412 protein-coding genes, 1 tRNA gene, 1 other RNA gene and 3 pseudogenes (2 of these 417 cut by a window edge) are annotated in these 461373 nt (G+C 60.4%); 215 read left to right on the forward strand and 202 right to left on the reverse strand.

The features are described 5' to 3' along the window. On the forward strand, positions 1-1823 hold the 3' portion of the coding sequence (gene cysN, locus HU742_RS04085; protein ID WP_186643875.1) for a sulfate adenylyltransferase subunit CysN. The gene continues 76 nt to the left of window position 1, outside the view; only the last 1823 of its 1899 coding nucleotides appear in the window; its start codon lies beyond the left edge, outside the window; its stop codon occupies positions 1821-1823. A 213-nt stretch (positions 1824-2036) separates the two neighbouring features. Here cysN and yihG read toward each other — a convergent pair whose 3' ends face one another. Genes yihG through HU742_RS04100 form a run of 3 tightly spaced genes read right to left on the reverse strand, consistent with a single transcriptional unit; the run spans position 2037 to position 5433 of the window. Continuing rightward, a complete protein-coding gene (gene yihG, locus HU742_RS04090; protein ID WP_186643874.1) occupies positions 2037-2945 on the reverse strand; it encodes a 1-acylglycerol-3-phosphate O-acyltransferase, YihG family in 909 nt (302 codons plus the stop codon). After that, complete coding sequence (gene pta, locus HU742_RS04095; protein WP_186643873.1) at positions 2946-5045, reverse strand: phosphate acetyltransferase; 2100 nt, start codon at positions 5043-5045, stop codon at positions 2946-2948. A 49-nt stretch (positions 5046-5094) separates the two neighbouring features. Further along, positions 5095-5433 carry a DUF3565 domain-containing protein gene (locus tag HU742_RS04100; protein WP_186638091.1) on the reverse strand — a complete coding sequence of 113 codons (339 nt, stop codon included), beginning with the start codon at positions 5431-5433 and terminating at the stop codon, positions 5095-5097. On the opposite strand from HU742_RS04100, the gene HU742_RS04105 reads away from it, so the two are divergent. The 3 genes from HU742_RS04105 to HU742_RS04115 all read left to right on the forward strand — a co-directional run bounded on the left by HU742_RS04105 (position 5402) and on the right by HU742_RS04115 (position 7755). Then, positions 5402-5887, forward strand: a complete 486-nt coding sequence (locus HU742_RS04105; protein ID WP_186613456.1) for an FKBP-type peptidyl-prolyl cis-trans isomerase — start codon at positions 5402-5404, stop codon at positions 5885-5887. The genes HU742_RS04100 and HU742_RS04105 overlap by 32 nt on opposite strands. Positions 5888-6000: 113 nt before the next feature. Beyond that, entirely contained in the window at positions 6001-6483 is a 483-nt protein-coding gene (locus HU742_RS04110; RefSeq protein ID WP_186638095.1) for a glutathione peroxidase, read from the forward strand. 168 nt (positions 6484-6651) lie between these two features. Further along, positions 6652-7755 carry an NADH:flavin oxidoreductase gene (locus HU742_RS04115; RefSeq protein ID WP_186643872.1) on the forward strand — a complete coding sequence of 368 codons (1104 nt, stop codon included), beginning with the start codon at positions 6652-6654 and terminating at the stop codon, positions 7753-7755. Positions 7756-7783: 28 nt separating this feature from the next. On the opposite strand, the gene HU742_RS04120 is transcribed toward HU742_RS04115, so the two are convergent. Together HU742_RS04120 and cysZ are read right to left on the reverse strand one after the other, a co-directional pair. Beyond that, on the reverse strand, positions 7784-8983 hold the full coding sequence (locus tag HU742_RS04120) for a glycosyltransferase family 4 protein (protein ID WP_186643870.1): 1200 nt from the start codon (positions 8981-8983) through the stop codon (positions 7784-7786). Between the two features lie 40 nt (positions 8984-9023). Then, entirely contained in the window at positions 9024-9779 is a 756-nt protein-coding gene (gene cysZ / locus HU742_RS04125) for a sulfate transporter CysZ (protein ID WP_186615765.1), read from the reverse strand. A gap of 312 nt (positions 9780-10091) precedes the next feature. On the opposite strand from cysZ, the gene trxB reads away from it, so the two are divergent. Continuing rightward, positions 10092-11054, forward strand: coding sequence for a thioredoxin-disulfide reductase (gene trxB, locus HU742_RS04130; RefSeq protein ID WP_186643868.1), 963 nt, complete (start codon positions 10092-10094; stop codon positions 11052-11054). A 69-nt stretch (positions 11055-11123) separates the two neighbouring features. On the opposite strand, the gene HU742_RS04135 is transcribed toward trxB, so the two are convergent. The 11 genes from HU742_RS04135 to HU742_RS04185 all read right to left on the reverse strand — a co-directional run bounded on the left by HU742_RS04135 (position 11124) and on the right by HU742_RS04185 (position 19840). Then, complete coding sequence (locus HU742_RS04135; RefSeq protein ID WP_186643866.1) at positions 11124-12407, reverse strand: NAD(P)/FAD-dependent oxidoreductase; 1284 nt, start codon at positions 12405-12407, stop codon at positions 11124-11126. 56 nt (positions 12408-12463) lie between these two features. After that, positions 12464-13297 (reverse strand): transporter substrate-binding domain-containing protein, encoded by an 834-nt coding sequence (locus HU742_RS04140; RefSeq protein WP_186638101.1) that lies wholly within the window; start codon positions 13295-13297, stop codon positions 12464-12466. A 45-nt stretch (positions 13298-13342) separates the two neighbouring features. Beyond that, positions 13343-14071 carry an amino acid ABC transporter ATP-binding protein gene (locus HU742_RS04145; protein ID WP_186638415.1) on the reverse strand — a complete coding sequence of 243 codons (729 nt, stop codon included), beginning with the start codon at positions 14069-14071 and terminating at the stop codon, positions 13343-13345. Positions 14072-14140: 69 nt separating this feature from the next. Further along, entirely contained in the window at positions 14141-15115 is a 975-nt protein-coding gene (locus HU742_RS04150; RefSeq protein ID WP_186638103.1) for an amino acid ABC transporter permease, read from the reverse strand. Between the two features lie 132 nt (positions 15116-15247). Further along, a complete protein-coding gene (locus HU742_RS04155) occupies positions 15248-16498 on the reverse strand; it encodes a 2-aminoadipate transaminase (RefSeq protein ID WP_186643864.1) in 1251 nt (416 codons plus the stop codon). Positions 16499-16779: 281 nt separating this feature from the next. Further along, positions 16780-17118 carry a HopJ type III effector protein gene (locus tag HU742_RS04160; protein WP_186643862.1) on the reverse strand — a complete coding sequence of 113 codons (339 nt, stop codon included), beginning with the start codon at positions 17116-17118 and terminating at the stop codon, positions 16780-16782. After that, on the reverse strand, positions 17111-17407 hold the full coding sequence (locus HU742_RS04165; RefSeq protein ID WP_181287618.1) for a DUF1244 domain-containing protein: 297 nt from the start codon (positions 17405-17407) through the stop codon (positions 17111-17113). Before HU742_RS04165 ends, HU742_RS04160 begins: the two co-directional genes overlap by 8 nt. Before the next feature lie 94 nt (positions 17408-17501). Next, positions 17502-17882, reverse strand: coding sequence for a dihydroneopterin triphosphate 2'-epimerase (gene folX / locus HU742_RS04170; protein ID WP_186638111.1), 381 nt, complete (start codon positions 17880-17882; stop codon positions 17502-17504). Continuing rightward, the gene (folE, locus tag HU742_RS04175; RefSeq protein ID WP_186638113.1) at positions 17883-18440 is read right to left on the reverse strand and encodes a GTP cyclohydrolase I FolE; all 558 of its coding nucleotides are present in this window, start codon (positions 18438-18440) and stop codon (positions 17883-17885) included. Between the two features lie 20 nt (positions 18441-18460). Then, a complete protein-coding gene (folM, locus tag HU742_RS04180) occupies positions 18461-19174 on the reverse strand; it encodes a dihydromonapterin reductase (RefSeq protein ID WP_186643860.1) in 714 nt (237 codons plus the stop codon). 96 nt (positions 19175-19270) lie between these two features. Continuing rightward, a complete protein-coding gene (locus tag HU742_RS04185) occupies positions 19271-19840 on the reverse strand; it encodes an antibiotic biosynthesis monooxygenase (RefSeq protein WP_186638117.1) in 570 nt (189 codons plus the stop codon). 220 nt (positions 19841-20060) lie between these two features. On the opposite strand from HU742_RS04185, the gene HU742_RS04190 reads away from it, so the two are divergent. Next, positions 20061-21020: a MerR family transcriptional regulator gene (locus HU742_RS04190; RefSeq protein ID WP_186643858.1), complete on the forward strand. Its 960-nt coding sequence runs from the start codon at positions 20061-20063 to the stop codon at positions 21018-21020. Between the two features lie 7 nt (positions 21021-21027). Here the strand turns inward: HU742_RS04190 and HU742_RS04195 are convergent, their stop codons facing one another. After that, a complete protein-coding gene (locus HU742_RS04195) occupies positions 21028-21633 on the reverse strand; it encodes a hypothetical protein (protein WP_186643856.1) in 606 nt (201 codons plus the stop codon). A 48-nt stretch (positions 21634-21681) separates the two neighbouring features. Next, a complete protein-coding gene (locus HU742_RS04200; protein WP_186643854.1) occupies positions 21682-22158 on the reverse strand; it encodes a PAS domain-containing protein in 477 nt (158 codons plus the stop codon). 154 nt (positions 22159-22312) lie between these two features. Between HU742_RS04200 and HU742_RS04205 the strand changes: the two genes are divergently transcribed. The 4 genes from HU742_RS04205 (at position 22313) to HU742_RS04220 (ending at position 25654) form a co-directional block, all read left to right on the forward strand. Then, the gene (locus tag HU742_RS04205; protein WP_186638126.1) at positions 22313-22768 is read left to right on the forward strand and encodes a flavodoxin; all 456 of its coding nucleotides are present in this window, start codon (positions 22313-22315) and stop codon (positions 22766-22768) included. A gap of 164 nt (positions 22769-22932) precedes the next feature. Beyond that, positions 22933-23715, forward strand: a complete 783-nt coding sequence (locus HU742_RS04210) for a class II aldolase/adducin family protein (protein ID WP_186638129.1) — start codon at positions 22933-22935, stop codon at positions 23713-23715. Continuing rightward, the gene (locus HU742_RS04215; RefSeq protein ID WP_186638131.1) at positions 23715-24617 is read left to right on the forward strand and encodes an alpha/beta fold hydrolase; all 903 of its coding nucleotides are present in this window, start codon (positions 23715-23717) and stop codon (positions 24615-24617) included. Before HU742_RS04210 ends, HU742_RS04215 begins: the two co-directional genes overlap by 1 nt. Before the next feature lie 125 nt (positions 24618-24742). Then, positions 24743-25654, forward strand: coding sequence for an SDR family oxidoreductase (locus HU742_RS04220; protein WP_186638134.1), 912 nt, complete (start codon positions 24743-24745; stop codon positions 25652-25654). Positions 25655-25694: 40 nt separating this feature from the next. Here the strand turns inward: HU742_RS04220 and HU742_RS04225 are convergent, their stop codons facing one another. Continuing rightward, positions 25695-26459: an N-acetylmuramoyl-L-alanine amidase gene (locus tag HU742_RS04225; RefSeq protein WP_186643985.1), complete on the reverse strand. Its 765-nt coding sequence runs from the start codon at positions 26457-26459 to the stop codon at positions 25695-25697. 648 nt (positions 26460-27107) lie between these two features. On the opposite strand from HU742_RS04225, the gene HU742_RS04230 reads away from it, so the two are divergent. The 4 genes from HU742_RS04230 to HU742_RS04245 all read left to right on the forward strand — a co-directional run bounded on the left by HU742_RS04230 (position 27108) and on the right by HU742_RS04245 (position 33844). Further along, positions 27108-28901: a DUF1302 domain-containing protein gene (locus tag HU742_RS04230; RefSeq protein WP_186643852.1), complete on the forward strand. Its 1794-nt coding sequence runs from the start codon at positions 27108-27110 to the stop codon at positions 28899-28901. 22 nt (positions 28902-28923) lie between these two features. After that, the gene (locus HU742_RS04235) at positions 28924-30291 is read left to right on the forward strand and encodes a DUF1329 domain-containing protein (RefSeq protein WP_186638141.1); all 1368 of its coding nucleotides are present in this window, start codon (positions 28924-28926) and stop codon (positions 30289-30291) included. A 171-nt stretch (positions 30292-30462) separates the two neighbouring features. Further along, positions 30463-33018 carry a helix-turn-helix transcriptional regulator gene (locus HU742_RS04240; RefSeq protein ID WP_186643850.1) on the forward strand — a complete coding sequence of 852 codons (2556 nt, stop codon included), beginning with the start codon at positions 30463-30465 and terminating at the stop codon, positions 33016-33018. A 124-nt stretch (positions 33019-33142) separates the two neighbouring features. Next, the gene (locus tag HU742_RS04245) at positions 33143-33844 is read left to right on the forward strand and encodes a hypothetical protein (RefSeq protein WP_186643848.1); all 702 of its coding nucleotides are present in this window, start codon (positions 33143-33145) and stop codon (positions 33842-33844) included. On the opposite strand, the gene HU742_RS04250 is transcribed toward HU742_RS04245, so the two are convergent. After that, positions 33809-34630, reverse strand: coding sequence for an IclR family transcriptional regulator (locus HU742_RS04250; protein WP_186638164.1), 822 nt, complete (start codon positions 34628-34630; stop codon positions 33809-33811). The genes HU742_RS04245 and HU742_RS04250 overlap by 36 nt on opposite strands. A gap of 151 nt (positions 34631-34781) precedes the next feature. On the opposite strand from HU742_RS04250, the gene hmgA reads away from it, so the two are divergent. From hmgA to maiA, 3 genes are read left to right on the forward strand one after another with little or no spacing between them, the layout of a single operon-like run. Beyond that, on the forward strand, positions 34782-36086 hold the full coding sequence (hmgA, locus tag HU742_RS04255; RefSeq protein WP_186638167.1) for a homogentisate 1,2-dioxygenase: 1305 nt from the start codon (positions 34782-34784) through the stop codon (positions 36084-36086). Positions 36087-36089: 3 nt separating this feature from the next. Next, positions 36090-37394, forward strand: a complete 1305-nt coding sequence (gene fahA / locus HU742_RS04260; protein ID WP_186643846.1) for a fumarylacetoacetase — start codon at positions 36090-36092, stop codon at positions 37392-37394. A 9-nt stretch (positions 37395-37403) separates the two neighbouring features. Continuing rightward, the gene (maiA, locus tag HU742_RS04265) at positions 37404-38039 is read left to right on the forward strand and encodes a maleylacetoacetate isomerase (protein WP_186638173.1); all 636 of its coding nucleotides are present in this window, start codon (positions 37404-37406) and stop codon (positions 38037-38039) included. A 24-nt stretch (positions 38040-38063) separates the two neighbouring features. On the opposite strand, the gene HU742_RS04270 is transcribed toward maiA, so the two are convergent. Then, positions 38064-38867 (reverse strand): SirB1 family protein, encoded by an 804-nt coding sequence (locus HU742_RS04270; protein ID WP_186643844.1) that lies wholly within the window; start codon positions 38865-38867, stop codon positions 38064-38066. Between the two features lie 185 nt (positions 38868-39052). Here HU742_RS04270 and HU742_RS04275 point away from each other — a divergent pair, with 185 nt between their 5' ends. Beyond that, on the forward strand, positions 39053-40072 hold the full coding sequence (locus HU742_RS04275; protein ID WP_186638179.1) for a Glu/Leu/Phe/Val dehydrogenase family protein: 1020 nt from the start codon (positions 39053-39055) through the stop codon (positions 40070-40072). A 76-nt stretch (positions 40073-40148) separates the two neighbouring features. Here the strand turns inward: HU742_RS04275 and HU742_RS04280 are convergent, their stop codons facing one another. Beyond that, positions 40149-40409 carry a YebG family protein gene (locus HU742_RS04280; RefSeq protein ID WP_014340121.1) on the reverse strand — a complete coding sequence of 87 codons (261 nt, stop codon included), beginning with the start codon at positions 40407-40409 and terminating at the stop codon, positions 40149-40151. Positions 40410-40701: 292 nt separating this feature from the next. Between HU742_RS04280 and HU742_RS04285 the strand changes: the two genes are divergently transcribed. Next, positions 40702-41202 carry a phosphate-starvation-inducible protein PsiE gene (locus HU742_RS04285; RefSeq protein WP_186611035.1) on the forward strand — a complete coding sequence of 167 codons (501 nt, stop codon included), beginning with the start codon at positions 40702-40704 and terminating at the stop codon, positions 41200-41202. On the opposite strand, the gene HU742_RS04290 is transcribed toward HU742_RS04285, so the two are convergent. Then, a complete protein-coding gene (locus HU742_RS04290; RefSeq protein WP_186643842.1) occupies positions 41199-41516 on the reverse strand; it encodes a DUF3509 domain-containing protein in 318 nt (105 codons plus the stop codon). The two genes, HU742_RS04285 and HU742_RS04290, sit on opposite strands and share 4 nt — an antisense overlap. A 506-nt stretch (positions 41517-42022) precedes the next feature. On the opposite strand from HU742_RS04290, the gene HU742_RS04295 reads away from it, so the two are divergent. Continuing rightward, positions 42023-42433, forward strand: a complete 411-nt coding sequence (locus HU742_RS04295) for an HPF/RaiA family ribosome-associated protein (protein ID WP_186611033.1) — start codon at positions 42023-42025, stop codon at positions 42431-42433. Positions 42434-42515: 82 nt separating this feature from the next. Here HU742_RS04295 and fecA read toward each other — a convergent pair whose 3' ends face one another. From fecA to HU742_RS04315, 4 genes are all read right to left on the reverse strand, one after another. Then, a complete protein-coding gene (gene fecA / locus HU742_RS04300) occupies positions 42516-44855 on the reverse strand; it encodes a TonB-dependent Fe(3+) dicitrate receptor FecA (protein WP_186643840.1) in 2340 nt (779 codons plus the stop codon). 150 nt (positions 44856-45005) lie between these two features. After that, positions 45006-45953, reverse strand: a complete 948-nt coding sequence (locus tag HU742_RS04305; protein ID WP_186643838.1) for a FecR domain-containing protein — start codon at positions 45951-45953, stop codon at positions 45006-45008. 7 nt (positions 45954-45960) lie between these two features. Continuing rightward, positions 45961-46449: a sigma-70 family RNA polymerase sigma factor gene (locus tag HU742_RS04310; RefSeq protein WP_186638187.1), complete on the reverse strand. Its 489-nt coding sequence runs from the start codon at positions 46447-46449 to the stop codon at positions 45961-45963. Between the two features lie 127 nt (positions 46450-46576). Further along, entirely contained in the window at positions 46577-47452 is an 876-nt protein-coding gene (locus HU742_RS04315) for an AraC family transcriptional regulator (RefSeq protein ID WP_186638190.1), read from the reverse strand. A 138-nt stretch (positions 47453-47590) separates the two neighbouring features. Between HU742_RS04315 and HU742_RS04320 the strand changes: the two genes are divergently transcribed. After that, entirely contained in the window at positions 47591-48496 is a 906-nt protein-coding gene (locus HU742_RS04320) for a DMT family transporter (protein ID WP_186643836.1), read from the forward strand. Here HU742_RS04320 and HU742_RS04325 read toward each other — a convergent pair. From HU742_RS04325 to norR, 6 genes are all read right to left on the reverse strand, one after another. Further along, on the reverse strand, positions 48493-49002 hold the full coding sequence (locus tag HU742_RS04325; protein ID WP_186643834.1) for a DUF2165 domain-containing protein: 510 nt from the start codon (positions 49000-49002) through the stop codon (positions 48493-48495). The two genes, HU742_RS04320 and HU742_RS04325, sit on opposite strands and share 4 nt — an antisense overlap. 108 nt (positions 49003-49110) lie before the next feature. Then, the gene (locus HU742_RS04330) at positions 49111-50088 is read right to left on the reverse strand and encodes a 2-hydroxyacid dehydrogenase (RefSeq protein WP_186643832.1); all 978 of its coding nucleotides are present in this window, start codon (positions 50086-50088) and stop codon (positions 49111-49113) included. A 103-nt stretch (positions 50089-50191) separates the two neighbouring features. After that, a complete protein-coding gene (locus tag HU742_RS04335) occupies positions 50192-50941 on the reverse strand; it encodes a YkgJ family cysteine cluster protein (protein ID WP_186643830.1) in 750 nt (249 codons plus the stop codon). Between the two features lie 82 nt (positions 50942-51023). Then, positions 51024-51350, reverse strand: coding sequence for a hypothetical protein (locus HU742_RS04340; protein WP_186643828.1), 327 nt, complete (start codon positions 51348-51350; stop codon positions 51024-51026). 97 nt (positions 51351-51447) lie between these two features. Continuing rightward, positions 51448-52350, reverse strand: coding sequence for a chemotaxis protein CheV (locus tag HU742_RS04345; RefSeq protein WP_039591605.1), 903 nt, complete (start codon positions 52348-52350; stop codon positions 51448-51450). A gap of 158 nt (positions 52351-52508) precedes the next feature. Beyond that, the gene (gene norR, locus HU742_RS04350; RefSeq protein WP_186643826.1) at positions 52509-54062 is read right to left on the reverse strand and encodes a nitric oxide reductase transcriptional regulator NorR; all 1554 of its coding nucleotides are present in this window, start codon (positions 54060-54062) and stop codon (positions 52509-52511) included. 150 nt (positions 54063-54212) lie between these two features. On the opposite strand from norR, the gene hmpA reads away from it, so the two are divergent. The 9 genes from hmpA to HU742_RS04395 all read left to right on the forward strand — a co-directional run bounded on the left by hmpA (position 54213) and on the right by HU742_RS04395 (position 62559). Further along, the gene (hmpA, locus tag HU742_RS04355; protein ID WP_186638205.1) at positions 54213-55394 is read left to right on the forward strand and encodes an NO-inducible flavohemoprotein; all 1182 of its coding nucleotides are present in this window, start codon (positions 54213-54215) and stop codon (positions 55392-55394) included. A gap of 226 nt (positions 55395-55620) precedes the next feature. Further along, the gene (locus tag HU742_RS04360) at positions 55621-56130 is read left to right on the forward strand and encodes a disulfide bond formation protein B (protein ID WP_186638208.1); all 510 of its coding nucleotides are present in this window, start codon (positions 55621-55623) and stop codon (positions 56128-56130) included. Between the two features lie 784 nt (positions 56131-56914). Continuing rightward, the gene (gene cyoA, locus HU742_RS04365; protein WP_186611020.1) at positions 56915-57862 is read left to right on the forward strand and encodes a ubiquinol oxidase subunit II; all 948 of its coding nucleotides are present in this window, start codon (positions 56915-56917) and stop codon (positions 57860-57862) included. Positions 57863-57865: 3 nt separating this feature from the next. Then, a complete protein-coding gene (gene cyoB, locus HU742_RS04370) occupies positions 57866-59896 on the forward strand; it encodes a cytochrome o ubiquinol oxidase subunit I (RefSeq protein ID WP_186638210.1) in 2031 nt (676 codons plus the stop codon). Positions 59897-59899: 3 nt separating this feature from the next. Then, positions 59900-60526 carry a cytochrome o ubiquinol oxidase subunit III gene (locus HU742_RS04375; protein WP_186638212.1) on the forward strand — a complete coding sequence of 209 codons (627 nt, stop codon included), beginning with the start codon at positions 59900-59902 and terminating at the stop codon, positions 60524-60526. After that, on the forward strand, positions 60527-60862 hold the full coding sequence (gene cyoD, locus HU742_RS04380) for a cytochrome o ubiquinol oxidase subunit IV (RefSeq protein WP_039591596.1): 336 nt from the start codon (positions 60527-60529) through the stop codon (positions 60860-60862). A gap of 11 nt (positions 60863-60873) precedes the next feature. Next, positions 60874-61761, forward strand: a complete 888-nt coding sequence (cyoE, locus tag HU742_RS04385) for a heme o synthase (protein ID WP_039591595.1) — start codon at positions 60874-60876, stop codon at positions 61759-61761. Between the two features lie 142 nt (positions 61762-61903). Next, complete coding sequence (locus tag HU742_RS04390; RefSeq protein WP_186638216.1) at positions 61904-62248, forward strand: toxin; 345 nt, start codon at positions 61904-61906, stop codon at positions 62246-62248. Beyond that, entirely contained in the window at positions 62245-62559 is a 315-nt protein-coding gene (locus tag HU742_RS04395) for a helix-turn-helix domain-containing protein (RefSeq protein WP_030139928.1), read from the forward strand. The genes HU742_RS04390 and HU742_RS04395 overlap by 4 nt, the downstream gene beginning before the upstream one ends. A 103-nt stretch (positions 62560-62662) precedes the next feature. Here HU742_RS04395 and HU742_RS04400 read toward each other — a convergent pair whose 3' ends face one another. From HU742_RS04400 to HU742_RS04415, 4 genes are all read right to left on the reverse strand, one after another. Continuing rightward, positions 62663-63367 (reverse strand): hypothetical protein, encoded by a 705-nt coding sequence (locus tag HU742_RS04400; protein ID WP_186643824.1) that lies wholly within the window; start codon positions 63365-63367, stop codon positions 62663-62665. Positions 63368-63488: 121 nt separating this feature from the next. Beyond that, positions 63489-64232, reverse strand: coding sequence for a DUF72 domain-containing protein (locus HU742_RS04405; protein WP_186643823.1), 744 nt, complete (start codon positions 64230-64232; stop codon positions 63489-63491). A 68-nt stretch (positions 64233-64300) separates the two neighbouring features. Then, positions 64301-65314 carry a sensor domain-containing diguanylate cyclase gene (locus tag HU742_RS04410; RefSeq protein ID WP_186638418.1) on the reverse strand — a complete coding sequence of 338 codons (1014 nt, stop codon included), beginning with the start codon at positions 65312-65314 and terminating at the stop codon, positions 64301-64303. 74 nt (positions 65315-65388) lie between these two features. Further along, positions 65389-66309 (reverse strand): LysR family transcriptional regulator, encoded by a 921-nt coding sequence (locus HU742_RS04415; RefSeq protein WP_186638222.1) that lies wholly within the window; start codon positions 66307-66309, stop codon positions 65389-65391. Positions 66310-66408: 99 nt separating this feature from the next. Between HU742_RS04415 and HU742_RS04420 the strand changes: the two genes are divergently transcribed. Together HU742_RS04420 and HU742_RS04425 are read left to right on the forward strand one after the other, a co-directional pair. After that, positions 66409-67578 (forward strand): aspartate aminotransferase family protein, encoded by a 1170-nt coding sequence (locus HU742_RS04420; RefSeq protein ID WP_186643822.1) that lies wholly within the window; start codon positions 66409-66411, stop codon positions 67576-67578. Between the two features lie 157 nt (positions 67579-67735). Further along, positions 67736-68470 carry a YiaD family glycine zipper/OmpA-like lipoprotein gene (locus HU742_RS04425; RefSeq protein ID WP_186611013.1) on the forward strand — a complete coding sequence of 245 codons (735 nt, stop codon included), beginning with the start codon at positions 67736-67738 and terminating at the stop codon, positions 68468-68470. A gap of 228 nt (positions 68471-68698) precedes the next feature. Here HU742_RS04425 and ehuA read toward each other — a convergent pair whose 3' ends face one another. From ehuA to ehuB, 4 genes are all read right to left on the reverse strand, one after another. Further along, the gene (gene ehuA / locus HU742_RS04430) at positions 68699-69568 is read right to left on the reverse strand and encodes an ectoine/hydroxyectoine ABC transporter ATP-binding protein EhuA (protein WP_437179871.1); all 870 of its coding nucleotides are present in this window, start codon (positions 69566-69568) and stop codon (positions 68699-68701) included. Then, a complete protein-coding gene (gene ehuD, locus HU742_RS04435) occupies positions 69568-70224 on the reverse strand; it encodes an ectoine/hydroxyectoine ABC transporter permease subunit EhuD (protein WP_186638231.1) in 657 nt (218 codons plus the stop codon). Before ehuD ends, ehuA begins: the two co-directional genes overlap by 1 nt. After that, complete coding sequence (gene ehuC, locus HU742_RS04440) at positions 70221-70880, reverse strand: ectoine/hydroxyectoine ABC transporter permease subunit EhuC (protein ID WP_186611011.1); 660 nt, start codon at positions 70878-70880, stop codon at positions 70221-70223. The genes ehuD and ehuC overlap by 4 nt, the downstream gene beginning before the upstream one ends. A 78-nt stretch (positions 70881-70958) precedes the next feature. After that, positions 70959-71816, reverse strand: coding sequence for an ectoine/hydroxyectoine ABC transporter substrate-binding protein EhuB (ehuB, locus tag HU742_RS04445; protein ID WP_186638235.1), 858 nt, complete (start codon positions 71814-71816; stop codon positions 70959-70961). 289 nt (positions 71817-72105) lie between these two features. Here ehuB and ehuR point away from each other — a divergent pair, with 289 nt between their 5' ends. From ehuR to HU742_RS04485, 8 genes are all read left to right on the forward strand, one after another. Beyond that, positions 72106-73500, forward strand: coding sequence for a MocR-like ectoine utilization transcription factor EhuR (gene ehuR, locus HU742_RS04450; protein ID WP_186638238.1), 1395 nt, complete (start codon positions 72106-72108; stop codon positions 73498-73500). 322 nt (positions 73501-73822) lie between these two features. Next, positions 73823-74794, forward strand: a complete 972-nt coding sequence (gene eutB, locus HU742_RS04455) for a hydroxyectoine utilization dehydratase EutB (protein ID WP_186643821.1) — start codon at positions 73823-73825, stop codon at positions 74792-74794. Positions 74795-74816: 22 nt separating this feature from the next. Further along, positions 74817-75809, forward strand: coding sequence for a cyclodeaminase (locus tag HU742_RS04460; RefSeq protein WP_186643820.1), 993 nt, complete (start codon positions 74817-74819; stop codon positions 75807-75809). A 40-nt stretch (positions 75810-75849) separates the two neighbouring features. Continuing rightward, positions 75850-77040, forward strand: a complete 1191-nt coding sequence (gene doeA / locus HU742_RS04465; protein ID WP_186643819.1) for an ectoine hydrolase DoeA — start codon at positions 75850-75852, stop codon at positions 77038-77040. A gap of 3 nt (positions 77041-77043) precedes the next feature. Further along, entirely contained in the window at positions 77044-78045 is a 1002-nt protein-coding gene (gene doeB, locus HU742_RS04470) for a N(2)-acetyl-L-2,4-diaminobutanoate deacetylase DoeB (RefSeq protein ID WP_186643818.1), read from the forward strand. A 186-nt stretch (positions 78046-78231) separates the two neighbouring features. Further along, complete coding sequence (locus HU742_RS04475) at positions 78232-78711, forward strand: Lrp/AsnC family transcriptional regulator (protein WP_186638266.1); 480 nt, start codon at positions 78232-78234, stop codon at positions 78709-78711. A 130-nt stretch (positions 78712-78841) separates the two neighbouring features. After that, on the forward strand, positions 78842-80329 hold the full coding sequence (locus HU742_RS04480) for an NAD-dependent succinate-semialdehyde dehydrogenase (protein WP_186643817.1): 1488 nt from the start codon (positions 78842-78844) through the stop codon (positions 80327-80329). Then, positions 80326-81711, forward strand: coding sequence for an aspartate aminotransferase family protein (locus HU742_RS04485; protein WP_186638268.1), 1386 nt, complete (start codon positions 80326-80328; stop codon positions 81709-81711). The genes HU742_RS04480 and HU742_RS04485 overlap by 4 nt, the downstream gene beginning before the upstream one ends. A 257-nt stretch (positions 81712-81968) precedes the next feature. Here the strand turns inward: HU742_RS04485 and HU742_RS04490 are convergent, their stop codons facing one another. Next, positions 81969-82406, reverse strand: coding sequence for a ZapG family protein (locus tag HU742_RS04490; RefSeq protein ID WP_186638269.1), 438 nt, complete (start codon positions 82404-82406; stop codon positions 81969-81971). Between the two features lie 148 nt (positions 82407-82554). Here HU742_RS04490 and HU742_RS04495 point away from each other — a divergent pair, with 148 nt between their 5' ends. The 3 genes from HU742_RS04495 (at position 82555) to zapE (ending at position 85761) form a co-directional block, all read left to right on the forward strand. Further along, positions 82555-83184, forward strand: a complete 630-nt coding sequence (locus tag HU742_RS04495; protein WP_186643984.1) for an alpha/beta hydrolase — start codon at positions 82555-82557, stop codon at positions 83182-83184. A 25-nt stretch (positions 83185-83209) separates the two neighbouring features. Further along, entirely contained in the window at positions 83210-84565 is a 1356-nt protein-coding gene (locus HU742_RS04500; protein WP_186643815.1) for a tryptophan--tRNA ligase, read from the forward strand. A 101-nt stretch (positions 84566-84666) separates the two neighbouring features. After that, entirely contained in the window at positions 84667-85761 is a 1095-nt protein-coding gene (gene zapE / locus HU742_RS04505) for a cell division protein ZapE (RefSeq protein ID WP_186643813.1), read from the forward strand. 136 nt (positions 85762-85897) lie between these two features. Here the strand turns inward: zapE and HU742_RS04510 are convergent, their stop codons facing one another. The 5 genes from HU742_RS04510 to HU742_RS04530 form a co-directional block, all read right to left on the reverse strand. After that, positions 85898-86896, reverse strand: a complete 999-nt coding sequence (locus tag HU742_RS04510; protein ID WP_186638277.1) for an asparaginase — start codon at positions 86894-86896, stop codon at positions 85898-85900. Positions 86897-86974: 78 nt separating this feature from the next. After that, positions 86975-88186 carry a threonine/serine exporter family protein gene (locus tag HU742_RS04515; RefSeq protein WP_186638280.1) on the reverse strand — a complete coding sequence of 404 codons (1212 nt, stop codon included), beginning with the start codon at positions 88184-88186 and terminating at the stop codon, positions 86975-86977. Positions 88187-88201: 15 nt separating this feature from the next. Then, positions 88202-89089: a nitrilase family protein gene (locus tag HU742_RS04520; RefSeq protein ID WP_186638283.1), complete on the reverse strand. Its 888-nt coding sequence runs from the start codon at positions 89087-89089 to the stop codon at positions 88202-88204. 189 nt (positions 89090-89278) lie between these two features. Further along, the gene (locus HU742_RS04525) at positions 89279-91225 is read right to left on the reverse strand and encodes a flavin monoamine oxidase family protein (RefSeq protein WP_186643811.1); all 1947 of its coding nucleotides are present in this window, start codon (positions 91223-91225) and stop codon (positions 89279-89281) included. 208 nt (positions 91226-91433) lie between these two features. Further along, the gene (locus HU742_RS04530; RefSeq protein ID WP_186638425.1) at positions 91434-92330 is read right to left on the reverse strand and encodes a GlxA family transcriptional regulator; all 897 of its coding nucleotides are present in this window, start codon (positions 92328-92330) and stop codon (positions 91434-91436) included. A gap of 243 nt (positions 92331-92573) precedes the next feature. Between HU742_RS04530 and HU742_RS04535 the strand changes: the two genes are divergently transcribed. Then, positions 92574-93710, forward strand: coding sequence for an acyl-CoA dehydrogenase family protein (locus HU742_RS04535; RefSeq protein ID WP_186638300.1), 1137 nt, complete (start codon positions 92574-92576; stop codon positions 93708-93710). Between the two features lie 60 nt (positions 93711-93770). Here HU742_RS04535 and HU742_RS04540 read toward each other — a convergent pair whose 3' ends face one another. Next, a complete protein-coding gene (locus HU742_RS04540) occupies positions 93771-94811 on the reverse strand; it encodes an NADP(H)-dependent aldo-keto reductase (RefSeq protein ID WP_186643809.1) in 1041 nt (346 codons plus the stop codon). Positions 94812-95056: 245 nt separating this feature from the next. Between HU742_RS04540 and rplM the strand changes: the two genes are divergently transcribed. From rplM to HU742_RS04575, 7 genes are all read left to right on the forward strand, one after another. After that, entirely contained in the window at positions 95057-95485 is a 429-nt protein-coding gene (rplM, locus tag HU742_RS04545; RefSeq protein ID WP_003178186.1) for a 50S ribosomal protein L13, read from the forward strand. A 14-nt stretch (positions 95486-95499) separates the two neighbouring features. Then, positions 95500-95892: a 30S ribosomal protein S9 gene (gene rpsI / locus HU742_RS04550; RefSeq protein ID WP_003205364.1), complete on the forward strand. Its 393-nt coding sequence runs from the start codon at positions 95500-95502 to the stop codon at positions 95890-95892. Between the two features lie 256 nt (positions 95893-96148). Continuing rightward, entirely contained in the window at positions 96149-96742 is a 594-nt protein-coding gene (gene petA, locus HU742_RS04555; protein ID WP_186610996.1) for a ubiquinol-cytochrome c reductase iron-sulfur subunit, read from the forward strand. Beyond that, positions 96742-97953, forward strand: coding sequence for a cytochrome b (locus tag HU742_RS04560; protein WP_092393821.1), 1212 nt, complete (start codon positions 96742-96744; stop codon positions 97951-97953). Before petA ends, HU742_RS04560 begins: the two co-directional genes overlap by 1 nt. After that, positions 97953-98735: a cytochrome c1 gene (locus tag HU742_RS04565; protein ID WP_186610995.1), complete on the forward strand. Its 783-nt coding sequence runs from the start codon at positions 97953-97955 to the stop codon at positions 98733-98735. The genes HU742_RS04560 and HU742_RS04565 overlap by 1 nt, the downstream gene beginning before the upstream one ends. 152 nt (positions 98736-98887) lie before the next feature. Next, positions 98888-99505: a glutathione S-transferase N-terminal domain-containing protein gene (locus HU742_RS04570; RefSeq protein ID WP_186638310.1), complete on the forward strand. Its 618-nt coding sequence runs from the start codon at positions 98888-98890 to the stop codon at positions 99503-99505. A 16-nt stretch (positions 99506-99521) separates the two neighbouring features. Then, positions 99522-99935 (forward strand): ClpXP protease specificity-enhancing factor, encoded by a 414-nt coding sequence (locus HU742_RS04575; RefSeq protein ID WP_186638313.1) that lies wholly within the window; start codon positions 99522-99524, stop codon positions 99933-99935. A 512-nt stretch (positions 99936-100447) separates the two neighbouring features. Here the strand turns inward: HU742_RS04575 and HU742_RS04580 are convergent. From HU742_RS04580 to HU742_RS04595, 4 genes are all read right to left on the reverse strand, one after another. Further along, positions 100448-101026 (reverse strand): BON domain-containing protein, encoded by a 579-nt coding sequence (locus HU742_RS04580; protein WP_186638315.1) that lies wholly within the window; start codon positions 101024-101026, stop codon positions 100448-100450. Further along, positions 101023-101616, reverse strand: coding sequence for a phosphoheptose isomerase (locus tag HU742_RS04585; RefSeq protein ID WP_007928463.1), 594 nt, complete (start codon positions 101614-101616; stop codon positions 101023-101025). Before HU742_RS04585 ends, HU742_RS04580 begins: the two co-directional genes overlap by 4 nt. Positions 101617-101717: 101 nt before the next feature. Then, positions 101718-102080 carry a YraN family protein gene (locus HU742_RS04590; RefSeq protein ID WP_186638317.1) on the reverse strand — a complete coding sequence of 121 codons (363 nt, stop codon included), beginning with the start codon at positions 102078-102080 and terminating at the stop codon, positions 101718-101720. After that, positions 102080-103891: a penicillin-binding protein activator gene (locus HU742_RS04595; protein ID WP_186643807.1), complete on the reverse strand. Its 1812-nt coding sequence runs from the start codon at positions 103889-103891 to the stop codon at positions 102080-102082. Before HU742_RS04595 ends, HU742_RS04590 begins: the two co-directional genes overlap by 1 nt. A 252-nt stretch (positions 103892-104143) precedes the next feature. On the opposite strand from HU742_RS04595, the gene rsmI reads away from it, so the two are divergent. The 18 genes from rsmI to lpxC all read left to right on the forward strand — a co-directional run bounded on the left by rsmI (position 104144) and on the right by lpxC (position 123572). Further along, the gene (gene rsmI / locus HU742_RS04600; RefSeq protein WP_186638321.1) at positions 104144-104998 is read left to right on the forward strand and encodes a 16S rRNA (cytidine(1402)-2'-O)-methyltransferase; all 855 of its coding nucleotides are present in this window, start codon (positions 104144-104146) and stop codon (positions 104996-104998) included. Positions 104999-105072: 74 nt separating this feature from the next. Further along, positions 105073-105426, forward strand: an RNA gene (rnpB, locus tag HU742_RS04605) — RNase P RNA component class A. 308 nt (positions 105427-105734) lie between these two features. Further along, a complete protein-coding gene (gene mraZ / locus HU742_RS04610) occupies positions 105735-106190 on the forward strand; it encodes a division/cell wall cluster transcriptional repressor MraZ (protein WP_186638323.1) in 456 nt (151 codons plus the stop codon). Then, a complete protein-coding gene (gene rsmH / locus HU742_RS04615) occupies positions 106187-107134 on the forward strand; it encodes a 16S rRNA (cytosine(1402)-N(4))-methyltransferase RsmH (RefSeq protein WP_186638335.1) in 948 nt (315 codons plus the stop codon). The genes mraZ and rsmH overlap by 4 nt, the downstream gene beginning before the upstream one ends. Continuing rightward, the gene (gene ftsL / locus HU742_RS04620) at positions 107131-107424 is read left to right on the forward strand and encodes a cell division protein FtsL (RefSeq protein ID WP_003178214.1); all 294 of its coding nucleotides are present in this window, start codon (positions 107131-107133) and stop codon (positions 107422-107424) included. The genes rsmH and ftsL overlap by 4 nt, the downstream gene beginning before the upstream one ends. Then, positions 107424-109163 carry a peptidoglycan D,D-transpeptidase FtsI family protein gene (locus HU742_RS04625; RefSeq protein WP_186638426.1) on the forward strand — a complete coding sequence of 580 codons (1740 nt, stop codon included), beginning with the start codon at positions 107424-107426 and terminating at the stop codon, positions 109161-109163. The genes ftsL and HU742_RS04625 overlap by 1 nt, the downstream gene beginning before the upstream one ends. After that, positions 109163-110626 carry a UDP-N-acetylmuramoyl-L-alanyl-D-glutamate--2,6-diaminopimelate ligase gene (locus HU742_RS04630; RefSeq protein ID WP_186638337.1) on the forward strand — a complete coding sequence of 488 codons (1464 nt, stop codon included), beginning with the start codon at positions 109163-109165 and terminating at the stop codon, positions 110624-110626. Before HU742_RS04625 ends, HU742_RS04630 begins: the two co-directional genes overlap by 1 nt. Continuing rightward, positions 110619-111986: a UDP-N-acetylmuramoyl-tripeptide--D-alanyl-D-alanine ligase gene (locus tag HU742_RS04635; protein WP_186643804.1), complete on the forward strand. Its 1368-nt coding sequence runs from the start codon at positions 110619-110621 to the stop codon at positions 111984-111986. Before HU742_RS04630 ends, HU742_RS04635 begins: the two co-directional genes overlap by 8 nt. Further along, the gene (gene mraY / locus HU742_RS04640) at positions 111986-113068 is read left to right on the forward strand and encodes a phospho-N-acetylmuramoyl-pentapeptide-transferase (protein ID WP_186610987.1); all 1083 of its coding nucleotides are present in this window, start codon (positions 111986-111988) and stop codon (positions 113066-113068) included. The genes HU742_RS04635 and mraY overlap by 1 nt, the downstream gene beginning before the upstream one ends. Positions 113069-113073: 5 nt before the next feature. Further along, complete coding sequence (gene murD, locus HU742_RS04645; protein WP_186638343.1) at positions 113074-114420, forward strand: UDP-N-acetylmuramoyl-L-alanine--D-glutamate ligase; 1347 nt, start codon at positions 113074-113076, stop codon at positions 114418-114420. Then, positions 114417-115634, forward strand: coding sequence for a putative lipid II flippase FtsW (ftsW, locus tag HU742_RS04650; protein WP_437179872.1), 1218 nt, complete (start codon positions 114417-114419; stop codon positions 115632-115634). The genes murD and ftsW overlap by 4 nt, the downstream gene beginning before the upstream one ends. After that, a complete protein-coding gene (gene murG, locus HU742_RS04655; RefSeq protein WP_186643802.1) occupies positions 115624-116694 on the forward strand; it encodes an undecaprenyldiphospho-muramoylpentapeptide beta-N-acetylglucosaminyltransferase in 1071 nt (356 codons plus the stop codon). The genes ftsW and murG overlap by 11 nt, the downstream gene beginning before the upstream one ends. Continuing rightward, entirely contained in the window at positions 116687-118147 is a 1461-nt protein-coding gene (gene murC, locus HU742_RS04660) for a UDP-N-acetylmuramate--L-alanine ligase (protein WP_186638348.1), read from the forward strand. Before murG ends, murC begins: the two co-directional genes overlap by 8 nt. Next, positions 118144-119109: a D-alanine--D-alanine ligase gene (locus HU742_RS04665; RefSeq protein WP_186638351.1), complete on the forward strand. Its 966-nt coding sequence runs from the start codon at positions 118144-118146 to the stop codon at positions 119107-119109. Before murC ends, HU742_RS04665 begins: the two co-directional genes overlap by 4 nt. A gap of 3 nt (positions 119110-119112) precedes the next feature. Continuing rightward, positions 119113-119979, forward strand: coding sequence for a cell division protein FtsQ/DivIB (locus tag HU742_RS04670; protein WP_018606096.1), 867 nt, complete (start codon positions 119113-119115; stop codon positions 119977-119979). Between the two features lie 15 nt (positions 119980-119994). Next, the gene (gene ftsA / locus HU742_RS04675; protein ID WP_186638354.1) at positions 119995-121254 is read left to right on the forward strand and encodes a cell division protein FtsA; all 1260 of its coding nucleotides are present in this window, start codon (positions 119995-119997) and stop codon (positions 121252-121254) included. A gap of 100 nt (positions 121255-121354) precedes the next feature. Then, positions 121355-122548 (forward strand): cell division protein FtsZ, encoded by a 1194-nt coding sequence (gene ftsZ / locus HU742_RS04680; protein ID WP_135847083.1) that lies wholly within the window; start codon positions 121355-121357, stop codon positions 122546-122548. A gap of 112 nt (positions 122549-122660) precedes the next feature. After that, positions 122661-123572, forward strand: coding sequence for a UDP-3-O-acyl-N-acetylglucosamine deacetylase (gene lpxC, locus HU742_RS04685; protein WP_186638357.1), 912 nt, complete (start codon positions 122661-122663; stop codon positions 123570-123572). A gap of 88 nt (positions 123573-123660) precedes the next feature. Here the strand turns inward: lpxC and HU742_RS04690 are convergent, their stop codons facing one another. From HU742_RS04690 to HU742_RS04710, 5 genes are all read right to left on the reverse strand, one after another. Next, positions 123661-125145, reverse strand: a complete 1485-nt coding sequence (locus HU742_RS04690) for a sensor domain-containing diguanylate cyclase (protein ID WP_186643983.1) — start codon at positions 125143-125145, stop codon at positions 123661-123663. A 146-nt stretch (positions 125146-125291) separates the two neighbouring features. Beyond that, positions 125292-126653 (reverse strand): heavy metal sensor histidine kinase, encoded by a 1362-nt coding sequence (locus HU742_RS04695; RefSeq protein WP_367616078.1) that lies wholly within the window; start codon positions 126651-126653, stop codon positions 125292-125294. Continuing rightward, positions 126646-127320, reverse strand: coding sequence for a heavy metal response regulator transcription factor (locus HU742_RS04700; RefSeq protein WP_186638360.1), 675 nt, complete (start codon positions 127318-127320; stop codon positions 126646-126648). The genes HU742_RS04695 and HU742_RS04700 overlap by 8 nt, the downstream gene beginning before the upstream one ends. A 9-nt stretch (positions 127321-127329) precedes the next feature. Then, the gene (locus HU742_RS04705; RefSeq protein ID WP_186643800.1) at positions 127330-130446 is read right to left on the reverse strand and encodes a multidrug efflux RND transporter permease subunit; all 3117 of its coding nucleotides are present in this window, start codon (positions 130444-130446) and stop codon (positions 127330-127332) included. Continuing rightward, positions 130443-131600: an efflux RND transporter periplasmic adaptor subunit gene (locus HU742_RS04710; protein ID WP_186638364.1), complete on the reverse strand. Its 1158-nt coding sequence runs from the start codon at positions 131598-131600 to the stop codon at positions 130443-130445. The genes HU742_RS04705 and HU742_RS04710 overlap by 4 nt, the downstream gene beginning before the upstream one ends. Before the next feature lie 233 nt (positions 131601-131833). On the opposite strand from HU742_RS04710, the gene HU742_RS04715 reads away from it, so the two are divergent. Then, the gene (locus tag HU742_RS04715) at positions 131834-132091 is read left to right on the forward strand and encodes a hypothetical protein (RefSeq protein WP_186638367.1); all 258 of its coding nucleotides are present in this window, start codon (positions 131834-131836) and stop codon (positions 132089-132091) included. Between the two features lie 24 nt (positions 132092-132115). Here HU742_RS04715 and HU742_RS04720 read toward each other — a convergent pair whose 3' ends face one another. After that, on the reverse strand, positions 132116-133084 hold the full coding sequence (locus HU742_RS04720; protein WP_186638370.1) for a LysR family transcriptional regulator: 969 nt from the start codon (positions 133082-133084) through the stop codon (positions 132116-132118). Between the two features lie 209 nt (positions 133085-133293). On the opposite strand from HU742_RS04720, the gene HU742_RS04725 reads away from it, so the two are divergent. The 4 genes from HU742_RS04725 to HU742_RS04740 are packed head-to-tail and all read left to right on the forward strand — an operon-like array spanning position 133294 to position 138027. After that, entirely contained in the window at positions 133294-134769 is a 1476-nt protein-coding gene (locus HU742_RS04725; protein WP_186643798.1) for an efflux transporter outer membrane subunit, read from the forward strand. A 7-nt stretch (positions 134770-134776) separates the two neighbouring features. Then, positions 134777-136969, forward strand: a complete 2193-nt coding sequence (locus HU742_RS04730; RefSeq protein WP_186643796.1) for an FUSC family protein — start codon at positions 134777-134779, stop codon at positions 136967-136969. Then, a complete protein-coding gene (locus HU742_RS04735; protein WP_186638379.1) occupies positions 136959-137159 on the forward strand; it encodes a DUF1656 domain-containing protein in 201 nt (66 codons plus the stop codon). The genes HU742_RS04730 and HU742_RS04735 overlap by 11 nt, the downstream gene beginning before the upstream one ends. A 10-nt stretch (positions 137160-137169) precedes the next feature. Beyond that, positions 137170-138027 (forward strand): efflux RND transporter periplasmic adaptor subunit, encoded by an 858-nt coding sequence (locus tag HU742_RS04740; protein ID WP_186638381.1) that lies wholly within the window; start codon positions 137170-137172, stop codon positions 138025-138027. Positions 138028-138107: 80 nt separating this feature from the next. On the opposite strand, the gene HU742_RS04745 is transcribed toward HU742_RS04740, so the two are convergent. Continuing rightward, positions 138108-138932 carry an SDR family oxidoreductase gene (locus tag HU742_RS04745; RefSeq protein WP_186643794.1) on the reverse strand — a complete coding sequence of 275 codons (825 nt, stop codon included), beginning with the start codon at positions 138930-138932 and terminating at the stop codon, positions 138108-138110. A gap of 31 nt (positions 138933-138963) precedes the next feature. After that, the gene (locus HU742_RS04750; RefSeq protein WP_186638383.1) at positions 138964-139428 is read right to left on the reverse strand and encodes a multidrug transporter; all 465 of its coding nucleotides are present in this window, start codon (positions 139426-139428) and stop codon (positions 138964-138966) included. Positions 139429-139598: 170 nt separating this feature from the next. On the opposite strand from HU742_RS04750, the gene HU742_RS04755 reads away from it, so the two are divergent. Both HU742_RS04755 and HU742_RS04760 read left to right on the forward strand, forming a co-directional pair. Then, positions 139599-142418, forward strand: coding sequence for an RHS repeat-associated core domain-containing protein (locus HU742_RS04755; RefSeq protein ID WP_217828371.1), 2820 nt, complete (start codon positions 139599-139601; stop codon positions 142416-142418). 189 nt (positions 142419-142607) lie between these two features. Then, positions 142608-145412, forward strand: a complete 2805-nt coding sequence (locus tag HU742_RS04760) for an RHS repeat domain-containing protein (RefSeq protein ID WP_217828366.1) — start codon at positions 142608-142610, stop codon at positions 145410-145412. 80 nt (positions 145413-145492) lie between these two features. Here the strand turns inward: HU742_RS04760 and HU742_RS04765 are convergent, their stop codons facing one another. The 13 genes from HU742_RS04765 to yaaA form a co-directional block, all read right to left on the reverse strand. Beyond that, on the reverse strand, positions 145493-146944 hold the full coding sequence (locus HU742_RS04765) for a mannose-1-phosphate guanylyltransferase/mannose-6-phosphate isomerase (protein ID WP_186610970.1): 1452 nt from the start codon (positions 146942-146944) through the stop codon (positions 145493-145495). 111 nt (positions 146945-147055) lie between these two features. Next, the gene (locus tag HU742_RS04770) at positions 147056-147721 is read right to left on the reverse strand and encodes an alginate O-acetyltransferase AlgF (protein WP_186638385.1); all 666 of its coding nucleotides are present in this window, start codon (positions 147719-147721) and stop codon (positions 147056-147058) included. Positions 147722-147735: 14 nt separating this feature from the next. Further along, on the reverse strand, positions 147736-148911 hold the full coding sequence (locus HU742_RS04775) for an alginate O-acetyltransferase (RefSeq protein WP_186638386.1): 1176 nt from the start codon (positions 148909-148911) through the stop codon (positions 147736-147738). Positions 148912-148922: 11 nt separating this feature from the next. Further along, complete coding sequence (locus tag HU742_RS04780) at positions 148923-150488, reverse strand: MBOAT family O-acyltransferase (protein WP_186638388.1); 1566 nt, start codon at positions 150486-150488, stop codon at positions 148923-148925. 192 nt (positions 150489-150680) lie between these two features. After that, positions 150681-151805: a mannuronate-specific alginate lyase gene (locus HU742_RS04785; RefSeq protein ID WP_437179873.1), complete on the reverse strand. Its 1125-nt coding sequence runs from the start codon at positions 151803-151805 to the stop codon at positions 150681-150683. A gap of 23 nt (positions 151806-151828) precedes the next feature. Continuing rightward, the gene (locus HU742_RS04790; RefSeq protein WP_186643546.1) at positions 151829-153280 is read right to left on the reverse strand and encodes an alginate O-acetyltransferase; all 1452 of its coding nucleotides are present in this window, start codon (positions 153278-153280) and stop codon (positions 151829-151831) included. Between the two features lie 12 nt (positions 153281-153292). After that, complete coding sequence (gene algG / locus HU742_RS04795) at positions 153293-154882, reverse strand: mannuronan 5-epimerase AlgG (RefSeq protein ID WP_186643547.1); 1590 nt, start codon at positions 154880-154882, stop codon at positions 153293-153295. A 26-nt stretch (positions 154883-154908) separates the two neighbouring features. Next, a complete protein-coding gene (locus HU742_RS04800) occupies positions 154909-156393 on the reverse strand; it encodes an alginate export family protein (protein WP_186638433.1) in 1485 nt (494 codons plus the stop codon). Positions 156394-156398: 5 nt separating this feature from the next. Then, positions 156399-157883 carry an alginate biosynthesis TPR repeat lipoprotein AlgK gene (gene algK, locus HU742_RS04805; RefSeq protein WP_186643548.1) on the reverse strand — a complete coding sequence of 495 codons (1485 nt, stop codon included), beginning with the start codon at positions 157881-157883 and terminating at the stop codon, positions 156399-156401. Between the two features lie 15 nt (positions 157884-157898). Continuing rightward, the gene (locus HU742_RS04810; RefSeq protein ID WP_186638396.1) at positions 157899-159068 is read right to left on the reverse strand and encodes an alginate biosynthesis protein Alg44; all 1170 of its coding nucleotides are present in this window, start codon (positions 159066-159068) and stop codon (positions 157899-157901) included. A gap of 35 nt (positions 159069-159103) precedes the next feature. Continuing rightward, positions 159104-160585 carry a mannuronan synthase gene (gene alg8 / locus HU742_RS04815; protein ID WP_437179874.1) on the reverse strand — a complete coding sequence of 494 codons (1482 nt, stop codon included), beginning with the start codon at positions 160583-160585 and terminating at the stop codon, positions 159104-159106. A gap of 100 nt (positions 160586-160685) precedes the next feature. Further along, positions 160686-162002, reverse strand: a complete 1317-nt coding sequence (locus tag HU742_RS04820; RefSeq protein WP_186643549.1) for a nucleotide sugar dehydrogenase — start codon at positions 162000-162002, stop codon at positions 160686-160688. 809 nt (positions 162003-162811) lie between these two features. Further along, complete coding sequence (gene yaaA / locus HU742_RS04825; RefSeq protein ID WP_186638398.1) at positions 162812-163591, reverse strand: peroxide stress protein YaaA; 780 nt, start codon at positions 163589-163591, stop codon at positions 162812-162814. 235 nt (positions 163592-163826) lie between these two features. Between yaaA and HU742_RS04830 the strand changes: the two genes are divergently transcribed. The 5 genes from HU742_RS04830 to moaE all read left to right on the forward strand — a co-directional run bounded on the left by HU742_RS04830 (position 163827) and on the right by moaE (position 168003). After that, a complete protein-coding gene (locus HU742_RS04830) occupies positions 163827-164951 on the forward strand; it encodes a polysaccharide deacetylase family protein (RefSeq protein ID WP_186638399.1) in 1125 nt (374 codons plus the stop codon). A 335-nt stretch (positions 164952-165286) separates the two neighbouring features. Beyond that, positions 165287-166681 (forward strand): PhoH family protein, encoded by a 1395-nt coding sequence (locus HU742_RS04835; protein ID WP_072408927.1) that lies wholly within the window; start codon positions 165287-165289, stop codon positions 166679-166681. A 153-nt stretch (positions 166682-166834) separates the two neighbouring features. After that, positions 166835-167308, forward strand: a complete 474-nt coding sequence (gene moaC, locus HU742_RS04840) for a cyclic pyranopterin monophosphate synthase MoaC (RefSeq protein ID WP_030139643.1) — start codon at positions 166835-166837, stop codon at positions 167306-167308. Beyond that, positions 167305-167547, forward strand: a complete 243-nt coding sequence (moaD, locus tag HU742_RS04845; RefSeq protein WP_186643550.1) for a molybdopterin converting factor subunit 1 — start codon at positions 167305-167307, stop codon at positions 167545-167547. Before moaC ends, moaD begins: the two co-directional genes overlap by 4 nt. A gap of 3 nt (positions 167548-167550) precedes the next feature. Next, a complete protein-coding gene (gene moaE, locus HU742_RS04850; RefSeq protein ID WP_186638401.1) occupies positions 167551-168003 on the forward strand; it encodes a molybdopterin synthase catalytic subunit MoaE in 453 nt (150 codons plus the stop codon). A 63-nt stretch (positions 168004-168066) separates the two neighbouring features. Here moaE and rhlB read toward each other — a convergent pair whose 3' ends face one another. Continuing rightward, positions 168067-169542 carry an ATP-dependent RNA helicase RhlB gene (rhlB, locus tag HU742_RS04855; RefSeq protein WP_186638402.1) on the reverse strand — a complete coding sequence of 492 codons (1476 nt, stop codon included), beginning with the start codon at positions 169540-169542 and terminating at the stop codon, positions 168067-168069. A gap of 98 nt (positions 169543-169640) precedes the next feature. Further along, positions 169641-170297, reverse strand: coding sequence for an alpha/beta hydrolase (locus tag HU742_RS04860; protein ID WP_186643551.1), 657 nt, complete (start codon positions 170295-170297; stop codon positions 169641-169643). Between the two features lie 470 nt (positions 170298-170767). Here HU742_RS04860 and HU742_RS04865 point away from each other — a divergent pair, with 470 nt between their 5' ends. From HU742_RS04865 to HU742_RS04880, 4 genes are all read left to right on the forward strand, one after another. Next, complete coding sequence (locus HU742_RS04865) at positions 170768-171799, forward strand: amino acid ABC transporter substrate-binding protein (RefSeq protein WP_186643552.1); 1032 nt, start codon at positions 170768-170770, stop codon at positions 171797-171799. Between the two features lie 65 nt (positions 171800-171864). After that, the gene (locus tag HU742_RS04870; protein ID WP_186643553.1) at positions 171865-173046 is read left to right on the forward strand and encodes an amino acid ABC transporter permease; all 1182 of its coding nucleotides are present in this window, start codon (positions 171865-171867) and stop codon (positions 173044-173046) included. Between the two features lie 10 nt (positions 173047-173056). Next, positions 173057-174154 carry an amino acid ABC transporter permease gene (locus tag HU742_RS04875; RefSeq protein ID WP_186610952.1) on the forward strand — a complete coding sequence of 366 codons (1098 nt, stop codon included), beginning with the start codon at positions 173057-173059 and terminating at the stop codon, positions 174152-174154. A 10-nt stretch (positions 174155-174164) separates the two neighbouring features. Beyond that, positions 174165-174929: an amino acid ABC transporter ATP-binding protein gene (locus tag HU742_RS04880; RefSeq protein ID WP_003178331.1), complete on the forward strand. Its 765-nt coding sequence runs from the start codon at positions 174165-174167 to the stop codon at positions 174927-174929. Between the two features lie 58 nt (positions 174930-174987). Here the strand turns inward: HU742_RS04880 and HU742_RS04885 are convergent, their stop codons facing one another. Further along, positions 174988-175476, reverse strand: coding sequence for a type II toxin-antitoxin system MqsA family antitoxin (locus HU742_RS04885; protein WP_186643554.1), 489 nt, complete (start codon positions 175474-175476; stop codon positions 174988-174990). Then, positions 175473-175784, reverse strand: coding sequence for a type II toxin-antitoxin system MqsR family toxin (locus HU742_RS04890; RefSeq protein ID WP_186643555.1), 312 nt, complete (start codon positions 175782-175784; stop codon positions 175473-175475). The genes HU742_RS04885 and HU742_RS04890 overlap by 4 nt, the downstream gene beginning before the upstream one ends. Before the next feature lie 348 nt (positions 175785-176132). Here HU742_RS04890 and HU742_RS04895 point away from each other — a divergent pair, with 348 nt between their 5' ends. From HU742_RS04895 to HU742_RS04910, 4 genes are all read left to right on the forward strand, one after another. Next, on the forward strand, positions 176133-177437 hold the full coding sequence (locus HU742_RS04895; protein WP_186643556.1) for a CynX/NimT family MFS transporter: 1305 nt from the start codon (positions 176133-176135) through the stop codon (positions 177435-177437). 85 nt (positions 177438-177522) lie between these two features. After that, entirely contained in the window at positions 177523-177993 is a 471-nt protein-coding gene (locus HU742_RS04900) for a nuclear transport factor 2 family protein (protein WP_186643557.1), read from the forward strand. 39 nt (positions 177994-178032) lie between these two features. Then, positions 178033-178356 carry a GIY-YIG nuclease family protein gene (locus HU742_RS04905; protein WP_186640861.1) on the forward strand — a complete coding sequence of 108 codons (324 nt, stop codon included), beginning with the start codon at positions 178033-178035 and terminating at the stop codon, positions 178354-178356. A 79-nt stretch (positions 178357-178435) separates the two neighbouring features. After that, a complete protein-coding gene (locus HU742_RS04910) occupies positions 178436-179374 on the forward strand; it encodes a glutathione S-transferase family protein (RefSeq protein ID WP_186643558.1) in 939 nt (312 codons plus the stop codon). Between the two features lie 716 nt (positions 179375-180090). Here the strand turns inward: HU742_RS04910 and yejK are convergent. Next, positions 180091-181095, reverse strand: a complete 1005-nt coding sequence (gene yejK / locus HU742_RS04920; RefSeq protein ID WP_186643560.1) for a nucleoid-associated protein YejK — start codon at positions 181093-181095, stop codon at positions 180091-180093. Positions 181096-181490: 395 nt separating this feature from the next. On the opposite strand from yejK, the gene HU742_RS04925 reads away from it, so the two are divergent. Beyond that, entirely contained in the window at positions 181491-181772 is a 282-nt protein-coding gene (locus tag HU742_RS04925) for an HU family DNA-binding protein (RefSeq protein ID WP_186640872.1), read from the forward strand. 81 nt (positions 181773-181853) lie between these two features. Here the strand turns inward: HU742_RS04925 and rlmF are convergent, their stop codons facing one another. The 5 genes from rlmF to HU742_RS04950 all read right to left on the reverse strand — a co-directional run bounded on the left by rlmF (position 181854) and on the right by HU742_RS04950 (position 188389). Beyond that, positions 181854-182879, reverse strand: a complete 1026-nt coding sequence (gene rlmF, locus HU742_RS04930) for a 23S rRNA (adenine(1618)-N(6))-methyltransferase RlmF (RefSeq protein WP_186643561.1) — start codon at positions 182877-182879, stop codon at positions 181854-181856. A 163-nt stretch (positions 182880-183042) separates the two neighbouring features. Beyond that, entirely contained in the window at positions 183043-185889 is a 2847-nt protein-coding gene (locus HU742_RS04935; protein ID WP_186643562.1) for a valine--tRNA ligase, read from the reverse strand. 149 nt (positions 185890-186038) lie between these two features. Continuing rightward, on the reverse strand, positions 186039-186404 hold the full coding sequence (locus HU742_RS04940; protein ID WP_186643563.1) for a DNA polymerase III subunit chi: 366 nt from the start codon (positions 186402-186404) through the stop codon (positions 186039-186041). An 8-nt stretch (positions 186405-186412) separates the two neighbouring features. Then, on the reverse strand, positions 186413-186841 hold the full coding sequence (locus tag HU742_RS04945) for a DNA polymerase III subunit chi (RefSeq protein ID WP_135847032.1): 429 nt from the start codon (positions 186839-186841) through the stop codon (positions 186413-186415). 57 nt (positions 186842-186898) lie between these two features. After that, complete coding sequence (locus HU742_RS04950) at positions 186899-188389, reverse strand: leucyl aminopeptidase (protein WP_186640881.1); 1491 nt, start codon at positions 188387-188389, stop codon at positions 186899-186901. Between the two features lie 313 nt (positions 188390-188702). Between HU742_RS04950 and lptF the strand changes: the two genes are divergently transcribed. The 8 genes from lptF (at position 188703) to pdxJ (ending at position 197081) form a co-directional block, all read left to right on the forward strand. Beyond that, positions 188703-189824 carry an LPS export ABC transporter permease LptF gene (gene lptF, locus HU742_RS04955; RefSeq protein ID WP_186640883.1) on the forward strand — a complete coding sequence of 374 codons (1122 nt, stop codon included), beginning with the start codon at positions 188703-188705 and terminating at the stop codon, positions 189822-189824. Further along, positions 189817-190878 carry an LPS export ABC transporter permease LptG gene (gene lptG, locus HU742_RS04960; protein ID WP_186640885.1) on the forward strand — a complete coding sequence of 354 codons (1062 nt, stop codon included), beginning with the start codon at positions 189817-189819 and terminating at the stop codon, positions 190876-190878. The genes lptF and lptG overlap by 8 nt, the downstream gene beginning before the upstream one ends. Before the next feature lie 188 nt (positions 190879-191066). After that, positions 191067-192866: a translation elongation factor 4 gene (lepA, locus tag HU742_RS04965; protein WP_186640887.1), complete on the forward strand. Its 1800-nt coding sequence runs from the start codon at positions 191067-191069 to the stop codon at positions 192864-192866. A gap of 5 nt (positions 192867-192871) precedes the next feature. Continuing rightward, complete coding sequence (gene lepB, locus HU742_RS04970; protein WP_186610936.1) at positions 192872-193726, forward strand: signal peptidase I; 855 nt, start codon at positions 192872-192874, stop codon at positions 193724-193726. Between the two features lie 184 nt (positions 193727-193910). Continuing rightward, complete coding sequence (gene rnc, locus HU742_RS04975; protein WP_186610935.1) at positions 193911-194600, forward strand: ribonuclease III; 690 nt, start codon at positions 193911-193913, stop codon at positions 194598-194600. After that, positions 194593-195495 carry a GTPase Era gene (gene era, locus HU742_RS04980; protein ID WP_063324534.1) on the forward strand — a complete coding sequence of 301 codons (903 nt, stop codon included), beginning with the start codon at positions 194593-194595 and terminating at the stop codon, positions 195493-195495. The genes rnc and era overlap by 8 nt, the downstream gene beginning before the upstream one ends. A 102-nt stretch (positions 195496-195597) precedes the next feature. Further along, positions 195598-196287: a DNA repair protein RecO gene (gene recO / locus HU742_RS04985; RefSeq protein ID WP_186640889.1), complete on the forward strand. Its 690-nt coding sequence runs from the start codon at positions 195598-195600 to the stop codon at positions 196285-196287. Positions 196288-196337: 50 nt separating this feature from the next. Continuing rightward, entirely contained in the window at positions 196338-197081 is a 744-nt protein-coding gene (gene pdxJ, locus HU742_RS04990) for a pyridoxine 5'-phosphate synthase (RefSeq protein ID WP_186640891.1), read from the forward strand. Between the two features lie 216 nt (positions 197082-197297). Here the strand turns inward: pdxJ and mltF are convergent, their stop codons facing one another. Then, the gene (mltF, locus tag HU742_RS04995) at positions 197298-198758 is read right to left on the reverse strand and encodes a membrane-bound lytic murein transglycosylase MltF (RefSeq protein ID WP_186640893.1); all 1461 of its coding nucleotides are present in this window, start codon (positions 198756-198758) and stop codon (positions 197298-197300) included. A gap of 287 nt (positions 198759-199045) precedes the next feature. Here mltF and purL point away from each other — a divergent pair, with 287 nt between their 5' ends. Then, positions 199046-202942, forward strand: a complete 3897-nt coding sequence (purL, locus tag HU742_RS05000; RefSeq protein ID WP_186640895.1) for a phosphoribosylformylglycinamidine synthase — start codon at positions 199046-199048, stop codon at positions 202940-202942. 4 nt (positions 202943-202946) lie between these two features. Beyond that, the gene (gene cutA / locus HU742_RS05005) at positions 202947-203258 is read left to right on the forward strand and encodes a divalent cation tolerance protein CutA (protein WP_186643564.1); all 312 of its coding nucleotides are present in this window, start codon (positions 202947-202949) and stop codon (positions 203256-203258) included. Positions 203259-203360: 102 nt separating this feature from the next. On the opposite strand, the gene nagE is transcribed toward cutA, so the two are convergent. From nagE to HU742_RS05030, 5 genes are read right to left on the reverse strand one after another with little or no spacing between them, the layout of a single operon-like run. Beyond that, the gene (gene nagE, locus HU742_RS05010) at positions 203361-205085 is read right to left on the reverse strand and encodes an N-acetylglucosamine-specific PTS transporter subunit IIBC (RefSeq protein WP_186643565.1); all 1725 of its coding nucleotides are present in this window, start codon (positions 205083-205085) and stop codon (positions 203361-203363) included. A 33-nt stretch (positions 205086-205118) separates the two neighbouring features. Continuing rightward, on the reverse strand, positions 205119-207632 hold the full coding sequence (gene ptsP, locus HU742_RS05015) for a phosphoenolpyruvate--protein phosphotransferase (RefSeq protein WP_186643566.1): 2514 nt from the start codon (positions 207630-207632) through the stop codon (positions 205119-205121). 54 nt (positions 207633-207686) lie between these two features. Further along, positions 207687-208709 (reverse strand): SIS domain-containing protein, encoded by a 1023-nt coding sequence (locus HU742_RS05020; protein WP_186643567.1) that lies wholly within the window; start codon positions 208707-208709, stop codon positions 207687-207689. Further along, entirely contained in the window at positions 208690-209796 is a 1107-nt protein-coding gene (gene nagA, locus HU742_RS05025) for an N-acetylglucosamine-6-phosphate deacetylase (RefSeq protein ID WP_186643568.1), read from the reverse strand. Before nagA ends, HU742_RS05020 begins: the two co-directional genes overlap by 20 nt. A 17-nt stretch (positions 209797-209813) precedes the next feature. Further along, positions 209814-210545 (reverse strand): GntR family transcriptional regulator, encoded by a 732-nt coding sequence (locus tag HU742_RS05030; protein ID WP_186643569.1) that lies wholly within the window; start codon positions 210543-210545, stop codon positions 209814-209816. A 1269-nt stretch (positions 210546-211814) separates the two neighbouring features. On the opposite strand from HU742_RS05030, the gene HU742_RS05035 reads away from it, so the two are divergent. Then, on the forward strand, positions 211815-212168 hold the full coding sequence (locus HU742_RS05035) for a DUF6124 family protein (protein WP_186643570.1): 354 nt from the start codon (positions 211815-211817) through the stop codon (positions 212166-212168). Between the two features lie 175 nt (positions 212169-212343). Here the strand turns inward: HU742_RS05035 and HU742_RS05040 are convergent, their stop codons facing one another. After that, on the reverse strand, positions 212344-212850 hold the full coding sequence (locus HU742_RS05040) for a L,D-transpeptidase family protein (RefSeq protein ID WP_186643571.1): 507 nt from the start codon (positions 212848-212850) through the stop codon (positions 212344-212346). 42 nt (positions 212851-212892) lie between these two features. Continuing rightward, positions 212893-213444: an NUDIX hydrolase gene (locus tag HU742_RS05045; protein WP_186640911.1), complete on the reverse strand. Its 552-nt coding sequence runs from the start codon at positions 213442-213444 to the stop codon at positions 212893-212895. 147 nt (positions 213445-213591) lie between these two features. Here HU742_RS05045 and HU742_RS05050 point away from each other — a divergent pair, with 147 nt between their 5' ends. Genes HU742_RS05050 through HU742_RS05060 form a run of 3 tightly spaced genes read left to right on the forward strand, consistent with a single transcriptional unit; the run spans position 213592 to position 214944 of the window. Next, positions 213592-214191, forward strand: coding sequence for a CoA pyrophosphatase (locus tag HU742_RS05050; protein ID WP_186643572.1), 600 nt, complete (start codon positions 213592-213594; stop codon positions 214189-214191). Positions 214192-214207: 16 nt separating this feature from the next. After that, positions 214208-214732, forward strand: a complete 525-nt coding sequence (locus HU742_RS05055; RefSeq protein WP_186640914.1) for a gamma carbonic anhydrase family protein — start codon at positions 214208-214210, stop codon at positions 214730-214732. Further along, complete coding sequence (locus HU742_RS05060; RefSeq protein ID WP_186643573.1) at positions 214729-214944, forward strand: DUF1289 domain-containing protein; 216 nt, start codon at positions 214729-214731, stop codon at positions 214942-214944. The genes HU742_RS05055 and HU742_RS05060 overlap by 4 nt, the downstream gene beginning before the upstream one ends. Before the next feature lie 165 nt (positions 214945-215109). Here the strand turns inward: HU742_RS05060 and HU742_RS05065 are convergent, their stop codons facing one another. Then, entirely contained in the window at positions 215110-215697 is a 588-nt protein-coding gene (locus HU742_RS05065; RefSeq protein WP_186643778.1) for a Pr6Pr family membrane protein, read from the reverse strand. Between the two features lie 51 nt (positions 215698-215748). Beyond that, complete coding sequence (locus HU742_RS05070; RefSeq protein WP_003205228.1) at positions 215749-215979, reverse strand: VF530 family protein; 231 nt, start codon at positions 215977-215979, stop codon at positions 215749-215751. Positions 215980-216421: 442 nt separating this feature from the next. On the opposite strand from HU742_RS05070, the gene HU742_RS05075 reads away from it, so the two are divergent. Continuing rightward, positions 216422-218836, forward strand: coding sequence for a glucose/quinate/shikimate family membrane-bound PQQ-dependent dehydrogenase (locus HU742_RS05075; RefSeq protein WP_186643574.1), 2415 nt, complete (start codon positions 216422-216424; stop codon positions 218834-218836). A 274-nt stretch (positions 218837-219110) separates the two neighbouring features. Here the strand turns inward: HU742_RS05075 and purT are convergent, their stop codons facing one another. The 4 genes from purT to HU742_RS05095 form a co-directional block, all read right to left on the reverse strand. Beyond that, positions 219111-220292, reverse strand: coding sequence for a formate-dependent phosphoribosylglycinamide formyltransferase (purT, locus tag HU742_RS05080; protein ID WP_186640918.1), 1182 nt, complete (start codon positions 220290-220292; stop codon positions 219111-219113). 91 nt (positions 220293-220383) lie between these two features. Further along, the gene (locus HU742_RS05085) at positions 220384-220851 is read right to left on the reverse strand and encodes a preQ0 transporter (RefSeq protein ID WP_186610917.1); all 468 of its coding nucleotides are present in this window, start codon (positions 220849-220851) and stop codon (positions 220384-220386) included. Between the two features lie 130 nt (positions 220852-220981). Further along, positions 220982-221773: a siderophore-interacting protein gene (locus HU742_RS05090; protein ID WP_186643575.1), complete on the reverse strand. Its 792-nt coding sequence runs from the start codon at positions 221771-221773 to the stop codon at positions 220982-220984. After that, entirely contained in the window at positions 221770-222348 is a 579-nt protein-coding gene (locus tag HU742_RS05095; protein ID WP_186643576.1) for a PadR family transcriptional regulator, read from the reverse strand. The genes HU742_RS05090 and HU742_RS05095 overlap by 4 nt, the downstream gene beginning before the upstream one ends. 426 nt (positions 222349-222774) lie before the next feature. On the opposite strand from HU742_RS05095, the gene HU742_RS05100 reads away from it, so the two are divergent. The 7 genes from HU742_RS05100 (at position 222775) to HU742_RS05130 (ending at position 230553) form a co-directional block, all read left to right on the forward strand. Then, entirely contained in the window at positions 222775-223260 is a 486-nt protein-coding gene (locus HU742_RS05100; RefSeq protein WP_186640922.1) for a CS1 type fimbrial major subunit, read from the forward strand. Between the two features lie 127 nt (positions 223261-223387). Then, the gene (locus HU742_RS05105) at positions 223388-225919 is read left to right on the forward strand and encodes a CS1-pili formation C-terminal domain-containing protein (protein WP_186643577.1); all 2532 of its coding nucleotides are present in this window, start codon (positions 223388-223390) and stop codon (positions 225917-225919) included. A 149-nt stretch (positions 225920-226068) separates the two neighbouring features. Beyond that, on the forward strand, positions 226069-227310 hold the full coding sequence (locus HU742_RS05110) for a hypothetical protein (RefSeq protein ID WP_186643578.1): 1242 nt from the start codon (positions 226069-226071) through the stop codon (positions 227308-227310). Between the two features lie 37 nt (positions 227311-227347). After that, positions 227348-228583 (forward strand): hypothetical protein, encoded by a 1236-nt coding sequence (locus HU742_RS05115; protein ID WP_186640927.1) that lies wholly within the window; start codon positions 227348-227350, stop codon positions 228581-228583. 61 nt (positions 228584-228644) lie between these two features. Further along, the gene (locus HU742_RS05120) at positions 228645-229388 is read left to right on the forward strand and encodes a molecular chaperone (RefSeq protein ID WP_186643780.1); all 744 of its coding nucleotides are present in this window, start codon (positions 228645-228647) and stop codon (positions 229386-229388) included. Between the two features lie 44 nt (positions 229389-229432). Further along, positions 229433-229915 carry a CS1 type fimbrial major subunit gene (locus HU742_RS05125; RefSeq protein WP_186643579.1) on the forward strand — a complete coding sequence of 161 codons (483 nt, stop codon included), beginning with the start codon at positions 229433-229435 and terminating at the stop codon, positions 229913-229915. Positions 229916-230058: 143 nt separating this feature from the next. Next, on the forward strand, positions 230059-230553 hold the full coding sequence (locus HU742_RS05130) for a CS1 type fimbrial major subunit (protein WP_186640931.1): 495 nt from the start codon (positions 230059-230061) through the stop codon (positions 230551-230553). A 60-nt stretch (positions 230554-230613) separates the two neighbouring features. Here HU742_RS05130 and HU742_RS05135 read toward each other — a convergent pair whose 3' ends face one another. Beyond that, positions 230614-233721: a transglycosylase domain-containing protein gene (locus HU742_RS05135; RefSeq protein WP_186643580.1), complete on the reverse strand. Its 3108-nt coding sequence runs from the start codon at positions 233719-233721 to the stop codon at positions 230614-230616. 389 nt (positions 233722-234110) lie between these two features. Between HU742_RS05135 and HU742_RS05140 the strand changes: the two genes are divergently transcribed. The 6 genes from HU742_RS05140 to HU742_RS05165 all read left to right on the forward strand — a co-directional run bounded on the left by HU742_RS05140 (position 234111) and on the right by HU742_RS05165 (position 239823). Then, positions 234111-234542 (forward strand): REP-associated tyrosine transposase, encoded by a 432-nt coding sequence (locus HU742_RS05140; protein ID WP_186640935.1) that lies wholly within the window; start codon positions 234111-234113, stop codon positions 234540-234542. Between the two features lie 466 nt (positions 234543-235008). Continuing rightward, entirely contained in the window at positions 235009-236430 is a 1422-nt protein-coding gene (locus HU742_RS05145; protein ID WP_186643581.1) for an amino acid permease, read from the forward strand. Positions 236431-236607: 177 nt separating this feature from the next. Then, on the forward strand, positions 236608-236973 hold the full coding sequence (locus HU742_RS05150; RefSeq protein ID WP_186643582.1) for a GtrA family protein: 366 nt from the start codon (positions 236608-236610) through the stop codon (positions 236971-236973). Beyond that, positions 236970-237344 carry a GtrA family protein gene (locus HU742_RS05155; protein WP_186640939.1) on the forward strand — a complete coding sequence of 125 codons (375 nt, stop codon included), beginning with the start codon at positions 236970-236972 and terminating at the stop codon, positions 237342-237344. Before HU742_RS05150 ends, HU742_RS05155 begins: the two co-directional genes overlap by 4 nt. Next, entirely contained in the window at positions 237341-238309 is a 969-nt protein-coding gene (locus HU742_RS05160) for a glycosyltransferase family 2 protein (protein ID WP_186643583.1), read from the forward strand. The genes HU742_RS05155 and HU742_RS05160 overlap by 4 nt, the downstream gene beginning before the upstream one ends. Beyond that, complete coding sequence (locus HU742_RS05165) at positions 238288-239823, forward strand: glucosyltransferase domain-containing protein (protein ID WP_186640941.1); 1536 nt, start codon at positions 238288-238290, stop codon at positions 239821-239823. Before HU742_RS05160 ends, HU742_RS05165 begins: the two co-directional genes overlap by 22 nt. A 97-nt stretch (positions 239824-239920) precedes the next feature. On the opposite strand, the gene HU742_RS05170 is transcribed toward HU742_RS05165, so the two are convergent. From HU742_RS05170 to HU742_RS05190, 5 genes are read right to left on the reverse strand one after another with little or no spacing between them, the layout of a single operon-like run. After that, positions 239921-241327 carry an ATP-binding protein gene (locus HU742_RS05170; protein WP_186640943.1) on the reverse strand — a complete coding sequence of 469 codons (1407 nt, stop codon included), beginning with the start codon at positions 241325-241327 and terminating at the stop codon, positions 239921-239923. After that, positions 241324-243126 carry a DAHL domain-containing sensor histidine kinase gene (locus HU742_RS05175; RefSeq protein ID WP_186643584.1) on the reverse strand — a complete coding sequence of 601 codons (1803 nt, stop codon included), beginning with the start codon at positions 243124-243126 and terminating at the stop codon, positions 241324-241326. Before HU742_RS05175 ends, HU742_RS05170 begins: the two co-directional genes overlap by 4 nt. After that, on the reverse strand, positions 243123-244097 hold the full coding sequence (locus HU742_RS05180) for a cytochrome-c peroxidase (RefSeq protein WP_186640947.1): 975 nt from the start codon (positions 244095-244097) through the stop codon (positions 243123-243125). The genes HU742_RS05175 and HU742_RS05180 overlap by 4 nt, the downstream gene beginning before the upstream one ends. Positions 244098-244139: 42 nt before the next feature. Beyond that, a complete protein-coding gene (locus HU742_RS05185) occupies positions 244140-246014 on the reverse strand; it encodes a GGDEF and EAL domain-containing protein (RefSeq protein ID WP_186643585.1) in 1875 nt (624 codons plus the stop codon). Next, positions 246011-248302, reverse strand: coding sequence for a GGDEF/EAL domain-containing response regulator (locus HU742_RS05190; RefSeq protein ID WP_186640951.1), 2292 nt, complete (start codon positions 248300-248302; stop codon positions 246011-246013). Before HU742_RS05190 ends, HU742_RS05185 begins: the two co-directional genes overlap by 4 nt. A gap of 227 nt (positions 248303-248529) precedes the next feature. Here HU742_RS05190 and nosR point away from each other — a divergent pair, with 227 nt between their 5' ends. The 4 genes from nosR to HU742_RS05210 all read left to right on the forward strand — a co-directional run bounded on the left by nosR (position 248530) and on the right by HU742_RS05210 (position 251570). Then, positions 248530-249897: a response regulator c-di-GMP phosphodiesterase, NosR family gene (gene nosR, locus HU742_RS05195; protein WP_186643586.1), complete on the forward strand. Its 1368-nt coding sequence runs from the start codon at positions 248530-248532 to the stop codon at positions 249895-249897. 106 nt (positions 249898-250003) lie between these two features. Continuing rightward, on the forward strand, positions 250004-250420 hold the full coding sequence (locus HU742_RS05200) for an NUDIX hydrolase (RefSeq protein ID WP_186643587.1): 417 nt from the start codon (positions 250004-250006) through the stop codon (positions 250418-250420). A gap of 17 nt (positions 250421-250437) precedes the next feature. Further along, a complete protein-coding gene (locus HU742_RS05205) occupies positions 250438-251076 on the forward strand; it encodes a LysE family translocator (protein ID WP_186640957.1) in 639 nt (212 codons plus the stop codon). Then, the gene (locus tag HU742_RS05210; RefSeq protein WP_186640959.1) at positions 251073-251570 is read left to right on the forward strand and encodes a GNAT family N-acetyltransferase; all 498 of its coding nucleotides are present in this window, start codon (positions 251073-251075) and stop codon (positions 251568-251570) included. The genes HU742_RS05205 and HU742_RS05210 overlap by 4 nt, the downstream gene beginning before the upstream one ends. 155 nt (positions 251571-251725) lie before the next feature. Here the strand turns inward: HU742_RS05210 and metR are convergent, their stop codons facing one another. Further along, positions 251726-252643: a transcriptional regulator MetR gene (metR, locus tag HU742_RS05215; RefSeq protein WP_186640961.1), complete on the reverse strand. Its 918-nt coding sequence runs from the start codon at positions 252641-252643 to the stop codon at positions 251726-251728. A gap of 109 nt (positions 252644-252752) precedes the next feature. Here metR and metE point away from each other — a divergent pair, with 109 nt between their 5' ends. Both metE and HU742_RS05225 read left to right on the forward strand, forming a co-directional pair. After that, a complete protein-coding gene (gene metE, locus HU742_RS05220; protein ID WP_186640963.1) occupies positions 252753-255065 on the forward strand; it encodes a 5-methyltetrahydropteroyltriglutamate--homocysteine S-methyltransferase in 2313 nt (770 codons plus the stop codon). Positions 255066-255370: 305 nt separating this feature from the next. Further along, the gene (locus HU742_RS05225; protein WP_186643588.1) at positions 255371-256390 is read left to right on the forward strand and encodes an alpha/beta fold hydrolase; all 1020 of its coding nucleotides are present in this window, start codon (positions 255371-255373) and stop codon (positions 256388-256390) included. Positions 256391-256414: 24 nt separating this feature from the next. Here HU742_RS05225 and HU742_RS05230 read toward each other — a convergent pair whose 3' ends face one another. Then, the gene (locus HU742_RS05230) at positions 256415-257296 is read right to left on the reverse strand and encodes a LysR substrate-binding domain-containing protein (RefSeq protein ID WP_186643589.1); all 882 of its coding nucleotides are present in this window, start codon (positions 257294-257296) and stop codon (positions 256415-256417) included. Positions 257297-257406: 110 nt separating this feature from the next. On the opposite strand from HU742_RS05230, the gene HU742_RS05235 reads away from it, so the two are divergent. After that, positions 257407-259038, forward strand: coding sequence for a 5-guanidino-2-oxopentanoate decarboxylase (locus HU742_RS05235; protein ID WP_186643590.1), 1632 nt, complete (start codon positions 257407-257409; stop codon positions 259036-259038). A 13-nt stretch (positions 259039-259051) separates the two neighbouring features. Here HU742_RS05235 and HU742_RS05240 read toward each other — a convergent pair whose 3' ends face one another. Continuing rightward, complete coding sequence (locus HU742_RS05240) at positions 259052-259981, reverse strand: AraC family transcriptional regulator (RefSeq protein WP_186640971.1); 930 nt, start codon at positions 259979-259981, stop codon at positions 259052-259054. A 327-nt stretch (positions 259982-260308) separates the two neighbouring features. Between HU742_RS05240 and HU742_RS05245 the strand changes: the two genes are divergently transcribed. After that, the gene (locus HU742_RS05245) at positions 260309-260662 is read left to right on the forward strand and encodes a putative quinol monooxygenase (protein ID WP_186643591.1); all 354 of its coding nucleotides are present in this window, start codon (positions 260309-260311) and stop codon (positions 260660-260662) included. Between the two features lie 41 nt (positions 260663-260703). Beyond that, positions 260704-260937, forward strand: coding sequence for a hypothetical protein (locus HU742_RS05250; RefSeq protein WP_186643592.1), 234 nt, complete (start codon positions 260704-260706; stop codon positions 260935-260937). 147 nt (positions 260938-261084) lie between these two features. Here the strand turns inward: HU742_RS05250 and HU742_RS05255 are convergent, their stop codons facing one another. The 7 genes from HU742_RS05255 to HU742_RS05285 form a co-directional block, all read right to left on the reverse strand. Continuing rightward, positions 261085-261705, reverse strand: coding sequence for a flavin reductase family protein (locus tag HU742_RS05255; protein ID WP_186643593.1), 621 nt, complete (start codon positions 261703-261705; stop codon positions 261085-261087). Between the two features lie 163 nt (positions 261706-261868). Continuing rightward, entirely contained in the window at positions 261869-262123 is a 255-nt protein-coding gene (locus HU742_RS05260; protein ID WP_186643594.1) for a hypothetical protein, read from the reverse strand. A gap of 299 nt (positions 262124-262422) precedes the next feature. Further along, positions 262423-263742 carry an MFS transporter gene (locus HU742_RS05265; protein WP_186643595.1) on the reverse strand — a complete coding sequence of 440 codons (1320 nt, stop codon included), beginning with the start codon at positions 263740-263742 and terminating at the stop codon, positions 262423-262425. 303 nt (positions 263743-264045) lie between these two features. Then, a complete protein-coding gene (locus HU742_RS05270) occupies positions 264046-265371 on the reverse strand; it encodes a sigma-54-dependent transcriptional regulator (RefSeq protein ID WP_186643596.1) in 1326 nt (441 codons plus the stop codon). After that, positions 265364-267130 (reverse strand): sensor histidine kinase, encoded by a 1767-nt coding sequence (locus HU742_RS05275; protein WP_186640985.1) that lies wholly within the window; start codon positions 267128-267130, stop codon positions 265364-265366. The genes HU742_RS05270 and HU742_RS05275 overlap by 8 nt, the downstream gene beginning before the upstream one ends. Positions 267131-267335: 205 nt before the next feature. Then, complete coding sequence (locus HU742_RS05280) at positions 267336-271760, reverse strand: SpvB/TcaC N-terminal domain-containing protein (RefSeq protein WP_186643598.1); 4425 nt, start codon at positions 271758-271760, stop codon at positions 267336-267338. A gap of 247 nt (positions 271761-272007) precedes the next feature. Continuing rightward, on the reverse strand, positions 272008-273531 hold the full coding sequence (locus tag HU742_RS05285; RefSeq protein WP_186640989.1) for a fumarate hydratase: 1524 nt from the start codon (positions 273529-273531) through the stop codon (positions 272008-272010). A gap of 406 nt (positions 273532-273937) precedes the next feature. Here HU742_RS05285 and HU742_RS05290 point away from each other — a divergent pair, with 406 nt between their 5' ends. Both HU742_RS05290 and HU742_RS05295 read left to right on the forward strand, forming a co-directional pair. Next, entirely contained in the window at positions 273938-275044 is a 1107-nt protein-coding gene (locus HU742_RS05290; protein WP_186643600.1) for a GGDEF domain-containing protein, read from the forward strand. Further along, positions 275037-275984, forward strand: coding sequence for an iron-sulfur-binding ferredoxin reductase (locus tag HU742_RS05295; RefSeq protein WP_186640993.1), 948 nt, complete (start codon positions 275037-275039; stop codon positions 275982-275984). The genes HU742_RS05290 and HU742_RS05295 overlap by 8 nt, the downstream gene beginning before the upstream one ends. 98 nt (positions 275985-276082) lie before the next feature. Here HU742_RS05295 and pyk read toward each other — a convergent pair whose 3' ends face one another. Next, positions 276083-277534: a pyruvate kinase gene (gene pyk / locus HU742_RS05300; protein ID WP_186640995.1), complete on the reverse strand. Its 1452-nt coding sequence runs from the start codon at positions 277532-277534 to the stop codon at positions 276083-276085. Positions 277535-277966: 432 nt separating this feature from the next. Here pyk and HU742_RS05305 point away from each other — a divergent pair, with 432 nt between their 5' ends. From HU742_RS05305 to HU742_RS05315, 3 genes are all read left to right on the forward strand, one after another. Next, positions 277967-279136 carry an IS4 family transposase gene (locus HU742_RS05305; RefSeq protein WP_186643602.1) on the forward strand — a complete coding sequence of 390 codons (1170 nt, stop codon included), beginning with the start codon at positions 277967-277969 and terminating at the stop codon, positions 279134-279136. A 257-nt stretch (positions 279137-279393) separates the two neighbouring features. Continuing rightward, positions 279394-279768, forward strand: a complete 375-nt coding sequence (locus HU742_RS05310; RefSeq protein ID WP_186640997.1) for a tetratricopeptide repeat protein — start codon at positions 279394-279396, stop codon at positions 279766-279768. A gap of 276 nt (positions 279769-280044) precedes the next feature. Further along, positions 280045-280404: a PilZ domain-containing protein gene (locus HU742_RS05315; RefSeq protein WP_186640999.1), complete on the forward strand. Its 360-nt coding sequence runs from the start codon at positions 280045-280047 to the stop codon at positions 280402-280404. A 90-nt stretch (positions 280405-280494) separates the two neighbouring features. Here HU742_RS05315 and HU742_RS05320 read toward each other — a convergent pair whose 3' ends face one another. After that, the gene (locus HU742_RS05320; protein WP_186635518.1) at positions 280495-280860 is read right to left on the reverse strand and encodes a DUF6124 family protein; all 366 of its coding nucleotides are present in this window, start codon (positions 280858-280860) and stop codon (positions 280495-280497) included. 570 nt (positions 280861-281430) lie between these two features. Between HU742_RS05320 and HU742_RS05325 the strand changes: the two genes are divergently transcribed. Continuing rightward, positions 281431-281853: a hypothetical protein gene (locus tag HU742_RS05325; RefSeq protein ID WP_186635515.1), complete on the forward strand. Its 423-nt coding sequence runs from the start codon at positions 281431-281433 to the stop codon at positions 281851-281853. Positions 281854-282064: 211 nt separating this feature from the next. Here HU742_RS05325 and HU742_RS05330 read toward each other — a convergent pair whose 3' ends face one another. Further along, positions 282065-282430, reverse strand: coding sequence for a DUF6124 family protein (locus HU742_RS05330; protein WP_186635518.1), 366 nt, complete (start codon positions 282428-282430; stop codon positions 282065-282067). Positions 282431-283093: 663 nt separating this feature from the next. Here HU742_RS05330 and HU742_RS05335 point away from each other — a divergent pair. The 4 genes from HU742_RS05335 (at position 283094) to HU742_RS05350 (ending at position 298212) form a co-directional block, all read left to right on the forward strand. Next, entirely contained in the window at positions 283094-285922 is a 2829-nt protein-coding gene (locus tag HU742_RS05335) for a hypothetical protein (RefSeq protein WP_186643604.1), read from the forward strand. 147 nt (positions 285923-286069) lie between these two features. Further along, entirely contained in the window at positions 286070-289690 is a 3621-nt protein-coding gene (locus HU742_RS05340; RefSeq protein ID WP_186643605.1) for a Tc toxin subunit A, read from the forward strand. A 5-nt stretch (positions 289691-289695) separates the two neighbouring features. Then, positions 289696-293754: a Tc toxin subunit A-related protein gene (locus HU742_RS05345; protein ID WP_186643606.1), complete on the forward strand. Its 4059-nt coding sequence runs from the start codon at positions 289696-289698 to the stop codon at positions 293752-293754. A gap of 6 nt (positions 293755-293760) precedes the next feature. Then, the gene (locus tag HU742_RS05350; RefSeq protein ID WP_186643607.1) at positions 293761-298212 is read left to right on the forward strand and encodes an Ig-like domain-containing protein; all 4452 of its coding nucleotides are present in this window, start codon (positions 293761-293763) and stop codon (positions 298210-298212) included. A gap of 11 nt (positions 298213-298223) precedes the next feature. Here the strand turns inward: HU742_RS05350 and HU742_RS05355 are convergent, their stop codons facing one another. The 7 genes from HU742_RS05355 to HU742_RS05385 all read right to left on the reverse strand — a co-directional run bounded on the left by HU742_RS05355 (position 298224) and on the right by HU742_RS05385 (position 306624). Further along, on the reverse strand, positions 298224-299555 hold the full coding sequence (locus tag HU742_RS05355) for a DUF58 domain-containing protein (protein ID WP_186635531.1): 1332 nt from the start codon (positions 299553-299555) through the stop codon (positions 298224-298226). Positions 299556-299790: 235 nt separating this feature from the next. After that, the gene (locus HU742_RS05360) at positions 299791-300798 is read right to left on the reverse strand and encodes an AAA family ATPase (RefSeq protein WP_186635534.1); all 1008 of its coding nucleotides are present in this window, start codon (positions 300796-300798) and stop codon (positions 299791-299793) included. Positions 300799-300894: 96 nt separating this feature from the next. After that, complete coding sequence (locus HU742_RS05365; protein WP_186635537.1) at positions 300895-302082, reverse strand: Fic family protein; 1188 nt, start codon at positions 302080-302082, stop codon at positions 300895-300897. Between the two features lie 160 nt (positions 302083-302242). Beyond that, entirely contained in the window at positions 302243-303406 is a 1164-nt protein-coding gene (locus HU742_RS05370) for a DUF4350 domain-containing protein (RefSeq protein WP_186643608.1), read from the reverse strand. Then, positions 303403-304941 carry a DUF4129 domain-containing protein gene (locus tag HU742_RS05375; RefSeq protein WP_186635543.1) on the reverse strand — a complete coding sequence of 513 codons (1539 nt, stop codon included), beginning with the start codon at positions 304939-304941 and terminating at the stop codon, positions 303403-303405. Before HU742_RS05375 ends, HU742_RS05370 begins: the two co-directional genes overlap by 4 nt. Further along, a complete protein-coding gene (locus HU742_RS05380) occupies positions 304928-305902 on the reverse strand; it encodes a stage II sporulation protein M (RefSeq protein ID WP_186643609.1) in 975 nt (324 codons plus the stop codon). The genes HU742_RS05375 and HU742_RS05380 overlap by 14 nt, the downstream gene beginning before the upstream one ends. Continuing rightward, a complete protein-coding gene (locus tag HU742_RS05385; protein WP_186635549.1) occupies positions 305899-306624 on the reverse strand; it encodes an RDD family protein in 726 nt (241 codons plus the stop codon). Before HU742_RS05385 ends, HU742_RS05380 begins: the two co-directional genes overlap by 4 nt. A 185-nt stretch (positions 306625-306809) precedes the next feature. Here HU742_RS05385 and sbcB point away from each other — a divergent pair, with 185 nt between their 5' ends. Continuing rightward, positions 306810-308237, forward strand: coding sequence for an exodeoxyribonuclease I (gene sbcB / locus HU742_RS05390; RefSeq protein ID WP_186643610.1), 1428 nt, complete (start codon positions 306810-306812; stop codon positions 308235-308237). A gap of 119 nt (positions 308238-308356) precedes the next feature. Here sbcB and mvaT read toward each other — a convergent pair whose 3' ends face one another. After that, the gene (gene mvaT / locus HU742_RS05395; protein ID WP_186611687.1) at positions 308357-308734 is read right to left on the reverse strand and encodes a histone-like nucleoid-structuring protein MvaT; all 378 of its coding nucleotides are present in this window, start codon (positions 308732-308734) and stop codon (positions 308357-308359) included. Between the two features lie 300 nt (positions 308735-309034). Here mvaT and purU point away from each other — a divergent pair, with 300 nt between their 5' ends. Then, positions 309035-309883, forward strand: coding sequence for a formyltetrahydrofolate deformylase (purU, locus tag HU742_RS05400; RefSeq protein WP_039591673.1), 849 nt, complete (start codon positions 309035-309037; stop codon positions 309881-309883). Positions 309884-309952: 69 nt separating this feature from the next. Beyond that, positions 309953-310135 (forward strand): hypothetical protein, encoded by a 183-nt coding sequence (locus tag HU742_RS05405; protein ID WP_186643611.1) that lies wholly within the window; start codon positions 309953-309955, stop codon positions 310133-310135. A 4-nt stretch (positions 310136-310139) separates the two neighbouring features. Here the strand turns inward: HU742_RS05405 and gpgF are convergent, their stop codons facing one another. The 3 genes from gpgF to gpgS are packed head-to-tail and all read right to left on the reverse strand — an operon-like array spanning position 310140 to position 313028. Continuing rightward, positions 310140-311135, reverse strand: coding sequence for a glucosaminyl phosphatidylglycerol flippase (gene gpgF / locus HU742_RS05410; protein WP_186643613.1), 996 nt, complete (start codon positions 311133-311135; stop codon positions 310140-310142). Continuing rightward, positions 311132-311905, reverse strand: coding sequence for an N-acetylglucosaminyl phosphatidylglycerol deacetylase (gene gpgD, locus HU742_RS05415; protein WP_437179875.1), 774 nt, complete (start codon positions 311903-311905; stop codon positions 311132-311134). Before gpgD ends, gpgF begins: the two co-directional genes overlap by 4 nt. A 10-nt stretch (positions 311906-311915) precedes the next feature. Beyond that, entirely contained in the window at positions 311916-313028 is a 1113-nt protein-coding gene (gene gpgS / locus HU742_RS05420) for an N-acetylglucosaminyl phosphatidylglycerol synthase (protein ID WP_496197670.1), read from the reverse strand. 199 nt (positions 313029-313227) lie between these two features. Here gpgS and HU742_RS05425 point away from each other — a divergent pair, with 199 nt between their 5' ends. Further along, the gene (locus HU742_RS05425) at positions 313228-314715 is read left to right on the forward strand and encodes a helicase HerA-like domain-containing protein (RefSeq protein ID WP_186635564.1); all 1488 of its coding nucleotides are present in this window, start codon (positions 313228-313230) and stop codon (positions 314713-314715) included. 36 nt (positions 314716-314751) lie between these two features. On the opposite strand, the gene HU742_RS05430 is transcribed toward HU742_RS05425, so the two are convergent. Further along, a complete protein-coding gene (locus tag HU742_RS05430; RefSeq protein WP_186643615.1) occupies positions 314752-315207 on the reverse strand; it encodes a DUF721 domain-containing protein in 456 nt (151 codons plus the stop codon). 309 nt (positions 315208-315516) lie between these two features. On the opposite strand from HU742_RS05430, the gene secA reads away from it, so the two are divergent. The 4 genes and pseudogenes from secA (at position 315517) to HU742_RS05450 (ending at position 320702) form a co-directional block, all read left to right on the forward strand. Then, positions 315517-318258: a preprotein translocase subunit SecA gene (gene secA, locus HU742_RS05435; RefSeq protein WP_186635567.1), complete on the forward strand. Its 2742-nt coding sequence runs from the start codon at positions 315517-315519 to the stop codon at positions 318256-318258. Between the two features lie 122 nt (positions 318259-318380). After that, positions 318381-319598, forward strand: a complete 1218-nt coding sequence (gene argJ / locus HU742_RS05440) for a bifunctional glutamate N-acetyltransferase/amino-acid acetyltransferase ArgJ (RefSeq protein ID WP_186635570.1) — start codon at positions 318381-318383, stop codon at positions 319596-319598. 22 nt (positions 319599-319620) lie between these two features. Continuing rightward, positions 319621-319761 (forward strand): annotated as a pseudogene (locus HU742_RS05445) (glutathione S-transferase); the annotation flags it as partial. After that, entirely contained in the window at positions 319758-320702 is a 945-nt protein-coding gene (locus HU742_RS05450) for a Nudix family hydrolase (RefSeq protein ID WP_186643617.1), read from the forward strand. The pseudogene HU742_RS05445 and the gene HU742_RS05450, both read left to right, overlap by 4 nt. 4 nt (positions 320703-320706) lie before the next feature. Here HU742_RS05450 and HU742_RS05455 read toward each other — a convergent pair whose 3' ends face one another. The 3 genes from HU742_RS05455 to HU742_RS05465 are packed head-to-tail and all read right to left on the reverse strand — an operon-like array spanning position 320707 to position 324291. Further along, the gene (locus HU742_RS05455; protein WP_186635576.1) at positions 320707-321288 is read right to left on the reverse strand and encodes a cob(I)yrinic acid a,c-diamide adenosyltransferase; all 582 of its coding nucleotides are present in this window, start codon (positions 321286-321288) and stop codon (positions 320707-320709) included. Positions 321289-321290: 2 nt separating this feature from the next. Beyond that, positions 321291-323327: a sensor histidine kinase gene (locus HU742_RS05460; RefSeq protein WP_186611677.1), complete on the reverse strand. Its 2037-nt coding sequence runs from the start codon at positions 323325-323327 to the stop codon at positions 321291-321293. Positions 323328-323373: 46 nt separating this feature from the next. Further along, positions 323374-324291 (reverse strand): putative 2-dehydropantoate 2-reductase, encoded by a 918-nt coding sequence (locus HU742_RS05465; RefSeq protein ID WP_186643618.1) that lies wholly within the window; start codon positions 324289-324291, stop codon positions 323374-323376. Positions 324292-324434: 143 nt separating this feature from the next. Here HU742_RS05465 and HU742_RS05470 point away from each other — a divergent pair, with 143 nt between their 5' ends. Then, positions 324435-324920, forward strand: coding sequence for a YajQ family cyclic di-GMP-binding protein (locus HU742_RS05470; RefSeq protein WP_060740892.1), 486 nt, complete (start codon positions 324435-324437; stop codon positions 324918-324920). 107 nt (positions 324921-325027) lie between these two features. Further along, positions 325028-325870: a mechanosensitive ion channel family protein gene (locus HU742_RS05475; RefSeq protein ID WP_186635585.1), complete on the forward strand. Its 843-nt coding sequence runs from the start codon at positions 325028-325030 to the stop codon at positions 325868-325870. 165 nt (positions 325871-326035) lie between these two features. Here HU742_RS05475 and HU742_RS05480 read toward each other — a convergent pair whose 3' ends face one another. Next, on the reverse strand, positions 326036-327289 hold the full coding sequence (locus HU742_RS05480; protein ID WP_186643620.1) for an OprD family porin: 1254 nt from the start codon (positions 327287-327289) through the stop codon (positions 326036-326038). Between the two features lie 806 nt (positions 327290-328095). On the opposite strand from HU742_RS05480, the gene HU742_RS05485 reads away from it, so the two are divergent. Both HU742_RS05485 and HU742_RS05490 read left to right on the forward strand, forming a co-directional pair. Further along, the gene (locus HU742_RS05485) at positions 328096-328521 is read left to right on the forward strand and encodes an HIT domain-containing protein (protein ID WP_186635590.1); all 426 of its coding nucleotides are present in this window, start codon (positions 328096-328098) and stop codon (positions 328519-328521) included. A 4-nt stretch (positions 328522-328525) separates the two neighbouring features. Then, complete coding sequence (locus HU742_RS05490) at positions 328526-328732, forward strand: SlyX family protein (protein ID WP_186635593.1); 207 nt, start codon at positions 328526-328528, stop codon at positions 328730-328732. 71 nt (positions 328733-328803) lie between these two features. On the opposite strand, the gene HU742_RS26925 is transcribed toward HU742_RS05490, so the two are convergent. Further along, entirely contained in the window at positions 328804-329409 is a 606-nt protein-coding gene (locus HU742_RS26925; RefSeq protein ID WP_186611670.1) for a cold-shock protein, read from the reverse strand. Positions 329410-329806: 397 nt separating this feature from the next. Here HU742_RS26925 and HU742_RS05500 point away from each other — a divergent pair, with 397 nt between their 5' ends. From HU742_RS05500 to HU742_RS05585, 18 genes are all read left to right on the forward strand, one after another. Further along, entirely contained in the window at positions 329807-330280 is a 474-nt protein-coding gene (locus HU742_RS05500) for a Dps family protein (protein WP_186611669.1), read from the forward strand. A 203-nt stretch (positions 330281-330483) separates the two neighbouring features. Beyond that, on the forward strand, positions 330484-330861 hold the full coding sequence (locus tag HU742_RS05505) for a ribbon-helix-helix domain-containing protein (RefSeq protein WP_186635596.1): 378 nt from the start codon (positions 330484-330486) through the stop codon (positions 330859-330861). A 122-nt stretch (positions 330862-330983) separates the two neighbouring features. Then, complete coding sequence (locus tag HU742_RS05510) at positions 330984-331205, forward strand: FmdB family zinc ribbon protein (RefSeq protein WP_003178589.1); 222 nt, start codon at positions 330984-330986, stop codon at positions 331203-331205. A gap of 75 nt (positions 331206-331280) precedes the next feature. Then, positions 331281-333056 (forward strand): aspartate--tRNA ligase, encoded by a 1776-nt coding sequence (gene aspS / locus HU742_RS05515; RefSeq protein WP_186643622.1) that lies wholly within the window; start codon positions 331281-331283, stop codon positions 333054-333056. A gap of 120 nt (positions 333057-333176) precedes the next feature. Then, positions 333177-333923 carry a YebC/PmpR family DNA-binding transcriptional regulator gene (locus tag HU742_RS05520; protein ID WP_186635602.1) on the forward strand — a complete coding sequence of 249 codons (747 nt, stop codon included), beginning with the start codon at positions 333177-333179 and terminating at the stop codon, positions 333921-333923. A 51-nt stretch (positions 333924-333974) separates the two neighbouring features. Next, positions 333975-334499, forward strand: a complete 525-nt coding sequence (ruvC, locus tag HU742_RS05525; RefSeq protein ID WP_014339919.1) for a crossover junction endodeoxyribonuclease RuvC — start codon at positions 333975-333977, stop codon at positions 334497-334499. A 114-nt stretch (positions 334500-334613) separates the two neighbouring features. Next, the gene (gene ruvA, locus HU742_RS05530) at positions 334614-335231 is read left to right on the forward strand and encodes a Holliday junction branch migration protein RuvA (protein ID WP_186635605.1); all 618 of its coding nucleotides are present in this window, start codon (positions 334614-334616) and stop codon (positions 335229-335231) included. Then, positions 335232-336293: a Holliday junction branch migration DNA helicase RuvB gene (gene ruvB / locus HU742_RS05535; RefSeq protein ID WP_025215228.1), complete on the forward strand. Its 1062-nt coding sequence runs from the start codon at positions 335232-335234 to the stop codon at positions 336291-336293. A 128-nt stretch (positions 336294-336421) separates the two neighbouring features. Beyond that, entirely contained in the window at positions 336422-336889 is a 468-nt protein-coding gene (gene ybgC / locus HU742_RS05540; protein ID WP_186611665.1) for a tol-pal system-associated acyl-CoA thioesterase, read from the forward strand. Then, positions 336879-337574: a protein TolQ gene (gene tolQ, locus HU742_RS05545; protein ID WP_039591698.1), complete on the forward strand. Its 696-nt coding sequence runs from the start codon at positions 336879-336881 to the stop codon at positions 337572-337574. The genes ybgC and tolQ overlap by 11 nt, the downstream gene beginning before the upstream one ends. A 23-nt stretch (positions 337575-337597) precedes the next feature. Beyond that, positions 337598-338050 carry a protein TolR gene (gene tolR / locus HU742_RS05550; RefSeq protein WP_162277330.1) on the forward strand — a complete coding sequence of 151 codons (453 nt, stop codon included), beginning with the start codon at positions 337598-337600 and terminating at the stop codon, positions 338048-338050. Continuing rightward, positions 338050-339111 (forward strand): cell envelope integrity protein TolA, encoded by a 1062-nt coding sequence (gene tolA, locus HU742_RS05555; RefSeq protein WP_186635610.1) that lies wholly within the window; start codon positions 338050-338052, stop codon positions 339109-339111. Before tolR ends, tolA begins: the two co-directional genes overlap by 1 nt. Then, a complete protein-coding gene (tolB, locus tag HU742_RS05560) occupies positions 339108-340409 on the forward strand; it encodes a Tol-Pal system beta propeller repeat protein TolB (protein WP_437179876.1) in 1302 nt (433 codons plus the stop codon). The genes tolA and tolB overlap by 4 nt, the downstream gene beginning before the upstream one ends. A 52-nt stretch (positions 340410-340461) precedes the next feature. Further along, positions 340462-340959, forward strand: a complete 498-nt coding sequence (gene pal / locus HU742_RS05565; RefSeq protein WP_003178634.1) for a peptidoglycan-associated lipoprotein Pal — start codon at positions 340462-340464, stop codon at positions 340957-340959. 6 nt (positions 340960-340965) lie between these two features. After that, a complete protein-coding gene (ybgF, locus tag HU742_RS05570; protein ID WP_186643624.1) occupies positions 340966-341790 on the forward strand; it encodes a tol-pal system protein YbgF in 825 nt (274 codons plus the stop codon). A gap of 166 nt (positions 341791-341956) precedes the next feature. Then, positions 341957-342604, forward strand: a complete 648-nt coding sequence (gene queE, locus HU742_RS05575) for a 7-carboxy-7-deazaguanine synthase QueE (RefSeq protein ID WP_186635618.1) — start codon at positions 341957-341959, stop codon at positions 342602-342604. 19 nt (positions 342605-342623) lie between these two features. After that, complete coding sequence (gene queC, locus HU742_RS05580) at positions 342624-343298, forward strand: 7-cyano-7-deazaguanine synthase QueC (RefSeq protein WP_186636264.1); 675 nt, start codon at positions 342624-342626, stop codon at positions 343296-343298. A 63-nt stretch (positions 343299-343361) separates the two neighbouring features. After that, a tRNA-Lys gene (locus HU742_RS05585) sits at positions 343362-343437 on the forward strand. Between the two features lie 93 nt (positions 343438-343530). Here the strand turns inward: HU742_RS05585 and HU742_RS05590 are convergent. The 6 genes from HU742_RS05590 to HU742_RS05615 all read right to left on the reverse strand — a co-directional run bounded on the left by HU742_RS05590 (position 343531) and on the right by HU742_RS05615 (position 349855). Next, the gene (locus tag HU742_RS05590) at positions 343531-344466 is read right to left on the reverse strand and encodes a LysR family transcriptional regulator (RefSeq protein ID WP_186643626.1); all 936 of its coding nucleotides are present in this window, start codon (positions 344464-344466) and stop codon (positions 343531-343533) included. Between the two features lie 81 nt (positions 344467-344547). Then, positions 344548-345735, reverse strand: a complete 1188-nt coding sequence (locus HU742_RS05595) for a cyanate transporter (protein WP_186643628.1) — start codon at positions 345733-345735, stop codon at positions 344548-344550. Between the two features lie 161 nt (positions 345736-345896). Beyond that, on the reverse strand, positions 345897-346808 hold the full coding sequence (copD, locus tag HU742_RS05600) for a copper homeostasis membrane protein CopD (protein WP_186643629.1): 912 nt from the start codon (positions 346806-346808) through the stop codon (positions 345897-345899). Between the two features lie 4 nt (positions 346809-346812). Then, complete coding sequence (gene copC, locus HU742_RS05605; RefSeq protein WP_186643630.1) at positions 346813-347190, reverse strand: copper homeostasis periplasmic binding protein CopC; 378 nt, start codon at positions 347188-347190, stop codon at positions 346813-346815. Positions 347191-347241: 51 nt separating this feature from the next. Then, positions 347242-348144: a copper resistance protein B gene (locus tag HU742_RS05610; RefSeq protein ID WP_186635633.1), complete on the reverse strand. Its 903-nt coding sequence runs from the start codon at positions 348142-348144 to the stop codon at positions 347242-347244. A gap of 10 nt (positions 348145-348154) precedes the next feature. Further along, entirely contained in the window at positions 348155-349855 is a 1701-nt protein-coding gene (locus HU742_RS05615; RefSeq protein ID WP_186643631.1) for a copper resistance system multicopper oxidase, read from the reverse strand. Between the two features lie 305 nt (positions 349856-350160). Here HU742_RS05615 and nadA point away from each other — a divergent pair, with 305 nt between their 5' ends. Then, positions 350161-351219: a quinolinate synthase NadA gene (gene nadA, locus HU742_RS05620; RefSeq protein ID WP_186635639.1), complete on the forward strand. Its 1059-nt coding sequence runs from the start codon at positions 350161-350163 to the stop codon at positions 351217-351219. 165 nt (positions 351220-351384) lie between these two features. On the opposite strand, the gene HU742_RS05625 is transcribed toward nadA, so the two are convergent. From HU742_RS05625 to HU742_RS05660, 8 genes are all read right to left on the reverse strand, one after another. Then, positions 351385-351873 carry an RDD family protein gene (locus HU742_RS05625; protein ID WP_186635642.1) on the reverse strand — a complete coding sequence of 163 codons (489 nt, stop codon included), beginning with the start codon at positions 351871-351873 and terminating at the stop codon, positions 351385-351387. 94 nt (positions 351874-351967) lie between these two features. Then, on the reverse strand, positions 351968-352180 hold the full coding sequence (locus HU742_RS05630; protein ID WP_003175786.1) for a cold-shock protein: 213 nt from the start codon (positions 352178-352180) through the stop codon (positions 351968-351970). Positions 352181-352574: 394 nt separating this feature from the next. Further along, entirely contained in the window at positions 352575-353699 is a 1125-nt protein-coding gene (gene gcvT / locus HU742_RS05635; RefSeq protein ID WP_186643632.1) for a glycine cleavage system aminomethyltransferase GcvT, read from the reverse strand. A 31-nt stretch (positions 353700-353730) separates the two neighbouring features. Then, positions 353731-355107: an L-serine ammonia-lyase gene (locus HU742_RS05640; RefSeq protein ID WP_186643633.1), complete on the reverse strand. Its 1377-nt coding sequence runs from the start codon at positions 355105-355107 to the stop codon at positions 353731-353733. Between the two features lie 120 nt (positions 355108-355227). Continuing rightward, the gene (gcvP, locus tag HU742_RS05645; protein ID WP_186643634.1) at positions 355228-358077 is read right to left on the reverse strand and encodes an aminomethyl-transferring glycine dehydrogenase; all 2850 of its coding nucleotides are present in this window, start codon (positions 358075-358077) and stop codon (positions 355228-355230) included. 11 nt (positions 358078-358088) lie between these two features. Continuing rightward, on the reverse strand, positions 358089-358472 hold the full coding sequence (gcvH, locus tag HU742_RS05650; protein WP_186643636.1) for a glycine cleavage system protein GcvH: 384 nt from the start codon (positions 358470-358472) through the stop codon (positions 358089-358091). Positions 358473-358789: 317 nt separating this feature from the next. Further along, the gene (gene gcsR, locus HU742_RS05655) at positions 358790-360298 is read right to left on the reverse strand and encodes a transcriptional regulator GcsR (protein WP_186635657.1); all 1509 of its coding nucleotides are present in this window, start codon (positions 360296-360298) and stop codon (positions 358790-358792) included. Positions 360299-360413: 115 nt separating this feature from the next. Beyond that, complete coding sequence (locus tag HU742_RS05660) at positions 360414-361319, reverse strand: LysR family transcriptional regulator (RefSeq protein ID WP_186635660.1); 906 nt, start codon at positions 361317-361319, stop codon at positions 360414-360416. A 113-nt stretch (positions 361320-361432) separates the two neighbouring features. On the opposite strand from HU742_RS05660, the gene HU742_RS05665 reads away from it, so the two are divergent. Further along, a complete protein-coding gene (locus HU742_RS05665; protein WP_186643637.1) occupies positions 361433-362311 on the forward strand; it encodes an MBL fold metallo-hydrolase in 879 nt (292 codons plus the stop codon). A gap of 98 nt (positions 362312-362409) precedes the next feature. Continuing rightward, the gene (locus tag HU742_RS05670; RefSeq protein ID WP_186635666.1) at positions 362410-363024 is read left to right on the forward strand and encodes an NAD(P)-dependent oxidoreductase; all 615 of its coding nucleotides are present in this window, start codon (positions 362410-362412) and stop codon (positions 363022-363024) included. Positions 363025-363033: 9 nt separating this feature from the next. On the opposite strand, the gene HU742_RS05675 is transcribed toward HU742_RS05670, so the two are convergent. The 11 genes from HU742_RS05675 to HU742_RS05725 all read right to left on the reverse strand — a co-directional run bounded on the left by HU742_RS05675 (position 363034) and on the right by HU742_RS05725 (position 375386). Beyond that, positions 363034-363363 (reverse strand): GlpM family protein, encoded by a 330-nt coding sequence (locus HU742_RS05675; protein WP_186643782.1) that lies wholly within the window; start codon positions 363361-363363, stop codon positions 363034-363036. A 24-nt stretch (positions 363364-363387) separates the two neighbouring features. Next, positions 363388-364716: a two-component response regulator AauR gene (aauR, locus tag HU742_RS05680; protein WP_186635669.1), complete on the reverse strand. Its 1329-nt coding sequence runs from the start codon at positions 364714-364716 to the stop codon at positions 363388-363390. Continuing rightward, on the reverse strand, positions 364713-366614 hold the full coding sequence (gene aauS, locus HU742_RS05685; RefSeq protein WP_186643639.1) for a two-component sensor histidine kinase AauS: 1902 nt from the start codon (positions 366612-366614) through the stop codon (positions 364713-364715). Before aauS ends, aauR begins: the two co-directional genes overlap by 4 nt. 113 nt (positions 366615-366727) lie before the next feature. Beyond that, complete coding sequence (locus HU742_RS05690) at positions 366728-367462, reverse strand: amino acid ABC transporter ATP-binding protein (protein ID WP_186635675.1); 735 nt, start codon at positions 367460-367462, stop codon at positions 366728-366730. After that, positions 367459-368130, reverse strand: a complete 672-nt coding sequence (locus tag HU742_RS05695; RefSeq protein ID WP_186635678.1) for an amino acid ABC transporter permease — start codon at positions 368128-368130, stop codon at positions 367459-367461. The genes HU742_RS05690 and HU742_RS05695 overlap by 4 nt, the downstream gene beginning before the upstream one ends. After that, the gene (locus HU742_RS05700) at positions 368130-368876 is read right to left on the reverse strand and encodes an amino acid ABC transporter permease (protein ID WP_053124568.1); all 747 of its coding nucleotides are present in this window, start codon (positions 368874-368876) and stop codon (positions 368130-368132) included. The genes HU742_RS05695 and HU742_RS05700 overlap by 1 nt, the downstream gene beginning before the upstream one ends. A 188-nt stretch (positions 368877-369064) precedes the next feature. Continuing rightward, positions 369065-369979, reverse strand: coding sequence for a glutamate/aspartate ABC transporter substrate-binding protein (locus HU742_RS05705; protein WP_186635681.1), 915 nt, complete (start codon positions 369977-369979; stop codon positions 369065-369067). 350 nt (positions 369980-370329) lie between these two features. Then, a complete protein-coding gene (gene glpD / locus HU742_RS05710) occupies positions 370330-371868 on the reverse strand; it encodes a glycerol-3-phosphate dehydrogenase (RefSeq protein ID WP_186643640.1) in 1539 nt (512 codons plus the stop codon). A 217-nt stretch (positions 371869-372085) separates the two neighbouring features. Next, positions 372086-372841, reverse strand: coding sequence for a DeoR/GlpR family transcriptional regulator (locus HU742_RS05715; RefSeq protein ID WP_003204973.1), 756 nt, complete (start codon positions 372839-372841; stop codon positions 372086-372088). Positions 372842-372936: 95 nt separating this feature from the next. Beyond that, positions 372937-374442, reverse strand: coding sequence for a glycerol kinase GlpK (gene glpK / locus HU742_RS05720; RefSeq protein WP_186635688.1), 1506 nt, complete (start codon positions 374440-374442; stop codon positions 372937-372939). A 92-nt stretch (positions 374443-374534) separates the two neighbouring features. Continuing rightward, positions 374535-375386 (reverse strand): MIP/aquaporin family protein, encoded by an 852-nt coding sequence (locus HU742_RS05725; protein WP_186635691.1) that lies wholly within the window; start codon positions 375384-375386, stop codon positions 374535-374537. Between the two features lie 286 nt (positions 375387-375672). On the opposite strand from HU742_RS05725, the gene ybaK reads away from it, so the two are divergent. Both ybaK and HU742_RS05735 read left to right on the forward strand, forming a co-directional pair. Further along, on the forward strand, positions 375673-376143 hold the full coding sequence (gene ybaK, locus HU742_RS05730; RefSeq protein WP_186611633.1) for a Cys-tRNA(Pro) deacylase: 471 nt from the start codon (positions 375673-375675) through the stop codon (positions 376141-376143). A gap of 151 nt (positions 376144-376294) precedes the next feature. Beyond that, positions 376295-377077, forward strand: a complete 783-nt coding sequence (locus HU742_RS05735) for a PhzF family phenazine biosynthesis protein (protein ID WP_186635694.1) — start codon at positions 376295-376297, stop codon at positions 377075-377077. Positions 377078-377124: 47 nt separating this feature from the next. On the opposite strand, the gene HU742_RS05740 is transcribed toward HU742_RS05735, so the two are convergent. After that, positions 377125-378234: an ABC transporter ATP-binding protein gene (locus HU742_RS05740; protein WP_186643642.1), complete on the reverse strand. Its 1110-nt coding sequence runs from the start codon at positions 378232-378234 to the stop codon at positions 377125-377127. After that, on the reverse strand, positions 378231-379151 hold the full coding sequence (gene argF / locus HU742_RS05745) for an ornithine carbamoyltransferase (RefSeq protein ID WP_186643643.1): 921 nt from the start codon (positions 379149-379151) through the stop codon (positions 378231-378233). Before argF ends, HU742_RS05740 begins: the two co-directional genes overlap by 4 nt. A 401-nt stretch (positions 379152-379552) precedes the next feature. Here argF and plzR point away from each other — a divergent pair, with 401 nt between their 5' ends. The 3 genes from plzR (at position 379553) to grxD (ending at position 382513) form a co-directional block, all read left to right on the forward strand. Further along, the gene (plzR, locus tag HU742_RS05750; RefSeq protein WP_186635701.1) at positions 379553-379840 is read left to right on the forward strand and encodes a PlzR type 4 pili assembly inhibitor; all 288 of its coding nucleotides are present in this window, start codon (positions 379553-379555) and stop codon (positions 379838-379840) included. 123 nt (positions 379841-379963) lie between these two features. After that, positions 379964-382072 carry a molybdopterin oxidoreductase family protein gene (locus HU742_RS05755; protein ID WP_186643645.1) on the forward strand — a complete coding sequence of 703 codons (2109 nt, stop codon included), beginning with the start codon at positions 379964-379966 and terminating at the stop codon, positions 382070-382072. A gap of 99 nt (positions 382073-382171) precedes the next feature. Beyond that, positions 382172-382513, forward strand: coding sequence for a Grx4 family monothiol glutaredoxin (gene grxD / locus HU742_RS05760; RefSeq protein ID WP_186643646.1), 342 nt, complete (start codon positions 382172-382174; stop codon positions 382511-382513). A 96-nt stretch (positions 382514-382609) separates the two neighbouring features. On the opposite strand, the gene bfr is transcribed toward grxD, so the two are convergent. Next, a complete protein-coding gene (gene bfr / locus HU742_RS05765) occupies positions 382610-383083 on the reverse strand; it encodes a bacterioferritin (protein WP_186635709.1) in 474 nt (157 codons plus the stop codon). A gap of 199 nt (positions 383084-383282) precedes the next feature. Beyond that, the gene (locus HU742_RS05770; protein ID WP_003178704.1) at positions 383283-383501 is read right to left on the reverse strand and encodes a bacterioferritin-associated ferredoxin; all 219 of its coding nucleotides are present in this window, start codon (positions 383499-383501) and stop codon (positions 383283-383285) included. Between the two features lie 304 nt (positions 383502-383805). Here HU742_RS05770 and HU742_RS05775 point away from each other — a divergent pair, with 304 nt between their 5' ends. Beyond that, positions 383806-384408: a peroxiredoxin gene (locus HU742_RS05775; protein ID WP_003204949.1), complete on the forward strand. Its 603-nt coding sequence runs from the start codon at positions 383806-383808 to the stop codon at positions 384406-384408. A gap of 205 nt (positions 384409-384613) precedes the next feature. Here the strand turns inward: HU742_RS05775 and rnt are convergent, their stop codons facing one another. Together rnt and pyrC are read right to left on the reverse strand one after the other, a co-directional pair. Then, positions 384614-385291 carry a ribonuclease T gene (gene rnt / locus HU742_RS05780; protein ID WP_186611625.1) on the reverse strand — a complete coding sequence of 226 codons (678 nt, stop codon included), beginning with the start codon at positions 385289-385291 and terminating at the stop codon, positions 384614-384616. Beyond that, the gene (pyrC, locus tag HU742_RS05785) at positions 385288-386334 is read right to left on the reverse strand and encodes a dihydroorotase (RefSeq protein WP_186635712.1); all 1047 of its coding nucleotides are present in this window, start codon (positions 386332-386334) and stop codon (positions 385288-385290) included. Before pyrC ends, rnt begins: the two co-directional genes overlap by 4 nt. A 189-nt stretch (positions 386335-386523) precedes the next feature. Between pyrC and HU742_RS05790 the strand changes: the two genes are divergently transcribed. Next, positions 386524-387516: an OmpA family protein gene (locus tag HU742_RS05790; RefSeq protein ID WP_186635715.1), complete on the forward strand. Its 993-nt coding sequence runs from the start codon at positions 386524-386526 to the stop codon at positions 387514-387516. A gap of 128 nt (positions 387517-387644) precedes the next feature. Continuing rightward, complete coding sequence (locus tag HU742_RS05795) at positions 387645-388862, forward strand: argininosuccinate synthase (RefSeq protein ID WP_003204943.1); 1218 nt, start codon at positions 387645-387647, stop codon at positions 388860-388862. Between the two features lie 149 nt (positions 388863-389011). Here HU742_RS05795 and HU742_RS05800 read toward each other — a convergent pair. Continuing rightward, positions 389012-389299, reverse strand: a pseudogene (locus HU742_RS05800) (hypothetical protein); the annotation flags it as partial. A 468-nt stretch (positions 389300-389767) separates the two neighbouring features. Here HU742_RS05800 and HU742_RS05805 point away from each other — a divergent pair. Further along, on the forward strand, positions 389768-390394 hold the full coding sequence (locus HU742_RS05805; RefSeq protein ID WP_186635718.1) for a response regulator transcription factor: 627 nt from the start codon (positions 389768-389770) through the stop codon (positions 390392-390394). Between the two features lie 54 nt (positions 390395-390448). Here HU742_RS05805 and HU742_RS05810 read toward each other — a convergent pair whose 3' ends face one another. The 8 genes from HU742_RS05810 to metG form a co-directional block, all read right to left on the reverse strand. Beyond that, positions 390449-390631 (reverse strand): PA3496 family putative envelope integrity protein, encoded by a 183-nt coding sequence (locus HU742_RS05810; protein WP_186635721.1) that lies wholly within the window; start codon positions 390629-390631, stop codon positions 390449-390451. A gap of 107 nt (positions 390632-390738) precedes the next feature. Then, complete coding sequence (nth, locus tag HU742_RS05815) at positions 390739-391377, reverse strand: endonuclease III (RefSeq protein ID WP_186635724.1); 639 nt, start codon at positions 391375-391377, stop codon at positions 390739-390741. Continuing rightward, positions 391374-391904, reverse strand: a complete 531-nt coding sequence (locus tag HU742_RS05820; RefSeq protein ID WP_186635727.1) for an Rnf-Nqr domain containing protein — start codon at positions 391902-391904, stop codon at positions 391374-391376. The genes nth and HU742_RS05820 overlap by 4 nt, the downstream gene beginning before the upstream one ends. Then, positions 391897-392508, reverse strand: coding sequence for an RnfABCDGE type electron transport complex subunit G (locus tag HU742_RS05825; protein WP_186643647.1), 612 nt, complete (start codon positions 392506-392508; stop codon positions 391897-391899). The genes HU742_RS05820 and HU742_RS05825 overlap by 8 nt, the downstream gene beginning before the upstream one ends. Further along, positions 392505-393491, reverse strand: a complete 987-nt coding sequence (locus tag HU742_RS05830) for an RnfABCDGE type electron transport complex subunit D (protein WP_186643648.1) — start codon at positions 393489-393491, stop codon at positions 392505-392507. Before HU742_RS05830 ends, HU742_RS05825 begins: the two co-directional genes overlap by 4 nt. Continuing rightward, complete coding sequence (rsxB, locus tag HU742_RS05835; RefSeq protein ID WP_186643649.1) at positions 393478-394494, reverse strand: electron transport complex subunit RsxB; 1017 nt, start codon at positions 394492-394494, stop codon at positions 393478-393480. The genes HU742_RS05830 and rsxB overlap by 14 nt, the downstream gene beginning before the upstream one ends. Further along, positions 394491-395063 carry an Rnf-Nqr domain containing protein gene (locus tag HU742_RS05840; RefSeq protein ID WP_186635739.1) on the reverse strand — a complete coding sequence of 191 codons (573 nt, stop codon included), beginning with the start codon at positions 395061-395063 and terminating at the stop codon, positions 394491-394493. The genes rsxB and HU742_RS05840 overlap by 4 nt, the downstream gene beginning before the upstream one ends. 126 nt (positions 395064-395189) lie before the next feature. Next, complete coding sequence (gene metG, locus HU742_RS05845) at positions 395190-397235, reverse strand: methionine--tRNA ligase (RefSeq protein WP_186635742.1); 2046 nt, start codon at positions 397233-397235, stop codon at positions 395190-395192. Positions 397236-397587: 352 nt separating this feature from the next. Between metG and apbC the strand changes: the two genes are divergently transcribed. Beyond that, positions 397588-398682: an iron-sulfur cluster carrier protein ApbC gene (gene apbC, locus HU742_RS05850; RefSeq protein ID WP_186635745.1), complete on the forward strand. Its 1095-nt coding sequence runs from the start codon at positions 397588-397590 to the stop codon at positions 398680-398682. 54 nt (positions 398683-398736) lie between these two features. Here apbC and HU742_RS05855 read toward each other — a convergent pair whose 3' ends face one another. Beyond that, positions 398737-399495 carry an SDR family oxidoreductase gene (locus tag HU742_RS05855; RefSeq protein ID WP_186635748.1) on the reverse strand — a complete coding sequence of 253 codons (759 nt, stop codon included), beginning with the start codon at positions 399493-399495 and terminating at the stop codon, positions 398737-398739. 164 nt (positions 399496-399659) lie between these two features. Here HU742_RS05855 and HU742_RS05860 point away from each other — a divergent pair, with 164 nt between their 5' ends. The 4 genes from HU742_RS05860 (at position 399660) to groL (ending at position 403178) form a co-directional block, all read left to right on the forward strand. Beyond that, positions 399660-400391, forward strand: a complete 732-nt coding sequence (locus HU742_RS05860; RefSeq protein ID WP_186635751.1) for a HugZ family pyridoxamine 5'-phosphate oxidase — start codon at positions 399660-399662, stop codon at positions 400389-400391. Between the two features lie 66 nt (positions 400392-400457). After that, positions 400458-400934: an FxsA family protein gene (locus HU742_RS05865; RefSeq protein WP_186611610.1), complete on the forward strand. Its 477-nt coding sequence runs from the start codon at positions 400458-400460 to the stop codon at positions 400932-400934. A 257-nt stretch (positions 400935-401191) separates the two neighbouring features. Beyond that, positions 401192-401485, forward strand: coding sequence for a co-chaperone GroES (locus HU742_RS05870; RefSeq protein WP_024619193.1), 294 nt, complete (start codon positions 401192-401194; stop codon positions 401483-401485). Positions 401486-401534: 49 nt separating this feature from the next. Further along, positions 401535-403178, forward strand: a complete 1644-nt coding sequence (gene groL, locus HU742_RS05875; RefSeq protein WP_186635754.1) for a chaperonin GroEL — start codon at positions 401535-401537, stop codon at positions 403176-403178. Between the two features lie 86 nt (positions 403179-403264). On the opposite strand, the gene HU742_RS05880 is transcribed toward groL, so the two are convergent. Then, positions 403265-404008 carry a phosphatase PAP2 family protein gene (locus HU742_RS05880; protein WP_186635757.1) on the reverse strand — a complete coding sequence of 248 codons (744 nt, stop codon included), beginning with the start codon at positions 404006-404008 and terminating at the stop codon, positions 403265-403267. 243 nt (positions 404009-404251) lie between these two features. Between HU742_RS05880 and colR the strand changes: the two genes are divergently transcribed. The 5 genes from colR to HU742_RS05905 all read left to right on the forward strand — a co-directional run bounded on the left by colR (position 404252) and on the right by HU742_RS05905 (position 407926). Beyond that, positions 404252-404935, forward strand: coding sequence for a two-component system response regulator ColR (gene colR / locus HU742_RS05885; RefSeq protein ID WP_186643650.1), 684 nt, complete (start codon positions 404252-404254; stop codon positions 404933-404935). Continuing rightward, on the forward strand, positions 404925-406202 hold the full coding sequence (locus HU742_RS05890) for a sensor histidine kinase (protein ID WP_186635763.1): 1278 nt from the start codon (positions 404925-404927) through the stop codon (positions 406200-406202). The genes colR and HU742_RS05890 overlap by 11 nt, the downstream gene beginning before the upstream one ends. A 111-nt stretch (positions 406203-406313) precedes the next feature. Then, entirely contained in the window at positions 406314-406982 is a 669-nt protein-coding gene (locus HU742_RS05895; RefSeq protein ID WP_186635766.1) for a class I SAM-dependent methyltransferase, read from the forward strand. 6 nt (positions 406983-406988) lie between these two features. Next, positions 406989-407696, forward strand: a complete 708-nt coding sequence (locus tag HU742_RS05900; RefSeq protein WP_186635769.1) for a lipopolysaccharide kinase InaA family protein — start codon at positions 406989-406991, stop codon at positions 407694-407696. 2 nt (positions 407697-407698) lie between these two features. Beyond that, positions 407699-407926 (forward strand): hypothetical protein, encoded by a 228-nt coding sequence (locus HU742_RS05905; RefSeq protein ID WP_186612310.1) that lies wholly within the window; start codon positions 407699-407701, stop codon positions 407924-407926. Positions 407927-408020: 94 nt separating this feature from the next. Here the strand turns inward: HU742_RS05905 and HU742_RS05910 are convergent, their stop codons facing one another. The 11 genes from HU742_RS05910 to HU742_RS05960 form a co-directional block, all read right to left on the reverse strand. Continuing rightward, entirely contained in the window at positions 408021-411047 is a 3027-nt protein-coding gene (locus tag HU742_RS05910; RefSeq protein WP_186643651.1) for a multidrug efflux RND transporter permease subunit, read from the reverse strand. 13 nt (positions 411048-411060) lie between these two features. Next, a complete protein-coding gene (locus tag HU742_RS05915) occupies positions 411061-412209 on the reverse strand; it encodes an efflux RND transporter periplasmic adaptor subunit (protein ID WP_186635775.1) in 1149 nt (382 codons plus the stop codon). A 155-nt stretch (positions 412210-412364) separates the two neighbouring features. Next, positions 412365-413462 (reverse strand): DUF1513 domain-containing protein, encoded by a 1098-nt coding sequence (locus HU742_RS05920; protein WP_186643652.1) that lies wholly within the window; start codon positions 413460-413462, stop codon positions 412365-412367. Positions 413463-413464: 2 nt separating this feature from the next. Then, the gene (locus tag HU742_RS05925) at positions 413465-414529 is read right to left on the reverse strand and encodes an imelysin family protein (protein WP_186643654.1); all 1065 of its coding nucleotides are present in this window, start codon (positions 414527-414529) and stop codon (positions 413465-413467) included. Between the two features lie 28 nt (positions 414530-414557). Then, positions 414558-415985: a di-heme oxidoreductase family protein gene (locus HU742_RS05930; RefSeq protein ID WP_186643656.1), complete on the reverse strand. Its 1428-nt coding sequence runs from the start codon at positions 415983-415985 to the stop codon at positions 414558-414560. 115 nt (positions 415986-416100) lie between these two features. Next, positions 416101-417441 carry a sensor histidine kinase gene (locus tag HU742_RS05935; protein ID WP_186643657.1) on the reverse strand — a complete coding sequence of 447 codons (1341 nt, stop codon included), beginning with the start codon at positions 417439-417441 and terminating at the stop codon, positions 416101-416103. A 68-nt stretch (positions 417442-417509) separates the two neighbouring features. Then, positions 417510-417947, reverse strand: a complete 438-nt coding sequence (locus HU742_RS05940; RefSeq protein ID WP_186635789.1) for a Spy/CpxP family protein refolding chaperone — start codon at positions 417945-417947, stop codon at positions 417510-417512. A gap of 294 nt (positions 417948-418241) precedes the next feature. After that, positions 418242-418919, reverse strand: a complete 678-nt coding sequence (locus tag HU742_RS05945; RefSeq protein WP_186635792.1) for a response regulator transcription factor — start codon at positions 418917-418919, stop codon at positions 418242-418244. A gap of 7 nt (positions 418920-418926) precedes the next feature. Beyond that, the gene (locus HU742_RS05950) at positions 418927-419337 is read right to left on the reverse strand and encodes an SH3 domain-containing protein (RefSeq protein ID WP_186635795.1); all 411 of its coding nucleotides are present in this window, start codon (positions 419335-419337) and stop codon (positions 418927-418929) included. Positions 419338-419443: 106 nt separating this feature from the next. After that, on the reverse strand, positions 419444-419743 hold the full coding sequence (locus HU742_RS05955; RefSeq protein ID WP_186643658.1) for a YciI family protein: 300 nt from the start codon (positions 419741-419743) through the stop codon (positions 419444-419446). Position 419744: 1 nt separating this feature from the next. Then, the gene (locus tag HU742_RS05960) at positions 419745-420341 is read right to left on the reverse strand and encodes a septation protein A (RefSeq protein WP_186612300.1); all 597 of its coding nucleotides are present in this window, start codon (positions 420339-420341) and stop codon (positions 419745-419747) included. Positions 420342-420428: 87 nt separating this feature from the next. On the opposite strand from HU742_RS05960, the gene HU742_RS05965 reads away from it, so the two are divergent. The 6 genes from HU742_RS05965 to rluB all read left to right on the forward strand — a co-directional run bounded on the left by HU742_RS05965 (position 420429) and on the right by rluB (position 425357). Then, positions 420429-421292 carry a PHP domain-containing protein gene (locus HU742_RS05965; protein ID WP_186643659.1) on the forward strand — a complete coding sequence of 288 codons (864 nt, stop codon included), beginning with the start codon at positions 420429-420431 and terminating at the stop codon, positions 421290-421292. Between the two features lie 13 nt (positions 421293-421305). Next, a complete protein-coding gene (locus HU742_RS05970; protein WP_053124883.1) occupies positions 421306-421935 on the forward strand; it encodes an L-threonylcarbamoyladenylate synthase in 630 nt (209 codons plus the stop codon). After that, complete coding sequence (locus tag HU742_RS05975) at positions 421936-422766, forward strand: segregation and condensation protein A (RefSeq protein WP_496197671.1); 831 nt, start codon at positions 421936-421938, stop codon at positions 422764-422766. A gap of 11 nt (positions 422767-422777) precedes the next feature. After that, entirely contained in the window at positions 422778-423743 is a 966-nt protein-coding gene (gene scpB, locus HU742_RS05980) for an SMC-Scp complex subunit ScpB (protein ID WP_186643660.1), read from the forward strand. Positions 423744-423785: 42 nt separating this feature from the next. Beyond that, positions 423786-423977, forward strand: coding sequence for a DUF1289 domain-containing protein (locus HU742_RS05985; RefSeq protein ID WP_186612297.1), 192 nt, complete (start codon positions 423786-423788; stop codon positions 423975-423977). A gap of 144 nt (positions 423978-424121) precedes the next feature. After that, a complete protein-coding gene (gene rluB / locus HU742_RS05990; protein WP_186635807.1) occupies positions 424122-425357 on the forward strand; it encodes a 23S rRNA pseudouridine(2605) synthase RluB in 1236 nt (411 codons plus the stop codon). Between the two features lie 117 nt (positions 425358-425474). Here the strand turns inward: rluB and HU742_RS05995 are convergent, their stop codons facing one another. Then, positions 425475-426440: a M29 family metallopeptidase gene (locus HU742_RS05995; RefSeq protein WP_186643661.1), complete on the reverse strand. Its 966-nt coding sequence runs from the start codon at positions 426438-426440 to the stop codon at positions 425475-425477. Positions 426441-426524: 84 nt separating this feature from the next. After that, positions 426525-426662, reverse strand: a complete 138-nt coding sequence (locus HU742_RS06000; protein WP_042729498.1) for a hypothetical protein — start codon at positions 426660-426662, stop codon at positions 426525-426527. Positions 426663-427320: 658 nt separating this feature from the next. On the opposite strand from HU742_RS06000, the gene HU742_RS06005 reads away from it, so the two are divergent. Both HU742_RS06005 and arfB read left to right on the forward strand, forming a co-directional pair. After that, complete coding sequence (locus tag HU742_RS06005) at positions 427321-428742, forward strand: amino acid permease (protein WP_186635813.1); 1422 nt, start codon at positions 427321-427323, stop codon at positions 428740-428742. A gap of 106 nt (positions 428743-428848) precedes the next feature. Continuing rightward, positions 428849-429262 (forward strand): alternative ribosome rescue aminoacyl-tRNA hydrolase ArfB, encoded by a 414-nt coding sequence (gene arfB / locus HU742_RS06010; protein WP_186643662.1) that lies wholly within the window; start codon positions 428849-428851, stop codon positions 429260-429262. Here the strand turns inward: arfB and HU742_RS06015 are convergent. From HU742_RS06015 to HU742_RS06025, 3 genes are all read right to left on the reverse strand, one after another. After that, a complete protein-coding gene (locus HU742_RS06015) occupies positions 429259-430458 on the reverse strand; it encodes an MFS transporter (protein WP_186635816.1) in 1200 nt (399 codons plus the stop codon). The two genes, arfB and HU742_RS06015, sit on opposite strands and share 4 nt — an antisense overlap. A gap of 83 nt (positions 430459-430541) precedes the next feature. Further along, the gene (locus HU742_RS06020) at positions 430542-430793 is read right to left on the reverse strand and encodes a hypothetical protein (protein WP_186635819.1); all 252 of its coding nucleotides are present in this window, start codon (positions 430791-430793) and stop codon (positions 430542-430544) included. Positions 430794-430830: 37 nt separating this feature from the next. Next, the gene (locus HU742_RS06025; protein ID WP_186635822.1) at positions 430831-430974 is read right to left on the reverse strand and encodes a hypothetical protein; all 144 of its coding nucleotides are present in this window, start codon (positions 430972-430974) and stop codon (positions 430831-430833) included. Positions 430975-431261: 287 nt separating this feature from the next. On the opposite strand from HU742_RS06025, the gene HU742_RS06030 reads away from it, so the two are divergent. Beyond that, positions 431262-432887 (forward strand): methyl-accepting chemotaxis protein, encoded by a 1626-nt coding sequence (locus tag HU742_RS06030; protein ID WP_186635824.1) that lies wholly within the window; start codon positions 431262-431264, stop codon positions 432885-432887. A gap of 115 nt (positions 432888-433002) precedes the next feature. Here HU742_RS06030 and HU742_RS06035 read toward each other — a convergent pair whose 3' ends face one another. From HU742_RS06035 to HU742_RS06045, 3 genes are all read right to left on the reverse strand, one after another. Then, a complete protein-coding gene (locus HU742_RS06035; RefSeq protein WP_186635827.1) occupies positions 433003-434025 on the reverse strand; it encodes a transporter in 1023 nt (340 codons plus the stop codon). A 181-nt stretch (positions 434026-434206) separates the two neighbouring features. Beyond that, the gene (locus HU742_RS06040) at positions 434207-434512 is read right to left on the reverse strand and encodes a PepSY domain-containing protein (RefSeq protein WP_016773566.1); all 306 of its coding nucleotides are present in this window, start codon (positions 434510-434512) and stop codon (positions 434207-434209) included. 123 nt (positions 434513-434635) lie between these two features. Further along, a complete protein-coding gene (locus HU742_RS06045) occupies positions 434636-435763 on the reverse strand; it encodes a glycerophosphodiester phosphodiesterase (protein WP_186643664.1) in 1128 nt (375 codons plus the stop codon). A 377-nt stretch (positions 435764-436140) separates the two neighbouring features. Between HU742_RS06045 and HU742_RS06050 the strand changes: the two genes are divergently transcribed. Together HU742_RS06050 and HU742_RS06055 are read left to right on the forward strand one after the other, a co-directional pair. Continuing rightward, the gene (locus HU742_RS06050) at positions 436141-437736 is read left to right on the forward strand and encodes an amidase family protein (protein WP_186643666.1); all 1596 of its coding nucleotides are present in this window, start codon (positions 436141-436143) and stop codon (positions 437734-437736) included. A 240-nt stretch (positions 437737-437976) separates the two neighbouring features. Further along, a complete protein-coding gene (locus tag HU742_RS06055) occupies positions 437977-438303 on the forward strand; it encodes a DUF2025 family protein (protein WP_186643668.1) in 327 nt (108 codons plus the stop codon). Positions 438304-438355: 52 nt separating this feature from the next. On the opposite strand, the gene HU742_RS06060 is transcribed toward HU742_RS06055, so the two are convergent. Continuing rightward, positions 438356-439066: a CTP synthase C-terminal region-related (seleno)protein gene (locus HU742_RS06060; RefSeq protein ID WP_186643670.1), complete on the reverse strand. Its 711-nt coding sequence runs from the start codon at positions 439064-439066 to the stop codon at positions 438356-438358. A gap of 14 nt (positions 439067-439080) precedes the next feature. On the opposite strand from HU742_RS06060, the gene HU742_RS06065 reads away from it, so the two are divergent. Beyond that, positions 439081-440028 (forward strand): LysR family transcriptional regulator, encoded by a 948-nt coding sequence (locus HU742_RS06065; RefSeq protein WP_186643672.1) that lies wholly within the window; start codon positions 439081-439083, stop codon positions 440026-440028. Positions 440029-440031: 3 nt separating this feature from the next. Here HU742_RS06065 and HU742_RS06070 read toward each other — a convergent pair whose 3' ends face one another. Continuing rightward, on the reverse strand, positions 440032-440640 hold the full coding sequence (locus HU742_RS06070) for a TetR/AcrR family transcriptional regulator (RefSeq protein WP_186643674.1): 609 nt from the start codon (positions 440638-440640) through the stop codon (positions 440032-440034). Between the two features lie 189 nt (positions 440641-440829). Between HU742_RS06070 and HU742_RS06075 the strand changes: the two genes are divergently transcribed. After that, entirely contained in the window at positions 440830-441876 is a 1047-nt protein-coding gene (locus HU742_RS06075) for an MBL fold metallo-hydrolase (protein WP_186643677.1), read from the forward strand. Positions 441877-441889: 13 nt separating this feature from the next. Here the strand turns inward: HU742_RS06075 and HU742_RS06080 are convergent, their stop codons facing one another. Continuing rightward, positions 441890-442207, reverse strand: a complete 318-nt coding sequence (locus HU742_RS06080) for a helix-turn-helix domain-containing protein (protein ID WP_186635850.1) — start codon at positions 442205-442207, stop codon at positions 441890-441892. Positions 442208-442288: 81 nt separating this feature from the next. Next, positions 442289-443065 (reverse strand): AraC family transcriptional regulator, encoded by a 777-nt coding sequence (locus HU742_RS06085; RefSeq protein WP_186635852.1) that lies wholly within the window; start codon positions 443063-443065, stop codon positions 442289-442291. A 112-nt stretch (positions 443066-443177) separates the two neighbouring features. Between HU742_RS06085 and HU742_RS06090 the strand changes: the two genes are divergently transcribed. The 3 genes from HU742_RS06090 (at position 443178) to HU742_RS06100 (ending at position 445111) form a co-directional block, all read left to right on the forward strand. Continuing rightward, complete coding sequence (locus HU742_RS06090) at positions 443178-443993, forward strand: sulfite exporter TauE/SafE family protein (protein ID WP_186643784.1); 816 nt, start codon at positions 443178-443180, stop codon at positions 443991-443993. Positions 443994-444038: 45 nt separating this feature from the next. Further along, positions 444039-444185, forward strand: a complete 147-nt coding sequence (locus tag HU742_RS26950; protein ID WP_346656860.1) for a hypothetical protein — start codon at positions 444039-444041, stop codon at positions 444183-444185. A 230-nt stretch (positions 444186-444415) separates the two neighbouring features. After that, complete coding sequence (locus HU742_RS06100; RefSeq protein ID WP_186635858.1) at positions 444416-445111, forward strand: DUF6933 domain-containing protein; 696 nt, start codon at positions 444416-444418, stop codon at positions 445109-445111. A gap of 35 nt (positions 445112-445146) precedes the next feature. On the opposite strand, the gene HU742_RS06105 is transcribed toward HU742_RS06100, so the two are convergent. From HU742_RS06105 to HU742_RS06120, 4 genes and pseudogenes are all read right to left on the reverse strand, one after another. Then, positions 445147-446136 (reverse strand): hypothetical protein, encoded by a 990-nt coding sequence (locus HU742_RS06105; RefSeq protein WP_186643679.1) that lies wholly within the window; start codon positions 446134-446136, stop codon positions 445147-445149. Between the two features lie 506 nt (positions 446137-446642). Continuing rightward, positions 446643-447152, reverse strand: a pseudogene (locus tag HU742_RS06110) (BRO-N domain-containing protein). A 388-nt stretch (positions 447153-447540) separates the two neighbouring features. Further along, the gene (locus HU742_RS06115; protein WP_186635867.1) at positions 447541-448791 is read right to left on the reverse strand and encodes a ribonucleotide-diphosphate reductase subunit beta; all 1251 of its coding nucleotides are present in this window, start codon (positions 448789-448791) and stop codon (positions 447541-447543) included. 488 nt (positions 448792-449279) lie between these two features. After that, positions 449280-449543 carry a DUF2790 domain-containing protein gene (locus tag HU742_RS06120; RefSeq protein WP_186635870.1) on the reverse strand — a complete coding sequence of 88 codons (264 nt, stop codon included), beginning with the start codon at positions 449541-449543 and terminating at the stop codon, positions 449280-449282. Between the two features lie 407 nt (positions 449544-449950). On the opposite strand from HU742_RS06120, the gene acs reads away from it, so the two are divergent. The 10 genes from acs to astD all read left to right on the forward strand — a co-directional run. Next, a complete protein-coding gene (gene acs, locus HU742_RS06125) occupies positions 449951-451906 on the forward strand; it encodes an acetate--CoA ligase (protein ID WP_186643681.1) in 1956 nt (651 codons plus the stop codon). Positions 451907-452640: 734 nt separating this feature from the next. Beyond that, complete coding sequence (locus HU742_RS06130; protein ID WP_186643683.1) at positions 452641-453414, forward strand: ABC transporter substrate-binding protein; 774 nt, start codon at positions 452641-452643, stop codon at positions 453412-453414. A 90-nt stretch (positions 453415-453504) separates the two neighbouring features. After that, positions 453505-454194, forward strand: coding sequence for an ABC transporter permease (locus HU742_RS06135; protein ID WP_186635879.1), 690 nt, complete (start codon positions 453505-453507; stop codon positions 454192-454194). Then, positions 454191-454889, forward strand: a complete 699-nt coding sequence (locus HU742_RS06140; protein WP_186635882.1) for an ABC transporter permease — start codon at positions 454191-454193, stop codon at positions 454887-454889. The genes HU742_RS06135 and HU742_RS06140 overlap by 4 nt, the downstream gene beginning before the upstream one ends. Before the next feature lie 56 nt (positions 454890-454945). Continuing rightward, positions 454946-455710, forward strand: coding sequence for an ABC transporter ATP-binding protein (locus HU742_RS06145; RefSeq protein WP_053124413.1), 765 nt, complete (start codon positions 454946-454948; stop codon positions 455708-455710). Positions 455711-455823: 113 nt separating this feature from the next. Next, positions 455824-456804, forward strand: coding sequence for a transcriptional regulator ArgR (gene argR, locus HU742_RS06150; protein WP_186635885.1), 981 nt, complete (start codon positions 455824-455826; stop codon positions 456802-456804). A gap of 399 nt (positions 456805-457203) precedes the next feature. Further along, positions 457204-458424: an aspartate aminotransferase family protein gene (locus HU742_RS06155; RefSeq protein ID WP_186635888.1), complete on the forward strand. Its 1221-nt coding sequence runs from the start codon at positions 457204-457206 to the stop codon at positions 458422-458424. Between the two features lie 121 nt (positions 458425-458545). Next, complete coding sequence (gene aruF, locus HU742_RS06160) at positions 458546-459565, forward strand: arginine/ornithine succinyltransferase subunit alpha (protein WP_186612266.1); 1020 nt, start codon at positions 458546-458548, stop codon at positions 459563-459565. Between the two features lie 53 nt (positions 459566-459618). Further along, a complete protein-coding gene (gene astA / locus HU742_RS06165) occupies positions 459619-460644 on the forward strand; it encodes an arginine N-succinyltransferase (protein ID WP_018612658.1) in 1026 nt (341 codons plus the stop codon). After that, a protein-coding gene (astD, locus tag HU742_RS06170; protein ID WP_186643785.1) for a succinylglutamate-semialdehyde dehydrogenase crosses the window boundary here: on the forward strand, positions 460641-461373 show its beginning. 737 nt of this gene lie beyond the right edge of the window; the window shows 733 of its 1470 coding nt (coding positions 1-733); the start codon lies at positions 460641-460643; its stop codon lies beyond the right edge, outside the window. Before astA ends, astD begins: the two co-directional genes overlap by 4 nt.

Genomic DNA, 461373 nt, shown 5'->3' on the forward strand with positions numbered 1-461373 from the left:
GCTTTTTGACCTGCGGTAACGTCGACGACGGCAAGAGCACCTTGATCGGGCGCCTGCTGCACGACTCCAAGATGATCTACGAAGATCACCTGGAAGCCATCACCCGCGATTCGAAGAAAGTCGGCACCACCGGTGACGATATCGACCTGGCGTTGCTGGTCGATGGGCTGCAGGCCGAGCGTGAGCAAGGCATCACCATCGATGTCGCCTACCGCTATTTCTCCACCGCCAAGCGCAAATTCATCATCGCCGATACCCCCGGCCATGAGCAGTACACCCGCAACATGGCCACCGGTGCTTCCACCTGTGACCTGGCGATCATCCTGGTGGACGCTCGCTACGGCGTGCAGACCCAGACCCGTCGCCACAGCTTCATCGCCTCGTTGCTGGGCATCAAGCACATCGTCGTGGCCATCAACAAGATGGACCTCAAGGACTTCGACCAGGGTGTGTTCGAGTCGATCAAGGCCGACTACCTGAAGTTCGCCGAAGGCTTGAAGCTCAAGCCCACCAGCATGCACTTCGTGCCGATGTCCGCCCTCAAGGGCGACAACGTGGTGAACAAGTCCGAGCGCTCGCCGTGGTACACCGGCCAATCGCTGATGGAGATCCTCGAGACCGTGGAAGTGGCGGGCGACCGTAACTTCACCGACCTGCGTTTCCCGGTGCAGTACGTCAACCGTCCGAACCTCAACTTCCGCGGTTTCGCCGGCACCCTCGCCAGCGGCATCGTGCACAAGGGCGACGAAGTGGTGGTACTGCCTTCGGGCAAGAGCAGCCGCGTGAAATCCATCGTCACCTTCGAAGGCGAGCTGGAACACGCCGGTCCAGGCCAGGCGGTGACGCTGACCATGGAAGACGAGATCGACATCTCCCGTGGCGACCTGCTGGTGCATGCCGACAACGTGCCGCCGGTCACCGACAGCTTCGAAGCGATGCTGGTGTGGATGGCCGAAGAGCCGATGCTGCCGGGCAAGAAATACGACATCAAGCGTGCCACCAGCTACGTGCCGGGTTCGATTGCGAGCATCGTCAACAAGGTCGATGTGAACACCTTGGAAGAAGGTCCGGCCAGCGCGTTGCAACTCAACGAAATCGGCAAGGTGAAGATCGCCCTGGATGCGCCGATCGCCCTGGACGGTTACGAGAGCAACCGCACCACTGGCGCGTTCATCGTCATCGATCGCCTGACCAACGGCACGGTCGGCGCCGGCATGATCGTCGCCCAGCCGCTGACCCACGGCAGCAGCACGCACCACGGCAAACTGGCCCATGTGTCGGTGGAAGAACGCACCCAGCGCTTCGGCCAGCAGCCGGCCACGGTCTTGTTTAGTGGCTTGTCGGGCGCTGGCAAGAGCACGCTGGCCTATGCGGTCGAGCGCAAGTTGTTCGACTCGGGCCGTGCGGTCTTTGTCCTCGATGGCCAGAACCTGCGCCATGACCTGAACAAGGGCTTGCCGCAGGACCGTGCCGGGCGAACCGAGAACTGGCGCCGTGCGGCGCATGTCGCTCGTCAGTTCAACGAAGCGGGCTTGCTGACCTTGGCTGCGTTCGTTGCGCCGAGTGCCGAAGGGCGTGAGCAGGCCAGGGACCTGATCGGCCGTGAGCGTCTGCTGACGGTCTACGTCCAGGCCTCGCCAACGGTGTGTGCCCAGCGTGATCCGCAAGGGCTGTACGCCGCCGCCGGCGACAACATCCCGGGCGAGTCCTTCCCGTATGACGTGCCGCTGGATGCCGACCTGGTGATCGACACCCAGGCGCTGACATTGGAAGAGAGCGTCAAGCAAGTGTTGGATCTGCTGCGCAAGCGTGGGGCGATCTAAGGGAGGCAGCTGCAAGCGACAAGAAAAAGCCCGCCGATGAGTGATCATCGGCGGGCTTTTTCATTCCTCTATGGGACAACTCGATCAACTGTGGGAGCAACTGTGTGGGAGCAAGGCTTGCCCGCGATGAAAACGCCGCGGTCTCTTGAGGACCGCAGCGCCTGGATCGCGAGCAAGCTTTGCTCCCACAAAGCCGGCTCCCACAAGGGAAAATCAGTGCTGGCCGGGAAATTCGCGATGCATCTGCACAAGCAACGCATCCTTGTCCTGCCACAACTGATTGATCCAGCCCTGGAACTCCAGGCGATATTCACCGTCCTGGTCGTAGTTCTTGCCGATGAACTGCGGCGGGATCTTCAACGCTTGGAAATGCACCACCACCTCGCCCACGTTGCCGCAGAGCAAATCCCAATACCCCGGACGACCGCCCGGGTAATGGATGGTCACGTTGATGATCGACTCCAACTGTTCACCCATCGCATCGAGTACAAACGCGATGCCACCGGCCTTGGGCTTGAGCAGGTAGCGAAACGGTGACTGCTGCTGGGCATGCTTGCCTTCGGTAAAACGCGTGCCTTCGACGAAGTTGAAAATGCCCACCGGATTGTCGCGAAACTTCGCACAGGTCTTGCGGGTGGTTTGCAGGTCCTTGCCTTTCTTTTCCGGGTGTTTTTCCAGGTAAGCCTTGGAGTACCGCTTCATGAACGGAAAACCCAGGGCCCACCAGGCCAGGCCGATCACCGGCACCCAGATCAATTCCTGCTTGAGGAAGAACTTCAACGGCCGGATGCGGCGGTTCAGCACGTACTGCAACACCATGATGTCGACCCAGCTCTGGTGGTTGCTGGTGATCAGGTACGAGTGCTGGTAGTCCAGGCCCTCCAGGCCGCTGAGGTGCCATCGGGTACGCCGCAGCAGATTCATCCAGGCCTTGTTGTTGCTGATCCAGGCTTCATGGATGTGGCTCATCAGCCAGTCGGTGACGCGCTGGGCGGGGGGGAAGGGCAGCAACAGCTTGAAAATCGCCACGATGAACAACGGTGTGCAGCAGGCGATGGTGTTCAGGGCCAACAGCAGCGAGGCAATGACGCCGCGCATAGGGGCAGGCAGGAAGTCCAGCATTTAAATGTCCAAAGGTCGGTTGGCGGCTTGGATCGCGGTCAGGGCGATGGTGTACACGATGTCGTCGACCTGGGCGCCGCGGGGCAAGTCATTCACCGGTTTGCGCAAGCCTTGCAGCATCGGCCCGAGGCTGACGCAATCGGCGCTGCGCTGCACAGCCTTGTGGGTGGTGTTGCCGGTGTTGAGGTCCGGGAAAATGAACACCGTCGCCCGGCCGGCCACCTGGCTGTTGGGCGCCAGTTGCCGGGCCACGGTTTCGTTGGCGGCGGCGTCGTATTGCAGCGGACCGTCGATCAGCAGGCCGTGCTGGGCTTCGTGGGCCAGCAGGGTGGCTTCGCGGACTTTTTCCACTTCTTCGCCACTGGCCGACTCGCCGCTGGAATAGCTGAGCATCGCCACCCGTGGCGTGATGCCGAACGCGGCGGCCGAGTCGGCGCTTTGCAGGGCGATTTCCGCCAGCTCCGCAGCGCTGGGGTGCGGGTTCATCACGCAGTCGCCGTAGACCAGCACTTCTTCGGGAAACAGCATGAAAAACACCGAGGACACCAGGGAGCAGCCTGGCGCGGTCTTGATCAGTTGCAAGGCTGGGCGGATGGTGTTGGCGGTGGAGTGGATGACCCCGGAGACCAATCCGTCCACTTCATCCAGGGCCAGCATCATGGTGCCGATGACCACGGTGTCTTCCAGTTGCTGCTCGGCCATCGGCGCGTTCAGACTCTTGCTCTTGCGCAACCGCACCATCGGCTCGACGTAGCGCTCGCGGATCGAGTCCGGATCGAGAATCTCCAGCCCTGGCGGCAGTTCGATGCCTTGGGCGCGGGCCACCGCCTCGACGTCGGCCGGCTTGGCCAGCAGCACGCAACGGGCGATGCCCCGGGCCTGGCAAATGGCGGCGGCCTGGACGGTCAGCGGTTCGCTGCCTTCGGGCAGGACGATGCGTTTGTTGGCGGCCTGGGCGCGCTGGATCAACTGATAGCGGAACACCGCCGGCGACAGGCGCATTTCCCGCGGCGTGCCGCAGCGCTGGTGCAACCATTTGGCGTCCAGGTGGCTGGCGACGAAATCGGTGATGATCTCCGCACGTTCGCGGTCATCGATGGGGATTTCCTTGTTCAGGCCGTTGAGCAGGTTGGCGGTGTCATAGGAGCCGGTGCTCACCGACAGCACCGGCAAGCCTGCCTGCAAGGCGCCGCGGCACAGGTCCATGATGCGTGGGTCGGGCAAGGTGTCGCTGGTCAGCAACAGGCCGGCCAGCGGCACGCCGTTGATCGCCGCGAGGCTCACGGCGAGGATGATGTCGTCGCGGTCGCCAGGCGTGACGACCAGGACGCCTGGCTTGAGCAGTTCCACGGTGTTGCGCATGGTGCGAGCGCAGATAATGATGTTGCTCATGCGCCGGCTCTCGTAATCACCGGCGTTGAGCACCTGTGCGCCCATCAGGTCGGCCACGTCGCGGGTGCGCGGGGCGTTGAGTTCGGGGCGAAACGGGATGCAACCGAGCAGACGGAAGTCGCCGCTGCGCAGCAAGGGCGAGTGCTCCTTGAGGCGCGCGGAGAACGCTTCCATGCTTTCGTCAGTGCGGACCTTGTTAAGGATTACGCCAAGCACCTTCGGGTCTTTCGGCCCGCCGAACAATTGTGCCTGCAACTCGACGCGGCCGGACAGCTCGGTCAGCACTTCGTTTTCCGGGGCTGACACGAGGATGACCTCGGCGTCCAGGCTCTTGGCCAAGTGTAGGTTGACCCGGGCGGCGTAGCTGGCGCTGCGGGTCGGGACCATGCCTTCGACGACCAGCACGTCCTTGCCGATGGCGGCTTGCTGGTAGAGGGTGATGATTTCCTCCAGCAGTTCATCGAGCTGGCCGTCGCCTAGCATGCGCTCCACATGGGCCAGGCCCAAGGGTTGTGGCGGCTTGAGGCCGTGGGTACGGGCCACCAGTTCGGTGGAGCGTTCCGGCCCGGTATCGCCGGGGTGAGGCTGGGCGATGGGTTTGAAAAAGCCGACTTTCAGCCCGGCCCGTTCGAGGGTACGCACCAGCCCGAGGCTGATGGAGGTCAGACCCACACCAAAATCGGTGGGCGCGATAAAAAAAGTTTGCATGCGGTTTCCCTAGCAAGGCGCGGCCTATGACTGGCCGTCTACCATCAATTCAGTCGTCAAGGTTATCGCTAACCGGGCCTTGGGCGCACCAGCCGCAATCAAAGGGCTGGCCTATTTTTTCAATACGTTGCGCAGGGTCCAGCACCCAGGCCCGGGATTGCCAGGGTGGCTGATGGCGCAGGTGCTGCGTGTGGCCACAGGACAGCTCGGCCACCCAGTGCCCGTCCTCATCCTGATGAAAACCTGTGACCGTTGGTCTGTTCGAGCTAGCCCGTTTGTCCGGGTTCCGTTCGCTTTCGGGCAAATCCTTGTTTAGACTTGTCCGTTCTTCATTCTTATGCAAAAGGTCTCGCCCCATGCTGATCGCCGCCAATAAGGCTGTCTCCATCGACTATACCCTGACCAACGACGCTGGTGAGGTCATCGACAGCTCTGCCGGCGGCGCTCCGCTGGTCTACCTGCATGGCGCAGGCAACATCATCCAGGGCTTGGAAAAAGCCCTGGAAGGCAAAACCACCGGTGACGAATTGAACGTCTCCGTCGAGCCGGAAGACGCCTATGGCGAATATTCCGCCGAACTGGTCAGCACCCTCAGCCGCAGCATGTTCGAAGGCGTGGATGAGCTGGAAGTGGGCATGCAGTTCCACGCATCGGCGCCGGACGGCCAGATGCAGATCGTGACCATCCGCGACCTGGAAGGCGACGACGTCACCGTTGACGGCAACCACCCATTGGCCGGCCAGCGCTTGAACTTCCAAGTCAAGATCGTCGACATCCGTGACGCCAGCCAGGAAGAAATCGCCCATGGCCACGTCCATGGCGAAGGCGGCCATCACCACTGATTTCTGCGCTACGCTCAGATTGACTGGAGAGGCGCCCTATGGCGCCTTTTTAGTCGCTTGCTGTTAGCATCGCCATGGCTGTTTCGAAAAGATCCGCAAACCTGGAGTTCGTCATGAGTGCTTTCCACGACCTTAAACTGACAGCGCTGGATGGTCAGGAGCTTCCTCTGGCGCCCTTCAAAGGGCAAGTCGTGCTGGTGGTCAATGTTGCCTCCAAATGTGGCCTGACGCCTCAATACGCGGCGTTGGAAAATCTCTATCAGCAATACAAGGACAAGGGCTTCAGCGTGCTGGGTCTACCCTGCAACCAGTTCGCCGGGCAAGAGCCTGGGACCGAACAGGAAATCCAGGACTTCTGCAGCCTCAACTATGGCGTGACGTTTCCATTGTCCAGCAAGCTGGAAGTGAACGGCCACGACCGTCACCAGCTTTATCGCCTGCTGGCGGGCGAAGGCGCGGAGTTCCCCGGGGACATCACCTGGAACTTCGAAAAGTTCCTGCTCGGCAAGGACGGCCGCGTGCTGGCGCGGTTTTCCCCGCGCACCGCGCCGGATGATCCGGCGGTGATCCAGGCGATCGAAAAAGCGCTGTCCTAGCACGTAGCCTTTATGGCGAGGGGAGCAAGCTCCCTCGCCATAAAGGCTGTGTCAGCCCGTTTCCTTCTGATCCTTAATCATTCAAATCAATAGTGCTACCCAGCTCACGGCTTGCTCCATATTATCGTCGTCATATCCGACCTGTGACCTCGTTCCGTGGAGTGCCTCATGCCAGCAAAAGCCCTGTTCAAACCCTTCCATCTCGGCGCGCTCGAATTGCCGACCCGGGTGGTGATGGCGCCGATGACCCGTTCGTTTTCACCGGGCGGCGTGCCGAACTCCAAGGTTATCGAATACTACCGTCGCCGTGCGGCGGCCGGGGTCGGCCTGATCATCACCGAGGGCACCACGGTCGGCCACAAGGCGTCCAACGGCTATCCGAACGTACCGCACTTCTACGGCGATGCCGCGCTGGCCGGCTGGAAAAAAGTAGTCGATGCGGTGCACGCCGAAGGCGGCAAGATCGTCCCCCAGCTGTGGCATGTGGGAAACGTACGCCGCCTCGGTACCGAGCCGGATGGCGCCGTGCCGGGCTATGGTCCAACTGAAAAACTCAAGGACGGCCAAGTCGTGGTCCACGGCATGACCCAGGCGGACATCGATGAAGTCATCGCCGCCTTTGCCCAAGCGGCAAAAGACGCCCAGAGCATCGGCATGGACGGCGTGGAAATCCACGGTGCCCATGGCTACCTGGTGGACCAGTTCTTCTGGGAAGGCAGTAACCAGCGCACCGACGGCTACGGCGGCAGCCTGGCCAACCGTTCCCGCTTTGCGATCGAGCTGATTCGTGCGGTGCGCGCCGTGGTGGGCGAGGGCTTCCCGATCATTTTCCGCTTCTCCCAATGGAAGCAGCAGGATTACGCAGCGCGTCTGGTACTGACGCCCGATGCGCTGGGAGAATTCCTCAAGCCATTGGCTGACGCAGGCGTGGATATTTTCCACTGTTCGACACGCCGGTTCTGGGAACCGGAGTTCGAAGGCTCGGAGCTGAACCTGGCTGGCTGGACCCGCAAGCTCACCGGCAAACCGACCATCACCGTCGGCAGCGTCGGCCTGGATGGCGAGTTCCTCCAGTTCATGGTCAACACCGATAAAATTGCCCAGCCGGCCAGCCTGGAAAACCTGCTGGAGCGTTTGAACAATGAAGAGTTCGACCTCGTGGCAGTGGGACGCGCATTGCTGGTGGATCCGGACTGGGCGCAAAAAGTCCGGGAAGGGCGCGAGCAAGAGATCCTGCCGTTCAGCCGCGAGGCATTGATGACGCTGGTTTGAATAGCGTCTGAACCGACCTCATCGATTCTTAGCGCACCGTCGGCGCAGCGGGCAGGCCCTGCTCGCCGACACACACGCCGCGCAGCAGCGTCTCGAACTGCTCGATGATCGAGGCCCAACCCTGGCGACTGGCATGCTGGCGCGCATTGAGCCTCACGCAACGCAAGGCCTCGCGTTCTTCCAGCAGCCAGCGGGCCGCGTCGCAGAATGCATCTTCATCCCCCGGCATCGCCAGCACCCCGTTGTAACCGTGACGGATGTGTTGCGCCGCCGCGGCCTGATCGTAGGCCACCACGCCCAGCCCGGATGCCAGCGCTTCCAGCACGACGTTACCGAAGGTTTCGGTCAGGCTCGGAAAAACGAATACATCCCCAGACGCGTAATGGGCGGCCAACGCTTCGCCACGCTGGGCTCCACAGAAGATCGCCCCGGGCAATTGCTGTTCGAGGGCAGGCCGCTGCGGACCGTCACCAATGATCACCAGTTTGATTCGCTGTGTCGCAAAAGCGTTACACAGGGTGTCGAAACTGCGCTTGAGCAGCCCCAGGTTTTTCTCCGGCGCCAGGCGTCCGACATGGATCACTGCGATATCACCTTCGTCCAGGCCCCAGGCTTCGCGCAGGGCGGCCGAGCGTTTGGCCGGATGAAACAGTTGGCTGTCCACGCCGCGGGACAACAAGGCCACGCGCTCAAAATGCCGACGTTCCAGCTCCAGGCGCTGGCTGACACTGGGCACCAGGGTCAGGCTCGAGCGGTTGTGAAACCAGCGCAGGTAATGGGTCAACAGCCGACTCAACAAGCCGAGGCCATATTGCTGGGTGTATTGCTGGAAGTTGGTGTGGAAGCCGCTGACCACCGAGATACCCAGGCGCCGCGCTGCCCGCAACGCCGACAAGCCCAAGGGGCCTTCGGTGGCAATATACAAGACGTCTGGGCGATGACGTTTCCAGCGCCTGAGCAGCTTGTGCATCGAAGCCTGCCCCCACTGCAAACCCGGATATCCCGGCAAAGGCCAGCCTCGGCACAGCAGCAGTTGATCGTCGCTGGCGTGGCCTTGATCTCCGGCCTGGCGGGGGCGGATCAGCTCCACGCGGTGCCCACGGGCTCGCAAGCCGTCGTAAAGGCGCCCCAGGGTATTGGCGACGCCATTGATTTCCGGCGCAAAGGTTTCAGTGACGAGGGTGACATGCAAGAGTGTGGTCATGGCCCCAGTGTCGACCGAGGCCATTTCGTCGTTGTGACGCCATGATGACGGATTTGTGACAGGCTCAACCCTGCCGGGCCAACGCCGTCTCGGCACCTTGCTCGCGCACCCAGAACAACGTCGCCCCGGCGACCGCCGCCGGCATCATCAGGACGTTGACCACCGGGATCAGCAGCACCAGGTACACGCTGCCGCCAAAGCCCAGGCTCTGCCAGCGTTTCTCCCGTAGCCAGGCGAGCATTTCGTTCCAGCCCAGCTTGTGGTTGTCCGCCGGGTAGTCGATGTACTGGATCGCCATCATCCAGATGCCAAACAACAGCCACAGCGGCGCGGCAACGATATTGAGCACCGGGATGAACGACAGCACGAACAGCCCCAGGGCTCGCGGCACGAAATAGCCGAGCTTGCGCGCTTCCCGGGCCAGGGTGCGGGGAACCATGGCGATCAGTTCGCCCCAGCTGAACGCGGGAAAATCATCAGTGCCGCGCACTACCACTTCGACTTTCTCGGCGAGAAATCCGTTGAAGGGCGCCGCGATGATATTGGCGAGCATGGTGAAGGTGAAAAACACCATCAGCCCCACCAGTACGACGAACAATGGCCAGAGAATGTAGCTCAGGAAGCTCAGCCACTCCGGCAGCGACGGCATCAGCGTGTCGACCCACAGGCTGAACTGGTGGCCGGCCAGGTAGATCAGCCCGACGAACAGCACCAGGTTGATCGTCAGCGGCAGCAATACAAACAGGCGCAAGCCGGGGCTCAGGACCAGCTTGAGACCTTCTCGCAAATATTGCGGACCGGACAAGACGGGGGCGGGCATAGGTGGCTCCGAGGGAATGATGGACGCGCCGACCTTACCGGCTTTGCCCGGCGCGGGAAAGCTACGACATCACGTGTAACAAGGTTTAGTGAAGGATCGTACCTATTGAATAAGCGCCAGCGGATAGAGCTCACCTATGAGCTGGATTGTTAAACCGTATTTCCTTAATCTTCGCTCCCTCGATACGCTGCACCCATTCTTTTTCAGGACTGTCGAACCAAAGCCTTCCCCAAGTGCATCAACAGTCCTTTTTTATTCCCGCCGCTCAGCCGGCGTTCCGGACCTCACAGGTCCGGTCAACAGGAGCAGGTCATGTCTGAAGTCCGTCATTCGCGAGTGATTATTCTCGGTTCCGGCCCTGCCGGTTACAGCGCCGCGGTCTATGCGGCCCGTGCCAACCTCAAGCCGTTGCTCATCACCGGCATGCAGGCCGGCGGTCAATTGACCACCACCACCGAAGTCGACAACTGGCCGGGCGATGTTCACGGCTTGACCGGCCCAGCCTTGATGGAGCGCATGAAAGAGCACGCCGAGCGCTTCGAGACAGAGATCGTTTTCGATCACATCAATGCCGTCGATTTCGCCGCCAAGCCGTACACACTGACCGGTGACAGCGCGACCTACACCTGCGACGCCCTGATCATCGCCACCGGCGCCAGCGCTCGCTACCTGGGCCTGCCATCGGAAGAAACGTTCATGGGTAAAGGCGTTTCCGCCTGCGCTACCTGCGACGGTTTCTTCTACCGCAACAAACCCGTGGCCGTGGTCGGTGGCGGCAACACCGCGGTCGAGGAAGCCCTGTACCTGGCCAACATCGCCAGCACCGTGACCCTGATCCACCGTCGCGAAACCTTCCGCGCCGAGAAGATCCTGATCGACAAGCTGAACGCGCGCGTCGCCGAAGGCAAGATCATCCTCAAGCTCAACGCCACCCTGGACGAAGTGCTGGGTGACAACATGGGCGTGACCGGTGCTCGCCTGAAGAACAACGATGGCAGCTTTGCCGAGATCAAAGTCGACGGCGTGTTCATCGCCATCGGCCACACCCCGAATACCTCGTTGTTCGAAGGCCAGTTGGAACTCAAGGATGGCTACCTGGTGGTCAAGGGCGGCCGCGACGGCAACGCCACCGCCACCAGCGTCGAAGGCATCTTCGCCGCCGGCGATGTGGCCGACCACGTCTATCGCCAGGCCATTACCTCGGCCGGCGCCGGTTGCATGGCGGCCCTGGACACCGAGCGTTACCTGGACGGCCTGCAAAACGTTTCGTTCTGATCCGTCAGGCACAAAAAAACCGGCTTCGGCCGGTTTTTTCATGGGCGGTGGTTAACCGAGCGAGGCCCGTCACCCGTGCAACCGCTCCTGAACAAAATCCATCACCTTCAAGGATTGATAGATGGCGTTCGCCGCGACGCGCCCGAACGGCCCGCCGTTCCAATCGAGCCAGTAAGGGCTGAAGGCCTTGTAGCGTTCGCTCTCCCCGCACACGGCTTCGGCGATGATCCGGGCGCCGATGGAGCCGGTGTTCAGGCCGTGTCCACCAAATGATGTGCAGGCCCACACGCCCGGTTCCAGCATGCCCAGGTTGGGCATCTTGTTGGTGGAATAGCCCATCAATCCGGACCAGGCCAACTCGATCTTCGCCGATGCCAATTGCGGATAAACCGAGACCATGTCGGCCTTGAGCATGGTCGCCAGGGCCGTTTCGTTCTGTTCGTTGCGGGTGGTGATGCGTCCGCCCCAGAGCAGGCGATCACCGTCGACGACGCGATAGTAGTCCGAGGCGCGACGGTCGTCGGAAAAGGCGGCGCTGGAATCGAGGACTTGTTTGATCAATCCGCCCAGCGGCTCGGTCAGGACCACATAGGTCGCGATAGGCAAGTAGGCGCGGCTGAGCTTTTGCAGTTCCGGGCCACCGTAGCCACCTGCGCAGAACACCAGGTCCTGGCAGCGCACAGAGCCGTGGGCGGTGCGGATGACCTTGTCGGCCCCCTCGCGGTGCCAGGCGAGCATCTTGGTATTCTCATAGATCCGCCCGCCAGCCGCCTCGATGACCGAAGCCAGTCCCAGGCAATAGTTGAGGGGATGGAAGTGCAGGGCGTTGGGGTCCTCGATGCCTTGGAAGTAGCGTCGGGTGTGGGCCCGTTCACGCACTTGGGCGACGTCGAGAAAATTGAGTTCGTAACCGAAATCCCGGCGCATGTTTTCGATATGGGCTTTTACACCGGCGCTGTCATCGTAGCGCTTGACCCGGATCGTGCCGGCGGACGGATCGCAGCCGGTCAATGCCAGGCTAGTCATGTTATGGCGCACGATCTCCACGCCTTCCACCGACATTTGAAACAGTGCCTTGGCCTGCTCCAGCCCGACTTTTTTACGAATGGCCGCCGAGCCTTCGGCCCAGCCCGGCGACACCACGCCACCGTTGCGCCCCGACGCGCCCCAGCCGACTTGATGGGTTTCCAGCAGCATCACGCGTTTGCCGCGCTGCGTCAGTTCCAGCGCCGCCGTGAGGCCGGCGATACCGGCGCCGATGATGCAGACGTCGCAGGCTTCGGCGCTGCCGAGTCCGGGCCTGGCTGTACGGGGCAGCGAGGTTTGGGAGTACCAGGTGGCGGGAAAGGACATGATCGATCCTTGAAGTCATTGAGTGGGAGCGAGCACACCCGCTCCCACACGAGGTGTTATTTGACGACCGAATAATCGACGCCATACCACTTGGTCGACAACTGGGTCAGCGTGCCGTCCTTGTGCATCTGCCCAATGATTTCGGCAAGCTTGGCTTTCAGCTCCGGGTCGCCCTTGTCGGTCGCGATGGCCAGCGGTTCGTAGAACACCGCCGTCGCATCGACGGCCCGCAACGGGTAGTTCTTCTTGATGGCCGCTTCCAGGGTGCTGCGCTGGGTAAGGATTGCGTCCAGGCGCACGCCGTTACCCAGGCGCAGGTCATCCAGCGGGCCAAGGGAGCCGGCGTAGGTCTTCATCTTTCCGGCCTTCACGTCATAGTCGACCGGCGGCATATCGGTCGCTTCGATTGCCAGTTGCTGGTTCAGGTAGTCTTCGGACGTTGTGCCGCCCTCGACGCCGATGGTCTTGCCGTTGAGCGCCTGGCGGTTGGTCAAGGTCGAGTCGTTGTGGACCGCGAACACATAGGGCACGTAGTAGTACGTGGCGGGGAAGTCGAGGATGCGCGCACGGCTGGTGGTGGCGGTCATCGACCCCACGGACATGTCCCAGCGCCCGTTCCACTTGCCGGCGGTGATGACGTCCCAATCCGGCGTGACGAACTTGACCGCGACGCCCAGGCGCTTGGCGATTTCCTTGGACACGTCGATGTCGAAACCGTCGATTTCGTTCTTGTCGTTGATAAAGCCTTGGGGCGGCCATGTTGCCGAGGTGGCGACGGTCATTTGCTTGCTGCTCTGGATCTTGTCCAGGACCGCCCCGGCGTTGGCGGCGCCGACGAACAGCAGGGACAGGGCGGCTGCCAGGGTGATCGCGCGTTTTTGACTGAGCATGTGCATCTCCACTTTTCGTTATTGTTATGCGGGGTAAAGCGGTTCTCAGTGACCGATGATCTGCGACAGGAATTTTTGCGCGCGTTCGGTCTGCGGGTTGTTGAAAAAATCGGCGGGCGTGGCTTGTTCGATCACCTGGCCCTGGTCCATGAACAGCACCCGGTCGGCAACCTTGCTGGCGAAGCCCATTTCGTGGGTCACGCAGATCATGGTCATGCCATCGCCGGCCAGCTCGCCCATGACGTCCAGCACTTCGTGGACCATTTCCGGGTCGAGGGCCGAGGTGGGCTCGTCGAAGAGCATGACTTTCGGGTTCATGCACAACGCCCGGGCAATCGCCACGCGCTGCTGCTGGCCGCCGGACAGTTGCGAGGGGTATTTGTCGGCGTGCTCGGCGATGCGCACCCGCTCCAGGTAGACCCGGGCGCGTTTTTTCGCTTCGGCGCTGGACACGCCCTGGACCAGTTGCGGGGCCAGGGTCAGGTTGTCGATGACGCTCAGGTGCGGGAAAAGATTGAAGCTCTGGAACACCATGCCGATTTCGCGGCGCACGGCGCTGACGCTCTCGGCCTCGCTGGTGAGGACGATGCCGTTGACCTGGATCTGGCCTTTCTGGAAATTTTCCAGGTGATTGATGCAGCGGATCATCGTCGACTTGCCCGAGCCCGACGGGCCGCAGACCACCAGGATTTCGCCAGGTGCGACATTCAGGTCGACGTCACGCAACGCATGGAAGTTGCCATACCACTTGTTCAGCCCTTTGATGGCAATCATCGGTGCGCCGGCCTGGGCAGTGGTTGCCGGGTCGAGATGCCGGGCGGTATCGGTTCGAGTCATCACGCATCAACCCCTTGCAGTGGATCGATTGACCCGTTTTTCAATCCGCGCCTGCACCCGTTCCAGGATGAACGACAGGGCCCAGTAGATCATCGCGGCGGTGATCAGCATTTCCAGGTGGCGGAAGTCCGCGCGACCCTGGGTCTTGGCCAGGTACATCAGTTCCCAGACGCCAATCACCGACACCAGGGAGCTGTCCTTGAGCATCGCGATGAACTGGTTGCCGGTAGGCGGGATGATGACGCGCAGGGCCTGGGGCATGATCACCCGGCTCAGCGTCTTGAACGGGCTGATGCCCAGTGCCCGCGAAGCCTCCCATTGGCCCACCGGGATGCTCTGGATACCGGCGCGGAAAATCTCCGTCATATAGGCGCCGTAGCACAGGGCCAGGGCCAGGATGCCGGCGGGCACCGCATCGACCACATAACCCAGTTGCGGCAGGCCCAGGTAGATCAGGTAGATCTGGATCAGCAGCGGCACGCCACGAAAGAACGAGGTATAGAACGAGGCCAAGGCATTGGCCAGACCGTTGTTGGACAGCTTGGCGACTGCGCCGACCAGGGCCAGGACAAAGGCAATCACAATGGCGATGGCCGAGATATAGAGCGTGGTGGCCGCGCCCTGAATGATCAGGAAACCGACCTTGTCGAGGATGAAACTGTAGGAGAGGTTGAAGGTGTCGAAGAACGCCAGGAACAGTACCAGCAACTCGACCCAGACCACGGTGGTCTGCACCTTGAACTTCAGCCGACCGAGGACATGGAAATTCAGCGTGCCCAGCAGGGCGATCCCCAGGCCGATGGCGATGTTGCGCGCGCCGAGGCTGTCCGGTGCGCTCCCCAGCAGCGGTTGCAGAAAGTGGCTGAGGGCGCTGTTGCCAAGGTTCATCACGTATGAACCCAGGAACAGCACCACGGCTACACCCAGCAGGAATCGAGGATCATTGGACTTTTTCTTATAAATTATATTGTCGTGATACATGGATGCCTCGGGCGTGTGGGGTGGCAGCGATCTCTTCAGGCAAAAAGGACAGTCGGCCAGTATTGCCAGCCGCAATCGGCTACCACAAGCGAACATAATTCGTTATGTCAGTCCCTCAGCGCATCCTGGTTTTCAGGACAGCTTCGCCAGGCAGGCTTCCAGAATATCCAACCCCTCTTTCATCACCGTCGGCTCAGTCGTCAATGGCGCCAGAAGACGAATGATGTGCCGCGATTTACCGCTGGGCATCAATAGCAAACCCGAGGCCCGGGCCAGGGCCAGCAGTTGGGTCAGTTGTGCTGTGGCCGGCGTGCCGTCGGCGTTGGCCAGCTCGATGCCGCGCATCGCGCCGACGCCGGTCAATCGGCCCAGGTACGGTGACAGGCTACGGTCGCGCCATGACTGGTAACGGCTGACAATCGCTTCTTCCTGCTGGGCGCCCCAAGCCCGCAGGTTCGCATCGGTCATTTCGTCCAGGGTCGCCAGGGCTGCGGCGCAGGCGATGGGGTTGCCCGAGTAAGTGCCGCCGAGCCCGCCCTTGGGCAAGGTGTCCAGCAGTGCTTTACGTCCCACCACCGCCCCCAGCGGGACGCCACCGGCAATGCTTTTACCGAGCAGGATCAGATCAGGCTCGATGCCCAGTCGAGGGAATGCAAAGCGCTGGCCGGTGCGGCCGAAGCCGGACTGGATCTCATCGACGATCAGCACGATGCCCTTGTCATCGCAGAACTGCCGCAGCGCCTGGGCGAAGCTCACGTCCATCGCCAGGAACCCGGCTTCGCCCTGCACCGGTTCAACGATGAAGCAGGCCACGTCGTTCACGTCGATCTCGACGCTGAACAGCCTGTCCATGGCTTTCAACGCCTCGGCGCAAGTCACGCCGTTGTCCTGGCTGGGGTAGGGCAGGTGATAAACCGGCCCGGGCAGTACGCCGACTTTTTGTTTGTACGGAGCGACCTTGCCATTGAGGTTCAGCGTGGCGAGGGTTCGGCCGTGGAAACCGCCGTCAAAAGCGATCACTGCGGTGCGCCCCGTGGCGCCGCGGACGATTTTCAAGGCGTTTTCCGCAGCCTCCGCCCCGCTGTTGGTGAGCATGCCGCTGATCGGGTAATCCACCGGGATGAATGCGGCCAAGCGTTCCATCAACTGCACGTAAGGCACATGAGGCGCGGCGTTAAAGGCGTAGTGGGTCAGGCGGGTGGCTTGCTCGCGAATGGCCTCGACGATGCGTGGGTGGCAATGGCCGAGGTTCAACACGCCGATGCCACCCACGAAATCGATGTAGCGCTTGCCTTCAACGTCCCAGACTTCGGCGTTCCTGCCGTGGCTGAGGCTGACGGGGTGGACGAAGGAAATCGATTGGCTGATGGTTTCGCTGCTCATGGAGGACGGCTCGGAGGAAGGAAAGATGTCCTTTATCTAAGCCGTGAGCAGAGAGAACCGGCAAACGAAATAAAGTTGCCGGGTCAATCTTAAAAGTCGGGATGTGGATAAGTGCGAAGCTTGCCAGAACCGCTTCCGTGGCGAGGGAGCTTGCTCCCGCTGGGGCGCGAAGCGGCCCCGAAACCTCACAACCCGGTGTGTCAGGCAAATTGAATCTGACTGCTTGGGTCTGCTGCGCAGCCCAGCGGGAGCAAGCTCCCTCGCCACAAAAAGCGGGTCGATCAGCGCCGTTGCAGTGGCTGCGCCTCGAACGTCACGCCGGCCAATCCGTGGACCATCAGCGCGCGGATATTGCCATGGTCACTGCCTTCGGGCGTGGCCAGCACCGAGCGGTAATGTTCGCCAAACGCCAGGAGCGCCTCTTCATCGCTCAAGCCTTCCAGCAGTGCCAGGCCCAAGGTCTTGCAGGAACCCTCGTTCTGCCCGGCGGAGTTTTCGACACCACCGTTGTTGAAAGCTTGGGGCTGGTACTCGTAGCCTTCGGCGACAAAGGCCAGGGTATCGGCGAAAACATGTTCGCCACTTTTGAGGCTGGCGCGGAAGGTATTCAGGTCAGGCATTGGGGTTTCCTTTGGCAAACGCCGCCTGCTGTTCGGCGCTGGCTTCTTTCTGGTATTGGGCTTTCCACTCGGCGTACGGCATGCCGTAGACGACTTCACGCGCATCGTCGAGGCTGACCTCGATCTGACGCTCGTCGGCAGCGGCCTTGTACCACTTGGACAAGCAGTTGCGGCAGAAGCCAGCGAGGTTCATCAGGTCGATGTTCTGCACATCCTTGCGGCTGTCCAGATGGGCAACCAGCCGACGGAAAGCGGCGGCTTCGAGTTCGAGGCGTTGTTGGTCGTTCATGGAGGTCTCTGCGAGTTGGCTTCAAGCGGCAAGCTTCAAGCTACAAGTTGGTTTGCGGTCAGGCTTGAAGCTTACAGCCTGGAGCTTTTGGCTGCTACGAAGCAGCCCGGCTTGCCGCAAGGGTAATCGACACCGACTCGGCAAATCGCAAGGCATGCGGCTTGTCCACTTCGACTTCGGCGTACAGCACCGACTCGTTGGCCATGACCAGGTCAAGCAGCTCCTGGGTGAGGCGTTCGAGCAGGGCGAAACGGTTGCCTTCCACGTGGGCAATGATCGCCTTGGTGATGGTTCGGTAGTTCAGCGCATGCTCGATATCGTTGTCGCGCACCGCATCCTGGGCGGCGTAGAGAATGGTCAGGTTGATCAACACATCCTGCTTGTTGAGGATCTCGTCCTCATTGATGCCGATGAACGTACGCAGGCGCAGGTCCTTGACCTTGATGCGCGCCATGGCGGGCTGAAGTTGTGGCATTTATTGGCTCCGTCGAATCAATTGCAGGAACTCCTGGCGGCTGTTGCTGGACTCGCGAAAGGCGCCGAGCATCACTGAGGTGTTCATGGTCGAATTCTGTTTTTCGACACCGCGCATCATCATGCACATGTGCTGGGCTTCGATCACCACCGCCACACCGGCCGCCTGGGTGACGTGTTGCACCGCGTCAGCGATTTGCCGGGTGAGGTTTTCCTGGATCTGCAGGCGGCGGGCGAACATGTCCACCAGCCGGGCGATCTTCGACAATCCCAGGACCTTGCCCGTAGGAATATAAGCCACATGGGCCTTGCCGATGAAGGGCAGCAGGTGATGTTCGCACAATGAGTAGAGCTCGATATTGGCAACGATCACCATTTCATCGTTGTCGGAGGCAAACAAAGCGCCATTGACCACCTGCTCGACGCTCTGTTCATAGCCGTGGCAAAGATACTGCATGGCCTTGGCTGCGCGCACCGGTGTGTCCAGCAGGCCTTCGCGCTCCGGGTCTTCGCCCAGACCGATCAGGATCTCACGGTAATGCTGGGGCGATAACGCCATGGTGCTTCCTCGAAACAGGACTATTTGATGTGCCGCCCGCCGTTCACGGTGAGCGTCGTGCCGGTAACGTAAGGGTTATCCAGCAGATAACGCAGGCTCTGGTAAACCACTTCGCTGCCGGGTTCGAAGCCCAGCGCGGACTTGGCCAACGCCTTGGCACGGTAGGCCGCATCATCGTCGGGATTGAACAGTAGCAGGGCCGGGGCGATACCGTTGACCTTGATTGCAGGCGCGTACTTGGCTGCAAAGGACAGGGTCAGGCTTTCGAGGCCGGCCTTGGTGGCGCAATAGGCGATGTGCTTGCTGCTACCCTTGCGCGTCACGTCGTCACTGATGTGCACGATGTCCGCCGGTACCGAACGTTCCAACAACTGGGCGCAATGCAGATTGATCAAGTAAGGCGCGAGCATGTGCACGCTGAACATGGTGTGGAAGGCGTCCGCTTCACTGCCCGGGGCTTCGGCCAGCCAGGCCGAGGCGTTGTGCACAATGGCGCGCAGTTGGTTGGTATGCTGCTTGAGCTGATCGATAAAGGCGAGAATCCCCGATTCACTGGCGAAATCGGCAAACAGAACCGTGGCGCCCAAATCTCGCAGCGCCTGTATGCCTGGACGTTCGGTGCGATACGTCGCGATCACCGGGTGCCCGTCTTCCAGCAGCCGCCGTGCACAATGCAGGCCGACGCGCTGGGCTGCGCCGGTGATCAGGATCGGAGCGGTTGTGCCCTGTTTCACGAATACGTTCCTTTATGACGAGCGGCTGGAGTCTTCACGCAAGGCGCCGCGACGAGTCCGCGGGAGCACGGTGGCTCCCACCGGTTTAGTGTCGCTTCAATGATTCTGCGTGGAGGGCTTCGCTGGCAAGGGCCGTTGCGGTGCGCCAGTGAGCCAGCTCGCCAGTATATGAGTCGACATGGGAATAAACAGATAGACCATCAGCGGCGTCAGTATAAGGGTGCTGATGAAGACACGGCTCGGCAAACCCAGTTCGTTGAGCAATGGTCCCAAGAGGAAATTGAACAATAACGAAACAGGAAAGAACGCGAGCCAGATAGCTACTGCTTGTTTCCAGCGTGGCGGACGTTGGCCGATCGCGCCGAACCAGCCATCCATGCCTCGCACCCTATGTTCGGACGGCTGGGCAAACAGCTCGCTCCCTCGTTCCAGCCAGGCCGTGCGCGAGGCAGAGTACTCCCAGGCATGCAGAGTCTGCTCGTCGGCGAAACGGAAAATGATCTGGAATTCGTCGCCGTCGGGCGGTGGAGCGAGCACGCCCGAACCCAAGTAACCGGCGAAATCGGTGGCCAATTGCTCGCCTTCACGCAACCATGCAATCAAATCCTGGTAGCGCCCCTTGGCAACGCGACGGGCGACCATTAGCGTGACGGGAGAGGTAGACATTTTGTATCTCCATGTTACAAGCGCGGCGCTCCGGATAAGAGGTTCGCGGGGAAACGCCCCATGGGTAATGGGCAGCGTCTGGTTGCAATACGTCGGCAAGGATTATTCCTTGTCGAGTAAAAAACAACAATTGCGCGCGTTGATCGCGTTATGCCCTTGTCATGACATGCTTGGGAGGAGATAAAATGGGATCCAATTTTCCAGTCGGGAAAGCATGCGAATGAGCGTAAACACCGAGGATAACATTGCGTTCCAGGTGTCCGACGCCTTGACGCGCGAAGATCTGGTTCCTATCCGTGAGGTGGCGCGGTTGACTGGTGTTAATCCAGTGACCTTGCGTGCATGGGAGCGGCGCTACGGTCTGATTCAACCCACTCGCACCGAAAGCGGACACCGTCTGTATGCCCTGAGCGATATCGAAAAGGTGCGCAGCATTCTCGCCTGGATCGAGCGTGGGGTAGCCGTGAGCAAGGTGGGAAAGATTCTAGCCAAGGCGGAATCGGTGCAGCCGGTTTCCAATCTTATTTCCTCCGATCTGGTACGTGCCGATTACAGCCAGTGGCAGCAACAGGTGTTGCACGCAGTCGGTAACTTTGACGACGTGGAACTCGATCGCGTCTACGGACAGGTGTTTTCCGGCTACGCCGTTCCGATCGTGTTCCAAGATATCCTGATGCCCCTTTGGCGAGAACTGCTGCAACGTCAGCATGAGTTCGGGCAAACCAGTGAATGGTTGTTCTACGATGGCTTCCTGCGTTCGCGCGTAACGCAGCGACTGCTGCTCAAGCGGGATTCCTCATCGAGACGTGTGCTGGTCAGCGCCATTGCGGGCCAATGTCGTGAGTTGGAGCTGCTGGTAACGGCGCTGTATGTGTCCAAGGCTGAGGTCGGCGTCAGGGTCATGACGGTCGGCCAACCTTTTGACGAGCTGACCCTGGTTTGTCAGAAAATGCAGCCTTTGGCGCTGGTACTGGTTTCCAACCATGCGCCCGTTGCCGAGCTGCCCAAACGCCTTAACCGCTTGGCGATGAGCCTGGATTGCCCCGTCATGCTGGCCGGCGATGCGTCCGACCTGGCGCAGGAAAGCCTGGCGGGGTCAGCAATCGCTTGTCTGGGAAATGAAGGTACGGTGATGCGCCAGCGTTTGCGTCAATTTCTGGCCGGCAACCTGGACACTTGAACCGTCGCTAGAGGTGCATCGCCGGATGAGTCAGGCGGTGCTGCTGGAGTATGTACTGACGCAGGCGCTCGGTTTCGTCCTGGTCATGCTGGCTCAGATGGTAGGCAAACATTCCTTGGTCTGTTTCTCGCTCGAACGTACCGCGCAGTGAAATCCTCTCGTAGCCTGACGGGCTGAACCACGAGACGAATTGTCTGGGTGGTTTGGTACGGTTGCGAATTTCCAGCAGTACGCCCTTGCAAGACACTTCGTGCACCCATAAAGGCCCCGGCTGGCCCTTGGCATTTTCCAAGGCCACCGGCTCGTCGAGCGTGAGGCGCCATGGGCGGATTTTCGGTCCGTCCTCATAGATGCTCGGCACACCCAGGCGAAGGTGCATGGCGTGGAATTCATCTTCAACCAGATGCAAGGGAAAGGTCATCTGCTGGTTTTCGAAATTCGCCTGCAAAGTGACTTGTTCGTTCGCTGCCAGGCGCGTCAATAGATCACGTATCTGCGACCCGCCGTTCACCAGCAAGCTCGACGTGACATCCCGTTCGTTGAGCTGCGGGTTGTGCTGCATGGTCCGGATGAAGTCCAGCTCATCCTTGGTCAGAAGGGCGTCGCGCTGCATAAGGGGCTCGAAAATTATACTTTCACGGGTGATTGTAGTGACTGACCGTTAATTCGCCGTTTTGTTTGCACCATTCGTCGCATGGAGTCGTGCGATGGTCTCCCGGGCTTCGGCCAACTCTGCTTCCAGCTGTGCGACGCGCTGTTGAGCCTTTACTTGGGCCGTTACGTCTTTCTGTACGCCAACGAAATACGTGTGGCCATCCGCCTCGTTTTTGACAGTGGACAGCGACAACTCATTCCAGAACGGCGTGCCGTCCTTACGGTAGTTTCGCAGTATCTGCCGGCATGAGCCTCCTTGCTTCAGAACCCTGCGGATCTGTTCCAAGGAAGGCTGGTCGCGGTCGCCCGACTGCAGGAAGCGGCAGTCCTGATAGAGAATTTCGTCGCGGCAGTAGCCCGTCAGCCGCTCGAATGCCGGATTGACGTAAATCAGGATGTTGTCTTCATCGCCTTCCTTTTCGGCAATGACAATGCCGTCATTGGAAGCGTTGATCACGAGTTGCATCAGGTGCGCGTTAATCATGGAATTCCCCTTAAAACATCCCTGTGCGTTGCATTCTAGAAGAATCCTGTGTGATATCCACTTGCCATTATTGGTTGTTGAGAGCCAATCGCAACTTAAGCACGCCGCCCTGTTACTATTCCGGCTCTATATATTCTGCTTCAGGATCACATTGATGAAAGTCGCCATCCTTTCCGGCTCCGTATACGGCACGGCCGAAGAAGTTGCCCGGCATGCTGCCAAAATGCTGGGTGATGCCGGTTTCGAAACATTCCACAACCCTCGGGCGACACTGGCGGATATTCAGGCGTTCGAACCGCAAGCCCTGTTGGCGGTGACATCGACGACGGGCATGGGTGAACTGCCTGACAACCTGATGCCACTGTATTCGACGATTCGCGACCAATTGCCCGCTTCGTTTCGCGATCTGCCCGGCGCCGTCATCGGCCTGGGAGACGCCAGTTATGGCGATACGTTCTGCGGTGGTGGCGAGCAGATGAGCGAATTGTTCGCCGAGTTGGGGGTACGCGAAGTGCTGCCAATGTTGCGCCTGGATGCCAGCGAAAGCGTCACGCCGGAAACCGATGCCGAGCCCTGGCTGGGCGAGTTGGTCGATGCGTTGCGCGGTTGAAAGGACATGGCCTGCGCCTCTGAAAGAGGCTCGGGCTGACTCGCTCGGCCAGTAAGCTGGCTGCAAATGCAACTACCGACCTGGCTGGAGCTGACTAGACTGATTTTCTTGTTCATGAAAATCGTGGATATCTTTTCCATAAAAAGAAGCCAGAGGTCACAGTCGTGAGCGTAACCCCCATTCAATCGACACCCGGCATCAAGGATCAGGTCAGTGCGGCGGAGTGGCAAACACGGGTCGATCTGGCCGCGTGTTATCGGCTGGTCGCGATGCACGGCTGGGACGATCTGATCTTCACCCATATCTCCGCCAAAGTTCCTGGCACGGAAGAATTCCTGATCAACCCGTACGGCTTGATGTTCCATGAAATCACTGCGTCGAGCCTGGTCAAGATCGATCAGGCCGGCAACAAGCTGCTGGACAGTCCCTACGAGATCAACCCTGCCGGTTTTACCATCCACAGCGCGGTGCACGAGGTGCGGCACGATGTGGTGTGCGTGCTGCATACCCACACCGCAGCCGGCGTCGCGGTCTCGGCACAGAAGCAAGGGGTGCTGCCGATCAGCCAACAGTCGCTGTTCGTGCTGTCGAGCCTGGCGTATCACCCCTATGAAGGGGTTGCCCTTGATCCTGAAGAAAAGGTTCGTCTGCAAGCAGACCTGGGCGACAAGAACTTCCTCATGCTGCATAACCATGGCCTGCTGACCTGCGGCGGCACCATCGCCGATACTTTTCTGATGATGTTCATTTTTCAGCGAGCCTGCGATATCCAGGTCCTGGCCCAGACGGGCGGTACCGAGTTGATCGCCATCGAGCCACAGGTGCTGGCCGGGGCCCGAGCGATGGTCGCCGGGGTGACCAAAAGCGCGCAGGGAATGGGCGGCGCGCTGGCCTGGCCGGCGTTGCTGCGTAAGCTCGATCAGCAAGACACGGGTTATAAAAGCTGATGCCCATGGTCCAGATTCCCCTGCGTATCTGGCGTCAGCGCGGCCAGACGTTCATGTTTCGCGGCCACGCCATCCGTTACTGGACGGCGGGGCACGGCGAGCCGCTATTGCTGATTCACGGCTTTCCCACTGCCAGTTGGGATTGGCATTACCTGTGGCAGCCGCTGGCACAGCGTTACCAGGTGATTGCCTGCGACATGCTCGGTTTTGGTGATTCCGCCAAACCGGCAGGTCACGCCTACAGCCTGCTGGAACAGGCAGATTTGCAGCAGGCTTTGCTCGCGCACCTGAAGGTGACACAAGGGGTCCACGTGCTGGCCCATGATTATGGCGACAGCGTGGCCCAAGAGTTGATCGCCCGACATGACGAGGCGCGCATCGATGTCGCCAGTTGTGTGTTTCTCAACGGTGGCCTGTTCCCGGAGACCCATCGTCCCGTGCTGATGCAAAGACTGTTGCTCAGCCCTTTGGGTTGGCTGATTGGCCGGGCGTTCTCACGGGACGGCCTGGTTAAAAGCTTCCGGCAGATCTTCGGCCCCAGGACCGGCCCCTCCGAAAGCGAGTTGGATGATTACTGGAGCCTGGTCGAAACCCATCGCGGACCGCGGATCATGCACAGGCTCATCACGTATATTCCGGAACGTCGCGTGCAGCGTGATCGCTGGGTCCAAGCGATGCAGAGAAGCGGTGTGCCCATGCGGGTCATCGATGGCGCGTTCGACCCGATTTCCGGCGCGCATATGGTCGAGCGCTACCGCGCCCTGATCCCGAATGCCGACACGGTGCTGCTGCCCGACATCGGTCACTATCCGCACACCGAGGCACCGGTACAGGTCCTCAAGCATTACCTGGCGTTTCGCGAAGTCATTGCCGCGTCTTGCAGGCAAATGGCTTGCTCGTGACGTATCGCCTGCATCATCCCCTCACCTTATCGCGCGCTATTCACTCTCAGCCGAGTTGATTGTGACCGGCGGGTTTGTACCGGACACTCCTGTTCATCGTCTTACTGGCCTGCTGGAGTTCTTCCATGAATGAGTCTGTGCGCTTCGAGGATAAAGTCGTAATCGTTACGGGAGCCGGTGGTGGCCTGGGGCGTGCCCACGCGTTGCTGTTCGCAAGGCATGGCGCAAAAGTGCTGGTAAACGACCTTGGCGGCTCGGCTCAAGGGGAGGGCGCCAACGCTTCGGCAGCCGATCGCGTGGTTTCAGAAATCCGCGAGGCCGGCGGCATCGCCGAGGCCAACCACGACTCCGTCACCGACGGTGACAAGCTTGTGCAGAACGCGCTGGATGCGTTCGGTCGGGTTGATGTGGTCGTCAACAACGCTGGTATCCTGCGGGACAAGACTTTCCACAAGATGGACGATGCCGACTGGGACCTGGTTTACCGCGTTCATGTCGAAGGGGCCTATAAAGTCACCCGTGCCGCCTGGCCACATTTGCGCGAGCAGAACTACGGACGAGTGATTTTCACCGCGTCCACCTCCGGCATCTACGGCAACTTCGGCCAGTCCAACTACGGCATGGCCAAGCTTGGCCTTTATGGCCTGACCCGTACCCTGGCCATCGAAGGCCGCAAGAACAACATCCTCGTCAACGCCATCGCGCCAACGGGCGGCACGCGCATGACCGAAGGCTTGATCCCGCCGCAGGTGTTCGAGCAACTCAAGCCTGAACTTGTCAGTCCGCTGGTGGTGTACCTCGCCAGTGAGGCCTGCCAGGAAACGTCCGGGCTATTCGAAGTGGGCGGCGGCTGGATGGGCAAGGTGCGCTGGGAGCGCAGCCTGGGCGCGGGGTTCGATCCGCGCGAAGGTTTTTCCCCTGAAGACGTCGCCGCCCATTGGCAGCAGATTTGCGATTTCCAGGATGCGGTACACCCGAACGACAATCTGGAAGCCTTGAAAGAGATGATGGCGAACCTGCAGCGTCACGCCCTCTAAGTCTTATCGCCCGGGACGGTTGCTGTCAGCGGCAACCGGCTCATGGAAAGTACTTTTTCACCAGGGCTGCCAGGTTCGCGGCCGTCTCGATGTCCATCACACCGTCATACTTGGCCGGGCGAAAGTGCAGCTGGAAAGCTCGTACCAAACGCTGGAAGCCGATACCTGTCGTGGCAGCCGAAGTGTCATAGCCATACCTCTTGAATAGGCCGAGCAATTGTTCCCGAAGGGGGATTCCGTTGGCCAGGTACGCCTGCTCAAAAGACTTCTGAGTCGTGTCATCGAACCAAGCGCCGATACCCTTGAGATACAGTGCGTGCCACGGAAACATCGGGCCAGGGTCACTCTTTCGCCCGGCGGCGATGTCGGAGTGGCCCACCACATTGACCGGACCGATATCCGGATATCGCTTGAGAATGTCCGCCGCCAAGTATTCGATCGCCTCTATTTGCTGTGCCTTGTAGGGCGGAAAAGTAAATTGACCTTGGTTATCGGTTGCCAGGTTCACAATCTCCACGCCGATCGAGGTGTCGTTCAGATTGTTGCGATTACCCCAACTGCTCACGCCGGCGTGCCAGGCTCGCTGGTTCTCGTCTACCAGGTTGAAGATTTGTGGTTCTTTGAAGCAGGCCTTCAGATAAGTGGGATCGGCAAAGTCCGGGATGAGGTAATGGGCACTGACGGAAGGGCCGGTTAATGCATTGATGGACGACGCGAAGTTGCCTGCAGTGTAATGAAAGACCAAAAAACGAACGCGATTGTTATAACCTTTTTTTGAACGATAGCTTTGGCTGTTTATCTGCATTTTTAAACGACTCACTGTCATTAAATCGAAGCGAAATGCTGCGAACGATTTCAGCGTAACAGTGGGTTTTAAAAGCATACGTAGTTGGCTTCCGGCTTTGTTGTAGGAAGATACAACAGGCTATAGGTTTCGCTGTAGCTGGCGCGGTGGACGTTTCCGGCGATGGTGTAGGAAAGAAGAGTTCCCCCGCGTTAAATAACCCGCACATAAAAAAAGCCGCTGCAAATAAGCAGCGGCCTAAGCATGACGTTGTAAAGGAGCTACAAATCAACGTCAGTGAACACGGGATGATGGATTGATGCGCAATCCATCCGAATGACGGTGCGCCGGGCGCGAGGGACGCCACGACGACTTGGTGCTTGCTGGCCCGTTGTCCTGCAAGCCCGGCCAGCATAAGGATCGGGCGCCTGGGGAAACAGCTCGGATCCGGACATGCACTGTTGCAGTGCGCGCAACAGTAGCAAGCACCACGACAGTTATGCGCAGCGCTGATAACCCATCATCCGTTCCGTTCATGCGCCGCGCAGACGCCTGTCCCGCATGGGCTGTCATCCTTTTTAGGTACAGCGCGAATACCTCCTTGGTGCGCTTATCGCCCATGGCGTGCAGCAGTAGGGTGAAGCCTCTGTCACTCACCGGGGAAGACGCATGACAACAATAACAATGCGCGCCATCTTCAAGCCGCAGGCGCTGGCCGCCGCGGTGGCTTTGGGCTGCTGTGCCCAGGCGCAGGCCGTTTCATTCAACATTGGCGAGATCGAGGGTCAGTTCGATTCATCGCTGTCCGTGGGCGCGAGCTGGGGCATGCGCGATGCCGACAGTGACCTTGTCGGCACGGTCAATGGCGGTCGGGGCCAGTCCTCCACCGGTGACGATGGGCGACTGAACTTCAAGAAAGGCGAGACCTTTTCGAAAATCTTCAAGGGCCTGCATGACCTCGAACTCAAGTACGGCGACACTGGCGTCTTCGTGCGGGGCAAGTATTGGTATGACTTCGAACTCAAGGACGAAAGCCGCGAGTTCAAGGACATCAGCGACAGCAATCGCAAGGAGGGCGCCAAGTCATCAGGGGCACAGATTCTCGATGCCTTCGTCTATCACAACTATTCCATTGCCGATTTGCCAGGCACGGTGCGCGCCGGCAGGCAGGTGGTCAGTTGGGGTGAGAGTACTTTCATCGGCAACTCCATCAACAGCATCAATCCGGTGGACGTGTCGGCGTTCCGTCGTCCGGGCGCGGAGATCAAGGAAGGCCTGATCCCGGTGAACATGCTGTTCGCCTCCCAGGGCTTGACTGACAAACTGACCATCGAAGGCTTCTACCAGTTGGAGTGGGACCAGACGGTTGTCGACAACTGCGGCACGTTCTTTGGTAACGACGTAGTGGCGGACGGTTGCACCAGCGGCTACACCGTGGGCAGCCCGGCGATTGCGCCATTCGTGCCGTTGACCGAGGCATTCGGGCAGGGCATCCAGGTGACCAGCGAAGGGGTTGTCATTCCTCGCGGCGGTGACCGCGATGCACGGGATTCCGGCCAGTGGGGCACGGCGTTGCGTTGGCTCGGCGATGACACCGAGTACGGCCTGTACTTCATGAACTATCACAGCCGCACGCCGACCGTTGGCACCACCACGGCGGGACTGTCCACGCTGTCCGCGTTGCCTGGCATGATTGCGATTGCCGAGGGGATTGCGCCCGGCAGCGGCGCGGGCTTGGCCCAAAGCGTGATGCTGGGGCGCGGTGGGTATTATCTTGAATACCCTGAAGACATCCGCCTCTACGGCGCCAGTTTCTCCACCACGCTGCCCACCGGTACCGCGTGGACCGGCGAAATCAGCTATCGCCCCAACGCACCGGTGCAGCTCAGCACCAACGACCTGACCCTCGCATTGGTGAATCCGATTGCCGGTGGCGCCGCGTCACCCATTGCCACTTCGCCGGGTGCCGATAACACCGGCTACCGCCGCAAGGAAGTCACCCAGGTCCAGAGCACCCTGACCCACTTCTTCGATCAGGTACTGGGGGCTGATCGCCTGACCCTGGTCGGCGAAGCTGCGGTGGTGCATGTCGGTGGCCTGGAGTCCAAGGACACGCTGCGTTATGGCCGTGATTCGGTCTATGGCCAATATGGCTTCCAAGGCGACACCGACGGTTTTGTCACTTCGACGTCCTGGGGTTATCGCGCCCGGGCGATTCTCGATTACTCCAACGTCATCGGCGGGGTGAACTTCAAACCCAACGTGTCCTGGTCCCATGACGTGGCCGGCTATGGCCCCAACGGCTTGTTCAACGAAGGCGCCAAGGCGGTCAGCGTGGGTGTCGATGCCGATTACCGCAACACCTACACCGCCAGCCTGAGCTACACCGATTTCTTCGGCGGCGATTACAACGTTCTCGAAGACCGCGACTTCCTCGCGCTGAGCTTCGGCGTGAACTTCTGATCTGGCTGACAAGGAAAACCCAATGCGCAAGATGATCCTGCAATGCGGTGCCCTGGCCCTGAGCCTGCTGGCAGCGAATGTGATGGCGGCGGTTTCGCCGGAGGAAGCGAACAAACTGGGCACCAGCCTCACGCCGCTGGGCGCCGAGAAGGCCGGCAACGCCGATGGCTCGATTCCGGCCTGGACCGGCGGCATCCCGAAAAATGCTGGTGCCGTGGACGGCAAAGGTTTCCTGGCCGACCCGTTCGCCAATGAAAAGCCGCTGTTCACCATCACTGCCGCGACCGTGGACAAATACAAGGACAAGCTGTCCGAAGGCCAGATCGCGATGTTCAAGCGCTATCCGCAAACCTACAAGATCCCGGTCTACCCAACCCATCGCAGCGTTGGCCTGCCGCCGCAAATCTACGAGTCGGCCAAGCGCAGTGCGCTCAATGTGAACGCCATCAACGAGGGCAACGGCCTGGCCAATTTCACCGGCAACCGTTACTACGCGTTCCCGATTCCCAAGAACGGCGTGGAAGTGCTCTGGAACCACGTCACCCGTTATCACGGCGGCAACGTGCGGCGCATCATCACCCAGGCCACGCCGCAGACCAACGGCAGCTTCACGCCGATCCGCTTCGAAGAAGAAATCGCCGTGCCGTTCCTGATCAAGGACGCCGACCCGGAAAAGGCCAGCAACGTGCTGACCTATTTCAAACAGTCGGTAACGGCCCCGGCGCGACTGGCCGGTAACGTGTTACTGGTGCATGAAACCCTCGACCAGGTGAAGGAACCACGCCTGGCGTGGATCTACAACGCCGGCCAGCGCCGCGTGCGTCGCGCCCCACAAGTGGCGTACGACGGCCCGGGCACCGCTGCGGACGGCTTGCGCACTTCCGACAACTTCGACCTGTTCTCCGGCGCGCCGGATCGCTACGACTGGAAACTGGTCGGCAAGAAGGAGATGTACATCCCGTACAACAGCTACAAACTTGATTCCCCGAGCCTCAAGTACGATGACGTGATCAAGGCCGGCCACATCAACCAGGACCTGACCCGCTACGAATTGCACCGGGTCTGGGAAGTGGTGGGTACGGTCAAGCCCAGCGAACGGCACATCTATGCCAAGCGCCACATGTACTTCGACGAAGACAGCTGGCAAGCGGCGCTGGTGGACCACTATGACGGTCGCGGCCAGTTGTGGCGCGTGGCGGAAGGTCATGCCCAGTTCTACTACGACCACCAGAACCCGGGCTACACGCTCGAGGCGCTCTACGACATCATTGCCGGTCGCTACATCGCGCTGGGCATGAAGAACGAAGAGAAACACGCCTACGAGTACGGTTTCGAGGCACGGGCAGCCGACTACACCCCGGCGGCGTTGCGTTCGAGTGGCGTGCGCTAAGGTCCGACTGTTGGAAAGATAACTGTGGCTGACTTGAGATAGTTGTGAATGACCGGCAGCGCCTCCTGCCGGTCATTTTTTTATGGGCGCCAATCAGCGCGCTGAATACTTCTCCTAAGGTGGTCGACACAGGCTAGGGTGAAGGAACAACAATAAAAGGGACCTCGCACAATGACTGCCATGACCCCGTGTCCGGACCGTCCTGGGCTGCTGCCGCGGCTGTCTTCGACGCATGTGCCGCGCAAGTCGTTGAGCGAACCTTTGGTGGCTTCCGAGGCCCGCGTAAAGCTGCTTTGCGCACCGGCTGGCAGTGGCAAGAGCGCCTTGTTCGCCGAATGTTTCCTGCAGGCGCCAGCGGAGTGCCGGTTGCATTGGCTGCCGTTGGCGGGTGCCACCATGGATACGGCGCAACTGTGTGAATGCCTCGCGCAGGCCCTCGGATTGCCGGTCACGGATGAGTCGAGCCTGTTGGCCCACCTGGCGCGTTTGCAGACGCCTACCTGGCTGTTCCTGGATGACTATTGCCGGGTGCCCAATCCGGAACTCGACCAACTGCTCGACCGTTTGTTGAACGCCAGCAGTCCGTTGCTGCACCTGTGGTTGAATGGCCGCCGTCGTCCTCACTGCAATTGGCCGCGCTTGTTGCTCGATGACGAATTGTACGAGTTCGATGCCCAGGCCCTGGTGTTTACCGATATTGATGTCCGGCAATTGCTCAGTCACTTGCCCGATCCGTTGGCGGCGCGTACGGCCCGTGAAGTGATCCAGCGCAGCGGTGGCTGGTGTGCCGGGGTACGCATCACATTGCTTGAACGCTGTGAATGGGCGCGTCGGCATGCTGCGCCGGGGCGGGCCGGCACATTGCTCGATTACCTCGAATACGAACTGTTTGGCACGTTGACTCCAGAGCTGGCTCAAGCCTGGCGCGTGCTGGCGCATCTGCCGCGCTTCAACGCTCGCCTCTGCGCGCATTTGTTCGGCGACACGGTGGGCGCTGAATGCCTGCCATTGCTGCTGGACCTGGGGTGTTTTATCGAGCCCTGGGAGCAATCCTCGGACTGGCTGCAGATTTTTCCGCCCCTGGCCCGGCTGGTGCGGGACGAGCCCTGGGCGCAGGGCCGTTCCTGGCATCGACGGGCCTGCCAGTGGTTCGCTGCCGAGCAGGATTGGCCAATGGCGTTCGCGCAGGCCATGCAGGCCGGTGAGTTCGAGGCCGCCGTCAGTTCCTTGCAGCATCTGAACTTCGAACATGTGCTACAGGGCAGTAACGCCCAGCTATTGCTGGCCTTGCATGACCAGCAGGGTGAAGCGCTGTCACTCGGGACGCCACAGTCGGTGGGATTGGTCACCACCGCCTTGCTGTTTGCCGGACGCTTCGACCAGGCGCAGGCTTGCATCGAACAGCTGGCCCGGTTCGTGCCGCAACCCTTGGCTTGCCAGCAGCGCCAACTGATCGCCCGATGGCAGGTCTTGCGCGGTTGGTTGTTGCACCTGCGCGGCGATGGCTTGCCTGCACGTGAACATTTCCTCCAGGCCCAAATCGGCTTGGATCCGCAGGCCTGGGCCCTGAAAGTGCTGTGTCTGATCGGACAGACGCAACAGGCGCTGCTGGCAGGTGACTTGACGTCTGCGCAATGGATCAACCGCCAAGCGCTATGCGTGGCCCGCGCGCAAGGTTCACTGGTGTTTGAAGGGCTGCTGGAGTTGGATCACGCCCAGATTCTCGAGCAGCGCGGTGCCCCCCACCGGGCCGACCACCTGCTGGATGCCGTCCAGGCATTGCTCGATAAGCCGGGGCAGGATTTTTCCGCGCTGCTGGGGCGGATTGCCTTGCGACGAGGGCGCTTGGCGTTACGCATGGGCTTTGACGAGCAGGCCGCCGAACATTTCCAGGCGGGCCTCGAAGCGGGCCTGCGCAATCATGACAAACAAGTGCTCTATGGCTTCCTCGGCAAGGCCTGCCTGGCAGCCAACCAGGGTGACTACGGCGAGGCGTTCATGCAGCTACGTGATGCCGAGCGGATCATGCAGCAACGGCATATTCCCGACACGGTATATCGAGGCGTATTGCTGCAAACCAGCTGTCAATTCTGGTTGCAGCAGGGGCGACCGGAATTGGCCCATGAAGTCTTGACCCGTGTGTTGCGGCATTTTAGCGGGCCGCAGGCCAAGCAGGCGCCACCTGCAACCCTGGAACTGATCCCGCGTCTTGAATACTTGTTGGTGCTGACCGAGGTCTACCTGGGTCGGGCACAAGACCCACAGGCTCGCCTCAGGGAAATGATTGCCCAGGCGCAACGCTGTGAGATGCATGCCCTGGAAACCGAACTGCATCTGGTGTTGGCGGAAGTGGTCTGGTTGTCCGCTGACCGTCCCCAGGCGCGCGCGCTCCTGCAAGAAGGTATCGAGCGTGTCGCCTGCTGGCGGGCGCAACAAGCGCTGCGCGAACTGTGTCTGCGCCAACCTGATCTGGTGCGCGGCGCGATCCAATCCCCAGAGCAGGTCGCGCCCCCCATAACCATGGCTGAAGAAACCGTGCTCAGCCAGCGCGAGCTGGAAGTACTCGAGCTGATTGCGCAGGGGTATTCGAATCAGCAGATTGCCGAACAACTGTTCATCTCATTGCACACTGTAAAAACACACTCGCGTCGAATCCACAGCAAGTTGGGTGTACAACGGCGTACCCAAGCGGTGGCGAAGGCAAAGCTCATGGGGGTCATGAATTGAATACAAGCGGTCGCTGATCTCCTTACGCATTCTTACATTTGTTTTCCTGCAATGGCAGGTTGAACTATGTATAAGTGACCGACCGAACAGGAAGTTCGAGATCATGAACATGACAAGGACGCTTATGAATACCCCATTATTTTCTTCTTATTCCGAAAGGCTTGTAGCGCTAAAAAACACTCGCGTGGACTTTGCCGTGCAGGTGTTGTTGGGTGATCGCTTGGAGGTTCTGGATCTCAGCCCTCATAGTACTTATCTGAACACGATGACCGACTTGGCGGACGTCAGCTCGGCGACTTCCAGGACACTGTTCGATGAAACGCTGGCTTGCGTGGAAAAACAGCTGCCTCCCCATTACACGCAAGGCACCAGCAATATTTTCAACAAGCGCTATTCCTTTGCCGATGAAGACCGTGTCAAAGCGCTGGATATAATAGCGTTTGAAAAGATCGTTACTGATATCGTCCTGGAACTTACCGAAAAGCCATCCATGGAGTTATCGCTGCGCTCTATCAGGTCTTTATCCGCTGAGGAGGTTCATGGTGCATTGAAAGCTCACTTGCCCGGGGTTGATCTGAATGAAGTTTATGTCACCGATTTTGTGCCGCATGACGTCGACACACAGGTGATATCTTCATCTAAATCGTTGGTTGAATATTTACTGGACCATTTCATTAACGACGATATTCCCTACCACGTCAAAGGCAATCACCAAGGTATTTATACGGCTGCCTTCAGTGGGGAAGACCGCGACCTGCATCCGCGGTTGGGCACCCATCATCTGAATGATCTAGTGATACGCATCGTCCCGGACTTCCTGGACTGATCCGGGCGCTGCCTCATACCCCATCCGCCAACTCACGGCCCGGGTCGCTGCCAACAGACGCTGCGCCGCCGGGCCGTTTTCGTCGGCGTGGAACAGCGAAGTCGGACCGACGATGGTCATCACCGCCGTCACCTGGCCGACGGCGTTGAATACCGGGGCGGACAGGGCATCCACACCGGGCATCAGCAAGCCATGCACATGGTGCAGGCCACGGCTGCGAATTTGCTCGCACAAGAGCGTATAGGCCTGGTCGTCGGCCAGTGCATGGTCGCTGGTACTTTTTACTTCATCCACACGCAGCCCGATGGTTTCCCGTTCTGGCAGATAAGCCGCGAAAACCAGCCCCGTGGAAGAGCTGAGCAACGGCAGCACCGAGCCCAGTTGCGTCACCACGGTCACGGCTCGCACCGCAGGTTCGATACGCACCACCGTTGCGCCGTGATTACCCCATACCGCCAGAAAACAGGTTTCGTTCAAGTCATCGCGCAGTTCGGCCAAGGGCAGGGCGGCCACTTGCAGTACGTCCATGCCATTCAACGCCGCCAGGCCCACCCGCAATGCTTCGCGGCCCAGGCCGTAGTGATTGGTGGCTGTGTTTTGTTCAGCAAATCCGCTGGCGATCAGCGCTTGCAAATAGCGGTGGACCTTGCTGGCCGGCATTTGCACATGTTCGGCCAAGCGCGACAGCGACGTTGAGGGAGACAGCTCGGCCAACGCTTTAAGGATGTCGGTGCCGACCTCAGCGGAGCGGACTTTCTGTTTACCGTTGCTGGGCGGGTTTTCCATGGAAGGCAGGTCCGGAGAGGCGAATGGGCGTCTTTATAGCTTGACGGTCGCTGCCGAGCAAATTACGTTATGCGTAATCTGATTACGATAAAAATAACCCGGTGCGCCTCAAGCTTTTCGTTGAATGACGGGCCGCATCCCAGGAGGCTCCATGAACCTCGACTCCACCGCGTCGGAACTGGCTTATCTGTCCGGCTTTGGTAATGAGTTCGCCAGCGAAGCGCTGCCCGGCGCATTGCCTGTCGGCCAGAACTCCCCGCAAAAAGCACCGTATGGCCTTTATGCCGAACTGTTTTCCGGCACTGCGTTTACCATGGCCCGCGGCGAAGCGCGCCGGACCTGGATGTACCGCATCCGGCCATCGGCTCATCATCCGGCGTTTGCCAAGCTCGGCGCTCAGTTGGCGGGTGGTCCGCTGGGTGACGTCACGCCTAATCGCCTGCGCTGGAACCCCTTGGAGATCCCTTCCGAGCCCACCGATTTCATCGATGGGCTGGTTCGCATGGCGGCCAATGCCAACTCTGACAAACCGGCTGGCATCAGCATTTATCATTACCGGGCCAACCGTTCCATGGAGCGGGTGTTCTTCAATGCCGATGGCGAATGGCTGATCGTCCCTCAGTTGGGGCGGCTGAGGATCACCACCGAGTTGGGCGTGCTGGAAGTGGCGCCGCTGGAAATCGCCGTGTTGCCCCGGGGTTTGAAAGTTCGCGTCGAATTGCTCGACTCGCAAGCCCGCGGCTATATCGCCGAGAATCACGGTGCGCCATTGCGGCTGCCGGACCTAGGGCCTATCGGAAGCAATGGCTTGGCCAATCCACGCGACTTCCTGACGCCGGTCGCCCATTACGAAAACCTCACACAACCGACCACGCTTGTGCAGAAGTTCTTGGGGGAGTTATGGGCCTGCGAGCTGGATCATTCGCCATTCGACGTCGTGGCCTGGCACGGCAACAACGTCCCCTACAAGTACGACCTGCGCCGTTTCAACACCATCGGCACGGTCAGTTTCGACCACCCGGACCCGTCGATTTTCACTGTGTTGACATCGCCTACCAGTGTTCACGGCCTGGCGAATCTCGATTTCGTGATCTTCCCACCACGCTGGATGGTGGCGGAAAACACCTTCCGTCCGCCTTGGTTCCATCGCAACCTGATGAACGAGTTCATGGGACTGATCCAGGGCGCCTACGATGCCAAGGCCGAGGGCTTCCTGCCGGGAGGCGCGTCGTTGCACAGTTGCATGAGTGCCCATGGTCCTGATGGCGAAACCTGCACCAAGGCGATCAATGCCGAGCTCAAGCCGGCAAAAATCGACAACACCATGGCCTTCATGTTCGAGACCAGCCAAGTGCTGCGTCCGAGCCGTTTCGCCTTGGACTGCCCGCAATTGCAAACTGACTACGACGCCTGCTGGGCCTCGCTGCCGGTCAATTTTGATCCGACCCGGAGATAACCCATGTCCCAAGTTTCCTTCACCCGTAGCTGGGTCGAATCGGCCAACGGCCATACCGACTTCCCCTTGCAGAATCTGCCGCTGGGCATTTTCAGTATGGCTGGCGGCGCTCCACGCAGCGGTGTTGCCATTGGCGACCGGGTTTTCGATTTACAGGCGGCGCTGCAAGCCGGCTTGTTCGATGGCGCCGCAGGCGAAGCCGTCACGGCGATGGAGAACGGCCAGTTGAACGCGTTCTTCGATTTGGGTCGCACCCCCCGGGTTGCCTTGCGTGAACGACTACTGGAGCTGCTGCGCGAAGACAGCCCCCTGCGGGAGAAGATTCAGGCCGAGGGCGAAACGTTGTTGCCTCCGGCAGCCGATTGCCAGATGCATCTGCCGGCGAAGATTAACGACTACACCGATTTCTATGTGGGTATCGAGCACGCGCAAAATGTCGGCAAATTGTTCCGGCCTGACAATCCGCTGCTTCCGAACTACAAATACGTCCCCATTGGCTACCACGGTCGTGCCTCGACGGTTCGTCCGTCTGGCACCGATGTGCGTCGCCCGAACGGCCAAACCTTGCCGGCCGGCCAGACCGAGCCGACGTTCGGCCCCTGTGCGCGCCTGGACTATGAGCTGGAGCTGGGTATCTGGATCGGAAAAGGCAATGCACTGGGCGAGCCCATCGCTGTTGGCGACGCCGCCGAACACATAGCCGGTTTCTGCCTGCTCAATGACTGGTCGGCCCGGGATATCCAAGCCTGGGAATACCAACCGCTGGGGCCGTTTCTGTCGAAGAGCTTCCTGACCAGCGTCTCGCCATGGGTAGTGACGGCCGAGGCCCTTGAACCGTTCCGACGCCCTCAACCGGCGCGTCCCGAGGGCGATCCGCAACCGTTGCCGTATCTGCTGGACAAACGCGACCAGGCTGGCGGTGCATTCGACATCGAACTGGAAGTGCTGCTGCTGACCGAGGCCATGCGCGAGCAGAACCTGCCGGCCCATCGATTGACGTTGAGCAATACCCAATACATGTATTGGACCGTGGCGCAGATGGTTGCGCACCACAGCGTCAACGGCTGCCAATTGCAGGCCGGCGACTTGTTTGGTTCGGGCACGTTGTCGGGGCCTGAGAGCGGTCAGTTCGGGAGCTTGCTGGAGATCACCGAGGGCGGCAAAAAAGCGATCGAATTGGCCTCCGGTGAAGTTCGCAAGTTCCTGGAGGATGGCGACGAAATCATCCTGCGCGCCCGTTGCAGAGGCGAGGCTGGCGCGTCCATAGGCTTTGGCGAGTGCCGCGGCAAGATTCTGCCGGCGCGTTGAGGAACGGGCATGGAACTCTACACCTACTACCGTTCCACCTCGTCCTACCGGGTGCGTATTGCCCTGGCACTCAAGGGCCTGGATTACCAGGCCCTGCCGGTTAACCTGATCGCACCGCCGGGGGGCGAACATCGCAAGCCGGCCTACCTGGGAATCAACCCCCAGGGGCGGGTGCCGGCGTTGCGCACCGAGGAGGGGGCGTTGCTGGTGCAATCACCGGCCATCATCGAATATCTGGAGGAGCGTTACCCCCAGACGCCGCTACTCAGCGGCGACCTGGCGCTTCGTGCTCACGAACGTGGCGTCGCCGCGCTGATCGGTTGCGACATTCATCCCCTGCATAACGTCAGCGTGCTCAACAAGCTGCGGCAGTGGGGTCACGATGAAACGCAGGTGACGGAGTGGATCGGGCATTGGATCGGCCAAGGACTGGCAGCGGTGGAGCAGTTGATTGGCAACGAAGGCTATTGCTTCGGCGCTACGCCAGGGGTGGCTGATGTTTACCTGATCCCGCAGCTGTACGCCGCCGAGCGGTTCAATGTTTCGTTGCAAGCGTACCCGCGGATCCGTCGGGTTGCGGCGTTGGCGGCTGGGCATGTTGCGTTCCAGCAGGCGCATCCGGCGAATCAGCCTGACACGCCTTAGAGTTGCCTGCCGACGGCATGGAGCTCAATGCACGATGGAGTTCGGCGGCAGATGGCCCAGTCGCTCGGTCAAGCGGATTCGCTGGATCGGATCGTCGCTGAGCATCAAGGCGTGCTCAAGATCGAAACGTTCGGCGTTGGGGCAGTCCAGCCGCTGGTAAAGGCTGGCGCGGGCCAGATAATCGGCGGCATTGGCGTTGCCCATTTCCAGCACCCGTTCGGCGTCGATCAGCGCCGCAATGTAATCATCGTTCGCCAGGTGCAATTGCCGCAGGTTGCGCGACAGCCGTTGCAGCATTTGCATCGGCTCGGCGTTGACCAGGTGCTCGGCCTTGAGCGGCACGTTCGAGCCATATTGGCGTTGCAGTAGCTCCCGGCAGTCATTGGGGTAAAGCCGACGGCCACCGCATGGGTCGAGCAGATGATCGGCGCCGGGCACGCGCAGCAGAAAATGACCGGGGAAATTGACGCCGGCCATCGGGATTTCCAGCCCTCGGGCCAGTTCCAGCGCAATCAGGCCAAGGGCCAGGGGTTGGCCGCGTTTACGGGCCAGGACTTTGTCCAGCAATGCCGCGCGGGGGCGTAGGGGTGTGAAGTCGTCCTGGGCGAAACCCAGGTCATTAAGGCGTCGAAGAAGAGGTTGGCCCAGTTCGCTGACGGGTAACATCGGCAGGCCATGGCTGACCAACTGCTGCAGATCCTTGAAATCCTTGAGCAACGCCGGTACGTCCGCCTCAGGATCATGTTCGGCGGCGATCCACAGCGCGGCTTCGAACAGCGCCGGTGGCGAGCGGTGCAGACATTCAAAAAAGGCTTGGCGCGGCTTCATCACAGTCTCCAGACTATGTCTCGTTTTAGCGCTGCCATGGGCTTTCGTCCAGTCTCGCTAATACGCCGTGACAGGTTATGCCTAAAAAGCTGACAACTGCCCAGGCTTATTCCGGCGTGCTCCAGCAATTTTCGGCCGCACGCCTATACTGGCGAAACAGACAAAAGTGATTCGGGAGCCTGTCGATGTTCGCTCTCATGCAAAGCTCCCGCCTTGAATCGCTGCACTTGAGCGTGGACCCGGCGACCGGGTTGAAGGCGGTGATTGCCATTCATTGCAGCCGTCCTGGGCCTGCCCTGGGTGGCTGTCGTTATCTTTCCTACCCCGACGATGAAACTGCCGTGGCCGACGCCGTGCGCCTGGCCCAGGGCATGAGCTACAAGGCCGCCCTGGCCGGCTTGCCAGTGGGCGGAGGCGTGGCTGTCATCATGCGCCCGGCGCACGTTGACAGCCGGGCCGCGCTGTTCGAAGCCTTTGGTCGTTGCATCGAACAATTGGACGGGCGCTACATCACCGCCATCGACAGCGGTACATCGGTGGCGGACATGGACTGCATCGCCCAGCAAACCCGTCATGTCACCAGTACCACCGCCGCGGGAGACCCGGCGCCTCACGCGGCGATGGGCGTCTTCGCCGGCATTCGTGCAACGGCCATGGCCCGCCTGGGCAGCGATAATCTGGAAAGCCTGCGGGTGGCGATCCAGGGCCTGGGCAATGTGGGTTATGCCTTGGCCGAACAGCTGCACGCCGCGGGCGCGGAATTGCTGGTCAGCGACATCGACCCTGGCAAGGTGCAACTGGCGATGGAGCAATTGGGCGCCCATCCGATCGCCAACGACGCGCTGCTAAGCACTCCATGCGACATTCTTGCGCCTTGTGGCCTCGGCGGCGTGCTCAACAGCCACAGCGTGGCGCAATTGCGCTGCTCGGCGGTTGCCGGCTCGGCCCACAACCAGTTGAGCAATCTGCAAGTAGCCGATCAGTTGGAGAGACGCGGGATACTCTATGCGCCGGATTACGTGATCAACTCGGGCGGGCTGATCTACGTCGCCCTGAAACATCAGGGTGAGGAACTGCCGACCATCACCGCGCATCTGTCGAAGATCGGTGCCCGGCTCACTGAAGTCTTCGCCCACGCCCAGGCGGAGAAGCGTTCACCAGCCCGGGTAGCCGATGAGCTGGCGGAGCGTTTGTTGTACCGATAAAAAAAGACCGCAGCCTGCGACAGCTGATACACGGGATGTAGCGTGTATCAGCTGTCGCAGGCTGCGGTCTTTTTGCTCATTCGTCCGACGGATTGAGCAGTTCGGACAAGGCGTCCGGCTGGCTCTTGAAGGCCTTGGCGAATACATCGCGGTTCTTCGCCATGTAGATCCCTGCTTCTTCCACCTGTTTCTCGCTCAGCGATGGGACGGCTTTTTGCAACACCTCGGCCAGCAATTCGGCGAGTTCCAGCATTTTGTCATGACGGTCAGCTTCGGCTTTATCCATGAACAAGCGCTCCAGATCTCGGCTGCTGCGGTATACCACTTCGACGGCCATTCACCACCTCACATGCCTTCACATTGGTTTGTCTTTTCGACTACTGTATTTATATACAGGCAAAAGAATAAGCGAATCCTGATGCTTTGGATAGTGGCTTTTTAATGTAGACCGATTTCAAGGTTTGTCCCGCAGGTAAATCGCGTCTGCGGCGAGGCCGGTTCATGTCGCAACGTGTCGTGTACCAGCCCATCGCCATCTCACCCCAGTGGCTGGCCTTTTTTCTGCATGCAGAACAACCGTCACGTCCAACCCGCATCATCCGGTCGAGCCGACCTAAGGAAACTACATCGTGAAAATCAACTGGGCCGAGAACCTGCGCCAGAACGTACACCAGCTGGCTGAATCCCTGGGCAACCTGTTCGTCGAGACGTTCCATTACCTGGCACTGTTCGCCATCGGAGCGGTGACCGCGTGGGCGGCGGTGATGGAGTTCTTGCAGATGATCGAGGAGGGGCACATCAAGATTGATGACATCCTCCTGCTGTTCATCTACCTGGAGCTGGGGGCGATGGTCGGGATTTACTTCAAGACCAACCACATGCCGGTGCGGTTCCTGATCTACGTGGCAATCACCGCGCTGACGCGCCTGCTGATTTCCAATGTTTCCCACCACAGTCCGCCGGACCTGGGAATTATCTACTTGTGCGGTGGCATCCTGCTGCTGGCGTTCGCGATCCTGGTAGTGCGCTATGCCTCGTCGCAGTTTCCCTCGGTGAAGATCGAACACCCGCACCGCAAGGTCGGCGCGGGTTCGAGCGAGCATGCCGAAGTGGAGAAGGGCGAAATCTAGAGACCGGCGGCGCTGCAGGCCTGGCCTTGGACCTGCGGTGGCGGCACCTTGATGGTGTCGCCGCCGGTCATGGCTTCGAGGATTGCCACGGCGCTGTGGCCTTGTTCGATGGCAATCCCGAATTGAATGCTTTGTACCAGGCGCCGCAGCCGTTCCGGGTCGTTGCGCTGCTGGGCACTGATCATGCGCTTGGCGACGACGCGCCCGCTCTTGGAAAGGGTCAGCATGATGCTGCCATCCAGGCCTTGGATGCTCAGGTTGATTTGGTACTGCGGCGCGAAGGCGTCCGTAATGATCTGAAAAGGGTTGTCCATGATGCGTCACCGCCTGATTGAACGTGCAGTTGTTGACCGGCCATGATCGGGATTAGTTCGCAACACCGGACCATCGGCTGTTCCATGATCGTATTCATCCATCAAATTGCGGGGCTGGCAGGCGACGGACCGGGGGGGGCGCAGCCCTTGGCAGCTCTACCAAGGCTTTTGCAAGGGGCATGCCGGAAAAACTGTCGGACAATGATCGCGGCGCCTTGATACCAGGGGCTCTGGGATGCAGGTCTGGGCGCTGCCCGTTTCGGGGCAGGAACGGATGAATGTTCGCTGGCGGTGCAAGATCGGGGGGGAATTGGCGAGAGGAGCGAGGCGAGGCAACTCCCGACATTAACAGCGCTTTTGTCGGTTGTCCGGCTTTATTTGCAAATCAATATTTATCTTTTTTGAGGGCTTGAATTGTTCTGTCGCCAGCCCGACTCTGTATTCAAGGGGCCGTTGCGCTACCGTCGATTGGCCCCTGGCGAGCTAGCCGAAATAAGGGATGAACTATGCAAATCCAAGTCAATAGCGATAACCATATTCAAAGCAGCATCCGACTGGAGGAGTGGGTACGTACGACCATTGAGAGCACGCTCGAACGCTACGAAGAAGACCTGACACGGATCGAAGTTCATCTGGGTGATGAGAACGGCGACAAGCCTGGTCCCCATGATTTGCGGTGCCAGTTGGAAGCGCGGCCAAAGGGCCACCAGCCCATTTCCGTGACCCACAAGGCCGAATCGCTGGAACTTGCGATCGAAGGCGCGGCCACCAAGCTGGAGCATGCATTGGAGCATCTGTTCGGCAAACTGCGCGGCAAGCGTGCCGCCACCAACGGCCCGACCGAATCGATTGCCCTCGCCGATGCGATGCTGGAAGAAGAATTCCTGGAGAACGAACGGGCTGCACTCAACGGCTGAGTCTGGCTCACTTTTTTCACCCCAAAAAAACGGGCCTGCAATTGCAGGCCCGTTCTGTTTTAGCGGTCCACGAGCGCCGTAATCAGAAGGCTACGGAGGTCTGCACATACACCGTGCGAGGTTCGCCGACGTACTTGCCTCGATTGTTGTCGTCGAAGGAGCGCGTGAAATACTGAGTGTTGAAGATGTTCTTCACACCCACCGCAACGTTCAGGTCCGACAACCGCGGGCCGAAGTCATAGGCGGCGCGGCTGCTGAATAGCATGTAGCCAGGGATATTTCCGGTGCTGCCGTCCACACTTTCGGCGCGGGTGTTGGCGTTGTCGGCGAACTGCGCGCTCTGGTAGGTGCTGTCCAGGTTGAGCTTCCAGGGGCCTTCGGTATAACCGATCCCCAGCGTACCTTTGTGTTTCGAGGAGAATGGCACGCGGTTGCCCTTGTTCGGGCCGTCCTCGCGGATGGTGGCATCGACGAAAGCGTAGGTGGCGTAGACGTCGAAACCAGCCAGCGCCGGGCTCAGGCCGTCGAGGGCATAGTTGATGCTGGTTTCAATGCCTTGATGGCGGGTCTCGCCCCGGGCGATCACCGAGTCATTGGTCTGGTTGCTTTCATACTGGTTATCGAAATTGATCAGGAACGCGCCGATTTCCGCCCGAAGGTTGCCATTGTCGTAGCGAGTGCCAAGCTCCCAGGTGCGGGCCTTCTCCGGTTTCACTTCACCGCTGCTGACGCGGTTGGGCATCTGGCTGTACTGCACGCTGCCGAATGAACCTTCGGTGTTGGCGTACAGGTTCCATTCGTCGGTCAGGTGATACAGCACGTTCAGCGCCGGCAGGGCGGTGTTGTAGTCGCCCTTGTACTTCACATTCGTCAGGTTGTTGGTCTGCTGCGATTCGATCATTTCGTAGCGAATGCCAGGCGTGATGGTCCATTTGCCAATGTCGATCCGGTCATCAATGAAAAACGCGTTGGCTTCAGTGCCGCCACGCGTATCGCGGTCGTTGCGGCTGGAGGTCGTTGGCAGTTCGTTGCTGGCGACGGGCGTACGATAACGCAGCTCGTGGCCGGCTTCGTTGATGTAACGGTAGCCGACGCCGACTTCGTGGCGGGTCGGGCCGAGGTCGAAGCCTTGGGCGAAGCGGGTCTCCAGGCCTCGTACCCAATATTCGCGAGGCGACAGGGACAGGAAAGAGCCCTGGTCCAGATAACCGCTGCGCAAGGTCTTGGTGAAGAACGTGCTGGCGGTGAATTCCCGACGGTCCTGCTGGTAGCGGTAGCCGAAATTGACCAGGGTGCGACGGCCCCAGAACCGATCGTTCGGACGGGTGGACTGGTATGGGTCGGCGTCGTAGTCGGCGACATTCAGGCCGCCGGGCATATCGGCCTCACCTTCGTAATACTGGGCCATGGCGTTGAAACTGTTGGCTTCGTCCAGTTGGTAATTGCCCTTCAGGATCAGGTCGTCGATTTGCGTGTCGCTGTGTTCGCGCCAATCCCCACCACGGGTGCCGGAATACAGCAGCGCACCGCCCAAGCCGTTGTCGGCGGTGCCACCGGCCAGTAGATTGGAAGTCGTCTTGAAGCCGTCGTGGCTGGATGACGGGCTCGTCTCGGTCTGCAAGCCGCCCTTGACCGTCGGCGCATCGGGAATCGCCCGGGTCACGAAGTTCACCACGCCGCCGACGTTTTGCGGGCCGTAGCGCACCGCGCCACCACCGCGCACGACGTCTACCGCGTCCATATTGCCCATGCTGACCGGGGCGAACGACAGCTGTGGTTGGCCATAAGGGGCGAAGGGCACCGGGATGCCGTCCATCAGCACCGTGGAGCGCGAGGCCAGGCGCGGATTGAGGCCGCGAATGCCAAAATTCAGCGCCATGTCATGGCTACCAGTTCCGTTGTTGTCGGGGGCGTTGACGCCGGGAATGCGATTGAGCACATCCCGTGCCTGCGTCGCGCCCTGGCGCTCGAATTCTTCACGGCGGATGACGTCGCGGGCGCCCGGGTGTTCGAACACATTGGTCTGCGCGGCGTCGCCGAGCCAGTCGCCGACCACGGTGGTGGTGCTCAAATCCAGGGAGGCGCTGTCGGCCGGTTGCAGGCTGTAGGCGTTATCACCTTCGGACCGGGCTTGCAGGCCGGTGCCTTCGAGCAGCGCGCCAAGGCCCTGCTCCAAGCTGTAGTTGCCTTCCAGGCCACGGCTTTGCAGGCCACCGGTCATTTGCGAACCAAAGGAGATCAGCACCCCGGCTTCACGGCCGAACTGATTGAGGGCGTTCTCCAGCGACGACGGCGCGATGTGGTAAGCCCTGGTCTCGGCTGCCTGCACCGACGGTAACGCAACCCAACTCAGGCTGGCGCCCAGCAGGAGTTGGCGCAGGGCTCGGGTGATCGGGGTGAGGCGAGTAGGGGATTGCAGCATGATGAGGGTCCTGAGAAGGTTGCATCAAAGTGGCTTTCCTTCTCTGTCACCCGAGGTGTCGAAAACAGCTCACTGGAAAAGCAATTTTTTGGCGAAGGTCGTGTCTTGCCGTTTGAAGTGGGCGCTTGCGGTCCTCGCTACGGTCGTGTTTCAGGCACGGGCCTCGACGCTGACCCAATACCGGGTGAACCGTCGCACTGTAACCGGCAGGCTGACTTCCAGCAGGTCGAGGATCCGTTCGCTGTTGTCCAGCGGGTAGCTTCCTGAGATCAGCAGGTTGGCGACGGCTTCATCGCAGTGCAACTGGCCACGTCGGTAGCGGCTGAGTTCGTCGAGGAAATCCGTCAGGCGCATGTGCGCCGCCACCAGCATTCCCTCAGTCCAGGCGCCGCTGTTGGCATCCAGCGCCGTGGGTGGACCGGCGCCGTTGATGCCCAGGCCCAGTTGTCGCGAGGCTGTCAGAACAAATGGCGCGCCTTGATGCCCGTGACCTTGCACCTGGCCTTCGAACACGGCCACTTGGGTGTGACCGGGAAATTCACGCACGTTGAACCGCGCAGACTGACTCTCCAGCAGCCCGTGGGCGGTCGCCACTTGCAAGGGGCGTGGATCCCGCGCGCCGGTTATCTGCAGTTCTCCTTCCAGCAGGCGGATCAAGCGACGTTGGGCGTCAAAACGAACGTCCACGGCGCTGCCGGTATTGAGCTGCAATTGACTGCCGTCATCGAGTGTCAGGCGACGCCGCTCGCCCACCGGGCTGCGATAGTCGGCCATCAACGGCGGCAATAATTGCCGTTCGCGCAGTCCCCACGCCAGGCTGGAACCGGCGCCCAGGATCAACAGCAGTTTGAGTGCCTGGCGCCGCGTGGTGCGTTTGGGTGCGTTGAGTGCGGCGTGGGCCAGGGGCGAAGAAACATTGCGCAGCCGTTGATTGACCCGCTGGATGTGTTCCCATGCCCGGCGATGTTCGCTGTGGGCATTGAGCCATTGCTCCCACGCCTGTTGCTGGCGTGGGTCGAGCGGCCCTTGCTGCATTTCCAGCAGCCAGTGGACAGCCTGCTCGGCAACATGCGCGCTGACATTCGGTGCGGTGTTCATCGGCAGGTCACAGCGCGAAATAGCAGCGCATCGCCGCTTTGTTCAAATGGCGCTTGACCGTTGCCAGCGAGATACCCAATTCGCGAGCGATTTCGTTGTAGGTCAAACCGTCGACCTGGGCCAGTAAAAATGCCCGCTTGACCGCATGCGGCAGACCATCGAGCAGTTGATCGAGCTCCAGCAGCGTTTGCAGGATGATCGCGCGTTCCTCTTCCGAAGGCGCCACCTGCCCGGGCAGTTGGGCCAGCGCGTCAAGGTAGGCGCGCTCCAGGTCCTGACGGCGGTAATGGTTGAACAACACACGCTTGGCGATGGTGGTGAGGAACGCCCGCGGTTCGAGAATCGGCTGGGGATCGCGTGCCGCCATTACTCGTATGAACGTGTCTTGCGCCAGGTCTGCGGCGCTTTCGGGGCAACCGAGCCGGCGTCGCAACCAGCCGTTGAGCCAGTTGTGATGGGCGATATAAAGCACTTCGACGGTAGGGGCGGACGGCAACAGGAACACTCCGACAGCGATCGGCTGCGCTAGAGAACAAGAATTGTTCGCATTGTAGAGGTGCGGCCGGGGCTACGGCAATCGGGATGAGTGTCCGCTTCTTTGTCGGGTCGGAGCGCGACGGCGTCTAGCACAGAAACGCCTGTCGATATTCCCCGGGCGTGGCGCCCACGATTTGGCGAAAACGATTGGCGAAATGACTGGCGCTGGCGAACCCGCAGGCCAACGCAACATCGCCCAGCGCTTGTGAAGTGCTGCGCAGCAAGTGTCGCGCCTGTGACAAGCGTCGTGCCAGCACATACTGGTGGGGAGGCAGCCCGAAGCTCTCGCGGAACATTCGGGCGAAGTGGTATTCGGACAAGGCGCAAAGCGCCGCCAGTTGCCCAAGGCTGATGGCCTCGGCCAGGTGACTGTCGATGTAGTCCACCAGCATCCGCCGTTGATGGGCAGCCAGGCCGCCCTTGAGGCGAAGCCCCTGGCGCAGGCCGACCTGACTCAGCAGCAAATGACTGAGCAGGTCATGGGCCAGGCTGGTGCAGAGCAGGCGTTCGGCGGGTTCGTTCCAGTTCAGCGCGATCAACTGGCGAAAGCGCTGGGCCTGTTGCGGGTCGTCAAGGAACGTTGCCTCGTGCAATTGGACTTGCCGGGGTTCACGATCCAGCAACGTGACGCAACCGAGAGCGAACTGTTCGGGGCTGAAATACAGGTGGGCGAGGCGAATATCACCATTGATGACCCAGGCCGACTCATGCTCGGCCGGCAGCACGCAGAGTTTGTCTGGTGCCCCGGTGGCGTCGGGTCGTTCGCGGCGAAACGTGCCGGTGCCGCCAGCGATGTAGCACGACAGCGTATGGTGAGTCGGCGCCTCGTAGTCACGGGCGTCGTGGTGATTGCTCCACAAAGCGGCCGCCAAGCCGTCCCCGAGCTCGGCGCTGTGCTCAAGGCGAGCGTTGGGCGAGCTGTTGAGGGCTTGAAAGACTTGCAAGGTTTGCAGTGTGGACATGATCGGCTCTCTCCAACGCCTTGCATCCTACTCCCTCGGCCTATCCGTGCCAGCCTGCCAGCCGACAAAACCGCAAGTTTACGCAAGCGCCAGGTCAATGGCGGTGTGACACTGGGACCATTATCAGGAGTCGCCGTCATGAACCTCTCGCTGTACCTGCTTACCGTGATCATCTGGGGCACCACGTGGATTGCGCTGAAACTGCAATTGGGCGTGGTCGCCATCCCGGTGTCGATCGTTTATCGCTTTGGCCTCGCGGCGCTGATTCTGTTCGTGATGCTTTTGCTCAGCCGGCGCTTGCAGGTGATGAGTCGGCGCGGCCATCTGATTTGCGTCGCCCAGGGCTTGTGCCTGTTCTGCATCAACTTCATGTGTTTCCTGACCGCCAGTCAGTGGATTCCCAGCGGCCTGATTGCCGTGGTGTTCTCCACGGCTACCCTCTGGAACGCCCTGAATGCACGGGTTTTCTTCGGTCAGCGAATTGCCCGTAACGTGTTGCTGGGCGGTGCGCTGGGGCTGTTCGGGCTGGCGCTGTTGTTCTGGCCGGAGCTGGCCGGTCACAGCGCAAGCCCGCAAACGTTGCTCGGATTGGCATTGGCGCTCTTGGGAACGTTGTGTTTCTCGGCAGGCAATATGTTGTCGAGCCTGCAACAGAAAGCCGGCCTCAAGCCGCTGACGACCAACGCTTGGGGCATGGCCTACGGGGCCGCGATGCTGTCCGTGTGGTGTCTGTTGCAGGGCATCCCGTTCGACATGGAATGGAACACGCGTTACGTCGGCTCGCTGTTGTACTTGGTCATTCCGGGTTCGGTCATCGGCTTTACCGCCTACCTGACGCTCGTCGGACGCATGGGCCCGGAGCGGGCAGCGTATTGCACGGTCCTGTTCCCGGTGGTGGCATTGAACGTCTCGGCGTTTGCCGAGGGTTATCAATGGACCGCGCCAGCGTTGGTCGGGCTGGTGCTGGTGATGCTGGGCAACGTGCTGGTGTTCCGCAAGCCGAAGCCGGTTGTATTGGCACCGATGATCGATACAGTCCGTTAGTGGTCATTCTTGATGCTGACGAAGATCAGTGCCGGCAAGAGAAAATCGGTAGCAACTTTCGTCCACGGAATCATGTTCCATTGTTCGGAAGTGTCCATCTCAAACCATTCGTTGGCAATGACTTGAAGACAAAAGTAATAAACGAACAACGCTGTGGTTAAGCCAATAATCGCGTACTTTTTGGCTTCATGAAAGGCGTTGTGTGGCGCATGCAAGTTTCTCAACATCTGATAGGCGCCCAACAGGCAGCAGGTTGTAAAGATGGACTCCAATGTGATGATCATCCAATAAATCCGGTGGTGGGCAATTGGCGACGTCACCGCACGATACATAAGTCGTTCATTTCCAACGGTCGTATCCATGCTCAGGATGTGGCCAACATACTCATAATTATTAGCGTAATCGGTCAGGTTGCTGATCATGACCAGAACGCCAAACAGGCCGGCTATTAAGACGATGATTGCCTTGCTCTTGCGAATAAGTTGGGCTGTGGTGAGGCTGTGCATATATAAGACTCCAGTGATGTAGGTTTAGTACAGTTGCACTGGAGGTTATAGTTTGCCGGTTAAGTTGGCAGGGAAACTGATTATCAAGTTATGTCCCTGCCAACGCTTTTACTTGGCGGGGAATACTTGCGGGTTGACCAGGTTCTTCGGTCGTTCGCCCATCAAGGCGCTTCGCAAATTCTCCACGGCAAGGTTGGCCATTGCTTCCCGAGTCTCATGGGTGGCGGAACCGATGTGCGGCAAGGTCACGGCGTTTTTCAGCTGGAACAGCGGTGACTCGGCCAGCGGCTCTTTCTCATAGACATCCAGCCCGGCGCCGCGGATGCGGTTGTTCTGTAAGGCTTCGATCAGCGCCGGCTCGTCCACTACCGGGCCACGGGAGATGTTGATCAGGATGGCGCTGGGTTTCATCAGGCCCAGCTCGCGTTGGCCGATCAGATGACGGGTCTTCTCGCTCAACGGCACCACGAGGCAGACGAAGTCGGCTTCGGCCAGCAACTGGTCCAGTTCGCGAAATTGTGCACCCAGCTGGGTTTCCAGTTCGGTCTTGCGGCTGTTGCCGCTGTACAGGATCGGCATGTTGAACCCCAGCCGGCCGCGTCGGGCAATCGCTGCGCCGATATTACCCATGCCGACGATACCCAGGGTCTTGCCATGCACATCGCTGCCGAACAGCTGTGGCCCGACCGTCGCTTGCCACTGTCCGGCCTTGGTCCAGGCGTCCAGTTCAGCGACGCGACGGGCACTGCTCATCAGCAGCGCGAATGCCAGGTCGGCGGTGCTTTCGGTGAGCACGTCGGGGGTATTGGTGAGCATGATCCCGCGTTCATTGAAGTACGCCAGGTCATAGTTGTCGTAGCCCACCGACACGCTGGACACCACTTGCAGCTTCGCGGCGTTTTGCAGTTGCTCGCGGCCGAGCTTGCGGCCGACACCGATCAGCCCGTGGACGTGGGGCAAGGCTTCATTGAACTGCGCGTTGAGGTCGCCGTTCGATGGGTTGGGCACAATCACGTCGAAGTCCTGTCGCAGGCGCTCGATCATAGGCGGCGTGATACGGCTGAAGGCAAGTACGGTTTTTTTCATCGTGCAAGGCTCTCTGCAGGGAATACCAAGCACGCTAACATTCCTGGCGCGGGTTAGGCGAGAGGGGGCGGTGTTTTTGGTGCACCGCAAGTCCCTATGGAAGCTATGCCGCCCGCAGCGAAATAAAGGCGTAGTTCACCGGCGTTTCAGTGACGACGCATGCGCCGGCGGCAGTGACCTGGCTGGCGATGTCATCGCCGGACAGATGGAACCGCCATTCTCCTGCCGCTTGCTCAAGCGGCTGCGAGCGGGCCTGATCGATGGCAGCGGCGAACGCGCTCATGTCCGGCAGGTACGCGGTGAACCCATCACCTTTCAGCGCAGTGGTGTGGATGCCCAGGGCCACGCAAATGCGTTCCTTCATGCCGATCTCCTGACGATCGGCCTGGCGTGAGCGCTCAATCAGCCGAGCGAGTTCCTGGTCGACCAATTCACCGCCGACAATCAATTGCGGCCCCGTTTCCCACGACTCCGGCGGGCAATCCTTGGTGGCGGTGTTGAGCGGGATGTGCGGGTTGATTTCCATCGGGTAGATGCGGCACACCAAGGGGCGGCGCTCATAGATGCGGCACAGGTTGTCGGCGTCCAGATTATGGCAACGGCCGGTGTTGTAGGCGGCAAACGTGATCGCCACGAGCGCTTCGCTCGTGCCGCTGCGCACCACCGCCGAACGCCGTTCGGCGTGCTCGCGTTGCGCCACTGGAAGGCCGAGGCCATTGGGCAGGAAGGCCTCGACCAGGACGATCACCTGCCCGCCATCATTGGCCCACATCCTGGCTTCGTCGAGGGTCAGGGGGACGTGATGGCCGGTACAGCATTTACCGCACCCTACACAGGAAAACGTTGTGTTCATTGATCGACCGAAAGCAATAGGCTGAAAGCGGCGACAGAAAAGCGCCGCGATGAGCCGTGCGAAGCAAGTTATGCGCCAGTCGTCATGGATTGCCAGCCGGGCGGATCGAGTCCCATTCGGTCACGAACGCGGTCTTGGTTTTCTTGCGGTAGAGGCACAGCTCTGTGCCGCTCGCGCCTTTCATGTGGGCCTGCGGGTATTGGCCTTGCAGCAACAGCGCGGTGTAGCCCACCCGGTCGTCGAATTGCGCGGCGGTGCCAATCGGTTCGGGTTTTTTCAGGCCGCTGGCCTTGAGGCAACTGGCGAGCACTTTTTTGTCGTAGGCAGCCCAGGCGTCGGGGCTGGAAGCGTGAGCCTGGAGAGTCAGGGCGGCGGTCAGGCCGAAGAGCATCAGGGTCGGGGTTTTCATCAGTGAAGTCCTTGTTCGCGAAGGCAAGGACTGGAGTATGCCTGAGGATGGCCCGGCTCGAAGGCTGCAAACACCGCAGCCTCGAGGCGGGCAGCGGTCAGCGGCCCTGTTCGGCAACCGCCTTGGCCGCCGTGATCAGGCACTTGGTCAATTCCGGGGAAGAGAACTTGGTGAGTACCCCGTTGGCGCCGGCCAGCCTGGCCTTTTCGCTGTTCATGGCGCTGTCGAGCGAGGTATGCAGCAGCACGTAGAGGTGAGCGAAGTCCGGCGTCTCGCGCAGCGTGCGGGTGAGGGCGTAGCCGTCCATCTCCGACATCTCGATATCGGAGACGATCAGGTTGATCTCTTGTGCAGTGCCCTGCAGCTCCAACAGGCAGTCGATGGCTTCCTTGGCGCTGCGGGCGGTGTGGCATTGCAGGCCGAGGTTACGCAGGGTATGCACCGATTGTTGCAGCGCCACCTGGCTGTCATCGACCACGAGGATGCGTGCGTTGCCCAGCACTTCGGCGTCTTCCATGCTCAGTTCGGTCGGCGCTGTCTCGATCTGCGCCGGGGCGATGCCGTGGATCACTTTCTCGATGTCCAGCACTTGCACCAGCGTACCGTCCACCGAGGTCACGCCGGTAATGAACGCGCGTACACCGCCGGAGCCGTAGGGCGGCGGTTTGATGTCAGTGGTCAGGCAATGGACAATCTTGCTCACGGCCTGTACGTGCAGGCCCTGCTTGGAGCGACTGACATCGGTGACGATCAGGCAGCCGCCGTCCGGATCTTCCAGCGGCCGCTCGCCGATGGCGCGGCTCAGGTCGATCACCGACAGCGATGCCCCGCGCAGCGTGGCGATGCCTTTGACGTGCGGATGCGACTCCGGCAGCTTGGTCAGCGGCGGGCAGGGGATGATCTCACTGACCTTGAGCAGGTTGATCGCCATCAGCTTGCCGCTGCGCAAGGTAAACAGCAGAAGCGAAAGTGAATCTGCGCGGGCTTTGTTTGAAGACATAAAAACCTTCTGTGGAAAAAGGTAAGGCGAGCGTGAACATCGCCAAGACAGCTTTGATAATGGGTTATCGACTTGTCGGGGGCAGGCTTTAGGACGAAAACCAGTCAATAACGAGGACCGCTATAACGGGCACTGGTGAAAGGTGGTGCCCTCGGCCACTACTTGAGGCCCAACCGCTTCGCCATCCGCCCCAGGTTCGCCCGGTCCAGGCCCAGCTCCCGGGCGGCACCGGCCCAGTTGTGCTGGTGGCGTTCCAAGCAGGCGCCGATTATTTGTCGCTGATAATTTTCCGTGGCCTGGCGCAAGTCACCGGACACCGTCACCATGGACTCCGGCGCAAGGCTGATCGTTGGGAGGTTTTCCGCCGCTGCATGGGGCAAGTCGAGATCCCCGGCGCTCAAGCTGAGAATCTTCGGTCGTACCTTGCAATTACCCAGTGCTTTCAAGGCGCTGCGACCGATCAGGTGTTCCAGCTCACGCACGTTGCCCGGCCAATCGTAGGCCAGCAATGCGGCCTGGGCATCGCTGGTCAGGCGAAGGCTGCCCAGGCCCATGCGCGAACGATTCTGTTCGAGGAAGAACCCGGCGAGTAACAGCACATCGCGTCCGCGCTCACGCAGCGGTGGCACCTGCAACGGGTACACGCTCAGCCGATGGTAGAAATCGGCCCGATAACGGCCATTGCGCACCTCCTCGGCGAGGTCGCGATTGGTCGCCGCGATCAGGCGCACATCGACGCGGTGTTCCTTGTCCGAGCCGAGCCGCTGCAACTGCCCGCTCTGCAGCACACGCAACAGCTTGGCCTGGACGGTCAGGGACAGTTCACCGACTTCATCGAGAAACAACGTGCCGCCATCGGCCAGTTCGAACTTTCCGCGTCGGTCGTTGGTGGCCCCGGTGAAGGCGCCGCGTACGTGGCCGAACAGCTCGCTTTCCACCAGAGTGTCCGGCAGGGCCGCGCAGTTGAGGCTGATCAGCGGCTGGTCGGCGCGCGGGGAGGCGGCGTGAATCGCCTGGGCCACCAACTCTTTGCCGACACCGGTTTCGCCGGTTATCAGCACAGTCAGGTCGCTGCCACCCACCAGATTGATTTCTTCCACCAAGCGTTTATGGGCCTTGCTCTGGCCGACCATGTCGCGGTGCTGCTGGCCGCTGGCCTGGCGATAAACCTCGGCACGGTGGTGTTCGTCTTCGGCCCTCAAGGCCAGGTGCTCGATACGCTGGGCGGCGCTGACCGTTGCGGCGGCGAGGCTCGCGAAGGCTTGCAAGGCGCTCAGGTCGATGGGCTCGAAACGTTCCGGGTCCAGGGAGTCGAGGGTCAGCAACCCCCAGGGCCGTTCATCGACGAATAGCGGGCACCCCATGCAATCGTGGACTTCGAGATGCTCGTCCAGCCCCTCGACCAGCCCATCGTATGGATCGGGCAGGTCGCTGTCGGTGGCGAAGCGCGTTGGCTGCGAACTGGCCAACAACGCCTCGAAGCGCGGGTGCTCGCTGATGCGGAATCGTCGACCCAGCGTGTCGGTGCTCAAGCCATCCACCGCCAGTGGCACCAGGCAGTCGCCGTCCAGGCGCAACAGCGCGGCGGCGTCGCATGGCAGCAGGGCGCGCAAGGCGCCAAGGAGGCGGCGGTAGCGCTCGCCCTCTGGCAGTTCGCGGGACAGGTCCGCCACCAGGGGCAGCAGCGAGGTGAGCAAGGAGGTTGCGGTCATAATGACTCCATCTGGTCATAACGACTATAAACGGCATCGTGTCTTTATGACTAGGTTGTTTTCAACCTGTTGAAATTCAACGAATAAATTCTTGGCATGGAAACTGATAAGCCTAGGTATCTGTTATCTGTTCCATGTGAGGAGTCACCTATGCTGAGTCGAGAGCAACGCGCCATCATCCGTTCCACCGTCCCCTTGCTTGAGAGCGGTGGTGAAGCGCTGATTACTCACTTCTATCGCATGATGCTGTCCGAGTATCCAGAAGTGCGACCGCTGTTCAACCAGGCCCACCAGGCCAGTGGCGATCAGCCGCGTGCCTTGGCCAACGGTGTGCTCATGTATGCGCGGCACATCGATCAGCTCGATCAATTGGGCGACCTGGTGGCGAAAATCGTCAACAAGCACGTTGCCTTGCAGATTCAACCAGAGCACTACCCGATTGTGGGTTCCTGCCTCCTGCGGGCGATCGCCGAGGTGCTGGGCGAGGAAATCGCTACGCCTGAAGTGATTTCGGCGTGGGGCGCCGCCTACAACCAGTTGGCCGATATTCTCATCGGCGCCGAAGCCGGGCTGTATGACCAGAAGGCCGCGGCACCAGGCGGCTGGCGCGGCGAGCGCGAGTTCATCCTGGCGGCCAAGGTGTCGGAAAGCTCGGAGATCACCTCGTTCTACTTCGAGCCGGCGGACAAAGGGCCGATCCTTCAAGCCGAACCAGGCCAATACATTGGCCTGAAGCTGGTCCTGGATGGCGAAGAAGTGCGGCGCAATTATTCGCTGTCGGCCCTGGCGGACAACGGTCAATACCGCATCAGCGTCAAGCGCGAGGCGGGCGGTCGCGTGTCCAATTACTTGCACGACGATTTCCAGGTTGGCAGCCGCATCCCCCTGTTCCCGCCGTCCGGGGACTTTTACCTCACGGCCAGCGACAAGCCACTGGTGCTGATCAGCGGCGGCGTCGGTATCACCCCGACCCTGGCGATGTTGCAGGCGGCGCTGCAAACCGAGCGGCCGGTGCATTTCATCCACTGCGCGCGCAACGGCGGCGTCCACGCTTTCCGTGACTGGATCGACGACCTGGCCACACGTCACCCGCAGCTCAAGCGCTTCTATTGCTACGACGAAGACGACGGTTCGGGTCGCGTGGCTGACAAGGTCGGTTTGTTGGGCGAGCAACAGTTGGCGCAATGGCTGCCGGAGCAGCGGGACGTCGATGCCTACTTCCTTGGACCGAAGGGTTTCATGGCGGCCGTCAAGCGTCACCTCAAGGCCTTGGGCGTGCCGGCGGAACAGAGCCGCTACGAGTTCTTTGGTCCGGCGGCAGCGCTGGAATAAGACAGCATCGAGCCTGCTCGCAATGGGGGCGGCGCTGTCCGCCCCTTTCCAAAGAGCCTTCCCCAGCCAGAATTAATCCACAGTTAACTCTCTTCCTGTCTATTCCCTTGATGTTGCCGACAGCGGCTCGTTCACGGCCATGATCTGCGTGTAGACTTCGGCCATCCGATAGCGCGCCGGGTGCCGCCAGGTCGCGCGTCGATCCATGTCTATAAAGGGAAACGCAATGAGTGAGGAAATGATGCGGTTAGGCCGAGAGCGGCGCTACCTCGTGCTGCTGGGGCTGATCTGCCTGGGGCTGATCGGCGGTGCGCTGTACATGCAGGTGGTACTCGGCGAGGCGCCATGCCCACTGTGCATCCTGCAGCGCTATGCGTTGTTGCTGATCGCCATCTTCGCCTTCATCGGTGCCGCCATGCGCACGCGCCGCAGCCTGACGATTTTCGAAAGTCTCGTGGTGCTGTGTGCCCTGGCCGGGGCAGGCGTGGCGGGCCATCACGTGTACACCCAGTTTTTCCCCGCGGTCAGTTGTGGCGTCGACGTCCTGCAACCCATTGTGGACGACCTGCCGCTGGCGAAGATTTTCCCGCTGGGCTTCCAGGTCGATGGTTTCTGCTCCACCCCGTATCCACCGATCCTGGGTCTGTCGCTGGCGCAGTGGGCGCTGGTGGCGTTCGTGTTGACCGTCGTGCTGGTGCCTTTGTTGGTGTCGCGTAATCGCAAGCCGCTTCGCTGAAGCCACGCTTGAGACGCCCCGGTTTCCTCTTTCAGGAGCCGGGGCGTTTTGCATTTCAGTCCCGGTGGAAGACAGCCTTGATCCGGAACAAGAATGCCCTGTGACAACGTGCGACACGTTGTCACATATCTTGCCCCTGGCGACCTTTCATGACGTGAATTGTCGTCCCATCCTGCAACAAAAAAACAGCCGGATTGGCCCCGGTTCGCTCGCCAGTTCTCTGCCGAAGCAGGCATTTTTAACAGCGAAGCGTCTTGCCGCACAGCCCCCGAAAAATGGGCGCATAAAGGGCGTTCAGGTCCGATGGAATTCCCTGGAGCTGTCTAAATCGGGCGTAGTAGCCCTACGATTTTTGGGGTTCTTGTTGAGAATTAATTTCGATAACATGCTGGCCCGTTGCAATAGCGGCGATAGATTGTTGCCGGATCGGATAAAAATTATTTCGGGTTAAGACATGGTCTCCAAGGCTCCAGCTCACTACAATCGCCCGCACCGATTTTCCGACCCGGCTCAAGCTTGAGCACGAGAGTGGTCGAAGGGCGCCAGCGCCCCATGCGACCCCAGGTGTCGGTGCCTCCAACTACCCGCACCAAATGGAATTGGGCTTGAACTAGGCCTTTGACCAACGAATAAGAACTCACTGCTGGCCCAGGATGTGTCGAACAGCGTCTGACGTTCGACGGGCAGCCCTTATTCAATCCAAGAAAATGCCAACCCTTGGCAGGGTGAAGTGTTGGCGATCAAAACCCAACTGCATTGCGCAAGCTGCTTTAGAGGTCGTGAGATGAGTAAAAACAGGTACCCCCGATTACTAGGCTTGTTGCCGTTGCTCGGCACGTTGCTGCTGGGAGGCTGCAACATGACCTTGCTCGATCCCAAGGGCCAGGTCGGCCTGGATGAACGAAACCTGATCATCACCGCCACGCTGCTGATGTTGCTGGTCGTCGTGCCGGTTATCGTCATGACGTTCCTGTTCGCCTGGAAATACCGCGCGTCCAACACCAGTGCCACGTACACGCCGAAATGGTCCCACTCGACCAAAATCGAAATCGCGGTGTGGACCATTCCGGTACTGATCATCATTGCCCTGGGTTACATCACCTACAAATCGACCCACGCCCTGGACCCTTATCGTCCGCTGGATTCCGACGTCAAGCCGATCACCATCGAAGTGGTCTCGATGGACTGGAAGTGGCTGTTCATCTATCCGGAACAAGGCATCGCCACGGTCAACAAGATCGTGTTCCCGGCCCATACGCCGATCAACTTCAAGGTCACCTCCGACACCGTGATGAACTCGTTCTTCATCCCGGGCCTGGGCGGCCAGATCTATGCGATGGCCGGCATGCAGACCAAGCTGCACCTGATCGCCAACCAGAACGCCGAACTCGACGGTATCTCCGCCAACTACAGCGGCGCGGGCTTTACCGGCATGAAGTTCAAAGCAATCGCCACGACCCAGGAAGACTTCGACGCCTGGGTCAACGATGTGAAGAAGGCACCTAAACAGCTTGAAAAAGCTGAATACGAAGCCCTTTCCAAGCCGAGCCAGAACAACCCAGTCGAACTCTACTCGTCGGTCACGCCGAACCTGTTCCAGACCATCATCGATAAGTATGAAGGGATGAATCCGGGCAAGCCGATGCATCACGAGAAGAAAGACAAGGAAGTGGCCCACAACATGGAAGGGATGGACATGAGCTCGCATTCAGCTGCCGGGGCAGAGGAGTAAACGATGTTTGGTAAATTAAGTTGGGAAGCGATCCCGTTCCACGAGCCGATTGTCATGGTGACCCTCGCCATCATCGCGCTCGGTGGTCTGGCGTTGTTCGCAGGTATCACTTATTTCAAGAAGTGGAGCTACCTGTGGACCGAGTGGTTGACTTCGGTAGACCACAAGAAGATCGGCGTGATGTACATCATCGTCGCCATGGTCATGTTGCTGCGCGGCTTTGCCGACGCGATCATGATGCGTACCCAGCTGGCCATGGCCACCGAGGGTTCGCCCGGCTACCTGCCGCCTGAACACTACGACCAGATCTTCACCGCCCACGGTGTGATCATGATCATCTTCATGGCGATGCCATTCTTCACCGGCCTGATGAACCTTGCAGTGCCGCTGCAGATCGGCGCGCGTGACGTGGCCTATCCGTTCCTGAACTCCTTGAGCTTCTGGCTGTTGGTGTCCGGCGTGGTGCTGATCAACCTGTCCCTGGGCGTCGGCGAATTCGCCAAGACCGGTTGGGTTGCCTATCCGCCGCTGTCGGGCCTGCAATACAGTCCGGGCGTGGGGATGGATTACTACATCTGGGCGCTACAGCTATCCGGGTTGGGTACGACGCTGACGGGGGTCAACTTCCTGGCCACCGTGCTGAAGATGCGTACCCCGGGCATGAAGCTGATGGACATGCCGATCTTCACCTGGACCTGCACCTGGGCCAACGTACTGATCGTCGCTTCGTTCCCGATCCTCACCGCTACCCTGGCTCTGCTGACGCTTGACCGCTACATGGATTTCCACATTTTCACCAATGAACTGGGTGGAAATCCGATGATGTACGTCAACCTGTTCTGGGCCTGGGGTCACCCTGAGGTGTACATCCTGATCCTGCCGGCGTTCGGTATCTTCTCCGAAGTCATCTCGACCTTCTCCGGCAAGAAACTGTTCGGCCACCACTCGATGATCTACGCTTCCGGCGCGATCTCGGTACTGGGCTTCATGGTCTGGCTGCACCACTTCTTCACCATGGGTTCGGGTGCCAGCGTCAACGCCTTCTTCGGTTTGGCGACGATGCTGATTTCGATCCCGACGGGTGTGAAGCTGTTCAACTGGCTGTTCACCATCTATCAGGGCCGCCTGCGTTTCACCAGTCACGTGCTGTGGACCCTGGGCTTCATGGTGACCTTCGCCATCGGCGGCATGACCGGCGTACTGCTGGCCATTCCGGGTGCGGACTTCGTGCTGCACAACAGCCTGTTCGTGATCGCGCACTTCCATAACGTGATCATCGGCGGCGCCGTGTTCGGCTACATCGCGGGTTTTGCGTTCTACTTCCCGAAAGCGTTCGGCTTCAAGCTGCACGAAGGTTGGGGCAAGGCAGCGTTCTGGTTCTGGATCTCGGGCTTCTTCGTCGCATTCATGCCGCTCTATGCACTGGGTTTCATGGGCATGACCCGTCGTCTGAACGCCACCACCAACCCTGAATGGGTGCCGTACCTGTACGTCGCCATGTTCGGTGCGGTGATGATCGCGGTCGGCATCGCCTGCCAGCTGATCCAGTTGTACGTCAGTGTGCGTGACCGCAAGAAGCCGGAAAACATGTGCGAACACGGTGACCCGTGGAATGCCCATACCCTGGAATGGTCGACTTCTTCGCCACCCCCGTTCTACAACTTTGCCGTGCTGCCAAAAGCGGACGTCATCGATCCGTTCACCGAAGCCAAGGAAGACGGTACCGCATACCAGGCTCCGGCCAAGTACGCGCCGATCCACATGCCCAACAACACCGCTACCGGTGTGGTCATGGGCGCGCTGTTGACCGTGTTCGGTTTCGCGATGATCTGGCACATCTGGTGGCTGGCCATCGCCAGCCTGGTCGGCACCGTGGTGTATTTCACCATCCATGCCGCCCGTGATGATCAGGGCTACATGGTGCCGGTGGATGTCATCGAGCGCATCGAAGCCGAGCAGCACAAGCGTCTGGTCGCGGCCGGGAAAGTCCCAGCCTCCGCCACCCGTGTTGAAACCTCGTTGGAACAGGCTTAAACCATGTCGAACTTAGTGACCACTGTTGGACACGCCCATGGTCATGACCATGGGCACGATGACCATCACCACGACTCGGGCGAGATGACCGTATTCGGTTTCTGGCTCTACCTGATGACCGACTGCATTCTGTTTGCGTCGATCTTCGCGGTGTACGCGGTGCTGGTAAACAACGTCGCCGGTGGCCCTTCGGGCGCCGACATCTTCGAACTGCCGTACGTACTGGGCGAAACCGCGCTGCTGCTGTTCAGCTCGATCACCTACGGCTTCGCCATGCTGGCGTTGTTCAAGGGCAAGAAAACCCAGGTCCTGGGCTGGTTGGCCATGACCTTCCTGCTGGGCGCCGGCTTTATCGCCATGGAGATCAACGAGTTTCATATCTTGATCGCCGAAGGCTACGGCCCTAGCCGCAGCGGTTTCCTGTCCGGGTTCTTCACCCTGGTCGGAACCCACGGCCTGCACGTGACCAGCGGTCTGATCTGGATGGCGATCATGATGTATCAGGTCCAGAAAAACGGCCTGACCGCCACCAACAAGACACGCCTGAGCTGCCTGAGCCTGTTCTGGCACTTCCTGGACGTGGTGTGGATCTGCGTATTCACCGTTGTTTATCTGATGGGGACCCTGTAAATGGCTAACGCTCATTCCCATGATGGCCACGACGCCGGCCACGGCAGCGTCAAGTCCTACGCCATCGGCTTCATCCTGTCGGTGATCCTGACTGTCATTCCGTTCGGCCTGGTGATGTACCCATCGCTGCCCAAGAGCCTGACGCTTTGGATCATCCTGATCTTCGCCGTGGTCCAAGTATTGGTCCACCTGGTGTACTTCCTGCACCTGGACCGTTCGGCCGCCCAGCGTAACAACGTGATTGCGTTCGTCTTCGCCGCGTTGGTGATCGTACTGTTGGTCGGCCTGTCGTTGTGGATCATGTTCAGCATCCACACCAACATGATGGCGCACTGAGGAAACTCCGGATGTCACTGAAGCACTTTATCCAAATCACCAAGCCGGGGATCATTTTCGGTAACGTGCTTTCTGTGGCGGGCGGGTTTTTCCTGGCCTCGAAAGGGCATGTCGATCTGGCCATCTTTCTGGCGGCGATGATCGGCACCTCCCTGGTGGTGGCGTCCGGTTGCGTGTTCAACAACTGCATCGACCGCGACATCGACATCAAGATGGAACGCACCAAGAATCGGGCGCTGGTCCAAGGCCTGATTCCGGTGCAACTGGCCCTGGCATTCGCCACGGTGCTGGGCGTGGCCGGCGTGGCGCTGCTTTATTGGGTCGCCAACCCGTTGGCGGCGTTGTTCGCGGTGATCGGTTTTGTCATCTACGTCGGCCTCTACAGCCTGTACCTCAAGCGCAAGTCGGTCCACGGCACGCTGGTGGGCAGCCTGTCGGGGGCGATGCCGCCGGTGATCGGTTATGTCGCGGTCAGCAACAGCTTCGACATGGCCGCGCTGACGCTACTGGTGATGTTCAGCCTGTGGCAGATGCCGCATTCCTACGCCATCGCAATCTTCCGCTTCAACGACTACCTGGCGGCCTCGATTCCGGTGCTGCCGGTCAAGCGTGGCATTCAGGTCGCCAAGAAGCACATCCTGCTCTACATCCTGGCCTTCCTCGTGGCGACCTTGATGTTGACCTTCAGCGGCTACGCCGGCATGAGCTACCTCGCCGTCGCCGCCGCCATGGGCATGTACTGGCTGTACATGGCCTGGACCGGCTACAAGGCCGTGGATGACACGGTCTGGGCACGCAAGCTGTTCGTGTTCTCGATCTTCACCATCACCGCCCTGAGCGTCATGATGTCTCTGGACTTCAAAGTGCCGAGTGAGCTGCTGCTGACCTACGCACCTTAAGTTTCAGACGCTGCATAAAAAGCCCCGCCTTCGAGAGAAGCGCGGGGCTTTTTCTTGCGATCAGCCGCGGGAAGCGGGGTGTCATTCGTCGCAACAGGTTGTGGCTTGTTGAACTATGCGCAATTTGCCTATAGTTTTGGCCATGCGAACCCTATTTTTCGAAACAACGTCGTTCACCGCCACAGTTGGTCAATACCTGGCTGACGATGAATATCGCCTCCTCCAGTCCTATATGCTGGGGCATCCAGAGGTCGGTGATGTCATGCCACGTACCGGAGGCTTTCGTAAGCTGCGCTGGTTCGATGAACGTCGTGGCAAAGGGAAACGAGGTGGGTTGCGAGTTATTTACTATTGGCTCATGAATGACCGTCAGTTCTGGATGTTTGCGATTTATGACAAGGATGAGTTGAAAAACCTGACCTCCGAGCAAGAGAAGACGCTCAAGCGCGCCATAGAAGCTGAGTTGAAAGTACGAGGTACCTTATGAAAAAGCGCGATCTGTTTGCCGAGATGATGCAAGGCGTCGAAGAGATGGCCGCTCACCGCGAGGGCAAGATTACCCTTCGCCAGATATCGATCGAGGACAAACCGGTTCCCGAGGTATCGGCCCAGGAAATCGTGGCTTTGCGTGACCGGCTTCATATGTCTCAAGCCGTTTTTGCCAAGAGCATCCGGACCAGTCCAGGCACTCTTCGGAACTGGGAGCAGGAAAAATCCAAGCCTAATGCCCAAGCGGCTTTGCTGATCAAACTGGTCGAAAAGTTTCCAGATATGGTCGAGCGTCTCGGCGCTGTTTGAAAAGCTGATAGTCATGAAAAAGCCCCGCCTTCGAGAGAAGCGCGGGGCTTTTTCATGGGCGCTGTTTCAGAGCGCCGCGGCCACGGGGGAAATCAACCGGGCCTTATTGCTGAGCGATGCTGTAGCCGTCGAATGCTTTCTGCTGCTGCAGCGCGGTGACAATGCTCTTGCGGGTGACCGGTTGTTCGGTGCCGTCATTGTCCAGGAAGGTTTCGCTTTCCAGCTCGGCTTCGTCGCCTTCACCAACGAAGTTGAAGCCCAGGAACTCGAAGGCCTCGCGATCGACGTTCGGCTTGGAGCGCGGTGTGCGCAGCGGCAGGGTCACGCTGATGCCGTCCTTGCTGATGACAAACACCTCGGCTTCTTTCTTGGCGCGCGAGGTCTTGCCCTTGCTGCCGCTGGGGTTGCTGATGGCCTGGTGGGTCTGGTTCAGCACTTTCAGGGCCAAGCCGTAGACCAGTTCCTGGAAATCCGGATCATCCTTGTAGCTGGAGAGAATGCGGCTGATCGGGAAGCGGCTGCTGAGGTCTTCCAAGGCTGCGAAATCGGCGGCTTCGGCGTCCTTGAGCTGCTTGAGCTGGCCCATCAGTTCGTAGGCCTTGTCGTCATCGAACGCATCGTGCGCCTGGCGAATGGCGTTGCGCAGCTCGCGGATCTGGTCGCTTTCGCGGTTCGACTGGAAGGCATCGAGGACCATTTCGCTGATGCTTTTGGCCTGGGGCAGATGCTGTGAAAGATTGATGGAGTTTTCGTATTCCGCTTTGGACGACAGGGTGACTACAGATTCAGCGGTATTGGAATCGGACATTGAAATTTCACTACTTCTGTTAGCTGGATAAGGCGAGAAAGGCATTGAGCTTTTTTCCGGTCGCCTAATCTATTGGACGCGGGCGGTGTTGTCACGGTCGGACCGGCCACCGGTGAATATTTTACCCCAGCATCAGGTCCATCAATCGCAGCGCATCCAATGTCGCGGCGCCGCTGGCGGTGTTGTCGAAGATGCACCAGGTCGGTGTGTCCGGTGCGGCCTTCAATTTTCGCGCGAGCTGCTCCAGCCAGGCGTGTTCGTACGCCGAGTAGTAAATTCTGGGCGAGCCGTGCAGCCGGTAGTAACGCACGCCCGGCCAGCCCGCCGGTTCATCGCCGCCTGGCAGAGGCGAAGGATCCGCGGCGACCCGACCGATGCGTTCGTCCAGCAGCATCGCCGTGACCTGCGGTGCGAGCCAGCTCGGGTGTCGAGGTTCAAGTACCGCGTGGCCCTGATAGCGGTCTCGCAACGCCGTAAAGAAACGCCCGGCCCGCACACTGTCAAAGGCCAGCGACGGCGGCAATTGAATCAACAGGCAACCCAGTTTCTCGCCCAGTTGCGAGCACTGCCCCAGGAATTCATCCACAAGCCCGTCGCAATCGTGCAAGCGCCGCTCGTGGGTGATTTGCTTCGGCACCTTGACCGAGAAGCGGAAGTCCGGGGCCACGCTGTCTGCCCACTTCGCGTACGTCGCGGTGCGGTGCGGGCGGTAGAACGAACTGTTGATCTCCACGGCCGGAAAGCGTGCGCCATAGCGCTGCAGATGAGTACCCTCGACAGGAAACGACGGCCAATGCTCCCTGGGCAACGACCAGCCGGCACAACCCAGGAAAAGGCGTGAAGAGAAGGGGAGTCGTGTCGTCAACGGCAGGAACCTGATCGAAAGAGTTACAGTCTATGACCGCTGCAAGCGCCTCAAGGGTTCAATTCGAGTCAGACACAAATCACATTCTTGCCGCCCACCTTGGAGCGATACAGCGCCTGGTCCGCCCGGTCCAGCAGCGCTGCCTGCGGCTCGTCCTCGACCCGTTGCACCACGCCAAAGCTCATCGTGATGTGGAAGTCGCCCACCGGCAACAGGTCGGAAAGGCCTCGGCGGATGCTTTCGGCCATCAGCACGGCATCGGCCAGTGATGTGTTTGGCAAAATCATGATGAATTCGTCACCGCCCCAGCGCACCAGCAGGTCGCCGTCGCGCTCGCAGCGTTTGACGGCCTGCACCACTTGCACCAGCGCTGCGTCGCCGAAAGCATGACCGTAACGGTCATTGATGTCCTTGAAGTCGTCGATGTCCATCGCGATCAGCGACAGCGGTTCGCGAAAGCGCTGGGCGCGTTCACAGGCCAGCGGCAGCGCCTGCTCCAGGCGATAACGGTTGGCGACAAGGGTCAAGGCATCGGTTTCGGCGAGCCTGCGGTTTTCGTCGAGTTGGATTTGCAATTGATGGTTGACCCGGGACAGTTCGCGGGTGCGTTCCTCTATGACCGCTTCCAGGGACTTGTTGCGCCGTTCCAGTTGCTCGAACAGGCGCTTCTTGTCGTCGATGCTGCGATGGGCGCCGATCATCCGGGCCACGCTGCCGTCGGGGTTGCGGGCGATGACATAGCCGCGGTCTTCGATCCAGATATGGGAACCGTCCTGCGTGCGGCAGCGATATTCGGCGTGATACGTGGGGGATCGGTGTTCCAGATAGTCATCGAACAGCGCCATGACCTGGGGGTAATCATCGGGATGGATGACGTTCTCCCACGTCAGCACGGTGTTGCTCAGCGAGTGGGGCGTGTAGCCGAGCATCGTGTACCAACCGGGGTTGCGGTAGACGAACCCAGTGTTGGCGTTCCAGTCCCAGATGCCGTCGCTGACCAGCTCCATGATGGTGTGCAGCACGCTTTCGTCCAGATCGGATAAATCGAGCCGCAGCAATTCGATTTTCGAGGCGTCGTCCATCATCGTTCCCTCAATCAGCCCTGATATCAAAATGCTCTCCAGGACTAAAGAGTAGCCGATGGGGCGGAGCGCCACTAGCGGGCACTGTTCAGACTGGGTTTACCCCACTTGTGCAACGCAAACTCGACAAAACTACGCAATTTCGGCAAACGGTAGCGGTCCTGGGCGTAGAGCAGGCTCATCGGGCGGTGGGGCAATTGATAGCCTTGCAGGAGGGCCACCAAGTCTCCGTTCTTCAGGTCCTGCTCCACCAATGCATCGGGCAGCATCACCACGCCCATGCCAGCCAGGGCCGCACGGTGCAGGCCGGAAGAGCTGTTGATCAGCATCGGTCCGGTCACCGGCACTTTGATTTCGCCCTCCGGTCCGTTGATCGGCCAATGCTCCTGGGCAAAGCGCCATTCGTCGCCGGCCGAATAGGCGAATGACAGGCAATCATGGTGTTGCAGGTCATCGGGCTTTTGCGGCGTGCCGCGCCGGGCCAAGTAAGCCTTGGAGGCGCAAACGGTAAGGGTGTAGTCCATCAGGGGGCGGGCGATCAGCTTCGGGTCGGGATGGCCCAGGCGAATGGCTACGTCAAAGCCGTGGTCGAGCAGATCGAGACGCTGGTTGGTCAGCACCACATCGAGCTTGACCTGCGGATAGCGTTGGCTGAATTCGGCCAACGCCGGTGCCAGGCGCTCCGTGCCGAATGTCAGCGGCGCGGTGATGCGCAACGTGCCGGTGGGTTCACCTTGGGTCTGCTCGGCCAGGCGTTCGGAGTCGGCGACCAGCCCGATCACTTCCAGGCAACGCTGATAGTAGGCCGAGCCGATTTCGGTCAAGCGCTGGCGGCGGGTCGTCCGGTTGATCAGGCGCGCACCGAGGCGTTGCTCCAATGCCCGAAGATGATTGCCCACCATGGTCGTCGACATTTCACACGCCTGCGCCGCCGCAGTCAGGCTGCCGGTTTCCACCACTTTTACGTACACGGTCATTGCCTGGAACAAATCCATTATCAAGCTCAGCTTTTAAATGATTTAAGTAGAACGGCGTTTATCCATCGAGAGTGGCTAACCATACTGGAAAAAATCACTCGAATGGAGCCAGATGTCATGACCGCCGCCTGCCTGATGACCACTTACCAACCCTTGGCGCTGAACTTCACCCATGGCCTGGGTACACGCCTGTGGGACCGGGACGGTCGCGAGTATCTGGACGCGGTGGCGGGTGTGGCGGTGACCAACGTCGGGCATTCCCATCCCAGGTTGGTGGCGGCCATCAGTGAGCAGGCCGGCCTGCTGCTGCACACCTCCAACCTGTACAGCATCGACTGGCAACAACGGCTGGCGCACAAGCTCACGCAGCTCTCGGGCATGGAGCGGGTGTTTTTCAACAATTCAGGGGCCGAAGCCAATGAAACCGCACTGAAACTGGCACGCCTGCACGGCTGGCATAAAGGCGTCGAGCAGCCGCTGGTCGTGGTCATGGACAACGCCTTCCATGGGCGTACCTTGGGCACGATGTCCGCCAGCGACGGCCCGTCGGTGCGGCTGGGCTTCAATCGCTTGCCGGGGGATTACGTCAAGGTGCCGTTCGGCGATCTCGCTGCCTTGGAAAAGGTCCGGCAAGCCCACGGCGAGCGTATCGTCGCGATATTGGTTGAACCGATCCAGGGCGAAAGTGGCGTGCAACTCGCGCCGCCGGGTTATTTGAAAGCGCTACGGGACCTGTGCAGCCGGCGCGCCTGGTTGCTGATGCTTGACGAGATCCAGACCGGCATCGGCCGCACCGGCCAGTGGTTCGCTTTCCAGCACGAAGGCATCGTGCCGGACGTCATGACCCTCGCCAAAGGCTTGGGCAACGGCGTGCCTATCGGCGCCTGCCTGGCCCGAGGCAAGGCCGCCGAGCTGTTTACCCCCGGCAGCCATGGCAGCACGTTTGGCGGCAATCCGTTGGCCTGTCGCGTCGGTTGCACGGTGTTGGACATCATCGAGGAACAAGGCCTGCTGGAGAATGCCCGGCGCCAGGGCGAGCAATTGCTCGGTCGGTTGCGGGCCGAATTGGCGGATAATCCGAACGTGCGTGAGATTCGTGGCCAAGGGCTGATGATCGGCGTAGAACTCAAGCAACCGGTCCGTGACCTGACCCTCTGTGCCGCCCGGGACCACGGCTTGCTGATCAATGTCACCCGGGGCAAGACCATCCGCCTGCTGCCGCCCCTGACGATCGACGGGCGGGAAGTGGAGATGATCGTCAGGGGCGTGAGCCGCTGCTTGGCCTAGGCCTGAGGGGGACTTCGCCCGGACCGATGACTCATCATCGATCCGGGCGAAGCGCAGCGCAGCGGAACGGAATTTTTAACGATTGTCGCGTTCCAACGCCAGCCAGAGTCGATTGCCTACACTTTGGCACTCAGACTGAAAACCCAGGAGCATCTCCATGTTCACCTCGCGTCGCTTGATCGTTGTCGCTACTGCCGTGGCCCTGTTGTCCGGCTGTGCGTCGCCCAACCCCTATGACAACCAAGGCCAGGCCTCTACCGATTCTTCCGGCATGAGCAAAACCGCCAAGTATGGCGGCCTCGGCGCCTTGGCCGGTGCATTGGCGGGCGCGGCCATCGGCCACGATAACCGTGGCAAAGGGGCATTGATCGGCGCGGCGGTGGTAGGGGCTTCGGCGGCCGGCTACGGTTACTACGCCGACCAGCAGGAGAAGAAACTGCGCGCCAGCATGGCCAATACCGGTGTCGAAGTGCAGCGCCAGGGCGACCAGATCAAGTTGATCATGCCGGGCAACATCACTTTTGCCACCGACTCGGCGAACATTGCGTCGAGCTTCTACCAGCCGCTGAACAACCTGGCCAACTCCCTCAAGGAGTTCAACCAGAACCAGATTGAAATCGTCGGCTACACCGACAGCACCGGCAGCCGCCAGCACAACATGGACCTGTCCCAGCGTCGTGCCCAGAGCGTGGCGACCTACCTGACGTCGCAAGGCGTGAGCGGTGCCAACCTCACGGCTCGCGGAGCCGGCCCGGACAACCCGGTCGCCAGCAACGCCGACGTCAATGGCCGCGCGCAGAACCGTCGTGTCGAGGTCAACCTCAAGGCGATTCCGGGGCAGCAGTACCAGGCACCGCAACAGCAGGGGCAGACTTACCAGCAGTACCCGTGATCGCTGGGCGGTAAATGAAACGGGGGCCATGGAAACATGGCCCCTTTTTCGTGGCTGGGGCCCTTGTGGCGAGGGAGCTTGCTCCCGCTGGGTTGCGCAGCAACCCCCCAGACCAGTCACCTCAATCCTCCAGACACACCGCGGCGGTCGGTTTTGGGCCTGCTGCGCAGTCCAGCGGGAGCAAGCTCCCTCGCCACAAAGGTGTTCACTTGAGTGATGGGTTAGGGGTTAGTTAGCCTCTTTCACCGCACTCAAGAACGCACACGTACGCTCCTGCTGCGGGTTCTCGAAGATCTGCGCCGGTGTGCCTTGCTCGTGGATCTGCCCCTTGTAGAAGAAGCACACCCGGTCGGCGAACTCCCGAGCGAAGCCCATCTGGTGGGTCACCATCAGCATCGTCAGATTGTGCTCGGCGCCCAGCTTGCGGATCACGTTCAAGACCTCGCCACACAACTCCGGATCCAGCGCCGAAGTCACCTCGTCGAACAACATCACCTTGGGCCGCATCGCCAAGGCCCGGGCAATCGCCACCCGTTGTTGCTGACCGCCGGACAACTGCGACGGGTAATGGTCGAGCTTGCTGCCCAGGCCCACCAGCTCCAGCAGATCGGCCGCGCGCTCGCGGGCTTCCTTCGGATTCATGCCGAGCACCTGCACCGGCGCCTCGATCACGTTCTGCAACGCGGTCATGTGGGGAAACAGGTTGAAGCTCTGGAACACCATGCCGATCTTGCCGCGTACCCGGCGGATGTGCCGGTCGTTGGCCGGCACCAGCACGCCGTTGCGGTTGGGCATGTGGGTCAGGGAATCGTCTTCGATGCGGATCTGGCCCTGGTCGATGCCTTCAAGCGTCATCAACACCCGCAGCAGGGTGGATTTGCCCGAGCCGCTGGGGCCGATGATCGCAACTTTTTCGCCGGGCGCGACGTCCAGGTTCAGATGATCGAGCACGGTAAAGCTGCCATAGCTCTTGGTCACGTCCTGGAAACTCACAATTGGCCGGGACGGTGTCGGAATCTGCATGGCCGGGGCCTCCTGCTGCGATGCCAGCGTGCTGCGCCGGGACAAATCGGTGGGCGTGGACAGAGGTAAAGTCATTAGCGTAGCTCCATGCGCGTTTCAAGGCGCCGTACCAGATAAGCCAAGGCAAGGCTCAGGGCCAGGAAGAACAGGCCGACCAGGGTGATCGGTTCCAGGTAACGGAAATGCTCGGAACCGATGTTCTTGGCCTGCTGCATGATTTCCACCACGGTGATTGCCGACAGCACTGGCGTGTCCTTGAGCATCGCCACCAGGTAGTTGCCCAGCGGCGGGATGATCGGACGCAGCGCCTGGGGCAGGATGATGTTGCGGTAGGCGTCGTACGGCGCGATGTTCAACGCAGTCACCGCTTCCCACTGCGCCCGCGGCACCGCGTCGAGGCCACTGCGATAGACCTCGGCGATGTAGCAGGCGTAGTGCAGGCCGATGCCGAGAATGCCGACTTGCATGGCCGTCAGGCTCAAGCCGTAGTTGGGCAGCACGTAGTAGAGGAAATACACCTGGATCAGCAGCGGCGTGCTGCGGATGAACTCGATCACTGCCGTGGTCGGCCACGACAACCAGAACTTGCGACTGCGCCGGCCAATCGCCAGGAACAGCCCCAGGACGATCGCGATCAGGAAACCGATCAGGGTAATGCCGACGGTATTAAGGGAGGCCCGCAGCAGATCCGGGAGGATTTGCGCCGCGTAGGACCAGTCGAACAGGGTCATGACAGACCTCCACGCATCCGGCCCCGGCTCAACCGGCGCTCAATGCTGCGCATGCCGAAGTTGATGGCCTGGGCGAGGATGAAATACATCACCAGCGCCAGGCTGAAGATTTCCAGGGTCTGGAACGTCGCCTGGTCCAACTGTCGCGCCCGGAAGCTCAGGTCGGACAAGGTGATCAGTGACACCAGCGAGGTGTTCTTCAGCAGCTCGATCAGCAAGTTGGTGCCCGGCGGGATGGCCGCTAGCAGCGCTTGCGGCAAGATGATTCGCTTGAAGCGCGTGAAGCCGCTGAAATTCAACGCCGTGCAGGCTTCGTATTGGCCCTTGGCGACCGAGCTGATGGCGCCGCGCATCACTTCGGCCCCATACGCGCCGATGTGCAGCCCCAGGCCGACGATTGCCACGGCGTACGGGCTCAGCTCGATGTTGAACGGCGGCAGCGGCAGCACGAAGAACAGCCAGAACAACTGCACCAGCAGCGATGTGCCACGGAACACTTCGATGTAGGTAATCGAAAACCAGCGCAACGCGCGCCACGGCGACAGCCGACCGAGGGCCGCGAGCACCGCCGCGACAATTGCCAGCAATGAGCCGAAGAAGGTCACCTGCAGCGTGACCCAGGCCCCTTGAATCAGTAACGGAAGTAATTCGCCCATGGTTCAACCCGATATCCGATGAAGCAGGGAACAGGCATCACGCGTGCGCGTCATGCCCGTTTCGGCACGCCAGTTCGACTATGGCTGAGCGCAGAGCTCGGCCGCGGTCTTGCTGGTGACGTTGGACTTGTCGAAACCGAATGGCGCGACGGCCTTGAGGTGTTCCTCGGAGCCCAGCCACTTTTTCAGCTCGGCATTGACCGCGTCGCGCAGGTCTTTGTCCTCGGGGCGAAAGGCCAGGGCGCCGTAGCCGATGTGGGATGGATCGTCCTTGAACTCGGTCATTGCCTCGACCTTGTCGCCGCCCTTGCTGGCCAAGCCTTTCATGGTCAGTTGCGTGCCGACGGCAGCATCGGCGCGGCCGGCGCGCACCGCTTGCAATTGCGCGGTGGTGTCGGGGACCTGGAGGATCTGCTCATCCTTGACCCCGGAATCGCGGGCGTAGGCCAGGTTCACTGTGCCGGCCATGATCGCCAGCTTCACGTCCGGTTGCTTGGCGATGTCTTCATAGCTGTGGAGTTTTTTCGGGTTGCCCTTGGCCACGAGCAAGGCGTCGGGCAGTTGGTACTGGGGGTCGGTGAACAAGACCTGCTTGCAGCGCGCGGGGGTGATGTACATGCCCGCGGCAATCACGTCGAAGCGACCAGCGCGCAGCCCCGGAATCAGCGAACCCCATTCGGTAAGCACCCCGTTGACCTGCTTGATGCCCATTTTGGCAAAGATGATCTTGGCGATTTCCGGCGATTCCCCGGTCACGGTGCCGTCGGTTTCGGTGAAGGCGAACGGGGTTTCGTTCGCATAGCCGATGCGGATGCTGCTGTTGCTTTTGACGGTGTCCAGGGTCGCGGCTTGAACGGTGCCGGCCAGGCCGAGCACCGCGCAGGTCAACAAGAGCCGGCGCAGGGGCGCGCAGGTGCCGGGAAGAAAATTGCTCATCGATAAAATCTCCTGTTTCTTGTGGATCCGTCGGTGGACGGTTCTGTGTTAGGAGGCAGTGTGACAAGAGCAAAGCGTACAGCGGCGGACCCGGGCGAGGCCTGGAATCGATAACGGCGCCGGTACAGGTCGATCCGGCTTTTTGTCGGGGCGATGAACCCGCCTGGATGACGACCTTGGACCGAGCATACAAAAGCCCCGGCGCTGATTGTATTGCACTAGGACAATTGCTTTGCAGCGATTGCCGCGCAATGCTGTGCGCACCAGTACACACGCGGGTTGCAGCGTTATGGATAAGTGGAAATCAGCCTTGGACGTCGCCCGCAGTGGTGAATCCAAATACAAGATACTGGTGCAGGCCATCGCCGACGACATCGAGCAGGGCGCCCTGGCCAACGACCAGCGCCTGCCGCCGCAACGGCAAGTGGCCGACGCCATGGGCATCAGCGTGCAGACCGTCACCAATGCCTACAAGGAACTGGAGCGTCAGGGGTTGGTGCGTTGTGAGGTCGGGCGTGGCAGTTTCGTCTCGCGGCGCATGAGCGACCGGGTCGCCACTTACATCCTCGACAGCCCCGAGCGCGCCCTGGTGGATTTTTCCATCACGCGCATCCTGCACACCCGCGAGCACGATCAATTCTGGCGCGACACCTGCGCCGAGCTGAGCACTGAAGAAGACCAGCCGTGGATCCACGCGTTTCGTCCGATCGCAGGCTTTGAATCCCATCGCGAAGCGGCGGCTCAATGGATCGGTCGCCAGGGGCTCAAGGTTGATCGCAACGATATCCTGATCACCAACGGCGCGGCTCACGGGATCTTCCTTGCCCTGGCGTCACTGGCCGGCCCCGACGACGTGGTGCTCTGTGAGGGCGTGACCGACCACGGCGTGATCGGCAATTCCCAGGTGCTGGGCTTTACCCTCAAGGGCTTGGAGATGGACCGCCATGGCATCGACCCGGAACATTTCGAAGACATGTGCAGCAACGAGCGCATCACCGCGCTGGTGTGCACGCCGAACCTGAACAACCCCACCACGAGTCTGATGCCCGACACGCGTCGCCGGGAAATCGCCGAGATTGCGCGGCGTTTCGGCGTGCACATCATCGAAGACGACGTCTACGGTCCGCTGCTGGACGAACGCCGCGCGCCGCCCATCAGCCATTATCTGCCGGAGCTGTCCTTCTACTGCACGAGCATGACCAAGTCGGTGCTCACCGGTCTGCGCATCGGTTACCTGGTGGTGCCCAAGCGCCTGGCGCTGCGCACCGAGAGCATCCTGCGGGTGAACAGTTGGATGGCCACGCCGATGGTCTCGGAGATCGCCGCCCGCTGGATCCGCGATGGGCGCGCCGAATCACTGGTGCATTTGCAGCGACGCCTGTTGGCGGGGCGCCAGGCGATGGTCACCGAATACATGGGCGAGCACCTGCTGGCCCAGCACCCTCACGCCTTGAACGCATGGATTGGCATTCCGCCCCATTGGGAAGTGGACAGCCTGGTGCGGGCGCTGCGGCACAAGCACATCGCCGTGACGTCGCCCGACCCGTTCACCGTACGCGGGACGCCCAAGCCCCGTGCCGTGCGGGTGTGCGTCGGCGCCGAATGCAGCGACGAAGAAATGCGCCATGCGCTGATCGGCATGCGCGAGATCTTCAACCAGTACCCGCAGATTCATGATTTCTGATGTGCAAGAGGGTGCTCTGAAGGCAAGGTGTCTATTCAAAAATTGCATGGGGCCTTTGTGGCGAGGGAGCTTGCTCCCGCTCGGCTGCGAAGCAGTCGTAAAAGTTTCCGACTGTCTCCTGATGCAACGGGTCGAATGGTCTTGGGTCTGCTGCGCAGCCCAGCGGGAGCAAGCTCCCTCGCCACGGGAATGAGGTCATCTTCAAGTTTTCAGTTCACTTTCGTTCAATCGCAACGAATGCAAATTAAATTGCCCTAGTACATTCATCACCACAATCCAGCCCTCTTAGACTGCGCCCAACACATCAGCTCGGGACGCGGTCATGGCAGTGTTGCAGCTACAGGATGTCTATCTCGCTCGCCAGCGCATCGAGTCGCTGGTGCGACGCACGCCCATGGAACATTCTCCCAGCCTGTCGCGACTGATGGGCGTGGCGGTGTATCTCAAGCTCGAATCCATGCAAATCACTGGCAGCTTCAAGCTGCGCGGGGCGAGCAATGCCGTGGCGCAACTCAGCCCGGAGCAGAAGGCGTCAGGCGTGGTGACGGCCTCGACCGGTAACCATGGTCGGGCACTGGCCCATGCCGCGTCGCAACAAGGGGTCAAGGCGATTGTCTGCCTGTCGAACCTCGTGCCGGGCAACAAAGTGCAGGCGATCCGCGACCTGGGTGCCGAGGTACGCATCGTCGGCCAGTCCCAGGACGATGCCCAGCGCGAAGCCGAACGCATTGCCAAAGATGAGGGCGCGACCTTCCTGCCGCCCTTCGATCATCCGGCGATCATCGCCGGCCAAGGCACCCTCGGCCTGGAGATCCTTGGACAACAACCCGACGTGGCCCAGGTGTTGGTGCCGTTGTCCGGTGGCGGCTTGTTTGCCGGTGTGGCCCTGGCGCTCAAAAGCGCCAATCAAGCGATACAAGTCCACGGCATCAGTATGGCGCGAGGCGCTGCAATGCACGCCAGCCTCGCCGCCGGACACCCGGTGGACGTCGAAGAATTGCCAACCCTGGCCGATTCCCTCGGCGGCGGCATTGGCCTGGACAACCGCTACACCTTCGACATGGCGCGCCAACTGAGCGATGACATGCACCTGCTCTCGGAAGCTTCGATCGCCAACGCCATCCGCCACGCCTATCACCAGGAACGCCTGGTGCTCGAAGGCGCTGCCGTGGTGGGTATCGCGGCGTTGCTCGACGGCTTGGTCGAACCGCGTGGCCCGATTGTGGTGGTGCTCAGCGGGCGCAACGTCGACACCGAACAACATGCCCGCGTGATCGCTGGCGCCAACGCTTGATAACCCGTTAACGGAGCCTGTCATGAGTGAAGTCACCCTATTGAGCGAAGCCGACTTGCGCAGTTGCGTGGCCCTGGATTTGGCCAGCATCGACGCCGTCGAACAGGCCTTCGTGCTGTTGGCCACCGCCGCCGTGGCGATGCCGCCGATCCTGCGGCTGGACATCCCCGAACATAACGGCGAAGTGGACGTAAAGACTGCTTACCTGCCAGGCCTGGAACGGTTCGCCATCAAGGTCAGCCCGGGTTTTTTCGATAACCCCAAGCTCGGCCTGCCCAGCCTCAACGGCATGATGATGCTGCTCTCGGCGCGCACCGGTTTGCTGGAGGCGCTGTTGCTGGACAACGGCTACCTCACCGCCGTGCGAACGGCAGCAGCAGGGGCGGTGGCGGCGCGGTGCCTGTCTCGCGAAGACAGCCGCAGCGTTGCGCTGATCGGGGCCGGCGAACAGGCGGCGTTGCAGCTTCAGGCGCTGCGGCTGGTGCGGCCTATCGAGGAGGTGCGGGTCTGGGCGCGGGACGCAGAGAAGGCCAAGGCGTTCAGCGCTGAACTGGCGCGCGCCAGCGGATTATCGGTCACCGCGTGTCGCACGGTCGACGAAGCCCTGGAAGGGGTGGACATCGCTATCACCTGCACCCCCAGCCGCGAGCCGCTGATCGAGGCGCGCCATTTGCACCCCGGCCTGCACATCACCGCAATGGGCTCCGACGCTGAACACAAGAACGAAATTTCTCCGCAAGCCCTGGCGGCTGTCGATTGCTACGTCGCCGATCGCCTGAGCCAGACCCGCGTGCTCGGCGAACTGCACCACGCCCTGGCGGCCGGCACCGTTCGCGATGACCTGGCGCTTCTGGAGCTGGGGCGGGTGCTGGCGGGGCAACGGGCCGCACGTATCAGCCCGTCGCAAATCACCCTGTGCGACCTCACGGGCACCGGCGCCCAGGACACCGCCATCGCCAACCTGGCGTTCGAGCGGGCGCGGGCGGCGGGCACGGGTTTCCCATTCGGCCGCTAACCATTTTTCATTCGTGCGTCATTGATCAGAGGGCAGATGGATGTCAGAGATAGTCGTCAATCTTCCGTTTAAACGGGAGGAATACGCCCAGCGCCTGGCGAAGGTTCGGGCCGCCATGCAGGCCCAGGGCCTGGAGCTGCTGGTGGTGACCGATCCGTCGAACATGGCCTGGCTCACCGGCTATGACGGTTGGTCGTTCTATGTGCACCAGTGCGTGCTGCTTGCATTGGACGGCGAACCCGTGTGGTTCGGTCGCGGCCAGGATGCCAACGGCGCCAAGCGCACGGTATTCATGCAGGCCGACAACATCGTCGGCTACCCGGACATCTACGTGCAGTCCCGCGAGCGCCACCCGATGGACTACCTGTCCCGCGAGGTGATCATCGCCCGTGGCTGGGGCGCGCTGACCATCGGCGTGGAGATGGACAATTATTACTTCAGCGCCGCCGCCTACCTGTCGCTGCAAAAGCATTTGCCCGAGGCAAGACTGGTGGATGCGGCGGGCCTGGTGAACTGGCAGCGAGCGGTCAAGTCGCCCCAGGAAATCGCCTACATGCGCATCGCCGCGCGCATCGTCGAGAACATGCACGGCCGGATCCTCGAGCGGATCGAGCCGGGCATGCGCAAGAACGAACTGGTGGCGGAGATCTACAGCAGCGGCATCCTCGGCGCCGACGGCCATGGCGGTGACTACCCGGCCATCGTGCCGCTGTTGCCCACCGGCGCCGATGCCAGCGCGCCGCACCTGACCTGGGACGATTCACCGTTCGAGAAGGGCGCCGGCACCTTTTTTGAAATCGCCGGTTGCTACAAGCGTTACCACTGCCCGCTGTCGCGGACCATTTACCTGGGCAAGCCACCGCAGCATTTCCTCGACGGCGAAAAAGCCGTGGTCGAGGGTATCGCCGCCGGCCTGGACGCGGCCAAACCGGGTAACACCACTGGGGACATCGCCGTGGCGTTTTTCAAAGTCCTGGAGAAGTTCGGCATCCACAAGGACAGCCGTTGCGGCTACCCCATCGGGATCAGTTATCCACCGGACTGGGGCGAGCGCACCATGAGCCTGCGTCCCGGCGACAACAGCGTGTTGCAACCGGGCATGACCTTCCACTTCATGCCGGGACTGTGGATGGACGATTGGGGCCTGGAAATCACCGAGAGCATCCTGATCACCGAGACCGGCGTCGAGACGCTGTGCAACGTGCCTCGTCAATTGTTCGTGAAGGATTGAGCCATGCCTGACGTGCCCAACAATCCCATCAGCGCCACGGTCGACTTCAGCCGCGAGGGCGTGCAGCACGGTTTTCTCAAGTTGCCGTATTCGCGGGACGACTCGGCCTGGGGCGCGGTGATGATTCCCATCACTGTGATCCAGCGTGGCAGCGGCCCGACGGCGCTGCTCAGTGGCGGCAACCACGGCGACGAATACGAAGGCCCAGTGGCCCTGAGCAAGCTGGCGCAGCAGTTGAGCGCCGAAGACGTCAGCGGGCGGGTGATCATCGTGCCGTTCATGAACACCCCTGCGTTTCATGCCGGGCGCCGGACCTCGCCGATCGACAAAGGCAACCTCAACCGCAGTTTTCCCGGCAGGCCGGACGGCACCGTCACCGAGAAAATCGCCGACTATTTCAATCGCACCTTGTTGCCTCTGGCGGACATTGTCCTGGACATCCATTCCGGTGGCCGGACCCTGGATTTCCTGCCCTTCGCCGCCTGCCATGTATTGCCTGACAAAACGCAGCAGGCCCGTTGCGAGGCCGGGATGCTGGCATTCAACGCGCCGTATTGCATGCGCATGCTTGAGCTGGACGCCGGGTCGATGTACGACACCGCGGCCGAGTCGCAAGGCAAGGTCTTCGTCACGACCGAGCTGGGCGGCGGCGGTTCGTCGAGCGCGCGTAGCGTGGCGATTGCCGAGCGGGGTGTGCGCAACCTGTTGGTCCACGCCGGCATCTTGCGGGGCACGATCGAGTTGCAACCTTCGCTGATACTCGACATGCCGGACGCCAGTTGCTTCATCGCCAGTGAGCACGACGGCTTGCTGGAAATGTGCCGCGACCTCGGCGAAAACGTGACCCTGGGCGAAGTGGTCGCGCGGATCTACGACGCCACCCGCAGCGGCGTCGCCCCGGTCGAATACCGCGCCGCTCGCAGCGGCCTATTGGCGGCCCGGCACTTTCCCGGGTTGGTGCAGTGTGGCGATACGCTGGTGGTGATTGCGGATGTGTTGGCGTGATCCACCTCAACTGACACACCGCCCTGTGGCGAGGGAGCTTGCTCCCGCTCGGCTGCGAAGCAGTCGTCGCTTTTTGGCCTGAGCCATCGCGACTCTGACATTGGGGCCGCTGCGCGGCCCAGCGGGAGCAAGCTCCCTCGCCACGGGAGATGGTGTGATGTTTGAATTTTCTGGAGAGCCCGGCCCATGCACAAGCTCGATCGCTACGACCTGAAGATCCTGCAGATCCTCGCCGAGGACGGGCGGATCACCAAGTCGAGCCTGGCCGAGGCCATCAACCTCTCGGTGACGCCGGCCTGGGAGCGGGTGCGCAAGCTGGAAGCGGCGGGCCTGATCATTGGCTACCGGGCGCAGATCGATTGGGGCGCGGTGTTCAAGCGTCAGCAGGTGCTGGTGGAAATCACCCTGGCCCGACACACCGCCCAGGACATGCGCCGTTTCGAGCAACGCATGATCGCCGCGCCGGAAGTGGCGTTCTGTTACGCCACCGGCGGTGGTGTGGATTACCTGGCGATGATCCAGGCGCCGGACGTTGATGCCTACCAGCGTTTCGTCGATCAACTGCTGCTTGAAGACCTTGGCATCGAACGCTATTTCACCTACATCGTCACCAAGACCATCAAGACCGCCGGCGCGTTGCCAGCGGAGTTGACGGCTTCTTCCTGAGCACCGCAGAAACCACTTTCCAGCAGGTTCTTTCCAGAAAAAACCCAAGGTCTGACCCCGCGCAAACACCCGAAATCCCGAGCGCCGCTGCCCTAGCATGGGATCACGCAAACGGTCTGGAGTGAACGTCATGCCTTATCAACATCCGCTGCTGTTCAAGGCGCTTTGCTACATCGACGGCCATTGGGTCCACAGCGACAGTGGCCAGAGCATCGCGGTGCACAACCCTGCCACCCGCACGGTCATCGGTCATGTGCCGATGCTCGATCAGCCGCAGATCGTCGCGGCGGTGGACGCGGCGCATCGCGCCTTCCCGGCGTGGCGCGAGCAGAGCCTGGAAACTCGCGGCGCGATCCTGCGGCGCTGGGCAGCGTTGATCACCGAGCACAGTGAAGACCTGGCGCGCATTCTCAGCCTGGAACAGGGCAAGCCGTTGGCCGAATCCCGTGGCGAAATCGCCTATGCCGCCAGCTTCATTCCATGGTTCGCCGAAGAGGCCCGACGCCTGTATGGGCAGAACATCCCCAGTCACATCCCCAATGCTCACTTGGGCACCCTCAAGGAACCGGTGGGCGTCTGCGCGTTGCTCACACCGTGGAATTTCCCATCGGCAATGATCACCCGCAAGGCCGCCGCCGCACTGGCCGCCGGCTGCACCGTAGTGGTCAAGCCAGCCCATGAAACACCGTACTCGGCCCTGGCATTGGCACAACTGGCCGAGGAGGCAGGTTTTCCCGCCGGGGTCTTCAACGTGGTCTTGGGCGAGCCGCAAATGGCCATGGAAACCCTGGTCAAGGACCGTCGCGTGCGCTCGGTAAGTTTTACCGGCTCGACCCGAGTGGGCAAATTGGTCCTGCAAGCGGCGGCTCATGACGTGAAAAAAGTCGCGTTGGAGTTGGGCGGTAACGCGCCGTTCATTGTCTGCGCCGACGCCGATTTGGCGCTAGCGGTGAAAGTCGCCGTCGAAGCGAAGTTCCAGACGTCGGGCCAGGATTGCTGTGCGGCCAACCGGATCATGGTGCAGCGTCCGGTCTATCAGGCATTTCTTGCGCGTTTCGCCGAAGCTGCCCGTGCCTTGCGGGTCGGGCCGGCAATGGTCGATCAACAAGAGCAGAGCGTGGACGTCGGCCCGTTGATGCACCAGGCGGCGTTCGATGGGACTGCTGATCGTGTCGCCGATGCCCTGGCCCTCGGCGCTCAACGCCTGGTAGGCGGCGAGGCTCACGCCTTGGGCGGGTTGTTCTATCAGCCGACCGTGCTGGCCGATGTCACGCCGCAGATGCGTATCTACCGTGAGGAAAATTTCGCGCCCATCGCCGGGGTGATGCCGTTCGACACCTTGGACGAGGCCATCGAAATGGCCAACGACACCGAGTACGGCCTGGCGGCCTATATTTGCTCGAACCGCCTGGACGTCATTTATCCGCTGATTCGCCGTCTCGACCACGCCATGGTCGCGGTCAACGGCGTCAAGTTCACCGGCCACCCGATTCCCTTCGGTGGCATGAAAGCCTCGGGCCTCGGCCGCGAGGGTGGCAGCGAGGGCTTCGAGCCCTTTGTCGAAACCAAATATTTTTGCCTGCACCATCAAGGCCAGTTCCCAGGAGAGCCCGCATGAGCCAAGAACTCAACACGCTGTTCGAACAAGACCGTGCGCATTTCATGCACCCCTCGACCCACGCCCATGATCACGCCAGTGGTGCGCTCAAGGGACGGATCATCAAGAGCGCGTCAGGTATTCGCATTCGCGACCATGAAGGGCGTGATTTCATCGACGCTTTCGCCGGGCTCTATTGCGTGAACATTGGTTATGGCCGTACCGAAGTGGCGGACGCCATCTACAAGCAAGCCAAGGAATTGGCCTATTACCACACCTATGTAGGCCATTCGAGCGAGGCGATCATCGAGCTGTCCAGCCGCATCATGGATTGGGCGCCGGAGGGGATGAAGAAGGTTTATTACGGGTTGTCCGGCTCCGACGCCAACGAAACGCAGATCAAACTGGTGCGTTACTACAACAACGTCCTGGGCCGGCCGCAGAAGAAGAAAATCATCTCCCGTGACCGTGGCTACCACGGCTCGGGCATCATGACCGGCAGCCTGACCGGGCTGCCGGCCTTTCACCAACACTTCGACCTGCCGGCGGAAGGCGTCAAGCACACCGTATGTCCGCATTGGTATCGCAAGGCCCCGGCGGGCATGGACGAAGCGAACTTCGTGCGTTATTGCGCCGATGAGCTGGAAAAAATGATCCTCGCCGAAGGCCCGGACACCGTCGCGGCGTTCATCGGCGAACCGGTGATGGGCACTGGCGGCATCATCGTTCCGCCAGCGGGTTATTGGGATGCAATCCAGGCCGTGCTGGACAAGTACGACGTGCTGTTGATCGCCGACGAGGTGGTCTGCGCGTTTGGCCGCCTCGGTTCGAAAATGGGCAGCCAGCGCTATGGCATGAAACCGGACCTGATCACCACCGCCAAGGGGCTGACCAGTGCTTATGCGCCGTTGTCGGCGGTGATCATCGGCGAAAAAGTTTGGAGCGTGATTGAAAAAGCCTCCCAGGCCGAAGGCGCGATGGGCCATGGCTGGACTTACTCCGGACACCCGATCTGCGCGGCGGCGGCCCTGGCCAACCTCGACATTCTTGAACGGGAAAACCTCACGGCCAACGCTGAAGACGTGGGCGGCTACCTCAACCGTAGGTTGCGTGAAACCCTTGAAGGTCATCCGCTGGTGGGTGAAGTCCGGGGTGATGGCATGTTGGCGGCGGTGGAATTCATGGCCGATCGTGAACAGCGCACGGCGTTCGACCCGGCACTGAAAGTTGGCCCGAAGGTTTCGGCCGCCTGCCTGGAGCGCGGCATGATCGCCCGCGCGATGCCCCACGGTGACATCCTGGGCTTCGCCCCACCGCTGATCCTGACCCGCGAAGAGGCTGACCTGATCGTCGACATCACCAAGGGGGCTATCGACCAGGTGGCGGGTGAGGTGTTGGCTTGAACTGAGTACATAATACTTCAGGACATACATACCTGTGGCGAGGGGATTTATCCCCGCTGGGCTGCGCAGCAGCCCTAAAGCAGTGAACTCAATCTTTCTGACACACCGAGTTGGCTGGTTTGGGGGCCGCTGCGCAGCCCAACGGGGATAAATCCCCTCGCCACAGTGGATTAATATTTGAAATATGTGAGCTTTGAGCCAATAAAAAGCCCGCCCGATCATGCGATCGGGCGGGCTTTTTGGGTGTCGCTCGAAATTTACTTCTTCAAACCGTAATGCTCATCGAGCATGCCGGGTGAATTCGGCGCCTTGGGGGCGTAGTCCCGTGGCGGTTCCTGGATCCCTTTTGGTGGGGTCAGGCGTTCCCGTGGCGTCTGCGCCGCATCGGCTTGCAGGGCGGCCAGCAGACGTTGGCGAGTCTGTTCGTCCAGGGCCAGGCGGTTGGCGCCTTCGGACAGATGATCCTGGACGTCCTGGTAGCTCTGGGTGAGTTTCTTCACCAGGGACGCGGTGCTGTTGAAGTGAGTGACCACTTCATTCTGGTAACTGTCGAAACGTTCCTGGATGTCGTCCAGCTGACGCTGCGTGCTGTTGGGCACCGCGTTGGGCAGCAGTCGGGCAACCAGGAATCCAATGGCGACACCGGCAACCAGGGCAAGAGTCGGCAACAGCCAAACTAAGAGCGAGTGTTCCACGAGTCCTTCCTCTATAAACGGCTTTGCTTTACGTTAACGGCTCGGACCTGCGCTGTATACCGCGAAGAACATCGCAATCATGCCAGGCACAGACTTTTAGCTAGACGAGTCGACCCTATTCGGGGTCACGGAGTTCTTTCCCTTGCTTATGCGCGAAACCCCTGTATTCATCGATGGCCCCGTGGGCCAACTGGAAGCCTTGTATCTGGACAGCGAAGCGCCCCGTGGCCTGGCGCTGATCTGCCACCCGAACCCGGTGCAGGGCGGGACCATGCTCAACAAGGTGGTCTCGACCCTGCAACGTACCGCTCGCGACGCCGGCCTGGTTACGTTGCGTTTCAATTATCGCGGTGTGGGTGCCAGTGCCGGCAGTCACGATATGGGCACCGGCGAAGTGGACGACGCCCAAGCCGCGGCCGCCTGGTTGCTGGAAAAGTATCCCCAGTTGCCGCTCACGCTGTTCGGTTTCTCGTTCGGTGGTTTCGTCGCCGCGACCCTCGGCGGTCGGTTGCAAGCCCAGGGCCAGGCGCTCAAGCACCTGTTCATGGTCGCACCTGCCGTGATGCGCCTGGATGAACATTCGCCCTTGCCGACGGGTGGTGAGTTGACGGTGATCCAGCCTGAAACCGATGAAGTCGTCGATCCCCAGATTGTCTACGAATGGTCCGACACGCTGCAGCGCCCCCACGAGCTGCTGAAAGTGGCAGAATGCGGACACTTTTTTCATGGCAAGCTGACCGATCTCAAGGATCTGCTCCTGCCGCGCCTCTCGAATTGACAGCAGTCTGACAAGCGATAAACCCATGACGACGCGTACCCGTATCCTGACCGGCATCACCACCACCGGCACCCCGCACCTGGGCAACTATGCCGGCGCCATCCGTCCGGCGATCCTCGCCAGCCGCGACAGCAATGCCGATTCGTTCTACTTCCTGGCCGATTATCACGCCCTGATCAAATGTGACGACCCGCTGCGTATCCAGCGTTCGCGCCTGGAGATCGCCGCGACCTGGCTGGCCGGTGGCCTGGACGTGGAACGCGTGACGTTCTATCGCCAGTCCGACATTCCCGAAATCCCCGAACTGACCTGGCTGCTGACCTGCGTCGCCGCCAAGGGCCTGCTCAACCGCGCCCACGCCTACAAGGCCTCGGTGGACAAGAATGTCGAGACCGGCGAAGACCCGGACGCCGGCGTCACCATGGGCCTCTACAGCTACCCGATCCTCATGGCTGCCGACATCCTGATGTTCAACGCCCACAAGGTGCCGGTCGGCCGCGACCAGATCCAGCACGTGGAAATGGCCCGCGACATCGGCCAGCGCTTCAACCACCTGTTCGGCCAGGGCAAGGAGTTCTTCACCATGCCCGAGGCGCTGATCGAAGAAAGCGTCGCCACGCTGCCGGGCCTCGACGGTCGCAAGATGTCCAAGAGCTACGACAACACCATCCCGTTGTTCAGCAGCGCCAAGGACATGAAGGACGCGATCTCGCGGATCGTCACCGACTCCCGCGCGCCGGGCGAAGCCAAGGATCCGGACCATTCGCATCTGTTCACGCTGTTCCAGGCGTTCGCCACCCCGGCGCAGTCCGCCGAATTCCGTAGCGAGCTGTTGCAGGGCTTGGGGTGGGGCGAGGCGAAGAACCGCCTGTTCCAGTTGCTCGACAGCGAGCTGGGTGAAGCGCGCGAGCGTTATCACCAGTTCATCGAGCGTCCATCGGACCTTGAAGACATCCTGCAACTGGGCGCGAGCAAGGCCCGGGCCGTGGCAACGCCGTTCCTCAACGAACTGCGTGAGGCCGTTGGCCTGCGGTCCTTCGTCAGTCAGGTCCAAGTCGCCACCCAGACTAAAAAGAAAGCAGCCAAGGCGGCACGTTTCGTCAGTTTCCGCGACGAGGATGGCAGCTTCCGCTTCCGCCTGCTGTCGGCCGATGGCGAGCAACTGTTGCTCTCGAGCAATTTCGCTGACGGCAAGACCGCAGGCCAAGTGACCAAGCAACTGCAAGCTGGCCAGCCGCTGGACGTACGCAATGACGACCTGGGTTTCAGCGTCTGGCTCGACGGCGAATGCGTGGCCAACAGCCCGGTTTTCGCCGACAGCAGCGCCCGGGACGCGGCGATCGACGCCTTGCGTGTCGCCCTGACGCCTGCGCAGGACTGATCCCAGGCATTATCCGACCATCGGCCCGAAAAAGGGCCGATTGCCATTCTTCCGGGCCATCGCTACAGTGACGGCCCGTTTTTGTTGCCTTGCTAACGAATATGACGCCCCTAGAACGATATCAAGCTGATCTGAAACGCCCGGAGTTCTTCCACGACGCAGCCCAGGAAACGGCCGTGCGGCACTTGCAGCGCCTGTACGACGACTTGATTGCCGCTTCGAACGACAAGCCGGGCTTCTTGGGCAAACTGTTCGGCAAAAAAGACCAGGCGCCGGTCAAGGGCCTGTACTTCTGGGGCGGTGTCGGCCGTGGCAAGACCTACCTGGTGGACACCTTCTTCGAAGCGCTGCCGTTCAAGGAAAAGACCCGGACGCACTTCCACCGCTTCATGAAGCGTGTGCACGAGGAAATGAAGACCCTGGGCGGCGAAAAGAACCCGTTGACCCTCATCGCCAAGCGTTTTTCCGACGAGACCCGGGTGATCTGCTTCGATGAGTTCTTCGTTTCCGACATCACCGACGCCATGATCCTCGGCACCTTGATGGAAGAGCTGTTCAAGAACGGCGTGACCCTGGTCGCCACCTCGAACATCGTGCCGGACGGCCTGTACAAGGACGGCCTGCAACGCGCGCGCTTTCTCCCGGCGATCAAGCTGATCAAGGAACACACTGAAGTCGTCAACGTCGACAGCGGTGTGGACTATCGCCTGCGTCACCTTGAGCAAGCGGAGTTGTTCCACTTTCCGTTGGACGCCGCCGCTGAAGAGAGCTTGCGCAAGAGCTTCCGCGCCCTGACGCCGGAATGCACCCAGGCGGTGGAAAACGATGTGCTGATCATCGAGAACCGCGAGATCCGCGCCATCCGCACCTGTGACGATGTGGCGTGGTTCGATTTCCGTGAACTGTGCGACGGCCCCCGCAGCCAGAACGACTACATTGAACTGGGCAAGATCTTCCACGCCGTGCTGATCAGCGGCGTCGAGCAGATGAGCGTCACCACTGACGACATCGCTCGCCGCTTCATCAACATGGTCGACGAGTTCTACGACCGCAACGTGAAGCTGATCATCTCGGCCGAAGTCGAACTCAAGGATCTCTATACCGGCGGTCGCCTGACCTTCGAATTCCAGCGGACCCTGAGCCGTCTGCTGGAAATGCAATCCCACGAATTCCTGTCGCGGGCGCATAAGCCTTAGGGGATTGGCGAATCCGAAAGTCCTGCGATTGCCGTCATGCTGTTCGCTCTGGGTTTGTCTGAATCGTTGTGGCGAGGGAGCTTGCTCCCGCCGGGGTGCGCAGCAGCCCCTCAAGCCACTATGATTCAGGTAAGTCTTAAGGCTGCTGACACCGGATGTCCTCTTTCAGATAGCGAGCCAAATCATCCTGTCGTCGGCAACCAATCAGTAGCCACAAGAGAATCCTGGCTTTGCGTGGACAGGCAAAGCCAGCCATCGATGCGCCTCTGCGAATCAAATCCATCTCGCCGCCCTTGAACCCGTAAGTTGAACGAGCCGTGGGTCCTGAGCCGCAGCGAGTTGCAATGATGACCGGGATTTTCTTGGCGATATCATCAATCGCCTCAGCCCAGGTTTCCGAAAGGTGTCCAGCACCGAAACCGGCGATCACCAACCCGTCGTAACCTAATGTGAGAATGTTTTCCAGCAACAGTGTGTCGGCAGACAGCGACGCCTGTAGCAAGGCAACTTTCTGTGTCGTATGTTGCGGCAAGGGCAGGACGTTGCGCGGCAGAGTGGGGCGCAGATAGTGAACTTTACCCTCCGACAATAGACCGGCCGGGCCGACGATGGGTGAAGAAAATGCCTGCAATGCCATTGAATCGGTTTTGCGAACTGCGTGCGCCGGGTGAATTTGCCCGTTCATTACCACCAGAACGCCACGTCGACGGCTATTGTCGGCCAAGCCAACCCGGCAAGCATCCAGTAGATTCGCCGGTCCGTCGGCCCCTGCCTGGGCAGCCGAGCGCATGGCGCCGGTAAGCACCAACGGCTCGTCATGGTTCCAAAGGTGATCGAAAAATGTGGCGCTTTCTTCCAGCGTGTCCGTGCCCTGCGTGATGACAACACCCACGGCACCTTGCTCAATCTGATAGTTCGCCCAGCTGAGGACACTCAGTAAAAAATCGAAATTCAGTGAAGCGCTCGGTAACATCCCGAGGGTTTCGACGTTGACGTGTGCCAAACTCGTCAACTCCGGTACCGCAGCCATCAGGGTTTCACCGCTGACGGTCGGGATCACGCCTTTGCTGGCGGCCTGGGCCCGCATGCTCACGGTGCCGCCAATTGACGCGATGGCCAGTTTGGGCAGATCCATATGATATACACCTCGCTTACTTGTAGTAGAAATGGCTGTATCCGCCTCAAGGCCGCAATACAGCCATGCCGTGAAGGCTCAGTTGGCTATCAGAAGTCCGATAAACGGAATGATGAGTAAGGTACTGATGGCCATCGACAGGACATTTGCGATGAAGGCATGCATGTCGGCTGGTAACCGCTTAGCAATTGCGCACGCCAATGGTGGCGCAATCAATGCACCCAGCGACGCGCTTGCGGCAATCACCTGCCAACTGGCGCCGTAGGTCAAAACCGCTGCCGGCACGACCGATACCAGCGGAATGTAGGTGGGGTACCATCCTCGCAATATCCACTGTCGACGCCATATCACCACACCCAGCGCCGAAGTCAGCGCCTGTGCACCGATCAGTTGGGGCAATAAACCCGAGCCGTAAGCCGGGCTCATTGGGTTCAAGGTGAAAGCCAGCAACGCGCCCAGTATCAGACCGAGGCTGGCCCATTCATTGCCGAAGAATGGCGCCTCTGAAAAATCTGCCAAAACCCGGCGCAAACTCCAGACGACACCGTAGTCAGGCGCCTTGGCGTTGGTGGGTGCTGGTGGCGGTTCGCAGGGTTTCCCGGATGCCTGCGACTTCACCAGGCTCGGCAGGTAGCGACAGAGCAGAAACGCAATGACGCTGGCGATAGCCATCCCCGAGACATTCCCGATCACCACCGGTAGCCCAAGTGGATTGCAGACGTAATTGACGATTAATAAGCACGCCGGGGTGACGAGCAAAGCGCCCATGATTGCGCCATTGATCGCAATCTTCCAGCCGCCGCCAAACATCAGCACCATCGCCGCCGGCAATGAAACAAAAGCCGCAAACGTGGGCTGCCAGGCCGTGGCGGTAACGGTCCAGCCCCACAGCAGGTTGCTCAGCAATAGCCCAAGCAGCGAACTGGTAATCAGCCAAGGCCACAGGCCGCTGCCATAGCAGATGGAAAATCCTTGCCAGGCTTTTCCGGTCCGATTGGCCCGGTACGCCAGATACGCTCCGGCGAGCAGCCCAATAGAGGCGAACTCATGTTTGTAGAACGCAACCTCGCTGATATCTCCCAGCACCCAGCGTAACCAGGCACTTGGTTGCGGCAGGTTGGATACCATGTGGCTGTAGTCTGGCCAGAGGTCTGGCCAGGAAGCGCGGTTCGTGAACGAAAGCCAGATCACCAGCGCTATCGCGCCAAGCATCAGCAAAGTGATGGCGATATCCAGCGGTGATCTGGCGGTATGTTGGCGTTGGTCGAGCTTCTCGCGTGTAGTTTCCATTGAGTCGCTCCCTTATCAACGCGGCAGACAAGGGTGCTGGGTATAGCCGAGCATTTGATCGTAAAGGTCGGCTCGACGATCTCGGTGCAAGTCATTCAAATTGTTCCAGATGGCAGCGCTTCGGGAACTGGTCAGGTCAATATCGGCAAAAAGCACTTCTTGTTGGTCAGCCGAAGCCACCGCACCGATCGGCCAGCCGTTGGTGCCAGCGATCAACGAACAGCCCAGGTAGCGGGCACCTCGCTCCTCACCTATGCGGCTTGCCGCTGCAATAAATACGTTGTTTACATGCGCTGCCGTCATCGTCAGGTACGACGCCATGCACTTGCCTGCGTCATCGAACAGAGGCGGTGGCGTCCAGACCCAGTTGTTCAAGCTGCAAATGATGTCCGCGCCTTGCTGGCTGAGAATTCGCGGCACTTCCGGGAACCAGATATCCCAGCAAATCAGCAACCCTATACGGCCTATTGGTGTGTCAAACACCGGAAAACCCAGGTCACCCGGTGTGAACCACAGTTTCTCCAGATTCCACAAATGCGCTTTTCGATACTTGCCGATAAATCCGTCGGGCCCCACCAGAACGGCAGTATTGAAGAGCCGCATGCCTTCACGCTCCGTCAAACCAGCCACCAGGTAAATCTTGTGCTGGCGGGCGAAGTCCATCCAGGCTTGCACGCTCTGTCCGCCGGGGATTGATTCGGAGTGGTCGAACGCATCCTGTCGGTTGCTGAAGAAATAACCGGTACTTGATAACTCGGGCAGGACGATGAGATTCGCTCCGCCGTTCACTGCCTCCAGGGCCAGAGCAAGGCTGCGGTGCAGATTATCCTCGCGATTGTTGATGCCGACCTGGGGGTCGAATTGCACGACTGCTACACGAACAGGACTGGTTGGCTCGCTCATTTTTCGTAAACCTCTTCTTATTGTTATTCACGCTGTTTAATGGCGTGTTCATAAGAGGTGAAACGGGCGCGGAGCGTAAGTCAGCCGTTTCCGTTTAGGTTGTAGGCAGTCTCCGAAGATGAATGAGCGGATCCCTTGGTAGGGGGGGAGCCAATGCACGTCGTGAACGGCTCCAAGCGCAAAAGGACGTCAGGTTGCGGTTTTGTAATACGGATAGTCGCTCATGGAAAAACCACCATTGAACGTCGCAGCGGTTTTATTACAGATATGAATGACAGCGTCGACGGCGCCTCGAAAGCAAGGCTCCGTCCAGCCGGCATCTACCGAAAATGATTCGCCAGAAAAATACAGACCTGAGTGATGTCCAAAGTCCCTGTTGTACTTCATCAAGCTCACAGCATCGTAGTAGGCGCCAGGTCTGTACAGCTTTGCGCAACCCAACGCATTCCTATCGGTCATCCAGCGCTGGACCTTGGCTTGATCGAGCCCGATGTAGGGAGAAATTCTTTCTTGGACATTGGTGCACTTCATCAGTATTCGATCAAGCTCCTTGGCGCACTTGGTCACTAGTTCCCTGTCGGTGAATGAGGCGAGTTTGGTTGCGTCGTCTTCCCACGTGTAGCTCAGGAGAATGCAGTCATAGCTGTAGGTGTCGTTGTAGCGGTAGGTGTAGACGTCGTGGATGAAGCTGTCGGTGACAATGGCCTGCGGAATGTTGGTGTTTTTCGAGAGAAATGATTTTTTCAGTGGCGCAAAGACTTTGCAGCTGGTCTCCCAGTGAGCTGTTTTATAAGCATTGATGGTCTCGAAAGGCAGCATTTGCGCGGTGAAGTTTTCAAGCTCAATGCGCGTTTCGATCAGCCAGGAGGGAAGCGTCATGATCACCGAGTCGAAATCTTCAAAGCGTTGCTGGAGTCGCTCGGGCTGGCTGTGTTTCCAGTCGAAGTGGACGCGTATCTTTTGGTTGGCCAATTTTGTCAGCTTTGTTACGGACGAGTCCGTGAGCAAACCATCCTTTGCGTCGCGGCAATGTTCGTAGAAGGATTTTTTGGTTTCATCGGTTTTCATGAACAGTAGACACTCGGCCAATGCGGCGAGCCCGACGTAGCGGGGACTGTCGAAAATCAGCTCCATGGAATCAAAAACCGCTTCGCTATGCAGGTGGGGCGATGCGAGCGGGTCTCCCATCGGGTCTACCCGACCATGGATCAGTTGCAGATGGCTGCTGAATCCAAAGATGGCGGTGCGCAGCGGATAAATAGAGCAGACGTCATAAAATGCACCCCAGCTGCCGTCGCCTATGCCAATCGCATAGAAGATTGCGGACTCTTTCGCGGACATTCCCATCCCGCCAAAGTCTCCCGGAGAGCGTTCGTCCCAGTGTTGTAAAGCCGGCATGCTCACCAGATCGCGAAACGAAACGCTCTCGTACTTTGCAACAATAGCGGCCCACATGGTTTCCCATTTCGCACTGGCGTAAACCTCCGCTACGTGCCGAGTCATACGATCGGCAAATGTTTTCCACTTGGAATACACCTCTTGCAATTCTTTGCCGGGAGGCGGTGTGTGACCGTCTTCATTCTTCCAGATCTGCATCTGTGGGGTCGATTCACCGCCAAGGCTGCCCTCGCGCAGGAAGATGCCTGTCGAGCGGACCCATTGGCTGCCTGGATTGGCGAAATCCGACGTCGATAAGTCAAAGGCCTTGGCGTAGTACGCCATCATTGAACGCCCATCTGTCGGCGGCTCATCAGCCTGGTTGAAGAAGGGCATGCGCATAGCCCCCATTTCAAAGGGGGTATGGCTTGCGATGGAGTGTTTGCTTCCGGGGACGGTCAGGTGCCTGCCGCCTATGCGCCTGGATTGCTCCAGTAAAGTGATGTGGGTGAATCCGCAACGATAAAGCTCTCTGGCGGCAGTCAAGCCGGTGATGCCGGCGCCTATGATGCAAATTCTGTGTTGGGGGTCAGTGGCCGTGGCAATGCCATTTTTCTGTTCGACCAACGCCCGGTAGTCGAAGCACAAATCGGGTGGGTTTGGAAAGCGAGCCGCCCATTTGTTGTCAGCCGAGCGCTTGGTTCGAGCGGCCTCCTTGGCGGCGGAGGAGGGGTAGTTGTAGCTTGATCCGATGGTCATTCTTACTCTTCCCTGATGATGTTTTTCAGGGGTGTGATGTTGCGGTGTTCACGCGGTGAAGTATGTGAGCGAAATCCAGCACTTGGGCGCTCCGCATTCCGCTTTTTATGTAGGAATGTGCAAGAAAGACTGGCTTTTCTTCGCACACAAGATCAAAGGTAGGCGCGAGCAGGCCCGCTCCTGCATTGGGTTGCATTTACCCATGGGGTCACGCGGCCTGCTGGAACTGCTGCCGATACTGGTTCGGCGACAGGTCGGTGTGCTGCCGGAACAATCGCGCGAAAAAACTCGCATCGTCGTAGCCGACTTCGTAGCTGATGGTCTTGATGCTCTTGCGGCTGCCGGACAGCAGGCCCTTGGCGGTTTCTATGCGCAGTCGTTGCAGGTAATGCAGCGGCTTGTCACCCGTGGCGGTCTGGAAGCGGCGCATGAAATTGCGGATGCTCATGCCGTGCTCGCGGGCGACGTCCTCGAAGCGGAACTTGTCGGCGAAGTGCTCTTCGAGCCACTGCTGGATTTGCAGGATGATCACGTCCTGGTGCAGCTTCTGGCCGCCGAAGCCGATGCGTCCGGGCGAGTAGCTGCGTTGTACTTCGTACAAGATGTCTCGCGCCACGGCCTGGGCCACATTGGCGCCGCAGAAGCGTTCAATCAGGTAGATGTAGAGGTCGCATGCCGATGTGGTGCCGCCGGCACAGAACAGGTTGTCGGCGTCGGTCAGGTGCTTGTCCTGGTTCAGGTGCACCTGGGGAAAGCGTTCCTTGAAGGCATTAAAGAAACGCCAGTAGGTGGTGGCTTCCTTGCCATCGAGCAGCCCGGCCTCGGCCAGCCAGAACACCCCAGTGGCTTCGCCACAAAGTACCGCGCCGCGAGCATGCTGCTCTCGTAGCCATGGCAGGACCTGTGGATAACGTTGGCACAGGCTGGCGAAGTCATCCCAGAAAGCTGGCAGGATGATCACGTCGGTGTCTTCCAGGCCGCCGTCCACCGGCATGATCACGTCGCTGAAACTGTTGACTGGCTTGCCATCGGGGCTGACCAGCCGGGTTTCGAATGCCGGCGTCAGGCCGTGGCCCAGTTGTTTGCCATAACGCAGGCTGGCCAGGTGGAAAAAATCCTTGGCCTGCATGAGAGTGGAAGCGAAAACCCGGTCGGTTGCCAGGATGCTGACGCGCCGCAAGGGCGTGGAGACGTGCATGGACATAATTGATCTTTATTTTTATAGGGGATAGTGGTCACTAAACGGCTGGATCGTCTTATTTTTTGTCGCATGTGTCCAGTGTCCTGTCATCCAGCCCGGGCTTAGGCTCTGTCGGATAAGCCATCGAACAATAATCAGAGGTACGTCATGATCCCAAGAACCCTGTTCAGTCCCGAGCACGAATTGTTTCGAGACACGGTACGAAGCTTCCTTGAAAAAGAAGCCGTGCCGTACCACAGCCAGTGGGAAAAACAGGGGCATGTCGACCGTCAGCTGTGGAATAAGGCAGGGGAGGCGGGGATGTTGTGCTCGCATCTGCCGGAGACCTACGGTGGACTGGACGCGGACTTTCTCTACAGCACCGTGGTGATCGAGGAAATCGGCCGCCTGGGGCTGACCGGGATCGGCTTTTCACTGCATTCCGATATTGTCGCGCCGTACATCCTGCATTACGGCAGCGAGGCGCTGAAGCATAAATACCTGCCAAAACTGGTGTCGGGCGAAATGGTCACGGCCATTGCCATGACCGAGCCAGGCGCGGGCTCTGACCTGCAAGGTGTGAAGACCTCGGCGGTGCTGGATGGCGATGAATATGTCATCAACGGCTCCAAGACGTTCATCACTAATGGCTTCCTGGCTGACTTGGTCATCGTCGTCGCCAAGACCGACCCGAAGGCGGGGGCCAAGGGCACCAGCCTGTTCCTCGTGGAAGCAGGCACACCCGGCTTCGAGAAAGGTAAGCGCCTGGAAAAAGTCGGCATGAAGGCCCAGGACACCTCCGAACTGTTCTTCCAGGATGTTCGCGTACCGAAGGAAAATCTCTTGGGGCAGGCCGGAATGGGGTTTGCCTACCTGATGCAAGAGTTGCCCCAGGAGCGCCTGACCGTCGCCATCGGTGGCCTGGCCTCGGCCGAAGCGGCGCTGCAGTGGACGCTGGACTACACCCGTGATCGCAAGGCATTTGGCAAGTCCATCGCCGACTTCCAGAACACCCGCTTCAAACTGGCGGAAATGGCCACCGAGATCCAGATCGGCCGGGTCTTTGTCGACCGCTGCCTGGAACTGCACCTGCAAGGCAAGCTCGACGTGCCGACCGCGGCGATGGCGAAATACTGGGGCACCGACCTGCAATGCAAGGTGCTCGACGAGTGCGTGCAGTTGCATGGCGGCTACGGCTTCATGTGGGAATACCCGGTTGCCCGGGCATGGGCCGATGCGCGGGTGCAGCGGATCTATGCCGGGACCAATGAAATCATGAAGGAGATCATTGCGCGGTCGCTGTAATGCGGCGTGACCGATCCCACGCTCGGCGTCGGATCGGTGCAAGGGACGTTCCGCTTGAGGTTATGGCGCCGGATTCGGATGATCCTTGTGGATCGCCTCGATCCCCGCCAGCACTTCATCCGACAGCTTCAGGTCGAAGCTGGCGATGTTGCTGTCCAGTTGCTCCAGGGTTGTGGCGCCGATGATGTTACTGGTCACGAACGGCTGCTGGGTAACGAATGCCAGGGCCATCTGTGCCGGGTCCAGGCCGTGTTCGCGAGCCAGTGCCACATAGCGGCTGCAGGCGGCTTCCGACTGCGGGTTGAAGTAGCGCATGAAGCGGCTGTAAAGCGTCAGGCGACCCTTGGCCGGCCGTGCGCCGTTCTCGTATTTGCCCGACAGGAAACCGAACGCCAGGGGCGAATAGGCCAGCAGGCCACACTGTTCGCGAATGGCGATTTCCGCCAGGCCGATCTCGAAGCTGCGGTTGAGCAGGTTGTACGGGTTCTGGATCGACACCGCTCGCGGCCAGCCCCGAGCTTCGGCCAGGGCGAGGAATTTCATGGTGCCCCACGGTGTTTCGTTGGACAGGCCGATGTGGCGGATCTTGCCAGCGCGGACCTGTTCGTCCAGGGCTTCGAGGGTTTCCTCCAGCGGCGTGAAGTCTTCGTCGGCCTTGTGGGTGTAGCCCAGCTGGCCAAAAAAGTTGGTGCTGCGTTCCGGCCAGTGCAGTTGGTAGAGGTCGATCCAGTCGGTCTGCAGGCGCTTGAGGCTTGCATCCAACGCTTCGACGATGTGGTGGCGGTTGTGCTTCAGATTTTTGTCGCGGATGTAATCGATGGTGTTGCCGGGGCCGGCGATCTTGCTTGCCAGGACCCAGTCGGCGCGGTCACCGCGGCTCTTGAAATAGTTGCCGATGTAGCGCTCGGTGGTGGCGTAGGTCTCGGCCTTGGGCGGTACGGGGTACATTTCGGCGGTGTCGAGGAAGTTGATCCCGGCACCCTTGGCGCGTTCGATCTGGGCGAACGCCTCGGCCTCGCTGTTCTGCTCGCCCCAGGTCATGGTTCCGAGGCATAAGGCGCTGACATTCAGATCGGTACGGCCTAGCTTGCGATAGTCCATCGGGGACTCCTTGGGCAAAACAATCATAAAAGCAGGTTGAAATATTTTTCGCAATCTGCATAATTGCGCACCTCTTTCTGCAGTGGAAGTGATGCGCCGCCGCCGAAGAATCTTGCCGTTGAACGGACGCGCCGACCCGAGCCCCCGAAAGCGTCTGTATCCGGCTGCCTTTGACTTGTCAAAGTACGCACTATTCAGTAAGATCCGCCGTCTAATTTACAGGGCGGCCCCTGAGGCTATAAAGAATGAAAACTTTTACTGCTAAACCGGAAACAGTAAAGCGCGACTGGTTTGTCGTCGACGCTGCTGGTCAGACCCTGGGTCGTCTGGCCACCGAAATCGCGAGCCGTCTGCGTGGCAAGCACAAGCCTGAGTACACCCCTCACGTTGACACCGGTGACTACATCGTCGTGATCAATGCTGAGCAAGTACGTGTTACTGGCGCTAAAACCACTGACAAAATGTACTACTCCCACTCCGGTTTTCCTGGCGGCATCAAGTCGATCAACTTCGAAAAGCTGATCGCCAAAGCCCCTGAGCGCGTGCTCGAGACCGCGGTTAAAGGCATGCTGCCTAAAAACCCACTGGGTCGCGACATGTATCGTAAGCTGAAGGTTTATGCGGGCGCTGCTCACCCTCATACTGCTCAGCAGCCCCAAGAACTGAAGTTTTAACGGAATAGTTCATTATGTCGGCGACTCAAAATTACGGCACTGGCCGTCGCAAGACCGCAACCGCACGCGTCTTCCTGCGTCCGGGCACTGGTAACATCTCCATCAACAACCGCTCCCTGGATAACTTCTTCGGCCGCGAAACTGCCCGCATGGTAGTTCGTCAGCCGCTGGAACTGACCGAGACCGTCGAGAAATTCGACATCTACGTCACCGTTATCGGTGGTGGTGTAAGTGGTCAAGCTGGCGCAATCCGCCACGGCATCACTCGTGCCCTGATGGATTACGACGAAACTCTGCGCGGCGCGCTGCGTAAAGCTGGCTTCGTAACTCGCGATGCTCGCGAAGTTGAACGTAAGAAAGTCGGTCTGCGTAAAGCGCGTAAGCGTCCGCAGTACTCGAAGCGTTAATTTCGCTTCCGCGTTCAAAAGGCGCCCAGTTCCTCACGGAGCTGGGCGTTTTTTTATGGGTGAAATAATTGCTCTGTGACAACTTGCCACATTCGTAGAGCCCCTATACTACAAGGCTTGGCGGTTTGGCCGCATGGTAATTACCTTGTCAGAATTGGGGGTTTTCATTACCATTCGGCAAAATTTTTATAAGTTCAGATTTTTACTTAGTAGACGCCTGATCTAACAGGCCACAAAGCTGATGGGAGAGGACTGAATGAGCAATGACGGCGTGAATGCAGGCCGGCGTCGCTTCCTGGTAGCAGCCACATCCGTGGTGGGTGCTGCAGGAGCGGTGGGGGCCGTGGTCCCGTTCGTGGGGTCATGGTTTCCCAGTGCCAAGGCGAAAGCCGCAGGTGCACCGGTGAAAGTGAATATCGGCAAGATCGAGCCAGGGCAGCAGATGATTGCTGAATGGCGTGGTCAGCCGGTGTTCATCGTCCGCCGTACAGAGGAGATTCTGGGGAATCTGAAAAAGATCGAGGGCCAGCTGTCCGATCCCTCTTCCAAGAACTCGGTCCAACCGGAATACGTCAACCCTGAGACGCGCTCGATCAAGCCGGAGATCCTGCTTCTGGTTGGCCTCTGCACCCACTTGGGCTGCTCGCCAACGTTCCGTCCCGAAGTCGCGCCTGTCGACTTGGGCAAGGACTGGGTTGGCGGTTATTTCTGCCCTTGCCACGGCTCCCACTATGACCTGGCCGGTCGCGTCTACAAATCGCAGCCTGCACCTTTGAACCTGCCGGTTCCCCCGCATTCCTATGAGACCGATGACATCATTGTCATTGGCGTCGATACGGAGAAAGCGTGATGAGCAAATTCATGGATTGGGTTGATGCGCGCTTTCCCGCGACCAAAATGTGGGAAGACCATCTCAGCAAGTACTACGCACCGAAGAACTTCAACTTCTTCTATTTCTTTGGCTCCCTGGCATTGCTCGTCCTGGTCAACCAGATCGTTACCGGTGTCTGGCTGACCATGAGCTACACCCCGTCGGCGGAAGAGGCGTTTGCCTCCGTCGAGTACATCATGCGCGACGTCGAGTACGGCTCGATCCTGCGTCTGCTGCACTCCACCGGCGCTTCAGCGTTCTTCATCGTGGTCTATCTGCACATGTTCCGTGGCCTGCTCTACGGTTCGTACCAGAAACCGCGTGAGCTGGTCTGGGTCTTCGGCATGCTGATCTACCTGGCGCTGATGGCCGAAGCCTTCATGGGCTATCTACTGCCGTGGGGCCAGATGTCGTACTGGGGCGCCCAGGTGATCATCTCGCTGTTCGGTGCCATTCCGGTCATCGGTGACGACCTGACCCAGTGGATCCGTGGTGACTACCTGATCTCGGGCATTACCCTGAACCGCTTCTTCGCCCTGCATGTCGTGGCCCTGCCGATCGTGATCCTCGGCCTGGTGGTGCTGCACATCCTGGCGCTGCATGAAGTCGGTTCGAACAACCCGGACGGTGTGGACATCAAGAAGCACAAGGACGAGAACGGCGTACCGCTGGATGGCATCGCCTTCCACCCGTACTACACCGTGAAAGATATCGTCGGTGTCGTGGTCTTCCTGTTCATCTTCTGCTCCATCGTGTTCTTCTTCCCGGAAATGGGTGGTTATTTCCTCGAGAAGCCGAACTTCGAACAGGCCAACGCCTTCAAGACGCCTGAGCACATTGCGCCGGTCTGGTACTTCACACCGTTCTACGCGATCCTGCGGGCGGTTCCGGACAAGCTGCTGGGCGTCATCGCCATGGGCGCGGCCATCGCCGTGCTGTTCGTCCTGCCATGGCTGGACCGCAGCCCCGTCAAGTCGATGCGCTACAAGGGTTGGCTGAGCAAGATCTGGCTCTGGGTGTTCTGCATCTCGTTCGTGATCCTGGGTGTGCTGGGCGTACTGGCGCCGACCCCGGGTCGGACGCTGCTGTCGCAGGTCTGCACCTTCCTGTACTTCGCCTACTTCATTCTGATGCCTTTCTACACCAGGCTCGAGAAGACCAAACCGGTTCCGGAAAGGGTGACTGGCTGATGAAAAAGCTATTTTCTGTACTGATTCTTGCTGCGTTGCCTGTACTGTCTTTTGCGTCCACGTCGAGTGGGCCGGAACTGGAAAAGGTCGACATCGACGTTTCCGACAAAGCGGCCATGCAAGACGGCGCCCGTACGTTCGCCAACTACTGCATGGGCTGCCACAGTGCCAAGTTCCAGCGTTACGAGCGCGTGGCTGATGACCTGGGTATCCCTCACGAGATGATGCTCGAGAAGCTGGTGTTCACCGGCGCCAAGCTGGGCGACCACATGAACATTGGCATGCAGCCTGCGGACGCGAAGACCTGGTTCGGCGCAGCGCCGCCGGACCTGACCCTGGTGGCACGCGTGCGTGGTACCGACTGGCTCTACGGCTACCTGCGTTCGTTCTACGAAGACCCTGCGCGCCCTTGGGGCGTGAACAACAAAGTCTTCCCGAACGTCGGCATGCCGAACGTTCTGGTCGGCCTGCAGGGTCGTCAAGTGGTAGGCTGCAAGCAGGTTCAGATCGTCGAGGACGGCAAGAAGCAATATGATCCGCTGACCGGCACCGCTTTGACCCATGAAGCCTGCGACCAGCTGACCATCGTGCCGAACACTGGCACCCTGACACCTGAGCAGTTCGATGAGAAGGTCAAGAACCTGGTGACTTTCCTGGCCTACTCGGCCAACCCGGTGAAGCTGGAGCATCAGCGCATCGGTACGTATGTATTGCTGTACCTGGCGTTCTTCTTCGTATTCGCTTACCTGCTCAAGCGTGAATACTGGAAAGACGTGCATTGATAAAGCTGTAAGCCGTTGCTGTTAATCGTGCGCGCCCAAGGGCGTCTCTGAAGGTGTAACGAGCCTGGTTGATCAGGTGGTTACGGGAGGCGCCCTCTGGGCGCGCTCGTTTTTCCGTTTTTCGATAATTTCAACAAGCGAGGAGGATCGCCATGGGCGTGACCAATCGGTTGGCCTGTTACTCCGACCCCGCCGACCACTATTCCCACCGGGTACGCATCGTACTTGCAGAGAAGGGTGTCAGCGCCGAGATCATTTACGTTGAAGCGGGCCGTCAGCCGCCGAAGCTGATTGAGGTGAACCCTTACGGCAGCCTGCCTACGCTGGTCGATCGTGACCTGGCGTTGTGGGAGTCGACCGTGGTGATGGAATATCTGGATGAGCGCTATCCACATCCGCCTTTGCTGCCGGTGTACCCAGTCGCGCGTGCCAACAGTCGCTTGCTCATCCATCGCATCCAGCGTGACTGGTGCGGGTTGGTGGATCTGATCCTGGATCCGCGGAGCAAGGAGCCGGCGCGGGTGGTGGCGCGTAAGGAGTTGCGAGAAAGCCTGACGGGCGTGTCGCCGCTGTTCGTCGACAAGCCGTTCTTTCTGAGTGAGGAACAAAGTCTGGTGGATTGCTGCCTATTGCCCATACTCTGGCGTTTGCCGATCCTGGGTATCGAACTGCCGCGGCCAGCCAAGCCGCTGCTTGATTATATGGAGCGCCAATTTGCGCGTGAGGCTTTCCAGGCGAGTCTGTCTGGTGTCGAACGCGACATGCGCTAAGGCTTAGGGAGCCGCTATGAACTCCAGTCGACCTTATCTGGTCCGCGCGCTCTACGAGTGGATTGTGGACAACGATTGCACCCCGCACATGCTGGTCAATGCCGAGTATCCATCGGTCCAGGTGCCGCAGGGTTTTGCCAATGACGGACAAATTGTCCTGAACGTATCGCCGGCCGCTGTGCGTCATTTGCACATGGACAACGATGCGGTCAGCTTCGAAGGGCGCTTCGGTGGCGTGCCGCACACGCTGTACGTGCCTATCGCTTCGATCCTGGGGATTTATGCCCGGGAGAATGGCCAGGGCATGGTGTTCGAGCTGGAAGTGCCGTTGGACGGCGAGGAAGAGTTCGAGGCGGATGACGACCTGCCACCACCGGATGACGAGCCGCCGCGTCCTAGCGGGCGGCCGAGTTTGAAAGTGGTGAAGTGATCGGGTCTGTGTGAAAGCCTGGTTACTTGGTTGAGAAAAATGCCCGGGTCGTGAGATGCGGGCATTTTTTTTTGTGGGGTTGTGTGGTGTGTATATCCGTTGCTGCGGTTATGGCTGCCAATGGTTTCGCTTTTACAGCGACTCACTTTCGAAGGGCGCGAAAGTAAGCAAAGCGCCTTTGCCCCACCACTCGGTGCCTCGCCTAGGCTCGGTGTGCCCTCACTCCGGCATGGATGCCGGGATAGCCGCGGTGGGCCAGGGACGGCCCTTCGCGGCGGCCCACGGAGCAATGCCGGAGTGCGGGCATGCCGAGCCCAAGCGAGGCACCGAGTAGTGGGGCAAAAGCGTTTTGCTTACTTTTACGCTTTATAAAAGTGAGCCGCCGTAAGGGCGGAACCATTTGTAGCCGCAACCGCAGCAACGGATATACACACCAACCAATATCCATAAAAAAACGGCGCCTCTCCATCGCGGAGCAAGCGCCGTTTTCTTGAGCGAATCAGAGCTCGATATCAGTCAATGTACTCAAACAACTTGACGATCTTCTGCACCCCAGACACACCCTGCACCAGATTGGTCGCCTGTGCCGCTTCCTGCTTGGTCAGCAACCCCAGCAGATAAACAATACCGTTCTCGGTCACAACCTTGATGCGCGAACCCGGAATGCTCGCATCGGTGAGCATCTGGGTCTTGATCTTCGTGGTCAGCCAGGCATCGTTCTGGCGCGCCAGCAGCGAGGAGGGCGGCAGGACTTGCAGTTCGTTATGTACGGTCTTGACACGCTGCACAGCGCTGGCTTCCTGTTCGGCCTTGGCCTTGAGGTCGGCGCGTGGCGTCTGGCCGGCCAGCAGCACGACGCCGTTGAAGCTGGTGACGACGATGTGCGAGTTGTTGTCCAGGTCCGGATCGGCCTTGGCGATATTCACGCCGACCTTGGTTTCGATCAGCGAGTCGTCGATCTTGCTGCCGAAGGTGCGGGTGCCGCGGTCGTCTTCAATCGGCTTTTCCCGGCTGGCATTAACCACCGATGTGCAGCCGCTGATGCCGAGGCACAGGGTCAGGGCCAGTAGGCCTAGGCGATTAGGGGTCATTCTTCACTCCCGAACAGTTGGCTGTCGATCAAGTCACAAAGACAATGGATCGCCAGCAGATGGACTTCCTGAATACGTGCAGTGACATTGGCTGGTACGCGAATCTCGACGTCTTCAGGCAGCAGCAACGATGCCATGCCGCCGCCGTCGCGACCGGTCAATGCTACGACAATCATTTCGCGATCATGTGCGGCCTGGATCGCTTGAATAATGTTGGCCGAGTTGCCGCTGGTGGAAATCGCCAGCAACACATCGCCGGGTTGGCCCAGGGCGCGGATCTGTTTGGAGAATACTTCGTTGTAGCTGTAGTCATTGGCGATCGAGGTGATCGTCGAGCTGTCGGTTGTCAGTGCGATGGCCGGCAGGCTCGGGCGTTCGCGTTCGAAGCGGTTGAGCAGCTCCGAGGAAAAATGCTGCGCGTCGCCGGCAGAGCCGCCATTGCCGCACGAGAGCATTTTGCCTTCGTTGAGCAGGGCGTTGACCATCACTTGGCTCGCTTGCTCGATGTGCGGTGCAAGTACGTCCATCGCCTGTTGCTTGGTGTCGATACTGGCCTGAAAAAGCTGGCGGATTCGCGATTGCATGTCCATCTGTGTGACCTTAAGTAGCGCGACTTATCGGCACAAACATGTGCGGCGCGCAAAGCAAAGAGCAAAAAAGTTAAGTGAAGGTGTCCGGCTTGGCTGGGCGCTCAACTGTCGAAGGCGTTTTGTAGCCAGTTCAGCTGATCGACGTTGCTGTCGATGGCAACCACGTCGAAACGGCAGGGATGGTCGGCCCAGCGAGGCTCGCTTTGCAGGAAGTACTGCGCGGCGAAAACCAGCTTCTGACGCTTGCGTGCATCGATGCTATCGAGCGCGCCACCCCATTGGGTATTTTTTCTATAGCGGACTTCGACGAATACTACTGTATCGCCGTCAAGCATGACCAGATCCAGCTCGCCGCGTTTGCACAACCAGTTCTGCGCCAGCAGGCGCAGACCCTGTTGCTGAAGATGCGCGAGGGCTTGGCCCTCGGCATTCTTGCCGCTTTGCAGGTGTGATCGGTCAGGCATCAGCGCTGGGTGTCCGGCAGCCGCTGTACCTGGCCGTTGACGAATTGCGCCCAAGGCAACTGGCGTTGCACGCGCTGGGTCGGCGATATCGCCAGGCTTCCCGACAGGCCTTCGATCCGGCTGTCTGGCAACGCCTTGAGCTGGCCCAGGCGCGGAGCGAGGCGATAGGCGTCGGCACCCATCGCATACAGCCGGCCCAGGCTGCCGCCGGCCTGAGGCCATTGCGCGGTGACCTGCTGGCGCAGCGGGTCGTTGGCGTCGAGCAACCAAGGCGTTTCGCAGAAGCGCACGCCGTTCATGTCGTTGTACTGATTCTGGTCGCCGCTGACGCTGAATACGGAGGACGTCGCATAAACCGGCACGTCGCCGGCGTACTGGAAGTTCAGGGTCGGCTTGATCTGCTGGGCCTGCTGCGGGGTCGATGCCAGGAAGATGAACTCGATGTCCTGGCGACGCGATGGCTGCGCGGCGACCGTTGTGCCCACGGTGCTTTGCAGGCTCTTGGCGCGACCTTCGCTCTGGCGCAACTGGAACATGTCGGCGATCTGCTGGGCCAGTTGCACTGGCTGGTCGACGCGTTCGACTGCGACGATGGTTCCGCCGTTCGCCTGCCAATCCTGGCTGAAAGCTTTCAATACGCGATCGCCCCATTCCCCTTTCGGCACCATGGCCGCGGCGCGATGCAGACCGTCGGCGCGAGCGCGACGGGAGACTTCACGGGCTTCGTCTTCTGGGGCCAGGCCGAATTGGAACAGTTGGGGCGGGCCTTGTTCGCCTTCGCTGTAGTTCAGCGCCAGGGTGGTAATGGGTAGTTGCGGGCGGGTGCTGATTTGTTTGACCAAGGGTTTTTCCAGCGGGCCGACGACCAGTTGGACGCCGTCGGCCTGGGCCTTGCGATAGAACTCATCCATCGACGTCAGGCTTGCGCTGTCGTAGAACTGGATGCTCGGCGGCTTCTGCCCGGCCTGCTGCACCTGGTAGTGAGCTGCCATAAAGCCTTCACGCAGGGCCTTGGCGACCGAGGCCAGCGGACCGGTTTGCGGCAGCAGCAAGGCGATCTTGCTCAGCGGCTGGCTCGCCAGTTCTTTTAGCTTGACCAGCGGCGTCGGCAATTGCAGTGCGGCGGGGTGCTTGGCGTTCTGCTCGCGCCAGCTGTCGATGGCCGCTTGTTGTTGCTCCAGGGTGCCGGCGGTTTTCACGGCCTTGGCCAGGCTCAACCAGCCGCCGAGGTCGTCGGTGGTGGTCGGTTGCAATTGATCAGTGGGCAGCGAGGCGATCAGCGTCCAGATGGTTTCGTGATTTTTTACCGCGGCTTCGTTGTCGAGCAGCGGGGCAATGAAGATCCGCTCCTTGGCGGCGGCCAGGGTCTGGCCATCGGCCTCAAGGGCGCGAGCGCGGACGGTGCCGGTGCGGACTTGCTGTTCCACCGGCATTTCGCTCAGGTACTGCAGGCTTGGATGGCCCAGCGAAGTCAGTGCTGCCTTGGGCTGATTGCGAGTCATCGCCAATTCGGCCGACAGCGTGCTGGCAAAGATCTGCTGGCCGGGCTTGAGTTGTTCCATCGGCACTTGTTGCAGGATCTGTGCGGACTGGCCGGCATTGCCCTGGCGGTAGGCCAGGTCTGCGGCGCTCAGGCGCAACAGCGCTGCTTGCTCCGGCGTTTTACTTTGGGCGGCCTGTTCGAGCAACTGCTCGATACTGGCATCCGGGGTTCGTGGAAGTTCGCCAAGGCTGGACGAGGGCGAGCTGGCGCAAGCCGCCAGGAGGGCAGCGAGGCAGAGGGCGGAGAGCAGCCGCAGGCAAGCGATCATGTAAGTGTTCCTGATACGAGATCAAATTAGCGTCGAATTGTACCCAAGCGTTGGCCGGGGCGCGATGTTACTGGTGTGAATCGGTTGATTTAGGTGGTTCAAAGGGTGTGGTACCGCATAAAAGACGAGTTGTTGACGCCTGTGGCGAGGGAGTGCACAAGCCTTGATGCGCAGCAGCCGAGACCGTCGACACGCGTTACAATGCCGGTTTTCCCCAATCATGAGGTGTGCGTTTTGACTGCTCCAGGTGCTATGAATTCCGCCGCCGGCTCGCTTTACGTGGTGGCGACGCCCATCGGCAACCTGGACGATATCAGTGCACGCGCCTTGAAGATCCTGCAGGACGTTGCGCTGATCGCGGCCGAAGACACGCGCCATTCTCAGCGCCTGCTGCAACATTTCGGTATTTCCACGCCCTTGGCGGCTTGTCACGAGCATAACGAACGCGATGAAGGCAGTCGTTTCATCACCCGTCTGCTGGCTGGCGACAACGTGGCGCTGATTTCTGATGCCGGTACGCCACTGATCTCCGATCCGGGCTATCACTTGGTACGCCAGGCCCGCGCTGCAGGCATCAATGTCGTGCCGGTACCTGGGGCGTGTGCGTTGATCGCGGCGCTGTCGGCGGCGGGCCTGCCGTCGGACCGGTTCATATTCGAAGGTTTCCTGCCCGCCAAGGCCGTGGGGCGGCGGGCGCGCCTGGAAGCTATAAAGGAAGAACCGCGCACACTGATTTTTTATGAGGCGCCGCACCGCATTCTTGAATGCTTGCAGGATATGGAGCTGGTGTTCGGCCCCGAGCGCCAGGCGCTGTTGGCTCGGGAATTGACCAAGACCTTTGAAACCCTCAAGGGCCTGCCGTTAGCCGAGCTGCGAGCCTTCGTCGAGGGTGACAGCAACCAGCAGCGCGGCGAGTGTGTCGTGCTGGTGGCGGGCTGGACACCGCCGCAAAACGAAGAGGCCGTCAGCAGCGAGGCGATGCGCATCCTGGACCTGTTGCTCGAGGAAATGCCCCTCAAGCGCGCGGCCGCCCTGGCGGCGCAGATTACTGGCGAGCGCAAGAATGTGCTGTACCAGGTCGCACTGGAAAAACAGAAGAGCCAGTGAAAGCTGGGCGCCAGGCTGGCCATGGGCTTTTAGCGCTTGTTCTTGAGGCGCTGTACCGTTAACCTTCGCGGCGGAGAGTCGATCGGACAGTCGCTGCCCTCTATGAAAATTAGGGGGGGGAGGAAAGTCCGGGCTCCATAGGGCGAAGTGCCAGGTAATGCCTGGGAGGCGTGAGCCTACGGAAAGTGCCACAGAAAATAACCGCCTAAGCGCTTCGGCGCCGGTAAGGGTGAAAAGGTGCGGTAAGAGCGCACCGCACGTCTGGCAACAGTTCGTGGCTAGGTAAACCCCACTTGGAGCAAGACCAAATAGGGTCCCAAGGCGTGGCCCGCGCTGGGACCGGGTAGGTTGCTAAAGATGTCCAGTGATGGCCATCGTAGACGAATGACTGTTCAAGACAGAACCCGGCTTACAGATCGACTCTCCACCTTTTCCCTCCCTGCCGGAATCACTGGCAGACGCCGTTCCTAATACCAAAAAAATCTTACTCTTAACAAATCACTTTAACTTGTGCGCGCAGTCCCCTGTGCTTCCTCGAGTTGAGGCGAATTTTCCTACGTCAGATTCTTGTTGCCCCTCCTGAAACGCTCCTAAATCTCCGATCTATAAGGCTTTTCCTTCAATCCGCGCCTTGACGGTGCGGTGGGCGCATTCCTATAGTGTGCGCAAGTGGCGGAAAGTGGCATGAAGTGGGTTTTTTTGAACGTAAACCGCCCAAAAGTGGAGAAACGCAGACGTGTTTCGCGGAGCTAACGCAATCAGTCTCGATGCAAAAGGCCGGCTCGCCATGCCCAGCCGGTATCGTGACGAGCTCGTTTCGCGAAGTTCGGGTCAGTTAATCGTCACGATCGACGCTGTTGACCCATGTTTGTCGGTCTATCCGCTGGATGAGTGGGAAATCATCGAAACCAAACTGCGCGCACTGCCTTCGTTGCGTGAAGAAAACCGCCGCTTGCAGCGCTTGCTGATCGGCAATGCCGTCGACCTCGAGCTCGACGGTAGCGGTCGTTTCCTGGTGCCGCCGCGTCTGCGCGAATACGCCAAGCTGGATAAGCGCGCGATGCTGGTGGGCCAACTGAACAAGTTCCAACTATGGGACGAAGATGCCTGGAATGCGGTTGCTGCCGCCGACCTTGCTGCTATTCAACAACCGGGCGCCATGCCTGATGAACTGCGTGATTTGATCCTGTGACTACTGATAGCGGCTTTAACCACATCACCGTACTGCTTGACGAAGCCGTCGAGGCTCTCGCCGTACGTCCTGATGGCTGCTATCTGGACGGCACGTTCGGGCGTGGCGGGCACAGTCGGCTGATCCTCAGCCAGCTCGGTCCGGACGGTCGGCTGCTGGGGTTCGACAAGGATCCTCAAGCGATTGCCACCGGGCAAGCGCTAGCGGCCGAAGACGGCCGCTTTGTCGTTGTGCAGCGCAGCTTTGCGGAGCTCGGTTCGGAAGTCGCCCAGCGTGGCCTGGCCGGCAAGGTCAGTGGCGTGCTGCTGGACCTTGGCGTGTCGTCGCCGCAGTTGGACGACCCGGAACGGGGCTTCAGTTTCCTCAACGACGGCCCGCTGGACATGCGCATGGATCCGTCCCGCGGAGTCAGCGCCGCCGAATTCGTCAATACCGCTGCGGTGGAAGAAATCGCCCGTGTCTTCAAGGAATACGGCGAAGAGCGTTTTTCGGGGCGCATGGCGCGCGCGGTAGTTGAACGCCGCGACATCAAGCCGTTCGAGCGTACCGGTGACTTGGCCGAAGTGCTGAAAGTCGCCAATCCGGCCTGGGAAAAAGGCAAGAATCCAGCGACCCGTGCTTTCCAGGGGCTGCGCATCCACGTCAACAACGAACTGGGCGATCTTGAGGCAGGCCTCGAGGCCGCCCTTGAAGCGCTGGAAATCGGTGGGCGCCTGGTGGTGATCAGCTTCCATTCCCTGGAAGACCGCATCGTCAAGTTGTTCATGCGCAAGCTCACCAAAGGCGAAGCCGACAACCTGCCGCGCAACCTGCCGGTGCGTTTCGAAGCGTTCGTCCCCAAGATCAAGATCCACGGCAAAGCGCAGTTCGCCTCCGAGGCAGAACTCAAGGCCAATCCGCGCGCCCGTAGCGCTGTCATGCGTGTCGCGGAGAAGTTGCGGTGAGCAAGCTCTTCGCCAAGCCGTTGCCGGGCGGCAGCTTTTTCATGCTGCTGCTTTTTATTGGCGTGCTCGTGTCGGCCATCGCCGTGTCTTACAGCGCGCATTGGAACCGCCAGTTGCTCAACACGCTTTATAACGAGCTGAGCGTGCGCGACAAGGCTCAGGCCGAATGGGGCCGGTTAATCCTGGAGCAGAGTACCTGGACTGCCCATAGCCGCATCGAAGTACTGGCCACCGAGCAACTGAAAATGCGCATTCCCGGCGCCGCCGAAGTGCAGATGGTGGCGCCATGATGAAACTCGAAGGGGCGCTGTTCCCGTGGCGGTTTCGTCTGGTCCTGGGCTTGCTCGGGATCATGGTCGCGGCGATTGCCTGGCGCATCATCGACTTGCAGGTAGTTGATCGCGACTTCCTCAAGGAGCAGGGCGATGCCCGCAGCGTGCGTCATATTCCGATTCCGGCGCACCGTGGATTGATCACTGACCGCAATGGCGAGCCGCTGGCCGTGAGCACCCCGGTGACGACCCTGTGGGCGAACGCCAAGGAAATGCAGCAAGCCAAGGAAAAGTGGCCGGCACTGGCCGCGGCCCTCGGCCAGGATCCCAAGGCACTCGCCGAGCGTCTTGAAGCTCAGGCCAATAAAGAATTCATCTACCTGGTGCGCGGGTTGACGCCTGAGCAAGGCCAGAGCGTGCTCGACTTGAAAATACCCGGTGTCTACGGCATCGAGGAATTCCGGCGTTTCTACCCGGCCGGTGAAGTTACCGCCCACATGGTCGGTTTTACCGATATCGATGACCGCGGACGGGAAGGGGTCGAACTGGCCTATGACGAATGGCTCGCTGGAATCGCCGGCAAGCGCCAGGTCATCAAGGACCGGCGCGGCAGGCTGATCAAGGATGTCCAGGTCACGAAAAACGCCAAGGCCGGCAAGCCCTTGGCGTTGTCCATTGACCTGCGTTTGCAATACCTGGCCAACCGCGAGCTGCGCAATGCCATCGTCGAGAACGGTGCCAAGGCCGGTAGCCTGGTGATCATGGACGTCAAGACCGGCGAGATCCTGGCGATGGTCAACCAGCCGACCTACAACCCGAACAACCGTCGCAACCTGCAGCCGGCGATGATGCGCAACCGCGCGATGATCGACGTGTTCGAGCCGGGTTCGACCATGAAGGCCGTGTCCATGGCCGCTGCCCTGGAAACCGGACGCTGGAAGCCAAGCGACACCGTCGAGGTCTATCCGGGGACGTTGCAGATCGGCAAGTACACCATTCGCGACGTATCCAAGACGGAAGGGCCGGTGCTCGACCTGACCGGCATCCTGATCAATTCCAGTAACGTCGGCATGAGCAAGATCGCCTTCGATATCGGTGGCGAGACGATTTATCGCCTGGCCCAGAAAATCGGCCTCGGCCAGGACACCGGCCTGGGCTTCCCGGGCGAGCGCGTCGGCAACCTGCCCAACTATCGTGAATGGCGCAAGGCGGAAACCGCCACGTTGTCCTACGGCTACGGTGTTTCCGTGACGGCGATCCAGCTCGTCCACGCGTTTTCCGCGCTGGCCAACAATGGGCGTATCGCGCCGCTGACCTTGGTCAAGACCGACAAGGCGCCGCAGACCACCCAAGTGATTCCGGAAGACGTCGCGAAGACGATGCAGGGCATGCTGCAACAAGTGATCGAGGCGCCGCGCGGTGTGTATCGCGCCCAGGTGCCGGCTTATCACGTTGCCGGCAAGTCCGGTACGGCGCGCAAGACTTCCGTTGGCACCAAGGGTTATGCCGAGAACTCCTACCGCTCGCTGTTTGCCGGCTTCGGCCCGATGAGCGACCCGCGTTACGCCATCGTCGTGGTCATCGATGAACCGAGCAAGGCCGGCTATTTCGGCGGCCTGGTTTCCGCGCCGGTGTTCAGCAAAGTCATGTCCGGCACGCTGCGGCTGATGAACATCACCCCGGATAACCTGCCACCGACCCAGCAGGCGAGTACCGCCCCGGTCGTTCCATTGAAACCCGACGGAGGGCGTGGCTGATGTCCCTGAGCCTGAACAAGATTTTTGCCCACGCCGGCCACGACTTGCTGATTCGCGAGTTGGCCCTTGATAGCCGTGACGTACGTGCTGGAGACCTGTTCCTGGCGGTGCCGGGCGCCCGGTTCGATGGTCGCGCGCACATTGCCGACGCCCTGAAGCGCGGAGCGGCGGCTGTGGCCTATGAAGTCAACGGCGCCACCGTGCTGCCCATCACCGATGTGCCGCTGATTCCGGTCAAGGGGCTGGCGGCGCAGCTGTCGGATATTGCCGGACGTTTTTATGGCGAGCCGAGCCGTCACCTGAACCTGATCGGCGTGACCGGCACTAACGGCAAGACCAGCGTCACCCAACTGGTGGCGCAGGCGCTGGACCTGCTCGGGCAGCACTGCGGCATCGTCGGGACGCTGGGCAACGGTTTCCACGGTGCGCTGCAGAGCGGCCTGCACACCACGCCAAACCCGATTGCTGTACAAGCTACGTTGGCCGACCTGAAGAAGGCCGGTGCCAAGGCCGTTGCGATGGAGGTTTCTTCCCATGGCCTTGATCAGGGCCGCGTCAGCGCACTGGCATTCGACGTTGCCGTGCTGACCAACCTGTCCCGCGATCACCTGGATTACCACGGCACCATGCAGGCCTACGGTGAAGCCAAAGCCAGGCTGTTTGCCTGGAATAGCTTGAGGTGCCGGGTCATCAATATCGATGACGAGTTCGGCCGGCAACTGGCCGCCGAGCAACGCGAGTCCCGGTTGATCACCTACAGCCTGGAGGACAGCAGCGCCTACCTTTATATCCGCCAGGCGCAATTCAATGACGAAGGCGTGCGCGCCACGCTGGTCACGCCCCAGGGCGAGCATTTCCTGCGCAGCACCTTGCTGGGCCGCTTCAACCTGAGCAATGTTTTGGCAGCCATCGGCGCCTTGCTCGGGCTGGATTACGCACTCGACGAAATTCTCAAAGTGCTGCCGCAACTCGAGGGTCCGGCCGGTCGCATGCAGCGCCTGGGCGGCGGCACCCAGCCGTTGGTGGTGGTCGATTACGCCCACACGCCGGACGCGCTGGAAAAAGTTCTCACGGCCTTGCGCCCGCATGCCAAGGGCAAGTTGCTGTGCCTGTTTGGCTGTGGCGGTGATCGAGACCGTGGCAAGCGTCCGTTGATGGCTGAAGTCGTCGAGCGGCTGGCCGATGGCGTGCTCGTGACCGATGACAATCCGCGCAGCGAAGACCCGCAGCGGATTTTCGACGACATCCGCGCCGGTTTCTCACAGGTGGATAACGTCAACTTCGTGGCCGGTCGCGGCCAGGCCATTGCCCAACTGATCGCCAGTGCGTCGGCGGACGATGTTGTCGTCCTGGCCGGAAAAGGGCATGAGGACTACCAGGAAATCAACGGCGAGCGCCATGCGTTTTCTGATCTGGCGGAAGCCGATCACGCGCTGACTGCATGGGAGGTGGCCCATGCTTAAGGCCTGGAAACTCAGTGGGCTGACCAACGCTTTGAACGCGCGTCTCATCGCCGCGGACGCCAGTTTCGACGGTGTCAGCATCGACAGCCGGGCTATCGCACCGGGGCAATTGTTCGTCGCATTGGCCGGGCCGCGTTTCGACGGCCACGACTATTTGAACGAAGTGGCAACCAAAGGCGCGGTCGCCGCGTTGGTAGAGCGGGAAGTGACCAACAGCACGCTGCCGCAGTTGTTGGTCAACGACACTCGCCAGGCCCTGGGCCAGCTCGGTGCGCTGAATCGCGCAGCGTTTGCCAATCCGGTCGCGGCCATTACCGGTTCCAGTGGCAAGACCACGGTCAAGGAGATGCTCGCGAGCATCCTGCGCACCCGCGGTCCGGTATTGGCGACCCGTGGCAACCTGAACAATGATCTCGGCGTACCGCTGACCCTGCTGGAGCTGGCGCCGGAACACAGCGCCGCCGTCATCGAACTCGGCGCTTCGCGCCTGGGCGAGATTGCCTACACCGTCGGCATGACCAAGCCCCACGTGGCCGTGCTCAACAATGCCGGGACCGCCCATGTCGGCGAGTTCGGCGGCCCGGACAAAATCGTCGAGGCCAAGGGCGAGATCATCGAAGGGCTGGATGCCGAAGGCGTCGCCGTGCTGAATCTCGACGACAAGGCCTTCGAAATCTGGAAGGCCCGAGCGGGCGAGCGCAGGGTGTTGACCTTCGCCCTGAGCAACCTCGCCGCGAACTTCTACGCCAGTGACCTGGACCGCGACGCCCGTGGTTGCCCGGCTTTCAACCTGCACAGCCCCGACGGTGCCGAACGCGTGCAGTTGAATCTGCTTGGCACCCATAACGTCGCCAATGCCCTGGCTGCCGCTGCCGCCGCCCATGCCCTGGGCGTGTCGCTGCCGGGCATCGTTGCCGGCTTGAACGCCGTGCAACCCGTCAAGGGGCGTACCGTCGCGCAGCTGGCAAGCAACGGCATGCGCGTTATCGACGACACCTACAACGCCAACCCGACGTCCATGTGCGCAGCGGTGGATATCCTTGCCGGTTTCTCCGGTCGCACCGTGTTGGTGTTGGGGGATATCGGCGAACTGGGCGAGTGGGCGCAACAAGGCCATCACGATGTCGGCGCCTATGCACGCGGCAAGGTCGATGCGTTGTACGCCGTCGGCCCGATGATGGCTCATGCGGTCGCCGCGTTTGGCGAGAACGCGCAGCATTTCACCACTCAGGCCGAGCTGATCCAGGCCCTGGGCGCCGAGCAAGACCCGAACACCACCCTATTGATCAAGGGCTCACGCAGCGCAGCGATGGAAAATATCGTCGCGGCTTTGTGCGGCACCCGTATGGAGAAACATTAATGCTGCTGCTGCTAGCGGAGTACCTGCAACAGTTCCACAAAGGCTTCGCGGTCTTCCAGTACCTGACCCTGCGCGGGATCCTGGGTGTGCTGACCGCGCTGTCGTTGTCGCTGTTCCTGGGCCCGTGGATGATCCGCACCCTGCAGAGCCTGCAAATCGGCCAGTCGGTTCGTAACGACGGTCCGCAATCGCACCTGTCCAAATCCGGCACCCCGACCATGGGCGGCGCGCTGATCCTGTCCTCCATCGGCATCAGTACCTTGCTCTGGGCCGACCTGGCGAACCGTTACGTCTGGGTCGTGCTGCTGGTGACGCTGTTGTTCGGCGCCATCGGCTGGGTCGACGACTATCGCAAGGTCATCGAGAAGAACTCCCGTGGGCTACCAAGCCGCTGGAAATATTTCTGGCAGTCGGTGTTCGGCCTCGGTGCGGCGATCTTCCTCTATATGACCGCCGCCTCGCCGGTGGAAACCACCCTGATCCTGCCGATGCTCAAGGACTACAGCATCCCACTGGGCGCGGGCTTCATCGTGCTGACCTACCTGGTGATCGTCGGCTCGAGCAACGCGGTCAATCTCACCGATGGCTTGGACGGCCTGGCGATCATGCCGACGGTCATGGTCGGCGGTGCGCTGGGGATCTTCTGCTACCTGTCGGGCAACGTGAAATTCGCTGAATACCTGCTGATTCCATACGTACCGGGTGCGGGTGAACTGATTGTTTTCTGCGGCGCGCTGATCGGTGCCGGCCTGGGCTTCCTCTGGTTCAACACCTATCCGGCCCAGGTCTTCATGGGGGACGTCGGTGCACTGGCACTGGGCGCGGCCCTGGGCACCATCGCCGTGATCGTTCGCCAGGAAATCGTCCTGTTCATCATGGGCGGCGTGTTCGTGATGGAGACCCTGTCAGTCGTCATTCAGGTTGCCTCCTTTAAATTGACCGGCCGCCGGGTATTTCGCATGGCGCCGATCCACCACCACTTTGAACTCAAGGGCTGGCCCGAGCCGCGCGTGATCGTCCGTTTCTGGATCATCACCGTGATTCTGGTACTGGTCGGCCTTGCCACCCTGAAGCTGAGGTAGAACGAGTGTCCCTGATCGCTTCTGACCACTTCCGCATCGTTGTCGGCCTCGGCAAGAGCGGCATGTCCCTGGTTCGCTTCCTGGCGAACCGGGGCGTGTCGTTCGCCGTGGCCGATACGCGGGAAAATCCGCCTGAGCTGGCCACGCTGCGTCGTGACTATCCTCAGGTGGACGTGCGTTGTGGCGAGCTGGACGTCGAGTTCCTGTGCCGTGCCGATGAGCTCTACGTGAGCCCCGGCCTGGCCCTGGCGACCCCGGCCCTGCAGGCTGCCGCCGCCCGTGGCGTGAAATTGTCCGGCGACATCGAGTTGTTCGCCCGCAATGCCAAGGCACCGATCGTTGCCATCAGTGGTTCCAACGCCAAGAGCACCGTCACCACCCTGGTGGGTGAAATGGCGGCTGCGGCCGGCAAGCGCGTCGCCGTCGGCGGCAACCTCGGCACCCCGGCGCTGGACCTGCTCAGCGACGACGTCGAGCTGTACGTGATGGAACTGTCGAGCTTCCAGCTCGAAACCACTGATGACCTGGGCGCCGAAGTGGCGACTGTGCTCAATATCAGCGAAGACCACATGGACCGGTACAGCGGCCTGCCGGCCTATCACCTGGCCAAGCACCGGATCTTCCGTGGCGCGCGGCAGGTGGTATTCAATCGGCAGGACGCGCTGACACGGCCGTTGATGAGCGAAGGGCTGCCTTGCTGGACCTTCGGCCTCGGCGTTCCGGATTTCAAAGGCTTCGGTTTGCGCGAAGAGAACGGCGAGAAATACCTGGCCTTCGAATTCCAGAACCTGATGCCGGTGCGCGAACTGAAGATTCGTGGCGCCCACAACCAGGCCAATGCACTCGCGGCCTTGGCCCTTGGGCACGCGGTCGGGCTGCCGTTCGACGCCATGCTCTCGGCCCTGCGCAGCTTCGCCGGTCTCGAGCACCGCTGCCAGTGGGTACGCGACCTGGATGGCGTGGCCTGGTACAACGATTCCAAGGCCACCAACGTCGGCGCCGCGCTGGCCGCCATCGAAGGCCTGGGCGCGGACATCGATGGCAAGCTGGTGCTGATCGCCGGTGGCGACGGCAAGGGCGCCGATTTCAAGGATCTGCGCGATCCAGTGGCGGTCAACTGCCGCGCCGTGGTGCTGATGGGCCGCGACCGGGAATTGATCGCCCAGGCCCTCGGCGATGCCGTGCCGTTGGTTCGCGTTGATTCGTTGGACGAGGCGGTACAGCAATGCCGTGCCCTCGCGCACCCAGGCGATGCGGTGCTGTTGTCTCCGGCCTGCGCCAGTTTCGACATGTTCAAGAACTACGAAGAGCGCGGGCAGCTGTTCGCCCGGGCCGCGGAGGACTTGGCATGAACCTGATGAACATCATCAAGCCGTACCCGTCGCCGTTGATCACCGGCCGTGGCATCGACCTGGATTTCCCGATGCTCGCCGGTTGCCTGGCCTTGCTCGGCCTGGGCCTGGTGATGATCACCTCCGCGTCGTCGGAAGTGGCCGCCGTGCAGTCGGGCAACACCCTTTACCACATGATCCGCCACCTGATTTACCTGGTGATCGGGCTGGGCGCGTGCATTGTCACCATGATGGTGCCGATCGCTACCTGGCAGCGCTTGGGCTGGCTAATGCTGCTCGGTGCCTTCGGCCTGTTGGTGATGGTGCTGGTGCCGGGCATTGGCCGCGAGGTCAACGGCTCCATGCGCTGGATCGGTTTCAGTTTTTTCAACGTGCAGCCTTCGGAAATCGCCAAGGTGTTCGTGGTGATTTACCTCGCCGGTTACCTGGTGCGTCGCCAGAAAGAAGTCCGCGAAAGCTGGATGGGTTTCTTCAAGCCGTTCATCGTGCTGCTGCCGATGGCCGGCCTGCTGCTGATGGAACCGGACTTCGGCGCCACTGTAGTAATGATGGGGGCGGCGGCGGCGATGCTGTTCCTGGGCGGTGTCGGGCTGTTCCGTTTCACCCTGATGGTGGCGCTGGCGGTCGGCGCGGTGACCGTGCTGGTTCAGGCGCAGCCTTACCGGATGGCGCGTTTGATCACCTTCACCGACCCATGGGCCGATCAGTTCGGTTCCGGCTATCAATTGACGCAGGCGCTGATCGCCTTCGGGCGCGGCGAATGGTTGGGCGTCGGCCTGGGCAACAGCGTGCAGAAGCAGTTCTACCTGCCGGAAGCCCACACCGACTTCGTGTTCTCGGTCCTCGCCGAAGAGCTGGGCGTGGTCGGCTCGCTGCTGACCGTCGCGCTGTTCGTCTTCGTCTGCGTGCGCGGCATGTACATTGGCTTGTGGGCCGAGAAGGCCAAGCAGTTTTTTGCCGCGTACGTGGCGTATGGCTTGTCATTCCTGTGGATCGGCCAGTTCCTGATCAACATCGGCGTGAATGTCGGCCTGTTGCCGACCAAGGGCCTGACGCTGCCGTTCCTCAGTTATGGCGGTAGCTCCCTGGTGATCTGCTGCGCCTGTCTCGGCTTGTTGCTGCGAATCGAGTGGGAGAGTCGCACGCATCTGGGCAGCGAAGAGATGGAATTCCAAGAGAGCGACTTCGCCGAGGAGCCGACTCATGGGCGCTAACGTGCTGATCATGGCGGGCGGTACCGGTGGGCATGTGTTCCCGGCGCTGGCCTGTGCCCAGGAATTCCAGGCGCGCGGCTATACCGTGCACTGGCTGGGCACGCCACGGGGCATCGAGAATGAACTGGTGCCGGCCGCGGGCCTGGAACTCCATCGGATCAATGCCAGCGGCCTGCGGGGCAAGGGCAAGCTGTCGCTGCTCAAGGCACCGCTGATGCTGCTCAAGTCGATCTGGCAGGCGCGGGCGATCATTCGTCGGCTGCGGCCGGTCTGTGTCGTCGGATTCGGTGGTTATGTGACCGGCCCGGGTGGCGTCGCGGCGAAATTGGCCGGTGTGCCGGTGATCGTTCACGAGCAGAACGCCGTAGCCGGTACCGCCAATCGGTTACTGGTGCCATTGGCCGCTCGGGTCTGTGAAGCCTTCCCCGACACCTTTACCCTGTCGGGCAGCCGTCGCACCACCGGTAATCCAGTGCGCACGGAGCTGTTCCTCGATACACCGCGCCCGGCCCTGGCCGGACGCAAGGCGCGTTTGCTGATCCTGGGCGGAAGCCTGGGCGCAGAGCCGTTGAACAAATTGCTGCCCGAAGCCCTGTCGCAGGTCGCTCCCGAACTGCGCCCGGAGGTATTTCACCAGGCTGGCAAAAACCACGATGAAGTGACCGCCGAACGCTATCGCGCCGCCGGCGTCGAGGCGCAAGTGCAGCCGTTCATCAAAGACATGGCCCAAGCCTATGGCTGGGCCGACCTGGTGGTCTGCCGCGCAGGCGCGCTCACCGTCAGTGAACTGGCTGCCGCCGGTCTGCCCTCGATGCTGGTGCCTTTGCCCCACGCCATCGACGATCACCAGACCCGCAACGCCGATTATTTGGCCCGTGAAGGCGCTGCCTTCCTGATGCCACAAAGAACGACTGGCGCCGCGGATCTTGCCGCGCGCCTGACAGAGGTCTTGATGCAGCCGCAAACACTCGAAGACATGGCCCGCGCCGCGCGCCGCCTGGCCAAACCCGATGCCACCGCCCAAGTGGTCGATACCTGCCTGGAGGTGGCCCATGGTTGAGAATCGCAAAGCCATGCCACAACCGGAAATGCGCCGTATCCGCCGTATCCACTTCGTCGGGATCGGCGGTGTGGGCATGTGCGGGATTGCCGAAGTGCTGTTGAACCTGGGTTATGAAGTCTCTGGTTCCGACCTGAAAGCTTCCCCGGTCACCGAGCGCCTGGAGTCTTTCGGCGCGCAGATCTTCATCGGCCACCGTGCCGAGAACGCCGCCAACGCCGACGTGCTGGTGGTGTCCAGCGCCGTGAACACCTCCAACCCGGAAGTCGCCACCGCACTGGAGCGCCGCATTCCCGTGGTGCCACGGGCGGAGATGCTGGCCGAGCTGATGCGCTACCGCCATGGCATTGCCGTCGCCGGCACCCACGGCAAGACCACCACCACCAGCCTGATCGCCTCGGTGTTCGCCGCCGGTGGCCTGGACCCGACGTTTGTGATCGGTGGCCGTCTGAACGCCGCGGGCACCAACGCCCAATTGGGCACCAGCCGCTACCTGATCGCCGAAGCCGACGAGAGCGATGCGAGTTTCCTGCACCTGCAACCGCTGGTGGCCGTGGTCACCAACATCGACGCCGATCACATGGCGACCTACGACGGCGACTTCAACAAACTGAAGAAAACCTTCGTCGAATTCCTGCACAACCTGCCGTTCTACGGGTTGGCGGTGGTGTGCCTGGACGATCCGGTGGTGCGTGAAATCCTGCCGCTGATCAAGCGCCCGACCGTGACCTACGGCTTTGGCGAAGACGCCGACGTGCGCGCCATCAACGTGCGCCAGCAGGGCATGCAGACGTTCTTCACCGTGCTGCGTCCCGATCGCGAACCGCTGGACGTGTCGGTGAACATGCCCGGCAACCACAACGTGCTCAATTCCTTGGCCACGATCTGCATCGCCACCGACGAAGGCGTCAGCGATGAGGCCATCGTCCAGGGCCTGTCCGGGTTCCAGGGCGTGGGCCGACGCTTCCAGGTCTACGGCGAATTGCCGGTGGACGGCGGCAACGTGATGCTGGTGGACGACTATGGCCACCACCCGACCGAAGTCGCGGCGGTGATCAAGGCCGTGCGCGGTGGCTGGCCGGAACGGCGTCTGGTGATGGTCTACCAGCCGCACCGCTACAGCCGCACTCGCGACCTGTACGACGATTTCGTCCAGGTGCTGGCCGACGCCAACGTGCTGCTGCTGATGGAAGTCTATCCGGCCGGCGAAGAGCCGATCCCGGGCGCTGACAGCCGCCAGTTGTGCCACAGCATCCGCCAGCGCGGTCAGTTGGACCCGATCTACATCGAGCGCGGCGTGGACCTCGCGCCGCTGGTCAAGCCGCTGCTGCGCGCCGGCGACATCCTGCTTTGCCAGGGTGCTGGTGACATCGGTGGCCTGGCCCCGAAACTGTTGAATAGTCCGTTATTCGCTGGGGCAATCGTGGCCTCCAGCGAGGGGAAACTGAAATGACTGCTGCCTACGCCAACCTGGTCTCGACCCTGGACCCGAAAGCCTTCGGCCGCGTGGCCGTGCTGTTCGGTGGCAAGAGCGCCGAGCGCGAGGTGTCCCTCAAGTCCGGCAATGCCGTGCTGCTCGCTTTGCAAAGCGCCGGTGTCGACGCGTTCGGTATCGACGTGGGCGACGATTTCCTGCAGCGCCTGCTGAGCGAAAAGATCGACCGCGCGTTCATCATTCTCCACGGTCGCGGCGGCGAAGACGGCAGCATGCAGGGTCTGCTCGAGTGCTTGGGCATCCCTTACACCGGCAGCGGCATCCTCGCTTCCGCCCTGGCGATGGACAAGCTGCGCACCAAGCAGGTCTGGCACAGCCTCGGCATTCCGACGCCGCGTCACGCCGTGCTGGCGAGCGAGGCCGATTGTATTTCGGCGGCGACGGAACTGGGCTTCCCCTTGATCGTCAAACCGGCCCATGAAGGTTCAAGTATCGGCATGGCGAAAGTGAATTCGCTGCCTGAGTTGACCGCCGCATGGAAGGACGCCAGTTCCTACGATTCGCAAGTATTGGTCGAACAGTGGATCACCGGTCCGGAGTTCACCATCGCCACCCTGCGTGACCAGGTGTTGCCCCCGATCGCGTTGGGCACGCCCCACACGTTCTACGACTACGACGCCAAGTACATCGCCAATGACACCCAGTACCGCATTCCCTGCGGGCTGGATGCCGACAAGGAAAAGCAATTGATGGACCTCACGGCCAAGGCCTGTGAGGCGCTGGGTATCGCCGGTTGGGGCCGGGCGGACGTGATGCAGGACGCCGATGGGCAGTTCTGGTTCCTGGAAGTCAATACCGCCCCCGGCATGACCGATCACAGCCTGGTACCGATGGCGGCCCGTGCCGCCGGTCTGGATTTCCAGCAACTGGTGCTGTCGATCCTGGCCGCCAGTGTCGGCAATCAAGAGCCAAGAGGTTAAGCCATGCAAGGCGCATCGCTTCGTCATCAGCCATCCGCACCCGGTCGCAAGCCGGTGCCGCGGGGTGCCAGCCGAATGGTGGCCAAAGAGCCGATGTCGGCGCGCTTGCCGAAAGCCAATTTTGGTTTTCTCAAGAGCTTGTTCTGGCCGGTGCTGCTGGTGGCGTTGGGGTTCGGTACGTATGAAGGCGCACAACGCTTGCTGCCTTATGCCGACCGGCCAATCGCCCGGATCAACGTCCAGGGCGACCTGAGCTACATCAGCCAGCAGGCGGTGCAACAGCGGATCGCGCCGTTCGTCGCGTCGAGCTTCTTCACCATCGACCTGGCCGGCATGCGCACGGAGCTGGAGCAGATGCCTTGGATCGCCCACGCCGAAGTGCGGCGGGTGTGGCCCGACCAGGTGTCGATTCGCCTGGAAGAACAATTGCCAGTGGCCCGTTGGGGCGACGAGTCGCTGTTGAACAACCAGGGCCAGGCGTTCACGCCACGGGAACTGGCGAACTACGAACATTTGCCACAACTGTTCGGGCCTCAAAGGGCTCAGCAGAAAGTGATGCAGCAATACCAGGTGTTGAGTCAGATGTTGCGGCCGCTGGGCTTCTCCATCGCACGCCTGGAACTGCGAGAGCGCGGCAGTTGGTTCCTGACCACTGGCGCGGGCAGCTCGGGGCCGGGCATCGAGCTGTTGCTCGGTCGCGGCAACCTGGTGGAAAAGATGCGCCGCTTCATTGCCATCTATGACAAGACGCTCAAAGAACAGATTACGAACATCGCGCGCATCGATCTGCGCTACGCCAACGGCCTTGCTGTTGGCTGGCGGGAACCTGTAGCGCCGACGACGGCCGAACCCGCTGTCGCGAAGAATTAAGAAGAGGCAGGACCCATGGCAAACGTGCAAAGCGGAAAAATGATCGTCGGTCTGGATATCGGCACTTCCAAGGTGGTTGCGCTGGTAGGCGAGGTCGCGGACGACGGCACGCTGGTCATCGTCGGGATCGGTACACACCCGTCCCGTGGCTTGAAGAAAGGCGTGGTGGTGAACATCGAGTCCACCGTGCAATCGATCCAGCGCGCCATCGAAGAAGCGCAGCTGATGGCCGGTTGCCGGATCCACTCGGCGTTCGTCGGCGTCGCGGGCAATCACATCCGCAGCCTGAACTCCCACGGCATCGTGGCGATTCGTGATCGCGAAGTCAGCTCCGCCGACCTTGAGCGCGTGCTCGACGCAGCCCAAGCGGTGGCGATTCCGGCCGACCAGCGTGTCTTGCACACCCTGCCGCAGGATTATGTGATCGATAACCAGGAAGGCGTGCGCGAGCCGCTGGGCATGTCCGGCGTGCGCCTCGAAGCCAAGGTCCACGTGGTGACCTGCGCCGTGAACGCTGCACAGAACATTGAAAAATGCGTGCGCCGCTGCGGCCTGGAAATCGACGACATCATCCTCGAGCAACTGGCTTCGGCCTACTCGGTGTTGACCGACGACGAGAAAGAACTGGGCGTGTGCCTGGTGGACATCGGCGGCGGCACCACCGACATCGCGATCTTCACCGAAGGCGCGATCCGCCACACGGCCGTGATTCCGATTGCTGGCGACCAGGTGACCAACGACATCGCCATGGCGTTGCGCACCCCGACCCAGTACGCCGAGGAAATCAAGATCCGCTACGCCTGCGCCCTGGCGAAACTCGCCGGCGCCGGTGAAACCATCAAGGTGCCAAGCGTCGGCGACCGTCCACCGCGCGAACTGTCGCGCCAGGCCTTGGCCGAGGTGGTCGAGCCGCGTTACGACGAGCTGTTCACGCTGATCCAGGCCGAGCTGCGCCGCAGCGGCTACGAAGACTTGATCCCGGCCGGCATCGTGCTGACCGGCGGTACGTCGAAGATGGAAGGCGCGGTCGAACTGGCCGAGGAGATTTTCCACATGCCGGTGCGCCTGGGCGTGCCCCATGGCGTCAAGGGCCTGGATGACGTGGTCCGCAACCCGATCTATTCCACCGGCGTGGGCCTGTTGATGTATGGCCTGCAAAAGCAATCCGACGGGATTTCGTTCTCGGGGATCGGCAGCCGTGACAGCTACAGCACCGACGAGCCGAAAGCGCCGCTTTTCGAGCGGCTCCAGGCTTGGGTTAAAGGCAACTTTTAAACAGTATCAAAGCTTCACGCGGCAGGTTTCAGGCTTGGCGCTGGAAGACGCAACAAACGCAGTAGGCGAAAAAAAACTAGAGAATGTAAGGAGAGGGAACATGTTTGAACTCGTAGACAACATCCCCGCTAGCCCGGTTATCAAAGTAATCGGTGTCGGCGGCGGCGGCGGCAACGCTGTCAACCACATGGTCAAGAGCAACATTGAAGGCGTTGAGTTCATCTGCGCCAACACTGATGCCCAGGCGCTGAAATCCATCGGCGCACGGACCATCCTGCAATTGGGCACTGGCGTGACCAAGGGACTTGGCGCTGGCGCCAACCCTGAAGTGGGTCGTCAGGCCGCTCTCGAAGACCGTGAGCGCATTGCTGAAGTCCTGCAAGGCACCAACATGGTGTTCATCACCACGGGCATGGGCGGCGGTACCGGTACCGGTGCGGCGCCAATCATTGCCGAAGTGGCCAAGGAAATGGGGATCCTCACCGTTGCGGTGGTGACTCGTCCGTTCCCTTTCGAAGGCCGCAAGCGTATGCAGATCGCCGACGAAGGTATCCGTCTGCTGTCTGAAAGCGTCGACTCGTTGATCACCATCCCCAACGAGAAGCTGCTGACCATCCTCGGTAAAGACGCAAGCCTCTTGTCGGCTTTCGCCAAGGCTGACGATGTACTGGCCGGTGCCGTTCGCGGTATCTCCGACATCATCAAGCGTCCTGGCATGATCAACGTCGACTTTGCCGACGTACGGACTGTCATGAGCGAAATGGGCATGGCGATGATGGGCACTGGCTGCGCCAGCGGTCCGAACCGTGCACGCGAGGCCACCGAAGCGGCCATCCGCAACCCGTTGCTCGAAGACGTGAACCTGCAAGGTGCGCGCGGCATCCTGGTGAACATCACCGCCGGTCCTGACCTGTCCCTGGGTGAGTACTCCGACGTGGGTAGCATCATCGAAGCCTTCGCTTCCGAGCACGCAATGGTCAAGGTCGGTACCGTTATCGATCCGGACATGCGCGACGAGTTGCACGTTACCGTGGTTGCCACGGGCCTGGGCGCAAAAATCGAGAAGCCGGTAAAGGTCATCGACAATACCGTTCACACCTCCATGGCTTCGCAACCGCAACAACAAGTGTCCTCCCGTCAGGAAGCACCGGCGGTGAACTACCGTGACCTGGACCGTCCGACCGTCATGCGCAACCAGGCCCAGGCCGGTACTGCGACTGCCGCGAAGATGAATCCGCAAGACGATCTGGATTACCTGGACATCCCGGCATTCCTGCGTCGTCAGGCCGATTGATGGAATGTATCAGGGGTATACGGGTGATTGGTGTTCAGCAAAGGTCTGGTCTGCTATCATCGCCAGCCTTTGTTGATACCAGTTCGCAATTTGCGCTGAAGCGGCCCATGCCATGATTAAACAACGCACCCTGAAGAATATTATCCGTGCCACAGGTGTCGGCCTGCACTCCGGCGAGAAGGTCTATTTGACCCTCAAGCCTGCGCCTGTCGACACCGGCATTGTGTTTTGTCGTGCCGACCTCGACCCTGTGGTGCAGATTCCTGCTCGCGCGGAAAACGTTGGCGAAACCACTATGTCGACCACATTGGTCAACGGTGACGTCAAAGTGGACACGGTGGAGCATTTGCTCTCGGCCATGGCTGGCCTGGGCATCGATAACGCCTACGTCGAGCTCTCCGCGTCCGAAGTCCCGATCATGGATGGCAGTGCCGGACCCTTTGTATTCCTGATTCAATCGGCTGGCCTGGAAGAACAGGACGCGGCCAAGAAGTTCATCCGCATCCTGCGGGAAGTGACAGTGGAAGACGGCGACAAGCGCGCCACTTTCGTCCCTTTCGAAGGTTTCAAGGTGAGCTTCGAGATCGATTTCGATCACCCGGTTTTCCGTGACCGCACCCAAAGTGCAAGCGTGGATTTTTCCAGCACTTCGTTCGTAAAAGAAGTCAGCCGCGCCCGTACCTTTGGTTTCATGAGTGACATCGAGTACCTGCGCAAGCACAACCTCGCACTCGGCGGCAGTGTTGAAAACGCGATCGTGGTCGATTCCGACGGTGTCTTGAACGAAGACGGTCTTCGTTACGAAGACGAATTCGTCAAGCACAAGATTCTCGATGCAATCGGCGACCTCTACCTGCTGGGCAATAGCCTGATTGGTGAGTTCAGGGGCTTCAAGTCCGGCCACGCACTGAACAACCAGCTGCTGCGCAAGTTGATTGAGCAGAAAGACGCTTGGGAAGTCGTGACGTTCGAAGACGCCAGCACCGCGCCAATCTCTTACATGCGCCCTGTAGCGGCCGTGTAAGCAAAAAAACCTCTCTAGTTTTTAAGGGCTGCCTTCGGGTGGCCCTTTTTTATGGCCGGGTTCAGGGCATGAGCGCTTTTGGGCTGTCTTACATCGCGCAAACAACCCGGTTACGCCCGCTGGCCTTGGCCTGGTAAAGCGCCTTGTCGGCGGCGAGCAGCAGTTGTTCCAGTTCGCTGTACGGCCCCTGGGCCCAGGTGGCGATGCCGATGCTGACGGTCATGGGCATGTCGCCAGGCAGCTGCTCCACCGCTTCACGAATGTTCTGCGCCATGATGAACGCTCCGGCTGTGGTGGTTTCCGGCAGCACCACCGAAAATTCCTCACCCCCGTAGCGCGCAGCCAGGTCGGCCGGTCGCCGAACATGCTCGGCGATCAGTTGCGCCAGGGCGCGCAAGGCCTCGTCGCCACGTTGGTGGCCAAGGCGATCGTTGAACGCCTTGAAGTGGTCTGCATCGATCATCAGGACCGACAGCGGCTGGCCGGAGCGTTGCGCACGCAGCCATTCCAGGTGCAGCGTCTGGTCCAGGGTCCGACGGTTGGCCAGGCCTGTCAGCGGATCGACGGATGCCAGTTGCGCCAGCTCCCGTTCGGCGTGGTGGCGGCGTCGCAATTCCCGGCGCAGCAACCACGTGAGCCAGAGCAAGGTGATGCACAGCGCGCCCGTGGCGCCACTGACCACCAACGCCGTGCGTTTCCATGAAGCGAAGACTTCCTGGGAGGAGAGCGCGACGACGACTATCAAAGGCAAGTCGCCTACCTGGGAAAAGGTGTAGAGACGTTGCGTCTGATCCACGCTCGACACGCTGGTGAAGCTGCCATCGCCTTCACGCAGGATGCGCACGAAATTCGGCCGATTGCTGAAATCCTTGCCAATCATGTCTTCGGCCAGCGGTGGTTCCTGCGCGAGCAGGATGCCGTCACGGCTGACCAGGTTGACCGTTCCGCCGTGACCGATGTTCAGGCTTTTGAACAGTTGGCTGAAGTAGCCCAGGCGCATCGCTGCCTCGGCCACGCCCATGAAATCGCCCCGGTCATCGCTCAACCGATAGCTGAAGCTGATGCGCCAATCGTGCGGTTGGCTCCTGGCCCGGAACGGGCGACTGATCTTCATGCCCGGGTTGGGGTCCGGAAGGTGGGACTGGAAATATTCCCGATCGGCGTAGTTGCCTTTACGTGGTTCGACCGAGGCGGAATCGGCGATCACATCGCCACGCTTGTCCAGCAGCAGGATGTCACCTTTGTAGGGCGCGGCGGTGGCGCGGTCGAACAGGGCGAGATGGCGGATCGTTGGCGAAACCTCTTTCAGGTCGTCGCGCTTTGCGGCGGCAATCAAGCCTCGCAGGGACAGGTCGTAGAGTTCAACGTTGCGCAGCACGTCGGCGTCGATCAGCTGCACGATGTTGCTCGCCGCCCGCGTCGCCGCCTGTTGGGCGCTGGCGTGTTCCCGGATCAGCAGGAACGTCACGATACTCAGGATGGCAATCACAACCAGCGAGCTGGCCAATACGAGTACCCGTTCCGAACGTATCGAAAGGGGGGGCTTGCCGGGTGTTGCACTGCTCGCGTTCATGATTCCGATCTGCATTGTCATGTGACTGGGATCCTTCCCATAGGCTGCTCATCTTCAACCGCGGATGACTGGCATCAGACAATGCTGGCCTTTTGCAAGATTGTGCTTGTGGCACTGGAATTGAGCAATGCACATCGTGGCTTATTTCAGGCCGGCAAACGGATGCCGAAGGTGTTTGCGCCCCGGTCGCTGCGCACGAACACATCACCGCCATGCATCAGCGCAATCGCCTTGACGATGGCCAGGCCGAGCCCGTGGTTGGCGCCGCTGTTGCTGCGGGAGGCATCGACCCGGTAGAAGCGCTCGAACAGGCGCGGCAGGTGCTCGCCAGCGATCGGCTCGCCGGGGTTGGTGACGCCAAGGCAGACCTGGTCGCCGAGGACTTCAATCTGCACATCGATCACTTGTCCGGGCGCGGTGTGCTGCACGGCGTTGCTGAGCAGGTTGATCAGCGCCCGGCGCAGGTGGGCGATTTCGATCGTGGCTTGTGCGTCGCCGCTGACGCGAACCTGGACCTGGGCGTCTTCCAGGATGAAGTCGAGGTAATCGAGAGTGGTTGCCACCTCGTCGGCCAGGGAGGTGGTGGTCAGCTTGGTGGCCTTGCTGCCCTGGTCCGCGCTGGCCAGGAACAACATGTCGTTGATGATCGAGCGCAGCCGCTCCAGTTCTTCGAGGTTCGATTGCAGCACTTCGAAGTAATGTTCGGCCGAACGCCCGCGGGTCAGCGCCACTTGGGTCTGGCCGATCAGGTTGGTCAGCGGCGAGCGCAGTTCGTGGGCAACATCGGCGTTAAACGACTCGAGCCGGGAGTACGCCTGTTCCACGCGATCGAGGGTGGCATTGAACGAACTGACGAACTGGCTGAGTTCCGGCGGCAACGGCGACAAGCGCAAGCGTCCGGAGAGGCGGGGTGGGGCCAGGCGCTGGGCTTCATCGGACAACTTGATGAGGGGCTTGAGGCCGATGCGCGCAACCCAATAGCCCAGCAAGGAAGCCAGCAGCACGCCGATACACGCCAGGCTCACCAGCGCCACCAGCAGATGATGTTGGGTCTGGTAGAAGGTCTCGGTGTCGATGCCGATCATGAACCGCAACGGCGGACGCTGGTCCTTGGCCGGGAACTGGCTCACCAGGACCTTCATCGGATAATGCCGGTCGGGCAATACAAGGTCGTGCTTGCCCAGCGGGCCTTGGGCAACGGAGCGGACCTGAGGGGCGGGGTTGCCGTATTCAAAGCGCGGGTCGCCGCTGACGATCCAGAAATGGATGCGCTTGTCTTCTTCGCCCAGCAAGCGCAGTTTGTTGCCGATTTTCACCCAGTGCTCGGGCGTGCCGAAACGCCCGACGGTGGATTCAAGCACGCTGTAGCGGGCATCGAGTTCGGCTTCCGGCAACAGGCCCAGGCCTTTTTCGACCTGCTGGTACAGGGCGCCGCCAATCAGCAGGAACACCAGCGCCGCCACCAGCGTGAACATGCCGCTCAGGCGCAGTGCGATGCTGTTACTCACCTCGGTTCTCCAGCACGTAACCCATGCCGCGAATGGTGTGCAGCAATTTCTGTTCGAACGGCCCGTCGAGCTTGGCCCGTAGCCGTTTGATCGCCACTTCGACGACGTTGGCGTCGCTGTCGAAGTTGATGTCCCAGACCATTTCGGCAATGGCGGTTTTCGAGAGGATTTCGCCCTGGCGGCGGGCCAGGACGCTGAGCAGCGAGAACTCCTTGGCGGTCAGGTCCAGGCGCTGGCCGGCGCGGGTGGCCTTGCGGCTGATCAGGTCAATCCACAGGTCGGCGATGCTGACCTGCACCGGTTCATGGCCGCCGCTGCGGCGAGTCAGGGCTTGCAGGCGGGCCACCAGTTCAAGGAAGGAGAAGGGTTTGCCCAAGTAATCGTCGGCACCGTCGCGCAGGCCCTTGATGCGGTCTTCGACCCGTTCGCGGGCGGTGAGCATGATCACCGGCGTCTGCTTGCGGGCGCGCAAGGCACGCAGCACGCCAAAGCCATCCAGCCCTGGCAGCATGACGTCGAGCACGATCACCGCGTAATCGCTTTCCAGGGCCAGGTGCAGCCCTTCGACGCCGTCCCGCGCCACATCCACGGTGTAGCCCTGTTCTGTCAGGCCGCGGTGCAGGTAGTCAGCGGTTTTTTCTTCGTCTTCGATGATCAGAACGCGCATGGGCCCGCCTCAGTGGTCTGTGCTTGCCAGCGCCGCCGTCGGCGCCGGCCCTGGATGCTGGGCGGGCCGATGGAACAGTCGCTCGAGCCACAAGTATATGACCGGCGTGGTGAACAACGTCAGCGCCTGGCTTACCAGCAGGCCGCCAACCACCGCGATGCCCAGGGGCTGGCGCAGTTCCGCGCCAGCGCCGTAGCCGAGCATCAGCGGCAGGGCACCGAGCAGGGCAGCCAGGGTGGTCATGATGATCGGACGGAAGCGGGTCAGACAGGCCTGGAAAATCGCTTCCTGCGGCGTCATCCCGCCATTGCGTTGGGCGTCGAGGGCGAAGTCGATCATCAGTATGCCGTTCTTCTTGACGATGCCGATCAGTAGCACCAGCCCGATCAACGCCATGATCGAAAAGTCCTGGCCCAGCAGCCAGAGCATGATCAGCGCGCCAAGGCCGGCCGAGGGCAAGGTAGAGATGATCGTCAGCGGGTGCACGAAACTCTCGTAGAGCACGCCGAGGATTATGTACACCGCCACCAGCGCGGCGAGGATCAGCCACGGCTGGCTCGCCAGCGAACTTTGAAACGCCTGGGCCGCGCCCTGGAAATTACCGGTGATGGCGGCGGGCATGCCGATCTCGTTCTTGGCCTGGTCGAGCTGGCGCACCGCATCGCCCAGCGCCACCCCAGGCGCCAGGTTGAACGACAGGTTCGCCGCCGGGAACATGCCGTCATGGGCAATCGACAGCGGGCCGTTGGTGGGCGCATCGAAGCGGGCCAGGGCCGAGAGCGGGACCATTTCCCCGCTCAGTGGCGAGCGCAGGTAGAAATACGCCAGGCTTTCGGCCTTGCCACGTTGCTGGGTGTCGAGCTCCAGGATTACGTTGTACTGGTTGGTCTCGGTCTGGAATTCATTGATCTGGCGCTGGCCGAACGCATCGTACAGCGCCTGGTCGACATCGGTGGCGGTCAGGCCGAAACGCGCCGCCGCACTGCGGTCAATATTGATGTGGGTGATGCTGCCGCCCAGTTGCAGGTCGTTGGAGATGTCGCGGAACGCCGGGTTGCCGCGCAGCTTGTCGGTGAGTTTCTGGGTCCAGGCGTTGAGGGTCGGTCCGTCATTGCTCTTGAGCACGTATTGATACTGGGCGCGGCTGGGGCCGGAGCTGAGGTTGATGTCTTGCCCTGCCCGCAGGTACAGCACGACGCCGGGAATCTTCAGCAATTTTGGACGGATCCGGTCGATGAAGCCGCTGGCCGAGACATCGCGCTCGCCCCGGGGCTTGAGGGCGATCCAGAAGCGGCCGTTGGCGATGGTCTGGTTGTTGCCCGAGACGCCGACGGAGTGGGAGAAAGTCTGCACCGCCGGGTCGGCGGCGACGATCTCGGCCAGGGCCTTGTGCTTGGCCACCATGTCCGGGAACGACACGTCGGCGGCCGCTTCGCTGGTGCCCAGCACCAGGCCGGTGTCTTGTACCGGGAAGAAACCCTTGGGAATGAACACGTAGCCCACCACGGCGAGCGCCAGGGTCAGGCCGAACACGCCGATCATCAGCTTCTGGTGGGCGAGGGCCTTGCGCAAGCCCTGCTCGTACCAACCCAGCAGACGTTCGCCGAACCCGGGCTTGGCGTGAACATGGTGCGTCGGGGCGCGCATGAACAGCGCCGCCAGGGTTGGTGCCAGTGTCAGGGACACCACCACCGAAATCAGGATGGTCGAGGTGGCCGTCAGGGCGAACTCCTTGAACAGACGGCCGACCACGCCGCCCATGAACAACAGCGGGATGAACGCCGCGACCAGCGAGAAGCTGATGGAAACCACGGTGAAGCCGATTTCCCCAGCTCCCTTGATCGCCGCCTCGCGCATGCCGTCGCCGGCTTCCAGGTGTCGGTGGATGTTTTCCACGACGACGATGGCGTCGTCCACCACGAACCCCACCGAGATGACGATGGCCACCAGGGTCAAATTGTTCAGGCTGAATCCCATCACGTACATCAGGGCAAAACTGGCGATCAACGACACCCCGAGCACCGCCGAGACAATCAGGGTCGCCGAGAGCTGGCGCAGGAACAGTGCCATCACCGCCACCACCAGCAGCACCGCGATCACCAAGGTGATTTCCACTTCGTGCAGCGACGCCCGAATGGTCTGCGTACGGTCGATCATCACCTTGACCTGCACCGCGGCGGGCAACATCGCTTCCAGAGTCGGCAGGGCCGCCTGGATGCGGTCGACGGTCTCGACGATGTTCGCTCCCGGTTGGCGGAAGATGACCAGGTTGACCCCGGGCTGATCGTCGGACCAGGCCTGGACGTAGGCGTTTTCAGAACCGTTGACGACTTTGGCGATGTCCTTGAGGTGAACCGGCGCGCCGTCCCGGTAGGAAACGATCAATTCGCCGTATTCTTCGGGCTTGAACAACTGGTCGTTAGTGGACAGCGTGGAAATGCTCGACGCTCCGTACAGCGCACCCTTGGCAAGATTGAGGCTGGCTTGCTGGAGGGACAGGCGAAGGTCGGCCAGGGTCAGGCCGATGGCCGCGAGTCGGTCGGCCGAGGCCTGGACCCGAATCGCCGGGCGTTGCTGGCCGGTGATATAGATTTGCCCGACGCCGTCGATCTGGCTGATCTGGCGGGCGAGCAGGGTTTCGACGTAATCGCTCAGCTCGGTGCCTGGCATCAGGTCGGAGCTGATGCTGAGGATCAGCACCGGGCTGTCGGCCGGATTGACCTTGCGCCAGGTCGGCAGGTTCGGCATGTCGTTGGGCAGCTTGCCCGCGGCGGTGTTGATGGCCGCCTGGACTTCCTGGGCCGCGGTGTCGATGCTTTTGTCGAGGCTGAATTGCAGGGTCAGGTTGGTCGAGCCCAACGCGCTGCTGGAGGTCATCTGGGTGATGCCCGGAATGGCGCTGAATTGCACTTCCAGCGGGGTCGCCACCGACGAAGCCATGGTCTCGGGACTGGCCCCAGGCAACTGGGCGCTGACCTGGATAGTCGGGAACTCCGCCTCGGGCAACGGCGCGACGGGCAGGCGAGGGAAGGCGATCAACCCCAGCAACACCAGGGCGAATGTCAGCAGCACCGTGGCGATGGGGTGGTCGATGCACCACGCCGATATCGAGCCGCGGCCCTTCATGGCTGCGCCTGCCCGGTCTTGGCGAGGGCGGGCGGATCGCCGAGCACCTGGACGCTGGCGCCGGGCTTGAGCCGTGACTGGCCGTCGCTCACCAATTGGTCGCCGGCGTTCACCCCTTTGATGATGTGCATGCCGCTGTCCTGGTAGACCATTTCTACCGGCACGCTTTCCACCTTGTCGCCTTTGACCCGGTACACGAAGTGTTGCTCCAGCCCGCGCTGGACCACGGTGGGCGGCACCACCAGGGCGCCTTTTTCGATGGCTGTCTGGATTTTCAGGGTGACCAGTTGCCCCGGCCACAGCCGTTGCGCGGCGTTATTGAATTCAGCCTTGGCCCGCAGGGTCCCGGTGTTGGTATTGATCTGGTTGTCGATGAGGCTGAGCCGCCCCTCGCCGAGTGGGTCCCCGGTGGCGTCATCGGCGCCGATGTAGGCTTTGACCAAGGCTTGGTCGGGGGCGGCGATCAGCCGTTGCAAGGTGGGCAACATCTGCTGGGGCAAGGAAAACTCCACCGCAATCGGGTCGATCTGCGTCACCGTGAACAAGCCTTCGGTATCGCTGGTTCGCAGGAAGTTGCCTTCATCGACGTTGCGAATGCCGACGCGACCGGTCACCGGGGAGCGGATCTGGGTATAGGACAGTTGCACCTGCGCCGAGTCGATGGCCGCCTGGTTGCCTTGGGCAGAGGCCTTGAGCTGATTGACCAACGCTTGTTGCTGGTCGTAGGTCTGTTTGGATACGCCGTCATCGACACTCAGCAATTTATAGCGCTTGAGGTTGACCTGGGCCACGGCCAGTTGCGCCTGGCTCTCGCCGAGTTGGGCGCGGGCCTGGTCGAGGCTGGCGCGGATCGAACGATCATCGATGTTCGCCAGCAGGTCTCCCTTCTTGACCAGTTGTCCTTCCCTGACCAGCAGCCGGGTGAGGATGCCGTCGATCTGCGGGCGGATCACCACGCTGTGCAGCGACAGCACCGTGCCGATACCGCTGGCAAAGCGCGGCACGTCCTTTTCAATCACGCTGACGACCCTCACCGGTACGGCGACGGACGCGCTGGGTCGGGTGGCGACGGGCTTGATGGCAAACCAGAGGCCGAGGGCGGCCAGGGCGATCAACAGCACGACAAGCAGGACGGTTTTTTTCTGGATAGGCATGAACGTGAAACGCCGGTTCGGGACGGAGGAATTCCTGGCTTTCTTATATAGCGTTGTGAGCCCGTCAGGAAGGTGACGGCTAGCTGTCACGGCTGTCAGTTTTGTCCCGGCTTGCTGTCAGACGGTCAGTTTCGATTGAATCTGCCCGGTGCGCGGCGATAGCGGGCAGGTATACTGTTGCGTTTCGCGGCTCACTCACCGAGCCCGGCATACCCGCTTTACCGGAGCCTTACATGACTTCCCCGACACCTTCGCCCGTGGACGAACTCACGAGCGACGACCAGGCTGACCTGGCCAACAGCGAAAGTGGCAGCGCTGAAAGCGCCACGGCGGCGATCCCGACCTTCAAGTTCCCGTTCAAACCCGGCGAACTGGCAGCGGCCAAAGGTGCCGGGCAACAGCCCTGGTACAAGAACGGCGCGAAGAACGGTCACACCAAGACCCCCGGCGCGGCGCCTCCCGGGACGCGTCGTTCGATGGGCAAGCGCTGATATTCTCCAGGCACGATTCTCGATTCAGTTCACGACCCGGGTGCCTGTCAGGCTTGCACTCAACTCATACGCCGTCAGTTCGGCCTGGTGCGCCGCCAGGATCTCCGGCAGCGAACCTCGCAAGTACTCGACCCACGTCTTGATCTTCGCGTCCAGGTACTGGCGCGAAGGATAGATGGCGTACAGGTTCAGTTCCTGAGAGCGATAGTTGGGCATGACCCGCACCAGCGTGCCGTTGCGCAAGCCTTCGATGGCGGCGTACACCGGCAATACGCCCACGCCCATGCCGCTGGTAATGGCGGTTTTCATGGCATCGGCGGAATTCACCAGGAAGGGTGAATTGCTGACCGTGACCATTTCCTGGCCTTCCGGGCCGTCGAACACCCATTTCTCCAGCGGAATGACCGGGCTGACCAGGCGCAGGCAGGCGTGGTTGAGCAGGTCGCTGGGTTTTTGCGGACAGCCGCTGGCCTTCACATAGGCGGGCGACGCACAAACGATGCTGTAAGTGATGCCCAGGCGCTGGGAGACGAAACCTGAATCCGGCAGCTCGCTGGCGAGGACGATGGAGACGTCGTAGCCCTCGTCGAGGATGTCTGGCACGCGGTTGGCCAGGGTCAGGTCGAAGGTCACGTCCGGATGGGTCTTGCGGTAGCGAGCGATGGCGTCGATCACGAAGTGCTGGCCGATGCCGGTCATGGTGTGCACCTTCAACTGCCCGGCAGGTCGCGCGTGGGCGTCGCTGGCCTCGGCTTCTGCTTCTTCGACATACGCCAGGATCTGCTCGCAACGCAGCAGATAGCGTTTACCCGCCTCGGTCAGCGCAATGCGGCGCGTGGTGCGGTTGAGCAGGCGGGTTTGCAGGTGGGCTTCGAGGTTGGAAACCGCACGCGAGACGTTGGCCGTGGTGGTGTCCAGTTGCGCGGCGGCAGCGGTGAAGCTGCCGGCTTCGGCCACACAGCTGAACGCGCGCATGTTTTGCAAAGTGTCCATGGAGGGCTCTCTTGGGAGGTGCCAAATTGTGACATGAAGTTACAACGCTACGGGACCCCGACTTACGGATTATCACGTTAACGGTAACAAAGAATCACAGAAAGGTCGGCTTATCGCCGTTGGAGGCGATGCCTAGAATTGCCGCCACTGTGGTGCGGTCCGCTGCGTTACCACAGGTCCCCGACCTTCTCCCCCAGGAATTTGCGCCAGTGCCGCGTTGCATCAGCACAGAGCTGAAGACTCTCAGTGTTTGGGTTTTGACGTTGACCCTCGGCGGTTGCATCGGCACGGGAGGGATTGCGCCGCAAGGCAAGGCGCTGTCGGCCAACCAGCTGGCGACCGATGAAGCGATTCGCCAGGCCGCCGGCGAGGCCCGCTGGCCCACCCGTCGATGGTGGAAGTCCTATGGCGACTCGCAACTGGATCGCTGGATCGCTTTGGCCGTGCAAGACAGCCCGAGCCTGGCCGTGGCCGCCGCCCGAGTGCGGCAGGCCAAGGCCATGGCCGGTGTCGCGCAAGCCGCCGAGTCGCTGCAGATCAATGCCCAGTCCACCCTCAAGCGCCACAACTGGCCGACCGATCAATTCTATGGCCCCGGCGAGCTGGCCGATACCACTACCTGGGACAACAACGCCGCCCTGGGCCTGAGCTACGCCTTGGATTTATGGGGGCGCGAGCGCAACGCCAGCGAGCAGGCTGTCGATCTGGCCCACACCAGCGTCGCCGAGGCGCGGCAGGCGCAGTTGGAGTTGCAGAACAACATTGTGCGCGCCTATATCCAGTTTTCGCTGCACTACGCCCAGCGCGACATCGTCGCCGCGACGCTCGCTCAACAGGAGCAGATTCGGCAACTGGCGCAAAAACGCCTGGACGGCGGCATCGGCACCCATTTTGAAGTCAGCCAGGCCCAGGCGCCGTTGCCCGAAACCCATCGCCAACTCGACGCCCTCGAAGAAGCCATCGCCTTGAGCCGCAATCAACTGGCGGCGCTCGCAGGCAAGGGGCCGGGAGACGGCGCGTCCCTGCAACGGCCGAGCCTGGCGCTGGGGGCTCCGTTGAAACTGCCGTCGGCGTTGCCCGCCGAACTGCTCGGCCAGCGCCCGGATGTGGTTGCCGCGCGCTGGCAAGTGGCGGCCCAGGCCCGTGGCGTCGATGTGGCGCGGGCCGGTTTTTATCCCAATGTCGATCTGGTTGGCAGCCTCGGCTACATGGCTACCGGCGGCGGGGCGCTGGAGTTTCTGACCGGCAAGAAACTCACCTACAACGTCGGGCCGGCCATCTCGCTGCCGATCTTTGACGCAGGGCGCTTGCGTGGAGCGTTGGGAGAAGCCGCGGCGGGTCACGACATCGCCGTGGCGCACTACAACCAGACCCTGGTGGATGCCCTCAAGAGCGTTTCCGACCAGTTGATTCGCCGCGAATCGATGGACAAGCAACAGGCTTTCGCCGCCGAGTCGGTGGCCGCCGCCCAGCGCACCTACGACATCGCCATGGTGGCGTTCCAGCGTGGCCTCACCGATTACCTCAATGTGCTCAACGCCCAGAGCCTGTTATTCAAGCAACAACAGGTACTTCAGCAAGTAGAAGCCGCGAGATTGACTGCTCATGCCGATCTGGTGACGGCGCTGGGTGGCGGGTTGGAGGCTGGCAGCGACGTGCCTGCTGTGAGCCACGGTGCCAAATAGACATTTCATGAGGACTCTACGTGCCCCCTTGCGCCGGCTCCATCGCCTCGAATGGCGCCGTGGTTTCTTCGACTGGGCCCGTAGCGACGGAGTGACCTGGGTCTACATCTTCAAAGTGTTGTTGGCCGCGTTCCTGACGTTATGGCTGGCAATGCGCCTGGAACTGCCACAACCGCGCACGGCCATGATCACGGTGTTCATCGTCATGCAGCCCCAGAGCGGCCAGGTATTGGCCAAAAGCTTCTATCGCTTGCTCGGCACCTTGGCCGGTTCGGCGGTGATGGTCGCGCTGATCGCCTTGTTCGCACAGAACACCGAACTGTTCCTCGGCTGCCTGGCAATCTGGGTCGGAATCTGCTCGGCGGGAGCGGCGCGTTATCGCAATTTCCGGGCCTACGGGTTTGTGCTGGCAGGCTACACCGCGGCAATGATCGGCCTGCCGGCCCTGGCCCATCCAGAAGCGGCGTTCATGGCGGCGGTCTGGCGGGTACTGGAGATTTCCTTGGGGATTCTCTGTGCGACCTTGGTCAGCGCCGCGGTCCTGCCGCAAACCGCGAGCGCCGCCATGCGCAACGCGCTTTATCAGCGCTTCGGCGTATTCGCCCTGTTCGTCACCGATGGCTTGCGCGGGCGCGGCCAGCCCGAGGCATTCGAGGCGCGCAACGTTGGTTTCATCGCCGAAGCGGTGGGCCTGGAAAGCCTGCGCAGCGTGACTGTCTTCGAGGATCCGCACATGCGTCGGCGCAACGGCCGGCTCAGCCGCTTGAACAGTGAGTTCATGGGCGTCACCACGCGTTTCAATGCCTTGCACCAGTTGCTCGACCGTTTGCGCGAGGCCCGGGCGGATCACGTGGTAAACGCCATCAAACCCGGTTTGCAGACGCTGGCCGAATTGCTCGATGGCTTCAGCGCGCGGGCCTTGACCGATGCCGATGCGGCGCGTCTGGCGGCGGCACTGGCTGACTACAAGGCCGACTTGCCGGCCTTGGTGCGCCGGTTGCGGGCGCTCTTCCAAGAGACGGATCCCAGTGATGCGCAGCAGTTGGATTTCCATACGGCCTACGAGCTGCTCTATCGCTTTGTCGACGACTTGCACGGCTACGCCCAGACCCATGCGTCGCTGGCCGATCATCGCCACGAACGCGAACGCTGGGACGAGCCCTTCGTATCGCAGACCAACGGCTTGGCCGCTGCAGCTTCCGGGTTTCGCGCAGCCTTTATCTTGCTGGTGCTGGGCAGCTATTGGGTCGTCACGGCCTGGCCGAGCGGCGCGACCATGACGATGATCGCTGCCGCCACCGTGGGCTTGTCGGCCGCCACGCCGAACCCCAAGCGCATGGCGTTCCAGATGGCTTGCGGGACGTTGTTTGGGGCGTTGATCGGTTTCGTCGAAATGTTTTTTGTCTTCCCATTGATCGACGGCTTTGCTTTGCTCTGCGTGATGTTGGCGCCGGTGATCATGCTGGGCTCATTCCTCAGTTCACGCCCGCAATACGCCGGCGTCGGGCTGGGGCTGCTGATTTTCTTCAGCACCGGCTCGGTGCCGGACAACCTGACGGTCTACAACCCTTACACCTTCATCAACGATTACATTGCGATGATCCTCGGCATGCTGGTGTGCGCGGCGGCTGGCGCGATCATCCTGCCGCCCAACAGCCGCTGGATGTGGCGTCGACTCGAACAGGACCTGCGCGAGCAAGTGGTGTTTGCCATCAGCGGCAAGCTCAAGGGCCTGGCCTCGGGCTTCGAGAGTCGCAGCCGTGACTTGCTGCACCAAGCCTACGGTCTCGCGGCGGGGCAGCCGCAGGTGCAACGGGAGCTGTTGCGCTGGCTGTTGGTGGTGCTGGAGGTCGGCCACGCGGTCATCGAATTGCGTAAGGAACAGGCAATCCTGCCGGTGCACCCGGCCTATGCCGAAAGCCAGCCATGGCGACAGGCGATCCGCCTGATGGGACGAGCGCTGGTGCGGCTGTTCCGCCAGCCTGGCCAGAACAATCTGGAGCGTGCGCGGGTGGCGGTCGACGATGCGATCAGCCGCGTGCAAGCCACTGATGAACCTTTCGCCGCGCATTTCGACACCTCGGCCCTGCGCCGGGTGAAAAGCTACCTGCACTTTATCCGGACCTCGCTGATGGACCCGCAATCCCCCTTGTCGGCCCACGCCGCGCCGCTGCTCCAGGAACCTCGACATGCCTCGTGAGATCGCCTTCCATGGCGTGTACATGCCCACCATGACCCTGATGTTTTTCATCGCTGCCGGCTTGGCCTGGGTGCTGGACCGTTTCCTTTCAGGGCTGGATCTGTACCGTTTTTTCTGGCATCCGGCGTTGCTGCGCCTGAGCCTGTTTACCTGCCTGTTCGGCGCGCTGGCGCTGGCGGTCTACCGTTGAGAACGAAGCAATGAAAAAGTTTTTCAGCCTGATGGCGACGTTGCTGGTGCTGGCCCTGGCGCTGTGGATCGGTCGTACGCTCTGGGTTCATTACATGGACACGCCCTGGACCCGCGATGGCCGGGTGCGGGCCGACATCATCAACGTGGCGGCCGATGTCAGCGGCGAGGTGGTCGAGGTTCCAGTGCGTGACAATCAGCAGGTGAAAAAGGGCGACCTGCTGATGCGCATCGACCCCGAGCATTACCGCATCGCGGTCAAACAGGCCCGTTCTCTGGTGGCGTCGCGCAAGGCCACCTGGGAAATGCGCAAGGTCAATGCCCACAGGCGTGCCGACCTGGACAGCCTGGTGATCTCCCGTGAAAACCGTGACGACGCCAGCAACCTCGCCGACTCGGCCCTGGCCGACTACCAGCACGCCCAGGCGCAACTGGAGGCCGCGGAGCTGAACCTTGCCCGCACGCAAGTTCGCGCGGCGGTGGACGGCTACGTCACCAACCTCAACGTGCACCGGGGCGACTACGCGCGAATCGGCGAGGCGAAGATGGCGGTGGTGGATCTGAATTCGTTCTGGGTCTATGGCTTTTTCGAAGAAACCAAGTTGCCCAAGGTGCGGGTTGGCGATCCTGCGCAGTTGCAAATGATGAGCGGGGAGATGCTCAAGGGGCATGTGGAGAGTATTTCCCGGGGGATCTACGACCGCGACAATCCCCAAAGCCGCGAATTGGTCGCCGACGTAAACCCCACGTTCAACTGGGTGCGCCTGGCCCAGCGGGTACCGGTGCGCATTCACCTGGACGAGGTGCCGGATGGCGTGTTGCTGGCGGCGGGGATGACGTGCACGGTGGTGGTAGAACCTAAGCGCTGAGGTTGCATAAAGCTCCTGTGGCGAGGGGATTTATCCCCGTTGGGCTGCACAGCAGCCCTAAACTCGTTGCCCCTTTATGATTAAAGCGCCCGACCCAACCCAAACCGTTTCATCAATCCCTTCTCCAGCAGCGCCTTGGGTAACAAAGCCGCCATCAATGGCAACGCCCGGCTGCCATTGCCCAGACGCAACAAGCGCGGCGGTTTGGGTTGTTGCACGGCTTTGAGCAGCCCTGCGGCGAATTCGCTGGCCGGGGTCGGGTTGTCCTGGGAAGCCTTGGCCCGGGCACGGATACCTTCACGCAGCGGCCACCAGGGCGACTGTTCGCTGATCAGCCGTTCGGCTTCATGACCGGCATTCTTGGCGAAGCTGGAGGCGATGGCGCCGGGCTGGACTTCCATCACCCGGATGCCGAACGGCGCCAGTTCCATGCGCAGCGCATCGCTCAAGGCATGCACCGCTGCCTTGGAGGCGCAATAGGCGCCGGCGAATGGCGTGACCAGCACCCCGGAAACGCTGCCGATATTCACCACCAACCCCTTGGCACGCCGTAGCACTGGAAATAGCGCGCGGGTCACGCCGACGAGGGCGAACACGTTGGTTTCGAACTGGCGCTGCATGGCCGGCACACCGCCGTCCAGCAGCGGCCCCATGGCGCCATAACCGGCGTTGTTGATCAGGACATCAAGGCCGCCATGTTGCTGGTTGATCCTTTCACTCAACTGTTCCAAGGCCGCGCCGTCGTTAACGTCCAGTTGCACGGCAGTGAACCCGGCGGCGCTGAGCAGTGCCACATCTTCAGCCCTGCGCGCACTGGCCCAGACTTGGTAACCGGAGGCCTTGAAGACGTCGGCGAGGGCGCGGCCGATGCCGCTGGAACATCCGGTGATCAACGCAACGGGCATGGCGCTTTCCTTGGGTAACGTTGTGATGGAATCAGTTGGAAAAACTACCCTGCAACCGCTCGGCACGAAACTCCAGCGTTTGCGGGCGATAACCGGGGCGCAACGGCGGCAACGGCAGGCAGTCTTGCCAGTCGGCGCCAGGTTGCAATTCGCCAGGGCCGCGATAGCGGGGTGAGCTGTAGACGTTTTCGGCCAGGTTGATGGTGTCGCCGGGCGCGTAGGCCGCTATACGCCAGTGCAGCTCGGTCAACGGCACGTCGTTGCCATTTTTCAGGCTCAACGACAGCGGACGATCAGCAGGGCAGCGCTCAGGCGCATAGGCAATGCGCACATCCAGGCGATCCAGCTGCCGGGTTTCGCGGTTTTCCTGCCAAAGCACCCACGCCGCGACCAGCCCCAGCCCGATGAACGCCGCCAGGGAGACCGGCAAGGCCTTGGCCGGGTAGCGCAACAGCAGGATGAGCCAGGTGATGACCAGCAAAACGCCGATGAGCATGGTTGAAGCCTCCGTGACCTTCGCCACATCCTACCGAAGGGGGCGGGAAATGGGTATTCACCTGCCTTTTGGCCGCCGGTCGTCACTGTCACATCTGACAGTAGGCAACGTTGTGGAGTCGAGGTTTGATGGTCTGCGACCACCCTGGCGCTACGACGGGACACTGGATGATGGGTGTGGATTATCGAACACCAACGCTGACTGCCTCCGATCCGAGAGGCTTGGCGGTTCGCACGGTCGGCTATTGCCGCAGCCTTGTGGGCAGCCCCGCGCAGCGACGCATCAACCGCAGCCGCTTCGATATGGCCGGGCGCGCGGTGAAACAGTGGGATCCGCGCTTGTGGGCCTTGCAGGAAAATGACGAATCGACGCCGGCCAATCTTTCGGCGATCTATTCGCTGTCCGGCGCCACGTTGCTTACGGACAGCGTTGACGCGGGCATGCAGATCGGTCTGTCGGGCCTCGCTGGCGAAGGTTTACTCGGATGGGATGGCCGAGGGACGCAGCAGGAGAACCTTTACGATGACTCGCTGCGTCCGGTGGCCGTGTTCGAGCAAGGTCACGGGCTGCCACGTCGCTGCACCGAGCGCATGACCTACGGATATCCGGGCCAGGGCGATCAAGACCACAACCAGCATGGGCAATTGATCCGTCACGACGACCCGGCGGGGACGCTGGTGCTGGCGTCGTTTGCCCTGACCGGGCAAAACCTTGTCCAGGATCGTCGTTTCATTCTCGACGCGGCTCAAGTCGATTGGCCGGAGTTGGAGGCTGATCGCGAGCTCTTGCTTGAACCCGGTGACGGCGCCGTTTCGACGTGGCGCGTCGGGCCGCTGGGGGATGTGCTGGAGCAGGTCGATGCCAGGGGAAATCGACAATGGCAACGTCTGACGCTTGATGGCCGGATGTCTGGCAGTCAATTGCAGTTGGCGGGGCAGGGCGATTGGCAGTCGCTGGTGAGCGACATTCGCTACGACGCCTTCGGGCAGATCGAACAGGAGACGGCCGGCAACGACGTCCAGACCACGCTCACCTACAGCCCCGAAGACGGTCGACTGATCGAGCGCCAAGCCGTGCGCGCGGGCGATGTACTGCAACATTTGCTTTACGCCTATGACCCCATGGGCAACGTATTGAGCATCGAAGACAAAAAACAGCCGATCCGCTACTTCGCCAACCAGCGTGTCGAGCCGGTCAGCCGTTTTGTCTACGACAGTCTCTACCAACTGATCGAAGCCACGGGGTGGGAGGCGGGCGCCGCCAATCAGGGGCCGAACGCCGTGGAGCGCAACGACCCGACGGCGGTCAGCAATTACCGGCAGACCTACCGCCACGACGAGGCCGGTAATTTATTGGAACTGACCCACGTCGGTGCCCAAAGCCATGGCCGGGAAATCAAAGCGGCCCAGTACAGCAATCGCTGCCTGCCATACCGCAATGGCGTGCCGCCCACGGAAGAGGAAATCGCCGCTGCGTTCGACGCTCGGGGAAACTGCCTGGAACTGGATGCGGGACGGTTCCTGGCGTGGGATTTGCGCAACCGGTTGAGTTCGGTCACGCCCATCGAACGCGCCTCGGGGCTCAACGATAGCGAGGCCTATATCTATGACGGCGGCGGGCAACGCGTGCGCAAGCTTCGCACCCTGCAAACCGGCGCTCGCACGCTGTCCGCCGAAGTACGTTATTTGCCGGGGCTGGAACTGCGCGCAGACAGCGGCACGGGCGAGGCGTTGCAGGTAATCGTCGCCGATGGCGGGCTCAGCGGCGTCCGCGTCCTGCATTGGGAAAGCGCATCGCCGACCGGCGAGAACGACTGCTATCGATACAGCATTGCGGATCACTTGGGCTCGGTCGGCCTGGAATTGGCCCAGGACGGGCGGGTTATCAGCCGGGAGCACTTTTATCCGTTTGGTGAAACGGCTTATCTGGCCGGGAGCGATGCAACCGAGGTGAGTTACAAGACCGTACGCTATTCGGGCAAGGAGCGGGATGCGACGGGGCTTTATTACTATGGCTTTCGTTATTACGTCCCGTGGTTGCAGCGTTGGGTGAACCCGGACCCGGTGGGGGTGGTGGATGGTTTGAACCTTTACTGGATGACTCGAAACAACCCGGTCAGTTTTATCGATGACGATGGCGCCATTACTAAAAAGCTGTCCAATGGGCTGTGGAACCCGGTGATTGCGGTGGGTGCTGAACGCGATATCCCAGGGGCGGAGCGTGCTGATACCGGCGCTTTTCAGCGCAATGTACCGGCAGTCGCAACGACGACCAATATCCATAATGCGCTTACTGAAACCGAACTCAACAAAGTGGAGATAACCACTCAATTGTTGAACACTGCTCGCAATGTTTCTTCTGAGTTAAACAACAGGCAAGGCGGGGCCAAGCTCCTGTTCACAATGGAAAAATTCAGCTATTCCGGAGCAGGTAGCGGAACCTTTAATGCGCTGAAAGTCTTGGAAGGTCCGTGGGACATTCCCGAAAAAAATAATGCGATATTGGCGTTCTGGGCGCCTCAGGGCGGCTATGTCGACATACCGGTTGACCCCGGGCGGAGCCATCCAGACTATGTGTTCACCCCTGGGTTCAGCGGTTGTTCGCTGACGGTGGATCAGCTCAACGACAATGTACTCCGTGTTCGGCATGTCCAAGGCGGTAAGGAAAACGCCGAATACAATGATTTAGCTGACAGCGAGCATGGGTTCGGACTTGGCGCGGTAATGGGCTACAAGGACTACGGCTATGCCTTGGGCGCCAAAGGCCAACAGGAAGAGGTCACCACCGCCTTTGCCTTTATGAAATTCGACCAAGAGGCGCAAGCCTGGAAAATTATTTATCAGACCACCCAGGGGACGGCTTCGATCGAAAAATATACACCAGACCGAAAAGTCTCTCTGTTCAATCGCTCGAACGCATCGGTCACTGTTTTTTCAAAAATGAGGGTTCGCAAAGTCCAGTCCATGCGGGTGCACGTGACTAACCAATAATTGCAGCTAAATACTGCTTGGATGCCCCGATAATCAGCAAAAAAACGGCGGAATGCTCCGGATTGTCTTGTCTGCGTACCGCGATTGGTTGCCCGCCTGTCGCCACTGTCACATCTGACAGTAGGCAGTCTTGCCGGACCGTTGATTAGATGGCCTGTAGAACCATGGCGTCATGACGGGCACTGCTGAATGAGTATGGATCATAAAACACCAACACTGATTGCTGTCGACGCGCGCGGTTTGCCGGTGCGTTCGGTGGGCTATTGCCGCAACGTCGAGCATGGCCCTGCGCAGCGACGCATCAACCGCAGCCGCTTCGATATGGCCAGGCGCGCGGTGAAACAGTGGGATCCGCGCTTGTGGGCTTTGCAACGGACGGATGAGACGGCGCCGGCCAATCTTTCGGCGATCTATTCGCTGTCCGGCGCCACGCTGCATACGGACAGCGTCGACGCGGGCATACAGACCGGTCTGCCCGGTCTTGCCGATGAAGGCTTGCTGGGCTGGGACGGTCGAGGGACGCAACGTGAGGTTTTATATGACAACCTGCTGCGTCCCGTGGCGGTGTTCGAGCAAGGCACCAGCCAGCCACGTCGCTGCACCGAGCGCATGACCTACGGATATCCGGGCCAGGGCGATCAAGACCACAACCAGCATGGGCAATTGATCCGTCACGACGACCCGGCGGGGACGCTGGTGCTGGCGTCGTTTGCCCTGACCGGGCAAAACCTTGTCCAGGATCGTCGTTTCATTCTCGACGCGGCTCAAGTCGATTGGCCGGAGTTGGAGGCTGATCGCGAGCTCTTGCTTGAACCCGGTGACGGCGCCGTTTCGACGTCGCGCGTCGGGCCGCTGGGGGATGTGCTGGAGCAGGTCGATGCCAGGGGAAATCGACAATGGCAACGTCTGACGCTTGATGGCCGGATGTCTGGCAGTCAATTGCAGTTGGCGGGGCAGGGCGATTGGCAGTCGCTGGTGAGCGACATTCGCTACGACGCCTTCGGGCAGATCGAACAGGAGACGGCCGGCAACGACGTCCAGACCACGCTCACCTACAGCCCCGAAGACGGTCGACTGATCGAGCGCCAAGCCGTGCGCGCGGGCGATGTATTGCAACACTTGCTCTACGACTATGACCCCATGGGCAATGTGCTCGGCATCGAGGATCAAGTCTTGCCGATCCGCTACTTCGCCAACCAGCGCATCGAGCCGGTCAGCCGTTTTGTCTACGACAGTCTCTACCAACTGATCGAAGCCACGGGGTGGGAGGCGGGCGCCGCCAATCAGGGGCCGAACGCCGTGGAGCGCAACGACCCGACGGCGGTCAGCAATTACCGGCAGACCTACCGCTACGACGAGGCCGGTAATTTATTGGAGCTGACGCACGTCGGTGCCCAAAGCCATGGCCGGGAAATCAAAGCGGCCCAGTACAGCAATCGCTGCCTGCCATACCGCAATGGCGTGCCGCCCACGGAAGAGGAAATCGCCGCCGCGTTCGATGCGCGGGGCAATTGCCTGGAATTGGACGCAGGCCGATTCCTGGCGTGGGACCTGCGTAACCAGTTGAGTTCGGTCACGCCCATCGAACGCGCCTCGGGGCTCAACGATAGCGAGGCCTATATCTATGACGGCGGCGGGCATCGCGTGCGCAAGCTTCGCACCCTGCAAACCGGCGCTCGCACGCTGTCCGCCGAAGTACGTTATTTGCCGGGGCTGGAACTGCGCGCAGACAGCGGCACGGGCGAGGCGTTGCAGGTAATCGTCGCCGATGGCGGGCTCAGCGGCGTCCGCGTCCTGCATTGGGAAAGCGCATCGCCGACCGGCGAGAACGACTGCTATCGATACAGCATTGCGGATCACTTGGGCTCGGTCGGCCTGGAACTGGCCCAGGACGGGCGGATCATCAGTCAGGAGCACTTTTATCCGTTTGGTGAAACGGCTTACCTGGCCGGGAGCGATACAACCGAGGTGAGTTACAAGACGGTCCGTTATTCAGGCAAGGAGCGGGATGCGACGGGGCTTTACTACTACGGTTTTCGTTATTACGTCCCGTGGTTGCAGCGTTGGGTGAATCCGGACCCGGCGGGGGCGGTGGAGGGTTTGAATCTATACGCGATGGTGGGAAACAATCCGCTTACTTTTGTGGATACGGATGGGCGCGGAAAAGAGGATGTGGTGAGCGGGCCGGAGACAAAAAAAGGTGAGAAAGCGCCGTTCATCAATCCTGCTGTGCCGTTTCGCCGACTTGAATTCGTATCTGAACCTAAGCTAACGGCAAAGGGCATTTTCGACCGCTATTCGGCTAAGTACAGTGATAAGGACAGGCAACTACCTTTCACCATGATGGAAGAAATCACAGCGGGTAAATTGAATTTCATAACAGCCAAGGCAGCGCCCAACGTCATGGCAAAAACAGAGGATAAGCGTTTCAAGTTGCGGCACTACACTCAGTCCGGCGGCGAGCCGCCATTCAGTGAAATCACCTCGAATTTTGCCTTGGTTCAACAGGGCGTGAAGAAGCTGGGGGACAAGAGCGGTAACACAAATGAAAAAGACTGGACCCAGGCAGGCAATATGGGCTTCACCTTTTTTCTCTTGGTCATTAATGATGAGGTAAATGATCGCGCGTTTCTCGCTTCGGCGACTCACTATGCTGAGTACGATCTTGAAGACGAGCAGGCGTTGCAAGAGGCTCTTGGCGTGGACTTCAAAAATGTGGAGTTTTTCGCCTCTCCAGATGTTCTGGCCCCGGAGCACTCGAAACTCGAGACGGTACCTATGGTGAGAGGTCATTTGAAAGACTTGAAGGCAATGCTGTTGGCAAAATCAGCAGTTCCTGCTGTACAAGTCGGAAGAATGGAGCCTCGCGCCCTGCTCGATAAGATCGATACAGCCTTCGGAGGCAGTCTTGAAATCAAGATTCCTGGCTCGATAAAAGTCAAAACGTGGCTTAAAAAAGCCGTGACATCAGGCCCAAGGCGGCTCGCCGCCTGAACCCAAAAAAAGCCCCCGCCCAACCCGCTGCGGATAGGGGACGCAGTGGGCTGGATGGGGGCTTCTTGTACGGCTGATCGTTACTGCGCGATGGTCTTCACCGACACGCCACGTTCGATCGGGGTGGAGCGACCGTAGATGTCTTCGAAACGCTCGATGTCATCTTCACCCAGGTAGCTGCCGGACTGCACTTCGATGATTTCCAATGGGATCTTGCCCGGGTTGCGCAGGCGGTGGACCGACGCGATCGGGATGTAGGTCGACTGGTTTTCGCAGAGCAGGAACACGTTCTCGTCGCAGGTCACTTCGGCGGTGCCGCTGACCACGATCCAGTGTTCGGCGCGGTGGTGGTGCATCTGCAGCGACAGGCACGCGCCCGGCTTGACCGAGATGTGCTTGACCTGGAAACGACCGCCCATGTCCACCGAGTCATAGGAACCCCACGGACGATAGACCTCGCAGTGGTTCTGGGTTTCGCTGCGGCCCTGGGCGTTGAGGGTGTTGACCAGTTGCTTGACGCCTTGGACCTTGTCCTTGTGGGCGATCATCATGGCGTCTTTGGTTTCGACCACGACGATGTTGTCCAGGCCGATCACCGACACCAGTTTGCCGTTGCCATGGATCATGCAATTGCGGCTGTCCTGGATCACGACGTCGCCCTTGGTGACGTTGCCGTTGGTGTCTTTTGCATTGACTTCCCACAGCGACGCCCAGCAACCGACATCGCTCCAGCCGGCCGACAGCGGCACCACGCAGGCGCGCTGGGTCTTTTCCATGACGGCGTAGTCGATGGAGTTGTCCGGGCAGCAGGCGAAGGTGGCTTCGTCGAAGGTGATGGTGTCGGCGGTCTGCTCGCTGCGCTCCAGGGTCAGGAGGCAGGTGTCGTAGATGTCCGGATCGTGCTTTTTCAGCTCTTCGAGGAAACGGCTGGCGCGGAACAGGAACATGCCGCTGTTCCAGAAGTAGCCGCCGGCTTCGACGAATTCAGTGGCGCGCTTGACGTCGGGTTTTTCGACGAAGTGCGAGACGCGGCTGACGCCTTCAGGCAGCAGGGCATCGTTGGTCGACTTGATATAGCCGTAGCCGGTTTCCGGCTTGGTGGCCGGTACGCCGAACAGGACCATTTCGCCACGCTCGGCGGCCACGGTGGCCAGGGCCAAAGCGCGTTGCAGGGCTTTCTGGTCTTCCACCACGTGGTCGGCCGGCAACACCAGCATCAGCTCGTCGCGGCCTTCGTTGACCAGCATCATCGCAGTCAGGGCAACGGCCGGCGCGGTGTTGCGCCCGAACGGTTCCATCAGGATGCGCTGGGCTTCCAGGTTGCGAGCGGACAGTTGCTCGTTGACGATGAAGCGGTGGTCTTTGTTGCAGACCACGATTGGCGTGTCCATGCCTTCGAACACCAGGCGTTCGAGGGTCTGTTGGAACAGAGTGTGCTCGCCGGTCAGGGCCAGGAACTGTTTAGGGAACTGCTTGCGCGAAAGCGGCCAAAGACGTGAGCCGCTACCACCTGACAAGATCACCGGAATCATGTGTGTTACTCCTACAAAATCGAAATGGTTTTAGAGCTACTGCGTTCTGTCGTTTCACTCTCTTGTTTTTGTTCCGTGCCCGAGCAGCCCGCAGGCCGCCCGGGCAAATGATCAGCGGGTGGAAGCCGGACGCTTGACCCATACTGGCGACAGGCTGCTGCCCGAGCCGGTCACGTAGAGCACGGCTGCTTCGCCGCGTTCCAGGGCAACTGGCTTGAGGTCGCCGACTTTCTTGTCGCCTTCGAACAGGGCCAGGCTTACTTTCACCGGGTTGATTTCACGTTCGCCACGGCCCTTGGCCGCTACGTTCGGAACCACTTCGGTCTTGCCGTCAGCGGTCTTGAGGGTCAACGCCTTGTCGGTGAGGTTCTGGACGCGTACCAGGGATTTCTGCTTGTTCTTGAACGGTGGTTCTTCGATCAGTTGTGGCTGGCCGGTGGCGTTGTTCACCAGGGTGTAATAGTGATCGGAAGCCAGTTTAACCGGAACGGTCTGGCTGCCCACTTTGGCGCTGTAGTCGCCGCCAGGCATGAAGCTGAAGTCGCTGCTGGCCAACGGGGCCACGTCGCTGATGTTGGTGCTGCCGACGGTGGCGCTGATTTCGGCGTTGCTGGCGTTGTAGATCCGCACGAAGCTCGAACCTTTTGGCGCAACCGGGCCGTACAGGGCTGAGTCACCGGCGAAGGCGGAGAACGAAAGGGCACTCATGCTGGCGACCAGGGCAACGGCCTTGAAGGAGCGAGCAGCGAGACGGCGAGGAGTAGTGTTGAAAGTCATGGTGGACCTCTCTTTCAGTTTTGCGCCCGATCGGGCGTCTCGGATTGTGTGTTAGCAGCTACGTTCTGTTGGCGGGCACCGGCTTGCTTGAGCTCGGCGACCCACTGCGGATCGGCGTCGCCGATCTCGTTGTTCACTGGCAAATAACGTTCTGGAAACTCCCAGATCAGCACTTGTGGCGGGCTGTTCTTGAAGGCGTCGCTCTTGAGGTAGCTGAGCATCGGCAGAATCGGGCCATGGCCGTCTTCGGCGTAGTTGACGACGTCGCTGTGCAGGGCTTGCTTGAGCGCACCGACGAAGTTCCAGGTTGGGTTGGCGCTGTAGCTGGTACCGATCAGGGCCACGGGCACCTGGGCATCGGCAAACAACGCGTCGTCGCTGGCCGGCTGGTCGTCGGCTTCGCGGGTGTTGCGTTTGACCAGCGGCTCCTGGGCTGGCATCAGGTTTTCAAACAGCGGGTCCAGCGGCAGGAACTGACGCAGGTCGCCCTTGTGGATGATCTTTTCCGCAGGCTCGGTGACGAAACGCTGTGGCTCGCCGTTGAGAGGAGTACGTTCGGCAATCGCCTTGGCCAGATGTTCCGCAGCGATTTGCGCGCCTTCCGGTGTCCAGTGGGTGTCGGTGCGCAGGAACACTTGCTGGCCGCTTTGCTTGGCCTGTTGCATCGGGCCGAGCAGGTCCGGGGCGAGGATCTTGTCTGCCGCCACGCGAGCGTGGAAATCCTGGTACAGGTTGGCGTGAATGCTCGAAGGCTTCACTTCACCCAAGTGTTCCGGGTACAGCCGCGCTTTGGCCGGGACGATCGCCATGACCAAGGTGATGCCCTGTTCCTTGAGTTTCTGGCGCACGCCTTCGACCAGCGCGTAGTTGTCCTGCAGGTTCTGTTCTTCGTTGACGATCGGGTTGAACTCTTCGTCGCTGTATAGCCACTGGTCGCGGCCGAGGACCACGCCTTTGCGGCCTTCGTTGAACAGCTTGTAGTCCAGTGCCGCCCAGATGTTGGTGCCCAGGCGCTTGATCGGAAACTCTTCGTCGTAATGCGTTTCCACGGCCTTGGCCCAGCGACCGTTGAGCACGGTCGCATCGGGGTTGGTACTGAAGCCGAGGAAGCTGCGCATCGACCAAATACCCAGGGCTGTCAGGATCAGCATAAACAGCGCGACGTAGAAGATGCGTAATGAGCGGGTCATGTTCAGATCCCTCAGAACTGGAAGTAAAGGAACGGCGAGAAGCTTTGCGCCGACAGTTTGAGAATCGAGGCGATGAACAGCACCAACACCAGGGTGCGCATCACGTAGCGAGACCAGTCCACAGTCCAGTAGGCCGGTTGCACCTGGGCTTCGACGCCGACGGTGTAGCCCGGTTCATGGATGGTCGACGGGTTGTCGCCCGGTACGGCTTTGATCAGCCCCGGTTGCGCGGTAGCAGGACCGTTGGCTTCGGTGCTCTGTTCAGGCTTGGCCTTGACCGGCGGACGATTGGTGTAGAAGTCGCGCAGGCCGAAGAAGGCGAGGGTGATGTAGGCCACCGCCAACGTAGCGATCTGCAGGCCGGTGAGGTTGGCACGGGTCAGTTCCGACAGCGACCAGTCGCCGAAGCTGAACATGGCGCTGTACATGCGACCGGCCACGTGCAGGTTTTCTGCACGGAAGATCACCCAGCCCATCACTACCAGCAGGAACGTCAGCGCCCAGCGGATCGGGTTGATGCTGCGTGGGTTGGTGTCGATACCCACCGCTTTCTCGATGGCCAGCCACATGCCGTGCCAGGCGCCCCAGATCACGTAGGTGATGTTCGCGCCGTGCCACAGACCGCCCAGGAGCATGGTCAGGAACAGGTTGCGATAGGTCATCAGCGTGCCTTTGCGGTTACCGCCAAGGGTGATGTAGAGGTAATCGCGCAGCCAGGTCGACAGGCTGATGTGCCAGCGACGCCAGAACTCGGTGATCGACTGGCTGATGTACGGCTGCTTGAAGTTTTCCATGAAGCGGAAACCCATCATCAAGCCCAGGCCGATGGCCATGTCGCTGTAGCCGGAGAAGTCGAAGTACAACTGCGCGGTGTACGCCAGGGCGCCGAGCCAGGCATCGCCGGTGGTCGGGTTTTGCAGGGCAAAGCAATGGTCGGCCACCACCGCCAGGGTGTCGGCGATGAACACTTTCTTGATGAAGCCCTGCATGAAGCGCGTGCAGCCTTCGGAGAACTTGTCCAGCGTGTGGGTGCGGTTGTTGAACTGGTCGGCCAGGTCACGGAAACGCAGCACGGGACCGGCAATCAAGTGCGGGAAGATCGCCACGAATGCCGCGAAGTCGATCAGGTTGCGGGTTGCCGGGGTGTCGCCGCGGTAGACGTCGATGATGTAGCTGATGGACTCGAAGATGTAGAACGAGATCCCGATCGGCAACAGTACGTGGGTCAGGATGAACGGGTTCAGACCGAAGCCACTGATGATCGCATTGAGGCTGTCCACGCCGAAGTTGGCGTATTTGAAGTAGCCCAGGATCGCCAAGTCCACGCCCACGCCGAGCAGCAGCCAGCGCTGGGCCGGTTTGGTGCGCACACCGGCGGCGCCGACTTTCAGGCCGATCCAGTAGTTCCACAGGGTCACGCCTGCGAACAGGGCCAGGAAGTCCACCCGCCACCAGGCATAGAACACGTAGCTGGCGATCAGCAGCAGCAGGTTGCGATAGCGTTGCCCGCTCAAGTAATACAAGCCGAGAAAGATCGGCAAGAATAGGAACAGGAACACATTGGATGAAAATACCATCCCGATCTCTCCATGTTGAATCAACAGTCAAGGGCCAGAGCCCCCCCAAACCCCCCCATGAAAAAGAGGGGTGATGATCGTTCCCACGCTCTGCGTGGGAATGCCTCTACGGAAGCTCCGCGTTCGGCTTTTTGGGACGCAGAGCGTCCCCGGCTGCATTCCCACGCAGAGCGTGGGAATGATCAGCGGTAATCAGCTTCCTTTTTCGCCTTTCTCATGCGAAGGGTCGTACACCCGCGTCAAGTCACCGCCGAGTCGGAAGGTCTTGAACGGCTGCATTTCATGCTTGCGTTCCAGCACGTCTTCGGAGCAGGTGTAGAGGCTGCAGAACGGTTCGAGCCAGGCAAATTTCGAATCGATCTTCAGGTCTTTCATGTCCTGCTCTTCGCCGTTCTTCTCTTCGAAAATATCCGGGTCCTTGACGCCGGCCAGCACGCGGTCACCCAATCGCTTGAGGGCGCCGTTGTTTTCCTGGCGCAAGTCCACGCCATTGACCTGGGCGAAACTGGCGATCATCGCCAGTGGCGGCAGGGCATAGTTGTGGTAGGACAGGGCCCGTTGCTTGCGCTTGAGCTCATTGGGCAAGAAGCCTTCGGCGTCGACCTGGTTGACGCCTACCTTGTATTCCTTGACGGCCCAGTCGAACAGGTCGCGACGGTTGGTCGCCACGGACGTGGCCATTACCGACCAGGCGGCCCAGTACGAGTGGTTGTTGGTTTTTTCCAACGGCAAATTGTCCCAGTCGCTGACGACTTGATCCGCCATTTTGCTGAACCAGCCTTCGATCAATTGCGCTTGCTCTTGACGGTTGGCCAGCGGGCGCGACTCGGAGAACTTCAAGCGCACATAGGCCGAAGCCATGCTGCCCAAGGCCCATTTGCGCATGGACTTGCCGGTGTGGTTGAAGTCCTTGGACATCAACGCATCGGCCTGGGCCCAGGCGGTCAACCAGTTCAGCGTGCATTCCAGTTGCTCGGGACGACCGTCGCGCATGAACTGCATGACCTGCTTGCTAATGCCACGCTCGATTTTGGTGATGTCGGCGGTGCTGTCGCGGAAGGCTTTTTCCGATTGCACGTTCAGTGTCGAGCGAGCCTTGTCGGAGCCCTCGTACTTACTGCGAAACTGCAGCGAGCCGGTATACGGCGTTGGCACGGCATCGCAACTTTGGCCGCCATTACCTTCCTTGACCTTTTCGATCGGTGCGAAGTAGCCCTGCGGCGGACGCAGCGGGGCCGCGGCCTGCGTGGCCCCGGCGAACATCGCCAAGGCCAGCAGCGACGGCGCCAGCAGCGTTTTCAACGTTCGGGTGCGCATGGTTCTAGTCATGAGACGAGACCTCATTGTCCGATTTGAGCCGTTTGTTGCTCGGCTTGCGAAGATGCGTTGCGTTTGCAGACTTTCGCTTCGACTTGCAGCGGCTCTTTACCGGCTTCAGGACCCTGGACTTCGAGAGCCAGCAGGTTTTGCGAAGCCCAGTCTTCGTCGGTGCGCAATTGGAAGGCGAAACGTCCGTCGGTTTCGGAGGTGTTCGGTTTTTCGATCTTGATGTCCTCGTGGCGCCCATTCATGTACCAGAGGGTGGCTTGCAAGGTTTTCACCGAGGTGTCGGCGAAGCGGATATCGATCTGGTGACTGCCGTTACGCAGGTCCATATTCTTGCTGTTGACCATCAATTCGTTTTTGCCCGGCTTGAGCTTGGCCTTGCTGCTCATCAGCGCTGGCTTGCCTTCGCAACCGTTGTTGTCCAGTAGCGCCATCATCTGGCGGTAGATGGTTTCCTGGTCCAGGCGATACAGCGGCGAGAATTCCCAGATGAGAATCTTCGGCGGGCTCTTCTGGAACTCTTCGCTGCCCAGGTACTGGATCATCGCGCCCTCGAAACCGCCGCCGGGGAAGGCCACGTTGAGGATGTCGGCGCCGATGGCTTCTTGCAGGAAGCCGGCGAAGTTGTAGTTCTTGCCGCTGTGGCTGGTGCCCACGAGGGTGATCTGTGGATCGCCTGCATCACTGAACAGGTCGCCATCGCCGGCCTCGCCTTTAGGCTCGGTGGTGAACTGGTCCATGTACTGGATTGCGTAGCTGGTGCCGCAGAGTTGCCCGGCCATGTTGTGCAGGGTGCCGGTCTTGCCCATGCGGCCGGACTTCTTGGTCTCGAATTCACGCTTGGGGACGTCGGCGAAGGCCGGGAGCTGCTTGATCTTCTCGGCGACGATTTTTGCCGTGCGCTGGGCGCCGTACGGTGTCCAGTGCTGGTCGCCACGGAAGTAGAAATCGTGGGCGGGCAGGGTTTCGGGCAGGTTTTCATTGGTCAGCGGCGACAGGTCTGGCACCACATAACCCATCTGGGCAAAGCGGCCAAGCATGGACTTGTAGTTAGCCAAGGCCTTGTCGAAATTGAAGCTGGCCTTTTCCTGCGGGTTGAGTTTGTTGCGGTTCACCAGGCCCCGGGTCGGCTGGTAGACGAGTACCAGTTCAACGCCTTTTTTCTTGAAGGCATCGTGCAGCTGCTGCATGCGCTTGTAGCCGGCCGGCGTGGTATTGAATTCAGTACGCAGGTCTTCCTGGGTACGGAACAACCAGTCGCCCTGGGCCTGTACCAGCGTGGTGAAGTTCTGCTGGTAACGCGTGGTGTAGTTCTTCGCGTCATGGGCGGCAGGGCAGAGGTTGCAGCACGGTTCAGCGGTAAAGGTCGGTGCCTTTATTTCATCGGCACGCGCGCCGCTTGCGGCGGCTAGAATGCCGGCAGTCAGGGCGGACAGGCCCAGGAGCTTGATCATCTGTGGGTTCATAAAGGTCATTCCTCAGTCCCGCATTTCGGTCTGGCGTTCGACAGGGTCGATCAGCACGGCTTTTTGCTGGCGCACCAGCAGGTCGAGAATTTCGTCCTGGCGTTCGCCAAGAATCCCCGTGAAGCTGATGCCGCTGGATTTGGTCGGCGCGAGCATGGACACGCGGTACAGCTCGACACTCAATGGCGAGTCGATGGACAACGGGCCGCTGCCATTGCCGGCCAGTTCACCACCGACCACGATCAACGACACTTCGGCGTCGAACGGGTCGAGCTTGATGTCCCGGTCGGTGTCGGACAGGTCCTTGATGTGGCCATAGAGACCGGTCAAGCCGTTGGCCATGGACAGGTTTTCGTAGAGGCGAATGTTCACGCTGTTACGAATCCGGATGCCGTGGCGGCGGTTGCTGATCACTTTGTTGCCCCACAGCAGGTTGTCACCACTCTCGTACAGCGTGATGCCGTCGGTGTGGTTCTTGTAGATCTCGTTGTAGGCGATCAGGTTGTTCACGCTGTTACGGTCGATCACCACGCCGGAGAGTTTGTTGTCGTAGCTGCGGTTGTTGAAAATGAAGCTGTCGTTCACCTCACGGGAAATAATGATCCCGTGCTTTTTCTTGGTCCCGTAGACGGTGTTGTCGGCGATGATCAGCCGATGGGAACGGTCGTGGGGGTCGATGCCGTAGACGATGTTGTCTTTGTACGTGCTGCCTTTGATCACAAAGTCGCTGGTCTCGTAGCAGTAGAAGCCGTACCACATGTCCGAGAACTCGGAACCGATGATCCAGCCGGTCGGTTCCTTGCGCTTGAGGACCTTGGCCATGTTCGGCGTGTACTGGGAAATACTCACCCCGTACGACTTACTGTTGGCATAGCCGAAGCTCGCCATCTTGGTGTTGACGATGTAGGTCTCGGTGCCGCCCCAGGACAGCAGGAACGGCCGGAATTCGTTGGCCGAGCGGAACGTGGCGGGGCCGTTGTCCTTTTCGCGCCAGCCGGTGACCTTGGTGTCGCGAATGAACATATGTCCATCGTTGACCAGGAACGAGCCGCCCTCTTGGGACAGGCGCAGTTCCTGGGTCTGTTTGTCGATTTCCAGGATGCCTTTCTGCCCGACCACGATCGGGATCTTCGCCAGGTAGACGCCTGGCGAAGTTTCGATGATGTACTTGGGCACCTTTTTAGCCAGGTCCTTGAGATTCATATAACCGTCGTCAAGGAAGATGGCCTGTGGGATGCCGTGCTGACGCACCACCCACTCGGCCATCTTGTTGTCGCCGCCGATGAAGTCCTTCAAGGCGTTTTCCTGCATCATCCGCCGCACGCTGACTTTGCCGGGCTTGCTGCGCACGATCTTTGCGGCGACCGCTTCGGCGGTGTAGCCGGAAAGGTCGGGCAGGGTCGGGGCGGCCAGCTCCAGCGGTTCGGTTGGCGCGCTGCTGACGGTGTAGGTCTTGGCTTGTTGCAGTTCCTTGACCACGTTGCCCGGTTTGACCACCGGTTCAACGTTGGCGAACGCCGACGAGCCGGCCAGCAGCATCGCTGCGGCCAACAGGCTGATCGAACCTTTCATCGCCTGGCTGTTCCTGAGGTAGCGGTTCATATCGGGCACTCCCATGGCCGTTCGCATCAGAAGCGCCAGATCACGTCGACAAAGGCGCGATGCATGTACGAATCGACCTCTTTGCCGTAGGCGTCGCCTGGCTTGAATACGCCGCCACGAAAGCGCACCAGCGCCGACGGCTCATCAATGGATTGACTCAGCGCGGCCGGTAGCAGGCCTTGCTTGAAGTATTTGGTGACGACCAGATCGACTTCCTGGCCCAGGTCCTTGTTGCCGTCACGCAGCGGCAGGGACGAGGTGGAGAGGATGGCGCCGGTCACGTCGTCGGTGTTGTTTTCCACGGCATTGATGCCGTTGCTGCCCACCGGCTTGTTGCCGTCCACGCGCCAGAACTTGTGGTACACCAGGCTGGCGTCGTATTCGTCGCGCAGCTGCCAGGAACCGAACAGGCTGGCGCTCTGGGTGTTGGCCATTTCGCCCCGGAAGGCTTCGCCGAAACGGTGGACCCGTGAGCGAGTACCGGTGAAGTTCGACCGGTTGCTTTGCAGGCCGTTCTGTTCGTAGTCCTCGCTGGCGCGGGCATAGGCTGCACCGACTTGCCATTGCGGGTCGAGGCGCAGGCGGATACCCAGGTCGGTGGCCCAGCCGTCGACGTCGTCACTGCGCTTGAGTTGCGCGGGGCGGGTGCCGTCGGCATCGAGCGGGTTGACCGTGTCGCGATCGCCAGTCATGCCGGTAAGGCTTGCCCAGTAATTGACGGTGTTGGTGTTGCGCCAGTTGTAGGCGTCGCTGTTGGCTTCCAGGCCGAGCCAGGTCAAATCGCCGTTCTGAGTCTTGTCCAGGGTGTCGGTGGCTTCGCCCGGGGTCGGGTAATCCAGGCTGCCGCTGTCATGGGAATGGTGGGCACGGATACCCGCCCACTGGCCAGGCATCCACTGATAGCCGACGTCACCGTAGACGTGCATGCGATCCTTGTCCTGTGGCGACAGCTCCTTGAGGTCGGTGCGGTATTCGCTGAAGCGTTCGGCGATGCCGAGATTGGCCCGCAGCAAGGTGGTGTCGAAGGTCCAGTTCAGGGCTTCGATGTTGGTGTCGCGCCATTGGCCGTCGTCGTTGCGCAGGCGCTGGCGACCGAACTTCAACTGTTCGCCCGGATAAGGGGTCAGACCGCGGTAGCCAATCCAGAATTCGCGCATGGCCAGGTAGTTTTTCTTGGCCTCGCGGTCGCCGCTGTCGGTTTGCTGGGTCACGTCGTCCGACTGCTGCAGGGTGTCGGTCTCGATGATGTCGGTGGACGTCACGGCCTGGGCCATGGCGTAGGCGCTCCAGGCTCCACTTTCCCCATAGACCCATGGACGCAGGTCCAGGCCGATGCCGTTGACGTCGCCACCGCGTTGGGTGCCGAGGTCGCGGTCATCTTCGGACTGGCCGGTGATCTTCACTTCCAGGCCAAAATTCTTGCTGTCGGTCAGGGCCGCCAGGGTCGGGCAGGACCACAGCAGGGCAAACGACAGGCCAATACCAGCCTGCACAAAAGGATTGAGCTTCAAAAGCTTCATAGAGGTTCCTCGCCGTCATCTTCTTTTAGGGCTTGCAGTTCCAGCGTATCGGGGCTCATTGCGCCGCGAATGGCCTGCTCTTGTTGTAGCAGGCGTTGCGCTTGTGCAAGTTGCTGCGGCGGTAATTGTGCTTCGAGGGTCTGGGCAAGCTCGATGGCCTGCGGGGTGTTTTGCGCCTTGGCTAACTGGCTGAACACATAAGCGTTGACCGGGTTGGGCTTGGTGCCCTTGCCTTGGGAAAACAGCTGGGCAATGGCGTAGTCAGCGCTGTTCTGGCCGTTGCGAGCGGCCTTGAGCAGGTGATCCAGGGCTTTTTGCGAGTACACCTGGCCCAGGTAGCCACGGCGATAGATCTGGCCGAGGTAGTAGTCGGCGGACACTTCACGGCCAACGGCTTTCTGGAAATGTTCCTCGGCGGCTTTGGCGTCAGCCGGCACCCACTTGCCTTCGTAGTACAGCTTGCCCAGCAGCACTTCGGCACGCGGCTGGTCGGCGGCACGGCCGTTTTCCAGGTACTGCATCATCTTGTCGACATCACCCAGCTCGGGGAAGTCGTAAAGCAGTTGCGCCAGGCTGACCCAGGCAGCGGGGTAGCCGGGGGCGATGCCTTCGAGCAGCGACTGGGCGGTTTTCTCGTCGGTCTTGCCCAGGCTCGAATCGGCCAGGACACGAGCGACGCTGTCCACACGCTGGGCAGACACTACGCCACGGGCGTGACCGGCCTGCATCTGCTTGAGCAGTTCAGCCTGCTGTTCGGGCTGAGCGCGTTTCTGATAGACCGTGGCCAGTTCGACATAGCAGATGTCGGTGGTGGCCAAGGCTGCCTTGCAGACCTTTTCCACTTCGTCCAGATGCTGGTCGTAAGTGCCCTGGGTGCGATAGAGCAGGATTTGCGCCAGGCCCGCTTCCGGATAACCGGCGCTGCGCCATTGGCTGATCTGCTGCTGGGCGTTGACGTTAGGGAAGCTGTGAGGGTATTGCAGGTACAGCATCGCCAGCGGGATCAGGGTATTGCCTTCACCGTTGGCGAAGGCCTTTTTCAGCAAACCTTCGGCTTCATGTTTTTCCGCTTCGGTGGAACCGGGCTTGGCCACCAGCAGGCGACCCAGGCGAGCCTGGGCCCGTGGCGAGATGTCGGCAGCGGCGCGGTAGGTCGCCTCGGCCTTTCTCATCTGCTCGGGGTCGCGGCTGTCTACCTGGATATCGGCCAGGCCAACCTGGGCTTCGCTGTAGCCCAGGTCTGCCAATTGCTGATAGTTCTGCTGCGCCAACGCCGTGTCGCCGCGCTTGAGGGCTTCGTTGGCCAGGCGTTGGTCGGGCAGGCCGGCACAACCGGCCAGGCTCACGGCCAATGCCAAGGCACACAGGGTCCCCACTTGGGAACGCGCTTGCGGCATCTCATCCTGACCGCGTTGATCCTTTCGCGAGCATGCTCGCACCCACAGGCTCTGTGGGGTGTTAAGGATTTTTATAATGGTCACGGGCATATCCTCGACTTAAAGACCGACGGCCATGGCTTTGTCGATCAGCCAGTTCAGGTTCGGGCCACGGTCGCTGACGACTTCCACCGGACGACCGGCCAGGGAGCTGTCCAAGGCTTCGTCAGGCTGGATCAGCACACGGATATCGGAAGACAGGTCGGCGCTTTTCAGGCTGCTGCTGCTGACGATCTTGCCGGTGCGGGTGGCGTCTTCGCCTGCAACCTGGAAGCTGACCGGAGTGCCTGGGCGCACGTCGCCGAACTGGCGATAGGAGAAGCGCGCTTCGACGTTGGCTTCGGCGCCACGTGGAACCAGTTGGAAGATCACGTCACCCTTGCTGGCGTACTGGCCGTTGGAAACCATTTGCTGAGCCACGATGCAGTCGCATGGCGAGGTCAGGGTGCCGGTCATTTGCTTGCCGAACAGTTCCTCGACCTTGGCCGGCTGCAATTGGTTGTCGTCCAAGTGACCCTTGAGCACGTCGAGCATGCTGGTGCTGAAGGTCGCCAACGGGGCGCCTTTGGCGGCCAGGCCGTCGGGCTTGACCAGGCTTTGCACGGTGCCGTCGCGCGGCATGGTGATCGCCATGCCCGGTACGTTGACGATGCCGGCCTGGGCGTGGCTGACGAAGTACATGCCATATACCGACTTGAAGATGAAACCGAACGCCGCCAGGCCGACAATGAAAATCCCCAGGCTGAAGGTCACGGCGCGCAGGCGACCGAAGGCGCTCATGCCGCCGTTTTCATCTTTCTGCTTGCGAGCCTTGGTGAAGTTGTCGCGCTGCAGCGTCGCCAGCACGTCGCCGACGCCGACGATGTCGCCGGCCAGGTGCGAGGTGATGATGTGGCGCAGCGTCGAGATGTCCCGCGGCTCCAGGTTCTGGAACTGGCAACCGGTACGGCCGGTCTCGCGGTCGTAGGAACGGATCTGCAGTTCCACGTCCATGGCCAGGCCAAGGTTGTCGATCACGAACTGCAAGCGAGCCTTGTAGGTCTCGCCAACCTTGAGCGGCAACTGACCGGCGTTGAAGCACAGCCCACCGGCGGACAGGTCCAGGACCTTGACTTCCATGGGCGTACGGTCAGGGCCGAAGAAGCGCAACTTGGCCGGGATTTTGACCCGGGCGTGTTGGCGTTGGGCTTCGGATTCATGCACTACGTTGACATTCACGGCGGTGTTCATAGGGGCGATTTCCTAGTTAATTCATTCAAGTCCGGTCAGACCATCGTCAGCAGCACGGCGACAAAGATGCTGCCGGCGGAGAAGGTCATGGTCCGAGACGACCAAGTGTTGAACCAACGTTGAAAGCTGGCGAGATCACGGGTCAGGTGGGTGGGCTGGCGAGTCCAGGATTGTTGATCGAGGCGGAAGAACACGTAGATCTTCACCAGCGCGCCGACGATCTGGTTGTAATAGAGAATCGCCGGGTAGGCCGGGCCGATCCGGTGTCCGGAGCACGACAGCAACAAGGTCAACAGCAACCGTGTGATGCCGATCCACAGCAGGTACACCAGGATGAATGCGGTGCCGTACTTGAAGCTGGCGATGATCGCCACGGTCAAGCCCAGCAGCGAGGTCCACATCGATACGCGCTGGTCGAACAGCACAACTGAAGTGAACAGGCCCAGACGCCGCATACCCAGGCCGAGGGCCCGGGAGTTCTGCCGCAGGTTGTTGCCGTACCAGCGGAACATCAGCTTGCGGCTGGCCTTGATGAAGCTCTTCTCCGGCGGGTGCTCGACGGTGTTGATCGCCGCATCCGGCACATAGAACGTGTCGTAGCCCAGGCGCATCAGGCTGAACCAACTCGATTTGTCGTCGCCGGTGAGGAACTTGAAGCGGCCCAGGCGCCAGTGTTGCAGCGAGTCGCTTTCCACGTCGGCAATGAAGTCCGGATTGGTCACCACGCTGGCGCGGAACACCGACATACGCCCGGTCATGGTCAGCACGCGCTTGGACAGGGCCATGGAGCACATGTTGATGTGACGCTGGGCGAAGCGCAGCTTATGCCACTCGCTCATGATGTAGCCGCCGCGCACTTCGCAGAATTCGTTGGTGGTCAGGCCGCCGACGTTGCCGAACAGCTGGAACCACGGCACGGTCTTGCGTACCACGCCTTCGGCGAGCACGGTGTCGCCATCGATCACGGCGACCACGGCGCGGTCGTCCGGCAAGTGGCGGGAGATTGCACGGAAACCGTAGGCGAGGCCGTCACGCTTGCCTGTGCCGGGGATGCGCACGAAGTCCAGCTTGACGCGCTCTGGCGGGTTCATGCGGGCCCAGAGGCTCTTGACCAGCAATTCGTCGGACATTTCCACGATGGAGCAGACCACGGTAGTGGGCAGCCCGCACTCGATGGCTTCGCGAATCACCGAGCCGTAGACCTGGGCGGTGGTCAGTGCGTCGATCCGGAAACTGGTGACCATCAGGTACACGTGGGACGGATCCGCCGCCTTGCCCAACTTGCGTACCTTGCGGCGCAGGTGTGGGTAGACGATGTACAGGAAGATCATGCCGCGCACGAAATGCGTTGCTCCCATGGAGTAACGCCAAATGCCCACGGCGCCGATCAGGAAGATGAAATCCTTCGATTCGGCGTCGAACGTGGACGTGGGCAACGCCGTGGCGATGCCCATCAATAAACTCAAGTAAAACAGCCAACCGGCGGCCTGAAGCAGGCCGTGCTTTAGCCTGTGCATAATCTGCATCCGTCTCTATCTCGGGCGGGCCTTGTGGGCGGCCCGATGGGTTAAGGCAGGCGAAAGGCCGGCCGGGGCAAGCCCCGGCCGGCTAACAGACTTACCAGCAGATGCCTTCGGTCCGGCCACTCGGGGAGGTGGCCTTGGACATGAAACCAACCAGGTCGATGACCTGTTTGCCTTCCGGTACGTTCTCGGTCAGCGCGCGGAACTTCTCGTCGCGGTTACCGAGGATGATGATGTCGGAGTTGTCGATCACCGCGTCGAAGTCGGAATTGAGCAAGGACGAGACGTGAGGAATCTTCGACTCGATGTAATCCTTGTTCGCACCGTGGACGCGTGCGTATTCGACGTTGCTGTCGTAGATCTTCAGGTCGAAACCCTTGCCGATCAGCATTTCCGCCAGTTCCACCAGTGGGCTTTCACGCAGGTCGTCGGTGCCGGCCTTGAAGCTCAGGCCCAGCAGGGCGACTTTGCGCTTGTCGTGGCTGGAGACGATGTCGAAGGCGTTCTGCACCTGGGATTCGTTGCTGCGCATCAGCGAGTTGAGCAGCGGCGCTTCCACGTCCAGCGAGCTTGCGCGGTAGGTCAGGGCGCGCACGTCTTTTGGCAGGCACGAGCCGCCGAAAGCGAAGCCTGGGCGCATGTAGTACTGGGACAGGTTCAGGACCTTGTCCTGGCAGACTACGTCCATCACTTCACGACCATCGACGCCGACGGCCTTGGCGATGTTGCCGATCTCGTTGGCGAAGGTCACCTTGGTGGCGTGCCAGACGTTGCAGGTGTACTTGATCATCTCGGCAACGGCGATGTCCTTGCGGATGATCGGTGCGTCGAGTTCTTCGTACAGCGATTGCAGGACGTCGCCGGAGGCGGTGTCGAATTCGCCGATGACGGTCATTGGCGGCTGGTCGTAGTCCTTGATCGCGGTGCTTTCACGCAGGAACTCAGGGTTGACCGCGACGCCGAAATCGACGCCGGCTTTCTTGCCGGAGCAGTCTTCGAGGATTGGAATGACCACATTAGCCACGGTGCCTGGCAGCACGGTGCTACGAACCACGATGGTATGACGGGTGGTCTTGTCACGCAGGACAAAACCAATCTCGCGGCACACTGCTTCGATGTAGTTGAGTTCCAGGTCGCCGTTCTTTTTGCTTGGCGTGCCGACACAAATCATCGACAGGTCAGTATCGCGAATTGCTTCGGCGAAGTTGGTGGTACCGCGCAGGCGACCTGTTTGAATGCCTTGCGCCAACAGCTCGCCAAGACCCGGTTCAACGATCGGAGATTTACCGGCGTTGATCATGTCGATTTTGTCTTTGGCGACATCTACGCCAACTACATCATGGCCCCGTGCAGACAGGCAACCGGCACATACTGCACCGACGTAACCCAAACCAAATATGCTAATGCGCATCGCATTTACCTCTGTTTTCACGCCATTAAATGGCCGGAGTTAATAGTGTTCAGCGGTCATCGAGCACTCGGAAGTGTGGAATGCAGGCGCCACAATGCCGTGTGCAGGCATACTAAGTTCCGAGTGTCTAAATAATTGCACTCAAGTTGTGCGCAAAGCGGCCTAGTTGTTATGACCTGCCCTGTTATGCAGCCAGTCCTCGTTGTCGGGACGTCCGTGCAAAAGGTCGTTGACCTCCGATTTCTGGCAAAAAGCCCACAAAATCAGAAGCTTGTGTGCTCGTGAGAGCACTTGATAGGGGCACAGCCTTGGCCTTGTAGGGGGATAGTAGTGGTGCGTTATCTCCCGTCCCTTAAGTGTGGATCCAATTAGACGACCGTTTCGCTAAGTTGTCGTGACAACTCGGTTACTTCGGACGGCGTCCCACGTAAGTTATCTCGTACACGCTCGGCGAGAATCGTTACGGGTGGTATGAGCCGTGCAATTTCACATAGTTCCGATCCGCTCATCGCCATTTTCGAAATTTTTCGAAATATTTGCCTAGATGGCACTGCCCTCATATTGATAGCACTTACGGTTTGGCCCTTTAGTTACGGGCGGTTAAAGGGGGTCGATAGTTTTGTGCCACTACGGATTAAAAATTTTGGTGCCACTACGGAAAAATCTGACATTTGTCGAGTGAAAGAAAAGTTAGCGCGGGGGGTGTTTGATTTATTGGCGCCAAGAAAGTGGCAAGTTGGGCGGGGAAGTGGGATGACACATACGGCTTCAATCGAGGCCCCTTATCGGGGCCTGAAAGAGACGTTGCGTTATTGCGGGGCGTTGTCGCGCAGAAAGACCATTTTTTGCGAAGAGGACTGTTCAGCGTTATAGCGATAACCCTGTACGTCGAAGTGTTTGAGTTGCGCCGGGTCATTGATGCGTTGCTCTATAACGAACCGACTCATCAGGCCGCGGGCTTTTTTCGCGTAGAAGCTGATGATTTTGTACTGGCCGTTCTTGAGGTCCTTGAATTCGGTATCGATGACGCGTGCGTTCAGTGCACTGCGCTTGACCGCCGAGAAGTATTCATTGGACGCCAGGTTCAATAATACGTCGTCGCCCTGGTCGGCCAGGGCTTCGTTCAGCCACTCGCTGATACGGGTGCCCCAGAATGCATAAAGATCCTTGCCTCGGGCGTTGGCCAGCTTCGTGCCCATTTCCAGGCGATAGGGTTGCATCAAGTCCAGCGGGCGCAACAGGCCATACAGGCCCGAAAGCATGCGCAAATGTTGCTGGGCGTAATCGAAATCGGCTTCGCCGAGGCTTTGTGCGTCGAGACCGGTGTAGACATCACCCTTGAAGGCCAGCAGTGCTTGTTTGGCATTGTCTGGCGTAAACGCCGGATTCCAGCTGCCGAACCGCGCAGCGTTGAGGCCGCCGATCTTGTCGGAAACGTGCATCAGCTCGCTGATCTGGGCCGGTGACAGTTCACGCAACTGCTCGACCAGTTCCTGGGAGTGATCCAGGTATTGCGGCAGGGTAAAGCGCTCGATGGCCGGCGGTGTTTCGAAATCGAGGGTCTTGGCGGGGGAAATCACCATCAGCATGCAAACGTCTCCTTTAAGGGTGCGGCGATTCTAGGGGGTTGTTTGGGGGGACTCCAGCTATTGAGGTGATAGGGGATGGGTGGCGGGCCGGATTGATTGCTGGGAAGCCTTTGTGGCGAGGAGCAAGCTCCCTCGCCACAAAAGCAGGTTCGCCAAGTAAGGATACGGTCACAGGCCAGTGCTGCCCCAGGATCAGCTATCATCCCGCGCGGGTTTCGTTATGGAGACATCCCTTTTGCGTATCGCCCTTCTTCTATCGGCCTGGTTGCTGAGCCTCGGCGTCATCGCCGCGCCCAACGACGTCGCCACCCTGGACCGCAGCACCTGGCCTGAGCAACTCACCAGCCCGACCTTGTTCGATGTGGCCTCGCGGGCCGAGGTCCTGATGTTTGCCCGGGTGTTGCTGGACGTCGATGCCATGGACGAAATAGCCCTCAAGCAGTACCTGGGGCTACGCACGGTGAACATGGCAGCGGTCAACGCCCTGCGGGCACGGCTGTGGCAGCGGCTGCTGTCCAGCTACAACTTTGCCCAGCGCAGTTGCGGATTGGACGCGTCGTTTTGTTACCTGGTCGAAGACATGGCGACCTTGCGCGAAGAGGCGGGCAGATTCGAGCTCGATGACAATTCCTATTACATCAAGTGGGCCGAGCCGAGCCGGATCTTCCATACGCAATATCGGGACGAGCTGCTGCGCAAGGCGGCACTGTTTCCCCAAGTCAGCAGCGAAGTCGAGCGCTTCGGCGATTACGAACGCAACGGCGAGGCGATGAACGACCGACTGTTCTTGCTGACCTTTGACAGCGGCGCCAACGTCGCGCCGGACAATACGCCGTGGCTGACCGAGTACCTGCGCAAGTCGAACATCAACGGCACCTTTTTTGTGCTGGGCAAGGATTTCCAGGCGCGGCTGGTGGATCGCTCGGTCAATGATCTCCAGGCGTTGTATTCCGGGCAATGCGTCGGGGTGCAGGGCTGGGAGTTCCGCTCCCACAGCTATTGGCAGGATTGGCAGGACTCGGTGCGGCGCAGCGTCGATCTGGTCAAGGGCAAGCTTCCCGAGAATTACGTGCCGCTGTTCCGCCCGCCCCAAGGCCAGCGCCGAGGAGATGCCCAGTCCTTCTTCAGGACCCAGGGCCTGCAAGTGGCGCTATGGGATATCGATCCCCAGGACAGCACCAACCGCCTCAAGCCCGAGCAAAGCGCCCAGCGTGTGCTGACTCTGATGTTGCTGTGGCGCCACGGCGTCATCAATTTCAACGCCAAGCAGGATGCGGTCAAAACGGCGATGCCTTGGCTCATTGCGCAAACGGCGCAAAGCGGGATTGGTTGGGAGGATTGCCAGGACGCGTTTCGCTGAAAAGCAAAAGCCCCGTAAACGTTGGGCGAGGAGGGGATTCTGTCGTGCATTCGGGGCGACCGGACTTCCGACTTTAACGGCGCGACGGCGGTACGCCAAGGGCTATTCGTCACTCTGAAAAATAAACTTCAAAAAAGCGTCAAAGTACTTTTTCCTGTCATGGGTTTTGGAGTATCAAGAAGTCAGACCGCCGAAACCTGCAACACAGGTGGCGTCTTCCAAGACCCAGATTGTGTGCAGTTCACCTGAATCCTCGCGGGTGAATTCGGTGGCTACCTCGAGGCGCAGCACTGTCACGGTATTGCGTCGAATGGCCCCCACAAAGGTGACCGAGTATGGATGACCACGGACGTAGCCCTTCCTCCAACCAGCCAATCCTGTATGTACTCGATACCAACGTATTGATCCACGATCCAAACGCGCTGCTGAACTTCGAAGAACACCACGTTGCCATCCCGATGACCGTGCTTGAAGAGCTGGACAAGCTCAAGAGCGGGCATCACAGCGTGGCGGCTGAATGCCGGCAGGCGATCCGCCTGATCGACAAGACCTTGGGCGACGCCTCGCCCGAAGACGTTGAACTCGGGGTACCGATCCAGCGCGGCAAAAGTGGTCCCAAGGGCTTGCTCTCGATCCTGATGAGCAAACGCACCGAACCCAACCTGGTGCTGCCTGAACACCTGAACGACAACATCATCATCAACCAGTTGATCGACCTGCACGCGCGCAACAAGGACCAAGCTGTCGTGCTGGTGACCAAAGACATCAACATGCGCCTCAAGGCCCGTGCCTGCGGAATCGCGGCGGAGGACTACAGCACCGACCAACTGGTCGACGACGTATCGCTGCTGCCCAACGGCTACCACACCATGACCGGCTCCTTCTGGGACCGTGTGAGCAAGGTCGAGACTCGCCAGGACCATGGTCGCACCTGGCACCAGGTGCAACTGATCGACAACCTGCCGGCAGTGCACATCAATGAATTCATTATCGATGAACAAGGATTCGTCGGCTGGATCAAGGAAATCCAGGTCGACAAGCTGCTGATCCTCGATCTGCACCAGGAGCCCTTGCTTCACCAGGAGGCGTGGGGCCTCAAACCGCGTGACATCTACCAGAGCCTGGCCTTGTTCGCCTTGCTCGACCCGGACATTCACCTGGTCAACCTGTCCGGCGCCGCCGGTTCCGGCAAGACCATCCTGGCCCTGGCCGCCGCCATCGAACAGACCATGGTCAGCAAGCGCTACCGGCGCATTATCGCCACCCGCAGCGTGCAGGGCCTGGATCAGGAAATCGGCTTCCTGCCCGGCACCGAAGCGGAAAAAATGGAGCCTTGGCTGGGCGCCATCACCGACAACCTCGAAGCCTTGCACATGGATGATGAAAGCACCCATGGCAGCGTCGATTACATCCTCAGCAAAGTGCCGTTGCAGTTCAAATCCCTCAATTACATCCGAGGCCGCAGCTTCCAGCAGAGCCTGATCCTGATCGACGAATGCCAGAACCTGACCCCGCACCAGATGAAAACCATCATCACCCGTGCCGGTGCCGGTTCCAAGGTGGTGTGCCTGGGTAACCTGGCGCAGATCGACACTCCTTACCTGTCCGCGACCAGCTCCGGGTTGACCTACTTGACCGAACGTTTCAAGGATTTCCCAAACGGGGTCCATATCACCCTGCAGGGCGTACCGCGCTCGATCCTGGCCGAATACGCCGAATCTCACCTGTAATCCCAGCCAAACCGGGCGACCTCACCGTCGCTCGGTTTTTTATGGCTTCCACAAGGGGCTTTGCAGTGCCTGGCAATTGCAGGTGCGACAATCAGCCCTGCCGGAATCTGACTCACAGGTTTACAATCGACGCTCCTGATCAGGAGTTACCCTGTGCTGACCCATCTCGATTCCCAAGGTCGCGCCAACATGGTCGACGTGACCGACAAGGCCGTGACGTTCCGTGAAGCCACCGCCGAAGCCTTTGTGCGCATGCTGCCCGACACGCTGCAGATGATCGTCAGCGGCGGTCACCCCAAGGGTGATGTGTTCGCCGTTGCGCGTATTGCCGGCATCCAGGCGGCCAAGAAAACCAGCGACCTGATTCCGCTCTGCCACCCGCTGATGCTCACCAGCGTCAAGGTCGAGCTCAATGCCGAAGGCGAGGACCGGGTGCGCATCGTCGCCCGCTGCAAACTGTCGGGGCAGACCGGCGTGGAAATGGAAGCCCTCACCGCCGCCAGCGTCGCCGCGTTGACCATTTATGACATGTGCAAGGCCGTGGACCGGGGCATGACCATCGAAGGCGTGCGGGTGTTGGAGAAGCTTGGCGGCAAGAGCGGCCACTTCCAGGCGGACGCGTCATGAACATCACGGTGAAGTTCTTCGCCCGATACCGTGAAGCGCTTGGTGTGGATTCGCTAAAGGTGGAAGGCGATTTCGCCACGGTCGACGATGTGCGCGCGTTGCTCGCCCAACGTGACGGTGCCGAGGTGCTGAAGGAGCAGAACCTCATGTGCGCCCGCAACGAAGACCTGTGCCAGCTTGATGAACCGCTGTCGGAGGGTGACGAAGTGGCGTTCTTCCCCACCGTGACCGGAGGCTGAGCCATGGCGATTCGTGTGCAGGCCAATCCATTCGACCCGGGAACCGAAGTCAACGCGATGCACGCGGCCAACGTCGGCGTCGGGGCGGTCGTGAGTTTTGTCGGCTACGTGCGTGACTTCAACGACGGACTGGATGTGTCTGGCATGTTCCTGGAGCATTATCCGGGCATGACCGAAAAAGCCCTCGGCAAGATCGCCGACGAGGCCGAGCAGCGCTGGCCATTGCTCAAGCTGGAAGTGCTGCACCGCATCGGCGCCCTGGAGCCGGGCGAGCCAATCGTCTTCGTCGCCGCCGCCAGCGCCCATCGCCAGGCGGCATTCGATGCCTGCGCCTTTGTCATGGACTACCTCAAGACCCGCGCTCCCTTCTGGAAAAAGGAAAACACCGCTGACGGCCCGCGCTGGGTTGAAGGGCGGGACAGCGATCACGCGGCGGCGGATCGCTGGAAGTCATAAGCACCTGCAAAAAAAAAGCGCAGCTGTCACGGCTGCGCTGATCGGACCCATCACTTCAAATAATCAAGAGTGCTTGCGCTCAACCGGCCGCAACAAATGCGTCGGCGGGGTTTCGCAATTGATCTTTTTCCCCAGCAACGCCTCGATCGACGGCAACTGGTAGGAATCATCCTCGCCGGCGAAGCTGATCGAAACCCCGGCGGCCCCGGCACGACCGGTACGGCCGATACGGTGCACGTAATCGTCCGGTACTTCCGGCAGGGTGAAGTTGATAACGTGGCTGATGCCGTCGATGTGGATGCCGCGCCCGGCCACGTCGGTGGCGACCAGCACGCGGATCTTGCCTTCACGGAAACCTTCGAGCGTCTTGATGCGCTTGTGCTGCGGCACATCGCCCGACAGTTGCGCGGCGTTGACGCCGTCGCGCACCAGGCGTTCTTCGATGCGGCGCACTTCGTCCTTGCGGTTGGCGAATACCATCACCCGCTCCCAACCGTTGTCGTTGACCAGGTTGTAGAGCAGCTTGTACTTGTCGGCACCGGCGACTGCGTAGATGTGTTGCTCGACGTTTTCGCTGGCGACGTTCAGCGCCTCGATCTCGACAATGGACGGGTCGGTGGTCCATTGCTTGGCCAGGTTCATCACATCTTCGGTGAACGTGGCAGAGAACAGCAGCGTCTGGCGTTCGCTCTTTGGCGGCGTCTGGCGAATGATCTGACGCACCTGCGGGATGAAGCCCATGTCGAGCATGCGGTCGGCTTCGTCCAACACCATCACTTCGACCATGTCCAAGTGCACGTCGCCGCGCTGGTTGAAATCCAGCAGGCGGCCCGGTGTTGCGACGAGGATGTCGCAGTGGCGGGCTTCGAGATGCTTGAGCTGCTTGTCGAAGTCCATGCCGCCGACGAACGTCATCACGTTCAGGCCGGTGTATTTGGTCAGGTCGGCGGCGTCCTTGGCGATCTGCACCACCAGCTCGCGGGTCGGCGCGATGATCAACGCCCGTGGCTCGCCCATGTAGCGTTCCTTGGGCGGCGGCGTCTGGAGCAGTTGGGTGATGATGGAAATGAGGAATGCCGCGGTCTTGCCGGTGCCGGTCTGGGCACGGCCGATGGCGTCTTTGCCGGCCAGGGTGAAACCCAGCACCTGCGCCTGGATGGGCGTGCAATACGGGAAACCCAAGTCGTGGATGGCGTGCATCAGTTCCGGGGCCAGTTTGAAATCGTGGAAACGGGTCTTGCCTTCCTGGGGCTCTACGGCGAAATCATCGAGCTTCCAGGCGACAACCGGCGGTTTCGGTGCGCGTTCGCGGCGCGGCTTGGCGGCTTCGGGTGGCCGTTCCGGTGCAGGGGAAACGTCAGGCTCGGTGGCGGCAGCGGGCGCCGACGCTTTTTTATCGCTGGCAACCGGCGCGGCGCGGCGCGGCTGCTGGGGTGCTTCGGTACGGCTCGGGCCGTGGACCGGCGCGCTGGTGCCAGGCGCGAGCTGCTCGGCCTCGCTTTTACCGAACATCTTCTTGAGTGCTTTGAGCACGGTCATCTCATCGATTGGTTAAGGAATGTACGCCGGCCAGTGTAATGCAAGAAACGGGCGCGGCGTAGTGTGATCGTCAAAGGACCGGCGTGGCGATTGGCCGCTTAGCGCAACCGCTCGGCCAGCCAGTTACCGATGTCGCGGATCTCCTCGGGTAACACTTCGTGGCCCATTGGGTATTCCTGCCATGTCACGGTGACACCATGCTGCTTCAAATATTCTTTCGCGGTTCGCCCCATCGGGTTGAGTACCACTTCGTCGTACTGTCCGTGCAGCGCCAGTACCGGAACGCGTTGCTGGCTGGCAGACAACTGCAGTTCTTCGCTGAACGTTGGCGCGTACGTGGACAATGCGATCACGCCGCCCAGTGGCCCCTGCCATTTGACGAATGCCGTGTGATAAACCACCGCGCCGCCTTGGGAGAAACCCGCCAGGAAGATCCGCGAGGCGTCTATTCCGCTGGCTCGCTGGGTTTCCATCAGCTCGATGACCCGTTGCGAGGAGGCTTCCAGTTGCTGCTCGTCGATGGCCCGGGCCGGGCTCAAGGCACGGATGTCGTACCAACTGGGCATGGCGTAGCCACCGTTGATCGTGACCGGCTGCGTCGGTGCCTGGGGCAGGACGAACCGCGTGGTCAGCAAACTTTGCTGCAACATTTCGGCGACCGGCATGAAGTCGTAGCGATCGGCGCCCAGGCCGTGGAGCCAGATAACGCACGCGTCGGCGGTGCTGAAGGGCTCGATAATCAAGGGGTCGGTCATGGTGTGCTCCAAAAATGTGCGGGCGCGCTCAATCAGTGCGTGATTACGGTGCGGGCCTGGTGCCTCAGTTAATTAGATGTCGCAATGCTACAACTTTTTGTCTTGACGTGTTTAGTAAGGGGCAAGCGCAGCGGTGTGGTACGGGCTTTGCTATGGGGAAGCCTGAGTGATGATTCTTACGCTGCGCGGTAACACTATCAGCTCGACGCGACGCATGGGATATCAGAATCCGGTGATGGATGTTCGCCAATAGCCGCTACGGGCTTCGCGAACGTGAAGGGCTACAGCCCGTTCGGCCGATTGGTGAGAAGTGAGTAAGGCGCTGTTTATAGGCGCTCTCATGATTAGACTCATAGCGAAGGCCCAGACGTCGGTTGACCCTAAAAAAAGCCAACAAGGGTCGGCAATGCCTCAAAAGGGTGCGACAGGGCTCAAGCTCCGACACAACAAGAGCAAAACTGGAGGTTTGAATGAAGTTACTGAAATCCACCCTGGCAGTCGTGACTGCAGCAGCAGTTCTCGGCGCCAGTGGGTTCGCTCAGGCGGGTGCAACCCTGGATGCCGTGCAGAAGAAAGGCTTTGTACAGTGCGGTGTGAGCGATGGTTTGCCGGGTTTCTCGGTACCTGATGCCTCCGGCAAGATCCTCGGCATCGACGCTGACTTCTGCCGCGCCGTGGCCGCCGCCGTATTTGGCGACGCCAACAAGGTGAAATTCAGCCAGTTGAACGCCAAGGAGCGCTTCACCGCGCTGCAGTCCGGCGAAATCGACATCCTGTCGCGCAACACCACCATGACCAGTTCCCGCGATGCCGGCATGGGCTTGGTGTTCCCTGGCTTCATTACCTACTACGACGGCATCGGCTTCCTGGTAAACAACAAGCTGGGCGTCAAGAGCGCCAAGGAACTGGACGGTGCGACCATCTGCATCCAGGCCGGTACCACCACTGAGCTGAACGTTTCCGACTACTTCCGCGGTAATGGCCTGAAGTACACCCCCATCACTTTCGACACCTCCGATGAAAGCGCCAAGTCGCTGGAATCCGGTCGCTGCGATGTGCTGACCTCCGACAAGTCCCAGCTGTTCGCCCAGCGCAGCAAGCTGGCTTCGCCGAAGGACTACGTAGTTCTGCCGGAAACCATTTCCAAGGAGCCACTGGGCCCAGTCGTGCGTAATGGCGATGAAGAGTGGTCGAAAATCGTGCGCTGGACTGGCTACGCCTTGCTCAACGCGGAAGAAGCCGGCGTCACTTCGAAGAACGTCGAAGCTGAAGCCAAGTCCACCAAGAACCCGGACGTCGCTCGTATGCTCGGCGCTGACGGCGAATACGGCAAAGACCTGAAGCTGCCGAAAGATTGGGTTGTTCAGATCGTCAAGCAAGTCGGCAACTACAGCGAAATCTTCGAGCGCAACCTCGGCAAGGGCACCCCGCTGGAAATCGATCGCGGCCTGAACGCTCTGTGGAACGCAGGCGGCATTCAATACGCACCACCAGTGCGCTGATGGTTCTATCACCCGGTGGGCCAACCACCGGGTGATGTTCTGTTCCATTCTTTGCGGGGCACTTCATGCAAAATTCAATCGGCGCACCTAAGCAGAGGCTCAGCCTCAGCGATCCACGAGTGCGTGCGTGGGTATTTCAGATCGTCACTATCGTGGCGGTTGTTTCCCTGGGCTGGTTTCTGTTCGATAACACGCAAACCAACCTTGAGCACCGGGGTATTACCTCCGGCTTCAGCTTTCTGGAGCGCAGTGCCGGTTTCGGCATCGCTCAAACCCTGATCGACTACACCGAAGCGGACAGCTATGCCCGCGTCTTCGTCATCGGGTTGCTCAACACATTGCTGGTGACGTTCATCGGCGTGATCCTGGCGACGATCCTCGGCTTCATTGTCGGCGTGGCCCGGCTGTCGAAAAACTGGATCATCGCCAAAGTGGCGACGGTGTACGTGGAAGTCTTCCGCAACATCCCACCACTGCTGCAGATCCTGTTCTGGTACTTCGCGGTCTTCCTGACCATGCCTGGGCCGCGCGCCGCCCACAGTTTCGCTGATACCTTCTTTGTCAGCAGCCGGGGCCTGAACATGCCCGCGGCGTTGATGGCCGAAGGGTTCTGGCCGTTCGCGGTCAGCGTGGTGCTGGCGATTGTCGCCATCGTGCTGATGACCCGCTGGGCCAACAAGCGTTTCGAAGCGACCGGTGAACCGTTCCATAAGTTCTGGGTCGGCCTGGCGCTGTTCCTGGTGATCCCGGCACTCTGCGCCGCGATCTTCGGTGCTCCTGTGCATTGGGAAATGCCGGAACTCAAGGGCTTCAACTTCGTGGGTGGCTGGGTACTGATTCCTGAGCTGCTGGCTTTGACCCTCGCCTTGACCGTATACACCGCGGCGTTCATCGCCGAAATCGTCCGTTCGGGGATCAAGTCGGTCAGCCATGGCCAGACCGAGGCGGCTCACTCGCTGGGCCTGCGCAACGGTCCGACCTTGCGCAAGGTGATCATCCCGCAAGCCCTGCGCGTGATCATCCCGCCGCTGACCAGCCAATACTTGAACCTGGCGAAGAACTCTTCCCTGGCGGCCGGTATCGGTTACCCGGAAATGGTTTCGCTGTTTGCCGGCACGGTGTTGAACCAGACCGGCCAGGCCATCGAGGTGATCGCGATCACCATGAGTGTGTACCTGGCGATCAGTATCAGCATTTCCTTGCTGATGAACTGGTACAACAAGCGCATTGCGCTGATCGAGCGGTGAGGAAACGCGCATGACATCCCATACTTTCAAACCTGATATGCCGCCACCGAGCAAAGTGTTCGGGCCGATGGCATGGATGCGCGCGAACATGTTCTCCAGCTGGCTCAATACGCTGCTGACCCTGTTTGCGTTCTACCTGATCTACCTGGTGGTCCCACCGATTCTCAGCTGGGCGATTCTCGATGCCAACTGGGTCGGCACCACTCAAGCCGACTGCACCAAGGAGGGCGCCTGCTGGGTGTTCATCCAGCAGCGTTTTGGCCAGTTCATGTACGGCTATTACCCAGCGGACCTGCGCTGGCGCGTGGACCTGACCGTGTGGCTGGCCGTGATCGGCGTGGCGCCGCTGTTCATCTCGCGCTTCCCGCGCAAGGCGATCTACGGCCTGAGTTTCCTGGTGCTGTATCCGATCATCGCCTGGTGCCTGCTGCACGGCGGCGTGTTCGGCCTGGCCACCGTGGCGACCAGCCAATGGGGCGGCCTGATGCTGACCCTGGTGATTGCCACCGTTGGTATCGCCGGCGCCTTGCCGCTGGGCATCGTCCTGGCCCTGGGCCGGCGCTCGAACATGCCGGCGATCCGCGTGGTCTGCGTGACCTTCATCGAGTTCTGGCGCGGTGTGCCGTTGATCACGGTGCTGTTCATGTCGTCGGTGATGCTGCCGTTGTTCCTGCCTGAAGGCATGAACTTCGACAAGCTGCTGCGGGCACTGATCGGCGTGATCCTGTTCCAGTCGGCCTATGTGGCCGAAGTGGTGCGTGGCGGTCTGCAAGCGATTCCGAAGGGGCAATACGAAGCGGCCGCGGCGATGGGCCTGGGCTACTGGCGCAGCATGGGCCTGGTGATCCTTCCGCAGGCGCTGAAGATGGTGATCCCGGGGATCGTCAACACCTTTATTGCGCTGTTCAAGGACACCAGCCTGGTGATCATCATCGGCCTGTTCGACCTGCTCAACAGCGTGAAACAAGCTGCCGCCGACCCGAAATGGCTGGGCATGGCCACTGAAGGCTATGTGTTTGCCGCCCTGGTGTTCTGGATTTTCTGTTTTGGTATGTCCCGCTATTCCATGCATTTGGAACGCAAGCTGGACACTGGCCACAAGCGTTAGGAGTTGACTCATGAGTGAAGCGATCAAACAGCCTGTGAGCCCTGAAGGCATTATTCAGATGCAGGGCGTGAACAAGTGGTACGGCCAGTTCCACGTGTTGAAAGACATCAACCTGAACGTCAAGCAGGGCGAGCGTATCGTCCTGTGCGGCCCGTCGGGTTCCGGCAAGTCGACGACCATCCGCTGCCTCAACCGTCTGGAAGAACACCAGCAGGGCCGCATCGTGGTCGACGGCGTGGAACTGACCAACGACCTCAAGCAGATCGAAGCGATCCGTCGTGAAGTCGGCATGGTGTTCCAGCACTTCAACCTGTTCCCGCACCTGACCATCCTGCAGAACTGCACCCTGGCGCCGATGTGGGTGCGCAAGATGCCCAAGCGCAAGGCCGAGGAAATCGCCATGCATTACCTGGAGCGCGTACGCATTCCAGAGCAGGCGCACAAGTACCCGGGCCAGCTCTCCGGCGGTCAGCAACAGCGCGTGGCCATCGCCCGTGCCCTGTGCATGAAGCCGAAAATCATGCTGTTCGACGAACCGACTTCGGCACTCGACCCCGAGATGGTGAAAGAGGTGCTGGACACCATGATCGGCCTGGCCGAAGACGGCATGACCATGCTCTGCGTGACCCACGAAATGGGCTTCGCTCGCACCGTGGCCAACCGCGTGATCTTCATGGACAAAGGTGAAATCGTCGAACAGGCCGCGCCGAACGACTTCTTCGACAACCCGCAGAATGATCGCACCAAGTTGTTCCTGAGCCAGATCTTGCATTGATCCAGTCTTAGGCAGTGAAAATAGACCCGGACTTGTCCGGGTTTGTTTTTTCTGGGAGTCAGGGTGTCAGGACGATTTCCTGCTCCGGATGGCAGATAGCTAACAACTGCTTCAAATCGGTGCCCTCGCTCAGTGCGCGTACCTCAGCCATCAAATGTGGATGACGATCAAGCAGACGCATCAGCATGAACAGTGGTTGCGGTGGGGCGATTTCGCCCCGCTCGTAACGGGAAAAGGCGTTGTGTCCGCCGCCAGACAGCAGCTTCACCGCGTCTTTCTGCGTGAGCTGCAGTTTGCGGCGGATGCGTTTCATCTCTGTCCCTATCGCCTGGGCGTAATCTTCGAGCAACTGATCGCTCACGCGGGAATAACGTTCCGCGCTGTCGGTGTCGTGATCAAATTCGATCTCACCACAGCTCCTGCACTCCCATCCAGCGATGTCGTGCACCTGCCGTGCTACCTGCTTGTAGTCGATGGTAAAGCTGCGGCCCTCAAAGTGTTGCATTGCGTCTTGGGTACCGCAGTTGACACATTGCTGCGTTTTCATTGGTCTTTCTCCTTGAAGGAGACTACCGGATGGCCACCGCCAGGGCGGTAGGTCACCTTGATGTAAATCTCCCGATCCTGAAATGCTGTGTGATAAACGTCCTGCCAGACTCGATGATCGGCATAGGTCGTCATCGACTTGTGCAACATCCTGTACTCCAGCGAGGCAATGATTCGCAGCATCCTTGCAGTGCTTAACGACATTCTTCGACCGCCTTCCTGAGCGCTCAGTGTGAATGCCTTGCTCCCCAGCCTGAGTACTTTTGCCTTGACCACTGCCAGGTCGTAGTGGGGTGTGCTCTTTTCCATAGAACTGTTTGCCCTGTTCTTGAAATTACCCTTAAAGGGTAATTTTTACCAATCGAAAATTTCACTCCTTTTCCCTCCCATTGACCTTAGGTGGTTGCCGTCCTACAAGAAGCTGACTAACCTGTCAGAAAATTCGACCCATGCTGCCAGCCCCTGCGCTCAGCGAACGTTAACGCTACTTCTCCTGCGTCATCGGCGCAGTTGCGCCAGAGCCTCAAACTTGTCCTCGCCATCACCCTGTATTCGATCTGCACATCGAATCCTCGACGCTGTGGAACGACAGGTTCGGCAATGAGCCAAGGTCCTTTGCCGCCAGTTGATCAATGAACCCTGAACCCAGAGCTTTCCATGTACCGCGATCCGCTTGACCTCACCCCTGCGACGCCGAACAAGCGCGCCGCCGAACTCGAAGAATTGTTGATCGACGCCGAAGCCGACGATGAGCAAACCCAGCAGCGCCATCCGTTGGTGCGCCGGCCCTGGCTGCTGTTGCTTGGGTTGATCCTGGTGGCACTGAACCTGCGTCCGGCGCTGTCGAGCATGGCGCCGTTGCTCAGCGAGGTTTCAAAAAGCCTCGGTCTGTCGGCGGCCCAGGCCGGTCTGCTGACGACGCTGCCGGTGCTTTGCCTGGGGCTGTTTGCGCCGTTGGCGCCGGTGCTGGCTCGGCGCTTCGGTGCCGAGCGCGTGGTGCTGGGGATCTTGCTGACGTTGGCCGGGGGGATCGTGCTGCGCAGTTCATTCGGCCAGTTCGGGCTGTTCGCCGGCAGCGTCCTGGCCGGTGCGAGCATCGGCGTGATCGGCGTGCTGTTGCCGGGCATCGTCAAGCGCGACTTCGCCAAACAGGCCGGCGCCATGACCGGTGTCTACACCATGGCGCTGTGCCTGGGCGCCGCGATGGCGGCCGGTTCGACGGTGCCTTTGAGCGAGCGCTTGGGCGACAGCTGGTCGCTGGGCCTGGGTTTCTGGATGATTCCGGCGCTGGCGGCGGCGGTGTTCTGGCTGCCACAAGTGGGACAGAAGCACGGCGCGCACCAGGCGGCTTATCGGGTTCGCGGTTTGCTGCGTGATCCACTGGCCTGGCAGGTAACGCTGTATATGGGGCTGCAGTCTTCCCTGGCCTACATCGTATTTGGCTGGTTGCCCTCGATTCTCATCGGCCGTGGACTGACGCCGACCCAGGCCGGCCTGGTGCTGTCCGGTTCCGTGCTCGTGCAGTTGATCAGCTCCCTGGCGGCGCCGTGGCTGGCCACGCGTGGCAAGGATCAACGGCTGGCCATTGTCATCGTCATGGTCATGGCCCTGGGCGGCCTGTTCGGTTGCCTCTATGCGCCCCTTGACGGTCTGTGGGGCTGGGCAATCCTGCTGGGGTTGGGTCAGGGTGCGACGTTCAGCCTGGCGCTCACGCTGATCGTGTTGCGTTCGCGGGATGCACATGTGGCGGCGAACCTTTCCAGCATGGCCCAGGGCTTCGGCTACACGCTGGCGTCACTGGGGCCGTTCGCGGTGGGCGTGGTCCACGACTGGACCGGCGGCTGGAATGCTCTGGGTTGGATCTTCGGCCTGATTGGCCTGGGAGCGATCATTGCCGGCGTCGGTGCCGGACGGGCATTGTACGTGGGCGTCGTCAGCGAAAGGGTCGACGATCTTCACTGATGTCATTTCCATGGCGAATGACGATAGTCTTCCTCGCGCAGGCAGATTATCGTGCCGGTTACTGAAATCTTTTCGGAGCCCTTCCATGAGTGACACCCACAACGCCCTGGTGACCCGCTTCTATGAGGCGTTCCAGCGCCTGGACGCCGAAGCCATGAGCGCCTGCTACACCGACGACGTGGTGTTCAGCGATCCAGCGTTCGGCGAACTGCGCGGGCGTGATGCCGGTGACATGTGGCGCATGTTGACGACCCGGGCCAAGGATTTTTCCCTGACCTTCGATAACGTGCGCAGCGATGAGCGTACCGGTGGTGCGCACTGGGTGGCGACGTACCTGTTCAGTCAGACCGGCAATACCGTCGTCAACGATATCCAGGCGCGTTTCGTGTTTCGCGACGGCAAGATTTGCGAGCATCACGACAGTTTCGATTTGTGGCGCTGGTCCCGCCAGGCGTTGGGTACCAAGGGCCTGCTGCTGGGCTGGACGCCGCTGGTGCGCAACGCCGTCAGGGCCCAGGCGCTCAAGGGGCTGCGGGCATTCCAGGCCAGTCGCTGATAAGATCGCGGCTTGTTCTGTGCATCTGTTGAATATCTTGTGACGACCGCCGACCTTTCTCCCGATCTGCCTGCACAAGCCCCCGTCGAAGCGGACAAGCCCTGGTTCGTCTACCTTGTGCGGGCTGCCAATGGCTCGCTGTACTGCGGCATCAGCGATGACCCGGCGCGGCGCTTCGCCAAGCATCAAAGCGGCAAGGGCGCGCGCTTCTTCCTGTCCAGCCCGGCAGTGGCCCTGGTGTATACCGAGGCCTGTCGCGACAAGGGCGAGGCCCTGCGCCAGGAGCGGCTGATCAAAAAGCTCAGGAAAAGCGCCAAGGAGTGCCTGGTGGCCAGTGCGCTGGCGCTTCATCAGCCGGGCTGATAGGCCTTTATCAGGCCGGTAGGCTGTCCCGGCGAGGCGCGCTAAGCTGCAAGACTTCATTCCTGCAGTGGCGAATCCCATGTCAGAGCTGATTCTTCATCATTACCCGACGTCTCCTTTCGCGGAAAAAGCCCGACTGTTGCTGGGTTTCAAGGGCTTGTCCTGGCGTTCGGTGAGCATCCCGCCAATGATGCCCAAGCCTGACCTGACGGCGCTGACGGGCGGTTATCGCAAGACCCCGGTATTGCAGATTGGCGCGGACATCTATTGCGATACGTCGCTGATGGCCCGCCGGCTGGAGCAGGAAAAAGCCTCGCCGGCACTGTTTCCCGAAGGTCGGGAAATGATCGCCGCGTCCTTTGCCGCCTGGGCCGATTCAGTGGTGTTCCAGCACGCGGTGAGCCTGGTGTTCCAGCCTGAATCGGTGGCGGTGCGTTTCGCCAAGCTATCGCCCGAAGCGATCAAGGCGTTCATCAGCGACCGCGCCGGGCTGTTCAGCGGCGGCACGACCACGCGCTTGGCTACCGAGCAGGCCAAGCACCAATGGCCGACGATCATGGCTCGACTCGAACAGCAGCTGTTGCGCGAAGAGGGCGACTTCCTGTTGGGTGATCCGTCGATTGCCGACTTTGCCATGGCTCATCCACTGTGGTTTCTCAAGGGCACGCCAGTCACTTCACCGTTGGTGGATGAGTACCCAGCAGTATCGTCGTGGCTCGCGCGGGTATTGGGTTTTGGCCATGGCGCGTCGAGCCAGATGAGTTCCGAAGAAGCCTTGGAGGTTGCCCGCAACGCTACGCCGGCAGCGCTGCCGGACGAGTCATTCAACGAACCGAATGGGTTCACGGCAGGGCAACAGGTGACCATTGCGGCGACGGACTATGGTGTCGATCCGGTGGCCGGGGAGTTGGTGTTTGCCGGTAGCGAGGAATTGATTCTGCGTCGCGAAGATGAGCGTGGCGGGGTGGTGCATGTGCACTTTCCAAGGATAGGTTTCAAATTTCTTGCGAAAGCGTGAAGGTTGGTTAGATTACGAGGGGTTGCCCTTGTTTCTAAGGGCAACGCTGGATATTTATTGTTCAAAGATAGAACATGAAGTCTTTGGCATACCCAGATGAGTCCTTAGGAGTCCTGCAAATGCCTCCGATCACTAACACCGCGCCAGAATTTTGGTGGCTTGCCTGAGTGAGATCTAAGGAAGTGGAAAAATTTCCACCTGCATCGCAAATAGCGGTTCCCAGAGTGGCGTCGGTGTTGGTTTCCCAAATGGTTACTGAACTGTTTGGGTGAGCCGTACCAGTGACGACGTAAGGAGGGTTTCCGCTACTATCTAGTGCGGCGCTAATAAAGACGGGGGCTTGAAGAGTCATTGTTTTCTCCGATTGCTCTGGATTTTAATATTAAGAGGCCTGAAGTTCCTCTTAGTATTAGGTTACGCAGTAGCTTGAAGAGGGAGTACTGTCAGAGTTAACAGTTTTTTATGATGGTTCGCGATTAAATTCTATGTTTTAGCAGTTTAAAGGTTGCTCAGATCTATCACCACATGCCATCGGTCGTCGTGCAATGATTGTATGATCTTCTGCCCCTAAGGACTGCCCTAGCTGAAAATCCGTATTAGGTCGTCGAGCGTCGTATTGCTAAAAATACCCCGCTCATGCCTCGATGTCGGGGTCGAACAATAAAGAGTAAGTCGTGTAGCAGTTATCGCCCCAGCACTACGTTGGCAAAAAACGCTCAGTTGCGCCGCTTGAGCTGATCAGTCAGCGAAGTCGGCAAGCCCTTGATGATCAAGGTGCCGGCTTCCTCGTCATACTCGATCTTGGAGCCCAGCAAGTGCGCTTCGAAGCTGATGGACAAGCCTTCGGCGCGGCCGGTGAAGCGGCGGAACTGGTTGAGGGTGCGCTTATCCGCGGGGATTTCCGGCGACAACCCGTAGTCCTTGTTGCGGATGTGGTCGTAGAAGGCTTTCGGGCGATCTTCGTCGATCAGCTCGGACAGTTCTGCCAGCCCCATCGGCTCGCCGAGCTTGGCCTGGCTGCTGGCGTAATCCACCAAGGTCTTGGTTTTTTCCCGGGCGTCGTCTTCGGGCAGGTCTTCGCTTTCGACGAAATCACTGAATGCCTTGAGCAGGGTGCGAGTCTCGCCAGGGCCGTCGACGCCTTCCTGGCAGCCGATGAAGTCACGGAAATACTCCGAGACTTTCTTGCCGTTCTTGCCCTTGATGAACGAAATGTATTGTTTGGACTGCTTGTTGTTCTGCCACTCCGACACGTTGATGCGCGCCGCCAGGTGCAATTGGCCCAGGTCCAGGTGACGGGACGGCGTGACATCCAGTTCGTCGGTCACCGCCACGCCTTCGCTGTGGTGCAGCAGGGCGATGGCCAGGTAATCGGTCATGCCCTGTTGGTAATGCGCGAACAACACGTGGCCGCCCACCGACAGGTTGGACTCTTCCATCAGTTTTTGCAGGTGTTCCACCGACACGCGACTGAACGCGGTGAAATCCTTGCCGCCGTCCAGGTACTCCTTCAGCCAGCCGCTGAACGGATGCGCCCCGGACTCGGCATGGAAAAAACCCCAGGCCTTGCCTTGTTTGGCGTTATAGCTCTCATTGAGATCGGCGAGCATGTGTTCGATGGCGGTGGACTCGGCCAGTTCCGAGTCACGGGCATGGAGCACAGCAGGGCTGCCGTCGGGTTTTTTGTCGATCAGGTGGACGATGCAATGACGGATCGGCATGGTTTTCTCGGCTGACAAAAGAGAGGAGGGCGTGCTCCCCGAAAAAGGGCCCAGTGTACCGCAAACACTGGTTTTGGGAGGCGCCGAAGGTTCTTTCAGACCCGTCCGACACTCACAGAGCATTTTTTTACCGATTTAGCGCAATAAAGCTGACCAAATGGGTAGGTAGAGGCGGATATTTCACAGGCGTTGTGCTAGTTTTGCCCGGTCTTACGCGAAGTCTCTGCGTTAAGCGTGCATTCAGCATTTGTCAGGTCGAACCAAACCCGGATTTCGGCATCTATTACCCCGATCCGTCGTGGTGATGACCGAGGGTGGCTGATCAGATAGATCGGGCTCGATGGCTGACACTGCACTCTGCAATCCATATGAATTTGATAGGGAAGGAACACTACATGGCTCTTACTAAAGACCAACTGATCGCTGATTTGGCTGAATCTGTAGACGCACCAAAAGCTACCGTGCGTGCTCTGCTGGACCAACTGGGCCAAGTCGTTGCTGATCAGCTGGAAAACGGCGGCGAAATCACCCTGCCAGGTGTTGGCAAGCTGAAAGTCACCGAGCGTCCTGCCCGTACCGGTCGCAACCCTTCGACTGGCGCAGCCATCGAAATCCCGGCCAAGAAAGTGATCAAGCTGGTTGTGGCTAAAGGCCTGACCGACGCGGTCAACAAGTAAGATCGCTTTAATAAAAAACCGTGCCGCGGAGTGATCCGGGCACGGTTTTTTGTTGCCTTGGATAAAGTGGTCTGTGGCGCGTTAACCAAGGTCCTTGCGGACCCAGCGGGCCTTACGCCATGCCTGCTGTTGCGCCTCGTCCTGGAAAGTCCAAGCCACGAAGCGGCTTTGCTTCTGGCCTTGGGACATTTCCACCACCTGGCTGTGCAGCGCCCCGGCCTTCTTCAGCGCGGATTGAATCGCCGGCAGGTTCGAGGCTTTCGACACCAGCGTGCTGAACCACAGCACTTGCCCGGCCACTTGTACGCTCTCACTGATCAGTTGGGTCACGAAGCGCACTTCCCCACCCTCGCACCACAACTCCGCCGCCTGTCCGCCAAAATTCAGCACCGGCAACTTGCGTTTCGGGTCCGCCTTGCCCAGCGCACGCCATTTGCGCTGGCTGCCTTTGGTGGCTTCCTCCAGGGATGCATGGAACGGTGGGTTGCACATCGTCAGGTCGAACCGTTCGCCGTCTTCCAAAAGACCCAGCAGGATCTGCTTGCGGTTGGTTTGCTGGCGCAGTTGGATGGCCTTGTTCAAGCCATTGGATTGAACGATGGCCTTGGCTGAAGCAATCGCCGTCGGGTCGATCTCAGAGCCGAGGAAGTGCCAGCGGTAATCGCTGTGGCCGATCAGCGGATAAACACAGTTGGCGCCGGTGCCGACGTCCAGCACCTTGACCGCCGCCCCACGAGGGATCTCGCCGCCGTTATGGCTGGCGAGCAGATCGGCGAGGAAGTGCACATAGTCCGCACGGCCGGGTACCGGCGGGCACAGGTAGTCGGCGGGGATATCCCAATGGGCAATGCCATAGAAAGATTTGAGCAGCGCCCGGTTGAACACCCGCACGGCTTCGGGGCTGGCGAAGTCGATGCTTTCCTTGCCGTAGGGATTGATGATCACGAATTTGGCCAGTTCGGGCGTCGACTTGATCAGCGCGGGGAAGTCATAGCGGCCCTGATGGCGATTTCGTGGATGCAGGCTGGCCTTTTCCCGTGGCGCCGTGGCTTCGGTGGCGGGCTTGGATTTTGGGCGGGCAGGTTTGGGAGAGCGGGGGGCGGTCATGGCGGGTCGATTCGGGGCTGGCTCAAAAAGTGGCAGGCATTGTCCCACATCCAGCCTGGTCGTGATGACTGCGAGGTTTAAATGTGGGAACGATACGGTAGGGAAAGTGACAGGCAGAAAAAAGGAGGCCTCCAGGGCCTCCTTCTTCCGTTGCGCGTCGCCGTTACAAGCTGGCAATTCGCGCGTGCTGCTCGCCCAATTTGCCCAGGGCCTGCTCAGCCTCGGCCAGTTTGGCTCGTTCCTTCTCGATGACATCAGCCGGAGCCTTGTCAACGAAGCCGGCGTTGGACAGCTTGCCGCCGACGCGTTGGACTTCGCCTTTGAGGCGCAGGATTTCCTTGTCCAGGCGCGCCAGTTCGGCGGCCTTGTCGATCAAGCCAGCCATCGGCACCAGCACTTCCATCTCGCCGACCAGAGCGGTGGCGGACAGCGGTGCTTCCTCGCCAGCCGCCAGCACGGTCACCGATTCGAGCTTCGCCAGTTTCTTGAGCAGCGCCTCGTTTTCGTTGAGACGACGCAGGTCTTCGGCGTTGGCGTTCTTCAAGAACAGGGTCAGCGGCTTGCCTGGGCCGATGTTCATTTCGGCGCGGATGTTGCGCAGGCCGAGCATGAAGGTCTTGAGCCACTCGATGTCGTCTTCGGCCGCCGGATCGATGCGGCTTTCGTTGGCCACCGGCCAAGGTTGCAACATGATCGTCTTGCCTTGGGCACCGGCCAACGGTGCGACGCGTTGCCAGATTTCCTCGGTGATGAACGGCATGAACGGATGCGCCAGGCGCAGCGCCACTTCCAATACGCGAACCAGGGTGCGACGGGTGCCGCGCTGGCGTTCAACCGGCGCGTTCTCGTCCCACAGCACGGGCTTGGACAGTTCCAGGTACCAGTCGCAGTACTGGTTCCAGATGAACTCGTAAAGCGCTTGTGCCGCCAGGTCGAAACGGAACTGATCCAGCTGACGGGTCACTTCGGCTTCGGTGCGTTGCAGCTGGGAAATGATCCAGCGATCGGCCAAGGTCAGTTCAACGGCTTCGCCGTTCTGGCCACAGTCTTCGCCCTTGTCCAACACGTAGCGCGCGGCGTTCCAGATCTTGTTGCAGAAGTTGCGATAGCCCTCGACGCGGCCCATGTCGAACTTGATGTCGCGACCGGTGGACGCCAGCGAGCAGAAGGTGAAGCGCAGGGCATCGGTGCCATAGCTGGCGATGCCGTCGGCGAACTCTTCGCGGGTGGCCTTTTCGATCTTCTTCGCCAGTTTCGGCTGCATCAGGCCTGAAGTGCGTTTTTGCACCAGGGTTTCCAAGTCGATGCCGTCGATGATGTCCAGCGGATCCAGGACGTTGCCCTTGGACTTGGACATCTTCTGGCCCTGGCCGTCGCGCACCAGGCCGTGGACGTACACGGTCTTGAACGGTACCTGCGGCGTGCCGTCTTCGTTTTTGACCAAGTGCATGGTCAGCATGATCATCCGGGCGACCCAGAAGAAAATGATGTCGAAGCCGGTGACCAATACATCGGTGGAGTGGAATTTCTTCAGGAATTCGGTCTGCTGCGGCCAGCCCAAGGTCGAGAACGTCCACAAGCCGGAGCTGAACCAGGTATCGAGAACGTCGTTGTCCTGTTGCAGCGCAACGTCCGGGCCCAGGTTGTGCTTGGCGCGGACTTCGGCTTCATCGCGGCCGACATAAACCTTGCCCGACTCGTCGTACCAGGCCGGGATGCGATGGCCCCACCACAGCTGACGGCTGATGCACCAATCCTGGATGTCGCGCATCCACGAGAAGTACATGTTTTCGTATTGCTTGGGCACGAATTGGATGCGGCCGTCTTCCACGGCGGCAATCGCCGGCTCGGCCAACGGTTTGGTGGACACGTACCATTGGTCGGTCAACCACGGCTCGATGATGGTGCCGGAACGGTCACCTTTCGGCACTTTCAGGGCGTGATCGTCGACGCTGACCAGCAGGCCGACGGCATCAAATGCGGCAACAATCTGCTTGCGCGCTTCAAAGCGGTCCAGGCCGGCGTATTCGGCCGGGATCTGGCCGTCAATGCTTTCATTCAGCGTGCCGTCGAGGTTGAAGGCCTGGGCGGCCGGCAAGATATTGGCGTTCTTGTCAAAGATGTTCAGCAGCGGCAGGTTGTGGCGCTTGCCGACTTCGTAGTCGTTGAAATCGTGGGCCGGGGTGATTTTCACGCAGCCAGTGCCGAATTCAGGGTCGCAGTAATCGTCGCCGATGATCGGGATGCGACGGCCAACCAGGGGTAATTCGACAAACTTGCCGATCAGGGCCTGGTAGCGCTCATCGTTCGGGTTCACCGCCACGGCGGAGTCGCCCAGCATGGTTTCCGGACGGGTGGTGGCAACGATCAGGTAATCCTTGCCTTCGGCGGTCTTGGCGCCGTCGGCCAATGGGTACTTCAGGTTCCACAGGAAACCTTTCTCGTCGTGGTTCTCCACTTCGAGGTCGGAAATGGCCGTGTGCAACTTGGTGTCCCAGTTGACCAGGCGCTTGCCGCGATAGATCAGTCCGTCTTCGTGCAGGCGCACGAAGGCTTCCTTGACCGCTTCCGAAAGGCCGTCATCCATGGTGAAGCGCTCGCGGCTCCAATCCACGGACGAGCCGAGGCGACGGATCTGGCGGCTGATGTTGCCGCCGGACTCGTCTTTCCACTCCCAGACTTTCTCGAGGAATTTTTCGCGACCCAGGTCATGGCGATTCTGGCCTTGGGCTTCGAGGCGGCGCTCCACCAGCATCTGCGTGGCGATACCGGCGTGGTCGGTGCCCGGCTGCCACAAGGTGTTGCGACCTTGCATGCGGCGGAAACGGATCAGGGCGTCCATGATCGCATTGTTGAAGCCGTGGCCCATGTGCAGGCTGCCGGTGACGTTCGGCGGCGGGATCATGATGGTGTAGGAATCGCCCGCGCCTTGCGGAGCGAAATAATTCTCGGACTCCCAGGTGTTGTACCAGGAAGTTTCAATGGCGTGCGGCTGGTAGGTCTTATCCATGCGCGGCGGGACCCTATTGGCATTCATTCAGGAAAAGCCGGGAAGTATAGCGGGGCGAAGGACGCAGGGCGAGCCAGTACGCAGCGAGTGCGTATTTACAGGCGCAGCAAATCCCTCGCCACAAAAGCAACCGCAACCGGGTTGCCGGGTTATTCGTACTGGCTCAACAACCGCTCCATCCGCGCATCCAGCCGGCGCTTGATCTCGGTCTCGATGTGCGGGGCGAAATCGTCGATCACGTCTTGCAGGATCAATTGCGCGGCCGCGCGCAATTCGCGGTCCAGGTGCAGCAGGGCATCCGGGCCTTTGGGCTCGGCCTGGGGCGCTGGCTTGGGTTCGGGCTGTCCATTGATCGGATCGAACAGCAGTGGGATCTGTTCGTCGTGCACTGGCTCATGCTCGACCGTATCGGTCAGCAGCGGTGGTTGCAGGTTGTCGTCACCGAGCAGTTGGCGGATCGACTCGAGGTCGTCCAGCAGGTGCGTGGGCTTTTGTGGCGATTTTGGAGTGTCCATCGTAGGGCTCAGAGTCGCTGTAAACGGTGGTCTTGCAGAGGATAGCCCTGTTCGCGGTAGAAGCGGAAACTCTCCCGCGCGGCTTGTCGGATGGCCGGGTCTTCCACCACCACTTCCGCCACGCGGGCGAAGCGCTGGGCGAAGGCCGGCACTTTCAGGTCGAGGTTGACCAGCAGGTCCTGATGCTGACCGCAGTCATCCCCCAGGCCCAGCACGATCAAGCCTTCAGGTTCGCTTTCGGCCGGGCCATGGGGCACGAAGCTCTCGCCTTTGAACGCCCAAAGGCGCGCATCGAGGTCCTCGCGCTGGGCAGCATCGCTGCAATGCAGGTAGATGCGATGGCCCATGCGCCAGGCCTTTTCAGTGAGCTTGCAGGCGAAATCCAGCCGCGCCGACGGATCGGCGCTGGGCAGGATATAGAAATCGACTTTGGTCATTGCGGTTCCTGATTCCCGATGCGCCACCTGAAGGCGACGCACCGGTGATCATTGGTGTCAGGCCTTGGCGCGGTCCAGCAGGTACTGGGTCAACAGGGGCACCGGACGACCGGTGGCGCCCTTGTCCTTGCCGCCGCTGGTCCAGGCCGTGCCGGCGATGTCCAGGTGCGCCCAGTTCAGGTTCTTGGTGAAGCGCGACAGGAAGCACGCCGCGGTGATGGTCCCGGCTTTCGGGCCACCGATGTTGGCGATGTCGGCGAACGGGCTGTCCAGTTGTTCCTGGTATTCGTCGAACAGCGGCAATTGCCAGGCACGGTCGTCGGCTTGCTGGCCGGCGCTGAGCAGTTGGCCGATCAACTCGTCGTTGTTGCCCAGCAGGCCCGAGGTATGGGCGCCGAGGGCGACGACGCAGGCACCGGTCAGCGTGGCGATGTCGATCACCGCTTGTGGCTTGAAGCGCTCGGAGTAGGTGAGGGCGTCGCACAGCACCAGACGGCCTTCGGCGTCAGTGTTGAGGATTTCGACGGTCTGGCCGCTCATGGTGGTGACGATGTCGCCCGGACGCGAGGCCGTGCCGCTGGGCATGTTCTCGGCGCAGGCCAGGATGCACACCAGGTTGATCGGCAGTTGCAGTTCGAGCACGGCGCGCAGGGTGCCGAACACGCTCGCGGCGCCGCCCATGTCGTACTTCATTTCATCCATGCCGGCGCCCGGCTTGAGGCTGATGCCGCCGGTGTCGAAGGTAATGCCCTTGCCGACCAGTGCGTAAGGCTTCTCGGATTTCTTGCCGCCGTTGTATTGCATGACGATCAGGCGTGGCGGCTGGGCGCTGCCCTGGCCGACGGCATAGAACGAACCCATGCCCAGGTCCTTGATCTTCTTCTCATCGAAGACTTCGACCTTGAGGCCCTTGAATTCCTTGCCCAGCGCCTTGGCCTGTTCGCCCATGAAGGTCGGATGGCAGATATTCGGTGGCAGGTTGCCCAGGTCGCGAGTGAAGGCCATGCCATTGGCGATTGCGGTGGCGTGGGTCACGGCGCGCTGGACTTCAGCCTGGGCGGCCTTGATGGTCAGCAGGGTGATTTTCTTCAGGGCGCGGGGTTCGGCTTTCTGGCTCTTGAATTGGTCGAACTGGTATTCACCATCCACCAGGGTTTCGGCCAACAGGCGGTTCTTGCCGTAGCTGTCGCGGCCCTTGACCACCAGTTCGTCCAATGCCAATGCGGCATCGCCGCCGCCCAGGCTTTTGAGGGTGCCGAGCACGCCGGCGATGATCTTGCGGAACGGCCGGTCGCCCAGCTCAGCGTCCTTGCCCACGCCCACCAGCAGCACGCGTTCGGCCTTGAGGTTGGGCAGGCTGTGCAGCAACAGGCTCTGGCCGACCTTGCCAGCCAGGTCTCCGCGCTTGAGCACGGCGCTGATGGCGCCGCCGCTCAGGGCGTCGAGCTGGGTGGCGACTACGCCAAGCTTGCGGTTTTCACCAACGGCAACCACCAGCGTGGCAGTCTTCAACGTTTCTGGGCTGACGCTTTTTACAACCAGTTCCATGTCCGGATCCCTGAGTGAATGGTCAAGAGGCAGGCGCCGGGCAGTGGCGCGCTGAACAGCTGTCTTCTATATAAAAGAAGCGCCGGTGCATGCCGGCGACAAAGGCCGCAGTTTGAACCCCGGCGCCCGAGCCTGACAACCCTCGGCGTTGTTAACTTTTTGACGTTGAGGCGTCTGCATTAAAGCGTTCGCAGTGACAGGCGCCTCCAATCACAGGATAATGCGGCTCTTTTTTCGGCGGCTCGCTCGTATGGGCTGGCTCGATACGTGTCTTGTTTGGCCGCCTTAGCCTGACAATCCTGGAGTGTCTGGTTTGATCGTCTTCCGTTATTTATCCCGCGAAGTCCTGTTGACCCTGAGCGCTGTGAGCGCCGTGCTGCTGGTCATCATCATGAGCGGGCGTTTCATCAAGTACCTTGCCCAGGCGGCCTCCGGCGCCCTGGACCCAGGCTCGCTGTTCCTGATCATGGGGTTCCGCCTGCCGGGCTTTCTGCAATTGATCCTGCCGCTGGGGTTGTTCCTCGGCATCCTGCTGGCTTACGGTCGCCTGTACCTGGACAGTGAAATGACCGTGCTGTCGGCCACCGGCATGAGCCAGCAGCGTCTGTTTCGCATCACCCTGTTCCCGGCAACGCTGGTGGCGCTGGTGGTGGCCTGGCTGAGCCTGAGCCTCTCGCCCCAGGGCGCCAATCAGTTCCAGTTGCTGATCAACCAGCAGGACGCCATGACCGAATTCGACACCCTGGTGCCGGGGCGCTTCCAGGCCCTGCGCGACGGGACGCGTGTCACCTACACCGAGCAGCTCTCGGACGACCGGGTCAACCTGGGCGGGGTCTTCATTACGCAAAAGAACCTGTCATCGGATACCAAGAAGGATCGCGGCATCTCCGTACTGGTGGCCGAGAAGGGCCGCCAGGAAATCAACCCTGACGGCAACCGCTACCTGATCCTCGAAAATGGCTACCGCTATGACGGCAAGCCGGGGCAGGCCGACTACCGCGCCATCAAGTACGACACCTATGGCGTGCTGCTGCCCAAGCCCGAGGCCAGCGACGAAGTCACCGACCGTGATGCGATGCCTACGGCCAGCCTGCTGGGCAACGATGACATTCGGGCCCGCACCGAACTGCAGTGGCGCCTGTCGTTGCCATTGTTGGTGTTCATCGTGACGCTCATGGCGGTCCCGCTGTCGCGGGTCAATCCGCGCCAGGGCCGTTTCCTCAAGCTGCTGCCGGCGATTCTTTTGTATATGGCTTACCTGACCATCCTGATTTCCGCCCGCAGCGCCCTGGAGAAAGGCAAGATCCCGCCGGCCCTGGGCCTGTGGTGGGTGCATTCGATCTTCCTCGCCATTGGCCTGGGGTTGCTCTACTGGGAGCCGCTGCGCCTGAAACTGGCCAGTCGTCGCAGCGCGCTGGAGGTGGCCCGTGGTTAAACTCGATCGCTATATCGGCAGTAGCGTATTCATGGCGATCCTCGCTGTCCTGGGGATCATTCTCGGGCTGGCGACCTTGTTTGCCTTCATCGACGAAATGAGCGACGTCAGCGATACGTACACCCTGCTCGATGTCCTGAGCTACGTGTTGCTGACCGCGCCGCGCCGCTTGTACGACATGTTGCCGATGGCCGCGTTGATCGGCTGCTTGATCGGCCTGGGCAGCTTGGCAAGCAACAGCGAGCTGACCATCATGCGCGCCGCTGGCGTGTCCATCGGTCGGATCGTCTGGGCGGTGATGAAGCCGATGCTGGTGCTGATGCTGGTAGGTGTGCTGATCGGTGAATACGTCGCCCCGGCGACAGAGAACACCGCCCAGGCCAACCGTTCCCTGGCCCAGGGCGGCGGTGATGCGCAAAGCGCCAAACACGGCCTCTGGCACCGCCAGGGCGACGAATTCATCCATATCAACTCGGTCCAGCCCAACGGAACGCTGTATGGCGTGACGCGATATCGCTTCGATGACCAGCGTCACATGCTCTCGTCCAGCTTCGCCAAACGCGCAAAATTTACCGAGGATCACTGGCAACTGACGGACGTCACCACCACCCTGTTCCATGACAAACGCACCGAAGTGGTCACTGCCCCTGAGGAGCGTTGGGACGTGGCCCTGAGCCCGCAATTGCTCAGCACCGTGGTGATGGCGCCGGACTCCTTGTCGATTACCGGATTGTGGGGATATATCCACTATCTGGCGGACCAGGGCCTGAACAATGGTCGCTACTGGCTGGCTTTTTGGGTCAAGGTGTTGCAGCCGCTGGTGACTGCTGCCCTGGTACTGATGGCGATTTCCTTCATCTTCGGTCCGCTGCGTTCGGTGACCCTTGGCCAACGGGTATTCACCGGTGTGCTGGTGGGCTTCACCTTCCGCATCGCCCAGGATTTGCTCGGGCCATCGAGCCTGGTGTTCGGTTTCTCGCCGCTGTTCGCGGTGCTGGTGCCGGCCGGTGTCTGCGCGCTGGCCGGCCTCTGGCTGCTGCGCCGGGCCGGTTGACCGGCGCCCTTGTGGCAATGGCGCTTTTGTGGCGAGGGAGCTTGCTCCCGCTGGGTCGCGAAGCGGCCCTTGTTCTTATTCCACAAAAGCTCATCGACAGGCGAGCGTGACGCTTGCTCGATGGATCAGGTACAATTCCCGGCTATTTTTCCGCGGGCCATGCCTGCAGCCTTTTTGAGTGTTGATCCGTGAGTGATTTGAGTCATATCCGCAATTTCTCCATCATCGCCCACATTGACCATGGCAAGTCGACGCTGGCTGATCGGTTCATCCAGATGTGCGGCGGCCTGGCCGAGCGTGAAATGGAAGCCCAGGTCCTGGATTCCATGGACCTGGAGCGTGAACGCGGGATCACCATCAAGGCCCACAGCGTTACCCTCTATTACAAGGCCAAAGACGGCATCACCTACCAGCTCAACTTCATCGACACCCCGGGCCACGTCGACTTCACCTATGAAGTCAGCCGGTCGCTGGCGGCCTGTGAAGGTGCATTGCTCGTGGTCGATGCCGGCCAGGGCGTCGAGGCCCAATCGGTTGCCAACTGCTACACGGCCATCGAGCAGGGTCTTGAGGTCATGCCGGTGCTGAACAAGATCGACCTGCCCCAGGCCGATCCGGACCGGGTAAAGGAAGAGATCGAAAAAATCATCGGCATCGATGCCACCGACGCGGTCACGTGCAGCGCCAAGACCGGCCTGGGCGTGGATGAAGTGCTCGAGCGCCTGGTCGCCACCATTCCCGCGCCGACCGGCAACATCGAAGATCCGCTGCAAGCATTGATCATCGACTCCTGGTTCGACAACTACCTGGGCGTGGTTTCCCTGGTTCGCGTGCGCCATGGCCGCGTGAAGAAGGGCGACAAGATCCTGGTCAAGTCCACTGGCAAGATCCACCTGGTGGACAGCGTCGGTGTCTTCAACCCGAAACACTCCGCCACCGTCGACCTGAAGGCCGGTGAAGTGGGCTTCATCATTGCCGGCATCAAGGACATCCATGGGGCGCCGGTCGGCGACACCCTGACCTTGAGCTCCACTCCCGACGTCGATGTGCTGCCAGGTTTCAAGCGCATCCAGCCGCAGGTCTATGCCGGCCTGTTTCCGGTCAGTTCCGACGACTTCGAGGATTTCCGCGAAGCCCTGCAAAAGCTGACCTTGAACGACTCGTCCCTGCAATACACCCCGGAAAGCTCCGACGCCCTGGGCTTCGGTTTCCGTTGCGGGTTCCTGGGCATGCTGCACATGGAAATCATCCAGGAGCGCCTGGAGCGCGAGTATGACCTGGACCTGATCACCACGGCGCCAACGGTAATCTTCGAGCTGCTGCTCAAGAGCGGCGAGACGATCTACGTCGATAACCCGTCCAAGCTGCCGGACCTGTCGGCCATCGAGGATATGCGCGAGCCGATCGTGCGCGCCAACATCCTTGTGCCTCAGGAGCACCTGGGCAACGTCATTACCCTGTGCATTGAAAAGCGTGGCGTGCAGCACGACATGCTGTTCCTCGGAACGCAAGTCCAGGTGACCTACGACCTGCCGATGAACGAAGTGGTGCTGGACTTCTTCGATCGCCTGAAATCCACCAGCCGCGGCTATGCTTCGCTGGACTATCATTTCGATCGCTACCAATCGGCTAATCTGGTGAAGCTGGATGTGCTGATCAACGGCGAGAAAGTCGATGCCCTGGCATTGATCGTGCACCGTGACAACGCGCACTACAAAGGTCGCGCGTTGACCGAGAAGATGAAGGAACTGATTCCGCGGCAGATGTTCGACGTGGCAATCCAGGCCGCCATTGGCGGGCAGATTGTGGCGCGCACAACCGTCAAGGCGCTCAGAAAGAACGTATTGGCCAAATGCTACGGCGGTGACGTTAGCCGTAAGCGCAAGCTGTTGGAAAAGCAGAAGGCCGGTAAAAAACGCATGAAGCAGGTCGGCAACGTGGAAATTCCACAGGAAGCCTTCCTTGCGGTGCTCAGGTTGGATAGTTAGGTCCTATGTCGCTAAATTTCCCGCTGTTGCTGGTTATCGCCGTGTTCGTCTGCGGTTTGTTGGCGTTGCTTGATCTGTTGTTCCTGGCGCCTCGGCGCCGGGCCGCGATTGCCTCTTATCAGGGCAGCGTCAGCCAGCCTGATGGCGTGGTCATCGAAAAGCTCAACAAGGAACCGCTGCTGGTCGAGTACGGCAAGTCGTTCTTCCCGGTGCTGTTCATCGTGCTCGTGCTGCGCTCGTTCCTGGTGGAACCGTTCCAGATTCCGTCCGGTTCGATGAAGCCGACCCTGGACGTGGGTGATTTCATCCTGGTGAACAAGTTCTCCTATGGAATCCGGCTGCCGGTGATCGACAAGAAGGTCATCGAGATCGGCGACCCGCAACGCGGCGATGTCATGGTGTTTCGCTTCCCGAGCGACCCTAACGTCAACTACATCAAGCGTGTGGTCGGCCTGCCGGGCGACAAGATCCGCTACACCGCCGACAAGCGCCTGTTTGTCAACGGCGAGCTGGTGGCGGAGCAGTTGATCGGTTCCGAACCGGGCACCCTGGGCAGCGCCGAGCTGTACAAGGAAAAACTCGGCGAAGCCGAACACCTGATCCGCAAGGAAATGAGCCGCTACCGCGCCACGCCGGACCATTCGTGGACCGTGCCGGCAGGGCACTATTTCATGATGGGCGACAACCGCGACAACTCCAACGACAGCCGGTATTGGGATGATCCGAACATTCCCAAGGACATGCTGGGCATGGTCCCCGACCGCAATATCGTCGGCAAGGCCTTTGCGGTCTGGATGAGCTGGCCGGAACCCAAACTCAGTCACCTGCCGAATTTCTCGCGGGTTGGCCTGATCAAGTAATCACACACGGCGCTGTTGAACACAGCGCCGAATGCATTTCTGGAGCCTGCACAAGGTTGCCCGAAGGCATGAAGCCAACGATAGTCAGGACGTCATTTTTGAACACAGCGTTAATTGTCCCAAGCCAACGGCGCCTCGCCGCCGTGGCGGTGGAATCCAGCCACGAACTCAGCGTGGGTAAACCGTGAGCGTTTCTCTAAGCCGTCTCGAGCGCCAGCTCGGCTACACTTTCAAGGATCAGGAACTGATGCTCCTGGCCCTCACTCACCGCAGTTTTGCCGGGCGTAACAATGAACGCCTGGAGTTCCTTGGCGATGCCATTCTCAATTTCGTGGCCGGCGAGGCCTTGTTCGAGCGCTTTCCCCTGGCTCGCGAAGGCCAGTTGTCGCGTTTGCGTGCACGATTGGTGAAAGGTGAGACCCTGGCGGTACTCGCCCGCGGTTTCGACCTGGGCGAATACTTGCGCTTGGGCTCGGGTGAATTGAAAAGTGGCGGTTTCCGTCGCGAGTCGATCCTGGCCGACGCCCTGGAGGCATTGATCGGGGCGATTTACCTGGACGCGGGCATGGAAATGGCACGTGAGCGTGTGCTGGCCTGGCTGACTTCCGAGATCGACAGCTTGACGCTGGTGGACACCAACAAGGATCCGAAGACCCGCTTGCAGGAATTCCTGCAATCGCGCAGCTGCGATCTGCCGCGCTACGAAGTGGTGGATATCCAGGGTGAGCCGCATTGCCGAACCTTCTTCGTCGAATGCGAAGTGGTCTTATTGAATGAAAAAAGCCGGGGCCAGGGTGTGAGTCGTCGTATTGCCGAACAGGTAGCGGCCGCCGCAGCACTGATCGCCTTGGGCGTGGAGAATGGCAATGACTGATACAACCGTCACCCGCTGCGGCTATGTTGCCATTGTCGGACGGCCGAACGTGGGCAAGTCCACGTTGCTGAACCACATCCTCGGCCAGAAACTGGCGATCACCTCGCGCAAGCCGCAAACCACTCGCCACAACATGCTCGGCATAAAGACCGAGGGCGCCGTCCAAGCGATCTACGTCGATACGCCCGGCATGCACAAGGGCGGCGAAAAGGCCCTGAACCGTTATATGAACAAGACCGCCTCGGCGGCGTTGAAAGACGTCGACGTGGTGATCTTCGTGGTCGACCGGACCAAGTGGACCGATGAAGACCAGATGGTCCTCGAGCGCGTCCAGTATGTGACCGGCCCTTTGATCGTCGCGCTGAACAAGACCGACCGCATCGAAGACAAAGCCGAGCTGATGCCGCACTTGAGCTGGCTGCAAGAGCAGCTGCCAAACGCCCAGATCATCCCGATTTCCGCCCAGCACGGCCATAACCTTGACGCGCTGGAGCGGGTGATTGCCGAACACTTGCCGGAAAATGATCACTTCTTCCCTGAAGACCAGATCACCGACCGCAGCAGCCGTTTCCTCGCCGCCGAACTGGTGCGCGAGAAAATCATGCGCCAGATGGGCGCCGAGCTCCCGTACCAGATCACGGTCGAGATTGAAGAATTCAAGCAGCAAGGGAAGACCTTGCATATTCATGCCTTGATCCTCGTCGAACGTGACGGCCAGAAGAAAATCATCATTGGCGACAAGGGCGAGCGTATCAAGCGCATCGGCACCGAGGCGCGCAAGGACATGGAGCTGCTGTTCGACTCCAAGATCATGCTCAACCTCTGGGTCAAGGTGAAGGGCGGCTGGTCCGATGACGAGCGTGCTCTGCGCTCATTGGGTTACGGCGACCTTTAACCGACCGGTTCTGTGCGAGCGGGCTCTTGTGGCGAGGGAGCAAGCTCCCTTCGCCACAAGATCTGTTCATCCATTGATATCTAATTGATATTCAGGCCCCCGATGTCCCCCAACCAACCCCTCGCGCAATCCGCCTATGTCCTGCACTCGCGCGCCTACCGCGAAAGCAGCGCCCTGGTGGATTTCCTCACGCCACAAGGGCGGTTGCGGGCGGTGTTGCGTGGGGCGCGGGGCAAGGCCGGGACGCTGGCGCGGCCGTTCGTGCCGCTGGAAGTCGAATTCCGCGGGCGGGGCGAGTTGAAAAACGTCGGGCGCATGGAAAGTAATGGCGTGGCGGCCTGGCTCAACGGCGAGGCGCTGTTCAGTGGCTTGTACCTTAACGAGTTGCTGATTCGCCTGCTGCCGGCCGAAGATCCCCATCCCGCCGTTTTCGACCACTACGCCGCCACGCTGCAAGCCTTGGCCGAGGGTCGCCCGCTGGAACCGCTGCTGCGTTCATTCGAGTGGCGCCTGCTGGACGACCTGGGCTACGGTTTTTCCCTGGACACCGACCTGCACGGCCAGCCCATCGCCGCGGACGGTCTGTACCGCTTGCAAGTGGACGCGGGCCTGGAGCAGGTCTATCAATTGCAGCCCGGCCTGTTCAATGGCGTTGAGTTGCTGGCGATGGCCGAGGCCGACTGGACCGCACCGGGCGCTTTGGCGGCGGCAAAGCGTTTGATGCGCCAAGCCTTGGCGGTTCATTTGGGTGGTCGGCCGCTGGTCAGTCGCGAGCTGTTTCGCAAGCCCTGATCTACCCGTATGCTGTGGGCCGAATCTCTGTCCATTCAGGAGCGCTTTTCGTGAGCACCAGCAATCGCATTCTTCTCGGCGTGAACATCGACCATGTCGCCACCCTGCGCCAGGCCCGTGGTACGCGCTACCCGGATCCGGTCAAGGCCGCATTGGACGCCGAAGAGGCGGGTGCCGACGGCATCACCGTGCATCTGCGCGAAGACCGTCGCCATATCCAGGAGCGCGACGTGCTGCTGCTAAAGGATGTGCTGCAAACCCGCATGAACTTCGAAATGGGCGTGACCGAAGAGATGATGGCGTTCGCCGAGCGCATCCGCCCGGCACATATCTGCCTGGTACCGGAAACGCGCCAGGAACTGACCACCGAAGGCGGCCTGGACGTCGCGGGGCAGGAGTCGCGGATCAGCCTGGCGGTGGAGCGGCTGTCGAAGATCGGTGCCGAAGTCTCGCTGTTCATCGACGCCGACGAGCGGCAGATCGAGGCCTCCAAGCGTGTCGGCGCACCGGCCATCGAGTTGCATACCGGTCGTTATGCCGATGCCGAAACGCCGACGGACGTGGCCGATGAGCTGCAACGGATCGCCGATGGCGTCACCTTTGGCCTGGCCCAAGGGTTGATCGTCAATGCCGGCCATGGCCTGCACTACCATAACGTCGAAGCCGTCGCGGCCATCAAAGGCATCAACGAGCTGAACATCGGCCACGCCTTGGTGGCTCATGCGATGTTTGTCGGGTTCAAGTCGGCTGTGTCTGAAATGAAAGCGCTGATCCTGGCCGCCGCCAAGTCCTGACGGCAGCCACAAAACCTAATGTGGCTGCTCATTTGAGCTTGCAAATTCTATTGTGGCGAGGGGATTTATCCCCGCTGGGGCGCGAAGCGGCCCCAAGACAGGTCAACTCAATCCGCCTGACAAACCGAGGCGTCAGATTTTAGGGCTGCTGCGCAGCCCAGCGGGGATAAATCCCCTCGCCACAGGTTCATCACAGCATCAGGAGTTGTGTACAGCTTATAGCTGCGGGGATTCCTGGTTCGGCTTGCTCTTGTCCACGCCCGGCACGTGCAGGTTGCCTTCGGCCACTTGGTCGCCTTCAAGCTGCGGCTGGGTCACCCAGGTCAGGATGTCGTAGTAGCGGCGGATGTTCGCCACGAAATGCACAGGTTCTCCGCCCCGGGCGTAGCCGTAGCGGGTCTTGCTGTACCACTGTTTCTGGGACAGGCGCGGCAGGATCTTTTTCACATCCAGCCACTTGTTCGGGTTCAGGCCTTCCTTGGCGGCGAGCTTGCGCGCGTCGTCCAGGTGGCCGCTGCCGACGTTATAGGCGGCAAGGGCGAACCAGGTGCGGTCTGGCTCCTCAATGCTCTCGTCCAGTTGCTCCTTCATATAGGCCAGGTACTTGGCACCGCCCATGATGCTTTGCTTCGGATCCAGGCGATTGGACACGCCCATGGCCTGCGCGGTGTTCTGGGTCAGCATCATCAGGCCGCGCACGCCGGTCTTGGAAGTAACCGTCGGTTGCCAGAGCGATTCCTGATAGCCGATCGCCGCCAGCAGCCGCCAATCGACCTTTTCTTTCTTGGCGTAGGCCTTGAAGTGCTGTTCGTATTTGGGCAGGCGTTGCTGCAGATGCTGGGCGAACGTGGTGGCGCCCATGTAGCCGAGGACGTCAACGTGGCCGTAGTAGCGGTCCTTGAGGCGCTGCAGCGTGCCGTTTTTCTGCACCTTGTCCAGGTAGGCGTTGATTTCGTTGAGCAGGCTGTTGTCTTCGCCCGGGCCCACCGCCCAGCTTTGGCTGCGGGCATCGCCCAGGTCAAACGCCACGCGGACGTTGGGGAAGTACACCTGGTTCATCGCCACTTCGTTGGAATCCACCAGGGTCAGGTCGATCTGGCCTTCATCGACCATGCGCAGCAGGTCGACGACTTCAACCGCGTCGGACTCTTCGTATTCGATACCCGGATATTGCTGCTTCAACTGCGCCAGCTGTTCGGCGTGGGAGCTGCCCTTGAGCACCATGATCTTCTTGCCGGCCAGGGCCGACGCGTCGGTAGGGCGGGACTGGCCGTTGCGGTAGATGATCTGGGGGGTGACTTCCAGGTAAGGGTGGGAAAACCGTACCTGTTTCTTGCGCTGTTCGCTGCTGACCAGGCCCGCGGCGGCCAGCACCGGGCCGTTGGGCTTGCCCACCTGGCCGAACAGGTCGTCGAGGTTGTCGGCGGTCTCGATTTTAAGCTCGACCCCCAAATCCTCGGCGAAGCGCTTCACCAGCTCGTATTCGAAGCCGGTTTCACCGTTGCGATCCTGGAAGTAGGTGGCGGGACTGTTACGGGTGACGACCCGCAGCACGCCATCCTCCTTTACGCGCTCCAGTGTGTTGGGTTTCTCAACACAACCACTGAGCACCAGGAAGAGTCCGGTTGCGATCAGCCATCTGGCGTACCGCGGACGCAAAGCCGTTGGGGAAAACATCTGCGCAGTATACGCAAACGGCCTCGACCGCCATATATCGACAGTAAAAGGCCAGTCTGTTAGAGGTTGCAAAACGTGTCCGCAACTCAGGCGGGCCGGCGCGCGACGGGTTTTATGTCGGTAAAAAATAACTCCATGGCGTTATCGCAACAGCGACGCGACCAGGCCGTCTGCGCCACGACCGACGTTCGGCTGGCATTGCATCTACCGTTTCGGATGCCGTCGCCAGCGGTTTAGGCTAGAATGCACGGCCTCAAAGCACACCCCTTCCCGAGGCTGTCCCGAAGATGTTGATCCTGCGCGGCGCTCCTGCCCTTTCTGCCTTTCGCCACAGCAAACTTCTTGAGCAACTGAGCCAGAAAGTACCGGCTGTCAGTGGCTTGTATGCTGAATTCGCTCACTTCGCCGAAGTCACCGGCGGTTTGACCGGCGACGAACAGCAGGTGCTCGCGCGCCTTCTGAAGTACGGTCCCAGTGTTCCCGTCCAGGAGCCGACCGGTCGCCTGTTCCTGGTGTTGCCACGTTTCGGCACCATTTCGCCGTGGTCGAGCAAGGCCAGCGACATCGCCCGCAACTGCGGCCTGGCGAAAATCCAGCGCCTGGAACGCGGCATTGCCTTTTATGTTGCCGGTGAGTTCAGCGAGGCCGAGGCCCAGCTGATCGCCGATGGCCTGCATGACCGCATGACCCAAGTCGTACTGGGCAACCTGGAGCAGGCCGCCGGCCTGTTCAGCCACGCCGAGCCCAAGCCGCTGACCGCCATCGACGTACTGGGCGGCGGCCGTGCCGCGCTGGAAAAAGCCAACGCCGAGCTGGGCCTGGCCCTGGCTGAAGACGAGATCGATTACCTGGTCGACGCTTTCCTGGGCCTGAAGCGCAACCCTCACGACATCGAACTGATGATGTTCGCCCAAGCCAACTCCGAGCACTGCCGCCACAAGATCTTCAACGCCAGTTGGGACATTGACGGCCAGGAGCAGGAAAAAAGCCTGTTCGGCATGATCAAGAACACCTATCAGATGCACAACGAAGGTGTGCTGTCGGCCTACAAGGACAACGCGGCGGTCATCGTCGGCAACGTTGCCGGTCGCTTCTACCCGAACCCCGAGACCCGCCAGTACGGTGCGGTCCAGGAGCCGGTGCACATCCTGATGAAGGTCGAGACCCACAACCACCCGACCGCCATCGCCCCGTTCCCGGGCGCGTCCACCGGTTCCGGTGGCGAGATCCGCGACGAAGGTGCTACCGGTCGCGGCGCCAAGCCCAAGGCCGGGCTGACCGGTTTCACCGTGTCGAACCTGCAGATCCCAGGCTTCGAACAGCCGTGGGAAAAGCCCTACGGCAAGCCTGAGCGTATCGTCACCGCCCTCGACATCATGATCGAAGGTCCCCTGGGCGGGGCTGCGTTCAACAACGAATTCGGCCGTCCAGCCCTGACCGGTTACTTCCGTACCTTCGAACAGTCCATCACCACCCCCCGTGGTGAAGAAGTCCGTGGTTACCACAAGCCGATCATGCTCGCTGGCGGCATGGGCAACATCCGCGCCGAACATGTGCAGAAAGGCGAGATCCTGGTCGGCTCCAAGCTGATCGTCCTCGGCGGCCCGGCCATGTTGATCGGCCTGGGTGGCGGCGCGGCGTCCTCCATGGCCACCGGCACCAGCTCGGCCGACCTGGACTTCGCTTCGGTCCAGCGGGAAAACCCGGAAATGGAACGCCGTTGCCAGGAAGTCATCGACCGTTGCTGGCAGTTGGGTGAGCACAACCCCATCAGCTTCATCCACGACGTCGGCGCGGGCGGCCTGTCCAACGCGTTCCCGGAACTGGTCAACGACGGTGGCCGCGGTGGCCGCTTCGAACTGCGCAACATTCCGAACGACGAGCCGGGCATGGCCCCGCACGAAATCTGGAGCAACGAATCCCAGGAGCGCTACGTCCTGGCGGTCGGCCCGGCCGACTTCGAGCGTTTCCAGGCCATTTGCGAGCGCGAGCGTTGCCCGTTCGCCGTGGTGGGTGAAGCCACCGCCGAGCCGCAACTGACCGTGACCGACAGCCACTTCGGCAACAGCCCGGTGGACATGCCGCTGGAAGTGCTGCTGGGCAAGGCTCCGCGCATGCACCGTTCGGCCGTTCGCGAAGCCGAGCTGGGTGACGATTTCGATCCGTCGACCCTCGACATCGCCGACTCCATCGAGCGCGTGCTGCATCACCCGGCCGTGGCGAGCAAGAGCTTCCTGATCACCATCGGCGACCGCACCATCACCGGCCTTGTGGCCCGCGACCAGATGGTCGGTCCATGGCAAGTGCCGGTGGCCGACGTGGCCGTGACCGCCACCAGCTTCGACGTCTACACCGGCGAAGCCATGGCCATGGGCGAGCGCACGCCGCTGGCGCTGCTGGACGCCCCGGCGTCGGGCCGCATGGCGATCGGCGAAACCCTGACCAACATCGCGGCCTCGCGCATCGGCAAGATTTCCGATATCAAGCTGTCGGCCAACTGGATGTCCGCCGCCGGTCATCCGGGTGAAGACGCCCGCCTGTACGACACCGTCAAGGCGGTCGGCATGGAACTGTGCCCCGAGCTGGGCATCACCATTCCGGTGGGCAAGGACTCCATGTCCATGGCCACGCGCTGGAACGACGAAGGCGTGGACAAGAGCGTGACCTCGCCGCTGTCGCTGATCGTGACCGGTTTCGCTCCCGTCACCGATATCCGCCAGACCCTGACCCCGCAACTGCGCATGGACAAGGGCACCACCGACCTGATCCTGATCGACCTGGGCCGTGGCCAGAACCGCATGGGCGCCTCGATCCTGGCCCAGGTGCATGGCAAGCTCGGCTCGCAAGCGCCGGACGTCGATGATGCCGAAGACCTGAAAGCCTTTTTCGCGGTGATCCAGGGCCTCAACGCCGACGGTCACTTGCTGGCCTACCACGACCGTTCCGACGGCGGTTTGCTGACCACCGTGGTGGAAATGGCCTTCGCCGGTCACTGTGGCTTGAACCTGACCCTGGACAGCGTCGCCGAATCCGCCGCCGAGATCCCGGCGATCCTGTTCAACGAAGAGTTGGGTGCGGTGATCCAGGTTCGCCAGGACGCCACCCCGGACATCCTCGCCCAGTTCAGCGCCGCTGGCCTGGCTGAGTGCGTCTCGGTGATTGGCCAGCCGATCAACAACGCCCACATCAACATCACCTTCAACGGCGACACGGTCTTTGAAGGCCAGCGTCGCGTGTTGCAGCGCCAGTGGGCCGAGACCAGCTACCAGATCCAGCGCCTGCGCGACAACGCCGACTGCGCCGAACAGGAATTCGACGCGCTGCTGGAAGAAGACAATCCGGGCTTGAGCGCCAAGCTCAGCTACGACGTCAACGAAAACGTCGCCGCGCCCTACATCAAGAAAGGCATTCGCCCACAAGTCGCGGTCCTGCGTGAGCAGGGCGTCAACGGCCAGGTGGAGATGGCGGCCGCGTTCGACCGCGCCGGTTTCAACGCGATCGACGTGCACATGAGCGACATCCTCGCCGGTCGTGTCGACCTGAACGACTTCAAGGGCATGGTCGCGTGCGGCGGTTTCTCCTACGGCGACGTGCTGGGTGCCGGTGAAGGCTGGGCCAAGTCGGCGCTGTTCAACAGCCGCGCTCGCGATGCATTCCAAGGCTTCTTCGAGCGCACCGACAGCTTCACCCTCGGCGTGTGCAACGGTTGCCAGATGATGTCCAACCTGCACGAGCTGATTCCGGGCAGCGAGTTCTGGCCGCACTTCGTGCGTAACCGTTCCGAGCAGTTCGAGGCGCGTGTGGCGATGGTCCAGGTGCAAGAATCGAACTCGATCTTCCTGCAGGGCATGGCCGGTTCGCGCATGCCGATCGCCATCGCCCACGGCGAAGGCCACGCGGAATTCGAAAGCGAAGAAGCCTTGCTCGAAGCCGACCTGTCCGGTTGTGTGTCGCTGCGTTTCGTCGACAACCACGGCAAGGTCACCGAAACCTACCCGGCCAACCCGAACGGCTCGCCGCGCGGGATCACCGGCCTGACCAGCCGCGACGGCCGCGTCACGATCATGATGCCGCACCCGGAGCGGGTGTTCCGTGCGGTGCAGAACTCGTGGCGTTCGGACGACTGGAACGAAGACGCGCCATGGATGCGCATGTTCCGCAACGCGCGCGTCTGGGTGAACTAAGAGGGTGTACAAGCTCTGCTTCTTCGTCCCGGCCAGCCATGTCGACGAGGTCAAAAGCGCCGTATTCGCCGCCGGTGGCGGGCGAATCGGCGACTACGACCACTGCGCCTGGCAAGTGCTGGGCCTGGGCCAGTTTCGCCCCTTGGACGGCAGCCAGCCGTTCATTGGCGAGGCAGGGCAGGTCGAGCAGGTCGAGGAATGGAAGGTGGAGCTTGTTGTCGCCGATGAGTTGATTCGGCAGGTGGTGGAGGCACTGAAACAGAGCCATCCCTACGAGACACCGGCGTATGAAGTGTGGCGGCTGGAGGATTTCTGATTCCCCCCGCTGAAATAAAAAACCCGCTGATTGATTCAGCGGGTTTTTTATTGTCCCCGATTCTGTATACACAAACCTTTGTGGGCAAGGGATTGTGGAGTGTCAGCCGCCAGAGGCTTCAGCCTTGACCTCGTTCCGATTCGCAACAGCCTCCAACGCCCGCAACAGCCCCGGCGCTTTCTCGCCCAGCAACAAGTGCCACACACCGTCCGCTAGCGAGCTAACCCCCTGACAGCCAAGCGCCTTGAGCTGGCTTTCCGATAACCCCTTGCCGTCGGCCAGTTGCACCCGCAAACGGCTCATCGCCACGCAATCGAGCTGCAACACATTCCCGCAACCGCCCAGGGCCGCGAGCCACTGTTGCGCCTCGGCCTCGGAGACGGCCGTCGGTGTGACAGGCGCAGCCACGGCGGCCACGGGCGCGCTGGCCAATCGTTCCGAAGAGGGCAACGCCTGGCGAATTTCATCGGCGATGCTGTCGGCCATCGGCCCCACCACCACTTGCAAGCTGCCGCCGTTGCCAGGGCGAACCACGGCCATGGCGCCGAGGGCCTTGAGCTGGGCGTCGGACGCCTTGTTGCGGTCCACCATGTCCAGCCGCAGTCGCGTGGTGCAGGCGCCAATCGTGATCATGTTTTCGGCACCGCCCAGCGCCTGGATATAGGCAGCGGCGCGCTGGTTCTCGGCGATGACCGGCGTGTCGCCTGCGGGCACCTCCTCCCGTCCTGGGGTCTTGAGGTCGAAGCGGCGGATGCAGAAATCGAACACCAGGTAATAAATCGCCGCATACGCCAGGCCCACCGGGACGACCAACCAGCCGTTGGTGGATTTACCCCAGCCCAGGACCATGTCGATGAAACCGCCCGAGAAGGTGAAGCCCAGGTGAATGTCCAGCAGATTGGTCACTGCCATCGACAGCCCGGTGAGCAGTGCGTGCACCAGGTACAACAGCGGCGCGAGGAACATGAAGGCGAATTCAATCGGTTCGGTGACGCCGGTCAGGAACGAGGTCAGCGCCATGGACAGCAGGATCCCGCCCATGACTTTGCGCCGCTGGGGCAGGGCGTTGCGGTACATCGCCAGGCACGCGGCGGGAAGGCCGAAGAGCATCACCGGAAACATGCCGGTCATGAACTGGCCGCCCTTGGGGTCGCCGGCGAAATAACGGGTCAAGTCACCAGTGACCACCGCGCCGGTTTGCGGGTCGGTGAAACTGCCGAAGATGAACCAGGCCATGTTGTTGAGGATGTGGTGCAAGCCGGTGACGATCAGCAAGCGATTGAACACACCGAAGACGAACGCGCCGAAGCTGCCGCTGGCCATCAGCAGCTCGCCAAAGGTGTTGATGCCGTGCTGGATCGGCGGCCAGACCAGCCCGAACACCAGGCCCAGGCCCACGGCGCTGAAGCCGGTGACAATCGGCACGAAGCGTCGGCCGCCAAAGAACGCCAGGTATTCCGGCAGCTTGATGTCCTTGAACCGGTTGTACAGTGCGCCGGCCAACAGACCGCTGATGATCCCGGCAAGCATGCCCATGTTGATGGTCGCGTCGAGCACCTTCAGCGTCGCGATCATCACCAGGTAACCGATGGCCCCGGCCAACCCGGCCGTGCCGTTGTTGTCCCGGGCGAAGCCCACGGCGATGCCGATGGCGAAGATCATCGGCAGGTTGGCAAAAATCGCTTCGCCGGCGTCGTGGATGATCGCGATGTTCAACAGGTCCGTGTCACCCAGGCGCAACAGCAGGCCGGCAATCGGCAGGATCGCGATGGGCAGCATCAGCGCCCGGCCGAGGCGTTGCAGCCCTTCAATGAAATGCTGGTACATGGCGTCTCTCCTTTTATTGTTCTTCGACGTGGCTCAGCCCAAAGGCCAGTGTTGGTGACAGGCCTGGCGCACGGCGGCGGCACTGGCCAGGTTGAGCAAATCGGTACTGACGCGGCGGCACTGGCCGGCATCGAGGTGACGCACGCGGTCCTTGATTTCGCCGACCTGCGGCGGGCTGACCGACAGCTCCCGTACGCCCAGCCCGATCAGCACCGGCGTCGCCAGGGGATCCGAAGCCAGGGCGCCGCACACGCCGACCCAACGCCCGTGCTTTGCCGCGCCTGCGCAGGTTTGGGCGATCAGCAGCAACAGTGCCGGGTGCAAGGCATCGACCCGGGCGGCGAGACCTGCATGGTCGCGGTCCATGGCGAGGGTATATTGGGAAAGGTCATTGGTGCCGATGGACAGGAAGTCTGCGTGCTCGGCCAGTTGTTCGGCCAGCAAGGCGGCGGCCGGCACTTCGATCATCACCCCCAGTTGCGGACGTTCACTCAGGTCTAGTTCGGCGACCAGCGCATCGAGGCGCTGGCGGATGTGCAGCAGCTCGTCGACCTCAGTGACCATCGGCAACAAGATCCGGCAACGGTGCAGCGGGCGGGTTTGCAGCAGGGCGCGCAGTTGTTGATCCAACAGTTCCGGGTGCACCAGGGCCAGGCGAATGCCTCGCAGGCCGAGCACCGGGTTGGCTTCGGCCGGCAGCGGCAGGTAGTCCAATTGCTTGTCGCCGCCGACGTCGATGGTGCGGATGATCACCGGTTTTTCGCCCATGGCGTCGAGCACCGCCTGATAGGCTTGGCACTGTTCCTGTTCATCGGGGGCGGTACGGCGGTCAACGAAAAGAAATTCGGTGCGCAACAAACCGACGCCGTCGGCGCCGTTGGCAACGGCCTGGCCGGCTTCGGCGCTCGACGCCACGTTCGCGGCGATTTCAATCCCGACCCCGTCAATGGTCCGCGCCGGCGCGTGGGCGAGCGACTGTTGTTGGGCCCGCAGGGCTGCGCGTCGGGCTTGTGCTTGCTGAACCTGCGTCAGGCGCTCGGCGGTTGGCGCCAGTTCGAGGCGTCCGCCGTCGGCATCCAGCACCACGGATTGCCCCGGCGCCTGCGCAAGCAAGGCATCGCCCAACGCCACCAGGCAGGGCACGCCTTTACCCCGGGCCAGGATTGCCACATGGGACGTCGCGCCGCCCTCGGCCATGCACACACCGGCCACGCCTTGGGCGCTGAGGTGCAGCAGGTCCGACGGGGTCAACTCCTGCGCGGCGACAATCGCCCCCGCCGGCACCTCGAACTGCCAGGCCTCACCCAACAATGCTCGCAGGACCCGCTGGCGCAGGTCGCGTAGATCATTGGCGCGCTCGGCCAGCAGCGGACTGCCCAGTTGTCGCAGCACCTGGCACTGCGCGTCGATGGATCGGCTCCAGGCGTGGGTGGCGGCGTCGCCCTGGTCGATGGACACGTAGGCGGCGTCCAGCAAGGCCGGGTCTTCCAGCAATGCCAGATGGGCGCTGAAGATCGCCTGTTCATTGTCGTGGCGCCGGGCCTTGGCGTTTTCCAATGTCAAGCGGATGTCGCCACTGACGTGCTCCAGGGCTTGGCGCAACCGTTGCCGCTGCTCTTCGATGTCGTGACCACCGTCATCGTCGGGCAACTGCAAACCATCCAACCGAACTAACGGTCCGGCCACCAGGCCGGGCGCGGCGCAGACTCCTTGGAGCACGCCGTCTTCGGCGGCCCGACTGGGCGCTTTTACCGGGGGGGCGTGGGCATGGTCGTTTTCGGCCGCGGCTGTGGATAACGTTGCGAGCAAGGCTTGCAGCGCCGCTTCGGCGTCGCTGCCTCGGCAACTGACGTGCACTTGGGCCTGCTCGTTGATTGCCAGGCCCATCAAGCCCATGACGCTGTCGCAGGACGCCGACCGGCCGCCAAAATGCAGGTGCGAGCGGCTCTTGAAGCCTTGCGCAGTCTGGCGAACCAGGGCTGCCGGTCGCGCGTGCAGGCCGCCACGGTGGGCAATACGGATCTGGCCGAACACTTCAATGTCCATATCCGCATCATTGCCGCGTATTTCTCCCGGCCTCTTGGCGACAATGTGCAGCAACGGTTCGCCGACCTTGACCCCTTTAAGCGTGATGGGCCGTGCCTGGAAGTGTTCGCCATTGGTGATGATCAGCAGGCTGACCAGGCTTTTGCAGCGCTGTGCCACGCTGTCCACGTCATAACGCAGCAATGCCTGGCCGTTGCTGACCCGCGCGCCTTCCTTGACCAGCATGGAAAAGCCGTCGCCCTGCAACTCGACCGTGTCCAGCCCCAAGTGCAGGAGCAGTTCGGCGCCGTTGTCGGCCCGCAGGGTCACGGCGTGGCCAGTGCGGGCGACGTGGATCACCTCGCCGTCGCAGGGCGCGTAGAGGGTGTCGTTCAATGGATCGATGGCGATTCCGTCACCCATGGCGCCGCTGGCGAACACTGCGTCCGGGACATGGGCGAGGGTGAGCACCGGACCGCTGAGCGGGGCGCTGAGGATCAGCTCTTTATTATTGTTGGGCATGGGCTCGCTCTCTCTTGAAATCTCATTGGCCTTCGATGGAACAGGGCCGGCGGTTCAGTGGGTCCGGGTGACCTTGCTCAAGTGGCGCGGTCGGTCCGGGTCCAGGCCGCGAGCCACGGCCAGCCTGGCGGCCATGCCATAGAAACTCTGGATCGCCAGGATCGGGTCCAGGGCCGGGTGTTCGGCGCGGCTTAGCGTCAGGTCGCGCTCGGCGATGTCATCCGGCGCGGCCAGCAAGACCCGGGCGCCGCGCTGGCGCATGTCGGCGGCCAGGCTCAACACCCCAGCCTGCTCGGCGCCGCGCGGGGCAAAAACCAGTAACGGATAGTGCTCGTCGATCAGCGCCATCGGCCCGTGGCGGACCTCGGCGCTGCTGAAGGCTTCGGCCTGGATCGCCGAGGTTTCCTTGAATTTGAGCGCCGCTTCCTGGGCGATGGCGAACCCGGCGCCACGGCCGATCACCATCAAGCGCTGACTGTCACGCAGCGTCTCGACGGCGGTGCTCCAATCCTGGCTCGCGGCATCGCGTAGGCCTGCGGGCAGCGCGGCACCGGCTTCGAGCAACTCGGCGTCGTCTTTCCAGTGGGCCACCAGGCGCGCGCTGGCGCTGAGGGTGGCGATGAAACTTTTGGTGGCGGCGACACTGCTTTCGATGCCGGCGCACAAGGGCACGCTGAATTCACAAGCCGCCTCCAGCGGAGAATCTTCTGCGTTGACCATCGCCACGCTCAACGCGCCGCGCTTACGCAACAGGCGCAGGCTGTTCACCAGGTCCGGGCTTTGCCCCGATTGGGAGAACGCGAACGCCACCTGGCCGCTGACCTTCAGTGGCGCCTGCTGCATCGTCACCACCGACATCGGCAGCGAGGCCACCGGTAAACCCAGTTGTTGCATGGTCAGGTAGGCGAAGTAGCTGGCCGCATGATCGGAGCTGCCGCGGGCCACGGTCATCGCCACTTGCGGCGGTTGGCGGCGCAAGCGTCCGGCAATCTCCTGCAGGGCGGGGTCCAATTGTCGCAATTGGCGCTCGACGGCCTCGGACGAGGCCAGGGCCTCTTCAAGCATTTTTGAAGACAATGGCTTCTCCTTCGACCATCACGTCGGTCAAGTTCAGGGAACGGTCCAGGCGTACGCAATCGGCCCAGGCAGCAGGATGCAGGCGTCCGCGTTCAGGCAGGCCGAGGTAGTCGGCGGGGAATTGCGACAAGCGCTGCGAGGCTTCGGCAAGGGGCAAGCCAATCTTCACCAGGTTGCGCAGGGCCTGATCCATCGTCAGCGTGCTGCCGGCCAGGGTGCCGTCGGCCAGGCGCACGCCGCCCAGGCATTTGGTTACGGTGTGGCTGCCCAACTTGTATTCGCCGTCGGGCATGCCGGCGGCGGCGGTGGAATCGGTGACGCAATACAGGCAGGGGATCGAGCGCAACGCCACGCGGATAGCGCCGGGGTGCACGTGCAACAGGTCCGGGATCAACTCGGCATATTGCGCATGGGCCAGCGCCGCACCGACGATGCCTGGCTCGCGGTGATGCAACGGGCTCATGGCGTTGTACAAATGGGTAAAGCTGCTGGCCCCGGCCGCCAGCGCCGCGACGCCTTCCTCATAGCTGCCCAGCGTATGACCGATCTGCATGCGCACCCCGCGGGAACTGAGTGCGCGAATCAATGCGTCGTGGCCGGCGATTTCCGGCGCGATGGTGATCACCCGGATCGGTGCCAGGGCCAGGTACGCTTCCACCTCGGCCATCAATGCTGTGTGGGCGAAATTCGGTTGAGCGCCGAGTTTGCCGGGGTTGATGTAGGGGCCTTCCAAGTGCACGCCCAGGACACGGGCACTGCCGCTGGGCCGCTGTTCACAAAACTCGCCGAGGGCCTTGAGCACGCCGGCGATTTCCTCGCTCGGCGCGGTCATGGTCGTGGCGAGCAGCGCCGTGGTGCCAAAGCGCACGTGGGTGCGGGCAATGGTCTCGAAGGCCGGCGCGCCTTCCATGATGTCCTTGCCGCCACCGCCGTGCACATGCAGGTCGATGAAGCCGGGCAGCAGGTAGGGCAGGTCATTGTCCGCCGGATCGCAGGGCTGGCCTTCGATGGACACGACCTTGCCGTGTTCATGCAAGAGACGGCCGCGTATCCAGCCGTTGGCGGTGAGGATGTTGTCTTCGGACATGGGGATTCCCTGGTCGTCTAGCGCCGCAGTTCTGCGACAAAGTCGTAGTAGTCGTTGCGGCAGTAGGTGTCGGTGACTTCGATGGGGGTGTTGTCTTCCAGGTAGCCGACCCGCGTCATCAGCAGCATCGCGGTGCCGGGGGCGATGCCCACCAAGGCCGCGAACTCGTCCGAGGCGTTGATCGCCTGGATGTGTTGCAGCGCGCGCACGACCGGTTTGCCGATGCCATCAAGGAATTCATAGAGTGAATCGCCCACCGCCTGCGGCTTGGGAATGATCGAGGCGGGCAGGGTGCTCATTTCGATGGCCATGACCGTGTCGTCGGCTTTGCGCAGCCGTTTGAGCCGGGCGACTTTGTCATTGGGCGACAGGCCCAGGCGGATCAGTTCTTCGTGGGTTGGCGGGGTGATCTCTCGCTCTAGCCACTGTGACCCGGGCACGAAGCCCTTGAGGCGGAGCATTTCGCTGAATCCGCTGAGGCGCGAGAGCGGTTGTTCCAGGCGCGGGGTAATGAATGTGCCCGAGCCCTGGTTGCGGCGGATCAGGCCTTGTTCGAATAGCACTTCCAGTGCCTTGCGGGCGGTGACTCGGGAGATGCCCAGTTGCTCGCTCAAGCTGCGTTCGGATGGCATTGCCTGTTCGGCTTTCCATTGGCCGGCGTGGATGGCGGCTTCCAGGTTGCGGGCCAGTTGCAGGTAGAGCGGGGTGGGTTGGGTGTCGTCGGGACGCAGGGCCAGGATGTCGTTCATGTGAGCTGTGTCCGATGCTGTTGTAGGATTTTTCGCTCGGTGAGTGGGTGGGAAGCTAATACCACTTGAATACCATGTCAATGTGATGTTCGGCGGTTTTTGGGGAATTACGGGGTGCTTGGATAAGGTTGGCTTAAAGTGGTATTAGTGGGGGCAGAAGGGGGCGTGAAACTACGGCGCTGGTGGCTGCCTCAGAGGGGCAGTGGTATGCCCGGCCTGTGAGTTGTGAATTTTGATATTTATTTTCTGATGGCGGTGGTGATGGGCTGTTTTCAGCTGGGCGTGTATATCCAATGCTGCGGTAGCGGCGGCTAATGGTTCCGCTCTTACAGCGGGTTACTTTTGAACAGCGCAAAAGTAACCAAAACGCTTTTGCCCCACCACTCGGTGCCTCGCCTAGGCTCGGCATGCCTGAACGAAGACCTTGTTCCGTGGGCCGCCGCGAAGGGCCATCCATGGCCCAGCGCGGCTACCTCGGCATCCATGCCGAGGTGCCCACTGCGCAACGCCTTCGTTCAGCCAGCGTGGTTAACGGGGCGCCCTAGATCAACGTCCGCCACGAGGCGGCCTTATAGCCGACCTGTCTTTGGCGACTGTACTTCGATCCAATTGTGGGAGCGAGCCTTCTCGCGAAGGCGGAGTGTCAGCCGGTGGATATGCTGGATGTCATGGCATCTCGTGAGCAAGTACGCTTCCACCGGAAAAACACGGTCCCCACCAAAATCAGGTCGGCTATAAGGCCGCCTCGTGGTGGACGTTGATCTCGGCGCCCCATTAACCACGCTGGCCGAACGCAGGTATTGCGCAGTGGGCATCCCGGCATGGATGCCGGGATAGCCGCGCTGGACCATGGATGGTCCTTCGCGGCGGGCTCACGGAGCAATGCCGGAGTGAGGGCACACCGAGCCTAGGCGAGGTGCCGAGTGGTGGGGCAGAGCGTTTTTGGTTACTTTTGGCGCTCTTTCCAAAAGTGACCCGCTGTAAGAGCGGAACCATAAGCAGCCGTTACCGCAGCAACGGATATGCCCCCAATCCAACCCACCCAAAAAGACTACTCGGAAATTTGTGCGAAACATCCATGACCAGATGGATGGTCTGTCAGACGCACCGAAGTTTCCGACACGTTTTTAAGGTTGTCCCTCAGAAGCGAGGGCTCTAGCCTTTGGGTGTCGCTGCCAATTCAGCGACCGGGTTTGACCGTCCGAATAAATCAAGGGGCAACAGGCCCGGACGCTTTGTCCTGGGCTCCATGAAATTAAGGAGCTTCAATTGAAAAATAATTCTGACATCCCCAAACCCGCCTCAACCTTCCCCTACGGCGACTACGCTCCCGAAAAACTGAAAGAAGCCGCCGATCGCGCAATGGACCACTACCTCAAGCCCGATGACGAACCAGACCCCCAACCCTCGGTGCAGTTGTTCACCGTATCGGACAACATCGACACCGAAGCCCTGCTAGCCAACCTCAGCGAAACCCTGGCCTCGGCCAATGCGGTGCTTAACGACCTCATGTTTGACTTAGACGGCTCGCGGCGGCATGTGGCGTCGGCGGTAGCGCAGATGATCGAGCTGGGGACGTTGCTGGCGAACAAGGCCTTGGATCGGGTTGAGCTTCGGACTTGATGCCAACGTAACCTGTGGCGAGGGGATTTATCCCCGCTGGGTTGCGAAGCGGCCCCTGAAACCTGACAGCGCGGTGTGTCAGGCAGAATGGGTTTGCTGCCTTGGGGCTGCCACGCAGCCCAGCGGGGATAAATCCCCTCGCCACAAGAGCTCCGTCGGCGCATGGAAACATGAGTTACGGGCGAATCTCGATCATCGTCCCATCCGGCACCAGGTTCCACACCTCGCGCATGTCCACGTTGCGCATGGCGATGCAGCCATCGGTCCAGTCCAGGGTATGAAACAACTGCTCTGGGTTCTCTTCCGAATCAGGCGTGCCGTGGATCATGATCATGCCCCCTGGCTCAACGCCTTCGCGACGGGCGCGGGCGGCGTCGCTGATGTTGGGGTAGGAGATGTGCATCGACAAATAGAACCGGTCACTGGTCTTGCGCCAGTCGATCCAATAAAACCCCTCGGGGGTACGCTTGTCGCCTTCTATCAACTTGGGGCCTTTCTTGGCGCCCTTGCCCAAGGAGATGCGATACGTCTTGAGGGGCTTGCCGTCGTTGATCAATTGCAATTGATGGGCGGACTTGAGCACCAGGACTTTTTCGATGATCTTGCCGTTGTAGGTTCCCACGGCAGCGGCTTGGGACACAGCGGTAAACGACAGGCAGAACAGGACAAGCAACCAGCGCATTGAAACGATATCCCTAGAGGTGTCGCGGCTATATTGGATTTTTCAAGTATTGGCAGGCTGAGCAAGCGGCGGTATCGACTCGGATCGCACCGGGTAATCCTCGGCTCGCCGGTCAGCGTAGAAGTATTCTAGGGTACGGCCCACCGTGCGGAAAGCCAGCTCGTCCCACGGAATGTCGGCTTCTTCGAACAATTGCACTTCCAGGCTCTCGGGCCCGGCGGCGAAATCCACGTCCACCAGTTCGGCGCGGAAGAATACATGCACCTGGCTGATGTGCGGTACGTCGATCAGCGTATAGATGTTCAAGTTTCGGACCCTGGCACAGGCCTCCTCGGCGGTTTCACGGACGGCGGCCTGTTCGACGGTTTCGCCGTTCTCCATAAAACCGGCCGGTAAGGTCCAATAGCCACGTCGCGGTTCGATGGCGCGTCGACATAAAAGCACCTTGCTGCCCCAAGTTGGTACGCAACCGGCCACGATGTTGGGGTTCTGGTAGTGAATGGTGTGACAGGTGTCGCAGACAAAGCGCAGGCGCGAGTCGCCCTCGGGTATGCGCTGGGTCACCGGGTTACCGCACTGGCTGCAGAATTTCATGCTTGGATTCCTGAAGGCTGCGCCTATCTTGGCGTGTGCGCACGGGTATCGGCAAGTTGTCGTTTCGCGACATGACGCCGTTTCGGGGCTTGGGCCGCTTGCGTGATTGGTGCATGATGCAAGGTAGCGAATAAATCGAGAAGTCTCATGCTGGACGAGCTACTGCATCGAGTAAGCAACCATACCCCACGCGATCTGGAGACCGATCGGCGCTTCCCGGAAGCAGCGGTGCTGGTGCCGATTACCCGCAGCGGCGAGCCGGAACTGGTCCTCACATTGCGCGCCAGCGGGTTATCGACCCATGGCGGCGAAGTGGCGTTCCCCGGCGGACGCCGAGATCCGGAAGACCCTGACCTGATCTTCACAGCCCTGCGCGAAGCAGAGGAAGAGATCGGCCTGCCGCCCGGCCTGGTGGAAGTGATTGGCCCCCTCAGCCCGCTGATTTCCCTGCACGGAATCAAAGTCACGCCGTACGTCGGCGTGATTCCGGATTACGTCGAGTACCAGGCCAACGACGCCGAGATCGCCGCGGTGTTCAGTGTGCCGCTGGAGTTCTTCCGCAAGGATCCGCGCGAACACACCCACCGCATCGATTATCAGGGACGCAGTTGGTACGTACCCAGCTACCGGTTCGGCGAATACAAGATCTGGGGCCTGACGGCAATCATGATCGTGGAACTGGTCAACCTGCTGTACGACGCCGATATCGACCTGCACACGCCACCCAAGAGCTTCATCAATACCTGACGCCCCGAGGACTTTCATGAAATACCGCCTGGGCGATGCCCGTGTTGAAACCCACCCGCAGAGCTGGGTTGCCCCCAACGCCACGTTGGTGGGCAAGGTTCGCCTCGAAGAGGGCGCCAATGTCTGGTTCAACGCCGTGCTGCGTGGCGACAACGAGTTGATCCTGATCGGCAAGAACAGCAACGTGCAGGACGGTACCGTGATGCACACGGACATGGGCTATCCGCTGACCATCGGCACCGGCGTGACTATCGGCCACAACGCCATGCTTCACGGCTGCACGGTGGGCGACTACAGCCTCATCGGCATCAACGCGGTGATTCTCAACGGCGCGAAGATTGGCAAGAACTGCATCATCGGCGCCAACTCGCTGATCGGCGAGAACAAGGAGATTCCCGACGGTTCGCTGGTGATGGGCTCGCCGGGCAAGGTGGTGCGAGAGCTGACCGAGGCGCAGAAGAAAATGCTCGAAGCCAGTGCCGCGCACTATGTGCACAATTCGCAGCGCTATGCCCGCGACTTGGCCGAGCAGGAACAATGAACACGCCCGAACGCCCGGTTCCCTCGCCCTGCGTAAACATCTGCGCGCTGGACGATGACGACATCTGCACCGGCTGCCAGCGCACCGTGGCGGAGATCACCCTCTGGAGCCGCATGGATAACGATGAACGGCGTGGGGTCCTGGCGCTGTGTCATGAGCGGGCCAAGGCCAGTGGATTGGTGTGGATGCTGCCGACAAAGCGCGGATTGTGAATACGTTCCCCTGTGGCGAGGGAGCTTGCTCCCGCTGGGTCGCGTAGCGACCCCAAAGCAGGCGACTGAATCTGCCTGACACACCGGGTTGTCGGGTTCAGGGCTGCTGCGCAACCCAGCGGGAGCAAGCTCCCTCGCCACAAAAGCTTTTTATCCGCAGTTCCGTCAGTACGACCGTCGCCCCAACCACCGATCCAATCCCACCACCCCCAGAGCAATCCCGACAAACCCCGCCAATATTCCCCCGGCATTGACGAACACTTGTGGATAACCCAGGTTCGCCACGTCAATGAAGGGGTAGGGATAGGCCGCGAGTAAATCCCCGCGAAACAGGACGTAGCCGAAGTACACCAGCGGATAAATCACCCAAAGCCCGATATGGCCCAGACGCAGGGTACCTTTGGGCACACACCGCCACCAATAGATGAGGAACAGCACGGGCATCACGTCGTGCAGCAGTTCATCGGCGACGAATTGCCAGCCTTCGGGTTGCCAGAGGTGACGCAGCAGCAGGTTATAGGCCAGGCCGACCAGGGCGATGCTCACGGCAATGCCGCTGCGAACCGCAGGCTGCAGGAACCAGCGCCGTGCCGCTGACTCGCGGCGAGTCAGTTCCCAGGTCAGCACCACGGCTGCCAGGGTATTAGTCAGCACCGTGAAGAAACTCAAGAAGTTCACCAGCCCGCCCAACAGGCTCGCGCCCAATTCCCAGCGACCGAGCAGGATCAGGTAAAGCTGGATGCTCAATCCCATCCAGCCAAGCAAGGCCAGCGTCGCCACGAAACCGGTTCGCCTGCTCACGATTCAGACCGGCCGTTTAGTGCGCATCAGCTTGATGTAAAGGCGCTCGACTTTCTCTCGCGCCCAGGGCGTCTTGCGCAGGAAAGTCAGGCTCGACTTGATGCTCGGGTCGCTCTTGAAGCAACGGATGTCGATGCGTTCGGCCAGGCCCGACCATTCATAATGCTGGACCAAGGCGTTGAGGATCTGCTCCAGCGTGACGCCGTGCAGCGGGTTGTTGTTCGGTTCGGTCATGGCAGGCCTGCGCGAAAAGGCTGTAAAGCCGCGCACCTTAGCCGAGGTGCTGTTTGGGGGGAAGCATTGCCTTCATCGGCTCGCCTGAGAGGGGTAGCCGCTTGGCACACTGTTACCGAAACCGAAAGGATCCATGTCAACAAAAGCTCTTTCTCTATTGATGACAGGTCATTATCCTTGCGCCGCCTGCTGAAACGCTTCTTCTTGCGTGCCAGAGCCTCCGCATCCCACGCATCCCTACTGGACGATCCCACAACTCCCGCGCTTTGGCACCAGGATAGACAGCGCTGTCTCAGCGTGAGTGGCCGTCGGGGCTCTTGTTCTCCCAGATGAGCGTGGCAGTGGAATTTGCTTTTTTTAACTGAACCATGCCTCCGAAGGATCGTCATCTAAAGTGACAACTTGCGCGGGACTTTTTTTAAACGTCACGGAGAAACACGCTATGAGCACTGAGGGTGCTTTGAGTCGAAGCCGTCTGTTACCGAGCCTGCTCGGCATTCTGCTTCTATTGATGGGCCTGGCCCTGTTGGCCGGGGGAGTCAAGTTGAGCACGCTTGGCGGCTCGTGGTATTACCTGCTGGCCGGCATCGGCCTGGCGTTGACGGGCGTGCTGCTGATCATGGCGCGTCGCGCGGCGCTGGGGCTGTACGCCCTGGTGTTGTTCGCCAGTACGGTCTGGGCGCTGTGGGAAGTGGGCCTGGACTGGTGGCAACTGGTGCCGCGCCTGGCGATGCTGTTTGCCTTGGGCATCGTCATGCTCCTGCCATGGTTCCGCCGCCCGCTGCTGACCACCGGCGCTTCGCCGATGGGCACCCGTGCCTTGGGCGCTGCCGTGGTCATCGCCGGTATCGCCGCGCTCGCCAGCCAATTCACCAACCCTGGTGAAATCAAGGGCCAACTGGACCGCGACAGCGTGCCGGGCATGACCAATACCGCACCGGCCATGCCGGACGGCGACTGGAATTCCTACGGGCGCAGCGCCCATGGCGACCGCTATTCGCCGCTGGCGCAGATCACTCCAGAGAACGTCGGCAAGCTGAAGGAAGCTTGGTCTTATCGCACTGGCGACCTGCCAGGGCCGAACGACCCGGGTGAAACCACCGCCGAAAACACCCCGTTGAAGGTCAACGGCATGCTCTACGTGTGCACGCCTCACAGCCAGGTGATTGCCCTGGAACCTGAGACCGGCAAGGAAATCTGGCGTTTCGATCCGAAGCTTTCCACGCAAAAAGCGGAAAACTTCAAGGGCTGGGCGCACATGACCTGCCGCGGCGTGACCTACCACGATGACGCCGTCTACGCCTCCGCCGAGCAGAGCCCGACCGGTACCGCCAGCAACACGCCGGCCAGCACCGTGTGCCCACGGCGGATTTTCCTGCCGACCGCCGACACCCGCCTGATCGCCCTCAACGCCGACACCGGCAAGATGTGCGAAGACTTCGGCGACAAGGGCCAGGTCGACCTGACCGCCAACATCGGCGGCTTCACGGCCGGCGGTTACTACTCCACCTCGCCTCCGGCAGTCACCCAGAACCTGGTGGTGATCGGCGGCCACGTCACCGATAACGTCTCCACCGACGAGCCAAGCGGTGTGATTCGCGCCTATGACGTGCACACCGGCAAGCTGGTGTGGAACTGGGACAGCGGCAACCCGGACGACACCACGCCAATTGCCGAAGGCCAGACTTACACCCGCAACTCGCCGAACATGTGGTCCATGTTCAGCGTCGATGAAAAACTCGGCATGCTCTATCTGCCGATGGGCAACCAGACTCCCGACCAGTTCGGCGGATTCCGCACACCGGAATCGGAAAAGTACGCTGCCGGCCTGACCGCCCTCGACATCGCCACCGGTAAAGTGCGCTGGTACTTCCAGTTCACCCACCACGACCTGTGGGACATGGACGTTGGCGGTCAACCGACCCTGATGGACATGAAGACCGCAGACGGCGTGAAACCCGCCGTATTGGCCTCGACCAAACAGGGCAGCATCTACGTGCTGGACCGCAGCAACGGCCAGCCGATCGTGCCGATCAAGGAAGTCCCGGTGCCGCAAGGCGCGGTGGAAGGCGACTTCACCTCGCCGACCCAACCGATGTCCGACCTGAATTTCGTGCCGCCGGTCCTTAAAGAGCGCGACATGTGGGGTGTGACCCCGTTCGACCAGATGCTGTGCCGGATCGACTTCAAGTCGCTGCGTTATGACGGCATGTTCACACCGCCGTCGCTGCAAGGGTCGATCGTCTACCCAGGCAACTTCGGCGTATTCGACTGGGGCGGCATTTCGGTGGATCCGGTGCGCCAGATCGCCTTCGTCAACCCGAGCTACATGGCATTCAAGTCGAAACTGGTGCCGGCGGCCGAAGTGGCTGGTGGTCCGGGTCGCAAGAGCGAAACCGAAGGCGTGCAGCCGAACAAAGGCGCGCCGTATGGCGTGATCCTCGAAGCGCTGCTCTCGCCCATGGGCCTGCCATGCCAAGCGCCTGCGTGGGGTTATGTCGCGGCAGTCGACCTGACCAACAACAAGACCCTGTGGAAGCACAAGAACGGCACCGTGCGTGACAGCTCGCCGGTACCTATCCCGCTGAGCATGGGTGTACCAAGCCTGGGCGGCACGTTCACCACCGCCAGCGGCCTGGCGTTCCTGAGCGGTACGCTGGACCAGTACCTGCGCGCCTACGACGTGAAGAACGGCAAGCAACTGTGGGAAGGCCGCCTGCCCGCCGGCGCCCAGACCACGCCGATGACCTACACCGGCAAGGACGGCAAGCAATACGTGCTGGTCGTTGCCGGTGGTCATGGTTCCCTGGGCACCAAGCAGGGTGACTATGTGATTGCCTACAAGCTGCCGGATTAAGCCCGAGCGGCGCTCATGAAAAAGGCGACACCCTTGCGGGTGTCGCCTTTTTTTTTAGCAGCGGGGAGTCTCTGTGAACGCAAGCCTTTGAGCTATTGAGCTGTTGAGCTTCTGAGCTTTTGTGGCGAGGGAGCTTGCTCCCGCTGGGCTGCGAAGCGGCCCCCTGCTTTGCCAGCCATCCCACCGCAGGGGATGCTGACGCATCCAGCGGGAGCAAGCTCCCTCGCCACAGGGGATCGTGCTCAGCTTTGGACTTGTGCTTAGCCTTGGGGTTTTACAGTTCGATCTTGACCGCCTGGGAAGCCCGGGTTGCCTTGGCGCGGGCGGCTTCGATGGACTCGTCGCGCGCCAAGGCCACGCCCAGGCGGCGTTGGCCGTTGACTTCCGGCTTGCCGAACAGGCGCAGGGCGGTGTCCGGCTCGCTCAGGGCGGCGCCGAGGTTGGCGAACGCGGTCTGGGTCGACTGGCCTTCCACCAGGATCACCGCCGAAGCCGACGGGCCGAACTGGCGGATCAGCGGGATCGGCAGGCCGAGAATGGCGCGGGCGTGCAGGGCGAACTGCGACAGGTCCTGGGAAATCAGCGTCACCAGGCCGGTGTCGTGGGGGCGCGGCGAGACTTCGCTGAACCACACTTGATCGCCCTTGATGAACAGCTCGACGCCAAACAGGCCGCGACCACCCAGGGCCTCGGTCACCGCCTTGGCGACGCGTTCGGATTCGGCCAGGGCCACCGGGCTCATGGCCTGAGGCTGCCAGGATTCCTGATAATCGCCTTTTTCCTGGCGATGGCCGACCGGTGCGCAGAACGTGGTGCCGCCGACATGGCGCACGGTGAGCAGGGTGATTTCATAGTCGAAGTCGATGAACCCTTCGATGATGACGCGACCCTTGCCGGCGCGGCCGCCTTCCTGGGCGTAATCCCAGGCTTTCTGCACGTCATCGACGCTGCGCAGCAGGCTCTGGCCTTTGCCCGAGGAACTCATCACCGGCTTGACCACGCAGGGGAAACCCAGGGTCTCGACGGCCTTGCGGTAGTCCTCCACGGTGTCGGCGAAGAAGTATGGCGAGGTCGGCAGGCCCAGTTCTTCGGCGGCCAGGCGACGGATGCCTTCGCGGTTCATGGTCAACTGCGCGGCGCGAGCCGTAGGGATCACGGTGAAGCCTTCGGCTTCCAGTTCCACCAGGGTGGCGGTGGCGATGGCTTCGATTTCCGGCACGATGAAATGCGGCTTCTCGGCCTCGATCACCGCACGCAGGGCGGCGCCGTCGAGCATGTTGATCACATGGCTGCGGTGGGCCACTTGCATGGCCGGCGCGTTGGCGTAGCGATCCACGGCAATCACCTCGACGCCCAGGCGCTGCAGTTCGATTACCACTTCCTTGCCCAGCTCGCCGCTGCCACACAACAAAACGCGGGTCGCGGTGGGCGACAATGGGGTTCCGATACGGGTCATCTGAAGGTCCTCAAACAGGAGCAGGTCATCGGGGGCGCGCGCCGGGCGTGCTTCCCATGGGGAGAAAGCGCGGCATTTTACATGAACCGCGTCAGCCGGCGATGGCCTGTTTGCGCAGACGCCAGGCCATGATCAGCCAAACGGCCGTCACCCCTGCGAATTTCGAGAGCAGGGCAGTGATCACCACGGCGGGCGTGAGGGCGTCGATCAGGCCGAAGAAAATGAACGTGTCGATGGGGATGCTCAGGGCCGAACTGATCCACAACCGGTCATGGAGCGGGCGCTTGGTGATCGTGAACACCAGCCAGTCGATGCACTCGGACACCGCAAACGCCGTGGCGCTGGCCAGGGCAATGGTCGGGTCCGAGGTGACATAGGACAACACCAGCGCCGCCAGCATCGCCACGATGGCGCCATGACCGAAACGCGTCTGCACCATGTCCCGCAGGATAAACACCAGGCCGCCCCAGGCCGACCAGATGATGTCCAGGTGCGGCGCGGCGGAAAACGCGAAGTTGATCAGCACGACGCTGCTGATGTAGGCGAGCAGGAAAAGCATGGGGCGGGGGACCTGGTGATGGGGGATCAAGTATTAAAGGACAGCGATAGCACCTGTGGGGAGCAAGCTCCCTCCCCACGAAGTTATGTTCAGTCAGTGGGTGAAGGGTACTTCAGCCACCGCCAGTCCCTCAATCTTCCTCGCTGTCATCCAGCTTCCAGTACCCCACCGCCTTCACAAAGTCCTGGTCCAGGCCTTTCTCCTCCAGCAACACCTTGCGAATCTGCCGCGACACCTTGCTCTCGGTCGCGACCCAGGCGTACAGCTTACCGCCGGGCATGTCCAGCTGTTGCACGGTGCGCAGCAGGTTGTCCTGGCGGCCTTCACGCAATACCCAGATCACATGCACCTGCGCCGGGCTCTGGAGAATCTGCTGCTCGGCGCCGTTTTCCACCTCCACCACCACCAGGGCCCGCCGGTTGGGTGCCAGGCCTTCGAGGCGGCGGGCGATGGCGGGCAGGGCGGTTTCATCACCGATCAGCAGGTAGCTGTCGAAGATGTCCGGCACGACCATCGAGCCCCGTGGCCCGGCGATGTAGAGGGATTGCCCTGGCGCCGCCTGGGCCGCCCAGGTCGCGGCCGGGCCGTCGCCATGGAGCACGAAATCGATGTCCAGTTCCAGGCTGTCCAGGTCATAGCGGCGCGGGGTGTAGTCGCGCATCGGGGGCATCGGGCCCTGGGCCTTGTCGATGCTGGGGCTGGGGCTGAAGTGTTCCAGGGCGGCCTGTTCCTCGGCGTTCTGCGGGAACAGCAACTTCACGTGATCGTCCGTGCCCAGGCTGACGAACCCGGCCAGCTCCGGCCCGCCGACGGTGATGCGGCGCATGCGTGGGGTCAGGTCCTCGACCCGCAACACTTGCAGGCGACGGCGCTTGATCTCGTGGCTGACACGGTGAATGGTGTTTGGATCGACTGCGGTCATTGGCTTGACTCCAAAACAGGGGGACGGTCGGGGCCGTCGATGATGGCTTTGGCGGTGGCGTCGAGCAGGTCGCGCACTCGCTGGATTTCTTCCGGGCTCCAGTGGCCACGATGCTTTTGCAAGGCATGGCGCAGGTTATACACCGCTTCCTGGATTTGCGGGGGGCGGTCATGGCCGCGCAACGCGCGCTTGCTGATTTCAATGCGCGTACGCACCTCATCCAGCGCTTCGGCCTGCTCCTCAAGGGATAGACGTCCGGCATCGGTCACGCTGTAGCACTTTTTTCCATCTTCGACGCCGCAACTGATCATGGCGTTCAGTTCCAGGAAGGCCAGGGTCGGGTAGATGACGCCGGGGCTGGGGCTATAGGCGCCCTCGAACATGTACTCGATCCGGCGGATCAGGTCATAGCCGTGGCACGGCTGTTCGGCAATCAGCGCCAGCAACAACACTTTCAAGTCACCGGCGGCGAAGACCCGAGGGGCTCGGCTGCCACGTGAGCCTGTGGGACGTCGTTCGAAACCGTCTTGTTCGTGTTTGGAGGAAGCGTCGGAATGAGAATAAAGGGCGTTCATATGCTGTCTCCGTTCTGCATATAAATAGCACTCAGATATAGCTTGATTAAAAGATATATCTTTTGGCTTAATGATGTTTTGCAAACTAAGATATATCTTGTCCTTGCGGCGGATTATTACCGCTCAGGGAGCGACCTTACATGAATGCTCAATGGGTGCGGGGTGCGGCGGCATATATTTGCAGTGGTGAGAAATCGCCCAGGCTTAAATGTGGGAAGTTTCTGACGGCTAAACTTTAATTTTTCAGAAAGCTGCGTATTTTTCGCTCTTTCGTATGCTCGATTTACTACGAGTCCTTAGGAAGTTGCCTGCTTTTTTTTAGTTAAAGAGCGCCGATCATGCTCGGCGTTGGAGTGCAAACCAAGTTGCGCTTGGTTTGCAAATTCCAACCTTTTCTCTTTATCGCTAAGAACAGGTGTTAACAACATGCTCAAACAACTCGTATCCGGTACTGCCCTGGTCGCCGCTACCCTGGGTTCTTCGGTGGCGTTCGCTGTCGATGATGCACGCTCCTCCATCCACATCACCGCGAACATCCCGACCCAGCAGTTCCACGTGCAGCCGCGCAACCCAGACTTCGGTAAAGATGAAATCATGACCTACAACACGGTCAGCGGCACCTTGACGTCGCTGCGCCAGACCTTCGATGTGAGGAACACCGACGGTTCGGTCCATGCCTACATCGAAGGTGGCCCGGCAGCGTTGTACAACGGCAGCAACTCCATCGACCTGACCACCGCTTTCAACGGCATCACCCTGACGGCCACGCCTCAGGAAGTGGTGGACGATGCGACCTCCACGCCAGGTACCCAGGCTGACATGACCATCATCGCGGCCAAGCCTCTGGCTACCCAGAATGGTCTGTACACCGCCGACATGACCGTGATCTTCGACGCCGTGCCGCGCCCGTGATGCCATTCGATGCCCGGTGAGTCTCAACTCATCGCCACGGGCATTGTCGCAGGCCGGCCGGTTCTCCCCAGCCGGTCGGCCTGTACCTGAAACGCCCCGATAGCTCGCTGAATATGAGAATCCGTTGATGTTTCCGATGACACCCATCGCAGGTGCGCTCGCGCTATGTTTGTGTGCGACTGCATTGGCCGCGCCAACCGCCCCCGGTACGACGCCAAGAAGCCTGTTGTCCCAGGCCAAGGGCCTGCCGGCGGAGTTTGAAGCCCACTTCTTCGATGTGCCTCTCGCGGTTCGTATTGAACTCAATCAACAGTATCTCGGTGAAGCCATGGTGGTCTTGACGCGGGATGATCGCATCACCCTGCTGGAATTTACCGACACGCAAGACAGCACGATAAAAGCCGTCGACCGCGAACAATGGGAACAGCGCCTCAAGCAGGGACAAGCATTGGGCGCGTGCGAAACCAACTGCACTGGCGGGTTGCTGGCCGTGCACTACAGCCTCGAAAACTCATTGGTGTCGATCCTGACCCAGGACGTCGAGCGCGCAACTGAAACCAAGCGTTTCTACGATCAACCGGAAGGCGGCAGCCTCGGCCTGATCCTCAATAACCAACTCAATATCAATGGCGGCCAGGAACAGGACGCCGGCGGACGTTATGGCCTCAACGCCAGTTCCAGCCTGGGCAACTGGAGCCAGTCGCTCGACCTCCAGCTCTCACGCCTCGGCGGGCCGGATGACAAGATTTACCACGCCGTCCATGAGCTCTATACACAACGGGAAATGGAAGGAAATTTTTTTCGCCTGGGTTATTTCACGCCAAGCTCCGATGGCTTGAATCGGCAGATCCGTTCGTTCGGCGCCAATCCGGATACCGCGCTGGGGGTAATGTACGGCAGTTCCGACAGCCTGGTGATCGACAATCCCAAACCCAGCGTCTACCCCATCTATGTCACCGCCAGCCGTCAGGCGTCGGTGGAAATCTATCGCAACGGCTTGCTGATCAATACCCAGGCCGTCAGCGCGGGCTTGCAGAGCCTGGACACCCGGCCCTTGCCCGGCGGCATCTATGAGGTTGAAGTACGGCTGGTCGAGGACGGGCAAACGTCCGCCACCAGCCAAGAGCTTGTCTACAAGCCCAACAATTGGAACAGCACCGAAGACCGCTGGCGCTATAACCTGTTTGCCGGGCGGGAAACCCGCCTCTGGAGCAACTGGGAAGACCAGCCCTCGGGTTTCAACACGGCAGGGCTGGGCGTCAATTACCTGCTGCATCCTCGAGTGATTCTCGGCGCCTCCACACGCCAGGTGCAGGATAAATTGCAAGTTGGCACCTCGGTGGACTGGACGCTCGCCAGCAGCACCAGCCTGTACGCCAACGTCTACCAGACTCAGCAGTACGGCACCGGCTTGGATTTGCAAGGCCTGTACAGCTACGGCAACGGCAGCGTCGTCGCCAGCCACAACCGCAGTTGGCTCGACACCCGCAACACCTACGAGACCCTGCCGGACGGCACCCGTATTCGCCAGCGCAACGTGTTCGTCGGCCAGACCAGCAACTCGTCGCTGTCGGTCAATCATCGCTTGAGTAACAAGACCTCCCTCAACGGACGGCTGGCCTACAGCGAAGGCAATGTCCAGGGCACCGGTCTGGACCTGGGCTGGACCCAGCGCGGCCAATTGCGTGGCAGCGATGCCAACTGGCGACTGTCGGTATTCGACCGTCCGGGCACGTCGAGCACGGGCGACAAGCGCAATCGCGGCCTGGACCTGAGCGTCAGCGTGGCCTTGGGCGGGCCGGGCGAGTATTGGTCGGGCAGCATCGGCACCCGCACCTCCCGCGATGGCGAGCGGGACAACAATGCCTCGCTGTCGTATCGCCGCAGCCTGGAGGACCACGTACTGCAAAGCGTTTCCGGCACGGTGCTGGCCGACACTTATGGCGTGGGCCTGTCCGGCCTCGCCAGCTTCGAGACCGATTCACTGTTCGGCGATGGCTTCGTCCAGCGCTCGTCCTACAACGACAACCTCACCGGCGGCCTGAACTTGACCAGCACAGTAGCCGTGGGCGGCCAGAAAGCGGCGATCACTGGCGTACCCCAAGGGCGCGGCGCGGGCATGATCGTCGACGTGGAAACCGACTTGGACGGGGTCGCCCTGCGCGCCGACGACTTGACGGGTGGCAGCACCCTGCTGCGCGCTGGCCGTAACTTCGTGCCGATCACCGCTTACAAGAACAGCATGGTGACGTTCGATTTCGAGGGTGTTCATCCACCGGCGGCCAACATCGAGCCGTCGCGTACCCGGTATCACTTGAACAAGGGTGGCGTGGACTATCGCAGGATTCAGGTCATGCGCACGGTCACCGTGCTCGGACGTTTGCTGGATGACCAGGGGCAACCCCTAAAGGGCCATCACGTGATCAACCACGCCAGCCGTGGCATCAGTGAGGTGGATGGGTTCTTCTCGATGGAAATGAACGCCGGTTCGCCGACCTTGGAAGTGCGCTACGGCAACGAATTGTTCTGCCGCTTCCGCCTCGACCCGGACAGTGCGAGCAGTGAAGGCGATGTGCTGATGATCGGGGATTTGCGTTGCACGCCGGATACCTTGGCCGATACGGCGGTTGCCGAGGTCGGAGCGAAACAACGCTCATGAGGCCCTGGAAGCAAAGCTTGCCCGCGATGAACGATAACGCAGTTCACCTGAAGACCGGGGCGCCTGCATCGCGGGCAAGCCTTGCTCCCACAGGTGAATGGCTCACCCCCTATTTGCAGTGATTTGTCTTGATGTATGAGGTTGTATAAATGAAACCCTTATCGGTTGCAGTGTGCAGTGTGGTCTCGGTGTTGTTGTTGGCCTGTGCACCAGTGGCCAATGCCTTGAGCAGGGACATTACGGCGGTCTTCAGGCCTGATCCCTCGAAGCCCCAAGAAAACAAGTTCGTTAATACCACTCCGGTCAGTGGCTACTGCACAACCTTCCCAGGGCAGTGTGGGAAGACGATGTTCAGTATTCGGTTGCCCCTGACGTTCAGTTCGACCGGCCCTATCGAGGCGAACCATGTAGATGCCCGGCAAGGTGCGATGTTTAAAGTGCCCAGCGATTGGCGACCCACGCAAGTGACCCATGAAAGTACGGGCGAGACCGAAGTTGTCGAGGTGCGCGTGAGCGCTATAGGTTCCAGGTACAAACTCCCTCGCAGAGCGGTCGACTTGGTAGGTGGAGGGGTCAGCGATTCGGAAGCTCATAATAAATTATGGAGCAGCAGATGGCTTTATCCCCCATCACCATGTCAGTTCGGTGGTAATGCGCCCCTGGGCAGCAATTGGTACGGTTTTTTCTGGAAAACCCCGGTTGAACGCATCTGCGCAAAAAAGGCCCATTACCTTATTCCCAGTATGACTTACGAATATTTGGATTTTGCCTATGAGCTGCGTACACCCAACCCGTTGAAAATGTCGTCCGGCCAATACACAGGGGCGCTGAACTATAGCGTGGGGCCGGGGCAAGACTTTGATATGGGCGACATCATGCTTCCCAGCGATTCTGCGCTCACCTTCAATTTCAAACTCAATGTCGAGCATGCACTCAAAGTTGAAGTGCCTCCCGGCGGCAATCGCGTGGAATTGGTCCCCCAGGAAGGCTGGCAATCCTGGCTGAACAGCGGACGTAAACCGACGCGGTTGTTTCGTGACCAACGTTTCCATATATCGGCCTCTTCGCGCTTCAAGATGGCCCTCGAATGCCAACAAAACAGCGGCAATACCTGCGCCGTTTCGGAAACCGGCACCGGTCATGCCGTGCCGGTGGACGTCAGCGTGAGCCTACCCGTCGGCTTGACCGACGGCACCGGCCAACCCGTCAATCGGCGTCCGTTGTTGCGTGACGGCAGCGGCACCCACCTGTTCCAACCGAGCCTGTATGTCGATCGCGGGTTGGGAACCCTGCATTTCGAAATTGGCAGCAACAGCGTCGAGCAAATGCTCGACAGCGGCGCCAAGGCCTACACCGGTAGCGTCACGGTGATCTGGAATTCGGAAGTATAAAAGTCTATTCAACGGATCTGAATATGAGGTTGTACCCATGAAAGGAACACCGACCATCGCGAGCTGTGTGCTTTCAGCGGCCTGCTTTGCCTGCCTGCCGCCTGTCGATGCCGCGACGCTGGACATCACCGCGCAATTTCGAGCGGATAGTTCGAAGCCCCAACTGAACACGTTCGTCAATACCACTCCGAATGCCGGTTATTGCGTGCAGTTCGCTGCGCTGTGCCAGTCGGCAGGGATATTCAGCCTGAGTTTGCGCACCGGCGCTTCAGGGGGACCCATCCAGGCCAATCATGAGGATGCCCGCCAAGGTGCGATGTTGAAAGTACCGGCCAACTGGCGAAGGGCAGACGTTATCCATTCAGGCACGGGCCACACCGAAGCGGTTGAAGTGCGCGTGGTCGGAATAGGCGGGGCCATCGGGCTCACGCCCAACGCGACTGAAATTGTCGGTGGCGGCGTGGGTGAGGAAACCGCCTATAACATGATATTTGGCTCGAGTTGGTGGCACGCCCCGGGGCCCTGTACGAGCCTGGGATCCAGCATTTCGCACGCGTGGTTTTTCTGGAGAGCGTCGGTAGAAGACGTCTGTGCGAAACCGTCCCGATACCTGATTTCCCAATTCAAATATCAGGACTTGAGTTTTGCCTACGAGCTGCGCACGCCCAACCCCTTGAAAATGGCGGGCGGCCAGTACCGGGGCTCGCTGACGTTGGGCATTGGGCCGGGCCGCGATTTTGATTTCGGTGACGTCGTGGTCCCTGATGACTCGGCGCTCACGCTCAATTTCACCTTGGATGTCGAGCACGTGCTCAAGGTTGAAATTCCACCGGGAGGAAACCGGGTTGAATTGGAACCTCGCGAGGGTTGGCAAGCCTGGTTGAACAATGGAAGCAAACCGACAGTGCTGTCACGCGACCAGTCGTTCCATATCTCGACGTCTTCACCTTTCAGCATGAAGCTCCAGTGCCGGTATATGGCCGGCACCGAGTGCGGTATGACGGTACCTGGGTCAGGTATCTACTACCCGGTGGATGTCTACGTAACGCTGCCCGACGGTTTGACCAATACCAGCGGGCAACCGGTCAGTCGCCGACATTTGCCTGTTTCAGGCTTTGCCAATCCTGTTCAGTTTCTCCCGGTCAGGTATATCGATCGCAAGCCAGGCACTTTGCATTTCCAGATCCGCAGCAGCAGTGTCGCGGCGATGCTTGACCGCGAGCCAGGCGCCTATTTTGGCAGCGTCACGGTGATCTGGGATTCAGAGGTTTGAACGGCCCTCAGGTCCCGCAATATTCAGTGAGTTGCGTTTAATGCACGAGGTTAAAGAAGTGATGAAACATTTATTGGCATGGATCGGATTCTGTCTGTTTTGCAGCGTGGCCCAGGCCGGGCCGCAGATTGGTGTCGGGGTGGTCTACGACTACCTCGATGGTGACAAAAGCACCTACATGAAACGCGTGTTCAACGGCGGGACGTCCACGGCCTTCGTCAAGGTCAACATCCTGGAAATTATCTATAACCAGGACGGCACCTATCAGGAAGTGCCCTTGCAGAGCCAGGCCAGCGCCACAGCCAAGGACGGCCTGATGGCCAGTCCGGCGCGGCTGATCGTCCCGGCCAATGGCATGCAGGGTACGCGGTTGCTGTTCATGGGCAACCGCGACAAGGAGCGTTACTTCCGCGTTCGTTTCGTGCCGGTGGTGCCGGAAGCCGAGGACGAGTTCGCGGTCAGTGCCGAGGAACGTGAAGCGTACAAAAAGGAGCGCGTGGCAGCGGGAGTCAAGGTCCTGGCGGGCTACGGCACGGTGTTTTTCGTGCGGCCCAAGAATACCCGTTTCGAGACGGTGATCGATGACAGCGCCGCTCGTTATTCGATGCGCAACAACGGCAATAGCGTGTTGATCATCGATGAGTTCAAGGACTGTGTCGCGAAGAAAGAAAACGATTGCCGGCCAACCACCAAGCATCACGTCATGGCCGGCCGTAGTTTTTCCTTCGATAAAGAAGCGGGGCGTGAATACCGCTTCACGCTGATCGAGGGTGGCAAGGAAAAAAACGTCGAGATCAAGGGGTGACGGTTGCCGTCGCCGCATCTTCGTTGACGCCAAAGGTAATCACTATGTTCAAGACACTGGCAAGACCCCTCGCGTTGACCGTCCTGATGCTGCCGTGGGGGCCGGTCTGGGGAGCAGTCGAGCGGGAAACTTTCGAGCTCTACGTGACCATCCCGACGGTTGATTTCTATGTGCTGCCGCTCGACCCGCAACTGGTCCAGCGTGAGCAACGCTTGCCTTTCAGCACTATCACCAATGAGCTCAGCCCGTTGCGGGCGACCTACGAGGTGAAGAACAGCAACGGTTCCATCGGCGCGCGCCTGGGGGAAGAGGCGTATTTGTCCAATGGCCGTGACCGCATTGATTTGCGCGTGACGTTCAACAACGTTGAGTTGAGCCTGGACTCGACTCAGGTGGTATCGGCCAACGAGGCCAGGCCTGGGCGTCAGGTGCCGTTGGTCATTGCCGCCATTAAGCCCGATGACGAATACAAGCCGGGGGATTACTACGGCACGGTGCATATGGTTTTTGATGCCGTTGCGCCGTAGGGCTTTCGAAGACGTTTGTAATTTGTTCCATGAGAGCTTGTTCCCGCCAGCTTGCAAGGCCGGCCCAAGTGTTAAAGGTGCGTGCCGGTCTTTTGGCTGGCGTGCATTTCCGTTGTCTAAAATCCGACCAATAGGAAGTAAACATGCTTAAAAAATTACTCTGCGCGACTGTATTGGGTGCCGGTGCCATGAATGGCTCTTTGGTATTCGCTGCCGACGACGCGCGCGCGGCGATTCATATCACTGCGAACATTCCGAACCAGCAGTTTCATGTGCAGCCGCGGGATCCGGAGTTTGGCAAGGACGAAGTGATGCAATATGACCCCATCACAGATCGTTTAAGAAATTTGCGCCATACCTATGATGTAAAGAACACCGAAGGCTCCGTGCATGCCTATATCGAGGGAGGTCCGGCTTGGCTCAGCAGCGGGTCAGCCAAGATTAACCTCAATGTGTCATTCAATAACAAGTTCCTGCACGGCTTCCCTCAGGAGGTCGTGGATGATGCTACGTCCACGCCGGGCACCCAGGTGGAGATGGTTATTGGCGCCGACAGATATCTTGATGGGAATCCACCAGGCCTGTACACCGGGAACTTCACGGTCATCTTCGACGCGGTGCCTCGCGTAGCGCTCTGAGTCTTGTGGCGAGGGATAAATCGCCTCGCCACATGTGCTTGACCCACATGTTGCTGTCACTCACTGCTTCGCCACCAATGGCTTGCACTGGGTATGAGTCCCTGGCTGCAAGTACGGCGAGAGAAACGGCGCCATGCCCTTGAGCACCTGCACCGGCAAGGCCGACGTGAACTTGAAATTCTGCGCCGATGCGCCTGGCACGAAGGCGGTGAGGGTGCCGAAATGGTTGTCGCCGATGTAGAACACGAAGGTGGCGGTGCGGTTGATTGATTTGGAGCTGATCACCCGACCGCCCGATCCGACCGCTTCGATGCGGTTGTCGCCGGTGCCGGTCTTGCCACCCATGGCCAGCGGCGTGCCGTCGGCCAGTTTGAAACTGCCGGCCACGCGTTTCGCGGTACCGGCATCCACCACCTGGGATAAAGCACTGCGCAACGCCCGGGCCACTTCTACCGGCATCACACGCTTGCCGTTTTCCGGGTTGCTGACCAGCCGCGTTTCATAGGGCGTATCGACGGCGAACTGCAGGCTGTCGACACGCAACGCGGGGCGGCGGACGCCGTCATTGAGTATCGTGCCCACCAGTTCCGCAAGCGCGGCGGGGCGGTCGCCGGAGCTGCCGATGGCGGTGGCCAGCGATGGCACCAGATGATCGAACGGGTAACCGACTTGCTGCCAGCGTTGATGGATATCGAGGAAGGCTTCAATTTCGAGCATGGTACGGATGCGGCTATCGCGGGCGCTCTTGTGCCGACTCTTGAACAACCAACTGTAGACTTCCTGGCGCTCGAACTGGCTGGCCTTGACGATCTGGCTGAACTTGGCCTCCGGGTTGTTGAGCAGGTAGCCCATCAACCACAAGTCCAATGGGTGGACCTTGGCGATGAAGCCTTGGTCCGGTAGGTCGTAGGCGCCGGGGCCATAGCTTTGATAGAGCCGTTCGAGGCGTTCGTCGGTGAGTTTTCCGGCGCCCTTGGCTGACTTCAAATGCGCGCGCACGAAGCGGTTGAAGCTTTCCTGGCTGTCGTTGGGAAAGAAGTAGCGGTGCACGGCGGCCAGGCGGATCGCGGTGGGACGCATGCCGTCAAGGAAGGTTTCGAGGCGCTGGGCGGTGTCCTTTTTTTGATATCTCTTCCAGAACTTGAGCAGGAACGAGGTACCTTCGCGATCCGCGAACTGGGCCAGGTATTCCTGGCGACGCGGGTCCTTGTCGTCCTTGAGCAATTCGGAGCTGTTGTTCGGCCCGGCGTAAGTGGTGTAGCGCACCAGATCGCGCATCAAGCGAATGAACGGCAGGTTGATCGATTCGCGCAGGGAATCGCGCAGGGTGGGGATGCGGCCGTCGTCCTCCCTGCGGAAGTTGTGGAAGGTGTGCAGCCCGCCGCCGGTAAAAAATGCCTCGCCGGGGCTGGCCGAATAGGTGCGGTCCAACGCGGCTTCGAGCATCTTCGGCAGGCTGCGGTCGGTGTTTTCAATCAAGTAGTCCACCGCCCAGCGGGACAGGCGATCCTGCTCGGCGATCTCGGTTTTCTTCAGCGCTGCCGGGGTCTGCTGGGCATAACGTTCGTGCAGTTCGGCGATGATCTGCAGGTAGGTAGTGAGCACGCGCAACTTGGCGGTGGAGCCCAGTTCCAGCTTGCTGCCTTCGTTGATGTCGAAGGGCTGGTCGGTGTTGTCGGTCTGTACCCGCACACGCGAGCCATCGGGAGTCAGTTCAAGCAAGGTGAAGCTGTAGCGCACCTGCGTAGTGCTGGTGGGGGTCAGCAGGCGTTCTCCCATCAGGCCGATCTCGGCGGCGAAGGCCGGGTCGGCCAGTCGCTTGAGGTACTCGGTGGCCTGGGCCTGCAAATCGCTTTGCAAGGTGCTGGTGGCGGAGAGGTCGAGGCGGTCGAGGTCGTACAGCGGGCGGTTGAGCAGCGCGGCGACGCGACTGCGGGCGGCGCTGATGCCCTTATTGGTTTCGTTGGGCTGCACGGTCGGGTCCTGGACCCAGTCGCGATAGCTGACCTTGCCCGCCAGCGCGGCCTCGGACAGCGCGCCGTCGATCACGCCGTTCTGGGCCAACAGGCGGATGTGACTGTCAGTCAGGCGCGCCAGTTCGTCGCGACCCTTGGACAGGTAATGGGATGGCCGGCGCTGGGCAATCATCAACGACAGCATTTCCCGCAGGGCCAGGCCTTTTTCCGCCAGGCTCTTGGGATCGGTGGCGGTGCTGAACAAGCGTTCATTGGCGCGCTTGAAATCGGCGCCATACCAGACCCGCAAGCCTTCGGCCATGCCGTGGACTTCACCATGCCCCGGCACGGCGGAGAGCGGCACGCTGTTGAGGTAGTCGCGGATGATCCGCTGCCGCGCCTCAAGGGTCTGCGGGCCCGCCTGGTAAGCACGCACGCTGGCGGAAATCATCTGGCGGATTTTTTCCCCGCCCGACACGGTGAGGCCCTCGGGGGAGTGACGGTACTTCTCCAGTTGTGTCGCCAGGGTGCTGCCCCCGGCGGATTGTCCCGGCAGGCTCAACAGCTTGGCGACTTGCGACCAGGCCGCCATGCCGAAGCGTGGCCAGTCCACTGCCGGATTTGCCAGAGGTTGCTTGGGGTCGAGCAGAAAACGGTTTTCGATGAACAACAGGCTCTGCACCACCACGGGTGGGATCGCTTCGAAGTTCGCATACAGTTGTTGCGGGTACTTGAACTGATACACCGGTGCGGCGCGGCAGTCGGTGATGGTCAGCCCAGCCTGGATCTTTTCCGCGTAGGGCACGAACAGGCCTTTGTTGACGTAATCCATCAAGTCCGGGGAAAAACGGGTCTGGGCCTCGATCACATAATCACGCTTGAGCAGGCGCGGGATAAATTCCCCCAGGGCGCTGTAGCCCAGGCGCCGGTCGAACGGGCCTGCGCCCGGGTAGACGATGGCATCGCTGGGCCCCGGCTGCACCGAATAGCTCAGGGACTCGGCGTATTTGCTGAGCTCCCGGGCCTGGAACCGCGACGTGCGCATTTCCTTGGCCGCCGCCAGGCCGACCACCACGACGATAATCAGCAGCAACAACCAGAATGCCCGCCAGCCATGCCGTGCGCGGCGTTTTTTTTGAGGTAAAGGTGCTTCTTCCATACGTTCAGTCGGGACCACAGGTTTGTTCGAATCGGTTTGCCACAAAGCGCCCATAGTCGACTGATCCATTCACGCAGATTGATCGGACTTGCTTGAAGCTTAGACGGTGGTTGGCGTGGGGGGCGGGGAAATTGTGGGGAAGCCCGCACATGAGCACATGTGAGATGCCACTGGCCAACAAGCTTTTTGTGGCGAGGGAGCTTGCTCCCGCTCGGCTGCGCAGCAGACGCAACGGTCGCATGGGCGAAGCGTTTTCCGGGTTGAAAAGCGAGGGCGGCTGCGCCACCCAGCGGGAGCAAGCTCCCTCGCCACGGGGACTACGTTGTTTTCGGAAAAGTCGCTCAATCATTATTGCGTCGGATCGTCGCAGGTGAGGCTACCGTAAGTAGACCCCCCACCACAGGAAGCCAAGGAATGCATCCTCCACGCCCAATTCTGATCGCTTGCGTCGCGGGCGCTCTTCGGAACCTGGGCGAGGTTATCTCGTCACTACGGTCGTTCACCGACGCACACCGATCTTCAAGGATTGGCGACTGGGCCGCTTACTGATTGCAGAAATGCGCTTGGCTCATGAGCGAGGTCAGGTCAATTCGCTGGCCTGGGTTGTGATGCCCGACCATCTGCACTGGCTGGTGCAGCTAGAGCAAGCCCAGCTCACGCATGTGATGCAGGCAGTCAAATCTCGCAGCACTCTCACAATAAATCGAGCCATGAACAGAAAGGGCGCATTCTGGCAAAGCGGCTTCCATGACCGCGCGATCCGCGACAACGAGGACCTGCGGCCTTCCGCCCGCTACATCATTGCCAATCCGCTTCGGGCAGGGTTAGTAGACCGTATTGGCGATTACCCATTGTGGGACACGGTGTGGCTTTAGTCGCTTTTGTGGCGAGGGAGCTTGCTCCCGCTGGGGGGCGAAGCCGCCCTCGCTTCAGCTTTTTAAAGCAGGCGGCTGCTGCGCAGCCGAGCGGGAGCAAGCTCCCTCGCCACGAGCTGGTGGTAGCTTGAAACGCTTGAAATAGAGCCTTCTACATCCGCCAAGACATGACGCTGCACCATCGCTGTGCAATACTCTGCGCCGTTTTCTGAATGGCCGGTAATTCAGCCAATCCCTCTCCAAAAATGCCGTTCCGGCTGAGGCTTATCCCTGAATTTCCCTGGTTTTACAGTGAAACTCTCTATCCCTGGCTTTTTATACTGCACGGTCTGCTGATCCTGAGGCGTTGTTCTACAGGACGGTCTGTCCACAAGGCAGGCCCGGTTTCGGCAAGGCGGCGGGCTTATCGGCTTGCGGCTTTGGAGACTCGGTGGCTAATCCAATAACAAGACGAGGTTGTACTCCTATGCCTGTCGGCAATCATCTGCCCCATGGCGAGACCGCTCAGGGTGGTCCGCTCAAACGTGAACTCGGCGAGCGGCATATCCGCTTGATGGCGCTCGGCGCTTGCATCGGTGTCGGGTTGTTCCTCGGTTCGGCCAAGGCCATCGAGATGGCGGGTCCGGCGATCATGCTGTCCTACATCATTGGCGGCCTGGCGATCCTGGTGATCATGCGCGCCCTCGGCGAGATGGCCGTGCATAACCCGGTGGCCGGTTCGTTCAGTCGTTATGCCCAAGATTACCTTGGCCCATTGGCAGGCTTCTTGACCGGCTGGAACTACTGGTTCCTGTGGCTGGTGACCTGTGTGGCGGAAATCACCGCGGTGGCGGTGTACATGGGCATCTGGTTTCCCGACGTGCCCCGCTGGATCTGGGCCCTGGCCGCGCTGGTCAGCATGGGCTCGATCAACCTGATCGCCGTCAAGGCCTTCGGCGAGTTCGAGTTCTGGTTCGCCCTGATCAAGATTGTCACCATCATTGCCATGGTCATCGGCGGCGTCGGCATCATCGCCTTCGGTTTCGGTAACGACGGCGTGGCCCTGGGCATCTCCAACCTCTGGACCCACGGCGGCTTCATGCCCAACGGCGTCTCCGGCGTGTTGATGTCCCTGCAAATGGTGATGTTCGCCTACCTGGGCGTGGAGATGATCGGCCTGACCGCTGGCGAAGCGCGCAACCCGCAGAAGACCATCCCCAACGCCATCGGCTCGGTGTTCTGGCGGATCCTGCTGTTCTACGTCGGTGCGTTGTTCGTGATCCTGTCGATCTATCCGTGGAACGAAATCGGCACCCAGGGCAGTCCATTTGTGATGACCTTCGAGCGCCTGGGCATCAAGACCGCCGCCGGCATCATCAACTTCGTGGTGATCACCGCCGCGCTGTCCTCCTGCAACGGCGGGATCTTCAGCACCGGCCGCATGCTCTACAGCCTGGCGCAGAACGGCCAGGCACCGGCCGGTTTCGCCAAGACCTCCAGCAATGGCGTGCCGCGCCGCGCGTTGCTGCTGTCCATCGCCGCCTTGCTGCTGGGCGTGTTGCTCAACTACTTGGTGCCGGAAAAAGTCTTCGTCTGGGTCACCTCTATCGCCACCTTTGGCGCGATCTGGACCTGGGCGATGATCCTGCTGGCCCAGCTCAAATTCCGCAAAAGCCTCAGCGCTTCCGAGCGAGCCGCGCTGAAATACCGCATGTGGTTGTACCCGCTCAGCTCATACCTGGCGCTGGCGTTCCTGGTGTTGGTGGTGGGCCTGATGGCGTACTTCCCGGACACGCGCGTGGCGCTGTACGTCGGCCCGGCGTTCCTGGTGTTGTTGACGGTGTTGTTCTACACCTTCAAGTTGCAACCGACCGGTGATACGCAGGGTTCGGTGCGTTCGGTTTCGTAACGTGATTACGCTGTAAAACAAGAGCCCCGGTCGGAAATGACTGGGGCTTTTTTGTCGGCGTTGATTTTGACCGTCCGTCGGGTTTGGCGTCCGACCTGTAAGTTCTGACAGTAGACCGCCGCAGCCCCCTGGCCTAGCTTGGAAGCCCGCCAACTGGCAAATGGCAAGGCAGGCACAATGAAGGGTTTCTCCGCGTTGATGGTGATCGCGCTGGTCAATGGATTGATCCATTGCCAGGTTTTTTTCCTGCTGTATGGCGCTGTTGGACTGACTCAGGCGAACAGTAATCTCGCGGCGTTCGGCGTGGCGGCGGCGTTTTCGTTTTATGTGAATGCGCTTTTCATCTTCGAGCCCGGAGAGCCGTGGCGCGGCTATCTGCTGTTCAATGGTTTGATGGGCATCGCGAGCTATGGGATTGGCTCGATCGGCGATGCTTTGAGTTCGCCTGGCTGGCTGGCGGTAGCTTTGTATTTCTTGCTGAAACTGACGACGGGCTACAGCTTGTTCCGGTTCAAGTTGCTTCGTGACGCTCAGCAGCTATGAACGTGTTCCGGAGCGCTTTTTTTACTTACTCATTGGTCGGCCTCGCCAATACACTGCTTCATTGGCAAATATTTTTTGTGCTGCGCGTGGCGGTCGGTCTCGATCAGTCGATCAGCAATCTTGCTGCGTTTGGTATAGCGGCTTCGTTTTCCTATTACCTCAATGCGCTCTATACCTTCGAGGCCAAACTCTCGGTGACGGGATACATGGTTTTCCTCTGCGCCATGGGAGCGCTTAGTTATGCCGTGGGGTATCTGGGAGATCGTTGGCGGCTCCATGGATTGCTGACGGTGGCGGTATTTTCGCTGCTGAGTTTGGTTTTCGGTTTCCTGCTCTCTCGGTTCGTGGTGTTTCGTGGACACCGCCCATGAAAATCTCGCTGGTTGTGCCGGTGTTCAACGAAGAGCAAACCCTTGAACTGTTCTACAAAAGTGTTCGCCAGCATCCAGCGCTGGCCGGCTATAGCGTCGAGATCGTGTTTATAAACGATGGCAGCGCGGACCAGACTGGTTTTCTGGCTCGCGACATTGCGCTGGCCGATAACTTGGTCGTGTTCATCGAACTCTCTCGAAATTTCGGTAAGGAGCCAGCGTTGTTTGCCGGGATCGAGCACGCCAGTGGCGATGTGGTGATTCCAATGGACGTGGATTTGCAAGATCCCCTCGACGTTATTCCTAGGTTGATCGCAGAGTGGGAGAAGGGCGCCGAGGTGGTGCTGGCCAAGCGTCGCGATCGTTCATCTGATAGTTATCTCAAGCGTGGATGCGCTGCGCTGTTCTATCGCCTGCTTGATCGAATCGCCTCTCCTCATATCGAGCGCAACGTGGGTGATTTTCGCCTGATAGACCGCAAGGTCGTGGAGGTGATAAAGACCCTTCCCGAATATCAGCTGTTCATGAAGGGCGTGCTGTCGTGGGCCGGGTTTAATACCGTGATCATCGAATACGACCGCGCCGGTCGCGCCGCTGGCAGCAGCAAATTCAACGGCTGGAAGTTGTGGAACCTGGCGCTCGAAGGCATCACTTCGTTCAGCACCGTGCCGTTGCGGTTGTGGACTTATGTCGGCGGTTGCATCTCGTTTTTGTCGCTGGTTTATGCCGGGTACATGGTGCTTAACAAGCTGTTCTTTGGGAATGATCTGCCCGGTTATCCATCGTTGATGACGGCGATTTTGTTTTTGGGTGGGGTGCAACTGATCGGCATTGGTGTGTTGGGTGAGTACATTGGGCGGATCTATTTGGAAACCAAACATCGACCACGGTATGTCATCAGGGAAATGATCCGCGGCGGGCAACCCAAGAGAGGAGATGAAGCATGTGCCGGTTCTTCACGATAAAAATCTTGACGCAACGGGAGGTGTTGCTGTTTTTTCTGGCGGCGAATTTTCTTTATATCTTTCCCTTAGTGCAGGCTGACTATTTTTATAACGATGACAACTGGCGGACGTTTGCGACCGGAGAGAACTGGAGTGAGGAGGGACGAGTTGTTATTGAGATTTTTTACAACCTTATTTCGTTTGGTTCGACGGCGCCAGATCTGTTCCCGTTGCCGCTTTTCATTGCTGTGGTAGGAATCTCATTGTCGTTAAGGGCTCTGACGTTTTTCTATTTTCAGCGACCAAGTGTTGTCCAGTGTCTGGTGGTTCTACCTATTTGGTACAACCCTTACTTTCTACAGAACCTGACCTATCGCTACGATGGACCGGTTATGGCGTTGGGGATGGCGGCACTCATTTATGCTCTTATTTGGCCATCCGACCGGGTCTGGCGACATGTTTGGGGCCCTGGACTGTTAATAGGACTGGCTCTGTCAATCTACCAAGTATTCATTGGTTTTTTCATCGCGCTGTGTTGCCTGGAAGTCATTCGATTAGTTTGGGAAAGAAAATCTTCGGTTTGGGTGTTGAATTTTGTTGCGCGAAAATTCTTGGCGATTGGAATCGGCGTGCTGGTGTATTACTTAACTGCTCACCAACTTATGAGCGGGTCACGACAGGTGTTGTTGCCTATGGAGGTTAATAGTTTGTTGGAAATTCGCGACCGATTGTTGTCTCTACAACAGATGTTCGATGCTGGTGGGACCGGAGGTTTACGGCCGTTAGCGTGGGGGGCAGTGGTGTTGGCTCTGGTCGGATATGTATGGGCAGGGGTGAGACTTTTATTGTGCCCCGAACAGCGTTGGCTCAAGATGCTATTGCTGGTTTTTTATGTGTTATCGATTCCGGTATTGTTGTTCTGTATCCCAGGGGTCACGTTATTATTTGCCGAATTCAACGGTGGTGCCCGAACCTTCGTGGCATTTTCTGTTTTACTCGTATTGATTTTTTTTCTTTGCTTACGGGTCTTGGTATGTATCCATCAGCGTCTGGGGTTTTTTTTGTTTGTCCCGGTACTTGCGATGTTGTCATTTTCTTTCTCATACGGTCGGATCCTCTTACTGCAAAAAGAACAGGAGTCGGCGGTGCTGGCCTCGCTGGTTTATGACATCACCCATTCGTCTCTGTATGAAAAGAACCATATTTATTTAATACCCGAGTTGAGTGCCAACTGGCTCCCGGCGGCCAGCGCCGCATTCGCTGCGATGCCAGTCCTGAAACAAGTGCTCGGTGTGGATTATGTGTTGATGCTGGGTCCCTTGCGGCGAGGGGGGATAGCAGACGTTTATCTTGCCAGGGATCGACAAGTAATCGCCTCAATTCGGCGAGGGGATCATCCGTCGGTCATGTCCACTTTGTTCTATGACCTCTATGTTATTGCCGACAGCGGATATATTTTCATGAAAAAGGTCGAGGGCAATCCCTATGCCATATCCGAGTTGTGTTTGATAGCCGATATCGAACGTTGTCGCTAAATTATCAGCGATGGACCGGGTGGATCCGAACTAAAAAACGCACCGTAAATCCCCTCGCCACAAGAGCGCGTTCGCTGCGGTTATGAGGGGTAGCCGCTCACCCCGCCAATTTCATCTGCCGCACCGGCAGTTCCACCCGGAACGTCGTCCCGACGCCGACTTCGCTGCTCACGGTAATTTCGCCGTTGTGTTTCTTCACGATGCCGTAGGACAGCGATAACCCCAGCCCCGTGCCTTTACCGATGGGTTTGGTGGTGAAGAACGGGTCGAAGATTTTCTTCAGGGTTTCCGGCGGGATGCCCGAGCCGTTGTCGGCGACTTCGATCCAGACGGTGTCGCCTTCGACGCCGTTGCGCAGGGTGATGGTGCCGCGTTCCGGGCCGATGGCTTGGGCGGCGTTGACGATCAGGTTCATGATCACCTGGTTGATCTGCGACGGCAGGCATTCTACTTCTGGCAACGGGCTGTATTGCTTGACCACGTCGGCTTTGTACTTGATCTCGTTGGCGACGATGTTCAAGGTCGAATCCATGCCCTGCTGCAAGTTCGCCATCTGCCATTCCTGGCTGGAGTCGACGCGAGAGAAGTCCTTGAGGTCCTTGACGATTTGCCCGACGCGGGCGATGCCGTCCTTGGATTCCTTGATCAGCACCGGAATGTCCTCCACCAGGAAGTCGAGTTCCACCTGTTCGCGCAGGCGCTTGAGTTCCGTCAGCAACTGCGGCGAGGCGATGGCTTGTTCGGCACTGCCGTAGGCCTGGAGCATTTCTTCGAGCTTGCTGAAGTACCCGCCGAGGGCGCCGAGATTGGAGGAAATGAAACCGATCGGGTTGTTGATTTCATGGGCGACGCCGGCGGCCAGTTGGCCCAGCGAGGCCAGTTTCTCCGACTGCACCAATTGGCTTTCGAGCATCTTGCGTTCGTCGATTTCCATTTGCAGCAGCTCGCTGGCCTGCTTGAACGCCAGGGTGCGTTGCTCCACCAGGTCTTCGAGCTTGTTCATTTTCAACCGGGCGCGGGAGGTCATTTCCCATTTGGTGGTCAGGGTGTTCGCCATCTGCTGGACTTCGATATTGTCGAAGGGCTTTTTCAAGATCAGCAGGCGGTCGTGGCCATTCAGGCGATCGAGCAGTTCATCCCAGGAATAATCCGAATACGCGGTGCAGACCACCACTTGCAACTGTGGGTCGACTTTCCAGAGTTCTTCGATGGTCTTGGCGCCGTCCCAACCTTCGGGCATGCGCATGTCGACAAACGCCAGGGCATAAGGAAGCTCCTTGGCCAACGCTTGCTGCAATTTGGCCAAGCCCTCCTGGCCGCCGTAGGCCGAGTCGAGCTCGAATACCGTGGCGGTGGGTTTCGGGGCTTCGCCGAAGAGCGCGCTTTCCATGTCCTGCAGGTCGCTGTCGTTCTCGTTCTCCGGAGTCAGGATCTTGCGAAAATCGTCATGGATGGCGGGCGTATCGTCGATCAGGAGGATGCGCCGGTTGCTGATGCTGTTCATGGCTCACCTTCCGCGAGTTTCAAGGGCAATTGCAGGACGAACGTTGCCCCGGTTCCTGGCCCCTCACTGTGTGCGGTGAGGTGGCCGTTCATTTCTATCGCTGCCAGTGCGCAACTGTGCAAGCCGAACCCGTGGCCCTCCTTACGGGTGGTAAAGCCGTGGGCGAAGATGCGCGTCATGTTGTCCGCCGGGATCCCTTCGCCTTCGTCCTTGACGCTGATCTGCAACATATCGCCGTCCACGACGGCGGCCTTGAGCGTCATGTTTCGCGCATGGTTGGAAACGCCGGCCATGGCGTATTTGGCGTTGCTGATCAGGTTGATCAGGATCAGCAGCAAGCGGTGCTTGTCGCCCATGATCCGCGGCACCTCGCCGTATTCCTTGAGCACCGTCACATGGTGGCGGGTCAGGGCGCCGGAGTTCATGCGTAGCGCGTCCTCGAGCAACTCGCTGACCACCAGCGGTTCCATCAGGCTGTTGGCGCCGGCGTAGGATTGCTGGGTGGAAACGATGTCCTTGATGTGGTCCACGCTCTTGCTCAGTTGGGCCAGTTCATCGGTCATGCCTTGCTGTTCCACCGCGATGGCCTCCACCAATTGATTGAGGTAGCCGGGCAGCAGCTTGCCTTTTTCATCTTCGGTGAGGAAATGCCCCAGGTCGTGGTGGTGTTCGTTGATCAGGTTCATCGCCTTGCCCAGGCCCAGGGCCTTGCTGCTGCGCAGTTTGCGGCTGACGAGGTCGGCGGATATGTTGACGCTGTTGAGCACGTTGCCGACGTTGTGCAACACGTTGGTGGCGATCTCCGCCATGCCGGCCTGGCGGGCCGTGTCCATCAGTTCGCTCTGGGTGTCCTTGAGTTGACGGGTGCGTTCTTCGACGCGTTGTTCAAGTTCGTCGTTGGCGGTTTGCAGGGCGTTGTTGACCCGCTTGATCTCGGCGAAGCTGCGAATCAACCGGATCGCCAGCCAGATCAGGATCAGCACCAAAAGCGTGGCGAACACCAGCAGGTAAACGTGGTTGCGCTCGTATCTGGCGGCGGCTTTTTCCTGGTCTTTCTCGAGCAGGCGGGTGATGGTATCCAGCTGATCGGCCACGGGGATGGCGCCGATTCCGAGCAGGAGTTCGTTGACCTTTGGCTGTTCGCGCAGGATCACCCCAATGTGTCTGCGCAGCACTTCGATGGAGTTGAGCAGCCCCTCGGGCAGGCGCTCTTTGTTGACGTCCAGCTGATTCAAGCCCAGCAATACCTCGGCGGCTATCTCGGGGGAACCGAGCTGGGCGAACTCCATGCTGCTGAGCAACAGGTCGTAGGTGTCGATGGCAACGTTCTGCAACTCCAGCCTGTAGGTGTCGGGCAGCCGAGCGAATTGGCCCTGGATGTCGTCCTCGCCAGTGGGCAGGAAGGCCAAGGAATTACGCAGCACTGCGTTATGGGATTTGAACTGTTCCACCAGGCGGGTTTTTTCCTTCACCGCCTTGAGGTATTCGTTGCGCTTGGCCTCCCAGAGTGACGGCCCGTGGCGGCCCGGCTCCGACTCGATGGCATCCAGGCGCTGCCACAGGCGGGCCATCTCCTGCAGCGGCGAGACCAGCGGATCGTAATTGTGGCTCAGGGCAATCCGCGCCTTGAGCACCTCGTTGTCCCAGATGGCGTCCTGCTGCTTGAGCAGGCGGATCAGGTCCCGGGACTCGATGTACGAGGCGGCCTGCTGGGCCCCTGAATTGATGTACATGAACAGCAGGACCGAAGCCAGCAACAGGCCGATGAACGCAAGACCGAGACGACGGAGAATGGTCATAGGGGTTTGCCCTCCGATTCGCCGGTCAGTGTCTTGAGGAATTCGACGATCAGGGTCGTATCGTTCTTGAGGGGCTCACGACCCAGTTGATACTTGAACATGACCTCTACCGCGCGCTCCAGGGTCGGCGCCGACCCATCATGGAAATACGGGGCGGTGACGGCCACGTTGCGCAGGCTGGGCACTTTGAAAACCTGCCGGTCCGCTTCATCGCCGGTGACGTTGAAGCGTCCTTCGTCGGCTCGGGTGGGGTTGCCCCGGTCATTGATGTAGTCGCCCATGATCCCGAGTTTCTGGAACATGTTGCCGCCAATGTTCACGCCTTGATGGCAGGTGATGCAGCCGTACTCCTTGAAGCGCTGGTAGCCGAATTTTTCCCGGGGCGTGAGGATGTCGGTGTCGCCCAGCAGGTATTGATCGAAACGCGAGTTGGGCGTCTGCAAGGTGCGCTCGTAGGCCGCCAGTGCGCCCTGGACATTGGGTTTGGTCACGCCATCGGGATAGGCGGCCTTGAAATCCTTGGCATAGCCGGGGTCATCGGCGATGCGCTTGACCACCGACTCCCAGGTGCTGCCCATTTCCACCGGGCTGGTCACGACCAGATGGACCTGTTCTTCCAGCGTATCGGCGCGCCCGTCCCAGAATTGGTGGAAGTTCAGGCTGGCGTTGAACACGGTGGGCGTATTGACCTCGACCGGTTTGCCATCCAAGCCCAGGGACAACGGCTTGTCGTCGGCGCCGCCCTTGTCCAGGCGATGGCAGCTGGCGCAGGACAGCGTGTTGTTGGCGGAAAGCCGCGGGTCGTTGAACAGGCGTTGGCCCAGTTGGACCCGTTTGGGGTCCAGTGCTGGTACGGGAGGCAGCGGCTTGAGCGGTTCGTCCAATGGCTCGGCGTGAGCAGTCACACTCCATCCCACCGGCATCCATCCCACCAGCAGGCCGAAAGCCAGAATCAATCCGTGTGACGCCATGGAGTGCTTTCCTTTGAAACTCTGGTTGATGAACCCGGATGCTCATGAAAGCGGGTTCGGGCGTTGTTCCCATTCGGCCATCCATTGGCTGAAGGCTTGCGGCTCCACGGCCTTGCTGAAGTAATAACCTTGGGCTTCCTCGCACTGGTGGCGCTTGAGGAATTCCAATTGCTCGCGGGTTTCCACGCCCTCGGCAATGATGTGCAAGTTCAAGCTCCGGCCCAGGTTGATGATGGTGCTCACCAGCTTGGCGTCGTTGCTGTCGATACTCAGGTCGCCGACGAATGACTGATCGATCTTCAACACATCCACCGGAAATTTCTGCAGGTAGCTCAGGCTCGAATAGCCGGTGCCGAAATCATCGATGGCCAGTCGTATTCCCAGCTGTTTGATGGCCTTGAGCGTGGCGACGGTCGTATCGATGTTCTGCATGAGCACGCTTTCGGTGATCTCCAGTTCTAACTGTGTCGGGTCCAGGCCGGTTTCCTTGAGGGTGCGTGCGATGCCATCGACAAAACCGCGCTGGCGAAAGTCAATCGCCGAGACGTTGACCGACAAATACAGCGGCCGCATGCCCTCGGCTTGCCAGCGACAAGCCTGCTGGCAGGCTTCCTGGAGCACCCACTGGCTGAGCGGCACGATCAGCCCGCTGTCCTCGGCCACCGGGATGAAATCCGACGGGAAGACGAGGCCCTGGTCGGGACGGTTCCAGCGCACCAGGGCCTCGGCACCGACCACCCTGCCGTTCGTCAGGTCGAGCTTGGGTTGGTAGTGCAGCACGAATTCCTTGCGTTGCAGGGCCAGGCGCAGGCCGGATTCGATGGTCTGTTGCTGGCGGGCCCGGCGGTTCATGTCTTCAGTAAAAAAGCGGTAATCGTTGGGGCCGTTTTCCTTGACGTTGCGCATGGCCGTCTCGGCTTTCTTGATCAGCGCCACGGCATCGAAACCATCGGCCGGGTACACGCTGATGCCCAGGCTCGCCGTCACCGTCAGGTCGTGGCCGTCGATCGGGTGCGGGGCGTTGATCGCCGCCAGCAGTTTTTCCGCCACGCCCTTGATCAGTTGCGGGTCGGCGATGTCCCCGAGGATCACTACGAATTCGTCAGAGCCGTAGCGAAACACCGAGTCGGATTCGCGCACCACCATCGCCAGCGTCCGCGCCACGCGCTTGAGCATTTCATCGCCGACCGGATGGCCCAGGGCATTGTTGATGCGCTTGAAGCGGTCCAGGCCGATGAACATCACCGCCAGCTGCCGATCGTGCCGACGACATTGGGCCAGGGCCTGGGTCAGGCGATCACCGAGCAACATGCTGTTGGGCAGCTCGGTGAGCACGTCGTATTGCAACAGGTGCGAGACTTTCAGCAGTTCCTGGACGCGCTCTTCAATGGTGCGCTCCAGGCTGCGCATCTTCCGTGCCGCGTCCTGCGCCAGTTGCCATTTCCAGGTCATGGCACTGGCCATCTGGCGAATTTCCAGGGTGTCGAACGGTTTCTTGAGGATCAGCAACTGGTCGTCGAACTCGATGCGTTCGGACATGGTTTCCCAGGAATAATCCGAGTAGGCAGTGCACAGGGCGATCTGCAGGCGCGGGTCGGCTTTCCACAATTGTTCGATGGTTTGCAGGCCGTCCCAGCCCGGCGGCATGCGCATGTCGGCGAACACCAGCGCGTAAGGCTGCCCCTCGGCCTGGGCGCGCTTGACCAATTCCAGGGCTTCTTCACCCTGATAGGCCGAGTCGATCTGAAATTGCAGCCGATTGACCTGGGGCGTGCCGAACAGCAGGCTTTCGGTGTCGTCCAGCGAGTCGTCATTGCCGGCGCTGGGGCTGAGGATCTTGCGAAAGTCCTGGTGAATGGCGGGCGTGTCGTCCACCACCAGGATCCGCCGGTTGGCAGGTACCGACATGGGGTTCATGGATTGCTCTCCGATAGCTCGCTTGCCGGCCGGGTCCAATGATCCGTCACCGGGACGATGGTGCCGGCCTTGAGCAAGGCGGCGGCCTGGTCGCTGTCGACCACGGTGCTGAAGTAATGCCCCTGGGCCTGCATCGAGCCGCCGCTGGACATCAGGGTGGTGCGTTGTTCCTGGGTCTCGACGCCTTCGGCAATGATGCCGATGCCCACGTCCCGGGCGAAGTTGATGATGGCCCGCAGGGTCGTGGCGTTCTCCGGGTCGTCATTGGCGCTGTCGAGAAACCGCTGGGCGAGCTTGAGGTGGTTGACCCGGTAGGTCTTGAGGTAATCGAAGGACGAATACTCGGTGCCGAAATCATCAATGGCGACCTGCACGCCGAGTTCGCACAGGCGTGGCAGCACGTCATTGTGGGTCCATTTGGTCTGGGCCAGGGTCGCTTCGGTGACGTCGAAGCGCAGGTCCCACGGCGCCAGCTCCCAGCGGGCGGTGGTGCGCAGCACGTCATAGATCAGTTCCGGGCCGGTCTTGAGCTGGGTCAGCGACAGGTCAATGGCAATCACCGGTGGCGCCACGCCCTGGTCGCGCCACTGGCGCATTTGCTGGCAGGCCTGTTCCAGCACCCAATGGCCGAGGCCGATGATGATCCCGGTCTTCTCCGCCGCCGGCATGAACGCCGCCGGTTCCAGCCAGCCCTGTCGGGGGTGGTTCCAGCGCACCTGCACGCCCATGCCGAGGATTTTTCCAGTGCCGAGGTCGACTTCCGGCAGGTAATGCAGTTTCAGTTCGTTGTGCTCGATGGCGTGGCGCAGGTCGTTGGCCAGGGCGACCCGGTCGGTCACTTCCTGATTAATTTCCTCGTTGTGGAAATGATACTGGTTGCGCCCCTTTTCCTTGGAGCGGTAAAGGGCCATGTCGGATTGGGCCATCAAGCTGTCGGCGCTTTGGCTTTGCGGGGTATACAAGCTGATGCCGATGCTCACGGAAATGCGCACGTCATTGCCGTCCAGCGAATAGGGCGCCACCAGCGCGTCGCGGATCTTGGCCGCCAGCGCGGCGCAGTGGGTCGCTTCGTGGACGTCCAGTTGCAGGATGGCGAATTCGTCGCCGCCCAGGCGGGCCACCACGTCGTTTTCCCGGGTACACGCCTTGATCCGTGCGGCGACTTCCTGCAACAGCAAGTCGCCGATGGGGTGCCCCAGCGTGTCGTTGATGCGCTTGAAGTGATCCAGGTCCAGGTAGAACATCGCGAACGGCGCCGCCCCCCGGCGCGCACCGGCGAAGGCCTGGTGCAGGCGCTCGATCATGGTGGCGCGGTTGGCGAGCCCGGTCAGGCCGTCGGTGCGCGCCAGCAAGGCGATTTTTTCCTCGGCCAGCCGGCGTTCGGTGATGTCGAGGATGATGCCTTCGACTTCCAGCAGCAGGCCTTGCTCGTTGCGCACCGGAATGTAGCGGTTCTCCACCCAGCGGAACGCGCCGTCGCCGGTGCGCATGCGAAACTCGATGGACGCCCCCGCCGTGTCACGGTCCAGGACGCGGACCATGGCTTCCTGGACCTTGCTCTGGTCGTCGGTATGGATCAAGGTCTGCGCCCAATCGGGTGAGCTGATCAGCTGCGCCGCGACATGGCCGAACTTGGTGATGTTGTGGGAGATGTACATCAACGGGAACGGTGGTTCGCCGCGCAGGCGATAGAGAATGGTCGGGCTGTTCTGCACGATGATATTGGCGTCGGCCAGCTCCCGGGTACGCTCCTCCACGGCCCGTTCGAGCATGTCCATTTTCAACGCGGCGTCTTCGGTCATCTGCCATTTGACGGTCAACGTACTGGCCATCTGGCGGATCTCGATCGCATCAAAGGGTTTTTTCAGGATCAGCAGGCGGTCGCCCAGTTCCAGGCGATCGGCGATGTCCTCCCAGGAATAATCCGAGTAAGCGGTGCATAGGGCCACTTGCAGCTTGGGGTCGACGCGCCACAGCCGCTCGATGGTTTCAAGGCCGTCCCAACCCGGCGGCATGCGCATGTCGATGAAAGCCATGGCGAAGGGCTGGCCCTGGGCCAAGGCCGTTTCCACTTTATTCAAGGCTTCCATGCCCTGGAAGGCCGAATCGAGCTCGAAATTCTGAACGGAAACGGCCACGGGGGCGCCGAACAGCGCTTCTTCGGCGCTGCTCAGGCTGTCTTCCGGGGCCGCTTGAGGGCTGAGGATCTTGCGAAAATCTTCATGGATCGTCGGCGTGTCATCGACGATCAGGATCCGCCGATTGGATCTGTCCATCGGCAGGCTCATGGCCGTGCACCGTCATGATGCTGACTGTAGAACCGTGGGAACATCTGATATCCCTTTCGCTGGCATGAGGATTCGGCCTGTACTTGGCCCTTCATGGGGTACAGCATAGTCGGCTCATCGGAAGCGTGCGGTGGGGTGGTGGCAAAATATGTCTAAATGTCGGTGATCTACTAGCCTGTCTCTCAGGGGTAAGGTAGAACGGTGGTCGTCAATAGGAGGGGGTGCCAATGGAAGATCAAGCGTCAAACGTTCCGGTCACGAAGCCGACGGTGTTGCTGGTCGATGATGAAGAGTCGATTCTCAACAGCCTGCGCCGGCTGTTGCGCAGCCAGCCGTATGAAATCCTGCTGGCCGACAGCGGTGCCAAGGCGCTGGAAATCCTCAAGGAGCGGCCGGTCGACCTGGTCATGACCGACGCGCGCATGCCCAACATGGACGGCGCCACGCTGCTGGCTGAAATCCGCAGGCTGTATCCGTCGACCTTGCGCATCCTGCTGACCGGCTACGCCGACGTCGACATGATGACCAAGGCGATCAACGAGGGGCAGCTTTATCGCTACCTCAGCAAGCCCTGGAATGATGAAGAGCTGGTGCAGGCCCTGCGTCAGGCCCTCGCTCACCAACATTCGGAAAGCGAGCGCCAGCGCCTCGAAGCGCTGAACCGCGAGCAGAACCAGCAACTCAAGACCCTCAACGCCACCCTGGAAAAACGCGTGGTGTCGCGCACCTCCGAATTGCAACAGACCGCCGACATGCTTGACCTGGCCTACGACGAGCTCAAGCGCAGCTATGTGACCAGCACCGAAGTGTTTTCGTTGATCGCCAACCTGCGCCTGCCTAAAGCCAAGCAGACCAACCGGCAGATCATCGAGCTGATCCGGGTCTACAGCCGGCTCAACTTTCTCGACGAGTCCACCGACCGCGACCTGACCATGGCCGCCGCGCTCTACAACATCGGCAAGCTGAGCTGGACCGACAACATGATGGTCACACCGGCCGACATGTTGCACCACACTGAACTCGATCTTTACCGCGCCTATCCGAAGCAGAGCGAATCGCTGCTGATGACCCTGGACCCGATGAAGGACGCGGCGCGCATCATCCTTCATCACCAGGAGCGCTGGGACGGCAGCGGTTTCCCCGATCACCTCAAGGGCGAGGCCATTCCGTTCGGCTCGCGGCTGCTGAAATTGGCGGTGGATTTCATCGAGCTGCAGCGCGGGTTGATCCTGGAGCGGCAGATGAACAGCGACGAAGCGCTGGTCTACATCCGCAAGTACGCCGGCAAGCTGTACGACCCGGACATGGTCGAGGCCTTCATCAAGGCCTGTGCCGAGTACCTGGAAGACGTGACCTTGTCCGACCCGACGGTGAAGGTCGCGACCACCCGCGAGCTGGCGGCCGGCATGATCCTGGCCCGCAACCTCAATGCCGACAACGGCATGCTGTTGCTCAACGCCGGCAAAGTCTTGAGCGGGCCGCTGATCGAGAAACTCATCGCCTTCGAAGCGATGGAAGGGGCGCGCTACAGCGTGTTCGTCAAGATCCCGGAAGAGGAGGCGGACCCTACGGCGCCGAAGCCGATCCTGGGTTGAGACGCCTCTAGTGGAAGGCGTTGGCTGCAGATGCGACGACAGGCTTTGCGCCTGCCGCCGCGATCTGTAATCTGCCCCGGCATTTCCTGCCCGAGATTATTGAAACATGACCACTTCCCTCATCCGCATCGCCGCCGCCCTGCTCATCGGCCCGGACGGTCGGACCCTATTGGTGCGTAAGCGCGGCACCCTGGCTTTCATGCAGCCCGGCGGCAAGATCGAGCCGCATGAACAACCGCTGCAGGCGCTGGCTCGCGAACTGGAAGAAGAGCTTGGGCTCGCGATCGACCCGGTACAGGCCCGTCACTTGGGGCAGTTCAGCGCCCCGGCCGCCAACGAGCCGGGATTTACCGTGCTGGCCGAGGTGTTTTTGCTGAGCATCGACGCCCCGGTTGTCCCCGCCGCCGAGATTGAAGAAGTCCGCTGGATCGATCCGCTTGGCGCCATTGATCTGTTGCTGGCGCCATTGACAGGCGAGATGATCCTGCCGTTTTATCGAAGGCACTGCCTCGCAACCTGCTGATTCAAGGACTGACGCCCATGATTCCTTTTCCGGACCTGCTGATTTTCGCCGCTGCTGCGTTGCTGATGGTGCTCACGCCCGGCCCGAACATGATCTACCTGATTTCCCGTTCGATCTGCCAGGGACGCAAGGCTGGTGTCACGTCGTTGTTGGGCGTGGTGGCGGGCTTCTTCGTGCACATGTTCGCGGCGGCGGCGGGGCTGACGGCGGTGTTCCTGGCGGTGCCGATGGCTTATGAGGTGCTGAAATGGGCAGGTGCGCTTTACTTGTTGTGGCTGGCTTGGCAAGCCGTGAAGCCGGGCGCGCGTTCGCCGTTCCAGGCCCAGCAGTTGCCAGCGGATTCAACCCGCAAGCTGATCACCATGGGCTTTCTGACCAGCGCCCTGAATCCGAAGATCGCGGTGTTCTATCTCTCGGTGTTCCCGCAGTTCATCAGCCCGGAACACGGCTCGCTGTTCACCCAGAGCATCATCCTCGGGCTGACCCAGATCAGCGTCAGTTTCAGCGTCAACCTGCTGATCGCCCTGTTCGCCGCCGGCATTGCCTCATGGTTCGTCCACAACCCGACGTGGCTGGCGGCGCAGCGCTATTTCATGGGATTCGTGCTCGGCGCGCTGGCGTTGCGGCTGATGCTTGAGCAACGGCGTTCGGCGTGAATATTCGGCGGTTGAAGGCGGGGGATGCCCAGGCGTATCGCGAGCTGATGCTCGAGGCGTACGAGTTGCATCCGCAGGCCTTCACCTCCAGCACCAGTGAGCGTGCTGCGCTGCCCATCAACTGGTGGGAATCGCGCCTGACCAGCCGGCTCGACGTGATTCTCGGCGCGTACGTGGCGAACGCGCTGGTCGGTATCGTCGGCTTGTCCCTGGAGCCTCGGTTGAAGGCGCGGCACAAGGCAACGCTGTTCGGCATGTACGTTGCCGAGGGCCATCGCCACGCAGGGCTTGGCGAACAACTGGTGCAGTCAGCCCTCGACGAAGCCCGTCGCCATGCTTTTCTAAGGTTGGTGCAACTGACCGTCACCGCCGGCAACGCCCCAGCGATCAAACTCTACCAGCGCTGCGGTTTCGTGCTGTACGGGCTCGAACCGATGGCGATCCGGGTGGACGACGAGTACTTCGACAAGATCCATATGTGGCTGGAGCTGTAACTTGCCCCAGATATGGGTTGCCGAGCTTTGAGAGCCTGGAATTGTCGAGCTTTTGTGGCGAGGGAGCTTGCTCCCGCTGGGCTGCGTAGCGGCCCCATTCTTTTGCGATCGCTACGCAATCGAGCGGGAGCAAGCTCCCTCGCCACAAAAAGCAGTCAGCGCACGGCACTGACACCGTCGAGGGTAGAAAACGACGTGTCCTTGGCCGTCAGCAAAAAGTCGCGCATGTACGGCGCGTCGAGCATGTCGGTGCGCACCGCCGCGTAGAGCGTGGCGAACAAGCCTTTCTCCCCCAGCCGCTTGGCCTTCACATAGCTCCGCGAGCTGTATTCATGCAGCGCCCAGTGCGGCATGCCGCAGACACCTCGGCCGCTGGCGACCAGTTGCATCATCATCACCGTCAGCTCTGAAGTGCGGACCTGGGCCGGTTCGATGTCGGCCGGCTCGAGGAAACGGGTGAAGATATCCAACCGATCTCGCTCCACCGGGTAGGTGATCAGGGTTTCGCTGACGAGGTCTTCAGGCACGATGTAGGGCTTGCCCGCCAGCCGATGCTGGTTGGCGACGGCGAGCATCGCTTCGTAGGTGAACAGCGGCACGTAGGTGATGCCGGCCAGTTCCAGCGGGTCGGAAGTCACCACCAGGTCGAGGTCGCCCCGGGCCAGGGCCGGCAGCGGGGCGAAGGCGAAGCCCGAAGCCAGGTCCAGCTCGACTTCCGGCCAGGCATCGCGGAACTGGTCGATGGTCGGCATCAGCCACTGGAAGCAGCTGTGGCATTCGATGGCCATGTGCAGGCGCCCTGCGGTGCCGCCGGCCAAGCGGGCGATGTCCCGTTCGGCGCCGCGCAACAAGGGCAGGGTGGCGTCGGCCAGTTGCAACAGGCGCAGACCGGCGCTGGTGAACCGAACCGGCTTGGTCTTGCGCACGAACAGCTGCATGCCCAGGCGCTCCTCCAGTTCCTTGAACTGGTGGGACAGCGCGGACTGGGTCAGGTGCAGGCGTTCGGCGGCCTCCACCAGGCTGTCGGCTTCGCGCAGGGCGTGCAGGGTCTTCAGGTGACGGAGTTCAAGCACCGAGATTGCTCCATGAGTAAAACTTGGGATCAACACGAAAAGGTTGAGTTTGTCTCATGTGGTGCTGGCTGTCGACAATGGCGCCATCTTTTACAGAAGGACACACACCATGGCCCTGGCCCATACCCTCGGTTTTCCCCGCATCGGCGCCGACCGCGAACTGAAAAAAGCCCTCGAAGCCTATTGGAAGGGCGATCTGGCCCCGGTCGCGTTGCAGGCCGTGGGCCGTGAATTGCGGGCGCGTCACTGGCAGTTGCAAAAAGATGCCGGCATCGACCTGCTGCCCGTGGGCGATTTCGCCTGGTACGACCAGGTGCTCAGCCACACCTTGATGCTGGGCGCCGTCCCGCAGCGCTTTCAGGGCACGTTGACCACCGAAGGTTTGCCGACGCTCGAAACCTTGTTCGCCATGGCCCGAGGCGCCACGACGACATGCTGTGGCACCGATCACGGTCCCGCGCAACACGCCCAGGAATTGACCAAGTGGTTCGACACCAACTACCACTATCTGGTCCCCGAATTCACCGCCGGGCAAACCTTCGCACTGAGCTGGGAACAGTTGTTCGATGAGGTCGACGAAGCCCACGCGCTGGGACTTCGGGTCAAACCGGTGATCATCGGCCCGCTGACCTACCTCTGGCTGGGCAAGGCCAAGGGCTGCGACTTCGACAAGCTCGACCTGTTGGAGCGCCTGCTGCCGGTGTACGGCGAAATCCTCAATCGCCTCAAGACCCAAGGCGTGGAGTGGGTGCAGATCGATGAACCGATCCTCACCCTCGACCTGCCCCTGGCCTGGAGAACCGCCTTCGAGCGGGCCTACCACATCCTTCAATATTCGCCGCTGAAAAAACTCGTGGCCACTTATTTCAGTGGCCTGCAAGACAACCTCGGCCTGGCGGTGAGCCTGCCGGTGGACGGTTTGCACATCGACGCGGTGCGCGCCCCGGAGCAACTGGGACAGGTGCTCGATCGGCTGCCGACCTACAAGATCCTCTCGGTGGGCCTGGTCAATGGCCGCAACGTCTGGCGTTGCGAACTGGAGCAGGCACTGGCGCAGTTGCGACCGGCGCAGGAACGGTTTGGCGATAACCTTTGGGTCAGCACGTCTTGTTCATTGCTGCACAGCCCGGTGGACCTGGAGCGCGAAGACAAACTCGACCCCGAGCTCAAGAGCTGGTTGGCGTTCGCTGTGCAGAAGTGCGGTGAAGTCGCCGTGTTACGTGATGCGCTTAACGATCCGCAGGCACCCGGCGTACAGCAGGCGTTGATCCATAACCGTGAAATACAGGCCAGTCGCGCGGGCTCGGCGCGCATTCACAATGCCGAGGTCCAGGCACGTCTCGCGGCGATCGGCCCACGGGACAGCCAGCGGCGTTCGGTGTTTGCCAAGCGCATCGAACAGCAGCGCGCGCGACTCAAGCTGCCGACGTTTCCGACTACCTCCATCGGCTCCTTCCCGCAGACCCCGGCGATTCGCCTGGCGCGCCAGGCTTACAAGCAGGGCAAGCTCTCGGCCAGCGACTATCAAGACGCCATGCACACCGAGATCCGCCATGCCGTGCAAATCCAGGAACGCCTGGGCCTGGATGTGCTGGTGCACGGCGAAGCCGAGCGCAACGACATGGTGGAGTACTTCGCCGAACAACTGGACGGCTACGCCTTTACCCGTTTCGGCTGGGTGCAGAGCTATGGTTCGCGATGCGTGAAACCGGCGATTGTTTATGGCGATATCAGCCGGCCCAAGGCAATGACGGTCGACTGGATCCGTTATGCGCAAAGCCTGACGGACAAGCCCATGAAAGGCATGCTCACCGGTCCCGTGACCATGCTGATGTGGTCGTTCCCCCGCGAAGACGTGTCACGCCAGGTCCAGGCGCAGCAATTGGCCCTGGCCCTGCGCGACGAAGTGGTCGACCTGGAAAAAGCCGGGATCGGCATTATCCAGATCGACGAAGCGGCCTTTCGCGAAGGCCTGCCGCTGCGACGCGGACAATGGCAGGACTACCTCGACTGGGCGGTGGAAGCGTTCCGCCTGTGCGCCTCGGGCGTGGACGACGCAACCCAGATTCATACCCACATGTGCTACAGCGAATTCAACGACGTGATCCAGGCCATCGCCGCCATGGACGCCGATGTCATCACGATCGAAACCTCGCGTTCGGACATGGAGTTGTTGGAAGCATTCGAGGCGTTCGACTACCCGAACGATATCGGCCCGGGTGTTTATGACATCCACTCGCCACGGGTGCCGGATACGGCCGAGATGGTTTCGTTGATGAGCAAAGCGGTAAAACGGATCGCCGCCGAGCGGCTGTGGGTCAACCCAGATTGCGGCCTGAAGACCCGGGCGTGGCCGGAGACGGAAGCGGCATTGGTGAACATGGTGGCGGCGGCGCGGCAGTTGCGTAGCCAGTTGGCTTGAATCTTGTTGTTTGGACAAGCTTCCTACCTTGTGGTGAGGCAGGCTTTTGTGGCGAGGGAGCTTGCTCCCGCTGGGCTGCGCAGCAGCCCCAACATTTCATGCCTTGAGCCTATTTTGAGGTTGAAACCTTTTTGGGACCGCTTCGCGGTCCAGCGGGAGCAAGCTCCCTCGCCACAGGGTGCGCACCTGGCTTTAAATAACCACTCGGCAATCTTCATCAAACTGTCACGCAACTGTGGCAGCGCGCTTGAACAAACTTCATCAGACTCGCGCTCTACTGGGGTTCTGCGTTTTGGTGTTTGTTCATGCGTGTATTCATTTTCCTGGCCGCCTTGCTGTGCGGCCTGCCGTCGTTGGCGGCTTCTCGTTGTGATGTCAATGTCGCGACCCAACGGGTCGACCTGGACCAGGTAAGCCTGGCTTACCAGAGCATCGGGCGTGCTTCCGATCCTGCGCTGTTGCTGGTGATGGGGTTGGGTGGGCAGTTGATTCATTGGCCGGACGAAGTCGTGGTTGCCCTGTGCGAACAGGGTTTTCGGGTGATTCGCTACGACAATCGGGACGTGGGCTTGTCCGCCTGGCGCCAGGCGCCCGGTAGCGCCAACCTGACGTTCGAAGCCCTGCGCTACAAGCTCGGCTTGCCGGTGGCCGCGCCGTATTCATTGACAGACATGGCCGCCGATGGCCTGGGCTTGATGGACGCCCTGCAGGTGCAGAACTTCCATGTGCTAGGCGTCAGCATGGGCGGGATGATCGCCCAGCACATGGCCGCCATGGCGCCGCGGCGCGTCGAGAGCCTGACCCTGATCATGAGCACTTCCGGCGCTGCGGGCTTGCCGGCGCCCAGCGAGACACTGGTGCAGTTGCTGTCGCGGCGCGGCGCTGCGAATCGTGAAGCGGCGCTTGAGCAACAGGCCGACCTGCTGGCTGCGCTGGGCAGCCCGATGGTGGTGGATGATCGACAAGCGCTGCTGCATCAGGCCGCCGTCGCCTACGACCGGGCCTTCAACCCCGAAGGGGTAAAACGCCAGATCATGGCGATCATGGCCGAGCCAAGTCGGGTAGCACTGCTCAATCAACTGCAAGTGCCAACGCTGGTGGTCCACGGCACCGCCGATCCGTTGCTGCCGGTGATGCATGGCGTGCATTTGGCGGCGCACATCCGCGGCAGTCAGTTGAAGCTGATTCCAGGCCTGGCTCACCGCTTTCAAGAGGCGTTCAAGGAACCGTTGCTGGGCGCGGTGTTGCCTTATCTGCAACAGCACCGCGAGGACACTTCGCATTGGGCGCAGCTTGAGTCGGCGCAGGTGCCGAACGTGCTCTGAAGGCTTTTGTTGCGAGGGTAGCCGCTACTGGGCGTGAGCCTGCTCCACCAGCCATTCCATCAACTCCCGCAACGGGCCCGGCGGTTGAGGTTTGCGTGGGAAAACCAGGTGATATCCCAGGCCGGTCCTGACCTTCAGGTCGAACGGCATCACCAGCCGTCCGGCGCTCAGGTCATCGCCGATCAGCGACCAGTCGCCAATCGCCACGCCCGTGCCCTGGGAAGCCATGGACATCGCCAAGTCCAGTGTTTCGAAATGCTGGCCTTTGCTGACGTTGCTCAGGTGCACGTTGGCCTCCGCCAACCAAGCGTTCCAGTCGCGCTCATCGGTGGCGGGGTGCAGGAGCAGATGCTGTTGCAGGTCATCAGGCGTGCGCAGCGGCACCGGGCCTTCCAGCAAGGGGCGGGAGCAGACGGGCGTCAGTTGTTCGTCGAACAGGCGCAGGCACGCCAACGTGGCGTCAGGCGGAGGGCCGTAGACCACCGCCGCGTCGAACGTTTCGCGCTGAAAATCCACCCCATGCCGGACCGTGGTGGTCAACTCCACCGGCACGTCCGGGCGTTCCTTTTGCCATTGCTGCAGGCGCGGCAGTAACCAACGCATCACACAAGTGGGTGCCTTGAGTCGCAGGGCTTGGCGTTTTTCACCGATCTGCGCCACCGCCTCGCCGATCAGGCTGAACACCTGCTGGATCCGGGGCAGCCACGCCTGGCCCTCGGCGGTCAGGCTCAAGCCCCGCGCCTGGCGCAGGAACAGTGGATAACCCAGATGGGCTTCCAGCGCGGCGATCTGTCGGCTCACCGCGCCTTGGGTGATGTGCAACTGTTCAGCCGCGCGGGTGAAGTTGCAGCATTGGGCCGTGATCAAGAAGGTGTGCAGCGTCGGCAGCGGAGGAAGCCGTTTCATTGGATCTGAGCCATGAGGTGTGGACATGGCTAGTATGACTTTTTATCGATTGTTGCCGCCATGGCCCGACCGCTCCAATAGCGCCATCCCTGGAGAAAAAGGCATTGACGATGGCGACGTGCGGCGAAGTGTTGGTCAAGTTACTCGAAGGCTATGGCGTGGAGCAGGTGTTCGGCATTCCCGGCGTGCACACCGTCGAGTTGTACCGCGGGCTGGCCCGTTCCAGCATCCGCCACGTGACGCCACGTCACGAGCAGGGCGCTGGTTTCATGGCTGACGGTTACGCCCGGGTCAGCGGCAAGCCCGGCGTATGTTTCATCATCACTGGCCCCGGCATGACCAACATCACCACCGCCATGGGCCAGGCCTACGCCGATTCGATCCCGATGCTGGTGATCTCCAGCGTGCAGTCGCGCAGCCAGTTGGGCGGTGGGCGCGGCAAGTTGCATGAACTGCCGAATCAGAGCGCGCTGGTGGGCGGCGTGGCGGCGTTTTCCCACACGTTGATGTCAGCCGCCGAATTGCCGGGCGTACTGGCCAGGGCGTTTGCATTGTTCCAGGCCGGGCGGCCGCGCCCGGTGCACATCGAAATTCCGTTGGATGTGCTCATCGAAGAGGCCGATGATTTGCTTGCCAGCACGCCGGTAAAGATCACTCGTGCCGGCGCGGCGCCCGACGCCGCGGCGCAAATGGCCAGGCTGCTGGCATCGGCTGGACGCCCCTTGATCCTGGCCGGCGGTGGTGCCATCGACGCGGCAGCCGAATTGACCGAACTGGCCGAACGCCTCGGGGCCCCGGTGGCATTGACCATCAATGCCAAGGGCTTGCTGGCGTCCCGTCATCCGCTGTTGATCGGCTCCACCCAGAGCCTGGTTGCGACCCGTGCCTTGGTAGCTGAGGCCGACGTAGTGCTGGCGGTCGGCACCGAACTGGCCGAGACCGACTACGACGTCACCTTTGCCGGCGGCTTCGAGATCCCCGGCGCGCTGCTGCGCATCGATATCGACCCCGACCAGACCGTGCGCAACTACCCGCCGAAGTTGGCGCTGGTGGCCGACGCCCGTGAGGCTGCCCGGGCTTTACTCGATGCGTTGGCTCAGTCTGCGCTTGGCCAGCGCCACGACGATTGGGGACCGGTTCGGGTTGCACGGCTGCGGGCCGAACTCGACCGCCAGTGGGACGGCCCGACCTGTGCCCAGACGGTGTTCCTCGACACCGTTCTGCAAACATTGCCCGACGCGGTCTTCGTCGGCGATTCCACGCAACCGGTGTACACCGGCAACCTGACCTTCAACCCGGAACAGCCGCGCCGCTGGTTCAATTCCTCCACCGGCTACGGCACCCTCGGCTACGCCTTGCCAGCGGCTATCGGCGCCTGGCTCGGTGGTGTCGACCAAGGCCATGGCCGCCCGCCGGTGGTGTGCCTGATCGGCGACGGCGGGTTGCAGTTCACCCTGCCGGAACTGGCCAGCGCCGTGGAAGCGCGCACACCGATAATCGTGCTGCTGTGGAATAACCAAGGCTACCAAGAGATCAAGAAATACATGGTCAACCGCGCCATCGAACCGGTGGGCGTGGACATCTACACGCCAGACTTCATCGGCGTCGCCACGGCGTTGGGCTGCGCCGCCGAAGCCATCGACGACGTGCCGTCATTGCGATCCGCACTGCTCGCCGCCCGCGCCCGGCCAGGCCCGACATTGATCGAGGTCGATCAGGCGCGCTGGCAACCGACAGGCTGAGGCCTTTGGGGGATCAAACAGTCATTCGCAACCGCGCCAGATCCCGCAGCGGCGGCGCGCCGAACAGGCGGCTGTACTCGCGGCTGAACTGCGACGGGCTTTCATAACCGACCCGATACCCCGCCGCCGAGGCTTCCAGCCCTTCGGCCAGCATCAAGCGCCGGGCTTCTTGCAGGCGCAATTGCTTCTGGTATTGCAGCGGGCTCATGGCCGTCATGGCCTTGAATCGATGATGCAAGGTCGAGACGCTGAGGTTCACTTCCCGGGCCAGGTCATCGATGCGCAACGGCTGTTCGAAGTGGCCGTTGAGCCATTTGATTGCTTGGCTGATGCGATGGCTTTGACTGTTGGCGATAGCGATTTCGTAGAGCCGATAGCCCTGTGGACTGCGCAACAGACGATAGAGGATCTCCCGGCGGACCAAGGGCGCGAGCATGGCGATGTCCTTCGGTGCATCGAGCAGGCGCGTCAGGCGCAGCACGGCGTCGAGCATCGGCGTATCCAGGCGTTCGATATACAGGCCGCGCCCGGCGGGGCGGGTCGGTACACCCAAGGGCCCCGCGTCGGCGATCAGCGCAGTGATTTCCGCCGGGTCGATGTCCAGGCGCAGGGCCAGGACCGGCTGTCCGGCGGAAACGTCGGTGATGCAGCCACTGAGTGGCATCGAGACCGAGACCACCAGGTAATGGAGCGGGTCGTACTTGAACGATTCATCCGCCAGGCACACCTGTTTGCTGCCCTGGGCCATGATGCACAGCGCCGGCTGCGCCAGCACCGGGGCGAACCTGTGCGGTTGGCTGTGTCGCGACAGATGCAGCGAACCGATGGCCGTGGCATAGCTGCCGTCCTCGCTGGTGTTGCGCTCGATGATCGAGGCCAGTTCGGCGCGCTGGTGCTCCAGGTACGAGTCCAGCGGGACGTGGGCGTGATCGAGTGGCGACATGCCGGGATCCTCAGGCGATAGAGAACGATGAACAAAGCTTATGTTTGTGCAAGGCGCAGCGGTAGTCACATCCTGTTGAAAGCTTGCCTGATCCTGCACGACGGGTCGAAACCGGACCGGGCAACCCGGTGGAAACTTGCTTGAAACCTTTTGTTTCATCTGTCGTGTTTTTCAGCGCATCCGGGCTGGATGCGATGTGTTCGGTGGGCAGGATCGTGCAATAGCTCGGCAGGAATCGACTAACGAAGCTGGCGCATGGGCGCTTAACCTTTGATCCTGTCGCGGCCTGTCCCCGGCTGCACAACGGATTACCTGGGAGGGTTGAACATGACTACACAGAACTCCGTCAGCCACATGGCTTTTGTCCGGGCACGCGCCGGTTGCAGCCAGCCGCTTGGCGCGCGCCTGAGCACGTTGATCACGCCATCGCGCCAGGCGCCCGGTTGCCTGCACTTTGCCTTGCAGCAATCGCAATGTGACGCCGACTTGTGGCTGGTGTCCGGGTTGTGGGTCAACCAGCAGGCGATGGACGCCTATTTCAATTCCCCGGCGATGGCGATCTTCGCCGAGCTGGTGCAAGACCTGGTGGTGAGCAGCCTGGATTTTCATACTTTCCGCGAAGTCTCCGCCGCCCAGGCGACCGAACGGTGCATGGCGAAGGTACACAAACTGGCCGGTTGAAGGTTTAATGACGGACATTTTCAATCGCCAGGATGCGCGTTATGGCACGTAAAGCTTTTGACACTTTTGAAGCTGTTTCCGCTGTCGTTCCCAAGGAGGGTGGCGGCTATTATGCAGCCATCGCCACCAAGGCCATCGGCAGCGCCGATAAGCCGCGTTTCAACAAAGTGCTCGAAGAGCAGACGTTCGAGACTGCTACCAAGGCCGATGAAGCGGCCGCGGTGCAGCTGACTCACCTGCAGGGTGTCGACGGCGAGGGCGGGTTGGTCTGGTAAGTGGGCTTTTGATCGTTCCCACGCTCTGCGTGGGGATGCCGCCAGGGACGCTCCGCGTTCCGCTTCTGGAAGGTGACGCAGAGCGTCACGGGATGCATTCCCACGCGGAGCGTGGGAACGATCCTCGCCATAGGGACCGCGCTGGTCTTACTTCGGGCGATGCATCTTGAACAACGCTTCCGGCCCCAACTGGAAATAATCCGCCGGTCCGCCGCCGCGCAAGATCGGCTCGGCGGCGGCGGTGTCATAGACCCCATCCTTCAACAGCCATTTGGCGATATGCACGGCGACCACTTCGCCTAGGATCAGCCAGCTCGGCACCAGTGCCTGGTCAGCGCGCCGCAGTTGAATGATCTGGGTGACCTTGCATTCAAAAGACACCGGGCTCTCGGCCACGCGTGGCACCCGGATCACCCGCGACGCCGCCGGCGTCAGGCCCGCCAGCTCAAATTCATTGACCTCTGGCGCGACCATCGCGCAGCTCTGGTTCATCTGCTCGGCCAGCGGGCGCGTGGCCAGGTTCCAAGCGAACTCGCCGGTCTGCTCGATGTTGTTCAGGCTGTCCTTGCGCCCGACACTGGAGAAACCAATGATCGGCGGAACGTAGTTGAACGCGTTGAAGAAACTGTAGGGTGCGAGATTCAGGCGGCCCTCGCCGTCCTGTGAAGAAATCCAGCCAATCGGCCGCGGGCCGACGATGGCGTTGAACGGATCGTGGGGAAGGCCGTGGCCGTTGGCGGGTTCGTAGTAGTGGATGTCATCGGGCATGGCAGAGGGAGGTCCTGCGGTGGAGTTTCAAGGGATTGAAGATAGTGCAGGGCCCCGCTGTTTTTGTCAGCACCCCAAAAAGTCGTGAGAGATTGCCTGTTTCCTATACCCCATAAAGAACTAAGCCCGGCCGAAGCCGGGCTGTGAGGGTTTGGATATTGGATTAGCTGATGGCGGCAGTGTTGGTGCGGTCAAAGCCATCTTCAGCGACGGTGGCGCCGTTGGTGCGATCAAACCCATCTTCAGCGACGGTGGCGCCATTGGTGCGGTCGAATCCATCGGCAGCAACGGTGGCTGCGCCGGTGCGGTCATAACCATCAGCGGCGATGGCCGAGCTGGTGCGGTCGAAACCGTCGGCGGCAAACGTGTTGGCGGCCAGTACGGACAGGGTCAGGGCGATGATCAGTTTGGTTTTCATGGTCGTGCTCCAGAATGTTTGGCGTTAGGCGCCTTGGGTGTGGAGTTCATATTACGCTCGTTAAATCGATTAAAAAGCGCAAAAAAACGCTTAAAACAATCGATTAAATCGATCTAAATGAGATTGTCGCAGAACGGTCAATGAGGCCCATTACCGGCGTATCGAGCGGCGTTCTGTGGAGGGTGAGGATGGGGGGAAGGCATTAACAAGGGATTAATGTCAGATAAATCTCTCGTCATGAAACGACAAAAGGGGTGAACCCGTTCAGGTTCGCCCCTTTTGTTTGTGCGAGTGAATGGTCAGTCAGTCACGATCCGCGAGTGCTTGCGGGTGTCTTTCATGGTGATGTAGACCAACAGCGATACCGCGATGCACGCCGTCACATACCAGTAGTAACCGGTTTCCATGCCGATGCTCTTGAACCACAGGGCGATGTATTCAGCGGTGCCGCCGAAGATCGACACGGTCAATGCGTAGGGCAGGCCGACACCCAGCGCGCGGATTTCGGTGGGGAACAACTCGGCTTTCACCACGGCGTTGATCGAGGTGTAGCCGCTGACGATGATCAGCGCGGCCATGATCAGGAAGAACGCGCCCCACCAGGTCTGAATGGTGTGCAGAGTGGTGAGGATCGGCACAGTGAACAAGGTGCCCAGGACGCCGAAGGCGATCAGGATCGGCCGGCGCCCGACCTTGTCCGACAGCCCGCCGATCAAAGGTTGCAGGCACATGAACAGGAACAGCGTGGCGGCGGAAATGGTGGTGGAGTCGGAAATGCTCATGCCGACCGTGTTCACCAGGTATTTCTGCATGTAGGTGGTGTAGGTGTAGAACGCCAGCGTGCCGCCCATGGTCAGGCCGACCACGGTCATCAATTCCTTGGGATGGCGCATCAAGGTGCGCATGGCGCTTTCCTTGGCTTTTTCTTTCTTGGTGAATGACTCGGTTTCTTCCATGCCGCGACGCAGGTACAGCGCAACGACCGCGCACAGCGCGCCGATGGCGAACGGGATGCGCCAGCCCCAGGCATATAGTTCTTCGGTGGTGAGGGTCTGTTGCAGCACGATCAATACGCCCAGGGCGATGAGCTGGCCGGAGATCAGGGTCACGTACTGGAAGCTGGAGAAAAATCCGCGACGTTCCTTGGTCGCCATCTCGCTCAGGTAGGTCGCCGAGGTGCCGTATTCGCCACCGACCGACAGGCCTTGGAGCAAGCGGGCGAACACCAGCAGGATCGGCGCGCCGACGCCGATGGTTTCGTAGCCGGGGCTCAAGGCGATGATCAGCGAGCCGAAGCACATCAGGTAGACCGAGGCCATCAATGCGCGTTTGCGACCGGCGCGGTCAGCGTACAGGCCCATCAGCCAGCCGCCGATCGGGCGCATCAAGAAGCCCACGGCGAAGATTGCGGCGGTGTTGAGCAATTGGGCGGTGGTGTCGCCCTTGGGGAAGAAGGCTTTGGCGAAGTACAACGAGAAAGCGGCGTAGACGTACCAGTCGTACCACTCGACCATGTTGCCGACCGAGCCGCTGAAGATCGATTTGATCCGGCTGGCGGTGGTTCTTGCACGGGCGGGCGCGGCAGCCGACCCGATGGGCAGGGCGTTGGAGTTATCCATTGAAGGATCCTTCGTTTAATTGTTTTTGTGGAGCGCGTTGGAACGCAGCCTGCCAGGGCTATAGCAGGAGCTGTGCCAGGTGGGAGAAGGCCGGTCTAGAGAGGTTTGTAATGTTTGATGAGCGGAAATCCGCTCATTGCGGATGGAGGCGTGGGCGGGAATCCGCTTAACGATCGTTCCCACGCTCTGCGTGGGAATGCCTCTACGGACGCTCCGCGTTCGGCTTTTGGGACGCGGAGCGTCCCGGGCTGCATTCCCACGCGGAGCGCGGGAACGATCAATCACGCGATCAAACCGGCGGCCTTACAAAAACGTTTCTCGACTCAAACCATGCCGCTGCATCTTTTCATTGAAGGTGCGGCGCGGCAGTTGCAGCTCTTCGAGCACCGCTTTCACGTCGCCTTTGTGCCGTGTCAGGGCAGCGCGCAGGCACTGAGCTTCGAAGGCTTCCTGCTGGGCGGCGAGGGACTGGCCCGGTTCCGTGTCCAGGACGGGCAGTTGATCCAGCCCCAGCACCTGGCGTTCGGCGACGTTGGCCAGTTCGCGCACGTTGCCCGGCCAATCGTGGCTGAACAAATGGCTCAACTGCGGACCGCTCAACGGCAGGGCAGGGCGGCCCAGGCGTTCGGCAGCGCTGTGGGCGAAATGTTCGAACAGCAGCGGAATGTCCTCGCGCCGCTCACGCAGGGGCGGCAGGCGCAGTTCGGCGATGTTCAGGCGATAGGCCAGGTCTTCGCGAAAGCGCCCGGCCCGGGCTTCGTCCAGCAAGTCTGGCTTGGTGGCGGCGATGATGCGCAGGTCCACGTGGATGCTCTGGTTGGAGCCCAGTCGCTCGAGTTTTTTCTCCTGAAGCACGCGCAGCAGTTTGGCCTGCTGGGCCAACGGCATGCTTTCGATCTCATCGAGAAACAGCGTGCCGCCGTCGGCGTATTCAAGCTTGCCGATGCGCTTGCCCTGGGCACCGGTAAAGGCGCCGCTTTCATGGCCGAACAGTTCGGCCTCGAACAACTGTTCGGGAATGGCCGCGCAGTTCAGCGCGACGAAGGGCTTGCTCGCCCTCGGGCCGAAGTCGTGCAGGCAACGGGCGACCAGTTCCTTGCCGCTGCCGGTTTCACCGCGGATCAACACATTGACCGGAAGGCTCGCCAGGTCCAGCACTTGGCGCCGCAGGTTTTGCAGCGCCCGGGAGACGCCAAGCAGCGTGGTGTCCAGCTTGACCCTGGCATCGGCCTGCTCGTGCAGTCGACGGTTCTCCAGCACCAGGAAACGCTTGTCCAGGGCCCGGCGCAAACTGCCAAGCAGGGCTTCCGGGCTGAAAGGTTTTTCGAGGAAGTCATAGGCGCCGTCGCGCATGGCTTCCACCGCCATCGGCACGTCACCATGGCCGGTCAACAGGATGACCGGCAGGTCCGGGTCGCGTCGGCGTACTTCGGCCAACAGCTCCAGGCCGCCAAGTCCGGGCATGCGCACGTCGCTGAGGATCACCCCCGGGAAATTGTCCGGCAACTGCGCCAGGCAATCCTCGGCGCGACTGAACAATTGCACGTTGAACCCCGACAGGCTCAGCCATTGCTCGACGGCCGTGCGGATGCTGCTTTCGTCGTCGACGACGATGACCGAATCAAGCATGCAACTGCGCCTCCTGATCGATGGGCAAGGACACGCAGAATACCGCGCCGTTTTCATGGTTGTCCGCCGTCAGCCGCCCGCCGGATTCGTGAATGATTGCAAACGAAACCGCCAGCCCCAGGCCAAGGCCATCGCCCACGGCCTTGGTGGTGAAGAACGGGTCGAATACCTGGGCCAAGTGTTCCTCGGCGATCCCGCTGCCGCTGTCTTTCACGGTCAGGCTCCACAATTGGTCATCGGCTTGCAGGCGCACTTCCAGGCGCTTGAGCGGTTGGTCCGCCATCGCATCGAGGGCGTTGCGCAGCAGGTTGATCAGCACCTGTTCGAGGCGGATCGCATCGCCGCGCACCCACGCCGGGCGAGTCAGGTGCAACACGGTGCTGACTTGCTCGTCGCGCAAGCGTGTCTCCAGCAGCTGCAGGGCCTGGTCCACCACCGCCGCCAGGTCCAGGCGTTCGCGCAGGCCGCTGGGACTTTTGCGGGCGAAGGTTTTCAAATGGCCGGTGAGGGCGGCCATGCGGGTCAGCATGTCGTCCACCGGCTTGAGGGCCTTGTAGGCATCGTCGACGCGGCCGTGATCCAGCAGCAGGCGCAGGGTCGCCAGCTGCATGCGTTGGGCGGTCAGCGGCTGGTTGATTTCGTGGGCGAGCGCCGCCGACATCTGCCCCAGCGCCGCGAGTTTGGCCGATTGCACCAGGCCGTCCTGGGCGGTGCGCAACTCTCGGGTGCGTTCATCCACCAGCCGTTCGAGTTCCTGGCGGCTGCGTTGGCGCAGTTTCGCCAGGCGCCAGCGCTGGTTGAGGAACAGCAGCAAAAACACCAGCGCCAGCCACAAGCCGGCGGCGGCGAGCCCGGCGTTGCGCAGGTCTTCAAAGGCGACCTGCGGGCGGCGCAGCAAGTGCAGCGTCCAGCCTTCGCCGGCCAACGGCAGCGACTCCCATAAATAGTCCGCCATGCCTTCGGGCGCCTCGACCCGCGCCAAGTGACTGTTGTCGTCAAAGCGCCGCAACGGATCGAAGGCCAGGGGCTGCAGTGGCTGCTTGTCGTATTGGCGGGTGGCCTTGAGTTCGGCGCGGTCGCTGTCGGTCAACGGTTGCAGGTGGCGATAGCGCCAGCCTGGACGATTGGCGATGAAGATAATCCCCCGCGAATCGCTGACCAACAGCGTGTCGCTGCCCTGGCGCCACTCGCGTTCGAGCTCCGGAAACTCCAGCTTCACCACCATCGCGCCGAGGAACTCGCCGCTGTCGCCAGTCACCGCACTGGACAAAAAATAGCCTGGTATGCCGCTGGTCACGCCCACCGCATAAAACCGCCCGGTGCCCTGGGTGCGGGTCTGGAGGAAGTAGGGACGAAAACCATAGTTGTGCCCGACATAGCTGCTGGGCAATTTCCAGTTGCTGGCGGCAACGGCGAGGCCGGTGTGGTCGAGTAGTTCGAGGGTGGACGACTGCGCGGCACCATTGATTTTTTCCAGCTTGCGGTTCAATGCATCCTGCTGCGCCGCGCTGACCGGGCCTTTGAGGGCATCACGCAACTGCGGGTCCAGTGCGAGCACGACGGGCAGGGCGCGGTAGCGTTCGATCAGGGTGTGCAGGGAATTGGCGTACAACGCCAGTTGCTGGCTCGCGCGGCTGGCGTCTTCCTCCAGGGCGACGCGTTCAGCGTGGCGCACGGCCAGGGTAGCGGCGAGGGCGGCGCCGGCGAGGATCAGGGCGATGGCCAGAAGCAGGCGCAAGGTGCGGGGAGTCGGCAGCATGCAGACGCAAACCGGTAGAAGTCGGGGGGCGAACCATAGCATGTTGCCAATGGCCAACCAAAAAGAGCAAGCCAGGACGATGCCAATCAATCGATGGGCATCATTCTCTGGCTCCGCTTCCCAATCAGCTCTTCGACTTCCGAGACCTGGTCACGCAGTGACTTGCGCACGTGTTCCGTTACGCTCTCTTCCAGGCGCTGCGTGTTCACTGGGCAGCCCCCGGATCCGTATCGTTGTAATCGTGATCGCACTGGTACCACGGATGGTAGACATGCCAGGCTTCATGCCCCTTGGCATTGATGACCTTGACCAACCGCCCCGGCGGGTCATAGAACTGCTGGTCGTGATAGCCGTGTTCGCGCAAAGAGGCGTCATTGATGTAGCGCCAGGCATCGGCGAAATAAGGGCGGTAGACCCGCGTTACCAAGCCTTTATTGTTGTACTCGACCCGTTCGCTGACGCGCCAGCGCAGGTCGGCATCCCGCTGAATCGGTTGCCCTTCGGAGTCCAATTCCAGCGAACCGTCCTTGGCCACGGCATAGGCTTGCCCAGGCTCGACCAATTGCTTGCTTTGCAAGGGGCGGCCAAAACCGTCGACCGTGCTGAGGGCGATGCGGATCTGTCGCAATGGATCATCTGGATAGCGGTCGGCGCTCAGCACGACGCTGTGGGCTGGTTCTCGGGCCGCTGCCTGGATCAGTGCCCAGAGCGAATCCTCGCTAACGGTGCGCGTTTCGAGTTGGGCCAGGCGAGCGCGTGCCGAGGCGCGGATGTGACCACTGGGCAGCAGGTAGCGGGCGCTGATCCACTCGTCGCGTATCTGCGACAGCTCCAGCGCACCCATCCAGCTCCTATCCTCGATACGCACGGCGCTGGCGATTCTTCCCAAGGTGCCCGCCGGGTCTTCTATGGCGTGGCCCGGTGTGAGGTCTTCGGGCAGCTCATAACTTTCAATGGCGTCGAAGCCCGCTGCAACACCACCTTCGGTGCCATGGAAGGTGACGCCCAAAGGAACCCCGTCCGGGCCGTAGAGCGCTTCCTGAATGTTGTCGTTGGCATCGGTGATTTTTCGCGGCAACAGCGAGTGGTAGTCGTAGTTGACGAGGGTCGTGCAGCCGTCCGGCAGGGTGACGCTCGTTGTCAGCAAATGATAGGCATCGTAGGTGACGGTCGTGAGGCCATGGTTCTGCGTCTCTTGCAGGGCGGTGACCTGGAAAAAACCGGCGAGGTCACTGTAGGTGGCGAAGCCGACCTTCTTCGACCAGAGGTTCTCGTTCGCGTCTTCGTCGGGATCTTCCGGCATGAACAGCGCCATGAGCTCGAAACCAATCGTGCGCAGCTCTGTGCGAATGTCAAAGGGTGAGGGCACGCCAACGTAGGCTTCCAGCGCCTGCTCGTCGAACTCGGCGACTTCCAGCGGGCCGCGCAAGGCCTGGAACAGGGGAGCGCCCGCTTCATCCTGCTCGTAGGTTTGTTCCTCAAGGGCCGTCAGCACTCTGGCAGCGTTCCATTGCTCTGAATCCCAGTAGGCCAGGAACTCTTCGTAGCTGACCTGATGCGGGGCCAACCCTGTGGGCAGCGCACCTTTAGGAAGTTGCAGCCCGTTGGTTCGGGCGCGCCACGGCAGGCCTAGACGCTGGCGAGCCTGGTCAGCGGTGAGGTTATGATATTCGGCCCGACTCTCGACGATGTGGAATACCTGCTGTTGCTCATCATGGGCATCGCGCCACCAAGTGCGTTCATCTTCATCTTCATCTTCGAAGGGCGGGTCGTCGGCCGGGATCAGGCGACGGGCGTAATGAACGGTGAAACCATGGGTCGTCTGACCGTAGATGTCCCAGGCCAGATTGATGCTGTGCTGGGCTTGCGGGTCCTTGATAAAACCGTCGTATTGATGGCTGACTGATTCCACCGCCAGTACCAGCAGACTCTTGTGTCCGCTGTGGGGTTGGCGCAACAGGTACCGTTGTTGCGTTACGGTGTAAGGGGCGAGAAGGCTGGTTGCTTCGGCAGGGTGGGTCTCGCTGCGCAGTACATGGCCGCCCAGGGCATAGGCCATTTCCCTTGCGGTGTCCGGGTCGGGGACGATGGTCTCGTCGGCTCCGCCCGACTCATGAAGCCGAGTCAGCAACGTGGGGCCAAGGGGCGGTGCGTCGGGGTCAGCTTTGAAACAATCCTTAAGGGGCTGGTCGACGGTGCGACCGGTGTGGAACCACGTCTTGACCAGCACCGGCGCGGTGAAGTCGGCCGTCGCGGGGCCCTCGGGTTGCTCGCTGTCGAACTGATACAACCGAGCGAAGCCTCGGAACTCACGGTGATAGCTGTCGTAATCGCCCTCGAGATAGGTGAAGTGCTGAGTCAGGCGATTTCCGGTGATTTCGTCCAGCTGTTGTTGGCGTGCCACCAACGGCAGGGCCATGGGCAAGTAGCAATCCAGTGGTTCGCCGTCGGCAACACGTTGGGCTTTCTCGTCCAGCCAGAACTGCGCGCTGCTGCGATAGGTCAGCGTGCTTTTGCAGCCCATGTTGTTATCCGTGAGGCTGAGCAGATAGGGCCGCGTCGCGACAAAGTCATAGCGCCAATGCCGGGGTTTCAAGCCCGGGGTGTGATGGGGCACGCTCAGGACCAGGCTGGCGCAGCCCAAGCCTTGCAGATCGGCCAAGGTGACCTGGCAGAGGTTGTCATAGCGCACACCGGCGGGCCAAGCGACCTGCGTCGGTATTTGCGCCAGGCCATTGCCGCCGTGGTTGAAGTAGATCTCGAAACAATCGCTGCGCAGGTAGATCAATGCCGGCGCCCCGGAGCCATCCAGATCGGCGATCCGCACCCGCTCGGCATCGAACTCGAGGTAGGTAAATGGCAGGGCACTCATCACAAAGCCCTTGCCGAAACGCCCATGGCCCAGGTTCGGCCAACACTTGATTTCATCGTAGCGAATACGGCACAGGTCGGAGCTGTCGCTGCCCAGCATATTGCCGAACAGCACTAGCTCGCTGCGCACATTGCTGAACAAGGGCAGGTCGCTGTCCGGCTCATGGGGAACGTCCACACCCGAGGCAAAGCCCTTTTCACGAAGATTGGCGTACAACCGCACGCTTTTGGGGCCGATCATGGCCAGCGAACGCAGTCCGTCGCCGACCAGGTCGCCCAACTGCGCGGCGGGGTGCAAGAGCTCAGTGGGGAAGCGCTTGAAGTTCGTGAAGGCTGACCAGCTGCGGTCCGGGTTGAGGGTATAGAAGCCGCTCATGCCCGGTTGGGCGATGACCCAATTGAGGCGACCGCTACCGGTCAGGTCGGTGAGCACTTGCATCACCGCCGAGTTGTCGGCGGCGACCGGGATGCTGGGCAAGAGTGACCACGGGCCGTAGCCGATCTCATCGCTTTCATCGGTCGTGGCGCGTTCAGGCTCGCGGTAATACCAGCCGTTGCTGTAGCGGCACAAGAAGCCAGGAATGCCTTCGCCGTACAGGTCGACACACTGGTAGTGCAAGCCGTCTTCCAGGGCGGGCATGGTCTGGAGAGCGAAGAACGGTTTGGGCTCGTGGTTCAGGTCGAAAACGCTGTAGTCCAATTCAACGGGCGGAGCGTTCTCGATCCGACTTTCTGCGTCCCATGCTTGATAATGGGCGGCGGTCAGCAGGCTATAGTCCAGGTCGGTGGAGGTATATTCCAGCAACAGTCGCCGCACCAGTGCGGGTTCGGCGCCAGCGGGGAAACGGTGGAACAGCAACGCTTGGTGACACAGGCGCCGCGTGCCGACTTCGAAACCGTACCGGTAAGCGTGGACCGGATCGCTGCGCAGTAGCCAGTCATTCTCGGGAGGAGGCGCCCAGGCAGGTTTTTCCTCAAGATCGAGGGAGCGTTGTCCGTAGTCCAGTACCAAATGAAAGTGCCAGTCCAGCGTTGCCGGGTCTGTTTCTTCGAAGCAGTAGAAGGTGTCGCTGGCCGTGGCATTGCCGTAGCAGACCCGGACCAGGTAGCGTTGGGCGCGGTAGTCATGCGGGTTATGCGGGTCATCGGACTCAGCGGGATCGGTCGCATATTCATAGTAGATGTGCTCGCCCAACGGGCTGACTTCCTCCAGCAATAGCCACTCGGCGATGCGCGACGGGGCTTGCGGGTCGGCAATGCGCGACTCTGGACTTTTACCGTAGCAATACAACTCGCCGTTGCTGCCCTGTACGCGCCAGAACGGTAGGCTGTCGATGCAGGTCCAGAGTTCATAAATGTCGAAGGTGCTCTCGATCCTTGGGAAATAGCGCACCACTGCGAAAATACGGTCGCCAACCTTGCGGCTGGTCCGCCCCTCAAGATCAGGCCAACGATCTACCCCGTCGGGGCCGACCATGACATCGTCATCCTCGTAATGCGGTACGCCCTTGAGGGTTTTGCGCGTAATGCTGGGGATCGACAACTGCATGCCGATGCCGAACGTGCCGTTGCCGCTCTGGCTGTTGTAGTGCAGCGCCATGGCGGGCGTCAGGTGCCGGGCGCTGGACACGGGCAGCGGCAACTCAATGGAGGCGGCCCCTCGTGTGCCAACGGGGCCGAGGCCGTTGCCAATGGCGGCGATTGACGCGCTACCGGCGATGGTGGGTGTGATGATCTGGAGGGGCGCTTGCTCTGCCATTGACATTCATCCCTTTGGCCGCGCCAGGGTTGATTCCCGACCTGGGTGAGGATGCCAAGAGAGGGCGAAGGTGTAACCTGTCAGATCTTACAGGTAGGACAGAAATTGCGATCAACGGCCGCATCCCAGGGCCGCTTCGCAACTCAGCGGGAGCAAGCTCCCAGGCCAGCACCTTGCTTCAAGCGTACAAAAAAAGGCCGGTGAGCTTGTCGCTCACCAGCCTTCCTCACAGCGGCTGGAGCGCGTGTTACTGCACCTCTACCGCCAGGCTTTCGCTGATCTTCTTCTGCCAGATCGCTGGACCTGTGATGTGTACCGATTCGCCTTTGCTGTCGACCGCAACGGTCACCGGCATGTCCTTGACCTCGAACTCGTAGATCGCTTCCATCCCCAGCTCGGCGAACGCCAGGACCTTGGACTTCTTGATCGCCTGGGCCACCAGGTAAGCGGCGCCGCCGACGGCCATCAGGTAGACGGCTTTGTTGTCCTTGATCGCTTCGATGGCGGTCGGGCCGCGCTCGGATTTGCCGATCATGCCCAACAGGCCGGTCTGCTCGAGGATCTGGCGGGTGAACTTGTCCATCCGCGTGGCGGTGGTCGGGCCGGCCGGGCCGACCACTTCGTCGCCGACCGGATCGACCGGGCCGACGTAGTAGATGAAGCGGCCCTTGAGGTCAACCGGCAGGGTTTCGCCCTTGTTCAGCATCTCGACCATGCGCTTGTGCGCCGCGTCGCGACCGGTGAGCATCTTGCCGTTGAGCAGCACGGTTTCGCCCGGCTTCCAGCTCTGCACGTCTTCCGGGGTCAGGGTATCGAGGTTGACGCGACGGGCCGACGGGCCGGCTTCCCAGACGATTTCCGGATAGGCGTCCAACGGTGGCGCTTCCAGCGAGGCCGGGCCAGTGCCGTCCAGCACGAAGTGGGCGTGACGGGTGGCGGCGCAGTTGGGGATCATGCACACCGGCAGCGAGGCGGCGTGGGTCGGGTAATCCATGATCTTCACGTCGAGCACGGTGGTCAGGCCACCCAGGCCCTGGGCGCCGATGCCCAACTGGTTGACCTTCTCGAACAGCTCCAGGCGCATCTCTTCGATACGGTTCTGCGGGCCGCGGGCCTTGAGCTCATGGATGTCGATGGATTCCATCAAGACTTCCTTGGCCATCACCGCGGCTTTCTCGGCGGTGCCGCCGATGCCGATGCCGAGCATGCCCGGTGGGCACCAGCCGGCGCCCATGGTCGGAACGGTTTTCAGCACCCAGTCGACGATGGAGTCGGACGGGTTGAGCATGGCCATCTTCGATTTGTTCTCGGAGCCGCCGCCCTTGGCCGCCACGTCCACTTCCACGGTGTTGCCCGGGACGATGGAGTAGTGGATGACCGCCGGGGTGTTGTCCTTGGTGTTTTTGCGCGCGCCCGCCGGATCGGCGAGGATCGATGCACGCAGGACGTTTTCCGGCAGGTTATAGGCGCGACGCACGCCCTCGTTGATCATGTCGTCCAGGCCCATGGTCGCGCCATCCCAACGCACGTCCATGCCCACGCGCACGAACACGGTCACGATGCCGGTGTCCTGGCAGATCGGCCGATGGCCGGTGGCGCACATGCGCGAGTTGATCAGGATCTGCGCCATGGAATCACGGGCCGCCGGCGATTCTTCGCGCAGATAGGCCTCGTGCATCGCCTGGATGAAATCCACGGGGTGGTAGTAGGAAATGAACTGCAGGGCGTCGGCAACGCTCTGAATCAGGTCGTCTTGCTTGATCACGGTCATGAGTCGCGCTCCTCTCTAAGGCGGGAACATTCTATAAGGCAGCTTCAAGCCGCAAGCTTCAAGCTGCAAGCTCAGAGCAGTATGAGTACTGCTTCAGCTTGTTGCTCGGAGCTTGCGGCTTGCAGCTGACCTCAGGTCAAGGCACGCCGGGCATGCTGGCGCGACGCTAAAAAGGCGCGGCAGTATATCGCAGGCCGGCATCCTGTGGGAGCGAGCTGCCTTTGTGGCAAGGGGATTTATCTGTGGCCAGCCGTCTCAAACAGCTGCGTCAATCTAGGCCATTGCTTTGACGCCATTTTTCTGAGCCAGAATTGAATGGTCATTTGTCGAACACGCCACTAAAGTGGCGTCTGGCCTGTAGCGTAGGACACCTCTATCAGCCCCCTTTCCCATGGTGAGTCACCGATTGACCCATAACGCCATCCAACGCCTTTTGCTGAAACGCTTCGCCCTGGCAGCCGCGACTTATGCGCTGGCACTGGTGTTGCTGTGGCTGGCGTTCTTCAGTGGCCATTACCTCGACTCGTTGCGCGGCGTCGTCATCGGCACGGTGTTGGTAGTGCTGTGCCAGGTCGGCTTGTTCACGCTGTTCATCACTGACCGCAACCTGCGCTTCGCCGACCCCAGCCTCACGGAAATACAGGTCTGGATTGGCCTGGGCTGGCAGACGTGGATGATGGCGCACCTGGACCAGGCCCGCGGTGTGTTCCTGGTGTTCTATGTGCTGATCCTGCTGTTCGGGCTGTTTCACTTGACTCGCCGCGCCTTCGTGCGCTGCGCGACGCTGGTGTTCCTCAGCTTCACCGGTATCACCCTTTGGGACGGTTACTTCTTCCGACTGCCCGACCCGACGCTGGCCGGCTTGCAGGTGTGCGTGCTGTTCATCGTGCTGGTTTGGCTGGTGTTGTACGCCCGCTACGTCCAGACCTCGCGTCAACGCATGCGCCAGCGGCGATTTGCCTTGCAGGCGCACCAGGACACCCTGCGGGGCATGATGCGCCAGCTCGAAGACCTGGTGGCCACCGATGAACTGACCGGGCTGTTCAATCGTCGGCATTTCTTGCGCCTGGCAAGTCGCGAACTCAATACATTGCGACCCGGCGTCGCCCATGGCCTGGCCTTGATCGATCTCGATCATTTCAAACGCATCAACGACCTGCACGGCCATGCCGCTGGCGACCAGGTGCTCCAGGCATTCGCGGCCGTGGCCACGGCCTGCCTGCGTGAAGGTGATGTGCTGGCCCGTTATGGCGGCGAAGAGTTCGTCATGTTGCTGCCAGCGTGCGACCCGGCGCGCCTGACGGCTTGTTGCGAACGCTTGCGGCTGGCGTTTACCGAAGTCCAGGTGATCGAGTTGCGCGTCGGCAGTCTCAGCCTGTCGGTGGGCATGACGATGCTGGAAATGGGTGATGACCTGGACAGCGCCTTGCAGCGCGCCGACCAGGCCTTGTACCGTGCCAAGCGGGACGGCCGCAATCGTTGCGCCGCCGCCTGGGAGAACGTCGATGCCTGAGCTGAAAGTCACTGACCGGCAATGGACGGTGGCGGTGGGCGCGAACTTGCTGGACGCGCTCAACCAGGCCGGCGTGCCGGTGCCCTACAGTTGCCGTGCCGGCAGTTGCCATGCGTGCCTGGTTCAATGCGTGAGCGGCGATGTTCGTGACAGTCGACCTGACGCCCTCAGTCCTGCGCAGCGTGACCAAGGCTGGCGACTCGCGTGCCAATGCCAAGTCGTCGAGGATGTGCAGATCCACACGTTCGACCCGCAACGCGACGGCCAAGCCGCCGAGGTGGCGGCGGTGGACTGGCTGGGGCTCGACGTGCTGCGTCTGCGCATCACCTCGCAGCGGCCGTTGCGTTATCGGGCCGGGCAACATCTGGTGCTGTGGGTCGGTGGTGTTGCCCGTCCGTATTCCCTGGCGAGCCTGCCCGAGGAAGACCGCTTCCTGGAGTTTCACCTCGATTGCCGCGCACCGGGCCAGTTCATCGATGGGGCGCGACAGCTACAGGCCGGCGACCCGATCCGCCTCGGCGAACTGCGTGGCGGCGCGCTGCATTATGACCCCGACTGGCACGGCAAACCGCTGTGGCTGCTGGCCGCCGGCACCGGCCTGGCGCCGCTGTTTGGCATCTTGCGCGAAGCCCTGCGTCAGCAGCATCAGGGCGCGATTCGCCTGATTCACCTGGCCTACGATGCCGACGGGCATTATTTGGCCAAACCCCTGGCGGCATTGGCGGCCAAGTATCAAAACCTCACCGTGGAACTGCTGACAGCGGCCGAGGCGCCGCAGGCAATGGAGCAATTGCGTCTGTCTTCCCGACAAACCCAGGCCCTGGCCTGCGGTCATCCGGATCGGGTCGAGGCGTTTGCCAAACGCTTGTACCTGGCGGGGTTGCCGCGCAATCAATTGTTGGCGGATGTTTTCCTGACCCGTGAGGACGGCGCGGCCTGAGCCGCTGCTATCGCGAGCTCCGGCAACCCATTCCTTGCAATAAATAAAAAGCCCCGTCATTCGCATGACGGGGCTTTTGTCGTTCAGCGAGCGGTCTTTCAGACCATTGGATCGCCGACGTGCAGGATTTTCATCCCGTTGGTGCCGCCGATGGTGTGGTAGCTGTCGCCCTTGGTCAGGATGACCCAATCGCCGGTTTGCACCACGCCACGCTTGACCAGTTCATCCACCGCCGCCTGGCTGACTTCGCCCGGTTGCAGGGCGGCCGGGTCGAACGGCACGGTGTAGACGCCACGGAACATGGCGGCGCGGGCCTGGGTTTCGCGGTGCGGGGAGAACGCGTAGATCGGCACCGAGGAACGGATGCGCGACATGATCAACGGCGTATAGCCACTTTCGGTCAGGGCGATGATCGCCTTCACGCCCGGGAAGTGGTTGGCGGTGTACATGGTCGCCAGGGCAATGCTCTCGTCGCAGCGCTCGAAGGTCTTGCCGATGCGGTGGCTGGAGGTCTTGCTGGTCGGGTGCTTTTCAGCGCCGATGCAGATACGCGCCATGGCCTGCACTGCTTCGAGCGGGTAGAGGCCGGCGGCGCTTTCGGCCGAGAGCATCACGGCGTCGGTGTAGTCGAGCACGGCGTTGGCTACGTCGGACACTTCGGCGCGGGTCGGCATCGGGTTCTGGATCATCGACTCCATCATCTGGGTCGCGACAATCACAGCCTTGTTGTGGCGGCGTGCGTGCAGGATGATCTTCTTCTGGATACCCACCAGCTCGGCGTCGCCAATTTCCACGCCGAGGTCGCCACGGGCAACCATCACCGCGTCGGACGCTTTGATCAGGCCGTCGAGGGTTTCATCGTCGGCCACGGCTTCGGCGCGTTCGATCTTCGCCACCAGCCAGGCAGTACCGCCGGCTTCGTCGCGCAGTTGACGGGCGTATTCCATGTCGGCGGCGTCACGTGGGAAGGACACGGCGAGATAGTCGACTTCCATTTCCGCGGCCAGCTTGATATCGGCCTTGTCTTTTTCGGTCAAGGCTGGAGCGGTCAGGCCGCCGCCGCGACGGTTGATGCCTTTGTGGTCCGACAGCGGGCCGCCAATGGTCACGGTGCAGTTCAGTTCGGTGGCGGTGGCGGTATCGACGCGCATCACCACGCGACCGTCATCGAGCAGCAGCTCGTCGCCCACGCCGCAATCCTTGACCAGGTCCGGGTAGTCGATGCCGACGACCTGTTGGTTGCCTTCGGTCAACGGGTGGCTGGTGGAGAAGGTGAACTTGTCACCGATCTTCAGCTCGATGCGCTTGTTGGCGAATTTGGCGATGCGGATCTTAGGGCCTTGCAGGTCACCCAGCAGGGCGACGAAGCGGCCGTGCTTGGCGGCGAGCTCGCGCACCAGCTTGGCACGCGCCTTGTGCTCTTCGGGGGTGCCGTGGGAGAAATTCAGGCGGGCAACGTCCAGGCCAGCCAGAATCAGCTGTTCGAGAACTTCCGGCGAGTTACTGGCCGGGCCAAGGGTAGCGACGATTTTGGTGCGACGGACGGACATGCAAGACTCCTCAAGTTCAAGCGCCAGCGAAGGCTACTATGGTCTTTGGGTGTAGTCATTGTTCATGTGCACTACTTATTCGTTTCTTTTTCGAAATGAACATTCGTGAAAATTTTTGCGCCTTCAGGGCTTTTCATATTCTTCGGTGGCGAGGGATTATCTGTGGCGAGGGGATTTATCCCCGCTGGGGCGCGAAGCGGCCCTCCAAGCCAGTCACCTGGGTGTGTCAGGTTGATCGTTCCCACGCTCTGCGTGGGGATGCATCCCGTGACGCTCTGCGTCACCTTCCAGAAGCGGAACGCGGAGCGTCCCTGGCGGCATTCCCACGCAGAGCGTCACTAGTGTCCGGTAAAAACTGAAGGGGGAGCTTGCTCCCCCTTGCTGTGCCTGCTTCGTAAGCAATAATCAGGTTTTCAGACTCGATTTTCGCCCATGTTCAACAGCACTCGATTTTCACAAATGCTCCAGGCCCTTCCTCATCAGCACTTCAAAGCAGCCGTCAAACGCTGTGGCGCTGATCGTTATGCCAAGCAGTTCACTTCGTGGGATCTACTTGTCACGCTGATTTACGGCCAGCTTGTCCAAGCTAAAAGCCTGCGCACGTTGTCAACAGCTTCTCAGTCGCTGAAACCTCATAGTTACCACCTCAACGCCAAGAACATGGTGCGTTCGACCCTTTGTGACGCGCTGAATAAGCGCAGCCCAGAGCCGTTTCGACTGGCCTGCGAACACTTGCTTCAAGGTATTGGACGCAAACAACGCAAGTCGCTCGAGGCGATGATCACCTTGATCGATTCGACCTCGATCAGCCTGCGAGGGCCTGGTTTTGACGAATGGACCACCGCAACGAAAACTCGTATCACTCAAGGCCTGAAAGTGCATGTAGCAATCGATCCACGGCAAACAGCCCCGACTTACGTAAACATCACCGCCGCCAACGTCAACGATCTGAGCGATGCCCTGACCATGCCGCTTGAAGCGGGTATGACATACGTTTTCGACAAGGGTTACTGCGACTACAACTGGTGGCACCAGATTGATCAGACGGGCTCTTTCTTCGTCACACGCTTGAAGAAAAACGCCAATCTAAAGCAAGTAAAAAATTTGAGGCAGGAGGATGCACCGCAATTCATTGAGGCAGACGAATCGGTGTTGTTCGGTAAGAAATATCTGAACACTCGACGTCCCAATCACTACCAGAATCAGGCTGTACGTCGGATTCAGGTCCGTCGCGACGACCACGAAACGCCGTTGGTGCTTGTCACCAACGACTTCTCCCGCCCAGCTGAGGAGGTGGCTGACTTGTACAAACAACGTTGGCAGATCGAGTTGTTTTTCAAGTGGATCAAGCAAAACCTCAAGCTCAAACGATATTTCGGCTTCTCCGAAAATGCCGTCCGTCTGCAGATATACAGCGCCTTGATTACCTACCTTTTGCTGCACCTTTATCAGCATCGCTCAGGTTGTTCGGGGTCAATTTCAGACTTTGCCATTCGGCTGACCCACAGCTTGTTCGAACGCCCATCAAGCATCGAACAGCTTGAATACCGAAGGCAAAAGCGAACCGAGCTGAAGACTGCTCAAGGCAGTCTTCAGCTTTGAAAAGGTTTTACCGGACACTAGTGACGCAGAGCGTGGGAACGATCAGTATGTCTTTCAACCTTAAAAATCAGATGGTTGCACTTTGTTCCATGAGAGCTTGCTCCCGCTCGGTTGCGTAGCGACCGCAAAATCTTGGGCCGCTGCGCAGCCCAGCGGGAGCAAGCTCCCTCGCCACAAGAGCACTGCCAAGCTGTGTTTTCAGGCTGAAGATTTTCCTACCCAGGTCGATACAGAGCTCAAGACAGGAGAACCTCCCCATGCGATTCGTGCTTTTTATTGCCCTGGCCCTCAGCGTTACGGGCTGCACCCGTTGGTCGATGAACCACCACATGAACCTCGCCTACAAGGCCTACGAGCGTGGCAACTGCGAGCAAGTCATGCTCGAGTTATCCAAGGTCGACCGCGCCAGCCGTGCCCGTCGCTACATGCAGCCGGAAGTCTCGATGATGCGCGGCCAGTGCCTGGAGCGGCAGAAGCTGTTCGTCGATGCGGCGCAAACCTATCAATTCATCCTCAGCCAATACCCCAACAGCGAATACGCCTACCGCGCCCGCGCACGGCTCGAAACCCTGCAGAGCCTCGGCCATTACCCGACTCGCAGCGCCACGGCTGTTCGCCCCACATCGTTCTGATCGCGTCGCGTTGAAACCATTGGCGCAAAACGATTGTCGGACCGATGACTGGCAGCGTGTCGACCTGACGCTTGTGCCTGCGTGAGCTATATTTTTGTACAAGTCGTGACTAGAGCCTATGCTCTAATTTCGCAGCGTCACCTGTGACCGGCAGAAGTCCGCCAGCATGCTCGCAAAGCGTCTGGCACCGGGCTCGGGGAGAGCGGGCTGGTGTAGGCTCGTTCCGAAGCACTCGATTGGCCGTGTACGCGGCTGTTCAAAAAAGCGATACAAGACATGTACAAAGAGCGTCGCATTGAACGACATCAGTTGTCGTATTTTCTTGAGGTGTTTAACGGTATCAACAATAAATCCATCGGTTTTCTGGGCAATGTTTCAGAAAACGGATTGATGCTGATCAGCCATTTGCCCTTGATGGTCGGCGCACGCTTCGACCTGCGCCTGAAGATGCCTGCCGACGACGGGCCGCAGCAGCACATCAAGTTGAAAGCCACTTGCCTGTGGTGCCAGGAAGACGTGACCCCACAACATTTCGACGCCGGTTTCAGCCTGCAATGGGCACCGCCGGAGTACGGGCAGTTGGTGAGTGCGTTACAGCAGTATTTCTGTTTTTATCCGATGCCCGCATCGGCTTGAGCCGCCGACTGCTTGCCGGGTAGTCCGCTAAACCGTGGCGAGCGAGCTTGCTCGCTCGCCACGGTTGCGTCAGCTGCTGTTATACAGCCATCAACGCTGCACCTTCGCCTCGCTATCGAGCAATTTCTCCAGCAACAACACCCCCATCTCGCCCATCTGGTGAATCGCCAAGGCCAGGTTGCGCGGGGCGCCTTCCAGGTCTTCCGATAAATCCAGGATCAGCGTGCTCACCGAGCAGAAGGTTTCGTAGGTGTGTGCGAGCAAACCTTCGGCGTCGGCGTTGGGCGCAACGATGAAGTAGTCCAGTTGCCGTTGGTTCTTGGCCGGTTTGTCGGCCTTGGGCTTGAGGTAATGGTCCAGGGCTTTTTGCGCGGCTTTGTCGAGGTTGATTTCTTCGGGGGTTTTTGCGGTGGGGCGTGAGGCTTTTTTCGGGGGATTGGGTGTTGGCTTGATCATTTTCGTTTTTCCGTGATTGACGCTGCTACCCGGTTCGCGACTAAACGAGGGGTGGCGGCTGGACGCAGGTTAGTCGACCGGTGGAAAAACGAAGCCCGGCGCGCCCGAGGGCGCCCTGCGAACAGCCACCATCAAGTGCGGGCAGGGAGCCCGACTGGATGACGCTTGTGCGCATCGTTTTAGCCACCGGGCGACTAAACCCGATCGCTGAGTTGTCAGCGACGCGGACCAAGTTACGGGGCAAGGCCAAGGCGCACAAGCCGGCGGATTCTGGCGCAGCTGTAGTCCGTTGCGCAAGGCGTTGTAGTCAATTTGCAGCTTTCTTACACCGGGTGGTGCCGTTGGTCGAGACTGTCAGAAGTTACAGGTGTCGCGCGGAGCGTTTTAATCTCAACTGAGCAAGAGTCAATTGAGTTGTCCCCCGGACTCATCTTCATGTTCAGGAGGTGGTTATGGAAAGTATCGAAAGCGGAAAGGAACCTACGGTAACAATAAGGGCAGCAAGGGATGGTGATTTATCGAACACACGCACAATCGAGAGTTTGTCGGAAGGTTGAAGGGAGACATTAAATGAACAAGTCAGCTGTTGCATCAACACAAACTATTGTAATAAGGGCTGCCATGTTTCCTGAATGGGCAGACCTGGAGGTGGAATGTACTTGGTCGCTAGGCGGGACGACATTTACGGCGAAGACGCTGCGCTATCGCGCCCGAGATAATAATCGCCGCAAGGGTAATATAAAAATGGGCCTTGTTTCACAAGGCGACACCGGCTGGATCGAGTTGAACAACGACGACGGAATACAAGACGGTGAGTGGCACGCCTTTGAGCGGTCGCTTTCAGTGGCGGCAGATGCTCGCTTGGCAACGGTACATTTCAATTGGATATATGACAATTTTTTAACCGATCTGAATATGACAGGACGACAGGAAGTCAGGTTTGGGAAGTCTGGTGGGGGTGGCCGCAATCCGGCGAGTTCTGCAGGTCAATAATCCGTTGGGCAGGTAAGCTATGGAAGCTCTAAAAGTTCGGTAAACCCGTGGTGAGGGGAGCTCCTTTCCCCCCTCTGGACCGGTCCGACGTTGGAGCAGCCCCGGTATTCCCTGACGCGCGCATGGGAACGCTGCGTCCAGCGGGAGCAAGCTGCCTCGCCACGGGTGCGCGATTACGGTTTATAAGGTAAGTGCGACACTCACGCCGACCTCAACGCTGCACCTTCGCCTCGCTATCGAGCAATTTCTCCAGCAACAACACGCCCATCTCGCCCATCTGGTGAATCGCCAAGGCCAGGTTGCGCGGGGCGCCTTCCAGGTCTTCCGATAAATCCAGGATCAGCGTGCTCACCGAGCAGAAGGTTTCGTAGGTGTGTGCGAGCAAACCTTCGGCGTCGGCGTTGGGCGCGACGATGAAGTAGTCCAGTTGCCGTTGGTTCTTGGCCGGTTTGTCGGCCTTGGGCTTGAGGTAATGGTCCAGCGCTTTTTGCGCGGCTTTGTCGAGGTTGATTTCTTCGGGAGTTTTTGCGGTGGGACGTGAGGCTTTTTTCGGGGGATTGGGTGTTGGCTTGATCATTGGTGAACTTCCTTTCAGTGATGCCTTGACCTCTTCGCGACTAAACGAGGGGGTGGCGGCTGTACGCAGGTTAGTCGACCGGGGAAGTGTCACCAAAAACCGGCGCGCCGAAGCGCCCTGCGCACAGCCACCATTAAGTGCAGGAATAGGGAAGCCTGACTGATGGAAGCGCAATGCACCTGATGACATACCCCGAGCGACTAAACCCGATCGCTGAGTTGTCAGCGACGCGGATCACGTTACGGGGCAAGGCCAAGGCGCACAAGCCGGCGGATTCTGGCGGAGTTGTAGTCCGTTGCGCAAGACATTGTAGTCAGTTGGGCACCCTACTTACACCGAGTGTTGCCGCTGGTCGGGACTGTCAGGTTTGACAGGTGTTTGAGCTCGGTACCTTGCCGTTTACTGCAATCGAGAATGGTCTTGATGGCGGCGCCAACCGAACGTTCATGAGGTCCCGCGGAGGGCGGCAGGCAGACGAGTCCAGCGTGTGATTAGTCCGATACGCACGGTGATGTAGTCAGTTGGGAGTTCTCCTGCATCGGCGCCGCCATTAGTCGGGACCGTCAGGGCTGACAGGTGCTGAACTCAAAAGCAGGGCGTTCAATGAACTGAAAGCGTCCAACCCTATCGCCAACCTGTTGATGAACAGCTGTGGAGTGACTAATGAATACTGACGATGAAATTGAAGAAATTGAGCCTTACGACAGTAAAAATCAAGAACCGGTTAGCAACGCTACTTTAAGAATTATTTCTCCGTCGGGTTATATCCCAGAGCGAAGTTTTGTCGTTTCAGGGGACGGTGCTGTAAAACAAGGCCTCTCCCTTATCGAGTTGTTTACTACCGCTGGTAAAAGATTTGGTACAGCTCCTATCGACAATGACGGCAGTTGGCGGAATAGGGTAGAAATGCCTACCGGGATTGAGGAACTGGTTTATTTTGCCCATCAAACTTCGTACGGCACTTCAGCAAGAAAGGCTGTGAACCGACACCCGACTACGCTCCTAGAACCTCAATCCGACGTTTCGTTACGCCCAGACCAAGTCATCTTTAGAGGGGATTGCTTCCCGGAAGACGGTTTCGACCCAGGGATGCGTATCAGGGTGCTCGAGGGCAATAACGTGTTGGCTTCAGTCACTGTCCGGGGGGGCTCCCCTGCGATCATTTCAAGGGTTCCATGGGAAGCCCGCCCATTGGCGCAATTGTCCATTAAAACCTATACGGTGCGGGCTGAATATAAATCTTCGAGCAGTGAGATTCTGACTTTTACAGAAAATCTAACTTTTAGCGTTATCGGACTCGATCAAGTTGTCATTACCCCTGTCACAACCCCCCAGGAAATGGACTTCATCCTAACAGGCACACGCGGCCTGGAGGGGGCCTCAGTGGAAGTGAAGATCGACCTCAGGGATGTAAAGGTAGGAGAGGGTCACGTAGTAGCGGGTGGCGCTTGGAGCGCAACCGTGAAAATGCCTGAGGCGGGGCCTACCTCTTTGGTGGCTATACAGACCTATCAAAACGTCCCTTCACCCGCCAGTGCAGCCAGGCCTTTCAAAATCAAACCCCCGAGGTTGGTGGATATCAGTACGGGCTACCTCCCTCCCGACACATTGACGTTTTCGGGGGGTGGTTATACCGGCGCAACCGTCGAGATTTCCATTATCAGTGGGCCACCCGGAGCTACTCCACCTTCTCCGAAAATAGTGGTGAACGGCACATGGGAAACGACGGCGACGAATTGGCCGTTTGGCACCTACAGCCTGAAGGCGATTCAGAAAGTATCTGACAATGCCAACGGTTGGATTGAGTCACAGCCGTACACCTTTGCTCTTGATCGCGGGCTGCCGGATGTAAGCGATGTGATCTACACGCAGCATTATCAACCAACGATCTCGGGTAAAGGTGTCACCGGAGCACGAGTGAAACTGGCCGACCCCGGCGGCGCCTCCGAGGCCGCCCCGCCTGTGGATGTGCGCAATGGCGCGTGGTCGAGCCAGGTAAAAGAGGTTTGGGGCCCGACATTCAAGCGTGAGGTCCACATCCAGCAGTCCTTGAACGGTCAGTCGTCACCGGACTGGTACAAGCTGGAAATCACCATTGCGCCTTTGGCTCCGGTCATGGACTCCCCCGTGGAAAACGGCCTCTCGCCAAATCTGAGTGGCACTTGCTGGCCGGGCGCTTCCCTCAAGCTCAAATACAGCGACAGCAACACTGAGCACCCGGTTACCAATAACAATGGCAGATGGACGTTCCGACGCGAGACGCCATTCGCCCCAGACATCACCCACACCGCGACACTTATCCAGCATGCCGCGAGCCAAGACTCACCACCGGCATCCAGGACGTTCACGGTTTCCGTGCCCATGCGCAAACCGGAAATTACCCACCCGAGCCCTGGTGAGGTGGGGCGCGATGTGACCATCCGAGGGCGGAACGGCATGAGCGGCGCTTCGATGCAACTGCGCGACGCTCAATTCGGCAGGCTGCTGGGCGCGCCAAAGTTACTCACCACCGATGGCGAATGGTTTATCAACCTTGCGGGACTGGACTTTCGCGAGTACACCCTCGATGCGCAGCAGACGCTCGATGGCCGGCCATCCGAGCGCAGTGCCCATTTGGTGCTGACGGTGGTGCTGTTGCCACCACAATTCGACGTGCCACAGCCCGGTGGGAAGCTGCCGCGCACTGCTGAACTGTCGGGCAACGGCATGCCGAATGGGCGGGTCAATGTCTGGCTACAGGGCCAAGCTGAACCACTGCTGGAAGAAGTCCCCGTGAATTCCGGCGGCAACTGGAAACGCATAGTGACGTTGCCGGTTGGCCAGACCACGATCCGGGCCAAGCAGTTCTTTAAAGACGAGAAAGGTAAAGACCAGGAATCCGAGTACGGTCCATGGCTGGCTTATAACGTTGTCCCTGCCGCGCCGTTCATCGAAACCCCGGCGGCGGCTGAGCACATCGGACGACGGGTCGTGGTATCCGGCTTCGGTGTACCCGGGGACACCGTGACGGTGAGGTTGGACGATTCCGAGCTGAAAATACTGGGGCGCAGCCCGGTGCTGGAAGATCGCACCTGGTCAGTCACCGTGACGCTCGATCAGCCCGGCGGTGCCCATGGCCTTGTGGCCGTGGCGGAGTATGACGAGTTCGAATCAGATGATTCGCAGCCGCGAGCGGTGGTGTTGGGGACTTATCTGCCTTCTATTGATGTACCGACGACAGGACGTTGGATCGATAACCCGGTCGGGTTCGAAGGCCAGGGCAGGCCGGGTGTCGGGCAGGTCGTGAGTTGGTACAACCCCGATCGGGCCTGGGCGGCCAATCTTGCAGTCGATGCCGGCGCTTGGCGCGGCGAGGCGGTGCTGTCGTTACCTAGTGGCGGTCATTGGTGCCGGTTCAAGCAAACCCTCACGGACAGCGCGGGGGACGGCACGGTTTCCGATTGGGTTGAAAGCGAGCGCTTCGACGTCCTGCCTCCCTCTTCGCAACCCTGACGCTGGGCCGCCGACGGACGGTTTTATGAACTGTCATATCTGACAGTAGCCGAGAAGCCTTCGCTGACGCCAATCTATCCCAGCAAACTCATGGCCTGGCCGCATCGTCAGGTCACTTAGGTTTATGTCGACTCAAGGAAACCCGTCATGGCGGACTCCAGGCCTGTTGTACAGCTGATGAATCAGTTGTTCAGCCAAAAGCAACTCGGCGAATACCCCGCGCTTCGAACATACATTGAGGCAGACGGCTCCATCTTCCCGCTGGTGGAAAAGGGCGTGCGGGGGCTGGTCAGGGACTATGGCGTGACGCCGGATGATGCTCATCGGTTCCTGCGCCGGGCCAATAGCATGGCGCTTTATGTGCGGCGCCAGTTCATCGAGCACAGCTTGTACGCAAAACGATCTGACACCAGGCCGGTCGGGGCGGGCGGTGGTTTGTTGTCGATGGTTCAGGGGCCCAACTTCGAGCAGCTGTTCATGCGTGGGGATAGCTTCGATAGGTTATGCCCACCGCAGGCGTTGGAGTCCCTCACTTCGCCGGTGGCCTATTTGATTGAGCTGTTGAGGTGGATAGAGCAGCGTATCGAGGCGGTCTCGGGCGATTCGCTCAAGTTGCCGTTGCATGATCGGCGTAAAGACTTGAAACCGCTGGCTGTCGATTTCAATGCGGTGCATCAGTCGGTGTCGGCGGTGGACATCATCGTCCCTGTGCTGGAAACCTTTATCAATTCCCATGAACCTCCAGCGGATATTGAACAGGCCTTGATCGAGGCTCGGTACCCCAACGGGCTTCCTTACTACCAACATTGGGTCACGCTGGATACGGTCGCGCGCCAGCATGATTTGTCCGTGGGCGATTTTGCCCACAGGGTTGACCTCTCGTTCCCTTATTTTCTGCAGCCTCAAGCCTGGGGTAACGATGCGGGTCGTGCCTTGGCCCACGCGTCGCGGCTGGGGCCTTTTCAGCGAAAGTTACTGACTGAGCCAGCTATAAAAGAGGACGACCGCGACGAATTCTATTTGCAGAATTACGGTGGTGAGGGGCTGTCGTGGCAGAACCTCAACCAAGTACCGTTTTTCGGTGAGCGAACCAAACTCGGCACACTTGGGCTCGAGGCCTTGTTGTCGGTGCGCGGCTTCGCGCCCGTGCGCTCTGCCAACGTCCAGACGTACCCGGAACCGCAGCCCGTAGAACCGGAAAGCGGCCGCTCCGGTTCCGTGTACCTCAATGCCAATGCCCATCCGGCTGTGCACATTACGGATAGCGGCAGCGACCCGTCTTTCCTCCATAAACTTTCGGTCGCTCCTGACGAGTCCATAGGGCTGGATCGGTACGACCGGATGAACCGCAAAGTGCGCTTGGACCAATGGCTGGCGCTGCCTTGCGAGCAGGTTGACGCGCTATTGGTGGCCGCCATGAATGCTGAAGTGCGCGGAGGCGCACAGCGTAAATGGTGGATTAGCGAAAGTGTCGTGCGTGCACTTGGACTGTTTCAGTCGCTACGCGAGCGATACGGCTGCACCGCGCCCGACTTTGCGGTATTTATCGACACGTTTTCGATTTATGGTCGCGGCGAAGCGCATTCGAAATTCGATCAGATTTTCAATGATCAGGGCGACTATAGCGAGCCCTTGGTGCTTGATGAAGGAACCTTTCCAGTCATGCCCGAGCCCGGGCAGTCCGACCTGACAGTCGCCAGGCTATGCAGCGCATTGAATATCGATCTGAAAACCTATGCCTATCTGGCTCAAGTGGTTGCTGGTGCTCATAGTGTCCAGAACGGCAGCTTTCAGCGCAGCGCGGCGATCATCTCCAGTTTTTACCGTTTGGTCAGGTTGCCCAGGCTGCTGGGAATCACACCGGTCGAAGGCGTTCTGATGTTGACGTTGCTCGGTGGAGAGCCTTGGCTCAACGGCGTGGCGGGGGCTCCTCGCGTCAATCCAACCCCGGGCGAGTCACCGGATGTGCTCAACCTGCTACATGCCATGCAGGCCTGTACGCAGTGGTGCGCGGACCGCAACCTTCCGGTGCTTTGGATGTTGCAACAGGTGTCGTCACCGCAAGCTCAGGCCGCCACCGATGCTGAGCGCCAATTTTTAGAGCAGGTGCTCAATCTGCTACCTGGCGCGCTTTTCACCGAGACGGCGTTACTGATGGCCGGTGTACCTCCCTTGGCGGGGGGCAACTGGCTGGATTTGCTGACGGTGCTGGTTGATCCCGATGGGCTGGTCATTGCCTATCCGGGAACTGAACTCGAGTACCTGATCTTCGCGCGGGAAAAACTCGACGATGCGGTAAAGGATGGTCTGGGCGAAGCGTTCGAGCCCGAGCGTCCAGCCATTGTCGAGATAATGCTCAGCGTTTTGTTACAGGTCAGGGCCGCCCAAGCATCGGTGGCCAAGGAATGCCTTGCGGTTTACGCCGGTGTCGATTCGGAACAAGCGTTACATGTCTTGACCTGGGCCAATGCAACGGTGCATCGGTTGTTGCGTCAAGTGCTGGAACGGGCACCTCTACCCCCCGATAGCCAGGAGCCTGCCAGGGGACGCAACGAAGAGCCTGATCCGCTCCTTGCGCTGCTGACGGATGTGCGCCGTCGTGGCGCCGTGGTGGCGAAGCTGGCGCTTGGCGCCGGGTTGTTGCAGGACTACCTGGATTACGGCTATCGGGCTTGGCTGGGGCAGGACGACAAGCACGCATTCACGACGCGCACGCTTTATTACCTGACGTCGCTCACCCATGCCTTTGAGCTCAGTGAACAACCCGCGCAGAAACTGCTTGATTATCTGCGTGAGGTCGACGCGTTGGATCCCAGTTTGTCGGTAGACGCTCTGGGGTTGGTCCAACAAGCATCGTGGGTCAGGCTCGCCGAGTTTTTTAACTGGAGCGTACAAGAGGTGCGTGAATGCCTCAGGCACATCGATCCGACATCTCAGGTCCTGAAAAATCTTACCCAGCTGGATCTGTTGATGCGCGTTCGCGAGTTGGCTACACACACCGGCATGGATGCCCTGACGATTTTCCTGATCGGCATTTTGCCGGAAGGAATAGACAAACCGGCCTATAAGGAAGCCGCTGAGCACGCCTTGCTGAACGAAACCGAATCCGGTGCGTCTGCGTTTACCTCCTCCCCCGAGGATCTGAAGCAGCTCGTCAAGATCACCGTTGCCGTGGATAACACTGAGGTCGTGGCTAATAAACCCAACGAGAAAATCACTTTCACCGTCACGCTTCGCGACCGCGCCGGGGCACCGTTGAGCGGTGTCTTCGTTCGGTGGAGCGCCACACTGGGGACTATCGAAGCGAAGGCGACTGGTGTCGACGGGAAAGTTGCGGTGGAGTTCATACCGGGCAAGGTGATGGGCACGGACACCCCACTGTATTGGCTGGACCTGTTCGAACCGCAGTACGCGCCCAGCATTCATGTCACCGCCGACGTTCTATCCCTTCGAGTTCCGGTACCGCTGCGGTCACCGGTGCCGTTGGGTGAGGTGACGTACGGCCAGGAAATCGAACTCTACGGCACGTTGATGGACGATTGTGGAAACCTGGGAAAAAACAGCCTTGTGCAATGGCTCATCGAAACGTCAGAACCCGCAGATGGACAACTGGTTTTTCGCCCCAGGCAGGCATTCGCCAACCAGGAGGGGCAGGCACGGTCGTTTGTTTCCAGCCCGACGGGTGGAACATTCGAAATCAGCATTTTGGCCGAGGGCAGTGAGCGCAGATCCCACTTCGAGCCCATTACGTTTGCTAGCCAGGAGTAAGGAGCATGGCGCTTAATAATCTCGCTGAACTTCTCGAAAAGCGTCGTACTGCCCTGGTGGAATACTGCCTCGGTCAGGTCAAAACAGCTGGCGGGAAATACAACTTTTTGCGAACCCCGGCGGACCTGTTCGAACTGCTGCGCATGGATCCGCTGGACAGCTACCCGGTGCAAAGCTCCTGGGTCGCCGAAGCGACCAGCTGCGCTCAGCAGTTCATTCATGCCGCTTACCGTAAACTGGAGCCCGGCTACGAAAAAATCGAATTCGACAAGCGCGATCTGGCCACGTGGGAACTGTATAACAATTATCCGGACTGGGCGGCACTGCAATTGATCGCCCTCTACCCGGAAAACTTCATCAATCCGTTTGTGCGGCGCCGCAAGACCAGCCTGTTCAAAACCCTGGAAAACAACCTCAACCAGACACGCTTGAACGCCGACTCCGTTCAGGCGGCTCTGCAAGATTATCTGCAATCCTTCGAACAAATCTGCAACCTGGACGTGATCAGCGGCTATATGGATGGCGCCACGCCCGACCGTGCCGATTATTATTTTGTCGGTCGGCAGCGGGTGCCGCCTTTCCAATACTTCTGGCGCAAGGCAGAAGTTGAACTCTCTTCTGCTTGCGTCGCGATCAATCCGGCGGCATGGAGCGAATGGCAACCCGTGGATATCCCGGCCGGCGCAATGGTCCTGGACATGCGTCCGGTGTTCTGGAGCGGTCGACTTTGCCTGGTATGGGCGCAGTGGCAAGCGAAGGTGGAGGGGCAGGAAGGCAGTGAAGGCTTGCCGCCCAGGTTGGATATCAATGTCTCTTTCATGGCCCAGAACGGCAACTGGTCGGCACCGCTGAGCCTGCACAGTTCCGCGCGGGACGAGGATAATCCTCCCCAAAGCGCCCGGCTGATCGCGACCGTTTGGGCCGATCAAAGTCATCCCAAGGGCAGGCTGGGGGTTATGCTGATCGGCGAGGACTTGAAGGTATTTGCGGTGCGTGATGTGCTGTTCCGTCCCGTGGATTGGGACGACGGCGGTTGGTTGGAAAAGGCTGCACTCATTCGTTTTACCACTGCCGAGACCGTTCAACATCCGCTGACGAATCAGCCGACGATGGTTATTTCCGATGCTGCGTCAGGCTCCTTGACGCCGTACTTGGGTTTGCAGGCGGTGGCGTTTCGTGTGGGTAATGACGACAAGTTGTTCGTGCAGGGTTTTTGTAGGCCAACGGGGCTGACTGGGAATGATGTAACTCTGAAACTGGAACTGCAAAACCCTGCATCGGGCGATCCGGCCCCGATCGCTAAAGCGTTCCCCGTTGCGGGTGGCTGGAGTACGCAATGGCTGGAGCTCAAGCGGCTGAGGGGCTCGTGGCAAGATCCGGTCTTTTTGTTCGGCGCTGAAACAGGCGGCCACGGGCGCAAACGATTTCAACTGACGGTCAAAGACCTAACGGACTTCACGCCCGTCACTCTGTCCAAGAACACGCTCGATGCGGCGCAGTTCCTTTCCCTCAACCAGTCGGGGCTTGCACTCAAATACACCCGCCTGAATTCGCTGTTTGGTCCGGAACTGGTGCAACGTTCCAATATTTCCGTCGATGCGGTACTGGATTGGGATACACAATTCCTGTCGGAACCACCTCCCCTGGGCGTGCCTGGTTTTTCGGAACCCAACGGTGCTTTCAACGGCGCCAACGGTTTATTTTTTTGGGAGCTGTTTTTTCATCTGCCCCACTTGGTGGCTGCACGCTTGCGTGCTGAGGACCGTTTTCTCGAAGCGCAGAATTGGCTGCACTACCTGTTCGATCCACAAGCGCCGGCCGATCCCGGACAGTCTGCTGTTGCGAATCCAAAGCCTCTATATTGGCGCTGCCGGCCCTTGAATGGTCCAGGTAACCTGGGTTGTGAAGCCGATGCCCCCACCGATCCCGATGCCATCGGGTATTCGGCGCCCCGGCACTTCCAGATTGTGGTGTTCACTGAATACGTTAAAAACCTGATCGCCTGGGGCGACTGGTATTACCGCCAGCTCACCCGCGACAGCTTGGTGGCGGCCAAGCTGTGTTACGTCCAGGCCGAGTTCCTGATGGGCAAGGCGCCTGAGGTCCGGACGGTGAACCGTTGGGAGACGGACACGGTGGGAAGCCTGATGAACAAAAGTTTGTCGCGGCCGGCGCTTGAACAGTTCGAGAAAGAGCTGGTGTTCAGTCTGGCGGACTTTCCGGCCACCGCCGAGGCGCCACCTCTGTTGGGACTGCTGGCAAACGAGCCGTTCAAAGCACCAATCAATGAGCAATTGCTGGCGCTCTACGATTTGCCCGACCAGCGCCTGTATAACCTGCGCAATAACCTCACGCTCGATGGCAAGCCGCTGGACATCCCACTGTTCAGCCCACCCACCGATCCCAATCAATTGCTACGGGACCTGGCGGCTGGGAGTGGGGGGGCAAGGCCTATGGGCGGGCGTCTGGTGGTCGGTGCGTTCCGCTGGCGCGTGACCTACGAGACGGCGTTGCGCGCCGTGCAGAGCTTGCAGGACCACGGGAACCAGGTCCTGCGTTTGCTCGAGCAGCGCGACCGGGCCGAGCAGGAGGAAATGCAACAAAACCACCTGGTGGAACTGGGAAGCTACGCCCAGACCGTTCAAGAACAGAGCATTACCCAATTGCAAGCGAGCACGGCCGCGTTGGAGCAAAGTCGTGCCATGGCCCAGGAGAGGGCCGAGGCGTACGCACGGCGCTACGATGAAAACGTCTCGGAGGTTGAATATCAGGTCATGGAGAACCTGCAGCTGTCGAAAAAGCTCGAATTGGCCTCGTCGAGTATCAAACCGGCGGGAGCGGTCGTGGCGGCGGTGCCCACAATCTTCGGCTTGGCCAACGGCGGGCATCGTCTGGACAAAGCCTTCGACGCGGTGAGTTTTGTATTGAGTGTCGCTGCGTCGGCGATGCAGATCGACGCGGATAAGCAGGCGACCACCGAGGGCTATCGCCGGCGCCGTGAAGAGTGGCAACTGCAACGCGATCAGGCGCTGGCGGAGGTACGGGCCATCGACGCCCAAATCACCGCACAGACCCACGCCTTGCAGGCCGCGCAAACGACCCTGGCGCAAACGCTGACAGCCAACAGCCAGGCCTTGACGGTTTACAACTTCATTAAAAAACGCGCGAGCAATGCCGAACTGTTCGGCTGGCTACTGGGCCAGCTCAAAGCGTTGCATTATCAGGCTTATGACGCGGTCGTCAGCCTGTGCCTCAATGCCCAGGCCGCATTGACTGCCGAGACCGGCGATTACGATGCCCAGATCCCTTTGCCACAAGTCTGGCTGGACAACCGCCACGGCTTGACCGTCGGCGAACATTTACACGGACATTTGTTGCGCATGGAGCGTGAGTATCTGCAACGCCATGAGCGACGGATGGAGCTGGTCAAGACCGTTTCCCTGCGTCGGCTTTTTGATGATCCGGTCGAGCGTCAAGCCGGCGTTGATAGTTGGGAGGCTGCGCTGCTCCAGTTACAGACCCATGGGACGCTGGAGTTCGCACTCACCCAACTGCTTTTCGATCGCGATCATCCCGGGCATTACTGCCGGCAAATCAGTGCAGTCGAGGTCGATCTGCCAGTGGTGACCGGGCCCTTCGAAAATGTGCGAGCCACCTTGCTGCAGATCGGCAGCATGATCGCCACCAAGGCGTCGGTGCAATCGGTGCGTTATCTGCACAGTCCGGGAGAGTTCGTGGCGCCTTCAGATATCCAGATAAACCTGCGCAGTGGTCAGCAAATAGCCTTGTCAATGGGGCTGGGTGATAACGGCATGACGGCGATGAAACCGGATGAGGGATTGCTCAACCCCTTTGAAAATACCGGCGTTGTCTCGCGCTGGATGGTGAAGTTCCCATGGCCGACGAAGGCCCCGCAACAACAAGTGCTTGCGTCTTTGACCGACATTATCGTGCGCATTCGCTACACGGCGAAAGCCGGCGAGCCGACCTTCACACGGGCCGTCGAGGACCGGGTAAGAGCGTCGGAAATCCCCGATGGGTTCAAGCAAGCTTCGAAGGAGTAGACGCTTATGAATAGCTCGATCAGGGCCAACGACAGCCTGGTGATTAATGGAGATTTTGCACAATCGTTCAGTCACTGGAGGAAGGGGCCAACCAATCCGAGCTGGCTGGGTATAGATAGCGAAATGTATAACGGAGAGATGATTCGTCTGCTATCTGCTGGCAATAGCTCATCAGTCAGTCAGCCGTTGACGGCTCCGAAGGACCCAGGCATTCAGGCTCGCTACATCCTCACTTTTCTTTGCGAGATGCGACACGCCGAAGCAGGTACGTTGAGGATTGAAGTTGATGGGCGGGAGGAGCAGTTGGATATCCCGTTGTCGCCTGGCCAAACCCGCAATGCAAGGGAGGATCAGGCTCGACTGAAGAGCGGAGAGCTACTGGAGTTCTTGCCGAAGGAATATCAAGTCGAGCTGGATCTGTCCTTCAACGAGCAGGATACGCTGATTGTCAGCGTATTCAGCCCCCCCAACGCACCCGGGGACTACATATCGGCGGTCTGTATCGCCCGCATCAAGCTCCACTTGCATCTGGACCCTGTTGTCATGCAAGTGCTCAAGCTCGACGAGCAATCCCTCGCGCCAACCGGTCCCTTATATATTTGCCTGGGGGCAACGGAGTCCCAGTCCCATCAACTTGAGTTTATACCCGAGCCGGACAGCATCTGGTTGGGCACACAGGCAGCGCTGACCGACCACGACAATCCACTGGAGGCGATTGTCGCCACGCCGGCCTGGGGCGAGAATCAACCTCTGGATTTGCCTTGGACACTCGACTGTCCATTGATCGGAGAGGACGAACCCTACCTGTTTTCGATGGATCTGCTCAACCAGTACACCGCCGACCCTTATCCGCTGGAGGTTTCGTTGGGGCACCACCGGTTGGCCTTCCTCGACGTGCGTGAAGCGGCCTATTACCCGGTGCTCGAGTACGAACAAAGTGTTCGCCTGGGGGTTCAGGTCGGTTCGTATTACACCCATCAGACTCTGAGTGGGCGGACGGTGAATTGGACCGTCACGCCTGGCCAGGTCAAAACGGTTGCCCTGACTGACGACCAAGGCTGGGCCTATTTCGATTACCAGCCAACCCGGGCCGGCCAGTTTGAGATCGAGGCGTCGGTCAAAAGCCTCTATTACGCTACCGGTGTCGTGACGCAAGCCTTAGCGGTTCGGGTCCTTGAGACGGATCCGTGGAACGACGTATTGGTGGTCGTTGAGGGGGAGGAGGCGCGCTGGGACGAAAAGACCGGCTATCCCAATCGGGGCACGGATTATGCGTTGGACTTGAAGTTGCCGGCGGCCAGTCCGTTGTTGGGTACGGATTTGTCCTTGCATTGGAGCGGTGATCCCCATGAGCAGTTGCGCGTTGTTGTCGAACCTGCCCTCGAAGTTGCGGTACCTGTACTCGAGGACAGGATCATTTGGACCTTGATCTGCGAAGATGAGCTCGATGGCCGATTCTACCTGGAGTTGGCCTGCTCGAAACTGTTGCTGCCTTCGCCGAAAAAAACCATGTCGCTGGCGCGTAATCTGGTCAGGGTTGGCGAAGTCCGCGGGGCCAATAAGTTTCCAATCGTGGACGAAAACGAAAGCGTGTTGTTGCGGGTGCAAGTGGTGCACGTTATAGCTGCTGGTGACGGTGATCCGGTCGTCAACGCGCGGGTCGAATGGAAGGATACGGATGGACCGATTTCCAGCGTTCCCACGGGGGCCGGTGGTTGGGCGAGCGTGCTATACCAGCCGCGAACCGCAGGGGACAAAGTTGTCACCGCTAGCATCAAGGCCCACGCCGAGGCCGTTGCGGTGGAGCATCCATTCGATGTGAAAGCGATCGCGACCAGCCCCTGGAAAAACGAGGTCACGATTTTCCTCGATGAGCTAGAAGTCGAGCGTAATGCCCTCGGCGTGCTCTGCAGGCGTGGTCGGACCCATACGTTGAAGGTAGTGCCGAATAGCGGTAGTAGCTGGATCGGAAAAAACATCAGCTTGCATTGGCGAGGGGCCGCACCAGACATTGGACTGGAGCCCGCCGATCTTGGAACACCCAAGCCGCTGGTGGCAGACGGTGCGCAATGGACGCTGTCATCGCAGGTCAATGGCAGTACCAGCAGCCTGTTTGAATTGGAGCTACGCCTTGAAAGTGTCTCTGCCTTCCGGGAATTGGCTGGGCGCTTGGTCTCCGAGAGTCTGGCGGAAGAAGTCAGCCTGAGACTCGACCAGATACCGGCGCAGTTGAATGACCAAGCACTTTATCCGTGCCTGGGGGCTCTCCACCGTTTCAGTGTTTTGCCTAATGCATTGAGTCCTTTGGTTGGGCTGGCATCAATATTGGTATGGTCCGGGACTTCTGCCGAGCAGTTGAACGCAACCGTTGAACCGCCCCTCGCCAATGCGCAACCTGTCAATGACGGCGGTGCAATCTGGACGCTGGATTTTACCGTCAGTGAGCAATCGGGGCAGTTTGCCCTTGCTTGGGGACTGCCACAGCTGGACTTCGCCGCAACCGCCAAGCCAATGATGCTGGGGCATAACAAAGTCCGAATTCAGGACAGGCGCGATTCGCCGGTAGACCCGGTTGTGGGGCAGGCCCCTGCGTGGCTGTGGGTACAGGTTTTTTCTCATTTCACCGAACTTGCTGTCGATCAGGTGCCGGTGAGTTGGAGGGCAGGGGGAGCGCCAACTGACGTATCCACCGACGCCGATGGTTGGTCCGGGTTTGCGTTGGCGCCGTCCGACGCCCAGCCCCATGAAGTGACGGCATCGGTCAGCAGCCCGTATGACGACTTCGAGAACCCTCAGGTGCTGACTGTCACCCCATTGGCCGATGATCCCTGGGCAGCGCTGACTGTCCAATTTGATGGTAAACCGCCGCAGCGTTGGGGCGAAAAGACTTATTTTCCTCGTCGTAAAGGCAGCCATAACTTGATGCTGCAAGCGCCGGAGAACAGCCCCTTGTTCAATCATGAGGTGACATTGGGCCTGACCGGGAGCGGACCTGCTGAGCTGGGCCTGGAGTTTTTACCGTCCGCTCTTGGCGTGGCGAGAAAATTCCCGCGTGAAGGATTGGATTACGCATTCAAGGTGAATGACCTTAAAGACGGCAGTTTCGCCTTGCGTTTGTCGGCAACGAGACTGGCGCATTTATCACCTGCCAATGCGATGTCCGTGGGGTCAGGTTCGCAGGCGCTGAAGTTGATCTTGAGTGGCAGCGCCCTTCAGGTTCTGGATTGGGAAAGCGAGCTTTACGCCGAGGTCAAATTGCTCTCGGCGATCAATGGTAAGCCGATGGCCGGGTGGACAGTGACCTGGCGCAGCCCCGATCTTGGTGAAGTGACCTCAGTGACCAACTGGTATGGGGTGGCGAAGGTATGTTTTGTTCCTGTTACGCCGGGCGCGGCCCAACTGACTGCGACGGTAGGCGATGAGGCGTATTCGGAATCGGTGACGTTGTCCTATTTCCTGAACGAGCCCCGGGAAATCCAGTCGCTCACTAGCCCTAAGCCAAATGGGCATCTAGGGGAGTTGGTTTCAGCGGTGGTAACGGTAGTGTCGGCCTTGACCGGCGAACCGTTGCAGGGTGTCGAGGTAATGTGGGATTACCCCAGCCTGACGCTCGCTCCGACGAGCACGGACGATCATGGGCAAGCTCGCGTGGCGTTCAATTTGCCCAGCGTGAGACGGGGACTTTTAGTAGCCACGGTGCGGGGTGGGTACGTTGGGTGGGAGGTTGAGCATATTGAATTTGAGTTGGTGCCCGATGAGACGACGTGGTCGAGTGAATTCACGCCTTACGTCAACAACACTCGAGTACAGTGGCCTGAAATAAAACTGAACGTATTCGCCGGACAGCTTTGTACATTGAAGCTCGACTATAAGGATAGTTGGCTGATCGGCGATCCGAATGCCCGGATTCTTCTGGAATACAAGCCTGGCGAAGAGGCACAAGACCTTGTTGTCGATCCGCCGTTGGGGCAGCCGGTTGCGATGGAGCAAGGGAGTCGTTCCTTGAGCTGGTCCATATCTACCGACCAAGCACACAACAGGGCTTTTGTGTTGCAGTTCGCCATGCCCTTGATGAATGACATGCCAACGTCACCACCCGTGCCAGGGATTACACGCGACGAAGATAGCTGGCTGGAGGAGTTCACGTTCTACCTGAACGGCCAGCTGTTCGAGCTGGAGTATAGGGACCTCCACCTTATAGATGGAACCAATAACACTTGGGAGTTGAGAATCAAGGAAGGCAGCAGTTTGATTGACACAACCAGCGTTGCTTTGGGAGCGGGAGCAGGAAATCCTGGAGTGGAATTCGATCCGCCGTTGTACCTACAGCAACCGGTGACGGCGACCCCCTTGAGTTGGTCCATATTGACCAAGGAAGCGCATCACGGGAGCTTCATGGTGGAGTTACGCAGTCCAGATCTGCCCATGCGGGAGGTCCGGACGGAGGTGAAACCATAGGCATGATCCTCTTACAAATCCCCCGCCTTCTTCCACCCCAGATACAACGTCACCAGCTCGGCCCCCAACTCCCCGGGCCGGGCTTGCAGCACCGTCATCCCATGGGCGCTCAGCCGTTCATGCAGCGTGGCCCGGGCATTCGAATACTCCACCGTCCCGCAATAGGCCAGCGCCTCGGGCAGTGTCTGGACCGGCGCCTGGCGCAGCCGGTCGAGTGCCTCTTCCCGCAGGCTCGCCACCAATACCCGGTGCCGTTGGCCCAGCCGTTTCACGGCGGTCAGCAGTTCTTCATCGTCTTCATCCCGCAGGTTGGTCACCAGCACCACCAGGGCGCGGCGTTTCTGCCGGGCGAGCAGTTGGGTGACGGCAGCCTGGTAGTCGGCGGGACGTTGGCTGCTGTCGAGGTCGTAGACAGTATTGAGCAATACGTTGAGCTGGCCGGTGCCTTTGACCGGCGCGAGATAGCGTGGCTGTTCGCTGGCGAACGTACTCAGGCCCACGGCGTCGCCCTGGCGCAGCGCGGTGTAGCTGAGCAGCAGGCAGGCGTTGAGGGCGTGATCGAAATGCGCCAGCTCGCCGTCCTGGCTGCGCATGCGCCGGCCGCAATCGAGCATGAAGATGATCTGCTGATCGCGCTCGTCTTCGTATTCCCGGGCGATGGGCGTGCGGTGGCGGGCGGTGGCTTTCCAGTCGATCTGGCGCAGGCTGTCGCCTTCGCGAAATTCACGTAGCTGATGGAATTCCTGGCCCTGGCCGCGGCGTTGGCGCTGACGGATGCCGAGTTGGCTGAGCCAGTTGTCCACGGCCAACAGTTGGCCATCGTACAACCGGGCGAAATCCGGGTAGACGCGGGTGTTGTCGAGCACCTTGATCAGGCGTTTGTCGCTCCACAGGCCTAGCGGGCTGGGCAGGTTGATCTCGCAGTGTTCGAAGGTGAAGTGACCGCGTTTGAGTGGGCGAACGCGGTAGCCGAGTTGGGTGAGCTGACCGGGCTGTAGCTCAGCGGACAGAGGCAAGTGTTCAAAGCTCAGGCCGTCGGGCAAGTGATCGAAAACCACCGTTTCCAGCGGCTGGGTAAAGTCGTGGCTGATCGTCAGGCGCACTTCGCTCCAGCGGCCCAGCGCCAGGCTGCCAGGCATTTGCCGTTGTACGCGTGGCGAGGGCAAGCGTCGCAGGCGCACCGCGTCGAGTATCGCCAAGGCCAGCAAGGCCAGCAGCAACCCCCAATGGATCGACAGCAGCGTTTCAGGCACCGCGACACCCAGCGCACGCAATGCACCCAGCACGATGCCGACGGCCAGCAGAATCGCCAGCCAGGTCAGCAGCAGGCGCGAGGGTTTCATCGACACATTCCCTTTAGAGGAGATGCAGAGCGGGCTTTTGTGGCGAGGGGATTTATCCCCGCTGGGGCGCGAAGCGGCCCTAAAGCCAGGCAACTCGGTGTGTCAGGCCGATTGAGCTGATTGTTTTGGGGCTGCTTCGCAGCCCAACGGGGATAAATCCCCTCGCCACAGATATATCCCCTTGCCACAGGAGTTTCCTTTCCCCCAATAAGTATGTTCATCACTCTATCGATGCTCACAACCGTGGCGCCGGCACTTGGTCGAGCAGTTGCCCCAGCACCTGGTCCACCGACAGCCCTTCGATGTCCAGCTCCGGCGCCAGCCGCACACGATGGCGCAGCACGGCCAGGGCGCAGCCCTTGATGTCGTCCGGCACCACGAATTCACCCCCACGCAACAACGCCCGGGCGCGGGCGCAACGCACCAGTGCAATCGAAGCCCGAGGCCCGGCGCCCAGGGTCAGGCCTGGCCAGGTGCGGGTGCTGCGGGCCAGGCGCACGGCGTAGTCGAGCACCTGGTCGTCCATCGGCAGGTCGCTGGCAATGCGTTGCAGCGCTTGCACATCCTTGGCCTGCAACACCGTGCGCAATGGTTGCACGTCGAGCATGTCGGCGCGGGTCGAGCGACTGACCTGGCGCACCATGTTCAATTCCTGGTCGGCGTCGGGGTAATCCATGCGCACCTTGAGCATGAAGCGGTCGAGCTCGGCCTCCGGCAGTGGGTAGGTGCCTTCCTGTTCGATAGGGTTCTGGGTGGCAAGCACCATGAACGGTTGAGCGATGGGCAAGGCGCGGCCTTCGAGGGTGACCTGGCGTTCCTGCATGGCTTCGAGCAGTGCGGCCTGGGTCTTGGCCGGCGCGCGGTTGATCTCGTCGGCCAGCAGCAGGTTGGTGAACACCGGCCCCTTGCGCAGTTTGAACTGCTCGGTCTGCAAGTCGTATACCGCGTGGCCGGTAACGTCGCTGGGCATCAGGTCCGGGGTGAACTGTATGCGCGCGAACTCGCCGCCAAAACAGCGAGCCAGGGCCCGCACCAGCAAGGTCTTGCCCAGGCCGGGAACGCCTTCGAGCAGGACATGACCACCGGCGATCAGCGCCGTGAGCACATCGTCGATCACCGCGCCCTGGCCGACCACCGCCTTGTGCAATTCGGTGCGGATGGCCTGGGCCAACTGACTGGCACGCTGGCGCTGTTGGGCGGCGTGGGTCTGGCCGGCGGCAGGTTCGTTCTGTTCAGTCGTCAATTCTTGCGTTCTCCTAACGGTTAAATCCTATTTACTCGTGATCTAACGCTTTCATCCTTCAGTGCCGGGCGGTGATAGCTGAGTCGCCGGCACACCTTAGCCCATTTGCAAATGCAGGTTTGGAAAGATCAACCCGGCGAAGCGTGCCGGCAAGCCCGCTTCCACCGTCCGGGACCGGGGGGTGCCGCTGACCACGATCCCCGCTTCGATCAGGCGCCCCAGTTCTTCCGTTGCCAGCCGGTCCTTCAAGCCTGTGAACACCTTGAACTCCGCACGCGGCATAGCCCCTTGGGTGAGTAGCGCCAGCACGGCGGCAGCACTGGTGGGCCGGATGCCGACACGGCGAAGCTCAGGGTCCGTTGAAAACACATGAACAACCTGCTCGCGCAACCTGGCTGGGTTTAGCGAGGTGGTCATGTATTCAATCTGGTCGTGGCAGACATCGAGCATGAATTCGATGAAATTGAAGTAATGACGCTGTGAAAGTTGGCCGCGCCCGTCACAGTCACCTTCACGAGGGCGATCAGCCAAGGCCAGGAAGCGATAGTAGTCTTCTTGCCTGCGAGCCAGTCCGCGAGACAGCGACCAGAGGAAAGGTTTTAGCCCCAGGTGAACCAGTTGCAGGTGGGTGAGCATCCGAATCACTCGACCATTGCCGTCCAGGAAGGGGTGAACAAGCGCCACCCGGTGATGGCCGGCCAGGGCTGCGATCAATTGGCGCCGCGGATCCCTGATTCGTCCGTAGTGCAACTGCAGATGTTCAAGCATGGGTAATACAACGACCGCCGCTGGAGCGACATGTGCGCCGACCTGGACCTGTTCATTCTCTTCGGCCCGCAGCCTGCCGGGTTCCATCAGGCGCCCATCGCTCAGGGTCAGTTCCTGCGTGGAAGCGTCCTTGAACAATCGACGATGGATGGCCGTGATTAACTTCGGATCGAACAGGGCGGAGAAACTCTCCGTTGGTCGCATGCGAAGCAGCCGCTCCATCACCTCCTGCTGCGTCATGTGTTGCACGGCCAGCTCTTTGAGTGCCTTTCTTTTCCGTTTCGGAGTCGTGCGAGCAGCCTGCAGCTCGGCAATCTCGGTGCGATGTCCTTCGATCAGGTTCGAATAATAGGTATTGGTGATGCGCAACAGGCCCGCCAATTGCCTGGATGTCTCATCGGCCAGCCGTCCGGCAAGAAATTCTGCCTTGCGCGGCAACTGATCCGCGGCCTGAATGATCGAGTCGGGCAGATTTTCTGGCAGTACGGGATCAAGGTACGTTTTCGAAGTGATCATCGTTTTGCTTCCAGCGAACACAAACGGCTATTTTTTGGGTAATGCCTGCGGAAATTTTTGCGGAAAATAAAACGTCCTATAACGCCTGTTATTACTAGCTATAGGGATACCGTACGATAGGTTATCTCCAGTGTTTTTGCGGATCTTTCTGCGGAAAAATCTATAAGGCATTCCTAAGGGTTTGCAAAAGGGTGACCTGGCGGCAGAACTCGGCGCTGGACAAGCGCTGTTTCGGCCGGGGGCTGAGGGCCTGGCTGATGGTTCGGGTGGGTTGGCGAGTCAGGCGCGCAAGCACCTGCCATTGATCGGCGACGACCAATTGCTCGAAGCCCGGATGAAGCTGGCGAGCCCGACGCAGCACGTCCTGCTGCAAGGTCTGCAGCAGCTGTTGTTGACCGTTATGACGCAGATGGAACGCGGCGCTGGCTTGCAGGTGTTCTTGCAGTTGGCGGCGCGCCTTGGGCGCCGGTTGTTGCAGCGGACCATGGCGCACCGCCGAACGCCAGAACCACAGGGCAACCAGGGCCAGCAGCGCCACCAAGGCCTGGGGGAAATAGCGCAGCAGCAAGGTCAGCAGATTGTCATGGTCGGTATTGAATAGCAGCGTGACGTCCGTGTCGGCGCTCAGGTACCAGAGCAGCCAGGCGTTGTCGTATTGGTCGATCTGGTCGCTCTTCCACAGCTCGGCGTCGGTGAGCACGGTGATCGTGCCCAGGCCGTGGTTCAGTTGCATCAAGTGGGTCGCCTGCGCACTGTTGGCCCAGGCCTGGACAAGGTTCAGCGGGTCTTCAAGGTGGAAGTCGGTGTCGAAGCCGAGATAGGCCGGCGCCTCTTCGTCCTCCAGGTACAGCTTGGTCAGTTTCGGGTAGGGGTCCTTGATGAGCTCCGGATCGGGCTCCTTGAGGTCCTTGCTCAGCAACTGGCGCAGGCGCACGCGGTCCAGCAGTAGATCGCCGCTGCTGCCGGTGCTGTCATCCCACAGGGCCTCGGCAACGAACAGCAGACGCCCTCCGGCGCGGGTCCAATTCATCAACTGGTCGACGTCCCGTGGGGTCATGTTGCTGCGTTCGCCCAGCAGCAACAGGCTGCGCTGGTGCGGCTCCAGGGTCGGCAGGACGTCCAGGCTGTTGGCATGCTCGACGTTGATGCCGTGCTTGCGCAAGAAGTGTTCGGCGGCCAGGTAGGGATTGGCCTGAGCCTCGGGGGAGGGGCCATGCTCGATGACTTCCTGATAAGGCACGGCCTTGAGGTACAGGTAAATGGCCAAGGCACCGGTCAACGCGGCGACCCCGACCCCGATCAGCAACCCTGTGCGCCGGCTCATCGGGACGCCCCCGGGCCGAACAGCTGACGCCATCCATTGCACAGTTCCTGTTGCAGATGGGGCGGCGGGGCACGGTGCCCATAGGCAATGTTCTGCCAGTGCAGCGTCAGGTTATTGCTGAAGACCAACAAGTGCTCGTGCTGGAGCTGTTCGACACGTTGCAACACTTGGCCTTCGGTATCGGCGGGTTTCAGAGGAACGTCGAACTCATGGTGCAAACGGCTCAGCAATGCTCGATACAGCAAGCCCAGCGCCTCTCGGGGAGCACCGGACCATAGCTGCTCGGCGCTGGTCGCGACGTCGTCCGGCAGGCTTTCCTCACGAATATCCAGGCCGAACATTCGGGCGGGCGTGGGCCGCTCTGCGCTCAGGCGCTTCGTCGGGCGCAGGTTCACCAGGGCCTTGAGTCGCTCGCGATAATGCCAGCCCAGCCAGACGACCGCGCCCACCAGCGCGGCCCAGAGCACTACTTGGATCAGCGTGGCGATGGTGTCGAAGCGTTTGGCGCTCCATTCGAACATCGATTTGAGCCAGCCCGGGGCTTGGCCAGCCTCGGTTGACTCGCTGGTTTGCTCTTCACCGAAACGATAACGGGTGACTGTTTCCGGATTCTTGAACGGTGGGGCTTCGAGGATCGTCTTGATGCTGTCCCGGGAGGCCTCGCTGGTAAGCGGTTGGTTGAGCAGTCGGGGACTGTCGGGCGCGTTGCTGTCTTCGGCGGCCCAGGCCGGTGGCGCCAGCGGTAGCAGGGTCAATGCCAGCAGTATCAGCATCGGCGCTACGGCGCTCAGGCGCTGGCGCAGTCGGCGGAATACCAATTCGATGTCCCAGGCCTCAAGCATGGTGCGCCGGTTCAGGTAGAGGCTGAAGCCGCAGGCGACGTACACCGGCTCCCAAAGAATCAGCAGCAGCGGATAGAGCAAGTTGATCAGGTGTTCGAGCCATAACCAGTCGTGCTCGGCAACGGCGATCAATGTCTGCCAGTCCCATTCCAACTCGACCTGCTGCGGTATGAACAAATAGAACAGCGCCATCAGGCCGAACCACAGCGCCATTTCCAGGTGCACGCCGATGATGGTCAGCCATTGCGCCGCACCGCCGTTGCGTTGAAGTAACACCCGCAAACGCTGCTCCCGCGCTTCGCCGGCAAGCCCTTCGAGTTGCACGACGGGCATCAGGAAGCTGCGGCTCGGGCTCAGCCGGCGCCAGGTCAGGCTGGCCAGCAATTGGGGCTTGAGCAAAGCCGGCCATTGGCGCAAGGCCTGCTTCAAGGTGGGCGTCTCGCCAAACAGCGCCTTGGACAAGATGTACAAGGGCAGCCGGTCGAAGGCTGGTTTCAGCCACCAGAATATAAACATTACCAGGGACGGCGAATCCCACAGCAACAATGCCAGCAGCGCATAGACCGGCAGCGTGACAAGCGCCCAGCTGGTCATCAGTAGTCGCCGATGCCGCTGGCTCATCAGCACACCCAGGTCCATGGCTTCCCAAGTGGTACGTGGACGGATGACGACGGTGGCGTCACTCAGGCGCATGGTGGCCTCGTCCGGCAAACAGCAGGTAACCGAGCACCAGCAGCCACAACAATGCGCCGACGGTGTATTTGGTGGCCGGTGTCACCGCGCTGGAGGACCAGTAGGCCTCGACGAATGCGGCGATCAGCAACAGCAATATCACGCCGCCGATCATCAGCACGCTTTTGCCCGCGGCGAGCCGCAAGGCTTCACCGCGGGTGAGGCGCCCCGGCGCGATCAACGCCCAGCCCAAATGCAGGCCCGCGGCGCCGGCCAGCACGATGGCAGTGAGTTCGAAGGCGCCGTGGCCGATCACGAAGGACCAGAACGTTGCGCCGGAGCCGATCTGGGTGAGGTGCCCGGCCACCGCCCCGATAGTCAGGCCGTTGAAAAACAGGAAAAACGCGCTGCCCAGGCCAAACAGCAAGCCACTGGCAAAGGTCTGAAAGGCAATGCCGATGTTGTGCATGATGTAATAACCGAACATGGCCCAATCCTCGCTGGCGGCTCGCTCGATCGAGCGTCCCAGGTGCCCCGCCGCCGGATCGTACATGGCGCGCATCCCGCTGATTTCCTCGACGCTCAGGAGGCTATAGACCAGTTCGGGAAACAGATAGACCAATACCCCGATGCCGATCAGGCTACCCAGGAACATCAGGCCAGCCGCCAGGACGAACCGCCATTGTGCGCGCACCAGTTGGGGGAAACCGGCCAGGATAAAGGCCGACACGCTGGTCGAGGGGTGGCTGCGATCCCGATAGAGTTGCTGGTGGCCGCGCAGCGCCAGTTGCTGCAACGCATCCACCAGCAGGCTGCTGTAACCGCGCGTCTGTGCCAGCGCCAGATGATGGCAGAGCCGTCGATAGACTTGAGGAAAATCGCTGCTCTGGGCAACGCCACGGCTGCGTTCCAACTGGTCGAGCAGCCGGGACAACTGGTCCCATTGCGCTTGGTGGCGACTTTCGAACAGGCTTTGCTTCATATTGGCCCCAGCAGGCCGCGGGCAATGCCGTTGAGTTCGGCCACGGCGCCTGTCGGATGCACTTTGAGCGGCGTGGCGAGGATCGTTGCCAGTTCGGTGACTCGTGCCTCGGACAGTTCTGCCTGGCGCTCGGCGAAACCCAGTACGGCGCGTTGTTCAGCCAGGCCCAGGGCAAAAGGCGGCCGTATCGAACGGGCGGAAGGCAGTACGGGGCGTTTGACCGGTTGCTCGCGATAGACCACCAAAGTGCCGGCCGCCAAGTCCCCCAGGCGTTTGAAGGTAGGGTTCTGCAGGCAACAGATTGCCCCGAAGGTGTAGCCGAAGGGCAGCATGTCGACGAAGCGCAGCAGGTTGCGAATCAGCGATGCGGACCAGCCGATCGGCCTGCCGTCGTCCTGCACAACGCGCAACCCCATCATCTGCTTGCCGGGAGAACGGCCTTGGTTCAGCACTTCGAAAAGCACCATGTACCACCAGCTGACGACAAACAGCAGGATCGAACCCAGGCCGATCCCCAGTTCACCGAAGAATGCCAGGACGATAAAGAAAAGGCCCAGCACCAGCCCGCGTATGCCCAGGTCGATGGCGAAGGCCAGCGCGCGAGGCATCAGCCCCGCCGGGCGCAGCGGCAGGTCAATGCCTTCGGGCGTTTCTACCTGGTAGCGCGTGTCCAGTGGCGGCGGCAGCGGCGCGTTCCTTTGCAGTGCTGGTGTCTCGGGCATGGGCTACCTGTGATGGACCGGTTCGGACGTTCGATCTCGGCCCAGATGCTAGCAGTCTTCTGGCGGGCACACGATACAGTGTGTGGGTCATTTAACCGCCTGCAACATGATTCAACGACGGCAATGCTGGCGGGCGCCGGGTTCGAACGCCTAGACTTCGCCAGTCCTCAGCTCAGGAACCCCCCGTGACTTCCATCTTCTGGTACGACTACGAAACCACCGGCATCAATCCGCGTTGCGACCGACCCTTGCAGGTGGCGGGGATCCGTACCGATTTCGAACTCAACGAAATCGACGAACCGGTAAACCTCTATTGCCGGCCCAGCGACGATATCCTGCCTCATCCGGCGGCCTGCGCGATTACCGGTATCACCCCGGCATGCCTGTCCGAAAAGGGCTTGAGCGAAGCCGATTTCATGACCCGTGTCCACGCGCAACTGGCCGCTCCCGGAACCTGTGGCGCCGGCTACAACACCTTGCGCTTCGACGATGAGATGACGCGCTACAGCCTGTATCGGAATTTTTTCGACCCGTATGCGCGGGAGTGGCAGGGCGGCAACAGTCGCTGGGATTTGATCGACCTGGTGCGCGCTGCCTACGCGTTGCGACCCGATGGCATTATCTGGCCGCAGGAGGAGGGTCGCGTCACCCTCAAGCTGGAACGCCTGACCGCCGCCAACGGCATCGACCATGGCCAGGCGCATGACGCGCTGTCGGACGTGCGCGCGACGATTGCCCTGGCCCGGTTGATCCGCCAGAAGCAACCACGGCTCTATGACTGGCTGTTCCAGTTGCGCAGTAAACAAAAGGTGCTGGACCAGATCCGCCTGTTGCAGCCGATGGTGCATATATCCGGGCGTTTCTCGGCGGCGCGCAACTACATCGGTGTGGTGCTGCCGCTGGCCTGGCATCCGAAGAACCGCAACGCCCTGATCGTCTGCGACCTGCACCTCGATCCCCAGGGGTTGCTGGACCATGATGCGCAGTTGCTCCGTCAACGCCTGTATACCCGCCGCGAAGAACTGCTCGATGGGGAACTCCCGGTACCGCTCAAGCTGATTCATATCAACAAGTGCCCGGTCATCGCACCGCTGACTGTCTTGCGCGCCGAAGACCAGCATCGGTTGCAGCTGGATATGGACGGTTTTCAGGAGCGGGCGCTGCGGCTAAGTGACGCACAACAGGTCTGGCAAGATAAACTCCAACACATTTATGGGCAGGAAGACTTCGCTGCCAGCGAAGATCCCGAGCAGCAGTTATACACAGGCTTCCTGGGTGATCGTGATCGTCGATTATGTGAACAAGTACGCATGGCCGATCCCGCTCAACTGGCGCAAGAGCATTGGCCGTTCGACGACGAACGCCTGCCGGAATTATTGTTTCGATACCGTGCGCGCAACTTCCCGGACACCTTGGATCCGAACGAACAGCAACGCTGGAAACTATTTTGCCAGCAACGTCTGTCGTCCCCTGAATGGGGGGCGCCTAATACCCTGGAAAGTTTTGATGAAGCAATGGCTGAGTGGATGGGGCTCTCAACGCCGTTGCAGCAAGAGATACTCCTGCAATGGCAGGGTTATAGCCAACAATTGCGTAAACGTTTAAGCCTTTGAGCGGCGATGCGGCGATTGAAGTCAGGACTTGAAATGAGGGCATAAAAAAACGCCAGTAATGACTGGCGTTTTCGGGTCCGTAAGCGTCGCCCGCAAAGAGCAGCGCTGACCGGCGAGGCTTAGCCCAGCAGGGTTGCCCAGCCTTCAACGACGTCACCGCCCCACTTGGCTTTCCACTCTTTCAGAGTCTTGTGGTTGCCACCTTTGGTTTCGATGACTTCGCCGTTGTGCGGGTTTTTGTACTGCTTAACTTTGCGAGCGCGTTTGGTGCCGGTGGTTTTTACCGCGCCACGGGGGGCTTTGCTCGACTTGGCTTCTGGATCCAGCAGGGCAATGATGTCGCGCAGGGACTTGGAGTACTCGCCCATCAGCGTGCGCAGCTTGCCTTCGAATTCCAGTTCTTTTTGCAGTTTGTCGTCTTTAGACAGGTCGGCCAGACGTTGTTGCAGTTCTTCAATTGCTTGTTTTGTGGCGTTGTATTCGGTGATCAGGGACATTTGGACTACCTTATGTAGGACGCTGGTGACAAGGAGACAGTGAAGCAATAGTAATCAGACAGTTTCATCAAGTAAACATTTAACCCGTGTTTATTTAATTAAATAGTGCAATGCCACAAAAACGGGCATTGCGAATTAATATGTGAGGCAGTCTGTGCAGCTGTTCACACAAATAGCCTTCGGTGATGGGGCAGGCTGCACGCGGCGGGCGTCAAGAAGGGCTCGGCGCCTCATGGGTACTGCAGTTTTGCTGCGCAATGGCTAGAATGGCCGCCTTTTGCGAAGTTCTGGAGTTTCCTCATGCGCACTTTTCGGCTGGTGATCGCTTGCCCGGACCGCGTCGGCATCGTTGCTAAAGTCAGTAACTTTCTGGCGTCCCATAACGGCTGGATCACTGAAGCAAGCCACCATTCGGACAATCAAAGTGGCTGGTTCTTCATGCGCCACGAGATCCGCGCCGACTCGCTGCCCTTTGGCATCGAAGCGTTTCGCGAGGCGTTTGCCCCGATTGCCGAAGAGTTTTCGATGGACTGGCGTATCACCGATACCGCGCAGAAAAAACGCGTGGTGCTGATGGCCAGCCGTGAGTCCCATTGCCTGGCTGACCTGTTGCACCGCTGGCACAGCGATGAGCTCGATTGCGACATCGCCTGTGTGATTTCCAACCATGACGACTTGCGCAGCATGGTGGAGTGGCACGGCATTCCTTATTACCACGTACCGGTCAATCCGCAGGATAAGCAGCCGGCGTTCGCCGAAGTCTCGCGGCTGGTCAAGCAGCACGATGCCGAGGTGGTGGTGCTGGCGCGCTACATGCAAATCCTGCCGCCGTCGCTGTGCAGCGAATACGCCCATAAGGTCATCAATATCCACCACAGTTTCCTGCCGTCGTTCGTCGGTGCCAAGCCCTACCACCAGGCTTCGATGCGCGGTGTGAAGCTGATTGGCGCGACGTGCCACTACGTGACCGAAGAGCTCGACGCCGGCCCGATCATCGAGCAGGACGTGGTGCGTGTCAGCCATAGCGACAGCATCGAAGACATGGTTCGATTCGGTCGTGACGTGGAAAAAATGGTGCTGGCGCGTGGCTTGCGTTATCACTTGGAAGACCGCGTGTTGGTGCACGGCAACAAGACCGTGGTGTTCTGACGCCGTGGCGAGGGAGCAAGCTCCCTCGCCACGATGACTGTTGGAAAACTTGAGGGAACACATAACGCCATGACCGATCCCTTGGACAAAGCCACCGCCAAGGCCCCGCCTACGGTGGGCGAGGGTTGCTTGAGTCGCTACGATCCCGAAGCACTGGGGCCGGAGGACGGCACGGAATTTCCCGACGCTGCCCAGCTCTGGGAAACACTGCAAAAGCAGTCGCCGCCAGACGATCCCGAACGCAAGCGTTGAGCGCTCAGGCTTGTCGGGCCCTGATCAGCTTCTTGATCAGAGGGCGTCCGACCATCAAAAAGAACACCGGACCGCCGGCCACCAGATAAAAGTAATAGGTCACTGCTCGCCAGATCAGGATTGCCGCCGCTGCGGTGGATTTGCCCACCATGGGCGCCAGCAACGCCGCTGAGGTCAGCTCTGCCGCCCCGGCGCCGCCTGGTAACAGGCTGAACTGCCCGGCGCTGAGGGAGAGCATCTGGATGAGAAAACTCCAGGCCCACTGCAAGTCCGCTCCCAACCCTCTCAATGCCAGGTACAACACGCTGTAGCGCAAGGCCCAGTGCAGGCACGTCAGGCCGAACACCTGGAAAAGCGTCTGCCGGGGCAATTTCAGAGTGTCGGTAAAGGCTGCGAGGAAGTTCAGGATCTTGCGGCCCCAGCGCCGACGGGTCGTGGATTTCACCCTTAGATGACGCAGCAGCCGCGCACCCAGCAGAATCAGCCGGCGATGATAGCGGGCTACCAGCGCGCAGCAGAGAAGCCCGCCGAACAACGACATCGCGCTCAGGGCGAGCATCCATTCCATGCGTTGGCTGAGATTCTGGAAGAGTGCGTAGAACAGAATGCCCAGCAAGGCGCAGAGGAAGAACAGCAGGTCGCTCAACTGATCCATCGCAAACACCGCGCTGCCGTGGGCCGGGCGCACGCCGTTGCGCGCCAGCAGCGCCATCAGCGTCAACGGGCCGCCACTGCCGCCGGGTGTCGCGCACATGGCGAACTCGGTGGACATCACCACGCCCATGCTTTTGAGCCCGCCAATGCGTCCTCGATGTTCACCCAGCAACAAGCGCAGGCGCACCGAGTTCAGGCCCCAGCAGAGCACGATCATGCCGAGCATGATCAGCAACAACGACAGCGGAAAGCGCTGCACGCGTGACCACATCTCGCCGCCGCCCAACAACATCGGAACCAGCAACGCCGTGAGCAGGGCGGCGCCCAGCCATAACAATCGTTTCATGCGGCGCTGCTGACCCGCAGGCCCTGGGTTGCCAGCCAGCCGGCCTTGGTCATCGGCACCCGGCCATCCTCAAGCAGACGCTCCAGGGTCTGCAGCCAATAGTCTCGGGAAAAGTCGTGGCGCATATCCACCGGGTGCAGGCCCAGCCGAATCACCGGTGCCTGGCGCCAACGCTGTTGACGCTGATCGCTGATGATTTTCGACAGGCCCCGGCGCCAGGCACTCCGGGCACTCCAGACCAGGCCGGGGGCATCGACCTTGGTGAAGTCCGGCAAGTGGTAAAGGTGCTGGGTGTCGCTGGTATAACTCAGGGGCAATTGGCGCAAGGCGCGACGGGTGCCCTCACTCATCAGCCAGGCCGGCGCGACAAAGCCTTCCAGCGGCCATTGATAGCGCTGGAAGAGTTCAACGCCTGCGTGCAGGCGGGTGAGGGCGGCTTCCTCGGACAAGTGGTAGAACTCGCCTTCATGGGTATAGACCCGGCGCATGAACCAGTCCTTGGGATGAACGGCGGGCGGGCCGTCGTCGCAATGGTAGTAACCATGCAGGACCAGTTCATCGCCGCGTTCGACACGGCTGTCGAGCAAGCGCCTGAAGTCCGGATGATCGTCCAGAGCGTTGGCATGGTGGAAATCCGGCACCACCAGCCAGGTCATTGGCACTTGGCCGAGGGCGTCGACGGCTTCGACGAAGGGCTGGTAGTCGGGCCAGGTCTGCGGCGCGACGTCATGAAGCACCACCAGCAGGCTGGGTGAACGGGTCATCGCCATGGGTTTCGCCTCAACCATTGGCCAGCAGCGGCATCTCTGCGCCCAGCACGCTGTAATAGTGGCCCAACAGGCTGTTGACCACCGAATCCCAGGCGTAATGACGTTCTACGTGGCGGCGTGCCCTTGCGCCGCGCTGCTGACAGCCCTCGGCGAACAGTTGGCGCACCGCATTGGCCATGGCCTGCGGGTTGTTGGGCGTGCATAACAGGCCGCACTCTTCCTGGACGATTTCGCTGAACGCGCCCGCCGCGACCGCCACCACCGGAATGCCGCTGGCCATGGCTTCGAGGATGACCAGGCCGAACGTCTCCTGGTCGCCGGCATGCAGCAGCGCGTCGGCGCTGGCCATCAGCCGGGCGACTTGCGGCGCCGGGCAGAACTCGTCGATCACGGTGACATTGTCCGGCACCAGGGCTGGCATCGAAGAGCCCACCAGCAACAGGTGATAGCGCTCGCCCAGGCGTTGCATGCACTTGAGCAGCACCGGCAGGTTTTTTTCCTTGGAGCCGCGACCGGCGAAAATCAACAATCGCGCGTCTTCGGCGATGCCCAGCTCGGCCCTAAGCTCCGGGTCTCGCGCGGCGGGGTTGAAGGTTTGCAGGTCGACACCCAGAGGCTGCACATGGACATTCCTGACGCCCAGCCCGGTCAACTTATCGGCCATGACCTGGCTCGGCGCCAATACCCGGTCGAAGTTGCCGTACAACTTGCTGACATAGGCTTCGATGTTGGGCGTGAACCAGTTGCCCATGCGGTTGCTCACCAGCAGGGGCAGGTCGGAGTGATAGAAACCGATCACCGGGACGTCCAGCTGTCGCCGGGCATCCAGGGCAGCCCAGGCGGTGAGATAGGGGTCGCCGACTTCAATCAGATCCGGTTGCAGATCGCGCAGGACATTACGCCAGGGGGCCAGGCGAAGCGGGAAGCGGTAGCCCTTGCCGAAGGGCAGGGGAGGCGCTGGAACCTTGTAGATGCCGTCCTGCTCGCTCAAATGCGCGCCGGGAATCAAGAGGCTATGGCGTATGCCGGGCCGATTGCCCAGGCGCCGGTGCTTGGCATCCAGATAAGTGCGCACGCCGCCGCTGGCGGGGGCGTAGAACATGGTGATGTCCGCTATATGCACGATGAACGTCCCTCCGGTCTGTGTTCTCCCTTGTTGACCTTTAGTAAGAATAGATGTTCGGTTGGGTTACGGTGACGTAGCGATACGGCACGCGACATGGCGTTGTTTTTGTTTCCAGCGCCAGGGTCTTAATGTCCCAGGCATGCTTTTATATAAGCGTGCAAAATGGCGTCATATCGCAAACATCACGGGTGACCAAATGCCTGACTCATCGCAACTCATCATCGGCGCCGACCTCGCCGGCCAACCAGTGGCCCAGGCCATGCGCCTGGCGAACCGACATGGCTTGGTGGCGGGTGCCACCGGCACGGGCAAGACCGTCACCTTGCAACGCCTGGCCGAGATGTTCAGCGATGCCGGCGTGGCGGTGTTCGCGGCGGACATCAAGGGCGATCTCTGTGGCCTCGGTGCCGCCGGCAATCCCCAAGGCAAGATCGCCGAGCGCATCGCTGGCATGCCCTGGCTTGGCCACACGCCCCAGGCCTATCCGGTTACCTTATGGGATATCCACGGCCAATCCGGTCATCCGCTGCGCACGACCTTGAGTGAAATGGGGCCGTTGCTGCTCGGTAGCCTGCTGGAGCTGACGGACAGCCAGCAATCGGCGTTGTACGCGGCGTTCAAGGTGGCTGACCGCGAGGGGCTGTTGCTGCTGGACCTCAAGGATTTGAAGGCGCTGCTCAACCACCTCAAGGACAATCCCGAGCTGCTGGGGGACGATGCGGCCCTGATGACCACCGGTTCCAGCCAGGCCTTGATGCGACGCTTGTCGACACTGGAGCAGCAAGGCGCGGATGCGCTGTTCGGCGAGCCGGCGTTGCAGCTCGAAGACATCTTGCAACCGGCCAGTGATGGCCGCGGCCGGATTCATCTGCTGGACGCCAGTCGCCTGGTCCATGAGGCACCCAAGGTCTACGCGACGTTCCTGTTGTGGCTGTTGGCCGAGCTGTTCGAGCAACTGCCCGAGCGCGGCGACGCGGACAAACCCCTGCTGGCGCTGTTTTTCGACGAGGCGCATTTGTTATTTGCCGGTACGCCCAAGGCGTTGCAGGAGCGGCTGGAGCAAGTGGTGCGGCTGATTCGCTCCAAGGGCGTCGGGGTGTATTTCGTGACCCAGTCGCCGGGCGACTTGCCGGACGATGTGCTGGCGCAGTTGGGGCTGCGCATCCAGCACGGCTTGCGGGCGTTTACCGCCAAGGAGCAGAAATCCCTGCGGGCGGTGGCGGACGGTTTTCGACCGAACCCACAATTCGATGCCTTGTCGGTGCTGACCGAACTGGGCATCGGCGAGGCCCTGGTGGGCACCTTGCAAGAAAAAGGCACGCCGGAAATGGTCCAGCGCGTGCTGGTGGCGCCGCCGCAGTCGCGCATCGGGCCGCTGACCGAGGCCGAGCGCGCCGCACTGATCGCCGGCTCAGCGTTGCAGGGGCGCTATGACAAACCCATCGACCGCGAGTCTGCCTATGAAGTGCTGATGGGGCGCAAGGGGTTGGAGCCGCAGGCTGAAGCGGCGCCGGAAAAACCGACCGCGCAAGAGCCGAGCTTTACTGAAAAGGCCGGTGAGTTCCTCGGCACCGCGGCCGGCCAGGCATTGAAATCGGCGATGCGCCAGGCGGCCAACCAACTGGGTCGGCAATTGGTACGTGGGTTGATGGGGTCGTTGCTGGGAGGCAGCAAGCGCCGCTAATCACGGCGCAAGCTGAGGGACAGGCGCCCAAGATACTCAGTCCTTGGGTTTGGCGTGCGCCGCCAATCGCTCCAGCGCCGCCCGCAGCTTGGGATCGCTGATGCCTTCGGCCGTGGCCTGGATAGTCGCGGCCGCATCGGTGGACAGGTCCAGCGTATGGCCCCTGACGGCGGCCTGTACGGTGGGCGGCTGAACCTTGAACAGGATCCGCGTCAGGTTGGCGAACTCATCGAAAACCTGCAATTGACGCAGCAGGCGCTTTTGCTGGTAGCGCAAGCGCGTGGCCCAGTGGCCGTCGGTGACGATCAGCAGCAAACTGCCTTCGCGCCATGACGCCACGTGGCAATGCTCGCGTGCGGCCGGCTGCAACTGACTGTCCAGCAGCCGTTGCAGGTGGCCCAGGCGCTTGGCGTGGCCGAAGATCGCTTTCAGCGGTTTGGCTTCGCGCAGAAGCACGGCGGGCGCCTTGGCTGGAAGAGGGCGGAAGGCCATGAATGAATACCGCAAGTGACAGAGGCGCCATGGTAGCAGAAAGCGTCCGATGCGCTCCGGGCGCAGCTGCCGAGCGGCATTTAACCTGCACAATCAATCATTAACTTCTGCGTTTTGTGGGTTGAAGTTCGCGCAAAAGCCCTTATTTTAGGGAAGCCCCGTCACAGCGCTGTGCCAGCATCGTGGAATAACGCCACTTTCCTCACCATCGTTTCCGGGTAGAATGCTCGTTCGCATGCGGCCATGAGGGCTGCACGGGCGACTCATGGGGCCGCCCTCCATCCCTTTAGTGTGGAAGATCCTGCCGATATGTTTGCGCCTTTGTTAAAGAAACTTTTTGGAAGCAAGAACGAGCGTGAAGTCAAACGCATGCTCAAGACGGTACAGATCGTCAATGCCTTCGAAGAGCAAATGGTGGCCCTTTCGGACGATCAGTTACGCGCCAAGACCGCCGAACTCAAGGACCGCTTCGCCAAGGGCGAGACCCTCGACCAACTCCTGCCCGAAGCCTTTGCGGTCTGCCGCGAAGCCGGCAAGCGGGTCATGGGCATGCGCCACTTCGACGTCCAGTTGATCGGCGGCATGACCTTGCACGAAGGCAAGATCGCCGAAATGCGCACCGGTGAAGGCAAGACCCTCGTGGCCACCTTGGCGGTGTACCTCAACGCATTGTCCGGCAAAGGCGTGCACGTGGTGACGGTCAACGACTACCTGGCCCGCCGCGACGCCAACTGGATGCGCCCGCTCTACGAATTCCTCGGCCTGACCGTTGGCGTGGTCACACCGTTCCAGCCGCCAGAAGAGAAGCGTGCCGCCTACGCCTCGGACATCACCTACGGCACCAACAACGAATTCGGTTTCGACTACCTGCGCGACAACATGGCGTTCAGCATGGATGAAAAATTCCAGCGTGAACTCAACTTTGCCGTGATCGATGAAGTCGACTCCATCCTCATCGACGAAGCCCGTACCCCGCTGATCATTTCCGGTCAGGCCGAGGACAGCTCCAAGCTGTACATCGAGATCAACAAGCTGATCCCGCAGCTCACCTTGCACGTCGAGGAAGTCGAAGGCGAAGTGACCCAGGCCGGGCACTACACCGTTGACGAGAAGACCCGTCAGGTCGAGCTCAACGAAGCCGGTCACCAGTTCGTCGAGGAAATGCTGACCCGCGTCGGCCTGCTGGCAGAAGGGGAGAGCCTGTATTCGGCGCACAACCTGGGCCTGCTGACCCACGTATACGCCGGCCTGCGTGCCCACAAGCTGTTCCATCGCAATGTCGAGTACATCGTGCAGGACGGCCAGGTCGTGCTGGTGGATGAACACACCGGTCGCACCATGCCGGGCCGTCGCCTGTCCGAAGGCCTGCACCAGGCCATCGAAGCCAAGGAAGGCCTGAACATCCAGGCCGAGAGCCAGACCCTGGCCTCGACCACCTTCCAGAACTACTTCCGCCTCTACAACAAGCTGTCCGGCATGACCGGTACCGCCGACACCGAAGCGTTCGAATTCCATCAGATCTACGGCCTGCAAGTGATGGTGATCCCGCCTAACAAGCCGCTGGCGCGTAAAGACTACAACGACCTGGTGTTCCTCACCGCCGATGAGAAGTACGCGGCGATCATCGCCGACATCAAGGAATGCATGGCCCAGGGCCGTCCGATCCTGGTAGGTACCGCCACCATCGAGACCTCCGAGCACATGTCCGCGTTGCTCAACAAGGAAGGCATCGAGCACAAGGTCCTCAACGCCAAGTTCCACGAGAAGGAAGCCGAGATCATTGCCCAGGCCGGTCGCCCGGGTGCGTTGACCATCGCTACCAACATGGCCGGCCGTGGTACCGACATCCTGCTGGGCGGCAACTGGGAAGTGGAAGTGGCTTCCCTGGAAAACCCGACCCCCGAGCAAATCGCGCAGATCAAGGCCGACTGGCAGAAGCGCCACCAACAGGTGCTCGAATCCGGCGGTTTGCAGGTGATCGCTTCCGAGCGTCACGAATCGCGCCGTATCGACAACCAGCTGCGTGGCCGTGCCGGTCGCCAGGGTGACGCCGGCTCCAGCCGTTTCTACCTGTCGCTGGAAGACAGCCTGATGCGCATCTTCGCCTCTGACCGGGTGAAGAATTTCATGAAGGCCCTGGGCATGCAGCCGGGCGAGGCGATCGAACACCGCATGGTGACCAACGCCATCGAGAAGGCGCAGCGCAAGGTTGAAGGCCGCAACTTCGATATCCGCAAGCAATTGCTGGAGTTCGACGACGTCAACAACGAGCAGCGCAAAGTGATCTATCACATGCGCAACAGCCTGCTGGCCGCCGACGACATTGGCGAAACCATCGCCGATTTCCGTCGGGAAGTGCTCGACGCTACCGTCAGTGCACACATTCCACCGCAATCGTTGCCGGAACAGTGGGACGTCGCGGGCCTGGAAGCCTCCCTGCGCAGCGATTTTGGCGTGTCGTTGCCGATCCAGCAGTGGCTCGATGAAGACGACAAGCTGTACGAAGAAACCCTGCGCGAGAAGCTGCTTGCCGAGCTGATCGTTGCGTACAACGAAAAAGAAGACCAGGCCGGCGCCGAGGCACTGCGCTCCTTCGAGAAGCAGATTGTGCTGCGCGTCCTCGACGACCTGTGGAAAGACCACCTGTCGACCATGGACCACCTGCGTCACGGTATCCACCTGCGCGGCTACGCCCAGAAGAATCCGAAGCAGGAGTACAAGCGCGAGTCCTTCACGCTGTTCTCCGAGCTGCTGGATTCGATCAAGCGCGACTCGATCCGGGTCCTCTCCCACGTCCAGGTTCGTCGCGAAGACCCGGTCGAAGAAGAAGCCCGCCTGCGCCAGGAAGCCGAAGCCTTGGCCGCGCGCATGCAGTTCGAACACGCCGAAGCCCCAGGCCTGGAAGTCGTCCAGGCGATGGAAGAGGGTGTCGATGTGGATGTCGCCTTGGCAACCACGCCGGTACGCAACGAACAGAAGTTGGGCCGCAACGAACTGTGCTATTGCGGTTCGGGCAAGAAATACAAGCATTGCCACGGGCAGATCCAGTAACCCCGTTCCAACGCTGAACGACCCACGCCGCGACCGGACTCCATCCGTCGCGGCGTTTTGCCATTTTGATTCGCCGTCCTGATAAGGCGGCGTCGATATACATCTAATTTAGGAGCGCATTCATGGCTGTTGGTCTTGGTCCGTTGCCAACGTTGCACCCGGTTGCCGGTTTTGAACTCGGCATTGCCTCGGCGGGCATCAAGCGCCCCGGGCGCAAGGACGTCGTGGTCATGCGTTGTGCCGAAGGCTCGACGGTGGCTGGCGTGTTCACGCTCAATGCCTTTTGCGCCGCGCCGGTCATCCTGGCCAAGCAGCGCGTGCAAGGGTCGGTGCGTTATCTGCTGACCAACACCGGCAACGCCAACGCCGGCACGGGCGCGCCAGGCCTGGCTGCCGCCGAGCGCACCTGCGCCAGGCTGGCGGAACTGACCGGCGTCGACGCCAGCCAGGTACTGCCGTATTCCACCGGCGTGATTGGCGAACCGCTGCCAGTTGAGAAGATCGAAGGCGCGTTGCAGGCCGCCCTCGATGACCTCTCGGAAAACAACTGGGCGGCGGCCGCCACCGGCATCATGACCACCGACACCCTGCCCAAGGGTGCGAGCCGCCAGTTCCAGCACGACGGCGTGACCGTTACCGTGACTGGCATCAGCAAAGGCGCGGGCATGATCCGCCCGAACATGGCGACCATGCTCGGCTACATCGCCACCGACGCCAAGGTCTCGCGCCAGGTGCTGCAAGACCTGATGCTCGACGGCGCGAACAAGTCGTTCAACCGCATCACCATCGACGGCGACACCTCCACCAATGACTGCTGCATGCTGATCGCCACGGGCAAGGCCAACCTGCCGGAAATCACCGAAGCCAGCGGTCCACTGTTCGCCGCCCTGAAGCAGGCCGTGTTCGAGGTGTGCATGGAAGTGGCCCAGGCGATCGTCCGTGACGGCGAAGGCGCGACCAAGTTCGTGACCGTGCAGGTCAACGGCGGTGGCAATCACCAGGAATGCCTGGACGTCGGCTACACCGTCGCGCATTCACCGCTGATCAAGACTGCATTGTTTGCCTCCGACCCGAACTGGGGCCGGATCCTTGCCGCCGTCGGCCGGGCTGGCGTGCCGGAGCTGGACGTGAGCAAGATCGACGTGTTCCTCGGCGACGTCTGCATCGCCAGCAAAGGCGCCCGCGCCTCCACCTATACCGAAGCCCAAGGCGCGGCGGTGATGCAGCAGGAAGAAATCACCATCCGCATCGAATTGGGGCGTGGCGATTGCAGCGAAACGATCTGGACCACCGACCTGTCCCACGAGTACGTGAAGATCAACGCTGAGTATCGGACTTAAACCGCTCGGGACCGAGCTGCTATTTTTCGCCCCGGTTGCCGTGCGCTTGCGCACGTATCAAGTGCAATGGCCGGAAGTCGACGCGGCCTATGTCGAAACCCTTTATCAATGGCCGGCATTCAAGACCTGGCAACAGGCTGGCCTGGAGGAAATTTCGCGGTGAAACGAGTACACGTAGCGGCGGCGGTCATTCGTGACGCCACCGGCAAGATCCTCATCGCCCGACGGGCCGATTCCCAGCATCAAGGTGGCCTGTGGGAATTTCCTGGCGGCAAGGTCGAGGCGGATGAATCCGTTGAAACTGCCCTGGCCCGCGAACTGCATGAAGAGTTGGGCATCGTCGTCGGCGCTGCCCGACCGCTGATCAAGGTGCGTCACGATTATCCGGACAAACAGGTGTTGCTGGATGTCTGGGAAGTCTCGACCTTCACTGGCGAGCCCCATGGTGCCGAAGGACAACCGCTGGCCTGGGTGACCACTCGGGAGCTTGCGAACTACGAGTTTCCGGCGGCCAATCAGCCAATCGTCGCGGCGGCCCGATTGCCGGGCGAGTACCTGATTACCCCTGAAGGCCTGGAAACCCCGGCTCTGCTACGGGGGATGCAGAAAGCTATCGCCGGCGGGATCAAGCTGATCCAGCTGCGCGCCCCTAACGGCTATGATCCGAAATATCGCGATCTGGCGGTGGATGCCGCAGGGCTTTGCGCGGGCAAGGCCCAGTTGATGCTCAAGGGGCCGTTTGAATGGTTGGGCGATTTCCCTTCCGCGGGCTGGCACATCACCGCCGCGCAACTGCACAAGCACGCAGCGGCCGGCCGACCGTTCGGCAAGGATCGCTGGCTGGCGGCTTCTTGTCACAACGCCGAGGAATTATCCCTGGCGCAGCAGATGGACGTGGACTTCGTGACACTGTCGCCCGTACAGCCGACCCAGACCCATCCGGATGCACAGCCGTTGGGGTGGGAAGAAGCGGCGCGGTTGATCGATGGTTTCGATAAGCCAGTTTATTTGCTGGGCGGGGTCGGGCCTGGCGAGCAACAGAAAGCCTGGGCGGCCGGGGCCCAGGGCGTGGCGGGGATTCGGGCGTTCTGGCCTGAGGCTTGAGCGATCAGTCCGCAGGCTTGGCTGCCGCCTGCCAAAGCACTTCTGCAATTGCCTGGCGACGGGCAATGATCCGCGCCGCTACGAACAGCAGGTCCGATAACCGATTGATATAGGCAAGCCCCGGCCCTGCCAACGGCTCCACGGCGTTCAACTGTTGGCAGCGGCGCTCGGCGCCGCGGGCCAGGCTCCGGCACACATGGGCCTGGGCTATCAAGGTCGAGCCACCGGGCAGGATGAAATTCTCCAACGGCCCCAGTTCTTCGTTCCATACGTCGATGGCCGCTTCCAGGCGTTCGACTTCCGCCATGTTCAGTGCCTGATAAGCCGGCATCGCCAGCTCGCCACCCAGGTCGAACAACCGGTGCTGACAGGGCGCCAGCACCTCGACGACTTCCTCCAGTGCCGGATACTGGCCCATTTCATTGGCCAGCCCGGCCAGCAGCAACCCCAGCTGGCTGTTCAACGTATCCACTTCGCCGATGGCCTCGACCCGTGGATGGTCCTTCGCTACGCGGCGGCCATCGCCCAACCCGGTTTCACCTTTGTCACCGGTGCGGGTGTAAATTTTCGACAGGCGAAAACCCATGTTCAGCGCTCCACTTGCTTGTGTTCTTGCGCCACCATCGAAGTGCCCGCCAGGGGCAGGCGCAAGGTGAAGCAAGTGCCTTGGCCCGGCGCTGATTGCACTTCCATCTGGCCCTTGTGGTTGTTGGTAATGATGAAATACGACACCGACAGCCCGAGCCCCGTACCCTGGCCGATTTCCTTGGTGGTGAAGAAAGGTTCGAAGGTGCGTTTGCGCACGTTTTCGCTCATGCCGATGCCATTGTCCTCGACCTGGATTTCCGCCCACGGCGGGTTCAGGCGGGTACGCAAGATGATGCGGCCGGGCTCGCCGTCGTCCTGGCGCTGGTGAATGGCCTGGGCGGCGTTCTTCAATAGGTTCAGCAGCACCTGCTCCAATTCGTTGGCCGTGCCGGGGACCGGGCCCAGGTTCGGGTCGAACTGGCGGATGATCGCCTGGCCCTTGAAGTCGAAACCAATCGCCAGGTCGAAGTCGTTGCCGGCGATCTCCACCGCCTGGTCGATCAGCGCCGGCAGGTCGCAGGGCGCCATCTGCCGGGTACTGCGTCGGCTGAAGCTGAGCATGTGGGTGACGATTTTGGCGGCGCGAGCGCCGGCCTGCTGGATGCCGTCGAGCAACTGCGGGATCTCCCGGCTTTCCAGGTAGCGATTGACCACCGGCAACTCGATCCCCAATTGCTCGGCCTGATCGAGGTTCTTGGGCAGTTCCGCCGACAGGCGCCGGCGAATGTTCTGCACGTTGTGCAGGATCGCCCCCAGCGGGTTGTTGATCTCATGGGCCATGCCCGCTGCGAGGCCACCCACCGAGAGCATTTTTTCCGACTGCACCATCATTTCCTCCAGCGACAGGCGCTGGGTGATGTCGTCGATGCGGATCACCACGCCCCGTCCGGCGCCGCCCATCAACGGATAGAAAGTCAGGGCGTAGTGCTTGGCTTCATCGTCCTTGGTCCAGGTGACGCGTTCGATCTTGGCGACCGTGTGCTGCTCGACCGTCTGCTTGAGCTGTGGCAGATAGGGCTTGAGCGGTTCGAAGGCGAGGAAGATCGGCTGGTTCAACGCCTCATCCAGCCGAGTGCCGGAAAGGGCGCTGGCTTCCTGGTTCCATTGGGTGACATAGAGTTGTTCGTCGAGGGCGATCAGCGCCGACGGCATGGAGTCGATGATGCTGTTGAGGTAGTTCTGGAAGCCCGTGAGCTTTTTCTCGATCTTGCTGCGCACCTGGACTTCCAGCTCCAGCTTGCGGTTGGTGTGGCGGGTTTCTTCCGCCAGGCCCTGGGCCTGGTCGTAGGCCGCCTGGGAATCGTCCCGCGCGCGCTTGAGCTGCTGCTCCCGAGCTTCGATCCGCGACAGCATGGTGTTGAACGCCTCGGCCAGGCTGCCGATCTCGTCATGGTTGCCACGGCCGGCACGCAGGGAATAGTTTTCCTCGCGGGTAACCTGGCGCGACAGTTCTTCGAGTTGGTGAATCGGCTGGGTAATCAGCCGCTTGATCTGCTGGGCAATGATCAACCACAGCAGCACGCTGAAAATCAGTATGCCGAGGCTGGCGGTCAGCGTGCCGGTGTAGAAGGCGGTGGGCAATTCGCTGCTGGCGACCAGCAACAAATGGCCGGGTTGGGTACCGGGACGGGGCAGGGTGATGACTTGGTTACTGCGAAATTCCCCGGCCTGCCAGGTTTGCATATGGCGAAAATGCTCCGGCAACCTGAGCTTTTCGCCCTGTTGCAACTCGGCCAGGCGTTCACCCCGACCGTCATACAGCGCCGCTGCCCGCAGGGGCGCATAGCTGTTGAGTTCATCGAGCAGGCGCTGGGCGCTTTGCGGCGACTGCAGCGCGTCGGAGATCAGGCTCGGGTTGGCCACCAGCCGGCCGATGGTCTGCAAGGCCTGCGGGGCCATGCTTTCCTGGGAAATGTAGTAGGCCGCGCTGATGAAGGTCAGGTTCGCCACCAGCAAAACGGTGGTCAACAATACCAACAGGGCCGCCAGCAGTTTCTGGCCGACCGGGAGGTTTTCAAGGCGCTGGCGCAATGGCATCTGACTCGTCGCTAAAAAGGAACACGTGGGCCAGCGTAGCCGCTGCTCAGTCGCTGGGCAATCCGAGGTTGTCCAAGTGGACAATCAGGCGTTGGCGCATTTGTTCAAGATGCGGCGCGGCCACCCCATGACGTTGTGCGACCGCGCAGGCATGGCCGAGCAGGTAGCTGATTTCGGTGCGGCGCTGGTTGGCGACATCCTGGTACATCGACGAATAGTTGTGAGCGGTGGCCTGGATGACCCGTTCGACTTCGGCCGGTAAGTCTTCGGCCGCCGCGGGCTGGCCGCAGCGCTCAAGCAGGTCGCTGAGTTCCGCGCACAAGGTCGCCACTTCGCAGCGGTGTTCCTGCAAGCCGCCGTTCTTGCAATGGTGCAGCACGGTGAGGGGATTGATCGCACAGTTGAGGGCCAGTTTGCGCCACAGGCGAGTGAGAATATCGGCGCTCCATTCATGTGGGATGCCGGCAGCGCCCAGGTCATCCAGCCAGACTGGCGCCACCGGGTGCGCGGGGTCGCCCAGCCAGGTGTAGCCATGGCCGGCGAACACCACGCGCCAGTCACCGTCGCGGAACGCGCCTTCGGTGCTGGAGGCGCAGATGCAGCGAGCCAGGGGGACGCGGTTCGCCACCGCATCCTGGCTGCCGAGGCCGTTCTGCAGCAGGATCAGCTCTGTCTCGGCACTCAGTCGATGGGCGACCGAAGCCACCGCCGCTTCCGCGTCATAGGCCTTGCAAGCCAGCAGCAAGCGCTTGATGGGTTCGGGGCTTTGCGCGGTTTCGCCGGGCACCGGGTAACATAGCGCCTGCCCCTGTTCCACCAGCGTCAGGCCACCGCTTGCCCGGTAAGCCTGCAACCGCTGCTCATTGCGCAGCACCAGCCGCACCGGCAGGCCGGCCCGGGCCAGGCGCGTCGCCCACAACGTGCCGAGACTGCCGGCTCCCAGGACATGCCAGGTGGTGGACATCAGTTTTTTACTCGCTTTGGCGCTGGCATCTGAGGGGCTCGCGGTAACGACGGGAAAAGACCCGTTATAATGAGCCCGATTTTAACCACAAGCCAAGTGCGCGCCTTTGTCACGGGCGCGCCTTTTTATTTGGAGAACACTACATGCCGTCATTCGACGTGGTATCCGAACTGGACAAACACGAAGTCACCAACGCCGTTGAAAACGCCGTCAAGGAACTCGACCGTCGGTATGACCTTAAGGGCAAGGGCAGTTTCGAGTTCAAGGAAAAGGACTTGACCGTCAACCTGACCGCCGAGGCCGAGTTCCAGCTCGAGGCGATGATCGAGATCCTCAAGCTGGCGCTGGTCAAGCGCAAGATCGATGTGCAATGCCTCGAGGTCAAGGACGCCTACGCCTCGGGCAAGCTGATGAAGCAGGAAGCCGTGCTCAAGGAAGGCATCGACAAGGAATTGGCGAAGAAGATCGTTGCCCACATCAAGGACGCCAAGCTCAAGGTCCAGGCCGCCATCCAGGGTGAGCAGGTGCGCGTGACCGGCAAGAAGCGTGACGACTTGCAGGAAGCCATCGCCGCGCTGCGCGGCAAAGAATTCGGCATGCCGCTACAGTTCAATAACTTCCGCGACTGACACCAGGCTGTTCGCAATTACCGTGGCCGATGTGCTCCCGGTGCGGGGCATCGTCGGCTACACAGTGTTGCACGGGTGTTGCGTGCAACGGGAACAAGGAGAACACGATGGACTTGAACGCTGAAGTGGACCACCTGGTCAAGGCTTCCCAGGCCTGGATACCGATGATCATGGAGTACGGCAGCCGCGTGCTGCTGGCGGTCGTCACCCTGGCTATCGGCTGGTGGCTAATCAACAAGTTGACCCGCAAACTGGGCGCACTGCTGGCCTTGCGTAATGCCGACTTGGCATTGCAAGGGTTTATCAGCACGCTGGCGAACGTCATCCTCAAGATTCTACTGATCGTCAGCGTCGCGTCGATGATCGGCGTGGAAACCACCTCGTTCGTCGCGGCCATCGGTGCGGCAGGCTTGGCGATTGGCCTGGCCTTGCAGGGCAGCCTGGCGAATTTCGCCGGTGGCGTGCTGATCCTGCTGTTCCGTCCATTTCGCATCGGTGACTGGATCGAGGCCCAAGGCGTGGCCGGTACGGTCGACAGCATCCAGATCTTCCACACGATCATTCGTACCGGTGACAACAAGACCGTCATCGTGCCGAACGGCAACCTGTCCAACGGCATCATCACCAACACCAACCGCCAGCCAACCCGCAAAGTAGTATTCGACGTGGGCGTGGATTACCAGGCCGACCTGCAAAAAGCGCGGGAAGTGTTACTGGAGCTGGCCAAGGACGAGCGCGTATTGGCCGATCCTGCACCAGAAGCGGTGATTTCCACCCTGGGCGATAGCTCGATCACGGTGTCGCTGCGTATCTGGGTGAAAACGGCGGACTACTGGAACGTGATGTTCATGCTTAACGAACAGGCGCGGGACCGCTTGAAGGATGCGGGCATTGATATTCCGTTTCCGCAACGGGTTATTCGGGTTGTTCAGGAAGGGCCAGCGCAATAACGATTTGAATGTAACTCGGCGCTGGGGTCGGGTTATGTTTAGCTAGCTTGCTATTTAACAAGTTGTGTTAACGCTGACATTGCACTAGGCATAAAAAAACCGCTCACCTGGATCAGGTGAGCGGTTTTTGTTTGTCGCGAGTGCAGCTATCGAATTAGCACTGAATTACAAGATGCTCAGTGGGTATTCAAAGATGAAGCGCAGGTCGTTGTTGTCGTTGCCGTTGATGGCGTTATAGTCACTGTTGGCACGGTAGAACGCAGCACGTACGCGCATCGACAGGTCCTTGGCTGGACCGTTTTGCACAACGTACTTGGTTTCGACGTCCCATTCGTGCTCTTTACCTTCTGCGCCGCCAGTCTCGATGTTGTCACCGGTAACGTAGCGAGTCATGAAGCTCAGGCCAGGAACGCCATAAGTCTTCATGTTCAGGTCGTAGCGAGCCTGCCACGAGCGCTCGTCCTGACCGTTGAAGTCGGAGTACTGGATGGAGTTGGCGAGGAAGATAGTGCCGTTACCGTCAGTGCCGTAGACGTAGCCGGTATCACCGGTGGAGCGCTGGTGAGCCAGGGTGAATTTGTGGGCACCGATGGCATAGGCTGCTGCGAGGGACCAGATGCGGTTGTCAACGTCGCCGCTGAGCTTCTGGCCTTGGTCCTGGCTGTCATAACCGTTGAAGTCGAAGTTCAGGGACTGATCTTCGTTGATCGGCAAGGTGTAGTTCAGGTTGATGTATTTCTTTTTATAGTGGTCTTCAATATCGGAAGCCGCTACGCCAGCAACGAAATTGTCGGTGAACTGGTAGGTTGCGCCGGCAATGTCGGCAGACGTCAGGCCGAGGCCGTCATCGCCCATGCCAGTTTGCGAGCTGATGGCGTTGAAATGACCTGCGGTCAGCTCCAAGCCTTTGATTTCTTTACTGGTGATCAGCGTACCCGTGGCAACTTCTGGCAGTAGACGGCTGTCGTCAGTGGAGAAAACCGGGCTGGCAACGAACTGGTTACCGTGTTTCAGCACGGTGTCGGACAGACGGAATTTAACCGCGCCACCAACCTTCGATTGGGTGTCTTCCAGGTTGTTATCGCTGTCACGAGCGAACAGACCGTTACCGGCACGACCGGTACCGCCATCGATGCGAACGGTGCCAAATGCGAAGCCGTCAACACCTACACCAACAGTACCTTGAGTGAAGCCCGACTCATAAATGGCACGAGCGGCAACACCAGACTCTTCACGATAACTTTGTGCGGTGCTTGGGTTGTTCTTGAAATCACGGTTCATGTACAGCGCACGGGTCAGAACAGTCAAGCTCTGATCTTCAATAAAACCCTTGGATTCCTCCTGAGAGGACGCCACTGCGAACTGCGAGGTACTGGCCGATACAGCCAGTGCGATCATGCTCCACTTCATCACGCGCATCGTGATTTGCTCCTTTGGTTTTTAGAAGAGTACTGCCGTCCCACCTGTTTTTTTATCTGGGCGGCTCTTTCTTTTTGTGTCGGCGCAAACTTATATCACGCCAACATTCTTTGGCGATACTTGCCCATTCAACCTTTCAGCTTCTTTACGACCATGTCGCCAATGGCTCGATCCATGTCGTATTTCAGCTGATCCGACCCACACGGAATGACAACTTGAAGTTGTTCTTTTTTCCTACCGTCGGTGTAAAGAGTCCGTAAGTACAACCTTGAAGCTCCTGAGGGCAGCCTTGCCACTTTAATTCTCAGGCCTGCAGGTTTCGCTTCCGGCGATACCCTGTAGGCGATACGGGCATGAATGCAACAAGCATGCACAAACCCGGATTTCGTTGACATTTTTTTCACATTTTAGCTGCGGATGCGGTGAAACCTCATGAAACCGGGCTCCAAAGGCCTTGTTTTAAATGGGGTTGACTGCCAGGCAGCTGCCATGTTTGAAACCACTAAACGGCCCACGACAACTAAAAACGTTACCGGTTCACCCCTTCGGTGGGTAAAACACGGATGCTACGAGCACAGAGCGTAGACCCGTTGTGCTGTTTTGGTGCAAAAAATCTTCACGCTGTACGAAAAGCGGACAGTCCTTGTAGCAGCTCTGCGCGTCATGCGCTTTTACGGTTCATGGTGCCCGGTACTGGTGCGCAGTGAACGTTGCGCCGTTCACAGGTATGCTGGCGGCCAGCGTCCGTATGCAGCCCCTGGGCCGTCAAATCGGACGTCGTCGATTAACGAGCGAGGAGTACGCCGGTGTTTGCCTTAGATCCACGATTGCAACAAGACACATTGCCCATCGGCGATTTCCCGCTGTGCCGCTTGCTCTTGTCCAACGACTCGAACTACCCGTGGTTCATCCTCGTGCCGCGACGGGAAAATATCAGCGAATTGTTTCAATTAGATGACGCTGATCAATTGCAGCTGTGGAAGGAAACCACGGCACTGGCCGAAACGCTCAAGGACTCGTTCGATGCCGACAAACTGAACGTTGCAACCTTGGGTAACGTTGTCAGTCAATTGCACATGCATGTGATCGTGCGCAAGCGAGAGGACGCTGCGTGGCCTGCGCCGGTGTGGGGCAAACATCCGGCGCAGCCTTATAATGCCGAGCAGGTGAGCGCCATTCGTGAGCGCTTGCGAGCGGTCCTGACCGATGATTTCAAGTTCCTGGAGGGCTGAAGCCATGAACCTTGAAGACCGTGTAACCGACCTTGAAAGCCGCCTGGCGTTTCAGGATGACACTATCCAGGCGTTGAATGACGTGCTGGTGGCGCAGCAACGAATTGTCGAGCGTCTGCAGCTGCAGATGGCTGCACTTCTCAAGCGCCAAGAGGAAATGGCCGGGCAGTTCGAATCCTTCGAAGAAGACGCGCCACCACCGCACTACTGACCTGGGCCCGAACGACGGGCAATAAAAAACCGCGAGCAGCCAGGCTGCATCGCGGTTTTTTTACGCCTGGATCAGCGGCGCGGGAGCGCGGCGATCACGTCTTCGGCCTGCAGGCCCTTGTCGCGGTGCATGACCGAGAACTCGACACGCTGGCCTTCGACCAGGACGCGGTGGCCTTCGCCACGGATCGCCCGGAAATGCACGAAAATATCATCACCGGAATCGCGGGAAATGAAACCGAACCCCTTGGAGGTGTTGAACCACTTCACGGTGCCGGTATCACGGTTGGACATGTCGTAGTTCTGCGGTGCGGCGGCCGGCGACGACTTCTTGTAGAAGCTGACGGCCAGGTGCAGCAACACAGCGAGCAATGCCGCGGCCAGGCTGGACAGGATGGCGGGTTGGCCGCCTATTTCCGGCATGGGCGCCAGCAGGGTCAGGGTTTGCAACGCAACAGCCAGCACCAGCAGCGCACTGACGAGGTTTTGCAGTTGATGACGTGGACCTTTGTTCCAGTAAGGAATTACGGGTGCCAGGGTCAGGTTGAGCAAGCCGAAAAAGGCCAGGTACAGCGCGTCGGGATGTTGCAGGTAAGGTGTGGCTTCGGAACCCAGGCTAGGGATGAAGGACAGCAGCAGGGCAGCTGCGCCCATTAGCAAGTGGACGATTTTCAACATTTTAATTGGCTCACGGTTAAGACAGATCACAAGGAAGAGCTGGTCGGGGGCGGTTCGCTCCAGAACAATGAGAGGCGTAGGAACACGTACCCGAATCAGCCTATGCGCCGTGCCCGGGAAAAGAGGCGTAGCGACACACTGCCTATTTAACAGCAAAGCCCGGGCCTTCTCAAACTCGTTACGGGCGCGCGGGACGCTGTTCGTCGGTCGGAGGGGTGGCGGGGCTCTTGAGCGTGCCAGGCGATGCGTGTTGAATTTTCCAGGTTTGTCGGAACCCCTCGGCGTCCCGGCTTGTCGGTTCAGGACGGCTGGCGATTTGTCGCAGGCTACAGGGAGAGAGACCCGCTAGAGTGCAATGGCCGCTGTCGAATTCATCACCGTCAGGAGATCAACCCACATGGCAATTGATATCGGTATCAGCGAAGAAGATCGCAAATCCATCGTCGACGGGCTTTCGCGCCTGTTGTCGGACACCTACGTGCTGTACCTCAAGACCCACAACTTCCACTGGAACGTCACCGGGCCGATGTTTCGAACCCTGCACCTGATGTTCGAGGAGCAATACAACGAACTGGCGTTGGCGGTGGACCTGATCGCCGAAAGAATCCGTGCGCTCGGCTTTCCGGCACCCGGTGCTTATTCGGTGTACGCACGCTTGTCTTCTATTAAGGAAGAAGAGGGCGTGCCTGGTGCCGAGGACATGATTCGACAATTGGTCGAGGGCCAGGAGGCGGTGACGCGTACCGCCCGTGGCATCTTTCCTTTGCTGGACAAGGTCAGCGACGAGCCCACCGCCGACCTTTTGACCCAGCGTATGCAGGTCCACGAAAAAACCGCCTGGATGCTGCGTTCGCTGCTGGAAGATCAATAAGTCTGTACAGGTGATGGCGCTGCCGTTGGCGCCATCGCTTGCCGTCGCGTGTAGGAAGACATGATTTGTCGCCAACTCCCCGTTGGCTTGTCCTACGTCGATGGTCAAAAAGTCATCTGGAACTGGCGATCCAGTTGAGCTTCCATAGGGCCACAGATCGGTTGTTCCGACTGAGGCTCGTATGGCAAAGGAGTGTCAACGGTATGATTCAAGGAAAAGAACCCAGGGGAAGTGCGCGCGGACGTTTGCTGTCCGTAAGCACCGACCCGTTCGTCAGTGGGTTTGACATGCAACTGGCCCGGCCCTTGGCCCGCTCTATCCGGCTCAACGGGTTCGCCACCTGTCTGCGGCTGGAACAAATCTATTGGGACATCCTCGGCGACATGGCTCAGCTCAACAGCTGCTCCGTCAGCACCTTGCTGTCCCATGTGGACCGGGAAGTGCATCTGCGTCACGGCGGCGTGCGCAATTTCAGCGGCTTGGTGCGTGTTGTCTGCGTTGTGCACAGCTTGAAGGAAGCTGAAATTGATCAGTGTATGTCTGGTCCCCTCGCCAAGGTGGGGTACGCCTGCCTCGAATGAACGACATTGCCGGCAATGACTGTGCGGTCTTACGGCTGCACAGGCTGCATTTAATGGATATAATCCCGCTCTTTGCCGCAAAGCCGCGCTTTGCGTAATAACCTGATCGCCGAGACAACCCCATGCCGATGTACGACTATCAATGTGCTTCCTGTGGTCATCAGATGGAAGCCATTCAAAAGATCAGCGCGGCACCGCTGGTCGACTGCCCTGCCTGCCAGGCGCCGGAGCTGAAGAAGATGCTGTCCATGCCAGGTTTCCGCCTCGGTGGTACCGGCTGGTATGAAACCGACTTCAAGACCGGCGCCAAGAAAAACCTGGCCGGTGGCGACAAAGCCGATTGAACTGAATACGCGCGAGTTCTTGCACAGGCAGGGCCTCCAACCGAATGTCGAATTACGAGAAGTGAAACCACTACCATGATGCGCAGCCATTATTGCGGCCAACTGAACGAAAGCCTGGAAGGTCAGGAAGTTACTCTTTGCGGATGGGTCCATCGTCGTCGTGACCATGGCGGGGTGATTTTCCTCGATATCCGTGATCGTGAAGGCCTGGCCCAGGTGGTGTTCGATCCGGACCGCGCTGAAACCTTCGCCACCGCCGACCGCGTGCGCAGCGAATACGTCGTCAAGATCACCGGCAAGGTGCGCCTGCGTCCGGCCGGCGCCGGTAACGCCAACATGGCGTCGGGTATGATCGAAGTGCTGGGCTATGAGTTGGAAGTGCTCAACGAGTCGGAAACCCCGCCGTTCCCGCTCAACGAATACTCCGACGTGGGCGAGGAAACCCGTCTGCGCTACCGCTTCATCGACCTGCGTCGTCCGGAAATGGCCGAGAAGCTGCGCCTGCGTTCGCGCATGACCACCAGCATCCGTCGCTACCTGGACGAGAACGGCTTCCTCGACGTCGAGACGCCGATCCTGACCCGCGCCACGCCGGAAGGCGCCCGCGACTACCTGGTCCCGAGCCGTACCCACCCCGGCAGCTTCTTCGCCTTGCCGCAATCGCCACAGCTGTTCAAGCAACTGCTGATGGTGGCCGGGTTCGATCGCTACTACCAGATCGCCAAGTGCTTCCGCGACGAAGACCTGCGTGCCGACCGTCAGCCTGAGTTCACTCAGATCGACATCGAGACCAGCTTCCTCGACGAAAAAGACATCATGGGCCTGACCGAAGGCATGATCCGCAACCTGTTCAAGGAAGTGCTGGGCCTGGAATTCGGCGAGTTCCCGCACATGACCTTCGAAGAGGCCATGCGCCGCTACGGTTCCGACAAGCCAGACCTGCGTAACCCGCTGGAACTGGTGGACGTGGCCGACCAGCTCAAGGACGTCGATTTCAAGGTGTTCAGCGGCCCGGCCAACGACCCTAAATGCCGTATCGCGGCCCTGCGTGTTTCAGGCGGGGCGAGCATGCCGCGCAAGCAGATCGACGATTACACCAAGTTCGTCGGCATCTACGGTGCCAAGGGCCTGGCGTACATCAAGGTCAACGAGCGCGCCGCGGGTGTTGAAGGCCTGCAATCGCCGATCGTGAAGAACATTCCTGAAGCCAACCTCAATGTGATCCTCGATCGCGTGGGCGCGGTTGATGGCGACATCGTGTTCTTCGGCGCCGACAAGGCCAAGATCGTCAGCGAAGCCCTGGGCGCGTTGCGCATCAAGCTGGGCCACGACCTGAAGCTGCTGACCTGCGAATGGGCACCGATGTGGGTCGTCGACTTCCCGATGTTCGAAGAAAACGACGACGGCAGCTTCTCCGCGTTGCACCACCCGTTCACCGCGCCGAAGTGCTCGCCTGAAGAATTGGAGGCCAACCCGGCCACCGCTCTGTCGCGCGCCTACGACATGGTCCTGAACGGCACCGAGCTGGGTGGCGGTTCGATCCGTATCCATCGCAAGGAAATGCAACAGGCGGTGTTCCGCCTGCTGGGCATCAATGAAGCCGAGCAGGAAGAGAAATTCGGCTTCCTGCTGGATGCGCTGAAGTACGGCGCGCCACCCCACGGTGGCCTGGCCTTCGGCCTGGACCGCCTGGTGATGCTGATGACCGGCGCCCAGTCGATCCGTGAAGTGATCGCGTTCCCGAAAACCCAGAGCGCGGCCGATGTCATGACCCAGGCGCCGGGTGTCGTGGATGCCAAGGCACTGCGCGAGTTGCACATTCGTCTGCGTGAACAGCCAAAGGCTGAGTAAGGCTGACACCTGAGAGGGCGCATCTTCGGATGCGCCTTTTCATTGGGGTCGATATTTCTGATTGCCGGCGACTGCGCGAGCGCAGGGCGGGCAATGTTCCAAAGAGAAACGGAGCGAGTTATGGCAGGTCATTCCAAGTGGGCGAACATCAAGCACCGCAAAGAACGTCAGGATGCCAAGAGAGGCAAGATCTTCACCAAGTGGATCCGTGAGCTGACGGTCGCGGCCCGCCAGGGTGGCGGCGATCCGGGTTCCAACCCGCGCCTGCGCCTGGCCCTGGACAAGGCCTTGGGTGCCAACATGAGCCGCGACATCATCGACCGGGCCATCGCCCGTGGCGCCGGTGCGACCGAGGCCGACAACGTTGAAGAGCTGACCTACGAAGGGTATGGCCCGGGCGGCGTGGCGGTGATGGTCGAATGCATGACCGACAACCGCAACCGTACCGCTGCCGCCGTGCGTCATGCGTTCAGCAAATGCGGTGGCAACCTGGGCACCGATGGCTCGGTGGCTTACCTGTTCGAGCGCAAGGGGCAGATCAGCTTCGCGCCGGGTATCGATGAGGATGCGTTGACAGAAGCGGCCTTGGAAGCCGACGCCGATGACGTGGTCAGTCATGAAGACGGTTCGTTCGACGTGTTCACCTCGTTCGCCAGTTTCTATGCCGTGCGCAACGCCTTGGAAGCTGCGGGTTTTGCGCCGGCCGACGCGGAAATCGTCATGCAGCCAACCACCAGTGCCGAATTGGATCTGGAAGGCGCCGAGAAAGTGATCAAGTTGATCGACATGCTGGAAGACCTGGACGATGTGCAGAACGTCTACTCCAACGCTGACATCCCGGAGTCGGTGGCTGAACAGCTGGGCTGACACCCTGCACGGCTGTATCCTTTTGCAACCGCACTACCTTTCGCAGGCGTTATGACTTTAATCCTTGGTATCGACCCCGGTTCGCGCATCACCGGCTACGGTGTGGTTCGCGATACCGGGCGCGGCTGCGTGTACGTTGCGTCTGGCTGCATCCGCACCGGGGCGGGCGAACTGCACGAGCGCTTGCAGATTGTTTATCGCGGCGTGCGCGAAGTCATCCAGACCTACGGCCCGGTGACCATGGGTATCGAACGGGTCTTCATGGCGCGCAACGCCGATTCGGCCCTGAAGCTGGGGCAGGCCCGGGGTGCGGCCATTGTGGCGGGTGCCGAGGAAAACCTGGAGATCGCCGAATACACCGCGACCCAGGTCAAGCAGGCGGTCGTCGGTACCGGGGCGGCGAACAAGGAACAGGTGCAGATGATGGTCATGCATTTGCTGAAACTGGTCAGCAAGCCGCAGATCGACGCCTCCGACGCCCTGGCCATCGCCATTTGCCATGCCCACACCCGTTCCAGCCTGCTGCCCCATGGCCTGGGAACCGCACGCAGTCGTGGCGGGCGCCTGCGTCTCTGATAGCATCAGCGCATTCATTCATGAGCCCGAGCAAATTGCGCCTGTATCGTCGGCCTTGATGCTCGTGTTGTTACTCGCCAGCCAGCGGCTGGCCAACGCCCAAGGATCTGAAACGTGATTGGACGCTTGCGCGGCACCCTGGCTGAAAAACAGCCGCCGCACCTGATTCTGGATGTAAACGGCCTGGGCTATGAGCTGGAAGTGCCCATGACCACGCTGTATCGCTTGCCGTCGGTCGGCGAGCCGCTGACCCTGCACACCCATTTGGTCGTGCGCGAAGATGCCCAGTTACTCTATGGCTTCTTCGGCAAGCGCGAGCGGGATTTCTTTCGCGAGCTGATCCGCCTCAATGGCGTCGGCCCGAAGCTGGCCCTGGCCTTGATGTCGAGCCTGGAAGTCGATGAGCTGATCCGTTGCGTGCAATCCCAGGACACCTCGGCGCTGACCAAGGTGCCGGGAGTGGGCAAGAAAACCGCCGAGCGCTTGTTGGTCGAGCTCAAGGACCGCTTCAAGGCCTGGGAGGCGGTACCGGCGATGTTCGCCCTGGTGCCGAATCAGCCGAACGAGCCGGACGCGCTTACGCCAGCGGTCAGCGCCGAGAGCGATGCGGTCACTGCCCTGATCTCCCTGGGCTACAAGCCGCAGGAAGCCAGCAAGGCGATTTCCGCCATCAAGGAAAAAGGCCTGAGCACTGAAGATATGATTCGCCGTGCCCTGAAGGGAATGATTTAAGTGATTGAAGCTGACCGTCTCATCGCCGCCACGGGCGCGCCCCGTGACCGCGAGGAAATCCAGGACCGCGCGATCCGCCCCGTCAGCCTGGCCGACTACATCGGCCAGCCGACCGTGCGCGAGCAGATGGAGCTGTTCATCCAGGCCGCCCGTGGGCGCAGCGAGTCCCTGGATCACACGTTGATCTTCGGTCCGCCGGGCCTGGGCAAGACCACCCTGGCCAATATCATCGCCCAGGAAATGGGCGTGTCGATCAAAAGCACCTCCGGACCAGTCCTCGAGCGCCCGGGTGACTTGGCGGCGCTGCTGACCAATCTAGAACCCCACGACGTGCTGTTCATCGACGAAATACACAGGCTGTCGCCGATCGTCGAGGAAGTGCTGTATCCGGCCATGGAAGATTTCCAGCTCGACATCATGATCGGCGAGGGGCCGGCGGCGCGTTCCATCAAGCTCGACCTGCCGCCCTTCACCCTGGTGGGTGCCACCACCCGCGCCGGCATGCTGACCAACCCGCTGCGAGACCGCTTCGGTATCGTCCAGCGCCTGGAGTTCTATAACAACGCCGACCTGGCGACCATTGTCAGCCGCTCGGCCAGCATCCTCGGTTTGCCGCTGGACCCGGACGGTGCCTACGAGATCGCCCGTCGGGCCCGGGGCACGCCGCGGATCGCCAACCGACTGTTGCGCCGCGTCCGCGACTTTGCCGAAGTCCGCGCCAAGGGCCACATCACCAAGCCGATTGCCGACCTGGCCTTGAACCTGCTGGACATCGACGAGCGCGGCTTCGATCACCAGGACCGGCGTCTGCTGCTGACCATGATCGAGAAGTTCGACGGTGGCCCGGTGGGCGTCGACAGCCTGGCCGCGGCCATCAGCGAAGAGCGCCATACCATCGAAGATGTGCTGGAGCCGTACCTGATCCAACAGGGCTATATCATGCGCACCCCGCGCGGGCGCGTGGTGACGCGTCACGCCTATCTGCACTTTGGCTTAAACATCCCGACACGAATGGGTGAGATGCCGGTGGTAGACGAATTCCTCGATGCGGTGGACGATTGAACGCGCTCTTTATCCCGACTTTTTTCCGGTTCGTGCTGTCCCAGACCACGCCTGGAGCGTCAATGCATTCGAGAATGAAAAAACAGTTGCCTGGCCGGATTGGCAACCCGAGGAGTAAGCACTAGAGTATGCGCGCGCAAAACGGGCTGGAGTCGTTCGCACATCGCTGTCGCGTTTATTACGAGGACACCGATGCCGGCGGCATCGTTTACTACGTCAATTACCTCAAGTTTATGGAACGGGCTCGAACCGAACGGCTGCGGGAACTGGGTTTCGCCCAATCCGCGCTGGCAGGGGAGGACCTGTTATTCGTCGTGCATTCCAGCGAAGCGCGCTACCACGCGCCGGCGCGACTGGACGACGAGCTGCTGGTAAGTGCCGATGTCATCGAATTGAACCGCGTCAGCCTGCGCTTCAAGCAGCAGGTCAGGCGGGCTGCGGATAATGTGCTGCTCTGCGAAGGGCAGTTTTTGGTGGCCTGTGTGCGCACCCATAGTTTGAAACCCCGGGCCATTCCCGAAGCTCTACGCGCGGCCTTTGCCGGCGTGAGCGGCGCGGGTACACACTCAGAGCAGGAGATAAAGCGTGGAAGCTAACGTCGTCGACCATTCCTCCATGTGGAGCCTGGTCAGCAATGCCAGTGTCGTGGTGCAACTGGTAATGCTGATCCTGGTAGCCGCATCGGTGACCTCATGGATCATGATCTTTCAGCGCAGCAACATGCTGCGCGCCGGTCGCCGTGCCCTGGAGAGCTTCGAGGAGCGCTTCTGGTCCGGCATCGACCTGTCCAAGCTGTATCGCCAGGCGGGCAGCAACCCGGACCCGGATTCGGGTGTCGAGCAGATCTTCCGTGCCGGCTTCAAGGAGTTTTCCCGTCTGCGCCAGCAACCGGGCGTCGATCCTGAAGCGGTGATGGAAGGTGTGGCCCGTGCCATGCGCGTCGCCATCTCCCGCGAAGAAGAAAAACTCGAACAGGGCCTGCCGTTCCTGGCGACCGTCGGTTCGGTCAGCCCGTACATCGGCCTGTTCGGTACCGTGTGGGGGATCATGAACTCCTTCCGTGGCCTGGCATCCGCCCAGCAGGCAACCCTGGCCACCGTGGCCCCAGGCATCGCCGAGGCGCTGATCGCCACGGCCATCGGCCTGTTCGCGGCGATCCCGGCCGTTATTGCCTACAACCGCTTCGCTGCCCGCAGCGAAACGCTGACCAGCCGCTACTACACCTTCGCCGATGAATTCCAGGCGATCCTGCACCGCAAAGTGCACACCAGCGAAGAATAAGCAGGTATTTCCCAATGGCTTTAATCGCTCGAGCCCGAAAAAAGCGCAAGCCGGTCGCCGAGATGAACGTAGTGCCCTACATCGACGTGATGTTGGTGCTGCTGGTCATCTTCATGGTGACCGCGCCGATGCTCAATCAGGGCGTGAAGGTTGATCTGCCCAAGGTTTCCAGCGAAGCCTTGCCGCAGGACAACAACACCCAGGTACTGACCATTTCGATCAAGGCTGACAAGACCTATTACTGGAACCTTGGCAGCGAAGTCGATACCGAGAAGCAGCAGGACCGCGCCATGACCTTGCCGCAGATGACCGATGCGGTGACAAAGATCATCAACGCCGGTAACAGTAACGGCAAACGCACCCAGGTCTTCATTCGCGGCGACAAGACCGTCGACTACGGTGCCGTCATGGGTGCCATGGGCGGTTTGCAGAAAGCCGGGGTCGGTAATGTTGGCTTGATCACCGAGGCCCCCTGATGCAACAACAGCGAGAGCCGTCCGCCTCGGAAAGCTACTTCTGGCCCAGTGTCCTGGCCATCGGCCTGCACGTGCTGGTGTTCGGTATGCTGTTCGTCAGTTTTGCCATGACCCCGGAGCTGCCGCCGGCCAAGCCGATCGTGCAGGCGACCCTGTACCAGCTCAAGTCGAAAAGCCAGGCGACTACGCAGACCAACCAGAAGCTGGCTGGCGAGGCGAAGAAATCCGCCGCGCGCCAGACTGAAGTCGAGCAGATGGAGCAGAAAAAGGTCGAGCAGGAAGCGGTGAGAGCAGCGGAACAAAAGAAAGAGGAAGCTGCTCAAAAGGCCGAAGAAGCCAAGAAGGCCGATGAGGCGAAGAAGGCAGACGAAGCCAAGAAAGCCGACGAAGCGAAGAAAACCGCCGAGGCCAAGAAGGCAGAAGAGAAACAATTGGCTGATATAGCCAAGAAGAAATCCGAAGAAGAAGCCAAGAAAGCCGCTGAAGAAGAGGCCAAGAAAGCGGCCGCTGAAGAAGCGAAGAAAAAGATTGTCGAGGACGCGAAGAAAAAAGCGGCCGAAGACGCCAAGAAGAAAGCTGAAGCTGACGAGGCGAAAAAGAAAGTCGCCGAAGACGCGAAGAAGAAAGCCGCCGCCGACGCCGCCAAGAAAAAGGCCCAGGACGCAGCGCGTAAATCCGCCGAAGAGAAAAAGGCCCAGGCCTTGGCAGATTTGCTTTCCGACACGCCGGAGCGCCAGCAGGCATTGGCCGATGAGCAGGGCGATGAAGTCGCCGGCAGCTTCGACGATCTGATTCGCGCACGAGCGGCGGAAGGCTGGGCTCGTCCACCTTCGGCGCGCAAAGGCATGACGGTAGTATTGCAAATCGGCATGTTGCCCGACGGTACGGTTACCTCGGTCAGCGTGGCCAAGTCCAGTGGCGATGGTCCGTTCGACGCTTCGGCGGTCGCGGCGGTCAAGAACATTGGGCGATTGACGGAAATGCAAGGAATGAAGCCGAGCGATTTTGCTCCCTATCGTTCGTTCAAGATGACATTCACACCTGAGGATCTAGCCTTGTGAGAAACCTTCTTCGATCAATGCTTGTCGTTATCTGCTGCCTGGCAGGGATAGCGGTAGCAGAGGAAAAGAACATCCTGGTCACCAGCGGCAGCGACCGGGCGACCCCTATCGCCGTCGTTCCGTTCGGTTGGCAGGGCGGCAGCGTCCTGCCGGACGACATGGCTGAAATCATCGGCAACGACCTGCGCAACTCGGGTTACTACGCGCCGATTCCGAAGCAGAACATGATCGGCTTGCCGACCCAGGCCAGCGAAGTCATCTACCGTGACTGGAAGGCCCTGGGCGCCCAGTACATCATGGTCGGCAGCATCGTTCCGGCCGGCGGTCGCCTGCAGGTGCAATACGCCCTGTTCAACGTCGCCACCGAGCAGCAAGTGCTGACCGGCAGCGTGTCGGGCAGCGTCGACCAGCTGCGCGACATGGCGCACTACATCTCCGACCAGTCGTTCGAGAAACTCACCGGCATCAAGGGCGCGTTCTCTACTCGCATGCTCTACGTGACAGCCGAACGCTTCTCCGAGAAAAATACCCGCTACACCCTGCAGCGTTCCGACTATGACGGTGCCCGCGCAGTGACCCTGCTGCAGTCGCGCGAGCCGATCCTGTCGCCGCGTTTCGCCCCCGATGGCAAGCGTATCGCCTATGTATCGTTCGAACAGAAGCGTCCACGCATCTTCATGCAGCACATCGACACCGGTCGTCGCGAGCAGATTACCAACTTCGAAGGCCTGAACGGCGCGCCAGCCTGGTCGCCGGACGGTACCCGCCTGGCGTTCGTGCTGTCCAAGGACGGTAACCCGGACATCTATGTGATGAACCTGGCGTCGCGTTCGATTTCCCGCGTCACCAATGGCCCGGGCATCAACACCGAACCGTTCTGGGGCAAGGATGGCTCGACCATCTACTTCACCTCCGACCGTGGCGGCAAACCGCAGATCTACAAGACCAGCGCCGGTGGCGGCGGTGCCGAGCGCGTGACGTTCGTGGGTAACTACAACGCCAACCCTAAACTGTCGGCGGACGAAAAGACCCTGGTGATGATCCATCGCCAGGATGGATTCACCAATTTCAAGGTGGCGGCCCAGGATTTGCAGCGCGGTAGCGTAAAAATCCTCACTGATAGCACTCTGGACGAGTCACCTACTGTTGCGCCCAACGGCACCATGGTAATCTACGCCACCCGCCAGCAGGGCCGGGGAGTCTTGATGCTCGTGTCCATTAATGGACGCGTGAGGCTCCCGCTTCCTACCGCTCAAGGCGAAGTCAGAGAACCGTCCTGGTCCCCTTACCTGAACTGACGCGGCGCAATACGTTTTACTTAACACACTGGGGTTCATTAGGAGTTTCACGATGGAAATGCTGAAGTTTGGTAAATTTGCTGCGCTGGCTCTGGCCATGGCTGTAGCTGTAGGTTGCTCGTCCAAAGGCGGCGACAACGCCGGTGAAGGCGCTGTTGATCCAAACGCTGGTTACGGCGCTAACACTGGTGCAGTTGACGGCTCCCTGAGCGAAGAAGCTGCTCTGCGCGCAATCACCACCTTCTACTTCGAATACGACAGCTCGGACCTGAAGCCAGAAGCCATGCGCGCTCTGGACGTTCACGCCAAAGACCTGAAAGCAAACGGCGCTCGCGTTGTTCTGGAAGGCAACACCGACGAACGTGGTACTCGTGAGTACAACATGGCACTGGGCGAGCGTCGTGCGAAAGCCGTTCAACGCTACCTGGTACTGCAAGGTGTTTCCCCAGCTCAGCTGGAACTGGTTTCCTACGGCGAAGAGCGTCCAGTTGCTACCGGCAACGACGAGCAGTCCTGGGCTCAAAACCGTCGCGTCGAACTGCGTAAGTAATTCGTCATGCGAACGTGCCGTCGTGCTGTAACTGTTCTGGCTCTCAGCCTCGCGCCGCTTGCGGCGTGGGCTGCGGTTCCTGTGGTCGATAACCAGACCGGCTATGATAATAGCGGGAGCAGTTATCCGCCTGCAGGTTACGGTACGAACGGCGCCTATGCCGGGGGAGGGGTTTCGGCCCCTGTCTCGGCACAGGGCCAGCTGTTCAACCAACTGCAGCAAATGCAGGATCAGATCTCGCGCCAACAGGGTGTGATCGAAGAACTGCAAAATGATATTTCGCGCATGAAGCAAGAAAGCCTGGAGCGATACCAGGATCTTGATCGGCGCATAGGAACCGGCGTTGCACCTGCCGCGACTCCTGAGAATTCTCCAGCCGGTGGCGACTTGAACGCTCCCGGTGCAGCCGCAGGCGCCGGGGCAGCAGCACCTGCAGCCGGTGGTGAGCCGGCTGATCCGGCGAAGGAAAAGCTCTATTACGATGCCGCCTTCGACCTGATCAAGGCCAAGGATTTCGATAAGGCCAGCCAGGCCTTCTCCGCTTTCCTGCGCAAATACCCCAACAGCCAGTACTCGGGTAATGCCCAATACTGGTTGGGTGAAGTGAACCTGGCCAAAGGTGACCTGCAAGGTGCCGGCCAGGCGTTCGCCAAGGTCTCGCAGCTGTATCCCAAGCACGCCAAGGTGCCGGATTCGCTGTACAAGCTGGCTGACGTGGAACGCCGCCTTGGTCATACCGACAAGGTCAAGGGCATTTTGCAGCAGGTGGTGGCCCAATACCCGGGTACCTCCGCCGCCCAGCTGGCCCAGCGCGATCTGCAGCGCATGTAAGGCTGTTTGACCCGCTTGGAAGAAACCCGCGCTTGTCGCGGGTTTTTTCGTTAGAATTCACGCCCTTTTTCTGAAACACGCTTCTTGGGATCTACGCGTTGGCGGGGTTGCTTGAAGTGCCTGACGGAGGCGGACAGCCTGTTTAGCTGTTACGCCCGTGGCGACTATGCAAGACACATTGAGAATTACCGAAGTTTTTTACTCGTTGCAGGGTGAAACGCGGACGGCCGGGCTGCCTACTGTATTTGTGCGCCTCACCGGTTGCCCGTTGCGTTGCCAATACTGCGACAGTGCCTATGCCTTCAGCGGCGGCACCTTGCGAACCCTCGACGATCTCCTCGAACAAGTGGCCGGCTTTCGCCCCCGCTATGTTTGCGTCACCGGCGGTGAGCCCTTGGCGCAACCCAACGTCATCCCCTTGCTCAAGCAGTTGTGCGATGCCGGCTATGAGGTCTCGCTGGAAACCAGCGGCGCCCTGGACATTTCGCCGGTCGACCCACGGGTCAGTCGCGTCCTGGACCTGAAAACCCCAGGTTCCAAGGAAGCGCATCGCAACCGTTACGAGAACGTCGAGCTGTTGACCCCCAACGATCAGGTCAAGTTTGTCATCTGCTCAAGGGAAGACTACGACTGGGCCGTGTCCAAACTGATCCAGTATGGTCTCGACCGGCGGGCCGGCGAGGTGTTGTTTTCACCGAGTCATCACGACCTCAATGCCCGGGAACTGGCCGATTGGGTCGTGGCGGACAATTTGCCGGTGCGCCTGCAATTGCAGCTGCATAAATATCTTTGGAACGACGAGCCGGGGCGCTGACATGATTGAGCAAGACACGATTTCTGAAAAGCGCGCGGTCATCCTGCTGTCCGGTGGCCTGGACTCGGCAACCGTCGTGGCCATGGCCCGAGCAGACGGCTATAGCTGCTACACCATGAGTTTCGATTACGGCCAGCGTCACCGCGCCGAGCTTCATGCCGCCGAGCGGGTAGCCCGTGACCTCGGCGTAGTCGAGCACAAGGTGATCGGCCTGAACCTCAACGGCATCGGTGGTTCGGCCCTGACCGACAGCTCCATTGACGTGCCCGAGGCGCCGAGCGAAGGCATTCCGGTGACCTATGTGCCGGCGCGCAACACCGTGTTCCTATCGCTGGCGCTGGGCTGGGCCGAAGTGCTGCAGGCCCGCGACATCTTTATTGGCGTCAACGCCGTGGATTATTCCGGTTACCCGGACTGCCGCCCGGAATTCGTCGAGTCGTTCGAGCGCATGGCCAACCTGGCGACCAAGGCCGGCGTAGAAGGACAGGGCTTTCGCATCCAGGCGCCGCTGCAAAACCTCAGCAAGGCCGACATCATCAAGGCGGGAGTGAAGCTGGGCGTGGACTATGGCCTGACCGTTTCGTGCTACCAAGCCGATGATCAGGGCCGCGCTTGTGGCAAGTGCGACAGCTGCCGACTGCGTGCCGAAGGCTTCGCAGCGGCGGGCGTAAGCGATCCAACCCCTTATTTTTGATTTATTTCAAATTAAGTGTTGAATAGTCCTTAGAAATCAGTATTATACGCGCCACCACACAGAGGGTCGTTAGCTCAGTTGGTAGAGCAGTTGGCTTTTAACCAATTGGTCGTAGGTTCGAATCCCACACGACCCACCATTTTCTGTAGTTTTAAAAGTCTGGAAGGCCCACGCAAGTGAGGATTTCCGGATTTTTTTTTGCCTGCAGAAAAGTTCGCTGGCCTGATCGGAGTCAGCGCAATCCTTCCTCCGAACACACTTGCATGATCTGCTGGCGCAACCAGATATTGGCGCTGTCCTGGCTGGCTTTCTCGTTCCACACCATGTCCAGCGTAAAGTTCGGCAGGCCCGCCGGTGGCTGGCGCTCGGCGAATTTCTCTTTGTCGCAAAGCAATGCCTGGATGCGCTTGGGCAGCGTCAGGATAAAGTCGGTTCCGGCGACCAGGTTCAACGCTGCCACGTAGCTGTTGGCTCGGGCAACGATCTGCCGCCTATGACCCTGTCGATCGAGCCAGCCATCGATCATGTTGGTGTCAGACGTCCAAGGTGTCGGAAAGATATGCTTGCATGCGACGAAGTCCTCCAGGCTTAACGCTTCGTTGGGTCCCGAGAAATGTTTATCGACCACGCACATCAGCTCATCTTCGAGCAGGGTCTGTGAGTGCAAGCCTTGGCTGTCGCCATGGAAATTCGGGCCGAAACACACGACAAGATCGAAGCGATCTTCCTCCAATGCGCCCACCGGGATATCCCGCTGGAATTTGGTGATGTTGATGACCACCGGAAAACTGCCGCCGATGAAGCGTTTAACGAGTTTCGGCAGGATCAGCAGTTCGAAATACTCCGGCGCGCAAACGGTGAAGGTTACTGCTGCCTGACTCGGATCGAACGCCTGCTTGCCCGCGTGGCATTGGTTGATCGTCTTGAGGATCTCAAGTATCTGGCCGTACATGGCGGCGGCTTTGTGGGTGGGGCACATGCCACTGCGAGTGTTGATGAACAGCTCGTCTTCGAAGCTGATGCGCAGTTTCTTCAGGCAGTAGCTCACGGTCGACTGGCTGACACACAGTGCTTCGGAGACCTTGGTGACGTTGCCCTGTTCGTACACCGCGACAAACACCATCAAGTCTTGCATGTCCAGCTTTCTGAGCTGGTTGCTAATGAGCATCGGTTGTTCTCGGCGCCATCCGTACGTACCGTCCCTGTCCCTGAAGAAAGGGACCTTTATACTTGCCGTTACGGTCGATGCCTAGCCAATCCGCCGCGCGTATTGCTTGGGATTGAAGCGCAACACCATCAGCAGCATCAGCGTTGTTACCGCTGTGAGCGACCACCAGGCCCATTCGAAGCTGCCCGACTGATCGCGAATCATCCCGGCAATCAATGGCGAGAGCCCGGCGATCAGGTAGCCGATACCCTGCACGAACGCCGTCAGCGCACCGGCACGGCGTGGACTTTCCAGATGGTCGAGGGACACGATCAGACTCATCGGGAACAGGCCGCCGATACCCAACCCCAGCAGGCATGGCCACAGCAGGCTCAAGCGTTCCGGACTGAGGATCATGCCGCAGAAGCCAGCCATGATCAGGGCCAGCAGCGCGGCCAATACCAAGCGTTTATCCTGACTGCGGTTGGCTATTGCCGGCGTGACGAGGCCGGACAACACTTCCATCGCGGTGAGAAACCCCAGCAGCAGGCCGGCTTGCTGTTCGCTCCAGCCTTTTTCCAGGTAATACGGCGCCAACCAGGCCAGGACACAGGTGTAGGACGCGGTACCCATGCCGAAAAAGAGTGCCAGCAACCAGGCCCGCCCGCTGGTGAAGAACGATGCCTGTGGGCGCGCCGGTGTTTCAGGCAAGGGCGTTACGGCGCGGCGTTGTGCGTACCAGCAGCCGAGTGCGGCCACGGCCAGCAGCGCCCAGATCGCCAGGCCGGTGCGCCAACTGCCGGTCTGCGCCAGGACGAGGGGAGAGAACGACGCGGCAATGGCCGCTCCGCCCATGATCGACGTGACATACAGCCCCATGAACAGCGAGACGTTGCCGGCGAAGCGCGACTTGATCAGTGCCGGCATCACCGCCTGGATCAGGGCGATCCCGATTCCGGCCACGACCGCACTGGCGATCAATCCAGCGGCGCTGTCCAGATACAAGCGCGACGCCGTGGCGATAGCGATGATCAACAGCGACAGGACGACGGTGCGGTGTTCACCGATGCGCAGGGCAACGCGCATGCCCAGGAACATCGCCAGGCCCATCGCCATGACCGGCAACATGGTCAGTAGCGATGCCATGCTGAAACTCAAGGGCACCTCGCCGCGAATGGCCGATAACAACGGCCCGACCGCAGCCATCGAAGGCCGCAGATTCAGTGCCACCAGCACGATGCTGACCATCAGCCAGACGGCGTGGGTGCTTGAGGTTCGAATGTTTTCCATAACAGGGCCTTGGCCAGAACAAAGCGCCATTAAGGCTGCGGCAACCTGCTTTGGGCAAACTGAAAACTGGCGGGGCTTATCGAATAATTAAATGCCGCCCACCCGGCCTTTGTGGCGAGGGAGCAAGCTCCCTCGCCACGGACTCATGGGGGGCGAGACGGTCATTCCATCGCCGGGCTCAGCGTCCCAAGCCACGCCACCAATCCAAGAATCACGACGGCTACGGATAACTCCAAAGCCATGCTGCGCCGCAGCGCACTTACCGCGATGCGGTGCTCGCCGGTCTGTCGGGCCTGTTCCAGCAGCGGAGTCAGGCGAAAACGGTTCAGCGCGGCGAACACCAGCATGACCGAGAACAAGATGAGCTTGAACGTCAGCAACTGACCATAAGTGCTGTCGAACAGCCCTGCGACACTTGGGCCGACGATGAACAGATAATTGGCCACGCCTGTCACGCTGATGACTACCACGATCACCGCCCCGACGGTTTCAAACCCAACCAATGCCCGGACCAGTATCGCCAGCTGAGGTTCGGCCTGGCGAAGCAGGAGGGCAAACGCGGCCAAGGCGCCGATCCAGCCACCTGCCGCCCAAAGGTGCAGGAAGTCGGTGATGAAGTGCCAGTTGCGGCGTGACCCTTCGTTCATGGCGCCGTGACCTGCCCAGGCCAGCGTCGCCAGCGCCACAGCCCCGCCCAGGGTGACCAGGACCAGGCTGGCCGTCGGCCAAGGTTTATTGAGCGCCACCGCAAAACCGGCCAGCAGCAACGCCGCGATGCGCAACGTGCAAGCCAAGCCGACCTCGGTTTCCAGTACCATCATTTCAATGTGCGGCCACAGTTCGGCCCACGCCGAAGCGCCGCTCATGGCCCAGGCCATGCACGCCATCGCAGCCAAGGAGAGCAACCCACCCAGCAGCGCCGTGATCACCAACAGCGGCGCGAAAGGCAACTGCGCGCCGGACACCCGTTCCTGGCCTCGCAGGCTGTAGAGGCCAAACGCGGCCAGGCCGAACAGCAACATCAGGTCCAGGTACAGGGCGAAGCGCAGCGCGATGTTGATCGAGTCGCTCATCGACTCACTTCACCTTGAACGTGACGTTGCCGGTGATCGGGTGAGTGTCGGACGATACCGCGCGCCACTGGACTTGATAGGTGCCGGCGGTGAGTGGGGCATTCGGCGTGATAACCATGGTTTTTGGATCGTCGCTGCCGGAAACCCTGGCCGCCATGGCCATCGGCGCATGGGCCGACATGCCGGGCATCGCGGTCATTACCAGCTTGGCGCCGGAGAACTTGGTAATGAGATTTTCGGAAAAGTGCAGCTCGATCTTCGCCGGTGCCGCACCTTCGGCGCCTTCGGCTGGCGTGGAGGACAGCAGTTTCGGATGGGCCTGGGCCAAGCCACTGAACAACAGGCCGGCGGACAAGGCGACAGCGGTTTTGATGAATGACATGCAAGGACTCCTACAGCTCGTTTTTAGTTTTAAGTGAAGCAGGTCAGCGGATCAGAACCACAGGCGCACGCCTAGCACCAGGCGTGCTTCGCTGCGGTCTTCGCCTTCATCCCGGGCGTAATCGGCGGTATTGCCGTAGACACGGTTCCAGGTGACGCCGATATAGGGGGCGAACTCGCGGCGGATTTCGTAGCGCAGCCGCAGGCCGACTTCGGTGTCTGACAGTCCCGAGCCGACGCCATGGGCGGGGTCGTTCTTGCCGTAGAAGTTGGCTTCGGCGGTGGGCTGCAGGATCAGACGGTTGGTCAGCAAGATGTCGTAGTCGCCTTCCAGGCGTGCCGCGCTCTGGCCGCCTTCGCCGATGAACGCGGTGGCCTCGGCTTCGAAGTTGTACAGCGCCATGCCTTGCACACCGAACGCGGCCCAGGTTTGCGGATCGCCTGGCTTGAAGTCCTGGCGCACGCCGGCCACCACGTCCCACCACGGGCTGATGGCATGTCCCCAGAGGGCCTGGAGCTCGGCTTCTTCAGTCTTGCCGTTGAGGCGCTCGCCTTCGGAGCGCAGCCATAGACGATCGATGTCGCCGCCAATCCAGCCGGAGGCATCCCAGCTCAGGGCGCTGCCGTCATTGGCGTCTTGCCATTCGAGTTGGTCGATGAGAAAAAACCAATGGATGGCGCTGTCATGCACCGCATGCCCGCCATGATCCTCATAGACGGCGGCGCGGTCGGCAGCGGTCAGCTCCGGGATTGGCGTGCGGCTGGTGACGGGGGCCGACTGCATCGGCTCCATGCCCTGCATCGAGTCCATGCCTTGCATTTGGCCATGGTCCATCCCCTGCATCTGGCTGTGATCCATGCCTTGCATCGTGTCGCTCGCCGCCCAGGCCGAAACGCTGGTGCCGAGGGCAAGGGCGGCCACGGGCAGGCTGGGGTATTTCAACAGGCTGATCATGGTCGGCTCCTCATTCCTGCACCCGGACTTCACGGAACATGCCCATTTCCATATGGAACAGCAGGTGGCAGTGATAGGCCCAGCGTCCAAGCGCATCAGCGGTCACGCGGTAGCTGCGCCTGGAACCCGGTGGCACGTCGATGGTGTGTTTGCGGACCAGGAACTGGCCGTTCTCATCTTCCAGGTCGCTCCACATGCCGTGCAAGTGGATAGGGTGGGTCATCATGGTGTCGTTGATCAGCACGATGCGCAGGCGTTCGCCATACTTGAGCAGCAGTGGCGCGGCGTCGGAGAACTTCACGCCGTTGAACGACCAGGCGAATTTTTCCATGTGCCCGGTCAGGTGCAGCTCGATCGTTCGGCCGGGGTCGCGGCCGTCGGGGTCGGGGAATGTGCTGCGCAAGTCCGAATAAGTCAGCACCTTGCGACCGTTGTTGCGCAGGCCGATGCCCGGGTCGTCGAGCTTGGGCTTGGCGCTCATGGCCTGCATGTCTACCAAGGGGTTGTCTTTCTCGGTATCGGGATGCGAGAGCATGCTGTCCATGCCCTGCATCTGGCTGTGATCCATGCCCTGCATCGAGCCGTGATCCATACCGCCCATGCCCATGTCGTCCATGGTGACCAAGGGTCGGGGATCCAGTGGCGGTACTGGCGCTGACAACCCGGCCTTGGTAGCGAGCGTACCGCGAGCATAGCCGGTGCGGTCCATCGACTGGGCGAACAGCGTGTAGGCCTCTTGGGTCGGTTCGACGATGACGTCATAGGTTTCGGCCACGGCGATCCGGAACTCGTCGACGCTCACCGGTTTGACGTATTGGCCGTCGGACGCCACCACTGTCATCTTCAAACCGGGAATGCGCACGTCGAAATAGCTCATGGCCGAGCCGTTGATAAAGCGCAGGCGGATGCGCTCGCCCGGCTTGAACAGGCCGGTCCAGTTCATGTCCGGCGCCTGGCCGTTCATGAGGTAGGTGTAGGTGGCGCCACTGACGTCGGCGAGGTCAGTGGGGTTCATCTTCATCTCGGCCCACATCTTGCGATCGGCCACGGTGGCGCCCCAACCGTTCTTGCCCACGTCATCGATAAAGTCGCCGACGGTGCGTTTGTTGTAGTTGTAGTAGTCCGATTGTTTCTTGAGCTTGCTCAGGATGTCGCCGGGGTCTTCATCGGTCCAGTCGGTGAGCATCACCACGTAGTCCCGTTCGTACTGGAAGGGCTCGGGTTCCTTGGCGTCGATCACCAGCGGGCCGTAGACGCCGGACTGTTCCTGGAAACCGGAGTGACTGTGGTACCAGTAGGTGCCGTTTTGCCGGACCTTGAATTGATACACGTACACGCCACCGGGCTCGATGCCCTTGAAGCTCAGTCCCGGCACGCCGTCCATGTTGGCCGGCAGCAGGATGCCGTGCCAGTGAATGGACGTGGTGTCCTCCAAGCGATTGCGCACTCGCAGGGTCACGGTATCGCCTTCGCGCCAGCGCAGCAGCGGGCCGGGAATACCGCCGTTGATGGTTTGTGCGGTGCGTGGGCTGCCGGTGAAATTGACCGGGCTCTCGCCGATGAACAGGTCGAATTCGCTGCCGGTGAGTACGTTGGGCTGGCCGGGGCTGGTGACGGCCCAGACAGGCGGGCGCCAAAGGCCGAGGCCGCTCAGGAGGCCTCCCGCGGCCAGGCCCTTTACGAAAGTTCGCCTGGAAGTGTTCGATTGCATGCCGTTCAATCCATCGCTCGATTTTGAAGCAGGCACAGAAGCGCTGCCCTGTGCCGGTTGGAAAAGAAGATGACACAGCCGGACGCGGCGGGTGATTACATTTCAGTCAGCTTGCTGGACGCGTCCGTTTCGGTGGTCGGGCGCAGGTCAGAATGATCTTTTGCAACGGCGGGATATTCTGTAGCCTTGCCGGCTTCACGCTGTCCCGTGCCTGATAGATACTCACTTTCCCGGCGGTACCCGAGTGGTCCGGAGCCGGGTGTATACTCGACTTTCGCGCAAATGCGCCCATAGGTCTTGCGAACATGACGCAAATTTCCGAACGCCTTCTGGTCCAGGCCCATCTCGATGCCAAGCAGCCCAAGCCGCTGACCGCCGAGCAAGAGGCCTGGTACCGCGCCGCCATTGCCGCCGAGCTCAAGGCTCAGGACGCGGTGCTGGTCGCGCACTTCTATTGTGATCCGATCATCCAGGCCCTGGCCGAAGAGACCGGCGGCTGCGTGTCCGACTCCCTGGAAATGGCCCGCTTCGGCAACGCCCATCCGGCCAAGACCGTGGTGGTGGCCGGGGTCAAGTTCATGGGCGAGACCGCCAAGATTCTCAACCCTGAAAAACGCGTATTGATGCCGACCCTGGAAGCCACCTGCTCCCTGGACCTGGGTTGCCCGGTGGACGAGTTCTCGGCGTTCTGCGACCAGCATCCGGAGCGCACCGTGGTGGTCTACGCCAACACTTCGGCGGCGGTCAAGGCCCGGGCCGACTGGGTTGTGACGTCCAGCTGCGCGCTGGAAATCGTCGAGAGCCTGATGGACAACGGCGAGACGATCATTTGGGGACCGGACAAACACCTGGGCACCTACATCCAGCGCAAGACCGGCGCCGACATGCTGCTCTGGGACGGTGCCTGCATCGTCCACGAAGAGTTCAAGTCCAAGCAGCTGGAAGACATGAAGGCGCTGTACCCGGACGCCGCCATCCTGGTGCACCCGGAATCGCCGACGTCGGTGATCGAGCTGGCGGACGCCGTGGGTTCCACCAGCCAGTTGATTGCCGCAGCGCAGAGCTTGCCGAACAAGACGCTGATCGTCGCCACCGACCGCGGCATTTTCTACAAGATGCAGCAGTTGTGCCCCGACAAAGTCTTTATTGAAGCGCCAACGGCCGGCAACGGCGCGGCCTGCCGCAGTTGTGCACATTGTCCGTGGATGGCGATGAACACCCTGGAGCGCACGCTCCAGGCGCTGAAAGACGGCAGCAACGAGATCTTCGTCGACCCGGCCTTGATCCCCCACGCGATTCGCCCGCTCAAGCGTATGCTGGACTTCACCCAGGCAGCGCGGATGAAGTTGGCGGGGAATGCCTGATTGTTGGAAGATTCGAGGCTTCAAGAAGTCTTGAGGCCTATGATCGTTCCCACGCTCCGCGTGGGAATGTAGCCAGGGACGCTCTGCGTCCCAAAAAGCCGAACGCGGAGCGTCCGTAGAGGCGTTCCCACGCGGAGCGTGGGAACGATCAAACATGGGGTGTTCTTACTTGGTCTTCTTCGGAACCCGCACCAGCTGCGTATCCGAATAGATGTCATGCCAGCTGCGCTGGCGCTTGTCGAACAGCGCCCAGATGAAGCCTGCGCCCACCAGCAGCAACGACGCAATCGACACCACGAATCGCAACAGCGCCTGCCACAGGCTGATGGCGGTGCCGTCGGCATTCTGTACGCGGATGCACCAGACCTGCATGCCCAGGGTCTGGCCGTTGTGGGTCCAGAACTTGGCAAAAAAACCGAACAGCACGAATAACAGCACGGTGGACAGCAGCGGGTCTCCGTCCAGCGCGCCGGCGTCGGTGAGGGCACGCATCTTTTCTTCGCCGATGATTGCCATCTGGATCATCTTGTACACGCCGCCGGTCACGATCAGCAGCGCCGTGCACAGCAGAAAGTCATAGAACATCGCCGCCAGGCGACGACCCAAGCCGGCGGGAGGAAAGTCGCCCTGGGGGGTGAGCAGGTGTTTCGGCATGAGGGCCTCGGCGGAAAAAAGAAGCCATTTTACGGATTTGCGGCCATAAAAAAGCCCCTGATATCAATCAGGGGCTTTTTAGTTCGCGAAAGCCTCAGGCTTCGGCTTGAACCTCGTCAGCCTGCATGCCTTTCTGGCCTTGCACGGCAACGAAAGTGACTTTCTGGCCTTCTTTCAGGCTCTTGAAGCCGTTGCCCTGGATAGCACGGAAGTGTACGAACAGATCCGGACCGCTTTCAGGGGTGATGAAACCAAAACCTTTTTCGTCGTTGAACCACTTGACGGTACCGCTCTGACGTTGGGACATTTTCTTATTTCCTTGACGCTAAATTAATGACAGCCTCTTTCCAGGCGAAAGAGTACTGGGGCTGGGTTGCAGGAAAGTAAGATGACGTCGAACGGGATGTAGCTAACTTCGTAGGCTACTGCCCAGGTCACGATCCAAGCGACCCATGCAAACACAGTGACGAAACTCTACGCCAACTTCCAGCGAAAATACAACCCCCCCTCAAGGGCCCGGAATTGCTCATCTTGGTGACAGTTTAGATGTTTCGCTGGGGAAGGCTTATTCGAAAGGCAAGTCCAGTTGTTCCGTGGCGTTATAAGCGCGCGTGAATATCTAAACATGCACCCTTTTATGGCGGTTGCGTTACACATTAGTGCACGTACAACGCAACCGCGTTACTTATAGAAACAACTAATCAACCGCGATAGTAGCGCTGTGGAACAAATGGCGTTTTGCTTACAAGCAAAGGCACCTTTTTCCCACGAACAATGGCCCAGACTTGCGTATCCAGTGCAACGTAAGCGCTGTTCAGGTAACCCATCGCCAACGGCCCGCCCAAGGTCGGGCCGAAACCGCCGCTGCACACGGTGCCGATGGTCTCGCCCGCTTCGTTGACGATCTCGGCACCTTCGCGCACCGGTGTACGTTCCTGGGGCAGCAGGCCGACGCGTTTGCGGGCCACACCGCCCTGTTGTTGGGCGAAAACGGTTTCAGCCCCAGGAAAACCACCGGCGCGGGCGCCATCGGCGCGTCGGACCTTGGAAATGGCCCACAGCAGGCTGGCTTCGATTGGCGTGGTCTCGGTGTTCATGTCGTGGCCGTAGAGACACAGGCCGGCTTCCAGGCGCAGCGAATCACGGGCGCCAAGGCCAATGGCCGCGACTTCCGGTTCGGCCAGCAGGGCACGGGCGAGTTTCTCCGCATCGGCAGCCGGCACGGAGATCTCGAAGCCGTCTTCACCGGTGTAGCCCGAACGGCTGACAAAACAATCCACGCCCAACAACGTAACGCGCTGGAACTGCATGAAGGTCATCTTTGCCACGTCCGGCGCCAGGCGTGCGAGCACGGTGACGGCGGCCGGGCCTTGCAGGGCGAGCAGGGCGCGGGCTTCGAACAGCGGCTCGATGCTGCACTGGTCGCCGATGTGGGCGCGCAGGTGGGCCAGGTCCTGATCCTTGCAGGCCGCGTTGACCACCAGGAACAGTTCGTCATTGCCCAGGTTGGCGACCATCAGGTCATCGAGGATGCCGCCGTTCTCGTTGGTAAACATGGCATAGCGCTGCATGCCCACCGGCAGATCGATGATGTCCACCGGCACCAGGCTTTCCAAGGCCTTGGCGGCACCCGCGCCGGTCAGGCGGATCTGGCCCATGTGGGACACGTCGAAGAGGCCGGCCTGATCGCGGGTGTGCTGGTGTTCCTTCATTACGCCCAGTGGGTATTGCACCGGCATGTCGTAGCCGGCGAATGGCACCATGCGCGCGCCGAGTTCAAGGTGCAGCGAATGCAGCGGGGTTTTCAACAGTTGTTCGGTGGACATATCAGCTCCTGGAATTTGTGGATGGCACGCATCAGCATTCGATGATGTTGACCGCCAGACCGCCGCGGGCGGTCTCCTTGTATTTGCTTTTCATGTCGGCGCCGGTCTGGCGCATGGTGCGGATGACTTTATCGAGGGAGACGAAGTGATGCCCGTCGCCGCGCATGGCCATGCGCACCGCATTGATGGCCTTCACCGAGCCCATGGCGTTGCGCTCGATGCACGGCACTTGCACCAGGCCACCAATGGGGTCGCAGGTCAGGCCGAGGTTGTGTTCCATGCCGATTTCGGCGGCGTTTTCCACTTGCTGCACCGTACCGCCCAAGACTTCGCACAAGGCGCCGGCAGCCATGGAGCAAGCCACGCCGACTTCGCCCTGGCAGCCGACTTCGGCGCCGGAGATGGAGGCGTTTTCCTTGTACAAGATGCCGATGGCGGCGGCGGTCAGCAGGAACCGCACCACGCCATCTTCATTGGCGCCCGGAATGAAGCGCATGTAGTAATGCAGCACCGCCGGCACGATTCCGGCCGCACCGTTGGTGGGCGCGGTCACGACGCGCCCGCCATAGGCGTTTTCTTCGTTGACCGCCAGGGCGTACAGGTTGACCCAGTCCAGCACCGACAACGGGTCGCGCAGGGCGGCTTCCGGGTTCTTGCACAGCTGTCGATGCAGCGCCGCGGCACGGCGCTTGACCTTCAGCCCGCCTGGCAAAATCCCTTCGTTGCGACAGCCAGCGGCCACGCAATCCTGCATCACCTGCCAGATTTTCAGCAGGCCGGAGCGGGTTTCGGCTTCGGGGCGCCAGGCACTTTCGTTGGTCAGCATCACTTGGCTGATGGACAGGCCGTAGGTAGTGCAATGGGCGAGCAGGTCCTTGGCGCTCTTGAACGGGAAAGTCAGGGGCGTGGCGTCCTCGACGATCCGGTCAGCGCCGGCCGCGCCTTCATCGACCACAAAACCTCCACCCACCGAGTAGTACTCGCGGCTGCGCACTTGCAGGCCCGCCGCGTCGAAGGCGCGGAAGATCATGCCGTTGGGGTGAAAGGCCAACGGTTTGCGGATCATCGCCAGGTGCAGTTTTTCATTGAATTCGATGGAGTGTTCACCCAACAGGTTCAGGCGACCGCTGCTGCGAATCTGCTGCAGGCGGGCGTCGACTGTTTCGGTGTCCACGGTGTCCGGGTGCTCGCCTTCCAGGCCCAGCAGCACGGCCTTGTCACTGCCGTGTCCTTTGCCCGTGGCACCGAGCGAGCCGTAGAGCTCGACCTTGACGCTGGCAGTGGCATTGAGCAGGTCATCACGACGCAGCCCTTCGGCGAAACGGGCGGCGGCACGCATCGGGCCGACCGTATGGGAGCTGGAAGGGCCGATGCCGATCTTGAACAGGTCGAACACGCTTAACGACATGGTGTTTCTCCGGTTTCTTTTTATGAGGATCGACGTGAGAGGTATGACCTATATCCCTTGCGCAGGCGAGCGTTCACTTGCGCAAGGAGCGAAGGGCAGATGGACTGCCCTCCATTCAGGTCAAGCGTAGCTTTCGATCGATGGGCAGGCGCACACGAGGTTGCGGTCGCCGAACACGTTGTCGACCCGGCCCACTGGCGGCCAGTACTTGCCTTCGATCAACGACGCCACCGGGTAGACTGCTTGTTCGCGGCTGTACGGGTGAGTCCAGTCGCCGACGAGTTCCGCCGCAGTGTGCGGGGCGTTCTTCAGCGGGTTGTCATCTTTGTCCAGGCTGCCGTTTTCCACCGCGCGGATTTCTTTGCGAATGCAGATCATGGCGTCGCAGAAGCGGTCCAGTTCTTCCTTGGATTCGCTTTCGGTCGGCTCGATCATCAACGTGCCGGCCACCGGGAACGACATGGTCGGGGCGTGGAAACCGAAGTCGATCAGGCGCTTGGCGACGTCATCGACGCTGATGCCGCTGCTGTCCTTGAGCGGACGCAGGTCGAGGATGCATTCGTGGGCCACCAAGCCGTTGCTGCCGGAGTAGAGCACTGGGTAATGCTCTTCCAGGCGACGGGCGATGTAGTTGGCGTTGAGGATCGCCAGTTGCGAGGCGCGCTTGAGGCCGGCGCCGCCCATCATGCGAATGTACATCCAGGTGATCGGCAGGATGCTCGCGCTGCCGAACGGTGCCGCGCACACCGCGCCTTCCTTGCGCGCCATGTTGCCGTGGCCCGGCAGGAACGGCGCCAGGTGCGACTTGACGCCGATCGGGCCGACGCCCGGGCCGCCACCGCCGTGAGGGATGCAGAAAGTCTTGTGCAGGTTCAGGTGCGACACGTCGCCGCCGAATTTGCCCGGTGCGCAGAGGCCGACCATCGCATTCATGTTGGCGCCGTCGATGTACACCTGGCCGCCGTTGTCATGAATGATGCCGCAGATCTCGCGGATGCCTTCCTCGAACACGCCGTGGGTGGACGGGTAGGTGATCATCAGCGCGGCGAGGTGTTCGCGGTGCTCGATGGCTTTGGCGCGCAGGTCTTCGATGTCGACGTTGCCACGGGCATCGCAGGCGGTCACGACCACGCGCATGCCGGCCATGTTGGCGGTGGCGGGGTTGGTGCCGTGGGCCGAAGACGGGATCAGGCAAATGTCGCGGCGGTCTTCGCCACGGCTCTGGTGATAGGCACGGATCGCCAGCAGGCCGGCGTATTCGCCCTGGGAACCAGCGTTGGGTTGCAGCGACACCGCGTCATAGCCGGTGGCGGCGCAGAGCATGGCTTCCAGCTCGTCGGTCAGTTGCTGGTAGCCGGCGCTCTGCTCGGCAGGGGCGAACGGGTGCAGGGCGCCGAACTCGGCCCAGGTCACCGGGATCATTTCGCTGGCGGCGTTGAGTTTCATGGTGCAGGAGCCCAGCGGGATCATGGTGCGATCCAGCGCCAGGTCCTTGTCGGCGAGCTTGCGCAGGTAGCGCATCAGCTCGGTTTCGGAGTGGTAGCGGTTGAACACCGGGTGGCTGAGGATCGCCGACTGGCGCACCAGCGCCGCCGGGATACGGCTTTGGACATTGGCGGCCAGGGCCGCGAAGTCTGGCAGCGCCTTGCCGTCGGCGAACAGGCTCCAGAGATTTTCCACGTCAGCCTGGCTGGTGGTTTCGTCCAGGGACAGGCCCAGGCGCTCAGCATCCACCACGCGCAGGTTGATGCGCTGGGCACGGGCCTTGTCGAGCAGGGCGGCGGTTTGTGCGCCGGTGTGCAGGGTCAGGGTGTCGAAGAAACTCTCTTGCTCGACGTCCAGGCCCAGCGCGCCCAGGCCCTTGGCGAGGATCGCGGTGAGGTGATGGATGCGATTGGCGATCTGGGTCAGGCCTTTAGGGCCGTGGTACACCGCGTACATGCTGGCGATGTTGGCCAGCAGCACTTGGGCGGTGCAGATGTTGCTCGTGGCTTTCTCGCGGCGGATGTGTTGCTCGCGGGTCTGCATCGCCAGGCGCAGGGCCGGCTTGCCGAAACGGTCCACGGAAACACCGACCAGACGGCCCGGCATGTCGCGCTTGAACGCGTCCTTGGTGGAGAAATACGCCGCGTGCGGGCCGCCGAAGCCCAGTGGTACGCCGAAGCGCTGGGCGCTGCCGATGGCAACGTCGGCGCCGAATTCACCCGGTGGGGTCAGCAACGTCAGGGCCAACAAGTCAGCCGCGACCGCCACCAGTGCATTGGCCGCGTGGAAGCGTTCGGTCAGTTCGCGATAGTCGAACAGGTCGCCGTTGCTGGCCGGGTATTGCAGCAACGCGCCGAAGAACGTGCTCACATCGGTCAGTTCGCGCTCATCGCCCACCACCACGTCGATGCCCAGGGGTTCGGCACGGGTGCGCAGCACGTCAAGGGTTTGCGGGTGGCTGTGGACGGAGGCGAAGAACGCGTTGCTGCCTTTGTTCTTGCTCAGGCGCTTGCAGAAGGTCATGGCTTCGGCGGCGGCGGTGGCTTCGTCCAGCAACGAGGCGTTGGCGATCGGCAGGCCGGTGAGGTCGCTGATCAGTGTCTGGAAATTCAACAACGCTTCGAGACGGCCCTGGGAAATTTCAGGCTGGTACGGGGTGTAGGCGGTGTACCAGGCCGGGTTTTCCAACAGGTTGCGCAGGATCGGCGACGGGGTGTGGCAGTTGTAGTAGCCCTGGCCGATGTAGGTCTTGAACAGTTGGTTCTTGCCAGCGATGGCCTTGATCGAGGCCAGCGCATCGGCTTCGCTCTGGCCATCGCCCATGTCCAGCACGCTGGTGCCCTTGATGCTTTCCGGGATGACGCTGGCGCTCAGGGCTTGCAGGGAGTCGAAGCCCAGGCGCTCGAGCATGGCTTGCTCGTCGTCTGCACGCGGGCCGATGTGGCGGGCGATGAATTCGTTGGCGGTGCCGAGATTAACGGTCATGTCGTGGCTCCTCAGGCTTGGGCGTTGGCTTTGATCAGGCGATCGTAGGCGTCTTGATCCAACAGCTTAGCCACTGCGTCGGCGTCGGTCGGTTTAAAGCGGAAGAACCAGCCTTCGCCCAGCGGGTCTTCGTTGACCAATTCCGGATTGCTTTCCAAGGCAGGGTTCACTTCGAGCACTTCACCGTCCAAAGGCATGTACACGCCGCTGGCGGCTTTCACCGATTCCACGGTAGAGGCTTCGGCGCCTTTGTCGTAGGCCTGCAGTTCCGGTAACTGAACATAGACCACGTCACCCAAGGCGTTCTGGGCGAATGCGGTGATGCCAACGGTAACGCTGCCGTCGGCTTCGGTGCGAAGCCATTCGTGATCTTCAGTGAAACGCAACTCGCTCATGGAAACTCCTGGGGCCAGATTTCGTCTGGTGGACGCGAAGAAAGGCGCGGGGCTTGGCCCGGCCGAATGGCTATAGCCATAGCAAGAACGTGGCCAATGTTTTAAATCCCTTATTTTTCAGTCTCTTAAGTAGGTTTTTAAAAGCGAGATGCTTTTGAACTGTAGCGAAATCGCTACAGTATCCAGGCAGGAAAAAATCACCATGGGATCAAAGCCTTACCCAGCGCAGCTCAGCGCCGAGTGTAGCGATATCGTTCCGCTGTAGCGCTTTCAGTACGGTCGAGGTCGTTTTTGACGTGCTTCCGAGCGCAACCCGGCTAAGGCTTGCCGGAGATCCCATACTTGCGCAGCCGATGGGCGATCGCGGTGTGCGAGGTTTGCAGGCGGCTGGCGAGTTGGCGGGTGGAGGGATAATTGGTGTACAGCGATTCGAGCAATTGCTTTTCGAACGCTTCGACGGCCTGCTCCAGGCTTTCGACTTCCACATCGCCCTGACGCGCCACGCTGGTGCCGGCGATGTCCAGGTCGCCGATGTCCACCAGGCTGCTTTCGCAGATAGCGGCGGCGCGGAAGATCACGTTCTGCAGTTGCCGCACGTTGCCCGGCCAGCGATTGCCCAGCAGCGCCGGATAGGTACCAGGGGCCAGGCGGCAGACCGGACGCTGGATCTGCGCACAGGCCTGCTGCATGAAATACCGCGCCAGCAGCAGGATGTCCTGGCCGCGCTCGCGCAGTGGCGGGACTTCGACGTTGAGCACGTTCAGGCGGTAGAACAGGTCTTCGCGAAACGAGCCTTCGCTGACCATTTTCTCCAGGTTGCGGTGGGTGGCGCTGAGGATCCGCACGTTGACCTTGATCTCCCGGTCGCCGCCCACCCGGCGGAAGCTGCCGTCGTTCAGGAACCGCAGGAGCTTGGCTTGCAGGTAGGGCGACATCTCGCCGATTTCATCGAGGAATACCGTGCCCTGGTTCGCCAGCTCCATCAGCCCCGGCTTGCCGCCGCGTTGTGCGCCGGTGAAGGCGCCGGGGGCATAGCCGAACAGTTCGCTCTCGGCCAGGTTTTCCGGTAGTGCCGCACAGTTGAGGGCCAGGAATGGCGCGCCGTGACGGGCGCTGATGGCGTGACAGGCGCGGGCTACCAGCTCCTTGCCGGTGCCGGTTTCACCTTGGATCAGCAGCGGCGCATCGAGGGCCGCGACCCGCTGGGCCCGGGCCTTGAGGGTGCGGATCGCCGGGGATTCGCCTAACAGCGCGTCGAAGCCTTCGGCGTGGTCATGATGCAAGGCCGACAGGCGTTCACCGATGCGATTGGGCTGATACAACGTCAGCAGCGCGCCAGCGTCGGTGATGGGCGTGGCGTCCAGCAGCAGCGTCTGGCCGTTGAGGGTGATTTCCCGCAGCGGCAGGCGAAAACCGTTCTCCAACAGGGCATCCAGCAACGCCGCATCGCCGAACAGCTCGGCCACGCTTTCCCCGGCCGGCTCACGGCCGTAGAGGGCGATCAGCGCCGGGTTGGCGAGTAACACCTTGCCAGCGCTGTCCAGCGCCAGGACAGGGTCGGTCATCGCCGCGAGCAACGCATCGAGTTGCAAGTGCCGGCGTTGGCCCGGCAGGATGTCCACCACGGTTACCGCCTGCACGCCACGCACGCTGAACAATGCCTCGCGCAATTCATCCAGCACTTGCGGGCTGAGGGTCGGGGCGTCGATGTAGACGTTGGGTGGCACCATCTCCACGGCATCCAGATTGAGATTGCGACCGCCGAGCAAGGCCAGGACTTCCTGGGTGATGCCGACGCGGTCGATGAAACTGACGTGGATACGCATGGGGCGGCTTTGGGTTCTGGAATACGATGGGTGGCAAGTATGCCTTGGGGCGGGCTATTGGTGAAATCCCGGGGACACCGTTGCGAGCGCAGCAAATCCTTATGCCCGAGGGACGTTAGAGCCCCGCATCCCATTCAGGCGTTTCGGGAAATCTCTGCACCAGGAAATCCAGCAAGCTGCGCAGCGCCGATGGCATGTGCTTGCGCGACGCGTATACCGCGTACATGTTCATCCGGCGAGGTTCAGCGTGGGCCAGCAGGCGTTCCAGTTCACCGTTCTGGATGTGGGGACCGGCCTGATAGCTGGGCAGCATCGCCACGCCGGCGCCCGCGATCGTCGCCTGTAGCAGGGTGCTGGCTTCGTTGGCGCTGATGTTGCCTTGGACCGGCACCGACACGGGCTCGCCGTCCTGTTCGAAATGCCAGAGGCTTTTGCCGACGTAGGAGTGGGTCAGGCAATTGTGCCGGCTCAAATCCTCCACGCGTTGCGGCGTCGGATGCTCGCGCAGGTAGCGGGGCGAAGCGCAGATTACCGAACGGCACACCGTGAGGCGGCGGGCGATCAGGTTCGGGTCGAGGTCGTTGCTCATGCGGATCGCCAGGTCGATGCGTTCATCCACCAGGTTCACCGTGCGGTCGAGCATCTGCAGGTCGACGCTCACGCCTGGGTAGCGCCGGACAAAGTCGGCCATGGCGGATGCCAACTGGGCCTGGCCGAACGAGGGGCTGGCGGTGATGCGCAGCAGGCCCCGTGGCGCGTCTTGCGGCGTGCTCACGGCGGCGTGCATGTCGCTGGACAGCTCGAGCATCTGCCGGCAACGCGGCAGGATCTCGCTGCCGGCGGCCGTCAGGCTCAGCTTGCGGGTGGTGCGGTGCATCAGCCGCGCGCCAACCCAATCCTCCAGCTCCGCCAGATACCGCGACACCACTGGCCGTGAAAGGTCCAGGTGCTCGGCCGCCGCGGACTGGCTACCCAGGTCCACCACGGTGACAAACACCCGCATTGCTTGTAGACGATCCATGATTTGCCCGCTTTCAGAAACAAACTGTGTCCCAGCATGGCATTTTTTGTAACGACTCTGGCAACTAAGCTCTGTTTCATTCCCTTGCGGGCCTTTGGACGATGGAGCACTTCATGACCGGATTCACCCCTATCAAGCGCTGGCTGCTGGCAACCGCCGCCCTGGCTTTCACGGCCCAGGCCTGGGCCGCCGACTTGACGCTCGACGTCTACAACCCCGGCGCGGCGGCGATTTTTCCGGTGACGTCAGTGTTGGTCAGTGGTGAAAAAGAAGCCATTCTCGTCGACGCCCAGTTCGGCAAATCCCAGGCTGAGCAAGTCGTCGAGAAGATTCGCGCCAGTGGCAAGCAACTGACCACGATCTACATCAGCCATGGCGATCCAGACTACTATTTTGGCTTGGAAACCCTCACCGCCGCGTTCCCTGAGGCCAAGGTGCTGGCGTCGGCGCCGACCGTCGATCACATCAAGCACACCATGGACGGCAAGCTGAAATATTGGGCACCGATCCTGAAGACCGATGCCCCAACCAAAGCCATCGTGCCTCAGGTGCTCCAGGGCGACAGCCTGACGTTGGAAGGCAAGCGCTTGCAGATTATCGGCCTGAAGGGCCCACAGCCGGAGCGTAGTTTTGTGTGGATTCCCTCGATCAAGGCTGTGGTGGGCGGCGTCGTGGTAGCCGAGAACATTCATGTGTGGATGGCCGATACCCAGACGCCGCAGTCTCACAAGGATTGGCTGGCCACGCTGGGTAACATCGAAAAGCTGCAACCGGCCACCGTGGTTCCCGGCCATTACCTGGGTGAAAGCGCCCGCTCCCTGGCGCCGGTGACGTTCACCGCTGGCTACATCAAGGCCTTCGACGAAGAGACCGCCAAGGCCAAGGATTCCGCCGCACTGATCCGCGCCATGAAACTACGCTATCCGGACCTGGGTGAAGACAGCTCCCTGGAGCTCAGTGCCAAGGTGGCGAAGGGCGAGATGAAGTGGTGACCACCGATCTGTAACTCGAGCGCTGTTGTGGCGAGGGGATAAATCCCCTCGCCACAAGAGCATGTATTTCTGACATTGCTAATTCATTGGAGAATCACATGAGCAAAATCGCAATCATCGGCGCCACCGGGCGTGCGGGTAGCCAACTGTTGGAAGAGGCTCTGCGCCGTGGTCACAGCGTGACGGCCATTGCCCGCAACACCGCGAAAATCGGTGATCGGGCCGGGGTGGTCAGCAAGCAGCTGGATGTACTGGACAGCGAGGCGTTGACTGCGGCCATCGCCGGCCACGACGTGGTAATCAGTGCCGTGCACTTTGCCACCGTGCCGGCCGACAAGGTCATCGCGCCAGTGAAGGCCGCCGGGGTCAAGCGCTTGCTGGTGGTCGGCGGGGCCGGTTCGTTGCTGCTGCCGGATAACAGCCGGGTGATCGACAGTAAGGAATTTCCAGAGGAGTACCTGCCTGAGGCCACGGCCGGCGCCTTGTTCCTGGACGTGCTGCGCAATGAGCAGGACTTGGACTGGACCTTTTTGTCGCCTTCGGCGGAGTTCGTCGAAACCGAGCGCACCGGCCAGTTCCGAGTGGGCAAGGACCACCTGCTGTTCGATAACACCGGACGCAGTTGGATCAGCTTTGCCGACTACGCCATTGCGATGATCGATGAAGTGGAAACACCGCAGTTTTCGCGGACGCGGTTCACCGTCGGTTATTGATCACAGCGTTCAACCGTGAAGCCGTACCCAGACGCTGACCAGCACCGTCGCCGTCATTAGCCAGGCGACGGTGGCTACGGCCAATGAGGCTTCGAGGCGCATGCGGTCGACCATCACGTACAGGGTTACGAGATAGACGAAGTACGGAATGATTGACCACATGCCAAACACGATGGTGGTCTTCAGGTCCTCCGCCGAGCGGCCCTTGCCGACGATGTAGTGGGCGATCAGGGCAAAGGTCGGAAACAGCGGCACCAACCCGGCGATGTAATAGTTCTTGGTCTTGGCGAGCATCGCCAGGATCACCACCACGGCTGCGCCGAGCGCCGCCTTGAAAATCAGGTCCACAGGTCTACGTCCCCGTCAGTGGCTCAAGCCATATTTTTTGACTTTGTCGAACAGCGTGGTCTTGGCCATGCCCAGTTCCTGGCTGGCCTGGGTCAGGTTGCCGCCGCTGCGTTGCAACGCGTCCATCAGCAGATTGCGCTCGAAGGCTTCCACTGCTTCGGCGAAGGCCAGGCCATGGCTGCCACTGCTGGCGCCGGACTTCTTGAACGCCGGCAGGCCCAAGGCGTAACGTTCGGCGACGTTGCGCAGTTCACGCACGTTGCCCGGCCAGTCGTGGCTCATCAGGTTCGACAGGGTCTGGTTGTCCAGCTCCGGCACGGTGCGGTCAAAGCGCAGGGACGACTGCTGGAGGAAATGCTCGAACAGTTGCAGGATGTCTTCGCGCCGCTCGCGCAGCGGCGGCAGTTCCAGGGTCACCACGTTGAGGCGGTAATACAGGTCGCTGCGGAACTGTCCGGACCGGCCCATTTCGTCGAGGTCGGACTTGGTGGCGGCGATCACCCGGCAATCCACCGCCACGCTTTGATTCGAACCCAGACGTTCCAGGGTGCGTTCCTGCAACACGCGCAGCAGCTTGATCTGCAAGGGCAGGGGCATGCTTTCCACTTCATCGAGAAACAGCGTGCCGCCGTCGGCGTGCTCGATCTTGCCGATCCGGCGTTTGCCAGCTCCGGTGAAGGCATTGGCCTCGTGGCCGAAAATTTCGCTTTCGAACAGGTTCTCCGGCAGCCCCCCGCAGTTCAGCGCGACGAACTGCTTGTCGTGGCGCCGACTGAAGTCATGCAGGCAGCGGGCGACCAGTTCCTTGCCGGTGCCGGTTTCGCCTTCGATCAGCACATTGGCCGAAGTGTCGGCGACGTTGGCGATCAGTGCGCGCAGATGCTGCATGGCCGGCGAACGACCGATGATCCGGCCTTCCAGCGAATCGCGTTCGGCCAGTTGCCGACGCAGCGATGACACCTCCCGGGCCAGGCTGCGCTGCTCCAGGGCGCGGCGGGCGACATCGACCAGGCGCTCGGGAGAGAACGGTTTTTCCATGAAGTCATAGGCGCCTTTCTGCATGGCGCCGACGGCCATGGAAATGTCGCCGTGACCGGTGATCAACACCACCGGCAGGCTGCGGTCGCGCGCCTTGAGGCGAGTGAGCAGCTCCAGGCCATCGATGCCCGGCAGGCGGATGTCGCTGATGACGATGCCGGCGAAGTTATCGTCGACCCGCTCCAGGGCTTCCTCGGCGCTGCCCACGCCGATGCAGGGAATGTCTTCCAGGGTCAAGGCTTGCTGGCAGCCCAACAGGACATGGGGGTCGTCTTCGACGATCAATACGCTCAGGTCGTTGTTCATAGCGGCTCGGCAGGTGAAAGGCTTACCAACGGTAAACTGAGGACAAACGTGGTGCCACCGTCCTCCGGATGCTCGACGCCCAGGTGCCCGCCAGCGGCGGCGCTCAGGCTCGCCGACAGCGTCAGGCCAAGGCCCAGGCCCTGTTCGCCGGGTTTGGTGGTGAAGAACGGTTCGAACAGGTGCTTGCGCGCTTGCGGGTCGATGCCATGACCGTTATCGCGCACCCGCAGGCGGTATTTGCCATCGCTGGTTTCGCCGACAAGCCACAGTTTCGGCTCGGGTTGGACCTGCATCGCGTCCAGTGCATTGCCGATCAGGTTGACCAGGATCTGCTCCAGGCGAGTCTGGTCGATTTGTACTTGGACGTCTTCGAAAGCCGAGTGAACCTGGATGCCGAGTTTCTCCAGGCGCCCGCCGAGCAATTGCAGCGCCGCCTCGACGGCCTTGCCCAGGCTGGCCCGGCCCTTGTCGTCGCCGCGCCGGGCAAAGGCGCGCAGGCTGGCGGTGATCCGGCCCATGCGGTCGATCAGTTCATTGATGGTCTTGAGGTTGGTGCTGGCGATGTCCAGCTGGCCGCGCTCCAGGAAGCGCACGGTATTGCCCGACAGGGTACGCAGGGCGGCCAGCGGCTGGTTGAGTTCATGGGCGATGCTGGTGGACATCTGGCCGATGGCCGCCAGTTTACCGGCCTGTACCAGTTCATCCTGGGCGCGGCGCAAGGTCTCTTCGGCCTGCCGTCGCTCGCGTATCTGGCCCTTGAGCCGTTCGTTGCTGGCGCGAAGGTCAGTGGTGCGTTCGGTAATCCGACGTTCGAGTTGGTTGTTGGCCTCTTGCAACGCTTCGCGGGCCGCGAGGCGAGTGGCGATCACCTTGCGCCGCTCGTTCCAGGCGATCAACAGGAAGGCCACCAGGGCAAACGCCACGGCCACCAGGATGCCTTGGTTGATCGCTTGGCGACGCAAGTCTTCAAGCGGCGTGAGCAGGGTGAAATTCCACGGTGTGTCGCTCAACGGGCGGGTCTGTGACAGGTAGCTGATGGCCTGCTGTTCGGCGGCGATTTCGGTATTGGCGGGGAAGGTCAGTTTTTCCATGCCTTCGCCCAGCCGCTCCCGCGCCAAGGGGATCAGCTCATTCAACGGGAACCAGTAATATTGCAGGCTGCGGGCCAGGCGCTCCTTGGTTTCATCGCTCAGCGGGCGTACGGACTTGAGCCGTCGCGCCGGGTCGCTGGAGAGGATGATGATGCCGTTCTCGTCGCTGACGAAGGCCTCCAGGCGTGCCCGCTGCCAGCGCTCCTCCATGGCTTCGAGGCGTACCTTGACCACGGCCACACCGATGATCTTGCCTTGTTGTTCCAAGCCATGGGCGAGGTAATAACCGGGTTCGCCGTTGGTGCTGCCGATGCCGTAGAACCGCCCCGGCTGGCCGCGTACGGCATTCTGGAAGTAGGCGCGGAAGGACAGGTCTTCACCCAGGTAACTGTCGACATCGCGCCAGTTGCTGGTGGCCATCACCCGGCCGGTGGTATCCATGACGTAGATGGCCCGGCTGCGGCTACGCCGGTTCAGGCCTTCAAGATAATCGTTGACGGTCTTGCGGTGTTCGGGTGTCGGGTCGTCGAGCAGTTGCGCGACGCTCGATTCAAGCTCCAGCAGGCTGGGCAAGTAGGTGTATTTGCTGATTTCGCTTTCCACCGCACGGGCATGCAGTTCCAGCTGGCGCTCGCCGTTCTCGGCCAGGCCGCGAATGCCATAGTGCTCGCTGATCCAGAAGCCGAGGTAACCCAGGCCGATCATCAGGGCAATGATCAGCGGCGGCAGGAACAGATGGCGGATCAGGCGGGGTTTCACGGCGAGTGATGGCGGCGCGGCGCGATAGAAGGTGGGGTCGCATTTCATCACAGAAGCCTTGGGTCAACCAGTGTGGCGGCGGTCGTCCTTCAAACGCGCCCTTGTGGTGAGGGATCCAGCTCCCTCACCACAAGGGCAAGCGTGTCTAAGGAAGGCGACGCTTAGTGTTGCAGGATTTTCTCAAGGAAATGCTGGGCGCGTTCGGAGCGGGCGCTGATGTCGCCGAAAAACTCTTCTTTCGGGCAGTCTTCGATGATCTGGCCTTGGTCCATGAAGATCACCCGGTTCGCCACTTTGCGGGCGAAGCCCATTTCATGGGTCACGCACATCATGGTCATGCCTTCGTGGGCCAGTTGCACCATCACGTCGAGCACTTCGTTGACCATTTCCGGGTCAAGGGCCGAGGTGGGTTCGTCGAACAGCATGACCACCGGGTCCATCGCCAGGGCACGGGCGATCGCCACGCGCTGCTGCTGGCCACCGGAGAGTTGGCCAGGGTGCTTGTGGGCGTGGGCCGAGAGACCGACGCGCTCAAGCAATTGCAGGCCTTTCTTGGTGGCTTCTTCCTTGCTGCGGCCCAGCACCTTGATCTGCGCGATGGTCAGGTTCTCGGTGATGGTCAGGTGCGGGAACAGTTCGAAATGCTGGAACACCATGCCCACGCGCGAACGCAGTTTCGGCAGGTTGGTCTTCGGGTCGGCGATGGATGTGCCATCGACCACGACGTCGCCTTTCTGGAACGGCTCCAGCGCGTTCACGCACTTGATCAGCGTGGACTTGCCCGAACCCGACGGCCCGCACACCACCACCACTTCACCTTTGCTGACCTCGGTGCTGCAATTGGTCAGTACCTGGAAGTCCCCATACCACTTGTTGATATTTTTGATAGAGATCATACGGCGAACCTTTTTTGCAGACGCTTGACCAGCAGCGAGGCGGCAAAGCTGATTGTGAAGTACACGAGACCTGCGATGATCAGGAACTCATTGGAGCGGCCGATGATGTCGCCATTGGCCCGCGAAGCATTGAGGAAGTCCACCAGGCCGACCGTGTAGACCAACGAGGTGTCCTGAAACAGGATGATGCTCTGTTGCAGCAGCAGCGGGGTCATCTTGCGAAACGCCTGGGGCAGGATGATCAAACGCATGACCTGGCCATAGTTCATGCCCAGCGCCTGTGCCGCACCCATCTGGCCCTTGGGGATCGACTGTACGCCGGCCCGGACGATTTCGCAGAAGTACGCCGCCTCGAACATCATGAACGCCACGACGCAGGAGCCGAACGCACCGATCGGCGTGTCCTCGCCGGTGATCCAGCGCAGCACGAACGGCACCGCCAGGTAGAACCAGGTGATGACCAGCAGCAACGGGATCGAGCGGAAATAATTGACGTAGGCGCCGGCGATATTGGAAATCAGCTTGTTGTGGGACAGGCGCATCAGCGCCAGGATCGTCCCCAGGATGATCCCGCCGACGACGCCCAGGACCATCAGCTTGAGGGTCATCACCATGCCGTTCCACAAGCCGGGAATGGCCGGGATGATGCCTGTGAAGTCGAATTCCATTATTTACCCCCCACGGAGATCAGGCCGGGCACCGCGACTTTCTTCTCGACCATGCGCATGAGCAGCATCAGGCTCATGTTCAAGGTGAAGTAGATCAGCGTCGCCAGGGTAAAGGCTTCGAACAGGTTGGCGGAAAACTCAGCGGTCTGCTTGGTCTGCGCGAGCAGCTCCATCAGGCCGATCAGCGAGGCCACGGAGGAGTTCTTGAAGACGTTGAGGAATTCCGAGGTAAGCGGCGGAATGATGATCCGGTAGGCCTGGGGCAGCAGCACGTTCCAGTAGATCTGCGGCAGCTTGAAGCCCATGGCGCGTGCGGCGGATTCCTGGCCGCGTGGCAGCGCCTGGATACCGGTGCGCACCTGTTCGCAAACCCGCGCGGCGGTGAACAGGCCCAGGCAGACGACAACGCTCAGGTAGGCCGAGGTGGTCGGGTTCAGGTCCTGTTTGTACCATTCCTGCATGTCCGCGGGCAGCAGGTCCGGCACCAGGAAGTACCAGATGAACAGCTGAACCAGCAGCGGCACGTTACGAAAGAGCTCCACGTAGCAAGTCGCGATGCCCGACACCAGCCGGTTCGGCACGGTGCGCATCACGCCCAGGATCGAGCCCAGCAGCAGGGCAATGATCCAGGCGACGACGGCGATGGCGATGGTCCAGCCCAGGCCGGCCACGTACCAGTCGAGATAGATCTCGCTGCCCACGCCGGTGGACTTGAAGAACACACCCCAGTCCCAGTTGTAATTCATTAGGGTCTCCCCTCAGATCGATCGATGTACAAATATCTGCAGGGGGAAGTCCTTTCCCGCCTAATCTTGACGATCAGGCACACACCGACGGCTCGACCTCACCGTTCGAGTGTTTCCATTATTGCCAGCAGGGAATGACACTCTCCTGGAAGAGCCGGGCCCTTCCAGGAGATAAGGTTAGTCAGAAATCAGGATTTCTTTTCGTCAGCCGCTTTGTCGGTCGGGGTGGCGATCAGTTTCTTGAGTTCTTCGCTCATCGGGAAGTTCAGGTTCAGGCCTTTTGGCGGGATGGGCTGCATGAACCATTTTTCGTAGATCTTGTTGATCTCACCCGAAGCGTAGGTGGCCTTGATGGCATCATCCACGGCCTTTTTGAACGGCTCATCGCCCTTGCGCATCATGCAGCCATAGATTTCATAGGACTGTGGCGTACCGGTCACGGCCCAATCATCGGCTTTCTTGGCTTTGGCGGCTTCACCGGCCAGCAGGGCGTCGTCCATCATGAACGCGACGGCGCGGCCCGATTCCAGCATCTGGAAGGATTCGCCGTGGTCCTTGGCGGAGATGACGTTCATGCCCATCTGTTTGTCGGCGTTCATGGCCTTGAGCAGTCGCTCGGAGGTGGTGCCGGCGGTGGTCACGACGTTCTTGCCCTTGAGGTCGTCGAAATCCTTGTATTTGGAATCTTTCTTGGACAACAGCTTGGTGCCGATCTCGAAGATACCAACGGAGAAAGCGACTTGTTGCTGGCGCTCAACGTTGTTGGTGGTGGAGCCACATTCCAGGTCCACGGTGCCGTTCTGCACCAGGGGAATACGGGTTTGCGAGGTGACCAGGTTGTACTTGACCTGCAGGTTCGGCACGTCCAGCTCTTTTTTCAGCGCTTCGACGACTTTCAGTTGGATGTCGTGGGAATAGCCGACCGGCTTGCCGGAAGCGTCCGCAATATAGGAGAACGGGATGGAGGCGTCGCGGTGGCCGAGCGTAACGACGCCGGACTCTTTGATCTTTTTCAGCGTGCCGGTCAGTTCGGCTGCGAAAACCGGAGTGCTGATCAGAGCGGCAGCAACGGCTGCGCCCAGGAGATGGGGAACGATGCGCATCGATGTTTCCTCGACATTGTTTTTTTTATTCGGCCGGTTCAACCGGCCCTGAGTGCTTCGAATGCCTGGCAGCTCCTGTTGTGTTGGCGTACAGGCGTTCGTCTCCACGAGTGTAGAGCATGACTCGTGCCAGGCCAGCGCTATATGATTAACTGATTGTTTTATAAGGAAATTAATGTTTTGTGTCAGCTTTTCGGTTGGTTATTTATCCGGTTTGCCGAATTGACCGTCGGGTTGCGTTCGGAAAACCGAATGCGCCGCCTAGGCCGTGTGCTCGGGGAAAGGGCGTCAGGCAGCAAAAAGCCCCCGAATCTTTCGATCCGGAGGCTTTCATTTAGCCGGCGGTGATTTCAGGCCGCTTCGATCTTGCGTCGGTTGTGCTCGACCTTGTCCAGGTACTGTTGCAGTTTCTCTTGCTCCGAGGCGCTGGTGAACAGGCCCAGCTTGCTGCGACGCCAGAGAATGTCCTGGGCATCGACGGCCCATTCGTCGCTGCACAGATAGTCGACTTCCCGGGTGTAGAGTCCTGCGCCGATGTGCTCGCCCAGGTCGCCGAGGCTGTGCACCCCTTCAAGCATCCGCCAGGTACGGCTGCCATAAGTGGTGGCCCAGCGGCGGGCGATATCGGTCGGCAGCCAGTCGAATTTGTCTCGAATGGCCGAGCACAACGCCTGCGGCGTGGTCATGTTTTCGCCGCCGGGCAAGGTTTCCAGGGCGGTCCAGCTTGGGCGCATCTGTGTGAAATAGGGAGCCAGCTGCGCCATGGCCGATTCGGCCAGCTTGCGATAGGTGGTCAGCTTGCCGCCGAACACTGACAGCAATGGAGCTTCTTCGCCGCCGCCGGAGAGCGCGAGGGTGTAGTCCCGGGTCACGGCGGATGGGTTATCGGATTCGTCGTTGCATAGCGGGCGAACGCCCGAATAGCTGTGCAGGATCTCGTCACGGCTGATCTGCTTCTTGAAGTGCGCGTTGACCACCTTCAGCAGGTAATCGGTTTCGCCCTCGGTAATCGCCACTGAAGCTGGGTCGCCGGTGTATTCGCGATCGGTGGTGCCGATCAGGGTGAACTGGTTCAGGTACGGAATGGTGAACACGATGCGCTGGTCTTCGTTTTGAAGAATGTGCGCATGCTCGCCTTCGTAGAGCTTCGGAACAATCAGGTGGCTGCCCTGGATCAGGCGGATGCCGTAGGGCGATTCCAGCTTCAGGTCATCGCGAATGAACTTGGCGACCCACGGCCCGGCGGCGTTGACCAGCGCCTTGGCATGGATGGAAAACAGACTGCCATCGGTGCGTTCCAGGTTCAGTTGCCACAGGCCCTTGCTGCGGCGAGCACTCACGCAGCGGGTGCGGGTGTGGATATGCGCGCCTTTTTCACGGGCCGCCATGGCGTTGAGCACCACCAGTCGTGCGTCATCTACCCAGCAATCGGAGTACTCGAAGCCTTTGGTGATTTCGCTTTTCAATGCGCTGTCGGCGCCGAACTTCAGGCTCTTGGAACCGGCCAGTTGCTCGCGTTTGCCCAAGTGATCGTAAAGAAACAGGCCGGCGCGAATCATCCAGGCAGGACGCAGGTGCGGCCGATGGGGCAGCACGAAACGCATTTGCTTGACGATGTGCGGGGCTTTGGTCAGCAGCACTTCGCGCTCGGCCAGCGCTTCACGCACCAGGCGGAATTCGTAATGTTCGAGATAGCGCAGACCGCCGTGGATCAACTTGCTGCTGGCCGAAGAGGTATGGCTGGCGAGGTCGTCCTTTTCACAAAGGAACACCGAAAGGCCGCGCCCGGCAGCGTCCGCGGCAATCCCCACGCCGTTGATACCGCCACCGATGACGGCGACATCATAGATCTCTGCGAGAGGGGGCGTAGGCAAGGTAGAAGTGGGCATCGGCTGGCCTCGGACTCTTTTCGTAATATTTGAATTCGAACATAAATGTTCATTTGCGAAAATACTAGCCCATAAGCGCAGCAACAGCCAGTCGAATTCGATTGAAAATACTGATCGAACGACGCTGAAGGAAAATTTTCGAACATGGAGGCAGGCGCAATTGCCTGGGCAAATTTAGTGAGGAGGGAATAAATCTCTCCTCACAAGGGGAGGGCAGTCAGACCACTTCCAACCGAATCTTGTGCTGGCTCAGCAATTGCGCCAGGGCCGGCACTGGCTGTTGGTCGGTCACCAGGCAGTCGATCAGGCTGATCGGGCCCAGGCGGACCATGGCGTTGCGCCCGAACTTGCTGGAATCGGCCGCCAGCAAGACCTGTCGCGCATTAGCGATGATGGCTTGGGAAACCCGCACTTCCTGATAATCGAAATCCAGCAGGCTGCCGTCTTCGTCGATCCCGCTGATACCCACCAGGGCGAAGTCCACCTTGAACTGGTTGATGAAGTCGACGCTGGCCTGGCCTACCACGCCGCCATCACGGCGTACGTTGCCCCCGGCAATCAGGACTTCGAAGTCATCCTTGGCGCTGAGGATCGACGCCACGTGCAGGTTGTTGGTGATGACTTTCAGATGGTTGTGATTGAGCAGTGCCCGCGCAATCGACTCGGTGGTGGTGCCGATATTGATGAACAGCGAGGCGTGATCGGGAATCTGGGCGGCGATGGCTTCGGCAATGCGTTGCTTTTCGTCGCGCATCTGGTCGGCGCGCATGGCGTAGGCAGTGTTTTCCACGCTCGAATCATAGGCGGCGCCGCCGTGGTAGCGGCGCAGCAGGTTCACTTCCGCCAATTGATTGATGTCGCGGCGGATGGTTTGCGGGGTGACGACGAAGAGCTGCGCCATTTCCTCGATGCTGACATAGCCGCGTTCGCGGACCAGTTCGAGGATTTGCTGCTGGCGGGGAGGCAGATTCATGGGGCTTCCTTTGGGCTGCCGTACAAAATTTGCCCATGATGCCGCAGGAATCCATTCCCGACCAGTTTCAGATCCTCATCGTTCCCGGCTTCGGCTTACTCGGCGTCTTCGTGTGGCTCCCAATCGCGGGTGCGGCTGACGGCTTTTTTCCAGCCGGCGTAGAGTTTTTCCTTGGCCTGTTCATCCAACTGCGGCTCGAACTCGCGCTCGATGACTGCTTTGCCGCGCAACTCTTCCAGGCTGCCCCAGAAGCCGCATGCCAAACCGGCCAGGTACGCTGCGCCCAGTGCGGTGGTCTCGCGCATTTTCGGGCGTTCGACCAAGGTGCCGAGAATGTCCGCCTGAAACTGCATGAGGAAGTTGTTGGCCACCGCGCCGCCGTCCACACGAAGGGACTTGAGGCGTTCGCCGGCATCCTGCTGCATGGCATCGAGCACGTCGCGGGTCTGATAGGCGATTGATTCCAACGTCGCGCGGATGATGTGATCGACCCGTACGCCACGGGTCAGGCCGAACAGTGCGCCGCGGGCGTAAGGGTCCCAGTACGGCGCGCCCAGGCCCGTGAACGCCGGCACCAGGTACACACCGTTGCTGTCCTTGACCTTGTTGGCGAAGTATTCGGTATCGAGGGCGTCGTTGACGATCTTGAGTTCATCGCGCAACCACTGGACCGTGGAGCCGCCATTGAACACCGCGCCCTCCAGGGCGTATGCCACTTCGCCGCGTGGGCCGCAGGCGATGGTGGTGAGCATGCCATGGTTGGACTTGACGGCTTTGTCGCCGGTATTCATCAACAGGAAGCAGCCGGTGCCGTAGGTATTCTTCGCCTGGCCCGGTTCCACGCACATCTGGCCGAAGAGGGCGGCTTGCTGGTCGCCGGCGATACCGCCGATGGCAATGCCGCTTTTGGTGCGGCCGTAGATTTCCGAGGAAGATTTCACTTCCGGCAACATCTCGCGAGGGATGTCGAGGATGTCGAGCATCTTCGCGTCCCATTCCAGCGAGTGAATGTTGAACAGCATGGTGCGCGAGGCGTTGGTGTAGTCGGTGACGTGGACCTTGCCGCCAGTGAATTTCCAGATAAGCCAGCTGTCCACGGTGCCAAATAGCAATTCACCGTTGCGCGCGCGTTCGCGGCTGCCTTCGACGTGGTCGAGGATCCACTTGAGCTTGGTCCCGGAGAAATACGGATCGGTGACCAGGCCAGTGGCTTCGCTGATGTACTGCTCGTGGCCGTCGCGCTTGAGTTGCTGGCAGATCTCGGTGCTGCGTCGGCATTGCCAGACGACGGCGTTGTAGATCGGACGCCCGGTGGACTTGTCCCAGACCACGGTGGTCTCGCGCTGGTTGGTAATGCCGATGGCGGCAACCTGGTCGTGGTGCAGCCCGGCATGGGCCAAGGCCTCTACCATGACCGCGCTCTGGGTGGCGAAGATTTCCATCGGATCATGTTCGACCCAGCCTGGCTGCGGATAATGCTGGACGAATTCGCGTTGGGCTGTGCAGACCACGTTGGCGTCACGGTCGAAAATAATCGCCCGCGAGCTGGTCGTGCCTTGGTCTAGGGCAATGATGTAGTTTTTATTCTCAATATCGGTCATGTCGATTGCCTCGGGTCTTTCATAAAGGGAGACGTAGATAAGGAAAGAAGCCACGGCGCAGGCCGGAATGGCAGGAGCCTGCGCCGACTGTTTCAGGATGTTCTGGGCTTGCCGTCAATGGTCGGCTCTGCATCCTTTGTAGCAGCCACGGCGCCGGGCAGGTGACGGGCAATCAGCCCGCGGTAGGCGGCAGCACCCAGGCAAGCTCCCGCAATCGGTGCGAAAATAGGCACCAGAAAGTACGGGATGTCGCGTCCCCCGGTAAGGGAAATTTCACCCCAGCCAGCGAAAAATGTCATCAGTTTTGGACCGAAGTCCCGCGCCGGGTTCATCGCGAAGCCTGTCAGTGGCCCCATCGAACTGCCAATCACGGCGATCAGCAGGCCGATCAGCAGTGGAGCCAGTGGGCCGCGAGGCAGGCCATTATTGTCATCGGTAAGGGACATGATCACACCCATCAGGATGGCGGTGATGATCGTTTCCACCAGGAAGGCCTGGCCGGTAGACAGTGCTGGGTGCGGGTAGGTGGAGAATACCGACGCCAGTTCGAGGCTGGCTTCGGTGCCGCGAATCATCTGGCGAGACTGTTCGAAATCGAAGAACAGATTGCTGTACAGCGTATAGACCAAGAGCGCACCGCAGAAGGCGCCGCCGACTTGGCAGATGATGTAGAAGGGCAGTTTGCGTTTTTCGAAGTCAGTAAAAATGCACAGCGCGATGCTGACGGCGGGGTTCAAGTGGGCGCCGGAAATACCTGCGCTGAGATAGATCGCCATGCTGACGCCGACGCCCCAGATGATGCTGATTTCCCATAAGCCGAAACTCGCACCCGCGACCTTGAGCGCTGCAACGCAACCAGTACCGAAAAAAATCAACAGGGCCGTACCGAGAAACTCGGCCAGGCATTGGCTGGAAAGGGAGGGTTGTTGTAAAGCAGTCGTCATTCAAACCTCGGTTCTTTTTGTTGTCCTGCGCGTCGGATACAACTCGTCAGCGCGTTTTCACCGAGGGCTGGATCCCCATCCTGCGCTCGGGCTGTTGCTTGAGACACGTGTTTCTGCTTTCAGTTTCGAAAAAATATAGACAAGAAACGCCACTGTCAAAGGTCGAAAGTGAACCGTCAGTCACTTTACGATTATTCGTGGCGTGAATGACCGCCGCAAAGCCTTTTAGCCGCTGATCGCATAGAATTCCTGACAGTCCTTTTTTTGTTTTCTGTCAGGAGTGGCCATGACCCCCGCGTTGGATCTGCTTAAGAAAGTGCGCGCCGAACATCGCATCCACAGCTACGAACATGATCCCAAGGCGGCGTCCTATGGGCTGGAGGCTGCTGAAAAGCTCGGATTGGAGCCGGCGCGGGTGTTCAAGACCTTGTTGGCTGCCAGCGAGAAGGGCGAGTTGCTGGTGGCGGTGGTGCCCGTGGCTGGAAGCCTGGACCTGAAAGCGCTGGCCCACGCGGCGGGGGTGAAAAAAGTCGAGATGGCCGATCCAGCCGCCGCTCAACGCTCGACGGGTTATCTGCTTGGCGGTATCAGTCCGCTGGGGCAGAAGAAGCGTCTTCGCACGTTTATCGACAATTCTGCGCAGCCTCTCGCCAGTATGTTTGTCAGTGCGGGTAGGCGTGGTTTGGAAGTTGAATTGGCGCCTTCGGTATTGAAGGAACATACCGGGGCGGCATTCGCCGACATAGGGCGTCCCTGAATCCCTTGCCACGATAATCTGAGGCTTCAAGCTTTATCGGGTGTCAAAACTTCATCCTGCGCTGTAGGGCAAAAATTGTGCTCATCTGTCACTGGATAAGTGGTGTCGGTGCGGCTCATGCTCGCGCATCTATAAAAAAAGGAGAAGTGCCATGCAGCTCGCGTTTCATCAGGTCGATGCGTTCAGTGACCGACCGTTTGGCGGTAACCCGGCGATGGTCTATCGGCTCGATGCCTGGCTCGCCGACGATTTGATGCAGAAGATCGCGGCCGAACATAACTTGGCTGAAACCGCTTTCCTGGTGCGTGAAAACCAGCAATGGCACATTCGATGGTTTACTCCCACCACGGAAGTCCCGCTCTGTGGACATGCGACATTGGCCAGCGCTTTCGTATTGTTCGAGGTCTATCACGAAACCGCGCAGCAGCTGGATTTTATCTGCAAGTCTGGAGCGCTGAGCGTCAGCCGCGAAGGTGACCGGCTGTGGTTGGATTTCCCTGCGATAGTGCCGGCTGAATTGGGCGCTTCCCTGGCCGTCCAGAATGCCTTGGGGGTCGAGGCGGTGGACGTGCTGAGCTCCAACGAGCTGTTCGTGGTGTTGGAGTCGGAGCAAGCCGTGCTCGACTGCAAGCCTGATATGGCCGCTTTGGCAAAGCTGCCGTGGCCGGGCGCTATCGTGACGGCGCCGGGAAGCAAGCACGATTTCGTCTCGCGCTATTTTGCCCCGGCGATCGGCATTAATGAGGATCCGGTCACCGGGTCAACCCATTGCAGCTTGATTCCATACTGGTCCAAACGCCTGAACAAGCACGGTCTTACGGCGTATCAGTGTTCAGCCAGGGGTGGGGCATTGTTTTGTCGGTTGGAGGGAGAGCGGGTGAAGATCGGCGGGCATGCGACGCTGGTGGCGAGCGGGACGCTGTCCCTGGGTTGACCTGTGGCGAGGGAGCTTGCTCCTTCGCCACAAAGCCTCCCGAAGCATTAGCTGGCCGCGCTGTGTCGTCGCACGCCACTTTCCACCGGCGGCAGATGTGCCGCTGTGCTGCCCGAGGCCTGGAACAATACCAAGTGCTCGGCCGCCACTCGGATACCCACGGTCGCCCCGACCTGATGATCGGCATGGCTCGGGAAAATCGATTCCAGTTGCGCGCCTGTCGGCAATTGCAGGCGATACAAGGTAGAAGCACCGAGGAACGTCTTGCCGACGATAGTGGCTGTCAGCTGGCTGTCTGGCGCATAGACGATATCGTCCGGGCGCAGCAGCACATCCACGGCGCCGCCGATCGGCCAGGTGTAGGCTCGGTTGCCGCGCAGCACGCCCAGTTCGGTTTGCACCGATTCCGGGCTGTCGAGTCGGCCGCGAATGAAATAACCCTGGCCAATGAAACTGGCGACGTAAGGCGTCAGCGGTTCGTGATACAGGTTGTAAGGTGTATCCCACTGCTCCAGTCGACCTTCCCGGAACACACCGACATGATCGCTCACCGCAAAGGCCTCTTCCTGGTCATGGGTCACCAGGATCGCGCTGGTGCCGCGAGCCTTGAGAATGTCGCGCACCTCATGGCTGAGCTTGCGCCGCAGCTCGCCATCGAGGTTGGAAAACGGCTCGTCGAGCAACAACAGTTGCGGCTCGGGCGCCAACGCCCGGGCAAGCGCCACGCGTTGTTGCTGGCCCCCAGAAAGCTCATGGGGAAAGCGCTGGCCCAGGTTCTTCAAGTTGACCAATTCCAGCAGCTCTTCGACCACGCGATCCTTTTGAGGATGTTTGCGAATGCCGAAGGCGATGTTCTCGGCGACGCTCAAGTGCGGGAACAGCGCATAGTCCTGGAACACCATGCCGATACGGCGCTTCTCCGGGGCGAGGGTAAAGCCCGCGCGGGAAATGGTTTCCCCGGCCAGCTGGATCTCACCTTCATGCACGGGCTCGAAACCGGCGATGGCCCGCAAGGTCGTGGTCTTGCCGCACCCGGACGAGCCGAGCAGGCAGCCGATATCGCCGGCATTGAGGTGCAGGTTGAGGTTCTGCACGACCCGTTGGTCCTGATAGCCGCAAGCCAAGTTGTGCAAATTCAGTAACAAGGAATGGCTCATGCGTGGTGGTACGCCGGCTCGACGAGAAATTCGAGCAGGGCCTTCTGTGCGTGGAGACGATTCTCGGCCTGGTCCCAGGCCACGGAGCGTGGATCATCCAGCAGGTCGAGGCTGATCTCTTCGCCACGATGGGCCGGCAGGCAATGCATGAACAGCACGTCGTCGTCCGCCAGGTCGAGCAGGGCGCGATTGACTTGGAAAGGCGCGAACAGCTTCAGGCGCTTGGCGGTTTCTTCTTCCTGGCCCATGGACGTCCAGACGTCGGTGCTTACCAGGTGCGCGCCGGTGACCGCTTGTTTCGGGTCGCGAACGAGGGTCACGCGGTCACCGGCCCGGGCGACGAATTGCGGATTGGGTTCGTAGCCTTCAGGGCAGGCGATGCGCAGCTGGAAATCGAATTGGATCGCCGCTTCTATATAGCTGTTGCACATGTTATTGCCGTCACCGATCCATGCCACGGTCTTGCCCTGGATCGAGCCCCGGTGTTCAAGGAACGTCTGCATGTCGGCCAGGAGCTGGCAGGGATGCAGGTCATCGGACAGGCCATTGATCACCGGCACGCGGGAATGGGCTGCGAATTGGGTCAGGGTGCTGTGGGCAAAGGTCCGGATCATCACCGCATCGAGCATGCTCGACATGACGATGGCGCAATCGCTGATGGGCTCGCCGCGGCCGAGCTGGGTGTCGCGGGGCGACAGGAAAATCGCCTGGCCGCCGAGCTGGATCATGCCGGCTTCGAACGAAATGCGCGTGCGCGTGGAGGCTTTCTCGAAGATCATCCCCAGTACACGGTTGTTCAAGGGCTCGAACAGTACGCCGCGCTTACGCAGGTCCTTGAGCTCCACGCCTCGACGGATGACGCCGAGCAACTCATCGGGCGTGAAATCCATCAAGGAGAGAAAGTGCCTTGCGCTCATGATTGACTACCTTTTGTTACTGACCGCAGATGCTCAAAGCCTTGTTTAATGGAAAAACGGGCGAGACCTGCGGCAAAAGCCGCACGGGGCGACGAAATTAGGGGGAAGGCGCGATATTGACATTAAATGTCGCGTCTTACCAATAGGGCTACGGTTAAAGGGGATTTCAGCGAGGTCATGGCAGGACTGCAATGACGTATTTAAAGCCGGTTTCCTGACAGCAGCAGCCCATTTGTACACTGGCGCCGCGGCGCTTGGCAAACAAGCCGGACGGGCGTGGGACGATAAACGCTCGGTTTTCGGCTGGCGTGCCTGGATTTCCAGTGTCCATTGTCGGATGTGAGATTTCCTAAACCAAGGGCCTGGGTTATAAATGAACCCCTATATGCAGGAGCCCCGAAATGGATTCGAAAGAGCGACAACTGATGGAATTGCTGGGGCTGACGGCGCGCTCCCTGACGCACCTGACCGCTTCGGTGACGTCCATGTCATTCGAGTTGTTGCGCAGCGACGACGAAGTGACCAAGGCCGCGGGTCGTCGGATGATTGATCGCATGGCCACTATCAGCAGCGGACTTGACGAGCATTGGCGCTTGATTGGCGAATTGACGGGCGTACCCATTTCCCATGAGGAAGTGGAGACCATCGAGGAAATCCAGTTGCTGGCGCCGCCTCCCGAGCAGCCCTGAAATCGGCTGGCCTGATGCCCGCCGATTCACAGGACGAACGTCGCTGGCGCGGTAGGGGATCACGGGCCATAGTTTTGTTCCCGCGGCCGAAAGCGGCCGCTACGAATAAAACAGAGACTGGCCATGACCAAGACTCTTCATCACCGTGCGTGCCATCTGTGTGAGGCCATCTGTGGCCTGACGCTCGAAACCACCGAAACTGAAGGCCAGGGCCTGGCGATAACCTCGATCAAAGGTGATCCGCTGGACAGTTTCAGCCGTGGGCACATCTGCCCAAAGGCAGTCGCGCTGCAGGATATCCAGAACGATCCGGACCGGTTGCGCCAGCCCATGCGGCGGATGGGCAGCGAATGGCAACCCATCGCCTGGGAGGATGCGTTCGCGTTGGTGGCCGAACGCCTGGCAAGCATCCAGGAACGCCACGGTCAGAACGCGGTGGGCGTTTATCAGGGCAACCCCAGCGTGCATAACTATGGGCTGATGACCCACAGCAACTATTTCCTCGGTCTGCTGAAAACCCGTAGCCGCTTCTCGGCGACCTCGGTGGATCAACTGCCCCATCACCTGACCAGCCACTTGATGTACGGCCACGGCCTCTTATTGCCAATTCCGGACATTGACCACACCGACTTCATGCTGATCCTGGGGGGCAATCCCCTGGCCTCCAATGGCAGCATCATGACCGTGCCGGACGTGGAGAAGCGCCTCAAGGCGATCCAGGCCCGGGGCGGCAAGGTGGTGGTCGTTGATCCACGGCGCAGCGAGACCGCGGCCATTGCCGACCAGCATGTCTTCGTACGCCCCGGTGGTGATGCTGCGTTGCTGTTTGGCTTGCTCAACACGCTCTTCAGCGAAGGCCTGGCTCGTGACGGTCATTTGCCGGTGGATGGCCTCGAAGAGGTGCGCCAGGTCGTTGCAAGCTTTACCGCGGAGGCAATGAGCCCGCTTTGTGCGATTCCGGCGGCGCAGATCCGTCAACTGGCCCGTGATTTCGCTGCCGCGCCGTCAGCGGTGTGCTACGGGCGGATGGGCGTGTCGACCCAGGCTTTCGGCACGCTGTGCCACTGGCTGATCCAGCTGATCAATCTGGTGACCGGCAATCTGGACCGAGTGGGCGGGGCGCTGTGCACCGAGCCGGCGGTGGATCTGGTGGCGACCACCTCGGGCGGGCACTTCAATCGCTGGCAAAGTCGGGTTTCCGGGCGTCCCGAATACGCAGGCGAGCTGCCGGTGTCGGCCCTCGCCGAAGAAATGCTCACCGAGGGCGAAGGGCAGATCCGTGCGCTGGTCACCGTGGCGGGTAATCCGGTGCTGTCCACGCCCAACGGACGGCAGCTGGAGCAGGCGCTGGATGGCCTTGAGTTCATGGTCAGTATCGATCTGTACATCAACGAGACCACTCGCTATGCCGACCTGATCCTGCCGTCGACCTCAGCCCTGGAAAACGATCACTACGACACCACATTCAATCTGTTCGCGGTGCGCAACGTCAGCCGTTTCAACCGGGCGATCCTGCCCAAGCCTGAGGGGGCGCTGCATGACTGGGAAATCTTCGTCGGCCTGGCCAAAGCCTTTGCGGCCCGGACCGGCAAGGAACTCAAGCCGACCATGCCGCCGGCACAGATGATCGATTTCGGCCTGCGGGCAGGTGCGTATGGGGATGCATCGCCGCACAAGCTGTCTCTGGCGACCCTGTTTGATCATCCTCACGGCATTGACCTCGGTGCGCTCAAACCCAATCTCAGCGCAAGGCTGAAAACTGAAAATGGTCGGGTGCAGGCCGCGCCCGCGGTGATCCTCGCCGACCTGGCGCGCTTCGCCGCGTTGCGAGCGCCGGCGGTGGATGAGCTGCTGATGATTGGCCGTCGCCATGTGCGCAGCAACAATTCGTGGATGCATAACTTTCATCGGCTGGTGAAAGGCAAGCCGCGGCATCAGTTGCTGATGCATCCCGATGACCTGGCGAGCCGGGGTCTTGTCGATGGGCAGCGGGTCAAGGTCAGTTCGCGAGTAGGGTTGATCGAAGTGGAGGTGCAGGGCAGCCTGGACATGATGAAAGGCGTGGTCAGTCTTCCTCATGGCTGGGGCCATGCCCGTCCGGGTGTGCAGATGACCATTGCTAGCGCGCAGCCGGGTTCCAGTGCCAATGACTTGACCGATGAATGCCAACTCGATGAATTGTCCGGCAACGCGGCGCTTAACGGGGTTCCGGTGAAGGTGGCGGCTGCGTAGAATTGTCTCTGGGGCGGACCGAGCAGGGAGCTCGGCTTTCCGTTACAATGCGCCACCGTGTCGACATCTGAAGTCGCAAAGTTTAAGCCGAGGTGCTCCGTGGATATCATCGAAACGATCAAAGACCAGATTGCCAACAACACCATCCTGCTCTACATGAAAGGCTCGCCGAATGCGCCTCAGTGCGGCTTCTCGGCCAAGGCTGCCCAGGCGGTGATGGCGTGTGGCGAGAAGTTTGCCTACGTGGACATCCTGCAGAACCCGGAAATCCGCGCCAACCTGCCCAAGTACGCCAACTGGCCAACCTTCCCACAATTGTGGGTTGGCGGTGAACTGGTCGGCGGCAGCGACATCATGACCGAGATGGCGGCTGACGGTTCGTTGCAGTCCACGATCAAGGCTGCTGTAGAAGCGGCAGCGGCGAACAAGACCGAAGCTTGATCCACAGGATTTAAGTGAGCCTGGAAATCCAGGCAACAAAAAGCCCCGCTCCTCGAAAGAGGGCGGGGCTTTTTTGTGGCGTGCTTTCGGCGAAGCTTATTCTTCGCCCATCTGCGATTGCAGGTAGTTCTCAAGACCGATCTTGTCGATCAGGCCCAACTGGGTTTCCAGCCAGTCGATGTGTTCTTCTTCGGATTCGAGAATGTCCTCGAGCAGTTCGCGGCTGCCGAAGTCGCCGACGGTTTCGCAATGGGCGATGGCGGCTTTCAGGTCGGCGTGGCCGGTGCGTTCGATGCGCAGGTCGCACTCAAGCATTTCGCGGGTGTGTTCACCGATGTGCAGCTTGCCCAAGTCCTGGACGTTCGGCAGGCCTTCGAGGAACAGGATGCGCTTGATCAGCTTGTCCGCGTGTTTCATCTCGTCGATGGATTCGTGGTACTCGTGCTTGCCCAGCTTGTTCAGGCCCCAATCTTCATACATGCGTGCGTGCAGGAAGTATTGATTGATCGCGACCAGCTCATTGGCGAGGATCTTGTTGAGATGCTGGATGACTGTGATGTCGCCTTTCATGGTGAGGGCCTGCCCTGTAATAGCTGTGTATAAGGCAGAGTTTGAGCCGCGCATTTGCGAGTGTCAAACCTAAGTTATTGAATAATAAATGAAAATTAATCGGAATAAGAATGTTTGTGTTCCGCGTCTGGAAGCTAAGCAATTGATTTACAGGCATAAAAAAACCGGACATTGAGTCCGGTTCTTCAAAAAGCTGGATTTATGCGGCAGTAAATTCTACCGGATAAGGGATCGAGGCCTGGGCGGTCTGCACTTTGGCGAGGGTTTCACGCACCACTTCCTTGGCAAGGCAGGCGCATTTACCGCATTGGCTGGCTACGCCGGTGGCCTGGCGGACTTCGCGGTAGCTGCAGCAACCTTCATAGATCGCTTCGCGGATTTGTCCGTCGGTGACGCCGGTGCAGAGGCATACATACATAAGTGAGAACCGTCGCTGGTTGTGACTCAATTGAGACGGATCTTAATGTTAACGAGAATGATTGTCAAAGTGGTTTCTAAACCTCTTTGGTCACAATGGCCCCAGGCTGACGAACGGTTTGGTGTTGACACGCCGTTAAGTGCCACGGATTTTCGAGGTGACTGAAAAACCGTTGAGGACAGTCCAAATGCGCGGTGTATGATGGTCGGTCCTTGCAAAGCGGGTTCGTGTCACAGGGCTGTCGCCTGAGGGTGGCAGGCTGGCACGAACTCTGTTTTCACGTTACTACACCAGGAGATATCCAATGAGCGTACTCGTAGGCAAACAAGCCCCGGACTTCACCGTTCCTGCCGTCCTCGGCAACGGCGAAATCGTCGACAGCTTCACCCTGTCCTCGGCCATCAAAGGCAAATACGGCCTGGTGTTTTTCTACCCGCTGGACTTCACCTTCGTCTGCCCATCCGAGCTGATCGCACTGGATCACCGCATGGACGATTTCAAGGCGCGCAACGTTGAAGTGGTCGCTGTTTCGATTGACTCGCACTTCACCCACAACGCCTGGCGCAACACCCCGATCAACAATGGCGGGATCGGCCAAGTGAAGTACACCATGGCTGCCGACATGAAGCACGAAATCGCCAAGGCCTACGACGTTGAGTCGGAAGGCGGCGTGGCCTTCCGTGGCGCGTTCCTGATCGATGACAAAGGCGTGGTTCGTTCGCAGATCATCAACGATCTGCCGCTGGGCCGTAACATGGAAGAGCTGATCCGTCTGGTCGACGCCCTGCAATTCCACGAAGAACACGGCGAAGTCTGCCCAGCCAACTGGAAAAAAGGCGACAAGGGCATGACCGCGTCCCCTGAAGGCGTAGCCGCCTATCTGGGCGAGCACAGCGACAAGCTGTAAGCGCACGCGGCATAAAAAAACCGGCCCTTGATGGGCCGGTTTTTTTATGGGCGGCTGAATACGTACTGTGGCGAGGGGATTTATCCCCGTTGGACTGCGCAGCAGTCCTCCCGGTTGGCAGGTTTGGGGCCGCTTCGCGACCCAGCGGGGCGGTGCGACGTTTCGCTAAATCCCCTCGCCACAAAGAGCTAAACCTAGCTCTACGTCAGTCGTCGAAGTCCTGCCAGCCACCCATCTCTTTCCAGCGGTTGACGATGCCGCAGAACAGCTCGGCGGTCTTCTCGGTGTCGTAGCGGGCCGAGTGGGCCTCACGGCCATCGAAATCGATGTCGGCTGCCTGACAGGCCTTGGCCAAGACAGTCTGGCCGTACGCCAGGCCGGCCAGGGTCGCCGTGTCGAAGCTGGAAAACGGGTGGAATGGGTTGCGCTTCATGTCCAGCCGCGCAACGGCGGCATTGAGAAAGCCCAAGTCAAAGCTGCTGTTGTGCCCCACCAGGATCGCACGCTTGCAACCGTTGGCTTTCAGCGCCTTGCGCACGCCACGGAAGATGTCGGTCAGCGCGGTTTCCTCGCTGACCGCCATGCGCAGCGGGTGGTCGAGCTTGATCCCAGTGAACTCCAGCGCGGCGGCTTCGACGTTGGCGCCTTCGAACGGTTCGACGCGGAAGAAATAGGTGTGGTCAGGGAACACAAAGCCTTTTTCGTCCATGCCAATGGTCGTCGCGGCGATTTCCAGCAGCGCATCGGTGGCGGAGTTGAAGCCGCCGGTTTCTACGTCGACCACCACCGGCAGATAGCCCCGGAAACGAGCGGCCATGGGATGGCGAGCGCCTCCGGAACCAGCATTGCCGTCCAGTTCGTCGTCGAAATGATCTTCACTCACGCGTTTTCCTCCAGCAGGCGCCAGCGCAGTTTTTCACCGGCGCGCAGCGGGATGACAGTCAGCTCGCCAAAGGGCAGGCTGGCGGGGGCGGTCCACTCGTCGCGGACCAGGGTAATACGATCGGTGTTCACCGGTAGGCCGTAGAAACGCGGGCCGTGCAAGCTGGCGAAACCTTCGAGCTTGTCCAGCGCGTTGCGCTGCTCGAACGCCTCGGCGTACATCTCGATGGCGGCGTAGGCGGTATAGCACCCGGCGCAACCGCAAGCGGCTTCCTTGGCGTGGCGGGCGTGGGGCGCCGAGTCCGTGCCGAGGAAAAACTTGGCGCTGCCGCTGGTGGCGGCGTCGAGCAAGGCTTCCTGATGGGTGTTGCGCTTGAGGATCGGCAGGCAATAGAAGTGCGGCCGGATCCCGCCCACCAGCATGTGGTTGCGGTTGTATAGCAGGTGATGCGCAGTGATCGTGGCGCCGACATTGGCCGGGGCTTCGTTGACGAACTGCACGGCATCGCCGGTGGTGATGTGCTCGAAGACCACCTTGAGCGTCGGGAAACGCTCCACGACGCGACGCATATGCTCGTCGATGAAGATTTTCTCGCGGTCGAACACATCGACATCGCTGCGAGTGACTTCACCGTGGATCAGAAGGGGCATCCCGACTTCGGCCATGGCTTCCAGCGCCGGGAAAATCTTGTCGATGCCAGTGACGCCGGAATCCGAGTTGGTGGTGGCGCCGGCCGGGTACAACTTGGCCGCGTGGACGAAACCACTGGCCTTGGCCTCGCGTATTTCCTCGGGCTGGGTGCGGTCGGTGAGGTAAAGCACCATCAGTGGCTCGAAGCGGCTGCCAGCCGGGCGCGCGGCGAGGATGCGCTGGCGATAGCCATCAGCCTCGACAGCGTTACGCACGGGCGGAACCAGGTTAGGCATGATGATTGCGCGCCCGAAGGTGCGCGCGACATCGGCGACGGTATGGGTCAACACAGCACCATCGCGAAGATGAATATGCCAGTCGTCGGGACGCAGCAGGGTCAGGCGGTCGGACATTGGGGGGCTTCCAGGCGGGTCAAACTCTGGGGAATGCTACCGGAAAAGACCGATCCGGGCACCCGCTATCAAGTTTTGCCGCAAGTGACCGATAGCCCCTTCAGGTGTGCCACGATTCCGTGCGGTGTCTCGGATAGGCGTCATGCCACGTGTTTTTCGATTTCCGTATAAATGCCAGTGGAGCCTCCCGTGCGCCAGCGTTATCTAGCCTTGCTCAGTGTGTTTGCCAGCCTTCCCGCGATGGCGCTCACTTTCCAGACCCGTCTGGAGAGCATCGAGTGGACGGTCGAAGGCGACAAGTTCGAGTGCCGGCTGAGCCAGCCGATCACCGATTTCGGTAGCGGCGAGTTCGTGCGCCGGGCAGGCGAGCAGGCCACGTTCCGGCTCAAGGCCTATAACCCGATGATGGGTGGCGGCTCCGCGACGTTGCTGGCGGCTGCGGCGCCTTGGCAGCCCGGGCGAGGTGACATCAATCTGGGCTCGGTCAGGATCGGCAGCGGCGATGTGCTGTTCGACAGCTCCCAGGTACAGGCGGGCCGTCTGATCAGCGGGCTAATGGAGGGTCGTAGCCCTGTGGTCCGACGCAATACCGAGGACGGCCGGGTATCGGAGGTCCGCTTGTTGCCTGTGCGTTTCAACAAGGCTTTCAGCGATTATCAAGGCTGTGTAGCGAAACTGTTACCGAAGAATTTCGAGCAGATCAAGCAAACCCAGATCGGCTTTCCCGGCGAGGGGATCGAGCTCGACGCCCAAGCCAAGGCGCAGTTGCAGGTCATGCTCGACTTCATCAAGGCTGATCCGAGCGTCAATCATGTCGAACTCGACGGCCATTCCGACAACAGTGGCAACCGTTTGACCAATCGTGAATTGTCGCGCCGCCGTGCACTGGCCGTCATGGATTTCTTCAAGGCCAACGGTTTCCAGGAATCCCAATTCACCGTACGTTTCCACGGTGAGCGTTATCCCCTCGTGCCTAATACCAACGCCGCCAATCGAGCCAAGAACCGGCGCGTGGTTGTGCAGCTGGCGCGTGTGGCGGCGACTCAAGCTCCGACGCCACAGCCGACGACACCGCCAGCGACGCCGCCTGCCGCACCGGTAGTGACGCCTGGCAAGGTTCCGGCGCCGGTCGCTCCCACCAAAATTGCAGCCCCCGCTGGGGCAACGGCGCGAACCTCCTGATCCTGCCCTGATCGTCGCGCGCTCGACATAATCTGTCGCTTCGTCGTCATAAGCTGTCGCGCCCCTGTAAATTATTCGCGCTGGACGTTAGACTTCCCGGCTTTCCGTACAACCCGTGGAGTGATGGCATGGCGGACGTAAACAAGGTCGTTCTGGCGTATTCCGGCGGCCTGGACACTTCGGTGATCCTCAAGTGGCTGCAGGACACTTATAACTGCGAAGTGGTGACCTTCACCGCTGACCTGGGGCAGGGCGAAGAAGTCGAGCCTGCACGCGCCAAGGCTCAGGCCATGGGCGTCAAAGAGATCTACATCGACGACTTGCGCGAAGAGTTCGTCCGCGACTTCGTGTTCCCAATGTTCCGCGCCAACACCGTTTACGAAGGCGAGTACCTGTTGGGCACTTCCATTGCCCGTCCGCTGATTGCCAAGCGCCTGATCGAAATCGCCAACGAAACCGGCGCCGACGCCATTTCCCATGGCGCCACCGGCAAAGGCAACGACCAGGTGCGTTTCGAGCTGGGCGCCTATGCTCTCAAGCCGGGCGTGAAGGTCATTGCCCCGTGGCGTGAATGGGACTTGCTGTCCCGTGAAAAACTGATGGACTACGCCGAGAAGCATGCGATCCCGATCGAGCGCCACGGCAAGAAGAAATCGCCGTACTCGATGGACGCCAACTTGCTGCACATCTCCTACGAAGGCGGCGTGCTGGAAGACACCTGGACCGAGCACGAAGAAGACATGTGGCGCTGGACCGTCTCCCCGGAGAAAGCCCCCGATACGCCGCAGTACCTGGAACTGACCTATCGCAACGGTGACATTGTCGCGCTGGATGGCGTGGAAATGAGCCCGGCCACCGTTCTGGCGACGCTGAATCGTATCGGCGGCGAACACGGCATTGGTCGTCTGGACATCGTCGAGAACCGCTATGTTGGCATGAAGTCCCGAGGCTGCTACGAAACCCCGGGCGGTACCATCATGCTGCGCGCGCACCGGGCGATTGAATCGATCACCCTGGACCGCGAAGTGGCTCACTTGAAAGACGAGTTGATGCCCAAGTACGCCAGCCTGATCTACACCGGCTACTGGTGGAGCCCGGAGCGTCTGATGCTGCAACAGATGATCGATGCCTCCCAGGCTCACGTGAATGGCGTCGTGCGGCTGAAGCTCTACAAAGGCAACGTGATCGTCACCGGACGCAAATCCGACGAGTCGTTGTTCGATGCCAACATCGCGACCTTCGAGGAAGACGGTGGGGCCTACAACCAGGCCGACGCGGCCGGCTTTATCAAGCTCAACGCCCTGCGCATGCGCATTGCGGCGAACAAGGGTCGTAAGTTGTTCTGACCCGGTTTTAAAAAAAACGGCCTGCTATAAGCAGGCCTTTTTTTTATATATTTCTTATACCGCCCTCCCTTCCGGCTCATCCCGTGATGACTCGAGTTCCCTGTTGATATGGCAGATTATCTGGCAGAACGCCTGCGTCTTTTACCGGGTGAACGACGTGGGCGATCACTATCCTTGGAGGAGTCGTCCATGCTTTTCGTGAAATGCTTGCCCTTGCGGAAATCCGAAGGTGAATACAAAGAGCGGTAATTGAAGTTGAGCGTAGTGAAGAATAGAAATAACAAGTAGAACGGAAAGCTGATCAGGAACCATAGGAAGTATTCGCGATCCTGGTCATCCAGGAACGGCAGGGAAATGGCTGCGGTGCTTTCGGATAAAGTTGCGAATATAGCGATAAGGGTCAGGGGGTTGGTAACGGTTCTCAGTGGTTTGTTCATAGTTGATACTCATAAATAGTTTCATGCTCGAATATTGAGATTGATGAATTAAGTCGTGTTGCGTGCTCTGAAGCGTTAAGAATATCGATGGTGCCTTTGTTTTGTCGTCAATCAGATAGAATCTTTTATACAGAAACTCATTCCTTTGGGCGAAATTTTTGCTGTTGTCTATAAATAAATCAGTAACTATTTATGATAAATGTCTTTCTCTTGATGTTGCCGTCAGGGAAGTTTTTTCGGGAAAAGTCGCATTGTTCATAGGGTTTCCGGCTCGTCAGAATAAGCCGCTTCATGCCTGTGGAAAAAATCGTGGCACATTATTTCTCGGGTTATTTGTAGGATTTTTCTGTATTGCTTGTAGGTTATGTCTTTCGGTGCGAGCGGTCATGGGGGGCGGCATGCCAAGGCCGAAATGACTAGGCTATTGTGCGTGCTCTAAAAACTCGAACAGCGAATTTGGATTTGCCCATGAATAAAGTGCTGATCGTGGATGATCATCCCGTCATTCGTCTTGCTGTACGTTTGCTAATGGAGCGCCATGGATATGAAGTTATCGCTGAAGCAGATAATGGCGTCGATGCGTTACAGATTGCCAGGGAACAAATGCCCGACATCGTCATCCTGGATATTGGAATCCCGAAATTGGATGGGTTGGAGGTCATCGCTCGTTTGACCGCCAATCCGTCACCCTTGAAAGTGTTAGTGCTGACATCACAAGCGCCCGGACATTTCTCTATGCGCTGCATGCAGACAGGCGCCGCCGGCTATGTTTGCAAACAACAGGATTTGACCGAGCTGTTAAGTGCAATAAAGGCGGTGCTGTCCGGCTACAGCTATTTCCCTAACCAAGCATTGCATACGGTTCGTTCAAGCCTTGGGAATGCCAGCGAGTCCGATATGGTTGATCGCCTGTCCGCTAGGGAAATGATGGTCCTGCAGGAACTGGCTCGCGGAAAGACCAACAAGGAAATAGCGGATGGGATGTTCCTGAGCAACAAGACCGTCAGCACCTACAAGACTCGCTTGTTGTTGAAACTCAATGCCCGTTCGCTGGTCGACCTGATCGAACTGGCACAGCGAAATGGCTTGGTTTGAGTTTCCGGCTACGCGTAATCAGTAAAAAGCCTCCATCAGGGAGGCTTTTACGTGTCAGAGATCAAAGTCATACTCGGCGAGTTGCTTCTGTAAGCGACGCTCTTCCAGCAGGTTATCGATGGTGCGGCGTTTGCTCAGGTTGGTTTTCGCCACTTCCACGACCGCAGGTTCCGCGTCGTCAGCCTCGACGGCGATGAAATCGTCCTCTACATCCAATTGTTCTTTGCCAGTACTCATGGGTTCGACTCCAGGCTAAGAATGCCATTGGCGCTCCTTATATCGATAAACCACCGGCTGGTAAAAAAGATTTTTTCAATCGACTTATCAATAAGAGCAATAGCGCCTCAATCGTCCGATGTCTTGTGCTTGTATTCGCAGAGGTCTTCGATCCTGCAACTCCCGCAGCGTGGCTTGCGCGCCAGGCAAACGTAACGCCCGTGGAGGATGAGCCAGTGATGGGAATCCAGCAGGTATTCCTTGGGTACGAATTTCAGCAGCTTCTTCTCCACTTCCACCACATTTTTGCCTGGGGCCAAGCCGGTGCGGTTGCTGACACGGAAAATGTGGGTATCGACCGCCATCGTCAGCTGACGAAACGCCGTATTGAGAACTACGTTGGCGGTCTTGCGACCGACGCCCGGCAGGGCCTCCAGCTCCTCCCGAGTCTGTGGGATTTCCCCCCCGTGGCGCTCAATCAACAGGCGACAGGTTTCGATCACATTTTTTGCCTTGCTATTGAACAGCCCGATGGTCTTGATGTATTCGGACAGCCCTTCAACGCCAAGGGCATGGATCGCCTGTGGCGTATTGGCCACGGGGAATAGTTTGGCCGTAGCCTTGTTGACGCCGACGTCGGTGGATTGGGCCGACAGAATCACCGCGATCAGCAACTCGAACGCAGAGGAATAGGCCAGTTCGGTTTTCGGCTCCGGGTTGTCTTCATGAAAACGACGAAATATTTCCAGGCGTTTTGCGGCGTTCATGGGCGCGGCGGTTCCTCTTGGGGTGATGGGGCTTTGATGGTTTTCCAGGCTTGGTAAGCCGCCAGCAGCAAGCCCAGCAGAATGAATCCGCCAGGGGCGAGCAGCGCCAGCGGGAGGCCCCTGCCGATCAGTTCCCGCAGAGCGCCCAGGGTGATGATCAACAGGCCAAACTGTCCCGCCAGCCTGAGATGGGCAGCCATGCGGGGCTCGACGATGGTTGCGTGCTCCAGCGCTACGCAGCTCACGGCGATCCATCCGATATACAGGCTCAACACTGCGTGGCGCTCCAGCATCCAAGCCTGTGCAACAAGGCCTGCGCAAGCGGTCAGCGCCGCGGCCAGGACGATGGACGCCAGAAGCCGTTGGTTGGCCGTGAGGCTTTGCCTCAGCAAAATCATCGTGCCGCCATGAGTAAAGCTGATCAGAACCCAGGCACACCATAGGAGCAGCGAGTTGATCAGCGAGTCGCTTGCGCCCACCAGGGGGACGAGCACCAGCCCACGGGTCCAGGCCGCAGGTTTATTCATGATCAATCGCTCCTGTCAGTCGAGCCTTGTTCTCGTCGAAGTAACGCAGCGCGTCGTGTACAGCCTGGAGCACAGCCCGGGACGTGACCGTCGCGCCAGCCAGTTGATCAAATTGGCCCTGATCCTTTTTCAAGGCCCAGCCGTCATCGGTAGGCGCCTGGCGTGACTTTCCGTGGAAGGCTTGCAGCCATGTGTTCGGCCAGCCGGCGATCGCCGCGCCCAGGCCTGGAGTTTCCGACTGGCGCAGTGTTTTCACTCCCAGTAGCCGGCCTGTCGGGTCGATAGCGGTCAGCAGTTCGATGCTGCCTTCATAACCCAGTACTTGGCTGCGTAACAACACTGCGCTGGGCCGGCCGGTGTGGGTCGCCAGGTAACCGCCCAGCAAGGTGCTGTGAGATAACGTGACCGGAGCCGCGAGGACGGGCCGCTCCAGCGGCTGATTGTCGTAGCGATCGGCCGGCAATACGTCGAGCAAGGTTTTGCTGGCTATCGCTTGTCGCTGGGCTTCGATGCGCCCGGTGGTATTGGTCTGCATGACATACGTGGCGCCGATGCAAAGGCCGGTCAGCAGTATCAAGATTACAATGCCCGTGACGTTTTTCATGCCACCGAACGCCTTTGTCGTGCCTCGACGAAACGGTCCAGCGCGGGCGCACCGAGATTCATCAATAACACCGCAAACGCCACGCCATCCGGGAAACCGCCCCAAGTGCGAATCAGATAGACCAGCAATCCTGCGCCGGCGCCGAACAACAGCCGGGCGAGCGGGGCCTTCGCGCCCGACACGGGTTCGGTCGCGATAAAAAACGCGCCCAGCATGGTGGCTCCGGTCAGCAGATGAAACAGTGGCGAGCCGTGGGAGTCCGAGCCCGAGCCGTTCCAGCACAGCAAGCTGATCGTGAACAAGCTGACAAGCATGCCCACCGGGGCGTGCCAACTGAATACCCGTTGTCGCAACAGAAACAGGCCTCCGGCGAGGAAGGCCAGGTTGATCCACTCGACACCGTGTCCACCCCAGCGACCGAACGCCGGGTCGCTGGCGAACAGCTCATCGATGGTCAGGCTTTTATTGATCTGCAGGCTATCCAACGCTGTGGCTCCGGCCCACCCGTCGGGCGCCTGGGCAATGCCAGCAACCTGCCGCAAGCCCTCGAGCAGGCCCATGCCGTGGAGCGAGGGCCATTGGCTCAGATACTGGGGAAACGCCACGAGCACCAGGGCATACCCCAACATCGCCGGGTTGAACGGATTGCTGCCGACTCCGCCCCATAAATGCTTGCCAAACAACAAGGCGCAGGCGACCGCGGTGATGATCAGCCACCAAGGGCAATATGCCGGCAAGGCCAAGGCCAGCAAGAGGGCGGTGACCCATGCGCTACCGTCGCCCAGGCCCGGCTTGAGTGGCCATCGCCGCAGACGCAACACTAGCGCCTCGATCGCCAGTGCGGCGAGGCCTGACAACAGCAAGTTGAGCAGCACGCCCCAGCCGTAGAACCATACCGACACCAGCACTCCGGGCAGCGCCGCCAGCAGCACTTGCCGCATTGCTTGTCGCAGTCGTTCGTCCACCGGGTCAGGTAGCGGCATGGGCGTCCACTTGCCGTTCGGCGTCTTTTACGGCTTGCTCCAACGCTTGCAGTTGCTCCTGCGAGGCCGCGGCAGTCCGGGCCTTGCTCAGCTCTGCGCGACGCATCGCCAGTTGGATCTTGGCCCGCTTGAGCTCGGCGTCGTTTACCGGCATGGCGGCTGGCGCTGAAGCAACGGGGCAAGCGCTGTTTTCCAGTTGGGCCAGCACCTGCTCCGCCGTCTCGAACTGGCGTTGCAGCACGATCAGTTGCGACTGCTGCTCGAAGGTCGGTGGATGGCCGAACGCTTTCAAGGATTTGTTCAGTTGTGCCCGACTCATGGCCAAATCGATCTTGGCTTTTTTCAAGGCGGCGTCGGCGCTGGCGGTTTTCTGCGCGCGCACTCGCTCCAGCGCGGCCTGCACCGGGTCAAGGGGCTGTGCCTCGGCTTGCTGGACGTTGCGCTGGGTACGGGCGAGACGCTCGGCCTGGCGCTGCTCTTCTTCGCGACGCAGGCGCGCGTTGCGTTGTTCAAAGCGTCGGCGGGCGTGATTGCGCTTGGCGGTTCGCGCCTGCTGTTCCTCGACGCTGAAGGCCAAGCCCCCGACGATCGGCAATACGGTTTCCATCGGCAATGGCCGCATCTCGATACAGTCCACTGGGCAAGGCGCCACGCACAGATCGCAGCCAGTGCATTCGTCGACAAGCACGGTGTGCATCAACTTTGCCGCGCCGACAATCGCGTCCACCGGGCAGGCCTGGATGCATTTGGTACAACCGATGCATTCGGCCTCCCGGATAAAGGCGAGCTGCGCCGGCGCCGAACCGCGACTGACGTCCAGCTCCAGCACCGGGATCTTCATCAGCTCGGCCAGGGCCGCGATGGTCTCGCTTGCGCCTGGCGGGCATTTGTTGATTGGCTCACCCTGGGCGATGCCTTCAGCGTAAGGCTTGCAACCGGGATGGCCGCATTTGCCGCATTGAGTCTGCGGGAGCAAGGCGTCGATACGTTGAATCAGGCTCATGTCTTGACCAGCCCGCGTAATCCGAGAAAGGCCACCGCCATCAGTCCGGCGCTGATCAACTGAATCGGCAAGCCTCGAAAAGGCTGGGGAATATTGTTACCCAGGACTCGCTGGCGCAGGTCATCGAACAGACTCAATACCAGCCAGAAACCCAGCCCGGCGCCCAAGCTCCCGGCAATGGCCTGGCCCAAGCCTGATCCGTCCCGGCTGTTGAGCAGGGTGACACCCAATATGCCGGCGTTGCCGACCAACATGGGCCATAGGCCGTCGAATGGCAACGAGGGAAACGTGCGCGCCAGCAGCCGCAACAACGGCCTGACCAGCAAGACGCTCAGGGGCAGCCACACGAATAACCGCAGCGACGTCAGCTCGGCCGGCACCAGCAGCCATTGCTCGATCAGATACCCCAAGGTCCCGACTATCAGCATCAGGCATGCCGTCGCCAGGCCCAGGGCATGGACCTGGTTTCTGCCCTCGGCTGCCAAGAGCGGATCGACGCCCAGCGGCCAATGCAACACAAGGTTGTTGATCAGGGTCGCGCTCAACAGAGGCAAGAGGATTTCGGTCATGGGTATTGGGTGACAGTGCCTGTTACAAGAGTAGGCATTATCCGGCACGCCGTGAGAGTGGGCCAGATATGAAAATCCCACAGTCGCTCGATAGCCACTGTGGGATCGGTGCAGCGCGCCGTGGTGTTATTTGATTCGTTGGCCTGGCTTGGCACCGCTGTCGGGGCTCAGCAGGTAGATTTCCTCGCCGCCGGGGCCAGCCGCCATCACCATGCCTTCCGAAATACCGAAGCGCATTTTGCGCGGCTTGAGGTTGGCGATCATCATCGTCAGCCGGCCTTCGAGCTTGGCAGGATCCGGGTACGCACTCTTGATGCCGGAAAACACGTTGCGCTGCTCATCGCCGATGTCCAGGGTCAAGCGCAGCAGCTTGTCGGCGCCTTCGACGGCCTCAGCCTTGACGATCAGCGCCACGCGCAAGTCGATGGCGGCGAACGCATCGAAATCGATTTCCGGCGACAACGGATCCTTGGCCAGCTCTCCGTTGCCGGCAGGGCCGCCGGTGTCGGTCTGGCTGGCCGCCAGGTCTTCCTTGGAGGCGTCGATCATCGCTTGTACCTTGGTTGGGTCGATGCGGGTCATCAACGGCTTGAACTCGTTCAACTGATGGTTGCTCAGCAGGGTCTGATGATCGTTCCAGGTCAGTGGCGCGACGTTCAGGAATGCTTCGGCATCGGCGGCCAGCAGCGGCAGCACCGGCTTGAGGAAAATCACCAACTGGCGGAACAGGTTGATGCCCAGGGCGCAGATCGCCTGGACTTCGTCCTGCTTGCCTTCCTGCTTGGCCAATGACCACGGTGCCTTGTCGGCGATCCAGGCGTTGGCACGGTCGGCCAGCCCCATGATTTCGCGCATGGCACGGGCGAAGTCGCGGCCCTCGTAGGCTTCGGCGATGCTTGGCGCGGCGGCCAGGAAGGCATCGGTCAGCTCCGGGGCGGCATTGCCCGCTACCAGCACACCGGCGTTGCCTTTGTGGATGAAACCGGCGCAACGGCTGGCAATGTTGACGACCTTGCCTACGAGGTCGGAGTTGACCTTCTGCACGAAGTCTTCGAGGTTCAGGTCCAGGTCGTCGACGCCACGGCCCAGCTTGGCCGCGTAGTAGTAGCGCAGGTATTCCGGCGACAGGTGGTCCAGGTAAGTCCGCGCCTTGATGAAGGTGCCGCGGGACTTGGACATTTTCTGGCCATTGACGGTCAGGTAGCCATGGACGTTGATGCCGGTCGGCTTGCGGAAACCGGAGCCTTCAAGCATGGCGGGCCAGAACAGCGCGTGGAAGTTGACGATGTCCTTGCCGATGAAGTGATACACCTCGGCCGTGGAGTCCTTTGCCCAGAACGCATCGAAGTCCAGCTCCGGGGTGCGGTCGCAAAGGTTCTTGAAGCTCGCCATGTAGCCGATGGGCGCATCCAGCCACACGTAGAAGTACTTGCCGGGCTCGCCGGGGATCTCGAAGCCGAAATACGGCGCATCGCGGGAAATGTCCCACTCTTGCAGGCCAGAGTCGAGCCACTCGGCGAGCTTGTTGGCCACGGCGTCCTGCAACGTGCCGCTGCGGGTCCAGGTTTGCAGCATCTGCTGGAAATCCGGCAGCTTGAAGAAGAAATGCTGGGAGTCCCTCAGCACCGGGGTAGCTCCAGAAATCGCCGATTTCGGGTCTTTCAGGTCGGTCGGTGCGTAAGTGGCGCCGCATTTTTCACAATTGTCGCCGTACTGGTCTTCGGTGCCGCATTTCGGGCAGGTGCCCTTGATGAAGCGGTCGGCCAGGAACATTTTCTTTTCCGGGTCGAAGTACTGCGTGACCGAACGGGTCGAAATGTGCCCGGCATCACGCAGCTTCAAATAGATCTGGCTCGACAGCTCACGGTTTTCTTCGGCGTGAGTGGAATGGAAGTTGTCGAAGTCCACCAGGAACTCGGCAAAGTCGGCGCTGTGTTCAGCCTGGACGTTGGCGATCAGTTGCTCCGGCGTGATGCCTTCTTTTTCCGCGCGCAACATGATGGCCGAACCGTGGGCGTCGTCGGCGCAAACGTAGATGCATTGGTTGCCGCGATGTTTCTGGAAGCGCGTCCACATATCGGTCTGGATGTATTCCAGCATATGGCCGAGGTGAATCGAACCATTGGCATAGGGCAGGGCGCTGGTGACGAGAATCTTGCGTGGCTCGGACATGGGGCTCGGCTATTTGATGAAACGGAGGTCGGCCACTATAAAGCGCTGGGAAATATATTTCACCCCACTGGCCTGTTTCCGGATGCATTGCTGGGGCAGCACAGGCACACCTGTGGCGAGGGGATTTAGCGAAACGTCGCACCGCCCCGTTGGACTGCGCAGCAGTCCTAAAACATTAGAACCCGATCAGCCTGACTCACCGAGGCGCCAGGTTTTGGGGTCGCTTCGCAACCCAGCGGGGATAAATCCCCTCGCCACAAAAGGTGTTCGCCCTGCTGTAATCGGGTCGCCATGCGGGAGCGCGCGGCGTAGGATAACGGCCTGTTTTCAAGTCTTGCTATCGGAGTTGCCCATGAGCGCCGTCAATCGCGCAGCGGTGGAAGCCGTTCTTCGCCAATACACCGACCCCTACCTGAACCAGGACCCGGTCAGCGCAGGATGTGTGCGCGCCATCGATATCCAGGGGGATCGTGTCAGCGTCCAGCTGGAAATTGGCTATGCCGCCGATCTGTTCAAGAGCGGTTGGGCGCAAATGCTGCAGATGGCGATCGAGGGCCTGGAGGGCGTGACAGCCGCAAAGGTCCAGGTCAACAGCGTGATTGCCGCCCACAAGGCCCAGGCGCAAGTGCCGGGGCTGGCCAACGTCAAGAATGTGATCGCCGTGGCGTCGGGCAAGGGCGGCGTCGGCAAGTCCACCACCGCCGCCAACCTGGCCCTGGCCTTGGCCCGCGAAGGGGCGAAGGTCGGTATTCTCGACGCCGACATCTACGGCCCGAGCCAGGGCATCATGTTCGGCGTCGCCGAGGGCACGCGGCCCCAGGTCAAGGACCAGAAATGGTTCGTGCCGATCCAGTCCCATGGCGTGGAAGTCATGTCCATGGCGTTCCTGACCGACGACAACACGCCGATGGTCTGGCGCGGGCCAATGGTTTCGGGCGCCTTGCTGCAGTTGGTCACGCAAACCGCGTGGGGCGACCTGGATTACCTGGTGATCGACATGCCGCCGGGCACCGGTGACATCCAGCTGACCCTGGCACAGAAAGTCCCGGTGGCCGGCGCGGTAATCGTCACCACCCCTCAAGACCTGGCCTTGCTGGACGCCCGCAAGGGCGTGGAGATGTTCCGCAAAGTGAACATCCCGGTGCTGGGCGTGGTGGAAAACATGGCCGTGCACATCTGCTCCAATTGCGGACACGCCGAGCATCTGTTCGGTGAAGGCGGTGGTGAAAAACTGGCAACCCAGTACGGCGTTGAGCTACTGGCCTCGCTACCGCTGTCGATGCTGATCCGCGAACAGGCCGATGGCGGCAAGCCAACCGTCATCGCCGAGCCGGATAGCCAGATCGCCATGGTCTATCAAGAGTTGGCCCGCCACGTGGGCGCGCGGATCGTGTTGCAGGAAGCGGCGACGCCGGCGATGCCGAACATTACCGTCAGCGACGATTGATGACCGGCTGATCAGAGAGGGAAGCGGGCAAGCGCGCTTCCCTCAGCTGTGATGTCAGATCCGCAGTCCGCCGTCCATTTCCAGGATGCGCCCGGTGTAGTAGTCGTTCTCGAAAATGTAGGCGGCCGAATGGGCGATTTCTTCGGGCTTGCCCATGCGCTTGAGCGGGATCCCGGACGTCATTTTTTCCAGGGCCTCGGGCTTCATGCCCAGCGTCATCTCGGTTTCGATGAAGCCCGGTGCGATACCCGCCACGCGAATACCGTAGCGCGCCAGTTCCTTGGCCCAGGTCACGGTTGCGGCTGCCACACCGGCCTTGGCGGCCGAGTAGTTGGTCTGGCCGACATTGCCGGCACGGGAAATCGACGAGATATTGATGATGGCGCCGCTGTTCTCCAGCTCGACCATTTTCGCCGCCACCTCGCGCGTGCACAGGAACACGCCGGTGAGGTTGACATCGATCACGGCCTGCCACTGGGCCAGGCTCATCTTGGTCATTTCGCCGTCCTTGACCTTGAGCAGCAGGCCATCACGCAGGATCCCGGCGTTGTTGATCAGCCCATGGATCGCGCCGAAGTCGTCGGCGACCCGGGCGACCATGTCGATCACCTGGTCTTCATTGGCTACGTTGCACAGGTAGGCACGCGCCTCGACACCCTTGGCTGTGCAGGCAGCAACGGCCTGGTCGAGTTTTTCCTGGTTGAGGTCCACCAACGCCAGCTTCGCGCCTTTGCCCGCGAAATACTCGGCCATGGAGCGGCCCAGACCCTGGCAACCGCCAGTGATAATGATTACTTTGTCAGTGAGTTGCATTCTCATGTCCAGATGGCACAGCGGTGGAGGGGACCCTTCGGGCGGCCTCTCATTTGCGACGGGTTAGCCCGTTTGCACGCGAGAACTGTCCCCCTAGGTGTATCGGAACATTACTCCAGTCGCCTGACCGTTTTCTAGACGGATTTCATAAAAGGAGTCATAAATTGAGCGTTGAAGCTGCCAAGCATGCCCGTGAACTGCTGCTCAAGGAATACCGCGGAATGCTCTCCACCCATTCCAAATCCATGCCCGGCTTTCCGTTCGGCTCCGTGGTCCCGTATTGCCTGGATGAGCAAGGCCGGCCGTTGATTCTGATCAGCCGGATAGCCCAGCACACCCACAATCTGCAAAAAGACCCCAAGTGCTCGATGCTGGTGGGCGAGCGAGGCGCCGAGGATGTGCAGGCCGTGGGGCGCCTGACTTACCTGGCCGAGGCTCGAAAACTCGAGGACAGTGCCGCCATCGAGGCTGCCGCCGAGCGTTATTACCGCTTCTTCCCTGACTCGCAGAACTATCACAAGGCCCATGACTTCGATTTCTGGGCGCTCGAGCCGGTGCGTCATCGCTACATCGGCGGCTTTGGCGCCATTCACTGGGTCGATCAGCTCACCCTGGCCAACCCCTTCGCCGGCAAGGCCGAAGCCAGCATGATCGAGCACATGAACGCCGATCACGCCAAGGCCATCGCCCATTACGTGGAGCTGGCCGGCCTGCCGAAAAGCGAACCGGCGCAACTGGTGGGCATCGACAGCGAAGGCATGCACCTGCGCATCGGGCAGGGCCTGCATTGGCTGGCGTTTCCCACGCCCTGCAACACGCCGACACAAGTGCGCGAAGCCTTGGTTTATCTGGCCCACGCTGAACAATGGCCAAAAAATGCCGAGGTTGACGCTTGAATTCACGAAAGGGCGACGTCATTTAGGTTTTCATAGCAAGGCATTCTTGCGTTGAGGAACCATTTGATGCGCCCTTTTTTGTTGCTCTTTCTGCTATTCCCAGTGTTGGAGCTGTTCGTATTCGTCAAGGTCAGCGGTGCGATCGGGTTTTTCCCGGCGCTGCTGCTGGTCATTCTCGGCTCGATGCTCGGCGTGTTCGTGCTGCGTATCGCCGGCCTTGCCACGGCGCTGCGTGCCCGTGAAAGCCTGAGTCGGGGCGAGCTGCCTGCGCAGACCATGCTCGAGGGCCTGATGCTCGCCCTGGGTGGCGGTCTGTTGATCCTGCCTGGCTTCATCAGCGATGTGCTGGGCCTGGTCATGTTGTTGCCAATCACCCGTCGGTTGCTGGCCAATAAAATGCGCCGGCGCGCCGAAGAACAGGCGATGCACCAGCGGGCGTTCGCCGACGACCTGCAGCCACGTGGCGGGCCGGCTCCGCGAGAACCCCTGGGCCGCGAGCCCAACGTGATCGAAGGCGAATTCGAACACCGCGATCCCAAGTAGCTTTTCAGTGACACGGCAGTCAATCACACGGCACCTTCGGGTGCCGTGTTCGTTTTGCTCGTTAAGTAAAAAATTTCACCCCCGACCCTTGTAATCGGCTTGCACGCCCTTATGTATGGGTCACCGCAAGGTTTCCGGTGGCAACACCGGACAGACTTCCGCGGTTCGCTTGACGAACCGCACCCGGCACCGCCGGATCCGTTAAACCCGCCGGGACTACACCGGCCGATGAAAACCACAATTAGGAGAGATCGACAATGAAGCTTCGTCCTCTGCATGACCGCGTCGTCGTCCGTCGCAGCGAAGAAGAAAAGAAAACCGCTGGCGGTATCGTCCTGCCAGGTTCGGCTGCCGAAAAGCCAAACCAGGGTGAAGTCCTCGCTGTAGGCCCAGGCAAAGCCCTGGAAAACGGTGAAGTACGTGCGCTGTCCGTGAAAGTGGGTGACAAGGTTGTGTTCGGCCCTTACTCCGGCAGCAACACAGTGAAAGTCGACGGTGAAGACCTGCTGGTTATCGGCGAAAGCGAAATCCTCGCTGTTGTCGAAGGCTGATTCCCCGCTCATTTTCCCGCTACTACAAAGTATTTAAGGAATATCGATCATGGCTGCTAAAGAAGTTAAATTCGGCGATTCCGCCCGCAAGAAAATGCTCGCCGGTGTCAACGTCCTGGCTGACGCAGTAAAAGCGACCCTGGGCCCGAAAGGCCGTAACGTGATCATCGAGAAGAGCTTCGGCGCTCCGACCATCACCAAGGACGGCGTATCCGTTGCCAAAGAAATCGAGCTGAAAGATCGCTTCGAAAACATGGGCGCGCAGCTGGTCAAAGACGTTGCCTCCCGTGCCAACGATGACGCCGGCGACGGTACCACCACCGCTACCGTACTGGCTCAGTCGATCGTCAACGAAGGCCTGAAAGCCGTCGCTGCCGGCATGAACCCGATGGACCTCAAGCGCGGTATCGACAAGGCAACCATCGCCATTGTCAAAGAGCTCAAGGCCCTGTCCAAGCCATGCGCTGACACCAAGGCAATCGCTCAGGTCGGCACCATCTCCGCCAACTCCGACAGCTCCATCGGCGACATCATTGCCGAAGCCATGGAAAAAGTCGGTAAAGAAGGCGTGATCACCGTTGAAGAAGGCTCGGGCCTGGAAAACGAACTGTCGGTTGTAGAAGGCATGCAGTTCGACCGTGGCTACCTGTCCCCGTACTTCGTCAACAAGCCGGACACCATGACCGCCGAGCTCGACGGTCCGCTGATCCTGCTGGTCGACAAAAAGATCTCCAACATCCGTGAGCTGCTGCCAGTGCTGGAAGCTGTTGCCAAGGCCGGCCGCCCGCTGTTGATCGTGAGCGAAGACGTTGAAGGCGAAGCCCTGGCGACCCTGGTTGTGAACAACATGCGCGGTATCGTCAAGGTCGTTGCCGTCAAGGCACCGGGCTTCGGCGATCGTCGCAAGGCCATGCTGCAGGACATCGCTGTTCTGACCGGCGGTACCGTTATCTCCGAAGAGATCGGCCTGAGCCTGGAAAGCGCTACCCTGGAACACCTGGGTAATGCCAAGCGCGTGACCGTGACCAAGGAAAACACCACCGTCATCGACGGCGCTGGCGTTGAGACTGACATCCAGGCTCGCGTGACCCAGATCCGCGCACAAGTTGCCGAGACTTCGTCCGACTACGACCGTGAAAAACTGCAAGAGCGCCTGGCCAAGCTGTCCGGCGGTGTTGCTGTCATCAAGGTTGGCGCCGGTTCCGAAGTTGAAATGAAAGAGAAGAAAGCCCGCGTTGAAGACGCCCTGCACGCGACCCGCGCAGCCGTCGAAGAAGGCGTGGTGCCTGGCGGCGGCGTGGCACTGGTTCGTGCCCTGCAAGCCATCAGCGAGCTCAAGGGCGACAACGATGACCAGAACGTGGGCATCCAGTTGCTGCGTCGCGCTGTTGAAGCGCCTCTGCGCCAGATCGTTGCCAACTCCGGCGACGAGCCAAGCGTAGTGGTCGACAAGGTCAAGCAGGGTTCGGGTAACTACGGTTACAACGCTGCCACCGGCGAATACGGCGACATGATCGAAATGGGTATCCTGGACCCAGCCAAAGTGACTCGTTCGGCTCTGCAAGCGGCTTCGTCGATTGCCAGCCTGATGATCACCACCGAGGCGATGATCGCTGAAATCAAGGATGACGCTCCAGCTGGCGGCGGCATGCCAGACATGGGCGGCATGGGTGGCATGGGCGGCATGATGTAAGCCAGCCTTACCCCTGTAGCGAAAAACCCCGCCTGCGAAAGCCGGCGGGGTTTTTTAATACCTTGGATTCACCCAGCGACGGCAGCTCAGGCGCTGACGGGCTGAACGCCAACCGCACGCTCATCCTTGGAGGCCGGCCGGTAGAGAACCCAGTAATAACAGCCCAGGCAAATCAGCCAACAGAACACCGCCGTCCACACGTTGTGGGAGAAAAAGTGCGCCCCTTGCATCATCCGGCCCACGGAAAACACCGTACCCAGCCCAAATGCGAAGATAAGCGCCTGGCGAGCCAGGCGTGGGCGGCGATCACGCAGTACGAAAAACAGCGCGAAGAGGGTAAAACCAGTGGCGGCGTGCCCGCCCGGCCAGCAGCGGCCAGGTTTGTCCGTCGCCGGACGCGGACTCAGCAATTCACTGTAGATTTCCTTGCCGCCAAATTCCTTCAGGCTCCAGGGACATTGCACGGCCGTCACCGCTTTGAGCGGCGTGACAAAGGCAGTTGCCAGCGCGAGCGACAGGACCAGGCAACCCAGCTCCCGTTTGAAAGGCGCGAGTCGAGCGATAAAAAACGAAGCGACGAAGCCGAGGACCGAAAATACCGAAAAGACGATGACCAGTTGTTTGGCCCGGTCGTGCAGGATGTCTTCGAGAAAAAAACTGTGCCGCCCGATGAATCCGCCATCAGCGGAGCTGTAGAAAAGCTTGGCCAATGTCATATCCAGCGTGGTCAGTTCCAGCAGCACCAGAGTGAGCGCGACTGCGGCAGGAACACCCAGGGCGATCCGTACGTTCAGCGGTCTGGAAGCGGGGCGCAGGGCGGTGGAAACCATGGCGATACCTATGTGGGAAGCTATGTGGGAAGTCTTCGTGGGCAGCAGGGTGATGCGGAGTCTGTTCCGCGCGGCGTTGGCGAGGCGTGAATCCGTGGTGAAAAACTCGTCAATCCAGCTGACTCTTCCGGGATTGTTTCCCGCTGGCCTGACACAAGCGGATACAACACCTAGCGGTGTGGCACGCTTGGCCTTAAGCTGCGCGGGCCACGACGATTGCCTACGTGCGCAGAGGAGATGCCCATGCGAATTCTATTGGTCGAAGACAACCGTGACATCCTGGCCAACCTGGCCGATTACCTGGGGCTCAAGGGGTATATCGTCGATTGCGCCCAGGACGGTTTGTCGGGGTTGCACCTGGCCGCGACCGAGCACTATGACTTGATCGTGCTCGATATCATGCTGCCGGGCATCGACGGCTACACCTTGTGCAAGCGCTTGCGCGAAGATGCCCGGCGCGATACGCCGGTGATCATGCTCACTGCGCGAGACCAGCTGGACGACCGTCTGCAAGGGTTCAAATCCGGGGCTGACGATTATCTGGTCAAACCTTTTGCCTTGTCCGAGCTGGCAGCGCGGATCGAAGCGGTCATGCGACGCGCCCAGGGCGGCGGCCGGCGTGCCCTGCAGGTCGGAGACTTGAGCTACGACCTCGATACATTGGAAGTGACCCGTGAAGGTCGGCTGCTCAAGCTCAACCCCGTTGGCCTGAAGCTGCTGGCGGTATTGATGCAGAAAAGCCCTCATGTGCTGCGCCGCGAAATCCTCGAAGAAGCCTTGTGGGGAGACGATTGTCCGGACAGTGACAGCTTGCGCAGCCATGTCCACCAATTGCGCCAGGTGATCGACAAGCCGTTCGAGAAGCCGTTGCTGCACACGGTGCACGGCGTTGGTTACCGCTTGGCCGAGGGCCGAGATGGAGTTTAAGCAAAGCCTTGCCCAACGGATCATTATCGCTTTCGCGCTGATGAGCGCTTTGGTTGCGGGGGCTTTTGCCCTCGGCATCGTGGCAACGGTTCACCTGGTGGAAGAGAAACTGATTTCCGCCGGTCTCGGTGGAGACCTGCAACGCCTGCTGCTGATGGACAGTGTTTCCGACTGGAGTCATCGCCCTGAACCCGACCAATTGTTCTACTTCAGTGGCGGCCCGGGTGATTTCGAGCTGCCCAAGGATTTGCGCCACCTCGGCCGTGGCTTCCATGAAGTGTTTCGCGAGCAACTGTCCTATCACGCGATGGTGGAGATCGTTGACGGCCGGCACTACGTGTTATTGCAAGACCAGAGCGATTTCGAAGAGCGCGAACGCGTGCTCTTCGCCGTGGTGCTGGTGGGTTTCGTGCTCAGCCTGGCGTTGGCGGTATTCCTGGGCTGGGTGCTGGCACGCCGAGTGATGGCGCCGGTGGTTCGCCTGGCCCGGCAAGTGCGGCATCGCGACCAACTGCTGGGACTTGCTCCGCCGCTGGCCCCGGACTACGCCGCCGACGAAGTGGGCGAGCTGGCCGTGGCCTTCGACGCGACATTGGGGCGGCTGCGCCAAGCCCTGACCCGTGAGCGGCTGTTCACCAGCGATGTCAGCCATGAGCTGCGCACCCCGTTGATGGTCTTGGCCACGTCCTGCGAACTGCTGTTGGAAAATCCGGCACTGGATCAGCGGGGGCGCACTCAGGTCGAGCGCATCAACCGTGCCAGTGAAGAAATGCGCGAGCTGGTGCAGACCTTCCTGATGCTCGCCCGGGCCCAGCGTGAAGACAACGGGATGTCGCCCCGGGCGACATTGGGACAGGTGGCAGAAAACCTTCTCGGGGTCTGGCGCACGCCCATCGAGTCCAAGGGCCTCACGTTGGTTTTCGATCCAGGCCACACCACCGATACGCCGTATAACGCCACATTCCTGACTGCCGTCATGGGGAATTTGCTGCGTAACGCCTTGCACTACACCGACCAGGGCTTTATCCGCGTCTCGCTGACCGCCACGGGGTTCGTGGTCGAAGACAGCGGCGTGGGGATTCCCGAGGAGAAGCGCGAGGCGATGTTCGAGCCATTCGTGCGCGGTAATGAAAAGCGCGGCGAGGGTCTGGGGCTGGGCCTGTCGTTGGTGCAGCGAATTTGCGAGGACCAGGGTTGGACAGTCAGCCTCAGCACGATGGAGCCTAACGGCTGCCGTTTCGAAGTGGATTTGAATCCGAAGGGATGACGGCTCGCCGAAAAAATTTGAAATGATTCCTTCGCTTACATGACGGTTTTTTCACGCGGCGATGACGCGCCGGTTCATAGGGTGGGCTGATCAATAACGGAGAGCCCCCCAATGTCCAAAGCCATCAAGCTGGATTTTTCCGAAAAGTACGATGAACAGCACGCCAAAGAGTATTTCCATAAGCATCGCAGCGGCCTGAGCCGCCGTCTCTCCAACCAGCGGGACCAGCAACTGGCCCGCCGCGCCCTGGCCCTGGCCGGTGATCCTGGCTTGGTCTTGGATCTGCCGTGCGGCGCAGGGCGTTTCTGGTCCTTGCTGGCGGAAAAACCGAACCGGGTAATCATCGGTGCGGACAATTCCGAAGCCATGTTGAAGACCGCAATGAGCGTTCAACCCGCCGACGCCGTAAAACGGGTACAACCTTTGCACACTTCTGCGTTCGACATCGCCTTGCCTGATAACGCCGTCGACAGCATTTTTTGCATGCGCTTGCTGCACCACATTGGGGAACCCGCGCACCGCCTGGCGATCCTGCGGGAATTCGAGCGTGTCAGCCGTGACAGCGTGATCGTTTCGTTGTGGGTCGATGGCAATTTCAAGGCTTGGAAACGCAAGCGCCTGGAGCGCACGCGTGGGCAGAAAGACTACCAAAACCGATTTGTGTTACCGGTTGCTACAGTAGAGGACGAATTCCGACAGGCTGGGTTTCGCATTCTGGAACAACTTGATTTCCTACCGCTCTATGCCATGTGGCGAGTTTACGTATTACGCAAGGGGTAACAGGGCATGGCTGTATCGGCAGTAGAAGCCCCAGCGGCTTCTCGTAGTTGCTTTGATCATTTTTGGAATCAGCGCGGGGAGTGGGTCGAAGAACCCAATACGCGGCGTGGCGGTGAAAGTGGTGTGCAGCGGCTTAGCAGCGATGGAACACTGCTTTATGCAAAGCGCCAGACCGGCCACATCTACCGCAGCCTGTTGCACCCGTTCGGTCGCCCGACTGTGCTGCGCGAAGAACGAGCGCTTCTGGCCTTGACCGAACTCAATGTCACGGTGCCCCAGATTGTCTTTTGCGGTGCGCAGCGGGACCCGGTACATAAATGGCGCGCGCTGCTGGTTACCCAAGCGCTGGATGGCTTCGAGGAAATCGAGCATTGGTACGCGGCGGGCGGTCGTGAACGTCATGGCGAGGCAGTTCATGACCGTATCCTCGAGGCATTGGCTGAAAACCTCGCTCGCATGCACAAGGGTCGTTGGCAGCATGGCTGTCTCTACATCAAGCACGTATTTGTGCGTGTGACTGGAGAAGGCGAATCGGCCAAGGCCGAAGTGGCATTGCTGGATCTGGAAAAATGCAGGCAACGCCTGACGGCTCGAAGTGCGGCGTACCACGACATGAAGCAGCTACGGCGCCATTCGTCGTTCCAAGGCGCCGACTGGAAAAAACTGGTCTACTTTTATGAGACGGCGTTTGGCAGCGCTATCAAAGGTTTATAGCGATGAAACTAGAAATTGCTAGAGGTTTATTTTTAGTCGGAGCCCTGGCAGTTGCATCAATGGCGGTGGCGGTGTGGGAACAGCCGCGTTCGCAAATCCTCAGTGCCTCCACGGTTGGCGCGCATTGCCCTGTGCCTCGCGTGGCCAAGACCAGCGAGGCGATCCGACCGGATGACGACCTGTTGCTGTTCATGTTCAGCCTGTCTCAAGGCATGCGGCCGCAGAGTTAAGTGTCATGGTTAACAATAAAAGGCCTCGCAGTTGCGAGGCCTTTTATTTTCCTGCGGATTCCATGCACCACAAGCGTCCCGTGATGCTCGTGTCTCAGGCTTTGTCCGGTTTTGCCAACAAGGTGTATACACAGGGCAATACGAACAAGGTGAACAAGGTGCCGACCGTCATGCCCGTGGCGATGACCATGCCGATGTCGAAGCGGCTTACCGCCCCGGCTCCTGTGGCCAGGATCAACGGCACCATGCCGAACACCATCGCGGCGGTGGTCATCAATACGGGCCGCAGGCGAATCGACGCCGCTTGTTCCACTGCATCCCGCGGGCTCAGGCCCTGTTCCTTGCGCAGCTGGTTGGCGAACTCGACGATGAGAATACCGTGCTTGCTGATCAATCCGATCAGCGTCACCAGCCCCACCTGAGTGTAGATATTCATGCTTGACCACCCGAGGAACAGCGGGATCAGCGCTCCGCAAATGGACAGTGGCACCGTTACCAGGATCACCAGCGGGTCCCGGAAACTTTCGAACTGCGCAGCCAGCACCAGGAAGATAATGGCCAGCGCCAGGGCAAAGGTTGCCCACAGCGCGCTGCCCTCCTGTACGAATTGGCGCGAAGCACTGGCGTAATCGAAGGAGAATCCCACCGGTGCTTCCTCGCGTGCAATCTGGCGCACGGTCTCGATGGCCTCGCCCATGCTCACCGTGGGGAAGCCAGAGATCGTGACGGCGTTCAGCTGCTGGAACTGGTTCAGTTGCCGCGGTCGGGCCCGGTCGCTCACCTTGATCAGCGTCGACAACGGTAGCGATTCACCCTGGGCATTCTTCACGTAGTAGTTGTTCAACCAGTCCGGATTGTCCCGGAACGGTCGTTCGACCTGGGCGATGACCTTGTAGCTGCGCCCTTCGAGCGTAAAGCGGTTGATCTCGGATTCACCCAGCAATGTCGCCAGGGTTGCGCCCAGGTCCTGCATCGAAACGCCCATCTGGGCGGCCTTTTCACGATCGATGTCCACCACTACTTCAGGCTTGTCGAAAGCCAGGTCGATGTCCATGAAAGCAAATTTGCCGGATTCCACCGCGCGTTTCTTCACCCGGTCGGCCACCTCCAGCAGCGTCGCATAGTCTTTCGGCGAATTGATGACGAACGCGAACGGCAGGCCTTCGCCGGTTCCGGGCAGTGAAGGCAGGTTGAAACCGAAGATCTGCAGGCCAGGCACGCTTTCCAGCTTGGCCTGGACTTCGGGCAGGATTTCCATTTGTGTGCGGCTGCGTTCGTTCCAAGGCTTGAGCAGGAAACCGCCGATGCCCGATTGCACGCCGTTGTAGCCGTTGATCTGGAACGAGGAGTAGTACTCCGGAAACTCCTTGAAGATGGTAATGAAGTGATCGGTGTAGCTGTTCAGGTAGTCGAGGTTAGTGGGCTGCGGGGCGTTCGCCATCATGAAGATGATGCCCTGGTCTTCGTCGGGCGCCAGTTCCGACCTGGTGAACATGATCAACACCGGGATCAGCAGCAGGACGATCACGGCAAACACCAGGACCACCGGACGGGTATTGAGCGTGCCGTGAAGCATGCGCTGGTAACGGCTCTTCCAGCGTTCGAAGATCACGTCCAGTCGATGGGCCAGTCCCGACGGGTTTTCGTCATGGCGCAGCAGCATCGCGCACATCATCGGCGACAGGGTCAGGGCGACGATTCCGGATATCACCACCGCTCCGGCCAGGGTCAGTGCGAACTCCTTGAACAGCGCCCCCGTCAGGCCTTCGAGCAGGCCAATCGGCGCATACACCGCCGCCAGCGTGATGGTCATCGAGACCACCGGCATGGCTATTTCGCGCGCGCCATCTATCGCGGCGTCGAACGGGGTCTTGCCTTTTTCGATGTGCCGGTGAATGTTCTCCACCACCACGATGGCGTCGTCCACCACCAGACCGATCGCCAACACCATGGCGAGCAACGTCAGCAGGTTCATGGAATAACCCATGAGCTGCATGAAGAACATCACGCCGATCATCGACAATGGAATGGTCACCACCGGGATGAGTACCGAACGCAGCGCGCCGAGGAACAGGAACACCACGACGATCACGATCAGCACTGCCTCGAACAGGGTCTTGACCACCTCGTCGATGGATGCCTGGATGAACAGCGTCGCATCGTAGGCGATCTCGGCCTTGAGGTTGGAGGGCAACTGCGCCTCCACTTCCGGCATGATCTTGCGCACTTCCTTGATGACATCGAGGGGGTTGGCGCCCGGTGTTGCCTTGATGCCGATGTAAACCGAAGGCGTGCCACCGAAGGAGCTGACGGTGTCGTAGTTTTCGGCACCCATTTCCACCCGTGCCACGTCCCGCAGCAACACGCGGCTGTCGCCTTCGGTCTTGAGCGCAATCGCGGCGAATGCTTCTGCGGACTTGAGCTCGGTGTTGGCGTTGATGCTGGTGACTACGTACTCGCCTTTCACTTCACCGGCTGCGGAGAGGAAGTTGTGCTGGCGCACGGCATTGGTCACGTCGGCGGCGGTCAGGCCGAAACCGGCGAGCTTGATCGGGTCCAGCCACAAGCGCATGGCAAAGACCTGGTTGCCGAGGATCTCGGCCTCAGCCATGCCTGGCAGTGTCGCCAGTTTGGGTTGGATTACCCGCGACAGATAGTCGGTGATCTGTGGGTTATTCAATTCCTTGCTGAAGAAACTGATGTACATCAGTGCCGAGGCGTCGGCGGCCTCGCGGCTGAGCACCGGGTCTTCCGATTCCTGGGGCAGCTCGTTCTTGACCTCGCTGGCCTTGGCCAGCAGTTCGGTATAGAGCCGGTCGCTGTTGGAACCGATACGGGCATAGACCGAGATGACCGAGAAGTTCTGGCGGCTGACCGATGTCATGTAGTCGATGCCCTCGGCACTGGCCAGGCTCTGTTGCATCGGTTGGGTAATGTAGCCCTGGATGGTTTCGGCGTTGGCCCCCGGGTAAGCAGTGGTCACCGTGATCAAGGCGTTTTCCATCTGCGGATACTGACGCAAGGGCAACTTGCTCCAGGCCTGGAAGCCCAGCAGCACGATCAGCAGGCTGACCACGGTGGCAAGCACCGGGCGGCGGATGAACGGATCGGTAAAAGCCATGGGAGTTCCTTGATCAGTCCGCGCGTGGCGGGCTGTTCTGTTCGGTCAGGGTCTTGTCATCGCCGATGGCGATGGGCGTACCGTTGTCCAGCTTGATCTGGCCGGCGATCACGACCTGTTCGCCGCTCTGCAGGCCCTTGGTCACCAGCACCTTGCCGTCACGCCGTTCGCCGGTCTCGACGAAGCGCCGTTCGGCGATCAGCAGCGGCTGGTCCTTGTCATCCTTTTCGACACTGCCGTCGGCGGTTTTCTTTTGCGTTACCACGTACATGGAGTTGCCATAGAGCGTGTAGGTCACGGCGCTTTCCGGCACGACGATACCGGCGGCCACATTGGGCAGGATAACCTGCAGATTGGCGAACATGCCGGGCAACAATTTGCCGTCCGGGTTGGCGAGGGTGGCGCGTACCAGCACGTTGCGAGTGCTGTCTTCGACCTTGGGGTTGATGGCGCTGATGGTGGCGGTGAAGGTCTGGCCGGGGTAGGCCGAGACGCTGACGTTGACCGGCAGCGCGATAGCCAATCGAGGCACCGCCTGCTCAGGCACGTAGAAGTCCACATACAGGCTGCTGAGGTCTTGCAGGGTCGCGATCACCGTGCCGCTGGCCAGGTAGTCGCCGACGTCCACCTGGCGAATGCCGATGGTGCCGCTGAATGGCGCGACGATGTGTTTCTTCGCCAACGAAGCCTTGAGCTGGTTGACCGTGGCCTGGTTCTTTTTCAGCTGCGCCGAGAGACGGTCGAATTCGCCCTTGGAAATCGCCTGGCTGCCCACCAGTTGACGGCCGCGGCCGAAGTCCAACTGTGACAAGCCGAGGTCGGCCTGTGCGGTTTCCAGCAGGGCACTTTCGACTTCGCTGTCCAGTTGCAGGATCGGTTGGCCAGCCTTGACCTTCTGCCCTGATTCGAACTGCACCTTTTGCACGGTCCCGGCAATTTCCAGGCTCAGGTCAACGCCTTGCAGGGCCTTGAGGCTGCCTACGGTGGGCAGGCGAGACTGCCAGGGTTGCTCGGTGGCCTTGGCCACGGCGACGCTGACCGGCGGTTTGGGTGCAGAAAACATCTGGATTTGCTGGTAGATGGAGAAGGCCTTGTAGCCCGCCAGCAACAGCACCACCAGCAGGACAACACCCAACATGATCAGCATGCGGCGTCGCAGCATGTTCCACTTCCTTGGAAAAGAGCTGAGAGAAGAAACAGATAGGCGGGCACATTACTCCGAGTGGGCGGTGTATTCCATATGCTGTTGGGCCTGTAATGCGTGGGATTATCCGAGAAACAGGGAGCTCGGCGTCGATGGGCTTCGCTCCCCCTCGCTCAGACCAAATGCAAATGGTTGTCCCAGAGCCCCGCCGGCAGATCCAAGGGCTTTGCAACCAGTTGTGTCTGCGTGCAATCGTAATAACGGCAACGGCCTTGGCCGGATGTCACGACAAACCCGTCGGCCAGCGCACCCACTCCGGCGCAGTCCGGCAGGGGCGCGTCCAGGCGAATCTCGCCGCTGTCCAGGTCCCAGATGAAAAACCGGTTACCCCGTGGCGCCGTCAGGGCCACCAGCCGCAGGTCGCTGTTTACGGCCACGCTGGCGGTGTAGTGCCCCATGGCTTGCAACTGGTGTTCAGGCACCGGGAACGCCTGGAACGGTTGGCCCGGTCGCTTGATCGCCAGCAGTTGCGACGACTCGTGGGCGGCGCCCATGAACTGCTGGCCAGTGACGATGGTGCCGTCGCTGGCGATGCCCATGTGGCGCACGCTGTTCATCTGCTGGGGGAGGGTTTCCTTGCTCAACAACGTGCCGTCTCTGCGCATCAGCACCAGGCTCGGCTCCATGGCATCGAGGTTCATCTCGACGCGACTTTCGGCCTCGGTGCGAATACCGCCGTTGGCCACCACCAAGGTCTCGCCGTCGGGCATCCACGACACCTGATGAGGGCCGATGCCGTGGGTGGAAATCTCACCACTGTGCACCAGCCGCTCGCCCTCGAAGCGGTACACACCCAGCAGGCCGCGTCCCGGATCCCGGGTGTCGTTCTCGGTGGCATACAACCATTCGCCGCTGCGATGAATCACCGCATGGCCGTAGAAGTGCCGGTTCGGCAAGGAGGTGATGGTTTGCAACAGCGCACCGTCGCGCAAGTCGATCAGGTAGCTTTCGGTGCCTGGACGGCGGGCAACGAACAGCGCAATCGGCTGCGTCGGATGATTGATGATGTCATGGCAACGCTGGCCGACCTGGGTGGAAAACACCCGGGTGCCGTCCAGTCGATAGCCAACGGCGTAGTGCTTGCCGTCGCCATCGTCCCGTGCCGAAAGCAACAGCGGACTCTTGTCCTTTTGCTTGAACAGCGTCCAGCCGCCCAGGGTAACGGCGCCCAGCAGCAAGCTGCCGAGCGCCAGAGCCTGACGTCGAAACATGATCAGTCACCGTCGTTGGCGTTGAAGCCCAGTTGAATGCCCAGCGCCTTGGCCAGTTCGCCTTCGTGCAGGCGATGGACGACGTTGAGGCTGTCATACAGGTCGTTGAGTTGTTGGCGCCCGGCATCGTCACTGAGCATTTCGGCCAGCGAGCGCTGGCCGCTGGCGAACAGTTTCAACGAGGCGTCGTAGGCGGCGTCGATCTTGTCGGCCAGCGGTTTCTGGTCACTTGGCAACAAGCCTCGCAGGCCTTTGTTGTCTACGCCGACCCACACGGTCCTGGCGGCGCTGAGGCTGGCTTCCAGCCCTTGCAGCGACGATTGGCTGCGCCAGGCATCGGCCTGGAACGGCTGCGGCACGCCCTTGCTCTGGCGCCCCATCGGCGTGCCGAGCTTCTTCTTCAGGGTGTCCAAGGCGGTGACCTGGACGCGTAGCAGATCGGCGATCGCTTCGTGGGAATCGGCATAGCGCTGGTTGGGGAATTTGCTCATCTGGGCGAGCATGCCGTCGTTGGTGTTCCAGCGCGACAGGATATCTTCGGCGAGCTGCTTCTGGCGTTCGCCGATGGCGATGAGCAACGGGCAGTACTTGGCTTTTTGCGTGCTGTCGGCCATGTCGATCTTGGCGTCGAACAGCAGGTATTCGTAGGCCGAAAGCCCTTGCACTACGACGCTGGACTTGGCCAGGCCGGCGGCGTCGATCTGCGGCTGGCTGTTGACCAGTTGCTCGACCTGACGGCCCACCAGGTTTTTCTTGTCTGGCCAGAACTGCACCTGCCAGGCGCGGTTGCCCTCGGCCAGCGGACCGATCAGCAACGGTTGCAACTCGGCCCAGGCTTTTTGTGCCTTGAGAAAATCGGCGCGCGCGGTTTCCAGGTTTTCCTTGCCCTGGCAGAACGCGAGGGCGCTGGTCGCCAACTGCCGATCGGCATCGACCCAACGGCTGTAGGTCGGCAGGATCACCTGCTTGGCAATGGCGGCCGACGTGACGGCTTGCGGGTCCTGGGGCGAGCAGGCCCCCAGGGCGATGGCGGCGAGGCTGGTGAACAACAGCTTGGGACGGAACATGTCGGGCTCCCGTTTCTGGAACGTACGTTTAAAGAGAATTAAGGAAGGCCAGCAACGCGGCGCGTTGCTCGGCATCGAAGGCTAAGACTTGTCGTTGCGCCGCCTGGGCTTCGCCGCCATGCCAGAGCACGGCTTCGAGCAGGTTGCGGGCGCGGCCGTCATGCAGGAACTGGGTGTGCCCATTGACGGTTTCAGTCAGGCCGATTCCCCACAGCGGCGGCGTCCGCCAGTCACGGCCGCTGGCCTTGAATTCGCTGCGGTTGTCGGCCAGGCCTTCGCCCATGTCGTGCAACAGCAGATCGGTGTAAGGGCGGATTACCTGGTTCGCCAGCTCCGGTTCGGCAGCCTCGGCGGACGTCGTGTACTTGGGCGTATGGCAGGACTGGCAGCCGGCCTGGAAAAACAGGTTCTTGCCGGCCAGCACCTGGGGCGCATTCACCTCGCGACGGGCCGGCACCGCGAGGTTGCGGCTGTAGAAAAGCACCAGCCGCAAGATGTTGTCGCTGACTTCCGGCTCGCCTTCGGGGCCATTGCCATTGGGCGCGCGTTTGCAATCGACCTGGGCCTCGGTGCAGTCGTCGAAGGGCCGCAGGCTGGTGGTCAGGCCCATGTCGCCGGAGAAGGCGTGGACGTTCTGTTGATTGAGGTCCGGCTGTCCGGCTTTCCAGCCGAAACGCCCCAGCACGGTTTTCTGCTGCACATCGTCCCAGACCCGGTTGGGGCGCCCGGCGATGCCGTTGTTCTCCCGCGCCTGGGTCTCGGCATTTGCCAGGATGGCTTCGTCGGGGATGGCTTCCAACAGGCCCAGGCCGATCATTGGCGGGGCGACGCGGGCCGAAAAACGCGCGTCCGGGTGCATCGGGCCATAACCCAGCTGGGTAATCTGCAGGGTTGGCTTGCGCAGTTCCACGACGGTGCCGTCCTTGAAACGCACGGGGACGGCTGTGTAGTCGACCCGCACCTTGCCTTCCGGGGCGACGCCAGGTACGGACATGTCCTGCAACTGGCCGCCATACGTTGGTTCTGGCACGACACCGAGTTGTTCGATGACCTTCGCATAGGGCGGCGCATCGGGAATCGACAGGCGCACCAGCATCGACACCGCGTTGGCGGCATCCGGAGCCGGTGGGTGGCCACGCCCGTCCTTGATGTGGCAATTCTGGCAGGCGTTGGTATTGAACAAGGGGCCGAGTCCGTCCCGTGCGGTAGTCGTTGAAGGGGCGATCACCCAGGGGCTGCGGAAGAAACTGTTGCCGACGCTGAAATCCACGCGCCGCGAAGGCGGCAGGTTGGCCGAAGGCAAGGAGAAGGCGTTCTGATCGGCCTTGCGCACCGTCGCGCTGCCGCCGGATTTGGCTTCGCCGGGTTCGGCCTGGGTAAAACGCGGGGCGTCGTCGCAGGCACTCAGGCCCAGGGCCAGGAACAGTGCGCATAAGCGAAGAGGCAACGACGGCATTGGAAATCCTGCGGGACGAGTGAAACGCGGGCGCAAAGTCTAACAGGGCAGGGCAGTTTGAATAAGAGGAATTATCGTTTGGTTTGAGAAGGGCGCGCTCGCCACAGGTCCATTTTTAAGGTTGCACCACGGCCCCCGGCACCAGCGGCAGCTCTAGCGTCGCGATGAACCCGCCCTCCGGATGGTTGGCCAATACCAGCGCGCCGCCATGACGTTCGGCGGCACGACGCGCGATCGCCAGGCCCAGGCCATGGCCGGCGGCGGTCTGGCCGGGGGCCCGGTAGAAGGGTTCGCCCAACTGGCCCAGATGCTCGGCCTCCACGCCTGGCCCATGGTCGCGCACGCTGATCAGGATCCGTTCGCCCTGTTGCACTGCACGCATCTCCACGGGCTGCCCGCTCGGACTGAACCGCTGGGCGTTGCGCAGCAAATTGTCCACAGCCCGCTCGATCATCGTAGGCCAGCCTTTAAGCGTCAGGTTCGGCTCCGCAGCCAGCTGGACAATCTGTTCAGGCGAGGCCAGCTGGGCGTCTTTTTGCAGCGTGACCAACAGGCCGTTGAGATCCACCTCTTCGGCGCTGGCGTTGTCGGCATCGACCCGGGCCAGGACCAGGATTTCACTGATCAGCGCTTCCAGGCGATCACATTCGCGGGTCAAGCGTGGCCACAGTTTCTCCCGCTCCGCAGGATTGGCCCGCTCGGCGAGCGCCAGGGCGATGCGTAACCGGGCGAGGGGCGAGCGCAGTTCATGGGAAACGTCGCGCAGCAATTGGCGCTGGCTGGCAATCAGGCTTTGCAGGCGCGCGCCCATGCGATTGAAGTCGGTGGCCAGTACACCGAACTCGTCCCGGCGGTTGGCCAGCTTGGCCAGGCTGTTCTGCTGGTACGTGGCCTGCCCCAGATCATGCACCGCACCGCGCAGGCGACTCAGCGGCCGGGTGATGGAGAGGGTCACCAACAGGCTGAACAAGGTCAACACCACCAGCGCGATCGCCAAGGCACTCAGCGGCCAGAGCAGGCTCTCGCGGTGCCAGGCATCCAGTTCGGGGTGGGGGATGCGGTAGATGAACAGATACGTGTCGCCGGTCTTGGCGCTGGTGAACTCGTCGGTCAGGCGCCGCCAGGGCAAGCGCCGGTCATCGTTGTTCTGGCGCGCCTCGAAGGCCGCGGCACGGTGGGGAAACGTGCCTCGGACAACCGGGTCGCCGCTCTCATTGAGCACTTGGACATCGACGTGATACTGGCGCTTGCGCTGTTTCAGAATGTCCTGGGCCGCTTCTTCGCCCTGGCTTTCGTAGGTCTGCGTCCATTCCTCGGCCAGGGTGTTGAGACCCGGATGGCGACTGAGAATCCACGCGTCCTGATTCAGCATGTGGCCCATGAGAATCGAAAGCCCTGCAACCAGAGCGATGGCCAGCCAGAAACTGGCCAGGACGCGCCAGAACAATGAACGCACGGATTCATCCTCACAAACCAGGAAAGCCCAACGGCGGTGTGCCGTTGGGCTGGGAGCGCTTCAAGGCATTATTGCGCTTTTTGCGGCTGTTGCGCTTTCCACGCCTTGAATTCAGCCCACTCGGCCCGACGCTCGGTCTGCTTTTTCTGGATCGCATCAAACTCTTTCTGCTGTTCAGGCTTCAACAGGCCACGGATCTGGGCATCGACCTTTTCGTGACGAGCCTGCATTTCGTCCTTCATGGCTTTCTGATCGGCCGGCGAGAGTTTGGCCAGGTATTTTTCGACCAGCTCGCGTCGTTCGTGACGCTGCTCCCCCATGATCTTGCGGATCTGCTGGCGTTGCTCGTGGGTCAGGTCCAGTTGGCTGTACGGACCTTTGTCGTGCATCTGGCCGCCGTGGCGCGGTCCGTCCATCGGGCCCATCGGGCCGGGGCCTTCCGGCATGGCCATGGCTACGGTCGGCAGGGCGGCGGCGAACATCAGAGCGATAAGGGTCTTGCGCATGGTGTTTCTCCTTGTCTCATTCCCGGTCAGTTCCGGATGTGTGCAGATTACGGAGATCAAGGTCAGCGGCGGTCAGGGGTGGGTAAAGCTTGGGTAAAGAAGGTTTGGCGAGGACCTGACAAACAGCCCGCACAATACCTGGTGAGGGAGCTTGCTGTGGCGAGGGGATTTATCCCCGTTGGGCCGCGCAGCGGCCCCCTGGTTTATCTGAAACACCGCGATGGCGGACACACTTGGGGGCGCTTCGCACCCAGCGGGGATAAATCCCCTCGCCACAAATGATCTGCATTGTGTTCAGAGGCTGTAGTAGTAACCACGGCTACGCAGCGCCACGATCCGCGGGCGGCCGTCGGGATGGGGGCCGATTTTCTTGCGCAGGTTGCTCACGTGCATGTCCAGGCTGCGATCATACAAAGTCAGCTTGCGGCCCAGTGCGATCTGCGCCAGTTCCTGTTTGTCCAGGGGTTCGCCAGGCTGCTTGAGCAGCGCTTCGAGCAGGCGACTTTCGGAAACGGTAAGGGTCTGTTCCTGCTCATCGATGCTGACCACGCCACGGACCGGGCTGAAGGTCAGGTCGCCAAGTTCGATCTGGCTGGACACGGCCGTCGGATGACTGCGGCGCAGCACGGCGCGCAGGCGGGCGGTCAGCTCGCGTGGGTCACAGGGTTTGGCCAGGTAGTCATCGGCGCCCAGCTCCAGGCCAAGGATACGATCCAGCGGTTCACCCCGGGCCGACAGCATCAATACCGGCAGCTCCGGGTGATCGTTGCGCAACTGTTTGAGCAGTTCCAGGCCACTGCCGTCGGGCAGCATCACGTCCAGGATCACGGCCGCCGGGGCGGTCTCGACCAAGGCTTTGCGGGCACTCTGGCCGTTGTGACAGGCGCGGACCTGAAACCCTTCCTGGCTCAACCAACTTACGAGGAGCTCACACAGCTCCTGGTCATCATCAATCAGTAACAGCTCGCTCATGACTCACTCAATTTAGCCATTGCCGACGTTGTCTACGTCCACCGCTGGCAAAGATACCGCAGAGCAAGGCCAATAGCGCTACCCCGGCACCAATGACGAACCATTGCTGTTGATCGGTCAGCAGGCGCGGCAGCGGGCTGGCCTGGGCTTCCTTGAGTTGCAGCTTCAGGCGCTGGTTCTCCTGGCGCAGCCGGCCCACCAGCGCGGTCTCGCGTTCGCCGTTGGTGTTTTGGAGTTGCTGGGTGAGTGCTTCACGCATGCGCTCGCTGTCTTTCAAGCGCTGCTGCAATTCGGCGATCTGGCCTCCAGCGCTCAGGGACAAGGGCGCCGAATGACTGCCCTCGGTGCTTTCCTCGCCATGGGCGGGCGCCCCGATCGCCAACGTGACCAACAACAGGCACAACGGACCTTTGCGCATTGCAACTCCTGAATTCCAATCGAGATTAGACAGGTTGTCGGCAGGCGCACGGGAAAAATGAGCAATCGAGCGCAATGAGCCGCGAAGGCTCATCGCGTCAGGGGATTTACGGCAGGACTTGCTTGAACGGCTTGACCACGACATTGGCATAGACGCCGGCCGCCACGAACGGATCGGCCTCGGCCCAGGCCTGGGCGGCGACCAGGGAGTCGAACTCGGCCACGATCAGGCTGCCGGTAAAACCCGCCGCGCCCGGGGCATCGCTGTCCACCGCCGGGTGCGGGCCGGCCAGTACGATGCGACCTTCGGCCTTGAGCTTTTGTAGCCGCTCCAGGTGTTCAGGGCGGGCGGCCAGGCGTTTTTCCAGGGAGTCGGCGACGTCGGTGGCAATGATTGCGTAGAGCATGTCAGTCCTCGGTTTTTGGCGTGGTGGGGTCGGCATCGTGCAGGTGACGGGACAGGTAGATGCCCTGGCCAATCAGGAACAGCAAGGTCATGCCCAGGCTGCCGAAGACCTTGAAGTCGACCCAGTATTGCTGGAACGTGAATGCAACGAAGAGGTTGGCGGCGCCGCAGAACAGGAAGAAAACGATCCAGGCGATGTTCAACCGGGTCCAGATCACCTCTGGCAAGCTCAGGGCATGGCCCATGATGCGCTTGACCAACAGGCGGTCGCCAATGAAGTGGCTGCCGATAAAGGCCAGGGCAAACAGCCAGTTGACCACCGGTGCTTTCCATTTCAGGAAGGTCTCGCTGTGGAAGGCCAGGGTCAGGCTGCCGAAGACAAGGCAGGCGATCAAGGTCAGCCACTGGCTTTTTTCCAGCTTGCGCTGGGACACGAACAGCGCGCCATAGACCACCAGGGAACTGATGATCAGCACGGCGGTGGCGCTGTAGATACCGCCAACGGTCAACGAGTGACCGGCAATGTCGACGGTCCGTGGATCAAGTTTGTAGACGATGAAAAACAGCAGGAGCGGGATGAAATCGATGAATTGTTTCACAGTGGCAGCCAGAAGCAGGATGTGGCGGCATAATAACAAACATCCTTGGCCGCGATAGGGCCAGCTGATTTGAGGTAACAAAGTCTCGTGAATGTTGATTTGCACTGCCACAGCACGGCCTCCGATGGCGCCCTGGCGCCCGCGGTTCTGGTGGCGCGGGCGTACGAGCACGGCGTGCGAGTCCTGGCCCTGACCGATCACGATACCCTCGAAGGCCTGGACGAGGCGCGCAGCGCCGCCACCGCGCTGGGCATGCAGCTTGTCAACGGCGTTGAGCTGTCCTGCACCTGGGGCGGGGCGACCATCCATGTGCTGGGCTACGGTTTCGATGTGAATGCGCCGGCGCTGGTCCAGGCCATTGCGCAGTTGCGCGACGGTCGCTGGCTGCGCTCCGAGGAGATCAGCCGCAAGCTGGCCCTCAAGGGCATGCCCGGTGCGCTGGACGGCGCCCGGCAAATCCAGCAGGCCCTGGGCGACAGCGGCAATGCGCCGGCCCGACCGCATTTTGCCGACTGGATGGTGAGCGAAGGTTACGTCAAGGATCGTGCCGAAGCCTTCCGCAAATGGCTGGGGGCCGGCAAGCTGGGGGACGTCAAGCAGCATTGGCCTACCCTCGAAGAAACGGTCGCGACGCTGCGATCCGCCGGGGCGTGGATCAGCCTTGCACATCCCTGGCACTACGATTTCACTCGCAGCAAGCGCCGCCGCCTGATAGCCGACTATATTCAAGCAGGGGGCCATGCCATCGAAGTGGTCAATGGCCATCAGCCGGCCGAGCAGGTCGGCAGCCTGGCGATCCTCGCCCGGGAGTTTGGACTGCTGGTGACTGCCGGCAGTGATTTCCATGGCCCGGGGGGCTGGTCCGAGATTGGCGAATACCGCCCGTTGCCGGAAGATCTGCCACCACTATGGTGTAGATTCAAACATGATCCCGTTATCGCCGCCGTCTGAACAGGTAGAACACGTGAGTCAATTTTTCCAGATTCATCCGGAAAACCCGCAAGCGCGCCTGATCAAACAGGCGGTAGAGATCATCCGTGGCGGTGGTGTAGTGGTTTATCCCACCGACTCGTCCTACGCGATCGGTTGCCAGATCGGCGATAAAAATGCGGTGGAGCGCGTAAGACGCCTGCGCCAGTTGGATGACAAGCACAACTTCGCGCTCATCTGTAGCGACCTGTCGCAGTTGGGGCTGTTCGCCAAGATCGACACCGGCACCTTCCGTCTGCTCAAGGCTCATCTGCCAGGGCCTTACACATTTATTCTCAATGCCACGCGGGAAGTCCCGCGGCTATTGCTGCACCCGAAAAAACGCACCATCGGCCTGCGTGTGCCGAGCCACCCGATTGCCTTGGCGCTGTTGGCTGAGTTGGGTGAACCGCTGATGAGCGTGACGTTGATCATGCCCGGCGAGACCGAGCCGTTGACCGATCCCTATGAAATGCGCCAGATACTCGAGCACCAGGTGGACCTGATCATCGACGGCGGTTTCGGCGGTATGTCGGCCTCCACCGTGATCAACCTCGCCGATGGCGAGCCGCAAGTGGTGCGTGTCGGCTGCGGTGATCCGACGCCATTCATGGTCGAGGCCTGAATGTCCGTTGTGGAAACCGCCGTCGAAAGCCTCGACAGCCAGGCCGGTGCGCAACAGGAATTGCCCTTCGCCATGGTTTACGGCCAGGCGGTCATGGAAATGCCCCTGGACCTGTATATCCCGCCGGATGCGCTGGAAGTTTTTCTCGAAGCCTTCGAGGGCCCGCTCGACCTGTTGCTGTACCTGATTCGCAAGCAGAACATCAACATCCTCGACATCCCTGTGGCGGAAATCACCCGGCAGTACATGGGCTACGTCGAGCTGATGCAGTCGGTGCGCCTGGAGCTGGCAGCTGAATACCTGGTGATGGCCGCGATGCTGGCCGAAATCAAGTCGCGCATGTTGCTGCCGCGTTCGGCCGCGGTCGAAGAGGAAGAAGACGATCCCCGGGCCGAGCTGATCCGCCGCTTGCAGGAGTACGAACGCTTCAAGGTTGCCGCCGAAGGCATCGACGGCTTGAGCCGGGTGGGGCGCGATGTGGTGGTGCCCAAGCTTGATGCGCCTGAAGCGCGGGCGCGCAAGTTGCTGCCGGATGTGAGCCTGGAAGAGCTGTTGATGTCCATGGCCGAGGTGTTGCGCCGAGGCGATATGTTTGAAAGTCACCAGGTCAGTCGCGAAGCGCTGTCCACCCGCGAGCGCATGAGTGATGTGCTGGAGCGGCTCAAGGGCGGCGGCTTCGTGCCGTTCGTCGAGCTGTTCACCGCCGAGGAAGGGCGGTTGGGGGTGGTGGTGACGTTTATGGCGGTCCTGGAATTGGTCAAGGAATCCTTGGTCGAGCTGGTGCAGAATGAGCCGTTCGCAGCGATCCATGTGCGGGCCCGAGCCGAATAACGAGCAAATCAATGAATCTGACTGAACCCCGCGAGCTGGCGCCCTTGCTTGAAGCTTTCCTGTTGGCTTCTGGAAAGCCGCAATCGATGGAGCGCCTGTTTGAACTCTTCGAAGAAGGCGAGCGGCCTGAGCCAGCCGTGTTCAAGAAAGCCCTGACGCTGTTGGGCAAGTCCTGCGAGGGACGGGCTTTCGAGCTCAAGGAAGTGGCGTCCGGTTATCGCCTGCAGATCCGCGAGAAATTCTCGCCCTGGGTCGGGCGCCTTTGGGAGGAGCGGCCGCAACGCTACTCCCGGGCGATGCTCGAAACCATGGCGCTGATCGCCTATCGCCAACCGATCACCCGGGGCGAGATCGAAGATGTGCGGGGCGTGGCGGTCAACAGCCATATCGTCAAGACGCTGCTGGAGCGCGAGTGGATCCGTGTCGTCGGCTATCGCGATGTGCCGGGCAAACCGGCGATGTTCGCCACCACCAAGGCCTTTCTCGATCACTTCAACTTGAAGAACCTCGACGACCTGCCGCCGCTTGCCGAGTTGCGGGAGCTGGAGCCAGAACCGATGCTTGAGTTCGACGACGCCCCGGTGCCCCAAAGCCTGCAAGAGTTGGCCGATGCCAGTGCCGAGCCTGAGGAGCCGAAGGAGGAGACCAGTTTCCATTCGTTGTTGCTGGAGCTGGACACCATGGAGGAGGGCCTGAAGACCGACTTCGACGATTTGCTGCGTGACGCTCCGGATAGCGAAGACGGGACGGAACAACTGCCGCAGCAAGGCGATGCAGTTGAACTTGCGGCCGAGCCTGAACCCGAACCAGAACCAGAAGACGATATTCTCGGCGTTGCGCAGGCACGGGAAAAGCTGCTCGCTGCGGTTGCCGCCCTCGAACCGCGCGAGCCCGAACCCGAGCTGAGCGACGAAGAGGCCGAGGCTCGCGCCCTGGCCGAAGCGATTGAAAACGAGCGGCGCCAGTTCGACGATTGACCCGCTTGCCCATGCCGGCCTTGCGGCGTGACAGGAATTATCATGAGCGCCACCAAAGACCCCTGCATCAGCCTCTGCAAGTTCGACGATGATATTTGCATCGGCTGCGGGCGCAGCAAGCGCGAAATCAAGGCCTGGAAAAAACTCGACAAAGAGGACAAGCGCGTCGTACTGGCCGAAGCGGCTCTGCGCCTGATCAAGCTTGGCGCCACCGGTCGGCGGAAAAAGCGCTGAGCGCTGTACGATCAGCTAGTCTCTGATGCGCGAATGTCTCAACGAGCGTATGATTCGCGACCCTTTGGCGATCCCTTCGCCGAATGACCTGTTTTCAAAGCGTCAGGCCACGCCTGACCCGACCACACCGGGAGGTGCCCAGAAATGAAAGACCTAGACCAGAATGACAGCCAGGAAATCGGCCCAGCAGGCGAGAAGCTGCAAAAAGTCCTTGCCCGTATCGGCGTCGGTTCGCGCCGTGACGTGGAAGCCTGGATCACCCAGGGCCGCATCAAGGTCAACGGCAAAGATGCCACCTTGGGCCTGCGTGTCGACATGCACGACGCCATCACCATCGATGGCAAGGTGATCAAGCGCGAAGAGGCCGCCGAAACGGTGCGCCGCGTGATCATGTACAACAAGCCCGACGGCGAAATCTGCACCCGTGACGACCCGGAAGGCCGCCCGACGGTGTTCGACAAGATGCCGCGTCCGAAAGAAGGCCGCTGGATCAACATCGGTCGCCTGGACATCAACACCACCGGTCTGCTGATGTTCACCACCGACGGTGAACTGGCCAACCGTTTGATGCACCCGTCCTACGAGATGGACCGCGAATACGCCGTGCGCGTGCGGGGTGAAGTCGATGACGAAATGATCGAGCGCCTCAAGGCCGGCGTTGTGCTGGAAGACGGCCCGGCGCGGTTTACCGACATCAAGCAAGCCCCAGGCGGTGAAGGTTTCAACCACTGGTACCACTGCGTGGTGATGGAAGGCCGGAACCGTGAAGTGCGCCGGCTGTGGGAATCCCAAGGCCTGGTGGTCAGCCGCCTGAAGCGCGTGCGTTTCGGTCCGGTGTTCCTCAACTCCGACCTGCCGATGGGCCGCTGGCGCGAAATGACCCAGCAGGAAGTCGACATCCTGGCGGCTGAAGTGGGCCTCAAGCCTGTGGCGATGCCGCAGATGACCGCCAAGAGCAAGGACAAGCTGGATCGCATGCAGCGCAAGTCTTCGCGTCCGATGGGCAAGACCGAGCGCGTGCGTACGCTGCGCCCTGCTGCCGACGGCGTAGCGACTGGCCCACGGCCTTCCCGTGAGCCTCAGCTCGAAGGCGAACGCCCGGCCCGCAAGCCGGCGCCGCGCCAGGACGGCGAGCGCGGCCCGCGTACGCCACGTCCGGCCAACGGCCGTACCGAGCGTGGCGAAGGTCGCGGCGCTCCGGCGGGTCGCGGCACACCGGTCGCCGACCGTCCGGCCGACACCAAGCGCCCGGCCAAGCCTGCACCGAAAAAGCGCCCGGGCATCATCCTGGCCGACCGTGACGCACCATCGGGCAAACGCCGTGGCGCGCCGGCCGGTTCCGGCCAGCGTCCAGGGTTTGGACGCCGCAAGCCGGAGTAAGGCAGCTGTGAGTTTCTAGCTGCAACTGCAAGAAAAAACGCCAACCGTTGGGTTGGCGTTTTTTTTTGCTTGGCTCGAGGTGACGCGGCGCAGACAGGCCGCCATCGCCAGCAGCCCCTAAAGCACAAACCGCCCATCAAACATCGGCTTATTGTCCAGCGCCAGCACACCGCCTTCGAAGATCAGGTCCAGATGATGGCTGCCCTTGGCCCCGCCGCCCAGCCCAAGGTGCAGGCCGCAGTGGCGTTCTTCGAAACCGGCATTGCGGGCGTACAGGCTCTTGACGCCTTCGTTGGTGCCGATTCCCAACTCCTCGATGCGCCGGTTCGATGGGTTGGCGTCCAGGTATCGGTTGAAATCGTGTTCCAGGCCCGGCACGTCGGTGGCAATTTTCTGAATAGTCGAATCTTCGATCCACAGCTCCAGCGGCGATTGCAGCACACCGTATTTGCGGGCGAACGGAATCGTGCTGAGAAACGTCCCGACGAATTTCACCTGGCCATTGATGGCGTCGCTGTGGGTAGCAATTTCGCCGGGGGCGAGGTCGTAGTTGCCGACGCCATTGATGTCGGTCCACTTCTTCACGCCGTTCAACGCCGTGTCGAAATACGAGCCGTAGCCATCTTCGAAACTCAAGGTCGCGGCTTGGGACATGCGGCGGATGAGATGGCTGTTGAGCCCGGCGATGCGTTGGGGGATGACGCTGAAGGTGTCGTAGAAATAGTCGCCGTAGTCCTTGAACAGCAGCGATTTCTTCCAGTTCTCCGCCATCACGCTTTGCAGCGCACGGACAAAGTCCGGGCCGTCGGGACGTGGATTGGGCAGGGTGGAAGAGTCGTAGAAGAAAATGTACAGATCGCTCTCGGCAATGGCCTGTGACAGGCGTTCGGTAGTTTCCAGATCCAGGCGCATGGCGCTGAACTGGAACGGCGAGCCGCTGCCAGCCTGTTCGGCGATGGCACCGGTCAATGCTTCGTAGTCGGCGGTGTGGCCGAGCAATACCTTGGCGGGCTGGATGCCGGCCAGGGCGGGATGATGTTCGAGGTAGTAAAGGAAATGTGAGATGGCTCGTTGTGTGTCCATGCTTATTCTTCCCTGACGAATGATTGGCGTCCTGACAGCAAAGTGGCGGAGCCGACCGGCCGGATCAGCTCCGCCGGGTATCGCTTACAGAGGCCACATCGCCGTGCCGAACGGAACGACGGCGTCGGCTTGCATCATTTCAACGGCGGCTTCATGGGTCGGTGCCTCGAACCATTCATCCAGTTGCAGTTCGGTTTCCAAGTCTTTGTCCAGTGTTTGCATAATGAATCTCCTAGATGACTTTTTGCGGAAAACGCGGGCCGATTCGTGAGCAGAACCCGAGCGAACCGGCGCCGCAAAAACTCGCCGGCACGATGCCGTGGCAAGTGGGGGAAAACCTAGTCGAGGGTTTTTTGGAATGCAAAAAAATAATTTATTTTTTTCTTTTGAACTTTTTATTCCAATTTATGGAGGGAGATTTACCCTTTTGAAAACAGCCGTCTGGGGTTGTTTTTTTGTTAGGCAGCTACCTACCGTCAATTTGCGGTCATCCTTCGGAAATTTCCTGCATGGAAATTTTACGTTACGGCTTGTAAAGGAATGCTGACGGTTTTGACCGTTCGGGCGAACAGGTGTTGGCATCTGGGAAGGCTGTAAGAAAAAGCTGCCGAGTGGCCCGGCTTGACGCATTTTTTGATACTTCGCAGCGCTTGTTTCATGCCCGCGGGAAGGGTCAGATGCGCGCCAGACCTCAAGTGCGGGGTGAGACACTGATCGGGTGGTGTCTGGCAGCAAGGGGGCTGCAGTGTACAATGCGCCGCGTTTTACTGTGACCCTTCGCGTACCCACGCACTTTCAAGGTTATCCGCCTTGTTCACTCCGCCACGCCACAAGCGTGTCGGGTCCGATTTCGTCACAGATAAAAACAAATAGGTGACGCATGACCGTTGTAGAAAATACGCATTCAGGCGAGCTGAAGCGCGGCCTGAAAAATCGCCACATCCAGTTGATCGCCCTCGGCGGCGCGATCGGCACCGGCCTGTTCCTCGGCTCGGCGGGGGTGCTGAAATCAGCCGGCCCGTCGATGATCCTCGGCTACGCCATCTGCGGTTTCATCGCCTTCATGATCATGCGCCAGCTTGGCGAAATGATCGTCGAAGAGCCCGTCGCCGGCTCCTTCAGTCACTTTGCCCATAAATACTGGGGCGGTTTCGCCGGTTTCCTGTCGGGCTGGAACTGCTGGATCCTCTATATCCTGGTGGGCATGTCCGAGCTGACCGCGGTCGGCAAGTACATTCATTACTGGGCGCCGGACATCCCGACCTGGGCGTCGGCGGCGGCGTTTTTCGTCCTGATCAACGCCATCAACCTGGCCAACGTGAAAGTCTTCGGCGAGGCCGAATTCTGGTTTGCGATCATCAAGGTGGTGGCGATTGTCGGCATGATTGCCCTGGGCAGCTATTTGCTGGTCAGCGGCAACGGCGGCCCGCAAGCCTCGGTGACCAACCTGTGGGCCCACGGCGGATTTTTCCCCAACGGCGTGAGCGGCCTGGTCATGGCGATGGCCATTATCATGTTCTCCTTTGGCGGCCTGGAAATGCTCGGCTTCACCGCTGCCGAAGCCGATAAACCGAAAACCGTGATTCCCAAGGCCATCAACCAGGTGATCTACCGGATCCTGATTTTCTACATCGGCGCGCTGGTGGTGCTGCTGTCGTTGACGCCGTGGGACAGCCTGTTGACCACGCTCAATGCATCCGGCGATGCCTACAGCGGCAGTCCGTTCGTCCAGGTGTTCTCGATGCTGGGCAGCAACACCGCGGCGCACATTCTCAACTTCGTCGTGTTGACCGCGGCGTTGTCGGTGTACAACAGCGGCACTTACTGCAACAGCCGCATGTTGCTCGGCATGGCCGAGCAGGGCGATGCGCCCAAGGCCTTGGCGAAAATCGACAAGCGCGGCGTGCCGGTGCGTTCGATCCTCGCATCGGCGGCGGTCACGCTGGTGGCGGTGCTGCTGAACTACCTGGTCCCGCAGCATGCGCTGGAGTTGCTGATGTCGTTGGTGGTCGCGACGCTGGTGATCAACTGGGCGATGATCAGCTACTCGCATTTCAAGTTCCGCCAGCACATGAACCAGTCTGGGCAGACGCCGCTGTTCAAGGCGTTGTGGTATCCGTATGGCAACTACGTCTGCCTGGCGTTCGTGGTGTTCATCCTGGGCGTGATGCTGTTGATCCCCGGCATTCAGATCTCGGTCTATGCGATTCCGGTCTGGGTGGTGTTCATGTGGGGGTGCTACGTGATCAAGAACAAGCGCAGTGCCCGGCAAGAACTGGCGATGGCGGCCGCTGCCAAGTAACAATCCTGAAATACGACAAACCCGGCCAAGTGCCGGGTTTGTTGCATTAAGGCAAGACACCTGAAAATTCGCGGTATCCTGTGGAGCCTGATACCGGACACTTTCCATGCTGGTGATTTCCAACAACGTGCACCTCCCCGACGCGGAGATCGAGCTGACGGCTATCCGCGCCCAAGGCGCCGGCGGGCAGAACGTCAACAAGGTTTCGAGCGCCGTGCACCTGCGCTTCGACATTCCGGCCTCGTCCTTGCCCGAGTTCTACAAGGAGCGGCTGCTGGCGCTGCGTGACAGTCGGATTACCAGCGAAGGCGTGTTGATCATCAAGGCCCAGCAATACCGCACGCAGGAACAGAACCGCACCGATGCCCTGGAGCGTCTGGTCGAGCTGATCCTCAGCGCCACCAAAGTAGAAAAGAAGCGCCGCCCGACCAAGCCGACCTTGGGCTCAAAAAAGCGCCGCCTGGAATCCAAGACCAAGCGCGGTTCGATCAAGGCCGGTCGCGGCAAGGTGGATTTCTAGTTCTTTTCCCGTTCTTCACGGTAGCGAGGTGCCTGGCGATACAGGTAGACGCTCAATGCCAGCCCGCCCAACGCCGCCAGCGCGGCGAACAGGAAGATCGAGGCAAAGCCGAACCCTGCGGCAATCGCTCCGGCCAGCGGACCGGTGATGCCCAGCGACAAGTCGATGAACAGCGAATAAGCACCCACCGCCGCCCCACGACTGGAGGCTGGCACCAGGTTGACCGCTTCCACGCCCAGCGCCGGGAATACCAGCGAGAAGCCGAATCCACTCAACGCCGCGCCCGCCAGCGCCCACTGTGCATCTGGCGCCAACCACAACAGCAACAGACCGAGGGTTTCCACCGACAAGCAGGCGATGGCCACCCGGAACCCACCGAGACGGTTGATCAGGTTGCCGAACAGCAAGCGTGCGCCGATGAAGCTGGCGCCGAACAGGCTCAGGCACAGCACGGCGTTATCCCAGTGCTGTGTCGCGTAGTACAGGGTGATGAAGGTCGCGATGGTGCCGAACCCGATGGACCCCAGGGCCAGCCCGCAGCCGTGGGGCAGCACACGTCCCAGCACGTGCATGAAGGGCAGGCGTTCGCCAGAGACGATGGGCGCCGCGGTCTTGCGCCAAGCCAATGCCAGCCCCAGCAGGCCGAGCGCAATGATGCTGACACCCATGCTCCAAAGTCCCAACGCATTGACTAGCCAAACCCCCAGCGGGGCACCGATCGCCAGCGCGCCGTAACTGGCAATTCCGTTCCAGGAAATCACTTTGGCGGTGTTCGCCGCCCCGACTCGGCCGATGCCCCAGCCAATCGAACCCGAGCCCACCAGACTTTCGGCACTGCCCAACACCAGGCGACCGATCAGCAGGCTGATCAGGCTGAATGTCGGCAGGTGTGGCGTCCAGGCGGACACCAGCATGAACACACCGCTCAGACCGCAGCCGGCGAGGCCGAACATCACCGCGCGCTTGCTTCCCAGGTTGTCGATGATGCGTCCCGCATAAGGACGGCTGAGCAAGGTGGCCAAGTACTGGACGCTGATCACCAGCCCGGCGATCACCGCGCCGAAACCCAGTTCGCCATGGACGAACCCGGGCAGCACGGCCAGGGGAATGCCGATATTCAGGTAGCCGATGAAGGTGAACAGGACGATGGAGACGACTTGCAGCGTGACCGCCAAGGGGCGCTGGGGATCTGGCATGGGTAAAAGGTCCACGGGGCAGCTGGATAGATAGGCTGCTTATGATAGCGGCGACCGTGGGGGTGGCGCCTGGAAAAGTAAAACTATTTGCCGGACGGCGCCTCAGCTGTGTTGTTGCCAGCGACCAGATGTGTGGTCACCAACGCAGCAAGGGCATTTTCCTCCGTGCCGAACCGAGCCAGCAGGGCGGCTTGTTTCTCGGGAGAAAGACGGGTCCAGATATCGACCATTTTTTCCGCTGTGCCGATCAGCACGCTGGCCTGGGCTTCGCTGAAAGCAGGGGTGTCATCGGTCATGGTACGGGGCTCAGGATTCAGGCGGTGTGGAAAGCGCATCTTAGCGCTTTCCACACAGTCTGGTGGTGCGAGTGAATCAGTCTTCGCTGTCAGCCTGGCGGCTTTCAGTGGCTTGCGGCGGCTCGGGTTGCTGGGCGTCGGGTTGCCCCCCGGCTTGTAGCGTGGTCGTCTGCTCAGGTTCGTGCAGGCTTGGGAAGGGGAGATTAGGAATCTCGTGCATATCGCGCTCCTCGCAAGGTCTGTTGATCGATCGGGTTAGATCCGCGCTTGTACAAAGCGTGGGCAGGATACCCCAGGAGAAATGACAAAAAGACTTTTAAATCCCGACGCACGACAAAAGGGATTGTCTGGACAAGTCATGACCACTGGGGGAAACGACGCCGCTACCGATGGTCGCCGAGGCTCAAGAACAGGGCATGTGGGCCGATCCCATGTTCATATCCTCCACGCTCAGTCGCGACAGTGTCCCCTGGACATGGAGGTCCTTTATTTGAAGAGATCGATTGCATGTTTCTACAAAAATCCCTGAGAGCTCAGATTCTTGCCTTGCTGACGGGCAGCCTGCTGGCAACGTTGTTGATCGCCCTGGCGTCCTTTCATTTCCTTTCCGATGGCATTCACAATTATCGCAACCTGATCGATGGCCCGTTGCGTGCGTCGCAATTGATCGATGAGGCCAACCTGCAGTTCAAAGTTCAGGTCCAGGAGTGGAAGAACGTCTTGCTGCGTGGCAAGCAACCGGCGGAGCTGGATAAATACTGGAAGCAGTTCGAGGCGCGTCAGGGCGACGTCCAGAGCCTCTTGGGCGAATTGATCAAGCACGAAGGGGTTCCCGCTCCCATCAGATCACGCATCGAACGTCTGCGGGGCGAACATGCCCAGCTAGGTGCGGGCTATCAAAAGGGCCGTGATGCGTTTGTGGCGGCAGGCGGCGACGCTTCGGCGGGTGACGCAGCGGTCAAGGGCGTGGACCGTGCGACCAGTGAGCAGATGAGCGAGCTGGTGGTAGAGCTGCATAAACTGGGCGATGAACAATCGGCGCTGATCAGTGCCGGTGCCGATCGCACGATCATGCTGGGCACGGTGATCATGCTTGTCTCGGGGCTGCTGGTCTGGCTGCTGAGCCTGTGGCTGATCAACCGCAACCTGGTACAGCCCATCCGTAACCTGATCGAATACGTGACTCAACTGAGCCGCGGGCGTTTTGGCGAACGCGTCACCAGCACCCGCCAGGATGAGTTGGGCGACCTGGCCCTGGCGGCGAATACGCTGCGCGATTTCCTCGCCGAAACCTTCACGCGCCTGCAACGCAGTGCGACGGAGCTGGACAGCGCCAGCGGTGAGCTCAATGCCATCGCCAGCCTGATGAGCCAGGGGACGAGCGAACAATTCGAACGCACCGATCAGGTGGCGACGGCGATGAACGAAATGTCCGCCACCGCCCAGGAAGTCGCCCGCCATGCCGCCGACGCCGCTCGGGCCGCCGATGAGGCCGATCACTCGGCGCAACAGGGCGAGAAGGTGATGCAAGGCACCATCCACACCATCACCCAGATGCGCGGCGAAATCGCCAACACCGCCACGGTCATTCGTCGCCTGGAAACCGACAGCGGTCGCATCGGCAAGGTGCTGGAAGTCATTCGCGGAATTGCCGAACAGACCAACCTGCTGGCCCTCAATGCCGCCATCGAAGCCGCTCGAGCCGGTGAGGCAGGGCGTGGTTTTGCGGTGGTCGCCGATGAAGTACGCAGCCTCGCCCAGCGCACGGCGTCGTCGATCATCGAGATCAACCAGATCATCCAGACGGTGCAAACCGGTGCGGTGGACGCGGCCCAAGCCATCGAAAGCGGGCAGTCGCGCAGCGAAGAAAGTGTCGAGCAAGTGACTCAGGCCGGCGAAATGCTCGAACGCATCACTCATGCGGTCGAAGCGATTCGCGACATGAACCGCCAGATTGCCACCGCTGCGGAGGAACAGACTTCCGTTGCCGAAGACATCTCGCGCAACCTGACTGAAATCACCTGCATCGCGAGCACCAACCTGGACAACGTCCAACGTACCGAAGCGGCGAGCCGGGATCTGCACGGGCTGTCTGGGCAGTTGAACGAAGTGACGGCGCGGTTGAGTGCCTGAGCGCATTGACCTGACGGGAGTAGGCGTGTTTGGTCTGGGGACATGGTTGACACCTGTGGCGAGGGAGCAAGCTCCCTCGCCACAAAGGCTTATGCATACCTGAGGTGCATCAATCTCAATAATCGCGCCGCTTGCGAAACGCCCAGCGGCCGGCGATCACGGTGAAAGTCGCCACCAGTGCGACCAGGATCCAGAAGCCGTGGTCATCACCGGCCAACGGCACGCCGCCGACGTTCATGCCAAAGAAACCGGCGATGATGTTGATGGGCAGCGCGAGCACCGTAACCACGGTCAGGGTGAACAAGGTGCGGTTGCTTTGCTCGTTGAGATTGGCGGCGATTTCTTCCTGCAACAACTTGATCCGCTCGCCGAGAGCGGTGAGGTCGTTGATGATCAACGCGAACTCCTCGGTGGATTTGCGCAGCTCCTTGACGTCTTCTTTCTGCAGCCATTGCGGCGGGCGGTTGAGCAGGCGCAGCAGCGAACCGGGCTCCAGCGCCAGCAAGCGTTGCAGGCGCACCAGTACCCGGCGGTGGCTGCCCAGTTCGGCGCGGTTGTTGGATACGCGCGACGACAGCAATTGATCCTCGATCTGATCGACGCTGAGGCTGGTCTTGCGCACGATCTGGGTCAGCACCTCGCCCTGGTCGCGCAGCAAATGCACGAGCAGTTCCAACGGTGAGCGAAAGCACTCGCCAGCCTTCACCGATGAGCGCAGCTTGTCGACCGAATGCAAAGGCTGCAATCGTGCGCTGATGATCAAGCGACTGTGGACGCACACCCACAGTGTGGAGACATCCGAGGACACCAAGTTGCTGAGGTTGAACACCACGTCATTCACCACCGCCAGCAGCGCCGAGTCCACGTGCTCGATGCGCGTCGAGCGCGAGCCTTCGTGCAGGGCTTCGAAAAACTCATCGGGCAAGGCCAGATGGTTTTTCATCCAGCGCTCGCAAGCGGCATGAGCCAGGTTCAGGTGCAGCCAGAGGAATTCATCGGCATCCTCCGGTTGCTGCAGGCTTCGCAGGGCCTGGGCCGAATCGATCTCTCGCCCGCGTTCGCCGGGGCGGAAGCGAAACCCGTAGAGCAGGCCGAACAGGTCCGGATCGCGGTGGCTTTGATCGATGCTGTGATTCATGCGGGCTCGCTGGCGGGAGTGCCTGTCGTGGCGATGACAGGTTCACTAGAGCGGCATCATTGCAGGGTTTTTTGATGGTTTTGTGACAGTTGCGCTGTGTTGCCTGGATCGGCAGCTATTTACAGTGCGCAAAAGAGCCGCGCAACTTGAAAGTTGCGCGGCTCTTTCTTTTACCAAAGGATCAAGTGTCTTGCTTGTCGGACAGGACTTTGCCGGTAGTTGCGTCGAAGTCCACGTCAAACTCTTTGCCATCGGCCGTTTTCAGTTCCACTTCATACTCATAGCCGTTGAAGTGGTTATCCAGGTCGGTGTCGGTGATGGTAGCGCCCGGGTGCAACTTCAGGGCTTCGGCATTCATCGATTCAAGGGATTTGATCTTGCCGTCCTTGACCAACTGGGGAATCTGGTCGATGCGGACATCAGCCTGGGCCAAGCCAGCGGTAAGGGTCAGTGCAGCGGCAGTAAACAGGGCAGTCAACGTTTTCATGAGGTCTTTCCTTGGTGTCGTTAAAGGGTGAGTCGTTTAAGTGGTTTCAGATTATCTCTGGCAACTTAATTCACCCTTAATTCGAAAAACTTGCATCGACTGCACCGATCCGACCCAGATTCCTCAGTAACCGTTCTTCCCTAACAGCTGCGTCACACTGCCTGTCTCGGGACGCTTGAAGTACTTGAGCAGTTCGCTGGCCCGATTGGTGAAAATGCCATCTACGCCGGCCTCCAGCACTTTCTTGAAATCCACCGGCTCATCCACAGTGTAGACGTGCACCAGCAGGCCCTGATCGTGGGTGTATTGATTCATCCATGGCTGCACCAGATCCGCATAGCTCTGGCTGCCGCCACCGGACAACGCCGCTGAAGGCCCGGTGCCAATGGCGCCGTGGGCCTTGGCGTATTGGACCCATTGCTCGAACTCGGCCTTGTCCTTGGGCTCTTGCTTGGCGTAATACGCTGCTTTGTCGGATTCGCCGGACTCGGCAAACGTTACCTTGGACTTGGGTTCGATATTGCCTTCGCCGACCCACAGCAGCAGGATTTTTGGCACCTTGGGCATTTCCTGATGCAGCAGTTCCAGGCTGCTCTTCTCGAAAGTCTGCAAGACTACTTTGCCCTTGCCCTGGCCCACGCCGATGGCGCCCTTGGCCAGCTTGGAGCCTGCCGGGCTCAACCAGCCGCGATCTTGCAGCTTGTCCTTCAGGTCACGCTCGATGCCTGGAAACAGCTTGGGCTCCTTGGTCTCGATGTACAGCCCCGGTTTGTGCTGCGGGTTGCCCTCGGCAATGTTGATGACTTCATCCAGCGTCAGGATTTTCAGGCCCGCGAATGAAGGACGAGCGCGGTCCGGGTAGGCCGCGTTGAACCAACTGCCGGCGTCCAGCGTCTTGAGCTCGGCCATGGTGAACTCATTGGCGGTCTTGTCCTTGCGCTCGGGAAACCTGGTCGCGACATCGGTGGTGCGCAACAGGCTGTCGTCGTGCAAGACGAACAGCACGCCGTCCTTGCTACGTTGCAGGTCCAGTTCCAGATAATCGGCGCCCAGGTCACGCGCCAATTTGTAGGCCGCGGCGGTGGACTCCGGGGCATCGAACGATGCGCCGCGATGGGCGATGACCGCCGGGTGGGGGATACCTTGCAGGGTTGCCAGGGCCTTGGGACTTGGGGTTTCGGCGGCGTGTGCCGGACCGAGTCCGAGCATCACACTCAGCATCAACGCGCTACGGGTCAAGGTGACAGGCATGTTCGAGATCCTTTCGTGGGGTAAAAATCACTCTTTTATCAACTGAACGCGTTCGGCGCTATCGCCGGACCGACATAAACCTGCGTGATACAGATCTTCCCCTCGTTTCGAGCGCCCATGCGGACCGTTTGGCTCAGGGTTATTTCCTGCATCACCGGAATCGAAGTCCAGCGACATTTATTACAAGAAAACTTCCGCGTGCAGCGATTCGCTCCGTGGAAACGACCGCAGGCGTTTGTTTTCCCCTGGCTTGTCTGGCTCGGCTAAAAATCGAGCAATATGGCTTAACAGTTCCAACGGTGCCTTTGTTTTTCTGGGCTCTTACTATGAGCAGCAGAGCGAAACGGCTCGCTCGTATTCCATATCAAGGGACTGACATGACTAATCGATACACCGGGTGGATGACTAAGTTAGGGGTTCTATCTTTCATTGCTTTTGCTGTTCAGGCGCAGTCTTCAATAAGTGAAGATAACAGCCAGGCCTATGAGTATTTGAATGTCACGGAACTCAATCAAAGACTGACTGACAACCAACTTACTTCGGTTGAGCTGGTGAACTATCTGAACAATCGGATCCAGGCTCTGGACAAGGAAGGCCCTCACCTCAAAGCGGTTCTCGAACTGAATCCTCAGGCTCTGGCAGACGCAGCGTTACGTGACAGTGAGCGCGCGAGCGGTAGCATTCGAGGCCCACTGCACGGTATTCCGGTATTGATCAAAGACAATATCGACACCGCAGACTTGATGCAGACCACCGCCGGTTCTCTGGCGATGGCAGGGTTGCCGGCCGCGCAAGATGCGTTCGTCATCCAGCAGCTGCGCGACGCCGGCGCCATCATCCTGGGCAAAGCCAACATGAGCGAGTGGGCTGGCATGAGGGACCCAGAAGCGCCACGGGGTTGGAGCGGTCGGGGTGGACAAGGGCTCAACCCCCACGTGTTAAGCGCAGGCCCCTGCGGTTCCAGCTCTGGCCCGGCTTCCGCTCTGGCTGCGGGGTTTGCGCCACTTTCAGTGGGCACTGAGACCAATGGCTCGATCATCTGCCCGTCTGCTGACAATGGGATCGTTGGTCTCAAGCCCAGTCTTGGCTTGGTGAGTCGCTCCGGTGTCATTCCAATTACCCGGCGGCAGGATACCCCCGGGCCGATGGCCCGTACGGTCTACGATGTCGCTTTGCTGTTGAACCACCTGGCGGGCGCCGACCCAACCGACCCGCCTACCGCCGATGCTCCGCAAGACACGGATTACACCAGCGCTTTATCTACCGAGGCGTTGCAAGGGAAACGGATTGGCGTGTTCCTGAATAATGAGGAAACGCGCAGCGCTGCCTTTCCACTATGGCCAACCGTTATGACTACCCAGGATCGTTCGCAATGCGACTTAGGTAACGGGATGGTGCACGACCTCGGTGTTCAGTTTTGCACAGCGCTAAAAGCCATTCAGGGTAAAGGAGCGACCCTCGTTCCAGTGACCTTGAGTCTTCCAGACATGAGTGATTATTTTCAAGTAATGATGGCTGGGATGAAGCTCGAATTGCAGGCTTACTTGAACACTCGCAGCGGTTTGCCAATCGCGACCCTGAATAATCTGATTACTTTCAACGAGCAAAATCCGGGGGAAGGCAACTATGGCCAGCGGATGCTTGAGCAAGTCAATGAGCAAACCTGGAGTGAAGAACAAATAGATGCCGTATGGCTGCCGATCCAGGCCAGCTTTAAAAGCATGATCGATGCACGATTTAACGATGACACGCTGGATGCCATGGTGGCCGACTTCGACGGCGGTATTTCCCAGCCGAGCGCGGCAATAGCGGGTTACCCTGTCATCACCGTACCCTCGGGTGTAGAACCGGGCGGTGTGCCAACGTCCATATCGTTTATCGGTTCCATGTGGGGAGACGCCGGGTTATTAGCGCTTGCTTATGCCTATGAACAAGCCTCGTTGAAACTGGTCCATCCAACGTTCAGACCCTAGTCGAGGTATTGGCCTGATGATCGGGGCTGGTCGATTGTTCTTTCGACGCTTTCCGGTTCGTCAGGCTCGTTTAGTCGAGGATGCGTCGAATGGCATATTGCGATGCTTTTTCAGGTCGCTTTACAGTAATCTTGGCAACAGCAATTCCCCAACAGAGGGAAGCTTTTAAACCAGCATTCGCTTGTCTTGCGTGTAAACCATCGATCAGACGTCCTGCGGGACGCATCCATGAGGTTTACCATGCGCACCACTTCGACACTCATCTGCCAGGCCGCCGATCAACTCAAGGGTTTTGTCGGCCTGAACCGTAAGACTGGCCAGTACATTGTGCGTTTCAGCGAAGACTCTTTCGGTATGGATGTGGCCGACGACGGCATCATCCCCACCAGTGAATTTGTCTGGACCCCAGCGGCCGATGACACCCTGACCCTCAAGCGTGAGCGGATCCAGTTGCTGCTGGACCAGAATATCGACGACCGTATCAACATTACCGAACCGTTGCGGGTGTACATGGCGCGCAGCGATCTGCCGGAAATCCTGGCGATGCGGCAGTTGGTAGGGGGCTGAGCCAAGAGTCTCGAGTTGGCCAGGGAACCGGTTCGGCGTTGTCTGTTGGAGGCTATGCCTGCGCCATGGCGCAGGCTTGGACAAACGCGCGGACCAGCGGTGGTACGCGTCCTTCCAGCGCAGCACGCTCGGGCTGGAACAGCGTCGCGACAAAGAACGGATGATCGCGCAACTCTACAGCGCGCAAGTCGGCGGCCGAATCCCGGGCGACGGCATGCAAGCGTTCGCTCAGCAAGTCTCGCTCGAAGTGTGGATTGACGCCGAAACGGCAGTGGTAGCCCTCGAAAACCGTCCGGCGACCATAGGCCTTGGCAATCAACGAGTCCGCTTCCAGCTGCAAGCTGTCGATGGTTTCGACCAGGGCACAGCTCAGCGGCGTCAGCAGTGCTCGTTCCGCTTCTGGTGAGGTTTCACCATGAACGGCATCGACCCAGCCCATTACGTTGCGGGCATATTCCAGCACAGCATGTTGAAAGCCGCCGCAGGTGCCCAAGAAAGGGCGACGCTGTTCGCGGGCAAAACGAATGGCACGCAAGGCGCCGTCTTCGTTTTGGTAAGGGCTGCCGGGCACGCACCAGACACCGTCGAAGTGCTCCAGCACAGCGTTCTCGGTAATGAGCGGCGTTGCCAGCCATTGTAAACGGATGGAATGACCGGTTTGCTTGGCAGCCAGCTCAAGTGCGAGGGGGATCGCCCGGTGCGCGGTGATGTGTGGGTCGTGGTCGCCGACCAGGGCGATGTTTAACGGATGCTGATTTTCCATGGGAGGCTCGCCGCTTGTTGATTCCTGGGCGCCAGTATAAATTGGCGTTTGTGCAATCAATATTGGCGTTTACCCAAGTGATCAATGCAGCGACGCACTATCGTCTCGACTATCCCGACCTGTCGCTGATCCTCGCGCTGGTCCGTGGCGGTTCGCTGGCCCGGGCCGCTCGGCTATTGCACGTGGACGTGTCGACGGTGTTTCGTTCGGTCCGTCGGCTGGAGGCGGCCCTGGGCCAGCCATTGTTTGAAAAGAGCCGTGCTGGATATTTGCCCACAAGCCTTGCCCAGGCGTTGGCGGAGCAGGCCGAGCGTGCCGAACAGGCGTTGGAGGCCGCGCGCGTCGGCGTGGAGCAGGGCGGCCAGGTGGTCAGCGGCACGGTGCGCCTGACGTGTACCGATGCGGTCCTGCAGGCATTGCTGTTGCCCGCGCTGGCGCGATTCATGCCCGCTTATCCAGCGTTGACGCTGGAGCTGAGCACCTCGAACGACTTCGCCAACCTCAGCCGCCGCGATGCCGACATTGCCTTGCGCCTGACCCTTGCGCCACCGGAACATCTGGTGGGGCGCAATTTGGGCCATGTGGTTTATCGGGTATGTGCTGGCGACGCGTATCTGCGCTCGACGAGTCTGCGGGACTTGGCGTCGATGACTTGGATCGCACCGGACGATTTCCTGCCCGATCACCCCACCGTGGCCTGGCGCCGCCAGCACTTGCCCGGCGTGGTGCCGGCCTATCGTTGCAATAGCATGCTTTCGGTCACCGAACTGGTGCGGGCTGGTTTGGGGGTGGCGGCACTGCCGGACTTTTTGATCGATGGCAACCACGGCCTGACGCCCATTGGCGAGCCATTGGCCGGGCATGACACGGCGCTCTGGCTCCTGACCCGACCGGACTGCCGCGCGTTGCGCTCGGTGGTGACGCTGTTCGATGAACTGGGACGCACTCTGCGGCGCAGCTGAGGTTCAGCGCTGGTAACAGGCCAGGAACATGTCCAAGGCCGATTCGATCACCTGGGCCTGTTCAGGCGATGCAAGGCTCGGTTGCCCCATGGAAATCTGCGGCCAGAACGCGAATGTCTTGATCAGCCCGTGCATCTGTTGGGCAGCAAATGCCGGGTCAACTGGTTTCAATCGGCCGGCGGCCTGGGCCATGCGAATCCAGACGGCCAAGCCTTCTTCGCGCTCGCCCATGCGCGCAACCATGTCTTGGGCCCGCTCAGGGGAGTGGATCGTTGCGGCGATGGCGATGCGCGCCAGGTCGAGAAAATTCTCGTCCGCCAGCATCTGCAGTTTGGCTTGAAGCAGCGTTCGAAGCTGATCGCGTAACGGCTGATCCGGGCTGTACGGGGTGAGCTGCTCTGCCGTGATGCTGTTCCATAGTCGATTCAGAATTTCGGCGAACAGCGCTTCCTTGCTGGGGAAGTGGTTATACACCGTGCGTTTCGAGACGCCGGCAGTCGCCGCGATCCTGTCCATGCTGGTGATCTCGAAACCGCTGCTGCGAAACTCCGCAATTGCGGATTGAAGGATGGCTTCGCGTTTTCGCTCAGTAAGGCGCTGCGGTACGGTCATGGGCATTCGTCGGTAGGAAAAAAAGAACTTACACCCGGCAGTTTACTTGTCCAGGCGATTCATGCAATCTAGAAACTACACCATGTAGTGTAGTTTTTCAGTCGGGCGGCTGTGCGCGCATCGCAACAGCCATCCAGCGTCCCACAACGGCGAAGCGCAACGTGCCGACGCCCTTGGAGTCATCGCACCATGACCACACCTTTTTCTTCGACCGAAAATCGCTCATCGCGGCATGAACAGGGCAAGTACCGCAATCATGCCGTTACGCCACGTGAGGGTTTTGGCACGACCTTGCGCGTCATCTGGAACATGATCTTCCATAAACCGCGCAACACGCGGCCCGCGGGCACCATCGACGTTCGACCGTTGACTCGCGCCGCTCTGCTGGCGGCGCCGAACCACAGCGTCTTCCGTCTCGGCCATTCCACCGTGTTGCTCAAGCTACGGGACAAATTCTGGCTGACCGACCCGGTCTTCTCCGAGCGCGCCTCGCCCGTGCAGTGGGCCGGCCCGAAGCGTTTTCATCAGCCGCCCATCAGCCTCGAGGAGCTGCCACCGATCGAAGCGGTGATCCTTTCCCATGACCATTACGACCACCTCGACCAGCACGCCATCCTGAAACTCGCTGCCAAGACTCGCTATTTCCTCGCACCGCTTGGCGTGGGCGATACCTTGGTCAAATGGGGTATCGACGCCGGGAAGGTGCGCCAGTTGGATTGGTGGCAAGGCACCGAGGTGGCGGGCATCGAATTCGTTGCCACACCGTCCCAACACTTTTCGGGGCGCGGCCTGTTCGACAGCAACGGCACGCTATGGGCCTCATGGGTAATGATCGATGGCGACAGGCGAATTTTCTTCAGTGGCGACAGCGGTTATTTCGACGGTTTCAAACGCATCGGCGAGCAATACGGGCCCTTCGACCTGACGCTGATGGAGACCGGCGCCTATAACGTCGATTGGCCGCATGTCCACATGCAGCCGGAGCAGACCTTGCAGGCCCACATCGACCTCAAAGGCCGCTGGCTGCTACCAATCCACAACGGCACGTTCGATTTGGCGATGCATGCCTGGTATGAACCCTTCGACCGCATTTTGGCCCTCGCCTGGGAGCGCAACGTTTGCATCACCACGCCGCAAATGGGCGAAGCATTCACCCTGACGCAACCGCAACGTGGCCGAGCCTGGTGGCTGGACGTGGAGCCGTCGGCTTATCAGAACCAGACCGGCATGGCCTGACGCCCCGACTCGTTTATTCGATCATTGCGTAGTCCGGCCGCTCCATCGGATCTGGCGTGGCGCCCTTGATATTCATGCCGCGTCCCGGAGCGAAACCCGGGAAGAACACCAACCCTTCGGCCTCCAGCCGGAAGGCCAGCGCCAGGCGCGTCACGTCAAGCAGCTCGCCACCGGCCTCGAAGCGTCGAATGGCCCGGACCGAGACGCCGGACTGTCGCGACAGCTCTTCGACACTCCAGCCCAGCATGGCTCGGGCCTGCTGGCTGTGAGCGGGGGTGAATTGATAGACAGCGATGCGTTCCAGGGTGGTTTTGATTGCGAGAGAGGCCATGGGGGGCTCCAAAGCTGTGGGATGAAAAAGCACTGTGTTTTTGTACAGTTGTTTTGAATCCCGATCAATCTCATTTTTTGATCAATGACCGGCGGTCTTCTCCAGCCAGGCGCTTGGGGCGTGACCCAGGACACGACGAAACATCGTGGAGAATGCCGCAGGGCTGTCGTAGCCGAGATCCAAGGCTATGCGTGTTACCGAATCCCCTTCAGCCAACCGGGCCAACGCCGACATCACACACGCCTGTTGCCGCCACTGACTGAAGCTCAACGTGGTCTGCCGGCTGAACAGGCGATTGAACGAGCGCAGGCTGATATGCACTTGCGCCGCCCATTCCACGGGCGAGGCATGGGCGTCGGGGCGTTCCAGGAACGCCTGGCACAGGCTGAGCAGGCGCGGATCCTTGGGTAGCGGAAGGTGCAGCGGAAGGTGGGCGCTGCGCAGCAATTCATGCAACAGCAGATCGATCAACGCACCGTCCCGTCCAGCCTCGTCGTAGTCCGGCGCAAGCTCGACGGCTTCCATCAACAACTGACGCATCAGGGGCGATACGCTGATGACCTGGCACCGCGTGTCCATGGCAGTTACCGCGTCCGGTTCGATGTACAAGCTGCGTGTACTCACGCCCAGCATCAGCACCTCATGGGCAACCCCGGGCGGGATCCACACCGCCCGTTGCGGCGGCACCACCCAGTTGCCGTCCGCCGTGCTGACCCGCATGACCCCGGTGGCGCCGTAGAGCAATTGTGCGCGGCGATGGCGATGCAACGGCAGCACTTGCCCATGAGCGTAATCGGTGCCGATGGCAACCACGCTCCGGGGTATCGCATCCAAGAGATCGATCGAACTGTTGCGCATCGGTTGGCCACTCATGATTGGCGTAAACGCGAACATTATTGGCCTGTTTGCTACAGCGGGCCAAGCGTCGCGTCCCTATCGTGAGGCCTTTCCATTTCCCGGATTCGCCTTGATGTTTTATGTATCGCTTTTATGCTTCGGCTGCCTGAGTGGCGTGACGGCCGTGTTGTTTGGCTTCGGCGGCGGATTCGTCGTGGTGCCCTTGCTGTACCGCATGCTCACCGTCAGCCACGGTGCCGACGACCCCATCGGCCAATCTGCAATGCACATTGCCGTGGCTACCTCGACCTGCGTCATGATCGTCAACTCACTGATCGCCACCGTGAAGCATCACCGCGCTGGGAACATCATTCGTCACTACGTGTGGCCGTTGGGCGGCTTCATCGGCCTGGGCGCTATCGTCGGAGCTGTTGCCGCGATGTGGGCAAGTAGCGAAGTCATTCGCTATGCCTTCATCATTTATTTGGGCGTGACCATTCTGGACTGCTTGTTCCGACGCGGTTTTCTGACACAGTCTGACGCCGTAGTCCCACGCCGATTGGGCTGGGCAGAGGTCTCGGCGGGCGGGATCAGCATCGGCACCATCGCCACTTTTCTGGGCGTGGGCGGCAGCGTCATGACGGTGCCGTTATTGCGCCGTTGCGGGCTGAACATGTCGCGCGCGACGTCCATGGCTAACCCGTTGAGCTTGCCGGTTGCGGTGGCCGGGACACTGACTTACATGGCTATGGCCGGGGTTGCCGAGTTTGATTTGGGGCCGCGGTTTGTCGGTTACGTCGACTTGATGGCGTTCGCTGTGCTGACACTCGGCGCGTTAGTGGGGATTCGTCTGGCAACGCCATGGATCGGACGGATGCCGGATGGGGTTCATGCCTGGGTCTATATTGGATTGTTGGTCGTTGTGATGCTGGGCATATCAATACAATAAAATCTCCATGCAGCGTTGCTCGATGTCTGGTTGAAGGAGGGTGGCATGTCGATATCCGACAGTGACTGGAAGCATTACAACGAGCTCAGCGAGCTGGCGTTGGAACGCTTCTGCCAAGGCGTTCTTTCGGATGCCCAGACGGTGGCTCAGAACGAAGCCTTATCAGCTCACGCTCGATACCGCACGCTCTAAGGCCTCATGCGAGATCGGGACAAGAGCTTGGCGGTGGCGTTCAACGTAGGTCGACATCGAGACATCTCTTTATCTTTGAGATTGCGGATTGCGTACGACCTGCTGAGCGATCAAGAATTGACGGTTCTGAGTGAAGAGTTACGTGAAAGGGTCTCTGACGCTGTTCGCCGACCCTTCGAGATTGAATGGGCCGACGACGCCTAGCGTTTCTAATATTTCCGAGAATTTGAATGCTGATCTTCAACTGCACCGAAGCGGCCAGCAACTTTTTCAGCCGTGTGAGCAAAGGTAAGAAAGTCACCCCGGTAGAGAAACCACCATCACCTGTTATCGAGGACGATGAGCTGGGTGAGCTCGACGAACAATGTCTGGTTCATGTGATCACTGTGCAACGCAAACAGGTGTTGTTCGTCATCCACGTGCGAACCCGTTACTGCATGATTTTCGCCGGGGCTAAAAAAGCGGACGTTGAAGGTTTTGTTCAGCGTTTTTCCGAACGATGGATCAATGGCCTGATGCGTCACGCGGGGCAGCACGACCTTCTTCGCTGGGTCGATGATGAAGCGATGATGGAGCGCTTCCAGGAAAGTTGTCGTGAGTACATCTTTTATAAACGTGGCCACCGTGGTGCGCAAAAGCACCTCAACGAGATTTCCTGGATTTTTGAGGACTGTGCCGCCGAATGGGGCACGTTACCCTCTGATGAGTTCTCTGCAGGCCGCTTCGACGGCAATATGAACGACACCCCCAGAAGCAGTAAGGGGCATAAGGATTATTACTACCCGGACGAGGAAATGATCGTTCACTGGTTGCGGCGTTATGGCGGTTTGGATGAGTCCGCCGCCCAGGCCGCACGTGAGCGGCGCATGGAAGTGAAGCGGGAGATGCGGGCGTACGAACGGCAACTTGCTCAAGAAGCGCAATGAAGAAGGCGTAGCGCTACAGCTAGCCTAAGGCGAAATCACTTATCGGCCAACCCCGGCGCCTCCCGAATAATGAAGTGATCCAGATTCTCGATATTGGCACTGAACACCCCGAACGTTTCTTCGGGGTTTTTCTTGCTCGGCACCTGCTTCAACTCCGGCGTGACGCCATAAAAGAAGCAATACAACGGCGCGTCACTGTCGATGGCATGCTTGATCTCTGCCAGGAACGCTTTGCGCTTGCGGTAGTTATCGATCAGCTTCTTGCTCAGGTAAACGTTGACCGAGTAAGGCTTCTTCTTCGCCTCGTCCGGTTGCTTGAACCAGACCTTTGCTTCGAAATCGATGCGAAAGCTCAGCGTATAATCCTTGATCTCCTTGATCTTGCCCCAGTAAATCAAGCCCTTGTTGTCCTGCAAGTAATCAATTTTCTTGAAGAACGACCCATAGGGCGCCGTGTGCTCGCCAATCTTCAGCAGCTTGCTCTTGAGCAGATCCTTGTCCGCGAAGTTCGAGACGAAACACTCCACCGGGTGGGCGAAGACGCTGGTCTTGTCGGGTGTCGAGTCCTGGGCGGATTGGGCGTCATCGCCGTGGGACGATAGGGTGGGGGGCGTAGGTCGAGTCGCGTCAACATCCTTCGGCAGATCCGAAGGCTTGCGTACGTACTGACGCCGAGTCAGCAACAGCTCCGACGGAAAATGCTCCTCGCGGCCGTCATCCGTTTCCGCCTCGCCACTCTCTACACCCAACCCCGGCGTTTTCGGACTGACATAAGGGCAGCCCTCGATATGCCGGGTAGTAGGCTGGTTCTTGAAATGCGGCGTGCGGATGTAATTGACGTTCTTGGCGTTGAACGTCGTCAGCCGATTCTCCTCATCAAACGCCGCCCGACAGACATCGTTGGGGCATTGAAAGCGCTCCTTCGCCGAATCGAAGGCCATGGTCTCATCGAAATTCAAATCCCGAACGTCATAGATCGAAAGCTTGGCATCGAGGCTGAGGCAGTAGGCGGTATCGAATTTCATCGGGGCTCGGGTCCGTGAGAGGAAGTGTATTAATACCGAAGGGCAGGGCGGGATGCATCCGAAGTTTCAACACACCACAAAATCCCTGTGTGTGGATTTGCTCGCGACTCCCAAAATCAATCCGGCCATCAAGCCTGCCGCCCACGCTGCGCCCTGATATGAACTGTGGCGAGGGACCGGCCGCCGCGTCTTCGACGCTGCGCTGTCGCGCAGGGAACTGGAGCGCCGTCTACGACATATCTGTTTTTGATCGTTCCCACGCTCTGCGTGGGAACGCATCCCGTGACGCTCTGCGTCACCTTCCAGAAGCGGAACGCGGAGCGTCCCTGGCAACATTCCCACGCAGGAGCATGGGAACGATCGATATGTATTTTCAGCCTTAAAAATCAGATAGTTGCAATTTGTTCCATGAGAGCTTGCTCCCGCTGGGCTGCGTAGCAGCCCCAATTCCATATAACCAACAAAAAACCGCCGCCCGAACACGGACGGCAGCTAAGATTGAATGCTCAAAACCCTCGCAAAACCCGAGAGGCTTTCCGCCACCAGGATTCATGCTGGCTAAACGGATCATCCACCAGCACCGCCGGCATATCCCGCAAGCGAATCCAAGGCTCATCTTGCCAGTGCAGCATGCAGAGCGACATCTTCGGTCAATCCAACACGCTCAACATCGGCCGTTCCACCTTATGCGAGTAGCGTTCATCCCGCAGGGTAGGCACTACCTGATGCGTGATCCACTCACGCAGCAATCGATACTCAGGGCAGTAGTGATAAACCAGCAACGCATAGACGCCCGACTCGCTCAGCATCAGGCGCTCTTCGGTCAAGCCGTGGACATGCACGAGCATCATCCGGCGCTGGTCAGCGTCAAGCTTGCGGGTCATGCGTTCATCGAGGTGCTTGCTCATCAAGCGACCCAAATCGGAGGCGCTGAACCAGGCCTGGTTTTCAACCAAGAGGGCATGAAGATGGACGTTGTGACGGGTAAAAACCGCCGGAATGTAAGCATCAGACATGATGGGTCTCCGAGGTACACGGAGAACAGAGCTGCGTTTTCGTGGGCATAACGACCTCTACGTTAGAAGGGTATGGCGCGAGCCCGACGTAGAGGATGTAAGAAATCCCAACTAGCTTCTTCTTCACACAGAACTGCAAATGTCCTTAGACAGTACGCGGTTCTATGTTCGGCGATTAGCTACTACGTTGGGCGTTTCTTAGGCACCTGCGACCAAGATAGGTAACGAGGCGATACGGCGTCAATACGGAACGATTCTGAGTTTTGCGTAGGGTAAAGGTAGCGTACCGGTCCCAGAGTTAAACGCAGTTTTGGCCCCGTAGAAATACAAAAACCCCGTTTTCACGGGGTTTTTAGTTACGCGTGGAGCCTAGGATTTTTCTTTCAAATCAATCCCAGCTCAAAGCCCCACCCGTCTGATACTCAATAACTCTCGTCTCAAAGAAATTCTTCTCTTTCTTCAAGTCCATGATCTCGCTCATCCAAGGGAACGGATTCGTCGTCCCCGGATACTCTTCCTTCAACCCAATCTGCGACAAACGACGGTTGGCGATGAACTTGAGGTAGTCCTCCATCATCGCCGCGTTCATGCCCAGTACGCCGCGAGGCATGGTGTCGCGGGCGTATTCGATTTCCAGCTGGGTCCCTTGCAGGATCATCTGGGTTGCTTCTTCCTTCATCTCGGCATCCCACAGGTGTGGGTTTTCGATTTTGATCTGGTTGATCACGTCGATGCCGAAGTTCAGGTGCATGGATTCGTCGCGCAGGATGTACTGGAACTGCTCGGCGACGCCGGTCATCTTGTTGCGGCGGCCCATGGAGAGGATCTGGGTGAAGCCGCAGTAGAAGAAGATGCCTTCCAGGACGCAGTAGTAGGCGATCAGGTTGCGCAGCAACTCTTTGTCGGTTTCCGGGGTGCCGGTTTCGAACTTCGGATCGGAGATCGAACGGGTGTATTTCAGGCCCCAGGCGGCTTTTTTCGCGACCGATGGGATCTCGTGGTACATGTTGAAGATCTCGCCTTCATCCATGGCCAGCGATTCGATGCAGTACTGGTAGGCGTGGGTGTGGATCGCCTCTTCGAAAGCCTGGCGCAGGATGTACTGGCGGCACTCCGGGTTGGTGATCAGGCGGTACACGGCCAGGACCAGGTTGTTGGCAACCAGGGAATCGGCGGTGGAGAAGAAGCCCAGGTTGCGCATCACGATGCGGCGTTCGTCGTCGGTCAGGCCTTCCGGGTCTTTCCAGAGGGCGATGTCGGCGGTCATGTTGACTTCTTGCGGCATCCAGTGGTTTGCGCAGCCGTCCAGGTACTTCTGCCAAGCCCAGTCGTACTTGAAAGGCACGAGCTGGTTGAGGTCGGCGCGGCAGTTGATCATGCGCTTTTCATCGACGGCGACACGGGCGGAGGCGCCTTCGAGTTCGGCGAGGCCTTCGGCAACGTCGAGTTTGTCGAGGGCGGCCTTGGCGCGAATGATCGCGGCCGAGTCGCTGGCCGTCACGGCGCGGGCTTCGAGCGCGGCGGCACCGCCGGCGCTGTCGAGGCGGTCCATGTTGGCTTCAGAAGCGTGGCCGGCGTTGGCGCCTTTTACCGCGACTTCGCCGCCGTCTTCTTTGTCGAATTCGTCCCAGCTCAGCATGACGTGTCGTCTCCTGCGTGAGGGCCAGATGCCCATTGAAAGGCCTACTGGCCGCGGTGGATCTTGGAAAATCGTTTGTTGCAGCAGCTGACGCAGGCAATAAACAGAAAAATGTACGGATTCACTGAAGCGGCTGTGAACGCACCGGCGTGTCGACCGTTGCGTGGGCTTCAGGCTGGCTTTGACCCCTGTAAGGGAATATTGCAGGCCCGTATAAGGCGGCATTATAAGGACTTTTTTGCCTACGTGGTGCGGCGAAATAGCTCACAGAAGAGGTGGCGGGGGAGATATCCCCGTGGGAGCGAGGGTTTACAAGGCTTTGGCCGTTGAAGATTTTTTTTGCATGGGTTGGAGGACGGATATTTTTGATCAGAAAATGATCGGTTTTTGCGGTTCTGCACTACATGTTGTGGTTTATGAGGGTTTTTTGTTGCTCCAGACACAACCAGGCCCGACCGGAATCGGGCCTTGGAAAACGCCAGTTGTGATCAATCGGCGGAGCAGCCGTTGCCCATGACGCGGTAGCGCAGGATATGGCGCTGCCCGTTGGAATCGGCGTATTCCATTTGGGCCGGGACCACTTCGCAGACGTCCGGGATCGTACTCATGGAGATGACTTTGGCAACGTCCAGGTGGGTGGAGTAGCTGTAGTCCTCAATCGCCGGTTTTTGCTGCGCGGCATTGAGTGGGGTTTCGCCAGCCATTGCGGTGGCGCAAAGGCTGCCGAGGACCAGAACCCATAAAGCTTTCATTTGAATTTCACCTTTTGAGGTCGAGTTGGGTCACGCAGCCTTTTTGGGGCTGCGTGTGGAACAGATGTTGGGAAAGTTCGATCAACGGCCTTCGTGGGGGCTGTGTTGCGTCAATCTTTGTTGCCGGTTGGCGAGGCTGATTTTAGGAGACGAGGGCAGGGCTAAACAGGCTCGGTTTTGATAAACACTATTGATCGTTCTGGCAATAATCGGCTCAAGAAGCGCTAAGACCCTGGCGGATCCCGAGCAAGCTGGTTCTCGCAAAGGAGCGTTTCCAGGGCGCAGTTGCACGTTAGTACCGACATTTTGTAGGGACTTGTTACTACCATCGTCGAATGGTTCTATAGGCCCGCCCCAAGCTACAACGGAACCATACAAAAACAACTATTGTCACCGAGGTAAGAAAGATGAGTGCGGCTTCTGTGTATCCCGTTCGTCCCGAGGTAGCGGCGAATACGCTGACTGACGAGGCGACCTATAAAGCCATGTACCAGCAGTCGGTCGTCAACCCGGATGGCTTCTGGCGCGAGCAGGCCAAGCGCCTCGACTGGATCAAGCCTTTCACCACGGTGAAACAGACTTCTTTCGACGATCACCATGTCGACATCAAGTGGTTCGCCGACGGCACCTTGAACGTTTCCTACAACTGCCTCGACCGTCACCTGGCCGAGCGCGGCGATCAAATTGCGATTATCTGGGAAGGCGATGACCCTGCCGAGAGCCGCAACATCACCTATCGCGAGCTGCACGAAGAAGTCTGCAAGTTCGCCAACGCCCTGCGCGGCCAGGACGTGCATCGCGGCGACGTGGTGACCATCTACATGCCGATGATCCCTGAGGCCGTGGTCGCGATGCTGGCCTGTGCCCGGATTGGAGCGGTTCACTCGGTGGTGTTCGGCGGTTTCTCCCCTGAAGCGCTGGCTGGCCGGATCATCGACTGCAAATCCAAAGTGGTGATCACCGCCGACGAAGGCATTCGCGCCGGCAAGAAGATCCCGCTCAAGGCCAACGTCGATGACGCGCTGACCAACCCGGAAACCAGCAGCATCCAGAAAGTCATCGTGTGCAAGCGCACCGGCGGTGGCATCAAGTGGAACCAGCACCGGGACATCTGGTACGAAGACCTGATGAAGGTGGCCGGCACCGTTTGCGCACCGAAGGAAATGGGCGCCGAAGAAGCCCTGTTCATCCTCTACACCTCCGGTTCCACCGGCAAGCCCAAGGGCGTGCAGCACACCACCGCCGGTTACTTGCTCTACGCGGCGCTGACTCACGAGCGCGTGTTCGACTACAAGCCGGGCGAGGTCTACTGGTGCACCGCCGACGTGGGTTGGGTCACCGGTCACAGCTATATCGTCTACGGCCCGCTGGCCAATGGCGCGACCACACTGATGTTCGAAGGCGTGCCGAACTACCCGGACATCACCCGGGTGGCCAAGGTCATCGATAAGCACAAGGTCAACATTCTCTACACCGCGCCGACCGCCATCCGCGCGATGATGGCCTCAGGCACCGCCGCCGTCGAAGGCGCCGATGGCAGCAGCCTGCGCCTGTTGGGATCGGTGGGCGAGCCGATCAACCCGGAAGCATGGGGCTGGTACTACAAGAATGTCGGCAAGGAGCGTTGCCCGATCGTCGACACCTGGTGGCAGACCGAAACCGGTGGCGTGCTGATCAGCCCACTGCCAGGCGCCACGGCGTTGAAGCCGGGTTCGGCCACGCGTCCGTTCTTTGGCGTGGTGCCGGCGCTGGTGGACAATCTCGGCAACCTGATCGAAGGCGCCGCCGAAGGCAACCTGGTGATTCTCGATTCCTGGCCAGGCCAGGCCCGTACCCTGTACGGCGACCATGATCGTTTTGTCGATACCTACTTCAAGACCTTCAGCGGCATGTACTTCACCGGTGACGGTGCGCGTCGCGACGAAGACGGCTACTACTGGATCACCGGTCGGGTGGATGACGTGCTGAACGTGTCCGGCCATCGCATGGGCACCGCCGAGATCGAAAGCGCCATGGTCGCCCACCCGAAAGTCGCCGAAGCGGCGGTGGTGGGTGTGCCGCACGACATCAAGGGGCAGGGCATTTATGTCTACGTCACCCTCAACGCCGGCGAAGAAACCAGCGAGGCCCTGCGCCTGGAGCTGAAGAACTGGGTGCGCAAGGAGATCGGGCCGATTGCTTCGCCGGACGTGATCCAGTGGGCGCCAGGGCTGCCGAAAACCCGTTCCGGGAAGATCATGCGCCGTATCTTGCGCAAGATCGCCACGGCGGAGTATGACGGGTTGGGTGATATCTCCACCCTGGCCGATCCGGGTGTGGTGGCGCATCTGATCGAGACGCACAAGACCATGAACGTGGCCTGACGGTCACCAGTAACACCGAAAAGCCCTGCCCGGTATTTGCCGGGTGGGGCTTTTTTTATGGTCGCTGGCGCGCACTATGTGAGCCGGGAGTGGGAGCGCCTTTGTGGCGAGGGAGCTTGCTCCCGCTGGGCTGCGCAGCGGCCCGAAAACCAGGCACCACGGTTATTCAGTCGTACCGTATCGGCCGGCCTACGACTGCTGCGCAGCCGAGCGGGAGCAAGCTCCCTCGCCACAGGGTTTTGTGTGTGGCTGGCATGGTCTGCGAATAAATATCGAGCTTCGTCGTCAGATGCTTCCGAGCGTTACCGGTGTTTCGAAATGTGTAACCGAAGGCGCCACAACGGGGCGATGTGAAACGCCAAGCCCCGATATAGGGCGGCTCCAGGCGTCTCGGAAAACAAGCCGACACGCTGTGCTTGCCGGATTAGAAGGGTTTGCGAATAATGGGCCCGCTATTTGCAGCATGGATCGGTTCCCTTTCTTTTGCTCTTGCATGATTTTGCGGGGCTGTCAATGTGCTCGAACAGCTTTCTCGGTGCTTCTGTAATTTGTTGTCGCATTGAAGAAATATCGGCTTCGGGCCTGTCGTTAGAATGCCGATCACTCGCTCGTCGTGGCTTGCGTTGAATAAACGTGAGCTTCCTAGGACGCAGCACCAAAGTTCGTTCCACCCATTCGCATATTGGGCTGTTGCTCACTCTGCCGTTTTCGCCCTTTACCGATGGAGTCCCAAGATGAAGAAACTTGTGCTGCTTGGCGCCCTGGCACTGTCCGTGCTGTCCCTGCCGACCTTCGCCGATGAAAAACCGCTGAAGATCGGTATTGAAGCGGCTTACCCTCCGTTCGCCTCGAAAGCCCCGGACGGCAGCATCGTCGGCTTCGACTACGACATCGGCAATGCGCTGTGCGAAGAGATGAAAGTCAAGTGCGTGTGGGTCGAGCAAGAGTTCGACGGCCTGATTCCGGCGCTCAAGGTGCGCAAGATCGACGCGATCCTGTCGTCCATGTCGATCACTGAAGATCGCAAGAAGTCCGTTGATTTCACCAACAAGTACTACAACACCCCGGCTCGTCTGGTGATGAAGGCCGGTACCCAGGTCAGCGACGGCCTGGCTGAGCTCAAGGGCAAGAACATCGGCGTGCAGCGCGGTTCGATCCACGAGCGTTTCGCCCGTGAAGTCCTGGCCCCGCTGGGTGCCGAGATCAAGCCGTACGGTTCGCAGAACGAGATCTACCTGGACGTGTCCGCTGGCCGCCTCGACGGCACCGTGGCCGACGCTACGCTGCTTGATGACGGTTTCCTGAAGACTGACGCGGGCAAGGGCTTTGCGTTCGTCGGTCCGGCCTTCACCGATGAGAAATACTTCGGCGATGGCATCGGTATCGCGGTTCGCAAGGGCGATGCGCTGAAAGGCAAAATCAACGACGCAATCGCTGCCATTCGCGAGAACGGCAAGTACAAGCAAATCCAGGACAAGTACTTCGCCTTCGATATCTACGGCAAGTAATTACGTCCCGCCACTCGTGCGAAATGGCGCAAGCAACAGGATCTCTGCGGTTTGCGCCATTTTTTCATCCCACTTTCGAGGACCTGAATCATGTTGAAAGGCTACGGGGCTGTCATCCTCGATGGCGCATGGTTGACGCTTCAGCTCGCCTTGTCGTCCATGGCCCTGGCCATCGTCCTGGGGTTGATTGGTGTCGCGTTGCGCCTCTCGCCGGTGCGTTGGCTGGCGTGGCTGGGCGACCTGTACTCGACGGTCATCCGGGGCATTCCCGACCTGGTGCTGATCCTGCTGATCTTCTACGGCGGCCAGGACCTGATCAACCGCGTCGCGCCAATGCTCGGCTATGACGACTACATCGACCTGAATCCGCTAGCGGCCGGCATCGGCACCCTGGGTTTCATTTTCGGTGCCTACCTGTCGGAAACTTTTCGCGGTGCATTCATGGCAATCCCCAAGGGGCAGGCCGAGGCGGGCTTGGCGTATGGCATGAATGGGTTCCAAGTGTTTTTCCGGGTCATGGTTCCGCAGATGATTCGCCTGGCGATCCCCGGGTTCACCAACAACTGGTTGGTGTTGACCAAGGCCACTGCACTGATTTCGGTGGTGGGCCTGCAAGACATGATGTTCAAGGCCAAGCAGGCGGCGGATGCCACCCGCGAACCTTTCACCTTCTTCCTGGCAGTGGCGGCGATGTACCTGGTGATTACCAGTGTCTCGTTGTTGGCATTGCGTCACCTTGAGAAGCGCTACTCGGTAGGCGTAAGGGCGGCTGATCTATGATCTTCGACTACAACGTCATCTATGAAGCCTTGCCGCTGTACTTCAGCGGCCTGCTCACCACCCTGAAGCTGTTGGCCCTGTCGCTGTTCTTTGGTCTGTTGGCCGCGCTGCCCCTGGGGTTGATGCGGGTGTCTAAGCAGCCGATCGTCAACATGACGGCGTGGCTCTACACCTACGTGATCCGCGGCACGCCGATGCTGGTGCAGTTGTTCCTGATCTACTACGGGTTGGCGCAATTCGAAGCCGTGCGCGAGAGCTTCCTCTGGCCGTGGCTGTCCAGCGCGACGTTCTGCGCGTGCCTGGCGTTCGCCATCAACACCAGCGCCTACACCGCGGAAATCATCGCCGGCAGCCTGCGGGCCACGCCCAACGGCGAGATCGAGGCGGCCAAGGCCATGGGCATGTCGCGCTACAAGCTGTATCGCCGGATCCTGCTGCCGTCGGCCCTGCGCCGGGCGCTGCCGCAATACAGCAACGAAGTGATCATGATGCTGCAGACCACCAGTCTCGCGTCCATCGTGACCCTGATCGACATCACGGGTGCCGCGCGCACGGTGAATGCGCAGTACTACTTGCCGTTCGAGGCTTACATCACGGCCGGCGTTTTCTACCTGTGCCTGACCTTCATCCTGGTGCGCCTGTTCAAGTTGGCCGAGCGCCGCTGGCTGGGTTACCTGGCCCCGCGCAAGCACTGATAACGCATCGATCCGATCGACTGCTCAACGATTGACGTTTTGTGAGAACCGACCGCATGTACAAGCTTGAAGTCCAAGACCTGCATAAACGCTATGGCAGTCACGAAGTGCTCAAGGGCGTGTCCCTGAAAGCCGCCGCTGGCGACGTGATCAGCATCATCGGCTCCAGTGGCTCCGGCAAGAGCACCTTCCTGCGTTGCATCAACTTGCTTGAGCAGCCCCATGCCGGCAAGATCCTGCTCAATAACGAAGAGCTGAAGCTGGTCGCCGGTAAGGATGGCGCCATGAAGGCCGCGGATCCCAAGCAGTTGCAGCGCATGCGTTCGCGGCTGTCGATGGTGTTCCAGCATTTCAACCTGTGGTCCCATATGACCGCGCTGGAAAACATCATGGAAGCGCCGGTGCATGTATTGGGCGTGGCCAAGGCCGAGGCTCGCGAAAAGGCTGAGCACTATTTGAACAAGGTCGGCGTGGCGCACCGCAAGGACGCCTACCCGGGTCACATGTCCGGCGGCGAGCAGCAGCGCGTGGCGATTGCCCGTGCGCTGGCGATGGAGCCTGAGGTGATGTTGTTCGACGAGCCGACCTCGGCCCTTGACCCGGAGCTGGTGGGCGACGTGCTCAAGGTGATGCAGGCCCTGGCCCTGGAAGGCCGGACCATGGTGGTAGTGACGCATGAGATGGGTTTTGCCCGCGAAGTGTCGAACCAACTGGTGTTCCTGCACAAAGGCATCGTCGAAGAAAGCGGCAACCCGCGCGAAGTGCTGGTCAATCCGCAATCGGAGCGCCTGCAACAATTCTTGTCGGGCAGCCTCAAGTAATTGCTCCCGTTACGCACCTGATTTGGATCATGCTGCGCGCCATGCGCCAGATGGTCTAATTTGGTTGCAGCCGCTTTTGGCTTTAACACTGTTTTTGCTTCGGATTGCCCGCCATGACTGCCCATCGAATAGGTTTCCTGATTTGGCCCAGCACAAAAGCCTTGACGCTGGCGCTGGCCGAGGAGGCCTTGCGCGTTGCTCAGCGAGTGCATCCGGACGTGGTCTACGAACTGTCGTTCCTGCAAGCCGAGCCGCCAGCCGAAGGCGCGTGGCAGTTACCGGGCGAGCCTTGGGCCGGCAAGCTCGAGGGCTTGCAGAAGCTGTTCCTGCTGGCGGATGAGCCACCGACCGCGCTGGCCTCGCCGCTGAGCAGTGCACTCAAGCAACTGGTGCGTGCCGGTTGTGTCATCGGTGGCCTGTCTGCCGGTGTCTATCCGCTGGCTCAGTTGGGCTTGCTTGACGGTTATCGCGCCGCCGTGCATTGGCGCTGGCAGGACGATTTCTCCGAGCGCTTTCCCAAGGTCATCGCCACCAGCCACCTGTTTGACTGGGATCGTGATCGCCTGAGCGCTTGCGGCGGCATGTCGGTGCTCGACCTGTTGCTGGCGGTGCTGGCCCGGGATCACGGTGCGGAACTGGCGGGTGCGGTGTCGGAAGAGCTGGTGGTCGAGCGCATTCGCGAGGGCGGCGAGCGCCAGCGCATCCCGTTGCAGAACCGCCTCGGCTCCAGCCATCCAAAGCTCACCCAGGCGGTGCTGCTGATGGAGGCCAACATCGAAGAGCCGCTGACCACCGACGAAATCGCCCAGCATGTGTGCGTATCGCGCCGGCAACTGGAGCGGATCTTCAAGCAATACCTCAACCGCGTGCCGAGCCAGTATTACTTGGAGCTGCGCCTGAACAAGGCGCGGCAGATGTTGATGCAGACCAGCAAATCCATCATCCAGATCGGCCTGTCCTGCGGGTTCTCCTCGGGGCCGCATTTCTCCAGCGCCTATCGCAACTTCTTCGGCGCCACGCCACGGGAAGACCGCAACCAGCGCCGCAGCAGCAGCCCGTTCGAATTGTCCTCGGTGCCGTCCGAGCGGGGCTAGGTCTGGCGCAACCCCTTTATAAGTAGGGCATGTAACCCTGTGGCGAGGGGATTTATCCCCGCTGGGGTGCGAAGCAGCCCCATTCAACGCGTTGGGTCAGGAATAAAACGGTTGGCAGCTTTTACGACTGCTGCGCAGCCGAACGGGGATAAATCCCCTCGCCACAGGGTGTGCTTTGCATGGCCGAGGGAAATGTGGATGCAGGCGCCTCAAATACACCGGCAACGTTTAAACTGCGCCTTTGCGACGCTATTTGTCGCATTGCCGTAAACCCGCGCAAAACGTGGGTTGGCGCTATAAGAAGTTGTCGCTTGGCGGCAAGGCCGGGCCGAAAACTGTCCTTACAATCCTTACCAAGCTCGCCAGTTCCAGGCGGGTGTTCCTCTTCAGGAGACTCCGATGTCCGTTGAGCAAGCCGCGGTACAACGCGCCGATTTCGACCAGGTGATGGTTCCCAACTATGCACCTGCTGCCTTTATTCCTGTGCGTGGTGCCGGTTCCCGCGTGTGGGACCAGTCCGGTCGCGAGTTGATCGATTTTGCTGGCGGTATCGCAGTCAACGTACTCGGCCATGCCCATCCGGCGCTGGTCGGCGCCCTGACTGAACAGGCCAACAAGCTGTGGCATGTGTCCAACGTATTCACCAATGAACCGGCGCTGCGACTGGCTCATAAGCTGATTGACGCAACCTTTGCCGAGCGCGCGTTCTTCTGCAACTCCGGCGCCGAAGCCAACGAGGCCGCCTTCAAGCTGGCCCGTCGCGTTGCGTTCGACCGTTTCGGCAGCGAGAAATACGAAATCATTGCCGCGCTCAACAGTTTCCACGGGCGCACGCTGTTCACCGTCAACGTTGGCGGGCAGTCGAAGTACTCCGACGGTTTCGGGCCTAAAATTACCGGCATCACCCACGTTCCTTACAACGACCTGGCGGCGCTGAAAGCGGCTGTTTCGGACAAGACCTGTGCCGTGGTGCTGGAACCGATCCAGGGCGAGGGCGGTGTATTGCCGGCCGAACTGGCCTACCTGCAAGGCGCCCGCGATCTGTGCGATGCACACAACGCGCTGCTGGTCTTCGACGAAGTGCAGACCGGCATGGGCCGCAGCGGTCACCTGTTCGCCTACATGCACTACGGCGTGGTCCCGGACATCCTCACCAGCGCCAAGAGCCTGGGCGGTGGTTTCCCGATTGCCGCGATGCTCACCACCGAAGCGCTGGCCAAGCACTTGGTCGTCGGCACCCACGGCACCACCTACGGCGGCAACCCGCTGGCATGTGCGGTGGCCGAAGCGGTGATCGATGTGATCAATACCCCCGAGGTGCTCAAGGGTGTCAACGCCAAGCACGATAAGTTCAAGGCGCGCCTGGAGCAGATCGGCGAGAAGTACGGCCTGTTCACCCAAGTGCGTGGCCTGGGCCTGCTGATTGGTTGCGTGCTGAACGACGCCTGGAAGGGCAAGGCCAAGGACATCTTCAACGCCGCCGAGCAGGAAGGCCTGATGATCCTGCAAGCCGGCCCGGACGTGATTCGTTTCGCGCCGAGCCTGGTGGTGGAAGACGCCGACATCGACGCCGGCCTGGACCGTTTCGAGCGGGCCGCGGCGAAGCTGACGCAAGCCTGATTCGCCAGTCCGAACCGACTCCAATGAATGAGCGGCGCGCTGCCGCTCATTCATTGAGTATTTTTTCTCTGTGTATCGGCCTCGCGGTCGACCCGTTTATTTCAAGTTAAGGAGTGACACCATGCTGGTGATGCGCCCCGCGCAAATGGCTGATCTGGGCGAGGTACAGCGTCTGGCTGCGGACAGTCCGATCGGTGTCACTTCCTTGCCGGATGACGTGGAACGCCTGAGCGACAAGATCGCCGCAAGCGAAGCCTCGTTCTCCGCCGAAGTCAGTTTCAACGGCGAGGAGAGTTATTTCTTCGTCCTCGAAGACACCGCCACCGGCAAGTTGGTGGGCTGTTCGGCCATCGTCGCGTCGGCCGGCTATTCCGAGCCGTTCTACAGTTTTCGCAACGAGACCTTCGTCCATGCGTCCCGCGAGCTGAAGATCCACAACAAGATCCACGTCCTTTCCCAGTGCCACGACCTGACCGGCAACAGCCTGTTGACGAGTTTCTACGTGGTGCCGGAACTGGTCGGGTCGCCGTGGGCGGAGCTTAATTCCCGCGGCCGCCTGCTGTTCGTCGCCAGCCATCCGGAGCGGTTCGCCGACTCGGTGGTGACCGAGATCGTCGGCTACAGCGATGAGAATGGCGACTCGCCGTTCTGGGACGCCATCGGCCGCAACTTCTTCGACCTCAACTACGCCGCCGCCGAGCGTTTGTGCGGGCTGAAAAGCCGCACCTTCCTTGCTGAGCTGATGCCGCATTACCCGATCTATGTGCCGCTGTTGCCGGATGCCGCCCAGGAAGCCATGGGCCAGGTTCATCCACGGGCGCAGATCACCTTCGACATCCTGATGCGCGAAGGTTTCGAGACCGATCACTACATCGATATCTTCGACGGCGGCCCGACCCTGCATGCGCGCGTTTCGGGCATCCGTTCGATTGCCCAGAGCCGCGTGGTGCCGGTCAAGATCGGCGAGCCGGTCAAGGGTGCCGGCCGCCAATACCTGGTGGCCAACGCCCAGTTGCAGGATTACCGCGCCGTGCTGCTTGAGCTCGATTACGCGCCGGGCAAGCCAGTGACCCTGGACATGGAAGCGGCCGAAGCCTTGGGCGTCGGCGAGGGCGCCAGCGTGCGCCTGGTAGCGGTTTAACGCCTTAAGCTGAGTTTCGCGGGTGGCGTGAGCGGCCCGTTTGAGGAGATAGCATGATCGTTCGTCCTGTACGCAGCAGCGATTTACCCGCTCTGATCGCCCTGGCCCGCAGCACCGGTACCGGCCTGACCACCTTGCCGGCCAACGAAGAGCGCCTGGCGCATCGGGTCGGCTGGGCCGAGAAGACCTTTCGCGGCGAAGCCGGGCGCGGCGATGCGGACTACCTGTTCGTGCTCGAAGACGATGACGGCCGCGTGGTCGGCATTTCCGCCATCGCTGGCGCCGTGGGCCTGCGTGAGCCCTGGTACAATTTCCGGGTCGGCCTGACGGTCAGCGCTTCCCAGGAACTGAACATCTACCGGGAAATCCCGACGTTGTTCCTGGCCAACGACCTGACCGGCAATTCCGAGCTGTGCTCGCTGTTCCTGCACGCCGACTTCCGCAGTGGCCTCAATGGCCGGATGCTGGCCAAGGCGCGTCTGTTGTTCATCGCCGAATTTCCACAGCTGTTCGGCAACAAGATCATCGCCGAGATGCGCGGCATGTCCGACGATAACGGCCGTTCGCCATTCTGGGAAAGCCTGGGTCGGCATTTCTTCAAGATGGAATTCAGCCAGGCCGACTACCTGACCGGTGTGGGCAACAAAGCCTTCATCGCCGAGCTGATGCCCAAGTTCCCGCTGTACACCTGCTTCCTGTCCGAAGATGCCCGGGCCGTGATTGGCCAGGTTCATCCTGACACGGAGCCGGCGCTGTCGATGCTCAAGAGCGAGGGCTTCAGCTACCAGGGTTACGTTGACATCTTCGATGCCGGCCCGGCCGTCGAATGCGAGACCGGCAAGATCCGCGCGATTCGCGACAGCCAGGCGTTGGTGCTGGCCATCGGCACGCCGGGCGATGACGCCACGCCGTTCCTCATCCATAACCGCAAGCGTGAAGACTGCCGCATCACCGCAGCACCGGCGCGCTTCGCCGCGGGCACACTGGTGGTCGATCCGCTGACCGCCAAACGTCTTCAACTCAACGCCGGCGATCAAGTGCGTGCCGTGGCGTTGTCTGCCGCTCGGGAGTCGAAATAATGAAATCGCTGTACATCGCTGGAAGTTGGCTGGAAGGCCAGGGCGACGTCTTTGAGTCGTTGAACCCGGTGACCCAACAGGTGCTGTGGTCTGGCAAAGGCGCCACGGCCGCGCAGGTGGAGTCCGCTGTGCAGGCGGCGCGCCAGGCGTTCCCGGACTGGGCGCGGCGCTCGCTGGATGAACGCATCCAGGTACTGGAAGCGTTTGCCGGCAACCTGAAGACTCATGCTGACGAATTGGCCCGTTGCATCGGTGAGGAAACCGGCAAGCCGCTGTGGGAATCGGCCACCGAAGTCACCAGCATGATCAACAAGGTGGCAATTTCGGTGCAGAGCTACCGCGAGCGGACCGGCGAGAAGAGCGGCCCGCTGGGCGACGCCACCGCCGTGCTGCGCCACAAGCCCCACGGCGTGGTGGCGGTGTTCGGCCCCTACAACTTTCCCGGCCATTTGCCCAACGGTCACATCGTGCCCGCGCTGCTGGCAGGCAACTGCGTGTTGTTCAAGCCCAGCGAGCTGACGCCTAAAGTCGCCGAGCTGACGGTCAAGTGCTGGGTCGAGGCCGGCCTGCCAGCGGGCGTGCTGAACCTGCTGCAAGGCGCGCGGGAAACCGGTATCGCCCTGGCGGCGGAACCGGGGATCGACGGGCTGTTCTTCACCGGATCCAGTCGCACCGGCAATTTGCTGCATCAACAGTTTTCCGGTCGGCCGGACAAGATCCTGGCGCTGG

Source organism: Pseudomonas marvdashtae (assembly GCF_014268655.2).
Classification (GTDB): Bacteria; Pseudomonadota; Gammaproteobacteria; order Pseudomonadales; family Pseudomonadaceae; genus Aquipseudomonas; species Aquipseudomonas marvdashtae.

Excerpts from the sequence above, each read along its gene's own strand:
- yihG (WP_186643874.1), bottom strand. The coding sequence starts at position 2,945 with ATGCTGGACTTCCTGCCTGCCCCTATGCGCGGCGTCATTGCCTCGCTG.
- pta (WP_186643873.1), bottom strand. The coding sequence starts at position 5,045 with ATGCAAACTTTTTTTATCGCGCCCACCGATTTTGGTGTGGGTCTGACC.
- HU742_RS04105 (WP_186613456.1), top strand. The coding sequence starts at position 5,402 with ATGCTGATCGCCGCCAATAAGGCTGTCTCCATCGACTATACCCTGACC.
- HU742_RS04100 (WP_186638091.1), bottom strand. The coding sequence starts at position 5,433 with ATGGAGACAGCCTTATTGGCGGCGATCAGCATGGGGCGAGACCTTTTG.
- HU742_RS04110 (WP_186638095.1), top strand. The coding sequence starts at position 6,001 with ATGAGTGCTTTCCACGACCTTAAACTGACAGCGCTGGATGGTCAGGAG.
- HU742_RS04115 (WP_186643872.1), top strand. The coding sequence starts at position 6,652 with ATGCCAGCAAAAGCCCTGTTCAAACCCTTCCATCTCGGCGCGCTCGAA.
- HU742_RS04120 (WP_186643870.1), bottom strand. The coding sequence starts at position 8,983 with ATGGCCTCGGTCGACACTGGGGCCATGACCACACTCTTGCATGTCACC.
- cysZ (WP_186615765.1), bottom strand. The coding sequence starts at position 9,779 with ATGCCCGCCCCCGTCTTGTCCGGTCCGCAATATTTGCGAGAAGGTCTC.
- trxB (WP_186643868.1), top strand. The coding sequence starts at position 10,092 with ATGTCTGAAGTCCGTCATTCGCGAGTGATTATTCTCGGTTCCGGCCCT.
- HU742_RS04135 (WP_186643866.1), bottom strand. The coding sequence starts at position 12,407 with ATGTCCTTTCCCGCCACCTGGTACTCCCAAACCTCGCTGCCCCGTACA.
- HU742_RS04140 (WP_186638101.1), bottom strand. The coding sequence starts at position 13,297 with ATGCTCAGTCAAAAACGCGCGATCACCCTGGCAGCCGCCCTGTCCCTG.
- HU742_RS04145 (WP_186638415.1), bottom strand. The coding sequence starts at position 14,071 with ATGATTGCCATCAAAGGGCTGAACAAGTGGTATGGCAACTTCCATGCG.
- HU742_RS04150 (WP_186638103.1), bottom strand. The coding sequence starts at position 15,115 with ATGTATCACGACAATATAATTTATAAGAAAAAGTCCAATGATCCTCGA.
- HU742_RS04155 (WP_186643864.1), bottom strand. The coding sequence starts at position 16,498 with ATGAGCAGCGAAACCATCAGCCAATCGATTTCCTTCGTCCACCCCGTC.
- HU742_RS04160 (WP_186643862.1), bottom strand. The coding sequence starts at position 17,118 with ATGCCTGACCTGAATACCTTCCGCGCCAGCCTCAAAAGTGGCGAACAT.
- HU742_RS04165 (WP_181287618.1), bottom strand. The coding sequence starts at position 17,407 with ATGAACGACCAACAACGCCTCGAACTCGAAGCCGCCGCTTTCCGTCGG.
- folX (WP_186638111.1), bottom strand. The coding sequence starts at position 17,882 with ATGCCACAACTTCAGCCCGCCATGGCGCGCATCAAGGTCAAGGACCTG.
- folE (WP_186638113.1), bottom strand. The coding sequence starts at position 18,440 with ATGGCGTTATCGCCCCAGCATTACCGTGAGATCCTGATCGGTCTGGGC.
- HU742_RS04185 (WP_186638117.1), bottom strand. The coding sequence starts at position 19,840 with ATGTCTACCTCTCCCGTCACGCTAATGGTCGCCCGTCGCGTTGCCAAG.
- HU742_RS04190 (WP_186643858.1), top strand. The coding sequence starts at position 20,061 with ATGAGCGTAAACACCGAGGATAACATTGCGTTCCAGGTGTCCGACGCC.
- HU742_RS04195 (WP_186643856.1), bottom strand. The coding sequence starts at position 21,633 with ATGCAGCGCGACGCCCTTCTGACCAAGGATGAGCTGGACTTCATCCGG.
- HU742_RS04200 (WP_186643854.1), bottom strand. The coding sequence starts at position 22,158 with ATGATTAACGCGCACCTGATGCAACTCGTGATCAACGCTTCCAATGAC.
- HU742_RS04205 (WP_186638126.1), top strand. The coding sequence starts at position 22,313 with ATGAAAGTCGCCATCCTTTCCGGCTCCGTATACGGCACGGCCGAAGAA.
- HU742_RS04215 (WP_186638131.1), top strand. The coding sequence starts at position 23,715 with ATGCCCATGGTCCAGATTCCCCTGCGTATCTGGCGTCAGCGCGGCCAG.
- HU742_RS04220 (WP_186638134.1), top strand. The coding sequence starts at position 24,743 with ATGAATGAGTCTGTGCGCTTCGAGGATAAAGTCGTAATCGTTACGGGA.
- HU742_RS04225 (WP_186643985.1), bottom strand. The coding sequence starts at position 26,459 with ATGCAGATAAACAGCCAAAGCTATCGTTCAAAAAAAGGTTATAACAAT.
- HU742_RS04230 (WP_186643852.1), top strand. The coding sequence starts at position 27,108 with ATGACAACAATAACAATGCGCGCCATCTTCAAGCCGCAGGCGCTGGCC.
- HU742_RS04235 (WP_186638141.1), top strand. The coding sequence starts at position 28,924 with ATGCGCAAGATGATCCTGCAATGCGGTGCCCTGGCCCTGAGCCTGCTG.
- HU742_RS04240 (WP_186643850.1), top strand. The coding sequence starts at position 30,463 with ATGACTGCCATGACCCCGTGTCCGGACCGTCCTGGGCTGCTGCCGCGG.
- HU742_RS04245 (WP_186643848.1), top strand. The coding sequence starts at position 33,143 with ATGAATACCCCATTATTTTCTTCTTATTCCGAAAGGCTTGTAGCGCTA.
- HU742_RS04250 (WP_186638164.1), bottom strand. The coding sequence starts at position 34,630 with ATGGAAAACCCGCCCAGCAACGGTAAACAGAAAGTCCGCTCCGCTGAG.
- hmgA (WP_186638167.1), top strand. The coding sequence starts at position 34,782 with ATGAACCTCGACTCCACCGCGTCGGAACTGGCTTATCTGTCCGGCTTT.
- fahA (WP_186643846.1), top strand. The coding sequence starts at position 36,090 with ATGTCCCAAGTTTCCTTCACCCGTAGCTGGGTCGAATCGGCCAACGGC.
- maiA (WP_186638173.1), top strand. The coding sequence starts at position 37,404 with ATGGAACTCTACACCTACTACCGTTCCACCTCGTCCTACCGGGTGCGT.
- HU742_RS04270 (WP_186643844.1), bottom strand. The coding sequence starts at position 38,867 with ATGAAGCCGCGCCAAGCCTTTTTTGAATGTCTGCACCGCTCGCCACCG.
- HU742_RS04275 (WP_186638179.1), top strand. The coding sequence starts at position 39,053 with ATGTTCGCTCTCATGCAAAGCTCCCGCCTTGAATCGCTGCACTTGAGC.
- HU742_RS04280 (WP_014340121.1), bottom strand. The coding sequence starts at position 40,409 with ATGGCCGTCGAAGTGGTATACCGCAGCAGCCGAGATCTGGAGCGCTTG.
- HU742_RS04290 (WP_186643842.1), bottom strand. The coding sequence starts at position 41,516 with ATGGACAACCCTTTTCAGATCATTACGGACGCCTTCGCGCCGCAGTAC.
- HU742_RS04295 (WP_186611033.1), top strand. The coding sequence starts at position 42,023 with ATGCAAATCCAAGTCAATAGCGATAACCATATTCAAAGCAGCATCCGA.
- fecA (WP_186643840.1), bottom strand. The coding sequence starts at position 44,855 with ATGCTGCAATCCCCTACTCGCCTCACCCCGATCACCCGAGCCCTGCGC.
- HU742_RS04305 (WP_186643838.1), bottom strand. The coding sequence starts at position 45,953 with ATGAACACCGCACCGAATGTCAGCGCGCATGTTGCCGAGCAGGCTGTC.
- HU742_RS04315 (WP_186638190.1), bottom strand. The coding sequence starts at position 47,452 with ATGTCCACACTGCAAACCTTGCAAGTCTTTCAAGCCCTCAACAGCTCG.
- HU742_RS04320 (WP_186643836.1), top strand. The coding sequence starts at position 47,591 with ATGAACCTCTCGCTGTACCTGCTTACCGTGATCATCTGGGGCACCACG.
- HU742_RS04325 (WP_186643834.1), bottom strand. The coding sequence starts at position 49,002 with ATGCACAGCCTCACCACAGCCCAACTTATTCGCAAGAGCAAGGCAATC.
- HU742_RS04330 (WP_186643832.1), bottom strand. The coding sequence starts at position 50,088 with ATGAAAAAAACCGTACTTGCCTTCAGCCGTATCACGCCGCCTATGATC.
- HU742_RS04335 (WP_186643830.1), bottom strand. The coding sequence starts at position 50,941 with ATGAACACAACGTTTTCCTGTGTAGGGTGCGGTAAATGCTGTACCGGC.
- HU742_RS04340 (WP_186643828.1), bottom strand. The coding sequence starts at position 51,350 with ATGAAAACCCCGACCCTGATGCTCTTCGGCCTGACCGCCGCCCTGACT.
- HU742_RS04345 (WP_039591605.1), bottom strand. The coding sequence starts at position 52,350 with ATGTCTTCAAACAAAGCCCGCGCAGATTCACTTTCGCTTCTGCTGTTT.
- norR (WP_186643826.1), bottom strand. The coding sequence starts at position 54,062 with ATGACCGCAACCTCCTTGCTCACCTCGCTGCTGCCCCTGGTGGCGGAC.
- hmpA (WP_186638205.1), top strand. The coding sequence starts at position 54,213 with ATGCTGAGTCGAGAGCAACGCGCCATCATCCGTTCCACCGTCCCCTTG.
- HU742_RS04360 (WP_186638208.1), top strand. The coding sequence starts at position 55,621 with ATGAGTGAGGAAATGATGCGGTTAGGCCGAGAGCGGCGCTACCTCGTG.
- cyoA (WP_186611020.1), top strand. The coding sequence starts at position 56,915 with ATGAGTAAAAACAGGTACCCCCGATTACTAGGCTTGTTGCCGTTGCTC.
- cyoB (WP_186638210.1), top strand. The coding sequence starts at position 57,866 with ATGTTTGGTAAATTAAGTTGGGAAGCGATCCCGTTCCACGAGCCGATT.
- HU742_RS04375 (WP_186638212.1), top strand. The coding sequence starts at position 59,900 with ATGTCGAACTTAGTGACCACTGTTGGACACGCCCATGGTCATGACCAT.
- cyoD (WP_039591596.1), top strand. The coding sequence starts at position 60,527 with ATGGCTAACGCTCATTCCCATGATGGCCACGACGCCGGCCACGGCAGC.
- cyoE (WP_039591595.1), top strand. The coding sequence starts at position 60,874 with ATGTCACTGAAGCACTTTATCCAAATCACCAAGCCGGGGATCATTTTC.
- HU742_RS04390 (WP_186638216.1), top strand. The coding sequence starts at position 61,904 with ATGCGAACCCTATTTTTCGAAACAACGTCGTTCACCGCCACAGTTGGT.
- HU742_RS04395 (WP_030139928.1), top strand. The coding sequence starts at position 62,245 with ATGAAAAAGCGCGATCTGTTTGCCGAGATGATGCAAGGCGTCGAAGAG.
- HU742_RS04400 (WP_186643824.1), bottom strand. The coding sequence starts at position 63,367 with ATGTCCGATTCCAATACCGCTGAATCTGTAGTCACCCTGTCGTCCAAA.
- HU742_RS04410 (WP_186638418.1), bottom strand. The coding sequence starts at position 65,314 with ATGGACGACGCCTCGAAAATCGAATTGCTGCGGCTCGATTTATCCGAT.
- HU742_RS04415 (WP_186638222.1), bottom strand. The coding sequence starts at position 66,309 with ATGGATTTGTTCCAGGCAATGACCGTGTACGTAAAAGTGGTGGAAACC.
- HU742_RS04420 (WP_186643822.1), top strand. The coding sequence starts at position 66,409 with ATGACCGCCGCCTGCCTGATGACCACTTACCAACCCTTGGCGCTGAAC.
- HU742_RS04425 (WP_186611013.1), top strand. The coding sequence starts at position 67,736 with ATGTTCACCTCGCGTCGCTTGATCGTTGTCGCTACTGCCGTGGCCCTG.
- ehuA (WP_437179871.1), bottom strand. The coding sequence starts at position 69,568 with ATGACTTTACCTCTGTCCACGCCCACCGATTTGTCCCGGCGCAGCACG.
- ehuD (WP_186638231.1), bottom strand. The coding sequence starts at position 70,224 with ATGACCCTGTTCGACTGGTCCTACGCGGCGCAAATCCTCCCGGATCTG.
- ehuC (WP_186611011.1), bottom strand. The coding sequence starts at position 70,880 with ATGGGCGAATTACTTCCGTTACTGATTCAAGGGGCCTGGGTCACGCTG.
- ehuB (WP_186638235.1), bottom strand. The coding sequence starts at position 71,816 with ATGAGCAATTTTCTTCCCGGCACCTGCGCGCCCCTGCGCCGGCTCTTG.
- ehuR (WP_186638238.1), top strand. The coding sequence starts at position 72,106 with ATGGATAAGTGGAAATCAGCCTTGGACGTCGCCCGCAGTGGTGAATCC.
- eutB (WP_186643821.1), top strand. The coding sequence starts at position 73,823 with ATGGCAGTGTTGCAGCTACAGGATGTCTATCTCGCTCGCCAGCGCATC.
- HU742_RS04460 (WP_186643820.1), top strand. The coding sequence starts at position 74,817 with ATGAGTGAAGTCACCCTATTGAGCGAAGCCGACTTGCGCAGTTGCGTG.
- doeA (WP_186643819.1), top strand. The coding sequence starts at position 75,850 with ATGTCAGAGATAGTCGTCAATCTTCCGTTTAAACGGGAGGAATACGCC.
- doeB (WP_186643818.1), top strand. The coding sequence starts at position 77,044 with ATGCCTGACGTGCCCAACAATCCCATCAGCGCCACGGTCGACTTCAGC.
- HU742_RS04475 (WP_186638266.1), top strand. The coding sequence starts at position 78,232 with ATGCACAAGCTCGATCGCTACGACCTGAAGATCCTGCAGATCCTCGCC.
- HU742_RS04480 (WP_186643817.1), top strand. The coding sequence starts at position 78,842 with ATGCCTTATCAACATCCGCTGCTGTTCAAGGCGCTTTGCTACATCGAC.
- HU742_RS04485 (WP_186638268.1), top strand. The coding sequence starts at position 80,326 with ATGAGCCAAGAACTCAACACGCTGTTCGAACAAGACCGTGCGCATTTC.
- HU742_RS04495 (WP_186643984.1), top strand. The coding sequence starts at position 82,555 with ATGCGCGAAACCCCTGTATTCATCGATGGCCCCGTGGGCCAACTGGAA.
- HU742_RS04500 (WP_186643815.1), top strand. The coding sequence starts at position 83,210 with ATGACGACGCGTACCCGTATCCTGACCGGCATCACCACCACCGGCACC.
- zapE (WP_186643813.1), top strand. The coding sequence starts at position 84,667 with ATGACGCCCCTAGAACGATATCAAGCTGATCTGAAACGCCCGGAGTTC.
- HU742_RS04510 (WP_186638277.1), bottom strand. The coding sequence starts at position 86,896 with ATGGATCTGCCCAAACTGGCCATCGCGTCAATTGGCGGCACCGTGAGC.
- HU742_RS04515 (WP_186638280.1), bottom strand. The coding sequence starts at position 88,186 with ATGGAAACTACACGCGAGAAGCTCGACCAACGCCAACATACCGCCAGA.
- HU742_RS04520 (WP_186638283.1), bottom strand. The coding sequence starts at position 89,089 with ATGAGCGAGCCAACCAGTCCTGTTCGTGTAGCAGTCGTGCAATTCGAC.
- HU742_RS04525 (WP_186643811.1), bottom strand. The coding sequence starts at position 91,225 with ATGACCATCGGATCAAGCTACAACTACCCCTCCTCCGCCGCCAAGGAG.
- HU742_RS04535 (WP_186638300.1), top strand. The coding sequence starts at position 92,574 with ATGATCCCAAGAACCCTGTTCAGTCCCGAGCACGAATTGTTTCGAGAC.
- HU742_RS04540 (WP_186643809.1), bottom strand. The coding sequence starts at position 94,811 with ATGGACTATCGCAAGCTAGGCCGTACCGATCTGAATGTCAGCGCCTTA.
- rplM (WP_003178186.1), top strand. The coding sequence starts at position 95,057 with ATGAAAACTTTTACTGCTAAACCGGAAACAGTAAAGCGCGACTGGTTT.
- rpsI (WP_003205364.1), top strand. The coding sequence starts at position 95,500 with ATGTCGGCGACTCAAAATTACGGCACTGGCCGTCGCAAGACCGCAACC.
- petA (WP_186610996.1), top strand. The coding sequence starts at position 96,149 with ATGAGCAATGACGGCGTGAATGCAGGCCGGCGTCGCTTCCTGGTAGCA.
- HU742_RS04560 (WP_092393821.1), top strand. The coding sequence starts at position 96,742 with ATGAGCAAATTCATGGATTGGGTTGATGCGCGCTTTCCCGCGACCAAA.
- HU742_RS04565 (WP_186610995.1), top strand. The coding sequence starts at position 97,953 with ATGAAAAAGCTATTTTCTGTACTGATTCTTGCTGCGTTGCCTGTACTG.
- HU742_RS04570 (WP_186638310.1), top strand. The coding sequence starts at position 98,888 with ATGGGCGTGACCAATCGGTTGGCCTGTTACTCCGACCCCGCCGACCAC.
- HU742_RS04575 (WP_186638313.1), top strand. The coding sequence starts at position 99,522 with ATGAACTCCAGTCGACCTTATCTGGTCCGCGCGCTCTACGAGTGGATT.
- HU742_RS04580 (WP_186638315.1), bottom strand. The coding sequence starts at position 101,026 with ATGACCCCTAATCGCCTAGGCCTACTGGCCCTGACCCTGTGCCTCGGC.
- HU742_RS04585 (WP_007928463.1), bottom strand. The coding sequence starts at position 101,616 with ATGGACATGCAATCGCGAATCCGCCAGCTTTTTCAGGCCAGTATCGAC.
- HU742_RS04590 (WP_186638317.1), bottom strand. The coding sequence starts at position 102,080 with ATGCCTGACCGATCACACCTGCAAAGCGGCAAGAATGCCGAGGGCCAA.
- HU742_RS04595 (WP_186643807.1), bottom strand. The coding sequence starts at position 103,891 with ATGATCGCTTGCCTGCGGCTGCTCTCCGCCCTCTGCCTCGCTGCCCTC.
- rsmI (WP_186638321.1), top strand. The coding sequence starts at position 104,144 with ATGAATTCCGCCGCCGGCTCGCTTTACGTGGTGGCGACGCCCATCGGC.
- HU742_RS04625 (WP_186638426.1), top strand. The coding sequence starts at position 107,424 with ATGAAACTCGAAGGGGCGCTGTTCCCGTGGCGGTTTCGTCTGGTCCTG.
- HU742_RS04630 (WP_186638337.1), top strand. The coding sequence starts at position 109,163 with ATGTCCCTGAGCCTGAACAAGATTTTTGCCCACGCCGGCCACGACTTG.
- HU742_RS04635 (WP_186643804.1), top strand. The coding sequence starts at position 110,619 with ATGCTTAAGGCCTGGAAACTCAGTGGGCTGACCAACGCTTTGAACGCG.
- mraY (WP_186610987.1), top strand. The coding sequence starts at position 111,986 with ATGCTGCTGCTGCTAGCGGAGTACCTGCAACAGTTCCACAAAGGCTTC.
- ftsW (WP_437179872.1), top strand. The coding sequence starts at position 114,417 with ATGAACCTGATGAACATCATCAAGCCGTACCCGTCGCCGTTGATCACC.
- murG (WP_186643802.1), top strand. The coding sequence starts at position 115,624 with ATGGGCGCTAACGTGCTGATCATGGCGGGCGGTACCGGTGGGCATGTG.
- murC (WP_186638348.1), top strand. The coding sequence starts at position 116,687 with ATGGTTGAGAATCGCAAAGCCATGCCACAACCGGAAATGCGCCGTATC.
- HU742_RS04665 (WP_186638351.1), top strand. The coding sequence starts at position 118,144 with ATGACTGCTGCCTACGCCAACCTGGTCTCGACCCTGGACCCGAAAGCC.
- HU742_RS04670 (WP_018606096.1), top strand. The coding sequence starts at position 119,113 with ATGCAAGGCGCATCGCTTCGTCATCAGCCATCCGCACCCGGTCGCAAG.
- ftsA (WP_186638354.1), top strand. The coding sequence starts at position 119,995 with ATGGCAAACGTGCAAAGCGGAAAAATGATCGTCGGTCTGGATATCGGC.
- ftsZ (WP_135847083.1), top strand. The coding sequence starts at position 121,355 with ATGTTTGAACTCGTAGACAACATCCCCGCTAGCCCGGTTATCAAAGTA.
- lpxC (WP_186638357.1), top strand. The coding sequence starts at position 122,661 with ATGATTAAACAACGCACCCTGAAGAATATTATCCGTGCCACAGGTGTC.
- HU742_RS04690 (WP_186643983.1), bottom strand. The coding sequence starts at position 125,145 with ATGAACGCGAGCAGTGCAACACCCGGCAAGCCCCCCCTTTCGATACGT.
- HU742_RS04700 (WP_186638360.1), bottom strand. The coding sequence starts at position 127,320 with ATGCGCGTTCTGATCATCGAAGACGAAGAAAAAACCGCTGACTACCTG.
- HU742_RS04705 (WP_186643800.1), bottom strand. The coding sequence starts at position 130,446 with ATGAAGGGCCGCGGCTCGATATCGGCGTGGTGCATCGACCACCCCATC.
- HU742_RS04710 (WP_186638364.1), bottom strand. The coding sequence starts at position 131,600 with ATGCCTATCCAGAAAAAAACCGTCCTGCTTGTCGTGCTGTTGATCGCC.
- HU742_RS04715 (WP_186638367.1), top strand. The coding sequence starts at position 131,834 with ATGACTTCCCCGACACCTTCGCCCGTGGACGAACTCACGAGCGACGAC.
- HU742_RS04720 (WP_186638370.1), bottom strand. The coding sequence starts at position 133,084 with ATGGACACTTTGCAAAACATGCGCGCGTTCAGCTGTGTGGCCGAAGCC.
- HU742_RS04730 (WP_186643796.1), top strand. The coding sequence starts at position 134,777 with ATGAGGACTCTACGTGCCCCCTTGCGCCGGCTCCATCGCCTCGAATGG.
- HU742_RS04735 (WP_186638379.1), top strand. The coding sequence starts at position 136,959 with ATGCCTCGTGAGATCGCCTTCCATGGCGTGTACATGCCCACCATGACC.
- HU742_RS04740 (WP_186638381.1), top strand. The coding sequence starts at position 137,170 with ATGAAAAAGTTTTTCAGCCTGATGGCGACGTTGCTGGTGCTGGCCCTG.
- HU742_RS04745 (WP_186643794.1), bottom strand. The coding sequence starts at position 138,932 with ATGCCCGTTGCGTTGATCACCGGATGTTCCAGCGGCATCGGCCGCGCC.
- HU742_RS04750 (WP_186638383.1), bottom strand. The coding sequence starts at position 139,428 with ATGCTCATCGGCGTTTTGCTGGTCATCACCTGGCTCATCCTGCTGTTG.
- HU742_RS04755 (WP_217828371.1), top strand. The coding sequence starts at position 139,599 with ATGGGTGTGGATTATCGAACACCAACGCTGACTGCCTCCGATCCGAGA.
- HU742_RS04760 (WP_217828366.1), top strand. The coding sequence starts at position 142,608 with ATGAGTATGGATCATAAAACACCAACACTGATTGCTGTCGACGCGCGC.
- HU742_RS04765 (WP_186610970.1), bottom strand. The coding sequence starts at position 146,944 with ATGATTCCGGTGATCTTGTCAGGTGGTAGCGGCTCACGTCTTTGGCCG.
- HU742_RS04770 (WP_186638385.1), bottom strand. The coding sequence starts at position 147,721 with ATGACTTTCAACACTACTCCTCGCCGTCTCGCTGCTCGCTCCTTCAAG.
- HU742_RS04775 (WP_186638386.1), bottom strand. The coding sequence starts at position 148,911 with ATGACCCGCTCATTACGCATCTTCTACGTCGCGCTGTTTATGCTGATC.
- HU742_RS04780 (WP_186638388.1), bottom strand. The coding sequence starts at position 150,488 with ATGGTATTTTCATCCAATGTGTTCCTGTTCCTATTCTTGCCGATCTTT.
- HU742_RS04785 (WP_437179873.1), bottom strand. The coding sequence starts at position 151,805 with ATGCGCACCCGAACGTTGAAAACGCTGCTGGCGCCGTCGCTGCTGGCC.
- HU742_RS04790 (WP_186643546.1), bottom strand. The coding sequence starts at position 153,280 with ATGAACCCACAGATGATCAAGCTCCTGGGCCTGTCCGCCCTGACTGCC.
- algG (WP_186643547.1), bottom strand. The coding sequence starts at position 154,882 with ATGAACCGCTACCTCAGGAACAGCCAGGCGATGAAAGGTTCGATCAGC.
- HU742_RS04810 (WP_186638396.1), bottom strand. The coding sequence starts at position 159,068 with ATGAACACCGCCGTGAATGTCAACGTAGTGCATGAATCCGAAGCCCAA.
- alg8 (WP_437179874.1), bottom strand. The coding sequence starts at position 160,585 with ATGCACAGGCTAAAGCACGGCCTGCTTCAGGCCGCCGGTTGGCTGTTT.
- HU742_RS04820 (WP_186643549.1), bottom strand. The coding sequence starts at position 162,002 with ATGCGCATTAGCATATTTGGTTTGGGTTACGTCGGTGCAGTATGTGCC.
- yaaA (WP_186638398.1), bottom strand. The coding sequence starts at position 163,591 with ATGCTGATGGTGATTTCCCCCGCCAAGACCCTCGATTTCGAAACACCG.
- HU742_RS04835 (WP_072408927.1), top strand. The coding sequence starts at position 165,287 with ATGGATGACCACGGACGTAGCCCTTCCTCCAACCAGCCAATCCTGTAT.
- moaD (WP_186643550.1), top strand. The coding sequence starts at position 167,305 with ATGAACATCACGGTGAAGTTCTTCGCCCGATACCGTGAAGCGCTTGGT.
- moaE (WP_186638401.1), top strand. The coding sequence starts at position 167,551 with ATGGCGATTCGTGTGCAGGCCAATCCATTCGACCCGGGAACCGAAGTC.
- rhlB (WP_186638402.1), bottom strand. The coding sequence starts at position 169,542 with ATGACCGTGCTCAAAGCACTCAAGAAGATGTTCGGTAAAAGCGAGGCC.
- HU742_RS04860 (WP_186643551.1), bottom strand. The coding sequence starts at position 170,297 with ATGACCGACCCCTTGATTATCGAGCCCTTCAGCACCGCCGACGCGTGC.
- HU742_RS04865 (WP_186643552.1), top strand. The coding sequence starts at position 170,768 with ATGAAGTTACTGAAATCCACCCTGGCAGTCGTGACTGCAGCAGCAGTT.
- HU742_RS04870 (WP_186643553.1), top strand. The coding sequence starts at position 171,865 with ATGCAAAATTCAATCGGCGCACCTAAGCAGAGGCTCAGCCTCAGCGAT.
- HU742_RS04875 (WP_186610952.1), top strand. The coding sequence starts at position 173,057 with ATGACATCCCATACTTTCAAACCTGATATGCCGCCACCGAGCAAAGTG.
- HU742_RS04880 (WP_003178331.1), top strand. The coding sequence starts at position 174,165 with ATGAGTGAAGCGATCAAACAGCCTGTGAGCCCTGAAGGCATTATTCAG.
- HU742_RS04885 (WP_186643554.1), bottom strand. The coding sequence starts at position 175,476 with ATGAAAACGCAGCAATGTGTCAACTGCGGTACCCAAGACGCAATGCAA.
- HU742_RS04890 (WP_186643555.1), bottom strand. The coding sequence starts at position 175,784 with ATGGAAAAGAGCACACCCCACTACGACCTGGCAGTGGTCAAGGCAAAA.
- HU742_RS04895 (WP_186643556.1), top strand. The coding sequence starts at position 176,133 with ATGTACCGCGATCCGCTTGACCTCACCCCTGCGACGCCGAACAAGCGC.
- HU742_RS04900 (WP_186643557.1), top strand. The coding sequence starts at position 177,523 with ATGAGTGACACCCACAACGCCCTGGTGACCCGCTTCTATGAGGCGTTC.
- HU742_RS04910 (WP_186643558.1), top strand. The coding sequence starts at position 178,436 with ATGTCAGAGCTGATTCTTCATCATTACCCGACGTCTCCTTTCGCGGAA.
- yejK (WP_186643560.1), bottom strand. The coding sequence starts at position 181,095 with ATGCCGATCCGTCATTGCATCGTCCACCTGATCGACAAAAAACCCGAC.
- HU742_RS04925 (WP_186640872.1), top strand. The coding sequence starts at position 181,491 with ATGGCTCTTACTAAAGACCAACTGATCGCTGATTTGGCTGAATCTGTA.
- rlmF (WP_186643561.1), bottom strand. The coding sequence starts at position 182,879 with ATGACCGCCCCCCGCTCTCCCAAACCTGCCCGCCCAAAATCCAAGCCC.
- HU742_RS04935 (WP_186643562.1), bottom strand. The coding sequence starts at position 185,889 with ATGGATAAGACCTACCAGCCGCACGCCATTGAAACTTCCTGGTACAAC.
- HU742_RS04940 (WP_186643563.1), bottom strand. The coding sequence starts at position 186,404 with ATGGACACTCCAAAATCGCCACAAAAGCCCACGCACCTGCTGGACGAC.
- HU742_RS04945 (WP_135847032.1), bottom strand. The coding sequence starts at position 186,841 with ATGACCAAAGTCGATTTCTATATCCTGCCCAGCGCCGATCCGTCGGCG.
- HU742_RS04950 (WP_186640881.1), bottom strand. The coding sequence starts at position 188,389 with ATGGAACTGGTTGTAAAAAGCGTCAGCCCAGAAACGTTGAAGACTGCC.
- lepB (WP_186610936.1), top strand. The coding sequence starts at position 192,872 with ATGTCGCTAAATTTCCCGCTGTTGCTGGTTATCGCCGTGTTCGTCTGC.
- era (WP_063324534.1), top strand. The coding sequence starts at position 194,593 with ATGACTGATACAACCGTCACCCGCTGCGGCTATGTTGCCATTGTCGGA.
- recO (WP_186640889.1), top strand. The coding sequence starts at position 195,598 with ATGTCCCCCAACCAACCCCTCGCGCAATCCGCCTATGTCCTGCACTCG.
- mltF (WP_186640893.1), bottom strand. The coding sequence starts at position 198,758 with ATGTTTTCCCCAACGGCTTTGCGTCCGCGGTACGCCAGATGGCTGATC.
- purL (WP_186640895.1), top strand. The coding sequence starts at position 199,046 with ATGTTGATCCTGCGCGGCGCTCCTGCCCTTTCTGCCTTTCGCCACAGC.
- nagE (WP_186643565.1), bottom strand. The coding sequence starts at position 205,085 with ATGTACCAGCATTTCATTGAAGGGCTGCAACGCCTCGGCCGGGCGCTG.
- ptsP (WP_186643566.1), bottom strand. The coding sequence starts at position 207,632 with ATGCCCAACAATAATAAAGAGCTGATCCTCAGCGCCCCGCTCAGCGGT.
- nagA (WP_186643568.1), bottom strand. The coding sequence starts at position 209,796 with ATGTCCGAAGACAACATCCTCACCGCCAACGGCTGGATACGCGGCCGT.
- HU742_RS05030 (WP_186643569.1), bottom strand. The coding sequence starts at position 210,545 with ATGAACGACATCCTGGCCCTGCGTCCCGACGACACCCAACCCACCCCG.
- HU742_RS05040 (WP_186643571.1), bottom strand. The coding sequence starts at position 212,850 with ATGCGCTGGTTGCTTGTCCTGTTCTGCCTGTCGTTTACCGCTGTGTCC.
- HU742_RS05045 (WP_186640911.1), bottom strand. The coding sequence starts at position 213,444 with ATGAAATTCTGCAGCCAGTGCGGTAACCCGGTGACCCAGCGCATACCC.
- HU742_RS05050 (WP_186643572.1), top strand. The coding sequence starts at position 213,592 with ATGCTGGACGAGCTACTGCATCGAGTAAGCAACCATACCCCACGCGAT.
- HU742_RS05055 (WP_186640914.1), top strand. The coding sequence starts at position 214,208 with ATGAAATACCGCCTGGGCGATGCCCGTGTTGAAACCCACCCGCAGAGC.
- HU742_RS05060 (WP_186643573.1), top strand. The coding sequence starts at position 214,729 with ATGAACACGCCCGAACGCCCGGTTCCCTCGCCCTGCGTAAACATCTGC.
- HU742_RS05065 (WP_186643778.1), bottom strand. The coding sequence starts at position 215,697 with ATGGGATTGAGCATCCAGCTTTACCTGATCCTGCTCGGTCGCTGGGAA.
- HU742_RS05070 (WP_003205228.1), bottom strand. The coding sequence starts at position 215,979 with ATGACCGAACCGAACAACAACCCGCTGCACGGCGTCACGCTGGAGCAG.
- HU742_RS05075 (WP_186643574.1), top strand. The coding sequence starts at position 216,422 with ATGAGCACTGAGGGTGCTTTGAGTCGAAGCCGTCTGTTACCGAGCCTG.
- purT (WP_186640918.1), bottom strand. The coding sequence starts at position 220,292 with ATGACCCGTATCGGAACCCCATTGTCGCCCACCGCGACCCGCGTTTTG.
- HU742_RS05085 (WP_186610917.1), bottom strand. The coding sequence starts at position 220,851 with ATGCTTTTCCTGCTCGCCTACATCAGCAGCGTCGTGCTGATCAACTTC.
- HU742_RS05090 (WP_186643575.1), bottom strand. The coding sequence starts at position 221,773 with ATGACCGCAGTCGATCCAAACACCATTCACCGTGTCAGCCACGAGATC.
- HU742_RS05095 (WP_186643576.1), bottom strand. The coding sequence starts at position 222,348 with ATGAACGCCCTTTATTCTCATTCCGACGCTTCCTCCAAACACGAACAA.
- HU742_RS05100 (WP_186640922.1), top strand. The coding sequence starts at position 222,775 with ATGCTCAAACAACTCGTATCCGGTACTGCCCTGGTCGCCGCTACCCTG.
- HU742_RS05105 (WP_186643577.1), top strand. The coding sequence starts at position 223,388 with ATGTTTCCGATGACACCCATCGCAGGTGCGCTCGCGCTATGTTTGTGT.
- HU742_RS05110 (WP_186643578.1), top strand. The coding sequence starts at position 226,069 with ATGAAACCCTTATCGGTTGCAGTGTGCAGTGTGGTCTCGGTGTTGTTG.
- HU742_RS05115 (WP_186640927.1), top strand. The coding sequence starts at position 227,348 with ATGAAAGGAACACCGACCATCGCGAGCTGTGTGCTTTCAGCGGCCTGC.
- HU742_RS05120 (WP_186643780.1), top strand. The coding sequence starts at position 228,645 with ATGAAACATTTATTGGCATGGATCGGATTCTGTCTGTTTTGCAGCGTG.
- HU742_RS05125 (WP_186643579.1), top strand. The coding sequence starts at position 229,433 with ATGTTCAAGACACTGGCAAGACCCCTCGCGTTGACCGTCCTGATGCTG.
- HU742_RS05130 (WP_186640931.1), top strand. The coding sequence starts at position 230,059 with ATGCTTAAAAAATTACTCTGCGCGACTGTATTGGGTGCCGGTGCCATG.
- HU742_RS05135 (WP_186643580.1), bottom strand. The coding sequence starts at position 233,721 with ATGGGCGCTTTGTGGCAAACCGATTCGAACAAACCTGTGGTCCCGACT.
- HU742_RS05145 (WP_186643581.1), top strand. The coding sequence starts at position 235,009 with ATGCCTGTCGGCAATCATCTGCCCCATGGCGAGACCGCTCAGGGTGGT.
- HU742_RS05150 (WP_186643582.1), top strand. The coding sequence starts at position 236,608 with ATGAAGGGTTTCTCCGCGTTGATGGTGATCGCGCTGGTCAATGGATTG.
- HU742_RS05155 (WP_186640939.1), top strand. The coding sequence starts at position 236,970 with ATGAACGTGTTCCGGAGCGCTTTTTTTACTTACTCATTGGTCGGCCTC.
- HU742_RS05160 (WP_186643583.1), top strand. The coding sequence starts at position 237,341 with ATGAAAATCTCGCTGGTTGTGCCGGTGTTCAACGAAGAGCAAACCCTT.
- HU742_RS05165 (WP_186640941.1), top strand. The coding sequence starts at position 238,288 with ATGTGCCGGTTCTTCACGATAAAAATCTTGACGCAACGGGAGGTGTTG.
- HU742_RS05170 (WP_186640943.1), bottom strand. The coding sequence starts at position 241,327 with ATGAACAGCATCAGCAACCGGCGCATCCTCCTGATCGACGATACGCCC.
- HU742_RS05175 (WP_186643584.1), bottom strand. The coding sequence starts at position 243,126 with ATGACCATTCTCCGTCGTCTCGGTCTTGCGTTCATCGGCCTGTTGCTG.
- HU742_RS05180 (WP_186640947.1), bottom strand. The coding sequence starts at position 244,097 with ATGGCGTCACACGGATTGATTCTGGCTTTCGGCCTGCTGGTGGGATGG.
- HU742_RS05185 (WP_186643585.1), bottom strand. The coding sequence starts at position 246,014 with ATGAACCCCATGTCGGTACCTGCCAACCGGCGGATCCTGGTGGTGGAC.
- HU742_RS05190 (WP_186640951.1), bottom strand. The coding sequence starts at position 248,302 with ATGAGCCTGCCGATGGACAGATCCAATCGGCGGATCCTGATCGTCGAT.
- nosR (WP_186643586.1), top strand. The coding sequence starts at position 248,530 with ATGGAAGATCAAGCGTCAAACGTTCCGGTCACGAAGCCGACGGTGTTG.
- HU742_RS05200 (WP_186643587.1), top strand. The coding sequence starts at position 250,004 with ATGACCACTTCCCTCATCCGCATCGCCGCCGCCCTGCTCATCGGCCCG.
- HU742_RS05205 (WP_186640957.1), top strand. The coding sequence starts at position 250,438 with ATGATTCCTTTTCCGGACCTGCTGATTTTCGCCGCTGCTGCGTTGCTG.
- metE (WP_186640963.1), top strand. The coding sequence starts at position 252,753 with ATGGCCCTGGCCCATACCCTCGGTTTTCCCCGCATCGGCGCCGACCGC.
- HU742_RS05225 (WP_186643588.1), top strand. The coding sequence starts at position 255,371 with ATGCGTGTATTCATTTTCCTGGCCGCCTTGCTGTGCGGCCTGCCGTCG.
- HU742_RS05230 (WP_186643589.1), bottom strand. The coding sequence starts at position 257,296 with ATGAAACGGCTTCCTCCGCTGCCGACGCTGCACACCTTCTTGATCACG.
- HU742_RS05235 (WP_186643590.1), top strand. The coding sequence starts at position 257,407 with ATGGCGACGTGCGGCGAAGTGTTGGTCAAGTTACTCGAAGGCTATGGC.
- HU742_RS05240 (WP_186640971.1), bottom strand. The coding sequence starts at position 259,981 with ATGTCGCCACTCGATCACGCCCACGTCCCGCTGGACTCGTACCTGGAG.
- HU742_RS05245 (WP_186643591.1), top strand. The coding sequence starts at position 260,309 with ATGACTACACAGAACTCCGTCAGCCACATGGCTTTTGTCCGGGCACGC.
- HU742_RS05250 (WP_186643592.1), top strand. The coding sequence starts at position 260,704 with ATGGCACGTAAAGCTTTTGACACTTTTGAAGCTGTTTCCGCTGTCGTT.
- HU742_RS05255 (WP_186643593.1), bottom strand. The coding sequence starts at position 261,705 with ATGCCCGATGACATCCACTACTACGAACCCGCCAACGGCCACGGCCTT.
- HU742_RS05260 (WP_186643594.1), bottom strand. The coding sequence starts at position 262,123 with ATGAAAACCAAACTGATCATCGCCCTGACCCTGTCCGTACTGGCCGCC.
- HU742_RS05265 (WP_186643595.1), bottom strand. The coding sequence starts at position 263,742 with ATGGATAACTCCAACGCCCTGCCCATCGGGTCGGCTGCCGCGCCCGCC.
- HU742_RS05270 (WP_186643596.1), bottom strand. The coding sequence starts at position 265,371 with ATGCTTGATTCGGTCATCGTCGTCGACGACGAAAGCAGCATCCGCACG.
- HU742_RS05275 (WP_186640985.1), bottom strand. The coding sequence starts at position 267,130 with ATGCTGCCGACTCCCCGCACCTTGCGCCTGCTTCTGGCCATCGCCCTG.
- HU742_RS05280 (WP_186643598.1), bottom strand. The coding sequence starts at position 271,760 with ATGGCAGAGCAAGCGCCCCTCCAGATCATCACACCCACCATCGCCGGT.
- HU742_RS05285 (WP_186640989.1), bottom strand. The coding sequence starts at position 273,531 with ATGACCGTGATCAAGCAAGACGACCTGATTCAGAGCGTTGCCGACGCC.
- HU742_RS05295 (WP_186640993.1), top strand. The coding sequence starts at position 275,037 with ATGCCTGAGCTGAAAGTCACTGACCGGCAATGGACGGTGGCGGTGGGC.
- pyk (WP_186640995.1), bottom strand. The coding sequence starts at position 277,534 with ATGTCCGTCCGTCGCACCAAAATCGTCGCTACCCTTGGCCCGGCCAGT.
- HU742_RS05305 (WP_186643602.1), top strand. The coding sequence starts at position 277,967 with ATGTTCAACAGCACTCGATTTTCACAAATGCTCCAGGCCCTTCCTCAT.
- HU742_RS05310 (WP_186640997.1), top strand. The coding sequence starts at position 279,394 with ATGCGATTCGTGCTTTTTATTGCCCTGGCCCTCAGCGTTACGGGCTGC.
- HU742_RS05315 (WP_186640999.1), top strand. The coding sequence starts at position 280,045 with ATGTACAAAGAGCGTCGCATTGAACGACATCAGTTGTCGTATTTTCTT.
- HU742_RS05320 (WP_186635518.1), bottom strand. The coding sequence starts at position 280,860 with ATGATCAAGCCAACACCCAATCCCCCGAAAAAAGCCTCACGCCCCACC.
- HU742_RS05325 (WP_186635515.1), top strand. The coding sequence starts at position 281,431 with ATGAACAAGTCAGCTGTTGCATCAACACAAACTATTGTAATAAGGGCT.
- HU742_RS05330 (WP_186635518.1), bottom strand. The coding sequence starts at position 282,430 with ATGATCAAGCCAACACCCAATCCCCCGAAAAAAGCCTCACGTCCCACC.
- HU742_RS05335 (WP_186643604.1), top strand. The coding sequence starts at position 283,094 with ATGAATACTGACGATGAAATTGAAGAAATTGAGCCTTACGACAGTAAA.
- HU742_RS05340 (WP_186643605.1), top strand. The coding sequence starts at position 286,070 with ATGGCGGACTCCAGGCCTGTTGTACAGCTGATGAATCAGTTGTTCAGC.
- HU742_RS05345 (WP_186643606.1), top strand. The coding sequence starts at position 289,696 with ATGGCGCTTAATAATCTCGCTGAACTTCTCGAAAAGCGTCGTACTGCC.
- HU742_RS05350 (WP_186643607.1), top strand. The coding sequence starts at position 293,761 with ATGAATAGCTCGATCAGGGCCAACGACAGCCTGGTGATTAATGGAGAT.
- HU742_RS05355 (WP_186635531.1), bottom strand. The coding sequence starts at position 299,555 with ATGAAACCCTCGCGCCTGCTGCTGACCTGGCTGGCGATTCTGCTGGCC.
- HU742_RS05365 (WP_186635537.1), bottom strand. The coding sequence starts at position 302,082 with ATGATCACTTCGAAAACGTACCTTGATCCCGTACTGCCAGAAAATCTG.
- HU742_RS05370 (WP_186643608.1), bottom strand. The coding sequence starts at position 303,406 with ATGAGCCGGCGCACAGGGTTGCTGATCGGGGTCGGGGTCGCCGCGTTG.
- HU742_RS05375 (WP_186635543.1), bottom strand. The coding sequence starts at position 304,941 with ATGCGCCTGAGTGACGCCACCGTCGTCATCCGTCCACGTACCACTTGG.
- HU742_RS05380 (WP_186643609.1), bottom strand. The coding sequence starts at position 305,902 with ATGAAGCAAAGCCTGTTCGAAAGTCGCCACCAAGCGCAATGGGACCAG.
- HU742_RS05385 (WP_186635549.1), bottom strand. The coding sequence starts at position 306,624 with ATGCCCGAGACACCAGCACTGCAAAGGAACGCGCCGCTGCCGCCGCCA.
- mvaT (WP_186611687.1), bottom strand. The coding sequence starts at position 308,734 with ATGTCCCTGATCACCGAATACAACGCCACAAAACAAGCAATTGAAGAA.
- purU (WP_039591673.1), top strand. The coding sequence starts at position 309,035 with ATGCGCACTTTTCGGCTGGTGATCGCTTGCCCGGACCGCGTCGGCATC.
- HU742_RS05405 (WP_186643611.1), top strand. The coding sequence starts at position 309,953 with ATGACCGATCCCTTGGACAAAGCCACCGCCAAGGCCCCGCCTACGGTG.
- gpgF (WP_186643613.1), bottom strand. The coding sequence starts at position 311,135 with ATGAAACGATTGTTATGGCTGGGCGCCGCCCTGCTCACGGCGTTGCTG.
- gpgD (WP_437179875.1), bottom strand. The coding sequence starts at position 311,905 with ATGGCGATGACCCGTTCACCCAGCCTGCTGGTGGTGCTTCATGACGTC.
- HU742_RS05425 (WP_186635564.1), top strand. The coding sequence starts at position 313,228 with ATGCCTGACTCATCGCAACTCATCATCGGCGCCGACCTCGCCGGCCAA.
- HU742_RS05430 (WP_186643615.1), bottom strand. The coding sequence starts at position 315,207 with ATGGCCTTCCGCCCTCTTCCAGCCAAGGCGCCCGCCGTGCTTCTGCGC.
- secA (WP_186635567.1), top strand. The coding sequence starts at position 315,517 with ATGTTTGCGCCTTTGTTAAAGAAACTTTTTGGAAGCAAGAACGAGCGT.
- argJ (WP_186635570.1), top strand. The coding sequence starts at position 318,381 with ATGGCTGTTGGTCTTGGTCCGTTGCCAACGTTGCACCCGGTTGCCGGT.
- HU742_RS05455 (WP_186635576.1), bottom strand. The coding sequence starts at position 321,288 with ATGGGTTTTCGCCTGTCGAAAATTTACACCCGCACCGGTGACAAAGGT.
- HU742_RS05460 (WP_186611677.1), bottom strand. The coding sequence starts at position 323,327 with ATGCCATTGCGCCAGCGCCTTGAAAACCTCCCGGTCGGCCAGAAACTG.
- HU742_RS05465 (WP_186643618.1), bottom strand. The coding sequence starts at position 324,291 with ATGTCCACCACCTGGCATGTCCTGGGAGCCGGCAGTCTCGGCACGTTG.
- HU742_RS05470 (WP_060740892.1), top strand. The coding sequence starts at position 324,435 with ATGCCGTCATTCGACGTGGTATCCGAACTGGACAAACACGAAGTCACC.
- HU742_RS05475 (WP_186635585.1), top strand. The coding sequence starts at position 325,028 with ATGGACTTGAACGCTGAAGTGGACCACCTGGTCAAGGCTTCCCAGGCC.
- HU742_RS05480 (WP_186643620.1), bottom strand. The coding sequence starts at position 327,289 with ATGCGCGTGATGAAGTGGAGCATGATCGCACTGGCTGTATCGGCCAGT.
- HU742_RS05490 (WP_186635593.1), top strand. The coding sequence starts at position 328,526 with ATGAACCTTGAAGACCGTGTAACCGACCTTGAAAGCCGCCTGGCGTTT.
- HU742_RS26925 (WP_186611670.1), bottom strand. The coding sequence starts at position 329,409 with ATGTTGAAAATCGTCCACTTGCTAATGGGCGCAGCTGCCCTGCTGCTG.
- HU742_RS05500 (WP_186611669.1), top strand. The coding sequence starts at position 329,807 with ATGGCAATTGATATCGGTATCAGCGAAGAAGATCGCAAATCCATCGTC.
- HU742_RS05505 (WP_186635596.1), top strand. The coding sequence starts at position 330,484 with ATGATTCAAGGAAAAGAACCCAGGGGAAGTGCGCGCGGACGTTTGCTG.
- HU742_RS05510 (WP_003178589.1), top strand. The coding sequence starts at position 330,984 with ATGCCGATGTACGACTATCAATGTGCTTCCTGTGGTCATCAGATGGAA.
- aspS (WP_186643622.1), top strand. The coding sequence starts at position 331,281 with ATGATGCGCAGCCATTATTGCGGCCAACTGAACGAAAGCCTGGAAGGT.
- HU742_RS05520 (WP_186635602.1), top strand. The coding sequence starts at position 333,177 with ATGGCAGGTCATTCCAAGTGGGCGAACATCAAGCACCGCAAAGAACGT.
- ruvC (WP_014339919.1), top strand. The coding sequence starts at position 333,975 with ATGACTTTAATCCTTGGTATCGACCCCGGTTCGCGCATCACCGGCTAC.
- ybgC (WP_186611665.1), top strand. The coding sequence starts at position 336,422 with ATGCGCGCGCAAAACGGGCTGGAGTCGTTCGCACATCGCTGTCGCGTT.
- tolA (WP_186635610.1), top strand. The coding sequence starts at position 338,050 with ATGCAACAACAGCGAGAGCCGTCCGCCTCGGAAAGCTACTTCTGGCCC.
- pal (WP_003178634.1), top strand. The coding sequence starts at position 340,462 with ATGGAAATGCTGAAGTTTGGTAAATTTGCTGCGCTGGCTCTGGCCATG.
- ybgF (WP_186643624.1), top strand. The coding sequence starts at position 340,966 with ATGCGAACGTGCCGTCGTGCTGTAACTGTTCTGGCTCTCAGCCTCGCG.
- queE (WP_186635618.1), top strand. The coding sequence starts at position 341,957 with ATGCAAGACACATTGAGAATTACCGAAGTTTTTTACTCGTTGCAGGGT.
- HU742_RS05590 (WP_186643626.1), bottom strand. The coding sequence starts at position 344,466 with ATGCTCATTAGCAACCAGCTCAGAAAGCTGGACATGCAAGACTTGATG.
- HU742_RS05595 (WP_186643628.1), bottom strand. The coding sequence starts at position 345,735 with ATGGAAAACATTCGAACCTCAAGCACCCACGCCGTCTGGCTGATGGTC.
- copD (WP_186643629.1), bottom strand. The coding sequence starts at position 346,808 with ATGAGCGACTCGATCAACATCGCGCTGCGCTTCGCCCTGTACCTGGAC.
- copC (WP_186643630.1), bottom strand. The coding sequence starts at position 347,190 with ATGTCATTCATCAAAACCGCTGTCGCCTTGTCCGCCGGCCTGTTGTTC.
- HU742_RS05610 (WP_186635633.1), bottom strand. The coding sequence starts at position 348,144 with ATGATCAGCCTGTTGAAATACCCCAGCCTGCCCGTGGCCGCCCTTGCC.
- HU742_RS05615 (WP_186643631.1), bottom strand. The coding sequence starts at position 349,855 with ATGCAATCGAACACTTCCAGGCGAACTTTCGTAAAGGGCCTGGCCGCG.
- nadA (WP_186635639.1), top strand. The coding sequence starts at position 350,161 with ATGACGCAAATTTCCGAACGCCTTCTGGTCCAGGCCCATCTCGATGCC.
- HU742_RS05625 (WP_186635642.1), bottom strand. The coding sequence starts at position 351,873 with ATGCCGAAACACCTGCTCACCCCCCAGGGCGACTTTCCTCCCGCCGGC.
- HU742_RS05630 (WP_003175786.1), bottom strand. The coding sequence starts at position 352,180 with ATGTCCCAACGTCAGAGCGGTACCGTCAAGTGGTTCAACGACGAAAAA.
- gcvT (WP_186643632.1), bottom strand. The coding sequence starts at position 353,699 with ATGTCCACCGAACAACTGTTGAAAACCCCGCTGCATTCGCTGCACCTT.
- HU742_RS05640 (WP_186643633.1), bottom strand. The coding sequence starts at position 355,107 with ATGTCGTTAAGCGTGTTCGACCTGTTCAAGATCGGCATCGGCCCTTCC.
- gcvP (WP_186643634.1), bottom strand. The coding sequence starts at position 358,077 with ATGACCGTTAATCTCGGCACCGCCAACGAATTCATCGCCCGCCACATC.
- gcvH (WP_186643636.1), bottom strand. The coding sequence starts at position 358,472 with ATGAGCGAGTTGCGTTTCACTGAAGATCACGAATGGCTTCGCACCGAA.
- gcsR (WP_186635657.1), bottom strand. The coding sequence starts at position 360,298 with ATGCGTATCCACGTCAGTTTCATCGACCGCGTCGGCATCACCCAGGAA.
- HU742_RS05660 (WP_186635660.1), bottom strand. The coding sequence starts at position 361,319 with ATGGATCGTCTACAAGCAATGCGGGTGTTTGTCACCGTGGTGGACCTG.
- HU742_RS05665 (WP_186643637.1), top strand. The coding sequence starts at position 361,433 with ATGACCGGATTCACCCCTATCAAGCGCTGGCTGCTGGCAACCGCCGCC.
- HU742_RS05670 (WP_186635666.1), top strand. The coding sequence starts at position 362,410 with ATGAGCAAAATCGCAATCATCGGCGCCACCGGGCGTGCGGGTAGCCAA.
- aauR (WP_186635669.1), bottom strand. The coding sequence starts at position 364,716 with ATGAACAACGACCTGAGCGTATTGATCGTCGAAGACGACCCCCATGTC.
- aauS (WP_186643639.1), bottom strand. The coding sequence starts at position 366,614 with ATGAAATGCGACCCCACCTTCTATCGCGCCGCGCCGCCATCACTCGCC.
- HU742_RS05690 (WP_186635675.1), bottom strand. The coding sequence starts at position 367,462 with ATGATCTCTATCAAAAATATCAACAAGTGGTATGGGGACTTCCAGGTA.
- HU742_RS05695 (WP_186635678.1), bottom strand. The coding sequence starts at position 368,130 with ATGGAATTCGACTTCACAGGCATCATCCCGGCCATTCCCGGCTTGTGG.
- HU742_RS05700 (WP_053124568.1), bottom strand. The coding sequence starts at position 368,876 with ATGAATTACAACTGGGACTGGGGTGTGTTCTTCAAGTCCACCGGCGTG.
- HU742_RS05705 (WP_186635681.1), bottom strand. The coding sequence starts at position 369,979 with ATGCGCATCGTTCCCCATCTCCTGGGCGCAGCCGTTGCTGCCGCTCTG.
- glpD (WP_186643640.1), bottom strand. The coding sequence starts at position 371,868 with ATGCCCACTTCTACCTTGCCTACGCCCCCTCTCGCAGAGATCTATGAT.
- HU742_RS05715 (WP_003204973.1), bottom strand. The coding sequence starts at position 372,841 with ATGAATCTGCCTCCCCGCCAGCAGCAAATCCTCGAACTGGTCCGCGAA.
- glpK (WP_186635688.1), bottom strand. The coding sequence starts at position 374,442 with ATGACCGATATTGAGAATAAAAACTACATCATTGCCCTAGACCAAGGC.
- HU742_RS05725 (WP_186635691.1), bottom strand. The coding sequence starts at position 375,386 with ATGACGACTGCTTTACAACAACCCTCCCTTTCCAGCCAATGCCTGGCC.
- ybaK (WP_186611633.1), top strand. The coding sequence starts at position 375,673 with ATGACCCCCGCGTTGGATCTGCTTAAGAAAGTGCGCGCCGAACATCGC.
- HU742_RS05735 (WP_186635694.1), top strand. The coding sequence starts at position 376,295 with ATGCAGCTCGCGTTTCATCAGGTCGATGCGTTCAGTGACCGACCGTTT.
- HU742_RS05740 (WP_186643642.1), bottom strand. The coding sequence starts at position 378,234 with ATGAGCCATTCCTTGTTACTGAATTTGCACAACTTGGCTTGCGGCTAT.
- argF (WP_186643643.1), bottom strand. The coding sequence starts at position 379,151 with ATGAGCGCAAGGCACTTTCTCTCCTTGATGGATTTCACGCCCGATGAG.
- plzR (WP_186635701.1), top strand. The coding sequence starts at position 379,553 with ATGGATTCGAAAGAGCGACAACTGATGGAATTGCTGGGGCTGACGGCG.
- HU742_RS05755 (WP_186643645.1), top strand. The coding sequence starts at position 379,964 with ATGACCAAGACTCTTCATCACCGTGCGTGCCATCTGTGTGAGGCCATC.
- bfr (WP_186635709.1), bottom strand. The coding sequence starts at position 383,083 with ATGAAAGGCGACATCACAGTCATCCAGCATCTCAACAAGATCCTCGCC.
- HU742_RS05770 (WP_003178704.1), bottom strand. The coding sequence starts at position 383,501 with ATGTATGTATGCCTCTGCACCGGCGTCACCGACGGACAAATCCGCGAA.
- HU742_RS05775 (WP_003204949.1), top strand. The coding sequence starts at position 383,806 with ATGAGCGTACTCGTAGGCAAACAAGCCCCGGACTTCACCGTTCCTGCC.
- pyrC (WP_186635712.1), bottom strand. The coding sequence starts at position 386,334 with ATGTCCGACCGCCTGACCCTGCTGCGTCCCGACGACTGGCATATTCAT.
- HU742_RS05795 (WP_003204943.1), top strand. The coding sequence starts at position 387,645 with ATGGCGGACGTAAACAAGGTCGTTCTGGCGTATTCCGGCGGCCTGGAC.
- HU742_RS05805 (WP_186635718.1), top strand. The coding sequence starts at position 389,768 with ATGAATAAAGTGCTGATCGTGGATGATCATCCCGTCATTCGTCTTGCT.
- HU742_RS05810 (WP_186635721.1), bottom strand. The coding sequence starts at position 390,631 with ATGAGTACTGGCAAAGAACAATTGGATGTAGAGGACGATTTCATCGCC.
- nth (WP_186635724.1), bottom strand. The coding sequence starts at position 391,377 with ATGAACGCCGCAAAACGCCTGGAAATATTTCGTCGTTTTCATGAAGAC.
- HU742_RS05820 (WP_186635727.1), bottom strand. The coding sequence starts at position 391,904 with ATGAATAAACCTGCGGCCTGGACCCGTGGGCTGGTGCTCGTCCCCCTG.
- HU742_RS05825 (WP_186643647.1), bottom strand. The coding sequence starts at position 392,508 with ATGAAAAACGTCACGGGCATTGTAATCTTGATACTGCTGACCGGCCTT.
- HU742_RS05830 (WP_186643648.1), bottom strand. The coding sequence starts at position 393,491 with ATGCCGCTACCTGACCCGGTGGACGAACGACTGCGACAAGCAATGCGG.
- rsxB (WP_186643649.1), bottom strand. The coding sequence starts at position 394,494 with ATGAGCCTGATTCAACGTATCGACGCCTTGCTCCCGCAGACTCAATGC.
- HU742_RS05840 (WP_186635739.1), bottom strand. The coding sequence starts at position 395,063 with ATGACCGAAATCCTCTTGCCTCTGTTGAGCGCGACCCTGATCAACAAC.
- metG (WP_186635742.1), bottom strand. The coding sequence starts at position 397,235 with ATGTCCGAGCCACGCAAGATTCTCGTCACCAGCGCCCTGCCCTATGCC.
- apbC (WP_186635745.1), top strand. The coding sequence starts at position 397,588 with ATGAGCGCCGTCAATCGCGCAGCGGTGGAAGCCGTTCTTCGCCAATAC.
- HU742_RS05855 (WP_186635748.1), bottom strand. The coding sequence starts at position 399,495 with ATGCAACTCACTGACAAAGTAATCATTATCACTGGCGGTTGCCAGGGT.
- HU742_RS05865 (WP_186611610.1), top strand. The coding sequence starts at position 400,458 with ATGCGCCCTTTTTTGTTGCTCTTTCTGCTATTCCCAGTGTTGGAGCTG.
- HU742_RS05870 (WP_024619193.1), top strand. The coding sequence starts at position 401,192 with ATGAAGCTTCGTCCTCTGCATGACCGCGTCGTCGTCCGTCGCAGCGAA.
- groL (WP_186635754.1), top strand. The coding sequence starts at position 401,535 with ATGGCTGCTAAAGAAGTTAAATTCGGCGATTCCGCCCGCAAGAAAATG.
- HU742_RS05880 (WP_186635757.1), bottom strand. The coding sequence starts at position 404,008 with ATGGTTTCCACCGCCCTGCGCCCCGCTTCCAGACCGCTGAACGTACGG.
- colR (WP_186643650.1), top strand. The coding sequence starts at position 404,252 with ATGCGAATTCTATTGGTCGAAGACAACCGTGACATCCTGGCCAACCTG.
- HU742_RS05890 (WP_186635763.1), top strand. The coding sequence starts at position 404,925 with ATGGAGTTTAAGCAAAGCCTTGCCCAACGGATCATTATCGCTTTCGCG.
- HU742_RS05895 (WP_186635766.1), top strand. The coding sequence starts at position 406,314 with ATGTCCAAAGCCATCAAGCTGGATTTTTCCGAAAAGTACGATGAACAG.
- HU742_RS05900 (WP_186635769.1), top strand. The coding sequence starts at position 406,989 with ATGGCTGTATCGGCAGTAGAAGCCCCAGCGGCTTCTCGTAGTTGCTTT.
- HU742_RS05905 (WP_186612310.1), top strand. The coding sequence starts at position 407,699 with ATGAAACTAGAAATTGCTAGAGGTTTATTTTTAGTCGGAGCCCTGGCA.
- HU742_RS05910 (WP_186643651.1), bottom strand. The coding sequence starts at position 411,047 with ATGGCTTTTACCGATCCGTTCATCCGCCGCCCGGTGCTTGCCACCGTG.
- HU742_RS05915 (WP_186635775.1), bottom strand. The coding sequence starts at position 412,209 with ATGCTGCGACGCCGCATGCTGATCATGTTGGGTGTTGTCCTGCTGGTG.
- HU742_RS05920 (WP_186643652.1), bottom strand. The coding sequence starts at position 413,462 with ATGTTTCGACGTCAGGCTCTGGCGCTCGGCAGCTTGCTGCTGGGCGCC.
- HU742_RS05925 (WP_186643654.1), bottom strand. The coding sequence starts at position 414,529 with ATGTTCCGTCCCAAGCTGTTGTTCACCAGCCTCGCCGCCATCGCCCTG.
- HU742_RS05930 (WP_186643656.1), bottom strand. The coding sequence starts at position 415,985 with ATGCCGTCGTTGCCTCTTCGCTTATGCGCACTGTTCCTGGCCCTGGGC.
- HU742_RS05940 (WP_186635789.1), bottom strand. The coding sequence starts at position 417,947 with ATGCGCAAGACCCTTATCGCTCTGATGTTCGCCGCCGCCCTGCCGACC.
- HU742_RS05945 (WP_186635792.1), bottom strand. The coding sequence starts at position 418,919 with ATGAGCGAGCTGTTACTGATTGATGATGACCAGGAGCTGTGTGAGCTC.
- HU742_RS05950 (WP_186635795.1), bottom strand. The coding sequence starts at position 419,337 with ATGCGCAAAGGTCCGTTGTGCCTGTTGTTGGTCACGTTGGCGATCGGG.
- HU742_RS05955 (WP_186643658.1), bottom strand. The coding sequence starts at position 419,743 with ATGCTCTACGCAATCATTGCCACCGACGTCGCCGACTCCCTGGAAAAA.
- HU742_RS05975 (WP_496197671.1), top strand. The coding sequence starts at position 421,936 with ATGTCCGTTGTGGAAACCGCCGTCGAAAGCCTCGACAGCCAGGCCGGT.
- scpB (WP_186643660.1), top strand. The coding sequence starts at position 422,778 with ATGAATCTGACTGAACCCCGCGAGCTGGCGCCCTTGCTTGAAGCTTTC.
- HU742_RS05985 (WP_186612297.1), top strand. The coding sequence starts at position 423,786 with ATGAGCGCCACCAAAGACCCCTGCATCAGCCTCTGCAAGTTCGACGAT.
- rluB (WP_186635807.1), top strand. The coding sequence starts at position 424,122 with ATGAAAGACCTAGACCAGAATGACAGCCAGGAAATCGGCCCAGCAGGC.
- HU742_RS05995 (WP_186643661.1), bottom strand. The coding sequence starts at position 426,440 with ATGGACACACAACGAGCCATCTCACATTTCCTTTACTACCTCGAACAT.
- HU742_RS06000 (WP_042729498.1), bottom strand. The coding sequence starts at position 426,662 with ATGCAAACACTGGACAAAGACTTGGAAACCGAACTGCAACTGGATGAA.
- HU742_RS06005 (WP_186635813.1), top strand. The coding sequence starts at position 427,321 with ATGACCGTTGTAGAAAATACGCATTCAGGCGAGCTGAAGCGCGGCCTG.
- arfB (WP_186643662.1), top strand. The coding sequence starts at position 428,849 with ATGCTGGTGATTTCCAACAACGTGCACCTCCCCGACGCGGAGATCGAG.
- HU742_RS06015 (WP_186635816.1), bottom strand. The coding sequence starts at position 430,458 with ATGCCAGATCCCCAGCGCCCCTTGGCGGTCACGCTGCAAGTCGTCTCC.
- HU742_RS06020 (WP_186635819.1), bottom strand. The coding sequence starts at position 430,793 with ATGCGCTTTCCACACCGCCTGAATCCTGAGCCCCGTACCATGACCGAT.
- HU742_RS06025 (WP_186635822.1), bottom strand. The coding sequence starts at position 430,974 with ATGCACGAGATTCCTAATCTCCCCTTCCCAAGCCTGCACGAACCTGAG.
- HU742_RS06030 (WP_186635824.1), top strand. The coding sequence starts at position 431,262 with ATGTTTCTACAAAAATCCCTGAGAGCTCAGATTCTTGCCTTGCTGACG.
- HU742_RS06035 (WP_186635827.1), bottom strand. The coding sequence starts at position 434,025 with ATGAATCACAGCATCGATCAAAGCCACCGCGATCCGGACCTGTTCGGC.
- HU742_RS06040 (WP_016773566.1), bottom strand. The coding sequence starts at position 434,512 with ATGAAAACGTTGACTGCCCTGTTTACTGCCGCTGCACTGACCCTTACC.
- HU742_RS06045 (WP_186643664.1), bottom strand. The coding sequence starts at position 435,763 with ATGCCTGTCACCTTGACCCGTAGCGCGTTGATGCTGAGTGTGATGCTC.
- HU742_RS06050 (WP_186643666.1), top strand. The coding sequence starts at position 436,141 with ATGACTAATCGATACACCGGGTGGATGACTAAGTTAGGGGTTCTATCT.
- HU742_RS06055 (WP_186643668.1), top strand. The coding sequence starts at position 437,977 with ATGCGCACCACTTCGACACTCATCTGCCAGGCCGCCGATCAACTCAAG.
- HU742_RS06060 (WP_186643670.1), bottom strand. The coding sequence starts at position 439,066 with ATGGAAAATCAGCATCCGTTAAACATCGCCCTGGTCGGCGACCACGAC.
- HU742_RS06070 (WP_186643674.1), bottom strand. The coding sequence starts at position 440,640 with ATGACCGTACCGCAGCGCCTTACTGAGCGAAAACGCGAAGCCATCCTT.
- HU742_RS06075 (WP_186643677.1), top strand. The coding sequence starts at position 440,830 with ATGACCACACCTTTTTCTTCGACCGAAAATCGCTCATCGCGGCATGAA.
- HU742_RS06080 (WP_186635850.1), bottom strand. The coding sequence starts at position 442,207 with ATGGCCTCTCTCGCAATCAAAACCACCCTGGAACGCATCGCTGTCTAT.
- HU742_RS06085 (WP_186635852.1), bottom strand. The coding sequence starts at position 443,065 with ATGCGCAACAGTTCGATCGATCTCTTGGATGCGATACCCCGGAGCGTG.
- HU742_RS06090 (WP_186643784.1), top strand. The coding sequence starts at position 443,178 with ATGTTTTATGTATCGCTTTTATGCTTCGGCTGCCTGAGTGGCGTGACG.
- HU742_RS26950 (WP_346656860.1), top strand. The coding sequence starts at position 444,039 with ATGTCGATATCCGACAGTGACTGGAAGCATTACAACGAGCTCAGCGAG.
- HU742_RS06100 (WP_186635858.1), top strand. The coding sequence starts at position 444,416 with ATGCTGATCTTCAACTGCACCGAAGCGGCCAGCAACTTTTTCAGCCGT.
- HU742_RS06105 (WP_186643679.1), bottom strand. The coding sequence starts at position 446,136 with ATGAAATTCGATACCGCCTACTGCCTCAGCCTCGATGCCAAGCTTTCG.
- HU742_RS06115 (WP_186635867.1), bottom strand. The coding sequence starts at position 448,791 with ATGCTGAGCTGGGACGAATTCGACAAAGAAGACGGCGGCGAAGTCGCG.
- HU742_RS06120 (WP_186635870.1), bottom strand. The coding sequence starts at position 449,543 with ATGAAAGCTTTATGGGTTCTGGTCCTCGGCAGCCTTTGCGCCACCGCA.
- acs (WP_186643681.1), top strand. The coding sequence starts at position 449,951 with ATGAGTGCGGCTTCTGTGTATCCCGTTCGTCCCGAGGTAGCGGCGAAT.
- HU742_RS06130 (WP_186643683.1), top strand. The coding sequence starts at position 452,641 with ATGAAGAAACTTGTGCTGCTTGGCGCCCTGGCACTGTCCGTGCTGTCC.
- HU742_RS06135 (WP_186635879.1), top strand. The coding sequence starts at position 453,505 with ATGTTGAAAGGCTACGGGGCTGTCATCCTCGATGGCGCATGGTTGACG.
- HU742_RS06140 (WP_186635882.1), top strand. The coding sequence starts at position 454,191 with ATGATCTTCGACTACAACGTCATCTATGAAGCCTTGCCGCTGTACTTC.
- HU742_RS06145 (WP_053124413.1), top strand. The coding sequence starts at position 454,946 with ATGTACAAGCTTGAAGTCCAAGACCTGCATAAACGCTATGGCAGTCAC.
- argR (WP_186635885.1), top strand. The coding sequence starts at position 455,824 with ATGACTGCCCATCGAATAGGTTTCCTGATTTGGCCCAGCACAAAAGCC.
- HU742_RS06155 (WP_186635888.1), top strand. The coding sequence starts at position 457,204 with ATGTCCGTTGAGCAAGCCGCGGTACAACGCGCCGATTTCGACCAGGTG.
- aruF (WP_186612266.1), top strand. The coding sequence starts at position 458,546 with ATGCTGGTGATGCGCCCCGCGCAAATGGCTGATCTGGGCGAGGTACAG.
- astA (WP_018612658.1), top strand. The coding sequence starts at position 459,619 with ATGATCGTTCGTCCTGTACGCAGCAGCGATTTACCCGCTCTGATCGCC.